Raw genomic sequence first — 461,373 nt, 5'->3', positions numbered from 1 at the left:
CTGAAAGATTGCTCCATCTCCACCATGAAGAACGTCAAGGTGACCTTTACCGGCACGCCTGATCCGATCAACAACAAACTGCTGGCCCTGAGCGGCACGGCAACCGGCGCCGGCATCGTGATCTACGACAACCTGCACTCCAAAGAAGTGGAACTGGGCACCGCGACCGACGGCCAGGGCCTGAACGACGGCGACAACTCGCTGAAATTCGCCGCCTACCTGCAGGGCAGCGGCGCCTCAAGCACCGTGGTACCGGGCGACTTCACCAGCGTGGCGAACTTCACCCTGGCTTACCTGTAATACCCCACAGGGGATGTCTCAGGGCATCCCCCGCTTTATTGCATGCCGAGGATACCGGCAAGGGAACAGGGAAAGACAGGGAGACGCCAGCATGACTATCCGCCTTTGCGGCCTGTTGCTCATCGCGCTCAGCGTAGGCAGCGCGGCGGCGGCAGGGAAAAATCAGGGCCACGGCAAAGTCAGCCTGGGCGGCACCATCGTCGAAACGCCGTGCGGCATCGCCAGCGATAGCCTGGATCAAACCGTCGATTTCGGGCTGATCTCCATGAGCGACGCCTCGCAGGACGGGCAATCGGTGCTGATCGGCAGCCGCCGCCATTTCACGATCAAACTGGTGAACTGCGAACTGGCCAGCCAGGTAAGGCCTGACTTCATCTATCGCGCGGCCAACGTCACGTTCGACGGCACCGCCGACAGCCGGGATCCTGCCCTGCTGGGCGTTTACGGCGAGGCGAAGGGGGTGGCTATCGAGCTGTTGACCGATACCGGCACCCCGATCCCGCTCGGCAGCACGACGGCAGATTACCAGATTGTCGCCGGCGACAACACGCTGCGTTTCGGCGCGCAGTTGCGCCTGCATCCCGACAAGGCACGGGCAGGCGGCTTCAGCTCTCTGGCCAAATTCACCCTGTCTTATCTCTAGCGCCGGCGGGCGCTGCACAGCATTACGTATTCAGGTCGTACGGATGACCTGCTATTGGGCGCGGACTTGCCATGAGTGATTATGCTATGACGTCATTACTGACACGGAAACACCTACCTCTCCTCGTCATTCTATCTTTCCTCTGGGTGCGTCCGGCATTTTCCGCCACGGAGTTCAATACCGACGTGCTGGACATCGGCGAGCGCAGCAAAGTGGATCTTTCGCGCTTCTCCGATGCCGATTACGTCATGCCCGGCGCTTATTTGCTGGACATCAAGATCAACCAGAAAACGCTGCCCCAGCGCAGCATTCAGTATTTCCCGTCGCCGGATAACAAAAGCGGCAGCCAGGTGTGCCTGCCGCCTGACCTGGTGGAAAAAATGGCGCTGAAAGAAGAAGCGGCCAAAAAAGTCACCCTGTGGCACGACAACCAGTGCGCCGACATTCGCGGCATCAAAGGCGCGACCGTCTCCGATCGCATCGGCGGCGGCGTGCTGGCGATCACCATCCCGCAGGCGTGGATGAAATACTCCGATCCCGACTGGACGCCGCCCGAGCAGTGGGACGACGGCATCCCCGGCCTGCTGCTGGACTACAACCTGAGCGGCCAGTTAGGCAAGCAGAACCACAACAACAACACCGCCCAGAACCTGAGCAGCTACGGCACGCTGGGCGCCAATATGGGCGCCTGGCGCCTGCGCGCGGACTACCAGGCCAATTACAATCAGCAGGCCGGCGATCGCAGCACCGGTTTCGACTGGAACCAGATCTACGCCTATCGCGCGCTGCCGATGCAGGCCGCCAAGCTGACGCTGGGCGAGATTTATCTCGACTCCGGGGTATTCGACGCCTATCGCTTTACCGGCCTCAACCTGGCCAGCGACGAGCGCATGCTGCCGCCCAACCTGCAGGGTTACGCGCCGGAAGTACGCGGCATCGCCAAGAGCAACGCCAAGATCACCGTCTCGCAGGAAGGCCGCACGCTGTACGAAACCACGGTGCCCGCCGGGCCGTTCGCCATTCAGGATCTCAACAGCTCGGTGCGCGGCAAGCTGGACGTCAAGGTGGAAGAGCAGGACGGCACCGTTTCGACCTTCCAGGTGGATACCGCGACCATTCCTTATCTGACCCGACCGGGCTACGTGCGCTACAACGTGGCGCTCGGCAAAACCTCGGCCTACGACCACCGCACCCAGGGGCCGCTGTTTTCCGCCAGCGACTTCTCCTGGGGGCTGAACAACGCCTGGTCGCTGTACGGCGGCGCGCTGCTCGGCGGCGACTATAACGCCTGGGCGCTCGGCCTCGGCCGCGATCTGAACGTGTTCGGCGCCATGTCGCTGGACGTCACCCAGTCGATCGCCCGTCTGCCCGGCGAGCCGACCGCCAGCGGCATGTCGTTCAAGCTCAACTACGCCAAACGCTTCGACGAGCTGAACAGCCAAATCACCTTCGCCGGCTACCGCTTCTCGCAGCGCAAGTTCATGAACATGTCGCAGTACCTGCAGGAGCGTTACGGCGATTACGACAAGAATTACAACGGCCGCCAGAAAGAGCTGTACACCATCACCGCCAGCAAAACCTTTATGGCGGAAGACAGCGCCAAGGCGATCACCGCCTACCTGACCTACTCGCATCAGACCTATTGGGATGCGCGAACTCAGGATCGTTACGGGCTGTCGGCCAGCAAGCTGTTCAGCGTCGGCGATATCAGCAACATCACCGCCTCGCTGTCGGCTTACCGCACCTATTACCAGGGCCGCACCGACGACAGCGTGATGCTCAACTTCACCGTGCCGATCGGCGATCGCCGGCGCGTCGGTTATGCGCTGCAAACCAACAATGGCGATGTCACGCAGACCGCGTCGTACAACGACTACAGCGATCCGGACAATACCTGGCAGGTCAGCGGCGGCTTCAATCAGTCCGGCAAATCGCTGGCGCGCGGGTACTACACCCACAACGCCTCGTTCGGCTCGCTGAACGCCAGCGCCTCTTACCAGCAGGACAGCTACTCGTCGATCGGCGGCTCGTTCCGCGGCGGCCTCACCGCCACCCGGCACGGTATCGCGGCGCACCAGAACTCGAGCAACGGCGGCAGCCGCATGATGCTCGACACCGACGGCATCGCCGGCGTGCCGATCAACAACGGCCGCGCCTACAGCAACCGTTTCGGGCTGGCGGTGATTTCCGACATCACCAGCTACTACAACACCGACACCCGCATCGACGTCAACAAGCTGGCGGACGACGTCGAAGCCACTCGCGCCGTGGTGCAAGGCACGCTGACCGAAGGCGCCATTGGTTACCGCCACTTCGAGGTGGTGAAAGGCAGCAAGCTGCTGGCCACCATTCGCCTCGCGGACGGCAGCGAGCCGCCGTTCGGCGCCGCGGTCCTGAGCGAGAAAGGCCGCGAGGTCGCGGTGGTCAACGACGGCGGCTCGGTCTACCTGACCGGCGTGCAGCCGGAGGAAAAACTGGACGTCGCCTGGGAAGGCCAACGCCGCTGCCGCATCGTGATCCCGGGCGCCGCCAAGCCGCTGGACCAGCTGCTGCTGCCGTGCGCCACCCTGTAATCCGTAACGCTGAGAAATAATGACATGAACAAACACCCGATAACGCTACTGACCGCCGCCGGCCTGGCCCTGAGCGCCGTACTGCCCACCGCCGACGCGGCGATATCGCTGGATCGCACGCGCGCCGTCTATGTGAGCGACGCCAAATCGATCAGCCTGAATATCGTCAACGAAAACAAAGAGCTGCCATTCCTGGCGCAGTCCTGGCTGGAGAACGAGCAGCACCAGAAAATCACCTCGCCGCTGGTGGTGCTGCCGCCGTTGCAGCGCGTGGAGCCGAGCGAACGCAGCGTAGTGCGCATCACCAAGACGCCGGAGGCGGATCGCCTGCCGCAGGATCGCGAGTCGGTGTTCTACTTCAACCTGCGCGAAATTCCGCCGAAAAGCACCAAAACCAACGTGATGCAGCTGGCGCTGCAAACGCAGATCAAGCTGTTCTACCGGCCGAAGGCCATCGTCGCGCCCAAGGGCCAGGTGTGGCAGGAAAAGCTGGTGTTCCGTAAAAGCGGCGGCGCCGTCACCGTCGACAACCCGACGCCGTTTTACATCACCCTGACCGGCATGACGCGGCAGACGCAAAAACAGGGCGGCGGCGCGATCGGCGGTTTTCAGCCGCTGATGCTGAAACCGAAATCCAGCGAAAGTCTCAAGCTGCAAGAGACCGGCATGAACAGCTTTGTCATCACCTACATCAACGACTACGGCGGCCACCCGGAGCTGCGCTTCGCCTGCAACGGCAGCGTTTGCACCGCCGTGCCCGAGAAAAAATAAGGAGGTCCAGCATGGCTGAATTCACCGATCGACTGCGCCCGCTGCTGCTCGGCGCACTGCTGTGCGGCGGCGGCGCAATGGCGGCAACGCCGCTGGGCGTGATCGAAGGCACCACCGGCACCGTCAGCTTTCACGGCGGCCTGCTCAGCTCCCCCTGCAGCCTGACGCCGGACAGCCGAGATCAGGCTGTCGATCTGGGCGACGTCAGCGCACGCGACTTCCGCAACGCCGGCGATCGCAGCACGCCGGTGCGTTTTCGCCTCTCGTTCCGCAACTGCCTGCTGGGCGCGCGCGCGCTGGCGGATAACCCGGCCGGCCCGCGCAACGGCGACGCCGGCCGCCTCTATCTGCAAGGTGAGCAGGCTGCCACGCTGGTGTTTCTCGGCGAAAGCGACGTCGACAACCCGTCGTTGCTGAAGCTGAACGGCGGCGTACAGGGCATCGGCCTGCGGCTGCAAGACCAGCAGGGCCAGGTGCTGGAGCTGAACCAGCGCAGCCGCCCCTACATTCTGCAACCCGGCAGCAACACCCTGTGGTTTAGCGCCAGCGTGGAATCCACCCAGCGGGCGGTGATGGCCGCCGGGTTCGCCGCCGTGGCGCACATTCAGGTGATTTACCTGTGAGGCTCGAGAACGCGATGAAAACTCAACTGACCAAACTCTGCCTGCCGCTGGCGATTGCACTGGCGGCCCCCGCCGCCTGGGCCAACGGCTACGTCACGCCGGACGGCGGGCCGAAACAGTTCTATATCGACCTCAATCAAAGCAACATCACCAACCAGGTGGGGTTCACCAAACAGTTTCCCTATTCCTTAGGCGGTACCTATACCGGTAAGGCCTACTGCGATACGCCGATCCCCCGAAGCCCGCACTTTTACAAGTCGGATTCGGCGCTGCCCCCCTCTGACTACGGCAACGGCTTCTTGCAGTTGAACGACTTCCTGGATTTAAAAGCCGAAGTGTGGATTGCAGGTAATAAGAAGGCCTATGTCACGGTGCCTTTTTACAACGAATCCAACGAGTATCCCAACCACAGCTGCTCACCGCCCTATGTGCAGGTCAACAACTATGAAAGCGGTTCAAAAGGCCGCATCACCTTCCGGGTGCGCAAAAAGATCATCAACGGCGTCGAGATTAACGATCGGCAGATCATCGAGATGTTCGGCCGCCTCGGCTCAACCGACGGCGGTTTCGGCCCCAATCCGATGGCGCAGGTGTTTATCCAGTCCGCGATCCTCTACGTGCCGGATAAATGCGTGGTGAACGAAGGCCAGCTGATCAACGTGGAGTTCGGCGAGATCGGCGGCAGCGATCTCAACGGCTCGAACTATCCGCAAAGCATTCCGGTGCGCTTCCAGTGCGAGGGCGGCAGCTTCGAGGACGGCACGCTGAACATCAAGCTGGCGGTGTCGGGCACGGCGGCCGCCTTCAGCAACGAGGTGTTCAAAACCGACAAGAACGATCTCGGCATCCGGCTGACGCACAACGGCCAGCTGGTTATCCCGAATGAGTTTTACCCGGTGCCGAACATCGGCAACGGCGGCTCCTGGAACCTGGTGGCGGCGCCGTTCGCCAACGGCGGCGCAGAGATCGGCGAAGGGGAATTCAACGCATCGGCCACCATCGTGGCGGCATTCCAGTAACCGAGGGAGGAACGGAAAATGCGTCTACGCGCTTTAGCGCTGCTGAGCTGCGCGCCCTGGTGGTTTGCCGCCGTGCCGGCGGCGGCGAACACCGAGCTTATCGGCGCGCCGGTGCAGTTCCACGGCACCGTGGTGAGCCGCCCGTGCAATATCGAACCGCAGTCCGCCGATCAGTTGGTGGAGATGGGCACGGTGATCGTCAAAACCCTGTACCGCTACGGCCATACCACGCCGGTACCGTTCAGCATCAAGCTGACCGACTGCAAGACCACGGTGTTCAAATCCGTCAGCGTGACCTTCAGCGGCACCGAAGACGGAGAGCTGCCGGGCAAGCTGGCGATCAACAACGGCGCGAACGGCGCCGCCATCGCCCTGTTCGATCATCAGGGTGCAGATATCGATCTGAATAAGGCCACCAGCGCCGTCGCGCTGCAAAACGGCCCCAACAGCCTGAACTTCACCGCCTATGTGCAGGGGCGGCCAAGTGCAATTCAGAACCAAAGCATTACCGAAGGCGAATTCACGTCCGTCGCCAATTTTGTGCTGGCGTACCAATAAGCCCGCACCGCCCCAGGGAAATCAGGAAAACGACCGGCGCGCGAACGCCGGCGATTGGCCGTCACCGTTCGCTCCGGCGCGGTGCCGCGGCCTTTTAAGGAGCCACCCATGCCAGATATTCGCTTCACGCTGTTCGACAGCGATAACTTCTACCAGCAGGGGCTGCGTCTGCTGCTGCAGGACTATCTGCACTCCCTGAACGAATGCCAGCGCCGGTATCCGCAGTTCTCACCGCTGGCGCTGCAGGCGTTGGATAACATCGAAATCGTGTTCCGCACGCCGGAAGAGCGCTGGGGCTGCGCCTGCTGTTATCAGAGCCCCTACGGCATCCCGCGCCAGCGGCAGCTGACCCTGCTGATCCTCGACGACACGACCCAGCAACAGGTGAAAAACCTGCCGCCGCTGTTCAGCATCCATCGGCGCGATTCGGCCTACGCCATCCGCCTCAAGCTGCAAATGGCGTTGGAAAAATTCATCCAGCATCCGTGGATGGCGCTGCATGCCGCCGGCATGTGGAAATGCCAGGCCTGCCGCATCGCCGCGCTCAGCCACTGCGAGAAAAAGGTGCTGGGGTTGATGAGCAGCGGCATGTCCGCCTGCAGCATCGCCGGCCTGCTGCAGCGCAGCCAGAAAACCATCAGCGCCCACAAGCGTTCGGCGATGCGCAAGCTGAACGTGCGTAAAAACAGCGAGTTGAATAAGGTGCTGCTGAACCAGCGGGGTTTGGGGTAAAGGCGATAACAGGCCATTATGCGCCAGGTTGCTGGAACATCGCCGCCAACATATCGACAAGCAGCGCCGCATAATGGCCGGTGGGGTCGAGATCGGGATCGAATACCGTCACCGTCATGCCGCAGCACAGCGGATTTTGCAGCAGGCGCGCGCCGATATCCTCCAGCCATTGCCGATCGATGCCGGGCGACCCCGGCGAATCGACCGCCGGCATCACTGTTTGATCGAGTACGTCCACGTCGAGATGCAGCCAGAAGCGCCACTGCGGCTGCGCGGCCAAGACGCGTTCGATCCGCCGGACGATTTCCGCCTCGCCGATGCGGTGGGCGGTAAAAACATCAATGCGCTCAATCGCCGTCTGCGCGATATCCGGCCAGGCGAAGTCCACATCCCGGCTCTCGCGTTCCCCCAGCTGTACGATTTGCCGTTCCGGCACCAGCGGCGGCGTGACGCCGGGCCAGGTCGTCAGCAGGGGTTCGCCACGGCCGCTCGCCAACGCCAAATCCATCCCCGCCACCGCCCCCAACGTCTGTTCGGCATCGTAATTGCCAGGGTGGCGGAAGTCGCTGTGCCCATCGATATGCACCAGGGACAGCGGCCCCGCCCGGCGCGCCCCGGCTAACGCGCCCAATAAAACCGAACAATCGCCACCGATGACCAACGGAAAATCTCCCCCCTCCTGTACTGCGGCCACCGCCTCCGCCAGCTGTAAATTGAAGGTGCGAATAGCATGCCCATTGCGAATGCGGGTGCCCGGCTGCGCCAGCGGGGAATACGACGGCTTCGGCAGGGTGCTGACCGCGCCCGCCGCCAACCTTTCCACCAGCCGCTGCGCCATCAGCGCCTGCGGCGCCCGCCAGGCGCCGGGCACATGGCCGGGCCGCAACGGCCGCAGGCCTAGATTGCTCGGTGCAAGAATGAGGTGCATACGTGCGATCTCCGTGCAAAAAACGTCGTCGTAGCCACAAGCATAAGCGCCGTAGCACCGGGCACGCGCTCTTTTTTCAATCTTGCGCGGCGCATAGCGAACAGAGCAAAAGCGGTTTACTCTGAATGCTTATTTTTGACCTATTAAGTGAGCCGGAATGCATGCCCAGAACAGCCAAAGTCGTTGACGTCCCCGCCCTCGGCGAGCTCGATCGCCAGGCGGGCCAGCTTAGCCACCAGCTGGCGCAGGCCCTGCGCCAGGCCATCCATCGGGGCGATCTGAAAGCGGGCGATCTGCTGCCCTCGACGCGTCGGCTGTCGGCGGCGCTGAATCTGGCGCGCGGCACGGTATTGGAGGCCTTTGCTCAGCTAACGGCGGAAGGTTTTCTCGAACCGCAGCCCGGCTCCGGTACCCGGGTCGCTCACTATCAGGCGCCGCGCCGCACGCCGCACGCCAACGCGCAGGCGAGTTCGGCGGTCGCGGTCCCGCTTTCTTCACAGGCGCAGCATCTGGCGCGCTTCGCCGCCCAGGCGCGGGCGCTGCCGCCGGTGCCGTTCACCGTCTCGGTGCCGATCGGCGATACCGCGCCCGACGATGTCTGGCGGCGGCTCGGCAACCGCATCCGGGCGCGCGGCCCCGGCGCCCCGTCAGGCTACGGCGATCCGCTGGGCGCGTTGCCGCTGCGCGAAGCCATCTGCGACTATGTGCGCCGTTCCCGCTCGGTCAACTGCACGCCGCAACAAATCCTCATCACCGCCGGCACGCAACAAGGGCTCTATTTGGCCGCGCAGATCCTGTTGGACGCCGGCGACAGCGCCTGGGTGGAAGATCCCGCCTACGCCGGCATTACCGCCATTTTCGACAGCCTGTTTCGCGATCGGCACATGATCAGGGTGCCCGTCGCCGACGACGGCATCGATGTTGCCGCCGGCGTGCGTCTGGCCGCCGATGCCCGCGCCGCCTTTGTCACGCCGTCGCATCAATATCCGCTGGGCATGCCGATGAGCATGGCGAAAAGAAGCGCCCTGCTGGCCTGGGCCAAAGAGCGGCAGGCCTGGATCGTGGAAGACGATTACGACAGCGAGATGCGCTACGCCGGTCACCCGTTCCCTTCGCTGCAGGGGCTGGCGCCCGAGCGGACGCTCTATCTCGGCACCTTCAGCAAGGTGCTGTTCCCTTCCCTGCGGCTGGGTTACGCCATCGTGCCACCGCCGCTGGTCGACGCCTTTTGCGGCGCCAGGATCCTGATGGATCGCCATCCGCCCAGCGCGGATCAACACGTGCTGGCCGCCTTTATCGCCGAAGGGTATCTCGACCGGCATATCCGCAAAATGCGTAGCGTCTACGCCGAGAAACGCCGGGTGCTGATCGAGGCGATCAACACGCATATCCCCGCCGATTTGGCGGTAGTGCAGCCCTGCGATCAGGGCATGCACATGGTGCTGTGGCTGAGGAAAGATCTCGATGACGTGCGAGTCGCCCAATGCGCCAGCGAAGCCGGATTGGCGCTGCGGGCGGTGTCGCCGATGTATGCACCCGGCCACGGTGAACCGGGCCTGGTGCTGGGGTTGGGCGGTTATGCCGACCGCCAGGTGCAACAGGCGGTGGAACGGCTCGGACAGGTGATCCTGGCCTGCGCCGGCAGCGGCGCCTAGCGGGAAAAGCGCTTGGCGCCGAACACGCAAACCACCACGCCGGCCATCACGGCGATCATCATCGGCTGGACGGTTTCCTGCAGCAGCCAGGCCGCCAGCGCCAGGCCGAAGAACGGCTGCAGCAGCTGCAGCTGCCCGACGGCGGCGATGCCGCCCTGCGCCAGGCCGCGATACCAGAAAATAAACCCAATCCACATGCTGAACACCGAGACGTACACCAGCGACAGCCAGGCAGCGCCGCTGACGGCAGGCCAAGCGGCCGGCGCCGCCCACCACGCGGCCGCCAGCGTCAACGGCAACGCCACCACCAGCGCCCAGGAGATGATCTGCCAGCCGCCGATCCGACGCGACAGCACCGCCCCTTCGGCATAGCCCAGACCGCACAGCAGCACCGCACCGATCATCAGCGCATCCCCTTGCCAGGTACCGCCGTTTCCCTGGCTCAGCGCGAACGCCCCCACCAGCGCGGCCCCGATCCCGGAAAAGGCCCAAAAAGCGGGCTTGGGCCGCTCTCCGCCGCGCAAGACGCCAAAACCGGCGGTCGCCAGCGGCAGCAGGCCGATATACACCAGTGAATGCGCCGAGGTGGTGTGCTGCAGCGCCAGCGCCGTCAGCAGCGGGAAACCGATGACCACGCCGAGCGCCACAAACAGCAACGGCGGCAAATCGGCCCGCATCGGCCGCGCCTGGCGGGTGATCAGCAACGCACACAGGGCCAGCAAGGCGGCAATCGCCGCCCTGACCGCCGTCAGAAACAGCGGATCGAGCTCCAGCACCGCCACCCGCGTGGCGGGCAGCGAGCCGCTGAAGATAATCATGCCGAGGAAGCCGTTCATCCAGCCCTGAGCCGAATGCCCGACCTCGGGATGAGCGGGGGTAACAACGAGAGTTTTTTCAGACTGACTGTCCATGATGCGAACGCTCCGCACGCCTGAGGCATACCGAAATCGGCAACCCGCGAGGCGAGGTCATAGTGAAAGAGAACAGCATTCCCCGGCGTCGCTTGCCGGGGCTGCGTTCTATTTTTCAGATAAAGCGGTTCACGGACAGGTCCAGATAGCGAGATTTTCACTGTACCAGTTGCCAAAGTGCGCCGCTAACGCCAGAGAAGGGCGTTTTTCGGGCTGTCCTTGGCCGTTTGACGGCACTGCCTGCGGGGTATCATGGACTTTTATGCGTTTTTGCAGAACAGGACAAGGTGCGGTGCCGTGGTGAAACCCTTCTTACGCAGTGGCAGTTTGGATGATGTGCTGGCTTTAGGCGAGAACGGGCAACCGATCTACGCCTGCGCGCAGCAGCTGCGGGAAACCCTGCGTCTTCGCCGGCAGCCACAGGCCGCCGACTGTCTGGCGATCCCCCAGCCGAACGAAAGCGGCACCCGCATCGACTGGTATGCGCCCTTCCCGGGAAAGGTCACCTCCTGGCTGGCGGCCAGCGACGCCCAGCGCGCGCAGGCGGTGCGCCACCTGGAACACTGCCTGGCGACCTTCCGCAGCCTGACGGAGCAGACCCAGGCGACCGCTCATCCCAGCCACCGCCTGTTCGGCGCGCTGCTGGCCAAAGCGATGCATATTCCCGATCCCAACCACGTCTACCTGGTAGACGACCGGCCGGTGCTGACCTTTTGGGGGTTTATCAAACCGCAGGCGCAGAGCCCGGACGATCCGTTAGCCTGCCTGCGCCCGCTCGAATCGGAAGTGGAAAAACCGGTGCCGATCGCCGCCGCCCCACGCAAACCGGCCGTTGTCGAACCGGTAAAACCGGCCCCGGCCGCCGAGCCTGAACCGGTGCCCGCTCCGGCGGCACCCGTCGAATCCCCTGCCGTCGTTCGCCCACGTCGGCGCCACGCGCTGTGGCTGTTGCCCGTGCTGCTGTTAGGCAGTGCGGCGCTGGCCGCCTGGCTGCACCGCTCACCGCCGCCGCAACCGGCGATACCGACTGAGGTGCACCCTCCTGCAGCGCCGGAAAAAACCGCCGCGCCGTTGCCTAAGCTGCGTTTGCCGCTGGCGCACGCGACGCTGATGCCGCCGCCACCGGCGCCGGTCATCCCGCAGCCGGCGGACAAAAATGCGCTGGTGCTACCGCCCGAGGCGGTGAAGGCCGGCTCCACCCGTTTCCTTAACGGCAAATGGCGCGCCACGGTGGCGCTGAAAGATCCGATCACCGGCAAACGCCCCAGCCTGCAATACCGCCTGAACGCGGGCAAAGGCAACGCCATCATCGCCTACGGCGACGGCGTCACCTGTCGAGTCGCGGTCGAAGCCGGCCTGATGCAGTCCGGCAATCTGGTGATCAACAGCCGCACCAAGGCACGCTGCAGCGACGGCAGCCGCTATCAGATCCCGGAAATCGTCTGCCGCCAGGGCGAGACCGGCGCGGCGGAGTGCACCGGCCGCTACGATGCGGACACCACCTATCCCATGACGTTCAAGCGCGAGAGTAAATGATGCTGGCCCCCCTTACTGACTACAAACACGGCGTTACGCTGATTCAGGACAGCGGCATTCAGTTTCTGGACTTTGCCCTGACGCCGCGGCTGGACGCCGAGTTTCCCGGCAAATTCGTGCGCAAGACCGCCAGTGGCCCGCTGCTGCGCCTGCAATGGGAGGCCGAGAGCGGCAAATACCAACTGCCGGCCGAGGGCGGACAAGCCGCCGAAGTGGTGCGGCCTGAGTTCAGCTACCCGCTGCAGCAGTCGCTGCGCCTGCTGGATAAGCTCTGGCTGCCGTTGCCGTTCCTGCGCTACACCGCCTCGGGAATGTTTTTATCGGGCCCGGATAACTGGGCACGTCTGCAGGTGGTGCAGTTGGATGAGCCGGATCAGGACGGCAATCTGCTGCGCGTGGTGCTGGCCTTCGACACCCGTGCCGCCGCGCCCGGCCAGGAAGCGTTGGCGCCGGGCGAAAGCGATCTCGGCACCGGGCTGAACTTCACGCTGGCGCACCGCAACCACGAGCTGGGCGAGTTCCTCGATCTGACCTGGGTGGACGGCTGGCTGCGCGAGGCGTTCAGCCAGCGTGCCACCGAGCGGGAACAGCGCGCCGAGGCGGAGATCAACGCCGGGCTGAAAACCTTCGAGTATCAGGCGCACTACCTCAATCTGTTGCACATGCTCGGCCATCAGCTGACGGTGCCGCAGATAAAAATGGTGGCGGCGACGCTGCAACAACCGGCGATCGACGTCGATCTGGTGCTGGACGTCGGCAATTCTCACACCTGCGGCGTGCTGGTCGAGGACCATCCGGAAGAGAGCAACGGCCTGAAGCAAACCTATGAGCTGCAGCTGCGCTCGCTGTCCGAACCGCATCAGGTCTACAACGAACTGTTCGAGAGCCGGGTGGAGTTTTCTCAGGCCGTCTTCGGCAAACCGCATCTGTCGTTCCAGAGCGGGCGCGACGATGCCTTCCAATGGCCGTCCATCACCCGCGTCGGCCGTGAGGCCGCGCAATTGGCGCAGCGACGCGAAGGGCATGAAGGCACCACCGGCATCTCCAGCCCACGGCGTTATCTGTGGGACGAGGAGCGCTATGCGCCCGGCTGGCGCTTCAACGAGCGGCACGAGCCGATGGCCGCCGCCGCGCCGTTAACCACCCTGATCAACGATGAGGGCGTGCCGCTGTCCGCCCTGCCGACGGCCGAACGGCTGCCGGTGTTCGCCGCCCATTACAGCCGCAGCGCGGTGATGAGCCTGATGTTGAGCGAGCTGTTGGCGCAGGCGCTGATGCAGATCAACAGCATCGCCCAACGCAGCCGCATGCCGAACGCCGCCGCGCCGCGCCGTTTACGCGCCATCATCCTGACGCTGCCTTCGGCGATGCCGAAGCCGGAGCGCGAGATCTTCCGTCGCCGCATGCAGGAAGCGATTGGGCTGGTATGGAAAGCCCTCGGTTGGCACCCGCAGGATGTGCCATTTGACGGCACGCACACCCGCTTCCCGGCACCGCAGGTGCAGATCGAGTGGGATGAAGCGACCTGCGGCCAAATGGTCTATCTGTACAACGAAACCCAGGTGAACTTCGCCGGCCGCACCGACGCCTTCTTCGCCGCCATGGCGCGGCCCGATCGGCCGCTGGCGCCGGGTGAACAGGCCGGGAAAACGCTGCGCATCGCCTCCATCGACATCGGCGGCGGCACCACCGATCTGGCGATCACGCACTACTCGCTCGACGACGGCGTGGGCAACAACATCAAAATCAACCCGCGCCTGCTGTTCCGCGAGGGCTTTAAGGTCGCCGGCGACGACATCCTGCTGGACATTATCCAGCAATTTGTTCTGCCCGCCGTGCAACAGGCGTTCGAAGCCGCCGGCGTGAACGCCGCCGCGGCGCTGATGGACAAACTGTTCGGCAACGAAGGGCGCATGGACGGGCTTTCCACCCTGCGTCAGCAGGCCGCGCTGCAGATCTTCATGCCCGCCGGGCGCGTGCTGCTCGGTGCCTATGAAGAATACGATCCGCTGGACAGCCGGGCGGAAATCGCCGCCAACCTCGGCGATCTGCTGCCGCAGCCGCCGACGCCGCAGGTGCTGGCGTTTATCAACGGCGAAGTGCAGCGCGAAGCCGACAGCGACGCCTTCGATATTCTGCGCACCCCGCTGGTGATCCGCCTGGCCGATCTGCACGCCGCCTTCTTGTCCGATCGCATCGGCATCGGCCGCTGCCTGCGCCTGCTGGCCGAGGTGGTGGCGCTGTATACCTGCGACGTGCTGCTGCTGACCGGTCGCCCGGCGCGTTTCCCCGGCGTGCAGGCGCTGCTGCGCCACCTGCAGCCGCTGCCCGCCAGCCGCATTCTGCCGCTTGAGGGCTACCACACCCGCAGCTGGTACCCGTTCAACAAACGCGGCCGCATCGACAACCCGAAATCCACCGCCGCGGTGGGCGCCATGCTGTGCCTGCTGGCGATCGATCTGCGGCTGGAGAGCTTTTACTTCAACGTCGGCGATTTCCAGCCCTACTCCACCATTCGCTATCTGGGCATGCTGGACGGCAACAACATGCTGGCGGACGATAACGTCTATTACCGCGACATCGATCTGGATCGCGCCGATTTCGCGCTCGATCCCGCCGGCAGCTTCCAGCTGCGCGGCCCGCTGCGTCTGGGCTTCCGACAGTTGGACAACGAACGCTGGCCGGCCTCCCCGCTCTATACGCTGACCATCAATGACGCCCAGCTGGCGCGCAAGCTGGCCGGCGACGCGGTGATCGGCCTGCGTCTGGCCATCACCGCCAGCGCCGAGCAGGGCGCCGAAAGCGTCAAGATCGCGCAGGCGGTGCTGGCCGACGGCAGCCCCGTCCCGGCTCACCACCTGCAACTTAAACTCAATACCCTGGCTGCCAGCGCCTCCGGTGCGACCCACTACTGGATAGACAGCGGGAGCATTTACCCACGATGAAAACGCACACCTTTGCCCCAGCGGCCCCGAATAACGCGCTCAGCGCCGGCATTGTGCAGGCGATCGACTGGGTGGACGCCACACGCCGACAATCCGCCCGCCTAGAGCGGGAAGCCGATCGCCTGACGCTGCGTCTGCGCGGTTGCCATAACCGCGCCGTCCAGTTGGAAAACACCCGGCCTGCGCAGGTCGCCATCGGTTTGTATGGCCACAACGCCGCCGCCAAGGCCCATCTGCTGGCGGCGCTGGCGCCTGGCGCCAAACGCTTCAACGCGGACCTGTCGCTCGCGGTGCGCTACTGCACGGCGGCCGAAACGGGGCCCGCCGATTATCCGATCGCCCTCGCGCTGCTCAACGAAGCGCAGTGGTTGGCCATCACGATCGACGCCGCCGCGATGCGCGGCTTTCGCCCGGACTGGGACGCCCGCGCCATCGCCGGCCATTTGCAAGCGTTGGCGCGCCACCGCCAAGCCGTCGCCCTCGATGGCCTCGACGGCAACGCCGTGCTGGCGCTGTGGGACAATCAACGCCGCCACGGCGGCAAAGAGCAACCCACGCTCGACAGGCACTTCTGGCCGCAGGCAGTGACGCTGGCGCCGCAGCTGAGCATCGACGATCGAGCGCGCCTGTTTGCACCGCTGTGGGGAGAGGAGACGACGTTGACGGCGCGTTATCGCCAGCTGGCGCACGCGCTGCATACCCTCGGCGGCAACCGACAGGTTCATGCACCGCGCCGCGCGTTGGCGCAGCTGACCGCAAACGCCGTACCGGAAAACGCCACGATCGCCGTCATGACCGAACAAGGCGATGAACGGGAGATCGCACTGAGCGATCTGGCCTGGCTGACCGCCGAAGTGACCACCGTTCTGCCGCAGACGGCGCAGGCGGGCCTGCCCGCCGATGTGGCGCTGATCGACCTGCCCGGCAGCCGCAGCTGTCCGCAGGCGGAGCCGGCGCAGCGTCTGCAACAGGCAAAGCGCGCCCATTTATTGACCCGCTGTGCGGACGGCCTGCACGCCAATCTGTTGCTGGTAACCGATGCCGCCGCCACGCCGCAGGACGCCGCGCGCGTCGGCCAGGCGCTCGGCGATTGGGTCAACCACACCCAGGGGGAAACCCCGGCGCTGCGCCAACGCCGCAAGCCCGGTTTAATCTGGGCAATCACGCCGTTCGACTCGCGTCAGGAAGGCAAAGCGCGGCCCGACGACGCCGTCCAGCGTCAGGTCGGCGAGCCCGGCGACAGCTGGGCCACGCTGCTGGCGCTGGATGAACAGGACTGCCGCCGCATGGTGAACTATCTGGCCGCTCAGGCGCGTCCGGCCCACAAGCAAGCGCGCCTGCTCGAACAGCGTGAGGAATTGCAGCGCGAGCTGACGGAAAGCCTGCTCGGCAACTGGCTCACCGCCGCCGATCCGCACGCGACACAGCAACGCGCGCAACAGCTGCTGCGCGCACTGCAGGCGCAGGCCGGCCGCCACGGCGAACTGCTGGAGCGGTTGCTGCCCCAGCGCGATACGCTGCGCCAGCTTTATCAGCAACAGCAGCACAGCGCACCACCCCCGACGATGGCGCCTTCACCGTTCGGGCTGGATATCGATCTGTTCGGCGAGCAAGAATCCACTGCGCCGGGCGGTCAGCCCGCATCGCCTTTTGCCGCGCGGATCTTCGCGGATTGGATCAACCATCTGCGTGCGCTGCCGGACAGCCGCCGGTTGTTGGATCTGCTTGGCGTCGAGAAACCGCACCTGGAATTGCTGGTCGATGCGCTGATCGGCGCCGCCTGCCGTCTGCAGCTCGACGACGAACTGGAGCGTGCGCTGTACGCCGGGGGCCTGCCGGAACAGGGTGAAGATCGGCAGATCAGCCAGGCGCTGGCGCTACTGGGCGACTTCGTCGCCTGGCTCGGCTTCCCGCGGCGCGATACGGCAACGCGCCCCGAGAGCCGCGTCAACCCCGGCCAGCCGATCTTTACCCCGCCGCCGCAGCCGGCGGTGGACTGGAGCGGCCAGCAGCGGCTAACCCGGCTGGCGCCAACGCCGACCAAAAATACCGCGTTTTATATCTATGACTGGCTGATCGGCCTGCAAACCCTGCTGGCGGAGAATGCGGCACAGGCGCAGCCCGCGCTGGCAGACGAGCAGCGCGCCGACCTGGCGGCGATCGTGGCCGCTTTACGCGCGGTGCCGTAGTAGACGCCGCCGGCGATCAGTGGCAGGCCGGCCCGGCCGACATCACTTCGCGAAAATGGGTGACCAGCGGGCGCAGGTTGGCCTTGTGCCACACTGCCCACAGCTGCGTGGTGTATTGCATCCAGGGCAGTTCGCGCAGCACCACGCCCTGCGGCGCGTTATGCCGCAGGCTGTGCTGGATCAGCGTCATCCCCAACCCGGCGGCGACCAACCCCAGTGCGGTCAGCGGCTCGCCCGCTTCCAGCCGAATATCCGGATCGAACCCGGCCTTCACGCAGGCCGCCACGAAGTCGTCGCGCGAATGAGCATCCTCTTTGTGGATCACCGAGATCCAGGCCTGATCGGTGAGATCCGCCGGCTGCAGCGTCTCCCTTTCAGCCAGCGGATGCGTCTGCGGCAGGGCCAGCAGCATGCGATCGTCCAACACCTGCGTATAGTCCAAATCCTGATCGTCGCGATCCGGCGCCGTATTGACCAACGCCACGTCCAGGCTACGCTGCCGCAGCCCTTCCAGCTGCATGGAAGAAGGTTGGCTGTAAAGCACGATGTGCACATCCGGCCGGGACACCCGCAGCGATCGCAATGCGTTCGACAAAACGCCGGAGTGCATCGCATTTTCGATATAGCCGATGCACAGCCCGCCGTCTTCCCCCCGCCCCAGGCGGCGCCCGAGCGACTCAAGCCGGTTGGCGTGCGTCAACAGCGCGCGGGTTTCGGCCAGAAACGTCTGGCCGTCGGCGGTCAGGCGGATGCGCTGCTGATTGCGCTCAAACAGCATCAACCCGAGGCGCTCCTCAAGCTGGGAAATCTGCCGGCTCAGCGGGGACTGGGAAATGTGCAGCCGTTCGGCGGCGCGGCCGACGTGCTCCTCTTCCGCCACCGCGACAAAGTATTTCAACTGACGTAAATCGATCATGTGAGACCTCAAAGGACTTAACTTAGACAAATTATGTCCTATCAAGTCACAACTTGCCACGTTATCTTTAGCCTCGTGACGGGGCAGACAGGTATGAGCCCCATAAGTTTCCCTGAAAAGATAACGTATTGAGGATCGACTATGAGCATCAAAACTATTTTACCCGGCAAGATCGGTTTGGGCGGCGCGCCGCTCGGCAATATGTTCCGCAACATCCCGCAAGAGGACGTGCAAGCCACCGTCAGCGGCGCCTGGGATCTGGGCATTCGCTACTTCGACACCGCACCGCTCTACGGTTCCGGCCTGTCGGAAATCCGCATGGGTGAAGTGCTGTCGCAATACCCGCGCGACGAGTATGTGCTGAGCACCAAAGTGGGCCGCATCATGCTGGACGAAGAAGAAGACACCTCCGCCCGCGATCTGGGCGAGAAAGGCGGTCTGTTCGAACACGGTCTGAAGAACAAGATCGTCAACGACTACTCCGCCGATGCCACGCTGCGTTCCATTGAAGACAGCCTGAAGCGCCTCAAAACCGACCGCCTGGATATCGTCTGGATCCACGATCCGGCCCAGGATTTTTACGGCGACAACTGGATTGAGCAGTTCAACATCGCCCGCACCGGCGCTTTCCGCGCGCTGACCCGTCTGCGTGAAGAAGGGGTGATCAAGGCCTGGGGCCTCGGCGTCAACCGCGTCGAGCCTTGTGAACTGGCGCTGGGCCTGAGCGAAACGCAGCCGGATGCCTTCCTGTTGGCCGGCCGTTACAGCCTGCTGGATCATGAACGCGCCCTGCAGCGTTTGATGCCGGAAGCCCTGGCGAGCAACGTCGACATCGTCGTCGGCGGCCCTTACAACTCCGGCGTGCTGGCCGGCGGCGAGCACTACGAATACCAGAAAGCGTCCCCGGCGGTGCTGGCAAAGGTAGCGCAAATCAAAGCGATCGCCGCTCGCTTCCAGGTCGACGTCAAAGCCGCCGCGCTGCAGTTCGCGCTGGCTAACCCGGCGGTGGCCGCCGTGATCCCCGGTTCGAGCCACCCTGGCCGCATGGCCGAAGATCTGGCTGCGCTGGACGCCGTTATCCCGGCTGAGTTCTGGGCCGAAATGCGCCGTCAGAAACTGGTGGCCGACAACGCGCCGTTGCCGACTCGTTAAGTTTTATGGGGCCACATGGCCCCATTACCCCCATTAACTCGATGAGATACATGATGAAACTGGATCTTTCAGGCAAAGTCGCCGTCGTCAGCGGCTCCACCTCCGGCATCGGCCTCGGCATCGCGCGCGGGCTCGCCAAAACGGGCGCCACCGTCGTGATCGTCGGCCGTCAGAAAAGCGGGGTCGATCACGCCATCACCGACATCAGCGCCAACGTGCCCGGCGCGCAGGTACGCGGCGTGGTCGCGGATCTCGGGACGGAACAAGGGGCTGCTACCCTGTTCGCCGCGGAACCGAAAGCCGACGTGCTGATCAACAACCTGGGCATTTTCAACGATAAAGACTTCTTTACCGTGCCCGACAGCGAGTGGATGCACTTCTATAACGTCAACGTCCTCTCGGGCGTGCGTCTGGCGCGCCACTACGCGCAGAGCATGACCGAGCAGGGTTGGGGACGCATTATTTTCGTGTCGTCCGAATCCGGCGTCGCCATCCCGGCGGACATGATCAACTACGGCGTCACCAAAAGCGCCAACCTGGCGGTGTCTCACGGCCTGGCGAAACGCCTCGCCGGCACCGGTGTGACGGTCAACGCCATTCTGCCGGGGCCAACCTTTACCGAAGGCCTGCAAGAAATGCTGGCGGATGCGGCGGCCAAATCCGGGCGCAGCGCACGCGATCAGGCCGACGAGTTCGTTAAAACCGAACGCCCAAGCTCCATTATTCAGCGCGCGGCGGACGTCGATGAAGTGGCCAACCTGGCCGTTTACCTCGCCTCTCCGCTGTCTTCGGCCACCACCGGCGCGGCGCTACGCGTTGACGGTGGCGTCGTAGATACGCTGGCAATGTAACCCTGTACCCGAACCCGATATTAAGAGAGAAAGAAAATGGCTACTACATCCGTCTCTATGGACATCCCGGCATCTGCCGACACCGTATGGCAACTGATCGGCGGCTTCGACGCCCTGCCTGACTGGCTGCCGTTCATCCCGAAAAGCGTCGTTTCACAAGGCGGCCGCGTGCGTACCTTAACCACCGCCGACGGCGGCACCGTCATCGAGCGGCTGGAAGCGTTCGACAACCGTCAACGCAGCTACAGCTACTCCATCATGCAGGCGCCGTTCCCGGTGGTGAATTACCTGTCCACCCTGTCAGTGCACGCCACCGACGACGCCAACGTGGCGCGCGTGGAGTGGTCGGGCAGCTTCACGCCGGTCAACATCAGCGACGACGAGGCCGTCGCCCTGTTCAGCGGCATCTACCAAGGCGGCCTGGATGCGCTGAGCGACAACTTCCCTCGTTAACGCTTGAACGCTTAAGCCCCACGGTCGATGGCTGCACCCATCGGCCGTTTTTTTTGGGGGTTTGGGCGCACGAACGGGAATGCCGCGAAGCAGGATAAATCCGTCATCGCCGCTTATGCTGTAAAGGAGATGTTCATTTGAGGAGATGACCGTGCGCCCCTTCAACTTGCAACGGCTGGATCATGTGGTGCTGCGCGTGCGCGATATGCAGAACAGCCTGCGTTTTTATACCCAGATCGTCGGCTGTGATATCGCCAAACAGCGACCGGATTTGGGGCTGGTGCACCTGCGCGCCGGTGCCTCCATGATTGACCTGGTGGACGTCAACGGCGTACTGGGGAAAAAAGGTGGCGAAACGCCCGATCCTCATCGGCAAAATGTCGATCACGTCTGCCTGCGCATCGATCCATTCAACGAAGACGCGTTGTTGACCTATCTGCGATCGCAGGGCATCGACGTTGACCCCGCCGAATCGCGCTACGGCGCGGAAGGCGACGGGCCATCGATTTATTTCAGCGATCCGGACGGCAATCGCGTGGAATTGAAAGGGCCGGCAGGGTGCAATTAACAGACAAGAGAAAATGAAACCTCGTCGGCTGAGAAAACCGATCGCCTCGGTGATTTTTGCTCTGGTATTCGCTGTCTTGCCGAACATCATTCCCTCTCGGCTGCTGCCGACACCGGACATGGCGTGGGAAATGGTTCACAAGTCTAATGAATAGGGTCTCGGCGATCCGCAAGCGCTTTCGACAACCGACCAGCTACTAATGCTTTATGACGCTCGCTGGGTTGTATCTGCGTTTTATGCCAACAACATCGGCCTGATCCGTCACTGCTGAACGTTAACGCCCCTGCGCCGCCAGCGCCTGGGCGCAGGCCCAGGCCGAGCTCCAGGCCCACTGGAAGTTGTAGCCGCCCAACCACCCGGTCACGTCCACCACTTCGCCGATAAAGTAGAGCCCCGACGCCTTGTGGGCCTCCATCGTCTTGGAGGAAAGTTCATTGGTGTCGACGCCGCCAAGCGTCACTTCCGCCGTGCGGTAGCCTTCGGTACCGTTCGGCTGCACGCGCCAGTTCTGCAACAGATCCACCAGCGCCGCCTGCTGCGGCGCATTCAGCTGCTTCAGCGTCGCCTCCGGCAACTGTCCCAGGGTCTGCAAGCACTCCACCAGCCGCTTCGGCAATTGCAGCGCCAGGGTGTTTTTCAGGCTTTGGTTCGGGTGCTCCCGGCGTTGATCATCCAGGAAGGCCGCCAAATCCAGCTCAGGAAGTAAGTTAACGCTCACATACTCACCCGGTTGCCAGTAGCTGGACAGCTGCAGCACCGCCGGGCCGGACAGGCCGCGATGGGTAAATAGAATGCTTTCACGGAAGCTGACGCCGTTCTCGGCGGTGAGCACCGCCGGCACCGAGACGCCAGACAGCGTCTGCACATGCTCCAGCAGCGGCTTATGCAGGGTAAACGGCACCAGTCCGGCGCGCGTCGGCAGCACCTTGAGGCCGAACTGCTCCGCCAGCTTGTAACCGAACGGCGAAGCGCCCAGCCCCGGCATGGACAATCCGCCGCTGGCCACCACAAGTGAGCGAGCACTTACTTTTTCGCCATTGAGCGCCAGCGCGTAACCGTTCTCGGTTTTCTCCACACCCAGCACTTCGCTGCGCAGGCGCATCGTCACCTGGCCCAGCTCGCACTCTTTGACCAGCAGATCCACCACCTGCTGCGCCGAATCGTCGCAGAACAGCTGCCCCAGCGTTTTTTCATGGTAGGCGATGCCGTAGCGGTTGATCAGATCGATGAAGTCCCACTGGGTGTAGCGCGCCAGCGCCGACTTGCAAAAGTGCGGGTTGTTCGACAGATAGGCCGCCGGTTCGGCGTACATATTGGTAAAGTTACAGCGCCCGCCGCCGGACATCAGGATCTTGCGGCCCGGTTTTTTGCCGTTGTCGAGCAGCAACACGCGGCAACCGAGTTGCCCCGCCTGCGCGGCGCAAAACATGCCGGCGGCGCCCGCCCCAATCACTACGACATCAAACTGTTCCACCTGAGCCTCACTTATCAAAACCACAATCGCGACAAAAGAGCGCCATATTACGCCGTTTCGCCGCCGGTCACCGCCAAATTCACGGCGGCAGATTGTAAAGCCCCGGCGCCGCCAACGCCATAGTAAGAAAATATTACAGAGGTCAGAGGAGATTAACGCGTTGATATTCCATATTTTTGTTATAGGCGCGTCATCGTTTCGTCATGTCCAAATCAAAAAAACGTCATATTTTCCTTTTCCCCGGCACCGGTTGTCACTGATAATGCGCGGCGTTCATGTCCACAAACTGGCGTAACGCTTATGCTGCATTTGTTCGCTGGCCTGGATTTCCATACCGGCCTGATGTTAATTCTCGCATTGTTGTTCGTGTTGTTTTATGAAGCCATCAACGGTTTTCATGATACGGCCAATGCGGTCGCTACAGTTATTTATACCCGCGCCATGCGCTCGCAACTTGCGGTCGTGATGGCAGGTTTGTTCAACTTTCTTGGCGTAATGCTCGGCGGTTTGAGTGTTGCTTACGCCATCGTCCATTTGCTGCCTACCGATCTGTTGTTGAACGTCAGTTCAGCGCACGGATTAGCCATGGTCTTCTCCATGCTGTTGGCGGCAATCATCTGGAACCTCGGCACCTGGTATTTCGGTCTGCCGGCCTCCAGTTCCCATACGCTGATAGGCGCAATCATCGGTGTCGGTTTAACCAACGCCCTGATGACCCACACTTCGGTGGTGGATGCGCTTAACGTCCCGAAAATGATTGGCATTTTCCTTTCTCTGCTGTTCTCGCCGCTGGTCGGCATGATGGTAGCGGGAGTGATGGTGTTCGCCTTGCGCCGCTATTGGAGTGGCACCAAGAAACGCCAGCGTATCCACATGACCCCTGCGGAACGTGAAAAGGTCGACGGCAAACGCAAGCCGCCGTTCTGGACCCGTATCGCACTGATCCTGTCGGCGATTGGCGTCAGCTTCTCGCACGGCGCCAACGACGGCCAGAAAGGCATCGGCCTTATCATGCTGGTGCTGATCGGCGTTGCGCCGGCCGGCTTCGTGGTCAATATGAATGCAACCGGTTATGACATCACCCGTACGCGTGATGCCGTGACCCACCTGCAGCAATATTACCAGCAGCACGGTGACGCACTGTCGCATGCGGTGTCGTTGACGCCGCTGGTGCCAAGCCCGGATGACGAAGCTACGCCTAACAAGCCGGCCGAGTTCCACTGCGACAGTTCGCGCGCCATGCCGGCGATCGAGCTGGCTCAGGGCATGCTGGCCAACCTGCAAAGCTACGATCAGCTGACGGTTGACCAGCGCAGCCACCTGCGCCGCCTGCTGATGTGCGTGACCGACACGGCGGATAAAGTCGCCAAGCTGCCGGAAACCTCATCCGCCGACCAGCGTTTCCTGAAGAACCTGCGTCAGGATCTGCTGCAGACCGTCGAGTACGCGCCGATGTGGATCATCGTCGCCGTCGCGCTGGCACTGTCGCTCGGCACCATGGTGGGCTGGAAACGCGTGGCCACCACCATCGGCGAGAAGATCGGCAAGAAAGGCATGACCTACGCCCAGGGCGTATCGGCCCAGATGACCGCGGCGCTGTCGATCGGCGTGGCGAGTTATACCGGCATGCCGGTCTCCACCACCCACGTCCTCTCTTCGGCGGTTGCCGGGACGATGATCGTGGACGGCGGCGGCGTGCAGAGCAAAACCGTGAAGAACATCCTGTTGGCCTGGGTACTGACCCTGCCAATCTCGATTCTGCTTTCCGGTGCGCTGTATTGGGTTGCGTTAAAGCTGATCTAAGCGATAAGCATCATGAGAAAGGCGGCCGCAGGGCCGCCTTTTTTTTGCCTGCATCAAGGGAAACAGGAAGGCATTAATACCAAATCATCAGCGCTATCAGGCTGATGACCACCAGGCCGCACAGGGCCGAGGTCAGCATAAACTGCCCGCGCACCCGCTCGCAGCGGCGAATAAACTCCGGATCGTGGTGCTCGACATAGCGTTGCGCAAAGATATAGCGCACCAGCCTCAGCTGCTTGCTGGGTTGCCCGTGGGCGGTGAAGAAACCGCCGCCGTCGACGTATTGGTACAGCAGCGGGTCACAGCCGCGCAATACCACCAGCAGCGCGCGCAGAGAAGAGTAATACCGCACCATGTTTACCACACACACCACACATAAGGCCCAAAACAGCGCGACGGTACTGATCATGATTGCCCCCTCAAGGCGTTGTTATCCGCGGCCATCCGCCGGGTCCAACCGCCCTACCTCATTACCCGATACTCTGCTGGAGCTTACCGCTCTCATCCCCTTTTTTGCCTGCACGGACCACGCCCATAACCCACCGCCTCCGGAGACGTTGCCGCACCGCACAGAGAGATTTGCACAGCGTGGTTCCACTCAGAGGGGAAATGATGAGGCCCATATCCATCATTGTAGGTTAATGAAACGCAAACTGGCCTGATCAGTGGATAAAATTTACCGCCACGCGTTGAAACACCCCCGCCGGGGCGTGACAACGAACCGCCACCGGCCGGTAATTAGTCGGTTTTTCTGGATAGTCTATCCCGCCCTACGCCGCTGATCTTTCCCCCCACGCTGGCTAGACTCAGGTTTCCGTTACGTTCATCCAAGGAAACTGTTATGGCAAACCATTCAATCAAGGGAAAAACCGTCCTCATCGCCGGCGGCGCCAAAAACCTCGGCGGGCTGATCGCGCGCGATTTGGCTGAACAAGGCGCCAAAGCGGTGGTGATCCACTACAACAGCGCCGCCTCCAAAGCCGAGGCGGAAAAAACCGTCGCCGCCATTCAGGCCGCCGGGGCGCAAGGCGTCGCGCTGCAGGCCGATCTCACCACCGCGGGCGCGGTCGAAAAGCTGTTCGCCGATGCGGTCGCCGCCGTCGGTAAGCCGGATATCGCCATCAATACCGTCGGCAAAGTGCTGAAAAAGCCGATGGTCGACATCAGCGAGGCCGAGTACGACGAGATGACGGCGGTTAACGCCAAAACCGCGTTCTTCTTCCTGAAAGAGGCGGGCAAACACCTCAACGACAACGGTAAAATCTGCACGCTGGTCACCTCGCTGCTTGGCGCCTTCACGCCGTTCTACGCCGCTTACGCCGGCACCAAGGCGCCGGTGGAGCATTTCACCCGCGCCGCCGCCAAGGAGTTCGGCGAGCGTGGCATCTCCGTGACGGCGGTCGGCCCCGGCCCGATGGACACCCCGTTCTTCTACCCGGCGGAGGGTGCGGACGCCGTGGCCTACCACAAGACGGCGGCAGCGCTGTCGCCGTTCAGCAAAACCGGCCTGACCGATATCGAAGACGTGGTGCCCTTCATCCGCCATCTGGTCAGCGACGGCTGGTGGGTAACCGGCCAAACCATCCTGATCAACGGCGGCTACACCACCAAATAAGTTCGACGGGGGCAAATATCGCCCCCGCACCTGCTCGCGCGCAACCGCGCCATGCGGCTACACTCTCTGTCAGAAACGGCGCCAAGGAACAGCAGGTCAACGAGATGGACAGATTCAATCAATACCGCGTATTCGTACAGGTGGCGGAAATGGGCAGCTTTATCCGGGCAGCCCATGCGCTGGAGGTGCCGCGCGCCTCGGTGTCCGCCGCCGTTCAGCAACTGGAAACGCAGCTGGGCGTACGTCTGCTGCACCGCACCACGCGGCAAGTGCGGCTGACCGCCGACGGCGAACAGCTGCTCGAGCGGCTGCGCCCGCTGTTGGCCGAGGTGGAAGACATCGATCAATCGTTTCAGGCCAGCCAGCGCCAGGCCTCCGGGCGGCTCAGCGTCGACGTGCCGAGCCGCATCGCCCGCCGGTTGATCGCGCCGGCGCTGCCCGGCCTGCTGCGGCGCCATCCCCACCTGCAATTGGTGCTCGGCTCCGCCGATCGCGCCATCGATCTGGTGCAGGAAGGGGTCGACTGCGCGGTGCGCGTCGGCGATCTGCACGACAGCAGCCTGGTAATGCGCCCGCTCGGCCATATCGCGCTGATCAACTGCGCCAGCCCTGCCTATCTGAGCGAATTCGGCCATCCGCGCCAGCCCGGCGATCTCATCGAGGGACACTGGAGCATCGGCTACGCCTCGCCCAAAACCGGCCGTGAATCCCCCTGGGAATACCTGACCGACGACGGCCATACGCAACGCCTCGAACTGCCCAGCCGGGTGGTGGTCAACAACGCCGAAAGCTATATCGCCTGCTGCCGCGCCGGGCTGGGGCTGATGCAAATCCCACGCTATGACGTGCAACACCTGCTCGACGCCGGTGAACTGGTGGAAGTCCTGCCCGGCCACCGCGCCGCCTCCATGCCGATCGCCCTGATCTATCCCCATCGCCGCCAGCGATCGCGCCGCCTGGCGGTGTTTCATGAGTGGTTTGAAAGCCTGCTGCAGCCGCATCTGGAGCGCTGATTGCACATTTAGCGCTATACTTTGTTTAATAACGCTTATAATTCAAGCGGTCAGACCGTCAGCATCCGCATAATCCATAGGCTTTTGCGCCGCGCGGGTGTACAACGAAAGGTATCGGGCGGAGAGATTTTCGATGCGGCGCAGTGTGATCGCCCCAACATATCATTACGTTATCCGAATGATACTATGGAACCAAAAGCGCCAGGCGGGTAAACGGAACGCCTGCTAACCCTTTTTAATCGGCATGTTTATGGAAGGAGTATTCTTATGGCTTACAAACACATACTGATCGCGGTGGACCTATCCCCGGAAAGCAAGATCCTGGTAGAAAAAGCCGTCTCGATGGCGCGGCCGTACAACGCTAAAGTTTCTCTGATCCACGTCGATGTCAACTATTCCGACCTTTATACCGGCCTTATCGACGTCAATCTCGGCGACATGCAAAAACGCATCTCCGAGGAAACCCATCAGGCGCTGACCGAGCTGTCGCAAAACGCCGGCTACCCGATCACCGAGACCCTGAGCGGCAGCGGCGATCTGGCGCAGGTATTGGTCGATGCCATCAAGAAATACGACATGGACCTGGTGCTGTGCGGCCACCACCAGGACTTCTGGAGCAAGCTGATGTCTTCCGCACGCCAGCTGATCAATACCGTGCACATCGATATGCTGATCGTGCCGCTGCGCGATGAAGAAGACGAATAAAGTAAGCACTTGCTAACTTAACTACCCAACGCCCGCGCCCTGCGGGCGTTTTTCATGCCGCCACGCCGATTAATCGCTTGATAATCAACCGCCCTCCGATGATATAGTCGCTAAAGACACAACATCCTCCCCCGGGCATCGCCTATACCCATATCTATAAGAAATAGCGGGGGAAATTTAATGCGAAAAGGAGTTATCCATGGAATATGCCGTATCGGTAGAGTCTTTCCTGTCCTCGTTACAACGCCATAACCCCCACCAGCCGGAATATCTGCAGGCGGTACGCGAAGTGTTCACCTCGCTGTGGCCATTTATCGAACGTAATCCGCGCTATCGCGAACAGGCGCTGCTGGAGCGCCTGGTAGAGCCCGAGCGCGTCATTCAGTTCCGCGTCAGCTGGGTGGACGATCGCGGCCAGGTGCAGGTCAACCGCGCCTTCCGCGTGCAGTTCAACTCGGCCATCGGCCCCTACAAGGGCGGCATGCGCTTCCACCCGTCGGTGAACCTGTCGATCCTGAAGTTCCTCGGTTTTGAGCAGACCTTCAAGAACGCGTTGACCACCCTGCCGATGGGCGGCGGCAAAGGCGGCTCCGATTTCGATCCCAAGGGCAAAAGCCAAGGGGAGATCATGCGCTTCTGCCAGGCGCTGATGACCGAGCTGTATCGCCATCTGGGGCCGGACACCGACGTGCCGGCCGGCGACATCGGCGTCGGCGGCCGCGAAGTCGGCTTTATGGCCGGCATGATGAAAAAACTGTCCAACAACACCGCATGCGTATTTACCGGCAAGGGTCTCTCCTTCGGCGGCAGCCTGATCCGCCCCGAGGCGACCGGCTATGGCCTGGTGTACTTCACCGACGCCATGCTGCAGCGCCACGGCCTGGGCTTTGAGGGCATGCGGGTGGCGGTGTCCGGCTCCGGCAACGTGGCGCAGTACACCATCGAAAAAGCGTTGGAACTGGACGCGCGCGTGATCACCGTGTCGGATTCCGGCGGCACCCTGGTGGACGAAGACGGCTTCACCACCGAGAAGCTGGCGCACCTGGCGGAGATCAAGAACCAGCGTTACGGCCGGGTGGCGGACTACGCCCGCGAACGCGGCCTGACCTATCTGGCGGGCCAGCAGCCATGGAACGTGCCGGTGGATATCGCGCTGCCGTGCGCCACCCAGAACGAACTGGATCTCGAGGCGGCGCAGACGCTGATCCGCAACGGAGTGAAGGCGGTAGCGGAAGGCGCCAACATGCCGACCACCATCCAGGCCACCGACGCCTTCCTCGACGCCGGCGTGCTGTTCGCGCCGGGCAAGGCGGCCAACGCCGGCGGCGTCGCCACCTCGGGGCTGGAGATGGCGCAAAACGCCGCGCGCATCGGCTGGCGGGCAGAGAAAGTGGATGTACGTTTACAACATATCATGGCGGATATTCACCACGCCTGCGTGGAATACGGTGGCGAGGGCAAGCAAACCCACTACGTGCACGGCGCGAATATCGCCGGTTTCGTCAAGGTCGCGGACGCCATGCTGGCGCAGGGCGTGCTGTAATCGGGCGCAAAGGTGATCTTGTTCACACATCGATTAAATGCTTCAATGCCGGCCTCTGCGCCGGCATTTTTTTATGCTTTCACGCCCTCTAAATGATACCAATTAGTTAAATAAAGGTTAATAAATGGTTGTATATTGCCATTTAATTGGTAGTAAATTTACCACCACCAAATAATTAAACATTTATTTAACACTAAATAAGCCACTATTTTACTTAAATGTGCACAGATCACATTTCATTAACTTCAGCTACGCCCCCTCTTCCATTCCTTTGTAATCTGCAGCGGTGGAAAAACCGCCACCCCTACAGATAAAAAAAGGTACAGCTAATGAAATTTAACCTCGCATTATTAAATGCATGTGTGGTTTCTGCGTGCATGTTATCGACAACACCTGTGTTCGCCGCTGATAAGTATGAGATTGCCGTGGTCGCCAAAGTGACCGGCATCCCGTGGTTCAACCGCATGGAAGTGGGCGTCAACGAAGCGGCGAAAAAACTCGACGTCAACGCCTACCAGACTGGCCCTTCTACGCCGGATCCGGCCGCGCAGGTCAAGGTGATTGAGGATCTGATCGCCAAGAACGTCAACGCCATCATCGTGGTGCCGAACGACGCCAAGGTGCTGGAGCCGGTGCTGAAAAAAGCGCGCGACAAAGGCATCGTGGTGCTGACCCATGAATCCCCGGACCAGCAGATCGGCCAGTGGGACATCGAGACCATCGACAGCGAGAAATATGCGCAGGCCAACGTCGATGAGCTGGCGAAAGACATGGGCGGCAAAGGCGGCTACGCGATCTACGTCGGCTCGCTGACCGTGCCGTTGCACAACGCCTGGGCCGACTTCGCCATCAAATACCAGAAAGAAAAATACCCGGACATGTTTGAAGTCACCTCGCGCCTGCCAGTGGCGGAAAGCATCGACAAATCCTACGCCACCACGCTGGATCTGATGAAAACCTATCCGCAGATGAAGGGCATCATCGGCTTCGGCTCACTCGGCCCGATCGGCGCCGGCCAGGCGGTGGCCAAGAAACGCGCCAAGGACAAAATCGCGGTGGTGGGCATCGCCATGCCGGCGCAGGCCGCCCCTTACCTGATGCGCGGCGACATCAAGAAAGCACTGCTGTGGGATCCGAAAGACGCCGGCTATGCGCTGGTGACGGTGGCCGACCAGCTGCTGCAGGGCAAGGAAGTGAACAAAGACCTGTCGATCGAGGGCCTCGGCAAGGCCGATGTCGATATGGAACACAAAGTGATTCGGTTTAATAAGATTTTGGAAGTCACCAAAGACAACGCCCAATCGCTCGGATTCTGATTTTTCGCGTAATTTCGCCACACCGGGAAAGTAGTTAAACCCTCGTAGGGGCGCAGCGTTGCTGCGCCCAGGGCTTCGGCCGCTACGCAAGCACAGGTTAACGTTATGACAGCCTCCCCCGCATTTATCACCCTGGAGAATATCAGCAAGCGATTCCCAGGCGTGCTGGCATTAGACCAGATCAACCTGACGCTGAATAAAGGCGAAGTGCACTGCCTGGCCGGGCAAAACGGCTGCGGCAAAAGCACCATCATTAAAATCATCTCCGGCGTCTATCAGCCGGAAAAAGGCGCCAATATTTCGCTGGAAGGCAAACTCTTCCACGCCCTGACGCCACAGCTGTCCGGTTATTACGGCATACAGGTGATCTACCAGGACCTGTCGCTGTTCCCCAACCTGACGGTGGCGGAGAACATCGCCATCCACCGTTACCTGCCCGGCGGCCGCTTCTGGGTGCGCAAGCGATTGATGCGCCAGACGGCGCTGGACGCCATGGCGCGGGTCGGCGTACACATCGATCCCGATAAAAAAGTGGAAAAACTGTCGATCGCCGATCGGCAACTGGTGGCGATTTGCCGCGCCATCGCCGCCGAAGCGCGGTTGGTTATTATGGACGAACCGACCGCCTCGCTGACCCGCCAGGAGGTCGACGGCCTGCTGCGGGTGGTCAACGAGTTGAAGGCGGCCGGCATCTGCGTGGTGTTCGTCAGCCACAGATTGGATGAAGTGATGGAAGTCGCCGATCGCATCAGCGTGATGCGCGACGGCAAGCTGGTAGGCACCTGGCCGGCCAGCGAACTGGACAGCCATGAACTGGCGTTCCTGATGACCGGCCAACGCTTCCACTACAGCCCGCTGCCGCCGCTGCCGCCGGCCGAACAGGCGCCGCTGCTCGAGGTGCGCAACCTCAGCCGCGGCGAGAAATACCGCAACGTCAATCTGGCGCTGCGCGGCGGCGAGATCGTTTCGATCGTCGGCCTGCTCGGCGCCGGCCGCACCGAACTGTGCCTCAGCCTGTTCGGCATGACGCGGCCGGACAGCGGCGAGATCCGCATCGAGGGCCGCACGGTGCAGCTGCACAACAACCGCGAAGCGGTGCGCCACGGCATCGGCTATGTGTCGGAAGATCGCCTGACGCAGGGGTTGATCATGGAGCAATCGATCTACGACAACACCATCGTCACCGTCTTCGATCGGCTGCATACCTCGCTCGGGCTGCTGGATCACGCCAAGGCGACTGAGCTGGTCAACCGACTGATCCGCGATCTGAACATCAAGGTGTCCGACAGCGCATTGCCGGTGAAAACCCTGTCCGGCGGCAACGCCCAGCGCATCGCCATCGCCAAGTGGGTGGCGACCCAGCCGAAGATCCTGATCCTCGACTCGCCCACCGTCGGCGTGGACATCGCCAACAAAGAGGGGATCTACCAGATCGCCCGCGATCTGGCGCAGCTGGGCATGGCAGTGCTGATGATCTGCGACGAGATCCCGGAAGCCTATTACAACAGCCATCGGGTGATGGTGATGCGCAAAGGCGAACTGATCGCCGAATTCGCGCCGCACCAGAGTACCGAACAACAGATCGCCGAGGTGGTGAATGGATAAGTCATTATTGGCCCGCCTGGCCGGGCGGCACGAGTTTTATCTCGGCCTGTTGGTGCTGCTGCTGGCGATCGGCCTGAGCGCCGGCACCGACGAGTTTCTGACGCTCGGCAACCTGACCGACGTCGCCACCAGCTACGCCATTCTCGGCATCCTGGCCTGCGGGCTGTTCGTGGTGCTGATCGCCGGCGGCATCGACATTTCGTTCCCGGCGGTTACCGCCATCGCCCAGTATGTGATGGCCAGCTGGGTGATCCAGCACGGCGGCAGCTTCCCGCTGGCGTTCGCCCTGGCGATTGGCGTCGGCCTGCTGCTCGGGCTGGTGAACGGTTTCCTGGTGTACTGGCTGAAGGTGCCGGCGATCATTATCACCATCGCCACCCTTAACCTGTTCTACGGCCTGCTGGTGTACGCCACCAACGGCACCTGGCTGTACGGCTTCCCGGACTGGTTCATGAACGGCATCAACTGGTTTTCGTTCCAGGGCGCTGACGGCTACGACTACGGCCTGACGCTGCCGCTGCTGTGCCTGCTGGCGACCATCGTCGTCACCGGCGTGCTGATGAACCGCACCCGGCTGGGGCGCCAGATCTACGCCATGGGCGGCAACCGCGACGCGGCGTCGCGCCTGGGGTTGAACCTGCTGCGGCTGCATTTTTGCGTCTACGGCTACATGGGCATTCTGGCCGGCGTCGCGGCGGTGGTGCAGGCGCAGATCACCCAGTCGGTGGCCCCCAACTCGCTGCTCGGCTTCGAGCTGACGGTATTGGCGGCGGTGGTGCTGGGCGGCACCAGCATGAGCGGCGGCCGCGGATCGTTGACCGGCACCCTGCTCGGCGTGGTGCTGCTGGCCTTCCTGCAAAACGGGCTGACGCTGCTCAGCGTCTCGGCCTATTGGCACCAGGTGTTCAGCGGCGCGATCATTTTGATCAGCATCAGCACCACCGCCTGGAACGAAAAACGCAAGCTGCTCAAGGAGATCTGACATGACGCAGTTAACTCGGTTGATCCCAAGCGATCGGATCATTCGCCTGCAGGGCGCGATCATCATCGCGGTGGCGCTGCTCTTCGCCGGGCTGCTCGGATCGCGCTTCTTCAGCCTCGGCAACTTCCAGTCGATCGCCTCGCAGCTGCCGATCCTCGGCCTGCTGGCGCTCGGCATGGGCGTCACCATGCTGACCGGCGGCATCAATCTGTCGATCATCGCCGGCGCCAACGCCTGTTCGCTGGTGATGGCGGCGATCATCGTCAGCCATCCCGACCAGCCGCTGTTCCTGGTGCTGGCGCTGCTGGCCGGCCTGCTGGTGGCGGTGGCGATCGGCGCACTGAACGGAGTGCTGGTGGCCTGGATCGGTGTTTCGCCAATCCTCGCCTCGCTCGGCACCATGACCCTGATCACCGGCCTGAATATCCTGCTGTCCAACGGCGCGGTGATCTCCGGCTTCCCGGCGGCGATTCAATTTCTCGGCAACGGCGCCGTGCTCGGCGTACCGGTGGCGCTGATCCTGTTCCTGTTGGTGGCGGTCGGGCTGTGGCTGCTGCTGGAGCACACCACGCTGGGCCGCAGCCTGTACCTGATCGGCTCCAACGAGCAGGCCACCCGCTTCAGCGGCGTGAACACCGCGCGGGTGCAGATCGCGGTATATATCCTGTCGGCGCTGCTCGGCTGGGGCGCCGCCCTGCTGATGATGGCCAAGTTCAACTCGGCCAAGGCCGGCTACGGCGAATCTTATCTGCTGGTGACCATTCTGGCCTCGGTGCTGGGCGGCATTAACCCGGACGGCGGTTTCGGCCGTATTCTGGGGCTGGTGCTGGCGCTGATCGTGCTGCAAATGTTGGAAAGCGGCCTCAATCTGCTGGGGGTCAGCAGCTACCTGACCATGGCCCTGTGGGGCGGCGTGCTGATCCTGTTTATCGCGTTACAGAATCGAAAAGCCTGAGGAGAAAATAATGGCGAGCTATTTTATTGGCGTAGATGTGGGCACCGGAAGCGCGCGCGCAGGCGTATTCGATCTCAACGGCCGCATGGTCGGCCAGGCCAGCCGGGCCATCGATCTGTACCGGCCGAAGGCGGATTTCGTCGAGCAATCGTCGGATAACATCTGGCAGGCGGTGTGCAATGCGGTACGCGACGCGGTCAACCAGGCCGACATCAACCCGATCCAGGTCAAGGGGTTGGGCTTCGACGCCACCTGTTCGCTGGTGGTGCTGGATAAAGAGGGCAAGCCGCTGACCGTCAGCCCCTCCGGCCGCACCGAACAGAACATCATCGTGTGGATGGATCACCGGGCGATCGCCCAGGCCGAGCGCATCAACGCCACCAAACACCGGGTGCTGGACTTCGTCGGCGGCATTATCTCGCCGGAGATGCAGACGCCGAAACTGCTGTGGCTGAAACAGCACATGCCTACCACCTGGGCCAACGCCGGCTACCTGTTCGATCTGCCGGACTTCCTCACCTGGCGCGCCACCCAGGACGCCACCCGTTCGCTGTGCTCGACGGTGTGCAAGTGGACCTATCTCGGCCACGAGCAGCGTTGGGACAAGAGCTACTTCCAGCAGATCGGGCTGGAAGACGTGCTGGAACACGACGCGGCCAAGATCGGCAGCGACGTCAAAATGATGGGCGAGCCGCTGGGCCATGGCCTGACCCAGCGCGCCGCCAGCGAGATGGGGCTGATCGCCGGCACGGCGGTGAGCGTGTCAATCATCGACGCGCACGCCGGCACCCTCGGCACGCTGGGCGCCACCGGCGTCTCCGGCGAGGTAGCCGACTTCAACCGCCGCGTCGCGCTGATCGGCGGCACCTCCACCGGCCATATGGCGATGTCGCGCACCGCACGCTTTATCGGCGGTGTCTGGGGGCCGTATTACTCGGCGATCCTGCCGGAATACTGGCTGAACGAGGGCGGCCAGTCCGCCACCGGCGCGCTGATCGACCACGTCATCCAATCGCACCCGTGCTACCCGGAGCTGCTGGCGCAGGCGAAAACCCAGGGGCAGACCATCTATGAGGTGCTGAACGCCATTCTGCGCCGCATGGCCGGCGAGCCGGAGAATATCGCCTTCCTGACGCAGGACATTCACATGCTGCCGTACTTCCACGGCAACCGCTCGCCGCGCGCCAACCCGACGCTGACCGGCATCCTGACCGGGCTGAAGCTGTCGCGCACGCCGGAGGACATGGCGCTGCACTACCTCGCCACCATTCAGGCCATCGCGCTCGGCACCCGCCACATCATCGAAACCATGAACCACAGCGGCTACAGCATCGACACCATCATGGCCAGCGGCGGCGGCACCAAAAACCCGATCTTCGTGCAGGAGCACGCCAACGCCACCGGCTGCGCCATGCTGCTGCCGGAGGAAAGCGAAGCGATGCTGCTCGGTGGCGCGATGATGGGCACCGTGGCGGCGGGCGTGTTCGACACCCTGCCGGAGGCGATGAGCGCCATGAGCCGCATCGGCAAGACGGTCACGCCGCAGACCAACCAGATAAAAAGCTACTACGACCGCAAATACCGGGTGTTCCACGAGCTGTACAACGACCACATGAAATACCGCCGGTTGATGCAGGAGGAGGCGTGATGCAGCAGGAGTGGCGGCAGGCCGTGCAGGGTTGGCAAACCTACAGCCAGGAGCTGGCGCAGCTGGGCGAGCGCCTCGACGCGCACACCTGGCAACGGCTGCTGGCGCTGCTGGCCGACTGCCGCGGTAAAATCGCCGTCACCGGCGTCGGCACCTCGGGGATTGCGGCGCGCAAGATAGCCCATATGCTGGCCTGCGTGGAGCGGCCGGCGGTCTACCTCGACGCCACCGGCGCGGCGCACGGCGATCTGGGTTTTCTGCGCGCCGACGATCTGCTGATCCTGATCTCGCGCGGCGGCAATTCCGACGAACTGACCCGCCTGCTGCCGACGCTGCAGGCCAAGGGGGTAACGCTGATCGCGGTGACGGAAAACCCGCATTCCGCCATCGCGCAGGCGGCGCAGCTGACGATCGCCACCGGGGTGCAAAAGGAGATAGATCCGCTGAACATGCTGGCCACCACCTCAATTGTGCTGGTGTTGGCGATCTTCGACGCCGCCTGCGCCTGCCTGATGACGCGCAGCGGTTATGATAAGGACACCTTGCTGGCGGTGCATCCGGGCGGCGGCGTGGGGAAAAGTTTGCGGGAGGAAAACTGAGGGCCCGACACGGCGGGCCCGGCAGACATTACAGCGGCATGTAGATGTCGAAACGGTGGCTTTTGGTCAGCGTGGCGGCGTGCGCCGGCACGTCGGCCAGCGGCGGCGCGTAGTCCGGGCGTTTCACCACTACGCGCTTGGTGGCCAAACGGCGCGCCGGCTCCAGCAGGCCGTCGGCGTCATCGTCGCTGCCCACCAGCGATTGAAACACCCGCATCTCTTTCTTCACCAACGCGCTTTTCTGCTTGTGCGGGAACATCGGATCGAGATACACCACCTCGGGGCGCGGGCTGAGATCCGCCAGCGCCGTCAGGCTGGAGGCGTGCAACAGCGTCAGGCGCTCGCGCAGCCACGGGCCGATTTCCGCATCCTGATAGCCGCGCTGCAGGCCGTCGTCCAGCAACGCCGCCACCACCGGATTGCGCTCCAGCATCCGCACCCGGCAGCCCAGCGCCGCCAACACGAAGGCGTCACGCCCCAGCCCGGCGGTGGCGTCCACCACGTCCGGCAGGTAACTGCCCTTGATGCCGACCGCCTTGGCCACCGCCTCGCCGCGGCCGCCGCCGAAGCGGCGCCGGTGCGCCATGGCGCCGGTGACGAAATCGACGTAGATCCCGCCGAGCTTCGGCTCGTCGCGCTTACGCAGCTCCAGCCGCTGCGGGGTCAGTACCAGCGCCATCGGCGCGTCGTCGTCGGACGCCAGCTGCCAGCGCTGCGCCAAAACAGACAAGGCGCCGGGATCGGCGCCTGCTTCACACAATAAACACACGCTCACGTGTCGGGTTATCCTTTAATGCCGTAATGACGCAGCATAGCATCCAGCTGCGGCTCGCGGCCACGGAAGCGTTTGAACAGCGCCATCGGCTCTTCCGACCCGCCGCGCGACAGGATGTTGTCGAGGAAGGATTTGCCGGTTTCGGCGTTGAAAATCCCCTCTTCTTCGAAGCGCGAGTAAGCGTCGGCCGACAGCACTTCCGCCCACAGGTAGCTGTAGTAACCCGCCGCGTAGCCGCCGGCGAAGATGTGGCTGAAGGCGTGCGGGAAGCGGCCCCAGCTTGGCGAAGGCACCACCGCCACCATTTTCTTCACTTCCGCCAGCGTCGGCAGGATCTGCGCGCCTTTTTCCGGGCTGTATTCGAAGTGCATGCGGAAATCGAACAGGCCGAACTCCAGCTGGCGCAGGATGAACAGCGCCGCCTGGTAATTCTTGGCCGCCAGCAGCTTGTCGAGCATGGCCTTCGGCAGCGGCTCGCCGCTCTGGTAATGGCCCGAGATAAACGCCAGCGCTTCCGGCTCCCAGCACCAGTTTTCCATAAACTGGCTCGGCAGTTCGACCGCATCCCACGGCACCCCGTTGATACCGGAGACGCCGGCGGTATCGATCTGCGTCAGCATGTGGTGCAGACCGTGGCCGAACTCATGGAACAGCGTGGTCACTTCGTTATGGGTGAACAGCGCCGGCTGGTCGCCCAGCGGACGGTTGAAGTTGCAGGTCAGGTAAGCGACCGGTTTTTGCAACGTGCCGTCGGCCTTACGCAGGCTGCCGACGCAGTCGTCCATCCAGGCGCCGCCGCGTTTGTTTTCGCGGGCGTACAGATCGAGGTAGAAGCTGCCGCGCAGCTCGCCGTTAGCGTCGAACAGATCGAAGAAGCGCACGTCCGGATGCCAGGTCTCCACGTCTTTACGCTCTTTGGCGGTGATGCCGTAGATGCGTTTCACCACTTCGAACAGCCCTTCCACCACCCGCTGCTCCGGGAAGTACGGGCGCAGCTGCTCGTCGCTGATGGAGAACAGGTGCTGCTTCTGTTTTTCACCGTAGTAGGTGATGTCCCAGGCTTCAAGCTCGTCCACGCCATAGTGCTGTTTGGCGAAGGCGCGCAGCTGTGCCAGCTCCTGCTCGGCCTGCGGGCGGGCGCGTTTGGCCAGATCGCTCAGGAAGCCGATCACCTGCTCCGGGCTTTCCGCCATCTTGGTCGCCAGCGACTTGTCGGCGTAGGTATCGAAGCCCAGCAGCTGAGCCAGCTCATGGCGCAGCGCCAGCGTTTCCGCCATCACTTCGCTGTTGTCCCATTTGCCGGCGTTCGGCCCCTGATCGGAGGCGCGCGTGGCGAAGGCGCGGTACATCTCTTCGCGCAGCGCGCGGTTGTCGGCGTAGGTCAACACCGGCAGGTAGCTCGGCATGTCCAGCGTCAGCAGCCAGCCATCCTGCTCTTTGGCCTGCGCCATCGCCTGTGCCTGCGCTAGGGCGCTCTCCGGCAGGCCGCTCAGCTCGGCTTCGTCGGTAATCAGTTTGCTCCAGCCCATGGTGGCGTCGAGCACGTTGTTGCTGTAGGTGGAACCCAGTTCGGACAGGCGCGCGACGATCTCGCCGTAACGCTGCTGTTTATCCGCCGACAGGCCGATGCCCGAGAGTTCGAAGTCGCGCAGCGCGTTGTCCACCGCCTTGCGCTGCGGCACGCTCAGCGCCTCGAACGCCGCGCCGTCTTTCAGGCTGCGATAGGCCTGGTACAGCCCTTCGTGCTGGCCAACCCAGGTGCCGTACTCGGACAGCAGCGGCAGCGCCTGCTCATAGGCGGCGCGCAGCTCCGGGCTGTTTTTCACCGAGTTCAGGTGCCCGATCGGCGACCAGATGCGCGACAGGCGATCGTCCGACTCCGCCAGCGGCTGACACAGATTGTCCCAGGTGAACGGCCCCGGCTGCGCGACCACGCGCTCTACCGCGGCGCGGCAGTCCGCCAGCGCGGATTGCACCGCAGGCACGATATCTTCAGGGCGGATCGCCGAGAACGGCGGCAGGGAAAACGGGGTCAGCAACGGATTTGTCATAGGGCAGTCCTGATTAGCGTTGGGGCCCGCCGCGTGGGCGAGCCTTAAAATGCGTATGAATCTCTAACATGGAGCCAGGCAACAGGAAAATCAATGCCCGGCGTTGATCGTTCGTGCCTTAAACGGCGCTTTGGCGGATGCGGGCGGCCAGCGCCGCCAGCTGTTCGTCGTCGGCGCGCGCGGCGTCGTGGGAGGAGATATAGCCCTCGTAACGCGCGAAAAACTTCGGCGAGGTCGATTCGATCGGCCGCCACTGATCCAGCGACGCGGTGCCGTGCAGCGGGATCAGTTTGGCATGCACATGGTCAACGCCGTAGCCCTCGAAGACCATGCCGCAGCGGCCGACGTCGTCGAACGCGCGATCCAGCTGCTTTGCCACACGCTTGGTCGCCAGCATCAACGCGCTCAGCACCTCGTCCGGCAGGTCAAAGGCGTAGCTCGGGTGGTGCGCCTTGGGGATCACCACGCTGAAGCCATCGGTGTTGGGAAAGATGGACAGGAACGCCAGATGGTCGTCGTCTTCCCAGATTTTATGGCACGGCGCCTTGCCCGCCACGATGTCGCAAAAAATGCAGCTCATCCTTTCTCCTTGTGATTCACAGCGTTTCAACCCGTTCGAATTCTTCGAACACCAGCCACATGTCCGGCGCAAAGCTCCCCTCGCGGGTAAAGAATGCCTGATGCCCCTCGCGCCAAAACGCCAGGCTTTTGTCGCCTTCGCCCTCTTTGGCCGCCATCTCGGCGGTCACCTGGTCGTAGCGCACCAGGCGCAGCGCCAGCGTTCTGATCACGCAGGCCGGTTCGCCGCGGCCATCGAGAACGATGTTGTAATCGCCGATGCTCGGGGTTTGTTCCCGACGATAGCTCGCATAGGAACTGCAGGTGGCGGTTTTATCCCCGCTCAGCACCAATCCCAGCAGTTCGTCGGCTAACGCGGGGCCGTCGCCGAACGCCCAGCGCGCCGCGTCGGGGTAATTCGCCAAAATCGCCTGTTTGCTCATCGTCCTGTCCCTTTCTGTTAACGTCTGCGGCAACGGAGTCCGGTTTTTCCCGGCCAGACAGTTTATACTGTGCAGATTATAAGCCTTATTGCATTGAATGCTCCGCCTGCGGAGCACAAGGAACCGCCACCCGTCATGTTAAGTTATCGCCACAGTTTCCACGCCGGCAACCACGCCGACGTGCTCAAACACACCGTTCAGAGCCTGATCATCGAGTCGCTGAAGGAAAAAGAGAAGCCGTTCCTGTATCTGGATACCCACTCGGGCGCGGGCCGTTATCAGCTCAGCGGCGAACACGCCGAGCGCACCGGCGAATACCTGGAAGGCATCGGCTTGCTGTGGCAGCGCGACGATCTGCCGGAAGAGCTGGCGGCCTACATGAGCGTGATGCACAACTTCAACCGTTCCGGCACGCTGCGCTACTATCCCGGTTCGCCGCTGATCGCCCGCCAGCTGCTGCGCCCGCAGGACAAAATCCACCTGACCGAGCTGCACCCGAGCGACTACCCGCTGCTGCGCAGCGAGTTCCAGAAAGACGAACGCGCCAAAGTGCAGCGCGCCGACGGCTATCAGCAGTTGAAATCCCAGCTGCCGCCGCTGTCGCGCCGCGGCCTGATCCTGATGGATCCGCCGTATGAAATGAAGACCGATTACCAGGACGTGGTGAAAGGCATTCAGGAAGGCTACAAGCGCTTTGCCACCGGCACCTACGCGCTGTGGTACCCAGTGGTGATGCGCCAGCAGATCAAACGCATGCTGCGCGATCTGGAAGCCACCGGCATTCGCCGCATTCTGCAGATCGAACTGGCGGTGAAACCCGACAGCGATCAGCGCGGCATGACCGCCTCCGGCATGATCGTCATCAACCCGCCGTGGAAGCTGGAACAGCAGATGAAAAACGTGCTGCCGTGGCTGCACAAGGTGCTGGTGCCGTCGGGCATCGGTCACCATCTGGTGAACTGGGTGGTACCGGAATAATCCCCAGCAGGGCGCGGTTCGCCGCGCCCTGCGTCCACCTATCGCAGCCATCGACGCAATCTTTGCGACAAACCCCGGTCAGGCGTTAAACTCTTACCCTCTTCAAATTCACAACTCATGGAAATCCCAGATGACGAAACATTACGATTATCTAGCAATTGGCGGCGGCAGCGGCGGTATCGCATCGATCAACCGGGCAGCCATGTACGGCCAAAAGTGTGCGCTGATTGAAGCCAAAGAGCTGGGCGGCACCTGTGTAAACGTGGGTTGTGTACCGAAAAAAGTCATGTGGCACGCGGCGCAGATCGCCGAGGCCATCCATCAGTACGGCCCGGACTACGGCTTCGACACCACCGTCAACGCCTTCGACTGGAAGAAGCTGGTCGCCAACCGCACCGCCTATATCGATCGCATCCACAACTCCTACGATAACGTGCTGGGCAAGAACAAGGTCGACGTGATCAAAGGCTTCGCACGCTTCGTGGATGCGCACACCGTGGAAGTGAACGGCGAGACCATCACCGCCGACCACATCCTGATCGCCACCGGCGGCCGCCCGAGCCATCCGGCTATTCCGGGTGCGGAATACGGCATCGACTCCGACGGCTTCTTTGAGCTGGACGCCATGCCGAAGCGCGTCGCCGTAGTCGGCGCCGGCTATATCGCCGTGGAGATCGCCGGCGTGCTGAACGCGCTGGGCGCGGAAACGCACCTGTTCGTGCGCAAGCACGCGCCGCTGCGCAGCTTCGATCCGATGATCGTCGAAACCCTGGTGGAAGTGATGAACACCGAAGGGCCGAGCCTGCACACCGAATCGGTGCCGAAAGCGATCGTCAAGAACGCCGACGGCAGCCTGACGCTGCAGCTGGAAAACGGCAAGGCATTCACCGTCGACTGCCTGATTTGGGCCATCGGCCGCGAACCGGCGACCGACAACCTGAACCTTGGCGTTACCGGGGTGAAGACCAACGAGCAAGGCTACATTGACGTCGATAAGTTCCAGAACACCAACGTCAAAGGCATCTACGCGGTGGGCGACAACACCGGCGCGGTAGAGCTGACCCCGGTCGCCGTGGCCGCCGGCCGCCGCCTGTCCGAGCGCCTGTTCAACAACAAGCCGGACGAACACCTGGATTACAGCAATATCGCCACCGTGGTGTTCAGCCACCCGCCGATCGGCACCGTCGGCCTGACCGAGCCGGAAGCCATCGAGAAATTCGGCGCGGACAACGTGAAGGTATACAAATCCTCCTTCACCGCCATGTACAGCGCCGTCACGCAGCACCGTCAGCCGTGCCGCATGAAGCTGGTGTGCGCGGGTAAAGAAGAGAAGATCGTCGGCCTGCACGGCATCGGCTTCGGCATGGACGAAATCCTGCAGGGCTTCGCGGTGGCGGTGAAGATGGGCGCCACCAAGAAGGACTTCGACAACACCGTGGCGATCCACCCGACTGCGGCGGAAGAGTTCGTCACCATGCGCTAACCCCTGCGGTTAGCCCACTCACAGGCCGGGTAAATACCGGCCTGTTCTTTTTGTGCGGTTTACTATTCCCTTCGCACCCGCCTGCTTTTTCTGCCATTATTCTGCCTGATAAATTAGCGGGACTGATACAACCTCCCCGCGCCTCTGGAGAACACCTATGCTGTTCAAACTATGCAAAACCCTTGCGATGGCCTGCGTGGCCCTGATTATCGCCCAGAGCAGCGCGCTCAGCTTTACCCTGGAAGTGGCGGGCAAGATCGACAACGTGACCGACCCGGTCAAAAAAAGCTATCTGTTCACCGACAAGCAACTGTTGGCGATGCCGCTGCACAGCATCACCACCTCCACCTCCTGGACACCGCAGAGAAAGTTTGAAGGGATTTCAGTGGCTGACATCCTGGAGCGCGTCGGCGCCAAGGGCGAAACGCTGACCTTCTACGCGCTGAACGATTATTACATCGACGTGCCGCTGTCCGACGTCAAGAAGTACAACATGATCCTGGCCTACAAGATGGACGGGGAGATGTTGAAACTCAGAAACTTCGGCCCGCTGTTCCTGGTGTACCCGCGGGATGCCGCCGGGCCAGAGTTGAACTCGCCGTTATACAACTCGCGCTTTATCTGGCAAGTCGACAGGATCGTGATCAAATGAAGCTGACGACCTTTAAGAACGGCAGCAGACTGGCGATCCCGGCCATCTTCGCCGCGCTGTTTTTGGTGGCGTCGACCGTCACGCTCTATTACTACAGCGCCACCCTGTCGAAGAAAGGGCTGTATGCCATTGCCGGCACGCAGGAGAACTACTCGTGGTCGATCGCCAAGTTCTCCATCAAGCTGGCGGAATTCGACACCTTCGTCGAGCAGCAGAGCCACGCGCCGCAGGTGGACAACGACAATCTGCGGCTGCGGTTCGAAATCCTCTATTCGCGCTTTTACGTGCTGGAAACCGTCTCCGAATCGACCCAGCCGCTGTACGCCGAGCCGGGTTACCCGGAAGTGGTCAAACAGATGCGTCTGCAGATGGATCGCATCGATAAGCTGCTGGACAGCCCGAAAATCGACTTCGACCAGGTTTTCGCCGCCATGAAGGCCATCAAGCCTTATTCTATCGAAATGGCCAACCTGACCGACCACGCCGAGGTGAAGCAGCGTACCGCCGCCTATGAGGACTACATCGAGAAACGGCACATCATTTTCTATGGGTTGGTGATCGTCATGTTCTCGGTGATTGCGTTGATCGCCATCACCCTGATCGTGTTCCGCCAGCAGCGGCTGACCATTCGCCAACAGGCCAAGGCGATTGAGGCGGAGAAAGCGACCCGCACCAAAAATGCTTTCCTCGGCGCGATCGGCCACGAGCTGCGCACCTCATTGCAGAGCGTTATGTCGGCCATCGACGTGCTGGTGAATACCCGGGTGTCGGCGGAGCATGCGGATACCTTCCAACGGCTGGAGACCGCCGCGCAGCAAATCGAAAGCCAGATGAAAGATCTGACCGACTACGCGCACCTCGACAGCGGCATGATGGAATTGCGCATCGTGCCATTCGACGCGCAGAAGCTGATTGCGGAGACCGCCAACGAAATCGCCACCCTGACCCGCAAAGAGCAGGTCAAACTGAGCTGCGAAGTGGAGTGCAGCCACCTGCTGGTGCACTCCGATCCGCTGCGCATCCGGCAGATTATCGTCAACCTGTTGACCAACGCCTATAAATACACCGAAAGCGGCAGCATCACGCTGCACAGCTGCCTGCGCCGCCAACCCGGCGGCAGTTCGTTGATCATCGAAGTGACCGACACCGGTATCGGTATCGAAAAAGACCAGCTCGATCAGATCTTCAAACCCTTTACCCAGCTGGATCAGTCGCATACCAAGCAATATGCGGGCGTGGGAATGGGGCTGGCGATCGTGCACGGCCTGGTGACATTGCTCGACGGCACCATCACGGTGTACAGCGAAATCAAGAAGGGCAGCACCTTTATCGTCAGTATTCCGGTGCAGATCAGTGAAGACGAACGTGCCGACGAACCCGCCGCCGCCAATGCCTCTTTGCAGCAGAAGCCGCAGCAGGTCCTGGTGGTGGATGACAACAAGTCGGTGGGTGACGCCTTTGCGGCGCTATTGGACAAGTTGGGCTATCAGCACGAACTGTGTGACTCGCCGGAACGCGCGTTGCAGAAGCTGCTTAGACGCCCTTACGACGCGCTGTTGCTGGATCTGCAAATGCCGGGCATCGACGGTGCCGCCCTGGCCAGGCAGCTGCGCAACCGTCGCGGCCCCAACCGCCATGTGCCGATCATCGGCATCAGCGCCTACACGCCGGAGCAGCTGACGGCGGACCAGCGCGCCCTGTTCGACAACTACCTAATGAAGCCGGTCCGGCTGGATGCGCTGTCGAGTGCGCTGGCCGAGGTGTTCCCCGCTAAAGATTAAAACAGCGTTGCAGTGCGGCTTCGATCACATGGAGCCGCACCGGCTTTTCATAAGGGCCGAGCACGTCATACTCACGCATCGCCTGAGCGATCTCCGACTCGCGTCGGTCGGTCCCCAGCTCCCCGGTCAGCACCAGTACCGGCGCATCCGGGTTGTCGGAGGCGCGGATAGTGGCAATACAGCGATCCGCCGTTTCCTCACCGATCAGCCAGTCCACCACGTAGCCGTCGAACAGGCTTTGCTGCAACGCCAGGCAGAAGCTGTCGACGTCATAAAACGCCACCGCGTTGAAACCGCAGCCGCCGAGGTACTTGGCCAGCTCATCGGCCGCCTGATGCGAATCGTCCAATACCGCAATGCTCAGCCGCTCGTCGTCGCCGTAGCCGGGCCGGATTTCGATCAAATCGACGCCGTAACGCGGGCCTGCCGGTGCCTCATCGGCGCGATAGATATGCCACTGTCCTTCCACGCGCAGCGCCACAAATTCCGCCGGCCGCCCGGCAGGAAGCTCATCGCCGATGTGCCCGACGCAAGGTATCGCCACCCCCGCCACGACAAAGATGGCATCGCGCGCCATGTTGGGTTCGGGCGTCTCGTGTTCGGCGCTCAAATCGGCGATCGCCGCCGGCGTTTCTCCCAGCGCGGCCGCGACGCTGTTGATCTGTTCCAGCGTCCAGGGGCTTTGCCCTTTCAGTTTGCGGTGCGCATGTGAAAAACTCAGATCCAAGATGCGGCTGAGCTCTCGGGCATGCTGACGTTTTCCAATCCCGTAATGTAAAAACAGCTCTCTGACCCGATTGGCAATCGACTGTGAATCGAATTTTTGGTGATTGTTATCCATTTGTTCCTTCGATTTTTTTTACTGATTTATCAGTCGTTTTGATTATTTCCGCTGAAAAAGCCACATCTAAAACTAGCATCTGATGCAATTATGCGTTAAAAACGTTGCTTGACATACCATGTTGCATCGTCAAACATGGTATCAAAAGAGACATACAGCAATACACTATAAAAAATAACACCAGCACGTTTTTTAATAATAACCATAGTAACACCAGGGAAAATTTGTTCCGTTGCCGCTACTGAGACGATGATCACATCGCTCGGACTGCACAAGCAAAACGGGGCTTGAGCCTTTAGCGCTAATCTGTTTTACCCACTTTTGAGCCGGGATCCGTCAGGGTCCCGGTTTTTTATTGCCCTGGCGCCGCGCCATCATACGGACTCACCTCGCAGCCGCAAATAAAAACGGAGCCGGCATGCCGGCTCCGTTGTCATTGTGATGACCGTTGAAGGTCAGAAGCGCCAGGTGAAACCGGCGTTGACGCTGTTGTCCTGATGGTTCTGCGACAGCAGCCCGCCGTAGCCCAGCGACAGCGTGGCATTTTCGTTCACCGCCACTTCCGCTCCCGCCTTCAGCACCATCCCGTCACGCGAGACCGGCACGCTGTCCACCACGAACGGCGCGTTGCCGCCGTTGAACCGCAGCCCGGTGCCTCGCTCCAGCCCGCCGTACTGGTGTTGCCACCCCAGCTCACTGCGCAGCGCCACCGTCGTGCCCGCGCTCACCTGCCATTCGGTGTCCGCACGCAGGCCCAGCGTCGACACCGTCGCATCCGTGTGCTGCTTGTCGCCGCGCAATGCCGCCGCGCCGCCGCTTTCCGCGATGCCGTTGTTCTCGAAGTTCACGTACGCCAGGTTCACGAACGGCTCCAGGTTCAGCCACTCGCCCTGCACGCTGTAGCCCGCTTCCGCGAACAGCTGCTCGGTGCGCGCGCTGTACTTCGCCGTGTCACGGTCCGACTGCATCCCGTAGTTCACCGACCGTTTGGTGTCGATGCGATGCCAGGTGTAGCCCGCCCCGCCACGCAGCGCCAGCGCCCCGAACTGCTTGTCGCCGTACGCCGCCAGGTGGTAGTTGTCGCTGTCCGCCTTCGACCCGTACCCGCCGTGCAGCGAGGTACGGGTGTAGCCGGTCGCCACCCCCAGCCGCCCGTCGCCCGCGACCGCCGAGTCCAGCCCGACCAGCACCCCGTAGGTCGAGGCCTGATAACCCGTGGCGTTGGCGTCGCCCGACGCGTGGTCCCACGCTCCCAGCAGCTGCGCCCAGGCACCGCCCTCGTCCGCCTTGATGGCCGACGAGCTCGCCAGCCCTTCCGCCTGACGCAGACGCCCGTTCAGCGCCTCACGCAGGTAGCGGCTGTCGCTCACCAGCGCCGACGCGATATCCGCATGGATTTGCCCCGACAGCTGACGGAACGCCTGCCGCGCCTCGCCCGCCGTGCCGCTGGTAAGCAGGCTCTCGTACACCGGGTTGCCCGCCGCCAGCGCATCCGCCGCCGCCGCTACCGCCCGCTCGTTCGAGGTCTGCGCCACGCTGGCGAAGCTCGTGCCGTTGCGCCCAACGCTCAGCGTCACCCCGGTCGGCTGGTAGCTCAGCCCGGTGCCGAGGAACAGGTAGTTCGGCGCCACCGCGTCAAACTGCCCGCTCACCCCCTGCTGCGCAGTCAGGATGGTGTACTGCTGGCCCAGCAGGCTGCGCACCTCGCTTTGCGTCAGCAGATTGGGGCTGTTCTCCAGCGTCACCGCCACCTCGCCGCCGCCGATCGTCGCCGATCCGCTGCTCTGGATCCGATCGCTCTGGCCGTTCGGGCCCACTTCCACCGCGTAGCGCGACCCCGGTTCGAAGCTGACGTTGCCCGCCACGTTCAGGGTGCCGATCGAGTTGCCCGGCGCCACGGTGCCGCCCTGACGGGCGATCAGCGAACCGACCGTGCCGCTGCCGCCGACGATGCCGCCGTTCTGCACGCTGACGGCCGAGGTGACCGAGCCGTTGACGGCCAGCAGCCCCTGATTGACCAGCGTCGGGCCGGCATAGGTGTTGGTGCCGGTCAGCTCCAGGGTTCCCGCGCCCTCTTTGGTCAGGCCGCCGTGGCCGGAAATGTTGTTGGAGTAGATTTCCCATCCACAGTGGAAGTCATCACATTTCCTGGCGTGCAGTGTACCGGCATCCACCTCGGCGCCCCTCCCCGGAATATTGGCGACAAACTGGGTCGGGCCATAGGCCACGCCCGTCGGATCCGGGATGCGGAACTCCGCAGGAATATCTTCGACGGTATAGAACATGCCCGGGCCGTTGATGGCCTTGCCCAGGTTGATCATCCCCCAGCCGTAGAGCGCGTCGATGCCCGGTGCGCCCATGTCGGTGGCGGTGGTTTTCAGCACGTCGGCAATCTGCGCCGAGCTCATGTACGGGAAGCGCTGCAGCAACACCGCCACCGCGCCGGTCACGTGCGGCGTCGCCATCGAGGTGCCGTTTTTATTGCCGTAGTCCGACACCAGATTGGCCGGATCGGAACCGTTGGCCACGGTGCTGTAGATTTTGCTGCCCGGCGACGAGACGCAGAAGCTGGCGGTATAGCCGCAGCGGGAAGAGAAGCTGCTGATGGTGTAAGGCACGCTGTTGGTCGATGCCGCATCCTGCGCCACGCTGGCGACCGACAGCCAGTTCGGCGCGATGTCCGGCACGAAGTAGGCCAGCCCGCTGATCACATCCGGCTGGTTGTAGTTGCCGTCGTTGCCGGCGGCGAACAGCACCAGAATGTTTTTGCGCGCCGCATCGATCGCGCCCTGATAGCCTGCGCCGGCCAGGCTGCCGAGCAGCGGTTTGACCTGATCGAATTGTTCCTGCGCATCCTTCAGCTCAAAGTGCAGCGCGTTAGGATCGCGGCCGCCGTCGGACAGGAAATCGGGAATACTGACGCCCCAGCTGTTGTTGATCACCCGTGCACCGCTGTTGATCATCGCCTGCCAGCCGGCATTGGTGACGGCGCCGTCCAGGCCGAGGAATTCGCCGTAGGCCGGGCCGTCGTTATCGTTATCGACGCTGATCACCTGCGAATCGAAGGCCACGCCGTGCATGCCGATGCCGTCGCGGTTCGCCGCGCTGATCCCCGCGACGTGCACCCCATGATTGCTCAATGTCGCCCCGCTATAGAAATGGAAGGTGCCGTCAAAGTAAAAGCGATCGCCGGCGTTAATGCCCGGCCGATGCGGATCGGTGTAGGCGCGGTAGCCTTCGGTGACCACGTTGATCAGTTTGCCGTCGCCGGCGAACTCGGGATGGTGGTTGACCGGGGTGTCGAAAATGCCCACCTTCTGCCCTTTGCCGGTATAGCCGGCGGCGTAGGCCTCATCGGCGTGGATCGCCCCCAGCCCCCAGTTGGCGTTGAATTCGGCGCTGCGCCAGCTGGCCGGATCGCCGGGTTGGCCGTTCACCTCGTGCGGCGCCGCCTGTGCATACCCCGCCAGCGCCATGCAGCAGACCAGCGCGTTCAGCCGCCACGGCGAGCGGCGAGCGTTTCCTTTGCTATCAAAACCCATTGTTGTTGTCATTTCCTTACCTTTTGCTTGTTATTGGCCGACGCCCCAGGTGCGCCGGGTTCTCATTAGCAGGATGTGAAAAAGGAACCGCCCGCAGACGGTTCCCGTACAAGGATTGAGTCAATGTTGCTTAGAAACGCCAGGTGAAGCCGGCGTTGACGCTGTTGTCCTGATGGTTTTGCGACAGCAGCCCGCCGTAGCCCAGCGACAGCGTGGCATTTTCGTTCACCGCCACTTCCGCTCCCGCCTTCAGCACCATCCCGTCACGCGAGACCGGCACGCTGTCCACCACGAACGGCGCGTTGCCGCCGTTGAACCGCAGCCCGGTGCCTCGCTCCAGCCCGCCGTACTGGTGTTGCCACCCCAGCTCACTGCGCAGCGCCACCGTCGTGCCCGCGCTCACCTGCCATTCGGTGTCCGCACGCAGGCCCAGCGTCGACACCGTCGCATCCGTGTGCTGCTTGTCGCCGCGCAATGCCGCCGCGCCGCCGCTTTCCGCGATGCCGTTGTTCTCGAAGTTCACGTACGCCAGGTTCACGAACGGCTCCAGGTTCAGCCACTCGCCCTGCACGCTGTAGCCCGCTTCCGCGAACAGCTGCTCGGTGCGCGCGCTGTACTTCGCCGTGTCACGGTCCGACTGCATCCCGTAGTTCACCGACCGTTTGGTGTCGATGCGATGCCAGGTGTAGCCCGCCCCGCCACGCAGCGCCAGCGCCCCGAACTGCTTGTCGCCGTACGCCGCCAGGTGGTAGTTGTCGCTGTCCGCCTTCGACCCGTACCCGCCGTGCAGCGAGGTGCGGGTGTAGCCGGTCGCCACCCCCAGCCGCCAGTCGTCCGCCGCCGCCGAGTCCAGCCCGACCAGCACCCCGTAGGTCGAGGCCTGATAACCCGTGGCGTTGGCGTCGCCCGACGCGTGGTCCCACGCCCCCAGCAGCTGCGCCCAGGCCCCGCCCTCGTCCGCCTTGATGGCCGACGAACTCGCCAGCCCTTCCGCCTGGCGCAGACGCCCGTTCAGCGCCTCACGCAGGTAGCGGCTGTCGTTCACCAGCGCCGACGCGATATCCGCATGGATTTGCCCCGACAGCTGACGGAACGCCTGCCGCGCTTCACCTGCCGTGCCACTGGTGAGCAGGCTCTCGTACACCGGGTTGCCCGCCGCCAGCGCATCCGCCGACGCCGCCACCGCCCGCTCGTTCGAGGTCTGCGCCACGCTGGCGAAGCTCGTGCCGTTGCGCCCGACGCTCAGCGTCACCCCGGTCGGTTGGTAGCTCAGCCCGGTGCCGAGGAACAGGTAGTTCGGCGCCACCGCGTCAAACTGCCCGCTCACCCCCTGCTGCGCAGTCAGGATGGTGTACTGCTGGCCCAGCAGGCTGCGCACCTCACTTTGCGTCAGCAGGTTGGGGCTGTTCTCCAGCGTCACCGCCACCTCGCCGCCGCCGATCGTCGCCGATCCGCTGCTCTGGATCCGATCGCTCTGGCCGTTCGGGCCCACTTCCACCGCGTAGCGCGAGCCCGGCTCGAAGCTGACGTTGCCCGCCACGTTCAGGGTGCCGATCGAGTTGCCCGGCGCCACGGTGCCGCCATCACGGGCGGTCAGCGAACCGACCGTGCCACTGCCGCCAACAATACCGCCGCTCTGCACGCTGACGGCCGAGGTGACCGAACCGTTGACAGCCAGCCGCCCCTGATTGACCAGCGTCGGGCCGGCATAGGTGTTGTTACCGGTCAGCACCAGGGTGCCGATGCCCTGCTTGGTCAGGCCGCCGTGGCCGGAGATGTCGTTGCTCCAGAAGTCCAGGCCGCAAAGATCGCTGCTGCAGACGCGCTCGGTCGGTTTACCCTGGTCCAGCACCGCGCCGACGCCCGGCAGATCGACCACGAACTGGGTCGGACCATAAGCCACGCCCGTCGGATCCGGGATACGGAACTCTTCGGGAATATCCTCAGCGGTCACCAACATGCCCGGGCCGTTGATGGCCTTGCCCAGATTGATCATCCCCCAGCCGTAGAGCGCGTCGATGCCCGGCGCGCCCATGTCGGTGGCGGTGGTTTTCAGCACTTCCGCCACCTGTGCGCCATTCAAATACGGGAAACGCTCCATCAGCACCGCAACGCTGCCGGCCACGTGCGGCGCCGCCATCGAGGTACCGCTGTATTTGGCGTAGCCAGTCGTCAGATTCTCCACGCTGGTGCCTTCAATCACCGAGCTGTACACCCGGGTACCCGGTGCCGAGACGCACAAACTGGCGGTATAGCCGCAGCGGGAAGAGAAGGTGCTGATGCTGTAATCGCCGGTATTGGTGGGATCCTGCAGGCTGGCGACCGACAGCCAGTTCGGCGCGATATCCGGCACGAAATACGCCAGGCCGGCCATGGCGTCCGGGTTGTTCAGGTTGTAATCGTTACCGGCGGCGAAGATGGTGACCACGCCGCTGCGCGCCGCGTCGATCGCGCCCTGATAGGCGCCGCCGGGCTTGGTGCCCAAGATAACCTTGATCTGATCGAACTGCTTTTGCGCATCGTCGACCGTGAAATGAGGATAAGCGGGATCTTTGCCTCCCTTGGCGAATTTATCGGTAATGCCGATGCCCCAGCTGTTATTGATGATGCGCGCGCCGCTGGCCACCAGCGCCTCCCAGCCGGCCTGGTAAACCGCGCCGTCGTTACCGAGGATGATGCCGTCCTCCGGGCCGGGGTCGCCGTTTTCCGCGCTGATGATCTGCGCGTTGAACGCCACGCCGTGCATGGCGCCGCCGTCGCGGCTGCCGGCGGCGATGCCGCCCACGTGGGTGCCGTGCGAGCCGAGCGTACCGTCAGAGTCCACACTCGGGGTTCCGTCATAGCGGAAGTCATCGCCTTTTTTCACCGGAATATAGGGATCGGTGTATTCGCGGGTGCCATGGGTAACCAGATTGATCACCTTATCAGGACCGGAAAACTCGGGGTGCTTGGCGTAGACCGGCTGATCGAAAATGCCGAGTTTGATGCCTTTGCCGGTATAACCGGCGGCGTAGGCCTGGTCGGCGTGGATCGCCCCCAGCCCCCATTCCGCGTTGAACTCACTGCTGCGCCAGCTGGCCGGATCGCCCGCTTTGCCGTTCTCTATATAGGTGGCCGCCTGCGCCCCGCCGATCGCCGTCAGGCAGATCAGCAGCGCGCTCCATTGTGCGCGATGAACTCCGATTTCAGGCCAGCCGAAGGCCGCCCGAGCGGATTTGACTCCTCTACGTTTCTTCTCCATCCCAGATACCGTCCGTTGTTGTTTGCAAATGTTTTATAAGATTTTTTGTGTAACAGTTTGGTAACACCAAATAAATAAAGCACAACAATCTCAAGTGCGCTTAATGTGTCATCCGGCAGTCAGGAGGGAGGAGAGAAAGTTTCAGGGGTGAATCAGGTGAGGAGCGATAAGGGAAGACAATGTTTTTTCTCAGCGCTGGGGCAGCGTTAATCAGCAGGAAAAAGGCAATTCAATATAATGATAAATAATACTATTTCATTAAAAATAGACGTAGGGATCGGTCGCCTGAAAAGTGCTTAACAGGCGCTTTTTATCACTTTTAATTATAACTTTTACCAATATTTACTCAGTGAATTATGCTGGCTTTTCACTCAGGCACCGGCAAAAATTGGATTATCCTGCTGATGTTTTTTTGCTGTGCATCGCATCCTCTTCCGCCTGACGCAGGATGGCTTTGGCCATCCATTGCGTGACATCCTGGATCCCCCCAAGCTCCAGTCCCCAGATATCTTTCAGCACCAGGAACACCTCAGAACCGTAAATCAGCGAGAAAGCATGAATCACTCTCTGTATAGAATCCGGCGGCAGTTTGCCCTGCAACGGTTCTACCGCCAGCGTCAGCAGCCGCTTGCGGTTGCCGCGCACAAATTTTTCGCCCGGCGTCGCATGCGCCCACTGCTGTAAAGAGAGTTGCAAGGCGGCGCGCAGCGCCCCCTCATGCCGCTCCATCTGGGGATAAGCGAAGGTCAGCAGCTGCTGAATACGCTTCAGGGCATCGTCGTCTTGCGGGCGCCATTCCAGAATAGGCCCCAGACTTTCCGCCACCACCGCAGTAATCAACGCACTTTGGGTCGGGAAATAGCGGTAGGCGGTCGCGCGGGATACCTGCGCATGCGCCGCCAGATCGGTGATTGAAGGAAATGCTCCCTCGCCATACAGCGTCATTGCGCTGGCCAGCAACAAACGATGGGTTTTCGCCCGAGCGGAGGTCAGAGAAAGGTCGGACGGGGTAGGAAAAGCATTTATCGGCACTTAAACCTCATACATCTGTACACGCTTGCGCGGCAGGAGATACGCCACTGCCGACAGGTTGACGACAAAGGGTCAGCCGCGCTGAAAAGCTCAAAAATGAGACAGGAGTCCCATTTTGCACTGCGCTGCCCTTGCAAAAATGATACTGCCGTCTCATTATATAAATACATTAATCAATTTAATTTAAACGCCAACACCAGGGCACCCTAAAAAATATAACTAAATAATTTTTAAATAAAAATTAGAAACACCCCAGGAAGAAACATGAAAGACACTTCAAATTTTGTCTATATTGCTACCACAGCAGATACCAAAGGACAAGAGTTGGAGTATGTGCGCCGGCTGATTACCAGCCTGGATTTACCCACACGAACCGTCGATCTCTCCACCCGTAGTCTGCCGTTTGACTCCCCGGCCGATATCAGCCCAGAGGACGTTGCCCGCCATCATCCGGCAGGCGCCGGTGCGGTCTTTTGCGCCAGTCGCGGCCAGGCGATCGCGGCCATGGCGATCGCTTTCGAACGCTTTATCCTGACGCGCCGCGATATCGCCGCCCTGCTTGGTCTGGGCGGCTCCGGCGGCACCGCCATCATCACGCCGGCCATGCAGCAACTGCCGATCGGCCTACCGAAAATAATGGTCTCAAGCATGGCAGCGGGAGACGTTTCCGCCTATGTCGGCGCCAGTGACATCAATATGCTGTATTCGGTCACCGATCTCGCCGGTCTGAACCGCATCTCGCGACGGGTGCTCGGCAACGCGGCGCGCCAGATAGCCGGGGCAGTACGCTTCGCCGCCGTCGACTATCCCGACGACAAGCCCGCGATTGGCCTGACGATGTTTGGCGTCACCACGCCCTGCATTCAGGCGCTGGTTGCCGACCTTGAGCCGCAATGGGATTGCCTGACGTTTCACGCCACCGGCAGCGGCGGCAGAGCGCTGGAAAAACTGATCGATAGCCGCCAACTGCGCGGCGCCATCGACTTGACCACCACCGAAGTGGCCGATTACCTGTTTGGCGGTATGCTGCCCTGTAATGCAGATCGTTTCGGGGCCATCGCGCGAACCGGCATCCCGTGCGTGCTCTCCTGCGGCGCGATCGACATGATCAACTTCGGCGCGCCGAATACGGTGCCGGCTCGCTATGCCAACCGCCTGCGCCACCATCACAATCCGCAAGTGACGCTGGTGCGTACCAGCGCGCGGGAAAGCGCGTTAATCGGGCGTTGGATGGGCGAAAAAATCAACGCCTGCGCGGGCGACGTGCGTTTCGTGATCCCGGCGGGTGGTGTGTCGGCTCTGGATGCACCGGGGCAACCGTTCTGGGATCCGGCGGCGCTGGCCGCCTTTACCCAAGCGCTGGAGGAGACGGTGTACGCCACCGATAAACGCCAGTTAATAAAAACGCCTTACCATATCAATGACCCGCGCTTTGCACAGGCCGTTGCCGAACAGTTCCGGCACATTGTCGGCGGGGAATGATTATCTCTCACTGAAGAACCTGCCGGTGATAACGCCAAATAAAAAAGGCCAGACAAATAGTCTGGCCCTTTTTTATTCACCGCGAGCGGATATTACTGACCGGAGGACATCTGCTCCTTCATTTTATTCATATGGTCCATCATCTTTTGCTCGCGTTTCTGATAATTCTCATTGTATTGTTTTTTCTGCTCAGGAGTCAGCAGGTTATACATTTTATTTTCCGCTTTGGCGCGTTCCAGCATGCGTTCGGATTGCGCTTTGCCGATCGCGTCAATTTGCGCTTTCGCCTTCGCTTCGTCAAAGCTGTCGGCAGCCACCAGATTATGCAGCGCCTGGCGTTCCTCTTTCATGCCCGGCCCGCGCTTCTGGTGCGACTCTTTCATGATATCGCGCATCTGCTGGCGCTGCTGCTCGGTCAGGTTCAGTCCGGCGAACGGGCCGCCCTTGCCTTCACCCTTGTGATGCATCATTTTCATCGGCGCCGCATCCGCCGCCGGTGCCGTCGTATCTGCAGCAAACGCCGCGGAAGCAGAACCCAGAGCCAGCGTGGAAGCAATAAATAAAGCCGTCAATTTACGCATAATCATTTCCTTAAAAGTTTTTCTTCATCAGGAGCGCTGTACGTTAACAGGCTCATTCGTCGTCGGAGATAATAATAGGCTGATAAAATTCAAGTAATGCGAGGGTGTGTAAACTTTTTAAAACCCGTCTCGGATTTATTCACCAATTATGAGAAAACTATGAAGATGGCGTTTATTTGATGGAAATTTTAATTTCCCGGTAAAAATCCCCCCGGTGGAGTTATTTTTCCGCTTTCCCCTCACCGCTATAATTTACTCGCCTCCACGGCAACCTTGCATCAACCGTTTTCCGATAGCGGGGGAGGTCGGTACAAACATCACAGGATCCGATGTTCTCCTACACTTTAAGACAGCCGGCCGCCGGGTGACGTTTACACCGCAAAACTAATCATTGCTTATATAATAGTTTCCATCACCCGCCTCGCCTGTGAAAACCTGTTATATGATGCACAGATGCGCACGGCGACCACTTTCGGGCCAACAGGCTGCCCCGGAGCTGTGCTGACCGGCCGCCCGTGCTCTTTTGAGGAATCATCATGCCCGCAGACCAAGGCCCTGAGCTTCTTAACGCCCACTTCGGCACCCAAAGCCCCCACTGGCGGCTGGCGTTTGACAGCAATGCCCTGGAGCTATCCGCCGTTAAGGGCAAAGCCCACGTCGCGGTGGCGCTCAGCGCCATGGAAGCGGCGAAAATTCGCCGCCTGACCGGCGTCACCGCCAGCCTTGAACTGACCATTACGCTAGCCGGAGAACCGCTGCATCTGCATCTGGTGGGGCGCCGCGTCAACCATCTCGAATGGGCGGGCACCGCTTCCGCCTTCAGCGACACTCAATCCGTGGCGCGCGATCTGGTGCACGGCCTCTCCTTCGCCGAGCAGGTGGTATCCGAAGCCAACTCGGTGATCGTGATCGTCGATCAGCACGGCCGCATCCAACGCTTCAATCGGCTGAGCGAGGAGTACACCGGGCTGCACGAACACGAAGTGATCGGCAAAAACGTTTTCCAGCTGTTTATGAGCCCGGAAGAAGCCGCCGCTTCGCGGCGCAACATCGCCGGCTTCTTCCGCAACGGTTCGTCCTATGAGGTGGAACGCTGGGTAAAAACGGTCAAGGGCGAACGGCTGTTCCTGTTCCGCAATAAATTCGTGCACAGCGGCAGCGGCAAGAACGAGGTGTACCTTATCTGTTCCGGTACCGACATCACCGAAGAGCGCCGTGCGCAAGAGCGACTGCGGGTGCTGGCCAACACCGATCTCATCACCGGCTTACCGAACCGTAACGCGATCCAGGATAAGATCAATCACGCCATCGCCACGCGCAGCGAAGAGAGTTTCGGCCTGGTGTACCTCGATCTCGACAACTTCAAGAAGGTCAACGACGCCTACGGCCATATGTTCGGCGATCGGCTGCTGGTCGAAGTCGCGCTGGCGATCCTCGGCTGCCTGAGCCCGGACCAGGTGCTCGCCCGCCTCGGCGGCGACGAGTTCTTGGTGCTGGCGCCACATACCGATCGCGAGCGCCTGCAAACGCTGGCGCAGCGCATCATCGACAGGCTGAAAACCCCTTTCCGCATCGGCCTGATTGAGGTGTATACCGGCTGTTCGATCGGCATCGCGCTGTGCCCGGAGCACGGCAACGATCTCGACAGCCTGATCCGCAGCGCCGATACCGCCATGTACGTCGCCAAGGAGCACGGCAAACGCACCTATACCGTCTTTTCGCCGGAGATGAACAAGCGCGTCGCCGAATACATGTGGCTGGACACCAATCTGCGCAAAGGCCTGGAGCAAAATCAGCTGGTGCTGTATTACCAGCCGAAAATCGACGCACGCAGCGGTGAAGTGCACAGCGTGGAAGCGCTGGTGCGCTGGGATTCGCCGGAGCGCGGCCTGATCCCGCCGCTGCAGTTCATCTCCTATGCCGAAGAGTCCGGCCTGATCGGCCCGCTGGGCCAATGGGTGCTGCAGACCGCCGCCGGCCAGGCGGCGCAGTGGCAAGAGCAGGGACTGAATCTGCGGGTGGCGGTCAACCTCTCCGCCCGGCAGCTGGCCGACGACGGCATCGTCAACGATCTGCTCGGCGTGCTGCGCCGTCACCGCATGGCCCCTTGTCTGTTGGACTTCGAGTTGACCGAAAGCAGCCTGATTGAAGACGAGAACCGCGCACGCGCGCTGATCACCCGGCTGCGTGAACTGGGCGCGCAGGTACATCTCGACGACTTCGGCACCGGCTATTCGTCGCTGGCGCAGCTGGCGCGTATTCCGCTGGACGCCATCAAGCTGGATAAAAGCTTCGTGCGCGGGGTGAATTTCAACCCGGTATCGCAATCGCTGGTACGCGCGATCGTTGCGGCGGCGGAGGCGTTGGCCTTCCGGGTGATCGCCGAAGGGGTGGAGACCGAGAGCGAAAATCACTTCCTCGACGAGGTCGGCGTGGACGAAAAACAGGGCTTTCTGTTTGCGCGGCCAATGCTCCCGGAACAGCTGGAGCATTGGCTGCAGTCCTATCGCCCGCACTCACCCTCCGCGTGAGGCGGGCGCGTTAACGTTAGCCGGCACGACGCAGATTCAGGGTATGACGATCCTGCAACATCACCAGCCGCTCGATGTAGGCGCGGTCTTTTTCCTCAATGGTAAAGGCCGAATGTACCCAATCTTCGGTAATGTCCATCAGCTCGGAACGCGTCAGCTGCAACACGCGCTGACGCGCCCGCAACATGGCGCGCATGCCGTTGAGTTTCGGCCGGATGGTATCGATGAAGGTGCGCGTCGCCATGTAGGCGTCGCCGGGCTGGAACAGCTGATCTACCAGCCCACGGCTCTCGAACCACTCTGCGGTGTGCGACTCGCCGCCCCAAATCAGCTCCTCGGCCAAGCGCATGCCCGCCTTGCGTGCCACCAGCGAGTAACCGCCCATACCGGGAAACAGGTTGAACGCGATCTCCGGAAACCCCATGCGTGCATTGTTCTGCGCCAGCACGAAATGGTGCGCCAGCGCCGCTTCAAAACCGCCGCCCAACGCGCTGCCTTCAATCATCGCAATGCTGATCGCACCGGTATCGAAACCGCGCGCCGCCGCATGCACGCAGTCGATGCAGGCGCGCGCGTAGGCCATCATCGCCTCACGCTTGCGGTTTTTGATCGCTTCGGCGAAGAACTGCAGATCGCCGCCGACGTTGAACATGTTCGGCACCAGCGATCCGGTAACCCAGAAATCGAACCGCAGCGAAGACTCCTTCGCCGCCTGCGCCAGCGTCATGATGTCTTCGATCAGCGCCTGGTTGAAGCAGGGGCGCGGCGCGGCGCGCAGCAGCATCCACATGATGTGCCGCTCCTCTTCATAATAAGCGGACAGCTGCGACAGATTGCCCGCTTCGGTAAACGGACGACAGGTGGGGTGATTAAGCAATTTCATAAGACCTTCCAGTTTTTCTGTTGATGACGGATGAGACCGTTCCAGCCCCTACGGCTGCAGCGGAGCGGCGAGCGGCAAAAGCGCGACGCCACATCATGAGTAAACGCTTTCTCACCGACGAAACAGATAAAAATTGGAGGTAGGGAAGTGAAAAAAACCGAGGCGCCACGGGGTTTTCATAGGAATTTTACCTATCGGTCCCTCCCCGGCATTTCATGCCGGGCGCTAACGCGCTAAGCTCGGAAAATGACCGTTTGCCGCCCCGGCGCTCAAAACGCCGCGGGGCTTTGGCTATAATCAACGCTGAAACATACCGTTTAACGTTAAGGATATCGTGAAGTAATGCCTACAGGACCAGACCAGGAACACCGCCAGCCCGCACAAGACACGCCGCCGAAGCCGCTTATCGCCATCAAGACCGGCCATGAGACCCTCGACCGCCGCATCGGCGGCTTTTCACGTCTGATTGAACGCATCAAAGCCTGGCCGAGCGTGGCGCACCTGCTGCGCGCCGCCGAACGCTTTAACGATCGGCTGGGTAGCCAGTTCGGCGCCGCCATCACCTATTTTTCCTTCCTCTCGCTGATCCCGATCCTGATGGTGTCGTTCGCCGCCGCCGGCTTCGTGCTGGCCTCAAACCCGGATCTGCTGGCCCGGTTGATCAACCGCATCGTCGGCAGCATCAGCGATCCGACGCTGGCCAGCACGCTGAAGAACACCGTAAACACCGCCATTCAACAGCGTACCACCGTGGGATTGACCGGCCTGGCGCTGGCGCTCTATTCCGGCATCAGTTGGATGGGCAACCTGCGCGAGGCGATCCGCGCGCAGTCGCGCGATGTCTGGGAGCGCAATCCGCAGGATCAGGAGAAAATCTACTTCAAGTACACCCGCGACTTCATCTCGTTGACCGGCCTGGTGGTCGCGCTGATCATTACGCTGTCGCTGACCTCGGTCGCCGGGTCGGCGCAGGCGGCGATCGTCAATGCGCTGGGGCTGGACGGCATCGAATGGCTGCGGCCGGCGCTGACGCTGATCGCGCTGTCGATCTCGATTTTCGCCAACTATCTGCTGTTCCTGTGGATTTTCTGGATGCTGCCGCGCCACAAACCGAAGAAAAAAGCGCTGCTGCGCGGTACCTTGCTCGCCGCCATCGGCTTTGAGGTGATCAAGTTCGTGATGACCATGACGCTGCCGCAGGTGGCGAAGTCGCCTTCTGGCGCGGCCTTCGGATCGGTGATCGGGCTGATGGCGTTCTTCTACTTCTTCGCCCGTTTGACGCTGTTTTGCGCCGCCTGGATCGCCACCGCCGACTACAAAGGCGACAAAGCGTTGCCGGAACGCGAACCGCCGGCGCGCTGAAGCCATGCAATCGTGCCGGTGTTATCGCACTCGCCGGCATTTTCATCTATATATAAACCAGAAAACCAGTCAATACGTCTAAATAACGCGGTATGCGATCCGAAAAACCAGCATAACAAACTGCACACTCACTTTTCTTTGCCGCTTTTACAGCCATTCCCTCTGCACGAAAGCCCTTTCTCAACGTTTAACGCTGCAGAAAAGAAGCCAGATAAAACATTAGTCTTTTTAACCGGTTAGCGGGGCCATTGCCCAAAGTTCCCGCGTTGAAAAGGCCGAATGCTGTCACTAAGATGGATTTTTACCCCTTCCAACAATAAGAAATATTATGCAAGCCACCATCGCACCCCCACTCGACGCCGACGACGCGTCCACACCGGTGAACTCCCGCGGGAAGGTCATCGTCGCCTCGCTGGTCGGTACCGCCATCGAGTTCTTCGACTTCTACATCTACGCCACCGCCGCGGTGATCGTGTTCCCGCATATTTTCTTCCCACAGGGCGACCCGACCACCGCGACGCTGCAGTCGCTGGCCACCTTCGCCGTCGCCTTTGTCGCACGCCCTATCGGCTCTGCGCTGTTCGGGCACTTCGGCGATCGCGTGGGGCGCAAGGTGACGCTGGTCGCCTCGCTGCTGACCATGGGGATTTCCACCGTGCTGATCGGCCTGCTGCCGAGCTATGAAACCATCGGCATCTTCGCCCCTATCCTGCTGGCGCTGGCGCGCTTCGGGCAGGGCCTGGGGCTTGGCGGCGAATGGGGCGGCGCCGCTCTGCTGGCGACGGAGAACGCACCGGCCAAAAAGCGCGCGCTGTACGGCTCCTTCCCCCAGTTGGGCGCGCCGATCGGCTTCTTCTTTGCTAACGGCACCTTCCTGCTGCTCTCCTGGCTGCTGAGCGACCAGCAGTTTATGGAATGGGGCTGGCGCGTGCCGTTCATCCTCTCCGCCGCGCTGGTGCTGATTGGCCTGTACGTTCGGGTATCGCTGCATGAAACGCCGGTGTTCGCCAAAGTGGCCAAGGCCGGCAAACAGGTGAAAGTGCCGCTCGGCACGCTGCTGAGCAAGCATCTGAAAGCCACCATCCTCGGCACCTTCATCATGCTGGCGACCTACACGCTGTTTTATCTGATGACGGTGTATTCGATGACCTATGGCACCGCGCCGCAGCCGCTGGGCCTCGGCTACTCCCGCAACAGCTTCCTGTGGATGCTGATGGTGGCGGTGATCGGTTTCGGCGTGATGGTGCCGATCGCCGGCCTGCTGGCGGACGCGTTCGGCCGCCGCAAGACCATGATCGCCATTACCCTGCTGATGATCGGCTTCGCGTTCCTGTTCCCGACCCTGCTGGGTTCCGGCAACCAGGCGCTGGTGATGGGCTTCCTGCTGTGCGGCCTGAGCATCATGGGGCTGACCTTTGGCCCGATGGGCGCGCTGCTGCCGGAGCTGTTCCCGACCGAAGTGCGCTATACCGGCGCATCGTTCTCCTACAACGTCGCGTCTATTCTCGGCGCGTCCGTGGCGCCTTATATCGCCACCTGGCTAGCGGCCCACTACGGGCTGTTCTACGTCGGCATGTACCTGGCCGCAATGGCCGGGCTGACGCTGCTGGCCCTGCTGCTGATGAAAGAAACCCGCCACCAGTCGCTGTGATCCCCTGCGGCCCCCCTCACTGTGGGGGGCCGCACGCGTTGTTCGTTTCCTGTCATAAAACCGGGCTATGCTGGTCGTTTCTCTCGGTAACAGGATCGGCCGATGTCTCTGCGTCGTGGGGTATTTGTCTGCGTTGCGCTGCTGGCGGCTCTCGCCATCGCGCTCTATTACGGGTTGAAGCCCGACCATCCCGATGCGCTGTGGCGCATCGTCAGCCAGCAATGCCTGCCCAATCAGCAGGCGCATGACAACCCGGCGCCCTGCGCGCAGGTGGATGTGCAGGCCGGTTTCGTGGTGTTTAAAGATCGCAACGGACCACTGCAATATCTGCTGATGCCCAGCGCCAAAATCACCGGTATCGAAAGCCCGGCGGTGCTGGACGCCGCCACGCCGAATTTCTTCGCGCAGGCCTGGGGCGCGCGCCACGTGATGGCGGAACGTTATGGCAAACCGATCGACGACGGCGATATTTCACTGGCGATCAACTCGGAATATGGTCGTACGCAAAACCAGCTGCATATTCATATCTCCTGCCTGTTGCCGGCGGTTAAACAGCGGCTGGCGCAGATCGGCCCCGATTTTATCGGGCAATGGCAACCGCTGCCCGGCGGGCTGTTGGGACATGACTATCTGGGGCGGCGGGTGACCCCTGCCGAGCTGGAGCAACAGGGCGCCTTCCGTCTGTTGGCTGCCGGCCTGCCGCGCGCCGACGGGCGCATGGGCAGCTTCGGCCTGGCGATGACCGCGCTGCCGGACGGCGATTTCCTGCTGCTGGCGACCGAGCGCAGCCTGCTGCCGTTCACCCTGGCCTCGGCGGAAGAGATCCAGGATCACGACTGCCGGCTGCTTACGCCACCGCCGCGCGCCTGATTATTTTTTGCCTTTCATCTCCCGCAGGATCTGCCCGCACTGGTTCTCCTCGCCGCCTTCACTGGGCGAGACCAGCGCCAGCAGCGCCGCCGCCGGCGTCAGCACCGCCCCCAACGCCACCGCCGCCGCGCCGCGCGCGATCAGCGGCCCGGCTTTCACCCCGGCGTCGGGGTGCTTGAAGGTGCCTTTCACGTACAGCGGCGAGCGCAGGGTCAGCACGCGCATCCCCTTGCTTTCCGGATCGATGGACAAATCCAGCCGTTCGGTGGCGAGGTTGGTGTTGCCGGTGATGTTGATCACCGCGTTCTCGGTGTCGAACACAAACAGCCGCGGCGCGGCGACGCCGCTGCGGATGCCGACGTCCGCCGCCGCGCAGTTGATGCCCACCACGTCGTCGCCGAACAGCTGCGCCACCAGATAGTTACCGACGTTCAGGCCGAGGATCTCCATCAGGCTACGGCTGATCACCCCGTTATTGATCAACAGGCGCAGGTCGCCATTGCTGGTCGCCAGCAGCTCGGCCACCGAATTACCGCTGCCCGTCAGCCTGGCGTCGCCGTTCATCTGCCCAAGGCTGCGCTTCATCGCCGCCACGTTCGGCAACAGCTGTTTGAGCTGGAGTTTGCGCGCATGCATATCCACCTGGCCGCGCATCGGCTTTTTGCCGCCGTCGAGGCGCACCACGGCGTTCAGGCTGCCGCCCGCCATGCCAAAGCGCAGCGGATCCAGACGCAACTCGCCATTGTTCAGCTTCAGGTGCGTGGCCAGATCGCTCAGCGGTAAATCGCTGCCGCGCTCGATGCGCGCGGCGGCAAACTTCACGTCCGCATCCATCTTGCTCCAGCTTTGCGTATCGAACTGTTCAACCGGCAGCACCTTATCCGCCGGCTGGCGGCTCTTCTCGCCGCGGCCGGCTTTGGCGGCGTTGGAGTCCGCGCCGATCAGCGGCGCCAGATCCGCCAACCTCAGCTGCCGGGAGTTCACCGCCCCGCTCAGCGCCGGCCGCGGTTTAGCGGCAACGTATTTCAAGTCGCCATGAATGTCGCTGTCGCCGATTTTGCCGTCGAACTTCTGATATTCGAACACGGCGCCGCCCGGCTGATGCAGGCGGGCTATCAGATGGCCATCAGTCGCATACGGCGGCGTGTTCGGCAGCAGCACGCCGGTCAGGCCATAGAGATTGCCCAGGCTTTCGCCGGAAAATTTCAGCTGCACGTCCAGGCCGCCGAGGTTCAGCGGATCGGACAAGGTGCCCGCCACCGCAACCCGGGTGCTGCCGGAGCGCACGTCGGCCTGCAGCGGGAACGGCAGATCGGCGCTCTGCAGTGACAGCATGCCGCCGATCTTGCCGCTGCCGCTCAGCGGTTCGCCGTTATATTTGCCTTTCACCTGCCAGCCGAAAACATAATCGGGTGTAGCAACCTTGCCGCCGCTCTGTTTGCCGGTCACTTCACTGAACGGCAGCGGTTTGCCGAGCGGATCGATAACGGCGCGGAAATCCGCCTTCAGCGTGGCATCTTTAAAGGCGATCTGTCCCTTGTCGAACACGATGTCGTGCACAGTGAACGACCAGGCGGAAGGCGGCTGCTTGGGATCCTGGCCGGCAGCCAGGTCAAACGTCCAGTTGTTGTCGCCGTTGGCCAGGCGTTGCAACGACGCATTCGGCTGCTTGAGCCAGATGCGCGGGATCAGCAGTTCTTTCCTCAGCAGCGCCAGCGGTGCGATGCTGGCGTCGACGCGCTGCAGCGTCACCATGCTGTCGCCGGGGATGTTTTTCGGATTACCCAACCACACGTCTTCGGCGTGAATATGCGGCCAGGGCACCCAGGCGCGCCAGCCGCCCTCATCCCGGTTACGCGACCAATCGACGCCCAGATCGCCGCGGATGGCGAAGGGCCGCCGCAGTTCGGCCGACACTTTGTCGTTGATGGTGGGCTTGAGTCGATTCCAGTCGAAGGTGGCGATAAAGATCGCCAGCGCGACGATCGCCAGCAGCACAATGCCGCCCAGCCAGCTGAAAACCTTTCCTGTTCTTGTCATAGGGCTCCCTCAGCACATAAACCGGGCTGCCGAATGAAAGGAAAAGGAATGAGCAGCCCCGTTTAAGCCTAGCTGAGGATAGCCCGGAGTTCACGCCGGCGCGCCGGGCGCGGCGAACAGCGTCGGTACGCTGTGTAAAGTTTCAAAGCACGCCGGGCGGGAAAGATAGTAGCCCTGCGCGGCCAACGCGCCGGAACGCTGCACCAGCCGCCATTCCTGCTCGGTTTCCACGCCTTCGACGATCACCCCGTCGCTGTGCTGGTTCATCATCTTGATCAGGGTGCCGAGCAGCTGTACGCCCTCTTCCGACTGTTTGAGCAAGGTGAACAATTCGCGCGCCACCTTGATGTATTGATAGCGCCAGGCGCCGACGGCGGAGAAGTTGGCCAGCCCGCTGCCGAAATCGTCCAGCCACAGCCGTTCGCCGCCGACGATCTGCTGCAACGGGCGGTTTGACGCCGTTGCGGCTTGCTCCACCAGCTCGAAGCGCAGATAGGGCATCTCGGCGATCTGCCGTTGCAACGCGTCATGACGCTGCAACGCTTGCAGCGCCATACCGTCGATATTGACCGACACCATCACCGCGTGGCGAATGAACAACGCCTGCCAGCGCTGCAACAGTGCCAACTGCTCCTGGATCACCCGCAAACGCTGGGCGACGCCGATCGAGGCAAAATACTGTTCCGGGGATTGCCGTTTGTTCGGCTCATTCGGGTGATACACCGCCGTCAACAGTTCCACCGCCAGCAGCGCGCCGCTGGTGCGATAAATCGGCTGGAAGGTATACAAGCGCCGGCATTGCCGCCAGTAGCGCCGCGATTTGGCGCAGGCATAGAGGGCAAAACAGGGCGCCAGCAGACCCGAGATCAGGTTGGTTATCATCGGTACTATCGCCGTGGCGGGGAAGTGAGAGCGCTGCCGCTGTTTCTTTACCCAGCTTATCGGCAGCGCCGCGTAAAACTTTAAGCACGAATTGCCGCAGGCTTTTCTCTTCACCCTGTTGGCATGGGTCGATCGCGATCATAAAAAATTAAAACACTGTTTTAATTTATTGACTCTCTCACCGCCTTGCAGGGAGACTGACGGCTGTTGCTTCTTCTTTAGCCAGGGCTTATTGACGATGACTATCCGAAATCTCGCCGTGATCGGCGAATGCATGATCGAGCTGTCGCAGCAGGGCGCGCAGCTGACGCGCGGCTTTGGCGGCGATACCCTCAACACCGCCGTCTACCTCGCCCGCCAAATGCCGGAACAGACGCCGCAGGTGCATTACGTCACCGCACTCGGCACCGACAGCTTCAGCGGCGAGATGCTGCAGGCCTGGCGGCAGGAAAAGATCGAGACCGGGCTGATTCAGCAGTTGGAAAACAAATTGCCGGGCCTGTACGTCATCGAAACCGACGCCGCCGGCGAACGCACCTTCTACTACTGGCGCAACGACGCCGCCGCCCGGTATTGGCTTGCGGGACCGCAGGCCGACGCACTGTGTGCCCGGCTGGCGCAGTTCGATTACCTGTATCTCAGCGGCATTAGCCTGGCGATCCTCGCGCCTGCCGACCGCACGAAGCTGCTGGCGCTGTTGCGCCGCTGCCGCGCCAACGGCGGCCAGGTTATCTTCGACAACAACTACCGTCCGCGCCTGTGGCAAAGCCGTGAGGAAACGCAGCTGGCCTACCGCGAGGTGCTGGCCTGCACCGACATCGCCTTCCTGACGCTGGATGACGAAGCGTTGCTGTGGGGAGCACAGCCGGTTGAACAGGTGGTGGCACGCACACAGGCGCTCGGCGTCGGCGAGATCGTTATCAAACGCGGCGCGGATGCCTGTCTGGTGTTCAGCGTGGAGGAAGAGCGACTTGAGGTACCGGCGATCGCGCTGCCGCCGGAGCGCGTAGTGGATACCACCGCCGCGGGCGACGCTTTCAGCGCCGGTTATCTGGCGGAACGCCTGAACGGCGGCAGCGCCCAGCAGGCGGCACAGCGCGGCCACCGGCTTGCCGCGACGGTGATCCAACATCGCGGCGCCATCATTCCCGCAACGGCAATGCCCGCATAGCCAATAAGGCGGCGGCGAGGTGGCCTCGCCGCCGGCGCAATGGATCCCAGACATATTGATGAGAGGATGTTTGAAAGAATTTCCCTGGCGTTGGCTTATTTCCGCCCAGAGCTGCTAAGCTCGGCTCTTGGCATTGCCGCCTTTTTGAATTTATTAGCCGAGTATAAATTTCAATCCGCCGCACTGACTAGCTGGACTTTGGTGCAGGTCGGGCTGAGCCGCCGAACGACAGGGAGGTTACCGATGGCCGTCGCATTCGCCAACGCCGTCGCCGCAAGACTGCATCTTGACGGCCGACTGCACGCCTTCAGCCAATTCAAATACGCTTATTTGACCTTCAATAAACACCGCCCCGATCGCCATCTGCTGGTCTCAAGCTACCCGCAAGAATGGCTGGACATCTACAGCGCCAATCGTTATCAGCGCATCGATCCCGTCGTGCGCGCCGCCCATAGCCGCTGCGCGCCCTTCATGTGGCACGACACCCCCGTCACCACCGAGGATCGGCATTACCGGAAGATCTTCAGCCAGGCGCGGGAATACGACATCGTGCACGGCTGCAGCTTTGTTTTGCACGATCACGACAACAACCTGGCGATCCTGTCGATCAGCGCCACGGCGGCCGATGACGCCGATCTGCGGCAGCTGATGGAAGACGAGAGGGCCAGCCTGCAGATGGTATTGGTCGATACCCACCAGCACGCCCTGGCCTTGGCCAGCGCCGAGGCGAGCCGGACAGACCGGCTCTCGCCGCGCGAAGGGGAGATCCTCTACTGGGCCAGCCAGGGCAAAACCTACCATGAGATCGCGCTGATCCTGGGGATCAAAACCGGTACGGTGAAGTTTCACATCGGCAATGCGGTGCGTAAGCTGGGGGTCGCCAACGCCAAACACGCGATCCGGCACTGCCTTGAACGGCAGCTGCTCGCGCCGCCGGAAACATAAAAAAAGCCGGCATCGCAGCCGGCTTTTTTATTTGCCTTGCGGAAAATCAGCCCGCAACGGCGATGCGTTTCATGTCGGTCATGTAGCCACGCAGTTTGCGACCGACGGTTTCGATAGGGTGACTGCGCACCGCTTCGTTCACGTCGCGCAGCTGCGCGTTGTCCACCGCCGTACCCGCCGCGGCTTTGCCCAAATCACCCGCCTGCAGGGTGGTCATGAAGTCCTTCAGCAGCGGCACCGCCGCGTTGGCGAACAGGTAGTTGCCGTACTCTGCGGTATCGGAGATAACCACGTTCATTTCATACAGACGCTTACGTGCAATGGTGTTGGCAATCAGCGGCAGCTCGTGCAGCGACTCATAGTAAGCCGACTCTTCGATGATGCCGGCATCGACCATGGTTTCGAACGCCAGCTCAACGCCCGCTTTCACCATCGCCACCATCAGCACGCCGTGATCGAAGTACTCTTGCTCGCTGATTTTGCCTTCAAACTGTGGCGCATTCTCGAACGCGGTTTTGCCGGTCTCTTCGCGCCAGGTCAGCAATTTCACGTCGTCTTCCGCCCAGTCGGCCATCATGCCGCTGGAGAAAGCGCCGGAGATGATGTCGTCCATGTGCTTCTGGAACAGCGGCGCCATGATGGTTTTCAGCTGTTCGGACAGCGCATAGGCACGCAGCTTGGCCGGATTGGACAGGCGATCCATCATCAGCGTGATGCCGCCCTGCTTCAGCGCTTCGGTGATGGTTTCCCAGCCGAACTGAATCAGTTTCTCGGCGTAAGCAGGATCGGTGCCCTCAGCAACCAGCTTGTCGAAGCACAGCAGCGAACCCGCCTGCAGCATGCCGCACAGAATGGTCTGCTCGCCCATCAGGTCGGATTTCACTTCGGCGACGAAGGAGGACTCCAGCACGCCGGCGCGGTGGCCGCCGGTCGCCGCCGCCCAGGCCTTGGCGATCGCCATGCCTTCGCCTTTCGGATCGTTTTCCGGGTGAACCGCAATCAGGGTCGGCACGCCGAAGCCGCGCTTGTACTCTTCACGCACTTCGGTGCCCGGGCATTTCGGCGCGACCATCACCACGGTGATGTCTTTACGCACCTGCTCACCCACTTCAACGATGTTGAAGCCGTGGGAGTAACCCAGCGCCGCGCCGTCTTTCATCAGCGGCTGCACCGCGCGCACCACGGAAGAATGCTGCTTGTCCGGCGTCAGGTTGACCACCAGATCCGCCTGCGGGATCAGGTCTTCGTAGGTGCCGACCTTAAAGCCGTTTTCGGTCGCTTTGCGCCAGGAAGCGCGCTTCTCGTCGATCGCTTCTTTACGCAGGGCATAGGCGACATCCAGGCCGGAGTCACGCATGTTCAGCCCCTGGTTCAGACCCTGGGCGCCACAGCCGACAATCACCACTTTTTTACCTTTCAGGTAGCCGGCTTCGTCAGCAAATTCGTCGCGCGCCATAAAGCGGCATTTACCCAATTGCGCCAACTGCTGACGCAGGTTCAATGTGTTGAAATAGTTAGCCATGGTGGTACTCCGGTTTGATGTTGTCTTGCATTGTTATTTTCATTCCCCGCCCTGTCTGTGCGGAGATTCGTTAAACTCAATGTATAACAGGAAATGCGTTGCTTAAATTGATATATTGAGAACGTGATATTGCAATTTATGCAACACTCTCACTGCGAGCGTATCGATATGGATTTACGTGATTTAAAGCTGTTCCTGCATTTGGCCGAAAGCCATCACTTCGGGCGCACCGCCAAGGCGATGCACGTCAGCCCGTCGACGCTCTCCCGCCAGATCCAGCGGCTGGAAGAGATCCTCGGGCAGCCGCTGTTCCTGCGCGACAACCGCACCGTGCAGCTCACCGACGCCGGCGAACAGCTGAAAGAATTCGCCCAACAGACGCTGCTGCAGTATCAGCAGCTGAAGCACTCGCTCGGCCAGCACGGCCCTTCGCTGAGCGGCGAACTGCGGCTGTTCTGCTCGGTGACCGCGGCGTACAGCCACCTGCCGCCGATCCTCGATCGCTTCCGCGCGCAGCACCCGCTGGTAGAGATTAAGCTGACCACCGGCGATGCCGCCGACGCGGTCGACAAGGTGCAATCCAACGAGGCCGATCTCGGCATCGCCGGCCGGCCGGAAACGCTGCCCACCAGCGTAGCGTTCACCAAAATCGGCGAAATTCCTCTGGTGCTGATCGCGCCGGCGCTGCCCTGCGCGGTGCGCAGCCAGGCGTTCGCCGACAAGCCGGACTGGACCGAAATCCCGTTCATCCTGCCGGAGCACGGCCCCTCGCGAAAACGCATCGAGCTGTGGTTCCGCCGCCATCGCATCAGCAATCCGCTGATTTACGCCACCGTCGGCGGCCACGAAGCCATCGTGTCGATGGTCGCTTTAGGCTGCGGCATCGCGCTGATCCCGAGCGTGGTGGTGGACAACAGCCCGGAGCCGGTACGCAACCGCATCTCGCAGCTGGATAACATCTCGATGGTCGAACCGTTCGAGCTGGGGGTCTGCGTCCAGAAAAAGCGCCTTAGCGATCCGCTGATAGACGCCTTTTGGCGCTTACTGCATCCCCGCTGACGCGGGGTTTTTACAGGTCCGCCGGATCGATCTGCTTCATCGTCTCTACCTGCATCAGCCAGTGGTAGAGCGGCTCAAGCTGCAAAAATGCCCCGGCCAGCAGCGGCACCAGATCGGCGTTGAACAGCTTTTCCACTTCGCTGTCCGTCACCATCACCGCAAACGACTTGCGGTTGTACCAGGTGGCGATCTCCGCCGCCTGTTCCTTCACCAGCGGGCGTTTGTAGCTCTCGCCCACCAGCTCGAACGGCGGCCGGCAGCAGGCGGCCACCTCAAGGAAAGGCTGCGGCCGCTGCCTCAGCGTATGACGGAACAGATCCATGGTCGGCTTGTTGGCACTGTAGTAGCCGAGCCCATAGCGCAGCATGTCCGGCCCCAGTTCGAAAAAGTAGACCGGCGCGTCTTTCCAGTCTTTGCTCGGACGCTTGAACGTCAGCCACATGCGGCTGCGGTAGCGCGATTTGTCATGAGAAAAGCGCGTGTCGCGATGAATGCGCGACAGCGTTTTGCCGATCGCCGGGCGGGTCTCGAACTGCGGGTCGATCGCCAGCATGCCGGGAGCCAGCTGCTCCACCAGCGCGCGAAACGGCGCCAGCAGCTCGCGATCGTAGATGTCGCGGTTGCCGTCGAACCACGCCTTATCGTTCTCTATCCGCACCTGCTGCAGGAAATTCAGGCCCTGCTGGCTAAAGCCGGAGAAGGGTTGCGTCATAAGTTTTTCCGTTCTGACGGTTTATCGGGTGTTGCGCAGATCTTCCCTCTGCCAACGGCGTTTGATAAACACGCGCCGACGCGTGCGAAAATAAGCGACATAGAGAGAGAACGCCGCCCGGTTACTGAACAGCGCACCGCCAACCGCGCCTCCCAGCAGCATGGCGACGGTGGCGATGCCGGTCATCCCCGCCGCCCACGCCGCCACGGCGCCAAGGCAAAACAGGCCGAGCATGCCAAGATAATATTGCAGCAATACCACCCCGCTGTTTTTCCCCTGCACCAGTTGGAACAGGATCAGCGTCATCCACACCGCCACGATCGCGCCGCTGCCCATGAGAACGGCGGCGGAGGTCTTGCCGCTCCAGGCGGCCGCCACATCCGTGGCCAGGCCCATCACGCCCGCCAGCCCCAGGGTCAGGCACACCATCAGCAACATGACGTTGCCGACGCCCGGCGGCGACAGCCGCTGGCCCGGCATCAGGAAATGCTGCTCGAGCTGCGCATCCACACCGGCGAAAAGCGCGCGATCGCGCGCCGCGATTTGGCTTTCCATCTCCCGGCCTCGTGCCGCTAAGCGAGACAACCGGCCGGATAAACGCACCGGGCTCACCCCTGCAAAAAGAAGCGGAACGCCGGGTTGTCGGTCTCGTCGTGGCAATCGTAGCCCAGCGCCTGCAGATGCCGTTCGAATTCCGGCTCGGATTGCGCCAGTTCGAAGGCCGCCAGCACCCGGCCGAAGTCGGTGCCGTGGCTGCGATAGTGGAACAGCGAAATGTTCCAGTGCGTGCCCAGCGTCTGCAGGAATTTCAGCAGCGCGCCCGGCGACTCCGGAAACTCAAAGCTGTACAGCCGTTCGCGCAGCGGCTTCGACGGGCGCCCGCCCACCATGTAGCGCACGTGCAGCTTGGCCATCTCGTCGTCCGACAGATCCACCACCTGATAACCGTCGGCATTGAGCTCGTCGATGATTTCCCGCCGTTCGGCGTGCCCACGCGTCAGACGCACGCCGACAAAAATGCAGGCGTTGTCGGCATCGGCGTAGCGATAGTTGAATTCGGTCACCGAGCGTCCGCCCAGCAGTTGGCAGAACTTGAGGAAGCTGCCCTGCTGTTCCGGAATGGTCACCGCCAACAGCGCTTCGCGCTGTTCGCCCAGTTCGCAACGTTCGGAAACGTAGCGCAGCCCGTGGAAGTTGAGGTTGGCGCCGGACAGCACGTGCGCCAGACGCTCGCCCTGAATGTTGTGCTGCTGGACGTACTTTTTCAGCCCCGCCAGCGCCAGCGCGCCGGAAGGTTCGGCAATGGCGCGCACGTCCTCGAACAGATCTTTGACCGCAGCGCAGATGGCGTCGCTGTCCACGGTGATCACGTCGTCCAGATATTCACGGCACAGGCGGAAGGTTTCGTCGCCGATACGCTTCACCGCCACGCCTTCGGCGAACAGCCCGACGCGCGCCAGATCCACCGGATGGCCGGCATCCAGCGCCGCGCGCAGGCAGGCGGAGTCTTCCGCTTCGACGCCGATCACTTTGATCTGCGGCATCAGCTGCTTGATCAGCACCGCCACCCCGGCGGCCAGGCCGCCGCCGCCGACCGGCACGAAGACCCTATCCAGATGCGCGTCTTGCTGCAGCAGCTCCATCGCCAGCGTGCCCTGCCCGGCGATCACCGTCGGATGATCGAACGGCGGCACAAAGGTCATGCCCTGCTGCTGGGAAAGCTCGATCGCCTTCGCCTTGGCCTCGTCGAAATTGGCGCCGTGCAGCAGCACTTCGCCGCCGAAACCGCGCACCGCATCCACTTTGATGTCTGCGGTAGACACCGGCATCACGATCAGCGTTTTGATGCCCAGCCGTTTACCGGAGAAGGCGACGCCCTGCGCGTGGTTGCCGGCCGAAGCCGTCACGACGCCGCGCGCCTTCTGCTCTTCGTCCAGCCCGGCGATCATCGCATAGGCCCCGCGCAGCTTAAAACTGTGCACCGGCTGGCGATCTTCGCGCTTCACCAAAATAGTGTTGCCGAGGCGCGAAGAAATTTTGCTCATGGCCTGCAACGGGGTGACCTGCGCCACCTCGTAGACCGGCGAGCGCAGTACCGCTCGCAGATATTCCGCGCCGCAGGGGGCGCTGGGTAGGGGTTGAGAGACCGCCATGCTGCTTATCCCCCCAGTTTGCTCTTGTCGCGCACTGCGCCTTTGTCGGCGCTGGTGGCCAACGAGGCGTAGGCGCGTAGCGCGAAGGATACCTGACGCTCACGGTTTTTCGGCGTCCAGGCCGCGTCTCCGCGCGCCAGCTCAGCCTCATGCCGCGCCGCCAGCTCCTGCTCGCTGACGTCCAGCTGGACACCGCGATGAGGAATGTCGATCGCGATCATGTCGCCGTCCTGCACCAGGGCGATCAGGCCGCCGCTGGCCGCTTCCGGCGAGGCGTGGCCGATGGACAGCCCGGAGGTACCGCCGGAGAAACGCCCGTCGGTGATCAGCGCGCACGCCTTGCCCAGCCCCATCGATTTCAGGTAGGTGGTCGGATAGAGCATTTCCTGCATGCCCGGCCCGCCTTTCGGCCCTTCGTAACGGATAACGACCACGTCGCCCGCCACCACTTTGCCGCCGAGGATAGCTTCTACCGCATCATCCTGGCTTTCATACACTTTGGCCGGGCCGCGGAAGGTGAGGATTTCCTTGTCTACGCCGGCGGTTTTGACGATGCAGCCGTTCTCCGCCAGGTTGCCGTACAGCACCGCCAACCCGCCGTCCTGGCTGTAGGCGTGCTCACGGGTGCGGATGCAGCCTTCCTTGCGGTCGGTGTCCAGCGAATCCCAGCGGCAGTCCTGAGAGAATGCCTGCGTGGTGCGGATACCGGCCGGCCCGGCGGAGTACATTTTCTTGACGCTTTCGTCGCGGGTCAGCATCACGTCGTAGGCTTCCAGCGTCTGCGGCAGGGTCAGCCCCAGCACGTTGTTCACCTCGCGGTTCAGCAAGCCGGCGCGATCCAGCTCGCCGAGGATACCGATTACGCCGCCGGCGCGGTGCACGTCTTCCATATGGTATTTCTGCGTGCTCGGCGCCACCTTGCACAGGTGCGGCACTTTGCGCGACAGGCGATCAATGTCTTCCATGGTGAAGTCCACCTCGCCTTCCTGCGCCGAAGCCAGCAGGTGCAGCACGGTGTTGGTCGAGCCGCCCATGGCGATGTCCAGCGTCATGGCGTTCTCAAACGCCGCCTTGTTGGCGATATTACGCGGCAGCGCGCTCTCGTCGTCCTGCTCGTAATAGCGTTTGGTCAGCTCGACGATGCGCTTGCCGGCGTTAAGGAACAGCGCTTTGCGATCGGCGTGGGTGGCCAGCAGCGAGCCGTTGCCCGGCTGCGACAGGCCCAGCGCCTCGGTCAGGCAGTTCATCGAGTTGGCGGTGAACATGCCGGAGCAGGAACCACAGGTCGGGCAGGCGGAACGCTCGATCTGCTCGCTGTCGGCGTCGCTGACGTTCGGGTTCGCGCCCTGGATCATCGCATCCACCAGATCCAGCTTGATGATCTGGTTGGAGAGTTTGGTCTTGCCGGCTTCCATCGGGCCGCCGGAGACGAAGATCACCGGAATATTCAGGCGCAACGCCGCCATCAGCATGCCCGGGGTGATCTTGTCGCAGTTGGAGATGCACACCATCGCGTCGGCGCAGTGGGCGTTCACCATGTATTCGACCGAGTCGGCGATCAGCTCGCGCGACGGCAGGGAATAGAGCATGCCGCCGTGGCCCATGGCGATGCCGTCATCCACCGCGATGGTGTTGAACTCTTTGGCCACGCCGCCGGAGGCTTCGATCTGTTCGGCGACCAGTTTGCCCAGATCGCGCAGATGCACGTGGCCCGGCACGAACTGGGTAAAGGAGTTGACCACGGCGATAATCGGCTTGCCGAAATCGGCGTCGGTCATCCCGGTCGCGCGCCACAATGCGCGGGCACCCGCCATATTGCGGCCGTGGGTGGTGGTGGCGGAACGGTACTTAGGCATGCTCTTTTCACTCCAAATGTATTTATGGCAGGCGGCGAACGAACCGCCTGGATATTCTTATCTTGTCTGTCTTGTCGTCCGCGTTGAGGCGAACCTTTTTGTTACGGATTTACCGGATCCAGCCAGCCGTATTTGTCTTCTGTCTTGCCGCTGAACAGGCCGAAGAACGCCTGTTGGATCTGTTTGGTCACCGGGCCGCATTTGCCGATCCCGACCTGAATGCCGTCCACGCTGCGTACCGGCGTAATCTCCGCCGCAGTGCCGGACATGAACACTTCGTCGGCCAGGTACAGCGATTCGCGAGACAGCACCTGCTCACGCACTTCGAAGCCCATGTCTTTCGCCAGCTTGATGATCGCGTCACGGGTGATGCCCGGCAGCGCCGAAGAGGTGAACGGCGGGGTGTAAATCACGCCGTCTTTCACTTCAAACAGGTTCTCGCCCGCCCCTTCGGAAATGTAGCCGTGCACGTCGAGCGCGATGCCTTCCTGATAGCCGTGGCGACGCGCTTCGCTGCCCACCAGCAGGGAGGAAAGATAGTTACCGCCGGCCTTGGCCGCAGTGGGGATCGTGTTTGGTGCAACGCGGTGCCAGGAGGAGACCATCGCATCGATGCCTTGATCCAGCGCTTCTTCACCCAGATAAGCGCCCCAAGGAAACGCCGCGATAATCACGTCCGTTTTGTAACCGGCCGGCGGGTTGACGCCCATGCCGACATCGCCGACGAACACCAGCGGGCGAATGTACGCGCTGACCAGGTTGTTCTTGCGCAGCGTGGCGCGGCAGGCTTCCATCAGCTCGTCAACGCTTTGCGAAACCGGCATGCGGTAGATTTTCGCCGAGTCATGCAGGCGCTGCATATGCTCGCGATGACGGAATACCACCGGCCCCAAATGCGAGTCGTAGCAGCGTACGCCTTCAAATACCGACGTGCCGTAATGCAGCGCGTGCGACATCACGTGCACTTTGGCCTCGGCCCAAGGAACCATCTCACCATTGAACCAAATGTAATCGGCTTTCTTAGTCATTGTTATTTATCCTTCTCGGCGCCTCAGGCGCGTATTTGTTGTGATGTTGGCTGCTGGATCTCGACGCAGGAGACGTCCAGCAGTTTGCTTAACTGAGATGACAACAGGGCGACCGGACGCGGGCTGGCAACGGTCAATTCGATATTGATGCTGTCGGCGTTGGCCGGGGAAACCATATTCATAGCACAAACCTGAAAGCCGCGATGACGCACGACCCGCAATACGCGCTCTAACATTTCGGGGCGAAAACGCGCCTGGATCGAGAGTTGATGCTGCATCATGATATTTCCTCCAACATGGTTTCGTTGCCGGCGCCCGGCGGCACCAGCGGCCAGACGTTTTCGAGTTCGTCGATAGAGACCTGCAGCAGATAAGGGCCTTCGGTGTTGAACAGCGCCTCGAGCGCGCCCTCCACCTGATCCTTGCGGCTGATGCGCTGGCCGGGAATGCCGAAGGCGGCGGCCAGCATCAGGAAGTCGGGGTTATCGGACAGGTTGGTTTCGCTGTAGCGGCCGTCGAAGAACAGCTGCTGCCATTGGCGCACCATTCCGAGACGCTGGTTGTCCAGCAGCACGATCTTCAGCGGCAGCTGTTTACGCTTGATGGTGCCCAGCTCCTGCACGTTCATCATGAAGGAGCCATCGCCCGAGACGCAGATCACCGTATCTTGCGGGCGCGCGATCTGGGCCCCCACCGCCGCCGGCACGCCGAACCCCATGGTGCCGAGGCCGCTGGAGGTGATGAAATTCTCCGGGCGTTCGAACGTCATGTGCTGCGCGCTCCACATCTGGTGCTGGCCCACGTCGGTGGTCACCACGCTGTTGGCCGGCTTGCGGGCGGACAGCTGGCGCAAGAACAGCGGCGCGTAGATCGGCTGGCCGGGGTGATCGTAGCGACAGGCGTGCTCGGCTTTCAGCACCGTCACCTGCTGCTGCCAGGCGGCGATGTTCAGCGGGCGCTGCAACGCCGGCAGCAACGCTTTCAGATCGCCCTGCAAGGCCACATGCGCCTGGCGCAGCTTGCTCATCTCCGCCGGGTCGATATCCATGTGGATCACTTTCGCGTGGGGTGCGAAGGCGTTCAGTTTGCCGGTCACGCGGTCATCGAAACGCGCGCCGACGGCAATCAGCAAATCGCACGCCTGCACCGCCAGGTTGGCAGCCTTGGTGCCGTGCATGCCCAACATACCGAGGTACAGCGGATCTTGCGCATCCGGCGCGCCCAGCCCCTTCAGAGTGGCCACGTTCGGCATGCGGGTCACGGCGATAAATTCACGCAGCGCCGGTACCGCCTGCGCCATGCCCACGCCTCCGCCGACGTACAGCATCGGTTTGTGCGCCTGCGCCAGCAGCTCAGCCGCCTCTGCCAACGCCGCCGCCGGGAACGCCGGCGCTTCGTCGACCGGCATCAGGTGCGGGTGCAAGTCGCCCTGCGCCAGCTGGATGTCTTTCGGGATATCGATCAGTACCGGGCCAGGGCGGCCACCGGCAGCGATGGCGAACGCTTCCGCCATGATGCCCGGCAAGGCGTCCAGCGATTCCACCAGGAAGCTGTGCTTGGTGCAGGCCAGAGACAGGCCGAGAACATCGATCTCCTGAAAGGCATCGGTGCCGATCAGCGCGGAGCCCACTTGGCCGGTAATGGCGACAACGGGAACGGAATCGAGCAGCGCATCCGCCAGGCCGGTGATCAAGTTGGTGGCGCCGGGGCCGGAAGTGGCGATGCAAACGCCGACTTTGCCGGTGGCGCGGGCGTAGCCGATGGCGGCCATGGCGGCGCCCTGTTCATGGCGGCACAGCAGGTGTTCCACACCGCCGTCGTACAACGCATCGTACACCGGCATGATTGCCCCGCCCGGATAGCCGAATACGGTATCCACACCCTGCGCACGCAACGCTTGAACTACCCACTGAGCGCCATTCATAGTTATTTCCCCGCCTTACTTCGACAACTGCAGGATTTTGTTCTGTTTTTCATGTTCTGCCCCTTGCTCCACTTTTCTCTTGCCAATAAAAAACCCCCGGACCTGACGGTGCGGGGGTTCTCTTGCGATTCCGGCTTGTTTGCTAAGCCTTTCTTCGTCCAAGTGCAGCCCCGCACGGTGGGATAATAATCACCACCACGCTAATCACGACTAGGCTAATCACTTGGGCAAAGGCTTTCATAATGGGTTTGTTCACTGTGCTCATTCAGAACTAATGCTTACAGAGGTACCACAGCCGCGCGCGACATGACAACACTTTTTTTGCGTTATTATTCGGCGCAATCTGGTCATACCTCACGCGAATCGCCCCTGTTTCACACGTTGGCACGCATGTCCGGATTTTTCACCGCGTCGGTGATCGCCTTGCCGCGCGTATCCTTGCCGAAGAACACCAACAGGGCGATCGCCACCGCCACCGTACCGGCGACGATCGCCATCGCCAGGCCGTAATTATGCCCATGATGCTCGGCGATGGTGGCTTGCAGCGTAGCATTGACCGAGGCGATCAGATTGCCCAGCTGGTACACGAACCCCGGCAGCACCGCACGGGTGTTGGCCGGCACCAGTTCGGTCAGGTAGGTCGGTATCACGCCCCAGGCACCCTGCACCATGAACTGCATCAGGAAAGCGCCGATCCCAAGCATCAGCGAACCACTGGAAAACGCCCACAGCGGGATCACCGGTAAGGCCAGCAACGCGGCGATGATGATCGCTTTTTTACGGCCGATTTTTTCCGATAACGAGCCGAAGAAAACGCCGCCGATAATGGACGCAATATTGTAGCTAATGGCGATGATACTGACGGTTTTAGGGTCGAAACCGTGCTGAACTTTCAAAAACACCGGATACAAATCCTGCGTGCCGTGGGAGAAGAAATTGAACGCTGCCATCAGCAGCACCAGATAGCAGCACAGCTTCCAGTGGCTCTTCAACACCGGCAGCAAGGCGGTGCTCTCTTTACGCTCACGCGCCGCCAACCACACCGGCGACTCCTGCACACAATAATAAATAAACGGCAGCAGCAGGATCGGCGCCGCGCCGATGACAAACATGCCGCGCCAACCGATCGTTTCGAACAGCAGGCCGTACACCACCGCCGCCAGCAGGTAACCGAACGGATAGCCGGCCTGGAAAATACCCGACATCAGGCCGCGTGAGCGGTCCGGTATGGTTTCCATCGCCAATGACGACGCCACGCCCCAGATGCCGCCCATCGCCACCCCGTACAACACCCGCAACAGCAAAAAGACCGTCAGCGAGGGCGCGGCGGCGGAGAGCAGCTCAAATACCGAGAAGAAGACGATATTCAACATCAGGATCGGCTTGCGGCCATACTTTTCCGCCGCGCGCCCGAAGATCAGCGCGCCGATCGGCCGCACCGCCAGCGTGAGCAGAATCGCCAACGTGACCTGTTCCAGGCCGACGTGAAAGGATTGCGCGATGTCGCTGAGTAAGAATACCAGCACGAAAAAATCGAAAGCGTCGAGCGTCCAGCTTGAAAAGCTGGCGATTGCCGCGTTGCGTTGCAGCGGGGTCCAACCAAACATAGTGTTATCCCTACCGTAGAGTACGAAGTCAGGAGGTTTAGCGGCTGCCGGGCAGACTGCGGCGGCGGTCGGAGTGTGTTAAAGAAGTGATTTTTCTTTTAATCAATTGTTAAATACACCCATTAAGCCTATGGTTGCAATGCGTCTGGGCCGCTAATGTGTTGCAGCCTTCAGCGAATTGTTAATGGGTATTGCCGCAGGCTGCGAGGCAGTTCGCACAATCTCTTTCACTTCGATGAAAATCGGTAATTACGCTGCGAAAAAAGTCGAAAAACCGCCAACAGTGCCGCGCACCAAGGGAATGAATCACGCATCATGTCGCCCTCAGCAAGGAGAGCGATATGTCACTGGCGGTAATCTATAGCCGCGCCATCATTGGCGTTCAGGCCCCTTCCGTGACGGTGGAGGTGCATATCAGCAATGGCCTGCCCGGCCTGACGCTGGTCGGCCTGCCGGAAACTACGGTGAAAGAGGCGCGCGATCGGGTGCGCAGCGCCCTGATCAACAACGGTTTCACCTTTCCCGCCCGGCGCATCACCGTCAATTTGGCGCCCGCCGATCTGCCGAAAGAAGGCGGACGTTACGATCTGCCGATAGCGCTGGCGATCCTCGCCGCCTCCGAGCAACTGCCCCTCGCACCGTTGGCACGCTACGAGTTTCTTGGCGAACTCGCGCTGTCCGGTGCACTGCGGGCGGTCAGAGGCGCGATCCCGGCGGCGCTGGCGGCGGCTGACGCCGGGCGACAACTGATCCTCTCGATGGACAACGCCGCTGAAGTCGGCCTGATCGCGCAGTCGCACTCCCATACCGCCCGGCACCTGTTGGAAGTCTGCGCCTTTCTGCTCGGCCAGGGAGAACTGCCGGTGGCGGCCACGCCTCCCGCTGCGGATACCGCCTGCAACAACGCCGATCTGCGCGACATCATCGGCCAGGAACAGGCCAAGCGGGCCCTGGAGATCGCCGCCGCCGGCGGGCATAACCTGCTGTTGATTGGGCCACCGGGCACCGGTAAAACCATGTTGGCCAGCCGCCTCACGGGCTTGCTGCCGCCGCTCACGGAGCATGAAGCGCTGGAAAGCCTGGCGGTCGCCAGCTTGCAGCATCATTTCCCCGCCGCCCTGCCATGGCGCCAGAGGCCGTTTCGTGCGCCTCATCACAGCGCATCGATGGCAGCATTGGTCGGCGGTGGCTCACTGCCGCGACCGGGTGAGATCTCTATGGCGCATAACGGCGTGTTGTTTCTGGATGAGCTGCCGGAATTCGAGCGTAAGGTGCTGGATGCGCTGCGTGAACCGCTGGAGTCCGGCGAGATCGTGATTTCACGCGCCAACGCCAAGGTCTGTTTCCCCGCCAGAGTGCAGCTAATTGCGGCAATGAACCCCAGCCCAACCGGGCATTATCAAGGATTGCATAACCGTGCCTCGCCGCAGCAGGTATTGCGCTATCTGGCCCGGCTGTCAGGGCCTTTTCTCGACCGTTTCGATCTGTCTATCGAAGTGCCGCTGTTACCGCCGGGCACGCTCAGCCAGCGGAAAACGCATGGTGAAAGCAGTGAGCAGGTGCGGAAACGGGTGCAGCAGGCACGCGCCCGGCAGCTCGAACGCGCCGGTAAAGTCAACGCGCTGTTGAGCAACCGCGAAGTGGAACGTGATTGTGTTCTGCAGGCGACGGACGCCGAGTTTTTGGAGACGACATTAAACGCGCTGGGGTTATCGGTCCGCGCCTGGCAGCGCATTTTGAAAGTTGCGCGCACGCTGGCGGATTTGGCAGGGGATGCGGAGCTCAACAAAAGCCACCTCTGCGAAGCGCTGGGCTATCGCAGTATGGACCGTTTGCTGTTACAGCTGCATCGTAGTCTGGAATAGAAAATGGGGCCCGTAGGCCCCATCGTCTTTAGTCGTCGCTGTCGCTGTAGTCTTCTACTGCGTCAGCCTGCGGTTTACCGCCGGACAGAGTATGGAATTTCTTCGGGCGACGTGTGCGCGCCAGATATTTAGCCCATACTTTTTCCTGCTCGGTAGCCGCTTCGCGCTCACCGCGGCACACTGCGACGAACAGCTGTTCTTCTTCAGTGGCCGGCTGGCGTTTGCCCGAGTCCAGCTCGTTAAACGCGTAGCCGAAGCGCTCTAGCAATTGCGCCTCTTTAATGGTGAAATCGCCGTGACGGGAGAACCCGCGAGGGTAATGTTTATTATCAAAAAAACGATTGGTCGTGGTGAAGCTATCCGCCATCTGACACGCTCCTAATTCTCTTATGGCCGTGCTGTTTATGGCGCGGAGTATTAGATAGGCTTGACAGCGTGTAAAACAAAACATTTAAATCTTAACGACAAATTTTTTTGGAGATAGGTGTGGATACCGAATTACTGAAAACCTTTTTGGAGGTCAGTAGAACGCGTCACTTTGGCAGAGCCGCAGAATCTTTGTACTTAACGCAGTCTGCGGTCAGTTTCCGCATCCGCCAGTTAGAAAACCAGCTGGGCGCAAATTTATTTACCCGTCATCGCAACAATATCCGCCTGACGCCTGCCGGTGAGCGGCTTCTGCCTTATGCCGAGAGCCTGATGAACACCTGGCAGCTGGCGAAGAAGGAGGTCGTGCGTTCACTGCAACACACCGAGTTGTCGATCGGCGCTACCGCTTCGCTGTGGGAGGCCTACCTGACCCCCTGGTTGCAGGCGCTCTATCAACAACGCGAGGCGCTACAGCTCGAGGCCAGAGTGGCATTAAGGCACTCTTTGGTAAAACAACTGCATGAAAGGCAGCTCGATTTGCTGATCACCACTGAACCGCCGAAGATGGATGAATTGGCCAGCCAGCAGCTGAGCAATTTCTCATTACGCCTGTTCTCATCCGCACATCGTGACAAACAGGCCCCAATGCCCTACATCAAGCTGGAATGGGGAGCCGACTTCCACCAACAGGAAAGTCGCATGCTGGAAGGTGATAACGTGCCGGTGCTCACCACTACCTCTGCTCAGCTGACGCGTCAGCTGTTGGAAACGACGGGAGGATGCGCTTTCCTGCCCAGCCAGTGGGAAAAAGAGTACCCACAGCTGGTGGCCGCCGCCGATATCCCGCCGATTATCCGCCCACTGTATGCCGTCTGGTTGCAAAACAGCGATCAGCAGCCTTTGATTCGGCAATTACTTAAAATACCTTTAAATACCGCAGCCTAAAGCGTTATGGCGGCCTTAAACGTCGCCATCGTAGTCATAGTCGTCTATCACACCAAAATGCGCCCATCGCCTTCTGAGAGAAGATAATACAAAACAGCCAGGGAATCAGGAGGTCAACGGGGGTAAAGATCGGAAGAAGATGAGGCAACCAGGATCGGGCAAACATCGGCACAGGGCGTCCATGTGCTCTTTTCCAAAGCGGTCAGGAAGAAAAACGATAGGCAAAAAAAAAACCCTTTGCATTCGCAAAGGGTTCTTAATATGGCAGGGGCGGAGAGACTCGAACTCGCGACACCCGGTTTTGGAGACCGGTGCTCTACCAACTGAGCTACGCCCCTAAATCTCGCTTAACATTATGCCTGCTAATAAAGCAGGCATAATTAAATAAGTGGCGGAACGGACGGGGCTCGAACCCGCGACCCCCTGCGTGACAGGCAGGTATTCTAACCAACTGAACTACCGCTCCACCGATTCTTTTACGTTGCATCTCTCGATGCCGGCAAATTCGCGCTCTGCGATTTGCGCATTACCAGTCGTCACACTGATAACGTTTATTTGATGCCTGGCAGTGTCCTACTCTCGCATGGGGAGACCCCACACTACCATCGGCGCTACGGCGTTTCACTTCTGAGTTCGGCATGGGGTCAGGTGGGACCACCGCGCTATTGCCGCCAGGCAAATTCTGTTTCATTCCAACCGCGCCACTCTCGTGTCGCCATCAGAACCAATCTCGGAACTTCGCTGAAAATTATTCGTATCATCCTGATACTCACCCCTTCGGGGCCAACGCTCCGCGTTGTTCAAAATCGTTCCAGACGATTTTGTCTCTCTAAAAACACCTTCGGTGTTGTAAGGTTAAGCCTCACGGATCATTAGTACTGGTTAGCTCAATGCATCGCTGCACTTACACACCCAGCCTATCAACGTCTTAGTCTTAAACGTTCCTTCAGGGGCCTTAAAGGCCCAGGGAAGACTCATCTTGAGGCAAGTTTCGCGCTTAGATGCTTTCAGCGCTTATCTTTTCCGCACTTAGCTACCGGGCAATGCCATTGGCATGACAACCCGAACACCAGTGGTGCGTTCACTCCGGTCCTCTCGTACTAGGAGCAACCCCTCTCAATCTTCCAACGCCCACGGCAGATAGGGACCGAACTGTCTCACGACGTTCTAAACCCAGCTCGCGTACCACTTTAAATGGCGAACAGCCATACCCTTGGGACCTACTTCAGCCCCAGGATGTGATGAGCCGACATCGAGGTGCCAAACACCGCCGTCGATATGAACTCTTGGGCGGTATCAGCCTGTTATCCCCGGAGTACCTTTTATCCGTTGAGCGATGGCCCTTCCATTCAGAACCACCGGATCACTAAGACCTACTTTCGTACCTGCTCGAGCCGTCACTCTCGCAGTCAAGCTAGCTTATGCCTTTGCACTAACCTCACGATGTCCGACCGTGATTAGCTAACCTTCGTGCTCCTCCGTTACTCTTTGGGAGGAGACCGCCCCAGTCAAACTACCCACCAGACACTGTCCTCACCCCAGATTATGGGGCCGAGTTAGAACATCAAACATTAAAGGGTGGTATTTCAAGGATGGCTCCACGCAGACTGGCGTCCACGCTTCAAAGCCTCCCACCTATCCTACACATCAAGGCTCAATGTTCAGTGTCAAGCTATAGTAAAGGTTCACGGGGTCTTTCCGTCTTGCCGCGGGTACACTGCATCTTCACAGCGAGTTCAATTTCACTGAGTCTCGGGTGGAGACAGCCTGGCCATCATTACGCCATTCGTGCAGGTCGGAACTTACCCGACAAGGAATTTCGCTACCTTAGGACCGTTATAGTTACGGCCGCCGTTTACTGGGGCTTCGATCAAGAGCTTCGCCTTGCGGCTGACCCCATCAATTAACCTTCCAGCACCGGGCAGGCGTCACACCGTATACGTCCACTTTCGTGTTTGCACAGTGCTGTGTTTTTATTAAACAGTTGCAGCCAGCTGGTATCTTCGACTGGCTTCAGCTCCATCCGCGAAGGACTTCACCTACATGCCAGCGTGCCTTCTCCCGAAGTTACGGCACCATTTTGCCTAGTTCCTTCACCCGAGTTCTCTCAAGCGCCTTGGTATTCTCTACCTGACCACCTGTGTCGGTTTGGGGTACGATTTAATGTTACCTAGAGCTTAGAGGCTTTTCCTGGAAGCAGGGCATCAACTACTTCTGCACCGTAGTGCATCGTCATCACGCCTCAGGGTTAGTATGTAACCGGATTTACCAGGTCACACCCCCTACACGCTTAAACCGAGACAACCGTCGCCCGGCTAGCCTAGCCTTCTCCGTCCCCCCTTCGCAGTAACACCAAGTACAGGAATATTAACCTGTTTCCCATCGACTACGCTTTTCAGCCTCGCCTTAGGGGTCGACTCACCCTGCCCCGATTAACGTTGGACAGGAACCCTTGGTCTTCCGGCGAGCGGGCTTTTCACCCGCTTTATCGTTACTTATGTCAGCATTCGCACTTCTGATACCTCCAGCAACCCTCACAGGCCACCTTCAACGGCTTACAGAACGCTCCCCTACCCAACAACGCCTAAGCGTCGCTGCCGCAGCTTCGGTGCATGGTTTAGCCCCGTTACATCTTCCGCGCAGGCCGACTCGACCAGTGAGCTATTACGCTTTCTTTAAATGATGGCTGCTTCTAAGCCAACATCCTGGCTGTCTATGCCTTCCCACATCGTTTCCCACTTAACCATGACTTTGGGACCTTAGCTGGCGGTCTGGGTTGTTTCCCTCTTCACGACGGACGTTAGCACCCGCCGTGTGTCTCCCGTGATAACATTCTTCGGTATTCGGAGTTTGCATCGGTTTGGTAAGCCGGGATGGCCCCCTAGCCGAAACAGTGCTCTACCCCCGAAGATGAGTTCACGAGGCGCTACCTAAATAGCTTTCGGGGAGAACCAGCTATCTCCCGGTTTGATTGGCCTTTCACCCCCAGCCACAAGTCATCCGCTAATTTTTCAACATTAGTCGGTTCGGTCCTCCAGTTAGTGTTACCCAACCTTCAACCTGCCCATGGCTAGATCACCGGGTTTCGGGTCTATACCTTGCAACTATTCGCCCAGTTAAGACTCGGTTTCCCTACGGCTCCCCTATACGGTTAACCTTGCTACAAAATATAAGTCGCTGACCCATTATACAAAAGGTACGCAGTCACACCACGAAGGTGCTCCCACTGCTTGTACGTACACGGTTTCAGGTTCTATTTCACTCCCCTCGCCGGGGTTCTTTTCGCCTTTCCCTCACGGTACTGGTTCACTATCGGTCAGTCAGGAGTATTTAGCCTTGGAGGATGGTCCCCCCATATTCAGACAGGATGTCACGTGTCCCGCCCTACTCATCGAACTCACGACCTGTGCATTTTAGTGTACGGGGCTATCACCCTTTGCTGCGCGACTTTCCAGACGCTTCCACTAACACACAAGCCGATTCAGGTTCTGGGCTCCTCCCCGTTCGCTCGCCGCTACTGGGGGAATCTCGGTTGATTTCTTTTCCTCGGGGTACTTAGATGTTTCAGTTCCCCCGGTTCGCCTCATGCCACTATGTATTCATGACATGATAGTGTGTCGAAACACACTGGGTTTCCCCATTCGGGTATCGCCGGTTGTAACGGTTCATATCACCTTACCGACGCTTTTCGCAGATTAGCACGCCCTTCATCGCCTCTGACTGCCTAGGCATCCACCGTGTACGCTTAGTCACTTAACCTCACAACCCGAAGATGTTTCCATCGTTCGCGCTGCAAACATTTGAGAGACTCTATGACAGGTTACTCTTCATCCCAATACATCTACGGAGGGATAAATTTCAGCCGTCATGTTTCAATTTTCAGCTTGTTCCAGATTGTTAAAGAGCAAAATACTTCGCAGCATACTGTCGCCAATATACTCTGAAGTATTGAAATACCGGACTATATGGTGGAGCTAAGCGGGATCGAACCGCTGACCTCCTGCGTGCAAGGCAGGCGCTCTCCCAGCTGAGCTATAGCCCCATACAGTCACGTGCAGTACCTTTTCCACTTCGAAGAAGTGGTAGGCCTGAGTGGACTTGAACCACCGACCTCACCCTTATCAGGGGTGCGCTCTAACCACCTGAGCTACAAGCCTATAAAGGTATTTCTGCTCGTTACTTTCTATCAGACAATCTGTGTGAGCACGCCACTCGAACTAATATCTTTAGGTAAGGAGGTGATCCAACCGCAGGTTCCCCTACGGTTACCTTGTTACGACTTCACCCCAGTCATGAATCACAAAGTGGTAAGCGCCCTCCCGAAGGTTAAGCTACCTACTTCTTTTGCAACCCACTCCCATGGTGTGACGGGCGGTGTGTACAAGGCCCGGGAACGTATTCACCGTAGCATTCTGATCTACGATTACTAGCGATTCCGACTTCATGGAGTCGAGTTGCAGACTCCAATCCGGACTACGACATACTTTATGAGGTCCGCTTGCTCTCGCGAGGTCGCTTCTCTTTGTATATGCCATTGTAGCACGTGTGTAGCCCTACTCGTAAGGGCCATGATGACTTGACGTCATCCCCACCTTCCTCCAGTTTATCACTGGCAGTCTCCTTTGAGTTCCCGGCCGAACCGCTGGCAACAAAGGATAAGGGTTGCGCTCGTTGCGGGACTTAACCCAACATTTCACAACACGAGCTGACGACAGCCATGCAGCACCTGTCTCAGAGTTCCCGAAGGCACCAATCCATCTCTGGAAAGTTCTCTGGATGTCAAGAGTAGGTAAGGTTCTTCGCGTTGCATCGAATTAAACCACATGCTCCACCGCTTGTGCGGGCCCCCGTCAATTCATTTGAGTTTTAACCTTGCGGCCGTACTCCCCAGGCGGTCGATTTAACGCGTTAGCTCCGGAAGCCACGCCTCAAGGGCACAACCTCCAAATCGACATCGTTTACAGCGTGGACTACCAGGGTATCTAATCCTGTTTGCTCCCCACGCTTTCGCACCTGAGCGTCAGTCTTCGTCCAGGGGGCCGCCTTCGCCACCGGTATTCCTCCAGATCTCTACGCATTTCACCGCTACACCTGGAATTCTACCCCCCTCTACGAGACTCTAGCTTGCCAGTTTCAAATGCAGTTCCCAGGTTGAGCCCGGGGATTTCACATCTGACTTAACAAACCGCCTGCGTGCGCTTTACGCCCAGTAATTCCGATTAACGCTTGCACCCTCCGTATTACCGCGGCTGCTGGCACGGAGTTAGCCGGTGCTTCTTCTGCGAGTAACGTCAATTGATGAACGTATTAAGTTCACCACCTTCCTCCTCGCTGAAAGTGCTTTACAACCCGAAGGCCTTCTTCACACACGCGGCATGGCTGCATCAGGCTTGCGCCCATTGTGCAATATTCCCCACTGCTGCCTCCCGTAGGAGTCTGGACCGTGTCTCAGTTCCAGTGTGGCTGGTCATCCTCTCAGACCAGCTAGGGATCGTCGCCTAGGTGAGCCATTACCCCACCTACTAGCTAATCCCATCTGGGCACATCTGATGGCAAGAGGCCCGAAGGTCCCCCTCTTTGGTCTTGCGACGTTATGCGGTATTAGCTACCGTTTCCAGTAGTTATCCCCCTCCATCAGGCAGTTTCCCAGACATTACTCACCCGTCCGCCGCTCGTCACCCAGAGAGCAAGCTCTCCTGTGCTACCGCTCGACTTGCATGTGTTAAGCCTGCCGCCAGCGTTCAATCTGAGCCATGATCAAACTCTTCAATTAAAAGCTTGATTTGCTTCCACTCGAGAAGCGATGCTCAAAGATTTACTGCATGAATTTTACTTCAGTTAGTCACTCTTCAAGACTTGATATTTTTTTGCATCCGAAGATGCTGGATATCGTCTTGTGGAGTGCCCACACAGATTGTCTGATAAATTGTTAAAGAGCAGTGCCGAGAAACTCATCGGCGCGGGCTGCGTATATTACGCTTTTCGCCCTGAGAGTCAAGCGTTTATTTCGCTTTCTTCTCGCTGACCCGGCGGCTTGTCAGTCGTTGTTCCCGGTCAGTGGAGGCGCATTATAGGGAGTTCTCGGCAGGCCGCAACCCCTATTTTCAATATTTTTTCCGACCGTTGAATGTTTAACCAAAACACCGTTAAAGCGGCAGTTTTTTCAACGATTTAAAGCCATAACCCTGCAAAACGGGCAATAAAGCGTCAGTATCTTCATTTAACGCCATGCAATACGCCAGATTCTCTTCCTGGCTCGAGACCAGATTTTCCTGCGTTGATATGAGCCAGGCGGTGCGGCGGGCAATCGCCGCGCCGGAATCCACCAACCGGGTGCCTTCCGGCAACACCTGCATCAACTCTTCAGCTAATAGAGGGAAATGGGTGCAGCCCAGCACGACGGTATCCGGCGGCTCGCGCATGCTCAGCCACGGATGCAGGATCTTCTTCAGCACCGGCAGCGGCACGGCTTCGCCGTGCAGCTTGGCCTCCGCCAGCTCCACCAGCTCTGAAGAGCCCAGCAGTTCAATCTTACAGTCGGTAGCAAAACGGGAAATCAGTTCGTGGGTGTAGCTGCGCTGTACGGTGCCGCGGGTCGCCAACAGGCCGACAATGCCGTTAACGGTAAGACGGGCGGCAGGCTTGATGGCGGGCACCACGCCCACGACCGGGAAACTGAAACGCTCGCGCAGGGCCGGTAAGGAGACAGTACTGGCGGTGTTACAGGCAATGACGACAATCGCCAGAGGATGACGCTGCTGCACCGCGCCGACAATTTCCAGCACGCGCTCAACGATAAACTCTTCGGACTTCTCGCCGTAGGGGAACGCCACGTTGTCGAAAGCGTATATATAGTGGAGATCCGGCAGCAACTGCCGAACCTCCTGATACACCGACAACCCGCCGACGCCGGAATCAAAAACCAGCACCGTCGGGCGAGGTGTGGCGGTGCTGTTAGAAGGTATAGCTTCCAGTGAGGTAGTATTCTCTTCCTGGAGTAGCGTAGCCATAGGCCGTCTCATAATCTTTATCAAACAGGTTGGCAATTCTACCACGAACTGTCAGATGAGATGTGACCGGATACGAAACTGCGAGATCCCACAGGCTCACGCCGCCAAGTTTAACGCTTTGTTCCGGATAGGTACTGTAATCCTTGTCATAACGTTGACCCAGATATTGATAAGTCACCGCCCAGTCAAAGTCATACAGCTGCCAGTCCAGCTCATATTTCACCTGCTGCTTGGCGCGCCGCAGCAGCACTTCATTGGTCTTGGCGTTGCGAGGGTCGACATAGTCATAACCAATCTGATGCGTCAACGGGCCGGTATCAAACGAGGCCGTAGCTTCAATCCCTTTGATGGTCGCCTTGCCCACGTTGTAATAGACGTAGTTGGTTTCCCCCGTGGAATCGATCAAATTGTCGATGTCGTTGCGATAACCGGAGATGCGCCAGGTCACCGGGCCGGTCAGCCCTTCAAAACCGCCTTCCCACTGCTTGCTTTCTTCCGGTTTCAGATCGGTGTTGTTACCGAAGTTGCCGTATAGCTGGCTCATATTCGGTGCTTTGAACGCCGTGCCATACGACGCGATAAAGCGGTACCCCTCGACGAACTCCCAGGCCGCACTGGTTTGCCAGGTGCCGTGCCAGCCAAACTCGGAATGATCGTCGCCTCGAACCGCACCTTCCAACGTTACCGGGCCAACCAGTTGCTGGGCGGTCAGGTAGATGCCTGCATCACGTTGGCTTTTTTCACCCTTCACGGTGGTGGAATCCGGTTTGATTTTCTGTTGCTGCCAGTCAACGCCAGAGCTTAGGGTACCCTCTCCAACCTGCAGCGTATTGCCCCACTGCAGGTTGTACTGTTCGGAATCCACCAAGCTGGCCGAGCTGTCATACATACCGCGGCGAGGATCGTAATCGTAATCCTTGCTGTGGCTGTAGCTGCCGATCAATTGTGTTGCGTAAATCCCTTCTTTATAACGCAATCCGGTGTCCCAGGTTTGGCTGTACAGTTTGCGAGTATCTAATAGAGGGCTGGTTGGGGAGGAATAATAACCATCGTACGCCGTGCGGTTGTCGTAGCCATACCCGCGTACGAAGCCGCTGACCGATTCGCTGAACTGATGCTCAAGCGCGCCATACAACGACTTACTCATAAAGCCATCGCGATCCTGTTGGCTTTGCATGCCGGTGCTGCCATAGGCCACCACGTCATACCCTTTGGTATAGGTGTAGTCGCCCGCCACCGTCGCCACGGTGCTGTCACCCAGTTGTTGTTGGGTCGACGCGTCATAGGATTGATAACCGTTGGAGCCGACGCCGGCTGAGAGCGTAGTGCCGTTCTTTTCGCGGGTGGTAATAATGTTGACCACGCCGCCGATGGCATCGGAGCCGTACACCGCCGAGCGCGGGCCGCGAATGTATTCGACTTTCTGCACCAGCGAAATCGGGATTTGGCTAAGGTCGGAAGAACCGCTGACGCCCGCCTGATTAAGGCGAATGCCGTCAATTAGCACCAGCACATGGCTGGAGTTGGTGCCGCGAATAAACAGCGAGCTCTTTTGTCCCAATCCACCGTTTTGGCCAACGTCCACGCCCGGCAAGCGGCGCATCACGTCGGTCAGGCTCTTGGCCTGCCAGCGATCGATATCGTTACGGGTGACGATGGAAGTCGGTGCCAACACGGAAGAAACCGGCTGCGGGAAACGGTTGGCGGTCACCACCAGGTTATCGCCATTCTTGGCTGTGGTGTTGTCTTGCGCCCATCCAGAAAAAGCCGTGACGGAGGAGACCACCGCCAGCAGCGTATTTTTTGTAATTGTCATGAGAAAAGCATCCAAACTTAATTGGCGGATGCCGCAGGATCATGGCCGGTAGTTCGCGACGGCCACGGACATTGCGACGTAACACCGGCAGGTCTTCGGGCTTGGGATTTGCGGGCCGCGGGGCGCGACCGGCAACGGGCGATGACTTCCCATCCTGCAGTGGACAGTGTCTGCGTCGAAACGCTATCGCCGTGACTTCCCCTTACCGCTGCGCGTCAGCTCCGGATTCACACCGGATTCCCTTTTCACTCGCTGCTTGAGGCCGGACGGCAATGCTACGATCAATGAAAATAGATGTCTAGACTGCTACTAATGTTACAAATAATAAACGCGACAAAACTGGACTTCACGGGCTGATTCCCTACAATCCCCACTGATCAAATTTGCCTGACGAGAAGACACAGATGACGCCCGAGAATTTGCCTATTGAACGTTACGATGACCAACTGGCGGAGAAAGTCGCCCGCCTGAAGACGTTGATGTCACCGTTCGCGGCGCCCGAGCCGGAAGTGTTCCGCTCGCCAGTCGACCATTACCGCATGCGCGCCGAATTCCGCATCTGGCACGACGCGGACGACATGTATCACATCATGTTCGATCAGCAGACCAAGCAACGTATTCGCGTCGATCGGTTTCCGGCCGCCAGCGAACTGATCAACCGCCTGATGAGCGCCCTGATCGCCGCGCTGAAACCGGAGCCGATCCTGCGCCACAAGCTGTTCCAGATCGATTATCTGTCGACGCAAAGCGGCAAAATCATCGCCTCGCTGCTGTACCACCGCAAGCTGGATGACGTTTGGCAACGGCGTGCCGAGCAGCTGCGCGATGAGCTGCGCGCTCAGGGTTTCGACCTGCAGTTGATCGGCCGGGCGTCGAAGACCAAAATCATGCTCGACCAGGATTATGTTGACGAAGTGCTGACGGTTGCCGGCCGCGACATGATCTATCGTCAGGTGGAAAACAGCTTCACTCAGCCCAACGCGGCCATGAATGTGCAGATGCTGGAGTGGGCGCTGGCGGTCACCGCCGGTTCCAAAGGCGATTTGCTGGAGCTGTACTGCGGCAACGGCAACTTCTCGCTGGCGCTGGCACGCAATTTCGAGCGCGTGCTGGCGACCGAGATCGCCAAGCCGTCGGTGGCGGCGGCGCAGTACAACATCGCCGCCAACCATATCGACAACGTGCAAATCATCCGCATGGCGGCAGAAGACTTCACTCAGGCAATGAACGGAGTACGCGAATTCAACCGGTTGAAAGGCATCGATCTGAGCGGTTACAACTGCGAGACGATTTTCGTCGATCCACCGCGCAGCGGGCTGGACGAGGAAACGGTGAAGATGGTGCAGGCCTACCCGCGCATTCTGTATATCTCATGCAACCCGGAAACGCTGTGCGCCAACCTGGAAACGCTGCAGGCTACGCACCGGGTCAGCCGCCTGGCGCTTTTCGATCAGTTCCCGTATACCCATCACATGGAATGCGGCGTGTTGCTGGAAAAGCACCGCTGATACGACAGGGGCGCCATCATGGCGCCCCGTTTCGTTACGACTCTTGAGTCGGCGCATCCGGCGCCTTGCGCGCCTTCAGCTTGACCCCGATCCACAGCACCAGCGCCACACACACCACCGACGGCAGGAAGTTGGAACCGATCTGCGGGTATTCGGCGCGCACGATGGCGCTGTACATCAGCAGCCCCAGCAGGAAGCAGGCCGCCGCCAGCTTCGGCATGCCGTCCGGCATGGCGCGGTTCAGGTAACGTTGATGCAGGCAGTACACCGCCAGCACCAACGCGATCAGCGGGAAGATCGAAAACGGCACTACCGAGCTGAACAACGCGGCAAACGAACCGTTGATCGAAAGGCCAGCAATCAACGCCAGCAGTAAGGTGCCATTTTCACGGCCTGGTTTTTCCATCATTTTTTTACCTTTTTTATACGTGGGACACAGAAGCTTTTTCTTGTTCGCGACGATACCAGTAATACGCCCCTTTGGAGATCATCCGCAGCTGCAGCACCAGCCGTTCTTCCAGCTGCTGCCGCTGCTCGACGTCGATATCCAGCGCTTCCGCGCCGGCGCTGAACACAATGGTGACCATCGCTTCCGCCTGCGCTTCGGTAAAGCTGCGCGGCATGTGGTTTTCCAACTCGAGGTAGTCCGCCAGTTCGGCGATGAAATGCTGGATCTCGCGCGCCACCGCCGCACGGAATGCCGCCGATGTGCCGGAGCGCTCGCGCAGCAGCAGGCGGAAGGCGTTCGGGTTGTTACCGATAAATTCCATAAAGGTGGACACCGAGGTGCGGATCACGCTGCCGCCTTTGGCGATGCGTTGGCGCGCCTGGCGCATCAACTGACGCAGCATCAGGCCGCTTTCGTCCACCATGGTCAACCCCAGCTCATCCACATCGCGGAAATGGCGATAAAACGACGTGGGCGCGATGCCTGCCTCGCGTGAAACTTCCCGCAGACTCAGGCTGGCGAAGCTGCGTTCGGCGCTCAGCTGGCTGAAAGCAGCTTCGATCAGGGAACGACGAGTCCGTTCTTTTTGTTGTGCTCTGACGCCCATATGCATATCCGGATAGGTTCCATTCTCTCAGTCTAACGCCCTAGACTCGGCAATATAGCAAATTTTATTGCAACAGCATTTATACTAACGCGCTCTATCACACTTCCGCCCTGAGCCGATTGTGCTTTGACTCAAAAAGCCTAATGGTGATTGGGTGAGCAGCGCTATGATGTTAAGATACCGTTGTAATCTTGTATAAAAAAACAGGTCTCTCCTACATGCAACAGCACTATCAATTTGATGCCATTGTGATTGGCTCGGGCCCTGGTGGTGAAGGTGCCGCCATGGGGCTGGTGAAACAGGGCGCCCGCGTGGCCGTTATCGAACGGTACAATAACGTAGGCGGCGGATGTACCCACTGGGGCACCATCCCTTCCAAAGCCCTCCGCCACGCCGTCAGCCGCATTATCGAATTCAATCAGAACCCGCTTTACAACAACTCGCGCACGCTCAGCGCGACCTTCCCTGACATTTTACGCCACGCCGATAACGTCATCAGCCAGCAGACCCGCATGCGCCAAGGGTTCTATGAGCGGAATCAGTGCAAACTGTTCGCCGGTGACGCGCGCTTCATCGACGCCAACACCGTCAGCGTCAGCTATATGGACGGTACCCAGGACACCATCCGCGCCGACCACATCGTGATCGCCTGCGGCTCGCGTCCTTACCATCCGGCCAGCGTCGATTTCAATCACCCACGCATCTACGACAGCGACTCCATTCTCGAACTGAGCCATGAGCCGCGCCACGTCATCATTTACGGCGCCGGGGTGATCGGCTGCGAGTATGCGTCTATCTTCCGCGGTCTGAACGTCAAGGTCGATCTGATCAACACCCGCGATCGCCTGCTGGCGTTCCTCGATCAGGAAATGTCGGATTCGCTCTCTTACCACTTCTGGAACAACGGCGTGGTGATCCGCCATAACGAAGAGTTCGAGAAGATTGAGGGCACCGAAGACGGCGTAATCGTGCACCTGAAGTCCGGCAAGAAGGTGAAAGCGGACTGCTTGCTGTACGCCAACGGCCGTACCGGCAACACCGATTCGCTGGGGTTGGAAAACGTCGGCCTGGAGTCGGACAGCCGCGGGTTGCTGAAGGTGAACAGCATGTATCAAACCGCGCTGTCGCACATCTATGCGGTCGGTGACGTGATCGGCTATCCGAGCCTGGCTTCCGCCGCCTACGATCAGGGCCGCATCGCCGCGCAGGCGATCGCTTCCGGTGAAGCCAGCGGTCACTTAATCGAAGATATCCCGACCGGCATCTACACCATTCCGGAAATCAGCTCCGTCGGCAAAACCGAGCAGGAACTGACGGCGATGAAGGTGCCGTATGAAGTGGGCCGCGCCCAGTTCAAGCATCTGGCGCGCGCGCAGATCGCCGGGATGAACGTCGGCAGCCTGAAGATCCTGTTCCATCGCGACACCCTGCAGATCCTCGGGATCCACTGCTTCGGCGAACGTGCGGCGGAGATCATCCACATCGGTCAGGCGATCATGGAACAGAAAGGTGAAGGCAATACTATCGAGTATTTCGTTAATACGACCTTCAACTATCCGACCATGGCCGAAGCCTACCGGGTGGCGGCGCTTAACGGCTTAAACCGCCTGTTTTAACGCGTTGTCGATGTAGCCCTGCATGTGCTCGCGGATCGCCTCGGCCAACTGCTCATAACGGCTGCGCAGTGGGGAACCGGGGCGATACACCAACGCGATGGTGCGCTTCGGTTCCGGCTTGTAGCAATCCAGATAGCAAACGCCGTCGCGTTCGCGCTGCGGCGGCACCGCCAGTGACGGCAGCAGGGTAATGCCGCTGCCGGCCGCGACCATATTGCGCAGCGTTTCCAGACTGGTGGCGCGGAAGTGGGTATCCTCGTCCGCGCCCGCCTGGAAGCAGAAGCCCATCGCCTGATCGCGCAGGCAGTGGCCATCCTCCAGCATCAGCAGCTTCTCTCCCGCCAAATCCGGCATCGCTACGCGCTCGCGCTGCGCCCACGGGTGATCGGAATACACCGCCAGCTTCATCGGTTCATCGAACAGAGGCACTTCGATAAACGCCTCGGTTTCCTTCACCAGCGCCAGAATGGCGCAGTCCAGCTTGCCGCTGTCGAGTTGCGCCAGCAGTTGGTGGGTTTGCGCTTCGTGCAGGTACATTTCCAGTTTCGGGAAGGTTTTGTGCAGCGTCGGGATGATCTGCGGCAGCAGATAAGGCCCCACGGTCGGGATCAGACCGATGTGCAGCGGCCCGGACATGGCTTCGCCCTGCTGGCTGGCCATCTCCTTCAACACTTTCACTTCGCGCAGCACAGTACGCGCCTGCTCCACCAGCAACAGACCCGCCTGGGTGAACAGCACCTTGCGGCTGGTACGCTCAAGCAGCATGACGCCCAACTCGTCTTCCAGCTTGCGGATCTGCCCGCTCAGCGTGGGCTGGCTCACATGGCATGAATCGGCCGCACGGCGGAAGTGCCGGTGCTCGGCCAAGGCGACCAGATACTCTAAATCACGAATATTCATTGTTTCCCTCCATTCCATGATAGCTCATGGCGATAGATAAGATAGCAATGAGCGATTAGATCTATCAAGCCCCAGCGACAATAATGTGTCCCAACGAAGCGATATCGCGCTAAATGCTAAAATTACTTTTCCTAATTAAGGGGTTAATCAATGTTTACCAGTCAAGAAGGCAAGAAAGTTCCTCAGGTTACTTTCCACACCCGTCAGGGCGACCAATGGATTGATGTGACCACTGATGACCTGTTCAAAAACAAAACCGTTATCGTGTTCTCGCTGCCGGGCGCGTTCACGCCGACCTGCTCTTCGAGCCATCTGCCGCGCTACAACGAGCTGTCCAGCGTATTCAAGCAGCACGGCGTCGACGGCATTCTGTGCGTCTCGGTGAACGACACCTTCGTGATGAACGCCTGGAAAGCCGATCAGCATGCGGAAAACATCACCTTCGTGCCGGACGGCAACGGTGAATTCACCAAAGGCATGAACATGCTGGTCGAGAAAGCGGATCTGGGCTTTGGCCCGCGTTCATGGCGCTACTCGATGCTGGTGCGCGACGGCGTGGTCGAGAAAATGTTCGTCGAACCAAACAAGCCGGGCGACCCGTTTGAAGTGTCCGACGCCGACACCATGCTGAAATACCTGGCGCCGGAATTCAAAGTGCAGGAATCGGTCTCCCTGTTCACCAAACCGGGCTGCCCATTCTGCGCCAAAGCCAAACAGATGCTGCAAGAACGCGGCATTCAGTATGAAGAGATCGTGCTGGGCAAAGACGCCACCACCGTCAGCCTGCGCGCCGTCAGCGGCCGCGCCACGGTGCCGCAAGTGTTCATCGGCGGCCGTCACATCGGTGGCAGCGACGATCTGGAAACTTTCCTGTCAGCTTAATAAGTAATAACAAAGCCAACGTGAACTTTGGCGGGCTACGGCCCGCCCTTTTTTTACCTTTCAGGAGCGGATATGAAACTGTTGAACGTTGATGTCGCGGTCATCGGCGGCGGCACCGCAGGGCTCGGCGCCTATCGCGCGGCCAAACTGTCTACCCCCAGCGTGGTGATGATCGAAGGCGGGCCTTACGGCACCACCTGTGCACGCGTTGGCTGCATGCCATCCAAATTGCTGATCGCCGCTGCCGAAGCGGTGCATCAAATCGAACGCGCGCCGGGTTTTGGCGTGCACCCAGCCGGTCAAACTCGCATCGACGGGCGCGAAGTGATGGCGCGCGTCAAACGCGAACGCGATCGCTTCGTCGGCTTCGTGCTGGAAGGCGTGGACGAGATCCCGGCCCAAGACAAAATTCAGGGCTATGCCCGGTTTATTGACGACAACACGCTGCAGGTCGATGAGCATACGCGCATCGTAGCGCAGCGCATCGTGATCGCCACCGGTTCCCGCCCCAGCTGGCCGGCGCCGTGGAACGCACTGGGCGACCGTCTGATCGTCAACGACGACCTGTTCAACTGGGATGACTTGCCGCAGTCCGTCGCGGTATTCGGCCCCGGCGTCATCGGGCTGGAGCTGGGGCAAGCGCTGCACCGCCTCGGCGTCGACACCAAGGTATTCGGCATCGGCGGCGCCGTCGGGCCGCTGACCGACAGCGCCGTGCGCGACTACGCCGCCAAAGCGCTGGGGGAAGAGTTCTACCTCGACGCCGACGTGAAAGTAGAGATGATGCAGCGCGAAGGCGACCGCGTATTTATTCGCTATCAGGACTTGCAGGGCCAACCGCAGGAGATCCTGGTGGACTACGTGCTGGCCGCCACCGGTCGCCGCCCCAACGTCGATCGGTTGGGCCTCGAAAATACCGGCTTGCAACTCGACGCCCGAGGCGTGCCGCTGGCCGACCGCCTGACGATGCAAACCAGCGTGCCGCATATTTTCATCGCCGGCGACGCCAGCAACCAACTGCCGCTGCTGCACGAGGCCAGCGATCAGGCACGCATCGCCGGCGCTAACGCCGGCAGCTTCCCAGAGATCAATCCAGGTCTGCGCCGCAGCGCGATTTCGGTGGTGTTCTCCGATCCGCAGATCGCCATGGTCGGCTCAACTTTCCGCGAGCTGAGCGAGAAGTTCAGCGCCTGCGGCTGCTTTGAAGTGGGCAAAGTCTCGTTTGAGAATCAGGGCCGTTCGCGGGTGATGCTGCGCAATAAGGGCATTTTGCACGTCTACGGCGAGCAAGGCACCGGCCGTTTCCTCGGCGCGGAAATGATCGGCCCAGACGCCGAGCACATCGCGCACCTGCTGGCCTGGGCACACCAGCAGCAGATGACCGTCGATCAGATGCTGGACATGCCGTTCTATCATCCGGTGATCGAAGAAGGCTTGCGCACCGCGCTGCGCGATCTGCAAGCGAAGCTCAAACTCGGCGCGACCGAAATCGAGCGCTGCCAGCGCTGTCCGGGTGAGTAACCTCTTATTCTCCGTTTATATCCACCGGGCCTTCAGGCCCGGTTTTTTTTTGCGCAACACTTTCCACAATTTCCTCCCCCCGCTTGCCTCACGGCCCGCCCGCGCTCATTTTTTATGCTTTGGCATTGAAGTGATACCAATAACGATACTAAAATGGAGGCAGCATGAACGAGATCAGGGATGACATCGCTGATTTGCAACAGCGGCAGAACAGCATCAAATTCGCCGAGTTAGCGAAAGTCTGCGTGCGATGGTTTGGGCCGCCGCGCATAAACGGTAGCAGCCATCACGTTTATCGCATGCCCTGGCCAGGCGATCCGCGCATCAATATCCAACGCGGCAACAACGGCGCGGCCAAGGCATATCAGGTTAAGCAGGTCATCGCCGCACTGGCCAGAATGGAGGAAGAACATGGAAAAGCATGAACACTATACCTATCGCATCACCTGGTCAGCGGAAGATCGTGAATATGTCGGGCTGTGCGCCGAATTCCCCTCGCTGTCCTGGCTGGCCGCCACGCGTACCGGCGCACTGGAGGGTATCGAAAAAGTCGTGAGCGAAACGATCGCCGACATGCTGGCGCAAGGTGAAACGCCGCCGCAGGCGCTGGCGGAAAAGAACTTCAGCGGAAAACTGGTGTTACGCATGACGCCGGAACAGCATCGCCGGCTGGCGATCGGCGCGATGGAGGAAGGCGTGAGCCTGAACCGTTATCTGTGCGCACGCCTGGCGGGATAGAGGTGCAAGGGCGGCGCCAGGCCGCCCTTATTGTCCTCAAGCTAAACGCTGTTTCGCTGCGGCGATTGCCGCGGCCACCTGCTGCGGCGCGACGCCGCCTTTGGCCGCACGCTTGTCCAGGCAGGATTGCAACGCCAGGATCGGGTAAACGTCGTCGCCAATCGTCGCGCTAAACTGCTGCAAGTCCGCCAGCGGCAGCGCTTCCAGCGGTTTACCCTGGCGAATCGCTTCTACCACCGCCTCGCCGACGATATGGTGCGCTTCGCGGAATGGCACGCCCTTGGCGACCAGGTAATCCGCCAGCTCGGTGGCGTTGGCATAGCCCTGCTCCGCCGCTTCCTGACAGCGCGGGCGTTTCACCTGAATGCCGTCCAGCACCAGCGCCGCCATCTGCAGGCAGTCCATCCAGGTGTCGAGCGCGTCGAACAGCCCTTCTTTGTCTTCCTGCATGTCTTTGTTATACGCCAGCGGCAGGCCTTTCAGCGTCATCATCATGCCGGTCAGCGCGCCCTGTACGCGGCCGCATTTGCCGCGGATCAGCTCCAGCGCGTCCGGGTTTTTCTTCTGCGGCATCAGCGAAGAGCCGGAGGTCACACGGTCGGACAGCTCGACAAACGCCGCTTCGCCGCTGTTGAAGAAGATCAGATCTTCGGCAAAGCGCGACAGGTGCACCATGCTGATGGCGGCGTTGGACAGCAGCTCCAGCACGTGATCGCGATCGGATACGCTGTCCAGGCTGTTGCGGGTCGCCGAGGCGAAACCCAGCCAGCCGGCCAGTTGCTCACGATCGATAGGATAAGCGGTACCGGCCAGCGCACCGCTGCCCAGTGGGCTGACATCCAGCCGTTTCAGGGTATCCTGCAGGCGGCTTTCATCGCGCGCCAGCATTTCGACATAGGCCAGGCACCAGTGCGCGAAAGTCACCGGCTGTGCACGTTGCAGGTGGGTATACCCCGGCATCACCGCATCCTGGTTGGCTTCGGCAGTCTCCACCAGCGCCTGCTGCAGCTGGACGATCGCCTGATGCAGATCGCCGATCTGCTGTTTGCACCACAGCTTCAGATCGGTTGCGACCTGATCGTTGCGGCTGCGGCCGGTGTGCAGCTTCTTGCCCAAATCGCCGACCTTCTCGATCAGCTTCTGCTCCACCCAGCTGTGGATGTCTTCGGCATCGCTTTGGACGATCGCCAAAGGATCGGCCTGGACTTCCGTCAGTAGTGCATTCAGCGCCTGCTCCAGCTGCTGTTGCTCCGCTGCGGTCAACACGTTAACGGTCACCAGCGCCTTCGACCAGGCCACCGAGCCCACGATATCCTGCTCCGCCAGGCGATAATCGAACCGCAGCGAATCATTGAGTTGCTTGAACCGCTGATCCGCCGCCTGAGTGAACCGTCCGCCCCAAAGTGCCATATCTTACTCCTGAATTTTTATGCGAAAGGGCGCAGCATGCTGCGCCCTTGCAGAGTCACGCCAATCGATTATTTATTCTTTTTCTCGTTCAACGCGCGGATGCGTGAAGACAGAGAGAACAGGCGGATAAAGCCGCCCGCGTGGCTGTGATCGTAAACTTCGTCTTCGCCGAAGGTGGCGAACTCTTCGGAGTACAGGCTGTTGGCGGATTTCTTCTGGGTCGCCGTCACCTGACCTTTGTACAGCTGCAACACCACTTCGCCGTTCACCTCTTCCGCCAGCGCTTCGGCAGAAGCCTGCAGCGAACGGCGCAGCGGCGCAAACCAGCGGCCGTCGTACACCACATAAGACATTTCCAGGCCCAGCTGCTCGCGCCATTTGAAGCTGTCGCGATCCAGCACCAGCTGCTCGACGGCACGCAGCGCCGCCACCATGATGGTGCCCCCTGGGGTTTCATAACAGCCGCGGGATTTGATCCCCACCAGGCGGTTTTCCACGATGTCGATACGGCCGACGCCGTGCTTGGCACCCAGCGCGTTCAGGGTTTCCAGGCACTGGTACGGCGACAGCGCTTTACCGTTAACCGCCACAACGCGGCCTTTCTCAACGGTAACGGTCACCTGCTCAGGCTGATCCGGCGCTTCCTGCGGATCGACGGTCCATACCCAGCAATCTTTGTTCGGCGCATTCCACGGGCTTTCCAGCACGCCGCCTTCGGTGGAGATGTGCCAGGCGTTTTCATCGCGGCTGTAGATCTTCTCCAACGATGCGGTGGTCGGGATGTTGCGCTCTTTCAGGTAATCCAGCAGCGCTTCACGGGAACGCAGGTTCCACTCACGCCACGGCGCCACCACTTTCAGCTGCGGCGCCAGCGCGGTATAGGTGGTCTCGAAGCGCACCTGGTCGTTGCCTTTGCCGGTCGCTCCGTGGCACAGCGCGTCGGCCCCCACTTTCAACGCCAGCTCAACCTGCGCCTTGGCGATGATCGGCCGTGCCATCGACGTGCCCAGCAGGTAGCTGCCTTCGTACAGGGCGCCGGTCTGCAGCACCGGATAAACGTAATCGCGGATAAATTCTTCACGCAGATCGACCACGTGACATTCAGAGGCACCGGACTGCAGGGCTTTTTGCTCCACGCCTTCCAGATCGCTGCGCTCCTGACCGATGTCCGCCACAAACGCCACCACTTCACAGCCGCCGTAGTTCTCTTTCAGCCATGGAATGATGGCCGAGGTATCCAGGCCGCCGGAGTACGCCAGAACGATTTTTTTGATGCCTTGGTTTTGCATGATCTATTCCTTTCTAATTCTAAAATTAAGCGAGGATCCGGGTGCCAATCGACACGCCGTTAAACAAAGCAGGAAGCTGATCGGCATGGCGCCAGCTGGCGATATCCACCGGGCGGCCGAGGGTGCGAGCAGCGTCGAGCGCCGCATTCACCTTCACCACCATACCATCGGTGATGATGCCTTGCGCGATCAGTTGCTCCGCTTTTTGCGCCGTCATTTCCGCAATGCGTTGCCCCTTGCCATCGAGGATGCCGCTGACGTCCGACAGCAGGATAAGGTCCGCCCCCAGCGTCGCCGCCAGCGCCGTCGCCGCCTGATCGGCGTTCACGTTCATTAACTGCCCTTCGGCGGTGATGCCGATGGAGCTGACCACCGGCAGGTAGCCGGCACTCAGCAGGGTATTGATCAGCGCGGGCGAACCGGGCTGCGCGTTGCCGACGTGACCCAATGCCGGATCGAGCGGGGTCACGACCACGCTGCCGCCGTCCGCCAGGCTCAGGCCGACGGCGTTGATCTGATGTTTAATCGCCCACGCCAGCAGCGTTTTGTTGGCGGTGCCGGCCAGCGCGCCGGTGATGATGTCGATCTGATCGGCCGGCGTGACCCGCAGGCCATTCTTTTTCACCACCGGCAAGGCGAGCTGCTTCATCAGTTCGTCCACCACGCAGCCGCCACCGTGCACGATCACCAGCGGACGCTGATGCTGCTGGCGGTAGCTGTCCAGCGCGGTAAACAGACGCTCCAGCGCTTCTTCACTGTCTAATAACACGCCACCTAACTTGATAATTAACGGGTTCATTGCTGTTTACTCACGCTGGTTTAAAGGAGTGACTGGGTTTCCGGGAAGCCGAAACGGATATTCAGGCATTGCACCGCCTGCGCCGCCGCGCCTTTCAGCAGGTTGTCTTCCACCGCTACGGCGATCAGATGCTCGCCCTGCACCGCAAAACCGATGTCGCAGAACGGCAACCCCACCACCGCTTTCAGCGCCGGCACGCCCTGGTCGTACAACCGCACCAGCGGCTTGTCGTCATAGGCGGCATGATAGGCGGCCGCGACGTCCTGCGCGGTCACGCCGGCTTTCAGGCGGCAGGTGATGGTTTCAAGGATGCCGCGCGGGAAGTTGCCCAGGTGCGGCGTAAAGATAACCGGCACGCCCAGGTGCGCGGCGATCTCCGGCTGGTGCCGGTGAGTGAAAATACCGTACGGCTGCAGGCTCACTTCGCAGAAGCTGGTGGTCATGCTGGCCTTGCGACCGGCGCCGCTAACGCCGCTGGTGGCGTTGATCACCGGCCACTGGTCGAGGTTCAGCAGCTGTTTTTCGATTAACGGTTTCAGCGCCAGCTGCGCCGCCGTCGGGTAACAGCCCGGCACGGCAATCAGCTGCGCCTGTTTAATCTTGTCGCTCTGCCACTCCGCCAGGCCGTACACCGCCTGCTCCAGCAGGGTGCCATGCTGATGCTCGAAACCGTAATACTGGCTATAAAAACCGGCGTCCTGCACGCGGAAGGCGCCCGACAGATCGAACACCACGCAGCCCGCCGCCAGGAAGGCCGGTGCGATATCGTGGCTGACTTCATGGGCGGTGGCGAGGAACACCACGTCGATACCCTGCGCCGCCTTGGCAACGTCGGTCAACGGTTGCAGCGGCAGATCGACGATGCCTTTCAACTGGGGATGGAGATCGGAAAGCAACTTTCCTGCATCTGCACTTTGCGCTGAAACCGCTAAAGCGGTTATGTTCATGTGTGGGTGGCGATTCAGGTAAGCCGTGAGCTCCGCTCCGGCGTAACCGCTGGCACCAACGATCAGCGTATTCAACATGTGGCCTTTCACCTTCTAAACTGACGTGCGGTCGCTTGCGACCCAGGTAACAGGGCTAGCCAGCGTTGTTGCGCCGTTCACCCACGGAGCCAGGCGTTGATGCTTTTATAAACATCCGGGTATCGGGTTCCCTTACGCTTCGGCTTACTGTATTTTTATTCAAAATAAATGCATGAATATTGATACTATCCTAACCAAAGGCTGTCAACAGTGAAGATGAAATTACCTCCATTTATTGAGCTGTACCGGGCGTTGATCGCCACTCCGTCAATCAGCGCCACCGATGCCGGCCTCGATCAGAGCAATGAGGCGTTAATCAACTTGCTGGCAGGATGGTTTGCCGACCTGGGCTTTCGCGTCGACGTACAGCCGGTGCCGGAATCGCGCCACAAATTCAACTTGCTGGCCAGCATCGGCGAGGGCAGCGGCGGCCTGCTGCTGGCGGGTCATACCGATACGGTGCCTTACGACGAGGGCCGCTGGACGCGCGATCCCTTCACCCTGACCGAGCATGACAACAAGCTCTACGGCCTGGGCACCGCCGACATGAAAGGCTTCTTCGCCTTTATTCTGGATGCGGTGCGCGATATCGACGCGAGCAAATTGACCAAGCCGCTGTACATTCTGGCCACCGCAGATGAAGAAACGACGATGGCCGGCGCACGTTATTTCGCCGCCTCCACCGCGATTCGGCCGGATTTCGCCATCATCGGCGAGCCAACCTCGCTCCAGCCGGTGCGTGCGCACAAGGGCCACATGGCCAACGCCATTCGCATCGTCGGCCAGTCCGGCCATTCCAGCGATCCGGCACGCGGCGTCAACGCCATCGATCTGATGCACGAATCCATCGGCCGCCTGATGGAGCTGCGCAAAACCCTGCAGGAGCGCTACAACAACCCGGCGTTCGCCGTGCCTTATCCCACCATGAACTTCGGCCATATCAACGGCGGCGACGCGGCCAACCGCATCTGCGCCTGCTGCGAGCTGCACCTGGATATCCGCCCGCTGCCTGGCATGACGCTCGACAACATCAACGAACTGATGCATCAGGCATTGGAGCCGGTAAGTCAACGCTGGCCGGGCCGCCTGACCATCGAGGAGCTACACGCGTCGGTGCCGGGCTACGAATGCCCGACCGACCACCGCATGGTGGCGGTGATCGAGGAACTGCTGGGCACCCGCACGCAGGTGGTCAACTACTGCACCGAAGCGCCGTTCGTGCAGCAGGTTTGCCCGACGTTGGTGCTCGGCCCCGGTTCCATCGATCAGGCCCACCAGCCGGACGAATACATCGACACCGCGTTTATCGAACCGACGCGCAAACTGCTGGGCCAGCTGGTCAATCACTTTTGCCGGCAATAAACCCGACATTTAACAGGGGAAATGTTTTATGCTTTCCCCTAACTCAAAATAAGTAGAAAACGGCGAAATAAGCCGTGCTGATAACCGACGCGCCGTAATTAAATTTCAGAAAATGCGCCGATTTTGATGTTTTTTTGCTAAAAATAGTGTCAATTGACGATTGGACAGGAACGCGATGTGATCAGGCAGGCGGTCTGCGCCTGACGCGTGAAATTTATTTACAAGATAAAAATCATACAGAACTGGGTCAGGGGTTATATGAACGAACAATATTCGGCAATGCGCAGTAATGTCAGTATGCTCGGCAAATTGCTCGGCGATACCATCAAAGAAGCGCTGGGCGAGCATATTCTCGATCGCGTTGAGACCATCCGTAAGCTTTCCAAATCCTCACGCGCCGGCAACGAAGCGCATCGCCAGGAGCTGCTCTCCACCCTGCAGAACCTGTCCAACGACGAGCTGCTGCCGGTGGCGCGCGCCTTCAGCCAGTTCCTCAACCTGACCAACGTCGCCGAGCAGTATCACAGCATTTCGCCCAACGGCGAGGCCGCCAGCAACCCGGAAGCGCTGGCGCAGCTGTTCAGTCGCCTCAAAGACAAAAAGCTCAGCGACAAAGAGCTGCAGCACGCGGTGTCGCAACTCTCCATCGAGCTGGTGCTGACGGCGCACCCGACGGAGATCACCCGCCGCACCCTGATCCACAAACTGGTAGAGGTCAATACCTGCCTCAGCCAGCTCGATCACAACGATCTGGCCGACTACGAGCGCAACAAGATCATGCGCCGCCTGCGCCAGTTGGTGGCCCAGTCGTGGCACACCGATGAGATTCGCAAACATCGCCCTTCCCCGATCGACGAAGCCAAATGGGGCTTCGCGGTAGTGGAAAACAGTCTGTGGGAAGGCGTGCCGGCGTTCCTGCGCGAGTTCAATGAGCAGTTGGAAAATTCCATCAATTACAGCCTGCCGGCGGAAGCGGTGCCGGTGCGCTTCACCTCCTGGATGGGCGGCGACCGCGACGGCAACCCGAACGTGACCGCCGAAATTACCCGCCATGTGCTGCTGCTCAGCCGCTGGAAAGCCTGTGACCTGTTCACCCGCGATATTCAGGTGCTGGTCTCCGAGCTGTCGATGACCGAGTGTACCCCGGAGCTGCGCGCCCGCGCCGGCGGTGACGAGGTGCAGGAACCGTACCGCGAAATCATGAAGCAGCTGCGCAGCCAGCTGATGAGCTCCCAGGCCTATCTGGAAGGCCGCCTTAAAGGCGAGCGCGTGCTGAAACCGCACGACCTGTTGGTGAACAACGAGCAGCTGTGGGAGCCGCTGTATGCCTGCTACCAGTCGCTGCAGGCCTGTGGCATGGGCATCATCGCCAACGGGCAACTGCTGGATACCCTGCGCCGCGTGCGCTGCTTCGGCGTGCCGCTGGTGCGCATCGACGTGCGCCAGGAAAGCACCCGCCATACCGAAGCCATCGCCGAGCTGACCCGCTACCTGGGGCTGGGCGACTATGAAAGCTGGTCGGAAGCCGATAAGCAGGCGTTCCTGATCCGCGAACTGAATTCCAAACGCCCGCTGGTGCCGCTGAAATGGCAACCGAGCGCCGACACGCAGGAAGTGCTGGAAACCTGCCGAGTGATCGCCGAAGCGCCGCAGGGCTCGATCGCCGCCTACGTGATTTCGATGGCGCGCACGCCTTCCGACGTGCTGGCAGTGCACCTGCTGCTGAAAGAGGCCGGCTGCCCGTTCGCGCTGCCGGTCGCCCCGCTGTTCGAAACCCTCGACGATCTGAACAACGCCGACGACGTAATGACCCAGTTGCTGAATATCGACTGGTATCGCGGCTTCATCCAGGGCAAACAGATGGTGATGATCGGCTATTCCGACTCGGCGAAAGACGCCGGCGTGATGGCGGCTTCCTGGGCGCAGTACCGTGCGCAGGACGCGCTGATCAAAACCTGTGAAAAGGCCGGCGTAGCGCTGACGCTGTTCCACGGCCGCGGTGGCTCCATCGGCCGCGGCGGCGCACCGGCGCATGCGGCGCTGCTGTCGCAGCCGCCGGGCAGCCTGAAGGGCGGCCTGCGCGTCACCGAACAGGGCGAGATGATCCGCTTCAAGTTCGGCCTGCCGGAAGTCACCATCAGCAGCCTGGCGCTGTATGCCGGCGCGATCCTCGAGGCCAACCTGCTGCCGCCGCCGGAACCGAAGAAAGAATGGCGTGCATTGATGGACGACTTGTCCGAGACCTCCTGCCGGATGTATCGCGGCTACGTGCGTGAAAACCCGGACTTCGTGCCTTACTTCCGCGCGGCCACGCCGGAGCTGGAGCTGGGTAAACTGCCGCTGGGCTCACGCCCGGCCAAGCGCAAGCCGAACGGCGGCGTAGAGAGCCTGCGCGCCATTCCGTGGATCTTCGCCTGGACGCAGAACCGCCTGATGCTGCCGGCCTGGCTCGGCGCCGGTGCCGGATTGCAGGAAGCGGTGAAAGCCGGCAAACAGGCGGAGCTGGAGGCGATGTGTCGCGACTGGCCGTTCTTCTCCACCCGCATCGCCATGCTGGAAATGGTGTTCGCCAAGGCCGACCTGTGGCTGGCGGAATACTACGATCAGCGCCTGGTGGATAAAGCGCTGTGGCCGCTGGGCCAACAGCTGCGCGATCAGCTGGAAAGCGACATCAAGGTGGTGCTGACCATCGCCAACGATGCGCACCTGATGGAAGACCTGCCGTGGATCGCCGAATCCATCGCGCTGCGCAACGTCTATACCGACCCGCTGAACGTCTTGCAGGCTGAACTGCTGCACCGTTCGCGCCAGCAGGAACAGCCGGACGCCCGCGTCGAGCAAGCGCTGATGGTCACCATCGCCGGCGTCGCCGCCGGGATGCGCAACACCGGCTAGTGAGCCTAATCGCGGCCCCGTTTATCGGGGCCGTTTTTTTATACCTTTCCCCACAAAAAAAGGGCGCCGCGGTAAAGCGACGCCCTTTTTCAATGGAACAAGCCTGTCAGGCGGCGGCCACCGGGCGCACGCCCAGCGTGTGGCAGATCGCGTAGCTCATCTCTGCACGGTTCAGCGTATAGAAGTGGAAATCTTTCACCCCTTCGCGGCTGAGGATCTTCACCATGTCCATGGCGATGTTGGCGCCGACCATTTTGCGGGTCTCCGCATCGTCGTCCAGCCCTTCGAACATACTGGTCATCCAGCTTGGCACCCGCACGTTGGTCATGGTGGCGAAGCGCTGCAGCTGCTTGAAGTTGGACACCGGCAGAATGCCCGGCACGATTTCCACGTCGATACCGGCGGCGACGCAGCGGTCGCGGAAGCGCAGGTAGCTCTCAACGTCGAAGAAGAACTGGGTAATGGCGCGACTGGCGCCAGCATCGATCTTGCGTTTCAGGTTAATCAAATCGGCCTGGGCGCTCTTCGCCTCCGGGTGCACTTCCGGGTAAGCGGCGACGGAAATGTCGAAGTCGCCCACGTCTTTCAGCAACGCCACCAGATCGGTCGCGTACATTTCCGGCTTGCCGCCGCCCGGCGGCAGATCGCCGCGCAGCGCCACGATGTGACGGATGCCGCTGTTCCAGTAGTCAGTCGCGATGTCGCGCAGCTGCGCCGGGCTGGCGTCGATGCAGGTCAGGTGCGGCGCCGCCTCCAGGCCGGTGCGCTCCTTGATCCCCTTGATGATGCTGTGGGTGCGATCGCGCTCGCCGGAGTTGGCGCCGTAGGTGACAGAAACGAATTTAGGTTTGAGGATGCTCAGACGATCGATCGACTGCCACAGGGTCTCTTCCATCTCGCTGGTGCGTGGCGGGAAGAACTCGAATGATACGTTAATCTGGCCGTTCAACTCCGCCAGACTCTGATTCAGCGCTTCCCGCTGGTTTGCGTGGAAAAAACTCATACCCTGCTCACCTCTTCTCGATCACTGTTTTTATTTCATCTTGATGAGCGTCTATACGTTTAGACGTCTAGATAGAAAATGCCGCATGTTGGCTAAAGAGTCAACAGGAAAATGAGGGGAATAAGGTGATTAATCCTCACCCACTCAACGAGGAAATTTCATGACAGCGGCAAAGGTAAGTATGGCAGGAAAAGCAAAGGGGCGCGGTGAACCCACGCCCGCAGAGGATTAAAGCAGCTGCGCCAAACGGTTAAGGTCTGACTGGATCGCGCCGGCGGTCACGTCGCGGCCGGCACCCGGCCCGCGGATCACCAGCGGATTATCGCGATACCAGCGGCTTTCGATGGCGAAGACGTTGTCACACGGCAGCAGAGAGGCCAGCGGATGCTCAGGACGCACCGCCTCCACGCCGACCCGCGCCTTGCCGTTGGCGTCGAAACGCGCCACGTGACGCAGCACCAGGCCCATTTCGCTGGCGGCCTCAAAGCGCTGCTGCATCTGCTGGTTCAACGCCTCGCCGTTCTCGAAGAACTGATCGACGGAGCCCAGCTCGCAGCCCGCCGGCACCAGCGTCTCGACCCGCACCTGGTTCGGTTCGATGTCGTAGCCCGCTTCGCGCGCCAGGATCACCAGCTTGCGCATCACGTCCTGGCCGGAGAGATCGACCCGCGGATCCGGTTCGGTCAGCCCCTGCTGCCAAGCCTGATCCACCAGCTCGGTGAACGGCACCGTGCCGTCATACTGCAAGAACAGCCAGGAAAGCGTGCCGGAGAAGATGCCGCTGATCGCCAAAATGCTGTCGCCGCTGTCGCGCAGATCGCGCACCGTATGGTTGACCGGCAGCCCGGCGCCGACGGTGGCGTTATACAGCCAGTGGCGGCCGGTTTTGGCAAAGGCGTCGCGAATTTGGCGATAGGTATCGCTGCACGAGGCGCCCGCCAGCTTGTTGGCGCTGATCACGTGGAAACCGTGGCTGGCGAAATCCAGATACTGCCCGGCCAGCTCTTCGCTGGCGGTCACGTCAAGCACCACCAGATCGTCGAACGGGTGCGCACGCATCCACAGGAACAGCGACTCTTCGTCAAGTTCCTGCGCCTCGTCCTCAAAGAACGCCAATGCACGGCTGGCGTCCAACCCGTCGTAGTTCAGCAGGCTGCGGCGGCTGTCCACCACCCCCGCCAGGATAAATTCGAAACCGCTGCGCGCGGAGATATTGGTCTGCTCACGGGCGAACAGCTCCAGCCAGCGCGACCCGATGTTGCCCTTGCCGAACAGCACCAGACCGATGCGCTTCTCGGCGCGGAACAGGCTTTGGTGCAGCCCCTGAATCAGCAGCGCGGTCGGCCCCTGGCGCAATACCGCCACCAGGCTGATGCCATCTTCCGCCTGCCAGATAAATTCGACCGGCTGATCTTTCAGTTGCTGATAGAAACGGTGGCTGTGCAGCGGGTTCTTGCATACCCCGGCGCCGACCATCGCCACCAGCGCCAACCCTTCGCGCAGGTGCAGTTCACCCGGCAGCGCCGAGGCCTGCAGGATCGCCAGTGCGCTGTTGACCACCTCGGAGGTGTAGCACAGCTGCACCCGATTGCGGTCAGGATGGATGCCTACCGCCAGCGGTTTGATCTGCGCGCGTTTGAGCACCAGATCCAACTCTTTCTGCGCCAGTTTGAAGTCACGCTGAGCGGCGACGTGCAGCTCAATCAGGCACACGTCATCGTGGCTGGTGACAATCTTGGCGCCGGTGCCGGACGCCAATACGCGCTCGATGCGCGTCGAGCCCTGCTCCGGCTGGTAGCTGCAGCGCAGCTGAAGATCGATATCGCTGCCGGAGACCGGCTGCAGGGTGCGGGTATGCAGCACCGGCGCCGCCAGGCGCGCCAGCTCGCTGGCTTCGTCCAGGCGCAGCAGCGGCAGCAGGCAGGCGTCTTTCACCTTGCGCGGGTCGGCGCTGTATACCCCGGCCACGTCGCTCCAGATGGTGACGCGCGCAGCGCCGGCCAACGCGCCGACCTGAGTGGCAGAGTAGTCGCTGCCGTTGCGCCCCAACAGCACGGTTTCCCCAGCGTCGTTGCGCGAAATGAAGCCGGTCACCACCAGGCGCTTGCCCGGATGTTGAGCCAACAATTGCTGCAGCAGCGGATAAGAACGGCCTTCATCCACCTGCGGCTGCGCGGCGCGCTCGGCGCGCAGGAAATCACGCGCATCCAGCCAGGCCGCCTGCATATCCAGGTGGTTGAGCACCGCCGCCATCAGGCGCGCCGACCAGATCTCGCCGTGCCCGACCACTTCGGCATAGCACACCTCGTCAGCTTTACCGTCCAGCAGCACCGCCAGACGTTCCAGATCCTGAATGAACTCGGCGATCAGCGGCTCGGCGCTTTCCGGCGGCAGCAGGCCACTGATAAGATCGCTATGATAACGACGCAACGTCTGCTGCACCTGGTGCGCAGACAGGCGATCGCTCTGGCTGAGCTTCAGCCAGTTGATCAACTGGTTGGTGGTACTGCCGGCGGCCGATACCACCATCATGTCGCCCGGCTGGCTGTATTCCGCCATAATCCCGGCCACACGCAGATAACACTTCACATCCGCCAGACTGCTGCCGCCAAACTTGTGCAGTTGACGCCCGCTCACCGGCCCTGCTACAGCAATTGCATTCATGCTTACCTCGTTGCCGCCGCCTGGAACGCGCGTTCCAGATCGGCAATCAAATCTTCACTGTCTTCAATACCCACGGAAATGCGCAGCAGGCTCTCGGAGATGCCGGCCGCTGCCCGCGCCTCCGCCGCCATGCCGGCGTGGGTCATGGTCGCTGCATGCGAGATCAGGCTTTCTACGCCGCCCAGCGATTCTGCCAGAGTAAACAGCTCAAGGGCAGAGAGAAAACGGCGCAGCACCGCTTCATCGCCGTCCAGTTCAAAACTCAGCATCGCGCCGAAGCCGCGCTGCTGCCGGCGGGCGATCTCATGCCCCGGATTTTCCGGCAGAGAGGGATGATACAGCTTTTTCACCAGCGGTTGCTGCTGTAAATAGCCGACAATCGCTTCGGCGTTTTGCTGTGCCGCCTTGATACGCGGCGACAGTGTGCGCATGCCGCGCAGCAGCAAATAGCTGTCGAACGCACCGCCGGTCACACCGATATTGTTCGCCCACCAGGCCAATTCGACCGCCAGCTCGGGATCTTTGGCAATCACCGCGCCGGCCACCACGTCCGAATGCCCATTCAGGTATTTGGTGCAAGAATGAACCACCAGATCGGCACCGAGTTCGATCGGCTGTTGCAGGGCCGGGCTGAGGAAAGTGTTGTCCACCACCGTCAACGCGCCCGCCGCGTGTGCGGCGGCGCAGATCGCCGCAATGTCCACCACCCGCAGCAGCGGATTGCTGGGGCTTTCAATCAGCACCAGCTTCGGCTTTTGCGCCAGCGCCTGCTGCAGGGCGGCTTCATTACCCTGATCGACGAACAGCACGCGATAGGCGCCGCGCTTGCTCAGGCTGTCGAACAACCGATAGCTGCCGCCGTAGCAGTCGTGCGGCGCCACCAGCAGATCGCCGGGCTTCAGCAGCACGGTGGTCACCAGATGGATCGCCGACATCCCGCTGCCGGTCATCACCGCGCCGGCGCCGCCTTCCAGCTCCGCCAACGCGCGTTGCACCACGTCGCGCGTCGGGTTGCCGCGGCGCGAGTAATCATGGGCTCGGGGTTGGTTGAAGTCGGTAAAGTTATAGGTGCTGGACAGATGAATCGGCGGGACAACGCAGCCATACTGTTCGTCGTCGTTCAGGCCGCTGCGTACGGCAATCGTGGCTGGTTTACGCGTCATGGGCTCGCTCGGCTCTCGGTTCGGTGAATGAGGCCTAAAGAGTAATCGCAGGATTGATAGACGTCAATACATCTGGACATCTAAACTTCTCTGCGTATAGATTGAGCAATGGCACAATACCCGCTAAAATTATGCCGATATGACATGACGATAAGATGTTAAGCCACAATGCCCGGCCGAGGCGGGGCATTCAGTGACCCTGGTCGCGTAAAATTGACATTTATTTAGTGAGAACAGTGAAGATCGGGCATAATTGGCCGGTTTTTAGAATTTTGTAATTTTTCTGACAAAGTTAAGGTGTCCCATGGCTGAGTGGAACGGCGAGTATGTCAGCCCTTACGCTGAACACGGTAAAAAAAGCGAGCAAGTCAAAAAGATCACGGTATCCATTCCGCTGAAGGTCCTGAAAATCCTCACCGACGAACGGACCCGTCGCCAGGTGAACAACCTGCGCCACGCCACCAACAGCGAACTGCTGTGCGAAGCGTTTCTGCATGCCTTTACCGGCCAGCCGCTGCCGAACGATGAAGACCTGCGCAAAGAGCGCAGCGATGAAATCCCGGAAGCCGCAAAAGTGTTGATGCGCGAACTGGGTGTCGATCCCGATACCTGGGAATATTGAGAACCGCCCGGCGAACGCCGGCGGCAGAAACGAAAAAAGGCGCCAAAGGCGCCTTTTTCATCGGACGATAAGAAATCTTATTTCTTAGCGCCTGGTACGCTGAAACGCTTGTTGAAGCGGTCAACGCGGCCACCGGTAGCAACGTCACGCTGCTTGCCAGTGTAGAACGGGTGGCATGCGCCACAAACGTCCAGGTTCAGATCGTGGCCCACGGTGGAGCGGATCTTCATCACGTTACCGCAAGAGCAGTTAGCAGTAACTTCTTCGTATTTTGGGTGGATACCTTGTTTCATGGGAAACCTCAGTTAAGGCCGTGTCGCTATCCAGCCCTGTTTCGCCAGACACCACACGTGGTTGATAATAGAATTTTGGTATCGAATTATACCAAAGGCGGCAAATTATACAGCATTAGCCGAGGCGCGCAATCGGAACCGTACATTTGCCGATGCGCCGTGTAAACTGATGCCCACTTTTTTCAATTTGGATGAGATCATGCCCGTCGTACACGTTGCCTTACCGGTCCCCCTCGCCCGCACCTTCGACTATCTGCTGCCGCCCGGCATGCAGCCGGTGGCCGGCGCGCGCGTGGGCGTGCCCTGGGGCAGGCAGCATGCGATCGGCATCGTCACCGGCTGCAGCGACACCAGCGAACTGCCGCTGGATAAGCTCAAACCGATCGACAGCGTGATCGACACGGAATCGCTGTTCTCCCCCAGCCTGTGGCGCATCCTGCGCTGGGCCAGCGATTACTATCACTACCCCATCGGCGAAGTGCTGTTTCACGCGCTGCCGATCCTGCTGCGGCAAGGCAAACCGGCCGAAGCCGCGCCGCTGTGGCAATGGTTCGCCACCGAAGAGGGGCGCGCCACCCCACCCGAAAGCCTGAAACGCGCGCCGAAACAGCAGCAGGCGCTGGCGGCGCTGCTGCAACGCCCGGTCTATCGCCATCAGGTCAGCCAGCTGGAGCTGACGGAAAGCGCCCTGCAGGCGCTGCGCGCCAAAGGGCTGATCGATCTGCGCGCTCAGGTCGCGGATACGCACGACTGGCGCCCCAACTTCGCGGTGCTCGGCGAACGGCTGCGGCTGAACACCGAACAGGCCACCGCCGTCGGGGCGATCAGAAGCGAGGATGAGCAGTTCGCCGCCTGGCTGCTGGCCGGGGTGACCGGCTCAGGCAAGACCGAGGTGTACCTCAGCGTGCTGGAAAACGTGCTGGCCAAAGGCCGACAGGCGCTGGTGCTGGTACCGGAAATCGGCCTGACGCCGCAAACCATCGCCCGTTTTCGCGAGCGCTTCAACGCGCCGGTAGACGTGCTGCACTCCGGGTTGAACGACAGCGAGCGGCTGGCGGTTTGGCTGCGCGCGCGCAGCGGCGAAGCCGCTATCGTCATCGGCACCCGCTCGGCGCTGTTCACGCCATTCCGACAGTTGGGCGTGATCATCATCGACGAAGAGCACGACAGCTCTTATAAACAGCAGGAAGGCTGGCGCTACCACGCCCGCGATCTGGCGGTGTTCCGCGCCCGGGAAGAGGACATCCCAATGGTGATGGGCTCCGCCACGCCGGCACTGGAAACGCTGCACAACGTGCAGCTGGGCAAATATCGCCAGTTGAAGCTCACCCAGCGCGCGGGCAACGCCAAACCGGCGACGCAGCACCTGATCGATCTGAAGGGGCTGCCGCTGAAGGTCGGCCTGTCGCAACCGCTTTTGAAAAGCATGCAGCACCATTTAAAAGCCGGCAATCAGGTGATGCTGTTCCTCAACCGCCGCGGTTACGCCCCGGCGCTGCTGTGCCACGAGTGCGGCTGGATCGCCGAATGCCAACGCTGCGATCACTACTACACCTTCCACCAGCATCAGCGCCAGCTGCGCTGCCACCACTGCGACAGCCAGCGGCCGGTGCCGCACCAGTGCCCGCAGTGCGGCTCCACCCACCTGGTGTCGGTCGGCGTCGGCACCGAACAGCTGGAACATGAGCTGGCGCCGCTGTTCCCCGACACGCCGATCACCCGCATCGATCGCGACACCACCAGCCGCAAAGGCGCGCTGGAGCAGCATCTGGCGGATATTCATCGCGGCGAAGCACGCATTCTGATCGGCACGCAAATGCTGGCCAAGGGCCACCATTTTCCCGACGTCACGCTGGTGGCGTTGCTGGACGTGGACGGCGCGCTGTTCTCCGCCGACTTCCGTTCCGCCGAGCGTTTCGCTCAGCTGTATACTCAGGTCTCCGGGCGAGCGGGCCGCGCGGGCAAACAGGGTGAAGTGCTGCTGCAAACCCACCACCCGGAGCACCCGTTATTGCAGGTGCTGCTGCAACAGGGTTACGACGCCTTCGCCAAACAGACGCTGGCGGAGCGCAACAGCGTGTTTCTGCCGCCTTACACCAGCCACATCATCGTGCGCGCCGAAGATCACGACAACCAGCAGGCCCCGCTGTTCCTGCAGCAGCTGCGCAACCTGCTGGAAGCCAGCCCGCTGAAGGACGACTCGCTGTGGGTGATGGGCCCGGTGCCGGCGCTGCAGTCCAAACGCGGCGGCCGTTTCCGCTGGCAGCTGCTGCTGCAGCACCCGACGCGGCGCGTCCTGCAACAGCTGATGAAAAGCTCGCTGCCGCTGATCGGCACCCTGCCGCAAACGCGCAAGGTGAAATGGACGCTGGATGTCGATCCGATCGACAGCTGATCCCGGAAAAGTCCGATTTAGCTGCCGCAGTGCAAACGATTACCCTTGAAATTGCGAGCGAACGCTAAAAAACCTTCTCAGGTCACATTTTTTATGCAAATTAGGTAACAAAGGCGGGGCGTATTCTGTTTAGAATGTCTGCGAGGGCAAATTTTGTCGCCACATCGCAGCGCGACGGAGTGCCCGAACGCGAGTGGCGCTCAATGACAACAATCCCGCCACCGCATGCCGGACATTGTGAGCAAACAGCAGTAGTGGCGTCGGCATGGGGCTGACGCAAGGAGAAAGGCGTTGGAACACAAGAAAGAGTTATCCATGGCGACCATGAAAGACGTCGCCGAAATGGCGGGCGTTTCAACGGCTACCGTATCGCGTGCGCTGATGAACCCGGAAAAGGTGTCAACGCCAACGCGCCAGAAGGTGGAACAGGCCGTCCTGGCCGTGGGTTATTCTCCTCATGCTCTGTCACGCAATATCAAGCGCAACGAATCCCGCACCATCCTGGTGATCGTGCCCGACATCTGCGATCCGTTTTTCGCCGATGTGATCCAGGGAATCGAACAGACCGCGGCCCAGCAAGGCTATCTGGTGCTGATTGGCGACTGCGCGCAGCAGAACCAGCAAGAGCGCACTTTCGTCAATCTGATCATCACCAAACAGATCGACGGCATGCTGCTGCTGGGCTCCAACCTGCCGTTCGACGCCAGCAAGGAAGAGCAGCGCAACCTGCCGCCGATGGTGATGGCCAACGAGTTCGCCCCCGAGCTGGAACTGCCGACGGTGCATATCGACAACCTGACTGCCGCCTTTGAAGCCGTGCATTATTTGCATCAATTAGGCCACCGGCAGATCGCCTGTATCGCCGGGCCGGAACAGATGCCGCTGAGCCATTATCGGCTGCAGGGTTACGTTCAAGCGCTACGTCGTAATGGCATTACCGTCGAAAGCAGCTATATTACCCGGGGTGATTTTACCTACGAAGCCGGCGCGCAAGCGCTGACCATGCTGATGGCACAGCCGAAACCGCCAACGGCGGTATTCTGCCACAGCGACGTCATGGCGATCGGCGTGCTGTCCCAGGCGAAGAAAATGGGGCTGCGGGTACCGCAGGATCTGTCGATCGTCGGCTTTGACGACCTCAAGCTGGCGCAATATTGCGATCCGCCGCTGACCACGGTGGCGCAGCCGCGCTTCCAGATCGGCCAGCAGGCGATGTTGTTGCTGTTGGAGCAGTTGAACGGCCAGACGGTCGCCAGCGGCTCCCGGCTGTTGGACAGTGAATTGATTATCAGAGGCAGCACCGCTGCCCCGAAACGCTAGTCAAATATTTTAGGGTTCAGTAACATGACGGACTTATCCTCTCATCAGGACACAGCGGAATAATAGTGGCACAAAAAGACTATGTAAGCCGTGGGCGCGCAGCAGGAGCTAAGCGTAAAACCCCCAGCCGTAAAAAACGCAGTTCTCCGAAGGTTTCCAAAACCGTGCTGGCGTTAGCCGCCGCGTTGCTGGTTGTCTTTGTCGGTGGCCTCTATTTCATTACCCACAACAAGCCGGAAGACGCGCCGTTGTTGCCTGCGCATACCACGCGCCCCGGCAACGGCCTGCCGCCGAAGCCGGAAGAGCGCTGGCGCTACATCAAAGAGCTGGAAAACCGGCAGATCGGCGTGCAAACCCCGACCGAACCGACGGCCGGCGGCGAGCTCAATTCCAAAACTCAGCTGACCGCCGAACAGCGGCAGTTGCTGGAGCAGATGCAGGCCGACATGCAGCAGCGCCCGACGCAGCTGAACGAAGTGCCGTATAACGATCCGGGCCAGGTCAACGCGCGCAGTAACCGCCAGCAGCAGCAGATGCAACAACAGCAAATGCAGCAGCAGCCGGTACAGCAACAGCAGCAGGTCACCCAGGCGCCGCGTAACCCGTTCAACAACGGGGCCACCACCGCGCCGGTGCAGCAGCAGCAGCACCAGCAGCCGAAGCCGGTCACCCCACCGCCGGTGCAGGTGAAACAGCCTGAGCCGAAGCCGCAACCGAAGCCGGAGCCCAAACCGGAAGTGAAACAGGAAACGGCCAAGCAGGAAACCAAACCGGAATCGAAACAGAAGTGGATGGTGCAATGCGGTTCGTTCCGCGCCACCGATCAGGCTGAATCCGTACGTGCGCGCCTGGCGTTCGAAGGCATCGAGAGCCGCATCACCGCCGGTGGCGGTTGGAATCGCGTGGTGCTCGGTCCGTACAGCAGTCGCGCCGCCGCGGACAAAACCCTTTCACGCCTGAAGGGCGTCGGCATGTCGAGTTGCATTCCCCTCTCCGTTGGGGGTTGAAAAGCGTCAATCCCCCCCCATCTATACTCTCAATATGCCTCGTAGCGTCTGCGAAAGCAGGCGCTGCGGGGACTTCTTTCCGTTTTTAACGAGGGTCTGCTCGTGACAACAATTGTAAGCGTACGCCGCAACGGCCAGGTCGTCATCGGTGGTGATGGCCAGGCAACCCTGGGTAATACGGTGATGAAGGGTAACGTCAAGAAAGTGCGTCGCCTGTATAACGACAAAGTGATCGCCGGTTTCGCCGGTGGTACCGCTGACGCCTTCACGCTGTTTGAACTGTTTGAACGCAAACTGGAAATGCATCAGGGCCACCTGGTGAAAGCCGCCGTCGAGCTGGCGAAAGACTGGCGCACCGATCGCATGCTGCGCAAGCTCGAAGCGCTGCTGGCGGTCGCCGATGAAACCGCTTCGCTGATCATCACCGGCAACGGCGATGTGGTGCAGCCGGAAAACGATCTGATCGCCATCGGCTCCGGCGGCCCGTACGCCCAGGCCGCAGCCCGCGCCATGTTGGAAAATACCGAGCTGAGCGCCCGCGACATCGTTGAGAAATCCCTCAACATCGCCGGCGACATCTGTATTTACACCAACCATTTCCACACCATTGAAGAATTGCCTTCCAAAGCGTAAGGATCGAATACCATGTCTGAAATGACCCCGCGCGAGATCGTCAGCGAACTGGACAGCTATATCATTGGCCAAAACAAGGCCAAACGCGCTGTCGCCATTGCCCTGCGCAACCGCTGGCGCCGGATGCAGCTCAACGAGATGCTGCGTCACGAAGTGACCCCGAAAAACATTCTGATGATCGGCCCGACCGGCGTCGGTAAAACCGAAATCGCCCGTCGTCTGGCGAAGCTGGCCAACGCGCCGTTCATCAAGGTTGAAGCCACCAAGTTCACCGAAGTGGGCTATGTGGGCAAAGAAGTGGATTCCATCATCCGCGATCTGACCGATGCCGCCATCAAAATGGTGCGCATGCAGTCGATCGAGAAAAACCGCACCCGTGCCGAAGAGTTGGCCGAAGAGCGCATCCTCGACGTGCTGATCCCGCCGGCCAAGAACAACTGGGGCCAGCCGGAAGAGCATCAGGAGCCGTCCGCCGCCCGTCAGGCATTCCGCAAGAAACTGCGCGAAGGCCAGCTGGACGACAAAGAGATCGAAATCGATCTGGCCGCGGCGCCGATGGGCGTGGAAATCATGGCGCCTCCGGGCATGGAAGAGATGACCAACCAGCTGCAGTCGATGTTCCAGAACCTCGGCGGCCAGAAGCAAAAGCCGCGCAAGGTGAAGATCAAAGAAGCCTTCAAGCTGCTGGTGGAAGAAGAAGCCGCCAAGCTGGTGAACCCGGAAGAGCTGAAAGAGCAGGCGATCGAAGCGGTTGAACAGCATGGCATCGTGTTTATCGATGAGATCGACAAAATCTGTAAGCGCGGCGGTCAAAGTTCCGGCCCGGACGTCTCGCGCGAAGGCGTGCAGCGCGATCTGCTGCCGCTGGTGGAAGGCTGCACCGTGTCGACCAAACACGGTATGGTGAAGACCGACCACATCCTGTTCATCGCTTCCGGCGCGTTCCAGACCGCCAACCCGTCAGATCTGATCCCGGAACTGCAGGGCCGTCTGCCGATCCGCGTTGAGCTGCAGGCGCTGACTACCGAAGACTTCGAACGCATCCTGACCGAGCCGAGCGCGTCGCTGACCGAGCAGTACAAAGCGCTGATGGGCACCGAAGGCGTCAATATCGAGTTCACCGCCGACGGCATCCGCCGCATCGCCGAAGCCGCGTGGCAGGTCAACGAAAGCACCGAGAACATCGGCGCGCGTCGTCTGCACACCGTGCTGGAACGTCTGATGGAAGATATTTCCTACGATGCGAGTGAAATTAATGGCCAATCCATTACAATTGATGCGGATTACGTGCGCAGTCATCTGGATGAACTGGTGGCGGATGAAGATTTGAGTCGTTTTATCCTATAATCGCTCAATCATTGTCTTGTCAGTCATCTGTGTGGGAGGCATTGCCTCCCACAATTATTTCTAACGGACACCGCAACTTACTGACAGAAGCGAAACATGAGCTCATCAACCTCCACCACCCCGATTTCCGCCTGGCTGGAAAGTCTACGCCCCCGCACCCTGCCGTTGGCCTTTGCCTCCATCGTAGTCGGCTCGGCGATCGCCGCCTGGCACGGCAGCCTGAAACCTGAAGTGGCGCTGCTGGCGCTGTTGACCGCCGGGCTGCTGCAGATCCTCTCCAACCTGGCTAACGACTACGGCGATGCGGTCAAAGGCAGCGACAAAGAAGATCGCATCGGGCCATTGCGCGGCATGCAAAAAGGCATGATCACCCAGGCGCAGATGAAACGGGCATTGGTGGTGACGGTGGTGCTGATCGCCCTCGCCGGCTGTTCGCTGATCGCCGTCGCCTGCGAGCAACCCAGCGACGTGGTGGGCTTCCTGGTGCTGGGCGGGCTGTCTATCGTGGCGGCCATCACCTATACCGTCGGCAATAAGCCTTACGGGTATTTGGGGCTGGGCGACATCTCGGTGCTGGTGTTCTTCGGCTGGCTGAGCGTGGCCGGCACCTACTATTTGCAAACGCACACCTTCGACAGCGTCGTGATGCTGCCGGCCACCGCCTGTGGCCTGCTGGCGACGGCGGTGCTCAACATCAACAATCTGCGCGATATCGAGAGCGATCGCGAAAACGGTAAGAACACGCTGGCGGTGCGTCTCGGCCCGCACAAGGCGCGCATTTACCATGCCCTGCTGCTCGCCGGCGCGGTGCTGTGTTTCGCGCTGTTTACGCTGCTCAATCTCCACAGCCCTTGGGGCTGGCTGTTCGTGCTGGCGATCCCGCTGCTGGTGCGCCACGGCCTGCGCGTGCTGCGCGATCCGACGCCGGTCGGCATGCGACCGATGCTGGAACACATGGTCAAGGCGGCGTTACTGGCCAACCTGCTGTTCGCCATCGGCGTGGCGCTCAGTTAAAAACTGATGATTTTGCCAACAGGGCGAATAAAGGGATATACTGAACATTCCAGCGGCAAACAGACGTAAAATCCTATGAAATACGATACTTCCGAACTTTGCGACATCTATCATGAAGAGGTGAACGTTGTTGAACCTCTATTCTCCAATTTTGGCGGGCGTACTTCATTTGGCGGGCAGATCACCACGGTGAAATGCTTCGAGGATAACGGCCTGTTGTTCGATCTGCTTGAAGAAAACGGCCGCGGCCGCGTGCTGTTGGTCGACGGCGGCGGTTCGGTTCGCCGGGCGCTGATCAACGCCGAACTGGCGCGCCTGGCCGCCCAGAACGAATGGGAAGGCATCGTGGTGTACGGCGCGGTGCGTCAGGTGGACGATCTGGAAGAGCTCGACATCGGCATTCAGGCGATGGCAGCGATCCCGGTGGGAGCCGTGAGCGAAGGCGTGGGCGAAAGCGATATCCGCGTCAACTTCGGTGGCGTCACCTTCTTCTCCGGCGATCACCTGTATGCCGACAACACCGGCATCATCCTCTCCGAAGACCCGCTCGACATCGAGTAATTTTCGGTCATGAAAAAGGGCGCCTGAGGCGCCCTTTTCGTTGCTGCATGGCGTGAGGAATCAGACCTCTTCCATTTTGCCCAGCAGAGCGCGCAGGCGATCTTGCCATACGTGCTGTTCTTCTTTCAGCTGTTGGTTTTCGCGCACCAGCGCTTCGTGGTTGCCGGAGGCAGCCTGAACTTCCTGCGACAGAGAGTTGTTTTTGTCTTTCAGCTCTTCAATTTCCATCTGCAACAAGGTGATGGTATCAATCGCCTGCTGTACTTTTGCTTCCAGTTTCTCAAATACTTCAAATGACATGCTTCAGTCCCCTCATGATAGCAAGGCGTACATCTATAAGTAGCGGCCGCAACGTCGGCTGCAGCTACTGCGAATATTGCATCGCGCTCAGTGACGCGCGCCGTTACGGAAGGCGCGCCAGTCTCGATTCGTTAAAAACGATTGTAAGTAGCCAGTCTCCGCCTGTCTAGCAACATACCGGATCATCGCGCAGTCTGTTGCAATTTTCCTGCCCTCACCATCAGTAAAAACTGAAAATCCCCGCCACCATCGCCGCGAGTTGTTAACAGCCCTCACCAAACCACTGGTCAGATCACACTTTTATGGCTCAGAAAGAACACTAAACGACGCGAAATCGCTCAATTTTATGACGCGCTACACACATTTTGATTTCGCTATTTCTCGTTTATGTTCGTTAACGATAAATTTACATCACGTCCTCATTCAAGAATTGGACGAGATGAAAAAAACTGTGCCCATAGGCCGGATCTCTACCCAACTGAGCCTATAAACCAACAACCGCCGTTTTGCAGGACACCAACATTATGAGCCAAACCACCAGTCCGACATTAAAAGGCCAGTGCATCGCCGAGTTCCTCGGCACGGCGCTGCTGATCTTCTTTGGCGTAGGCTGCGTTGCCGCACTGAAACTGGCGGGCGCCAGCTTCGGCCAGTGGGAAATCAGCATCATTTGGGGCCTCGGCGTCGCCATGGCCATCTATCTGACCGCCGCCATTTCCGGCGCGCATCTCAACCCAGCGGTTACCCTCGCCCTGTGGCTGTTCGCCTGCTTCGACGGACGCAAAGTGGTGCCTTACATCATTGCGCAGGTCGCCGGTGCCTTCTGCGCCGCTGCCCTGGTCTATGGGCTGTACTACAATCTGTTCTTCGACTTCGAAGCGGCTCACCACATGGTGCGCGGCAGCAACGAAAGCCTCGAACTGGCCGGCATCTTCTCGACTTACCCTAACGCGCACATCTCCGTCGGCCAGGCCTTCCTGGTAGAAATGGTGATCGCGGCGATCCTGATGTGCCTGATCCTGGCGCTGACCGACGACGGCAACGGCATCCCGCGCGGCCCGCTGGCACCGCTGCTGATCGGTATTCTGATTGCCGTGATCGGCGCCTCCATGGGACCATTGACCGGCTTTGCGTTGAACCCGGCGCGTGACTTCGGCCCGAAACTGTTCGCCTACCTGGCCGGCTGGGGCAAAGTCGCCTTCACCGGCGCACGCGACATCCCGTACTTCCTGGTGCCGATCTTCGCCCCTATCGTCGGCTGTGGCCTGGGCGCTTTCGGTTACCGCGCGCTGATTGGCCGCCACCTGCCGTGCGACGTCTGCGTGACGGAAGAAGAGCCTGACGCCAAGACCCAACAACGCAAAGCGTGATGGGTGCAGTTTTACACGGTTAACAACAGCAGGATAATTACCATGACTGTAGAAAAAAAATACATTGTCGCACTCGACCAAGGGACCACCAGCTCACGCGCCGTCGTGCTCGATCACGACGCCAACATCGTTGCGGTATCGCAGCGCGAATTCCCGCAGATCTATCCAAAGGCCGGCTGGGTTGAGCACGATCCGATGGAAATCTGGGCGTCGCAAAGCTCGACGCTGGTAGAAGTGCTGGCGAAAGCCGACATCAGTTCCGATCAGATCGCCGGCATCGGCATCACCAACCAGCGCGAAACCACCATCGTCTGGGAAAAAGAGACCGGCAAGCCGATTTATAACGCCATCGTCTGGCAGTGCCGCCGCACCGCCGACATCTGCGAAAAGCTCAAGCGCGACGGCCTGGAAGAGTATATCCGTCACAACACCGGCCTGGTGGTTGACCCCTACTTCTCCGGCACCAAGGTGAAGTGGATCCTGGACAACGTCGAAGGCGCCCGCGAACGCGCCAAGCGCGGCGAACTGCTGTTCGGCACCGTCGATACCTGGCTGGTGTGGAAAATGACCCAGGGGCGCGTACACGTCACCGATTACACCAACGCCTCACGCACCATGATGTTCAACATCCACGAGCTGGACTGGGACGAACGCATGCTGGAAGTGCTGGATATCCCGCGCGCCATGTTGCCGAAAGTCCGTCCTTCCTCCGAGGTGTACGGCCAGACCAACATCGGCGGCAAGGGCGGCACACGTATTCCTATCGCCGGTATCGCCGGTGACCAGCAGGCGGCACTGTACGGCCAGCTGTGCGTTCAACCAGGCATGGCGAAGAACACCTACGGCACCGGCTGCTTCCTGCTGATGAACACCGGCAAAGAAGCGGTACGTTCGAAAAACGGCCTGCTGACCACCATCGCCTGCGGCCCGCGCGGCGAAGTGAACTATGCGCTGGAAGGCGCGGTGTTCATCGGCGGTGCGTCTATCCAGTGGCTGCGCGATGAGCTGAAACTGATCAGCGATGCCGCCGACTCCGAATACTTCGCCACGAAGGTGAAAGACAGCAACGGCGTCTATGTGGTGCCGGCCTTCACCGGCCTGGGCGCGCCATACTGGGATCCGTATGCCCGAGGCGCCATCTTTGGCCTGACCCGTGGCGCCAACAGCAACCACATCATCCGCGCCACGCTGGAATCCATCGCCTTCCAGACTCGCGACGTGCTGGACGCCATGCAGGCCGACGCCAACACCCGCCTGCAATCGCTGCGCGTGGACGGCGGCGCGGTCGCCAACAACTTCCTGATGCAGTTCCAGTCCGATATCCTCGGCACCCGCGTAGAGCGCCCTGAAGTGCGTGAATCGACGGCGCTGGGTGCCGCGTTCCTGGCGGGCCTGGCCATCGGCTACTGGAACGATCTGGATGAAGTGAAGAGCAAAGCGGTGATTGAGCGTGAATTCCGCCCAAGCATCGAAACCACCGAACGCAACTACCGCTACAGCGGCTGGAAAAAAGCGGTGGCTCGCGCGCAGGCGTGGGAAGATCACGACTAAACCCCGCCTTGCCGTTACCCCCAAATTGCGCTGCCTGCGGGCGGCGCTTTTTTTTTGCCCCGCCCCGCCGGCGCCGCGCTGTGATAGACTTTGCCGATATTTTCTTCCCTTTCTCACAGACAGGTTTGCCATGAAACGTGAATTAGCCATCGAATTTTCCCGCGTTACCGAAGCCGCTGCGCTGGCGGGCTACAAATGGCTGGGACGCGGCGACAAGAACGCCGCCGACGGTGCGGCGGTCCACGCCATGCGCATCATGCTCAACAAAGTGGACATCGATGGGCGCATCGTGATCGGCGAAGGTGAGATCGACGAAGCGCCGATGCTGTATATCGGCGAACAGGTCGGCACCGGCCAGGGCGACGCGGTCGACATCGCTGTCGATCCGATCGAAGGCACCCGCATGACCGCCATGGGCCAGTCCAATGCGCTGGCGGTATTGGCGGTGGGCGATCGCGGCACCTTCCTGCACGCGCCGGACATGTACATGGAGAAGCTGGTGGTCGGCCCGGCGGCGCGCGGCGCTATCGATCTCAATCTGCCCTTGGCGGAGAACCTGCAGAACGTCGCCGCACGGCTGAGCAAACCACTGTCGCAGCTGACGGTGATCGTCTTGGCCAAACCGCGCCACGACGGCGTCATCGCGCAGATGCAGCAGCTGGGCGTGCGGGTGTTCGCCATTCCTGACGGCGACGTGGCAGCCTCCATTCTCACCTGCATGCCGGAAAGCGAGGTCGATGTGATGTACGGCATCGGCGGCGCGCCGGAAGGGGTGATCTCAGCCGCAGTGATCCGCGCGCTGGACGGCGACATGCAGGCGCGTTTGCTGCCGCGCCATGAGGTGAAAGGCGACAGCGCCGAGAACCGCCGCATCGGCGAGCAGGAACTGGCGCGCTGCCGGGAAATGGGTATCGAAGCCGGTCAGGCGCTGCGTCTGGATCAGATGGCGCGCAACGACAACGTAATCTTCTCCGCCACCGGCATCACCAAGGGCGATCTGCTGGAGGGCATCAGCCGCCAGGGCAACATGGCCACGACCGAAACCCTGCTGATCCGCGGCAAGTCGCGCACCATCCGCCGTATCCGTTCGACCCACTATCTGGATCGCAAGGACCCGGCGCTGCACGAGTTTTTGCTGTAAGCCGGCAAGAGACCGCCCCCCGCAGCCGCTGAGGGCGGGTTCATCCCGCCACCGGGGTTTTGGCGGGCAGCAGTTTTCCGCGCAACAGCAGCCACAGCGTCTTCACCATCAGGCCGATGAGCAGCAGGTTGGCCAACACGAACAGCCCCCAAGCCAGCACCTGCATCTCTTCCCCGCGCTGGCTCTGCAGCAACCGCAGCGACGCGTTCGCCATTGCCGATAAGCCGAACGAGAAAGCCCACATGCCCGGGCTGAAGCCGCCGGCAAAAAACCAACGCACCAACCTGAACATGAAGAACAGCTGCAGCAGGCCGTAGCCCAACAGAATGAGGGCGAACGTATCGAAGTCGTTGCCATTGACGCATAACCACGCGTAGCAGGCGACAAAGGCCGGAGCCAACTGAATGCCGATAACGCCGCGGGCGGCGGCCGGCAACGCGGCCTTTGTGCGTAGACGGTGGATGATGGCGGGTTCGAGGGTCAGCCATGAAATCAAACCGGCGCCAAGAAACATCATGCCGATATCAGGGTGGCCGGAGGTGCCAAACGCCATCGCGCAGATAAAGTTAGCGGCCACCGTCGGCAAGTAAAATCCCGGCGTCGTGGCCTCCGACGCGAACTCGCCGCGCCACAATGGCGCACAGCGCCAAGCCGAGAAGATGAGCTGGCCGACGGAGCCCGCGACCATCAGCCCATTCGCCAGCGGCAGGCTGTAGGGATGCAGGCCGATGGACACCAGCACGCCGCCCGCCGGAAGCAGGCTGATAAAGCTGAACTGAGTATTGCTGCGAAACTCGTCACGCACCGCGCGTGAGTCTATCAGGCAACGGCAGAGATAGATCAGCGCCAGCGTCAGCCAGATGGCGCTGCCGAGAAAGATGAGCGACTCGCCCAGCCAGCCGGGGCCATAGCCGAGCGTGGCGGCGTATCGCCAGGCGCTGCCGAGGCCGAAAACCCCCAGAACCATCCCAAAGAAGCCGACGGGAACACGTTGAATGAACTGCAGTGATGACATAGCGAATAACCGGAAAAACACTGTCGGTAAAGTGTATACCGATCGCCACAGCGCAGTAATAACCTGGGTCAAAACCGGCGGCATGACCTTAGCCGTCTTGCAGGACTAAGGTCAGCGCCGGCTCGGGAAGGGCGTTATGCGGTATGCCCCTGATGTTGCATCCGGTTGGACAGCGGCCACCAGCACAGCAGGATCAGCAGCGCCATCGCGAACATCAGCAATCCTAGGCTAAACTGCCCGGTTTGCGGCAGCATGGCGGAAAGCCAGGTCGCGAGCCCCGATCCCATATTCTGCATGCCGCCCACCAGCGCGCCCGCTGCGCCGGCCAGGTAAGGGAACGGCTCCATCGCCCCGGTGGTCGCCAGCGGGAACAGCATGCCGGCGCCGAAGAAGAACAGCGCGGCCGGCACGATCAGCGTCCAGATGTTCATCACGCCGAACCAGCCCGGGATCCACATCATCGCCCCCGCCAGCAGGCAGCTAATCACCGAATGCCACATCAGCGTGTGGAAGGTCTTGCCGTCACGCCCGGCGTACCAGGCGCCGAAAAACGCCGCCGGGATCGGTAGAATAAACAGGATGCTGACGGTCAGGCCACTCAGCCCCAACACGCCACCCATCAACACGCCGCAGCTGGCCTCGAATACCGCAATCCCCGCCAGCGCGCCGATCAGCATCACCAGATAGCAGCTGAAGGTGCTGTCACCCAGCAGCTGGCGGAAACTGGCCAGCATGCGGCGTTTTTCCGTCTGCACCGGGCGGGTCTCCGGCAACCAGCGGAACATGGCGAAGGCAACGCAGGCGCACAGCGCCAGCAGGAAGGCGTAACAGGCGCGCCAGCCGAACACCATCGCCAATGCGCCGCCGATCACCGGCGCCAGCAACGGGCTAACCAAAATCCCCATGTTCAACAGGCTGTTGGCATAGCGCAGCGCGGTGCCGGCATACAGATCGCGCGGCATGGTGCGCGCCATCACGCCCGCCACGCCGGTGCCCATGCCCTGAATCGCGCTGGCGGCGACCAGCATCGTCAGGTTGGTGGACAGCAACGCGCCCAGCGCACCGAGCAGGAAGATCATCATGCCGGTCAGGATCACCGGACGACGCCCGATGCGATCCGATATCGGCCCATAAATCAGCTGGGAGAAGCCGTAGGTCAGCAGATACGCCGCCATCACCCGTTGCACGGCGCCGGTGCGAACCGACAGATCGTGGGCGATATCAGCAATAACGGGAACATAAATGGTTTGCGCCATCTGGCCGACGGCGACCAACAGGATAAGCATCACCAGCAGGTGAAAGTTCTCTAGTTTTCTCATTATCTTCGTTAACGTTTCAACTCGTCACAGCGTCCCGGTATGGCCGTTGCAGCAGCCAGAACGGCGAGCAGCCCTCTATGGCGGCATAAACTAATCAAATCTGATTTTTTTAGCGAGTTTCAGGCAGATATTGATCCAGGTCACACTGGCAGCAAACCCGACCAGGCTCGTAAATTAAACTGTACGTATAACGCTTTGGAGTTAAAAATAGCGCCCTTGCAGTAGCCGGGCTTTAGCATTTAATCGATAATTATTTTCATCAACTTGAAATAAAATAACACCATAGGGATTTGGTTCATGAAAACACCTGAGCTGATTTTATTGCAGTTAAAGGCTCTCGGCCCGCACTCGGCCAAAATGCTGGCGGAGCGTCTGGACATCACGCCGATGGGCATCCGACAACATCTGCAATCCCTGGAAAAACGTGAGTTGGTTTGTTACGAAGAAGCGCGCAGCAAGGTCGGCCGCCCGACGCGCTACTGGTCGCTGACCGAACGGGGGCATGCCTATGCCGCCGACGATCAGGCGCGACTGCGGGAATCCGCGCTGCAGCTGTTTGGCGGCGCCGGGGTGGAACCGTTGCTCAGCGCGCGCGAAGATCAGCTTTATCTGCGTTATGCCGAAGAGCTGTCCGCCGAGCGCAGCCATCAGGACCGGTTAGCCCGCCTGGTGCGCCTGCGGCAACACGACGGTTACATGGCCGAATTGCTCGATCATCCACACGGTACGCTGCTGGTGGAAAACCACTGTCCGGTCGGTGTGGCCGGCTCCAGCTGCAGCAGCCTGTGCAATTCCGAGCTGCAGCTGTTTCACCGCCTGTTCGGCAACGACTACCGGGTAGAGCGCACCGCGCACGCCATTTCCGGCTCACGACATTGTGCTTATTTGATTCGACCACGGGAGCTTTAGAGTATGGCTGAATGGGTAAACGGCAAAGTTACGCAGGTAAAACAATGGACCGACGGGCTGTTCAGCCTGGTGGTCAATGCCCCTATCGATCCTTTCACCGCCGGGCAATTCGCCAAACTGGCGCTGGAGATCGACGGCGAACGGGTGCAGCGCGCCTACTCCTACGTCAATGCTCCCGATGACGCCAACCTGGAGTTCTATCTGGTCACCGTGCCGGAAGGCAAACTGAGCCCGCGCCTCAATCAGCTGCGGCCAGGCTCGGACGTGATGGTGACCAAAGAAGCGGCCGGCTTCTTCGTGCTGGACGAGGTGCCCGACTGCGACACGCTGTGGATGCTGGCGACCGGCACCGCCATCGGCCCCTATTTATCGATTCTGCAGCAGGGCATCGGACTGGAGCGCTTTAACAACCTGGTGCTGGTGCACGCCGCGCGCTTTGCACGTGACCTGAGCTACCTGCCGCTGATGCAGCAACTGCAACAACGCTACAACGGCAAGCTGCGCATCCAGACCGTCGTCAGCCGCGAAGAAACGCCCGGCTCACTGACCGGCCGCGTGCCGGCGCTGATCGAGGACGGCCGGCTGGAAGCGGCGACCGGCTTGACCATCGACGCCGAAACCAGCCACGTGATGCTGTGCGGCAACCCACAAATGGTGCGGGACACCCAGCAAACGCTGAAAGACCACCGCCAAATGCGCAAACACCTGCGCCGCAAACCGGGCCACATCACCAGCGAGCACTACTGGTAACCCGGCGAGGGTCAGCGGAACTTCACCGGCCCGGCTTCCGGGCCGAACCGATTGCTCCCCGGCGTGCCGACGAAGGCGCCCAGATCGATCATCATCATCACGATAATCAGCGTCGGAATGAAACGCCCGACGCCCCATTGCCAGATCGGCGCCAGCATCTGCCAGTTCCCCGCCGCCAGCATCCATGCCAGGATCAGCAACAGCGCCCACCAGCCGGCCTTGTTGCGATCGTGCAGGCGCTTGACCAGCACCGCCGCCGTCGGCCACAGCAGCGCTACGATAAAGAAGGCGATGGATTGGATGGCGATCAGCTGATAATTGGCCAGCGTAAACGCCGCCGCCATCAGCGCCAACCACAGTCCCATCCAGATCCAGAAGTCGCGCCGCCCGATGCGGCCCTTAAAAGAAAAACACCACTGTTGTAACGTCATCGATTCCTGCGCTCTAAGCCTGCCCATATTCTGCGCCGCAGTGTAACATAGGCGCTGCCGGGCCGAGTTTTCCGCCTCGCATAACGCGGCGCGCCGCACAGCTTTCTCGTCAGCGAACCGATAATGGCGTGGGATCTTTGACAAGCCCCGCGGGTTATCGCTTTAATCGGAGCCATCTTTGTCCTTGATGCCATACGCCATGCTGAGAAAAACCCTCGTTATCGCCTGCCTCCTGCAGGTGGCCGCCAGCGCCTGGGCCGATCCACCGGCCGCCGATGCGACGCCTGCCGCACCTTACCTGCTGGCCGGGGCGCCGACGTTCGATCTGACGGTGGTCAAATTCCGCGAAAAATACAATCGCGACAACCCAAAGCTGCCGATTGGCGAATTCCGCGCCATTCCCGCCACCGAAGACGATTCGCCGCTGCTGACGCGCGCCGCCAGCAAACTCAACGAAAACCTGTATGCCTCCACCGCGCTGGAGAAAGGCACCGGTAAAATCAAAACGTTGCAGATCACTCACCTGCCGCTGCAGCAGGCCAATGAAGAAAAAGCCGCGCGCGCCATCGCCATCAGCTACATGGCGGCGCTGATGCGCCAGTTCGAACCGGCGTTGACGGTGGAACAGAGCCAGAACAAGGTGAACAGCCTGCTGGAAAAAGGCAAAGGATCACGCTTTTACCAACAGCAGGTCGGCGCCATTCGCTATGTCGTTTCGGACAACGGCGATAAAGGCGTAACCTTCGCGGTTGAACCGATTAAGCTGGCGCTTTCCGAGCCGTAACGGCGCGGCATTTAATGACGAAAAGCAAAGCCTTCGCGCTTAATGATCTCTATACTGTTGGGCAGGTAAACTGCCGGTCCGGCAGTTGTCATTTCGACTCTCGCGTTCCCTAGTTGGAGGAAAAAACATGCGTCATCCATTAGTTATGGGTAACTGGAAGCTTAACGGCAGCACTCACATGGTCAACGAACTGATCGCCGGTCTGCGCAATGAGCTGAGCAGCGTTGACGGCTGTGGCGTCGCCATCGCCCCGCCGGTGATGTATCTGGATCAGGCCAAGCACGCGCTGGCCGGCAGCCGCATCGCGCTGGGCGCGCAGAACGTGGACGTTAACCTGTCCGGCGCCTTCACCGGTGAAGTTTCCGCCAACATGCTGAAAGACGTCGGCGCCCAGTACATCATCATTGGCCACTCTGAGCGTCGCACCTACCACAAAGAAAGCGACGAAGTGATCGCCGAGAAATTCGCCGTGCTGAAAGAAGCCGGCCTGATCCCGGTGCTGTGCATCGGTGAAACCGAAGCGGAAAACGCCGCGGGCAAAACTGAAGAAGTGTGCGCGCGCCAGATCGACGCCGTGCTGAAAACGCTGGGCGCACCGGCGATGAAAGGCACCGTGATCGCCTATGAGCCGGTCTGGGCCATCGGTACCGGCAAGTCCGCTACCCCTGCGCAGGCGCAGGCCGTGCACAAATTTATCCGTGACCACATCGCCAAACACGATGCCGCGGTTGCCGCTGAAATCATCATCCAGTACGGCGGTTCGGTGAACGACAAGAACGCCGCAGAGCTGTTCTCTCAGCCGGACATCGACGGCGCGCTGGTTGGCGGCGCTTCGCTGAAAGCAGACGCTTTCGCCGTGATCGTCAAAGCCGCTGCCGCAGCGAAAAAAGCCTGATTGTCTTAGGCTTGTCATAAAAAAACCCCGGCAAGCCGGGGTTTTTTATTGCCGCTCAGCCAGCATCAGCGTTTGCTGATCTCATCGAACACGCCGCCGGTGGCGAAGTGCACCTTCTGCGCTTCGGTCCAGCCGCCGAAGGTGTCATCCACGGTGAACAGCTTCAGCTGCGGGAACTGCCCGGCAAACTTGGCCGCCACCGCCGTATCGCGCGGACGGTAATAGTGCTGTGCCGCGATGGTCTGCCCTTCCGGTGAATACAGATACTTCAGGTAGGCGGTCGCCACATCGCGGGTACCGCGTTTATCGACCACCTTATCCACTACCGACACCGTCGGTTCGGCCAGGATCGATTCACTCGGGGTGATAATCTCGAACTTGTCTTTGCCCAGCTCTTTCTCCGCCAGCAACGCTTCGTTTTCCCAAGCGATCAGCACGTCGCCGATGCCGCGCTCAACGAAGGTGTTGGTCGAGCCGCGCGCGCCGGAATCCAGCACTTCGACGTTCTTGTACAGGTTTTTGACGAACTCCTGCGCCTTGGCCTTATCGTTGTTGTTGTGGTGCAACGCGTAGCCCCAGGCGGCCAGGTAGTTCCAGCGGGCACCGCCGGAGGTTTTCGGGTTCGGAGTGATCACCGACACACCCGGCTTGAGCAGATCGGGCCAGTCGTGAATTTGTTTCGGGTTGCCTTTACGCACCAGGAAGACGATGGTCGAGGTGTAAGGCGCCGAGTTGTCCGGCAGGCGTTTGATCCAGTCTTTCTCGATACGCCCGCGTTCGGCGATGGCGTCGACGTCATAGGCCAACGCCAGCGTCACCACGTCGGCCTCGATACCGTTGATCACCGAGGTCGCCTGTTTGCCGGAGCCGCCATGCGACTGGCGCACCGTCACCTTGTCGCCGGTTTCCGCCTGATAGTGCTTGCTGAATGCCGTGTTGTAAGCCTGATAGAACTCACGCGTCGGATCGTAGGACACGTTCAGCAATTGAATATCCTTCGCCATGGCGCCGGACGCCAACAGCACCAATGTCAGACCAACACCCCATTTACGCATCGACAGGCTCTCCCAGAAAATTAAGCGCAACCTCAATCGGTTGATTTAGCATCAGAGCCTGCCAGAAACTTTCCCGGCAATTAAAGAATAAAAAATTTTGGGATAGATGATTCCGGAATATATCGCCGACGGGCATAAAAAAGCCCCCGCAAGCGGAGGCTTTTCTGTCGTGCGGTGAGCGGCATATCAGTACAGTTTTTTCGCCGTTTCCAGCCAGTCGCCCTTGAACGGACGCTTCATGTTTTCGATCGCGTCGATGATGTCGTGATGCACCATTTTTTCGTTCTGGATACCGACGCAGCGGCCGCCGTAGCCCTGCAGCAGAAGCTCGATGGCGTAGGCGCCCATGCGCGAGGCCAGGATGCGGTCGTAGGCAACCGGCGAACCGCCGCGTTGAATGTGGCCCAACACGGTAGCGCGAGTTTCACGCTTGGTTTCCTGCTCGATGTGGCGCGCCAGCTCATCGATATCGCAGATGTGCTCGGTGATCGCCACGATGGCGTGTTTTTTACCCTTGGCGATACCGGCCTTGATTTCGCACACCAGATCTTCGCGGTTGAATTCGATTTCAGGCAGCACGATGAATTCGCAGCCGCCGGCAATCGCCGCCGCCAGCGTCAGATCGCCGCAATAACGGCCCATCACTTCCACGATGGAGATACGCTGGTGCGAAGAGGAGGTATCGCGCAGGCGGTCGATCGCTTCCACCACGGTTTCCAGCGCGGTGAAATAACCGATGGTGTAGTCGGTACCGGCAACGTCGTTATCGATGGTGCCCGGCAGACCGATGCACGGGAAGCCTTCTTCCGTCAGGCGTTTGGCGCCCATGTAGGAACCGTCGCCGCCGATCACCACCAGCGCGTCGATGCCGCGATTCTTCAGGTTTTCAATCGCCTTGGCGCGCACGTTTTCATCCCTGAACTCCGGGAAGCGGGCCGAGCCCAGGAAGGTGCCGCCGCGGTTGATCATGTCGGACACGCTATAGCGGTCCAGCTGCTCCATGCGATCTTCGTACAAGCCAAGGTAGCCATCGTAAATACCAAAAACTTCCAGACCTTCTGAAAGCGCAGAACGCACAACGCCGCGGATTGCAGCGTTCATACCCGGCGAATCACCGCCGCTCGTCAGTACACCGATTTTCTTGATCATGACTACCTCTGAACTGTGTAGATGCAATTTCTTAAGAATTCTGTCTCCGCCGATCGTCTTGAAACCTCTCCGGCTGCAGAAAACCAGCTTTACGGCTTATTGCTGGATATTATATCAAAAACACCCAGCTGAATTGATTCAAGTCACGCAATATAACGGTAAAAACACCGCATGGCACGCTGAGCTAACTCAGATATTCATGATAATACTTCGCGCTATGCCTCTATCTGATTATAGCTCCCAATGCCCCTGCCTACCCGGTGGCACCACGGAGCACGGATCCAGGTGAATGATGACGTCCGCCCCCGCAAAACGGTGTCGCAACGCCTGTTCCACCTGATCGGCCAACCGATGCGCCTCACGCAGCGGCAGCGTGTCTTCCATCTCCAGATGCAGCTGGATGAAACGCGTCGGCCCCGACTGCCGCGTGCGCAGATCGTGCGCGCCTTTCACCCCGGGCCAGGAAGAAACCACCTCAATAATCGCCTGGCGTTCGTCATCCGGCAACGCCCGATCCAGCAGCGACTGCACCGCTTCGTAGCCCATGCGCAGCGCGCTATAGAGGATGTATACGCCGATGCCCAGCGCGAACAGCGCATCTGCCCGGTGGAAGCCGTACCAGCTTAGCCCAAGAGCGATAAGAATAGCACCATTCATCATGACATCTGACTGATAATGCAGCATATCTGCGCGCACGGCCTGGCTGCGGGTTTTTCTGACCACCCAGCGTTGATAGGTAACCAGAATCAGGGTGCTGGCCAACGCGATCACCGTCACGACGATCCCAATACCGGGATCCCGCAGCGTTTGCGGCGCATACAGATGCTGGAAGCCGGTGAGAAACAGAAACAGGGCGGAGCCGGAAATAAACATGCTTTGCGCCAGCGCCGCCAGCGACTCCGCTTTGCCGTGGCCGAAGGTGTGCTCGGCATCGGCCGGCTGCAGCGAATAGCGCACCACCAGAAGGTTGGTCAGCGAGGCGGCGATATCGACCAGCGAATCCACCAGCGCCGCCAGCAGGCTGACCGAACCGGTGTGGTACCAGGCGACGATTTTGATCAACAGCAGCGACGATGCCAGCGCGGTAGCGGCCAACGCAGCGGACTTCACCAGGCGTGCATAGCGCTGTTCCATAAGAGCCCCCGGTCAAAAGGTGTGGCGCTCAATATAGCGAAATGTCGGATAAAAAAAACCCCGCCATCATGGCGGGGAAGACAGGGATGGTGTCTATGGCAAGGAAAAACAGGGGACTACTCAGTCGTACTTCACTTCTGGGCAGAAGCTTGCTGCAAACCAGAAATTTGTTGCTCCATCTGCTGCATACGCTGCTGATGTTTCTGGTCTAAAACACTTTTTTGCTCTGGCGTCAGCAGGTTATACATTTGGTTGCGCACCCGGGCCATTTCGACCTGGCGCTTGACCTGCTGCTGGGCCATCTTTTCCGCCTGTGCATACACGGCGGCTTCGTCAAATTTCTCTGCGGTCACCAGTTTATGCATGGCTTCCATTTCAGCTACATTGACACCAGGCAGATCGTGCCGGGCCTGGCGCATCAAATCGCGCATTTGCTGGCGCTGCTGTTCGCTGAGGCTGACACCGTCGAACATATGGTGCTGGCCGGGTATTCGGGTCATCGCGTCGTTGCCGGGAGGTTGGGCTGTGTCCGGTATAGTGTCGGCAGCGAAGGCAGCGGTCGAACCAATTGCCAGCAGTGATGCCATAACTAATGCGGTCACCTTACGCATTTCAACTCCTCAAGCTTTCTCACTTTGCGAATCAACGAGGAGCAGTGTACCGCTACACCTGAAAACCTGCGTCAGTGCATGTAAAACTACGTAAAGTCATGGAATGGCAACAGTTGATGACGTATTTTGCGTCTGGAGGTAAATCATAATGAACAAGATTCTGTTAGTTGACGACGACCGCGAGTTGACCTCGCTGTTAAAAGAATTGCTTGAAATGGAAGGCTTTAATATCGTCGTCGCGCACGATGGCGAGCAGGCGTTGTCGCTGCTGGACAGCTCCGTCGATCTGCTGCTGCTCGACATCATGATGCCGAAGAAAAACGGCATCGATACGCTGAAAGAACTGCGCCAACATCACCAGACACCGGTCATCATGCTGACCGCGCGCGGCAGCGAACTGGACCGCGTGCTGGGTCTGGAGCTGGGCGCCGATGATTACCTGCCGAAACCCTTCAACGATCGCGAGCTGGTCGCGCGCATTCGCGCCATTCTGCGCCGTTCCAACTGGAGCGAACAGCAGCAGCAGGTCGATAGCGGCGCCCCGACGCTGGACGTCGATGGCCTGCAGTTGAATCCCGGCCGCCAGGAGGCCAGCTTCGACGGCCAGGTGCTGGATCTGACCGGCACCGAGTTCACCCTGCTTTACCTGCTGGCGCAGCACCTCGGCCAGGTGGTATCGCGCGAACTGCTGAGCCAGGAAGTGCTGGGCAAACGCCTGACTCCGTTCGATCGCGCTATCGACATGCACATCTCCAACCTGCGGCGTAAGCTGCCGGATCGCAAAGACGGGCATCCGTGGTTCAAAACCCTGCGTGGCCGTGGTTATTTGATGGTATCTGCAACATGATCAACAGTTTGACGGCACGCATCTTCGCCATTTTCTGGTTCACGTTAGCCCTGGTGCTAATGCTGGTGCTGATGGTGCCCAAGCTCGACTCCCGCCAAATGACCTCGCTGCTCGACAGCGAGCAGCGGCAGGGGTTGATGCTGGAACAGCACGTCGAGGCCGAGTTGCAAAACGATCCGGCCAACGATCTGATGTGGTGGCGCCGCCTGTTCCGCGCCATCGACAAATGGGCGCCGCCTGGCCAACGTCTGCTGCTGGTCACCAGCGAAGGCCGGGTGATCGGCGCGCAGCGCAACGAAATGCAAATCGTCCGCAACTTCATCGGCCAATCCGATAATTCGGATCATCCGAAGAAGAAAAAGTATGGGCGCGTCGAGCTGGTCGGGCCGTTCGCGGTGCGCGATGGCGAAGACAACTACCAGCTGTACCTGATCCGTCCCGCCAACAGTCCGCAATCCGATTTCATCAACCTGATGTTCGACCGGCCACTGCTGCTGCTGATCGTCACCATGCTGATCAGCGCCCCGCTGCTGCTGTGGCTGGCCTGGAGCCTGGCGAAACCGGCGCGCAAGCTGAAGAACGCCGCCGATGACGTCGCGCGCGGCAACCTGAAGCAGCATCCGGAGCTGGAGGCCGGCCCGCAGGAGTTCCTGGCCACCGGCGCCAGCTTCAACCAGATGGTCAGCGCGCTGGAACGCATGATGAACGCCCAGCAGCGGCTGATCTCGGACATCTCGCACGAGCTGCGCACACCGCTGACGCGCCTGCAGCTGGCCACCGCGCTGATGCGCCGCCGCCATGGTGAAGGCCACGAGCTGGCGCGCATCGAAACCGAAGCGCAGCGGCTGGATTCGATGATCAACGATCTGCTGGCGCTGTCGCGTGGGCAGCAGAAGGGCGAGCTGGCCCGCGAGCAGCTGAAGGCCAACGACCTGTGGGCCGACGTGCTGGACAACGCCCGTTTCGAAGCGGAACAGATGGGCAAGCAGTTGGAGATCACCGCGCCGCCCGGTCCTTGGACGCTGTTCGGCAACGCGAGCGCGCTGGACAGCGCGTTGGAAAACATCGTGCGCAACGCCCTGCGTTATTCGCACACCCGCATTGCCGTGGCGTTCAGCGCCGACAATCAGGGCGTGACCATCCAGGTTGACGACGACGGCCCCGGCGTCAGCGCCGAAGACCGCGAGCAGATCTTCCGTCCGTTCTACCGCACCGATGAAGCGCGCGACCGCGAATCCGGCGGCACCGGCCTCGGCCTGGCTATCGTCGAGGCGGCGGTCAACCAGCATCGCGGCTGGGTGAAGGCCGAAGACAGCCCGCTTGGCGGCCTGCGGCTGGTGCTGTGGCTGCCGCTGCATCATCAACGTCTGTCGACTAAGACAGAACAGTAAGAGTTTGCTATCCTGCGCCCCTCGTTCACGAGGGGCCTGCAACATGCTGAACATCGTTTTATTTGAACCCGAAATTCCACCCAACACCGGCAATATCATCCGCCTGTGTGCCAATACCGGCTTTAACCTGCACCTGATCGAACCGCTGGGATTCCCGTGGGACGACAAGCGCCTGCGCCGCGCCGGGTTGGACTACCATGAGTTCACCCGCGTCAGCCGCCATGCCGATTACGCCGCCTTTCTCGCCGCCGAAAATCCACAGCGGCTGTTTGCCCTCACCACCAAAGGCACGCCGGCGCACAGCGCCGTCAGCTATCAGGCCGGCGACTACCTGCTGTTTGGCCCGGAGACGCGCGGGTTGCCCGCCGACATCCTCGATGCGCTGCCGGCGCAGCAAAAAATCCGCATCCCGATGCAGGCGCAAAGCCGCAGCATGAACCTGTCGAATGCCGTATCGGTGGTGGTGTATGAGGCCTGGCGGCAGCTGGACTATGCCGGCGCGCTGATCAAGGCGTAATCCGCGACGACGCGCCATACTGGAAGCATCATCGCTGCGATGTTCTTTCCAGGAACGGCACATGGCTTTCATCGAGGATATTGTCACCCCGCTTCGCCGCCTCGAGACGGTGCTGAATGAGGCGCTGCTGCGGCTGCAACAGGCGCAAGACACCGAAGCGCTGCACGACCTGCGCGTCTGTCTGCGCCGCATTCGCAGCCTGCTGCGTCCGTTGCGCGGCTGCCCCGGCGCAACCCGGCTCGATCGGGCTGCTGCCGAGTTGGGCAGGCTCACGACGCCGCTGCGCGATCTCGAGGTGCTGATCGCCGAACTGGCGCGCCATCACCTCGATTGGCAGGCAAACGTGCGCCAGAGCGATCTTCAGGCCCGCTGCCGTCAACTGCTCGCCCATCCACAGCTCATCGACTTTCCCTCGCGGTTGCACGCCTGGTGCCGCCGCTTTCGCCGCACCGCGCGACGCGCCGCCAAACACCGCCTAGATCGACACCTGCTGCGCCAGCAGCGGCAACTGCGCCGGGCATTGGCCGATACCGGCTACGATCGCCACCGTCTGCGGCTGCTGATAAAACGCCTGCGTTACGCGGCCGAAGCCTATCCGCAACGCCTCCCCCTCTCTCCCGAAGCGACAGCGTGCCTCAAGGCGGCGCAAAACGCCCTCGGCGACTGGCACGATCGGGAAGTTTGGTGCCTGCAGGCCGAGCATCAGGCGGATCTCTGGCCCTTGTTGCCCCAATGGCAAGCTGAGCAACGCCAGACGCTGGCCAGAGCGGACGTCTTGCTTGCCGCCTTATCACCGGCGCTGGTGGCGAAAACCGGCGGCGCATCACGATCCTGAAAGAAGGACCGCAGCAGGGCACGCCCGGCCCCGAAAATGCCCGATGAGGCACAGATAATGCGCTATCTTTTGTAAGGGTAATCACCACTCATCATAGGAAACCATATGAAGAAACAACGCTTGAGCGTTGCCATGGCGGTTCTGGCAGCAGGCCTGTTGCTGGCAGGCTGTTCGTCCAAAGTCACCCAAACGTCGCAGTATTCAGGCTTCTTGTCCGATTACAGCAAACTGCAGGAAACCACCTCGCCAAGCGGCCATAAAACGTTGCGCTGGGTAGATCCAAGCTACAAGGAATCCAACTATCGCGGTATCTACTTCCAACCGGTGGTCTATTTCCCGGCGGAGAAACCAACCACGCGCGTCAGCCAGGACACGCTGAACAAAATCAAGGCGTATGCGACCCAGCGGATTAAAGCCGCGTTGCAGAACCGCTTCACCATTCTGCCCAGCCCGGCAGGCTCACGCGTGTTGGTAGCTAAACTCGCCATCACCGCCGTTTCTGCCGAAAACGAAGACATGAAGTTCTATGAGGTGGTACCGGTCGCGGCGGTGGTTGCCAGCACCATGGCGGCTACCGGGCACCGGACGCAAAATACCGCGCTGTATATCGAAGGCGAGCTGATTGACCAGGATACCGGTAAAACGGTGATGGAAGTGGTACGCAAGGCCTACGGCAAAACCGTCAACAACGACAGTACGCCGGTCACGGCGGATGACGTCAAGGCGGCGATCGACGACATCGTCACCGATATCACCAACTTCCCGAAGCAGGGCTGACCGCCGCCTGAAAAACACAGGGGGAGCCGAAGCTCCCCCTGAATGGCTGCGAAGGCGGCGCTCAAATGCCGTCGCCGTACTCGAACCCGTGGTTGGTGCCGTTGAAGTATTGGTCCATATCCATCGACGGCGTATCGCTCTCCGGACGTCCGACGATGCGCGCCGGCACGCCGGCGGCGGTGGTGTGCGGGGGTATCGCCTGCAAGACCACCGAACCTGCGCCAATTTTCGCGCCCTTGCCCACTTCGATATTGCCGAGAATTTTGGCGCCGGCGCCAATCATCACCCCTTCGCGGATTTTCGGGTGACGGTCGCCGCTGGTTTTACCGGTACCGCCCAGAGTGACCGACTGCAGGATAGAGACGTTGTTCTCCACCACCGCCGTTTCACCGATCACGATGCCGGTGGCGTGGTCGAGCATGATACCGCAGCCGATGGTCGCCGCCGGGTGGATGTCCACGCCGAAGGCGACGGAAATTTGATTTTGCAGGTAGATAGCCAGCGCTTGCCGCCCTTGCTGCCACAGCCAGTGACCGATGCGGTAAGCCTGCAGCGCATGGAACCCTTTCAGGTAAAGCAGCGGCGTGGAGTACTTATCGACCGCCGGGTCGCGCAGCCGCACCGCGAGGATATCGCGCGCCGCCGAAACGATCATCTGGTTGTCGGATTTGTAGGCCTCTTCCACCACCTCGCGCACCGCGATGGCGGGCATGATCGGTGTCGCCAGCTTGTTGGCCAGCATATAGCTGAGCGCGCTGCCCAGGTTCTCGTGCTTGAGCAACGTCGCATGGAAAAAGCTGGCCAGCATCGGTTCACAATCAGCCAGTGCTCGCGCTTCTGATTTAATGCTGTTCCAGACCTGCTCCAACTCTTCTGACGACATCACATTCCCCTCTGCCTTGCCAAACGGGCCGCTTCACACGGTAGCGCGAAACGGCCCGGGTCATTTGCGGGGTCAGCATGCTGCCCCGGCATATCGTTTTATGTCACGCGCTGGGTTTTTCGTCCTTTCGGGCTCGCCCCAGCAGGCTCAGCGCCGCTTCGCGGGCGTCTTTATGGCAGTAAAGCACCTGATAGATCTGTTCGGTGATCGGCATTTCCACGCCGTGCCGCTGCGCCAGCGCCAACACCTCTTTGGTATTGCGATAGCCCTCGACCACCTGGCCGATGCTGTCCTGCGCTTCCTGCACGCCTTTGCCCTGCCCCAGCATAATGCCGAAACGGCGGTTGCGCGATTGGTTGTCCGTGCAGGTTAGCACCAGATCCCCCAGCCCCGCCATGCCCATGAACGTCGAAGGATCGGCGCCGAGCGCAGAACCCAGACGGCTCATTTCCGCCAGCCCGCGTGTAATCAACGCGGTGCGGGCGTTGGCACCAAAACCGATGCCGTCGGACATGCCGGCGCCGATGGCGATCACGTTCTTCACCGCGCCGCCAAGCTGCACGCCGATGAAGTCGGGATTGCTGTAGACGCGGAAGCTCTTGCCGCAGTGCAACAGCCGTTGCAGATCGTCGGCGAACTGCGCATCGGTCGCCGCCAGCGCGATCGCCGTCGGCAAACCGGCGGCCAGCTCTTTGGCGAACGTCGGCCCGGAGAGCACCGCCAGCGGGATCGTCTCGCCCAGCGCCTCACGCGCCACATCCTGCAGCAACCGGCCGGTTTCCGCTTCCAGCCCCTTGGTGGCCCACACGATGCGAGCGTCCGGGCGCAAATGCGGCTTCAGCTGGCGCAGCACGTCGCCGAACACGTGGCTCGGTACCACCACCAGCACGTCGCGGCTGGCCGCCAGCGCACGCGCCAAATCGGCTTCAAGCAGCAGGGTATCGGGGAAAGGAACGTCGGGCAGAAACGCCTGATTGCAGCGATCTTGCTGCAACGTTTGAATTTGCGCGGGGTTGTGCCCCCACAGCACCACGGTGTGGCCGTTACGCGCCAGCGTAATGGCCAATGCGGTGCCGTACGAGCCGGCACCGATGACAGTCATTGAAGCATTGACGGTGTTCATCAGGCATCCTGATGTGGTGCGGCACCTTCGCCTTCCGCCTGCTGCTGCAGATAGTTCATGAACAGCGCGTCAAAGTTGACCGGTGCCAGGTTCAGCTGCGGGAATGTACCGCGGGAAACCAGGCTGGTGATGCACTCGCGCGCATACGGGAACAGGATGTTCGGGCAGTATGCACCCAGGCAATGCGCCAGCTGCGTACCTTCGATGCCTGCTACCGAGAAGATGCCCGCCTGTTGCACTTCGCACAGGAACGCGGTTTCTTCGCCCAGGCTCGCCGTCACGGTTACGCGCAGTACCACTTCATACACTTCGTCAGCCAGCTGGCTGGACGCGGTATCCAGATCAAGTTTAACTTCCGGCTGCCATTCCTGCTGGAAAACCTGCGGCGCGTTTGGCGCTTCGAAGGAGATGTCCTTGGTATAAATACGTTGGATCTGGAAAGCCATTTCGGTGCTGTTTTGTTCTGACATGTGAGTAATACCCTTGGTTAAACGTCCTTATTGACACTCGGTGAACCGGCAAGCTGCTTAAAGCAGCGGATCCAGGCCGCCGCGAGCATCGAGTTCATATAAATCATCACAGCCGCCAATATGCCGGCCGTCGATGAAAATCTGCGGCACGGTGGTGCGCCCGCTGCGCTCGATCATCACTTCGCGCTTGGCGTTATCGCCGTCGATGGCGATCTCGTTAAACGCCGCGCCCTTGCTGTTCAACAGCGCCTTGGCGCGATGGCAGAACGGGCAGGTCGCTTTGGTGTAGATATCAATGTTAGCCATGGATTGCCACCTCAAATAGGTTAAACGGTTACTTACCGCGCACCAGCGGCAGGTTTTCTCCGCTCCAGCCGGAAATGCCGTCTTTCAGCATCGTCACCTTTTCAAAACCGGCCTTGCTCAGGTTCTCCGCCGGCTCGCGGGAGGCGGTGCCGTTGGCGCACACGACGATGATCGGCTGCGCTTTGTGTTTTTCCAGCTCGCCCAGGCTGCCGCTTTTGATTTCGCTGGCGGTCAGGTTGATGGCGCTGGCCAGGTGACCACGGCGGAAATCGTCGCGGCTGCGGGTGTCGACCACCACGGCTTCTTCTTTGTTGATCAGGCGAATAGCTTCACCGCGAGCGATCTCTTTGACCTTGGAGAAACGGCTTTTGAAGGTCATGACGATCACGGCGACCAGCAGGGCGATCCAAGCCAGGCTCAGAATCGGGTGTCTGCTTACGAATGGCATAATTTCTTGCAGCATGGGGTGTAACAACTCCCGTCAGTTAAGGGATAAATAAGTCAAGGTTCCAGAGTATACCTGCCGAGTGCGGCAAATACAGCCAATAAGCAAGCGCGATTGTAGAAACTGCGGGCTGCGCTGAGAAATTCCCGACGTCAGAGCATAAAAGCCCGCGCGATTCGCCGCAACCTTGATCTCTTTGGGCTATTTATCGCCGCCGGCGGTGTAAAATCAGCCGGTTTTTCGAGGGTGAATAGCCATGCTTACGGCGGGCGCATGGCTATTCGCAGCTTAAAAAGTTCATAAGAGGTCAATGCAATGTCGAGCAACAAAAAACCGATGGTACTGGTGATCCTGGACGGTTACGGCCATCGTGAAGAGCGGCAGGACAACGCGATCCTGAACGCCGGCACCCCGGTGATGGATCGCCTGTGGCGAGAGCAGCCACATACGCTGATCGCCGCTTCCGGGCTGGATGTCGGCCTACCCGATGGGCAAATGGGCAACTCCGAAGTCGGCCACGTCAACCTGGGCGCCGGGCGCATCGTGTACCAGGATCTGACCCGACTGGACAAAGCGATCGCCGATGGCGACTTCTTCGCCAACCCGGTGCTGACCGCCGCCGTCGATAAGGCCGTAGCGGCCGGCAAGGCGGTACATATCATGGGCCTGCTGTCGCCGGGCGGCGTGCACAGCCACGACGAGCACATCCTGGCCATGATCAAGCTGGCCGCCCAACGCGGCGCCAAAGCCGTTTATCTGCATGCCTTCCTCGACGGGCGCGACACGCCGCCGCGCAGCGCCGAAGCCCCCCTGCAACGCTGCCGCGACGCCTTCGCCGCGCTGGGCGTCGGGCGCATCGCCTCGCTGATCGGCCGCTACTACGCGATGGACCGCGACAACCGCTGGGATCGCGTGCAGCTGGCCTATGACCTGCTGACCGCGGCCAAAGGCGACTACGTGGCCGAGGATGCGGTCGCCGGCCTGCAGGCTGCTTATCAGCGCGGTGAAAACGACGAGTTCGTCAGACCGACCGTGATCCGCGCCGCCGGTGAGGCCGATGCCGCGATGCAGGACGGCGACGCGTTGATCTTCATGAACTTCCGCGCCGACCGCGCGCGCCAGATCACCCGCGCCTTCGTGAACGCGGATTTCGACAGTTTCCCGCGCGCCAAGCGGGTGCAGTTCGGCGATTTCGTGATGCTGACCGAGTACGCCGCCGACATCGCGACCGCCTGCGCCTATCCGCCGGCTTCGCTGGCCAACACCTTCGGCGAATGGCTGATGAAGCACGACAAAACCCAGCTGCGCATCTCGGAAACAGAGAAATACGCCCACGTCACCTTCTTCTATAACGGCGGCGTGGAAGCGCCGTTCAAGGGCGAAGACCGCGTGCTGGTCAACTCGCCGAAGGTCGCCACCTACGATCTGCAGCCGGAGATGAGCGCCGCCGAGCTGACTGACAAGCTGCTGAGCGCCATCCGCAGCGGCAAATACGATGCCATTATCTGCAACTACCCGAACGGCGACATGGTAGGGCATACCGGCGTATATGAAGCGGCGATCAAAGCGGTGGAGACGCTGGACGCCTGCATCGCCCAGGTGGTTGATGCGGTGCGCGACGTCGACGGCCAGCTGCTGATCACCGCCGATCACGGCAACGCCGAACAGATGCGCGATCCGGCCACCGGCCAGGCGCACACCGCCCACACCAGCCTGCCGGTACCCTTGATTTACGTCGGCAAACCGGCGCGGGCGGTCGAAGGCGGCAAGCTTTCGGACATCGCACCCACCCTGTTAACGCTGATGGGAATGGAAATCCCGCAAGAGATGACTGGTAAGCCGCTGTTCATCGTGGAATAATCCTCTCCATGAGGGAGAAGGCGTTTTTTGCACTATTAAGGGTAACCCGAAGCGCAAACGCAGGCAGCCGACCGCTGCCTGAACGCACCGCGCCAAGGACGTTCACCGCCATGTGCGCCAGCGTATTTTGCGCTGGCGTCTTGCTGTTGCCGCTCGCCGGCCAGGCGGCGGAAGACAATAAATCCCAGCTGAAAGACATCCAGCAGAGCATCGCCGAGAAAGAAAAAGCGGTGAAGCAGCAGCAACAGCAGCGCAGCTCGCTGCAGGATCAGCTGCGTCAGCAGGAAAAAACCATCGCCCAAGCCAGCCGCCAGTTGCGCGACACCCAGGGCACGCTCACCCAGTTGGGCAAGGACATTTCCGGCCTGAACGCCTCGATAGCCAAACTGCAAAAGCAGCAATCTACCCAACAAAACCTCCTCGCCAAACAGCTCGACGCCGCCTTCCGGCAAGGGCAGCACAGCGCCGTGCAGCTGATCCTCAGCGGGGAGGAAAGCCAGCGCAGCGAGCGTATTCTGGCCTATTTCGGCTATCTGAACGAAGCGCGCCAGAAAACCATCGAAGAGCTGAAACAGACCCGCGCCGAGCTGGCGAAGCAAAAAACCACGCTGGTGGCCAAACAGGGTCAGCAAAAATCCTTACTGGGCGAGCAACAGACGCAGCAGCAGAAGCTGGAGCAGGCGCGCGGCGCCCGCAAAAAAACGCTGACCGCGCTGGAAGCCTCGCTGGAAAAAGACCAACAACGCCTGGTGGAACTGCGCCAGAACGAAACCCGCATGCGTGACAAGATCGCTCGGGCGGAGCGCGAAGCCCGCGCGCGTGCCGAACGCGAAGCGCGTGAAGCGGCCAAAGTGCGCGAACAGGTGCGCATCAAGGAGCAGCAGGCGAAGAAAACCGGCACCACCTACAAACCTAGCGAAGCCGATCGCTCACTGATGGCGCGAACCGGCGGCCTCGGTCGTCCGGCCGGCCAGCTGATGTGGCCGGTGCGCGGCCGCACGCTGCACGGCTTTGGCGAACAGCAGCAGGGCGAGCTACGCTGGAAAGGCATGGTGATCGAAGCCCGCGAAGGCAGCGAAGTGAAAGCCGTCGCCGATGGTCGCGTGCTGTTGGCCGACTGGCTGCAAGGCTATGGCCTGATGGTGGTGGTCGAACACGGTAAAGGCGACATGAGCGTGTACGGCTACAACCAAAGCGCGTTGGTCAACGTCGGGGCGCAGGTGCGCGCCGGCCAGCCGATCGCTCTGGTCGGCACCAGCGGCGGCCAGGGAACGCCGTCGCTCTATTTCGAAATCCGTCGTCAGGGACAGGCGGTTAACCCACTGCCGTGGTTGGGAAGATAGATTTGCGCTATGTCAAAACCCGTACAGCTCTGTTAATAGGCTGTCTGCTGCAGGTTTACGCTGCGCAGGCAGGAAAACTCTCCATCGTCATCGATGACGTGGGCTACCGCCCTCACGAAGAAAACGCGGTGCTGCAAATGCCAACGGCGATCTCGGTCGCGGTATTGCCCAACGCGCCGCATGCCCGCCTGATGGCCACCCGCGCCCACAGCCAGGGCCGCGAAGTCTTGATCCACATGCCGATGGCGCCGCTCAGCAAGCAGCCGCTGGAACGCGATACCCTGCAGCCTTCCATGAGCAGCGACGAGATCCAGCGCATCATCCGCAATGCGGTGAACAACGTGCCCTACGCGGTCGGCATGAACAACCACATGGGCAGCGCCATGACCTCCAGCCTGCCGGGCATGCAGAAAGTGATGCAGGCGCTCGAAAGCTACCGCCTGTACTTCCTCGACAGCATGACCATCGGCAACAGCCAGGCGACCCGCGCCGCGGCCGGCACCGGCGTAAAGGTGATCAAACGCAAGGTGTTCCTCGACGATACCGCGAATGAAGCCGACATCCGCCGTCAGTTCAACCGCGCGGTCGAATTGGCACGGCGCAACGGCTCCGCCATCGCCATCGGCCACCCACGCCCGGCGACGGTGAAGGTGCTGCAGCAGATGCTGCCGTCGCTGCCTGCCGATATCGTGCTGGTCAAACCGAGCGCACTGCTGAACGAACCACAGGGCAACAGCGGCGGCAGCTACGTCCCACCGCCGGTCAAACCGCAAAAACCACAGCCGAAGAACCCGTTCAGCGGCGGCGTCAAGCAGTGCAAGGTCAAACCGCCGAAGGAAAAAACCAACGCCGGTACCGCGCTGGGCGTCATCGCCGACAGCATCGCCAGCTCGCCGCCGGTGACCTTCATCAAGCGCCATTGGCAGCACTGGACGCAAGCCAAACCGCAAGCATAAAAAAAGGGCCGGAATTCCGGCCCTTTTCACGTCTGCCGAGATCAATCCCAGCTCAGCACCACTTTGCCCGACTTGCCGGAGCGCATGGCGTCGAAGCCCTGCTGGAACTCGTCGATCGAGAAACGGTGGGTGATGATTGGGGTCAAATCCAGACCGGACTGGATCAGTGCCGCCATCTTGTACCAGGTTTCGAACATTTCGCGACCGTAAATCCCTTTGATAAACAGCCCTTTGAAGATGACCTGGTTCCAGTCGATCGACATATCGGAAGGCGGAATGCCCAGCATGGCAATGCGCCCGCCGTGGTTCATGGCATTGAGCAGCGTGCGGAACGCCGGCGGCGCGCCGGACATTTCCAGACCGACGTCGAACCCTTCGGTCATACCCAGCTCGGCCATCACGTCGTTGAGGTTTTCCTTGCTGACGTTCACCGCACGGGTCACGCCCATCTTGCGCGCCAGTTCCAGACGGTATTCGTTAACGTCGGTGATCACCACATGGCGAGCGCCGACGTGTTTGCACACCGCCGCCGCCATGATGCCGATCGGGCCGGCGCCGGACACCAGCACGTCTTCCCCGACCAGATCGAACGACAGCGCGGTGTGTACCGCGTTACCGAACGGATCGAAGATCGAAGCCAGTTCGTCGGAGATGTTATCCGGGATCTTGAAGGCGTTGAACGCCGGGATCACCAGGTATTCCGCGAAGCTGCCCGGACGGTTCACGCCCACGCCGACGGTGTTGCGGCACAGGTGCGTGCGGCCGCCGCGGCAGTTGCGGCAGTGGCCGCAGGTGATGTGGCCTTCACCGGACACGCGATCGCCAATGCTGAAGCCTTTGACTTCCTGACCGATCGCCACCACTTCGCCCACATATTCATGGCCGACCACCATCGGAACCGGAATGGTTTTTTGCGACCACTCGTCCCAGTTGTAGATATGCACATCGGTGCCGCAGATCGCGGTTTTGCGGATTTTGATCATGATGTCGTTGTGGCCCAGCTCCGGCTGAGGCACGTCGGTCATCCAAATCCCTTCTTCCGCTTTCAGTTTTGACAGTGCTTTCATGGTTTTACCTTATGCAATAACGCCAAGATCCTTACCGATACGTGTAAACGCCGCCACTGCGCGTTCGATTTGCTCCGGGGTGTGGTCGGCGGACATCTGGGTACGAATGCGCGCCTGGCCTTTCGGCACCACCGGATAGAAGAAACCGGTCACATAGATGCCTTCCTTAAGCAACGCATTGGCGAATTCCTGCGCCAGCTTCGCCTCACCCAGCATGACCGGGATGATGGCGTGATCGGCACCGGCCAATGTGAAGCCGGCGGCGGTCATTTTTTCGCGGAACAGACGCGCGTTGGCCCACAGGCGATCGCGCAGGGCGTCGCCCTCTTCCAGCAGTTCCAGCACTTTGATCGACGCGGCGACGATCGCCGGCGCCAGCGAGTTGGAGAACAGGTACGGACGCGAACGCTGGCGCAGCCACTCCACCACTTCTTTCTTGGCGGCGGTGTAGCCGCCGGACGCGCCGCCCAGCGCTTTGCCTAACGTACCGGTAATGATATCGACGCGGCCCATCACTTCGCAGTATTCATGGGTGCCGCGCCCGTTGGCGCCAACAAAGCCCACCGCGTGGGAGTCATCCACCATCACCAGCGCCTGATACTCGTCCGCCAGATCGCAAACCCCTTTCAGGTTGGCGATCACGCCGTCCATCGAGAATACGCCGTCGGTGGCGATCAGAATGTGGCGCGCGCCGTCGGCTTTGGCCTGCTTCAGCTGCGCGGCCAGCTCGGTCATGTCGTTATTGGCGTAGCGATAGCGCTTGGCCTTGCACAGGCGCACGCCGTCGATGATCGACGCGTGGTTCAGCGCATCGGAGATAATGGCGTCTTCCGGGCCGAGCAGGGTTTCGAACAGCCCGCCGTTGGCGTCGAAGCAAGAGGAGTACAGGATCGCGTCTTCCATGCCCAAAAAGGCCGCCAGTTTCTGTTCCAGCTGCTTGTGGCTGTCCTGGGTACCGCAGATGAAGCGCACCGACGCCATGCCGAAACCGTGGCTGTCCATCCCCGACTTGGCGGCGGCGATCAGCGCCGGATGGTTAGCCAGGCCCAGGTAGTTATTGGCGCAGAAGTTGATCACATGGCTGCCGTCGGCGACGGCGATATCCGCCTGTTGCGCGGAGGTGATGATGCGTTCTTCCTTGAACAGCCCTTCACTGCGAGTGGCGGCAAGCTGTTGTTCCAACTGCTGATAAAAAGACGCTGACATTCGGTTATCTCCAGGATTGGGCTATTTGCGGCATATTTTACTGATTTGTAACCAAACTGACGAGAATGCGCGGGAGAGAATATTAAAATTGCAGCAGATATCACGGCAAAAAGCGGACTTCAATGGCAATGCGGGATATTCGGAGCCCTTCCGCTGTTTGCCGCGGCATGAAATGCTATGATAACCGCCATTGAGCGTGGGGCATTGTGCCCCGCCAGCAGCTTAGCAGGGGTAACCCAATGATTATCGTCACAGGCGGCGCCGGCATGATCGGCAGCAACATCATTAAGGCACTGAACGACAAGGGATATCGCGATATCCTGGTGGTGGACAACCTGAAAGACGGCACCAAGTTCGTCAACCTGGTCGATCTGGACATCGCCGACTATATCGATAAAGAAGACTTTATCGCCAGCATCATGGCCGGCGACGATCTGGGCGATATCGAAGCGGTCTTCCACGAAGGCGCCTGCTCCGCGACCACCGAGTGGGACGGCAAGTACATGATGGACAATAACTATCAGTACTCCAAAGACCTGCTGCACTACTGCCTGGACCGCGAAATCCCGTTCCTGTACGCCTCCTCCGCCGCCACTTACGGCGGTCGCGAAGAGTTTATCGAAGAGCGTGAGTATGAAGCGCCGCTCAACGTATACGGCTACTCCAAATTCCTGTTCGATCAGTACGTGCGCGAGATCCTGCCGGAAGCGGACTCACAGATCTGCGGCTTCCGCTACTTCAACGTTTACGGCCCGCGCGAAGGCCACAAAGGCAGCATGGCCAGCGTCGCCTTCCACCTGAACACCCAGATCAACCGCGGCGAAAACCCGAAACTGTTCGCCGGCAGCGAAAACTTCAAGCGTGACTTCATCTACGTCGGCGACGTGGCGGCGGTTAACCTGTGGTTCTGGGAGACCGGCAAATCCGGCATCTTCAACTGCGGTACCGGCCGGGCGGAAACCTTCCAGGCGGTGGCGGACGCGGTGGTGGACTTCCACCAGAAGGGCGCGGTGGAATACATCGAGTTCCCGGAAAAGCTGAAGGGCCGCTATCAGGCGTACACCCAGGCCGATCTGACCAAGCTGCGCGCCGCCGGCTACGACGCACCGTTTAAAACGGTCGCCGAAGGCGTGAAAGAGTACATGGCCTGGTTGAACCGCACCGCATAAGCTGAAGGATTTACGCTGGGTATGAAAATACTGGTTATCGGCCCTTCTTGGGTTGGCGACATGATGATGTCGCAAAGTCTCTATCGCACCCTGAAGGCCGAATACCCCTCGGCGGAGATCGATGTGATGGCACCGGCCTGGTGCCGCCCACTGCTGGCGCGCATGCCGGAAGTCAATCAGGCACTGGCGATGCCGCTGGGCCACGGCGCGCTGGGGCTCGGCGAACGCCGCCGCCTGGGGCGTGCCCTGCGCGCCAACCGTTACGATCGCGCTTACGTTCTACCCAACTCGTTCAAATCCGCGCTGGTGCCCTTTTTCGCCGATATCCCGCAGCGCACCGGCTGGCGGGGCGAAATGCGCTATGGCCTGCTGAACGACGTCCGCGTGCTCGACAAGGCGGCCTTCCCGCTGATGGTGCAGCGCTACGTAGCGCTGGCCTATGACAAAGGCCGCATCCAGCGCGCCGACGATCTGCCGCAGCCGCTGCTGTGGCCACGGCTGCAGGTGAGCGACGAAGAGATCGCCGACACCACCGCAGCCTTCAACCTGACCGACAGCCGGCCGATCGTCGGCTTCTGCCCAGGCGCGGAGTTCGGCCCCGCCAAACGCTGGCCGCACTACCATTATGCGACGCTGGCTCAGCAGCTGATCGAGAGCGGCTATCAGGTCGCGCTGTTCGGTTCGGCAAAGGACCACGAGGCCGGCGAACAGATCCGCGCCGCGTTGCAGGAAGACGCGCGCGATTTCTGCCTTAACCTGGCCGGAAAAACCCAGCTGGAGCAGGCGGTTATCCTGATCGCGGCCTGCCGGGCGGTGGTCAGCAATGACTCCGGTTTAATGCACGTTGCCGCAGCGTTGAACAAACCGCTGATAGCCTTATACGGCCCAAGCAGCCCCGACTTCACGCCACCGCTCTCCGACAAGGCGCGGGTGATTCGCTTGATCAGCGGCTACCACAAGGTGCGTAAGGGCGATGCCGAGCAGGGATACCACCAAAGTTTGATCGATATTCAGCCGCAGCAAGTGTTGGATGCGCTGACGCCGTTACTTGTCGCCAGCGAGGAATAGTCATGCAGGTGTTAATCGTAAAAACGTCCTCGATGGGAGACGTGCTGCATACGCTGCCCGCCCTGACCGACGCGCTGCAGGCCATTCCCGATATCCGCTTCGACTGGGTGGTGGAAGAAGGTTTCAGCCAAATCCCCACCTGGCATCCGGCAGTGGATCGCGTGATCCCGGTGGCCATTCGCCGCTGGCGCAAAAACTGGTTCGGCAGCGACACCCGACAGCAGCGCTGCGACTTCAAGCGCGCGCTGCAAGAACGCCGTTACGATGTAGTGATCGACGCGCAGGGCCTGATCAAAAGCGCCGCGCTAATCACCCGCGTCGCCAAAGGCAACAAACATGGCCCAGACTGCAAGAGCGCGCGCGAGCCGTTCGCCAGCTGGTTCTACAACGTGCGCCATGAGATAGACAAACAGCAGCACGCGGTGGAACGCACGCGCGAGCTGTTCGCCAAAAGCCTCGGCTACGATAAACCGGGCAGCTACGGCGATTACGCCATCGCCGCGCGTTTTCTCAGCCGGCCGCCGGTCGATGCCGGTCAATATCTGGTGTTTTTGCACGCGACGACGCGTGACGACAAGCACTGGCCGGAGCAGAACTGGCGCGAGCTGATCGCGCTGGCGGCCGACAGCGGGCTGAAGATCAAACTGCCGTGGGGCGCAGAACATGAACATCAGCGCGCGCTGCGTTTGGCGGAAGGTTTTTCACATGTCGAAGTGCTGCCGAAGCTCAGCCTGCAGCAGGTGGCCGAGGTGCTGGCCGGCGCCAAGGGCGTGGTCTCGGTCGACACCGGGCTCAGCCATTTGACCGCCGCGCTCGACAAACCGAACATCACGCTGTTCGGGCCAACCGATCCCGGCCTGATCGGCGGCTACGGGCAAAATCAGCACTCGCTGATTTCGCCGGAAAAGAGCATGGCGACAATCGATGCCGATACGGCATGGCAGGCGTTGCAAAAGGTTATAGCATGAAAAAACTGCATATTATCAACCTGGGTAAAATGGGCGGCGTCGAGCGCCTGTTCCTGCAGTACATCAACGATACCACCGACGGTAGCAACCAGGTGTTGTGTATCAGCGGCGACATTGGCGAAGAGATCCGCCGCCAGTTGCCTGCGCATCAGCCCGTCACCTTCGCCAACCGCCTGATCAATGCGCTGCCGCTGCGCTGCCCGCAGTTCCTGCGTAAATTTTTGCTGAAGTGGAAAATTGAACGGGCGAACGCCGACGTGGTGATCGTCTGGGACCTGGTGCCGGGGCTGGCGGCCAAACCCAAGCGCGGCAAGCTGGTTTACTACGATCACGGCTGCTCCTGGCGTTATTCCAAGAATAAAAAGACGCTGAGTTTCTTCGCCATGCTGGACGGCGTCATTTCCGCCTCGCACGCGTCGAAGCGGGTGATGGAGCTGCGTTTTAATCTGCCTTGCCCAAATCACGTGGTGATCAACCGCATCAAGACGCCGGCGGGGATCGACACTGCGGCGAAAACGCTGTCGCAGCCGGTCAGGATCGGCACCGCTTCACGCCTGGTCAGCCTGAAAGGCATCAGCGTTTCATTATTGATGATGCAGGAACTGCTGCGGCGCGGGCATGACGTCACGCTGGAAGTGGCCGGCAAAGGGCCGGATCGCGCGGCGTTCGAGGCGCTGGCGGCCCGGCTTCAGCTCGGCGACCGCGTCACCTTCAGCGGTTATCAGGATGACGTCGCCGGCTTCTTCAATCGCACGCACATCTACATGAGCACGCCGATCACCGAGCCGTTCGGCTTGTCCTGCATGGAATCGCTCTATTTCGGCGTGCCGGTCATCTTCCCGCAGGTTGACGGCCAGCCGGAAGCGGTGAAGGACGGCGTCTGCGGCATTGGCCTGACGCCGTCGGTCACCGTCGAACAACACCGGCAGCTCACCGATATCGAGGTCGACTTCCCGCATGAGGTCTACGACCCGTTGACCGACAGCCTGGTGGCGCCCAAGCTGCTGTCGCATCTCGACTGTGCGGATGCCGTTGAGACATTGCTGGCGCGCGACACCTACCAGACTCTGAGCCGAAATGCGCAGCGCTATCCTGCGGAACATTTCAACTATGCTCAGTTCAAAGCTGAGTTCGACGACACGCTGCGATCCTTTATCGCTTAATTGAAACGTGAGCCGGAAAACACGCCCGATGCTAAAACACAGAACGCCGCACCCTGTCTTCAGCTATCTGATCTATCTGGGGTGCGCCATCGCTTTTTGCACCATTCCTTTCGGTTCCGCGACCGGACGCAATCTGTTTTACGTTTCCAGCTACATCGCCTTTATCGCCGTTTGCCTGTACCCGCGCTACTACTTCAGCAACGTTAGAAATCTGCTGCTGCCCGCGCTGATGTTCAGCGTAGGGATGGGAACCATCCTCTGGATGCATCACTTCAAACAGCCGGGTGAGTACATCAACATTTATCGTTCTTATATGTCGACCGGCAAACTGCAGCTCGCGACCGCTTTCATTTTGCTGATCGCGCTCAATGAGCGGTTATGCGTACAACGCCTACTCATCGTCGTGGCTCTCGCCACCGGCCTGGCGGTCAACGGTTATTCCCTCTATCAAGGGCTGCGTCTGGATATCCCACGCGTAGAGCTCAACTTCGATCGCGCCACGGTCGCCGCCTACCTGATGACCGCCATCGATCTGGTCATGATGCAAGCCATCCTGATGCTGCGCGCCCGCTACCGCCTGGTGTTGTACATTGCGGCATTCCTGCTGTCCTTCTCTGCGCTGGTGCTCACCGGCACGCGCGCGGCCATGTTGGTCTACCCGGTGGCGATCTGCCTGTCGCTGCTGGCGACCAAGCAGCTGGTTGCCAGGAAACACAAGCTCGCGTTGGTGGCCTCGGTGCCGCTACTGCTCGTAGCCTGCGGCCTGGTGTTCAAGCCGCAGATAGAAGAACGCATTCAGGCCTTTGAGACCGACATGCGCCTCATGGATCAGCCACAGACTGAAAACTCGATCATTTCCCGGCTGTCGATGCAAACGCTGGCATGGCGCACCGGTTCACAAGCTCCCTGGGGCCAATCCGCCGAGCAGCGTGGCGAAGAGATCCGTGCGATGGTCGCACAACAACCTCACCTGTCTGGCGTCATGCCCTACATCAACGTCCACCTGCATAACGAGCTGCTGGAGACCTACTCGCTCAAGGGCATCTGGGGCGTACTGCTGCTGCTGGCGCTCTATGTCAGCCTGTTCTTCTCTTCCTTCCGGCCGCAGCGCAACGCGCTGCTGCTGAGCGTGAGCGCCAGCCTGTTTGTCTACGGCCTGAGCGATGTCATCTTCTTCAGCACGGAAGGCACCGCCATGTTCTGTCTGGCGTTGATCGCCGCCGTTCTTTCCGTCACGAAACAGCCCCCTGTTCAGGAGCCAACCCCGTGAATCCTCAGGAGCCGCTGCTCAGCGTTATCGTGCCGTTTTATAATAACGAAGCGTTCGTTATCGCTGCGCTGGATTCGTTATTTACGCAGATCTCTGATGATATTGAGGTGGTGATCATCGACGATGGTTCTACCGATGCGTCAGGAACGCTGGTCAGCCAATATCTGGCGCAGCGGCGGCACCCGCGCGTGGTCTTTACTTCACAGGCCAACGGCGGCATTGCGCACGCCCGCAACGTCGGCTTACGGCTGGCTACCGGACGCTATCTCACCTTCCTCGACGGCGACGATCTGCTGAGCGACGACTATCTGGCGATCCTGCGGCCCCTGCTTACCGCCGGTGAAGATGACCTGATCGACTTCAATTATCAGAAGTTCACCGGGCATCCGCCGACGCCGGATAACCGCGCGGCGCGGCCCGTAGCCTACGACTTTTCACAGTTGGGGCTCGGCTGCCTGCAACCGCTGTTCGCACGCTCGATGTGGCATCTCTGGAGCCGGGTATATAAACGCACGCTGCTGGAAGGGGAAACGTTCGAAGACGGCAGGCGCTATGAAGACGTGATTTTCACGCCTTTTCAGTATTTCAAAACCCGCCGCATCGCCCATCTGGACTGCGAGCTCTATTTCTATCGGGATAACAGCCAAGGCATCACTCGCAATATCAAACCCAAAGATATTGAAGATCTGCTGTTCGCCATGGAGAAGATGCTGCGTTTTGTGGCGCAGCATCCCGGGGATGAGCCACTGCGCCGGTTGGCCGCCCTGATGCTGGCCAACTGCTTTTCCGAGGTGAAAAGCATGTCGAAGGTGGTGTACGGCTATTATCATTACGCGCCGACAACGCTGCACATCCTGCGCCGCGCCGCCGATATCTGCCGCAACAGCGACGTGCCGGGTAAAAAAGTCCGCCAGATGCGCTATGCGCGAGTGGATACCTTGCTTTCGAAGCTGCGCAGGCCACGCTAACCGCATCGGCCGAGCGGCCGATGCGTCGCCGCGCCCTCAGCGCGTCAGAGGCACGTGCGCGACCAGCTCATCATAAATCCGCTGCGGCTGGATGACCCCCATCGGGCTTTCTGCCTCCAGCGGCATCGTATAGCCGGTACGCGACACCTGAATGATGCGGTGCAGCTCAGCATCCTGAATCGGGCCGGTGGAGCGTGAGTCGGCGGTCACGAACAGGCTGATGGTTTTCACCTTCAACGCCACCGCCAGATGCAGCGGCCCGGTATCGCCGGTGACCAGAACATGGAAACTGTCGATCAACGTCAGCAAGCCTTGCAGCCCCGTTTTACCGATCTGGTTATCCACGCAGGCCTGCGTTTGCGGGCCGATCAGGCTCATAAACTGTTTGGCCTTGCCGTCGTCGAACGGTGCGCCAATCAGCACGATGCGCACATTTGGGTGCTTCGCCACCAGCTCATCGGCCAGCTGCGCATAGTGCGAAACCGGCCAGCAACGCGACTCTGTTGACGCCCCCAGCTGAAAACCGATGGTGGGATGCTCGCTGCTTTTGACGCCGCGCTGATAATCCACGGGAATTTCCATCGTCGGATCGTCGCTGCGGCAGCCTAAGATGGAAATCAGCTCCAGTTTGCGGCGTACGAAGTGGCCGTAATAATGGAAGATATAGTTGGTCAGCCAAGGCTCCAGCCCGCAAATGCCCGAGCTGTAGTTATCCCTGATAATGTACTTCGCTCCGGCCAGTACGGCGCTGATGATGTCATAAGGCAGGTGGGAGTGCAGAATCAGCGCCAAATCCGGCTGATGTTCGCGCAGCGATTTCAGCAACGGGCGTATCGTCTTGATCTTGCTGTCCCAATACACCACGCGATCGTAATAACGGCCGTTTTCCACCAGCTCGCGGTTTTTCTTGTGCACCACCAGCGTGATGTGCGCATTGGGGTAGCGTTCCCTCATCGCCCTCAATGCCGGCGTGTTGAACATGAAGTCGCCCAACGCCGTGGTGGAATAGATGACGATATTGTCAAACTGCTGGGCGCCGTCGAACGTCGCCTTGTCCTGAAAGCGGCCGTACTTCGCCGTATAGCGCCGCAAGAACCAGTCGGCAACCTTGATTTTCCATTTCTTCGACATGTGCGTGCTTAGTTCGCTTTAAGTTGATAATACTCGGCCAGCGTCATGCCTACCGTGCGCTGCTGCAGCCAGTCAAACAGCTGCTCCAGATCGCGGTACAGCCCTTCGATATCCTGCTCGGTTTTGAACGTCGGGCTGCCGCCCGGCATAAATTCGGAGGAGTGCAGCATAAATTCGACGTAGTCATGCCCCTGCGCCAGCGACGCTTCAGCCACGCTGATCATCTTGGCCACGTTGCCGCCACTTGGCCGCAGCCAGTTGACGGACGGCGAACGGCGCTTGCCGCGCAGCCGATCATAACCCTGCTTGAACGCGTTCATCAGCGCAGAATGCTTGTACTGAATGCTCATCGGCACTTCCAGCAGCGGCGACGCGCCCGGTTTGGCAATGTTCTGCGGATCGATGAAATAGGCCTGCGACGGGAACCGGCTGTAATCGGTGCCGCCGTTGCCCTGCGGATTGCCCGGCGAAAACTGCCAGTTGACCCGCGGCGTCACCGAACAGTCCACCTGATAGCCGTATTCCAGCAGCAGCGAGGCATAATATTCGTTGAACGCCCAGCGGCCGGCGCGATGGCTGAGCATTTTGGTCTGGAAGGCATCTTCCAGCAGCTTGGTCATGTGATCGACCTTGGCGCGGATCTGATCGACGGGATACTCGATCAAATAAGGCTTGTGTCGCCAGTCGTCGTCGGTCAGCGGCGTCAGCGGCGGGCTGTTCCAGGCGTGCAGGTGCATGCCCACTTCACCCGCGCCGCGGGCGATCACGTCGCGCGCGAACTCGACGTAAGCCGAATCCATCGCCATTTCATAGTTGGTGAGATAAACCGGTTTGAAGGCGTATTTTTCGCACAATGCCTGAAAGCGCGGCAAGAAACGCGTGTTTTCGGTCGCGATGCGATCGTGGTTTTGCCACAGATTATCGCCTTCGGTATCAATGGTGATGAGAAACGCCGGTTTAGTCATGAATATCGAGCCTGATATCAACAGAATGCACTATGTTACGCAGGCCGTTTCGCCAGGGCAAACGACTTTGCTGCCTGGTTTGGACAACGTTGAAGCGCATTCGTCCCCGGCCCGGCGATTTTTTTGCAGCCCGGCAAGAAAACCTTGCAACAGTAGCCACATGCGATCGGGTCATTTAGAATCAAAGATTGGTTTCCCAGATAGCGACTCATGATGAACGACGCGCCAGCCCCAACTTCCGCCCCATCCGTACAGCGTATTTTGATCATAAAACTGCGCCATCACGGCGATATGCTGCTGGTCACGCCGGTCATCAGCAGCCTGCGGCAAAACTACCCGCAGGCACAGATCGATGTGCTGCTGTATCAGGAAACGCAGGAGATGCTGGCCAGCAATCCGGAACTGTCGACGCTGTTCGCCATCGACCGCCAATGGAAAAAACTGGGCGCTCGCGCGCATCTGGGGCACGAGCTGGCGCTGCTGCGCCGCCTGAAGGCGCAGCGCTACGATCTGGTGGTCAACCTGGCCGATCAGTGGCGCAGCGCCATTATCACGCGCCTGACCGGGGCGCGCATCCGTCTGGGCTTCGATTTCCCTAAACGCCGCGGCTTCCTGTGGCGCCACTGCCACACGCAGCTGGTGCCGGTCGACAATCACGCCCACCTGCATACCGTCGAACAAAATCTCTCGCTGCTGGCGCCGCTGAACCTGCCCGCGCTCAGTGATCATGTGACCATGAGTTACGATCCGCAGGATTGGCAGGCCTGTGAGCAACGGTTGCAGAAACAGGGCGTCGCCGGCAGTTATATTGTGGTGCAGCCCACCTCGCGCTGGTTCTTCAAATGCTGGAGCGAAGAGAAAATGGCCGCCACCCTCACCGCCTTGCAGGCCGACGGCCACCAGCTGGTGATCACCTCCGGCCCCGACGCCAGAGAACAAGCCATGGTAGAACGCATTTTGGCGCTCTGCCCGCCGCAGGGCGTGATCTCGTTGGCCGGCCAGCTGACGCTGCGCCAGCTGGCCGCCCTGATCGACCACGCCAAGCTGTTTATCGGCGTGGACTCGGTGCCGATGCACATGGCCGCCGCGCTGCAAACGCCGTGCGTGGCGCTGTTCGGCCCTTCCAAGCTGACTTTCTGGCGGCCATGGCAGGCTACCGGCGCCGTGATCTGGGCCGGCGACTTCGGCGAACTGCCCGATCCGGACGCCATTGATACCGGCACCGACGAACGGTATCTCGACCTTATTCCTACAGACGCGGTGATTGCAGCCGCGCGGAGCACGCTGGCATGAAAGCATTTCGTTTGGCGATCGTTCGCCAAAAATACCGCCCGGACGGCGGAGCCGAACGTTTCGTTTCCCGCGCCCTGGAAGCGCTGGAACAACAGGATCTCGATCTGAACGTCATCACCCGCGAATGGCAGGGTGACGCCAATCCCAACTGGCATATCCACCTGTGCAACCCGTTAAAACTCGGCCGCATCAGCCGCGAGCGAGGCTTCGCCGTGGCGGCCAGGGCGCTGTGGCAGAAAGAGCGTTTCGATCTGGTGCAAAGCCACGAGCGCATTCCCGGCTGTGACATCTACCGCGCCGGCGACGGCGTACACCGCCGCTGGCTGCTGCAGCGTGCGCGTTTGCTGCCGGAATGGCGCCGCAAATGGCTGTTCTCCAATCGCTATCACCGCTATGTGATGTGCGCCGAACGCGCCATGTACGCCGCGCCGGAGCTGAAAGCCGTCATCTGTAACGCCGAGATGATCAAGCAGGAAATCATCGCCGACTTTGGCGTGCCCGCCGACAAAATCACGGTGATCTATAACGCCATCGACAATCAAAAGTTCCCGCCCGCCGACGAGGCCCAGCGCCAACGTCTGCGCGAGCAGTATCAGATCCCGCAACAGGCGCACTGCCTGATCTTCGTCGGCTCCGGCTTTGAGCGCAAAGGGCTGGCCGCCGCCATCCGCGCCGTGGCGGCGACCGACAGCCACCTGTTAGTGGTCGGCAAAGACAAGGCCGAAAAACGCTACCGGGCGCTGGCGCAGTCGCTGGGCTGCGGCGATCGGGTTCACTTTATGGGCGTGCAGAAGCAGACCTTGCCGTTCTATCAGGCCGCGGACGCGCTGCTGCTGCCGACGCTGTACGATCCGTTCCCGAATGTGATTCTGGAAGCGATGTCGTGCGGCCTGCCGGTTATCACCAGCACCACCTGCGGCGGCGCCGAGTTTATCACCCCCGGCCAGAACGGCTTCGTGACCGACGCGCTCGACGTACCGGCCATCACGGAGGCCATTCGGGCGCTGCCGCGCCAGGCGCTGGGATCATCCATGGGCGAAGCGGCGAGATTGCGCATTATGACGGCTACGCCGGCGCATCTGTCCGAACAGCTGATTTCCCTCTATAACCGGTTACTGGATTAGCTATGCGTATTCTGATGATCATCGACGGCCTGCCGGGAGGCGGCGCGGAAAAAGTGGTGCTGACCCTGTGCCAGGGCATGCAGCAACAGGGGCATGACGTCAGTCTGATCTCGCTGCGCGACGTCTGCAATTACCCTATCCCGTCAGGCATTGATTATCAGGTGGTGGCCGATCGCAGCCGTGCCCCCTGGCGCAAGCTGACCGAGCTGTCGCGCCGCGCCGCCGCGCTGGATCGGGCGATAGCCGAACACGAGCGCCAACGCGGCGCGTTCGATCTGGTGTTCTCCAACCTGCATAAAACCGATCGCATCGTCAGCCGCAGCAAGCGGTTGGCTGCGGATCGCCTGTGGTTCTGCATTCACGGCATTCTCTCCACCTCCTACCTTGGCCACCGCAAGGGCCTGGACCGCTGGCTGAAGCAGCGCAAAATCGCCAACGTTTACCAAGGGAGAAATATCGTCGCCGTTTCACGGGCGGTTGGCGACGATCTGCAGCAGAACTTGCCGATTCGCCCACGCCGGCTGGCGGTCATCAACAACCCGTTCGACATCGACGCCATCCAACAACAGGCGGCTGCGCCTTGCGAACTGGCCGGCCAGGACTATCTGGTGCACGTCGGCCGCTTTCACGCCACCAAGCGGCATGACCGTCTGCTGAAAGCCTATGCGCACTCGGGCATTCAGGCACCGCTGGCCTTGATAGGCACCGGGGACGACGCCCGCGTCGCCGAGGTCAAACGTCTGGCAACAGACTTAGGTATCGCAGAGCGCGTGCTATTCCTCGGTTTCCAGGCCAATCCCTATCCGTTTATTCGCCATGCCTCGCTGCTGGTGCTCAGCTCCGACAGCGAAGGGTTTGGTAACGTGCTGGTGGAATCGCTGCTGTGCGGCACGCCGGTGGTCAGCACTCGCTGCCCGGGCGGCCCTGCGGAAATTCTGGAAAAAGCCGGCATGGCTAACGCGCTGACGGAATTAAATGAAGCGTCGCTGGCAGAAAAAATGACGGAAATTTACGCCAATCCGCCGCAGATAAATCAACAGCAATTGCTGAGTTATGGGCTGGAGCCTATTTGCCGTCAATATATTGAGCTGAAAGAACAATAATAGAGAAATAAATAAGGCAGGGGATACCTGCCTTATTTTCCTCGTTAGCTGAGCGCCTGCATTTTCTGCCAAACCTCGTCGACAGAAACATCCTCACAGTGCCCCGACTCACTCTGCAAAATATGATGACGGCCGGTCCATGGATGCCAGGAGGCTTTATCGGTATCGCCAAAGAACACCACCATGTCCTTATTCAGCGCGGCGGCAAGATGCATCTGCCCACCGTCGCTGCACAGCACCCGGTCGCATAAATCGAACCCGCCCAACAGCTCACGTACCGACGCCGTCGGATAAAGCGCGACGCGTTCGTTTTGACACAGCGCCAGCAGCTGCTCGGCGCGCTGCTGGTCACCGATGTCGTCCGGCGCCAGCGTGCCCTGCGGCGACCAGAAGATCAGCACGCCGGTATGGGGATCGGCAACCAGACGGTTGATGATTTCGGCATAGCGTTCAACCGGCCAACGTCGTTTCGGGCTGCGGCTGCTGATGTGCACGGCGCATACGCGCTCGACCGGCGGCAGACGCTCTTGTAGCCGTTGCGCCGCCAATTGCCGCTCTTCAGGCGTCAGAAACACCCGCACCGGCGGGATCGGTATGGATTGGTCGGTTATCGCCGATAAATAGCTGTAGGTATGTTCGACCTGATGTTGACCGTGGAAATCGTCCTTGCGGAACGGGCGATGAATATCTTTCGTGCCCAAATCGGCGCCGATGATATGGGTGGCGCCGGCCATTTTCGCTAAACGCAAACTGTATTTGCAAGGCACCGGGTTGGCCAGAATGACCGCATCGAACTTTATTTTTCGCAGCTTCAGGAAGATCATCAGGCGTTCGAAATAAACGCCCAACGTCGTTTCATTCTTCGCCTTGTGCTTGGCCTTTTTATAGACAAAGGCTTTCTCGAGATGAGGATTGTTTTTAACGACATCCTGGCTGACTTTATTGATCAGCAGATAAACTTTAGCGTCCGGATAGGCAATTTTCACCCCTTCAATCAGAGGCGTGGTGCAAACAAGATCGCCGATGTTGTCGCGGCGAATAATTAAAATATTCTTCATTCCGAGCCTGTCGGCGAAATCGCTCGCCGGTTGTCTGAAACTGACACCCAAGGTTACCAAATTAGCGCCTTTCCCTTCCAGTTATGGTACTATTCCGAATAACCCATATAAATGAAATTGATAGAATGTTGCTGCGTTTATATCAGGTACTACTCTACCTCATCCAACCCCTGATCTGGCTCCGCTTACTGCTGCGCAGCCGCAAAGCTCCAGCCTACCGTAAACGCTGGGCGGAACGCTATGGCTTCTGCGCCGGGAAAGTCGTGCCAGGCGGCATCATGCTGCATTCCGTCTCCGTCGGCGAAACGCTGGCGGCCATCCCGTTGGTACGGGCGCTGCGCCACCGTTACCCCGCTTTGCCGATAACTGTGACCACAATGACCCCAACAGGTTCAGAACGCGTCCAGTCCGCTTTCGGCAAAGACGTACATCATGTCTATCTGCCCTACGATCTGCCCGGTTCCATGAACCGCTTCCTCGACCAGGTGAATCCCAAGCTGGTGATCATCATGGAAACCGAGCTATGGCCTAACCTGATCAACGCGCTGCATCAGCGGCAGATCCCCCTGGTGATCGCCAATGCGCGTCTGTCGGCCCGCTCCGCGGCCGGCTATAAGAAAATTGGCGGGTTCATGCGCGATATGCTGCGCCGCATTACGCTGATCGCCGCACAGAACCAGGAAGACGGCGATCGGTTTATCGAACTGGGCCTGAAGCGCTCGCAGCTGGCCGTAACCGGCAGCCTGAAATTCGATATCTCCGTCACCCCGGAGCTGGCCGCCCGCGCCGTTACGCTGCGCCGCCAATGGGCGCCGCGCCGCCCGGTGTGGATCGCCACCAGCACCCATGACGGTGAAGAAACCATCCTGCTGGAAGCCCACCGCAAACTGCTGGAAAAACACCCCGACCTGCTGCTGATCCTGGTGCCGCGTCACCCGGAACGCTTCCCGACCGCCAAAGAGCTGGTGCAGAAGGCCGGCTTCAGCTACACCCTGCGCAGCAGCGGCGAGATCCCGTCCGGCAGCACCCAGGTGGTGATCGGCGATACCATGGGCGAGCTGATGCTGCTGTACGGCATCGCCGATCTGGCCTTTGTCGGCGGCAGTCTGGTGGAGCGCGGCGGGCACAACCCGCTGGAAGCGGCCGCGCACGCCATCCCGGTGCTGATGGGGCCGCATACCTTCAACTTCAAAGACATCTGCGCCAAGCTCTCGCAGGCCGAAGGCCTGATCACCGTGACCGACGTGGATTCGCTGGTGAAGGAAGTGGGAACCCTGTTGACCGACGAAGACTACCGTCGCTACTACGGCCGCCATGCGGTGGAGGTGTTGTATCAGAATCAGGGAGCGTTGCAGCGCCTGCTGCAGCTGCTGGAACCGCACCTGCCGCCCCGGAGTCACTGAATGAGCAGCCGCAAAAGCCTGTCGGTGGTGATGATCGCCAAAAACGAAGCCGGGCTGTTGCCGGACTGTCTGCGATCGGTCGAGTGGGCCGATGAAATCATCGTGCTGGACTCCGGCAGCGAGGACGACAGCGTCGCCGTCGCCGAAAGCCTGGGCGCCAAAGTCTTCACGCACACCGACTGGCAAGGGTTCGGCAAGCAGCGTCAGCTGGCGCAAAGCTACGCCAGCCATGACTACGTGTTGATGATCGACGCCGACGAACGCGTCACCCCCGAGCTGCGGCAATCCATCGAGCAGGTGTTGAACGCGCCGGACGACGGCGCCGTCTACAGCTGTGCGCGGCGCAACCTGTTCCTTGGCCGTTTCATGCGCCACAGCGGCTGGTATCCCGACCGCGTCAATCGCCTGTACGCCAACCAACGCTATCGCTATAACGACGATTTGGTGCACGAATCGCTGAACATCGGCGGCGCCAAAGTCATCCCCCTCAGCGGCGATATGCTGCACCTGACCTGCCGCGATTTCTTCGCCTTCCAGCGCAAACAGCTGCGCTACGCCGAAGAGTGGGCCACGCAGCGCCACCGGGCCGGCAAGCGCTGCGGCTATCTGTCTATCCTGACCCACACGCTCGGCGCCTTCGTCAAAACCTGGCTGCTGCGCGCCGGCTTCCTCGACGGTAAACAGGGGTTGCTGTTAGCGGTGGTCAACGCGCAATATACCTTCAATAAATATGCCGCATTATGGGCATTGGGCCGCAACTACTCAGAGAAGTGAATCATGACCAGCAAAGCCATCTATCCCGGGACCTTCGATCCCATGACCAACGGCCACCTGGATTTAGTGACGCGCGCGTCACTGATGTTCGATCACGTGATTCTGGCCATCGCCGCCAGCCCAAGCAAAAAGCCGCTGTTCAGCTTGGATGAGCGCGTGGCGTTGGCGACGCAGGTCACCTCGCATCTGGACAATGTGGAAGTGCTGGGCTTCAGCGAGCTGATGGCGCACTTTGCCGCTCACCAGAATGCCAATATCCTGGTGCGCGGGCTGCGTGCGGTGTCTGACTTTGAATACGAATTGCAGCTGGCGAACATGAACCGCCATTTGATGCCGACGCTGGAAAGCGTGTTCCTGATGCCTTCCGAGGAGTGGTCGTTCATCTCCTCCTCTCTGGTGAAGGAGGTCGCGCGTCACGGCGGCGATATCGCGCCTTTCCTGCCTGACGTGGTCACCCAGGCGCTGATGGCCAAGCTCGCCGCCGAGTGATGCTCAGCGCTGGCAGCGGCGGCAAAAGAAGGTGCTGCGCTGCCCGTGCTTGGCGGATTCGATCGGCGTGCCGCACGCGCGGCACGGCTCTCCTGCCCGCCCATAAACCTGCAGCTCCTGCGCGAAATACCCCGGTTTGCCGTCCGACTGCAAAAAGTCGCGTAATGTCGTACCGCCCTGCTCGATAGAACGCTGCAACACCGCCTTGATGGTCTTCACCAGCAGTTCCGCTTCGGCTTTGCTCAACGATCCCGCCGGACGATCGGGCAGGATCCCGGCGCTGAACAGCGATTCGCTGGCGTAAATATTGCCGACCCCGACCACCAGCTTGTTATCCATCAGCCACGGTTTAATCAACGTGCGCTTATTGCGTGATTTTTCATACAGGTAGTCACCGTTGAACGCTTCGCTCAGCGGTTCCGGCCCCAGGTGCGCCAACACGCTGCTGGTCGCCAAATCTTCGCACCACAGCCAGGCGCCGAAACGGCGCGGATCGGTATAGCGCAGGATCATGCCGTTGCTGATCACCAGATCGACGTGGTCGTGCTTGCCGGCTTCGTCTTCGTTTTCCTCGCGCAGCATGCGCAGGCTGCCCGACATGCCCAGGTGCACGATAATCCAACCGTTCTCCAGCTCGATCAGCAGGTATTTAGCCCTGCGCTGCACGCTGAGCACCGGCCGATCGCTCAGCGTCAGGATCTGCTCGGAAACCGGCCAGCGCAGGCGCGCGTTGCGCACCACCGCATACTGAATGCTGTGGCCGACAAGATAAGGCTCTATACCGCGTCTGCTCGTCTCAACTTCCGGTAATTCAGGCATCTGGCTTCCCCTCCGACGTTTTCTACCCTTTATAAAACAAAAAACCCGGCCAAGGCCGGGTTTTTCATTAATCCACTAAAATTATTTAATTTTAGCTTCTTTGTATACTACGTGCTGACGGACAACTGGATCGAATTTCTTCAGTTCCAATTTTTCCGGCTTAGTACGCTTGTTCTTCGTGGTGGTATAGAAGTGACCAGTACCAGCAGAAGAAACCAGCTTGATCTTCTCGCGAACACCTTTAGCCATGATTCAGTTCCTTAATACTTCTCACCACGGGCACGCAGATCGGCCAGAACCGTCTCAATACCCTTCTTATCGATAACACGCATACCTTTAGCAGATACACGCAGAGTTACAAAGCGCTTCTCAGCCTCAACCCAAAAACGGTGTGAGTGCAGGTTAGGCAGAAAACGGCGTTTGGTCGCGTTCATTGCGTGGGAACGGTTGTTACCGCTCACCGGGCGCTTGCCAGTAACTTGGCAGACTCGGGACATGTCTATTCTCCAAAAATCAAATCAGCTCGAGCTTCGTATAGGGTATGGCCGCCTCGTCAGGCTTTTAGAGCCCATCTCAGCAAACTTCATACTGAGGAGACTCTCGTCATCAGGTAGAAACCACACATCAGGTCAGAAACCTGCTGAGATAGGCTCTTGCGCCAAACCCAAGATTCTCAAAGGTGGCGTAGTATACGCTCTGAAGCGTAAGTGCTCAAGTCCCGAACAGCTAAAGATCCCACAAGGATCGCGAAAAAATCGCTTAAAGCCATCCGCGCTCGGCAAAAGAGACGCATTCACCCCGACCGATCACCAAATGATCAAGCACTCGGATCTCCAATAACTGACAGGCTTTCACCACCTGTTCCGTTATCAAACGGTCGGCATGACTGGGTTCAGCCTTACCCGAAGGGTGATTATGCGCGAGAATCAGCGCGGCGGCATTAGCCTTCAACGCTTCGCGTACAATTTCTCTCGGGTAGACGACGACGCTGCTGATGGTACCAGCAAACATCTCCTGATGGCGAATAACCCGGTGCTGATTGTCTAAAAACAATACCAAAAAGACCTCTCGCTCGCGATGCGCCAGCAGGCTTTGCAGATAATGCTGGGTGACGCGCGGATTGAGCATGGCGTTTTCCTGCGACAAATGACTGGAAAAGAAGCGCAGCGCCAACTCGGCAATCGCCTGCAGCTGCGTATAGCTGGCGTCCCCCAGGCCTTTTTGGCTGCAAAAAGCCTGATGATCGGCCGACATCAGGTGATAAAGCGAGCCGAACCGGCGCAGCAGCTGCTCCGCCAGCTGCATCACGTGCACGCCGGGCAACCCGGTGCGCAAGAAAATGGCCAACAGTTCTGCGTCGGACAGCGCCGCCGCTCCCTGCATCAACAGCTTTTCACGCGGCGCCAGCGCGCCCGGCCAGCACGCCACAATCGGGTTGCTCATCGTGTTCCTCCCTGAAAGGGCTACAGCATGCCATGTGCTGCCCGGCGCGTTCGACAGGTGTTTGATAACATTGCGAAGTGTTTCGCAAAGCACAATGTAACGCCCTGCAGCCATTGCGGAATCGCTCACCTGAACGGCGGATATGCTAAAATGGCGCATCTTTCGGCTTTCAATCGGACAATGATGATGACGGGACTTTCCGGCAAACATATTGTGCTTGGCATCAGCGGCGGCATCGCCGCCTACAAATGCCCAGAGCTGGTGCGCCGCCTGCGCGACAGGGGTGCAGAAGTGCGCGTGGTGATGACCCACGCCGCCAAGGCGTTCATTACGCCACTGACGCTGCAGGCCGTTTCCGGCTACCCGGTGTCCGACGATCTGTTGGATCCCGCCGCCGAAGCCGCCATGGGCCACATCGAACTGGGCAAGTGGGCGGATCTGGTGATTCTGGCGCCGGCGACCGCCGATCTGCTGGCGCGCGTCGCTGCCGGCATGGCCAACGATCTGCTGACCACCGTCTGCCTGGCGACCGACGCCCCCATCGCCGCCGCCCCCGCCATGAACCAGCAGATGTATCGCGCCGCCGCCACGCAGGCCAACCTGCAAACGCTGCAGGCGCGCGGCGTGCTGTTCTGGGGGCCGGACAGCGGCAGCCAGGCCTGCGGCGACGTCGGCCCGGGCCGCATGCTGGATCCGCTGGACATCGTCGACCTGGCGAACGCACATTTCTCCGCCCCGCAGGATCTGCAACATTTGCAGGTTATGATCACCGCCGGCCCGACGCGTGAAGCGCTGGATCCGGTACGCTTCATCAGCAACCACAGCTCCGGCAAAATGGGCTTCGCCATCGCCCGCGCCGCCGCCGCCCGCGGCGCGCAGGTGACGCTGATCGCCGGGCCGGTGAGCCTGCCGACGCCGCCATCGGTCACCCGAGTGGACGTCACCAGTGCGCTGGAGATGGAGCAGGCAGTGCAACAGCGCGCCGCGCAGCAGCAGATTTTCATCTCCTGCGCCGCCGTGGCCGACTACCGCCCCGAGCAGATCGCCGATGAAAAAATAAAAAAACAGGGTGATGAAATCGTCCTCAAGATGGTAAAAAACCCCGATATCGTCGCCGGCGTGGCGGCGATGACCAAAAATCGACCGTTTGTCGTGGGGTTTGCCGCCGAAACCCAGAATGTGGAAGAATACGCGCGGCAAAAACTGGCGCGTAAGAAGCTGGATTTGATTTGCGCTAACGATGTATCGCTTGCAGAGCACGGGTTCAACAGCGACACCAATGCCCTGCACCTTTTTTGGCAGGATGGAGAAAAGCGCCTGGCGCTGAGCGACAAGGCACTCCTTGGCCAACGTTTAATAGACGAGATAGTCAGCCGTTATGATGAAAAAAATCGACGTTAAGATCCTCGACCCGCGCATCGGTCAGGATTTCCCGCTACCGACCTATGCCACGCCGGGCTCCGCCGGTCTAGACCTGCGCGCCTGCCTGGACAGCGCGGTGGAACTGGCGCCGGGTGAAACCACGCTGTTGCCTACCGGCCTCGCGATCCACATCGCCGACGCCGGCCTGGCGGCGGTGATCCTGCCGCGCTCCGGCCTGGGCCACAAGCACGGTGTCGTGCTGGGCAACCTGGTCGGCCTGATCGACTCCGATTACCAGGGCCAGCTGATGGTGTCCGTTTGGAACCGCGGCCAGGAGCACTTCACCATCGAGCCAGGCGAACGCATCGCGCAGATGGTCTTTGTGCCGGTGGTGCAGGCCGAATTCAACCTGGTGGAAGAGTTCGACGGCAGCGAGCGCGGCGAAGGTGGCTTCGGCCACTCGGGGCGCCACTAAGCGCCACCCAAGGCACGATGGCCGGCAGGGAAACGTCGCCTGAACCTTGCCTTTCCGGGGAGAAGGATGTCTCTGCGGCAAGGTTTTACCGCGACAATTGCAGCACACACCAGGCAGCGCGGAAAAAGGCCGTTAAGGCCGCTGACCCCAGCATCGTAAAAAAGCTATCACATAAGCCGCACAGAGCCTGTTCTGCAGCGGCCGGTGCGCGGGTTTCCGTCAGTTAAGTTTTAGCAAGGGTCTAATCAGACATGGCAGAAAAAGAAAAGACGAAGAGGAATCGGCGCGAGGAAATATTGCAGGCGTTAGCCCAGATGCTGGAATCCAGCGACGGCAGCCAGCGCATCACCACCGCCAAGCTCGCCGCGAACGTGGGCGTTTCTGAAGCTGCGCTGTACCGGCATTTCCCCAGCAAGACACGGATGTTCGACAGCCTGATCGAGTTTATCGAAGACAGCCTGATCACCCGCATCAACCTGATCTTGCAGGACGAGAAAGAGACGTTTAATCGTCTGCGCCTGATTTTACTGCTGATTCTGGGCTTTGCGGAACGCAACCCGGGGCTGACGCGTATCATGACCGGCCACGCGCTGATGTTTGAACAAGATCGCCTGCAGGGCCGCATCAACCAGCTGTTCGAACGCATCGAGGCGCAGCTGCGCCAGGTATTGAAAGAGCGCAAATTGCGCGAAGGCAAAGGCTTTATCGTCGATGAAACGCTGTTGGCCAGCCAACTGCTGGCCTTCTGCGAAGGCATGTTGTCGCGCTATGTGCGTTCGGAATTCCGCTATCGCCCAACGCAGGAATTCGACGCCCGCTGGCCGCTGTTGGCGGCCCAGCTGCAATAAAGATAACGCCGGGCATGCCCGGCGTTTTTACTTACACCCCGTACTGCTCGCGGTAAGCGCGCACCGCCGCCAGGTGGTCCGCCATTTCCGGTTTCTCTTCCAGATAGACGATCAGGTCCTTCAGCGTGACGATCGAAATCACCTTGCAGTGATAGTCGCGTTCCACTTCCTGAATGGCGGAGATATCCGCGCGGCCGCGTTCCTGACGGTCGAGAGAGATCAGCACCCCCGCCAGCGAAGCGCCGCTGGCGCCGATGATTTCCATCGACTCGCGGATCGCGGTGCCGGCGGTGATCACATCATCCACCAACATCACGCGCCCCTGCAGCGGGCTGCCCACCAGTGAACCGCCTTCGCCGTGGGTCTTGGCTTCCTTGCGGTTAAAGCAGTAAGGCACGTCGCGCTCATGGTGTTCCGCCAGCGCCACCGCCGTGGTGGTGGCAATAGGAATGCCTTTATAAGCCGGGCCAAACAGCAGGTCGAAATCGATGCCGGAGTCCATTAGGGCTTCGGCGTAGAAGCGCCCCAACAGCGCAAGATCGCGCCCGGTATTAAACAGGCCGGCATTGAAGAAATACGGGCTGGTGCGGCCGGACTTCAGGGTGAACTCGCCGAATTTCAATACCTGCTTGTTAAGCGCGAACTCGATAAACTGGCGCTGATAGGCTTTCATTACTGCTTCTCCTCGTCTGAATCTGCTTGGGTCTTGTCATTACTGCCGCCCGATCGTCGGGCATAAAAAAGGCGACTTCTCAGTCGCCTTAAAAAATCAGTCCGCCAGCGCCGCTTTCTGCGCCTGGAAGATGGTTTCGATGCCCCCTCGGGCCAGCGCCAATAGCGCCAATAGCTCATCGTGGCTGAACGGCTCGCCTTCGGCGGTGCCCTGCACTTCAATCATGCGGCCGTCTTCCATCATCACTACGTTCATGTCGGTTTCAGCCGCGGAATCTTCCACATACTCCAGATCGCACAGCGCTTCGCCATTGACGATGCCGACGGAAACCGCCGCCACCATGCCCTTCATCGGGTTAGCTTTCAGCTTGCCGTTGGCCACCAGCGTGTTCAGCGCATCGGCCAGCGCCACACAGGCGCCGGAGATGGAGGCGGTGCGGGTACCGCCGTCGGCCTGCAGTACGTCGCAGTCGAGAGTGATGGTGAATTCACCGAGCTTTTTCAGGTCTACCGCGGCGCGCAGCGAGCGGGCGATCAGGCGCTGGATCTCCAGCGTGCGGCCACCCTGTTTGCCTTTGGCGGCTTCACGGGCGTTGCGGCTATGGGTGGAGCGCGGCAGCATGCCGTACTCGGCGGTGATCCAACCTTGCCCCTGGCCTTTCAGGAAGCGCGGAACGCCCTCTTCTACCGTGGCGGTGCACAAGACTTTGGTATCGCCAAACTCAACCAGCACTGAACCTTCAGCGTGTTTGGTATAGTGACGGGTCAGTGTCAGGGGGCGAACTTGCTGTGGTGCTCTGCCTGCAGGACGCATGGGCTCTCTCCGGCTTCAAATCAACTATTGGCTGCGCATTATACGGGCTTCGTGACGTAATGCCTATCCTGCCCGCAGCCGCGACGCTATAATCGCCCCATCTTTTCCTATTACGGGTACGCATCAATGATCCGCAGCATGACCGCCTACGCCCGGCGTGAAATCAAGGGTGAATGGGGCAGCGCAGCCTGGGAGCTGCGTTCCGTTAACCAGCGCTACTTAGAAACCTACATCCGCCTGCCGGAACAATTCCGCAGCCTGGAGCCGGTGATCCGTGAACGTATCCGTGGCCGCCTGACGCGCGGCAAAGTCGAATGCAACCTGCGTTTCGAACTGGATCCAAGCGCGCAAAGCTCGCTGATCCTGAACGAAAAACTGGCCAAACAGCTGGTCGAAGCCGCCAACTGGGTGAAAATGCAGAGCGACGAAGGGGAAATCAACCCGATCGACGTGCTGCGCTGGCCGGGCGTGATGTCCGCGCAGGAGCAGGATCTGGACGTCATCAGCGCCGAGCTGATGCAAGCGCTGGACGGCGCGCTGGATGACTTTATCGTCGCACGCGAAAGCGAAGGTGCCGCGCTGAAAACGCTGATCGAACAGCGCCTCGACGGCGTCAGCGCCGAAGTGGTCAACGTGCGCGCCCAGATGCCGAACATCCTGCAATGGCAGCGCGAGCGTCTGGTCAGCAAGCTGGAAGAGGCGCAGGTACAGCTGGAAAACACCCGCCTGGAGCAAGAGCTGGTGCTGATGGCGCAACGCATCGACGTCGCAGAAGAGCTGGACCGCCTGGAAGCGCACGTGAAAGAGACGCACAACATCCTGAAGAAGAAAGAAGCCGTCGGCCGCCGCCTCGACTTTATGATGCAGGAGTTCAACCGCGAATCGAATACCCTGGCCTCCAAGTCGATCAATGCCGACGTCACCGCTTCCGCCATCGAGCTGAAAGTGCTGATCGAGCAAATGCGCGAGCAGATCCAGAATATCGAGTGATCTCACTCCGCTCACCAGCAAGCCCGCGCCACGCGGGCTTTTTTATGGCTGCAAATCAGCGATAGGCGGCCGCCTGTTCCTCACCGATCAACCCCATTTTCTGCAGCTGTACCGCAATGATCCAGGTTGAGCGCTCGAACTCATCGCTCAGCGCTTCCAGCGTCGCCCCGGCCGCATGGCTCTCGCGCAGCCGCAGTTTTTCCTCTTCCGGCCAGGGGAGATAGGCATTGGCCTGCCGGCCCTCGGCCAGATTCTTCTGCCGCTTCTCCTCCGGCGTCAACCGGGCTTTTTTCTGTAGTTCGGCTTCACCGTCGAACTCGTTGGCCAACGCGAACAGCAGGCGGATAGCCTCCGGCGCGCAGGCCGCCGAAGCCGGTCTCAACAGCTCGCCGGTGTCAGGATTAACCCCGTTGGCCAGCGCCCTGAGCAACGTGCCGGTATTCATCGTTCGCCTCCTTATCCGAGAAAATGCGCCGGTCGTGGCGCCTTGTTCAGGCATTTTTCTCTGCCTCCCTCGAGAAAACCACGCTTTGCGTCGGGAAAAATCGCTCATTGCGAGCCAGATTCCAGGCACCTGCACGCGCGGGACAGTGGTTGCATCAGGTTGCGAGCCGGCAGACCTCTGGGGAGACGGATCACCGGGGAGCTTATGAAAAACTGCCGGACAGCGCGTGTGGATGACATTCGGCAAGATATCCCGCATGCCATAAGTATTTTGTTCTAATTATCACGCAATGTAATGAAAGGACGTCGATGCTGTGGCTAAATGTGTTTTTTCTCTGCCCGTGAACCGTACGGACCGTTTATGCCACAAATTCTGCAATTTATTATGGCTCTGGTGGTGATCATCGCCCTGGCGCTGCTGGTCAGCAACAATCGCAAGAAAATCCGCCTGCGCTATATCATCCAGCTGCTGGTGATCGAAGGCGCGCTGGCCTATTTCTTCCTGCACTCCGCCAGCGGGCTCAGCGTGATCAAACACGTCGCCGGCTTCTTCGACACCCTGCTCGCCTATGCTGCCCAAGGATCGGAGTTCGTGTTCGGCGGCATGAGCAAGGATGGCCTGGCGTTCATCTTCCTCGGCGTTTTGTGCCCTATCATCTTTATTTCCGCCCTGATCGGCATTTTGCAGCATTTCCGCATCCTGCCGCTGATCATCCGCCTGGTCGGCACCCTGCTGTCCAAGGTCAACGGTATGGGCAAGCTGGAATCGTTCAACGCCGTCAGCACGCTGGTGCTGGGGCAGTCAGAGAACTTTATCGCCTACAAGGGCATCATCGGCGATATCTCGCCGCGCCGCATGTACACCATGGCCGCGACCGCCATGTCGACGGTATCGCTCTCCATCGTCGGCGCCTACATGTCGATGATCGATGCGCAGTATGTGGTGGCGGCATTGATCCTTAATATGTTCAGCACCTTTATCATCCTGTCGATCATCAACCCGTATCAGGTCGAAGACGAACCGGAGCTGAAGCTGAACAAACTGCATGAAGATCAGAGCTTCTTCGAAATGTTGGGCGAGTACATTCTGGCCGGCTTCAAGATTGCGATGATCATCGCGGCGATGCTGATCGGCTTTATCGCGCTGATCTCCGCCGTCAATGCGCTGTTCTCCGCGGTGCTCGGTATCAGCTTCCAGCAGATCCTCGGTTATGTGTTCTATCCGCTGGCCTGGCTGATCGGCATCCCGGCGGAAGAGGCCCTGCAGGCGGGCAGCATCATGGCGACCAAACTGGTGGCCAACGAATTCGTGGCGATGATTGAGCTGAAGAAGATCGCGGCGGAGCTGTCGCCGCGCGGGCTGGGCATTCTGTCAGTATTCCTGGTGTCGTTCGCCAACTTCGCCTCCATCGGCATCGTCGCCGGCGCCATCAAAGGACTGAACGAGCAACAAGGCAACGTGGTTTCCCGTTTTGGCCTGAAGCTGGTTTATGGCTCGACGCTGGTGAGCCTGCTGTCGGCAGCCATCGCCGGCCTGGTGCTGTAATCCTTATTCCCGGCCGCATGGCCGGGAGTTCGCTTTAAAACGCCACGCACACCGGCGCATCCACCCGCATCACCGAATCCTGCGCAAACTGCTGCTTATAGCCGCTGCGCAGCGCCTCGATATTCGCCTCGCTCTCTTTGCCCGGCGCATGGATCAACAGCAGCGCCTTGCTGTTCTCGCGCGCCAGCTTGCCGTCGTGGCCCAGCCACTGCCCTTTGGCATCAAAGACCGTCAGCCCGTCTTTAAAACGTGGCGTCACCTGGCTGTCGACGAAGGTTTGCCACTCGGCGGCGGTGATCGCCGGCCCCGCCGGGCGATTCAGGCCGAAGTAGAGCGTTGTTTGCATCATCGGATCGCCGGTACGGCAAGCCGGGGCGGGTGACACAGCCTGGTGGCCTGGCGCCACGCAGCCGCTCAGCAGCAGGGCGGCCATCACGGCGCCGGCGGCCAGTTTCGAGGAGTTTATCATCTGCAGTCTCAGTTTCTCGGTTGAAGGATTCGCTGCAAAAAGCATAGTCAGCAATGGAAATCAGCGCGAAATTTCTAATGCTATTATCAACAGCAAAATGTTAAAAAAGGCTGGTTATCGGCAATAAAAACGGAGTTTGGATTAGCTAAATTAATCCGAAACGCCATCGGTGAAAAAAACTCAGTGGCGCGGGTCCTCGGCGGCGATTACCCTGCCGGCCATCATTCTGAGGCAAGTACGCTGTGAACCCCTTATGTTACTGAGCATCCTTTATATCATCGGCATCACCGCCGAAGCCATGACCGGCGCGCTGGCGGCCGGCCGCCGCCAAATGGACATGTTCGGCGTGATCATCATCGCTTCAGTCACCGCAATCGGCGGTGGGTCGGTGCGCGATATGCTGCTCGGGCATTTTCCATTGGGCTGGGTCAAACACCCGGAATACATCGTCATCGTCGCGATAGCGGCGATCGTCACCACCTGGGTGGCCCCCCTGATGCGCCATCTGCGCCGCCTGTTCCTCGTGCTCGACGCCGTCGGCCTGATCGTCTTCTCCATCATCGGCGCGCAGGTGGCGCTGGATATGGGGCACAGCGCCATTATCGCCGCCATCGCCGCGGTGATCACCGGCGTCTTCGGCGGGGTGCTGCGCGACATGTTCTGCAACCGCATCCCGCTGGTTTTCCAGAAGGAGATCTATGCCGGCATCTCCTTCAGCGCCGCCTGGCTGTATATCGGCCTGCAGCACCTCAGCCTGCCGCATAATCTGGTGGTGATCCTCACGTTGGTCGCCGGCCTGAGCGCGCGTCTGATCGCCCTGCGCTTCCGCCTCGGCCTGCCGGTGTTCAACTACCAGCATCCGGATCACTGATCTCGGGGCGGCAACGCGCCGCCGCCGAGGCCAAAACTGCAGAAATGTTGCCCTTCGACGCGCAAATTCGCTCATTCGCCGCTTTTTCCGCGCAAAGCGGCGGGCAAAATGCGAGCTAACGCTGCACCCGGCGCGTTAGCCGTGTATACTGTGCGGAGAAAATACACATCCGCTGTTATTGGCATATCAACCGTTATCAACGAACATCATCATGGCTCAAGGCACGCTTTATATTGTCTCTGCTCCCAGTGGCGCAGGTAAATCAAGTCTGATTCAGGCTTTGTTAAAGACGCAACCGCTGTACGACACGCAGGTTTCGGTTTCGCACACCACGCGCGACAGTCGCCCGGGTGAAAATCACGGCGAGCATTATTTCTTCGTCTCGAAAGACGAATTCCGCCGGATGATCGAGCAGGACGCGTTTCTTGAGCACGCCGAAGTGTTCGGCAACTATTACGGCACCTCGCGCGCCGCCATCGAACAAGTGTTGGCGACCGGCGTTGACGTGTTTCTGGATATCGACTGGCAGGGTGCGCAGCAAATCCGCGCCAAAATGCCGCAGGCGCGCAGCATCTTCATTCTGCCGCCGTCGAAGGAAGAACTGGGCCGCCGCCTGCGCGGGCGCGGTCAGGATTCCGACGAGGTGATCGCCAAGCGCATGGCTCAGGCCGTGGCGGAAATGACGCATTACGCGGAGTACGATTACCTGATCGTGAACGATGATTTCGATCTGGCGCTGTCCGATCTGAAGACCATCATTCGCGCCGAACGCCTGCGTTTGGGCCGCCAGTTGCTGCGGCATGACGCTTTAATCAGCAAACTATTGGCAGACTGAAGGCAGTTTCAGTATCATGCCCAGTCTTTTCGTCACCTGTGGAGTAGCACAAATATGGCACGCGTAACTGTTCAAGACGCTGTAGAGAAAATTGGTAACCGTTTTGACCTGGTGTTGGTCGCTGCTCGTCGGGCGCGTCAGATCCAGACCGGCGGCAAAGATGCACTGGTTCCGGAAGAGAACGACAAGTATACCGTTATCGCCCTGCGCGAAATCGAAGAAGGCCTGATCACCAGCCAGATCCTCGACGTGCGTGAGCGCCAGGAACAGCAAGAGCAGGAAGCCGCAGAGATTCAAGCGGTTACCGCGATTGCTGAAGGTCGTCGTTAATTAGACTGCGAGTCCGCCTTGTACCTGTTTGAAAGCCTGAATCTGCTGATTCAACGTTACCTGCCCGAGGAGCAGATTAAGCGCCTCAAACAGGCATACCTCGTCGCGCGCGACGCGCACGAGGGCCAGACACGTTCCAGCGGTGAGCCTTACATTACTCACCCGGTCGCCGTGGCATGCATCCTGGCGGAAATGCGTCTCGATCACGAGACGCTGATGGCGGCATTGCTGCACGACGTCATCGAAGACACCCCAGCCACCTATCAAGATATGGAACAGCTGTTCGGCAAGAGCGTCGCCGAACTGGTTGAGGGCGTCTCCAAGCTCGACAAGCTGAAGTTCCAGGACAAGAAAGAAGCGCAGGCGGAAAACTTCCGCAAGATGATCATGGCGATGGTGCAGGATATCCGCGTCGTGCTGATCAAGCTGGCCGACCGTACGCACAACATGCGCACCCTCGGTTCGCTGCGCCCCGACAAACGCCGGCGCATCGCGCGTGAAACCCTGGAAATCTACAGCCCGCTCGCCCACCGTCTGGGTATTCATCACCTGAAGACCGAGCTGGAAGAGCTGGGCTTCGAGGCGCTGTACCCGAACCGTTATCGCGTGATCAAGGAAGTGGTGAAAGCCGCACGCGGCAACCGCAAAGAGATGATTCAAAAAATCCTCTCCGAGATCGAAGGGCGACTGACCGAAGCCGGCATCGCCTGCCGCGTCAGCGGGCGGGAAAAACACCTCTACTCCATCTACCTCAAGATGCACCTCAAAGAACAGCGTTTCCATTCCATCATGGATATCTACGCGTTCCGGGTGATCGTGAAAGAGGTCGATACCTGCTACCGCGTACTCGGCCAGGTGCACAGCCTGTACAAACCGCGCCCGGGGCGGGTGAAAGATTACATCGCCATTCCCAAGGCCAACGGCTATCAATCGCTGCATACCTCGCTGATCGGCCCACACGGCGTGCCGGTCGAAGTGCAGATCCGCACCGAAGACATGGATCAGATGGCTGAGATGGGGGTGGCCGCGCACTGGGCTTACAAGGAAAGAGAACAGGGCGAAACCGGTACTACAGCGCAGATCCGCGCCCAGCGCTGGATGCAAAGCCTGCTGGAGCTGCAGCAAAGCGCCGGCAGTTCGTTTGAATTTATCGAGAGCGTCAAATCCGATCTGTTCCCGGATGAGATTTACGTTTTCACCCCGGAAGGCCGCATCGTCGAGCTGCCCGCCGGCGCCACGCCGGTCGATTTCGCCTATGCGGTGCATACCGATATCGGCCATGCCTGCGTCGGCGCGCGCGTCGATCGTCAGCCATACCCGCTGTCGCAGTCGCTGACCAGCGGCCAGACCGTCGAGATCATCACCGCACCGGGCGCACGGCCCAACGCCGCCTGGCTGAACTTCGTGGTCAGCTCGAAAGCGCGCGCCAAAATTCGCCAGATGCTCAAGAACCTCAAGCGCGACGACTCCGTTGGCCTCGGCCGCCGTCTGCTCAACCATGCGCTGGGCGGCAGCCGCAAGCTGGCCGAAATCCCGCAGGAAAACATTCAGCACGAGCTGGACCGCATGAAGCTGGCGACGCTGGACGATCTGCTGGCGGAAATCGGCCTCGGCAACGCCATGAGCGTGGTGGTGGCGAAGAATCTGCAGGGCGATCAATCCAGCCTGGGCACTTCATCCGGCGTACGTAACCTGGCCATCAAGGGCGCCGACGGCGTGTTGATCACCTTCGCCAAGTGCTGCCGTCCGATTCCGGGCGACCCGATTATCGCTCACGTCAGCCCGGGCAAAGGGCTGGTGATCCACCATGAATCCTGCCGCAATATTCGCGGCTATCAGAAAGAGCCTGAGAAGTTCATGGCGGTCGAGTGGGATAAAGAGACCGAGCAGGAGTTCATCGCCGAGATCAAGGTGGATATGTTCAACCACCAGGGCGCGCTGGCCAACCTGACGGCGGCGATCAACGCAGCCGAGTCCAATATTCAGAGCCTGAACACCGAAGAGAAAGACGGTCGGGTTTATAGCGCCTTTATCCGCTTGACCACCCGCGATCGCATCCATTTGGCAAACATTATGCGTAAAATCCGTATCATGCCGGATGTGATCAAAGTTAACCGCAACCGAAACTAGCGCTTATGAGTCCTGAACGCTATGCGCGGATTTGTGAAATGCTCGCGACCCGGCAGCCGGATTTGACGGTCTGCCTGGAGCAAGTGCACAAGCCGCATAACGTCTCCGCCATTATCCGCACCGCCGACGCCGTCGGCGTGCATCAGGTCCACGCCGTGTGGCCCACCACCCGCATGCGTACCCTGGTTTCCTCCGCCGCCGGCAGCAACAGCTGGGTCAGCGTTAAAACCCATCCCACCATCGGCGACGCGGTCGGTCACCTGAAAGCGCAGGGCATGCAAATTCTGGCCACCAACCTGTCTGCGCGCGCGGTCGATTTCCGCGAAGTGGACTACACTCGGCCAACCTGCGTGCTGCTCGGCCAGGAAAAAACCGGCATCACCGAAGAAGCGCTGGCGCTCGCCGACCAGGACATCGTCATTCCGATGATCGGCATGGTGCAATCGCTCAACGTCTCCGTGGCTTCGGCGCTGATCCTGTATGAAGCGCAGCGCCAGCGGCAGAATGCCGGCCTGTATCGCCGCGACAACAGCATGTTGGATGAAGAAGAGCAGCAGCGTCTGCTGTTCGAAGGCGGCTACCCGGTGCTGGCCAACGTGGCCAAGCGCAAAGGGCTGCCACGCCCGCAGATTGACGAGCAGGGCCAGGTGGTCGCCAGCGCCGAATGGTGGGCGGCCATGCAGGCGACGGTGCGCAAATGAAAGGCCGCCTGCTGGATGCTGTCCCACTCACCACGCTTTCCGGGGTTGGCGCCAGCCAGGCGGGCAAACTGGCCAAGCTTGGCCTCGAGACCATTCAGGATCTGCTGCTGCACCTGCCGCTGCGCTACGAAGACCGTACCCGCCTCTACCCGATCAACGATCTGCTGCCGGGCATCTACGCCACGGTAGAAGGGGAAGTGCTGCGCAGCGACATCAGCTTCGGCCGCCGTCGCATGCTGACCTGCCAGATCAGCGACGGTACCGGCATCCTCACCATGCGGTTCTTCAATTTCAACGCCGCAATGAAGAACAGCCTGGCCACCGGCCGCCGCGTGACCGCCTACGGCGAGATCAAACGCGGCAACCACGGCGCGGAGATCATTCATCCGGAATACCGTATTCAGGGCGAAGCCAGCGAGGTCGAGCTGCAGGAGTCGCTGACGCCGGTCTACCCCACCACCGAAGGGGTGCGGCAAGCCACGCTGCGCAAGCTGACCGATCAGGCGCTGGAGCTGCTGGATACCTGCGCCATCGCCGAACTGCTGCCGCCGGAGTTGAGCGGCGGCCTGATGAGCCTGCCGCAGGCGCTGCACACCCTGCATCGCCCGCCGCCGGACATCCAGCTGGCGGATTTGGAGCAGGGCAAACACCCGGCGCAAAAACGCCTGATCCTCGAAGAGCTGCTGGCGCATAACCTCAGCATGCTGGCGGTGCGCGCCGGCGCCCAGAGTTATCAGGCGCAGCCGCTGCTGCCGGACGATCGGCTGAAAAACCGTTTTCTCGCCCAGCTGCCGTTCTCGCCGACCGGCGCGCAGACACGCGTGGTGGCCGACATCGAAGCCGACATGCAAAAAGACTTCCCGATGATGCGGCTGGTGCAGGGCGACGTCGGTTCCGGCAAAACGCTGGTGGCGGCGCTGGCGGCGCTGCGCGCCATCGCGCACGGCAAGCAGGTGGCGCTGATGGCGCCGACCGAGCTACTGGCCGAGCAGCACGCCAACAACTTCCGCCAGTGGTTCGAGCCGCTGGGGCTGGAAGTCGGCTGGCTGGCGGGCAAACAGAAAGGCAAGGCGCGCATCGCACAGCAGGAAGCCATCGCCAGCGGCCAGGTATCGATGGTGGTCGGCACCCACGCCATCTTCCAGGAGCAGGTGCAGTTCAACGGCCTGGCGCTGGTGATTATCGATGAGCAACATCGCTTCGGGGTGCATCAGCGGCTGGCGCTGTGGGAGAAAGGCGAAGAGCAAGGCTTCCACGCCCATCAGCTGATCATGACCGCCACGCCGATCCCGCGCACGCTGGCGATGACCGCCTACGCCGATCTCGATACCTCGGTTATCGACGAGCTGCCGCCGGGCCGTACACCGGTGACCACCGTGGCCATTCCCGATACCCGCCGCGCCGACATCATTCAACGCGTGAAGAGTGCCTGTCTGGAAGAGGGGCGACAGGCTTACTGGGTGTGCACGCTGATTGAAGAGTCCGAACTGCTGGAAGCGCAGGCGGCGGAAGCCACCTGGGAAGAATTGAAAACCGCGCTGCCGGAGCTGAAGGTGGCGCTGGTGCACGGTCGCATGAAAGCGCAGGAAAAGCAGGCTGTGATGCAGGCGTTTAAACAGGGCGAGCTGCAGCTGTTGGTCGCCACGACGGTGATCGAAGTCGGTGTCGACGTGCCGAACGCCAGCCTGATGATCATCGAAAACCCGGAGCGGCTGGGCCTGGCACAGCTGCACCAGCTGCGCGGCCGCGTAGGACGCGGTGCCGTGGCCTCACACTGCGTGCTGCTGTACAAAACGCCGCTGAGCAAAACCGCACAAACGCGCCTGCAGGTGCTGCGCGACAGCAACGACGGCTTCGTTATCGCGCAGCGCGATCTGGAGATCCGCGGCCCGGGCGAGCTGCTCGGCACCCGCCAGACCGGCAGCGCCGAATTCAAGGTGGCGGATCTGCTGCGCGATCAGGCGATGATCCCCGAAGTGCAACGCGTCGCTCGCCATCTCCATCAGCACTATCCGGAACACGCCCTGGCGCTGATTGAACGCTGGCTGCCGGAGAAGGCGCGCTACTCCAACGCATAAAAAAGGGCGCCTGCGGCGCCCTTTTCGTCATGACTCGCGATATCACCCCACCGCCGGGAACACCGGCAGCAGCAAATACAGCTTAATGACGATGGCGTTGGCGATATCGATAAAGAACGCCCCCACCATCGGCACCACCAGAAACGCCAGGTGCGACGGGCCGAAGCGATCGGTGATCGCCTGCATGTTGGCGATCGCCGTCGGCGTGGCGCCCATACCGAAGCCGCAGTGGCCGGCGGCCAGCACCGCCGCGTCGTAGTTCTTGCCCATCACCCGGTAGGTGACGAAGATCGCGTACAGCGCCATCACCAGCGTCTGCACCGCCAGGATCGCCAGCATCGGCAACGCCAGTGAAGCCAGCTCCCACAGGCGCAGGCTCATCAACGCCATCGCCAGGAACAGCGACAGGCTGACGTTACCCAGCACCGATACCGCCCGCTCGAACACGGTATAGAAACCGGTGAAGGCCAACGTATTGCTGAGGATCACCCCGACGAACAGCACGCAAACGAAGTTTGGCAGCTCAAACACCGTCCCGTTCAGCAGGCCGGCAATCAGCTGCCCCAGGCTCAGACAGATGGCGATCATGGCGATGGTTTCGATCATCACCAGCGAGGTGATCAGGCGGCCGCTTTCCGGCTTCTCGAAGCCGCTCGGCTGCACGCTGTCTTCCGGCGTGCCTTCCGGCGTAGAGGAGTGTTTGACCAGATAGCGTGCCACCGGGCCGCCGATCAGGCCGCCCAGCACCAGGCCGAAGGTGGCGCAGGCCATGGCGACTTCCGTCGCGTTTTCAAAGCCGTAGCGCTCGATGAACAGCTTGCTCCAGGCGGCCCCGGTACCGTGGCCGCCAGACAGAGTGATCGACCCGGCGATCAGGCCCATCAACGGATCCAACCCCAACATTTTCGCCATGCCAATGCCGATAGCGTTCTGCACCAGCAGCAGCCCCAGCACCACGAACAGGAATACCATCAGTGCCTTGCCGCCGGCGCGCAACCGCGCCAGGTTGGCGTTCAGGCCGATGGTGGCGAAGAAGGCCAGCATCAGCGGATCCTTCAGCGACATGTCGAAGCTGATTTCCCAGTTGGCGAACTTTTTCAGGGCTAACAACAGGAGGGCCACCAGCAAACCGCCGGCGACGGGGGCAGGAATGGTATATTTTCGCAGCAGAGGAATGCTTCTGACGCACTTGCCCCCGAGGAGCAAAACCAGCGTCGCGGCGACTAACGTGCCATAAGTATCAAGATGAAACATCCAGGTACTCCATGTAAGGGAAAAGATCCAAATAAAAATAATAAGTTATAGAAAACCACTGAGTTTTTAAACTTGATGAGTGCAGGATTAGAAGTAAAAAACGCTGCGATGACAAGAAAAAATGAATGAAAATGCGACATAAACGAGAAAGTCGGCAACATAATATTTATGCGCAACCGTTTGCTTTTGCGGGGCGGGGCATTAAAATGCCTGCTTTGCCGTATCTGGAAACGCCACACCATGAGCATGTCATCCTCAGAGCTTGATGCCGCGCGTCAAGCCGCCTCTGAACCCCGCGCCAGTGAACTGATTTATCGTCTGGAAGATCGCCCGCCGCTGCCGCAAACGCTGTTTGCCGCCGGCCAGCATCTTCTGGCGATGTTCGTCGCGGTGATCACACCGGCCCTGCTGATCTGCCAGGCGTTGGGCCTGCCGGCACAGGATACCCAGCACATCATCAGCATGTCGCTGTTCGCCTCCGGTCTGGCTTCCATTCTGCAAATCAAAACCTGGGGGCCGGTGGGTTCCGGGCTGCTGTCGATTCAGGGCACCAGCTTCAACTTCGTTTCGCCGCTGATCATGGGCGGCCTGGCACTGAAAAACGGCGGCGCCGACGTGCCGACCATGATGGCCGCGCTGTTCGGCACCCTGATGGTCGCCTCCTGCACCGAAATTTTGCTGTCGCGCGTGCTGCATCTGGCGCGCCGCATCATCACCCCGCTGGTTTCCGGCATTGTGGTGATGATCATCGGCCTGTCGCTGATTCAGGTCGGTCTGACCTCTATCGGCGGCGGCTACGCCGCGATGAACGATCATAGCTTCGGCTCGCCGAAAAACCTCCTGCTGGCCGGCGCAGTGTTGGCGGTCATCATCCTGCTGAACCGCCAGCGCAACCCTTACCTGCGCGTCGCTTCGTTGGTGATCGCCATGGCGGTCGGCTATCTGTTGGCCTGGGCGATGGATATGCTGCCCGCCGACGCACCGGCGGCCCCCACGGCGGCGATCACCATCCCCACGCCGCTCTATTACGGCCTGGGCTTCGACTGGAACCTGCTGCTGCCGCTGATGCTGATCTTTATGGTCACGTCGCTGGAAACCATCGGCGACATCACCGCCACCTCCGACGTCTCCGAACAGCCGGTCAGCGGGCCGCTGTATATGAAGCGCCTGAAGGGCGGCGTGCTGGCCAACGGCCTGAACTCGATGCTGTCGGCGGTGTTCAACACCTTCCCCAACTCCTGCTTCGGCCAGAACAACGGCGTGATCCAGCTGACCGGCGTCGCCAGCCGCTACGTCGGCTTCGTGGTGGCGCTGATGCTGATCGCGCTGGGGCTGTTCCCGGCGGTGGCCGGCTTCGTGCAGCACATCCCCGAGCCGGTACTGGGCGGCGCGACCATCGTGATGTTCGGCACCATCGCCGCCTCCGGCGTGCGCATCGTGTCGCGCGAGCGTCTGAACCGCCGCGCCATCATGATCATGGCGCTGTCGCTGGCCGTCGGCATGGGCGTGTCCCAGCAGCCGCTGATCCTGCAGTTCGCGCCGGACTGGCTGAAAACCCTGCTCTCTTCCGGCATCGCCGCCGGCGGTATTACCGCCATCGTGCTGAACCTGGTGTTCCCGCAGGAACACGAGAAAAAGTAACCCCTCCATTGATGTTCAAGCGGCCGCTTGCGGCCGTTTTTTATTGTCTATCAGACCATTGCCCTTGAGATGCCCGGCCAATTGCGGCATAAACAGGGTATCTTTTTTGACCGATGCGGATGTAGACGATGAAATTTATCGGAAAGCTGTTGCTGACGTTGCTGCTGCTGATCGTGCTGGCGGTGGTGGTGCTGTACCTGGTCGGGCAAACCCGCTGGGCGGCAGGCCGCCTGAGCGCCTGGATCAGCGACAATAGCGAATACCGCCTGTCGATAGGAAAAATCACCCACTCGTGGAACCAACCGGACCAGATCGGTCTGGAAGACGTGCAGCTGGCGCGCAACGGCCAGCCGCAGGCGCTGGTCGCCAAACGCGTCGATCTCGGCCTCAGCCTGCGCCAAATCACCGAGCCGCGCTATTTCCACAGCGTCACGCTGCGCGACGGCACGCTGAACGTGCAGCCGCAGGCGGCGGCGCTGCCTGTACAGGCCGACGTGCTGCAGTTGAGCAACATGGCGCTGCAGTCCAACGATAACGAGTGGCAGCTCAATGCGCAGCAGGTCACGGCTGGCATCACGCCGTGGCGCCCGCTGGTCGGCCATCTGCTGGGGGACAACAACCAGTTTCAGTTCAGCGCCGGTTCGATGACGCTGAACGGCATTCCCGCCTCGAAGGTGTTGGTGCAGGGGGAGCAAAAGCAGGGCCAGCTGCTGTTGAACAACTTCGGCGCCGATCTGGCGCAGGGCGACCTGACCGGCGTGGCCAGCCGCGCCGCCGACGGCAGTTGGCTGGTGGATCGCCTGCGGCTGAGCGGCGTGCGCCTGCAGACCCCGCTGACGCTGGCGGAATTCATGCAGCGCTTTACCACGCTGCCGCCGGTCACCCTCAAGCGTTTCGATCTGATCGACGCACGCCTGGAAGGCAAGGCATGGGCGTTTAACGATCTCGATCTGTCGCTGCAAAACGTCAGCGTCGAAAAAGGCGACTGGCGCAGCGAAGACGGCTCGCTCAACGTCAACGCCGGCGACGTGATCAACGGCAGTTTCCACCTGATCGACCCGATCGCCACCCTGCGGCTCTCTTCCGCCGGCATCGCCATTCAGCAATTCACCACCCGCTGGGAAGGCGGGCTGCTGCGCACCTCCGGCAACTGGCTGCGCGCCGGCAAACGCCTGCAGCTGGATGAAGTGGCCATGGCGGCGCTGGAGTACACCCTGCCGATCGACTGGCGCGAGCTGTGGCTGAAACCGCTGCCGGACTGGTTGGCGGAGGTGTACGTCACCAAGCTGACCACCAACCGCAATCTGATCATCGATATCAACCCGGCATTTCCGTTCCAGATCACCGCGCTGGACGGCTACGGCAGCAATCTGCTGCTGGCGCGCGATCGCCAATGGGGCATCTGGTCCGGCTCGCTGAACCTGAACGGCAGCGAGGCCACCTTCAACAAAATCGACGTGCGGCGCCCTTCGCTGGCGCTGAATGCCGACGGCAACCAGATCAACGTCACCGAGCTCAGCGCCTTTATGCCCAATGGGTTGCTTGAGGCCAAAGCGACCGTCGATCAACTGCCGGGCAAACCGTTCCAGCTGACGCTGCACGGCCGTTCGGTACCGATCAATACCTTGCAGCAATGGGGATGGCAGCCTGTGCCGCTGACGGGCGACGGCAACCTTGAGCTGCAGTTGAAAGGGCTGTTGAACAGCGACGGGCCGTTCAAAGCCTCGTTGAAGGGCAACCTGCAGGCCACCGCCAGCGACGGCCAAGCGGTGAACCAACAACTGCCGTAATGCACTGCGCGGCCCGCCCTCAGGGCAGGGCCGCCGCCTTACTCTTCCAGCGCCTCAGAGCCGCCCTGATCCAGCGGCACATCCGGCTCGGCCGGCAACACCATGTAGGTGCCTTCGAACACTGCACCCTTGTCCTCGTCGCCGAACAGATGCACTTCGGCGTGTACGCGCGCGCGGCGGCCGCGCGCCAGACGCGCCAAATCGCCGCTCAGCGAGCCGAGATCCGCCACTGCCCGCGGCCTGCCGGTGATCGGTTTGCTGTAACGAATGTGCGCGTCCGCCAGAATGATGGTGCCGCCGAGATGGCGCTCGCGCAACAGCAGCCAAATCAGCCCCCAGGCGGTCAACGTCGCCAGCGAGAACAGGCTGCCGGCGAACAGCGTGTGGTGCGGATTTTGGTTGCCGATCTCCGGCATGGTGGTGACAAAGCGCTGGCCGGTGTATTGGCTGATGCGCACGCCCATCTTTTCGCTCAGCGGGATATGTTCATACCAGGCCTGCTGCAATTGGCCGCACCAGTCGGGGCGATGCAGGATATCGTCGAGCGTCGCCACCGGTTTGATCATCAAAAAGTGACGGATCGGGGTGGTCTGCGGTGCGGTGATCTCGCCCTGATTAACGAAGCCCAGCTTGGCGAAGAAATCCACCGCGTCCTCGCGGGCGCTACACACGACCCGCTTCACGCCTTCCTGCCGCGCAACGGACTCCAGCGTCATCGCCACCAGCGTCCCCAGCCCTTTATCCTGAAGCGTCGGGTCTACCGCCAGAAAACGGATCGCCGCCTCGTTGTCGGCATTGATGTACAGCCGCCCGATGGCGACGATTTTACCGGCCTCGTCCACCACCATTTGGTGATGGGCCATGGCGTCATAGGCATCCTTTTCCGAACCCACCGGCTGGTGCAACGGCTTGCGCAGCATTTCCCAGCGAAACTGGTAATATTCCTTCAGTTCTTGCTCTGTTACGGGTACTCGTAGGTGATACATAGACGCCTGTTCTCCGAATGCTTAGACCTGTAGCCAGAATGTCACCGGACCATCGTTGACCAGCGCCACCTGCATGTCGGCGGCGAACTCGCCGGTCTGGGTCTCTACGCCGCGTTCGCGGCATTGGCCAACAAAATATTGATACAACCGATCGGCTTCCTGCGGCGCGGCGCCGCGCGAGAAGCTGGGCCGCATGCCCTTCTGGGTGTCCGCCGCCAGGGTGAACTGCGAAACGACCAGCACGCTGCCCCCGGCCTGCTGGACGTTGAGATTCATCTTGTCGTTCTCGTCGCCGAAAATGCGGTATCCCAACACGCGTTCGCACAGGCGCTGCGCTTTTTGCTCGTTATCGCCCTGCTCCACGCCCAATAACACTAACAAACCGGGGCCAATCTTGCCTACCGTCTCGCCACCCACCGTGACGCTGGCGTTTAACACCCGTTGAATCAACGCAATCATTCCTGCTGCCCTTCTGGTTTTTGTTCCTGTTGCTCCGCCTTCTGCCGGCGGTAGTCGCGGTATTCACCGATGGTCACGGTAATTTCCGCGCCGAGTAACACGATACACCAGCTCCAATAGACCCACAGGAATAAAATCGGGATCACCGCCAGCACGCCGTAAATCAGCTGATAGGAGGGGAACATGGTGACGTACAGCGCAAATCCCTTCTTGCCCAGCTCGAACAGCAATCCAGCCACCACCGCGCCAATCAGCGCGTCTTTGGGCGGCACGCGCACCGTCGGCACGATGCAATACAGCAGCCAGAAGGAGATGCACGACAAAATCAGCGGGAAGATGCGCAGCACCTGATCCACCAGGCCATTGACGCCGGTCTGCGCCAACCAGTTGAGCGACAGCAAGTAAGAGCTGATGGCCATACTGGCGCCCACCAGCAGCGGCCCCAGCGTCAGCACCATCCAGTACACGGCGAAGGAGAAGACGATCGGCCGCTTGTTCTTGCTGCGCCAGATGGTGTTCAGCACGCTGTCCACCGAGGAAATCAGCAACAGCGCGGTGACGATCAGCCCACAGGTGCCGACGGCGGTCATCTTGTTGGAATTGGCGACGAACTGTTCCAGGTAGTTCTGGATCACGTTGCCGGCGGCCGGCACGAAATTGGAAAAGATAAAGCTCTTCAGCTGCTCGCTGATGTCGGAAAACATCGGGAAAGCCGCGAACAGGGCGAACACCACGGTGACCAGCGGCACCAGCGACAGCAGGGAAACATAGGCGAGATGGCCCGCCAACATCGTCAGGCCATCGTGGTCGATGCGCTGGTACAGCAGCCGTCCGAAGGTGACGCCAGGCTTAATTGCAGAGGGCAGCTTCTTGCGGCGGAAAAACGACATGGTCACTCCTTGATGTCCGTTGATACGCCTTAAGCTTAACGCGCTCTGCGCTCATTGAGCAAAATAGGCCGGCACCACGTCGCGATCGGTGACGTGCACCGTCTTGATCCCCAGCGCCTGCGCGGCGAGGACGTTCGCCGGGTGATCGTCGAAGAACACCGCGTCGGCGGCAGCGGTGTTTTCCGCAGCCAGCACATGCTGGTAGATGTTGGCTTCCGGTTTGCGCATGCCGAGATCTTGCGACAAATAGAGATGATCGGCGGCGGCAGCCACTTCAGGGTAGTGCTGCGGCCAATAGTTGCAATGCAGGCGGTTGGTGTTCGACAGCACCACCACCCGGTGGCCTTCGTTGCGCAGACGCTGCATGATGTCGATCACCTCCGGACGCAGCGCGACGAATACCGCCTGCCAACCGGTGGCGAACTGTTCAAAGCTGAGCGCGATGCCCATTTCATCGCACAGCTTGCCGGCGAAGTCTTCGTCGCTGATTTCACCGCGCTCATGCTGCTGGAACACCTCACCCATGGCGAAACGATCGGACAGCACCGCCAACGGCGTGCCGCTCAAATTGCTCCACACACCCAGCACACGCTTGAAATCGATATCGACGATCACATTACCTAAATCAAAGATATACAGCATAGTCCTCTCCTATGGGCCGGTGAGATTTCACTGTAGCGGGAAAAGGAACAGCTGAACAGGGAACGAACGGAAAAGCGCATAGCGCGCCGCACAAACGGGGAACAACAGAGGAAAAAACTCAGGGCGCGAGAACCGCGCCCTAAGCATAGGACACTCAATCAGCGATTAAGCGTCTTTAGGACCGCGGCTGGCGCGCTTACGATCGTTTTCCGTCAGGTGACGCTTACGGATACGGATCGAGGTTGGCGTCACTTCTACCAGTTCGTCGTCATCGATGAACTCCAGAGCTTGCTCCAGGGTCATTTTGATGGCCGGAACCAGGGTAGTCGCTTCGTCAGTACCGGAAGCACGCATGTTGGTCAGCTTCTTACCGGTCAGGCAGTTTACGGTCAGGTCGTTAGAGCGTGAGTGAATACCGATGATCTGGCCTTCATACACTTCCGCACCGTGGCCCAGGAACAGCTTGCCGCGATCCTGCAGGCCGAACAGCGCGAACGCGACCGCTTTGCCCTGGCCGTTGGAGATCAGCACGCCGTTCTGACGCTGGCCCACTTCGCCCGGACGCACATCGTCGTAGTGGCTGAAAGTGGAGTACAGCAGACCGGTGCCCGAAGTCATGGTCATGAATTCGTTACGGAAGCCGATCAGACCGCGGCTTGGGATCACGTAGTCGAGACGCACGCGGCCCTTACCGTCCGGATCCATGTTTTTCAGGTCAGCTTTACGCTCACCCATCGCCTGCATCACGGAACCCTGATGCTGCTCTTCGATATCCAGCGTTACGTTCTCGAATGGCTCCTGCTTGCGGCCATCGATTTCACGGAAGATAACTTTCGGACGGGAAACCGCCAGCTCGAAACCTTCGCGACGCATGTTTTCGATCAGCACCGACAGGTGCAGTTCGCCACGGCCGGAGACGCGGAAGGCGTCCGCATCGTCGGTTTCTTCAACGCGCAGTGCTACGTTGTGCACCAGCTCTTTGTTCAGACGGTCAAGGATCTGACGCGACGTCACGTACTTACCTTCTTTACCGCAGAACGGCGAGGTGTTGACGTTGAAGAACATGGTTACGGTCGGTTCGTCGACGGACAGCGCCGGCAGCGCTTCTACGGCGTTGGTGTCGCAGATGGTGTCGGAGATGTTCAGCTCGCCCAGGCCGGTGATGGCGATGATGTCGCCCGCTTCCGCCAGGGTGCTGTCGATACGCTCCAGACCCAGGTGACCCAGCACTTTACCCACTTTACCGTTGCGAGTTTTACCTTCGCTGTCGATGATGGTGACCTGCTGGTTCGGCTTCACTTTACCGCGCTTGATGCGGCCGATGCCGATAACGCCCAGGTAGTTGTTGTAGTCCAACTGGGAGATCTGCATCTGGAATGGCGCTTCCAGCTCAACCTGCGGCGCAGACACGTGGTCGACGATCGCCTGATACAGCGGGGTCATGTCTTCCGCCATGTCGGTGTGATCGACGCCGGCGATACCGTTCAGCGCAGAAGCGTAGATGATCGGGAAGTCGAGCTGCTCGTCGGTCGCGTCGAGGTTCACGAACAGGTCGAACACCTGATCCACAACCCAGTCAGGGCGCGCGCCAGGACGGTCAACCTTGTTGATAACCACGATCGGCTTCAGACCGTTGGCGAAGGCCTTCTTGGTCACGAAGCGGGTTTGCGGCATAGGGCCATCCATTGCATCCACAACCAGCAGCACCGAGTCAACCATCGACATCACGCGCTCTACCTCACCGCCGAAGTCGGCGTGTCCTGGGGTATCCACGATGTTGATACGGTAACCATTCCAATTAATGGCGGTGTTTTTTGCGAGGATGGTAATCCCACGCTCTTTCTCCAAATCGTTGGAGTCCATTACGCGTTCGGTGGCTTCCGCACGCTCTCCGAAAGTACCGGATTGTTGCAGCAGCTTATCAACCAGGGTGGTTTTACCATGGTCAACGTGGGCAATAATGGCGATGTTACGCAAATTTTCGATCACAGCTTTGCCTCGGGCATTAGAAATAGCGCGCTATTGTACACGTATTAAGCGAGGGACTAAACAAGATCACAACCATCTCTTATAAACAACCGCGTACCGGTCAGTTTGTGATCCCTTTCACGGTGCAAAAAGCCGCAATCGTTGCACTTTTGCACCATTTCAGTGCCCACGCTCACCCCATTTGCACCATTTTGGTGCGATTTATCGCTGATGGTGCATACTGTGGTTGGGTAAAACCCGCGCAGAAAGGCGATGAGCGCCTTTTTAAAAAGTTGGCACGCTTTTCGCTTTAATCTTTTTAAGGCGAAAAAAAGCCAGTTCCACAGATTCGTTCCACGACGACGACAATGATAAACCGGGAGAGTTAAGTATGTCCGCTGAACACGTTTTGACGATGCTGAATGAGCATGAAGTGAAATTCGTAGACCTGCGTTTCACTGACACCAAGGGTAAGGAACAGCACGTGACTATCCCGGCTCACCAGGTAAACGCCGACTTCTTCGAAGAAGGTAAAATGTTTGACGGCTCCTCTATCGGTGGTTGGAAGGGCATCAACGAATCTGACATGGTGCTGATGCCGGACGCCAGCACGGCGGTTCTGGATCCGTTCTTCGAAGAACCTACGCTGATCATTCGCTGCGACATTCTCGAGCCGGGCACCATGCAAGGCTACGATCGCGACCCGCGCTCCATCTCCAAACGCGCCGAAGACTTCCTGCGCTCCTCCGGCATCGCGGATACTGTGCTGTTCGGGCCAGAGCCTGAGTTCTTCCTGTTCGACGACATCCGCTTCGGCAGCAGCATCCGCGGTTCCCACGTGGCTATCGACGACATCGAAGGCGCCTGGAACTCCGGCACCCAATACGACGGCGGCAACAAAGGCCACCGTCCAGCGGTGAAAGGCGGTTACTTCCCGGTTCCACCGGTCGACTCTTCGCAGGATCTGCGTTCCACCATGTGTCTGACCATGGAAGAGATGGGCCTGGTGGTTGAAGCTCACCACCACGAAGTGGCAACCGCCGGTCAGAACGAAGTGGCTACTCGCTTCAACACCATGACCAAGAAAGCCGACGAAATTCAGATCTACAAATACGTGGTGCATAACGTGGCGCACGCCTTCGGTAAAACCGCGACCTTCATGCCGAAGCCTATGTTCGGCGACAACGGTTCCGGCATGCACTGCCACATGTCGCTGTCCAAGAACGGCACCAACCTGTTCGCCGGCGACAAATACGGCGGCCTGTCTGAAACCGCGCTGTTCTACATCGGCGGCATCATCAAGCACGCCAAGGCGATCAACGCGCTGGCCAACCCGACCACCAACTCGTACAAGCGTCTGGTACCGGGCTACGAAGCGCCGGTGATGCTGGCCTACTCCGCCCGTAACCGCTCCGCGTCCATCCGTATCCCGGTGGTCTCCAGCCCGAAAGCGCGCCGCATCGAAGCCCGCTTCCCGGATCCGGCGGCTAACCCATACCTGTGCTTCGCCGCACTGCTGATGGCCGGCCTGGACGGCATCATCAACAAGATCCACCCTGGCGACGCCATGGACAAAAACCTGTACGACCTGCCGCCGGAAGAAGAAGCCGAGATCCCAAAAGTAGCCGGCTCGCTGGACGAAGCGATGGCCGCACTGAACGAAGACCGCGAGTTCCTGACCCGTGGCGGCGTGTTCACCGACGATGCGATCGATGCCTACATCGAACTGCGCAAAGAAGAGATGGACCGCGTTCGCATGACGCCACACCCGGTTGAGTTCGAACTGTACTACAGCGTCTAAGCCCTACCCGCGCCGTCTGCACAGGCGGACGGCGCCCACATTTTTGTTATCGCTTTTTTGTTGCCGTGGAAACTTTCAGCCCATCTTCGGATGGGTTTTTTTCTCCACCGTATTTTCTGCAAAACTATTCCATACCGCGCCGATCCCGGATGGAGTAGGATAGATGCACTAAAAAGGTGCAGGAGTCTGCTGTATGGCAACAGGCAAGCTGCCCGATGCTGGGCAGATCCTCAATTCACTCATCAACAGCATCCTGCTGTTGGATGACTCACTGGCGGTTCACTACGCCAACCCGGCGGCACAGCAGCTGCTGGCGCAAAGCTCCCGCAAGCTGTTCGGCACGCCGCTGCCCGATTTGCTCGGTTATTTTTCGCTGAACGTCTCTTTGATGCGTGAAAGCCTGCGCGCCGGTCAGGGCTTCACCGACAACGAAGTGACCCTGGTGGTCGACGGCCGTGCGCACATCCTTTCCCTGACCGCTCAGGCGCTGCCGGAAGGCTATATCCTGGTCGAGCTGGCGCCGATGGACAATCAGCGCCGCCTGAGCCAGGAACAGCTGCAGCATGCCCAACAGGTGGCGGCCCGCGATCTGGTGCGCGGTTTGGCGCACGAGATTAAAAATCCGCTGGGCGGCCTGCGCGGCGCGGCGCAGCTGTTGGCCAAGGCGCTGCCCGATCCGGCGCTGACCGAATACACCAAGGTGATCATTGAGCAGGCCGATCGGCTGCGCAATCTGGTGGATCGCCTGCTCGGCCCACAGCGGCCCGGCCAGCACATCACCCAGAGCATTCATCAGGTCGCGGAGCGCGTCTGCCAGCTGGTGTCGCTGGAAATGCCGGATAACGTCACGCTGGTGCGCGACTACGATCCGAGCCTGCCGGAAATGGCCCACGACCCGGATCAGATTGAACAGGTGCTGCTGAACATCACCCGCAACGCGCTGCAGGCGCTGGGCGAGGCAGGCGGTACCATCACGCTGCGCACCCGCACCGCGTTTCAGATTACGTTGCACGGCACCCGCTACCGTCTGGCGGCGCGCATCGACGTCGAAGACGACGGCCCCGGCGTACCGGCGCAGCTGCAGGACACGCTGTTCTACCCGATGGTCAGCGGCCGTGAAGGCGGTACCGGCCTGGGCTTATCCATCGCCCGCAATCTTATCGATCAGCATTGCGGAAAAATTGAATTCAACAGTTGGCCAGGTCATACCGAATTCTCGGTCTACCTGCCCATTCGTCAGTGAGGTTTGCTATGCAACGAGGGATAGTCTGGATCGTCGATGACGATAGCTCCATCCGCTGGGTGCTCGAGCGCGCGCTCACCGGCGCGGGCCTGAGCTGCGCCACCTTCGAAGGCGGCAATGACGTGCTGGAAGCCTTGGCCACGCAAACCCCCGACGTGCTGCTGTCCGATATCCGCATGCCGGGTATAGACGGCCTGGCGCTGCTCAAGCAGATCAAACAGCGCCACCCGATGCTGCCGGTGATCATCATGACCGCGCATTCGGATTTGGACGCCGCCGTCAGCGCCTATCAGCAAGGGGCCTTCGACTACCTGCCGAAGCCGTTCGACATCGACGAAGCGGTGGCGCTGGTCGATCGCGCCATCAGCCATTATCAGGAGCAACAGCAGCCGGTGCGCAGCCAGCCGGCCAGCGATCCGGCGGCGGACATCATCGGCGAAGCGCCGGCGATGCAGGACGTGTTTCGCATCATCGGCCGGCTGTCGCGTTCGTCGATCAGCGTGTTGATCAACGGCGAATCCGGCACAGGCAAGGAGCTGGTGGCGCATGCGCTGCACCGCCACAGCCCGCGCGCCAAGTCGCCGTTCATCGCCCTGAACATGGCCGCCATCCCCAAGGATCTGATCGAGTCCGAGCTGTTCGGCCACGAGAAAGGCGCCTTCACCGGCGCGAACCAAATCCGTCAGGGCCGCTTTGAACAGGCCGACGGCGGCACGCTGTTCCTCGACGAGATCGGCGATATGCCGCTCGACGTGCAAACGCGCCTGCTGCGGGTGCTGGCGGACGGCCAGTTCTACCGGGTCGGCGGCTATGCGCCGGTGAAGGTCGACGTGCGCATCATCGCCGCCACGCACCAGAACCTGGAGCTGCGTGTACAGGAAGGCAAGTTCCGCGAGGATCTGTTCCACCGCCTGAACGTGATCCGCGTACACCTGCCGCCGCTGCGCGAGCGCCGGGAAGACATCCCGCGGCTGGCGCGCCACTTCCTGCAGATCGCCGCCAAAGAGTTGGGTGTCGAGGCCAAGAACCTGCACCCGGAAACCGAAACCGCACTGACCCGCCTGCCCTGGCCGGGCAACGTGCGTCAGTTGGAGAACACCTGCCGCTGGCTGACGGTGATGGCCGCCGGGCAGGAAGTGCTGATCCAGGATCTGCCGGGTGAACTGTTCGAAACCGCCGCGCCGGAAAGCCCCAGCCACAGTCTGCCGGACAGCTGGGCCACGCTGCTGGCGCAGTGGGCCGATCGCGCGCTGCGTTCCGGTCATCAAAACCTGCTGTCGGAAGCGCAGCCGGAAATGGAGCGCACGCTGCTCACCACCGCCCTGCGCCACACCCAGGGACACAAACAGGAAGCCGCGCGCCTGCTGGGCTGGGGGCGCAATACCCTGACCCGCAAGCTCAAAGAGCTGGGCATGGAATAGGAACGTGGGTGGATGATGAAAAACGCAGTCCGGCGCACAAAAAAACGCCAACCTCAGGCTTTACAGCCGGTGCAGGCGCAGTATGATCGTGTCGCACACTCTGGAGGTTGACGATGCTGGACTCATTCATCGTGTTCATTTCTCAGGGCGCGGAGCTTGGCTCCGCTGCCAGCCACACCCCGCAAGCGGCAGTTGCCGCGGTGTTGTGCGCCGCGCTGATTAACTTCTTCAGTTAAAAAAACAGCCGCATCAGCGGCTGTTTTTTCATCCTCAGATCACTCGAGAGAACTGCTGACTGCGCGCCTGTTGCCGCAGATAACGATCGAAGCACATACAGATATTGCGGATCAGCAAGCGCCCGCGCGGCGTGACGCGGATGCCCTGCTCGTCGCGCTCCACCAGACCATCGCGTTCAAACGGCGCCAGCAGCTGCAGGTCTTCGGCGAAGTAAGCGGTGAAGTCGATGCCGTATTGCCGTTCGAGCGGCTGATACGCCAACCGGAAGTTGCAGATCAGGGTTTTGATCAGATCGCGCCGCAGGCAATCGTCGTCCGTCAGCGCCAGCCCGCGCCACAGCGCGTTGCCCTGCGCCTGCACGCTGTCATAGTAATGCTTCAGCTCTTTCTGGTTCTGCGCATAGCTGTCGCCGAGCATGCTGATGGCCGACACGCCCAGCCCCAGCAGATCGCTGTCGCCCTGGGTGGTGTAGCCCTGGAAATTGCGGTGCAGCTTGCCTTCGCGTTGGGCGATTGCCAGCTCGTCGTCCGGGCGCGCAAAGTGATCCATGCCGATGAACTGATAGCCGGCGTCGGTCAGGAAAGCGATGCTCTGCTGCAGGATATCCAGCTTCTGCTGCGCGCCCGGCAGATCGGCGTCTTTGATTTTGCGCTGGGCGGCGAACAAATTCGGCATATGCGCGTAGTTGAACACGCTGAGGCGATCGGGATTCAGCTCAGCCACCCGCTGCAGCGTGAAAGCGAAGCTTTCCGGCGTCTGTTTCGGCAGGCCGTAGATCAGATCGATATTGGTTGAGCGGAAGCCCAGCGCTTTGGCCCGCTCAATCAGGGCGAAGATAAAGGCTTCGTCCTGCTCGCGATTGACCAGCTGCTGCACCTGCTTGTTGAAATCCTGCACCCCCATGCTCAGACGGTTAAAGCCTTCTGCGCGTAAATGATCGAGCACATCCAGCTCTATCTCGCGCGGATCGACCTCGATCGACATCTCCGCATCGGGCAGGAAATCAAAGTGTTCGCGCAGCAACGCCACCAGCCGGCTGATTTGCGCTTTATCCAGGTAGGTCGGCGTACCGCCGCCCCAGTGCATCTGGCCGACTTTACGGCCGGCGAACAGCGGCGCACGGCTGGCGATCTCTTGCGCCAAAACGTTCAGGTATTCGTCGGCCTTGTGCGTCTGGCGCGTCACCAGTTTGTTGCAGCCGCAGAAGTAGCACAGCTTATGGCAGAAAGGGATATGCACGTACAGCGACAGCGGCCGCTCAGGGTAACGCGCAGCGGCGCGTTGAAACGCCGCTTCGTCGTAGCTCTGGTTAAACTCCAGCGCCGTGGGGTATGAGGTATAACGCGGCCCTGAATAGTTATATTTTTGGATCAGGGCCAAATCCCAGACAATCGTCTGCTCTGACATGCTCACTCCTTCCGATATCTTTTTCTACCGGGCCGGGAGAGAGGCGGTTGTCTGCGCTGTCTGGCCACGGAAGCGCTGCGAAAACGCGCTTTGCGCTTAGACAGCCGCCATAGTTTACCGAATAACCACAGCAGATAACACATCAAGAGTAGGGCTATTGTCGGGATTAGCCACATGGCGCGTTAAAAGGCGTCTTTCGGATTGCCGCCTTTCAGCAGCTTCAGAATATCTTCCTGCTTCTCTTCTTCTTCTTCGTCGTCTTCGCCCAGTTCGATGCCCAACACGTCCATCAGCACATCGATGCGATCCAACGTTTTGTCGACATAGGCCTGCTCTTCCGCATTCAGCGTTTCGCCGTCGTCGATACGATCCAGCAGCGCATTCAGACGCTCGTCATTTTCCAGCTTCGCCAATTCTTCTTCCGGCGACAGGCGCGGTTTCGCTTCGGCCTTCGGTTTCGGCTGCGGTTTAGCCTTCACTTTGGTCTCGTCGACCACCAGCGCAACCGGCACTTTACTGCCGATACGCGGGTCTTTGGCTGCCGCCGCCGATTTGTTTTTCTGGCTGCCGGACTCGACCTGGGTGCGCGAACCGGAAGCGAGGCCGCGGCGCTTTTTCAGGCGTTTGCGCTCGCGCGCTTCCTGATCGAGCTCCATACGGCTTTTCTTTTTCGTTTTTGACTTCGCCGCGCTGCCGCGAGGTGCTTTTGATGGCTGGTTCATAGCGTGTGCTCTTAGGTATGTAGATTCAGTATAGAATTGCGGCGGAATCTAGCAGAAAGCGGACAAAGAAAAAAGGCGGCAGGTTAAACCTGCCGCCTATTTCGCACCTTCTCGCGAAGGGTATTCCTGTTACGCGCTCCTTGCGTACATGCAACATCCCGGTTTTTCCCTCTGCTATAACCGCATTCCCTGCCACTACGTCCTTCATCCTGAAAGAAAAATCGTCCATGGCGCAATCCATTCGCATCCGCTCTTCCCGAGCGCGCTTCCTGCGGGCATCCAAATTGCCGATACTTCACCATCCGATGTGCCTGCCGCCTATTCCGGTGCGAAAGGGTCACTTCCTTTTGCGTTCATCCTGGCACTCATTGCACGCCCTGTGCGTTCCCTGAGATTTGTCATCCTTCCCGGATGTTCCCTAATCCTGCGCAACCCTGCGTTAACGACTACTTTACGTTATTGTTGCGAAGGCTCAAGGCACCTGACGCCGATTTGGACAACATTTCCCTACAACGAAAAAACAACATGTTGTTTTTAAAATAAAAAAATAAATATTACTTTCGAATAAAGCGACATTACCCGCGATTCGAATGGCAAATGTCTCACAATGCATGCGCGGCATAACTGCCGTTTTATCGCGTCCCGCCGGTTAAAAACCGAGAAACACGCCATTTTTACCGCTGATGCAGTTATAATCGCCAACCAGTTAGCCATCCTCACGGAGACGAAAAATTTTGACCAGCAAGAATTACAACTATCATGTGACCCATTTCGTCACCAGCGCACCCGATATTCGCCATCTGCCGGGGGATGCAGGAATTGAAGTCGCCTTTGCCGGCCGTTCCAACGCCGGGAAATCCAGCGCGCTGAACACCCTGACCAACCAAAAAAGCCTGGCGCGCACCAGTAAGACACCGGGGCGCACCCAGCTGATCAACCTGTTCGAAGTGGAAGACGGCATCCGCCTGGTCGACCTGCCGGGTTACGGCTACGCCGAAGTGCCGGAAGAGATGAAGCGCAAATGGCAGCGCGCGCTGGGCGAATACCTGCAGATGCGCAACAGCCTGAAAGGCCTGGTGGTGCTGATGGATATCCGCCATCCGCTGAAAGATCTCGACCAGCAGATGATCCAGTGGGCAGTCGACGTCGGCACGCCGGTCCTGTTATTGCTGACCAAGGCCGACAAGCTGGCCTCCGGCGCACGCAAGGCGCAGCTCAATATGGTGCGTGAAGCGGTGCTGCCGTTTATGGGGGATATCCAGGTTGAAGCCTTCTCGTCGCTGAAGAAGATCGGCGTCGACAAGCTGCGCCAGAAGCTGGATACCTGGTTTAACGAGATCCCACCGGAAGTGCTGCCGGAAGACGAAACCGGCGAATAAGCCCAGGCTGAACGCCGGAGCCGATGCCTCACCGCATCGGCTTTTTTATGCCCGCAGTTCAGCCAAAGGCGGGATTTTTTGTTATCTAATTACAGTTTTGAAATAAAGCCATCATAAAAACTTATCGCCAAGGCGGGGCTTATCTCGCCGGATTACGGCGTTGAGGGAGAGGAAGTGGGAACGGGAAGTGGCGCGGAGCGAGAGGAAAAACGTATGGTTTGCTGCTGTTTTTACAATAAAAAACGCCCCAGTCAATACTGACTGGGGCGGCTAAATATTCAGCCAAATCCGATTACGTGAAGTAAAAGGTCTGAAAGATAGAACATCTTACCTCTGTACCCTACGCCTGTAACTCTACATCATTTTTTCGCAGGGCAAAAGAATTTTTTGTAGTTTACTTACACAATTTGCGGCGCAAGAACGGCGAAGTTGGGGAAACTATCGCCGCATCTTGTAGCTTAATTACGAAAAGTGCTTAGGTTCTCGCCAGTTAGCGCATCCGGCGATAAAGAGGCGATCAATGCGCCTCATCCCAGTTCATGCCGACACCCACATCGACCTTCAGCGGCACCGCCAGCGTCATGCTGCCCTCCATCAATTGCCGGATACGTTGGCTGGCTTCTTCGATCACCGACTCATGCACCTCAAACACCAATTCATCGTGCACCTGCATGATCGCGCGCACCAACGGCGTCTCCTGCCCTTGCAACCAGGCGTCGACCTCGATCATCGCACGCTTGATAATATCGGCCGCCGTGCCCTGCATCGGGGCGTTGATGGCGGCACGCTCGGCCGCCTTACGGCGCATGGCGTTGCTGGAGCGGACGTCCGGCAGGTACAGGCGGCGCCCATCCAGCGTGCTGACATAGCCCTGTTCGGAAGCCTGCTGGCGGGTACGCTCCATGTAGTCCAGCACGCCCGGGTAACGCTCGAAGTACAGATCCATATAGCGCTGGGCTTCCCCACGCGGGATCCCCAGCTGACGGGCCAGGCCAAAGGCGCTCATGCCGTAAATCAGACCGAAGTTAATCGCCTTGGCGCTGCGGCGCTGTTCGCCGGTCACTTTATCCAACGGCACGCCGAAGACTTCCGACGCCGTGGCGCGGTGAATGTCTTTCCCTTCGGCGAAGGCCTTCAGCAGCCCTTCATCCTGTGACAGATGCGCCATGATGCGCAGCTCGATCTGCGAGTAGTCGGCCGCGACGATGCGGTAACCTTCCGGTGCGATAAAAGCCTGGCGGATGCGCCGCCCTTCTTCGTTGCGCACCGGGATGTTCTGCAGGTTCGGATCGCTCGAGGAGAGACGACCGGTCGCAGTCACCGCCTGATGGTACGAAGTATGCACCCGGCCGCTGACCGGATTGATCATCAGCGGCAACTTGTCGGTATAGGTGGTCTTCAGCTTCGCCAGGCCGCGGTATTCCAGGATCACCTTCGGCAGCGGGTAGTCGAGCGCCAGCTCGGCCAGCACCTCTTCGTTAGTGGACGGCGCCCCGCCCGGGGTTTTCTTCAGCACCGGCAGCTTTTGTTTTTCGTACAAGATAGCCTGCAGCTGCTTGGTCGACGCCAGGTTGAACGGCTCTTCCGCCAGCTCATGGGCCTGCACCTCCAGTTCCGCTAAACGCTTGGCCAGCTCCTGAGAGTGGGCCGACAAAATGGCCGGATCGATCAGCACCCCGGTACGCTCGATATGCGAGAGCACCGGCAGCAGCGGCATTTCAATCTCGTTGAACACCGTCAGCAGCTCTGCGCTCTGTTTCAGCTGCGGCCACATCGCCAGGTGCAGCTGCAGCGTGACATCCGCGTCTTCGGCGGCGTAAGGCGCCGCCTGCTCCAGCGCGATCTGGTTGAACGTCAGCTGGTTTTTACCCTTGCCGGCGATCTCTTCGAAGGTGATGGTTTTGTGGCCCAGATAACGATCGGCCAGGCTGTCCATATCATGACGGCCACCGACGCTGTCCAGCACATAGGACTCCAACATGGTGTCATAGGCGATGCCGCGCATCTCGATGCCGTAGCGCGCCAGCAGGCTCATGTCGAACTTCAGGTTTTGCCCGACCTTGAGCGCCTTCTCGTCCTCCAGCAGCGGCTTGAGCGCTTCCAGCACGTAGGTGCGATCCAGCTGTGGCGGTGCATCCAGATAATCGTGTGCCACCGGCAAATAAGCCGCTTCGCCCGGCGCGATCGCAAAGGACAGGCCGATCAGGTTGGCGGTCAGGGTATCCAGGCCATCGGTTTCGGTATCGAAGGCAAATACGTCGGCCTTTTTCAGCCGCGCCAGCCAGTCGGTGAAGGCCGCTTCATCCAGGATAGTGACATAACCGTCCTGGGACAGCTTGGCCTCCGCCAGCGCCTTCGGCGCTTGTTCAGCGACGGCCGGTTTGGCGGCGCCGGCAGCTTTCGCACCCGCGCCTTTCTTGTTTTCCAGCCATATGCCGGCTTCCACGTCCGCCAGCCAGCGTTTGAACTCGTACTGTTTGAACAGCTGTTGCAACGTATCGACATCCGGCTCGGACACCGTCAGCTCAGCGCAGGTCAGATCCAGCTCGACGTCGGTTTTGATCGTCGCCAGCTTATAGGAGAGATACGCGACCTCTTTATTCTGCTCCAGCTTGGCCGCCATGGTTTTGGCACCGCGGAAGCTCAGCGTGGCGATGCTTTCCAGATTGCCGTACAAGGCATCCAAACCGCCGATGCCCTGCAGCAACGCCTGGGCGGTTTTCTCGCCCACGCCCGGCACGCCGGGAATGTTGTCCGATGAATCGCCCATCAACGCCAGGAAGTCGATGATCAGTTCCGGCGGAATACCGTACTTGTCGCACACTTCCTGCGGGCCGAGGATCGTGTTGTTCATGGTGTTGATCAGGGTGACGTTCGGTGTCACCAGCTGCGCCATATCTTTGTCGCCGGTGCTGATCAGCACCGCGTGGCCGGCCTTTTCGGCCTCCAGCGCCAGCGTACCGATGACGTCGTCCGCCTCAACGCCAGGCGTCACCAGCAGCGGCAGGCCCATCGCCTTGACCATGCTGTGCAACGGCTCGATCTGCGCACGCAGATCGTCCGGCATCGGCGGCCGGTGTGACTTGTATTCGGCGAACAGCTCATCGCGGAACGTCTTCCCTTTGGCATCAAACACCACGGCAACGTGGCTCGGTTGATACTGCAGCAGCAGGCTGCGCAGCATATTCAGCACGCCATACATCGCGCCGGTTGGCTCGCCCGCCGAGTTGGTCAGCGGCGGGAAGGCGTGATAAGCGCGGTAGAGGTAGGAGGAACCGTCAACCAGGATTAGTGGGTTTTCTGCAATCTGGGCCATAGCGTTTCTTTATCGTGATCGGACATAGGGGTAAGCATGCCATAGCTGGCCGTCGGAGACGAACCTTAGCGTGCATTGCGGACGAAAATGATGTGATGGTGCGCGAGGATCCGCAAGATCTTACCTGTGGATAACTTTGTGCATAGAAAAGAGACCGAATTATAACGCTACGATTATCGTTATAACGGCGAATAAAATTCCTATTTAAATCACCGCGTTAAAAGAACGAATTCCGGCGACGCTTTATTACTGGCTTTTATTGAATTTGTGGATATAACTTTCGCCGGATTTTAATCGCACTATTAATCAAATTCGGCGCCTCAATTACCCTAGCACAAGCTGAGAAAGTTGCACGAAAACTCAGCAAATGGTTATCCGATGAGACGAAAAACAGTGATTTTTAGCGGCGCTTTACCCCGACGATCTCTGTTAAAATAGACTTTTGTTCATGCGCTTTGGCATGCAACGATGTTCCCAACAACCGTCAGCCCATAACCATGCCAAGATTGTTAACGCCTGTTATCTTTATCATTTCCGTCATACTCACCATTCTGGTGACGGTATTGTGTTCCATCCCCATCACGCTGGCCGGCATCGTGAAACTCCTGGTGCCTATTCCCGCCGTTTGGCGATATATCTCGGCTTTCGCCGATTTCATGATGTGGTGTTGGTGTCAGGGGCTAGCGCTGTTATTGCGCATTAACGGGCAATTGCGTTGGGATATTGAAGGGCTGGAAGGGCTGGATCGTAAAAACTGGTATCTGCTGATCAGCAACCACGAAAGTTGGTCAGACATTGTCGTGTTGTGCGTGCTGTTCAGAAATCATATTCCAATGAATAAGTATTTCCTCAAGCAACAGCTCGCCTGGGTACCTTTTGTCGGCCTGGCCTGCTGGGCGCTGGATATGCCATTCATGAAACGTTACTCCCGTGCCTATTTGCTCAAGCACCCTGAGAAACGCGGCAAGGATATCGAAACGACGCGCCGTTCCTGCGAAAAATTCCGCCAGCGCCCAACCACCATCGTCAATTTCGTCGAAGGTTCACGCTTCACCGAAGCCAAGAAAATTAAAAGCAATTCACCCTACCGCAATTTGCTGGCGCCCAAAGCCGCCGGCATCGCGTTTACCCTTAGCGCGCTGGGCAATCAGTTCGACAAAGTGTTGAACGTCACCCTGCTCTATCCGGAAAATAACCAACGGCCTTTTCTGGACATGCTGTGCGGTCGTCTGACGCGTATCGTGGTAAGAATTGAGACGTTGCCGATCGATGAAACCCTGCACGGGGACTACTTCAACGACAAGCAGTTCAAGCGGCGCTTCCAGCTATGGCTGAATACGCTGTGGCAGGAAAAAGACCGGTTGCTGGATAAATTGAAACGGCAATATGGATAAAAAAACGCCGGCAATGCCGGCGTTTTTCATGCTGAATCTGGCTTATTTCTGCTGGCTGAGGAATTTAACCACATCGGCGAACTGCTTCACGTAAGCGTCCATCGAGCTGGTGTCCAGGCCATCGTTTTTAACCATGTATTTGCCGTTCACAAATACCGCCGGCACACCGCGCAGCTGCAGATCCTCTGCGGCTTTCTCCTGTTGAACCACCAGAGATTTCACCACGAAGCTGTTCCAGGCCGCATCATAATCTGCGGCGGTCACGCCCGCTTTCACGAAGACGTTACGGATATCGTCCGGCGTTTGCACGGTCTGGGTTTTCTGCACCGCTTCAAACATCAGCGGGCTCACCTTGTCTTCCACGCCCAGCGCCATCGCCACCGCCCACGCCTGAGTCAGCTGTTTGCCCAGCGGCCCCAGGAACTCCACGTGGTACTTGGTCATTTTGGTGCCGGCAGGCAGCGCCTTTTTCACGTTTTCGGACACGTGATAGACCTGCTCGAACTGGTAGCAGTGCGGGCAGTAGAAGGAGAAGAACTCCAATACCTGCGGCTCGCCGGTCACCGGCTTGTCCAGAGTCACGTACTGAGCGCCATCGCTAAACTGTGCCGCCGAGGCACTGAATGCCATCACCATGCCAACGAGCGCCAACCATATTTTTTTCATAAGACTAAACTCTCCATTGTGTTAAAGCTTCAATACATTGGCGTCAGCTGCAGAGGAGGCTCCTGCAACAGCTTAACCTGTTCGGTGAAGGCCGCAGTCTGAGATAACCAGAAATCAGACTCCGCCATCCACTGAAAACTCTTAGGGAAGGCCGGATCCTGCCAACGGCGGGCGACCCAGGCCAGGTAATACACCATGCGCATCGCCCGCAGCGGCTCGATCAACGCCAGCTCGCGCTGGTCGAACTCGGCAAATTCGCCGTACGCTTCCAGCAAGACGTCCAGCTGTATCAGTTGATCGCGCCGCTCGCCGTGCAGCAGCATCCACAAGTCTTGCACCGCCGGGCCGTTGCGCGCGTCATCAAGATCGACGAACAGCGGGCCGTCGCGCCACAGAATATTGCCCGGATGGCAATCGCCGTGCAAACGGCGCGGCTGCCAGTTCAGATGCCAATGCGGCTTGATCGCCGCGATCAGCTTATCCGTCGCCAGCAGGAACGCATCACGCTGCGCTGCCGGCAACAGCTCACAACCGGCCAACACCTGACGCGGGGCGGTGAGATACTCTTCAACCCCCATCGTCGGCCGCTCGGCGAACAAATGCTCACCACCGACCTGATGGATGCGCCCCAGGAAACGGCCCACCCATTCCAACTGATCCAGGTTGTCTATCTCATACTGCCGTCCCCCCACGCTGGGGAACAGGGTAAAGAAGAAACCGCCGTGCGTATGTAGCGTAGCACCTTGCAACGCCAGCGGCGCTACCGCCGGGATCTCCGCCTTAGCCAGATCCAGAGCGAACTGATGCTCCTCACCAATCTGCGCAGCGCTCCAGCGCTCCGGGCGGTAAAACTTCACCACGTAGCGCCGGCGATCTTCGTCCATGAACTGATAGACGCGATTCTCGTAGCTGTTCAGCGCCGTCAGACCGGAGTCGACGCGCAGGCCAACCCCTTCTAGCGCGTCCATAATCAAATCGGGCGACAGAGTGTCGAAATTAAAAGCAGAGTTATTCATAACGTTCGTTTGATCGCTGACAGCATGGTGCCGGGAATGAGAAATAGTAGCATTAATGGCGCATTTCACGCGCTATGCTTTCTCGCACCGCACGAGGATCAGTCCTTGATAACGCCGCGAGCGCGCAACAGCGCCGTTTTAAAATCTTCTTCGTAATCTTTCTTCAGGCCCGGGATCTGATCCGTGCCGGCGCTACCGCGCATTTTCAGGTGGTAAATAAGAATATCATCGCTCAATTCAGACAACTCGCCCTGGAAGCCCGCTTCCTTGGCCAGCTTTTGCAAAAACTGCATCAAATTGAGATCGGGATCTTCCTGCCAGGCCGGGTGCAACAGCTCGATCAACTCATTTACGCGATGCGTTTTCATCTCAATATCGTCCAATAGCATGAATAAACTCACAAAGTAACAGGCTTACCCACGCAGTGAAAGAACCGGCTTGTCAATAAAGGTAAATCCTGATGTCACGCCGGCTTTAGCGCTACAATCAGCGCATCGACAAGGCGGGATAAACGAGATGCATAAAGAAATCAGCGGCGTAATTTTGGCCGGCGGACGAGCCACGCGTATGGGCGGTGAGGACAAAGGCCTGGTGTCGATTGGCGGTATCGCACTCTATCAGCATGTTCTGGCCCGGTTACGGCCGCAGGTGGCTTCCGTCGCCATCAGCGCCAATCGCAATCAGGCACGTTACCAGGCAAGCGGTTTGCCGGTGATTGGCGATCTGACGCCCGATTTCGCCGGGCCGTTGGCCGGGATGCTCGCCGGGCTCAAACAGGTTCGCAGCGAGTGGGTGGTCTTCGTCCCTTGTGATGTCCCCGACTTTCCCGCCGACTTAGTCGCACAACTCTGGCGACAAAAAGGCGCGGCGCAGGCGGCCTTTGCCAGCGATGGTGAACGAGATCACCCTACGCTGGCGTTATTGCATACCCAAATAGCGCCGCAGCTGGCTGACTATCTGGCGCGAGGTGAACGCAAGCTGATGCTGTTCCTGCATCAGATTAACGCACAACGCGTGGTGTTCAGCGGGCAACAAGCGGCATTTCATAACCTGAATACGCCGGAAGACTGCCGACACTGGCAGCAAGCGCGAGAGCTAAAAAAATGAATCGTTCATTGCCCCCTTTACTGGCTATCGGTGCCTATAGCGGAACGGGAAAAACCACCCTGCTCAAGCAGCTGATCCCGATGCTGAAACAGCGCCAGGTGCGGGTTGGCCTGATAAAGCATACGCACCACGATATGGATGTGGATACGCCGGGTAAAGACAGCTATGAGCTGCGCAAAGCGGGTGCCGACCAAACGTTGGTCGCCAGCGATCGCCGCTGGGCATTAATGACCGAAACGCCGGAACAACAACCGTTGGACCTGCGCTACCTGACAGAGCGTTTTGATACCGATAAGGTCGATTTGATTCTGGTGGAAGGGTTCAAACATGAGCCGGTCAGCAAGATCCTGCTTTATCGGGCCGAGATCGGCAGACCGTTGGAAGACATGTTGGATCAGTTTGTCGTGGCGGTAGCCAGCGACCAGCCGCTATCCATCACGACTAAGCAGCTGGATCTCAATCAACCGGAAAGCATCGCCGATTTTATTGTCGAGTGGTTGAAAGGCGCAGCCTAGCTGCGCTTTTTTTGCGTTTTACGCACAGCAAAAAGCCCTGAACGTCAGTTCAGGGCTTTCGGCTTTATTTGATGCCTGGCAGTGTCCTACTCTCGCATGGGGAGACCCCACACTACCATCGGCGCTACGGCGTTTCACTTCTGAGTTCGGCATGGGGTCAGGTGGGACCACCGCGCTATTGCCGCCAGGCAAATTCTGTTTCATTCCAACCGCGCCACTCCCGTGTCGCCATCAGAACCAATCTCGGAACTTCGCTGAAAATTATTCGTATCATCCTGATACTCACCCCTTCGGGGCCAACGCTCCGCGTTGTTCAAAATCGTTCCAGACGATTTTGTCTCTCTAAAACACCTTCGGTGTTGTAAGGTTAAGCCTCACGGATCATTAGTACTGGTTAGCTCAATGCATCGCTGCACTTACACACCCAGCCTATCAACGTCTTAGTCTTAAACGTTCCTTCAGGGGCCTTAAAGGCCCAGGGAAGACTCATCTTGAGGCAAGTTTCGCGCTTAGATGCTTTCAGCGCTTATCTTTTCCGCACTTAGCTACCGGGCAATGCCATTGGCATGACAACCCGAACACCAGTGGTGCGTTCACTCCGGTCCTCTCGTACTAGGAGCAACCCCTCTCAATCTTCCAACGCCCACGGCAGATAGGGACCGAACTGTCTCACGACGTTCTAAACCCAGCTCGCGTACCACTTTAAATGGCGAACAGCCATACCCTTGGGACCTACTTCAGCCCCAGGATGTGATGAGCCGACATCGAGGTGCCAAACACCGCCGTCGATATGAACTCTTGGGCGGTATCAGCCTGTTATCCCCGGAGTACCTTTTATCCGTTGAGCGATGGCCCTTCCATTCAGAACCACCGGATCACTAAGACCTACTTTCGTACCTGCTCGAGCCGTCACTCTCGCAGTCAAGCTAGCTTATGCCTTTGCACTAACCTCACGATGTCCGACCGTGATTAGCTAACCTTCGTGCTCCTCCGTTACTCTTTGGGAGGAGACCGCCCCAGTCAAACTACCCACCAGACACTGTCCTCACCCCGGATCACGGGGCCGAGTTAGAACATCAAACATTAAAGGGTGGTATTTCAAGGATGGCTCCACGCAGACTGGCGTCCACGCTTCAAAGCCTCCCACCTATCCTACACATCAAGGCTCAATGTTCAGTGTCAAGCTATAGTAAAGGTTCACGGGGTCTTTCCGTCTTGCCGCGGGTACACTGCATCTTCACAGCGAGTTCAATTTCACTGAGTCTCGGGTGGAGACAGCCTGGCCATCATTACGCCATTCGTGCAGGTCGGAACTTACCCGACAAGGAATTTCGCTACCTTAGGACCGTTATAGTTACGGCCGCCGTTTACTGGGGCTTCGATCAAGAGCTTCGCCTTGCGGCTGACCCCATCAATTAACCTTCCAGCACCGGGCAGGCGTCACACCGTATACGTCCACTTTCGTGTTTGCACAGTGCTGTGTTTTTATTAAACAGTTGCAGCCAGCTGGTATCTTCGACTGGCTTCAGCTCCATCCGCGAAGGACTTCACCTACATGCCAGCGTGCCTTCTCCCGAAGTTACGGCACCATTTTGCCTAGTTCCTTCACCCGAGTTCTCTCAAGCGCCTTGGTATTCTCTACCTGACCACCTGTGTCGGTTTGGGGTACGATTTAATGTTACCTAGAGCTTAGAGGCTTTTCCTGGAAGCAGGGCATCAACTACTTCTGCACCGTAGTGCATCGTCATCACGCCTCAGGGTTAGTATGTAACCGGATTTACCAGGTCACACCCCCTACACGCTTAAACCGGGACAACCGTCGCCCGGCTAGCCTAGCCTTCTCCGTCCCCCCTTCGCAGTAACACCAAGTACAGGAATATTAACCTGTTTCCCATCGACTACGCTTTTCAGCCTCGCCTTAGGGGTCGACTCACCCTGCCCCGATTAACGTTGGACAGGAACCCTTGGTCTTCCGGCGAGCGGGCTTTTCACCCGCTTTATCGTTACTTATGTCAGCATTCGCACTTCTGATACCTCCAGCAACCCTCACAGGCCACCTTCAACGGCTTACAGAACGCTCCCCTACCCAACAACGCCTAAGCGTCGCTGCCGCAGCTTCGGTGCATGGTTTAGCCCCGTTACATCTTCCGCGCAGGCCGACTCGACCAGTGAGCTATTACGCTTTCTTTAAATGATGGCTGCTTCTAAGCCAACATCCTGGCTGTCTATGCCTTCCCACATCGTTTCCCACTTAACCATGACTTTGGGACCTTAGCTGGCGGTCTGGGTTGTTTCCCTCTTCACGACGGACGTTAGCACCCGCCGTGTGTCTCCCGTGATAACATTCTTCGGTATTCGGAGTTTGCATCGGTTTGGTAAGCCGGGATGGCCCCCTAGCCGAAACAGTGCTCTACCCCCGAAGATGAGTTCACGAGGCGCTACCTAAATAGCTTTCGGGGAGAACCAGCTATCTCCCGGTTTGATTGGCCTTTCACCCCCAGCCACAAGTCATCCGCTAATTTTTCAACATTAGTCGGTTCGGTCCTCCAGTTAGTGTTACCCAACCTTCAACCTGCCCATGGCTAGATCACCGGGTTTCGGGTCTATACCTTGCAACTATTCGCCCAGTTAAGACTCGGTTTCCCTACGGCTCCCCTATACGGTTAACCTTGCTACAAAATATAAGTCGCTGACCCATTATACAAAAGGTACGCAGTCACACCACGAAGGTGCTCCCACTGCTTGTACGTACACGGTTTCAGGTTCTATTTCACTCCCCTCGCCGGGGTTCTTTTCGCCTTTCCCTCACGGTACTGGTTCACTATCGGTCAGTCAGGAGTATTTAGCCTTGGAGGATGGTCCCCCCATATTCAGACAGGATGTCACGTGTCCCGCCCTACTCATCGAACTCACGACCTGTGCATTTTAGTGTACGGGGCTATCACCCTTTGCTGCGCGACTTTCCAGACGCTTCCACTAACACACAAGCCGATTCAGGTTCTGGGCTCCTCCCCGTTCGCTCGCCGCTACTGGGGGAATCTCGGTTGATTTCTTTTCCTCGGGGTACTTAGATGTTTCAGTTCCCCCGGTTCGCCTCATGCCACTATGTATTCATGACATGATAGTGTGTCGAAACACACTGGGTTTCCCCATTCGGGTATCGCCGGTTGTAACGGTTCATATCACCTTACCGACGCTTTTCGCAGATTAGCACGCCCTTCATCGCCTCTGACTGCCTAGGCATCCACCGTGTACGCTTAGTCACTTAACCTCACAACCCGAAGATGTTTCCATCGTTCGTGCTGCAAACATTTGAGAGACTCTATGACAGGTTACTCTTTATCCCAGTACTTCTACGGAGGGATAAATTTCAGCCGTCATGTTTCAATTTTCAGCTTGTTCCAGATTGTTAAAGAGCAATATCTTAAACATGACTCGCAAGTCATCTTTAAGATTTTTTCGGTCTGTCGTGACCGGTGATAATGTCTTTCACTCATTATCGGAATGGCGTCCCCAAGGGGATTCGAACCCCTGTTACAGCCGTGAAAGGGCAGTGTCCTAGGCCTCTAGACGATGGGGACCCGAAATTTGCTTATCGAATCACCGATTCGATAATTTCGGGTAAAGGTGAGATTTTTCGTGAAAAATCGAGCGCCATTGTCGTTTGTCACTGCACTGGACAGTCACAAATCTCCCGGCACTTACCTATACCACAAGGTTTTGTTTGCTCATTACTTTTTCATCAGACAATCTGTGTGAGCACGCCACTCGAACTAATATCTTTAGGTAAGGAGGTGATCCAACCGCAGGTTCCCCTACGGTTACCTTGTTACGACTTCACCCCAGTCATGAATCACAAAGTGGTAAGCGCCCTCCCGAAGGTTAAGCTACCTACTTCTTTTGCAACCCACTCCCATGGTGTGACGGGCGGTGTGTACAAGGCCCGGGAACGTATTCACCGTAGCATTCTGATCTACGATTACTAGCGATTCCGACTTCATGGAGTCGAGTTGCAGACTCCAATCCGGACTACGACATACTTTATGAGGTCCGCTTGCTCTCGCGAGGTCGCTTCTCTTTGTATATGCCATTGTAGCACGTGTGTAGCCCTACTCGTAAGGGCCATGATGACTTGACGTCATCCCCACCTTCCTCCAGTTTATCACTGGCAGTCTCCTTTGAGTTCCCGGCCGAACCGCTGGCAACAAAGGATAAGGGTTGCGCTCGTTGCGGGACTTAACCCAACATTTCACAACACGAGCTGACGACAGCCATGCAGCACCTGTCTCAGAGTTCCCGAAGGCACCAAAGCATCTCTGCTAAGTTCTCTGGATGTCAAGAGTAGGTAAGGTTCTTCGCGTTGCATCGAATTAAACCACATGCTCCACCGCTTGTGCGGGCCCCCGTCAATTCATTTGAGTTTTAACCTTGCGGCCGTACTCCCCAGGCGGTCGATTTAACGCGTTAGCTCCGGAAGCCACGCCTCAAGGGCACAACCTCCAAATCGACATCGTTTACAGCGTGGACTACCAGGGTATCTAATCCTGTTTGCTCCCCACGCTTTCGCACCTGAGCGTCAGTCTTCGTCCAGGGGGCCGCCTTCGCCACCGGTATTCCTCCAGATCTCTACGCATTTCACCGCTACACCTGGAATTCTACCCCCCTCTACGAGACTCTAGCTTGCCAGTTTCAAATGCAGTTCCCAGGTTGAGCCCGGGGATTTCACATCTGACTTAACAAACCGCCTGCGTGCGCTTTACGCCCAGTAATTCCGATTAACGCTTGCACCCTCCGTATTACCGCGGCTGCTGGCACGGAGTTAGCCGGTGCTTCTTCTGCGAGTAACGTCAATTGATGAACGTATTAAGTTCACCACCTTCCTCCTCGCTGAAAGTGCTTTACAACCCGAAGGCCTTCTTCACACACGCGGCATGGCTGCATCAGGCTTGCGCCCATTGTGCAATATTCCCCACTGCTGCCTCCCGTAGGAGTCTGGACCGTGTCTCAGTTCCAGTGTGGCTGGTCATCCTCTCAGACCAGCTAGGGATCGTCGCCTAGGTGAGCCATTACCCCACCTACTAGCTAATCCCATCTGGGCACATCTGATGGCAAGAGGCCCGAAGGTCCCCCTCTTTGGTCTTGCGACGTTATGCGGTATTAGCTACCGTTTCCAGTAGTTATCCCCCTCCATCAGGCAGTTTCCCAGACATTACTCACCCGTCCGCCGCTCGTCACCCAGAGAGCAAGCTCTCTTGTGCTACCGCTCGACTTGCATGTGTTAAGCCTGCCGCCAGCGTTCAATCTGAGCCATGATCAAACTCTTCAATTAAAAGCTTGATTTGCTTCCACTCGAGAAGCGATGCTCAAAGATTTACTGCATGAATTTTACTTCAGTTAGTCACTCTTCAAGACTTGATATTTTTTTGCATCCGAAGATGCTGGATATCGTCTTGTGGAGTGCCCACACAGATTGTCTGATAAATTGTTAAAGAGCGGTGAGTTAGTCGCTTTCGCTTGCTAACTCGAGGTGGCGTATATTACGCTTTTCACCCGGAGAGTCAAGCGTTTATTTCGCTTTTCTCTCGCTGACCCGGCGGCTTGTCAGTCGTTGTTCCCGGTCAGTGGAGGCGCATTATAGGGAGTTCTCGGCGGGCCGCAACCCCTAAATGCAAAAAACTTTTCAAGCGCGTTTTTTTTCAACAAAAGGGCGAAAAAGCGACGAATTTATGTCACTTTTTCCAGCAAACAGCCATAAAAGCTGGCGATCGCTGGAGTAAAATAGAAGTAACGATGTCAGTAAGGACCCGCAGCCATGCCGCTAAATGCACAACAACAGGCCGCCCAACGCAATCTTTCTTATCTGCTTGCAGAGAAACTCGGCCAACAAATTCTGGCGGGCGATTATCAGGCCGGTAGCATCCTGCCCGGTGAAATGGAACTGGGCGAGCAATTCGGCGTCAGCCGCACCGCAGTACGCGAAGCGGTAAAGATGTTAGCCGCCAAAGGCATGTTGCTACCGCGCCCGCGCATCGGCACCCGCGTGATGCCGCAGAGCCAATGGAATTTCCTCGATCAGGATTTACTGACCTGGTGGATGACGCGGGAAAACTTCGATCAGGTGATGCAACACTTCCTTATCTTGCGCACCTCGCTGGAGCCACAGGCCTGTGCGTTGGCAGCAAACCACGCCAGCCCACAGCAAACCAAGCTGCTGGCGGAGCTGATGGCGGAAATGCGCGCGCTGCATACCCAGTTTGACCGCGAGCGCTGGATCCAGGTCGATACCCAATTCCACCAGCTCATCTATGAGGCCAGCGGCAACCCGTTCCTGACCTCGTTCGCCAACCTGTTCAGTTCGGTGTACCAAAGCTACTTCCGCGCCATCACCGGTAATGAAGTGATCAAGCTGCGCCATCATCAGGCTATCGTCGATGCGATACTCGCCGGGGACAGCGCCGGCGCGCTCGTCGCCTGCCAGGTGCTGCTGAAAGAGAAAGACTAGACACGCTCCCCGCTTATATATAGAAGAAAGAGACGAGGGACAGACGACCATTTAACCAGGACCGACCATGACCCAATCCGCGCGCAGTATGGCAGGACTACCGTGGATCGCCGCAATGGCGTTCTTTATGCAGGCGCTGGACGCCACTATCCTCAACACCGCGCTGCCGGCGATCGCCCAAAGCCTGGGGCGTTCGCCATTGGCGATGCAATCGGCCGTCATCAGCTATACGCTGACGGTGGCGATGCTGATCCCGGTCAGCGGCTGGCTGGCGGACCGCTTCGGCACCCGGCGCGTGTTCATCTTCGCCGTCACGCTATTCACCCTCGGCTCACTGCTGTGCGCCCTCTCCCCCACGCTGAGCGCGCTGGTCGCCTCTCGCGTGCTGCAGGGCATCGGCGGCGCGATGATGATGCCGGTCGCGCGGTTGGCGCTACTGCGCGCCTACCCGCGCAGCGAACTGCTGCCGGTGCTGAACTTCGTCACCATGCCCGGTCTGGTCGGGCCGATTCTGGGGCCGCTGCTGGGCGGGTGGCTGGTCACCTACGCCACCTGGCACTGGATTTTCCTGATCAATATCCCTATCGGCCTGCTCGGCATCTTCTATGCGCGCAAATACATGCCGGACTTCACTACGCCCAAACGCCGCTTCGATTTTCTTGGCTTCATGCTGTTCGGCCTGAGCCTGGTGCTGATCTCCACCGGGCTGGAGCTGTTTGGCGAGCGGGTACTGGCAAGCTACGTTTCGCTGGGCATTCTGCTCAGCGGCTTTGTGATGCTGTTCGGCTACATCGCGCACGCCCGCCGTCACCCTCAGCCGCTGATCGGTCTCGACCTGTTCAAAACCCGTACCTTCTCGGTCGGTATCGCCGGCAACGTCGCCTCGAGGTTGGGCACCGGCTGCGTGCCGTTTTTAATGCCGCTCATGCTGCAGGTGGGATTCGGCTATACGGCGATCGTCGCCGGTTGCATGATGGCGCCAACCGCCATCGGCTCGCTGATGGCGAAATCCACCGTCACCCAGGTGCTGCGCTGGTTCGGCTACCGTAAAACGCTGGTCGGCATCACCGTTATCATCGGGGTGCTGATCGCCCAGTTCGCCCTGCAAAGCCCGGGCATGCCGCTGTGGCTGATGATCCTGCCGCTGTTCGTGCTGGGCATGGCGATGTCCACTCAGTTCACCGCCATGAACACCATCAGCCTGGCGGATTTGAACGACGCCAACGCCAGCGCCGGCAACAGCGTCCTGGCGGTCACCCAGCAGCTGTCCATCAGCTTCGGCGTGGCAATCAGCGCAGCGGTGCTGCGTTTTTACGAATCCCTGTCGTTAGGCACCATGATCGACCACTTCCATTACACCTTTATCACCATGGGGATCGTCACCGTGGCGTCGGCGCTGGTATTTATGTTGCTGAGAAGGAAAGATGGCCGCAATTTGATCAGCGGCCAGGAAAGCAAGAAAGAAGCGAAGGCGGCGAGTTAACGGCGGCCCACCGAGGCGCGTTCCACCAGCTCGGGCGTCAGCACCAGCACCTGGGGCGCGCGCTCCGGGTTCTGCAGGCGGTTGATCAGCGCATCGATCGCCAGTTCGCCCAGCGAATCCTTCGGCTGATGAATGGTGCTCAGCGGCGGCGCCAGATAACGCGCCAGCTCAATGTCATCGTAGCCCATCACCGCCATATCCTGCGGTACGGAAAGCCCGGCCTGATACAGCGCCTGATAAACGCCTACCGCCACCGCGTCGTTGCCGGCAAATACCGCATGCGGCGGCTCGTCCAGCGCCAGCAGTTGGCGCATGGCGTTCACCCCGCCCTCAAACTCAAAATCGCAATGCACTTCATACCCTGGCGAAACCGGCAATCCGGCGCGACGCATCGCGTTGCGATAGCCTTCCAGTCGGTGACGAGCGGTGGTTTTATCCTGCGGGCCAGCGATGCAGGCAATCTTGCGGTAGCCGCGGGCGATCAGATGATCGGTCGCCATCTCGCCGCCCAGCAGCGAGTTATCCTGAATAATGTCGTTGGCGCCCTCGAACGGCGCCCAGTCCATCATCACGATCGGCAATGACGGGTAGCGGCTCAGGGCATCTTGCGATGGCCGGTGGTTTTCGGTGCACATCAACAGCAAACCGTCGACGCGCTTTTGCAGCAGCGTCTCCATGCTGCGGTTCATGCGCGCGGCGTCTTCTTCGGTGTTGCACAGGATCAGGCTGTAGCCGCGTTCATAGCAGCTGCGCTCTACGCCGCGCACTACTTCGGCATAAAACGGGTTGTTGCTGGCGGTCACCAGCATGCCGATAGTGCGCGTCTGATTGAGCTTCAGGCTGCGCGCCAGCGCAGAAGGCGCATAGTTCAGCTGTTCCACGGCCGCCATGACCTTGTCGCGCACGCTGTCGCTGACAAAGCGATTGTTGTTGACCACATGCGAAACGGTAGAGGTTGAAACGCCCGCCAGGCGGGCGACATCTTTCATGGTGGCCAAAGGATCACCCCTGCTGCTGCAAGAAGGCGTCGATCTCTTCACGCCACGGCACCGAAGGCTGCGCGCCGGGGCGGGTCACGGCGATCGCCGCCGCCGCATGGGCGAAACGCACCGCGTCGGCCATAACCTTGCCTTCCAGCAGGGCGGTCACCAGCGCGCCGTTAAAGGTATCGCCGGCGGCGATGGTATCCACCGCTTGCACCTTGAAACCAGGCACCAGTTTGCCGTTGCCGTTTTCGCTCAGCCACACGCCGCGGCTACCGAGGGTGATGATCACCGTCGCGATGCCCTTGTCGTGCAGCGCCTGCGCCGCACGCGCCGCATCGGCGTCGTTGTCCACGGCGATACCGGTCAGGCGCTGGGCTTCGGTTTCATTCGGGGTGATCATATCGATCATGCCCAGCAGCTCGTCAGGTAGCTCGCGCGCCGGAGCCGGGTTGAGGATCACTTGCGTGTGATGTTGCTTCGCCAGGCGGGCGGCGGCAATCACCGTCTCCAGCGGCGACTCCAGCTGCATCAGCAGGGCATCGGCGTCGATCACTTTTTGTTGGTAGCGCGCCAGGTAATTCGGCGTCACCGCGGCGTTGGCGCCGGCATCGATGCCGATCACGTTCTCGCCTTCGGCGTTGACGAAGATCAGCGCCACGCCGGTGGTGCTGTCGGCGATGGCTTCAATCGGCTGGGTATCAATGCGATCGCTCGCCAGCTGCCGGCGGACACGTTCGCCGATATCGTCGGCGCCCACGCAGGCGATAAAGGCGATCTTCGCCCCGCTGCGCCCGGCCGCCACCGCCTGATTCGCGCCCTTGCCGCCAAACGCCACCTTATACTGTTTCCCGATCACCGTTTCGCCCGGGTGAGGGAACTGTTCAATATTGAGGATATGGTCGGCATTGATGCTGCCAAGAACCACCAGCTTACCTGTTTCCATCGCATTGATTCCTGAATTGCGCGCCATCGTAAACGCCCCGTTCCGATGGCGCTGGTATGACTTACTGAGTGACCAGTTTCAAATCGACCGGGATGGTCGCCGGCACTTTTTCGCCTTTCAGCACTTTATCGGCGGTTTCCACGCCGATCACGCCGATCTGATCGGGACGCTGCGCCACGGTCGCCGCCAGCTTGCCGCCTTCGACCGCTTTCACGCCGTCGGCGGTGCCGTCGAAGCCTACCACGATCACGTCGGTTTTACCGGCGGTTTGCAGCGCGCGCAGCGCACCCAGCGCCATTTCATCGTTCTGGGCGAACACCGCCTGCACATCCGGGTGCGCGGTCAGCAGGTTCTGCATTACGTTCAGGCCCTTGGTGCGATCGAAATCGGCCGGCTGGCTGGCCAACAGTTTGAATTTATTCTGATCCAGCGACTGCTTGAAGCCTTCACCGCGTTCACGCGCGGCAGAGGTGCCGGCGATGCCTTCCAGCTGAATCACCTTGGCATCGGCGCCCACTTTCTTGGCGATGAAATCACCGGCCATTTTGCCGCCCACGCGGTTGTCCGAAGCGATGTGGCTCACCACGTCACCCTTGCTCGCCACGCGGTCCAGCGTGATGACCGGGATCTTAGCCTGGTTGGCCATCTTGATGGCGTTACCCACCGCGTCGGAGTCGGTCGGGTTGATCAGCAGCAGCTTGGGCGCGCGCACCATCAGATCCTGCACGTTGGCCAGCTCTTTCGCCGGGTTGTTCTGGGAATCCAGCACCACCAGGTTGTAGCCCAGCTTGTTGGCCTCTTGCTGCGCGCCGTCCTTCATCGAGACGAAGAACGGGTTGTTGAGGGTGGACACCACCAGCGCGATGGTGTCTTTAGCCATGGCATTGGCGCTCAGGGTGGCGCTCAGCGCGATGGCGGAGGCTAAGGTTGCCAGTTTTTTCATTTTCATCATCGTGATTCCTGTAGGGGAGGTTACTTGTTGCTTTTGTTATCTACCAGAACCGCCAGCAGTATCACCACTGCCTTCACGATCATTTGGTAGTAGGAAGAAACACCCAGTAAATTCAGGCCGTTGTTCAGGAAGCCGAGGATCAGCGCCCCGATCAACGTGCCGACGATGCGGCCCTTGCCGCCGGCCAGGCTGGTGCCGCCCAGCACCACGGCGGCGATGGCGTCCAGCTCATAGCCGGTGCCGGCGGTCGGCTGCGCCGACGACAGGCGCGCCACTTCGATCACCCCGGCCAGCGCCGCCAGCAGGCCGCACAGCGAGTAGACGATAATCTTCACTTTATCGACGCTGATGCCGGACAGGCGGGTCGCCGCTTCGTTGCCGCCCAGGGCATAAATATAGCGGCCCAGGCGCGTATGGTGCAGCATATACCAGGCGGCGATGAACACGATCGCCATGATCCAGATCGGCGTAGGCACGCCCAGCGGGCGGCCGATACCGAACCAGCCGAAGGTATCGGCCACGTCGGTGAAACCGGTGTTGACCGGGCTGCCGTTGGTGTACACCATGGTGACGCCGCGCAGCAGCAGCATCATCACCAGCGTGGCGATAAAGGCCTGCACTTTGCCTTTGGCGACGATCACCCCAGTGCAGGCGCCAACCGCAGCGCCCAGCGCCAATGCCGCCGCCACCGCCACCAGCGCGTTGACCTCAAAGCCGACGATCGACGCCGCCACCGCGCCGGTCAGCGCCAACAGCGATCCCACCGACAGATCGATGCCGGACGTGAGGATCACCAGCGTCATCCCCACCGCCATGATGGCGTTCACCGAGGTCTGCTGCAGAATATTGAACAGGTTGTTCAGGGTGAAGAAGTTCGGGCTCATGGAAGAGACCACGGCGATCAGCACCAGCAGCGCAATCAACGACTTCTGCTCTAACAGCCACTCTTTACTGAACCAGCGCTTGGCTGCGATAGTCTGGGAACTCATATCTGATTACTCCTGCTTTACGCCGTATTGCTTGCCGACGGCTGCTGCCATCAACGCTTCCTGGGTGGCCTGTTCAATCGGGAACTCGCCGCTGAGATGCCCTTCGTGCATCACCAGAATGCGATCGCTCATGCCCATCACCTCCGGCATTTCCGAAGACACCAGAATGATGCTCAGCCCTTCCTGCTTGAACTGGTTGATTAACTGATAAATCTCTTTTTTGGCGCCGACGTCGACACCGCGCGTCGGCTCATCGAGGATCAGCACTTTCGGCCGGGTCATCAGGCCACGGGCGATCGCCACTTTTTGCTGGTTGCCGCCGGAAAGCAGGCCGATCGGCTGCTCCATCGACGGCGTTTTGATATTGAACAGGCGGATGAAATCCCCCACCGCCTGCCGCTCGTCGGCCTGTTTCAGGCTGCCGTCGGCGCGGCTAAAGTAGCGCAGCGCGGTCAGCGACATGTTTTCCTTCACCGACATGCCCAGCACCAGGCCGTCGCGCTTGCGATCTTCCGAGATATAGACGATGCCGTTCGCCAACCCGTCCTGCGGCGAATGGGTGACCACGTCGCGGCCGTCCAGGCTGACGGTGCCGGCCTTGCGCGGGGCGGCGCCGTACAGGATTTTCATCAATTCGGTGCGCCCGGCGCCCATCAGCCCGGCCACGCCGAGGATTTCCCCGCGATACAGCGTAAAGCTGACGTCTTCAACGCCGGGGCCGGAAAGGTGGCTGACGTCCAGCCGCTTTTCCCCGCGCGGCAAATCCAGGCGCGGATATTGTTCTTCCAGCTTGCGGCCGACCATCATCTCAATCAGCGAATCTTCCTGCAGCTCGCTCACCGGCCGCTCGGCGATAAACTGCCCGTCGCGGAATACGGTCACGTCGTCGCAGATTTCAAAAATCTCTTTCAGGCGGTGCGAGATATACACGATGCCGCGCCCTTCGGCCTTCAGTTCATTGATCACCTTGAACAGCGAGGCGGTTTCAGTGTCGGTCAGCGCATCGGTCGGTTCGTCCATGATGATCACTTTCGATTCGAAGCTCAGCACCTTGGCGATCTCCACCATCTGCTGATCGCCAATCGACAGCTCACCCACCAGCCGGTGGCTGCTGTAACGCAGATTGAGACGCGCCAACAAGCGATCGGCCTCGGCGTACATGCGCTTCCAGTCAATGCGGCCGAAACGGTTGACGAACTCGCGGCCGAGGAAGATGTTTTCCGCAATCGTCAGCTGCGGGATCAGGTTCAGCTCCTGATGGATAATGCCGATGCCCGCTTCCTGCGAATCCTTAGGCCCGTTGAATACCACCTCTTTACCGAGAAAATACTGACTGCCGGCGTCTTTCTGGTAGATGCCGGTCAGCACTTTCATCATGGTGGACTTCCCGGCGCCGTTTTCCCCCACCAGCGCCATCACCTTGCCGGGATAGACGCTGAGGGCGGCGCCGGAAAGCGCCTTCACGCCGGGAAAGGCTTTATCAATCCCTTTCAGTTGCAGTAAAGGTTGCATACGCGCCTCAGAAAGTTACGCCGGCGCACAGGATCACGTTCGCGTAAGGCGAACACTCCCCGCTGCGGATCACCGCCCGGCTGTGCTCGGTTTGCGCTTTAAACGCCTGATGGCTGATATAGCGCACGCTGATGGTGTTACCCTGGCGTTGGCCCAGTGCGGTCAGTTCCGCCAACAGAACCTCGTGGAGCGACGGATTCTGTTTCACGAGCTCTTCCGCCAGGATGGCGCTTTCTACCTGCATCTCTTGCGTGACCGCCGCGAACACCTGCATGAAGGTCGGCACGCCCTGCGTCAGCGCCAGATCGATGCGCTGCGTTTCTGCCGGTATCGGCAGGCCCGCGTCACACAAGGTGAGCTGGTCGGTATGCCCCAGCCGGGCAACCACGGCAGACACGTCGGAATTCAGTAATACGCCTTTTTTCATCTTCTCACTCCGCTAGCGAAACGTTTCGCTCTCTGTGGGAGTTTAAAAAAACGGCAGGGGAAGGCAACCGGGACAATGCAGAAGTGTGATCGCTATCGAAACGTTTCGTTAACGCCCGGACAATGCACAAACAAAAGGGGCTCAGCCATGCTGAGCCCCTTATTCGGCGGGTTAGATCTCGACCTGCGTGCCGAGTTCGATGACCCGGTTCGGCGGGATCTCAAACTGATCCGGCGCGCGCAGCGCGTTGCGGCTCAGGGCGACGAACAGCTTGCCGCGCAGGTAGAGATACCACGGCCGCTTGGTGAGGATCAGCGACTCATGCGACATAAAGAATGACGTCTCCGACATGCGGCACGGCAACCCTTCCAGCCCGCAGCGGTGGAACACCTCCTCGACGTTCGGCGTTTCCCGCCAGCCGTAACTGGCCACCACCCGCCAGAAGGTCGGCGACAGCTGTTCGATGGTCACCCGGCGCACGTTGTGCACGTAAGGCGCATCCTCGGTGCGCAGCGTCAGCAGCACCACGCGTTCATGCAGCACCTTGTTGTGCTTCAGGTTGTGCAGCAGCGCAAAAGGAATGACGTTGGTGGCGCGCGACAGGAACACCGCGGTACCCGGCACCCGCACCGGCGGCGATTTCTCCAGCGAGGCGATCATCGCCTCCAGCGAGTTGCCGTGTTCATGCAGGCGGCGCAGCAAGCGGAAGCGCTCGCTCTTCCAGGTGGTCATAATGACGAACATCACCAGCGCCAAGGTCAGTGGCAACCAGCCGCCGGAGAACAGCTTCAGGGCGTTGGCGGAGAACATCGGCACGTCGATGATCAGCAAGATGGTCACAATGCCGATCGCCAGGAAGCGATTCCAGTGCCAGTTGTTGATCGCCACCGAGGTGACCAGAATACTGGTCAGCACCATGGTACCGGTGACGGCAATGCCGTACGCCGCCGCCAGGTTGCTGGAGTGTTCGAATCCGATGATCACCAGCACCACCGAGATGTACAGCGTCCAGTTGATCACCGGAATATAGATCTGGCCGGATTCCATTTCCGAGGTGTGAATGATGCGCATCGGCGACAGGTAACCCAGACGCACCGCCTGGCGGGTCAGCGAGAAGACGCCGGAAATCACCGCCTGCGAGGCGATAACCGTCGCCAGGGTCGCCAGAATCAGCAGCGGGATCAGCGCCCAGTCGGGCGCCAACAGGAAGAACGGGTTTTTGATCGCCTCAGGGTTTTTCAGCAGCAGCGCGCCCTGGCCGAAGTAGTTGAGCACCAGCGAAGGCAGCACCACGGTGAACCAGGCCAGGCGAATCGGGAACTTGCCGAAGTGCCCCATATCGGCATACAGCGCCTCGACGCCGGTGATGGACAGCACCACCGCCCCCAGCGCGAAGAACGACACCTTCTTATATTCCATGAAGAAGTTGAGCGCCCATTTGGGATTCAGCGCCTGCAGCACTTCCGGGTTCGAAATGATGCTGCGCGCGCCCAGCACCGCCAATACGATGAACCACAGCAGCATCACCGGGGCGAACAGCTTGCCGACGCTGCCGGTACCGTGTTTTTGGATAACGAACAGCAGCGTCAGCACCAGAATGGAGAGCGGCACAATATAGGCGTCGAGCGCAGGCGCGGCGATTTCCAACCCCTCGATCGCCGACATCACCGAGATCGCCGGGGTGATCACCACCTCGCCATAGAAGAAGCTGCCGCCGATCAGGCCCAGTATCACCAGCACCGCGGTGGTGCGCGCCGAGGTGTTGCGCCCGGCCAACGACATCAGCGTCAGAATGCCGCCTTCGCCGGCGTTGTCCGCACGCATCACGTAGGTGAGATATTTGAGGGAAACGATCACGATCAGCATCCAGAAAATCAGCGACAGGAAGCCGAAAACCACGTCTGGACGAACATCGAAGCCGTAATGGCCGGAGAAACACTCTCTCAGCGTATAGAGAGGGCTGGTGCCGATATCACCGTAGACCACGCCGATGGCCGCCAGGGTTACCGCCGATAAGGACTGCTTATGCTCTGCGCTCATAATTCGTTTCTTTATCAGAACATCCGTTAGCGATGCATCCGCATCAGGCAAAATACGGGCTCAAAGATCCGTCACGCCCACCAGAAAGCCGCACAGTATGCACCATTTATACGGCTTGCCTACCCTTATATCAGAGCCGAAAAATAAACAAAATGTGAACCGGATATCCGGCACAACTGAGAAAAATATTACTAATCAATAAGCTATACCACTAAAAATAATGGTGGTTTATCATCGGATTATCGACCAAGATTGGCTAACTCTCGGACAATGCGACAATTATATGACGCCATCATCCCTTCTGGCAGAACGAATTTCCCGCCTCAGCAGCGCGCTGGAGAGCGGTCTTTATGAGCGGCAAGAAGCGATCCGCCTGTGCCTGCTGGCGGCGCTGAGCGGCGAAAGCGTATTCCTGCTCGGCCCGCCCGGCATCGCCAAGAGCCTGATCGCGCGCAGGCTGAAGTTTGCCTTCCGCAACGCCCGCTCCTTTGAATACCTGATGACGCGTTTTTCCACGCCGGAAGAGGTCTTCGGCCCGCTCTCTATTCAGGCGCTGAAAGACGAAGGGCGCTATCAGCGTCTGACCGCCGGCTACCTGCCGGAAGCGGAGATCGTGTTTCTGGACGAGATCTGGAAGGCCGGCCCGGCGATCCTCAACACCCTGCTGACGGCGATCAACGAACGGCGCTTTCGCAACGGCAACAGCGAAGAACCGATCCCGCTGCGCCTGCTGGTCACCGCCTCCAACGAACTGCCCGAAGCGGACAACAGCCTCGAAGCCCTGTATGACCGCATGCTGATCCGCCTGTGGCTGGACAAGGTGCAGGATAAGCAGAATTTCCGCTCGCTGCTGGTCAACCGCCAGAATGAGAGCCAAAACCCGGTGCCGGCGGCGCTGAGCGTCAGCGACGAAGAGTTTCTGCAGTGGCAGCCGCAGATCGACAAGGTGGCGCTGCCGGAAGCCTGCTTTGAGCTTATTTTCCAGCTGCGCCAGCGGCTGGACGCGCTGGAACAGGCGCCGTACGTCTCTGACCGACGCTGGAAAAAGGCCCTGCGCCTGCTGCAGGCCTGCGCCTTCTTCAGCGGGCGCGACGCCATCGCCCCGCTCGACCTGATGCTATTGAAAGACTGCCTGTGGCACGATCTCACCTCGCTGAAGCTGCTGCAACAGCAGATCGATCAGCTGCTGACCGAGTCAGCCTATCAGCAGCAGTCGATGCTGATCCAGTTGCAACAGATCCATACCCGCTGGCTGCAGGACCAGCAGCAGCAAAGCGATCGGCAGGCCATCAGCCTGGTGAAAAAGGGCGGCATGTTCAGCCGCAAACAGCAATATGCGCCGGCCACGCCGTTCGCCGGCGGCACTCTCACTCTGCTGCTGCAAAAACCACTGCAGCTGCATGACATTCAGGTCAACCATCTGAGCATCGAGAGCAGCGTGCTGGATAACTGGCTGCAAAAAGGCGGCGACGTGCGCGCCAAGCTGAACGGCATTGGCTTCGCGCAGCCGATCGATTTGGACGTCGATGACCAACTGCACCTGACGGTGCTGGACGTCAGCCGCCAACCTTCGCTGCTGGCGCTGCCTGGCAAGCAGGCCACCGCCACGCCGCAGGCGCTGCTGGATGAAATGGACGCGTTGGCCCAGCGCCTGGCGGAGCAGCGCCGCGCCTTCAGCCAACATCAGCCCTGTCTGTTCACGCCTGCCGCCGGCCTGGCCAAGATCGAAGCCAGTCTGCTGCAGGTGGCAGAGCAAGTTAAACAGCAACAGCAGCAAATGCGCGGCCAGTAACCATGCTCAGTCTGGAGACGCTCGATCTGCTGCTGGCGATCACCGAAGGCGAGATGATCGAGGAGATGATCGTCGGCATGCTGGCGGCGCCGCAGCTGTCGGTGTTCTTTAAAAAGTTTCCGGCCCTTCGCCGGGCGCTGGATCGCGATCTGCCACGCTGGAAACTGCAGCTCAAGGAGCGTCTGCAGGAGGCTATGGTGCCGCCGGCGCTGGCGCAGGAGTTTTACCGCTACCAGCAGTGCCAGCTGGAGAACAACACCCAGTTCTATCACAACCTCAATGACACGATGGAGCTTCTGCGTCAGCTGGTCTCGCCGTTTTATGAACAGGCACGCGCGCTGGTGGACGCCGCCGATCTGCCCAACCACCCGCTGGACGACAGCTTCCAAACCCTGTTCCTGCAGCGCTGGCGCATCAGCCTGACGCTACAGGCCACCATGCTGCACCACCAACTGCTGGAACAAGAGCGCGAGCAGCTGATGGCGGAACTGCAGGAGCGTCTGGCGCTGAGCGGCGCGCTGGAGCCGCTGCTGTCGGAAAACGACACCGCCGCCGGCAGGCTGTGGGATATGAGCAAAGGCCAGCTGCAGCGCGGCGATTACCAACGGCTGGTGGAGTACGGCAACTTTTTGCAGCAGCAGCCGGAGCTGAAAAAGCTGGCACAGCAGCTGGGCCGCAGCTACCAGGCCAAAGCGGTGCAGCAACAAGACGCGCAGCCGGAACCGTTCAGGGTCATGGTGCAGGTGCCGGCCACGCTGCCGGAAGAAGTAAATGGCATTCATCAGAGCGACGACATCCTGCGCCTGCTGCCGCCGGAGCTGGCGACGCTGGGGATTGAAGAGCTGGAGTTCGAGTTTTATCGCCGCCTGCTGGAAAAGCGACTGCTGAGCTACCGCCTGCAGGGCGACGTCTGGCAGGAACAGGTTCTGATCCGTCAGGTCACCCACCAGCAGCAGGATCAGCAACCACGCGGGCCGTTTATCGTCTGCGTGGACACCTCAGGATCGATGGGCGGCTTCAACGAACAGTGCGCCAAGGCGTTCTGCCTGGCGCTGCTGCGCATTGCGCTGGCGGACAACCGCCGCTGCTACATCATGCTGTTCGCCAACCAGATCGTGCATTACGAGCTCACCGCCGCCAGCGGCATCGAGCAGGCGGTGCGCTTTCTCGGCCAGCAATTTCGCGGCGGCACCGATCTGGCGGCCTGCCTGAACGCCACCGTCACCAAAATGGCGGAGAGTGGCTGGTTCGACGCCGATGCGGTAATCATTTCCGATTTTATCGCCCAGCGGTTGCCGGAGGAGGTAATAAAGAAGGTGAAACAACAGCAGCAAAGCCACCAGCAGCGTTTCCATGCGGTGGCGATGTCCGCCTACGGCAAACCCGGCATCATGCGCATCTTCGATCATATCTGGCGCTTTGATACCGGGCTGAAAAGCCGTTTAATGCGCCGCTGGCGGCGCTAGGCGGTTAGAGCAGGCCTTCGAACGCCCCACGCACTTCCGGCGACCACACGCCGCACTGCACCTGGCCGATATGCGACAGTTGCAGCAACAGCATCACCAAACGCGACTGGCCGATGCCGCCGCCGATGGTCTGGGGCATATCACCGCGCAACAGCGACTGGTGCCATTCCAGCTTCATGCGTTCTTCATCGCCGGTCAGCGCCAGCTGATGTTTCAGCGCGGCGGCGTCGACGCGGATGCCCATAGAAGACAGCTCGAAAGCGTCCTGCAGCACCGGGTTCCACACCACGATATCGCCGTTCAGGCCCGCCAGGCCATCCGTCGCCGGGGTGGTCCAGTCATCATAATCCGGCGCCCGCACATCGTGCGATTTGCCGTGCGACAGCTTGCCGCCGATGCCGATCAAGAATACCGCGCCCAGCTCTTTGGCAATCGCCCGCTCGCGCCCTTTGGCATCCAGATCCGGGTAGCGCTGCAGCAGGGTTTCGCTGTGCACAAAGTGAATCTGTTCCGGCAGGAACGGAGTCAGGCCATGCTCGCGGCTGACTTCCGCCTCCGTCGCCTTGATGGCGGCGTAAATGCTGCGCACGGTGCTTTTCAGGTAGTCCAGGCTGCGCTCACCGTCGCCCATCACCCGCTCCCAGTCCCACTGATCGACGTACACCGAGTGGATAGGCGTCAGGCGATCTTCATCCGGGCGCAGCGCCTTCATATGGGTGTACAGGCCTTCACCGGCGCCGAAATCGTAGCTGCCCAGGGTTTTGCGTTTCCATTTCGCCAGCGAATGCACCACTTCGAAGGTGGCGTCAGGCAGGGTTTTGACCTTAACCTGCACCGCTTTCTCGCTGCCGGAGAGGTTATCCTGCGTGCCGTCGCCCAAACGGCTGAGGATCGGGGCCTGCACTTCGATCAGGCCGAGCTGTTGCTCCAGCTGGCGGGAGAAGAAGGATTTGACCTGGCTGATTTGTTGTTGTTTTTGGATAAACTGTTTTTTCATTGCCGTATCTCTTGTAAACCTGTCTCTGTTGACATCGATTAAGCAACAAAATGACACTTCAATTCAATATCCATTAATCAATATTGCCTTTTCACTTTTAATCGTTCATTTTTACCCGGACAGAATTCAACAATCGTTAATTAATGGGGGATTAAATGGCGGAAATTTATCAGATCGATAATCTCGATCGCGGCATCCTCAACGCCCTGATGGACAATGCGCGCACACCGTACGCCGAACTGGCGAAAAATTTCGCCGTCAGCCCCGGCACCATCCATGTGCGGGTAGAGAAGATGAAACAGGCCGGGATCATCACCGGCGCGCGCATTGACGTCAGCCCTAAACAGCTGGGCTACGACGTGTGCTGCTTTATCGGCATCATATTAAAGAGCGCCAAGGACTATCCTTCGGCCCTGAAGAAGCTGGAAAGCCTGGAAGAAGTGGTAGAAGCCTATTACACCACCGGCCACTACAGCGTCTTTATTAAGGTAATGTGCCGCTCGATCGACGCGCTGCAACAGGTACTTATCAACAAGATCCAGACCATCGACGAGATCCAGTCTACCGAAACGCTGATCTCGCTGCAGAACCCCATTATGCGTACCATCGTGCCGTAACCCGCCAAATTGCATACCCACATTATCCACAGGTAGATCCCAGCCGATTCACAGCGTACAATGCAGCCACTTTGAGTGAGAAGGTTGGGATCGTTGGTTCATGGCAGACATTACTCTGATCAGTGGCAGTACGCTTGGCAGCGCCGAATACGTGGCTGAACATTTGGCTGAAAAGCTGGAAGACGCGGGTTTCTCTACCGAGATGCTGCACGGCCCTGAACTGGATGAGCTGCCGCTGACCGGCCGCTGGCTGGTGGTCTCTTCCACGCACGGCGCCGGCGAGCTGCCGGATAACCTGCAGCCGCTGTTGGAACAGATCGCCGAACAACAGCCGGATCTTTCCGAGGTCCAGTTCGGCGCCGTCGGTTTGGGCAGTTCGGAATACGACACCTTCTGCGGCGCGATCAAACAGATCGACGATCTGTTGATCGCCAGAGGCGCTAAAAGGATCGGCGATCGTCTCGAGATCGACGTGACCGAGCATGAAATTCCCGAGGATCCGGCCGAGGAATGGGTAAAAACCTGGATTAATTTACTCTAATTCGTCTAAAGATCGCGCGAACAATTGTGGATAACTATGCTTAGAAGCAGGGTAAAAGCCGTAGTTATCCCAATAACAACCGTTGTTCGCTTTTTGTCCTGTGCATAACAAGCCTTTTAGATCCCAGCTTATCTGCGTCGGGATCACCGATCATTCACAGCAAACGATCCTCCTTAATCTGCTGATCTTCATCGTGAATAGTCACTTATCCACAGAGGATCGCGATCCTAATAAGAGATCTAATAAAGAGATCTTTAAATAAAAAAGATCTTCTTTTAATTACCGACGATCCTGACCACTTGGTCGATCGTCTAAACTTGAGTAGAATCCCCCACCCCAGGGCAAATACGATCGTTCGCAATACGGCGAGGTGCAGTTCCATGTTTTATCCAGATCAATTTGACGTCATCATCATCGGTGGTGGCCATGCAGGTACCGAGGCCGCCATGGCCGCGGCGCGCATGGGACGTCAGACTTTATTATTGACACACAATATCGATACGCTGGGACAGATGTCCTGTAATCCGGCGATTGGCGGTATTGGTAAAGGGCATCTGGTTAAGGAAATTGATGCACTCGGCGGCCTGATGGCGACAGCGATCGACCATGCCGGTATCCAGTTTAGGATACTAAACGCCAGCAAAGGCCCTGCCGTTCGCGCCACTCGCGCCCAGGCGGATCGCGTACTGTATCGCCAGGCGATCCGTACCGCGTTGGAGAACCAGCCCAACCTGATGATCTTCCAACAACCCGTTGAGGATCTGATCGTCGAAAACGATCGCGTCGTGGGCGCCGTCACCCAAATGGGTCTGAAATTCCGCGCCAAGGCGGTGGTATTGACCGTCGGCACCTTCCTGGACGGCAAGATCCATATCGGTCTGGAAAATTACAGCGGTGGCCGCGCCGGGGATCCTCCTTCGATCTCGCTGTCACAGCGTTTGCGTGAACTGCCGCTGCGCGTTAACCGCTTGAAAACCGGTACGCCGCCGCGCATCGACGCCCGCACTATCGATTTCAGCGTACTGGCCCCGCAACACGGCGATACGCCGGTACCGGTATTCTCGTTCCTGGGCGATGCCAGCCAGCATCCGGAACAAATGGCGTGCTACATCACCCACACCAATGAAAAAACCCATGACGTGATCCGCAATAACCTCGATCGCAGCCCAATGTATGCCGGGATCATCGAAGGGATCGGCCCACGTTATTGCCCGTCGATCGAAGACAAGGTCATGCGCTTTGCCGATCGCAACGCGCACCAGATCTTCCTCGAGCCGGAAGGCCTGACCAGCAACGAGATTTACCCTAACGGGATTTCCACCAGCCTGCCGTTCGACGTGCAAATGCAGATCGTCCGTTCGATGGAAGGGATGCAGAACGCGCGTATTATTCGCCCTGGTTATGCCATCGAGTACGATTTCTTCGATCCACGCGATCTGAAGCCTACTTTGGAAAGCAAATTCATTCAGGGGCTGTTCTTCGCCGGTCAGATCAACGGCACCACCGGGTATGAAGAAGCCGCTGCGCAGGGCCTGTTGGCCGGTTTGAACGCCGGGCGCTTCGCCGACGAACAGGAAGGCTGGGCGCCACGTCGCGATCAGGCTTACCTGGGCGTGCTGGTAGACGATCTCAGCACCCTCGGCACAAAAGAGCCGTACCGCATGTTTACCTCACGCGCCGAGTATCGTCTGATGCTGCGCGAAGACAACGCCGATCTCCGCCTGACGGAAAAAGGCCGCGAGCTGGGTCTGGTGGACGACGTGCGTTGGGCACGTTACAGCGAGAAGCTGGAGCGAATCGAACGCGAACGCCAGCGCCTGCGCGACATCTGGATGCACCCGCACGCCGAGAACGTCGAACAGGTCAATGCGCTGCTGAAAGCGCCGCTGTCGCGTGAAGCGAACGGCGAAGAACTGCTGCGCCGCCCGGAGATGGATTACGCGCAGTTGACCGGCACCGACGCCTTCGCGCCACCGCTGGACGACGTGCAAGCCGCTGAACAGGTCGAGATCCAGGTCAAATACGAAGGCTACATCGCTCGTCAGCAGGAAGAGATCGAAAAACAGCAGCGCAACGAGAATACCTTGCTGCCGTTGGATCTCGACTACCGTCAGGTTTCGGGACTGTCGAACGAGGTGATCGCCAAGTTGAACGATCACAAACCGAACTCCATCGGCCAGGCTTCGCGCATCTCCGGCATTACGCCGGCGGCGATCTCGATTTTGCTGATCTGGCTGAAAAAGCAGGGACTGCTGCGCCGCAGCGCATAAATCTCGCATCCAGGCGGCCGTTTGTTCATCCCGTAGCCAAACGGCCGCTGACATCACTTGCGCCCTGAATTATCATAGTCGCCTCATTGCGCCAGCTAACCATCCGCTGGTCGTTCAGCGCCTGCCAGAGGATCCGTTGTGCAAAAAAAATTAGACTCGCTGCTTGCGGCGGCAGGCATTGAGCTGCCCGATCAGCAAAAACAACAGCTGCTGGGTTATGTTGGCATGCTGGATAAGTGGAACAAGGCTTATAACCTCACGTCGGTGCGCGACCCGCAGCAAATGCTGGTGCGCCACATCCTCGACAGCATCGTGGTCAATCCGCATCTGCAGGGCTCGCGTTTCATCGATGTCGGCACCGGCCCCGGCTTGCCGGGCATTCCGCTGGCGATCGTGCGCCCGGACGCGCATTTCACGCTGCTCGACAGCCTGGGCAAGCGCGTGCGCTTCCTGCGCCAGGTGCAGCATGAGCTGGGCCTGAACAATATCGAGCCGGTGCAGAGCCGCGTCGAAGCGTTTCCGGCCGAGCCACCGTTCGATGGTGTGATCAGCCGCGCGTTCGCTTCGCTGCAGGATATGCTGTCCTGGTGTCATCATCTGCCGGCGAAAGGGCAGGGGCGTTTTTACGCGTTGAAAGGCGTGCGCCCGGATGAAGAGCTGACGCAGCTGCCGGCTGGCGTAAGCCTGGAGTCCATCGTGCGGTTGCAGGTGCCTGAACTGGAAGGCGAACGCCATCTGGTGATTCTTAAGGCAAACTGAGTTTGCTTTTGATCAAACAAGCGTGAATTAAAAGGCAGTACTCAGCAGAAAGGTAAGCAGGCTAATTAGTTGGTCGCTTTTTTTAGTTAATTTACTTTCTATTAACACAAAAAACGCGGCTAATTAGCGACAATAGAGTAATTGCATTTAGAAATAGTCACGTTAGCAATCATGTGCGAAAGATTGGCGTTTGCTGCTAATGTTAATTGGCTGTTGGAATATTGCCCCGCTGCTTGTCAATAAAAGGTTTTCATCGGGTATACGGATTGTTTTTGAACAGTTAACTGATAATGTTTTGATTTATATAATCTTTTGATCGCTCAAATTGCTAAAGACGGTTTGGTTGACCATCGGCTATAAATCAGGAAGGGACATTACTGTGATCGGCCTCGCGTTTCTAAACGCAACGCTGGAATAATCAGACAATTAAATGCGCCCTATTATTCCGACCGTTTTCTTGTGAAAATAGGCTGGAATAGGGAAATTTAAATAATTGTTCACCTTTTCGCTACTTATCGATTGAATTCGTTGGTATGCCCCGTATAATTTGCTCGTTTTTTGCTGCTTGACTCAGGGCAGCAAAAACAGTTGTATACGTCACTCAGCATACCCCCTCTGGGGTACGGAGAGAACAAACGTCATGTCTGTGTCCCTTTACAGCGGGAAAGTCGCACGCAAACTGCTGTTTTTGCAGTTAATGACTTTTGTTCTGATCAGCGTTGCTTTCTGGCTGAAAAGCCCGGAATGGAGCGCTTCGGCGCTGGCAGGCGGTCTCGCCGCCTGGTTGCCGAGTGCAATGTTTATGCTGTTTGCCTTGCGCCATCAGGCGCAAACGCCGGCGCCCGGTAGGGTTGCCTGGTCGTTCGCCATCGGCGAGGGGCTAAAGGTCGTGATCACCATCGTTTTGCTGATCGTGGCGCTGGGGGTGTTCAAGGCGGAGTTTATACCGCTTGGCCTGACCTATTTAGCGGTGTTAGTGGTGCAGATAGTGGCACCGGCCGTGATTAACAGTTACCGAAATTAACTAAATAAAGGGTAGAGGCATCATGTCTGCAGAGGGATACAACAGTCCACAGGAGTATATCGGTCACCACCTGACGCAGCTTCAGGTCGGGACTGGGTTTTGGTCGATTAACCTCGACTCGATGTTTTTCTCCGTCGTCCTCGGGGTTCTGTTCCTAGTTATTTTCCGCAAAGTGGCTAAAAACGCCACCAGCGGCGTGCCGGGTAAACTGCAAACCGCCGTGGAGCTGGTAGTCGGTTTCGTCGACAGCAGCGTGCGCGATATGTACCACGGCAAGAGCAAGGTGATTGCGCCGTTGGCGCTGACCGTGTTCGTCTGGGTGTTCCTGATGAACCTGATGGATCTGATTCCGGTAGACTTCCTGCCGTTCATCGGGGCGCATCTCGGTCTGCCTGCGCTGCGCGTGGTGCCTACTGCCGATGTGAACGTCACGCTGTCTATGGCGCTGGGCGTGTTTATCCTGATTCTGTTCTATAGCATCAAAATGAAAGGCGTTGGCGGGTTCGTTAAAGAGTTGACCATGCAGCCGTTCAACCACCCTGTATTCATTCCTATCAACCTGATTCTTGAAGGTGTCAGCCTGCTGTCCAAACCTGTTTCACTGGGTCTGCGACTGTTCGGCAACATGTATGCGGGTGAGTTGATCTTCATCCTGATTGCCGGCCTGTTGCCGTGGTGGTCACAGTGGGTCCTGAGCTTGCCTTGGGCTATCTTCCACATCCTGATCATTACGCTTCAAGCCTTTATTTTCATGGTTCTGACGATCGTCTATCTGTCGATGGCGTCTGAAGAGCACTGATTTTCTTAAAACACTTGCACTTTTAAACTGAAACAAACTGGAGACTGTCATGGAAAACCTGAGTATGGATCTGCTGTACATGGCTGCCGCTGTGATGATGGGTTTAGCGGCAATCGGTGCTGCGATCGGTATCGGCATCCTGGGTGGTAAATTCTTGGAAGGCGCGGCTCGTCAGCCTGACCTGATTCCTCTGCTGCGTACACAGTTCTTTATCGTTATGGGTCTGGTCGACGCCATCCCGATGATCGCTGTAGGTCTGGGTCTGTACGTGATGTTCGCCGTCGCGTAAGTAGAGCAACCCTCTACGACGTAACCAAACTATTAACTTTTAAAGAGGCATTGTGCTGTGAATCTTAACGCAACAATCCTCGGCCAGGCCATCGCGTTCGTTCTGTTTGTCTGGTTCTGCATGAAGTACGTATGGCCGCCGATCATGGCTGCCATCGAGAAACGTCAGAAAGAAATCGCTGACGGCCTCGCTTCTGCAGAGCGTGCCAAAAAAGATCTGGACTTAGCGCAAGCCAATGCGACCGACCAGCTGAAAACTGCTAAGGCAGAAGCTCAGGTGATCATCGAGCAAGCGAACAAACGCAAAGCTCAGATCATGGATGAAGCGAAAGCCGAAGCCGAGCAGGAACGTAACAAAATCGTGGCGCAGGCTCAGGCTGAGATCGAAGCCGAACGTAAGCGCGCTCGTGAAGAGTTGCGTAAGCAAGTCGCGATGCTGGCAATTGCCGGCGCCGAGAAGATCATCGAACGTTCCGTGGATGAAGCTGCTAACAGCGACATCGTTGATAAACTGGTCGCTGAACTGTAAGGAGGGAGGGGCTGATGTCTGAATTTGTAACTGTAGCTCGCCCCTACGCCAAAGCAGCTTTTGACTTTGCCGTTGAGCACCAAAGCGTAGAGCGCTGGCAGGACATGCTGGCGTTTACGGCTGAAGTCACTCGCAATGAACAGATTTCTGAACTGCTGTCTGGCGCGGTTGCGCCAGAAACGCTGTCCAAGACGTTCATCGCGGTTTGTGGCGATCGGCTCGACGAACATGGCCAGAACTTTATCCGTGTAATGGCCGAAAATGGACGTTTACTGGTTCTTCCTGCCGTGCTGCAGCAGTTCATCGAACTGCGCGCCTCGCTGGAATCCACCGTCGAAGTCGAAGTGCTCTCTGCGAGCGCGCTGAGCGACGAACAGCAGGCGAAAATCGCCGCTGCGATGGAAAAACGTCTGTCACGCAAAGTTAAGCTGAATTGCAAAATTGACAAGTCTGTACTGGCCGGCATCGTTGTTCGCGCCGGCGATATGGTGATTGATGGCAGCGTTCGCGGTCGTCTTGAACGCCTGACAGACGTCTTGCAGTCTTAAGGGGACTGGAGCATGCAACTGAATTCCACCGAAATCAGCGAACTGATCAAGCAGCGCATTGCTCAGTTCAATGTAGTGAGCGAAGCTCACAATGAAGGTACTATCGTTTCCGTCAGCGACGGGATCATCCGCGTACACGGCCTGGCCGAAGTTATGCAGGGCGAAATGATCGCGCTGCCTGGCAACCGTTACGCAATCGCATTGAACCTGGAGCGCGACTCCGTCGGTGCCGTGGTCATGGGTCCGTATTCGGATCTGGCCGAAGGCATGAAGGTTAAATGCACCGGCCGTATCCTGGAAGTTCCAGTCGGTCGTGGTCTGCTGGGCCGCGTAGTTAACACCTTGGGCGCACCAATCGACGGCAAAGGCCCGATTGAAAACGACGGCTTCTCTCCGGTAGAAGCTATCGCGCCAGGCGTTATCGAGCGTCAGTCCGTTGATCAGCCGGTTCAGACTGGCTACAAATCCGTTGATGCCATGATTCCAATCGGCCGTGGCCAGCGTGAGCTGGTGATCGGTGACCGTCAGACCGGTAAAACCGCGCTGGCGATCGATGCGATCATCAACCAACGCGACTCCGGCATCAAATGCGTTTACGTGGCTATCGGCCAGAAAGCGTCCACCATCGCTAACGTGGTGCGCAAACTGGAAGAGCACGGCGCACTGGCCAACACCATCGTGGTGGTGGCGACCGCTTCCGAATCCGCTGCACTGCAATACCTGGCGCCATACGCCGGTTGCGCAATGGGCGAATACTTCCGTGACCGCGGTGAAGATGCGCTGATCGTGTACGATGACCTGTCCAAACAGGCCGTTGCTTACCGCCAGATTTCCCTGCTGCTTCGTCGTCCGCCAGGTCGTGAAGCTTACCCAGGCGACGTATTCTACCTGCACTCCCGCTTGCTGGAGCGTGCAGCGCGCGTTAACGCCGAATACGTTGAAGCCTTCACCAAAGGTGAAGTTAAAGGCCAAACCGGTTCATTGACCGCTCTGCCGATCATTGAAACCCAGGCGGGTGACGTTTCCGCGTTCGTTCCGACCAACGTAATCTCGATTACCGATGGTCAGATCTTCCTGGAATCCAACCTGTTCAACTCCGGTATTCGTCCGGCAGTTAACCCGGGTATCTCCGTATCCCGTGTTGGTGGCGCCGCGCAGACCAAGATCATGAAGAAACTGTCCGGTGGTATCCGTACCGCGCTGGCGCAGTATCGTGAACTGGCTGCGTTCTCCCAGTTCGCCTCCGATCTGGACGACGCGACCCGCAAACAGCTGAGCCACGGTCAGAAAGTGACCGAGCTGCTGAAACAGAAACAGTATGCGCCGATGTCAGTCGCACAACAGTCTCTGGTGCTGTTTGCCGCAGAACGCGGTTACCTGAACGACGTCGAAGTCGCCAAAGTGGTGAGCTTCGAAGCCGCGCTGGTCGCCTATGCGGACCGCGAGCACGCCGAACTGCTGAACCACATCAACCAAACTGGCAACTTCAATGATGAGATCGAGGGCAAGTTGAAAGACATCCTCGAGACCTTCAAGAAAACCCAGTCCTGGTAACGCCGAACGGTCCTGCTGTTGAAAGACAGCAGGCCGTCTGGCACTGAGGAGAAGCAGAGATGGCCGGCGCAAAAGAGATACGTAGTAAGATCGCTAGCGTGCAAAACACGCAAAAGATCACTAAAGCGATGGAAATGGTCGCCGCCTCCAAAATGCGTAAATCGCAGGATCGCATGGCGGCCAGCCGTCCTTATGCAGAGACCATGCGCAAAGTGATTGGTCACCTTGCGTTAGGGAATCTGGAGTACAAGCACCCGTACCTGGATGAGCGTGACGTTAAGCGCGTCGGGTATCTGGTGGTGTCTACTGACCGTGGTCTCTGCGGCGGCTTGAACATCAACCTGTTCAAAAAGCTGCTGGCGGAGATGAAAGCCTGGTCCGAAAAAGGCGTCGAAACCGATTTGGCGCTGATTGGCTCTAAAGCGGCCTCTTTCTTTGGTTCCGTGGGCGGCAACGTGGTTGCCCAGGTGACCGGCATGGGGGACAAACCTTCCCTGTCGGATCTGATCGGGCCGGTGAAAGTGATGCTGCAGGCCTACGACGAAGGTCGTTTGGACAAGCTGTACATTGTCAGCAACAAATTTGTTAATACGATGTCCCAAGAGCCGCAGGTGCTTCAGCTGCTGCCGTTACCGCCAGCCGATGACGAAGAGCTGAAGAAAACGCCTTGGGATTACCTGTATGAACCCGATCCAAAAGTGCTGCTTGATACCTTGCTGCGCCGCTATGTGGAGTCGCAGGTTTATCAGGGCGTCGTGGAAAACCTGGCCAGCGAGCAGGCCGCACGAATGGTCGCGATGAAAGCCGCAACCGATAACGGCGGTAGCCTGATCAAAGAGCTGCAGTTGGTATACAACAAGGCGCGTCAGGCCAGCATCACTCAGGAACTCACCGAGATCGTTTCGGGAGCCTCCGCGGTTTAAGCTAGGTTTACGAATTACGTAGAGGATTCAAGATGGCTACTGGAAAGATTATCCAGGTAATCGGCGCCGTGGTGGACGTCGAGTTCCCTCAGGATGCCGTACCAAAAGTGTACGATGCCCTTGAGGTAGAAAACGGCACCGAAAAACTGGTGTTGGAAGTTCAGCAACAGCTGGGCGGTGGCGTGGTTCGCTGTATCGCAATGGGGACCTCCGACGGTCTGCGTCGCGGTCTGAAAGTGAACAACCTGGACCACCCGATTGAAGTGCCGGTGGGTAAAGCTACCCTGGGCCGTATCATGAACGTATTGGGTCAACCGATCGACATGAAAGGCGACATCGGCGAAGAAGAGCGTTGGGCGATTCACCGCGCGGCGCCAAGCTACGAAGAGCTGTCCAGCTCCCAGGAACTGCTGGAAACCGGTATCAAGGTAATGGACCTGATTTGTCCGTTCGCCAAGGGCGGTAAAGTCGGTCTGTTCGGCGGTGCGGGCGTAGGTAAAACCGTAAACATGATGGAGCTGATCCGTAACATCGCGATCGAGCACTCCGGTTATTCCGTGTTTGCGGGCGTGGGCGAGCGTACTCGTGAGGGTAACGACTTCTACCACGAAATGACCGACTCCAACGTTCTGGACAAAGTATCCCTGGTTTACGGCCAGATGAACGAGCCACCGGGTAACCGTCTGCGCGTTGCGCTGACCGGTCTGACCATGGCGGAGAAATTCCGTGACGAAGGCCGTGACGTTCTGCTGTTCGTTGACAACATCTACCGTTACACCCTGGCCGGTACCGAAGTGTCCGCACTTCTGGGCCGTATGCCATCCGCGGTAGGTTATCAGCCAACGCTGGCGGAAGAGATGGGCGTTCTGCAAGAACGTATCACCTCGACCAAGACCGGTTCCATCACTTCCGTACAGGCCGTTTACGTTCCTGCGGATGACTTGACTGACCCGTCACCAGCCACCACCTTTGCGCACTTGGACGCAACCGTGGTACTGAGCCGTAACATCGCTTCTCTGGGTATCTACCCGGCCGTTGACCCGCTGGATTCCACCAGCCGTCAGCTGGATCCGCTGGTTGTTGGCCAGGAGCACTACGACGTAGCGCGTGGCGTGCAGTCCATTCTGCAACGCTACCAGGAACTGAAAGATATCATCGCGATCCTGGGTATGGACGAGCTGTCTGAAGAAGACAAACTGGTCGTATCCCGTGCGCGTAAGATCCAACGCTTCCTGTCTCAGCCGTTCTTCGTGGCAGAAGTCTTCACCGGTTCTCCGGGCAAGTTCGTATCGCTGAAAGACACCATCCGTGGTTTCAAAGGCATTATGGACGGCGACTATGACCACCTGCCGGAGCAGGCGTTCTACATGGTTGGCACCATTGAAGAAGCAGTGGAAAAAGCCAAGAAACTGTAACGCCTTGAGAGGAGGGTGATATGGCTATGACTTACCATCTGGATGTAGTCAGCGCGGAAAAACAGATGTTTTCCGGCCTGGTGCAGAAGATCCAGGTGACAGGCAGCGAAGGTGAACTGGGGATCTTCCCTGGCCATGCGCCGCTGCTGACTGCCATCAAGCCTGGCATGGTGCGTATTGTTAAGCAGCATGGTGAAGAAGAGTTCATCTACCTGTCCGGCGGCATCCTTGAGGTGCAGCCGAGCGTGGTTACCGTGCTGGCGGACACTGCTATCCGTGGTACTGACCTCGACGAAGCGAGAGCGTTGGAAGCTAAGCGTAAAGCTGAAGAACATATTCGCAGCTCTCATGGCGATGTCGACTATGCTCAGGCATCCGCTGAACTGGCGAAAGCGATCGCAAAACTGCGCGTTATCGAGCTCACCAGAAAAGCGATGTAATGTTTGGGTGCTTTGCACCCAACTTTAAGAAAGCGGCCTATAGGGTCGCTTTTTTTTTACTTTAAAATAAGCATTTCAGCCCGGCGGGCGGTGTGGTGTATAACCCCTGATATCGGGAAAGAAACGTCGCCGATCGCCGACAGTTTTTTCGCTCCGACGGCGAATTGGCCGCGATAGCGGCAGGCCAAGGCCCACGCGGCCTGCGCCGGGTTCGTGCAGAGAAATATGTAGTAATATCGTCGCTAAACGGTTTTACTTTCGTCTATCAAAATGGAGTTATCAGGTTGCTTATGTCGAACAGCGCAATGAGCGTGGTTATCCTCGCCGCGGGCAAGGGAACACGCATGTATTCCGATCTTCCCAAGGTCTTACATCCGTTGGCCGGCAAGCCGATGGTGCAACACGTCATTGATGCCGCGATGAAACTGGGCGCACAACATGTCCACCTGGTATACGGCCACGGCGGCGAACTGCTGAAAAGTACGTTGACCGAAGGCGCGCTGAACTGGGTGCTGCAGGCCGAGCAATTGGGTACCGGTCATGCAATGCAGCAGGCGGCGCCGCACTTTGCCGACGATGAAGACGTGCTGATGCTGTACGGCGACGTGCCGTTGATCTCCGTGGATACGCTGCAACGCCTGCTGGCGGCCAAGCCGCAGGGCGGCATCGGTCTGCTGACGGTCAAGCTGGACGATCCGAGCGGTTACGGCCGCATCGTGCGCGAGCAGGGCAGCGTGGTGGGCATCGTCGAACACAAGGACGCCAGCGAGGCACAGCGCCAAATCAACGAGATCAATACCGGCATCCTGGTGGCGAACGGGCGCGATCTGAAGCGCTGGCTGGGGATGTTGAATAACGATAACGCACAGGGCGAGTTTTACATCACCGATATCATTGCGTTGGCCCATGCCGACGGCAAGAAAATCGAGGCTGTACATCCGTCGCGCCTGAGCGAAGTGGAAGGCGTGAACAACCGCCTGCAGCTGGCGACCCTGGAGCGCGTATTCCAGTCGGAACAATCTGAAAAGCTGCTGTTGGCCGGCGTGATGCTGCTGGATCCGGCGCGTTTCGATCTGCGCGGGGAACTTGTTCACGGCCGAGACATCACTATTGATGCGAATGTGATTATCGAAGGTCACGTCAAGCTGGGCGACCGGGTGAAAATCGGCGCTGGCTGCGTGCTGAAAAACTGCGTAATCGGTGATGACTGCGAGATCAGCCCTTACAGCGTGCTGGAAGACAGCGTGCTGGAGGCCGACTGCACCGTGGGGCCGTTCGCCCGCCTGCGCCCAGGCGCGGAGCTGGCGGCAGGGGCTCACGTCGGCAACTTCGTGGAAATGAAAAAGGCGCGTCTGGGCAAAGGCTCCAAGGCCGGTCACCTCAGCTACCTGGGCGATGCCGAAATCGGCGATGACGTGAATATCGGCGCCGGCACCATCACCTGCAACTACGATGGCGCCAACAAGCACAAGACGGTGATCGGCGACGGCGTATTCGTCGGTTCCGATACTCAGCTGGTGGCGCCGGTGTCGGTCGGCAAAGGCTCCACCATCGCCGCCGGCACCACGGTGACGCGCGATATCGCCGAGAACGAACTGGTGCTGAGCCGCGTCAAACAGGTGCACATTCAGGGCTGGCAACGTCCGGTGAAGAAGAAGTCATAGTGTGTTTTGCGTTGGGCTCCGTTCACGAGCCCAATACAAAACATAATAACCCCACCATCTACAGGCTCGGGGACGCACGGTAAAAACCGGCAAAAATCAGGTCAAGGCATCGAAAGCGCCCATGAAGGGCGTTCATTAGGAATACAACTGATGTGTGGAATTGTAGGCGCAGTAGCGCAACGTGATATCGCAGAAATCCTGTTGGAAGGTTTACGCCGTCTCGAGTACCGCGGTTATGACTCCGCCGGTCTGGCAGTGGTCGACGCGCAGGGCAACGTCAGTCGCCTGCGTCGCGTAGGCAAGGTGCAAAAACTGGCCGAAGCGGCGGAGCAGACCGATCTGCACGGCGGTACCGGCATCGCTCACACCCGTTGGGCAACGCACGGTGAACCGACCGAGGCGAACGCGCACCCGCATGTTTCCGACTACATTACCGTGGTGCATAACGGCATCATCGAAAACCACGAACCGCTGCGCGAACTGCTGATCGAACGCGGTTATCGCTTCAGCTCCGAAACCGACACCGAAGTGATCGCGCACCTGGTGCACTGGGAACAGTTGCAGGGCGGTACGCTGCTGGAAGTGGTTCAGCGCGTGATCCCACAGCTGCGCGGCGCTTACGGCACCGTGGTGATGGACAGCCGCGATCCGAGCGTATTGGTCGCTGCGCGCTCCGGCAGCCCGCTGGTTATCGGCCGCGGCGTCGGGGAAAACTTCATCGCTTCCGACCAGCTGGCGCTGCTGCCGGTCACCCGCCGCTTCATCTTCCTGGAAGAAGGCGACGTGGTGGAAGTGACTCGCCGCACCGTCAACATCTTCGACAAGCAGGGCAACGCCATCGAGCGCCCTGAGATCGAATCCCAGGTGCAGTATGACGCCGGCGACAAGGGCGCTTACCGTCACTACATGCAAAAAGAGATCTACGAACAGCCGCTGGCGCTGAAAAATACCCTGGAAGGGCGTTTCAGCCATGGCCAAATCAACCTGAGCGAGCTGGGCCCGCGCGCCGATGAACTGTTGGCCAAGGTGCAGCACGTACAGATCATCGCCTGTGGCACTTCTTACCACTCCGGTATGGTGGCGCGTTATTGGTTCGAAGCGCTGGCCGGCGTGCCGTGCGACGTCGAGATCGCGTCCGAGTTCCGTTACCGCAAATCGGCGGTGCGTCCGGGCAGCCTGATCATCACCCTGTCGCAGTCCGGCGAAACCGCCGACACGTTAGCGGCGCTGCGCCTGTCCAAAGAGCTGGGTTATCTCGGTTCGCTGGCCGTTTGTAACGTGGCCGGCTCTTCGCTGGTGCGCGAATCCGATCTGGCGTTGATGACCAAGGCCGGCACGGAAATCGGCGTAGCTTCGACCAAGGCCTTCACCACGCAGCTCACCGTGCTGTTGATGCTGGTGGCGCGCCTGGGCCGCCTGAAAGGCATGGCGGAAAGCGTGGAGCAAGAGATCGTGCACGGCCTGCAGGCGCTGCCGGCGCGTATCGAGCAGATGCTGTCGATGGATAAAGAGATCGAAGCGCTGGCGGAAGGTTTCTCCGACAAACACCATGCGCTGTTCCTCGGCCGCGGCGATCAGTATCCGATCGCCATGGAAGGGGCGCTGAAGCTGAAAGAGATCTCCTATATTCACGCTGAAGCTTATGCGGCGGGGGAGCTGAAACACGGCCCGCTGGCGCTGATCGACGCCGACATGCCGGTGATCGTCGTGGCGCCGAACAACGAACTGCTGGAAAAGCTGAAGTCCAACATTGAAGAAGTGCGCGCGCGCGGCGGCCAGCTGTACGTGTTCGCCGATCAGGATGCCGGCTTCGTCAGCAGCGAAGGCATGACCATCATTCCTCTGCCGCACGTCGAGGAAATCGTCGCGCCGATCTTCTACACCGTGCCGTTGCAGCTGCTGTCTTACCATGTGGCGCTGATCAAAGGCACCGACGTTGACCAGCCGCGCAACCTGGCGAAGTCTGTCACCGTAGAGTAATCTGCCGCAGGTAAACTGCAAAAGCCGGCCTTAGCGCCGGCTTTTTTCATGAGCAACGCGAAAGATGACAGCGGCGCCGATTCAGGGATAAACGTTGTCATATTCAAGCGGATAGGGCGTGGCCAAACGGTTTTTTTATTGCTTGTCAATTGCGCTGTTTTCAATATAACAAATTGATTTTAATATAAATCAATACCTCTAAAACGCACTGTAATATAACTGTCATATTGCGTACATTTTTCTGTCACCAAACTGTCCTATTTTCCCTCCTGCAGCAATACTTACTCTGATTAAAACGACTCGAAGTCGATTTTAAATATCCCATTAGGAGGGATTATGAAACTGATGCGTACCACCGTCGCCAGTATTGTGGCAGCGACCTTCTCCCTGACCGCCGTGTCCGCGTTCGCTGCTGCCAGCCTGACCGGTGCAGGTGCGACATTCCCCGCTCCGGTTTACGCCAAGTGGGCAGATTCTTATCAGAAAGAAACCGGCAACAAAGTTAACTATCAGGGCATCGGCTCCTCTGGCGGCGTGAAGCAAATCGTGGCCAACACCGTTGACTTTGGCGCCTCCGACGCCCCGCTGTCTGACGACAAGCTGGCGGCTGACGGCCTGTTCCAGTTCCCGACCGTGATCGGCGGCGTGGTGCTGGCCGTGAATATTCCGGGCATTAAATCCGGCGAACTGACGCTGGACGGCAAAACCCTGGGCGATATCTACCTGGGCAACGTCAAAAAATGGAACGATCCGGCTATCACCAAGCTGAACCCAGGCGTGAAACTGCCTGACCAGAACATCGCCGTGGTACGCCGCGCCGACGGTTCCGGCACCTCGTTCGTGTTCACCAGCTACCTGTCCAAGGCCAACGCGCAGTGGAAAGAAAAAATTGGCGCCGGTTCTACCGTTAACTGGCCGACCGGTCTGGGCGGCAAAGGCAACGACGGCATCGCCGCCTTCGTTCAGCGTCTGCCTGGCTCTATCGGCTACGTAGAATACGCTTACGCCAAACAGAACAACCTGGCTTACACCAAGCTGGTTTCTGCCGACGGCAAACCGGTCAGCCCGACCGAAGAGAGCTTCAGCAACGCGGCCAAAGGCGTGGATTGGAGCAAGACCTTCGCTCAGGATTTGACAGACCAGAAAGGCGACAACGTGTGGCCAATCACCTCCACCACCTTCATCCTGGTGCACAAAGAGCAGAAAAACCCTGCTCAGGGCGCCGAAGTGCTGAAGTTCTTCGACTGGGCCTACAAAACCGGCGGCAAACAGGCTAACGAGCTGGATTACGCCACCCTGCCGAAAGAAGTGGTTGAGCAGGTGCGCGCGGCCTGGAAAACCAACGTAAAAGACAGTTCAGGTAAAGCGCTGTACTAACAACGCAGGGGCGCGGGTTCGCCGCGCCCCACAAGTTCTTCAGGCTCCGATCCCGGTTGGGGCTGCCAGGGTTCAAACAGAGAGTAATCTATGGCTGAGTACAAGCCGACCATCAAAGCACCGAGCAAAAACGGTGACATCATTTTCAGCGCGCTGGTGAGACTGGCGGCGCTGATTACCCTATTGTTGCTGGGCGGCATCATCGTTTCGCTGATCTTCGCCTCCTGGCCAAGCATGCAGAAATTCGGCTTCGCTTTCCTGTGGACCAAAGAGTGGGACGCGCCGGCGGAGCAGTTCGGCGCGCTGGTGCCGATCTACGGTACCGTGGTCACCTCGCTTATCGCGCTGATCATCGCCGTGCCGGTGAGTTTCGGCATCGCGCTGTTCCTGACCGAACTGGCGCCGAACTGGTTGAAGCGGCCGCTGGGCATCGCCATTGAGCTGCTGGCGGCCATCCCGAGCATCGTCTACGGCATGTGGGGCCTGTTCGTGTTTGCCCCGCTGTTCGCCGAATACTTCCAGACGCCGGTGGGCGACGTGCTGTCGGGCATTCCGATCGTCGGCGAGCTGTTCTCCGGCCCGGCCTTCGGCATCGGCATCCTGGCCGCCGGGGTGATCCTGGCGATCATGATCATTCCTTACATCGCCGCGGTTATGCGCGACGTGTTCGAACAGACCCCGGTAATGATGAAAGAGTCGGCCTACGGCATCGGCTGCACCACCTGGGAAGTCATCTGGCGCATCGTGCTGCCGTTCACCAAAAACGGCGTCATCGGCGGCGTGATGTTGGGCCTGGGCCGCGCGCTGGGGGAAACCATGGCGGTGACCTTTATCATCGGTAACACCTACCAGCTCGACAGCGCTTCGCTGTACATGCCGGGCAACAGCATCACCTCGGCGCTGGCCAACGAATTCGCCGAAGCCGAGTCCGGCGTGCACACCGCCGCGTTGATGGAGCTGGGCCTGATTCTGTTTGTTATCACCTTTATCGTGCTGGCGCTGTCGAAACTGATGATCATGCGTCTGGCCAAGAATGAGGGGCGTTAACATGGCGACGATGGATATGCAAAACGCAGTCGTTCTGGCGGAAAGCCGCCGCAAAATGCAGGCCTGGCGCCGGCAGAAAAATCGCCTCGCGCTGTTCCTGTCGATGGCGACCATGGCGTTCGGGCTGTTCTGGTTGATCTGGATCCTGATCGCTACCGTCACCAAAGGCTTCGACGGCATGTCGCTGGCGTTGTTCACCGAGATGACCCCGCCGCCGAATACCGCGGGCGGCGGCCTGGCCAACGCCATCGCCGGCAGCGGCCTGTTGATCCTGTGGGCGACCCTCTTCGGTACGCCGCTGGGCATCATGGCCGGCATCTACCTGGCGGAATACGGCCGTAAATCCTGGCTGGCGGAAGTGATCCGCTTCATCAACGACATTCTGCTGTCCGCACCGTCGATCGTGGTGGGCCTGTTCGTTTACACCATCGTGGTGGCGAAGATGGAACACTTCTCCGGCTGGGCCGGCATCGTGGCGCTGGCGCTGCTGCAGGTGCCGATCGTCATTCGCACCACCGAGAACATGCTGAAACTGGTGCCGGATACGCTGCGCGAGGCCGCTTATGCCCTGGGCACGCCGAAATGGCGCATGATTTCCGCCATCACGCTGAAGGCGTCGGTGTCCGGCATCATCACCGGCGTGCTGCTGGCGATTGCGCGCATCGCGGGGGAAACCGCACCATTGCTGTTCACCTCGCTGTCGAACCAGTTCTGGAGCACCGACCTGATGCAGCCGATCGCCAACCTGCCGGTGACCATCTTCAAATTCGCCATGAGCCCGTTCGCCGAATGGCAACAGCTGGCCTGGGCCGGGGTGCTGTTGATCACCCTGTGCGTACTGTTACTGAATATCCTGGCGCGCGTGGTTTTCGCCAAGAAAAAGCATTCATAAAATTTTGAGCGCCGCTTTGGCGGCGCTGATGAAAAGAGAGAAGTCTTGATGAGTATGGTTACTGACGCTTCCAGCAGCAAAATTCAGGTACGCGATCTGAACTTCTACTATGGCAAATTCCATGCGCTGAAGAACATCACGCTGGATATCGCCAAGAACAAGGTCACCGCGTTTATCGGCCCGTCCGGCTGCGGCAAATCTACCCTGCTGCGCACCTTCAACAAGATGTACCAGCTGTACCCGGAACAGCGCGCGGAAGGCGGCATCCTGCTGGACGGCCAGAACATCCTGACCGACAACTCGGATATCGCACTGCTGCGTGCCAAGGTCGGCATGGTGTTCCAGAAGCCGACGCCGTTCCCGATGTCGATTTACGACAACATCGCCTTCGGCGTTCGCCTGTTTGAAAAGCTGTCGCGTGCCGATATGGACGAGCGCGTACAGTGGGCGCTGACCAAGGCGGCGCTGTGGAACGAAACCAAGGACAAGCTGCACCAGAGCGGCTACAGCCTCTCCGGTGGCCAGCAGCAGCGTCTGTGCATCGCCCGCGGCATCGCCATTCGTCCGGAAGTGCTGTTGCTGGATGAGCCTTGCTCGGCGCTTGATCCGATCTCCACCGGCAAGATTGAAGAGCTGATCAGCGAGCTGAAGGCCGACTACACCGTGGTGATCGTGACGCACAACATGCAGCAGGCGGCGCGCTGCTCCGACTCTACCGCATTTATGTATCTGGGCGAGCTGATCGAGTTCAGTGATACTGATAACCTGTTCACTGCGCCGCAGAAAAAGCAGACTGAAGACTACATCACTGGCCGTTATGGTTGATAGGAAGCATCATGGATAACCTGAATTTAAACAAACACATTTCCGGCCAGTTCAACGCAGAGCTTGAGCATATCCGCACCCAGGTGCTGACCATGGGCGGGCTGGTGGAGCAGCAGCTGACCGACGCCATCACCGCGATGCACAATCAGGATGGCGAGCTGGCCAAGCGCGTGATCGAAGGCGACGCCAAGGTCAACATGATGGAAGTGGCGATCGACGAAGCCTGCGTGCGCATCATCGCCAAGCGCCAGCCGACCGCCAGCGATCTGCGCCTGGTGATGGCGATCATCAAAACCATTTCCGAGCTGGAGCGCATCGGCGACGTGGCGGATAAAATCTGCCGCACCGCGCTGGAGAAATTCTCGCACCAGCACCAGCCGCTGCTGGTCAGCCTGGAATCGCTGGGGCGCCACACCGTGCAGATGCTGCACGACGTGCTGGACGCCTTCGCGCGCATGGATCTGGACGAAGCGATCCGTATCTACCGTGAAGATAAAAAGGTCGACCAGGAGTATGAAGGCATCGTGCGTCAGCTGATGACCTACATGATGGAAGACTCGCGCACCATTCCGAGCGTGCTGACCGCGTTGTTCTGCGCCCGTTCTATCGAGCGTATCGGCGACCGCTGTCAGAACATCTGCGAATTTATCTTCTATTTCGTCAAAGGACAGGATTTCCGTCATCTGGGCGGCGACGCCCTGGAAAAGCTGCTCTCTCCGGACGGTAAAGACGAAAAAGCCGACTAACCCTTTTCGGGTAATATCCTTCAAAGGCGCGGTTTCCCGCGCCTTTATTCCATCTTAAGTGCGTAAAGATAAAAAGGTTATAAATATAGCTTTTTATATTATTTCCTGACCTATGTGGCGCTTGCTAGCTTATCCGCCAGCAGGACATCAACCACTTAGGAGCTTTCTATGAAACATCGCGCTTTGGCCTTAACGTTGTTAGCCAGTCTGACCGGCCTCGCCGCCGGCGCCGCGCACGCGGACAAACTTGACGATATCAAGCAAGCCGGCGTGGTGCGTATCGCGGTGTTCGACAGCAACCCGCCGTTCGGCTACATCGATCCGCAGAGCAAGAAGCTGGTGGGCTACGATGTGGACGTCGCCGATGCGATCGGCAAAGCGCTGGGGGTGAAAGTGGAGCTGCGCGCCACCAACCCGGCCAACCGCATTCCGCTGCTGGTGTCGAAGAAAGTTGATCTGATTGCCGCCAACTTCACCATTACCGACGAGCGCGCCAAAGAAGTGAACTTCAGCGTGCCGTACTTCGCCACCGGCCAGAAATTCATCGCCCGCAAAGGCGTGCTGAAAACGCCGGAAGACATCAAGAAACTGCGCATCGGCGCGGACAAGGGCACGGTGCAGGAAATCACCCTGCGCGAGCGTTTCCCGACGGCGAAAGTGATCTCCTACGATGACACCCCGCTGGCATTCGTGGCACTGCGCAACGGCAACGTGCAGGCTATCACTCAGGACGACGCCAAGCTGGTCGGCCTGCTCGGCAACCTGCCGGCGGCGCAGAAGGCGGAATTTGAAATTTCGCCGTTTAGCCTGACCAAAGAATTCCAGGGCGTCGGCATTCCCAAGGGCGAAGATCGCCTGACCGCCGCGGTGAACGAGACGCTGATCACGCTGGAAAAAGACGGCGAAGCGGTTAAGATTTACGATCGCTGGTTCGGGCCGGAAACCCAATCCGCCCAACCGCGCGGCGATTTCAAAATCGCGCCTTTGGATCAGCAACCGAAAGCCTGATTTAACCGCTCGCGGTGAGATCGGTACGGAGGGGCGCAGCTTGCTGCGCCCCTGATGCATTCTGCAAGACAAGGATTGAACATGAACCTGGACTGGCTGCTGGCGCCGCAATACCTGAGCTGGCTGTGGCACGGCTTTTTGCTGACGCTGTGGCTTTCCGCCTGCGCGGGCCTGGCGGCCACGCTGCTGGGCTTTGTGCTGGCGGCGATGCGCGACAGCAGCCTGCGACCGTTGCGTTGGCTGGCGATGGGGTACAGCTCGCTGTTTCGCAATACGCCGCTGCTGGTGCAGCTGTTCTTCTGGTACTTCGCCGCCGGGCAGATCCTGCCGTCCGCCGCCATGCAGTGGCTGAACAGCTCACATCAGGTCGGCCCGCTTGAGTGGCCGTCGTTCGAGTTTCTCGCCGGTTTCTTCGGCCTGACGCTCTACTCCACCGCCTTTATCGCCGAAGAGATCCGCTCCGGCATTCGCGGCGTCGCCGGCGGGCAGAAATATGCCGCCCAGGCGCTGGGGCTCACCGGTTGGCAGGCGATGCGCTACGTGGTGCTGCCGCAGGCGCTGAAAATCGCGCTGCCGCCGTTGCTGGGCCAATACATGAACGTGATCAAGAACTCGTCGCTGACCATGGCGATCGGCGTGGCCGAACTCTCTTACGCCTCGCGTCAGGTCGAAACCGAAACCCTGCGCACTTTCCAGGCGTTCGGCGTGGCGACGGTACTGTATATCGCCATCATCGCGCTGCTGGAAGGCTGGGGCATGTGGCGCCAACAGCGTAAACCGCTGGGAGGGCATTGAGATGGATTTCAGCGTGATTCACGACAACCTGGGCTACCTGCTGTGGGGCACCTGGCCGGACGGGCCGCTGGGCGGCGCCGCGCTGACGTTGGCGATCAGCCTGATGGCCGGCGTGGCTTCGGCGGTGCTCGGCACCTTACTCGGCGTGGCGCTGGCGATGTCGCGCGGCGTCGCCGCCGGATTGCTGGCGGCGGTGCTGGGCTTTTTCCGCGCCATTCCGGTCATCATGCTGATCTTCTGGACCTATTTCCTTCTGCCGATGGTGTTTGGCGTCGAGATCCCGGAAATCACTACCGTGGTGTGCGCGCTGGCGCTGATCGCCTCGGCCTATTTGGCCCATGCAGTGAAGGCCGGCATTGCCGCGATCGGCCCCGGCCAGTGGCAGGCTGGGCTTTCTCTGGGGCTGACGCGCTGGCAGACGCTGCGCATGATCGTGCTGCCGCAGGCGCTGCGCATGATGGTGCCGTCGTTCATCAACCAGTGGATCTCCCTGATCAAGGACACCTCGCTGGCTTATATCGTCGGCGTTGGCGAACTGACCTTCCTGGCGACCCAGGTCAACAACCGCAGCATGGTCTATCCAATGGAAGTGTTCCTGTTCGTGGCGCTGGTCTACTTCGTGTTCTGCCTGGCGCTCGATCTGCTGGCCAACGCGGTCAACCGCCGCTTCGGCGCGCAAACCCGCGCGCTGAAACGGTCCTGGCGCTGGTGGCGCAACAAGCCGCCGTTGCCGGCCAGTTAATCGGCCGTGAGCCGCCAGCCGCGTTCGCGCCACAGCGCGGGCAGCTGCGCCAGGTCGTCAAACGTCGTCACCAGCGGGTGGTCGATCGGCGGGTTATGCGGGTCGGCGCAGAAGTAAAAGACCGGGATGCCGGCATCGATGCCGGCCTGCGCGCCGGCGGGTGAATCGTCCACCAGGATGCAGCGCGCCACCGGTACCTGCATCTGTTCGGCGGCGTGAAAAACGATCGCCGGATCTGGCTTCCAGCGCTGAATGTCATAGCCGCTGAACAACCGGTCATCAAAATAAGGCAGCATGCCGGTCAGGCCGAGCGAGTGCTGCATCTTGCTGACCGGTCCGTTGGAGACGGTGCAGACAGGCACCGTCACCTGCGCCAGCAGCTCGCGGGCGCCGGCAATCTGTTGCAGTTCGCTGTCGAACAACCGCGCCACTTCCTGCCGATACAGCGGCTCCAGTGTCTCTTTGGCCAGGTCAGTGCCCTGCTCGGCGTTGACCCGATCGATGATCTCGTACAGCTTCACCCCTTTGTATTTCTTGAATACCTCTTCCAGCGACAGATGAATGCCGTAGTGGGCGAACATGTGCACATAGGCTTTGCTGCACAGCACTTCGCTGTCTACCAGCGTGCCATCGCAGTCGAACAAAATGCAGTCAATCTGATTCATGCGGGACAGGTTCCTTCGGGTTAACGCCGCTGAGGCCGCTCAGCGATCACTTGATCAGGTTACGCGCCTTGAGATCGTGCAAAATCAGCGCGGCGACGTGTGAGCAATGCGGCAGATCGCGGCTGTCGCACCACTTCAGCTCGGCGATTTCGGCGGCCGGCTGCAGCTGCCCGGTATAGTCGGCCTGATAGCAGCGAATGCGCACCTGGGTGCCGTCCTGCTTGCCGTCCGCCGGGCCGGTGAACTCGCCGTAAAATGCGATGGAGTTCGGCAGCAGCGCAACGGTCAGCTCTTCGTCGATTTCGCGGCACAGCGCCTGTTCGTCGGTTTCGCCCGCTTCGCGCTTTCCGCCCGGCATATAAAACAGCGTCTTATTGTGTGAGCGCACCAGCGCCACTTTGTCATCTTTCAGCGCGATCAACGCGAGCTTATCGATAAAGGTCGAAGACATGCGGATTCCTGTTTTTAACGGATAGGGACAGAAGGGCGATAGGCCATTTTATCGGCCGTGCCGGCAAACGGCAACGCAGCGGGCGGCAACGGGGGATGAATGTCTGTAAATACAAGCCGTTGACGCGTTTAGCCGTAAAGACGGCGAAAAAAAACCTGTGACCGACGTCAAAAGCCCCACTTTTTGTTATAGGATAGCCGGCGACTGTCCATTCCCATTTTCGGAATTCTGATAATGACCAAACCAGTATCTGGCCTTGACGCTGAGCAAGGCTTGCTTGGGCGCGTGTTTAAACTCAAGCAACATGGCACGACGGCGCGTACGGAAACGATTGCCGGTATCACCACCTTCCTCACCATGGTGTATATCGTGTTCGTTAACCCGCAAATTTTGGGCGCGGCGGGCATGGATACCCAGGCGGTATTTGTCACCACCTGTTTGATCGCCGCCTTCGGCAGCATCTTTATGGGCCTGCTGGCGAACCTGCCGGTGGCGCTGGCGCCGGCGATGGGCCTGAACGCCTTCTTCGCCTTCGTGGTGGTCGGCGCGATGGGCATCTCCTGGCAGGTGGGCATGGGCGCCATCTTCTGGGGAGCGGTAGGCCTGCTGCTGCTGACCATTTTCCGCATCCGTTACTGGATGATCGCCAATATTCCGGTCAGCCTGCGGGTCGGCATCACCAGCGGCATCGGCCTGTTCATCGGCATGATGGGGCTGAAAAACGCCGGCATCGTGGTGGCTAACCCGGACACGCTGGTGACCATCGGCAGCCTGACCTCGCACAACGTGCTGCTGGGGGCGCTCGGCTTCTTCATCATCGCCGTGCTCTCTTCGCGCAACTTCCACGCGGCGGTGCTGGTATCTATCGTGGTCACCACCCTGATCGGCTGGATGCTGGGCGATGTGAAATACGGCGGCCTGTTCTCCCTGCCGCCGAGTATCACCTCGGTGGTGGGCCAGGTCGACGTGGCCGGCGCGCTGAACATCGGGCTGGCCGGGGTTATCTTCTCGTTTATGCTGGTGAACCTGTTCGACTCTTCCGGCACCCTGATCGGCGTCACCGATAAAGCCGGCCTGACCGACAGCCAGGGCAAGTTCCCGCGTATGAAGCAGGCGTTGTACGTCGACAGCATCAGCTCGGTGGCCGGTTCGCTGGCGGGTACCTCTTCCGTGACCGCTTACATCGAAAGCTCGTCCGGCGTCGCCGTCGGCGGCCGCACCGGTTTGACGGCGGTGGTCACCGGCCTGCTGTTCCTGCTGGTGATCTTCCTGTCGCCGTTGGCGGGTATGGTGCCGGCTTACGCCGCCGCCGGCGCGCTGATCTATGTCGGTGTGCTGATGACCTCCAGCCTGGCGCGGGTGAAGTGGGACGATCTGACCGAAGCGGTACCGGCGTTTGTTACTGCTGTGATGATGCCGTTTAGCTTCTCGATCACCGAAGGTATCGCGCTCGGCTTTATCTCCTACTGCGTGATGAAGCTCGGCACCGGCCGCTGGCGTGAAATCAGCCCGTGCGTGGTGGTGGTGGCGCTGCTGTTCGTGCTGAAAATCGTCTTTGTCGACGGCCATTGACAGCCAAAGGGCCGACGCTTGTCGGCCCTGAAACCCTAGACGCCCGGCGTTGCATCCGGCGCCCGATCCAACACCCACTGTAACGGCCGCCTGAAGCGCGCCTGCCAACTGCCGGCGGCATCCTCGCCCTGGGCGAAGTGCAGCGTCTGCACCTGATTATCCTCCCCGAACAGATTGGCGAAGTGCAATGCCAGCGCCTGCTCGCTGAAGTTCTGCCGATCGTAATACGCCATCACGATTTTCTTTTGTGCCGCCAGCGACTGCTGGGCCGGCTTGATCTCGCCGTTGGGGGCGATCAGGAGCGCGCCGGCGTAAAACTGCGGGTACTTCGCGATCAGGTTGGCGGCGTGCAGTGCGCCCTGGCCGCGGGCGCTGAGGTAAATCCGCTGGGTATTCAGCTTTAGCTGCGGAGCCAGCTGTTGCAGCGTACGCTGAATGGCGGTGTGGGTGCTCTCGTCGCTGTAATTCGACCAGCGGAAGCTGTTTTCCGACAGCATCTGCGTGCCGTTGATCTCGATGTACGCCACGCCCATTTCGCCGAACAGCAGCCGTTCTTCGGGGCTGATGGCGGCGGCTTTGCCGTAGGTATGCAGGAAGATCACCGTTGGCCAGCCTTCGGGCGGCGCTTCGCCGTCCGGCATCGCGTAGCTGGCCTTGCCTTCATAGTGGCGGGCGTGCTGCAGATAGCGCGCTTTGGTGGCGGCCAGGATCGATTGGTAGGTGGCGGAGTGCTGGATGCTGTTGAAGGCGTCGTCCTCCAGCAGGTTGTAGTAGTACCACAGGCCGCGGTCGGCGCTCAGCTGCAGGTAGCGCTCCGCCAGTTCGGTTTGGCCTTTCTCTGCCGACGATACCGCCAGCTGGTAGGGCGCCCAGACGTTGCGGCCGTCTTCGCGCATCAGCGTCAGGTACAGCGACATGGCGCCCAGCTTTTTGTCTTCCTGGTTTTGCGCGGATCGCGATAGCTGCGCGTTGAGCGCGCTGTGTGCCGGCAGCTCCAGCGGCTCTTCACCGGCGGGATAACGCATGTCTGCGGCGAAAGCGGGACTGGTGATGGAAACAAAAAATAACGCTAAAATGAAAAAATACATGATGCTATGGCTTTAATTTTCAATGAATTGACGGACTTCATGTCCTGTTGCGGCGCCCGGTGGGCGCCGCGAGACGGTCACTCCACGCGGCGAATAAAATCGCTGAACGCGGACAGCTGGCCGGTCAGGAAATCCAGCGTTCCCTGATCGCTCAGTTCACCGGCCTGTTCATCGACCTTGCTCTGGATCACGCCGCCCATAAACTCAGGCTTGTTCATTACCATCGCATCGAGGAACACCAGGATCTGGCGCAGATGGTATTGGCAGCGCGCGCCGCCGATCGGCCCCATCGAGCTGGTTTGAATGGCGACCGGTTTGCCGGCCAGCGGCTGATTCGGCAAGCGAGACAGCCAGTCGATGGCGTTCTTCAACCCGCCGGGCACGGAATAGTTATATTCAGGGGTGACGATGATCACGCCGTCGGCCTGGCGGATCTGTTCGGCGATCGTCTCGACAGCGGCAGGGAAGCCTTCACCCTGTTGCATGTCGGCGTCGTACAGCGGGATATCGCGGATGGAAGGCAGTGCTTCAATGGTGACGCCCTGTGGAGCCAGGCCAGGCAGGGCGCGGGCCACCATGGCGTTGTAGGAGCCTTTACGCAGGCTGCCGAGCAGAGTGACGATTTTCAAGGCTTGGTCTGACATGGTGATTCTCCCTTTCGAATGAGCAGATTCAGCGTACAACATGGGCGAATAGTAGGCTAAAGCGCGGGTCGAGAATAGGCGATTGCTCAACATTTAGCTGTCTTTACAATTTAATCCAGCAACTCGCGCGGTAAAGACAGCGTTATCCGCTATGCGCTGCGTTAACCGGGCGTCTTCAGGCCCGTCAGTTTAATGAAGCGTGAGGATGCCGCCGCGCTGCGCGGCGAGATTTCCCCGTCTTTGTGCAGGCCGCGGCGCTCTTCGTAGCGCCAGCACAGCAGGCGGTCCAGGCTGGGGCTGCCGGCGCAGGCCCAGCTCAGGTATTCGTCGGCGTCGCTCATCACCTGAACGTCCGGCGTGGCGCTGGAGCGCAGGTGGCCGGAGAAGGGATGCAGACGCAGCGTAGCCTGGCCGCTGTTGCCGAGGCCGGAAATTTTCAGCACGCTTTGCCGGATGCTCCACAGCTGAGTCTCTGCCTCCAGCCGATCGTCCTGCGCGCCGATCCAGGCATTCTCCGCCGGCGTCTGATGTGCGTGTTGCAGCGCGCTTTGTCGGGTACCGCGCGCCCGCATCACTTCGATATCCAGTCCGACTTTGCCTTCATCGCTGAGCAGCACGCCCACGGTGTTGCTGGCGTAAGCGAGGCTAAAGTCGGGCAGCTGATGATCGGCGAAACAGGGGCGGCCGGTCGGCGTAGTGGCGATGGGGGGCAGCGTCGGCAGGCCGTAAAGATAGAACATCATTTCGGCGAGCAGAATGCGCCCTTGCAGAAAGCGCGTGCGGCGTTTAACGGAAAAGGTGCGGGTGGCGGCGATCACTTCGTCGGAGAGTCTTTGGGTATCCAGGACAGCGGAGGCCGGGGTCCAGCGGGCAAAATGACACGCCATTGTTCACTCCATGACAGAGGGTCGCTAAGAACGCAGGGGTGTTAGATTAAGACTAAGTTGAGGATTTATCATCAAAAAACACTATGCGGATTATCCTATTTATTAACGATGGAAGAGGTATCGTCCGACGCGGCATCGCTCCACCATTGGATCATTGATGCGTTCGGTGCCAAATCAAAGTATGGCTTGCCCAGCAAGTGATTGAGGATGCGCGCTGAACGCCAGGCCATCAGGCTCAGTCCGCCTTCTGCGCTGCCGTGGCTGTGTATCCCGGCATTTACCGCATAAATTCGATTTTGCTCCGGCCCGAGCCATTCAAGATTAAAATTCGGCAGCAGCGGTAGATGCTGCTTCGAATCGAGCGGGATGCGTGGCACCAAGGGTTTCAGGTACGCGGGCAGAGAGGCGCGATAGCCGGTGGCGAGAATGACGATATCGGCCCTGAAATTTTCCCGGCGATTTTCCAGACCGTGAAGCGTGCGCAGATGAAAAGCCTCATCCATTGATTCGACGGTCAGTAGAGTACGATGGGGCAGTAAACGCACATTGCGTGTCTGGCGCATCACGTCAAAACGCATATAAAGCTCACGGTACAAGGTTCGCAGCGTATGATTGCTGATGCCGTCTGCCGGCAATTTCTGTGTTTTGATTTCACGTGCGCGGATCTCGGCCGGCAGCGTATAGAAATAGTCGACGTATTCAGGAGTGAAATATTCGTTGGTGAAGGGGGACTCGTCCAGCGGCTGAAAATTGGGACGACGCGAGAGCCAATCCAGCTGTGCCGGCTCGCCCCAGTGTCCCTGCAACGCGTTCAAAAAAACATCGGCGCCGCTTTGGCCGCCGCCCACCACCATAACCCGCTTGCCGCTGAAGTCTGGATTGCGCAGGGCTATTTCGGCGGCATGCATGCAGTTTTCACCCAGCGCCGGATAAAATGCTTCCGGCAACCAAGGGTCATGTCCGGTACCCAGACAGATATTTTTCGCCCACAGGGTCTGGTTGTGGGTACATACCTTGAACAAACCTTTTTCATCGTCGAAATCAATACGCTCTACGGACTGTGAAAACTGTAGTCCGTCTAACCTTTCGCAGGCCCAACGCAGGTAGTCGGAAAATTCTTCCCGGCTGATAATTTGCTGCTCGGTGATTAAAAAACGATAAATTTTTTTCTGCTCGACCAAGTAATTAATAAATGAAAATTGGCTGCGTGGGCTGACGGCGGTAACCAGATCCTGAAGTACATAAGTTTGCATATAAGCTGAGGGCAACAGCATACCGGGATGCCAACGGAAGCTGGCGTTACGATCGAGAAAGGTATAATTGACGGCGCCGCTTTCGGCGGCCAGAGCGGCCAGACTGAGATTGAAAGGCCCCAATCCCACGCCGATCAAGTCTAAAGGTTCGTTCATGTAAGCTTATCTCTCACGCAGCAAAATTGATGAGATAAGCTTAGGTGAGTTTTGATGCCGCCGGGAGAAGTAACATGCGGGCGCCGAGTAGGATACGGCGCTCGCAGTCGATTATTTCCCGATACAGAAGCTGGAGAAGATGCGGCCCAGCAGGTCGTCGGAGGTGAATTCGCCGGTGATTTCACTCAAGGCCAGCTGCGCCTGGCGCAGCTCCTCGGCCAACAGCTCACCCGCGTAAGCGCTCACTAACTGTTCTTTGCCCTGCACCAGGTGCTGTGCCGCCAGTTCCAGCGCCTGCAGGTGGCGACGGCGCGCCAGGAAGCCGCCTTCCATGTTGCTGGTGAAGCCCATGCTCTGTTTAAGATGATCGCGCAGCACATCGACGCCTTCGCCGGTGCGGGCCGACAGGCGAATAAGTGAGTGGTTGTTCACTTCTGTCAGACCCAGCGTTTCACCGGTGATGTCGGCCTTGTTGCGCACCACGGTGATCGGCAGCGTGCCCGGCAGGCGCGCCATAAATTCCGGCCAGATCTCCGCCGGCTCGGTGGCGGCGGTGGTGGTGCCGTCAACCATAAACAGTACTCGGTCGGCCTGTTCGATCTCATTCCATGCACGTTCGATGCCGATACGCTCAACTTCGTCGCTGGCGTCGCGCAGGCCGGCGGTATCGATGATGTGCAGCGGCATGCCGTCGATATGGATATGTTCGCGCAAGACGTCGCGGGTGGTGCCGGCGATATCGGTGACGATCGCCGCCTCGCGCCCGGCCAACGCATTGAGCAGGCTCGATTTTCCGGCGTTGGGGCGCCCGGCTATCACTACCTTCATCCCTTCGCGCAGCAGGCTGCCCTGGCGCGCTTCACCGCGCACGTTGCCCAGATCCGCCATTACGTCGTTGAGCTGCGCCTCGATTTTACCGTCGGACAGGAAATCAATTTCCTCATCCGGGAAGTCGATCGCCGCTTCCACGTAGATTCGCAGGTGAGTGAGCGCTTCCACGAGCTGGTGGATGCGGGTGGAGAACGCACCCTGCAGCGAGTTCATCGCCGAACGCGCCGCCTGTTCGGAGCTGGCGTCGATCAGATCGGCAATCGCTTCGGCCTGCGCCAAATCGAGTTTGTCGTTGAGGAACGCGCGTTCGGAGAACTCGCCGGGCCGTGCGATGCGCACGTCAGGGAGCGACAGCACGCGCTTGAGCAACAGATCGAGGATCACCGGCCCGCCGTGGCCCTGCAGTTCCAGCACGTCTTCGCCGGTAAAGGAGTTCGGCCCCGGGAACCACAGCGCGATGCCCTGATCGAGCGTGGCGCCCGTGGCGTCGCGGAACGGCAGATAGTCAGCGTAGCGCGGCTTCGGCAGCTTGCCGAGCAACGCCTGGGCGACGTCTTTGGCCTGGCTTCCGGAAACGCGCAGAATGCCGACGCCGCCGCGTCCCGGCGGGGTGGCTTGGGCTACGATGGTATCGGTGGTGCTCATAACGGTTCTCTCTGACGATTAAGATGCAAAAAGGCGGTCTAATGACCGCCTTTGGGGTGACTGCAAGGGTCGGCGCGCCGAACCCCTACAATACGCTTAGCTTTTTTTCTTGTCGCGGCTGTGCAGACCGCGTTTTTCCAGACCACGGTAAATCAGCTGCTGCTGCAGGATGGTCACCAGGTTACTGACGATGTAGTACAGCACCAGACCGGACGGGAACCACAGGAAGAACACTGTGAAGATCACCGGCATGAAGGTCATGATTTTCTGCTGCATCGGGTCAGTCACGGTGGTCGGCGACATCTTCTGAATGAAGAACATCGTCACGCCCATCAGGATTGGCAGGATGTAGTACGGGTCTTGCGCCGACAGGTCATGGATCCACAGGGCGAACGGCGCGTGGCGCAGCTCAACCGAGCCCATCAGCATGTAGTACAGCGCCAGGAAGATCGGCATCTGAATGATCAGCGGCAGGCAGCCGCCGAGCGGGTTCACTTTCTCCGACTTGTACAGCGCCATCATCTCTTGGCTCATGCGCTGCTTGTCATCGCCGATGCGCTCGCGCATCGCCTGCAGCTTCGGCTGCAGCATGCGCATTTTCGCCATCGAGGTGTACTGCGCCTTGGTCAGCGGGTACATGATGCCGCGCACGATGAAGGTGATGATGATGATGGAGAAGCCCCAGTTACCGATAAAGCCGTGGATGAACTTCAGCAGTTTGAACAGCGGCTGGGAGATGAACCACAGCCAACCGTAATCCACGGTCAGGTCCAGGTGCGGCGCCAGCTGGGCCATCTGGTCCTGCAGCTCCGGGCCGACCCACAGGGTCGCGTTCAGCTGCTGCTGAGCGCCCGGCTGCACCACGACCGGCGTAGATTTGAAGCCGATGGTGGACAGGTTGTCGCCCGGTTTGGCGGTGTAGAAGGTGTTGTCACCCTTGGTCGCCGGTACCCACGCGGTGGCGAAGTACTGTTGCAGCATGGCGACCCAGCCGTCTTTGGTGGTGACGCTCAGGTTTTCGTCTTTGTCGAACGCGTATTTCTGGTACTTGTCCTCGCTGGACGAGTACGCCGCGCCGCGGAAGGTATGCAGCGCGAAGTTGCTGCTGCCGGTGTCGCGGTGCTTAGGCAATTCGGTAGTCTGCTTCAGCTGGCCGAACAGGGTCAGCTCCAGCGGCGCCGCGCCTTTGTTGTCGATGCTGTAATCCACGCCGACCGCATAGTGATTGCGTTTGAGCACGAAGGTCTTGGTGTAGACCGCGCCGTCTTTATCGGTGTAGGTCAGCGGGATGCGCAGCTCGTCCTGGCCTTCCGGCAGGGTGTAGCTGTCCTGCGCCGCTTGATACAGCGGGCGCTCGCCGTTGGCCGGGTTGTCCGGGCCGTTTTTACCGGTCAGGCCGCTTTGCGCCTGATAGACGAATGACGGAGTGGTTTCCAGCAGTTGGAACGGAGTCGATGAACCCAGAGTATCCGGGTAGGCCAACAGTTTAGCCTGCTCGATATCGCCACCACGGGTGTTGATGGTCAGTGACAGCACGTCGGTGTTCACGGTAATCAGCTTACCCTGACCACTGGCTGGCACGGCCTGGCTGGCGGCATCACCGGCTACTGCGTTCGAAGTCTGTTGCGTGGTCTGTGCGGCCGGCTGCGGAGCGTTGTCCGTTTGCCATGCCTGCCAGATCATGAAAGACACGAACAGCAGAGCGATGAGGAGAAGATTGCGTTGCGAATCCATCGTTAGTGTTCTCTGTTATCGTCGGTTTTTGGCGGCACCGGATCATCGCCACCTGGGTTCAAAGGGTGGCATTTTAATACGCGTTTCAATGCTAACCAACTGCCTTTTATCATGCCAAACCTGCTTAATGCCTCAATTGCGTAATGAGAGCATGTCGGCTGGAAGCGACAACGAGGCCCTAGCAGCGGACTGATGACGAGCTGATAGGCCCGCACCAGCCCGATCAGGATGCGGGAGCCTGGCGACAGTGGCGACGCCATAATTTATCCAAAGCTTCCGTCAGCGCGCGGTTATCCAAATCCGCTATCCCCTTTTTGGCCACCACGACAAAATCCATCGCCGGTAATTCGTGCTGACGCAGGCGGAAACTTTCGCGGGTTAGGCGTTTGATCCGATTACGCTCGTGCGCGCGTTTGACGTGTTTTTTGGCGACGGTAAGACCGATGCGGGGATGCCCCAGCTGGTTCAGGCGGCCGAGGATGGTGATTTGCGGCGTGCCAGCCCGTTGTGGCTGCTGGAAGACGAAAGTGAAATGAGTGGGAGTTAACAAACGTAACTCCCTGGGAAAAGCGAGCTTAACCACTCAGCGGGTTAGCTTTATTACTTAGAAACAGTCAGACGAGCACGGCCTTTCGCACGACGGCGGGCCAGAACTTGACGACCATTTTTGGTGGCCATACGAGCACGGAAACCGTGGCTACGGTTGCGCTTCAATACGGACGGTTGGAAAGTGCGTTTCATAGCGATTTCTACCTAAACTTAAAATAATTACTGATCAGTAAACGCGTTTGGCTACTCGGCGTGAAGATGACCGACGCCTCAATCGCAATACATAAAGAAGCGGGATTGTAATAATTGTACAGTCCTGAGTCAATTCGCATCGCGCCAGCCTACCTGGTTGTCTGCCAATAACGGAACAAAATCCGGTCTTGGCCCGTGGTCACCGCAGAATCCTGTCTGGCTAATGACGCACCATAAGGAACCAGGTATCACACGTAGGGCGAAGATTATACGGACTCGGGGTGAAATCGCAAGGATCCCCGTGAGATCCTTTGCGCGCGATCGCAGGATCCGGCGTGGATAACAGGGTATAACCGGTTGACAATGTAAAAAACGCGGCGCAGCGGCCGGGATCTGCGCGGCCATTCGGCGCCGGCGGTGAAAAGATCGCCGCCGGCCGCGGCCTGTGGATAAAATGGATCTAATCTGTGAGGAAGGGGAGGATCTCTTGCGCGGATTGCGCTATGATCCGTCATTCCGATCGCGATCCCTCATGCCGGGATCGCGAGGGACACAAACCGTGAAAGGCGGTTCGCATCCCCCACAGGCAAACAGCCGATGCCGGGTATGTGTCAAAAATCATGAGTTATAAAAAAGTTGCCCGTTTCTTTTCTTTATTGATCTTGTTCGAGTGGAGTCCGCCGTGTCACTTTCGCTTTGGCAGCAGTGTCTTGCCCGATTGCAGGATGAGTTACCTGCCACAGAATTTAGTATGTGGATTCGCCCATTGCAGGCGGAACTGAGTGACAACACCCTGGCGCTGTACGCGCCTAACCGTTTTGTGCTGGATTGGGTTCGCGATAAGTACTTAAACAACATCAATGGTCTGCTGAATGATTTCTGCGGCACGGATGCGCCTTTGCTGCGTTTTGAAGTCGGCAGCAAGCCGATCACGCAGGTGATCAGCCAGACCGTGGCCGCCAGCGTCAGCAGCGCCCCTGCGGCCCCGGCGGCGCGTACGGCCGCGCCTTTGCGCCCGAGCTGGGACAACGCGGCGGCGCAACCCGAGCTCTCTTACCGCTCCAACGTCAACCCCAAACACACCTTCGACAACTTCGTCGAGGGTAAGTCCAACCAGCTGGCGCGCGCGGCGGCTCGCCAGGTGGCGGATAATCCGGGCGGCGCCTACAACCCTTTGTTCCTGTATGGCGGCACCGGCCTGGGTAAAACTCACCTGCTGCACGCGGTCGGCAACGGCATCATGGCGCGCAAGGCCAACGCCAAAGTGGTCTATATGCACTCGGAACGCTTCGTGCAGGACATGGTCAAAGCGTTGCAGAACAATGCCATCGAAGAGTTTAAGCGCTACTACCGTTCGGTCGACGCCTTGCTGATCGATGACATCCAATTTTTCGCCAACAAGGAGCGTTCGCAGGAAGAGTTCTTCCATACCTTTAACGCTCTGTTGGAAGGCAATCAGCAGATCATCCTGACCTCGGATCGCTACCCTAAAGAGATCAACGGGGTGGAAGATCGTCTGAAGTCTCGCTTCGGCTGGGGGCTGACGGTGGCGATCGAGCCGCCGGAGCTGGAAACCCGCGTGGCGATCCTGATGAAAAAGGCCGACGAGAACGACATTCGCCTGCCGGGCGAAGTGGCGTTCTTCATCGCCAAGCGCCTGCGTTCCAACGTGCGTGAGCTCGAAGGGGCGCTGAACCGCGTGATCGCCAACGCCAACTTTACCGGCCGGGCCATCACCATCGATTTCGTGCGCGAAGCGCTGCGCGATCTGCTGGCGCTGCAGGAAAAGCTGGTCACCATCGACAATATTCAAAAGACGGTGGCGGAGTATTACAAGATTAAAGTCGCGGATTTGCTGTCCAAGCGGCGTTCGCGATCCGTTGCCCGCCCGCGCCAGATGGCGATGGCGCTGGCGAAGGAACTCACCAACCACAGCCTGCCGGAAATCGGCGATGCGTTTGGTGGCCGCGACCATACCACGGTGTTGCACGCCTGCCGGAAGATCGAGCAGCTGCGTGAGGAAAGTCACGACATCAAAGAAGATTTCTCCAATTTAATCAGAACATTATCTTCATAGCGCTATGAAATTTATCGTTGAACGTGAGCATCTGCTAAAACCGCTGCAACAGGTGAGCAGCCCGCTGGGCGGCCGCCCGACCTTGCCGATCCTGGGCAACCTGCTGCTGCAGGTGACGGAAGGCTCCCTGCTGCTGACCGGCACCGATCTGGAGATGGAGATGGTGGCGCGCGTCGCCCTGTCCCAACCGCACGAGGCGGGCGCGACCACCGTGCCCGCGCGTAAATTCTTTGATATCTGCCGTGGCCTGCCGGAAGGGGCGGAGATCGCCGTCACGCTGGAGAGCGAGCGCATGCTGGTGCGGTCCGGCCGCAGCCGCTTCTCGCTGTCCACGCTGCCGGCGGCGGACTTCCCGAACCTGGACGACTGGCAGAGCGAGGTGGAGTTCACCTTGCCGCAGGCGACGCTGAAGCGCCTGATCGAAGCCACCCAGTTCTCGATGGCCCATCAGGACGTGCGTTACTACCTGAACGGCATGCTGTTTGAAACCGAAGGCGAAGAGCTGCGCACCGTCGCGACCGACGGCCACCGCCTGGCGGTGTGTTCGATGCCGATCGGCCAACAGCTGCCGTCCCATTCGGTGATCGTGCCGCGTAAAGGGGTGATGGAGCTGGTGCGTCTGCTGGACGGCGGCGATTCGCTGCTGCAGCTGCAGATCGGCAGCAACAACATTCGCGCCCACGTCGGCGATTTCATCTTCACCTCCAAGCTGGTTGACGGCCGTTTCCCGGACTATCGCCGCGTCTTGCCGAAGAACCCGGATAAAACGCTGGAAGCCGGCTGCGATCTGCTCAAGCAGGCGTTTGCGCGCGCGGCCATTCTCTCGAACGAGAAATTCCGCGGCGTGCGGCTGTACGTCAGCCAGAACCAGCTGAAGATCACCGCCAACAACCCGGAGCAGGAAGAGGCGGAAGAGATCCTCGACGTCAGCTACGACGGCGCGGAGATGGAGATCGGCTTCAACGTCAGCTACGTGCTGGACGTACTGAACGCGCTCAAGTGTGAAGACGTGCGCCTGCTGTTGACCGACTCGGTCTCCAGCGTGCAGATCGAAGACGGCGCCAGCCAGGCGGCGGCCTACGTTGTCATGCCAATGCGGTTGTGATCGATATCCGGGCTATCTTGCTTGCCATTTTACGCTTGGGCAGTGCTCGCAATCCTCACGTACTCTGTGTACGCTCCGGTTGCTGTGCGCTGTCCGCACGTAAACTGCCTGCACCGATAACGCCCTTACAGTGAGCGTAGTTTCCCGGTGATAGAATTGGCATGGCATTAACGCGTTTATTGATTAAAGACTTCCGTAATATCGAGGCGGCGGATTTGGCGCTGGCGCCGGGATTCAACTTCCTGGTTGGTGCCAACGGCAGCGGCAAGACCAGCGTGCTGGAAGCGGTGTATACGCTCGGCCACGGCCGCGCCTTTCGCAGCCTGCAGGCCGGTCGGGTGATTCGCCACGACCAGCCGGAGTTCGTGCTGCATGGCCGCATCGAAGGTACGGAGCGCGAGCTGTCGGTAGGATTGAGCAAGAGCCGTCAGGGTGACAGCAAAGTACGCATCGATGGCAGCGACGGCCACAAGGTGGCCGAGCTGGCGCAGCTGCTGCCCATGCAGCTGATCACCCCCGAAGGTTTTACCCTGCTGAACGGCGGGCCGAAATTCCGGCGCGCCTTCCTTGACTGGGGCTGTTTTCATAACGAACCCGGTTTTTTCACCGCCTGGAGCAACCTGAAACGGTTACTGAAGCAGCGCAATGCCGCGCTGCGCCAGGTGAGTCGCTATGCGCAGATCCGCGCCTGGGATCAGGAACTGATCCCGCTCGCGGAGCGCATCAGCGAATGGCGGGCGGAATACAGCGACGCGATCGCCGCGGATATCACCGCGACCTGCGCGCAGTTTCTGCCTGAATTCGCCCTGAGCTTCTCCTTCCAGCGCGGCTGGGACAAAGAGAGCGACTACGGCGAGCTGCTGGAGCGCCAGTTTGAGCGCGACAGGGCGTTGACCTATACCGCGGTGGGGCCGCATAAAGCGGACTTCCGCATTCGTGCCGACGGCACGCCGGTAGAGGATTTGTTATCGCGCGGTCAGCTTAAGCTGCTGATGTGCGCGTTGCGCTTGGCGCAGGGTGAGTTTCTCACCCGGCAGAGCGGGCGGCGTTGCCTGTATCTGATTGATGATTTTGCCTCCGAGCTGGACACCGGCCGTCGCCGGTTGCTGGCCGATCGCCTGAAAGCCACCCAGGCCCAGGTTTTTGTCAGCGCGGTCAGCGCTGAACAAGTGACCGACATGGCCGGTGAAAAGGGCAAGATGTTCCGCGTGGAACAGGGTAAAATAGAGGTTCAACCACAGGACTAAAATGAGCGAGAAACGTTGATGTCGAATTCTTATGACTCCTCAAGTATCAAGGTATTAAAAGGGCTGGATGCGGTGCGCAAGCGCCCGGGCATGTATATCGGCGATACCGATGACGGCACCGGTCTGCACCACATGGTATTCGAGGTTGTGGACAACGCTATCGACGAAGCGCTCGCGGGCCACTGTAGTGACATTCAGGTCACCATCCATGCCGACAACTCGGTATCGGTACAGGATGACGGCCGCGGCATTCCGACCGGCATTCACCCTGAAGAAGGGGTTTCAGCCGCAGAGGTCATCATGACCGTGCTGCACGCCGGCGGTAAATTCGACGACAACTCCTATAAAGTTTCCGGCGGCCTGCACGGCGTGGGCGTCTCGGTGGTTAACGCCCTGTCGGAGAAACTGGAGCTGGTGATCCGCCGCGAAGGCAAAGTACACGAACAGACTTACAGCCACGGCGAGCCGCAGGCGCCGCTGACCGTGGTGGGCGAAACCGAACAGACCGGCACCATGGTGCGCTTCTGGCCGAGCCACCAGACCTTCACCAATGTGACCGATTTTGAGTACGACATTCTGGCCAAGCGTCTGCGCGAGCTGTCCTTCCTCAACTCCGGCGTGTCTATCCGCCTGAAGGACAAGCGCACCGACCGTGAAGACCACTTCCATTACGAAGGCGGCATCAAGGCGTTTGTCGAGTATCTGAACAAGAACAAAACCCCGATCCACCCGAACGTGTTCTACTTCTCGACCGTGAAAGACGATATCGGCGTGGAAGTGGCGCTGCAGTGGAACGACGGTTTCCAGGAAAACATCTACTGCTTCACCAACAACATTCCGCAGCGCGACGGCGGCACGCACCTGGTCGGTTTCCGTACCGCGATGACCCGTACGCTGAACAGCTACATGGAAAAGGAAGGCTACAGCAAGAAGGCCAAGGTCAGCGCCACCGGCGATGACGCGCGTGAAGGCCTGATTGCCGTGGTGTCGGTGAAGGTGCCGGATCCGAAGTTCTCTTCTCAGACCAAGGACAAGCTGGTCTCCTCCGAGGTGAAAACCGCGGTTGAAACGCTGATGAACGAGAAGCTGGTGGATTACCTGATGGAAAATCCAGGCGACGCGAAAATCGTGGTCGGCAAAATCATCGACGCGGCGCGCGCGCGCGAAGCGGCGCGTAAAGCGCGTGAGATGACCCGCCGCAAAGGCGCACTGGATCTGGCCGGCCTGCCGGGCAAACTGGCGGACTGCCAGGAACGCGATCCGGCGCTGTCCGAACTGTACCTGGTGGAAGGGGACTCCGCGGGCGGCTCTGCCAAGCAGGGGCGCAACCGCAAGAACCAGGCTATCTTGCCGCTGAAGGGGAAAATCCTCAACGTCGAGAAAGCGCGTTTCGACAAAATGCTCTCCTCGCAGGAAGTGGCGACGCTGATCACCGCGCTGGGTTGCGGCATTGGCCGCGACGAGTACAGCCCGGACAAGCTGCGTTACCACAGCATCATCATCATGACCGATGCCGACGTCGACGGTTCGCACATCCGTACGCTGCTGTTGACCTTCTTCTACCGCCAGATGCCGGAAATCATCGAGCGTGGCCACGTGTTCATCGCGCAGCCGCCGCTGTACAAGGTGAAGAAAGGCAAGCAAGAGCAGTACATCAAAGATGACGAGGCGATGGATCAGTACCAGATCGCCATCGCGATGGACGGCGCTACGCTGCACACCAATGCCAGCGCACCGGCGCTCGGCGGTGAGCAGCTGGAAAAACTGGTGGCCGAACACTACGGCGTGCAGAAGCTGATTGGCCGCATGGAGCGCCGCTACCCGCGCGCGCTGCTGAACAGCCTGATCTACCAGCCGACGCTGAACGAAGGCGATCTCAGCGATGAAGCCAAGGTGAAAACCTGGATCGCTTCGCTGGTGCAGGCGCTGAACGACAAAGAGCAGCACGGCAGCAGCTATGACTTCGTGATCTTCGAGAACCGTGAGCGCCAGATGTTCGAGCCGGCGCTGCGCATCCGCACCCACGGCGTGGATACCGACTATAAGCTGGACTTCGACTTCATCCACGGCGGCGAATATCGCAAGATCTGCCAGCTGGGCGAGAAGCTGCGCGGGCTGATCGAAGACGGTGCGTTCATCGAGCGTGGCGAACGTCGTCAGCCGGTAGACAGCTTCGAGCAGGCGCTGGAGTGGCTGGTGAAAGAGTCGCGCCGCGGCCTGTCGGTGCAGCGTTATAAAGGTCTGGGCGAGATGAACCCGGAGCAGCTGTGGGAAACCACCATGGATCCGGAAAGCCGCCGCATGCTGCGCGTGACCGTCAAGGACGCCATCGCTGCCGATCAGTTGTTCACCACGCTGATGGGCGATGCGGTTGAACCGCGCCGCGCCTTTATCGAAGAAAACGCCCTGAAAGCGGCGAACATCGATATCTGATGCGTTAATGGCTGTGAAAATCCGCGCCGGGCGACCCGCGCGGATTTTTTTACGCCTTTTTTGGCGCTGACAGCCGAGGCTGAAACGCGTTAGCATGGGAAAAAACCACTGGGAGAAGCGTTGAATGGCTATTGAACTGATTGCGATCGACATGGATGGCACGTTGCTGGATCCGCAGCACCAAATCACGCCGGCGGTAAAGCAGGCTATCGCGGCGGCGCGGCGCAAAGGGGTGCACGTGGTACTGGCCACCGGGCGGCCTTATGTCGGCGTGCAGGATTATCTGCGCCAGTTGGACATTCAGGGCCCCGGCGATTTTTGTATAACCTATAACGGCGCGCTGGTGCTGCGGGCGGTCGACGGCGCCTGCATTTTGCAAGAAACGCTGGGCTTCGAGGATTATCTGCACTTCGAGCAGATGGCGCGCGAGTTCGGCGTTCACTACCAGGCGTTTGATTTCGATACCCTGTATACCCCGAACAAGGACATCGGCAAATACACCATACACGAGGCGGCAATGACCGGTATTCCGTTGAAATACCGCAGCGTGGAAGAGATGGATCGCCAGATGCGTTTCCCGAAAGTGATGATGATCGACGAGCCGGAGCTGCTGGACCGCGCCATCGCGCGTATCCCGGCGGAAACGCGTGAGCGTTACACCATCCTGAAAAGCGCGCCTTATTTCCTCGAGATCTTGCACAAGAACGTCGATAAAGGCGCCGGGGTGAGAATGCTGGCCGAGCATTTGGGCGTGGCGCGGGAAAACATCATGACGCTGGGGGATCAGGCCAATGATACGGCGATGATCGAATATGCCGGCGTCGGCGTAGCGATGGGCAACGCCATTCCCGAACTGAAAGCGGTGGCGCAGTTTGTCACCAGCGCCAATACCGAAGACGGCGTGGCGCGCGCTATCGAGAAGTTCGTGCTCAACACCTGATCAAGCGGGGCGCTGTGGCGCCCCTTTATACTTTCGCCAACACCCCTTTGGCGATCTGCAGATCCTGAATTGCCAAGCCGGTGAGATCGGCGATGGTGATCTGCTGCGGCTCGCTTCGCACCCGCTTTCCCTGCGCCAAAACGGCGCCCATTTCGACGATTGACGTTGAAGTCAGCCTGTTTTGCCGATAAGACGTCGCGATCTCGCCATAGTCCGCGCACTGCGCCAGGGCATCGACCAGCAGCGCGTCCGCGCGCGCCACCAGATCGGTCGCCAGCTCCTGCTTGCCGGGTGCGTCGGCGCCCACGGCGGTGATGTGTGTGCCGGGCCGAATATCCGCCGCCTGCAAGATCGGTTCGCGGCTGGGCGTGGTGGTGACGATCAGCTGACAGTGCGCCGCCAGCTCCGCCGCGTCCTGCGTGACCCGCACCCGAAAACCTTCGGCCTCGGCCTCGCGCCGATACGCCGCCAGCGCCTGTTCGTCTCGCCCCCACACCCACACGTCTCGGCAATCGGTCACCGGTTTCAGACATTGCAGCTGCAGCCGTGCCTGCAGGCCGGTGCCGACAATACCGATCGCCTGAATATGCGGCGGCGCGCACAGCTCGGCGGCGATGCGTCCGGCCAGGGCGGTGCGCAGCGCGGTCAGCCAACCCTCATCCTGCAGCAGCGCCTGCGGTTCGCCGGTCTGGGCGGAGAATGCCATCACCAACCCCTGATTACTGGCCAGGCTGCGCTCGGCGTTGCGATAGAAACCGGCGGAGACCTTGACCACGAACAGTTCGTCGCCTTCCAGCCAGGCGGATTTGATGCAGCAATCGCCGGCGGCCTGTTCGAACAGGAAATGCTGTACCGGGGGCTGCTGCACCCGCCGTTGCGAATAGGCGATAAAACCCTGCTTCAGCAGCGGCGTGATGCTCTCGGCGTCGAACGCGGCGAGGATTTGCTGCCGATTAAGGATGCGCATCGGCGATGGCCTTGAGGTATTTCTCCAGCACGATATTTTTGCCGCACAGCACCACCGCCACTTTTTTCCCCTGATATTCCGGCGCCAGTTTGATCGCCGCCGCCAGCGCCACGCCAGCCGCGCCTTCGATAATCCACCGATCGCTGGCGGCGATCCGGCGCATCGCGTGCTTGATCTCCGCTTCGCTGACCAGCACTTTGCGGTCGATCAGCTGTTGGCACAGTGGGAAGGTTACGGCACCCGGTTCGACGCCGCCGGCGGTGCCGTCGGACAGGGTTTCGTGCTCTTCCAGCGGGAAGATATGGCCTGCTTCAAGCGCGCTGTACATGCTGGTGGCGTTTTCAGGCCAGCAGGCGATAAGCTGCGTGTTCGGCGACAATTGTCGCAAAACGGTGCCAATACCGGCGATATAGCCACCGCCGCCCACCGCCACGAACACGGCGTCCAGACCGGTGAGCTGTTCAACCAGCTCCATGCCGCAGGTGCCCTGGCCGGCGATCACCTGCTCGTCGTTATACGGCGAGATATAGGTTTTTCCCTGTTCGCGTGCGGCCTGTTCCCCCGCCAGTTCGGCGTTCAGCGCATCGCCCGGCACCAATTCCACGGTGCCGCCCAGCGCGCGGATGGTGTCTAGCTTGATGCTCGCGGCCGTCTCTGGCGCATAAACCGTGACGCCAACGCCCATCAGCTGCCCCGCCAGGGCGACCGCCTGGCCGTGGTTGCCGGTTGAGGCGGCGATCACGCCGCGCCGGCGTTGTTCGCTATCCAGCAACCGTAGCTTGTTGCTGGCGCCGCGAAATTTAAAGGAGCCGGTGTGTTGCAGATGGTCGCATTTCAGATACAGCTCACAGCCGAGCTGCTGTGAAAGCAGCACGCTGCGCTCCAGGGGCGTGACCCGTACCTGAGGGCGCAGTTGCTGATGGGCAGAAACAATGGCATCGAAGAGGGCGTTCATACCGGCTCCAGAATGTTTTGGACTTAAAAATCCAGTTTGTACTTTTTTGTATTGATTGTAAACCCCGTCGCCCGACCGGCGGGCAAGCCGGCCAGCCAGCGGCAACGGCCGGGGAAGAGCATCGCGTTGGCGGTGAAAATAATCATTAACCTGCCGTTTAGCGACACGGTTTTTTATTTATTTGCGTTAAGGAAGGCGCTGCCGCTGAATTATTTTGATCAAGGAAATGAGAATGAAACAATAGCGCTCGCGGCATCCGCCTATACGGCATGGGCGCCGTTGAGTTTCGCCGCCAGGAATGCGAGCACCTAATCGGCCGCTTATTTCCTGCCGACGCCGTCTATCGGCTTAAATGATAAGACGCTGAAAAATCATTGCGTCATTTCGAACCGAAAAATCCTCCCGCCTTACCCGCGCAGGCCATGTGAAACGCTGCCGCCGATCCGGTAAGATGACGACTCAGTGCCGGCATGCGCAGGAGAACCGCCATGAGCCATCGGGAAAAACAACTGACTTTCGACCCTCGTGGGCATCAGTTAACCAATATCAACGTCTGGACGCCGGACAGCCAATGGCTGGCTTATGACGTGCGCCCGCGCGGCGCCTCTTTCACTGGTCTGAGCATCGAGCGGGTCAACGTCGCCAGCGGCGCGGTGGAGGTGGTTTATCGCGCCCAGCACGGCGCGCACGTCGGCGTGGTTACGGTCAGCCCCGATGCACCGGCGCGCTACGTCTTCATCCACGGCCCGGAGCACCCGGACAGCGCCTGGCAGTATGATTTTCACCACCGCCGCGGGGTGATCGTCAGCGAACCGGATCGCGAGTTGGCCATCACCCTCGACGCGCTGGATATCACCGCGCCCTACACGCCCGGCGCGCTGCGCGGCGGCAGCCATGTGCACGTTTTCAGTCCGGACGGCAGCCGCCTCAGCTTTACCTACAACGATCACGTGATGCATGAACGCGATCCGGCGCGCGATCTGCGCAACGTCGGGGTGGCCGTGCCGCTGCACGGGGTCAATCCGCCGAAACAACATCCGCGCGAGTATGACGGCAGCCATTATTGTGTGCTGGTCAGCGAGACCGTGCCACAGCCGCAGCCGGGCAGCGATCAGATCAATCGCGCCTATGAAGAAGGCTGGATCGGCCGCGAAGGTTACCGCAAGGCCGACGGCCGCCGGCAGCGCTGGGCGCTGGCATTTATCGGCGATACGCTGTCCGCCGCCGGTGAGAAGCTGCCGGAGGTGTTTATCGTCGATCTGCCGGAGAACGACGCCGACTACGCCAGGGCGGGTGCTCTGCCGCTGCAGGGGACGGAAAGCGAGCTGCCGGCGCCGCCGCAGGGCGTCAGGCAGCGGCGAGTAACCTTTACTGGAGATCGTCGTTTTCCGGGCGTCGCCGGTGCGCCGCGCCACTGGCTGCGCAGCTCACCGGACGGCAGCCAAATCGCATTTTTGATGAAGGATGACGGCGGCGTGGTACAGCTGTGGACGGTGTCGCCGAACGGCGGCGAACCGCGCCAGGTGAGCCGCAGCGAGCATGACATCCAGTCGGCGTTCAGCTGGCATCCGCAGGGCGGGACGATAGCCTTGGTGTGTGACAACAGCGTAATGCTGTGCGAGGTCGCCGGCGGTCGCCTGCAGCGTTTAACGCAGCGCAGCGTGCAGCCACCGTCGGGGGATGCCGTGGTGTTTTCGCCGGATGGCAGGAAAGTGGCGTTTATGCGCGAGATAGCGGGATTCAACCAGATCTTTGTGGTTGAGGTGTAGGCGGGCCTGGCGGCCCGCTGCGTGCGTGATTAGTGCGTGGCAGTGCTGTCGTTGCCTTCACCGGGATTGCCGGTTGCCGCCAGATTCTGCTGCTCGCTGCGCAGGATGCGCGCTTTTGGTGAATCTGCGGTGGCGTCATTGCCGGAACGCAGGTAGTCGTAAGGCAGCAGTACAGTATCCATCACCGCGGAGAACGGCAAGTCCAGCGCCACCAGCGGCATCATCGCCCAGCTGGTGTTGTCGTCCTTCAGCATGTCCACGCTGGCGCGGGTGCCGGGATAGTAACCCTGATTCGGGCCGGTATGGCTCATCACGCTGGAGCAACCGCTGGTCGCCAACAACATGCAGCCCGTCGCTATCGCTTTCATCGTCGTCATTCATCCATCCTGCAGGGTTGCTGTTCCCCTAAATTAAGCTGATTTATAACATCCTGTTGTTGCTTTAAAAGAAGCAAAACCCCGCTCTGTGGCGGCTCTCTCACTTTAGTGTAAGTGGTAAAAAAACTTTCACCTAACCGAAATGCGCTTTTTTGATCCTCGCCTGTTGAATTGATGAAAGCAACCCCCATTTTATCATCAGAGCCGGATTGAGAATTTGCCGTAAGGGAATTCTGGCTTAATTAGCCTGTCCAGAGTGGAAGGCGTATTTATTTCAACCTCGCTGAAGTGCCTTAGGAGGCTGTTTTATGCGTAATTTTGATCTTTCCCCGCTATACCGTTCCGCCATTGGTTTTGATCGCCTGTTCAACGCGCTGGAGGCCGGCCAGAGTCAGGGTAACGGCGGCTATCCCCCTTATAATGTCGAGCTGGTGGACGAAAATCATTATCGCATCGCCATTGCGGTAGCCGGGTTTGCCGAGCAGGAGCTGGAGATCACCACGCAAGATAATCTGCTGATTGTTCGCGGTGCGCACAATAACGAACCGGCAGAAAAAACCTACTTATATCAGGGCATCGCCGAGCGTAATTTCGAGCGTAAATTCCAGCTGGCCGAACATATCCAAATTAAAGGTGCCAAACTGGAGAATGGCCTGTTGTATATCGACATGCAACGCATCGTGCCGGAAACATTAAAACCGCGCCGCATCGAAATTAAATAAATTTCTGTTTTTCCGGCAGGTACGCTGCCGGTAAATAATACCTAGCCTGCCGTCAGGGGGCTGAATAAACACATCTCGCTTAATGAAAGGAGTTGTTCCTATGCGTAATTACGATTTATCCCCGCTTCTGCGTCAATGGATTGGTTTTGATAAATTGGCCAGTTCAATGGGCGGCCAGGAACCTCAGGGGTTCCCGCCGTATAACATCGAGAAAAGTGATGACAATCATTACCGCATTTCTCTGGCGCTGGCTGGTTTCCGGCAGAGCGAACTGAATATCGAAGTGGAAGGGCCGCGGCTGACCGTCAGCGGTAAACCCACGCCGCCGGAAAAACAGGTCGAATACCTGCACCAGGGCCTGGTGTGCAAAGAGTTTCAGTTGACCTTCACCCTGGCGGAGCATCTGCAGGTGTCCGAGGCCAAATTTGAAAACGGCCTGTTGCACATCGATCTGGTGCGTCAGGTGCCGGAAGCCTTGCAGCCTCAGCGCATCGCCATCGGTGCGACGCCGGAGCTGGAAGCGAAATAACCGACTGAAAAACGGTCATCATCATACGGGGGAGATCCAGACGGGTCTCCCCCGTTGCGTTATGTGGCGCACGCCACAGTCCCCCCGACGGTCCGATGTCATAATCCTTGTTAACTGTGTGTCTTTGTCCGCAAATTCCCGATTCAACTTTGGCAAGGAAGTGACCTATGAGCGATATCGCCCTGACCGTCAGCATGTTGGCGCTGGCGGCCGTCATTGGGCTGTGGATGGGGAACTGGAAGCTGTACGGCGTCGGGCTGGGCATCGGCGGCGTGCTGTTCGGCGGTATCCTGGTCGGGCACTTTGCCCAGAGCGGGCAAATCAGCCTGAACGGGGACATGCTGCACTTTATCCAGGAGTTTGGCCTGATCCTGTTCGTCTACACCATCGGCATCCAGGTCGGCCCCGGTTTCTTCTCTTCGCTGCGCGTCTCCGGTCTGCGCCTCAATGCCTTCGCGGTGCTGCTGGTGCTGACCGGCGGTGTCGTGGCGGCGGCGGTGCACAAGCTGTTCGACGTGCCGCTGCCGATCATCCTCGGCGTGTTCTCCGGCGCGGTCACCAACACCCCGGCGTTGGGCGCCGGTCAGCAAATCCTGACCGATCTCGGTTCCGATCCGGCGTTGGTGGACGGCATGGGGATGGGTTATGCCATGGCCTATCCGTTCGGCATTTGCGGCATCCTGCTGGTGATGTGGCTGATTCGGCTGTTTTTCCGCATCAACATCGATCGCGAGGCGCAGGCGTTTGAAAACGGCCTGGGCAATCAGCGCGAGCTGCTGCACGCCATGAACGTGGCGGTGCGTAACCCCAACCTGCAGGGCATGGCGATCAAAAGCGTACCGCTGCTCAACGGTGAAGCGATCGTCTGTTCGCGCCTCAAACGCGGGGAGCTGCTGATGGTGCCGGCGCCCCACGAACGGCTGGAGCTTGGCGACTACCTGCACCTGGTGGGCAAACGGGAAGATCTGGAAAATGCCCGGCTGGTGATCGGCGAAGAGGTGGACGCCTCGCTGTCGACGCGCGGCACCGCGCTGCAGGTGGTGAGGGCGGTGGTGACCAACGAGCAGGTGCTGGGCAAGAAAATCCGCGAGCTGAACCTGAAGCAGAAGTATGACGTGGTGATTTCACGCCTCAACCGCGCCGGCGTGGAGCTGGTGGCCGGCAGCAACGTGACGCTGCAGTTCGGCGACATTCTCAACCTGGTCGGCCGGCCGGAGGCCATCGACGCGGTGACGGCAATCGTCGGCAACGCCCAACAAAAACTGCAGCAGGTGCAGATGCTGCCGGTCTTTATCGGCATCGGCCTCGGGGTGCTGCTCGGCTCCATTCCGCTGTTCGTGCCCGGCTTCCCGGCGGCATTGCGGCTGGGGCTGGCCGGCGGGCCGCTGGTGGCGGCGCTGATCCTGGGGCGCATCGGCAGCATCGGCAAGCTGTATTGGTTTATGCCGCCGAGCGCCAACCTGGCGCTGCGCGAGCTGGGCATCGTGCTGTTTCTGGCGGTGGTCGGATTGAAGTCGGGCGGCAACTTTATCGATACGTTGCTGCACGGCGAAGGGCTGACGTGGATTGGTTATGGCGCATTGATCACCGCTATTCCGCTGCTGAGCGTCGGTATTCTGGCACGCACGGTGGGCAAGATGAACTACCTGACGCTGTCCGGCATGCTGGCGGGATCGATGACCGATCCGCCGGCGCTGGCCTTCGCCAACGGTCTGCATCCCACCAGCGGCGCCGCCGCGCTGTCTTACGCCACCGTGTATCCGTTGGCGATGTTCCTGCGCATCATGTCGCCGCAGCTGCTGGCGGTGCTGTTCTGGACGCTGTAATCCAAAAAAAGGGCGCCGTGGTGGCGCCCCGATGGGTTGAGCTTAGTTCGCTTCCTGATGCGCGCGCTCGATCTCTTCCGCCAGGATCGCCACGCCGCGCTCGATTTTCTCCGGATCGGGCACGTAGTTCATACGCATGCACTGGTGGGTGTGCGGCCAGTCGTGCTCCAGCCCCGGGAAGAAGTAGTGGCCCGGCACCATCAGCACGCCACGCTTTTTCAGGCGCTGATACAGCACTTCGGTGGTGATCGGCAGATCCTTGAACCACAGCCAGAGGAAGATAGCCCCTTCCGGTTTGTGGATCAGGCAGCGCTCCGGCGACAGGTAGCGGCGAATAATCTCGATGGTGTGCTCAACGCGCTGTTTGTAGAACGGGCGAATGACCTCGTTCGACAGGCGCAGCAGATCGCCGCGCGCGATCATTTCCGTCGCCATCGCCGGCCCCATGCTGCCTGGCGACAGGCTGATGATGCCGTTCATGTTGGTTAGCGCGGTGATCACCTTCTCGTCGGCGATCACGATGCCGCAGCGCGAGCCCGGCAGGCCGAGCTTGGACAGGCTCATGCACAGGATGGTGTTCGGGTTCCACAGCGGCGTGGCGTCGCTGAAGATGATGCCGGGGAACGGCACGCCGTAGGCGTTGTCGATCACCAGCGGAATATCGCGCTGCTGCGCCAGCAGGTCGAGCTTCATCAGCTCTTCGTCGGTGATCACGTTGCCGGTCGGGTTGGTCGGCCGTGAAACGCAGATCATGCCGATGTCGTCGCCGATGGTGAGGTGTTCGAAATCAACGTGATATTTGAACTGGCCGTCCGGCAGCAGCTCGATATTCGGTTTGGCGGAGACGAACAGCCCTTCGTCCAGCCCGGCGTCGGCATAGCCGATATATTCCGGCGCCAGCGGGAACAGCACGCGGCGGCGCGAACCGTCGGCGTAGCGGCCGGCGAACAGGTTGAACAAGTAGAAAAACGCGCTTTGGCTGCCGTTAGTCAGTGCAATATTCTGTGGCGAAATCTCCCAGCCGAGCTCGTCGCGCAGCAGATTGGCCAGCGCTTTCAGCAGCGCGTCCTTGCCTTGCGGGCCGTCGTAGTTGCACAGCGCCTCGGTCAGTTTGCCCTGATCGAGCATATCCTGGCACAGCTGTTTGAAGTAGGCTTCCATCTCTGGGATCTGCGCCGGATTGCCGCCGCCGAGCATGATGGCACCGGGGGTGCGCAGGCCTTCGTTCAGGTCGTCCATCAAACGGGTAATGCCCGCATAACGGGTAAATTTTTCGCCGAAAAGTGAGAAAGTCATAGGTGCAGCAGTACTGTTTCTTAGCAGGTAATCACCCACCATACCGCCAGACAAATCCCGCTGCAATGCGGCCGACAAATCGGCCAATGGGCACAAACTTCGCTCATTGGCCGATTAGCAGCATATTACGCTGGATTATTGTGACCGTTCGCCGGCCCACACCACCATCACCTTATCGTCGCCGAGCCGGCGGCTGAAGGCGTAATAGGCGGCGTGCGCCTGCGGGGTTTGCACGCCGCCGCCGATCGCCGGGTGGCGAGCGCGGAACTGCCCCAACCGTTGCCAGTGGGCCAGCAGCGGGGCTTTTTCCCCCTGTAGCTCACGCCAGTTCATGTCGGAGCGGGTACCCTGCAGCGGATCGGAACCGGTTGGGCCGAGCGGGCGGCCGCTTTCATCGCCGTAGTAAATCTGCACCGCGCCCGGCGCCAGCAACAGCAGGTTCGCCGCCCGCTGTTGGCGAGGCAGCGAGCCTTTGGCGTCGCTGGCGAAGAACAGCCGGGTGTCGTGCGAAGAGAGGTAGCTCAGCACGTTGAAATCCTGCAGCCGCTCGGCCATCTGCCGGTAGGTGGCGTCGATGTCGGCAAAGCAGCCCAATGCCTGCGACGCCTGGTCCTGGAAATCGAAGTTGATCATCGCGTCGAAGCCGTTTTGGTAATAGTCGCTTTTCATCACCCCGTGGCCCCAGGCCTCGCCAGTCATCCAAAACGGCGCATCATCCAACGTCTGCTGCGGATGCTCCGCTTTCCACGCCGCCAATGCCGCCGTGGCGCGCTGTTTCAACAGCGCCAGCGTCGGTTTTTCCACGTGCTTGGCGGTATCGACGCGAAAACCGTCGATGCCGTAATCGCGCACCCACTGGCTGAGCCAGACGGTCAGGTAATCGCGAGTGGTGGCGCCGGGCATGTCGCGCGCGGCGGTGTCGGGTTTGTGGCGATAGAACAGCGGCAGGCCGCTGGCGCCGGGCGCTTCGGTTTTGATGTCCGGCAGGAAGGCCAGCGACATCGTCAGGTCGTCATAGCCCGGTGAGTCATAGTCGCCGATGTCGGTGCGGATCCAGTTTTTCCCCCACCATGGGCGCCAGCCCGCCTTGTCGCTGAAGTTGATGTAGTCGTTGAAGCTGTGCCAGTTTTGCCCTGGCCCGGGGCGCCAGTCGTTCCAGTTTTTCCCCAGGGTTTTCTCCACCTCCGCGCCCTGCAGGTACAGCGAGCCGAAGTGGAACGTCTGCATATCCGCCAGTGTGGCGTAGCCGACGTGGTTCACCACCACGTCGAACAGAATGCGAATGCCGCGCCGATGCGCCTGCTCGACCAGCGTGCGCAGCTCCTGTTCGGTGCCCATGTTGGCGTCGAGGCGAGTCCAGTCCAGCGCGTAATAGCCGTGATAGGCGTAATGCGGGAAATCGCCTTTGGTGCCGCCGCCGACCCAGCCGTGGATCTGCTCCAGCGGCGAGCTGATCCACAAGGCGTTGACGCCGAGCTGCTGCAGATAGTCCAGCTTCTGCGTCAGACCGGCCAGATCGCCGCCGTGAAAGGTGCCTATTTCCTGCAGGCCGTCGCTGCGGCGCCCGTAGCTGTGGTCATTGGCCGGGTTGCCGTTCTCAAAGCGATCGGTCAGCACGAAGTAGACCGTGGCGTTATGCCAGCTGAACGCCGCCGGTTTCGCCGTGGCGGCGGATTCCAGCAGCAACAGGCCGCCGCTGGCGGCGGCGGGCTGCAGCGTGATTTTTCCCTGGCTCACCTGCGCCGTTTGGCCGGAATAGAAATCGCGCAGCGTTTCGCCTTCGGCGAAGGTGGGGGCGACGTCGACCGTGACCGGCTTACCGTCCCAGCGCGGGCAGCTGCGGACGGCAACGGCGGCGCTTTCCGGCGCGCTGCTCAGGCTGAGCTGCAGCGTCGGCGTGCCGCTGCGCGTGTCGATGCGCACCTGATAGTCGCCGGCGCGGAACTGCCGCCAGCTGACCGGCGGGTGGGCGCCGCAGGGTTGCAGCGACAGCGTCTGGTTAAGCTTCACCGCCTCGGCTGGCTGCCAGCAGTGGTTATCCTGATACAGCCGCAGCGGCAGCTGGCCTTTGGGCAGCGCGGCCTGGCTGGCGAACAGCCCGGCGGCCGTTTCGTCGAAGGCCGGGAAGCCCGGCAGCGTCCAGCCGGCCAGCGCCGAAGGCGACAGCAGCATCAACAAGGGCAGGGGTAACAGTTTCATGGCTCTCCTTACGCGCGGCAGGAAGCGTTTTTTCGCAGGGTAGCGCCCAGTGTGGCAAACGGTGGAAAAATGGCCTCCTCCCTGCGGGGGTTTTTCGAGGAGGAGAGGAAGGGTGGAGCGTTTTCGGATTGATTCGGCTTGGCTTTGCGCGCGCGCTGCGGCAGATTAAACGATGAACATCAAAGGAGGTTAGCGATGACGGACAAAAACTGGCGAGAAGAGATCGTTCAGGCAATTCAGGATGCCGAATTGGAGCACTTCGCCGAAGAACATCAGCTGCAGGCGCTGTTCGCGCCGCAGCAGGAAGAGCAACACGGCCGGTTATCCTCAGACCACCGGCCGCGCTGAGTTATTTCCGCAACAGCTGCGGATTGACGCAGTTTTCTTTCACCGTGCCGGTCAACGCGGCGATCAAATTATCCACCGCGCAGGCGGCCATGCCGTAGCGCGTTTCATGGGTGGCGGAGCCGATGTGCGGCAACGCCACCACGTTCGGCATGCTGAGCAGCGGCGAGTTGGCCGGCAGCGGCTCTTTCTCGAACACGTCCAACCCGGCGGCGTGGATCTCGCCGTTTTGCAGCGCTTCGATCAGCGCCTGCTCATCCACCACCGGCCCGCGGCCGGCGTTGATCAGAATGCCGCTTTTCTTCATTTTCGCCAGCTGTTCGCGGCCGATCATGTGGAAGGTTTGTTCGGTCAGCGGCAGCGTGATGCAAACGAAATCCGACTCGGCCAGCAGGGTGTCCAGATCGCAGCGGCGCGCGTTGAAGCGCTGTTCCGCCTCTTCATGCGTGCGGCGGGCGTTGTACAGCACCGGCATGCCGAAACCAAAATGCGCGCGCTGCGCCAGCGCCAGGCCGATGCGGCCCATGCCGAGGATGCCGATGGTTTTATGGTGCACGTCGACGCCGAACCAGTCCGGCCCGATGCTGCCGCGCCATTCGCCGGCCTTCACCCGCTCCGCCACTTCCACCACCCGGCGCGCGGTCGCCAGCACCAGGCTCATGATGGTGTCGGCGACGGTTTCGGTCAGCACCGTCGGGGTGTGCATCAGCAGCACGTTATGGGCGTTGAGCGCCTCGACGTCGAAGTTGTCGTAGCCGACGGAAACGGTCGAGGCCGCGCGCAGTTTGGGCGCCTGCTGCAGGAAGGCTTCGTCAATTTTACCGCCGGAACCGATGATCCCTTCGGCCTGCTGCAGCGCCTGGCGCAGTTCGTCGCGGTTCTCCGGCTGCAGGCCGTTGAAGGCGTGCACGGTGAAGTGCTGTTCCAGACGTTCACGCAGATCGGCGGGCAGGCTTTTGTACAATACGATAGAAGGCTTCATCACGAACTCCAGCTGGGCCAAAGGGGGCATGGCGCCCCCCCGGTTGGGTTAACAGATAAAAAGTATAACCGGATCAAGCCAATTGCGGCTGGATCTCGTTGCGGGCGGGTTTGACGATCAGCGTCAGCACCACCGCCACCACCAGTGCGATGGCCATGAACATGTAAGAGGCCGCCGGGCTGCCGGTGGCGCCATTCAGATAGCCGACGAACCACGAACCGAAGAACGACCCCAGCGCGCCCATGCTGTTGATCAGCGCCATGGCGCCCCCGGCGACGTTTTTCGGCAGCATTTCCGGAATGATGGCGAAGAACGGCCCGTAGGGGGCGTACATTGCGGCGCCGGCGACCACCAGCAGGCCGTAGGAGATCCAGAAGTGGTTGGTGCCGACGGCGTAAGAGCCGAAGAACGCCAGCGCGCCGATCAGCAGCAGCGGCCAGACGAACAGCTTACGGTTTTGCATTTTGTCCGACGCCCAGGAGACCACGATCATGGCGATGGTCGCCGCCAGGTAAGGCACCGCCGACAGCCAGCCGGCTTCCACCATGCCCATCTGCATGCCGCTGCGCAGGATGGAAGGCAGCCACAGCACGAAACCGTACACGCCGATGCTCCAGGCGAAGTACTGCACGCACAGCAGGATCACGTTGCGAGAGCGGAAGGCTTCGCCGTAGTTGCGCACGGCCTTGATACCTTTCTGCTCTTCGTCCAGCTGCTGCTGCAGCGCCTGTTTCTCATCGGCGCTCAGCCAGCCGGCCTGCGCCGGTTTGTCTTTCGCCAGCACCCACCAGCAGAACGCCCAGATAACCGCCGGAATGCCCTCGATGATGAACATTTCACGCCAGCCGAAGGCGTGGATCAGGTAGCCGGACACCACCGACATCCACAGCACCGTCACCGGGTTGCCGAGGATCAGGAAGGTATTGGCGCGTGACCGCTCCGATTTGGTGAACCAGTTGCTGATGTAGATCAGCATCGCCGGCATCACCGCCGCCTCCACCACACCCAGGATAAAGCGGATGGCGGCCAACATCGGGATATTGCTGACCACGCCGGTCAGCGAGGCGCAGCCGCCCCATAGGATCAGGCACCAGAAGATCAGTTTTTTGACGCTGCGGCGTTCAGCGTAGATGGCGCCGGGAATTTGGAAGAAGAAATAACCGAGGAAAAACAGCGCGCCCAGCAGCGAGGCCATGCCTTTGGTGATGCCGAGATCTTCATTGATGCCGGCGGCAGAGGCGAAGCTGAAGTTGGCGCGATCGAGATAGGCCAGGCTGTAGGTGATAAACACGATGGGCATGATGTACCACCAGCGTTTGGCCGCGACAGTCGCTTTGTTCATGTTCAGTATCCTTCAGTGGTGTTGCATCCCCTTCGCCCGGCACGCTGGGCGTGAAAGAGGAAGGGGCAGATGCTCTCCCGACGCGTCCCGGTTGTAGGGCCAGAGGCTGACGTCATGCGGAGAAGTCGTTTTTTTTATTGTTATTCGGCCAATGCCGCACGGGTCGGCAGGCCTTCGCTGTCGCCGATGGCCTGGATCGCCAGCGAGCCGATCTTATTGCCGCGCTGCACCGCCTGTATCAGCGTTTTACCTTCCAACAGGGCGCTGAGGGTGCCAACGGCAAAGCCATCACCGGCACCGACGGTATCCACCACGTTGTCGACCCTGACCGCCGCCACCGCCGCCTTGTCGCCGGCGGCGGTTTTAAACCAGGCACCGTCCGGGCCGGTTTTGATGATCACCGCCTGCACGCCGCGCTCCAGATAGAAATCGGCGATGCCTTCCGGCGTCGACTGGCCGGTGAGGATCTGCCCCTCTTTCAGCCCCGGTAGCACCCAGTCGGCGGCGAACGCCAGCTGGTTCAGCTGTTCGATCATCACCTCGCGGCTGGGCCACAGCACCGGGCGCAGATTGGGGTCGAACGAAATGGTTTTGCCCATGGCGCGCATCTCGCGCGCCGCATGGTGGCACAGCGCCAGCGATTCGCTGGACAGCGCTGCCGCCACGCCGCTCAGGTGCAGGTGCCGTGCTGAACCGAAATACTCACGGTCGAAATCGGCGACCGACAGGTGGCTGGCCGCCGAGCCTTTGCGAAAGTATTCCACGCTGGGATCGGTACCATCGGTGGTTTTCGATTTCACCTGAAAGCCGGTCGGATAGTGGCCGTCGACCGTCACCTGGCGGTAATTGATGCCTTCTTTTTTCAGCTGCTGCAGGGTGAAGCGGCCGAACGAATCGTTGCCGACGCGGCTGACCCAGCCGACGTTCATGCCCAGACGCGCCAGGCCGATCGCCACGTTCAGTTCGGCGCCGGCGATGCGTTTGGTGAAGGTTTCGACCTCCGCCAAATCGCCGGTTTGCGCCGCCACGAACATCGCCATGGCTTCACCCAGCGTGACCACATCCAGGGGCGCCTGCTGCGCCGTCGTTGCCGTTAACGTTGTCATCATGGGGTTACTCCGCACGCAAAATATTGACGTAATGGCGGGTGACGGCTTCCAGATCATCGCCCTGCAACGGGAATTCGATACCGCGCGGCGCATCGTGCGGCAGGCGGGCCAGCAGGTCGCGCCAGCTGCCGTCGGTATCGTCCAGCGCGATGGCGCGCCAGCCGCGCGGGCCTTGGGTGGCGGCTTTGACGTGCACGTAACCGACGTGGCGGGCCAGGCGTTCGGCGGCGGCGAAGGCGTCTTGCCCCACCCACAGCCAGTTGGCCATATCGAAGGTCATGCTGACCGGCAGGTGGCTATCTTCCGCGGCGTGGAAAAAGGCGTTCAACATCGACAAAATGCCGCAGTCCGGCGTCTGATCGTTTTCGACCACCAGTTTGACCGGGTGCTGCTCCAGCGCCACTTTCAGCTCGGTAAAATCGAAGCCAGGGCGGAAATGGCCGAGGGACAGCTTCAACCGGCGCGCGTTCAGCGCCTGCGCTTCCGCCAGCAGCGTCGGCAGGTTAGGGTTCAGCGTATGTTGCGGGGTGAACAGCGCCTCAGGGGCGGAGTAGACGGCGAACAGCTGCTGGCGATCGATCTCTTGCGCCAGGGCCGGCAGGCTGTCCAGTTCGCCGGCGGTGAACAGTTCGCGGCGGATCTCCACCCCGTCGGCGCCTGCACCGGCAATGATGGGCAACAGCGCGCGCTGGCCGCCGTGTTGTTTGACGGTCTCGGTGCCGTAGGCGCCGGTGACCACGATGATTTCTGGTTTCATTTTGACTCCTGAGGCGGCATTGTCGCCGCCGCTGCTGTTACAGGTACGTTAAATGGAACCGGTTCCAGTAGAAAGCGACAGAGTGTAAAAATATGATCGCAATCACGAAGCTGAGCAAAAAACAGCCGATGAGGGCGGGGCGGTCAACGGCCCCGGAAAAGGCGGGTTAGCGGGTGGTGGAGCCGCGGACGATCAGCTCGCCGGAGAACATCTGCTCACCGCTGGGGGCAGCCAGGCCCTGAATGCGCTGCACCAGCCGCTCCAGCGCCGCGTGCCCCATTTGGTAGGTAGGCTGTTTCAGCGTGGTGATGCCGACGCCCGCCAGCTCCGCCCACTCCAGCTCGTCAAAGCCCAGCAGGCCGATGTCGTTGCCCCACTGGATGCCGAGCCGACGCATGGCGCGCGCTACCTGCAGCGTCAGGGCGCCGTTGGCGGAGATCACCGCTTTGCGCATGCCGCGATGGCGGCCGCTGAAATCGCTCAGCACCTGCTCCAGCTTCTGCCGATCGTTGAGCGGCGTTTCGGCCTGCTCCGCCAACAGCGCGGGGTGCTGCGCCATGGTATGTCTGAAAGCGTGCAGGCGTTCGAGACGGGTATTGACCGTACCGAGCGGCTCGCTGAGGAACAGGATCGCTTCGAAACCTTGTTGCAGCAGGTGTTCGGTGGCGACGGTGGCGGCTTCGCGGTTGTTCAGGCCCACCACGTCGCAGGCGAAGTCGGGGATTTTTCGGTCGATAAGCACCATCGGCAGCATCGACTGTTGCAGCGTGGATAACGCTTCCTCGCGCATGCCGACCGCGTTGACCACGATGCCTTCCACCCGGTAACTGCTGAGCAACTGCAGGTAGTGCTGCTCCTGATTGACTTCGTTGTTGGTATTACACACCAGCAGGGTAAAGCCGTGTTGGCGGCAGGCGGCCTCGATGCCGCGCATCACGTCCACCGAATAGGGGTTGGTGATATCGGCGAGGATCAGGCCGATCAGGCGGGTCTGGCCGCCCTTCAGGCTGCGCGCCATCTGGCTTGGCCGGTAGTCGAGCTGCTGGATAGCCTGTTCGATGCGCTGTTTGAGATCGTCGGAAAGCAGGTGCTGTTCACCATTCAGATAGCGCGACACGCTGGTCTTGCCGGTTTTGGCGATGCTGGCCACATCGCTGATGGTGGCGCGTCCTGAGGCGCGCGTTGCCTTGCCTGTGCTCACAGCCGATCCCTCCTGCGGTTAATTGCCAAGGAGACTACCATACCCGATGTGCGAGCGGGAATGTTGAAGGATAAGGAGAAAGTCGGGAGGAAGCGGCGGGGCACCGGTGGCGCCCCGCACGGAATTACTGCAGCGGGCTGAGGGTGATCTCCACGCGGCGGTTCTGCGCCTTGCCGTCCGCGGTGCTGTTGGAGGCGATCGGGTTGTCCGGACCGGCACCGGTGGCGCGGATACGGTTCGCCGCCACGCCTTGGGTGATCAGCGCGCTGGCTACGCCGTCGGCGCGCTGCTGCGACAGGTTCATGTTGAGCGAACGGGAGCCGGTGCTGTCGGTGTAGCCGACCACGTTGACCGCGGTTTTCGGATACTCTTTCAGCACCATGGCGACGCCGGTCAGGGTGTTGGCGCCCGCCGGTTTCAGCGTGGCGCTGCTGCTGTCGAAGGTCACGTTGTTCGGCATGTTCAGCACGATGTTGTCGCCCTGGCGGGTGACGCTGACGCCGGTGCCTTTCATCTTGTCGCGCAGTTTGGCTTCCTGCACGTCCATGTAATAACCTGCGCCGCCGCCCAGTGCCGCACCGGCCGCCGCGCCGATCAGCGCGCCCTTGCCGCGATCTTTCTTGGAAGAGGACAGCACGCCGACGCCGGCGCCCAGTGCGGCCCCGAGGCCTGCGCCGATGCCGGATTTGCCGACTTCGGATTCGCCGGTGTATGGGTTAGTGGTACAGGCCGACAGCGTGAGCGCTACGCTCACGGCACCGGCAATAATTGCAATGCGTTTTTTCATGTTCTTGTCCTTAATGGCATCAAAATCTGTACGCGCCTGCCCAAAACGGGGGCGCAAAAAATAGGCGACGCAGGTGGGGCCCGCATCACCGCGCTACTATGACGCGTTGACTCGCCGGCAGTTCCGGAGAAAAACGTGACAAATGATGAGCGCGGGGAAGTGCCGGGGGGAGTTATGCGACAAAACGCCGGGCGACGCCATGCAGCGGATTCCTAATTGCGCGCCGCGAGGGTGCGAATGCCCCTTTTTTAACCGTAACCGTTTGAATTTTCGATTGCCGGCCAGTTCATGATCAGCGTATAGGCCTGGGTTTCATCATTGAACAGGCGCTGCGTTATCTGAAAGCCGTGCTTGTGGTAGAACGCGCAGGCGCGCAGGTTCTGTTGGTACACCTCCAGGCTGAGCCGGCGGTAGCGCTGCTGCACGTGCGTCATCAGCGCCTGGGCGACGCCGCGGCCGTGAAACGCCCGATCGACAAACAGCGCGCCGATGAACTGCTCGTCCAGCACGCTGATAAAGCCGACGATCTCGTCGTTATGCCAGCAGGCCCAGCTTTGCGCGCGCGGCAGGTAGTTCTCCCGCACCAGCGCGGCGCTCTCACGCCAGTATTTTTCCGCCACGAACGGATGGGCGGCGATGGTGCTGGGCAGCCACAGCGCCATCAGCCGTTCGATATCCTCCGGGCCACAGGGGTGGATCACCGTGGCTTTGGGTAGCACATGCACCCCGTGAGATGATCGTTCACCAGCCCGCTGGCCTGCATGAAGGCGTAACAGATAGTGGAGCCGATAAACTTGAAGCCGCGCTTTTTCAACGCTTTGGACATGGCGTCGGACTGCTCGGTTTTGGCCGGCACCTGGCTCAGCGCCTGCCAGCGGTTGAGCTGTGGCCGGCCGCCGACGAAGTCCCAAATGAAGGTAACGAAATTCTCGCCGGCCGCCTCCATCGCCAGGTAGGCTTTGGCGTTGGTGATGATGGCTTCTATTTTGCCGCGGTGGCGGATGATGCCGCTGTCCTGCAGCAGGGTTTCCACGTCCTGCTCGGTCATGGCGGCGACCCGCTGCGGATCGAAACCATGGAAAGCGCGACGGTAGTTCTCGCGCTTTTTCAGGACGGTGATCCAGGAAAGGCCGGCCTGCTGCCCCTCCAGGCACAGCATTTCAAACAGCTCGCGCGCGTCGGTGGTGGGCGCGCCCCATTCCTTGTCGTGATACTCGAGATACAACGGATCGGCCGTCACCCAACCGCAACGTTCGTCTGCCATCCTGACTGTCCTTATGCTGTGTTTATGAACAGTAATCATCGCTCGAAGCGCCGAACTTGGCAAGCCTCTGATTGTTTTGTCATCAGCCCGCTTGACGTGACGAAAAAGCCGACAATAGTTACTACATGGCCGGTGGAAAACCGGTCAACGATAAAAACGACATTGCCTTCATTTGCAGGCTCTCAGGAGTCGATTCATGCCTCTAAAAATAACGTGCATGCCCCGCCCGGCGGCGCTTGCAGTGGCGCTACTTTGCAGTGTGACCCTACCGGCTCAGGCGTACGATCAACTGTACGTCTTTGGCGACAGCCTGAGCGATACCGGCAACAACGGCCGGTTCACCTATGACGGCAACCAGCACTTGCTGTACGACGAAGCGTTGGCGCAACGCATCGGGGCGGCGCTGGTGGCTTCGGACAACGGCGGTGAAAACTACGCCGCCGGCGGTGCCGTGGCGGTGCCGGGCTTGAACCCGGTCGACAACACCCAGGATCAGGTGCAGCGCTACCTGAACCGGGTCAACGGCCAGGCCGACGGCGACGGGCTGTATATTCATTGGATCGGCGGCAACGATCTGGCGGCGGCGGCGCTGAATGCCGCTACCGCGCCCGGCGTGGCCTATAACAGCGCCGCGGCCGCCGCTGCGCAGGTGCATTCGCTGTTGAACGCCGGCGCCGGCACGGTGATCGTGCCAACGGTGCCGAACATCGGCTCCACGCCGCAGCTGATGGAATTGATCATTCAACAGGCGCTGTCGCCGGTGCAGGGGGCGGCGATCCAGGCGGCCTATGCCACGCTCAATTCGGTGGCGACGCCGGACAACGCGTCACGCACGCAGGCGATCCACGCGGCGTTGGCCGCCGCGGCGAAGCAGGGCAGCGCCATTCCTCAGGTACAGCAGGCGATCGCCGCGCAGCTTATCGCGGCGTATGACAGCCTGAGCGCGCAGGCCGCCCAGCTGACCGATTTCTATAATCAAAGTGAAGACCGTCTGCTGGCGCAGGGCAGCGGCAATATCGTGCGGGTGGACGTCAACAAGCTGTTCGCCGAAGCGATCGCCAATCCGGCACAGTTCGGCTTCGCCAACACCGCCGGGATGGCCTGCCCGCCGGGCGTTTCCTCGGCGGTTTGCCGTTCCGATATGCCCGGCTTCGATGCCAGCCAATCCTATCTGTTCTCCGATCACTTCCACCCCAGCCCGCAGGCGCACCTGCTGATTGCGGATTATATCCAGGCGGTGTTGGATGGCCCTGCGCAGGTGGTGGCGCTGAATCAGGCGACGGCGGCGATGGCGCGCGACAGCCGCGCTACGCTCGACAGCCGCTTCCAGCAGCTGCGCAACGGCGACAACCCGCAGGGATCGCTGGGCGTGTTCGGCGGTTACGCCGGCCAGCACTACGACTATGCTGATAATCGGGCGGCGGGGGACGGCAACGCCACCACCCACAACCTGACCGTCGGGGTGGACTATCAGCTGACCGACGGCTGGTTGATCGGTGCGTTGATCGCTGGTTCCAACGACGATCAGCATCCTTCCAGCCGCTTTGATTACAAGGCGCGCGGGCTGCTGCTGTCGGCCTTCAGTTCGCTGGCGCTGTTCGAGCACGGTTGGGTCAACGCCGATCTGCACTATGCGACGATGGATTATGACGACATCCGCCGCAGCATGCGGCTGGGGCCGCTGACGCGTACCGAAACCGGTTCGACCACCGGCAAGCAGTGGGGCGCGCGCGTGACCGCCGGCTATGACTTCCCGATCGCCTCTTACCTGACCACCGGGCCGGTCGCGCAGTTCGCCTGGGATTACAGCCGCGTTTCCGGCTACGGTGAAGACGGCGATGACAGCACCGCCATGCGCTTCAACGATCAAACCTATCACTCGCAGATCGGCGCGCTGGGTTGGCGGCTGGATACGCAATTCGGCGTGTTTAACCCTTATGCGGAAGTGAGTTATCAGCATCAGTTCGGCGACGACGTCTACCGCGCCGGCGGTGGCCTGAAATCGACGCAAACCTCGTTCACCCGCGACAGTGCGGGCCAGGACAAAAACTGGGTGGATGTCACGCTGGGGGCCAACATGCCGTTGACGGACAGGGTATCGGCCTTCGCCACCGTTTCGCAAACCGGCGGGCTGAGCAGCGGCGAGCAGTTTATGTATAACGTCGGCGTCAGTGCGCGTTTTTGAATTGGCCATCGGCGCACTCAACGGCGCAGGATAAGCCATAAGGTCTGATAAGGGATTTAAGCGGGGGGCGGCCTGGGGGTGAATTATACGGGCCGCAATGACGTTGGCGGAAATACAAAAAAAAACTGATCCTATGAAAGGATCAGGTAGCCACTTGGCCAACACCAGGGAAAATTTTATTTATTATTGTATAACCAAAGATTAACTGTCAATTTGTTTCTGTAGCCCGTTTGCGCCGTATTTCATCCCTGACCTTCCCTCCATGCCCGGCGCCCCGGTCCGCCGCACGTTATCGCCTTATTTTTTGACGTTCATAAGAAATAATCTGGCACTTGATCACATTATCTCTCGGTAAGGGGAGTTTTTTAGTTGATAAAATTAACAAAAATAACATTGCCGCAACTTTATCTCGTGGCAAATATAAAGATACACGCACGGAAATCAGCCTGAATTTGATCGGCGAGGGGAGAAATAGCGGTCAGTTAATTGCTTATTTAAACGGCGGTGAGTGATTTTTTTGTTAAGTAAGTCTAATGGGTGTGGCGGCGTCACGCTGTTTAGCCAGGCTCGTGGATGGCGAGGGGCCGGCCGGATCGCCGTGTCTTCACGCTGTGGCCGACGTGTGAAAATCCAGCGCCTCTCGCCCCGATTCGCACTTGTTGCCGGATTCTGGCTGTATATCTTACGGTCAAAGGGTATACTGGCGCATTCCATCTAAATCCACTTGTATCGCGTGCGAATTCAACATGCAAAAGTTTGATACCAAGACCTTCCAAGGCCTGATCCTGACACTGCAGGATTATTGGGCGCGCCAGGGCTGCACCATCGTTCAACCATTGGACATGGAAGTCGGCGCGGGAACCTCACACCCGATGACGTGCCTGCGCGCACTGGGGCCGGAGCCGATGGCGACCGCCTATGTGCAGCCATCCCGTCGCCCGACCGACGGCCGCTACGGCGAAAACCCGAACCGTCTGCAGCACTACTACCAGTTCCAGGTGGTGATTAAGCCATCGCCGGACAACATTCAGGAACTCTACCTGGGCTCGCTGAAAGAGCTGGGTCTGGATCCGACCATCCACGACATTCGCTTCGTGGAAGACAACTGGGAAAACCCGACGCTTGGCGCCTGGGGCCTGGGTTGGGAAGTGTGGCTGAACGGCATGGAAGTGACGCAGTTCACCTACTTCCAGCAGGTCGGCGGCCTGGAGTGCAAGCCGGTAACCGGCGAGATCACCTACGGTCTGGAGCGTCTGGCGATGTACATCCAGGGCGTGGACAGCGTGTACGATCTGGTGTGGAGCAACGGCCCGCTGGGCGTTACCACCTACGGCGACGTGTTCCACCAGAACGAAGTGGAGCAGTCCACCTACAACTTCGAATACGCCGACGTCGACTTCCTGTTCTCCTGCTTCGAGCAGTACGAGAAAGAAGCCCAATCGCTGCTGGCGCTGGAAAAGCCGCTGCCGCTGCCGGCCTACGAACGTATCCTGAAGGCGGGCCATACCTTCAACCTGCTGGACGCGCGCAAGGCGATTTCGGTGACCGAGCGTCAACGCTACATTCTGCGCATCCGCACGCTGACCAAAGCCGTTGCCGAAGCCTACTACGCTTCCCGCGAAGCGCTGGGCTTCCCGATGTGCAACAAGAAGAACGAGAACTAAGAGGCAGCCATGACTCAACAGACTTTCCTGGTGGAAATCGGCACGGAAGAGCTGCCGCCGAAGGCGCTTCGTTCCCTGGCGGAATCTTTCGCCGCCAACTTCACCGCCGAGCTGGACAACGCCGGCCTGGAACACGGTGACGTGAGCTGGTTCGCCGCACCGCGCCGCCTGGCGCTGAAAGTGGCCAACCTGAGCGCGGCACAGGCCGATCGCGAAATTGAAAAACGCGGCCCGGCGATCGCCCAGGCGTTCGACGCCGAAGGTAAACCGAGCAAAGCGGCCGAAGGCTGGGCGCGCGGCTGCGGTATCACCGTCGATCAGGCTGAACGCCTGGTGACCGACAAGGGCGAGTGGTTGATGTACCGCGCCCACGTCAAAGGCCAGTCGGCGCAACAACTGCTGGCCGGCATGGTCAGCACCGCGCTCGGCAAGCTGCCGATCCCGAAACTGATGCGTTGGGGCGACTCCGACGTGCAGTTCGTGCGTCCGGTACATACCGTCACGATGCTGCTGGGCGCCGATCTGATCCCAGGCACCGTGCTGGGCATCGACTCTGCGCGCACCGTGCGCGGCCACCGCTTCATGGGCGAAGCCGAGTTCACCCTCGACAATGCCGACCAATACCCGCAGATCCTGCTGGAGCGCGGCAAAGTGGTCGCCGACTACGAAGCGCGTAAAGCCCTCATCAAACGCGATGCCGAACTGGCGGCGCAGAAGATTGGCGGCAAGGCCGATCTGAGTGAAAGCCTGCTGGAAGAAGTGGCTTCGCTGGTGGAATGGCCGGTGGTGCTGACCGCCAAATTCGAAGAGAAATTCCTGGCGGTGCCGGCGGAAGCGCTGGTGTACACCATGAAGGGCGACCAGAAGTATTTCCCGGTGTACGACGCCGCGGGCAAACTGCTGCCGAACTTTATCTTCGTGGCCAACATCGAGTCGAAAGACCCGCAGCAGATCATCTCCGGTAACGAGAAGGTGGTGCGTCCGCGTCTGGCCGACGCCGAGTTCTTCTTCAACACCGACCGCAAGAAGCGTCTGGAAGACAACCTGCCGCGCCTGGAAACCGTGCTGTTCCAACAGCAGCTGGGCACCCTGCGCGACAAGACCGACCGCATTCAGGCGCTGGCGGGCTGGGTTGCCGGCCAGATCGGCGCCGACGTCAACCACGCTACTCGTGCGGGCCTGCTGTCGAAGTGCGACCTGATGACCAACATGGTGTTCGAATTCACCGACACCCAGGGCGTGATGGGCATGCACTATGCGCGCCACGACGGTGAGGCGGAAGACGTCGCCGTTGCGCTGAACGAGCAGTATCAGCCGCGCTACGCCGGCGATGCGCTGCCGCAGTCGCTGGTGGCCTGTTCCCTGGCGATCGCCGACAAGATGGACACTCTGGCCGGCATCTTCGGCATCGGTCAGCATCCGAAGGGCGATAAAGATCCGTTCGCGCTGCGCCGTGCCGCGCTGGGCGTGCTGCGCATCATCGTCGAGAAAAACCTGCCGCTGGATCTGCAGACCCTGACCGAAGAGGCCGTGCGCCTGTACGGCAGCAAGCTGACCAACGCCAAGGTGGTCGACGAGGTGGTGGAATTCATGCTGGGCCGCTTCCGCGCCTGGTATCAGGAAGAAGGCCACGCGGTCGATACCATTCAGGCGGTGCTGGCGCGCCGTCCGACCAAGCCGGCCGACTTCGACGCGCGCGTCAAGGCGGTATCCCACTTCCGTACGCTGGAAGCGGCGGCGGCGCTGGCTGCGGCCAACAAACGCGTCTCCAACATTCTGGCCAAGTCTACCGAAACGCTGAACGACAGCGTGCGCGCCTCGGTGCTGAAGGACGCGGCGGAGATCCAGCTGGCGACTCACCTGGTGGTGCTGCGCGACAAACTGCAGCCGTACTTCGCGGCGGGCAACTACCAGGAAGCGCTGGTGGAACTGGCCGCGCTGCGTGAGCCGGTGGATGCGTTCTTCGACAACGTGATGGTAATGGCGGACGATGCGGAAGTGCGCGTAAACCGCCTGACGCTGCTGAGCAAGCTGCGCGAACTGTTCCTGCAGGTGGCGGATATCTCCGTGCTGCAGTAAGCGATTCTCTGCTGTGAAAAGGCGCCTGCGGGTGCCTTTTTTTATTTTCGTTTCCTGGGTGCGAAGGCAAGGTCGCCTGGCGACTTGGGGGGCGACTTGGGGGGCGACTTGGGGAAATTGAAGCCTCCGGTCGCCGACGGCAATGAACCTCAGTGCGTTTTGCGCACGATTTTCAACCGCATCCGGCCGGGGCAATGCTCATCGCAAACGGAATCGCGTATCGGAACGCCGCCAGTTGATCTATTCTTATAGGCGCACGGAGTGCGCAAAAAGGGGCGGAGTCCAATGAAAAAGCAGGTTTATAACAGGAGTTATGTCACATGGCGGTAGGGATCCAGAGCAGAGGTTTCGCGCGTTGGTTGGCACCGGTATTGGCATTGTTGGTGGTCATGCAATTGACCGCCTGCGGCGATAAAGAGCCGGAACAGCGCAAAGCATTTATCGATTACTTACAGAATACCGTGATGCGCAGCGGGGCGAATATCCCCACGTTGAGCGAAGATCAGAAGCAGAAGTTCGGCAACTATGCCGGCGATTACGCGATTTTGGTCGGTTTTTCGCAGCAGTTGTCCAAATCGGTCGGCGCCAGCCTGACCCCGGCGCTGGATCAGATTAACCAGATCCGCACCGCGCAGGACTATCTGAACAAACGCGACGCGCTGCAGCAATCGGTCGGGGCGTTGAACCTGCTGGGCCAGCAGATCCAGTCCGCCAAATCGCAGGCGGATACTGCCCACGCGGCGCTGAAACAGCCTGACGATCTGAAGGCGGTGTACAACCAGGCCTATGACAAAATCGTCACCGCACCGGCCAACGCCTTGATGCCGGCGATCCCGACCACCGCCAGCTTTGTGCAGGATCTGGTGCAGATCGGCGATTTCCTGCAGAGCCAGGGCAATCAGGTCAGCTTCAACAACAACGGTGTGCAGTTCCGCACCGCGCAGCAGGTGGCGCAGTACAACACCATGATGTCGAATCTGGTGGCCAAACAGCAGAACCTGATGAATGCGCAGAAGACCATTCAAAGCGTGACGCAATAACGCGTCCAGGCGCGAAACAGGCCGGCATTGCCGGCCTGTTTTATTTCCCCTCAGCGTTTCCAATAGCTTGCTGGTTTATTGCGCAGGCTTCTGTACTACACTTCAATTAATCCATTCATTCGGCAATGTAGTTTTCTTTCATTCATCACTTCGCTAGTTCCCGGCGGGATGAGTGCTCACAGGGAAGATCAAACAGAGCGTCGCGATAGGGCGCTGCAGCTAAAAATAAATTGTGATGTTTATCACAATTTAAAAACAAATCATCAGGCTTAAAGTGTGACGAATATCACTTTATTGTGTGTTTTGAGGCGGTTTTTTTCTCACTGTGCTTTTTTTACACGCCATAAATGTGATCTTCGTCACCATAAAGGGTGGTTTGTTGGGGTGTTGTGTGTGATTTGTATCACAAAAAATCCGTGAAGTTCGCGTGACAAAAACAGCGTGATAGAGTCCGTTTCGCATACAGCGGCAACACGGCTGGATCGTCACAACAATAATCACGCGCTCTATTGTCAGCGCGTAACAATAGGGGTGTGTTTTATGTTTTCACCAGACATCAAGGTTAAAGTGCAAAACTTTGGCCGCTTCCTGAGCAACATGGTGATGCCCAACATCGGCGCCTTTATCGCCTGGGGGATTATCACCGCGCTATTCATTCCAACCGGCTGGCTGCCGAATGAAACCTTAGCCAAGCTGGTCGGCCCGATGATCACCTATCTGCTGCCGCTGCTGATCGGTTATACCGGCGGGCGGCTGGTGGGCGGCGATCGCGGCGGCGTCGTGGGCGCCATTACCACCATGGGCGTCATCGTCGGCGCCGACATGCCGATGTTCCTCGGCGCGATGATCGCCGGCCCGCTGGGCGGCTGGGCTATCAAGCACTTCGACCGCTGGGTGGACGGCAAGATCAAAAGCGGTTTTGAAATGCTGGTGAACAACTTCTCCGCCGGCATTATCGGCATGCTGCTGGCGATCCTGGCCTTCCTGGGCATCGGGCCGCTGGTGGAGGTGCTCTCCAAGCTGCTGGCGGCGGGCGTGCACGTCATGGTGACGAACAACCTGCTGCCATTGGCGTCCATCTTCGTTGAACCGGCGAAAATCCTGTTCCTGAACAACGCCATCAACCACGGCATCTTCTCGCCGCTGGGTATCCAGCAGGCCACGGAAGCCGGTAAGTCGGTATTCTTCCTGATTGAAGCCAACCCAGGTCCGGGCATGGGCGTGCTGATGGCCTACATGTTCTTCGGCCGCGGCAGCGCCAAGCAATCCGCCGGCGGCGCGGCGATCATTCACTTCCTGGGCGGCATCCACGAAATCTACTTCCCTTACGTGCTGATGAACCCACGCCTGCTGCTTGCGGTGATCCTGGGCGGCATGACCGGCGTCTTCACCCTGACGATGCTGAACGGCGGCCTGGTTTCTCCGGCTTCCCCGGGCTCGATCCTGGCGGTGCTGGCGATGACGCCGAAAGGCGCCTACTTCGCCAATATTGCGGCGGTGTGCGCAGCCTTTGCCGTCTCCTTCGTGGTGTCCGCTTTCCTGCTGAAAACCTCCAAGGTGAAAGAGGATGACGATCTGGAAGCCGCAACTCGTCGCATGCAAGAGATGAAATCGCAGTCCAAAGGCGGCGCCGCGGCGTCGGCATCGGTCGACGGCGATCTGAGCACCGTGCGCAAAATCATCGTCGCCTGCGATGCGGGCATGGGTTCCAGCGCGATGGGCGCCGGGGTGCTGCGCAAGAAAGTGGCCGACGCCGGGCTGAAGAACATCTCGGTGACCAACAGCGCCATCAACAGCCTGCCGGACGATGTGGATCTGGTGATCACGCACCGCGATCTGACCGAACGCGCGATGCGCCACGCGCCGCAGGCCCAGCACATCTCGCTGACCAACTTCCTCGACAGCAAGCTGTACAGCGATCTGGTCGACCGTTTGGTGGCGGTCAACAAAACCACCGACAACCAGCAGAAGGTGCTGGGCGCGCTGGACGACAGCTTCGAAGCCGGGGAACCGAACCTGTTCAAGCTGAGCGAGAGCAACGTGTTCCTCAACCTGCAGGCCAGTGACAAAGAGCAGGCGATCCGCTTCGCCGGCGAGCAGCTGGTGAAAGGCGGCTATGTCGAGGCGGAATACGTGCCGGCGATGCTGGAGCGCGAAAAGCTCACCTCCACCTACCTGGGCGAGTCGATCGCCGTGCCGCACGGCACCATCGAGGCCAAAGACCGGGTGCTGCGCACCGGCGTGGTGTTCTGCCAGTACCCGCAGGGCGTGCGCTTCGGCGATGAAGAGGATGAAGTGGCGCTCCTGGTGATCGGCATCGCCGCACGCAACAACGAGCATATTCAGGTGATCACCAGCCTGACCAACGCGCTGGATGACGAGAGCGTGATTGAGCGGCTGGCGAATACCACCAGCGTCCAGGAAGTGCTGGACCTGCTCGGCGGCAAAAAAGCCGGATAACAGAATCATTTTAAAGGGTGCAGCTTGCTGCACCCTTCGACATTAAGAAGGTAGGGTTATGAAAGCATTACATTTTGGCGCAGGGAACATCGGCCGCGGTTTTATCGGCAAGCTGCTGGCGGACGCCGGGGTTGAACTGACCTTCGCCGACGTCAATCAAACGGTGCTGGATCTGCTGAACAGCCGTAAAAGCTACGCGGTGCACGTGGTGGGTGAGCAAGAACGTGTGGAGAGCGTCAACAACGTCAGCGCCGTCAACAGCGGCAGCGAGGCGGCGGTGGCGCTGATCGCCGAAGCGGATCTGGTAACCACCGCCGTTGGCCCGCAAATTCTCGCCAAAATCGCCGGCACGATCGCCAAAGGGCTGGTGCTGCGCCATCAGCAGGGCAATGCGCAGCCGCTGAACATTATCGCCTGCGAGAACATGGTGCGCGGCACCAGCCAGCTGAAACAGCATGTGTTCGCCGCGCTGCCGCAGGACGAGCAGGCATGGGTTGAGCAGCACGTCGGCTTCGTCGATTCGGCGGTCGACCGCATCGTGCCGCCGGCGGACAGCAACGACCCGTTGGAAGTGACGGTGGAAACCTTCAGCGAATGGATCGTCGATCAGACCCAGTTCAAAGGCCAGCCTCCGGCGATCGCCGGCATGGAGCTGACCGACAACCTGATGGCGTTCGTCGAACGCAAGCTGTTCACCCTCAACACCGGTCACGCCATCACCGCCTACCTCGGCCAACTGGCCGGGCTGCAAACCATTCGCGACGCCATTCTCGACCCGGCGATCCGCCGCGTGGTGAAAGGGGCGATGGAAGAGAGCGGCGCGGTGCTGATCAAGCGCTACGGCTTCGACGCCGACAAGCACGCTGCCTACATCACCAAAATCCTCGGCCGCTTCGAAAACCCGTATCTGCACGACGACGTCGAGCGCGTGGGCCGCCAGCCGCTGCGCAAACTGAGCGCCGGCGATCGCCTGATCAAACCGCTGTTGGGTACGCTGGAATACGGCCTGCCGCACGCCAACCTGATCCAGGGCATCGCCGCCGCCATGAGCTACCGCAGCGAACAGGATCCGCAGGCGCTGGAGCTGGCGGAACTGCTGAACACGCTCGGGCCGAAAGCCGCGCTGGCGCAAATTTCCGGCCTGCCGGCGGAAAGCGAGGTTGTAGAAGAGGCCGTTGCTGTGTATAACGCCATGCACAAGTAGAATCGTGATGATGAACACCCGAGCGCAGCTTGCTGCGCTCCTGCAACCCGAGTTCGGCATCGACGGCCCTCCCCACGCCTTTCGAAAAGCGACGATGGAAGAAGCACAGGCATTTGAAAACCAGGTTCTGGAAAAGCTGAACGCGGGCAAAACGGTGCGCAGCTTCCTGATCGCAGCGGTAGAGCTGCTGGCGGAAGCGCTCAACGTGCTGGTGGTGCAGGTATTCCGCAAGGACGATTACGCGGTGAAATATGCCGTCGAACCGCTATTGTCCGGCAGCGGCCCGCTCGGGGAGCTGTCGGTGCGCCTGAAGCTGATGTACGGGCTGGGGGTGATCTCCCGCCACGAATATGAAGACGCCGAACTGCTGATGGCGATGCGCGAAGAGCTGAACCACGACGGCTCGGAATACCGTTTCGTCGACGACGAAATCCTCGGGCCGTTCGGCGAGCTGCACTGCGTGGCCGCGCTGCCGCCGGTGCCGACTTTCCTGCAGCCGGGCGAAGCGGATGAAGCGCTGATCGCCATGCAGCGCCAGCGCTATCAGCAGATGGTGCGCTCCACCATGGTACTGTCCATTACCGATCTGATCGCCGGCATCGGCGCCAAACAACCTTCCCGACTCTCTCCTCTCGGCCGCGGCTAAGCAAAGGCCGCGCGCCACTCGTCGAACAACAACCACAGCGCGGTGGCGGCCATCAGGCCGGACATCACGCCGTTGAAGGCGCGCAGTTTCCAGGTCACTCGCAGCGCGTTGCGCAACCGGTCGCCCAGCACCGCCCACAGCAGCACGCAGGGCAGGTTCAGCAGCGCGAAGCCGGCGATGACCGACAGCGTATGGACGAAGGTGGCGCCTTCGCGCGGGGTGAACAGGATCGCCACGTTGATCACCATCAGCCAGGCTTTGGGGTTGACCGCCTGAAACAGTGCGCCGTTGAGCAGGCTCATCGGCTGCGCCTGCTCTTTGGCGTCCGGCGAGGCCGCCTGAAACAGCTTCCATGACAGCCACAGCAGATAGGCGCAGCCGATCACCGCCAGCGGGAGGCGGATGACGCCGGCCCAGCTCAGCGCCAGCGCCAGCAGCGGGATAATGATCGCCAGCTGCACCGCACAGCCGACGCAGATGCCAAGCAGCATCGGCAGGGTGCGGCGCAGGCCAAAGTTGACGCCCGACGAGGCCAGCAGCAGATTATTGGGGCCGGGGGTGATCGACATGACGGTGACGTAGCTGACAAAGGCGGAGTCCAGCATGGCAGGTTCCTTGAAAATGACGGTGATAACGAGAGGATCAGCATAATCGCTGCAATGGGATGGTGACAGAACCACAAATCGTATATTGTCATGGTTACAGTTGTGCAAAATGTAAACTGTACCCATTGCCTGGAGAGAAACTGTGACCCTGCTCGATGAAACCCCGGATACCCGCTACCTGCAGCTGGCGGACACATTGGCCGAGGCCATTCGTCGCGGCACGCTGCTGCCCGGTAACCGCTTGCCTTCGGTGCGGCGCTGTGCGCAAACGCATCGCGTCAGCATCAATACCGTGGTGTCGGCTTACCGCACGCTGGAGGATCGCGGGCTGATCGAAGCGCGACCGCAGTCTGGGTTTTATGTCCGCAGCACGCTGCCGGCGCTGAAGATGGCCTCGGCGCCCAGCGGGCGCATCGAACCGCCGTCGGACGACGTGCTGGCGCTGATCGATACGGTATTCGCCGCCCAGCAGAATCCGGCCTTCACTAACATTGCGCTGGCTTGCCCGCAGACCAGCGACTTCTATCCCGGCGGCAAGCTGGGGCGTATGTTGTCTTCTCAGCTGCGCCGCCAGCCGGATCTGATCGGGCAGTATCCGTTGCCGCCCGGCAGCCTGCGGCTGCGCCAGCAGATCGCCCGCCGCTCGATGACGCTGGGCATGCTGCTGGAGCCGGGCGACGTGGTGCTGACCCATGGCTGCATGGAGGCGCTGCAGCTGGCGCTGCGCGTCACCACCAAACCGGGTGACTGCGTCGGGCTGGAGTCGCCAACCTATTTCTATCTGCTGCCGCTGCTGGCCAGCCTGGGGCTGAAAGCGCTGGAAATCCCCACCGATCCGCAGCTGGGGCTGTCGCTGGACGCACTGGAGCTGCTATTGAACGAGAAGCGGCTGAACGCGGTGATCGCCATGCCGACGGTGCAAAACCCGTTGGGCTGCACCATGCCGCTGGCGGCGAAAAAGCGGCTGGCGCGGCTGATGAACGATCATCAGGTGCCGTTGATTGAAGACGGGCTGTATGCCGAGATCCAGTTCGGTGGCGCGCTGTCGCCGGCGGTGAAGGCGTTCGATCGCGACGGCTGGGTGCTGTTTTGCTCCAGCTTTACCAAAACGCTGGCACCGGATTTTCGCGTCGGCTGGATCTGCGGTGGCCGTTTCCACGAGGCGTTGCGCAAGCTGAAGGCGGTGTCGTCGATGTCCGAATCGCAGCTGCTGTCGGAAACGCTGGCGACCTTCCTCGAGAGCGGTGGCTACGATCACCATTTGCGCAACCTGCGCAAGCGCTATGCGGCCCAGGTCGACGAGGCGCGGGCGCTGATCGCCCGGCATTTCCCGCGCGGCACGCTGGCCACGCAGCCGGCGGGCGGCTTCGTGTTTTGGGTTGAATTTCCCCCCGGCGTGGACAGCGTGGCGCTGTTCCATCAGCTGCTGGAGGAGCAGATTTGTTTGACGCCGGGCACCCTGTATTCGCCCAGCGGGCGTTACCGCAACGCGCTGCGGCTCTCCTGCTGCTACCCATTCAACGCGCGCTACACCCAGGCGTTGGCCCGGCTCGGCGCCAGGGCCTGCGAGATGAGCGGCCTGCCGCCCGGCATTGCGCAGGACGGGTAACGGCGCGCGCCTTTTGCTACAATGCCGGTATCATTGATTAGCGTGCCATTTTGGGCACAACGGGCCAGAAACCATGAAAGAGAAAGAAAAGGCAGAGATCAAGCGCCTGAGCGACCTGCTGGACGCCTTGAACCACAAAGACGCGACCGTGATCCAACAGGGCAACCCTGAGTTGATCGCGCAGCACACCAAAGAAAAAGAGAAACTGGCGACGGAGATCGAGCGCCTGAAAGACGTGCGTGGCGAGAAGCTGAGCGCCGAAGCGCAGAAGCTGAGCAAGCTGCCGTTCAGCCGCGAGATCACCAAGAAAGAGCAGGCCGATATGGGCGCGCTGAAGAAAAGCGCACGCGGGCTGATCGTGGTGCACCCGATGACCGCGCTGGGCCGCGAGATGGGCTTGAAAGCGGTCACCGGTTACGCCAAGAAAGCGTTCTGAACCCCCGGGCGTCAGACCTTGGTGGTGAAATACGCCTTGGTCTGATAGGGCACGGTTACCGTGTCCTGGCCCTGTAACTCCTCTTCTTCCGCCACCAGTTGGCGCAACCGATCGATAACCTGCTCCTGTTGCGGCTGCGGCAGTGCGGCGATAAAGCTGGTTGAACGCACCCGGTTGTAGATCACGTCCTCCACCGCACCGCGGTGGCCCAGCATAAACACCTGCTCCTGCAGCGGTTCAAAGCCTTTGAACGGGAAGAATTTGCGCCATTCGCCGGTATAGAAACGCGGCGCATCGCCTTCGTGGCTATCGACGATCTGATTCAGTTTACGCACCCAACCGACGCGCGCATCGCGCATGTTCCACACCAGACCGAGTTTGCCGCCGGGCTTGAGAATACGCTGGATTTCCGCCAGTGCCTGCGGCGTGGCGAACCAGTGGAAGGACTGGGCGCACACCACGGCATCGACCGACTCATCCGGTAGCGGGATCGCGTCGGCGGTGCCCGCCAGCGTTTTCACCTGCGGCAGCGCCGCCGACAGTTTTTCCAGCATCTGCGGCACCGGTTCGACGGCGATCACCTGCGCGCCGGTTTCCAGCAGGCGCGGAGTGAACTTGCCGGTACCGGCGCCGAGATCGATGACCGTCATGCCGGCGTGCAGGCCGATAGACTCACGCAGCCAGGCGGCGATTTCCGGCGGGTAATCCGGCCGGCCTTTTACATAGCGATCGGCGTTGGCCTGATAGCCCTCGGCGGCGGCATGATGAATCGAATGGGTCGGGGTGGTCATATACCTGGCTCCTGGCTGAAAAAACACGCGGCTACAGTATAGGCGGAAGAAGAGGGTTAACGCGGCATTCGGCGCACGTTTTTCATCTTTTCCGCCCGCGATTTCAACGGCCGAGCAGGCGGCGGTTGAAGTCCTCGAGGCGCCCTTCGGCGAGCCGCGTGAGCATGGTCTTGCTCCAGCTGGCGGAGAGGCCGGCGACCGCCAACAGGCGGCGATATTGTTCCGCGTCGAACGGCATATGCCAGGCGATGGCGATGGCTTCGGCGACCGACACGTCGCTGCTGCGCGCCGCCAGCTCCAGCGGACGATCGCCGCTGACCGCACCCGGCGAGACCACCCGATACAGCCAGCCGCAGCGGCCGCTTTGCTGCATCAGCACCGAAATAGCCTCGATGGCGAAGTGGTAGTTGAGCTTGAAGCACGGCGAGCGCGGCTGGGTGACCTGGATCAGCGCTTCGCCCCAGCGGAAGATGTCGCCCATAAACACATTGTGTTCGGTCAGTCCTTCGGTGGAGATATTCTCGCCGAAGGCCGGGGCGCAAAACTGCTCGGCCTGCGCCGGAAACTGTTCGCGCCAGTGGGCATAATGTTCGCGCGGGTAGTGGCACAGCGCGCGATCCGGCCCGCCGTGGTAGCTTTTCTCGGCTTGCTCGTCGCCTTCCAGGCCGAGCGGCGTGAGCCGGATGGCGCCATCCACCTGGCGTTTGGCGATGGCGCTGGGGCGCCCGCCCTCATAGGATTGAATATTGCCGATGTAAACGTCTGGGTGATGCATGTGCGCCTCCGTGTCTCGCGTCGAGGGCTCAGCATAGCCTGAGTTGTGCCGGGGGGACATAACAACCCGCCCGAAAGTCATCGGGCGGGCGGCGGGGCGTCAGAAGGTGGTCCAGTTCTCTTCCGCTGCGGCGTTGGCGGCCGCGGGTTTTACCGCCGGCGCTTTCGGCGCGGCGGCTTTCACGGCGGCGGGTTCGGTCTGCTCCGCCAAACGGAACACCGAGACGCTCTGCAGCAGCATGTCGGCCTGTTCTTCCAGCGAATCGGCGGCGGCGGCGGACTCTTCCACCAGCGCGGCGTTCTGCTGGGTGGTGTGGTCCATTTCGACGATCGCCTGGCCAATCTGGGCGATGCCGCGCGTCTGCTCATCGGAGGCGGCGGCGATCTCGGCCATGATGTCGCGCACGTGGGTGACCGAACGGACGATCTGTTCCATGGTGTTGCCGGTGCTTTCCACCAGTTCGGTGCCGGTTTTCACCCGGCTGACCGACTCGGCGATCAGCCCTTCGATCTCCTTGGCCGCCTGGGCGCTGCGGCTCGCCAGGCTGCGCACTTCGCTGGCGACCACCGAGAAGCCGCGTCCCTGTTCGCCGGCGCGCGCCGCTTCCACCGCGGCGTTGAGCGCCAGGATGTTGGTCTGGAAGGCAATGCCGTTGATCAGGGTAGTAATTTCGGCGATACGCTGCGAACTGCTGGAGATATCGCGCATGGTGCTGACCACGTTTTCCACCAGCTTGCCGCCCTGTTGCGCGGTCTGCGAAGCGTCGGTGGCCAGCTGATTGGCGTGATGGGCGTTGTCGGCGTTCTGTTTCACCGTGGCGGTCAGCTGTTCCATGCTGGCCGCGGTTTCTTCGACCGCCGCCGCCTGCTGTTCGGTGCGGGAGGAGAGATCGGTGTTGCCGGCGGCGATTTCCGCAGAGGCGGTGGAGACCTGGCTGACTCCCATCTGAATCTTCTCAATCATGGTGCGCAGGTTTTGGCTCATCGCCGCCACCGCGTTCAGCAGTTGCCCCAGCTCGTCGCGGCGGGTGCTGGTCTGTGCCTGGCGCAGGTCGCCGCTGGCGATGCGTTCCGCCATGGCCAGCGTGCTGTGCAGCGGACGGGTGATCTGCAGCGTGATGCGCCAGGCGATAAGCACCCCGGCGATGATGGCGATCAGCGTGGTGATGCCCATTTGCAGCTGCGCCAGATTGATGTTGTTGCGCGTCTGTACCAGCTCGTCCTGCATAAAGGCGTTCACCAGCGTGCCGATCGCTTGCGCGCGTTCGCCGAGCTGCCGGCTGATCTGCTGCTCATGCTCATAGGCCGGCAGGTAGGCCGCGATGCGGTTTTTGTAATCGTCCAGCGCGGCCAGCAGCGGTTGCAGCTGTGGGCGTTGCGCGTCGCTGACCCGGCGGCTCAGGGCATTGGCCGCGTCACGCGCATCGTCAATGGCCGCCATCAGCGGCGCTTCGGTTTCCTTGTTCAGGCTCAGCAGCAGGCCGCGCGCGCCGTAGCGCACCTGGGTCAGCTTCTGGTTCAGCTGAATGAAGGCCAGCTGCAGATCGCCGTTGGTCAGCTGGCGCTCCACCTGGCTCAGGCTGGCTTGCACTTCCGACATGTTCCAGCTTTGGCGCACCGCGTCTTTCGCCGTGACCGCCTGCTCAAAGACTTTTTGCTGCTGCTGATATTCTCCGATCAGCGTCACCAGGCGCTGCAGATCCTTGCGGCTTTGGGCATCCCAGTCCAGCGCCTGCCCCTGGTCTATCAGTTTGACGGCGTTTTCAATATTGGCGCGGTTGTTCTGCAGATACTCCGACCGGTAGGTCTGGCCGTACATGGCGCGGTTGTATTTGGCCTGGTTGATCTCCTCGTTCAGCCGGTTGCTGAAGTCGATGCGATCGGCGCGGGATTCGATGATATGCAGATATTGCGCCCCGGTGCCGGCGATGACGACCGCCAACAGCAGCAACAGCGCGAAGCCGAGACCGAGCTTTTTACCTACGGTGAGATGAGTGAACTTTCCTGCCAATGCTTGCAATGCCGCCATAGCGTTTTTCCTTCTCCGGGCGAACGTCAATTGAACAAACCATCGGCAAGAAGTGGTCAAACTTTAGCGGATTTCAGGCAAAAAAATACCCGCCGGTGGCGGGCATCTTCATCAACGGGGGCGAATTACTTCTTCGCGGCGAAGCGTGCGGCGGCTTCGTCCCAGTTGACCACGTTCCAGAACGCCTTGATGTAGTCAGGGCGTTTGTTCTGGTATTTCAGGTAGTAAGCGTGTTCCCACACGTCCAGGCCGATGATTGGGAAACCGGAAGCGCCGGCGACGGCTTCGCCCATCAGCGGGCTGTCCTGGTTAGCGGTAGACACCACGGCCAGTTTGCCGTCTTTCAGCACCAGCCAGGCCCAACCGGAACCGAAGCGGGTGGCTGCGGCTTTCTCGAACTCTTCCTGGAATTTCTCAACGCTGCCGAAATCGCGCTCGATGGCCGCTTTCAGATCGCCGCCCAGCGTGGTGCCGGTTTTCAGGTTTTTCCAGAAGAAGCTGTGGTTGGCGTGGCCGCCGGCGTTGTTGCGCATGAAGGTGCGTTTGTCGGCAGGCACTTTATCCAGATCCTGGATCAGCTCTTCAACGCTGTATTTGGCCAGCTCAGGGTAGGCTTCCAGCACGGTGTTGGCGTTGTTGACGTAGGTCTGGTGGTGTTTGGTGTGATGGATTTCCATCGTCTGCTTGTCGAAATGCGGTTCCAGTGCGTCGTAAGCGTACGGCAGGGATGGCAGTGAATAACTCATAATCATCATCTCCAGTGGTGTATGGGCGGCGCAAAGGGCGAGCACCGCGTAAGCAGTCGGATCATTATAGTTAATTAAATGATATTGAAAATGATTATCAATGCCCTGTGAAGTGTGTGGTTAATGTACAAATCGATGCGCTAACATACTGATAGAAGAGGGCGGCGGGTGGCCGCGTCAAGCCATCGCCCCGGCACGTTGGTTACTCTCTATACTGTAGGGAGCGCCAAGGTCGAAATGTATCGAAATGTGCCAATGCGTTCACTGAATGAGCACGAGTGTGTAACAACCACAAGCACGCTGTGGTAATATGGCCGGCGTTCGTAGCAAGCATAACAACAGTGACATTCGCGTTTGCCGCGCTAGCGGGGCAGGCGCATTTGAACAATGTGACAATCGAGAGTAAAGGAGACCCCCATGCAGGTCAGCAGAAGGCAGTTCTTTAAGATCTGCGCTGGCGGTATGGCAGGAACGACGGTGGCCGCGCTGGGCTTTGCCCCCGAAGTGGCGTTGGCGGAAACCCGGCAGTACAAACTGCTGCGCGCCCGTGAGACCCGTAATACCTGTACGTATTGTTCCGTCGGCTGTGGGCTGTTGATGTACAGCCTTGGTGATGGCGCCAAGAACGCCAAAGAAAGCATTTTCCATATCGAAGGGGATCCGGATCACCCGGTAAACCGCGGCGCGCTTTGCCCGAAAGGCGCCGGCCTGGTTGACTTCATCCACAGCGAAAGCCGCCTCAAGTACCCGGAATACCGGGCACCGGGGTCGGACAAATGGCAACGCATCAGCTGGGACGACGCCTTTACCCGCATCGCCAAGCTGGTGAAAGAAGACCGCGATGCCAACTTCATCAAAACCAACGACCAGGGCGTTACCGTCAACCGTTGGCTGACCACCGGCATGCTGTGCGCCTCGGCCGCCAGCAACGAAACCGGTTTTCTGTCGCAAAAATTTAGTCGCGCTCTCGGCATGCTTGCCGTAGACAACCAGGCGCGTGTCTGACACGGACCAACGGTAGCAAGTCTTGCTCCAACATTTGGTCGCGGTGCGATGACCAACCACTGGGTTGATATCAAGAACGCGAATTTGATTATCGTCATGGGCGGTAATGCGGCGGAAGCGCATCCGGTGGGGTTCCGCTGGGCGATGGAAGCCAAAATACACAACAATGCCAAGCTGATCGTGATCGATCCGCGCTTTACCCGAACCGCATCGGTGGCGGACTTCTACACGCCGATCCGCTCCGGGACCGACATCGCTTTCCTGTCGGGCGTGTTGCTGTATCTGATGACCAACAACAAGTTTAACCGCGAGTACGTCGAGGCCTACACCAACGCCAGCCTGCTGGTGCGGGAAGACTTTGCCTTCGAAGACGGCTTGTTCAGCGGCTACGACGCGGAAAACCGCAAGTACGACAAAACCACTTGGAACTACCAGTTCGACGAGAACGGCTTCGCCAAGCGCGACGTCACGCTGCAGGATCCGCGCTGCGTGTGGAACATGCTGAAGCAGCACGTGAGCCGCTACACGCCTGACGTGGTGACCAACATCTGCGGCACGCCGAAGGACGATTTCCTCAAGGTGTGCGAATACATCGCCGAAACCTGCGTCGCGGATAAAACCGCTTCGTTCCTGTACGCCCTGGGCTGGACTCAGCACTCGGTCGGCGCGCAGAACATCCGTACCATGGCGATGATCCAGCTGCTGCTCGGCAACATGGGCATGGCGGGCGGCGGCGTCAACGCGCTGCGCGGCCACTCCAACATCCAGGGTCTGACCGATCTCGGCCTGCTGTCGCAGAGCCTGCCGGGCTACATGACGCTGCCGTCGGAGAAACAGACCGATCTCGACACCTACCTGAAGGCCAACACGCCGAAGGCGCTGCTGCCGGGCCAGGTGAACTACTGGGGCAACTACCCGAAATTCTTCGTCAGCATGATGAAGACCTTCTACGGCGACAAGGCGCAGAAGGACAACAGCTGGGGCTTTGACTGGTTGCCGAAGTGGGACAAAGGCTACGACGTGCTGCAGTACTTCGAGATGATGGCGCAGGGCAAGGTCAACGGCTACTTCTGCCAAGGATTTAACCCGGTGGCGTCGTTCCCGAACAAAAACAAGGTAGTGGCTTCGCTGTCCAAGCTGAAGTTCCTGGTGACCATCGATCCGTTGAACACCGAGACCTCCAACTTCTGGCAGAACCACGGCGAGTTCAACGAGGTGGATCCTTCGCAGATCCAGACCGAAGTGTTCCGCCTGCCGTCCACCTGCTTCGCCGAAGAGAACGGTTCGATCGTCAACTCCGGCCGCTGGCTGCAGTGGCACTGGAAAGGCGCGGACGCCCCGGGCGAAGCGCTGAACGACGGCGAGATCCTGGCGGGCATCTTCAGTCGCCTGCGCGAGATGTATGCGCGCGACGGCGGTGCGGTGCCTGAACAGGTGCTGAACATGACCTGGGACTACCTGACGCCGGACAACCCGGCGCCGGAAGAGGTAGCGCAGGAGAACAACGGCAAGGCGCTGGCGGATCTGCTGGATGCCGACGGCAAAGTGCTGGTGAAAAAAGGCGAGTTGCTCAGCTCGTTTGCGCAGCTGCGCGACGACGGCACCACCGCCAGCGGTTGCTGGATCTTCGCCGGCAGCTGGACGCCGGCCGGCAACCAGATGGCGCGGCGCGACAACGCCGATCCGTCCGGCCTCGGCAATACGCTGGGCTGGGCCTGGGCATGGCCGCTCAACCGCCGCATTCTGTACAACCGCGCCTCGGCGGACCCGCAGGGGAAACCGTGGGATCCGAAACGCCAACTGCTGGAGTGGGACGGCGCCAAGTGGGTCGGGGCCGATATCCCGGACTACAGCACCGCCGCGCCGGGCAGCGACGTCGGGCCGTTCATCATGCAGCCGGAAGGCATGGGCCGCCTGTTTGCCACCGACAAGATGGCGGAAGGGCCGTTCCCTGAACACTACGAGCCGTTCGAAACGCCGCTCGGCACCAACCCGCTGCACCCGAACGTGGTGTCCAACCCGGCGGCGCGCGTGTTCAAGGACGATCTGGCGGCGATGGGCAAATCCGACAAGTTCCCGTACGTCGGCACCACCTATCGTCTGACCGAGCACTTCCACTACTGGACCAAGCACGCGCGGCTGAACGCCATCGCGCAGCCGGAGCAGTTCGTGGAGATCGGCGAAAAGCTGGCGGAGAAGAAGGGCATCAAGCAGGGCGATACCGTGAAGGTCAGCTCCAACCGCGGCTACATCAAGGCCAAGGCGGTGGTGACCAAGCGTATTCGCACGCTGCAGGTGCACGGCCAGGAAGTCGACACCATCGGCATCCCGATCCACTGGGGTTACGAAGGGGTGGCGAAGAAAGGCTTTATCGCCAACACGCTGACGCCGTTCGTCGGCGACGCCAATACGCAAACGCCGGAGTTCAAGGCGTTCCTGGTCAACGTGGAAAAGGTGTAACGGAGACGAATCATGGCCATGCAATCTCAAGACATCATTCGTAAATCCGCCACCAATGGTTTCACGCCGGCGCCGCGCGCCCGTGACCACCAGGAAGAAGTGGCCAAACTGATCGATGTCACCACCTGTATCGGCTGCAAGGCCTGTCAGGTGGCCTGTTCCGAATGGAACGACATCCGCGACGAGGTGGGGCACAACGTCGGGGTGTACGATAACCCCGCCGATCTGACCGCCAAGTCGTGGACGGTGATGCGCTTCTCCGAGGTGGAGGAAAACGGCAAGCTGGAATGGCTGATCCGCAAGGATGGCTGCATGCACTGCGCCGATCCGGGCTGCCTGAAGGCCTGCCCGTCGGAAGGCGCGATCATTCAGTACGCCAACGGCATCGTCGACTTCCAGTCCGAGCACTGCATCGGCTGCGGTTACTGCATCGCCGGCTGCCCGTTCGACGTACCGTGCATGAACAAGGACGACAACCGGGTGTACAAGTGCACCCTGTGCGTCGACCGCGTGGACGTCGGCCAGGAACCGGCCTGCGTGAAAACCTGCCCGACCGGCGCCATTCACTTCGGCACCAAGGAAGCGATGAAGCAGGTGGCGGCGGATCGCGTCAGCGAGCTGAACACCCGCGGCTACCAGAACGCCGGTCTGTACGATCCGGCAGGGGTGGGCGGCACGCACGTGATGTACGTGTTGCACCACGCCGACAAACCGCAGCTGTATCACGGTTTGCCGGACAACCCGAGCATCAGCCCGGCGGTGACCTTCTGGAAGGGCGTGTGGAAACCCCTGGCGGCCATCGGTTTTGCCGCCACCTTCGCGGCCAGCGTGTTCCACTATGTCGGCGTCGGGCCTAACCGCGTCGACGATGAGGACGAGCACGACGAGTCGCATGACGAGGAGACGCGCAAATGAGAAAGGAAAAGCCCATTCAGCGTTACAGCGCACCGGAGCGCATCAACCACTGGATCGTGGCGTTTTGCTTCGTGTTCGCCGCCATCAGCGGGCTGGGGTTCTTCTTCCCCTCCTTCAACTGGCTGATGAACATCTTCGGGACGCCGCAGCTGGCGCGCATTCTGCACCCGTTTGTCGGGGTGATCATGTTTGCCGCGTTCCTGCTGATGTTCCTGCGCTATTGGAAGCATAACCTGATCAACCGGGAAGATATCGTCTGGGCCAAGAACATCCACAAAATCGCCATGAACGAGGAAGTGGGTGACACCGGGCGCTATAATTTCGGCCAGAAGTGCGTGTTCTGGGCGGCGATTATCAGCCTGGTGCTGCTGCTGGCCAGCGGCGTGGTGATCTGGCGGCCGTATTTTGCGCCGTCGTTCTCCATCCCGCTGATCCGCATCGCGCTGCTGGTGCATTCGCTGGCCGCGGTCGGCCTGATTATCGTGATTATGGTGCACATTTACGCCGCATTGTGGGTAAAAGGCACCATTACCGCGATGGTGGAAGGCTGGGTGCCGGCGGCCTGGGCCAAGAAACATCATCCGCGCTGGTACCGTGAGGTCCGCGAGAAACGACAGGAAGATAAACCCTGATGAGTATCCGCATCGTTCCTAAAGAGCAGTTAGGGGCACAGCGTGAGAAGTCCACAACGGCGGAGAACATCCCGCCGTTACTTTTCGCCAACCTGAAAAGCCTGTACAGCCGCCGCGCCGATCGTCTGCGTCAGCTGGCGGTCGACAATCCGCTGGGCGACTATCTGAACTTCGCCGCTGAGCTGGCACAGGCGCAGCAGCATGCGCTGCACGATAACCCGCTGGCGCTCGATCTGAGCGAAGCACTGGCGCAGGGCGCCGCCAGCGGCAAACCGCCGCTCGATCTGAGCGTGTTCCCGCGCAGCGAGCACTGGCGCAAGCTGCTGACGTCGCTGATCGCCGAGCTGCGCCCGCAGGCGCCGGAGCATATCCTGGCGGTGCTGGACAACCTGGAGAAAGCCTCGGTGCACGAGCTGGAGCTGATGGCCGACGCCTTGCTCAACCGCGAGTTTGGCAAGGTGGGCAGCGAGAAGGCGCCGTTCCTCTGGGCCGCGCTGTCGCTCTATTGGGCGCAGATGGCCAGCCTGATCCCCGGCAAGGCGCGCGCCGAATACGGCGAGCAGCGCCAGTTCTGCCCGGTGTGCGGCAGCATCCCGGTCTCCAGCATGGTGCACATCGGCACCGTCAACGGCCTGCGCTACCTGCACTGCAACCTGTGCGAAAGCGAATGGCACGTGGTGCGGGTGAAGTGCAGCAACTGCGAGCAGACCCGCGATCTCAACTACTGGTCGCTGGACAGCGAGCAGGCGGCGGTGAAGGCGGAGAGCTGCGGTGACTGCGGCACTTACCTGAAGATCCTCTATCAGGAAAAAGACCCGCAGGTCGAAGCGGTGGCCGACGATCTGGCTTCGCTGGTGCTTGACGCCCGCATGGAAGAGGAAGGCTTCGGCCGCAGCAGCATCAATCCGTTCCTGTTCCCGGCGGAGTAATCGCCCGGCCCCGTTCGCGCGGGGCCGGACCAGCAATTTCAGAACGGGCTTCTGGCATTCGCCCGGTCGAGTTGCTACGTTTAGGCCATGACGCGCCAAGCGAAAGGAACCATGATGTTAAACACCCTGGCAAAACTGACCGCGGTCGCCGTGCTGGCGATGGGGCTGGCGGCCTGCGACAACAAAGACGACACCAAACCGGCGGTGCCGCCACCGGACACCAAGCCGACCGTGACGCAGCCCGCGCCACCGCCGCCGCCTGCGCCGGTAGAAACCCCAGCCGCACCGCCGGGGCTGAACGTGTCGCTGCAGAAGGGCAAAATCACCTTCGAGCTGCCGCCGGGCTTTAGCGATCAGACGCTGAACAGCGGCATCATCAACGACAGCACCTCCACCATTCAGCGCTTCCTCGACGGCAAGTCGCGCCAGAGCGCGGTTTCGTCCGAGGTGATCCCGCCGGACGACATGAAGCTCAACACCAGCGACAAAATGCTGAAAGAGCTGGCGCAGAGCGCCATCACGGTGCTGGCCGAACGCTATCAGAATATCCAGACCACCAAAGAAGAGAACTTCACCGTCGGCAAACAGAAGTTTCGCCGGGTGGATACCGAGCAGACCGTCAACGGGCAGAAGGTGGTGTCCACGCTGGTGCTGACGGTGTTCAACAAGCGGGTGGTGACGCTGCAAATGCTGTCGCCGGCCAAAACGCCGGAAGTGCACCAGGCGCTGGTGCAGCGGATTATCGATACCCTGGCGGTGAAGTAAGGGCGTCGCGCCGCGGCCAGGACGAAGCGGAGGAGAACGGATGAAGCTTATCGGCAGTTACACCAGTCCCTTTGTGCGCAAAATTTCCGTGATGCTGCTGGAGAAGGGGATCGCGTTCGAATTCGTCAACGATCCGCCGTACGAGCCCGGCAGCCGGGTGAAGGAGCTGAACCCGCTCGCCAAGGTGCCGGTGCTGATCGCCGATGACGGCGAGGTGTTTTACGACTCACCGATCGTAGCCGAATACCTTGAGCTGCTGGCGGTAGAGCCGGCGTTTTTGCCGGCCGATCGCGCCGCCGCGCTGCGCGTCCGCCAGGTGGCGGCGCTGGCGGACGGCGTGACCGAAGCGGCGGCGACCCTGTTCCGCGAAAGCCGGCGCGCGCCGGAAAAACAGGACGAAAACTGGATGCTGCGCCAGCGTGACAAGCTGACGCAGGGGTTGGATGCGTTGGAGGCGCTGGCGCGGGAAAAAACGTGGATCAATGGCGAGCGGCTGACGCTGGCGGATATCGCTACCGGCTGCGCGCTGGGCTACCTCAATTTTCGCCGCATCCTGCCCAACTGGTGCGTCGAGCGCCCGGCGCTGGTCAAGCTGGCCGAACGCCTGTTCGCCCGCGAAAGCTTCGCCCGCACTGCGCCGCCCTAAACTTCCTTTTCTCCCCGCCGCGGCGGGGTTTTGCTATGCCGATACGTCTAAACTGAAAACCGAGCGACCATGAGCACAGAATCCCACCTTCTTTATAGCCAACTGCCCGCCATCGACCGTCTGCTGCGTGAATCCGCGATTGAACCGCTGGTGGCGCAGCATGGTCCGACGCTGATCGGCGAATTGCTGCGCCGGCTGCAGGCCCAGGCGCGCGACGCTATCAAGCAACAGCAACGTTTACCGGACTGGTGTGGCGACTGGCCGCAGGCGCTGCGGGCGGAGCTGGCCCGGCAGCAACGCCCGGCTTTGCTGCCGGTGTTCAACCTCAGCGGCACCGTGCTGCACACCAACCTCGGGCGCGCCCTGCTGGCGCAGCCGGTGAAGGACGCGGTCAGCGCGGTGATGGGGGAGGCGGTGACGCTGGAGTACGATCTGGACGGTGCCGGGCGCGGTCATCGCGATCGGGCGGTGGCGAGTCTGCTGTGCCGGCTGACCGGCGCGGAGGACGCCTGCATCGTCAATAACAACGCGGCGGCGGTATTGCTGATGCTGGCGGCGATCGCCCCCGGCAAAGAGGTGGTGGTGTCGCGCGGCGAACTGGTGGAGATCGGCGGCGCGTTCCGCATACCCGACGTGATGCGCCAGGCGGGCTGCCAACTGGTGGAGGTCGGCACCACCAACCGCACCCATCTGAAAGATTACCGCCAGGCCATCAGCGAGCAGACCGGCCTGTTGATGAAAGTGCACACCAGCAACTACAGCATTCAGGGCTTTACCGCGGCGGTCGACGAGGCTGAACTGGCGCAGCTCGGGGCCGAACAGGGCGTGCCGACCGCCACCGATCTGGGCAGCGGCTCGCTGATCGATATGGCGCAGTACGGCCTGCCCGCCGAACCGATGCCGCAGCGGCTGCTGGCCGCCGGCGTCGATCTGGTGACGTTCTCCGGCGATAAGCTGCTGGGCGGCCCGCAGGCCGGCATCATCGTCGGCAAAAAGGCGCTGATCGCTCGCCTGCAGCAGCATCCGCTCAAGCGCGCGCTGCGCGTCGGCAAGCTGACGCTGGCGGCCCTGGAGGCCACGCTGCAGCTCTATCTGCAGCCGGAAAAACTGGCTGAGCAGCTGCCGACGCTGCGGCTGCTGACCCGCCCGCAGCAGGAGATGCAACAGGCGGCCGAGCGGCTGCTGGCGGCGCTGAGACCACGGTTCACCGCCGATTTCGACCTGCGCGCCGAACCGTGCTGGTCGCAGATTGGCAGCGGTTCGCTGCCGGTGGATCGCCTGCCCAGCTATGCGCTGACCTTCACGCCGCGCGACGGCCGCGGCGCCACGCTGGAAGCGTTGGCTGAGCGCTGGCGCCGCCTGCCGCAGCCGGTGATCGGCCGCCTCGGCGACGGCCGGCTGTGGCTGGATCTGCGCTGTCTGGAACAGGAAGGGGCGCTGATCGAGGCGCTGAGCGCATCATGATCATCGCCACCGCCGGCCATGTCGATCATGGCAAAACCACCCTGCTGCAGGCGATCTCCGGGATCAACGCGGATCGCCTGCCGGAAGAGAAGCGCCGCGGCATGACCATCGATCTGGGCTACGCCTACTGGCCGCAGCCGGACGGCCGGGTGCTGGGCTTTATCGACGTGCCCGGCCACGAGAAATTCCTCGCCAATATGCTGGCGGGCGTCGGCGGCATCGACCATGCGTTGCTGGTGGTGGCCTGCGACGACGGCGTGATGGCGCAGACCCGCGAGCATTTGGCGATCCTGCGCCTGAGCGGGCGCCCGGCGCTGACGGTGGCGCTGACCAAGGCCGATCGGGTGGACGCGGCGCTTGTCGACGAGGTGCGCAGTCAGGTGCGCGACGAGCTGGCGCGCCAGGGCTGGCCCGATGCGCCATTGTTTGTCACCGCGGCGGCGGCGGGCGAGGGCATCGACGCGCTGCGCGCGCATTTGCTGGCGCTGTCGCCCGGCGAGCATGCGCTGACGCGCCGTTTTCGTCTGGCGGTAGACCGTGCGTTCAGCGTCAAAGGGGCGGGGCTGGTGGTGACCGGCACTGCGCTCGGCGGCCGGGTGCAGGTTGGGGATACGCTGTGGCTGACCGGCGCCGACGCGCCGGTGCGGGTACGTGGCCTGCACGCTCAGAATCAGACCGTGGAACAGGCGCAGGCCGGGCAACGCATCGCGTTGAACATCAGCGGCGATGTTGATAAAGAGCGGGTCGAGCGCGGCGATTGGCTGCTGGCGCAGCGCCCGCCGGAGGCGGCGGAACGCATTCTGGTGGCGCTGGAGACGGATCGGCCGATTCGCCATTGGCAGCCGCTGCATCTGCACCATGCCGCCAGCCACATCACCGGGCGCATTTCGCTGCTGAACGACGGGCTGGCGGAACTGATCCTCGATCGCCCGCTGTGGCTGGCGGAGAACGATCGGCTGGTGCTGCGCGATATCGGCGCAAGGCAAACGCTGGGTGCGGCCCGAGTGCTCAGGCTGAGCGCCCCCAAGCGCGGCAAGCGTCAGCCGGACTACCTGGCATGGCTGCAGGCTCTGGCGCAGGCGCAAGACGACGCGCAGGCGCTGGCGCTTGAGCTGCCGCACGGCGCGTTGTCGCTGGCGGCGTTCGCCTGGGCGCGTCAGTTGACCGACGACGGCCTGGCGGCACTGCTGGCGAACCGCGATCTGCTGATCGTCGGTGACCGGGCGCTGGCGCAGGAGCAGGTGCAACAGGCGGAGAGCCGCCTGCTACAGGTGCTGGCGGAGTACCACCAACAGCACGCCGACCAGCTGGGGTTAGGACGCGCCCGTCTGCGGCGCATGGCGCTGCCTCAGCAGCCGGAAGCGCTGGTGTTTATGATGATCGATCGGCTGCTGAAGGCCGGCGCGTTGCGCAATACGCGCGGCTGGCTGCACCTGCCGGAACACGGCCTGGCGTTCAGCGCCGAAGAGGCGCCGCTGTGGGCGCGCATCGAACCGCTGTTCGGCGACGAGCCGTGGTGGGTGCGCGATCTGGCGACTGAGCTGGGCGAGGAGGAGAGCCGGGTGCGCGCGCTGCTGCGCAAGGCGGCTCAGCTGGGCCATGTGACGGCGGTGGTGGTGGACCGCTACTACCTCAGCCGACGCATCGATCAGTTCGCGGCGCTGATCCGCGAGCTGGATGCGGAGCGCGGGGGCGCCAACGCCGCCGATTTCCGCGATCGGCTCGGCGTCGGGCGCAAGCTGGCGATCCAGGTGCTGGAGTTCTTCGATCGCAGCGGCTTTACCCGCCGCAAGGGCAACGAGCATCCGCTGCGCGACGGCGGGTTGTTCGGTAGCGAGTCCCCTACCCGATAAACCTGACGGCGGCCCGGCTGACGTCGGGCGTTTGGGCGGTGAGAAACGCCTGTAAGCGTTCGATCAGCGGCCGTTTGGCCGACTCCGCCGGCCATACCAGATAATAACCGTCGCCGGTGCGCACGGCGGCGTCACAAGGCAGCGCCAATAACCCCTCCTTAATGGTTCGCAGGCTCAGCGCCAGATCGCCGATCGAGACGCCGTGCCCGGCGATGGCCGCCGCATTGCCCTGTTCCAGCGAATCAAATACCTGGCCGCGTGTGAGATCGATCGGGGCCGCGATGCCGCTTTTTTGCAGCCAGCGCCGCCAGTCGCGCCGATCGGGCGAAGGATGGATCAGCGGGCAGGTGGCGAGATCGCGCTGCGCGTCGGCGAGCAGCGCGGGGGCGCAAATTGGGATCAGCCATTCGTCGAACAGCTTGGCGGCAGCGGTATTGGCGCCGAAATGGCCGTTGCCGAGCAGGATGGCGCAGTCGTAGGGTTCGCTGAAAAAATCCACGCTGTCGATGTCCATCCAGACGCTGGCTGCCTGCACGTCGAACGCCTGCGCCGTTTGCCGGAACCGGCTCAGGCAGTCCAGCAGCCAGCGCATGGTCAGGGTGGAGGGTGCCTTCAGCCGCAGCAGATCGCGGTGGCTTCTGAACAGCTCGCAGGCTTGCTCGATGCGGCCAAACCCCTGCTGCAGCTCGGCGGCGAAGATTTTCCCCTGCGGCGTGACCTCGATACGCGGGCCGTTGCGCTGGAACAACCGGCAGCCGAAGTGCTGCTCCAGCGTTTTGATGTGCTTGCTGACCGCGCTCGGGGTGAGATGCAGCTCCTCGGCGGCCAGCGTGAACGAGCCGGTGCGGGCGGCGCTTTCGAAGGCGCGCAGGGCGTAAAGCGGCGGAAGGGAACTGGCCATCGCGGCGTCTCTAATAATGAGTCTGATTCACAGTAAACGACAGGATTACTCCTTTTTCAAGGCGGGGGCGGCGGCATGATAATGGCGCGACGTCAACTGACTGAATGTGAGTGAAATAAAGATGAACCTCTCGTTACTGGCGGCGTATTTCGCCGCCATTTTGTTGCTGATCGCCACGCCGGGGCCGGTGGTGGTGATGGTGGCCAACACCGCAGCGCGCTTTGGCGCCCGGCGTGCGCTGTTGACCGCGCTGGGCAGCAACGGGGCCTCTTTGTTGCTGATCGGCATCGCCGCGCTGATCGTCACCGGGCTGTTCGCGGTGGATATGCGCATGCTGCAGTGGGTAGGCCTGTTGGGCTGTCTGTTTATCGGCCGTATGGCGATCGTCTCGCTGTATGAGGATTTATCCGCGCGAACCCCCGATGCGCAGCCCGTTGCGCCGTCGCAAAAACGCTCGGCGATCGCGAACGGTTTTCTGGTGGGCATCGCCAACCCCAAGGACATCATCTTCTTCGTCGCTTTTTTTCCGCAGTTTATCGCCGTCACCCCCTCGATCGGCGTCAGCCTGACGCTGTTGACCGCGCTGTGGGTGCTGGCGGATTTCGCCATCTTGCTGGCCTATATCACCCTGCTGTCGGGAACGGCGCTGCAGCGCGTGCGGCGGGCGATCTCTGTCCTGTCGGCGTTGCTGCTGTTGGGGGTGGCGGTAGTGGGAGCAGGGTATGCGCTGTGGGAGCTGCTCGGCTGAAGCCGCATAAAAAAAACGCCGGTCGGGAAACCGGACCGGCGTTTTATCGTCGCGCTTAAGCCGCGCCGTTCGGCTGCGGCGTGGGGTTGCCGCCGCGGCGTTTGCCGATAAACAGCGCCACCAGCGTCAGCCAGCACAGGCCGCTGATGAGGTTGAACAGATTGAACAGCCCACTGCCGCCCCAGACGTAGGCGACCTTGGCCAGCTCGATGCCGACGGTGAACACCATCATGCTCAGCATGCCCATGGTGGCGGACACGGTGCCTTTGCTGACGTTGCTGGAGAACAGCGTCAGGCGGTACAGGCCGGCGTTGGCGAGGCCGATGCCGAAGGCGTACAGACTCAGGCCGGCGGTCATCCACAGGTAGGCGTGGCTGGAGAACTGGGTCGCCAGCGCGGCGATCAGCAGCCCCAGCAACATCGGGCCTGCGCCCAGCTTGATCAGGCGCTCCACGCTGTTTTTGCCGGTCAGGCGCGCCAGCGTCAGGTTGCCGAGGATCAGCGCGCCGAACACCGGGATCTGCAGCAGACCGTAGTCCAGCGTCGACAGCGACTCACCGCTGATCAGGATCACCGGCGACTGGGCGATCCAGGCCAGCAGCGGCAGGCTGGCGAAACCGATCGCCAGCGCGCCGCACAGGAAGCGGCGGTTGCCCAGCACCTGGCGGTAGTCGCGCCACAGATTGGCGGCGGAAAACGCCTCGCCCTGCAGCGTGGCGGTTTCCGGCATCGCTTTCCACAGGCCGTAGAAGGCGATGGCCGCCAGCGCCGCAAACAGCACGAACATGCTCTGCCACGGCGCGACGTGGATCAGCGCCGCGCCGGCCAGCGGCCCGAGCAGCGGGGCGATCAGCGCCACGTTGGCCATCAGGGCGGTGATTTTTATGCACACCGATTCTTCAAACGACTCCTGGATGGTGGCGTAGCCGACCGCGCCGATAAAGCACAGGCCGATGCCCTGCAGGAAACGCATGGCGATGAACTGCTCGATGTTGGTGACCAGCAGGATCGCCAGGCAGGAGACGATAAAGAACGCCACCCCGGCCAGCATCACCGGGCGACGGCCGCGGCGATCCGACAGCGGCCCGAGCAGCCACTGCAGGAAGATGCCGCCGGCCAGATAGGCGGTCATCGAGGTAGGCACCCACTCTTCGCCGGCGTTGAAATCCGCCACGACGGCCAGCATGCCCGGCTGAATCATATCGTTGCCGATATAGGTGGCGAACTCGAACAGCACCAGACAAAGAGGGAATAAAAGCGCCTGTCGGCCCAAACGTGCCGCAGGTGGTAATGTCGTTTTCATATTATTGTACTGATAGTAAAAGAGAAAAAGGAACTGCCAGGGCGGGAAGCGCAAACTGAGCGAGTTATGGCGGCTATTTTGCCGCCAATTGTTCACCTTCGCAATCATAAGGTGTTGTTTAAGTGCATTCTGATATTTCGCTTTTGGGTTGTCGCCGAACGCCGTGCCCGATAACCTCTTCTTAACATATCAATATGACACAAGATCGGGCGAGCGTTTGAGCGAGAAAATCGGCTGGATAGACAACCTGCGGGCGATGGCGTGCATGATGGTGGTGATGATCCACGCCACCACCTATTACGTCACCAACGGCGCGGCGATAGGGCTGCACAACTGGGATATCGCCAACGTGCTGAACTCGCTGTCGCGCGTGTCGGTGCCGCTGTTTTTCATGATTTCCGGCTACCTGTTCTTCGGCGACAAGAGCGCCGGCCGCCGGCATTTCACCCGCATCATCTGCTGCATTCTGTTCTACAGCGCTATCGCGCTGATCTATATCGCGGCCTTTACCAAGATCGGTTTCTGGCCATCGCTGCGCGGCATGTTGCAAAAGCCGGTGTTCTATCATCTGTGGTTTTTCTACGCCATCGCGGTGATTTACCTGCTGTCGCCGCTGATCAGCGTCAAACCGGTGTCGCGCTACGCCCTGGCCGCCGCGCTGGTGGTGTTGGCGGTGATCGCCAACCCGAATACCGACAAGCTGACCTTCGGCAACGCGCACCTGCTGCCGGTTAACCTGTATATCTACGGCGATACCTTCTACTACCTGCTGTATGCGCTGACCGGGCGGGCGATTGGTATGATGGAGGCACGCGGGCGTGCCGTGGGCTGGCTGGCGGCATTGGGATTTGCGCTGTGCGTGGCGCTGATCGCTCGCGGCACCAAGCACCAGCTGTTCATCAACGGCAACTTCGCCGATACCTACTACATCTACAGCGGCCCGCTGGTGTTTATGGCGGCGGTGGCGCTGCTGGTGTGGGTGAAACACTGTTTGCCGCAGCCGATCGGCTGGCTGAGCGCGTTTTCCCGCCATTCGCTGGCGATCTACGGTTTTCACGCCCTGATCGTCAACGTGATGCGCAGCCGGCACCTGGACTTCACCGGCCACCCGCTGCTGGATATCTTCTGGGTGTTTGGCGTGGCGCTGGGGCTCAGCCTGCTGCTGTCTGTCGGCCTGCAGCGGCTGGATACCCGCCGGCTGGTGTCATAGCGGCGAGTGCTGGCGCTGCTGGGCGCGGCGCAGCTGTCGCCCGGAAGAAAAACCGGCCGCCAGCGCGGCCTTCTCCAAGCCATACCCTTGCTGCAGGCGCTGTTGTGCCACCGCCAGCCGCAGCTGCTCATGGTATTCCCGCACGCTGATGCCGACGTGGCTGCGAAACAGCCGCGCCAGGTGGCGGCTGCTGACGTGCACCTTCTCCGCTATCTGCGGCACCGACCAGTCGGCCTCCGGCTCGGCGGCCATCACATCCTGCGCGCGGTGCACCGCCGGGTGCAGGTGGTTGCGGTAGCGCAGCCAGGGCGACAGCTGCGGATCGTCCCCGGCGCGGCGGAAATAGACCACCATATCGCGGGCGACGTCGCGCGCCCGGCCGGAGCCGCAGTGGCGGTGGACCAGGTGCAGTGCCAAATCGATGCCGGTGGTGATGCCCGCGCTGGTGTAGACGCCGCGATCTTCGACGAAGATACGGTTCTCTTTCACCTGCGCCGCCGGCGCCTGCCGGCGGATACGCTCGATAACGTCGTGGTGGGTAGTGCACTGATAGCCGTCGAGCAGCCCGGCCTGCGCCGCCAGCAGCGCGCCGGAACAGATGCACACCAGGGTGATGCGCTGCCGCTGCAGGTCGGGCTGCAGCGTCGCCAGCCAGCGGCGCGCCTGCTCGGCCTCTTCCCCGGCGAAATAGCGCTGCGAATCGCCGACGCCAGGCAGCACCAGGATGGCGCCGTCTTCCAGGCGATCGGGCAACGGCTGCAGGCCGCTCAGCGTCATGCCGATGGAGCAGACGACCTGCGGCGCCGGGCTGAGATAACGCAGGGTGAACTGCCCGGCGAGGCGCAGGGTTTCCGCCGGGCCGCTGACGTCCAGCGACAACACGTTGGGCAACAGCAGAAAATAGACGGCCTGCGACATGGTTACTCCTGTGCGAGTTGCGCCAGCGCCTCATCCACGCTGGCGATGCGGGCGAAACGATCGACCAGTACGGTTTCAGTATGCCGCTTCAACTGTGTGGGGGTAAAGACTTCGCCGTCGGGATGGCGCATCGGGAAGGTCAGCGTCGCCTCGGTGACGAAAGTCACCCGATAACCGAGATCGGACGCCACCCGGGTGGTGGTCTCGCAGCACTGCTCGGTGCGGATGCCGGAGACGATCAGGTGGTTGATATTCCGTTCGCGCAGCCAGGCGTCGAGGCCGGATTCGGTCAGCGCATTGTGCACATGCTTGTGCACGGTGATATCCGCCTGGTGGGTGAGGAACGGCAGGCGCTGCACATGGCCTGAAGCCAGCGAGAAAGGCCCCTGCGGCGAAACGTGCAGCACGTCGACCAGCGCTGCGCCGCGTTGTTGGCAGCCCGCGATCAGACGGGTCAGCGCCTGTTGAAACGCTGGCAGATCGTCCTCTTGCCAGAATGGACGGTGCTGGAATGATTGCTGGACATCGATGATCAATAACGCGCTCTGTGACATTTTCGGCCCTCCGCCAGTGTGTGTAGCGACCATCTTGCGCCGCTACTGACTCTGGCAGAAGGCCAAAAACGGCCATCATGATGACAACAGCGGACCGACCTTAGGCTTTGCTCACCTGGCCGGCGACCAGGCGCCCCTGATGGAAGGTGGCGTTGCGCGCCGGCAGACGGGCGACCGCCTCGGCGGAGCAGCTGGCGTTGACCAGCACGAACTCGGCGGCATCGCCGGCTTTCGGCCAGGCGCGCTGCCCCTTATCGTCCAGCGGAAGCACGCCGCCGGTGGAGATGGCCATGGCGCGCGACAGGTGATACTCGTCGGAACCGCGGTACAGCTGAGCATACAGGTTGGCCTTCTCCAGGATGTCGCCGGTGCCGAACGGCGACCAGTGGTCGATCACGCTGTCGGTGCCGGTCATCACGAACACCCCTTTCTCACTGAGCTGTGGCAGCGGCATCATCAGGCCGCCGATTGGCACCGTGGAGGCGATGGTGATCTGCTGCGCCGCCAGCCGGGTGGCGGTTTCCGCCAGTTCGCCCGGCGTCAGGGTGGTCAGGGCGAAAGCGTGGCTGATGGTGACCTTACCGCGCAGCGCCGGGTTTTTCTCCACGGTGGCGATCATGTAGTTGATGGCGGCGACCCCGGCCGGGCTGGTTTCATGCAGGTGGATATCCACGCCTTTGCCGGTATCGAGGGCGATCTGGAACATGGCGTCCAGCGATTTCTCCATCGCGCCGTCGACGTTGGTCGGATCGAGCCCGCCGACGTACTGCACGCCCATCTGCATCGCTTCGCGCATCAGCGCATCGACCCTAGAGTGCAGCAGGCCGTGCTGCGGGAAAGCGACGATTTCACAGCTGAAGTCCGCCCGGTGGTTTTCCAGCGCGCGCTGCAGGTGCTCCAGGCTTTTCAGGCCGCTGACCGGATCGATATTGCAGTGGCTGCGCGCCACGGTGCTGCCTTTGGACTGCAGCAGGGCGATCAGATTTTCCGCCCGCTGCTGTGAGGTGGGCAGCAGTGTCGGGATCAGCGTCTGCTCCAGCGCGATCATGTCCATGATGGTTTTGCCCTGGCGCGGGCGCGGCGCCTGCCACGGGCCGCTGTAGAAGGTTTTGTCCAGGTGGATGTGCATATCGCGAAACGCCGGCAGCAGCAGCTGGCCCTGCGCCTGATAGCGGGGCACGCCGGCGGGCAACGCGGCGTTGGCGGCGTGAATGGCGGCGATCTTGCCGTCTTTGATCTCCAGTGTGTACAGCGCGGTGCGGGTGCCGATCACCGTGTCGCCGTCGTATTCAAAGCCGTCTTCGAGCCGCACCTCACTCAGGCAGTAGTGGCGATCGGTCAAGGTCATCGGCGTTGGCGCACATTGCCCGTCGCCCGGTGACGCGGCCTGCGCCATGCCGCCGGTCAGGCCGATCACCGCGCAGGCAGTGGTGAGTTTGCCGGTTTGGCTGAGGAAGGCTCTGCGGCCCGGTTGCTGAGGGTTTTCCACGTTCGGTTCCTTAATCCAGAGGTGAGGGAGTGAAAACATCCCCCAATTTAGGAGAGGAACCGACCGGTTGGCAGCGACATTTGCCACTGGTGACTATTCGATTTGGTAATGATCGGCGTCTGCCGGCGGAAGGGTGCTCTTGGCTTGCTCTTTCGCAGCTTTAATGGCTACATTTGTAGTCATTAAAGCTACATTGAGGTCAGCGTGATGCACGATCCGATGCTCGAATTACTGTTCAGCGAATACCGTAGAAAAGTGCTAAGCCTGCTGTTTATTGAAGCCGGGCAGGCGTTTCATGTGCGAGAAATTGCGCGGCGCACCGCAACTCAGGCCGGGACTTTACATAAAGAGTTGAGCCGGCTGGCTGAAGGCGGCATCTTGCTCAGGCAGCGGCAGGGCAACCAAATTTGCTATCAGGCTAACGCCGATTGCCTGATTTTTCCCGAGCTGGCGGCGATTTTCCGCAAGACCTGCGGCCCGGCTGCGCGCTTACGGCAGGTGCTGGCTGGATTTGGGGAGGACATCGAACGGGCTTTCATCTTTGGTTCCGTCGCCAGTGGCAAAGCGACGGCGGCCAGTGATATCGATGTTCTGATCGTCGGTAAACTGTCTTTTGCGGATGTAATTCAGGCGGTTTATCCGCTGCAGGCAACGCTGGGTCGGGAAATTAACCCCAAACTGTACTCGCCGGAAGAGTGGCGAGCGGCTTTGGCCGAGAACTCCGCGTTTATTCAGGACATTATGCAGAAACCCCAACTCTGGATTGCGGGAGACAAGGATGACGCTGGACAATCTGGTCGGGCTGGGACTGGAGGTGATAACGCCTGACGCGGGGGCGATTAAAAAATTGCTGGCCGCCGCCGCTCGCAACCGACGCGATGCGGGTATCACTCAGCTCAGCAATGAGAGCCGTTTCGACATGGCATATAAGGCGGTCATGCAAATGGCTAATGCCGCTTTGCACGCCAAGGGATACCGTACGCTGACCAGCAGGCTTGGTCATCACCAGACCATGATCCAAACGTTGCCGCTCACTGTAGGGTTGCCGCGCGAGGCAATGATCTGCCTGGATGCATTGCGAAAACAGCGCAATGTGGCGGATTACTCCGGTGATTTGGTGACGGATGCGGCGGTACAGGCTTGCCTTGAGCAGACAGAAGCGCTGTGGGTACGGACTATCGACTGGCTGCAGCGCGAATATCCGCAGATAGTGGCGTAAGTGGTCTCACTTCAACCCGCAAAACACCGCCAGCCGCTGGGCCAGCGCCAGCGTGGCGGCGGGGGCGCCGTCGCGGTAGTAGAGCGCCAGTTCGAAGCTGTCTATCGGCGGTAATCCTTCGGCCTCACCCAGAACCCGGTGCGCGGGCAGACGGCAGCCGGCCGGCAGCAGGGTGACGCCCAGCCCGGCGGCGGAAGCGGCGGTCAGCGCCGCCAGGCTGGCGCTGCTGTAACCGATGCGCCAGCGTTTGCCGAGGGTGTCCAGCGCCTGGCACAGCTCTTCGCGGTACAGGCCGTTGAGCGGAAATACCGCCAGCGGCACCGGCGATTGCTCGATGGCCGGGAAGGCCAGGCTGTCCAGCCACAGCAGCGGTTCCGGCCGCGCGGCGCGCGGCGGTTGCCGGCGGCGCTGTTTCACCAGGATCAGATCCAGCTCTTCACGCGCGTAGGCGCTGTGCAGATCGGCGCTCAGGCCGCTGGCGACGTCCAGCCGCAGGTGCGGGTGCTCACGGCTGAAGTCGGCCAGCAGCTCGGTGGTGGGCACGGCGAAATCTTCCGGCATGCCGATCCGCAGCACGCCGTCGCGCCAGATGCCGGTCAGCGCGTCGTGGGCTTCTTCATTTAGCGCGATAATGCGGCGCGCGTAGCTCAACAGCTTGACGCCTTCTTCGGTCAGCAGCACCTGATGCGAGGAGCGCTCAAACAGCGGCTTGCCCAGCATCTCTTCCAGCCGGCGCACCTGCTGGCTAACGGTGGACTGCGACAAAAACACCCGCTCTGCGGCGCGGGTGAAGCTGTTGCTGTCGCATACGGCGACGAAGCTGAGCAGCAGCTGCGGATTGAACATCGGGTAGCGATTCATTTTCCCACTGTTGGCTATTTTATTATTTAATTTCCCAATACTAGCGGCGTTGCCTACAGTAACGCAACGCTGCGGCGATCGCGCTGTGACGCCGCACTCTTCATTTCGCAGTACCAGGAATATACCTTGTTAAATCATTCTGTTAATTCATCCTCCTCGCGCCGCTGGTTCAACCCCCTGTTGCTGGCGCTGGTGTTGATCGGCCTGAACATGCGGCCGCTGTTGACCTCGATCGGCCCGTTGCTGCCGACGCTGCGCCAGGCTACCGGGCTGAGCTTTGGCGGCGCGGCGCTGCTGACCACGCTGCCGGTGCTGATGATGGGGCTGATGGCGCTGGCGGGCGGCGCCATCAACCGGCTGTTCAGCGAACGCAGCGCCGTGACGCTGAGCCTGCTGGCGATCGGGCTGGGCGCGCTTTGGCGCGAACTGGCCCCCGGTAGCGTGCAACTGCTGATGAGCGCGGTGCTGGGCGGGCTCGGCATCGGGGTGATCCAGGCGGTCATGCCCGGCATCATCAAGCATCATTTCCTCAAAAGCATGGCGCTGGTGGCCGGGCTGTGGTCGGCGGCGCTGATGGGCGGCGGTGGGTTGGGGGCGGCGATCACCCCGTGGCTGATGAGCGTAGGGCACGACTGGCACAGCGCGCTGGCCTGGTGGGCGTTGCCGGCGCTGGTGGCGCTGCTGGCCTGGTGGCCGGTCAGCCGCGGGCTGTCTCGCTTGGGCGCGGCGGGCGAAAACCGCGGGCCAGGCCTGCTGCGCAACCGGCGCGCCTGGCTGCTCGGCGCCTATTTCGGCCTGATCAACGGCGGCTATACCAGCCTGATCGCCTGGCTGCCGCCGTATTACATGCAGCTCGGCTGGCAGCCGCAGGCCAGCGGTTCGCTGCTGGCGTTGATGACCTTTGGCCAGGTCGTGGGCGCGCTGCTGCTGCCGGCGCTGGCGCGCAATCATGACCGGCGGCCGCTGCTGTTGCTGGCGCTGATGATGCAACTGATCGGCTTTATCGGCCTGATTTACCTGCCGCAGACGCTGCCGTGGCTGTGGGTGTTGGTTTCCGGGCTGGGGCTGGGCGGCGCGTTCCCGCTGTGCCTGGTGCTGGCGCTCGATCACCTGCACCAACCGGCGGCGGCCGGGCGACTGGTGGCCTTTATGCAGGGCGTCGGCTTCCTGCTGGCGGGCGTCACGCCTTACCTTTCCGGCCTGCTGCGCGACTACAGCGGCGGCTTCGTGCTGGACTGGCAGATCCACGCGCTGCTGGTGGTGGTGTTGATCGCCATCACCTGGCGCTTCCATCCGCACAGCTACCGACGGGCGTTCGCCGAATAATATTTCTGTCATTGCCGCTCCCTATAGTGACGTTGCTTTTACTTCTGGGCGATAACAACGAAAAGGGACAATGACATGCACAACACCAAAACCCGGCTGGCGCTGCTGGTCGGCTGCATGGCGCTGAGCGCCAACCTGTGGGCCGACGCGCAGCCGGTGCAAGCGACGCTGGCCGGGCATGCGCTGCTGCCGGTGAAATCCGCCGTTTCCACACCGAAGGACGCGCCGAGCGATCTGCAGCAGAGCGGCAAGTACACCAGCGGCAAACGCATCACCGAGCTGGGCAGCGTGGCGGGCAAATCCGCCGATCGCCTGACCGGCCTCGGCCTGCCGATCGACGGCCAGCCGCTGCAGGGCCACTCCGGTATCAAACACATGCCCGACGGCACCTACTGGGTGCTGACCGATAACGGCTTCGGCAGCAAGGCCAATTCGCCGGACGCCATGCTGTACCTCAATCACTACAAGATAGATTTCAAAGACGGCACGGTCGCGCCGCTGAAGACGGTGTTCCTGCACGATCCGGATAAAAAGGTGCCGTTCCACATCATCAACGAGAGCACCGAGAAGCGTTATCTGACCGGCAGCGATTTCGATCCGGAAAGCTTCCAGTTTGCCGACGATGCCTTATGGATCGGTGAAGAGTTCGGGCCTTACCTGATCAAGGCCGACCTGAACGGCAAAGTGCTGGCGGTGTTCGACACTCAGGTAGACGGCAAGGTGGTGAAATCGCCGGACAACCCGACGCTGACCCTGCCGGGCGCGCCGGACGGCAAGCAGAACTTCCAGGTGGCGCGTTCCAAAGGCTTTGAAGGCATGGCCGCCTCGCCGGACGGCAGCAAGCTGTACCCGCTGCTGGAAGGGGCGCTGTGGGACGGCGAGCAGTTCGAGAACGTCGGCGGCAAACGCTACCTGCGGGTGCTGGAGTTTGACGTGAAACAGCAGGCCTGGACCGGCCGCAGCTGGCAGTACGTGCTGGAAGACAACCAGAACGCCATCGGCGACTTCAACATGATCGACGCCACCCACGGGCTGGTGATCGAGCGCGACAACGGCGAAGGCACGCCGGATAAGGCCTGCGCCGCCGGTGCGCCGACCGACAACTGCTTCAGCCAGGTGGCCAAGTTCAAACGAGTGTATAAAATCGCCTTCTCGGACGCCAACGTCGGCAAACCGGTCGAAAAACTGGGCTATATCGACCTGATGAACATTCAGGATCCGAACAAGCTGGCGCGCAAGCCGCTGAACGATGGCGTGCTGACCTTCCCGTTCTTCACCATCGAGAACGTGGACGTGGTGGACGCCAACCACATCATCGTCGGCAACGACAACAACTTCCCGTTCTCCTCCAGCCGCCAACCCAATATGGCGGATGACAACGAGTTCATCCTGCTGGACGTGAAGGATTTCCTGAAGTAGCGCTCCCCGGCCGCCGAATCGCCGGCGGCCGCCATTTCCCGCTTAGCGCAGCGAACAAACTGCGCTATAATCAGCGCCTTGCTTCTTCTCTTCTCCAAGGAAGATCCTCGTCCCCGGTGGGGCGGCCGGACTTCAAATCCGGTTGGGGCCGCCAGCGGTCCTGGGCAGGTTCGACTCCTGTGATCTTCCGCCAATCAATGTCCCCCAATCTCCTCTGTGATTGTCGGCTCCGGTAGAGTGAGTTTGCTTCTTTCGCTTTGTGATAGCGCAGCTTGCGTGGGTAGAAGAAACGTTCATGAAGAAGGACTACGAGGCAGTAAGCCGTTGACGTAAAAACCGCTTACGCGGCCTTTTTATTTCTGAGGAATAGGGCAAGCAGATACAGGGTGCCCAGCGGCAGGGCCATGACATAACAGAAAGCATAATACAGGATCAGCACGCCATTTTTGCCTATGGTATCGGCGAACAGTCCGCGGTGCCAAAATTCTTCACTCGTGAACTGCAGAGCGGCCGTTTCAATGCTTTTTTTAGCACAGGGATACAGTAAAAAACTCAGGATGGAGAGGATCAACGAAAGTGCGGTATTCACCATATCCTGGAAAGAATAGATGTAATAAAGCGCGGTAAAAAAATAGGCCGCTCCCCACACCTGACTTTTCCAATAATACGCTTTGGTCATTTGTACCTCCCTGGGCATGAGTTCCTTTCTGTTTTCGTGCTTGGCGAAATGGAATACCGATGCCATTGCCCGCGTTGCGCGGTTTACCCAAGACGTCTGAGTATGCGCAGGGCTTCGGCAAAATGCCATATTACCGGCTTATCTGGCAGGCGTATTTGGGTTCTGCCGCGAGCATCTTCTCTCCCCAACACCTAACCCCCTCACTCCCGCTGCAAAAAGAACTGCTTGATGGTCTGCCGCAGCCAGCGGTGCGCCGGATCGCGATCGAGGCGCGGATGCCAGGCCTGCACGATAAACACCGACTCCAGCTCGAGCGGCAGCTCGATCTCCGCCAATGGCAGGTGGATGTTGCTCACCCCCTGCAGCACGTGGCGCGGCAGCGGCAGGATAAAGTCCGATTTCATGGTCAACATCATCGCTGAATGGAAGCCCGGCAGGGTCAGAGCGACGTTGCGCTGCAGGCCGAGATCGCGCAGCGCATCGTCGATCGGCCCCTGCGTACGCCCGCGGCGGGAGACGCTGATATGCGGGTAATGGGTCAGGGTTTCGGGTGTTACCCGGCCGATGATCGGGTGCCCCGGCCGCACCAGCGCCTGAAAGGTGCTGGTGAACAGGCTCTGCGTCTTGATTTCCGGGTGCCAATCGCGTGAGGAACCGATCACCAGATCCACTTTGCCGCTGCGCAGCGCGTCATCCTCGCCGTCGCTTTCGGCGATGAATTTCAGGCCGCTCAGCGGCGCCGATTCCCGCAGCGTCTCCAGCAATCCGCCTGCCAGCGCGCCGATAAAGATGTCGTTGGCGCGAATGGTGAAGGTTCTGGTCAGCCTGCCGGGTTCGAACGCATCATTCGGTGCGATCAGCGCGGCGGCCTGTTCGATGATCTCGCCGAGCTGGCGTTTCAATTCCAGCGCGCGCGGCGTCGGCACCAGATGCTTGCCGGCCCTGACCATGATCGGATCGTCGAACTGCCGGCGGATGCGCCCCAGAATGCGGCTCATCGCCGGCGCGCTCAGGTTCATCTTTTCGGCAGCGCCGCTCACGCTCCCTTCTTCCAGCAGCAGATTCAGCGCATAGATCAGATTGAAATCAATTTTTTGCGGCATGGCCTCTCCGGTCGTGGTGTGCGTAGTGGATTGCGTTTTGTGCAACTAGTTAATTACATGATTTCATTTTAAACAATCGAAATAAGTCCGGATACTGCCCACGACAACAAAGATTGAGGCTGAAACAGCAGGAGTGGGGAATGGTTGAGGTGTCTGTTACGCCGCACCACAAAAATCGATGGCTCGCCAGCGCCGGTGAAATCAACGGCCGCACCTGGCTGGGGCTGTTCGGCGTGTTTTTGGCGGTGATGGCCAGCGGCGTGGGGGAAAACGCCAGCAAGTTCGCGCTGGCGGACATACAGGGCGGCATGCTGCTGAGCTTCGATGCCGGCAGCTGGCTGACTACCTGTTACGTCACCGGTTTTGTGATCGGTTCCGGGTTCACGCCCTGTTTTTGGCCGACTTTTTCGCTGCGCCGGGTGGCGTTGACGATGTGTGGCATTTATCTGGCCGGCGGGCTGCTGACGCCCTGGCTGGGAGAACAGTATGGCACGCTGTTGGCGGTGCGCAGCCTGCAGGGCTTCGCCGGCGGCGCGTTGCCGCCGATGCTGATGACGGTGGTGCTGCGTTTTATGCCGCCGCTGATCAAGGTGCTGGGGCTGGGCGCCTACGGCTGGGTCTCGGCCTGGAGCGCCACGCTGGGTGCCACCGCCGCCGCCTTCGCCTTCCACTGGGGCTGGAGCGGGTATTTCTACTGGAACCTGCCGCTGATGGCGATCGCCGCCTTGTGCATCGGCTACGGTCTGCCACAGGATCCGCTGCGGCTGGAGCGCCTGCGGCAGTTCAACTGGCGCGGCCTACTGCTCGGCGGCATGGCGCTCGGCATGCTGACGGTGGGCATTTCACAGGGGGAGCGGCTCGACTGGCTGAATTCGCCGCTGATCTACGTTTTATTATTGGGCGGCGGCGGATTATTGGCGTTATTTCTGATTAACGAATGGTACCACCCGCTGCCCTTTTTTAAATTACAGCTATTAAGCAAAAGGAATTTGTCTTTCTCCTTAATTACGCTGGGTGGCGTGCTGTTAATTATGGTGTCGCTGGTTAATATCACGTCGGGATATTTAGCCGCGATTCAAGGTTATCGTCAGGAACAAACCTCCGACTTAATGCTGTGGGTTGCGTTGCCGCAATTAATTACGCTGCCGATCGTCGCCATAATTTGCAATACGCCGCGGGTGGATTGCCGCTGGGTGCTGGCGATCAGCCTGCTGTTGATGGCCACCGCCTGCGTGCTGGCGGCTCAACTGACGCCGGAATGGAACGGCGACACGTTTCGCGTCATCGCGCTGTTGCAGGCGGTCGCTCAACCGATGGCGATCATCCCGTTGCTGATGCAGGCGACCGGTGGGCTGTTGCCGACCGACGGGCCGTTTGCGGCGGCCTGGTTCAACGCAGTGAAAGGCTTCGCGGCCACCGCAGCCGGCGGCGCCATCGCGCTGCTCAGCCGCCAGCGCGGGGATTATCACGCCGGCACGATCGCCGACGGTTTCGGCTCGGCCTACAGTAGCGCATCGGGCGGTGCGGAACAGCTGGCGCAGCTCGCCGCCCGGCAGAGCCACGTGCTGGCCAGCGCCGATCTTTATCTGTTGGTTGCCGGCCTGGCGTTATTACTGACCGCGCTGATTTTATTTATGCCGACCCGTATTTATCCGCCGCGATCGGTCGCCGCCTGACATTTCATCATCAGAAATACCTATTATATGGAGTCACTTTTATGGCTAATAAGAAAGTCGCCATTGCCGTATTGGCGGTCACCGCCATTACGCTGGGATTATTAATCAATAAATTCTTTATTAAAGATACACAGCAGCACACCAACGATGCCTATATTCGCGCCGATATTTCGCGTATTTCTCCGCAGATCGCCGGTGAAATTGCACAGGTGTTGGTCAAGGACAACCAGTGGGTCAAGCAGGGGGAGTTGCTGGCGGTGATCGACCCGCGTGAATTCAACGTTGCTCTGGCGCAGGCGACGGCGCAGGAACAATCGGCCCGCGCCCGGCAGGACGACGCCAGGGCTAACCTCACCCGGCAGAGTGCGCTGATCGCCGCCGCGCAGGCGGAGCGGCAGGCGGCGCAGGCGGAGCTGGCGTTTGCGCGCCAGGAGCAGAACCGCTACCAGCGAATGGCCAGCAGCGGTGCGGGCTCGCAGCAGGCGGCGCAGCAGGCGACGACGCGCGTGCACACGCTTTCCGCCAATGTGGCGCAGGCGGAGGCGACGCTCAAAGCGGCGAAAAATATGGAGCAGGTGCTGCAGGCCAAGCTGGCGGACAGCGATGCCGAACTGATGTTGGCGCAGGCGAAGAAAGCGATGGCCGAACTGAACCTGTCTTATACCCGCATCACCGCGCCGATCGGCGGCGTGGTCGGCAAGAAAAGCCTGCGGGTCGGGGAGTTCGTCAAACCGGGCGATGCGCTGCTGGCCATCGTGCCGCAGGACAAGCTGTACATCATCGCCAACTACCAGGAAACCCAGTTGGAAAACATTGCGCACGGGCAGTCGGTAGACATCCATATCGATACCTTTCCCGGTCAAACGCTGAAAGGGCAGGTGGACAGCATCGCGCCAGCTTCCGGCGTCAGTTTCTCGGCCGTGGCGCCGGAAAACGCCACCGGTAACTTCACCAAGATCGTCCAGCGCATCCCGGTGAAGATTGTGTTTGATATCAACAAGGAGCACGCCGCTTTGCTGAGCGCGCTGCGCGTCGGCATGTCTGCGGACGTCAGCATCAATACGCTGGAGGGGGGGCTGTAATGAACAGAGCCGTGATACCGCTCTTGCTGATTGCGCTGAGCGGCTGCCGGGCGGTGGAGCCGGATTATGCTCAGCCACAGAACACATTGCCCGAGAGCTGGGGTCAGCAGGCCGGCAGCGGGGAATTGCCGGTGGCCTGGTGGTCGATATTCAACGATGCGCCGCTGTCGCAGCTGGTGCAGCGCGTGGCGGCCGGTAACCTGGATCTGCAGCTCGCCACGGCGCGCCTGCAGCAGAGCCACGCCCTGCTGGGGGTGACGGAGGCGGCGCTGATGCCGGATCTGAGCCTGGATGGCGCCTATCAGCGCCAGCGCGCTACCTCGGTGGGCAGCATGGATCCGTCCGGCAACGGCGGAGAGGCGGATTACAACCTCTGGCGCGGCGGCTTCAGCGCCGCCTGGGAGTTGGACATGTGGGGCAAGCTGCGCCGCGCGTCGGAAAGCGCGCGCGCCGGCTTCGCCGCTTCGCAGGAGAATCGGCGCGCGCTGCTGACGTCGGTGACGGCGGAGGTGGCGAGCAACTATCTGCGCCTGCGCGCCACGCAGCAGCAGCTGGCGGTGGCGCAGGAAAACCGTGCCACCGCGCTGCGCACGCTGCAGCTGACGCAAAGCCGTTATCAAAGCGGCGCGGGCAACGAACTGGATATCGATCAGGCGCAGGTGCAGTTGGCGCAGGTGGATGCCCTGCTGCCGACGTTGGCCGACCGGCAAGAACGGCTGATTAACGCCATCGGCCTGTTGCTGGGTGAGCGGCCAGGCGCGCTGAAGGCGATGCTGTCGCCGCCGGGGCCGCTGCCGACGCTGGCGCGCGCGGTGCCGATGGGGGTGCCGTCGGATCTGGCGCTGCGCAGGCCGGATATTCGCGAAGCGGCGGAGCGTTTGCATCAGGCGACCGCCGAGATCGGCGTCGCCACCGCCGACTACTATCCGCGCATCACGCTGACCGGCAATGCGGGCTATCAGGCGTTGGCGCTGGCGGATATGGGCAGTTGGTCCACGCATACCTTCGCCATCGGCCCCGCCCTGTATTTGCCGCTGTTCGACGGGGGGAAAATCACCCAACGGGTGCGCCTGAGCGAATACCGGCAGCAGGAAATGGCCATCGCCTACCAGCAAACGGTGCTGCGCGCCTGGCACGAGATTGACGACGCGCTTTCCGGCTATCGCGCCCAGCAGCGCCGCCAGACGCACCTGACCGAGGCGCTGGCCGCCAACCGACACGCGTTTGCGCTGGCGCGCGACAGCTATCTGAACGGCGCCAGCGATTTTATCCACGTTCTGAGCACGCAGCGCGCGCTACTGGATCTGCAGTCCGCGCAAATTGTTTCAGAGGAGGAGACGGCGATCGCCGTGGTGAATATCTATCGAGCGCTGGGCGGCGGCTGGGAACACACCTACCCGTCTGTGGCGCCACAGGAGAAGGCTGATGCACAACACGTTGAATAAGATGGTCGACGAGATGCTGGAAAGGGACACCCGCCGCAAACGGGAGGCTCGGGTGAGCGCCGTGCGGCAAGTCACCGCCCGGATCCGCCGCATCACGTTGAGCGGCGACGATGTGGATAAGTTTATCGCCGATCCGCGCGCTCAGGAGCCGGCCAGCTGGGTCAAGGTGTTCTTTCCGTGGCGCGACACCCTGGCCGGGCGGGCTTACACCCTGAGCGGCATCGATAAACTCGCCCGCACCTTCGATATCGACATGGTGCTGCACGGCGAAGGCCCGGCGTCGAACTGGGCGCGCGACGCGATGCCGGGCGACAAGCTGGGGTTCGCCGGCCCTTGCTCCGGCGGCTTTCGGCTGCTGCCGCAAACCCGCTGGCTTTTGTTGCTGGGCGATGAGACCGCGTTGCCCGCCATGCGCACCATTCTCGCCTCGCTCTCCGATCCGTTGCCGGTGCTGTGGTTCGCCGAAGTGGGCGATGCGCAGGAGATCCAGGACATCGATTGCTCCTTTTTGCAGGTGAACAGCTGGCAAATACGCACCCGGCATTTCGACAGCGTGATGAACAGCCCGCTGGTGCAGGCCGTCAGCCACTGCGAACTGCCGGCCGGGGAAGGGCAGGTGTGGCTGGCTTGCGAACATCAGATTGCCGCGTATCTGAAGGCGCGTTTTATCAACGAAATGGGCATCTCCCGCGCCGCTTTGTTTGCCAAAGGTTATTGGAAAAAGGGCGAAGCCAATTTCAAGGGCGCGATTTAACTCGGTCGAATGAGGATGGTTATGATTGAGAGAGTGTTATTGGCGGTGGACTGCTTTGAACACAGCGGCAACGCCCTGGAGTTTATGGCGCGTCTGCAAGGCAGCATCGGCGGCGTGATCGTGCTGACGGTGGTGGACAATGCCTTCACGCTCAGCCGCAGCGGCCTGCGTTTCGACAGCGAGGAGCGCGAGGAGTATCCCGCCGCGCTACGGGAAGAGGCGCTGGCGGAAAAGCAGGTCGGGCAGGTGACGCGGGCGTTGAAACAGATGGGCTTCAACGCCCAGGGCCTGCTGGCCGCCGGGGCACCCATCGAGGTGATCCCGGAGCAGATGGCGCTGTTCAACTGCGATCTGTTGATCATCTCGCACCGCCACCTGTCTTCGTTGGAGCGCTGGCTGAACGCCTCGGTCACGCGCGGCCTGCTGGATGAGATTGGTCAACCGGTATTGGTGATCCCGCGCTAAGCTATGGAGAAGGGCAGCCGCATACGGCGGCGCGCGTTCGGCGACGAAGGCCACACATACCGGAGGTCAACATGCGAAGTCTGGAAGATCAACTTGCCGCTTATGCCGCCTATCACCGCGATGCGCGCAATATCGTCACGCACTTTATCGGCATCCCCCTGATCGTCGTCAGCCTGCTGGCACTGCTCTCCCGGCCGGCATGGGGCGCGGGGTGGCTGCCGTTCTCGCCGGCCTGCGCGGTGGTGATCGTGTCGGCCCTCTATTACCTGCGGCTAAATCTGCGCCTTGGCGCCATGATGCTGGCGTTGCTGCTGCTGTGCCTCGGGGTCGGCGCCTGGGTGGCGTCGCTGTCGACGGCGGCGTGGCTGAGCGTCGGCATCGGCGGCTTCGTCATCGGCTGGCTGTTTCAGTTTGTCGGGCATTTCTGGGAGGGACGAAAACCGGCGTTTATGGACGACGTGACGGGCCTGATCATCGGCCCGCTGTTCGTGCTGGCGGAAGCCTGCTTCCTGGCCGGCGGGCTGTGCGAACTGCAGCGGAACATCGAAATGCGCGCGGGCAAAGTGCGCAACGGGAGGGCATGAGGTGGCGTTGATTCCCACGGTGACGGCATTTCCGCTGCAGCGGGCTTTTATCCCGCTGCTGGAAGCGCTGACGGCGGGGCTGCCGCGTCAATTTCCGGCGCTTATCCACAGCATTTATCTCTACGGCAGCGTCGCGCGCGGCGAAGCCCTTCCCGGCGTGTCCGATCTGGACATCACGCTGTTGCTCATCAAGCCGGCCGATAGTGAGGCGTTACAGCGCCTTGAGGCGTGGCGGCAAGCCTTTCAGCTGGAGCAGCGGATCGTGAGCAAGGTCGACGTTGACATCGGCAGCGTCGAGGAGGCGTTGGCGCCGGAGCATCACGATTCCTGGGGATTTTGGCTGAAGCATCACTACCGCTGCCTGTGGGGCGAAGACGTGTCCGCCGCTTTTTCGCTGTTTCGGCCCGATCGGCGCATCGCGCTGGCGGTCAATGCCGATTTGCACCGCGTATTGGCGCGTTATCGGGAGCAACTGCTGCAGGCAAGGACGGTATCGGAGGAGAGGCGCTTAAAGCGCGAAGCGGCCAGAAAACTGATCCGAGCCACCAATATGCTGCGCGCCGAGGGAAGCCCGTTCTGGCCAATAACGTTAACCGACTATGCCGAACAGCTGTCGGCGCTTTATGCAGAGCAGCGAGATGAAATGGACTATTGGTTAGCGCACGCGGTGGGAGAGGCGAATGACGCGGATTTTAACGACAGAATGATGCGATTTCTCGACTGGATCGAAGCACAGAAAAAATAACGCCGGCTTGAGCCGGCGTTGTCGGCGATCGTTACCCGATCGTCGGGTAATCGGTGTAGCCTTCCTGGCTGCCGCCGAAGAATTTCTCTTTGATTGGCGCATTCAGCGCCAGCCCGTGCTGCAGGCGGTGAGGCAGATCCGGGTTGGCGATGAACGGGCGGCCGAAGCCGATCAAGTCTGCCCAACCTTTGGCCAGCGCTTCTTCAGCGCGTTCAGGCGTGTATTTGCCCGAGTAAATCAGCGTGCCGCGGAAAATCAGGCGCAGCGACTCTTTGAACGCCGCCGGCATCACCGGGGCATCATCCCAATCCGCTTCGGCGATGTGAATATAAGCGGCGCCGATATCGTTCAGCACGCTGGCCGCCGCCAGATAGGTGGCTTCCGGGGTATCGTCCTGCGAGCCCATCAGGGTGGTCAGCGGCGCCAGGCGCACGCCCAGTTTCTCTTTGCCGATGGCGTCCGCGACTGCCTGCGCGACTTCCCGCAGGAAACGCAGGCGATTTTGCAGTGAACCGCCGTATTCGTCGTCACGCTGGTTTTCCCGCGAGTCGATAAACTGATTGATCAGATAGCCATTCGCACCGTGCAGCTCTACGCCGTCGAAACCGGCGGCGATGGCGTTGCGTGCCGCCTGGGCGTAGTCGTTAACGATCGCCGGGATTTCTTCCCGCGTTAAGGCGCGCGGTGCGGAGTGTTGCACCATTTCACCCACGCCATGTTCCGGCCCGCGACCTTCGACATCCACGAACACTTTGACCCCGTCGGCCTGGATGGCGGAGGAGGAGACCGGCGCGGCGTGGTCAGGCTGTAAAATAGTGTGTGACACGCGGCCGACGTGCCAAAGCTGCGCGAAGATCTTGCCGCCGGCCTGATGTACGGCGTCGGTCACTTTTTTCCAACCGGCGATGTGTTCCGGGGAGTAAATGCCGGGCGTCCAGGCATAACCCTGGCCCTGCTGGCTGATCTGCGTACCTTCGCTGACGATCAGCCCGGCGCTGGCGCGCTGCGCATAATATTCAGCCATCATGTCGGTGGCGACGTCGCCGGCACCGGCCCGAGAGCGGGTCATTGGCGGCATGACGATGCGATTGTTCAGCGATAAACCGTTTAAAGAATACGAGTCAAAAAGCATGGCGCTTCCCTCTATGTGAATTAGGTCGTCGGGCGTTGATGTTTTACTGAGGCCATTATATTTCGTCGTTTAATTCTAAAAACGCGCACAATAACAAAACACTTTTGCTCTGTGTTCAATAGTTGCGGCAGCCGCCGATGGGTCGGTATGGCGGCTTGCACAGGTGGTGAGAATGAACCCGATGTGCGCTCGGGCGACGGCGGCTATTGCTTGTCGGCGCATTGCTGAGATAGAGTCGGCTGCTGTTTTTCCCCACGATTTTTAACAAAATCGCAAAAGTCTTTTAGCCTCCTGCCTGCTTATCTTTGGTGTGATCAATGTCATACTTTTGGCATCTTAACTTTCCCGCGCTTCGGCAGCGGTTAACCGGAGTTGTTGAATGAAAATTAACTTTCCCTTATTAGCCCTGGCGGTGGGGGCGTTCGGCATCGGCACGACCGAGTTTTCCCCGATGGGGTTGCTGCCGACGATCGCCAAAGGGGTGGATGTCTCCATCCCGATGGCCGGCATGTTGATCAGCGCCTACGCCGTTGGCGTGATGGTCGGTGCACCGCTGATGACGCTGCTGCTCTCGCACCGGGCGCGCAGAAGCGCGCTGATCTTCCTGATGGCGATCTTTACCCTGGGTAACGTGCTGTCGGCCATTGCGCCTGACTACACCACCCTGATGCTGTCGCGCATCATCACCAGCCTGAACCACGGCGCTTTCTTTGGTCTCGGTTCCGTGGTGGCCGCCAGCGTGGTGCCGAAGGAGAAACAGGCCAGCGCCGTGGCGACCATGTTTATGGGGTTGACCATCGCCAATATCGGCGGGGTGCCTGCTGCGACCTGGCTGGGTGAAACCATCGGCTGGCGCATGTCGTTCCTGGCCACCGCAGGGTTGGGGGTGATCGCCATGTTGGGGCTGTGGTTCTCGTTGCCGAAAGGCAGCGCCGGCGCGCGCCCGGATGTGAAACGCGAACTGTCGGTATTGGTACGCCCGCAGGTGCTGTCCGCCTTGCTGACGACCGTGCTGGGCGCGGGCGCGATGTTCACGCTCTATACCTATATCTCGCCGGTATTGCAGCACATCACCGATGCGACGCCGCTGTTCGTGACGTCCATGCTGGTGTTGATCGGCGTCGGTTTCTCCATCGGCAACTACCTGGGCGGCAAATTCGCCGACCGTTCCGAGAGCGCGACGCTGAAGGGCTTCTTGCTGCTGTTGGTGGTTATTATGCTGGTGATCCCGTTCCTGGCGCGCAGTGAAATCGGCGCGGCAGTCAGCATGGTGATTTGGGGGGCGGCGACCTTTGCCGTGGTGCCGCCACTGCAGATGCGCGTGATGCGCGTCGCCAGCGAAGCACCGGGCCTGTCGTCCTCGGTCAACATCGGTGCCTTTAACCTGGGCAATGCGCTGGGCGCCGCCGCCGGTGGTGCGGTGGTCTCCGCCGGGCTGGGATACAGCTTCGTGCCGGTGATGGGCGCAATTATTGCCGGATTGGCGTTGCTGCTGGTGCTGTTCACCCACCGTCAGGCCGAAAAAGTGGCCTACGCCAGCAACTAAGTTGTACCTGCACGGCGGAACTCTCCGCCGTGCAGATTTTTAGCGTAAGTATTCGGGCGAAGGATCGTCTCTATTTATGTACTGTAATAGGGGCTTAGCCGCTATCATTACCCATGTATATGCATGGTGGCCGCTTGCACGGCCCCTCTGGGATAATGAAAGACCTGCCTAAGGAAAGATCCACATGAGAAATATCTTCTTCTTCGACGCGATGCTCACGCCAAAAATCATCACCGCCGTTTATTGGCTGGCGCTGTTGGGTGTGTTGATCAGCGGCATCGGCATGATGTTCTACGGCGAGTTCTTCCGCGGCCTGTTCGGCATCATCGTCGGCGGCGTGTTCGTGCGTGTGGCGTTCGAGATGATCATCATCGCGTTTAAAAATAACGAATACCTGCGCAAGATCGCCGAAAAACCGTAATGCTGCCCCAACGCCGGGTTCCTCCCGGCGTTGTTTCCCTTTCCGCTCAGGCTATTCAAAGCCGAGCAGGCTGAACGCATCGTCCTGCGGGGTGTAACCCAGCAGGCGACGGGTCTCTTCCAGCGATAAACGTTTGTAGCGGTTGTTGGAAACCCCGTGCACCACCGCATATTGCACCCCTTCGACACGAATGCAACGCTCCAACAGATCGGCGGCGTCGCGATGGCTGAGAAAAGCGCTCATGTCGCGGGCGCTAAGCTGTTCGCCCCGGCTCAGGGTGGTGAAGTTGGCGATGCGCACCGACAGGGCGGAAAGCCCTTCCTGATGGGCGAAATAGGCGGCGATGCCTTCGCCGAAGGCTTTGCTGGCGCCGTACAGGTTTTTCGGTTTCGGCGCGTCGTCCGGGCGGATTTGGTAATCGAGCGGATAGCCTTCCACCGCCTGCGCGCTGCTGGCGAACACCACCCGGCGGCAGCCGGCGTCTTTCGCCGCGCGGAAGATATTGAAGGTGCCGAGAATGTTGTTGTCCATCAACGAGCTGCAGAAGTCGGCGTCGGGGGAGGGGTCGGCCGCCAGGTGCAGCACGGTGTCGATATTGGCGCAAGCCGCGCGGCAGGCGTCGAGATCGGCGATGTTGAAGCTGATGACTTCGTCGCCGGGCTGCAGATCGCGCAGCAGGCTGATGTCGCGTTCCGCCAGACGCAGCGCGTAGCGGTCGCCCATCGCCTGACGAAACGCCGTGGCTACCCGGCCGCCGGCGCCGGTGATCAAAATCCGTCCTACATCAGTACGCAACACCATGGTGACTGCCATCCCTACTCTCGATTAAGCGTTGACCAGTAATAATCCCCCGCGTGACTTTTGTCCAGTGTTTATATTAATCATTCTGATGCTTTATGCCGGCAATGGGCATGTTTTGCCGAGCGTTTCGACCAGGAAATTCATCACCGCGCGCACGGCAGCGGTGCGCGCTAAATCGGGATACGTCACCAGCCAAAGCTCGCGCGTTGGCGCGGCGTTGGCCGTGGGCAACGCGACCAGATCCGGATCGCCATCGGCGACGAACGTCGGCAAAACGGCAGCACCCAGCCCCGAACGCGCCGCTTGCTGCAGTGAAAACAGATCGCTGGCCTGAAAGACCACCGGACGGCCCTGCAACAGCTGTTGCAGCCATTGCTGATGCGGCTGCTGCCGATAGTGATGGTCATAGGCGAGAAAGCGGCGCGCCGCGTCGGGCAGTGCGGCGTGCTCCGGTGCGGCATACAGCGCGTAGCGCATCATGCCGATGCGCTGCGTCAACAGCTCCGGTTGCTGTGGGCGTACCATGCGCACGGCGATGTCGGCTTCACCGCGATCCAGCTCGGCGAGCGCCGATTCACCCGACAGCGTGACGACGATCTGTGGAAAAGCCTGGTTAAATGCGGCAATGCGCGGCGCGAGAATATGCGCGGCGATCGACGGCGGCGCACTGATGCGCACGCCGGCCTGTGGCGTTGCGCCGGCGCTGCGCGCATGGCGGGCGATAGCCTGACTTTGCTCCTCGATCTCCGCCGCCAGCCCGGCAATCGCCTGCCCGTCCTGGGTCAAGGGCGTGCTGCGCGGCAAACGCACGATCAAACGCAGGCCGAGCGCCTGTTCCAGCGCCGCTACGCGTCGCCCGACGGTGGCGTGATCGCAACCCAGCTCCCGCGCTGCCGCCGACAACGAACCGGTACGCGCCAGCGCCATGAAGTGTTTTAAATCCTGCCAGTCAAACATCGGTGAATTCCTGCACATTGATGATGAGATTTTAGGGAATATTCACACGAATAACGGTGTGATTCAATGTGTGAACGTTTCCTTTTAAATTGAATTATTCAATTAGTATTTCTTATGAATTTGCAACTGCAGCAACGCACGGCATTGGTCACGGGCGCCAGTGAAGGGATCGGTGCCGGCATGGTCAGAGTATTGGCCGCTCAAGGGGTCACGGTGGTGGCTACCGCACGACGCGGTGAGCGGCTGCAGGCGCTGGCGGATGAGGTGGAACGGCAAGGGGTGGTGCGCCCGTGGGTAGCCGTTGCAGACGTGACCGACCCTGAGGCGATAGCCCAGTTGGCGGCGCAGGCGCTGCGTCAGGTGGGGACAGTCGATATCCTGATCAACGCGGTCGGCGCGTTTCACCCCACAACGCTGAACGACAGCGATCGCAGCTGGGATGACGCCTTTGCTTTGAATTTCACACCGGCCCGGCGGTTGACCCAGGCGCTGCTGCCGGCCATGCAGGCGCAAGGCTGGGGCCGGGTGATCAACATCAGCGGCTCGATGGAGCCGCGCAGCCTGAGCGCCGCCAGCGCCGCCAAGGGCGCGCTGCATCTGTGGGCCAAAGGATTGGCCGGCGACGTGGCTGCACAGGGGATTACCGTCAATACGCTACAGCCGGGGCGCATCAACAGTGAACAGATCCGCGAGCGCTTATACGCTTGCGATGAAGCACGCCAGGCGTTCATTGCGCAACATATCCCGATTGGCTACTTCGGCGAACCGGAAGATATGGCCTATCTGGCGGCGTTTCTTTGTTCCCCGCTCGCGCGATATATCACCGGCGCGGTGATCCCGGTAGATGGTGGCATGCATTATTTCGCGCATTGAGGCCGTTTTGCCCCCGCGATCACAGTTCGGCAATTTGCCGATGCAAAGGCTTGCCCCGGTAAAATCCGCGGTGTTAACGTCATAGCTCAACCGATTTAGGGTTGTTACTGCTGCGGCAGGCAAAACCTAAACCTCGCGTTTCTGTTCCCCGATAGGGCAGAGGCCGCGAGGTTTAGGTTTTTTTTTGCGCCGAATTCCGCCTCAGCGCCAGGCCAGTGCGGGGAGGGGAGCGGCAGAACGCGAAGTCTAAGGATAACCGTATGAAATATGACACATTAGCCAGTGAGATTTTGGCCGGCGTCGGTGGCCGCGACAATGTGAAAAGCCTGGTGCACTGCGCCACCCGCCTGCGTTTCAAGCTGCGTGACGACACTCGCGCCAACGCGGCAGCGCTGAAGAAAAACCCCGGCGTCATCATGGTGGTGGAGAGCGGCGGCCAGTTCCAGGTGGTGGTGGGCAACCACGTGGCGGAGGTGTTCGACGCGGTCAACCGGGTCGGCGGATTGGCCGAGGGCGCGCCGAGCGACGACGCGGGCGGTAAAAAAGACAGCTTGCTCAGCCGCTTTATCGATCTGGTGTCCGGCATTTTTACCCCGCTGCTCGGGGTGATGGCCGCTTCGGGGATCCTGAAAGGCTTCCTGGCGCTGAGCCTGGCCTGCGGCTGGCTGCTGGAGAGCGGCGGCACCTTCAAAATGCTGTTCGCCGCCAGCGACTCGCTGTTCTACTTCTTCCCGATCATGCTCGGCTACACCGCCGGGAAAAAATTCGGCGGCAACCCCTTCGTCACCATGGCGATCGGCGGCGCGTTGACGCATCCGCTGATGATGGCGGCGTTCGAAGCGGCGCAGCAGCCGGGGGCGGTGCGCGAATATTTCTTCGGCATTCCGCTGACCTTTATCAACTACAGTTCGTCGGTGATCCCGATCATCTTCGCGGCCTGGGTATCCTGCCGCCTGGAGCCGCTGTTTAACCGGGTGATCCACAGCGCGCTGCGCAATTTCATCACGCCGCTGCTGTGCCTGGCGATCACCGTGCCGTTGACCTTCCTGCTGATCGGCCCGGCGGCGACCTGGCTCAGCCACCTGCTGGCCAACGGCTATCAGAGCATTTACGCCTTTAACCCGATCATCGCCGGCGCCTTTATGGGGGCGATGTGGCAGGTGTGCGTGATCTTCGGCCTGCATTGGGGATTGGTGCCGTTGATGATCAATAACCTGAGCGTGCTGGGGCGCGACACCATGGTGCCGCTGCTGCTGCCGGCGGTGATGGGGCAGGTCGGCGCCACGCTGGGCGTGATGCTGCGCACTCGCGATGCCAAGCTGCGGGCGCTGTCCGCTTCGGCCATCGGCGCCGGGATTTTCGGCATCACCGAACCGGCGGTGTACGGCGTTACGCTGCCGAACAAACGCCCGTTCATCTTCGGCTGCATCGGCGGCGCGCTGGGCGGTGCGGTGATCGGCTACTTCCATACCTCGGTCTACTCGTTCGGCCTGGTGAGCGTATTCACCTTCGCGCAGATTATCCCCGGCGGCGGCATCGACGCCACGGTATGGGGCGCGATCGGCGGCACCCTGCTGTCGTTCGTGTTCGCCGCGCTGGCCAGCTATCTGTTCGGCGTCGCACCGGCGGAAGAGACGGTGCAGCCTGAAGCCGCCGCGCCGCTTAACCGCAAACAGGCCATCCTCAGCCCGATCGCCGGCGATATCGTGCCGCTGGATCAGGTGAACGACGCGACCTTCGCCAGCGGCCTGCTGGGGAAAGGGGTGGCGATTGCGCCGCAGCAGGGGCGCGTGGTGGCGCCGGTCAGCGGCAGCGTGGCGTCGCTGTTCAAGACCAAACACGCCATCGGTATTGAATCGGACGACGGTGCGGAGATTCTCATCCACGTCGGCATCGATACCGTGAAGCTGGACGGGGCGCATTTCACCGCCCACGTGCGGGAAGGCGAGCGGGTCGCCCCGGGCGATCTGCTGATCGAGTTCGACCAGGCGGCGATCCATGCCGCCGGCTATGACACCACCACGCCGATCATCATCAGCAACAGCGATGACTACGTGGACGTGTTGACCAGCGGCCTGTCTCCGGTGCAGGAACAGGCGCCGCTGCTGACTTTATTACGTTAATTGAGGAGCAAGCGATGAACGGCAAGTTTCCGCAACATTTTCTGTGGGGCGGCGCGGTAGCGGCGAACCAGGTAGAAGGCGCGTATCAGGCCGACGGCAAGGGGCTGTCGACCTCCGATCTGCAGCCGCAGGGCATCTTCGGCGCCATTACGCCGCGCATGGCGGGCGACAGCGGCATCAAGGACGTGGCGATCGATTTCTATCATCGTTATCCGGAGGACATCGCGCTGTTCGCCGAAATGGGCTTCAAGTGCCTGCGCACCTCGATCGCCTGGACGCGCATTTTTCCACAGGGCGACGAAGAGACGCCGAACGAAGCCGGGCTGGCGTTTTACGATCGGCTATTCGACGAGATGGCGAAGTACGGCATTCAGCCGCTGATCACGCTGTCGCACTATGAGATGCCTTACGGCCTGGTGAAGCACTACGGCGGCTGGGGCGATCGGCGCACCATCGATTTCTTCGAGCGCTATGCGCGCACCGTGTTCGAACGCTATAAGCACAAGGTCAAACATTGGCTGACCTTCAATGAGATCAACATGTCGCTGCATGCGCCCTTCACTGGCGTCGGCCTGCCGCAGGAAAGCGACAAGAGCGCCGTCTATCAGGCGATCCACCATCAGCTGGTGGCCAGCGCCAGAGCGGTGAAGGCCTGCCACGAGATCGTGCCGGAGGGCAAAATCGGCAACATGTTGCTGGGCGGCATTCTGTATCCGCTGAGCTGCAAGCCGGAAGATCTGCTGGAAACCCAGCGGCAAAACCGCGACTGGCTGTTCTTCGGCGATGTGCAGGCGCGCGGCTATTATCCGGCCTATATGCAGCGCTTTTTCCGTGAAAACGGCGTCCAGGTGGCGATCACCGAGGAAGATCGGCAAACGCTGCGCGAAACCATCGATTTCATCTCGTTCAGCTACTACATGAGCGGCTGCGTCACCGCCGACCCGGAGCAGTTCGAGACGGCGCGCGGCAACATTCTCGATATGGTGCCGAACCCGCACCTGGCCAGCTCGGAGTGGGGGTGGCAAATCGATCCGATCGGGCTGCGCTACCTGCTCAACGTGCTGTATGACCGCTATCAGAAGCCGCTGTTCATCGTTGAGAACGGGCTGGGCGCCAAAGACCGCGTCGAGGCGGACGGCAGTATCAACGACGACTACCGCATCAACTACCTCAATGACCATCTGGTGCAGGTGGCGGAAGCCATCGACGACGGCGTCGAGGTGATGGGCTACACCAGCTGGGGGCCGATCGATTTGGTCAGCGCCTCGAAGGCCGAAATGTCGAAGCGCTACGGCTTCATTCACGTCGACAGAGACGATGCCGGCAACGGCAGCCTCGAGCGCCGCCGCAAGAAAAGTTTCTACTGGTATCGCGATGTGATCCACAGCAACGGCGCCAGCCTGAAAGACCGGCGCTAATCTCTAAGCCCGGCGGCAAGCGCCGGGCGTTAACCTAACGTTATTCGCTGCTGTTCATGATGGGAAATTCTCTCCCAGGGAATGCTGTTGCCCGCAGTCAGCCGTTATGCGGAGAAATATAATAATGATGAAAAGCTTATTACCTCGTTCCATGACTCTGGCGGCGCTGGCGCTGTGGTGCAGCCAGGCGCAGGCGGAAACGCTGCAAACCGGCAAGGACGTCGAAGCCCCCACCGCCAAATGGGAAGGGGTGGCGCTCGGCTTTGAGCCGCCGCAGCCCGGGCTGTTGGGGGATATGCTGGGGATCAGGCCGATCCTGGAGGATCACGGCTTCCACTATAATCTCGGCTACCTCAGCCAGCTGTCGTATAACGCCGGCGGCGGTTACAACCACGATAAACAGGCGTCGTACATCGACCAATTCTCGCTGACCTTCAGTCAGGATCTGCAGGCGCTGACCGGCATTCCGGACGCGGCGATCGAAGGCAATATCGTCAACCGCAACCATGACAATAACCTGACCCGCGATCGCTTGCAGGACTCGCGCGTCGGCCTGACCGATCTGTCGCAGGAGAGCTTTGGCGGGCAGTCGATTACCCGCCTGGGCTGGCTGACCTTCAGCCGTTCCTTCCTCGAACAGCGGCTGAAGTGGCGCATCGGCATGATGAACAAGGTGCAGGATTTCGATCAGATTATCCCCTGCGATTTTCAGACGCTGACGCTGTGCGGCGGCAAGTCTGCCAACTCGTTGACCTGGTATAACTGGAACGTGCATTACTGGGGCACCACGCTACAGTACAAGCTGACCGATGGCCTGACGCTCAAGGGCGGGGTGATGGAGCAGAACCCGAGCGCCCCCAGCCGCAGCCACGCCTGGAGTTGGTCCACCAAGGGCAGCAAAGGCTTCCTGTTGCCGATGGAGCTGGAGCTGAAAACCCACGCCGTCAACCAGCTGCCGGGGGTGTATAACCTGGGTGTGCTGTTCACCAACGCGCGCCAGAGCGATCTTTATGAAGGGGTGTCCGGCGGGCCGGGCGCCAGCGATCCGCAGGGTTATCGCAACCACGATCGCACCTGGTTCCTGTATACCGGTTTTAACCAGCAGGTGACGCGCCATGCGGATGACGTCAACCGCGGCCTGAGCGTGTTCTACAGCCTGGGCCTGGGGGATCAGCGCAGCAACTACCTGCACTGGTCTACCTCGACCGGCATTCGCTATCGCGGGCTGTTCGATGCGCGGCCGGACGACTGGCTGGGGCTCGGTGTCTCGGTGGTGAAACTGAGCGACCGCTACAAAGACAATCAGCGGTATCTCAACCAGATGAGCGGCATCAGCGATTATCACGATCCGAACTACCGGCCGGTACCGGGCCACTCGGTGACGGCGGAGCTGTATTACCGCGTTAACGTCACGCCGTGGCTACAGCTGCAGCCGGGCCTGCAGTATTGGCATCACCCGGCGGGCGTCAGTGAGACGCAGGACGCCTGGGTGACGGCGTTGAAAACGGTGGTGACCTTCTGATCAGGCCGCGTCGCTCTCGCGGTAGCGCCGGCGGGCGTGTTCGAACCAGCTGGCCGGAACGTTGTGCGGTGGCTGCTGCAACCTGAGCAGCCCCTGTTCAACGATATGGCTGGCCTGGCGCCACAGCGTCGGGTCGCCTTCGGTCAGTACCTCCAACAGGCGCTGTTTCTCGATCAGGTAGGTCTGGGCGAAGTGGCTGTCGTAGTCCAGCAGCGAGCGGGTGTTGTCGATCAGATCCGCCAGCTTGATGGTTTTGGCCTGCGGCGACGCGCCGGCGCTGTGGCGCCGATCGCGGTTTTTACGTTCGAAGCGGTTGCCGTCCTCGGCGTGGCTGACGTTGGTCAACATCCGCACCAGCTCCGCCACCTTCGGCCCGAAATGGCTGTCGATATCGCCGAGGGTGGTGGGCGTGTCTTCCACCGTATCATGCAGCCAGGCGGCCGCCAGCATCTCTTCGGTGTGCGGCACGCTGCGCACCAGCTCCATCACCGCCTGCGGGTGGACGATGTACGGATCGTCGGTGTATTTGCGGCGCTGATCGATGGCCGCATGCGCCTTGGTGGCGTAGCGGCGCGCGCGTTCTACAAGCGTATTCGTCATTTCCTTTCCCTCCGAGCATCCTCTGCATAAAAAAGGTAGCATACCTCACAAGAAATAGCTTGCGATTACATCGTGCACTATCTATATTCATACACATGAAAAGCACCGAGACCGAACAACCCAAGGCGAAGAACCTGCTGCAGCTCGATCAGCAGCTCTGTTTCGCGCTGTACTCCGCCAATCTGGCGTTGCACAAAGTCTACCGCAAACTGTTGAGTCAGCTCGAACTCACCTACCCGCAATACCTGGTGATGATGGTGCTGTGGGAGCGCGATCGGGTGACGGTATCGGATATCGGCGAGCGGCTGTTCCTCGATTCCGCCACGCTGACGCCGCTGCTGAAGCGGCTGGAAACCGCCGGTTTGCTGGTGCGCTATCGCGCCACCACCGACGAGCGGCAGGTGATCATCGCCCTGACCGAAGCCGGCCGCGCGCTGCGCGAGCGGGCTCAATCGGTGCCCGAGGCGGTGATGTGCGCCACCGACTGCAGCCTGGACGAGATCGTCTCGCTCAAACAGCAGCTGGAAAAGCTGCGCGGCAGCCTGATCGATCAGATTTGACCCGCCGCCGCCGGACGCAAGAACGGCGCGGGTGGTCTACACTGGTTAATAAGTGTTAAATATAAGTAGTGCGCGATTTAATCGCAAAAGATAAATATGTGACCGGCTTTACCTCGTGGAAGCCGTAGTCATCTCGCCAACCAGCAAGAAGGAATGAACGATGTCTATTGAGAAAGTGGTTTACCGCGCTCACGCCACCGCAACCGGCGGCCGCGACGGCCGTGCGACCTCCTCCGACGGCGTGTTGGACGTGAAACTGGGCGTGCCGAAAGAGATGGGCGGCGCCGGCGGCGAAGTCACCAACCCCGAGCAGCTGTTCGCCGCCGGTTACTCCGCCTGTTTCCTCGGCGCGTTGAAGTTTGTCGCGGCGAAGGAAAAGGTCAAAATCCCGGCCGAAGCCAAGATCGACGGCACCGTCGGCATCGGTGAGATTCCCAACGGCTTCGGCATCGAAGTGCAGCTGGATATCTCGCTGCCGGGCATCGAGCGCAGCGTGGCGGAAGATCTGGTGAAAAAGGCGCACGTGGTGTGCCCATACTCCAACGCCACCCGTGGAAATATCGATGTGACTCTGAACGTTAAGTAAGATTTTTGCCGATATCTGGAAAAAATGGAGGGTTTGTCCCTCCATTTTCTTGTGTGCCCTGCCTGAAAATCGCTCAAAAAAACGGTAAATTTTGTCCTTTTTGTGAGAATTCTCTTGATTATTACCCGCAAAATAACGCTTATTGCCGGTTGGCTGAACCAGAAGCCGCAATCAGTGTCTGACTGAGTCAGAACCGCTACACCGTCCCCGGAGCCACCGCGTTACATGAACAAAGTTAAATCGCTATCACAGCAGAATTTATCGTTATTGTTAGCGATCTATATCGGCATCTTTCTAAACCTGTCCGTTTTCTATCGCCGTTTTGATTCGTTGGCGCATGGCATTCAGGGAATTAAGCTGATTTCGGCGGTGACGGAAGTCATCGCTATCGTCCTGTTCACATTCTTCATCATGCGGCTGGTATCGCTCGGCGGCCGGCTGTTTTATCGCATCGTCGCCTCGCTGCTGGTGTTGATTTCGGTGGCTGCCAGCTACTACATGACGTTTTTTAACGTGGTGATCGGCTACGGCATCGTGGTGTCGGTGATGACTACCGATATCGATCTGTCGAAAGAGGTGGTCGGCCTGCACTTCGTGCTGTGGATGGTGGCGCTCAGCGCCTTGCCGCTGCTGCTGATCTGGAAAAACAGCCTGCGCTACACCCTGATTGAACAGCTGAAAACCCCCGGTCATCGCATCAAGCCGCTGCTGGTGTTGCTGGCGGTGGTGGCGCTGGTCTGGCTGCCGCTGCGCATGTTGGACGACGAGCAGAGCGTGCAGGAGAAGCTCGCCAACGTCGATCTGCCGAGCTACGGCGGCGTGGTAGCGCACTCGTATCTGCCGTCCAACTGGCTGTCGGCGCTGGGGCTGTTTGCCTATACCCGCTATGACGAAAGCCAGGACCAGAGCACGATGTTCGATCCGGGCAAACACTTCACCTATGTACCGCCGGCGGATATCGACGATACCTACGTGGTGTTCATCATCGGCGAGACCACGCGCTGGGATCACATGGGCATGCTGGGCTATGAGCGCGATACCACGCCGCGGCTGTCGAAAGAGAAGAACCTGGTGGCGTTTCGCGGTGAGTCGTGCGACACCGCCACCAAGCTGTCGCTGCGCTGCATGTTTGTGCGCGAAGGCGGCACCGAGGATAATCCGCAGCGCACGCTGAAAGAGCAGAACGTGTTCGCGGTGCTGAAGGATCTGGGCTTCTCTTCCGAGCTGTTCGCCATGCAGAGCGAGGTGTGGTTCTACAACAACACCGAGGTGAACAACTATTCGTTCCGCGAGATGATCGCGTCCGAGAAGCGCAACGACGGCAAGGCGGTCGACGATATGCTGCTGGTGAACGAGATGAAGGAGTCGCTGGCGCGTTATCCGAAGGGCAAACACCTGGTGATCCTGCATACCAAAGGCTCGCACTACCTGTACTCGCAGCGTTATCCGCGCAGCTATGCGCGCTATCAGCCGGAGTGCATGGGGGTGGACGACTCTTGCACCAAGGCGCAGCTGATCAACGCGTTCGACAATACGGTGCTGTACACCGACAGCTTTATCAGTAATGTGATCGACCAGGTGCGCGACAAGAAGGCCATCGTGTTCTATGCCGCCGATCACGGCGAATCGATCGGCGAGAATACGCACTTGCACGGCACGCCGCGCGAAATGGCGCCGCCGGAGCAGTTCCGCGTGCCGATGATCGTATGGGCGTCGGACAAGTTCCTCGAGAACCCGCAGCACCTCAGCGCCTTTGAGCAACTGCAGGCGCAGCAGCGCATCGGCAAAACGCATCGCCACGTCGAGCTGTTTGACACCATCCTCGGCTGCCTCGGCTACACCTCGCCGAACGGCGGCATCGTGGATAAAAACAACTGGTGCCATCTCCCGCAGAATAAAACGGCGCCTGCCCGCCTGTAATCCCGCCCGCCGGGTGCCTTGCGCACCCGGTAATTTCCGCCAATACATTCTCTTCATCAATTATTCCGGTGTGTGCATACGGTATACTTGCGCACTTCCCCTTCTAACCGGAGATTTCCATGACCCTGCGCGTGGCGTTTATCGACGATCATGACATTGTGCGCTCGGGCTTTGTGCAGCTGCTGTCGCTGGAGGCCGATATTCAGGTGGTGGGCGAGTTCAGCAGCGCGGCGCAGGCGCGCGCCGGCCTACCGGGGCTGGAGGCGGAAATCTGCATTTGCGACATTTCGATGCCGGACGGCAGCGGGCTGGATCTGCTGGCAGACATTCCTTCCGGCATTCGCGTGGTGATGCTGTCGATGCACGATAACCCGGCGCTGGTGGAAATGGCGCTGGATCGCGGCGCCAGCGGCTTCCTCTCCAAGCGCTGCAAGCCGGAAGATCTGATCACCGCGGTGCGCACCGTCGCCGGCGGCGGTGTCTATTTGATGCCGGAAATCGCCCAGCAGCTGGCGCGGGTGAGGGTCGATCCGCTGACCCGCCGCGAGCGTGAGATCGCGCTGCTGCTGGCGCAGGGCCAGGAAGTGCGCGAGATCGCCGCCGCACTGGGGCTGTCGCCGAAGACGGTGCATGTGCATCGCGCCAACCTGTTCGCCAAGCTGGGCATCACCAACAACGTCGAACTGGCCAGACGGATGCTGAACCTGTGACGCAGCGCCTGATCACCCAGCTGGCGCTGTTTTTCATCTACGCCGCCAGCGCGTTTTGCCTGTGGGGCATCGGCACCGCGCTGATCGACCCGCCCTGGCAGGCGCTGCTGCTGTTCCCGTTCGGCCTGCGCATGGGCATTTTGCTGCAGAGCCCGTACCGTTTCTGGCCGGGGATCCTGCTGGCCGATCTGTTGCTGATGGCGCTGCTGGCGGACCAGTTCGGTTACGGCCCGGCGCTGTGGGCGTCGGTGGCGGTGCTGGTGTTGACGGTGTTGCTCAGCCTGCTGGCCTCGCCGTGGCTGTTGCGCCATCAACAGAGCGACAGCGAATGGCGTTGGCCGCTGTTGCAGGGCGCGGTGGTGGTGGCCGCCGCCTTGCTGCAGGCGTTGGTGTGGCAGCTGGTGAGCGGCGAAGGCGCCCGTGCGCTGCTGCTCGGCCTGACCGGCGGTTTCACCATCGCGCCGACCTGCCTGCTGTTGTGGCACTATCTGGCGCGCCAAATCTGGGTGCCGCTGGAGCCGGGGCTAATCCACAAGCCGGTGGAGCTGCGTCTGGGCCACCTGGCCAGCTATCTGCTGCTGTTTGCATTCAGCATCTGGCTGCAGCAGCAGGTGAACGCCGCCGAGCTGCGGCGTTTCGCGCCTTTCTGCCTGGCCATTCCTATCGTGTTCATGTCTTATCGCTACGGCTGGCAGGGCGCGCTGTTGGCGACGCTGCTCAACGGCGTGGCGCTGATGGTCAACGAGCCGCCGCAGCCGGAGTCGCACCGCGATCTGCTGCTGTCGCTGCTGGCCCAAAGCCTGACCGGGCTGCTGCTGGGCGCCGGCATTCAGCGCCAGCGCGAGCTGAATCAGCAGCTGCGGCTGCGGCTGGCGGAGAACCGGCAACTGGCGCGGGCGCTGGTGACGGCGGAGGAGCAAACCCGGCGCGAGGTGGCGCGCGAGCTGCACGATGAGGTGGGGCAAACCATCACCGTGATTCGTACCCAGGCCAGCATCGTCAAACGCCTGGCGCCGGAGCCGGCGGTGATCGGCTGCGCCGACACCATCGATGCGTTGGCGCTGCGGGTCTACGACGGGGTGCACGACGTGCTGACCCAACTGTGGCCGGCGGCGCTGAACAACCTGCCGCTGTCGGCGGCGGTGGCGGCGATGCTGCGAGAGTCGCTGCCGCAGGACGCGTCGCTGGTGAGCAGCCTGCAATGGCAGGTGCCGGACGAGCTGCTGGATGAAACGCTGAAGATCACGCTGTACCGGGTGTGTCAGGAAGGGGTGACCAATGTGTGCCGGCACGCCGGCGCCAGCCGCCTGGAGCTGGACGCGCGCCTGCAGCCGCGCAAAGGCGCCGCGCCACTGATCGCCCTGACCATCCGCGACAACGGCGTGGGCTTCGATGCGGACAACCATCAGCCGGGGTACGGCCTGCGGGGCATGCAGGAGCGCATCAGCGCCCTCGGCGGCAGCCTGCGGTTCACCGCTGAACGGGGCGCCTGTTTGAGTGTGATCTTGCCCACAGTTTCACCGGCGCAAGCGCAAAACTAGGAAAAACTCCTAACCGCGTCGGGAATCTGGCGTAAGCCTCCCGCGCGCGCGGGGAGCATCATAGCGGCACTTTATTCAATCCTCTGAGGTTCCACATGTGGTCTTTCCTTAAAAGCCGCTCGGACGCGCCGCAGGTCACCGATCAACGGCAGATCGACGCCAGCTACAAATACTGGCGCATCCAGCTGATGTGCACCATGTACATCGGCTACGCCGCGTTTTACTTCACGCGCAAAAGCTTCAACTTCATCATGCCGGCGATGCTGAGCGATCTGGGCCTGACGATGTCCGACGTCGGCATCCTCGGCACGCTGTTCTACATCACCTACGGCTGCTCGAAATTCATTTCCGGCATGATCAGCGATCGCTCCAACCCGCGTTACTTTATGGGGCTGGGTCTGATCATGACCGGGGTGCTGAATATCTTCTTCGGCCTCAGCTCGTCGCTGCTGATGCTGGGCACGCTGTGGATCCTCAACGCCTTCTTCCAGGGCTGGGGCTGGCCGCCGTGCTCGAAAATCCTCACCAGCTGGTATTCGCGCTCCGAGCGCGGCAGCTGGTGGGCGATCTGGAACACCTCGCACAACGTTGGTGGGGCGCTGATCCCGCTGCTGGTGGGCTTTATCTCGCTGCACTTCAGCTGGCGTTACGGCATGATCATTCCCGGTATCATCGGCGTGGTGCTTGGCCTGCTGATGTGCTGGCGCCTGCGCGACAAGCCATCCACCCTGGGGCTGCCGAGCGTCGGCAAATGGCGTAACGACGCCATGGAGCTGGTGCAGGAATCGGAAGGCCAGGGGCTGAGCAACCGCGAGATCATCAAACGCTACGTGCTGACCAACAAGTACATCTGGCTGCTGGCGGTTTCTTACGTGCTGGTGTATATCGTGCGCACCGCGATCAACGACTGGGGCAACCTCTATCTGACGCAGGAAAAGGGCTATTCGCTGATGACCGCCAACTCAGCCATCTCGCTGTTTGAAGTGGGCGGTTTTATCGGTTCACTGGTGGCCGGTTGGGGTTCCGATAAGCTGTTCCGCGGCAACCGCGGCCCGATGAACCTGATCTTCGCCATCGGTATCTTCCTGTCGGTGGCGGCGCTGTGGCTGATGCCGGGCGTGACCTACCTGCTGCAGGCCTGCTGCTTCTTCGCCATCGGCTTCTTCATCTTTGGCCCGCAGATGCTGATCGGCATGGCGGCGGCGGAGTGCTCGCACAAGGATGCGGCGGGCGCGGCGACCGGTTTCGTCGGCCTGTTCGCCTACCTGGGCGCGGCGCTGTCCGGCTACCCGATTGCACGGGTGATGGAGATTTGGCATTGGAACGGCTTCTTCGTGGTGATTTCCATCGCCGCTTGCCTGTCAGCGCTGTTCCTGTTGCCGTTCCTGCGTGCGCAGACGCCGGCGCTGAAACCGGCCAACGCCTGAGTAAAATACGCTGCGCAGCCCCCGGCGCAGCGCATTATGGCGCTTTTATCATCACTTGAAATGCAGGGGCAAAAAAGTGATTGACGCCTATAACCGCCAGCAGTAAGATGCGCCCCGCATCGGCGAGTAGCGCAGCTTGGTAGCGCAACTGGTTTGGGACCAGTGGGTCGGAGGTTCGAATCCTCTCTCGCCGACCACCATTCGAAAAACCTGCTTTTTAAAGCAGGTTTTTTTTCGCCTGCAGTTTATGAGGATGAGCACCTCCGCAGGAGGTTCGAGCCTCGCGAAGCGAGACAACGTTGCTTTAGCAACGGCCCGTAGGGCGCGCATCAAAGATGCGCGTAATCCTCTCTCGCCGACCACCATTCGAAAAACCTGCTTTTTAAAGCAGGTTTTTTTTCGCCTGTCGTTTATGAGGATGAGTACCTCCTCGCTACGATCGGCTTCGCTTTATGGCGTGCCTCAATCTGCCGTCCTCGTGAAATATATTTATCCTTTACGCTTAATTAATTCACACTCCTTATTCCCATTAGGTTCTTATTTTCATGTTTAAATAAATTCATACTTGCCAAATAAAACCCGATTGATAGCGCTCTTGTTTTCACGTTTTTTTTACCTATAGTCTAAATGGACAACGCGGGAACTCTTATTCCCGTCGCGTGGGAAATACCGTGATTATTTATTAACGTTAATCTTCGTGGATTATTGCGGAATTTTTTCGCTTCGGCAATGCGTAGCGACGATTAACTCTTTTATGTTTATCCTCTCGGAATAAAGGAATCAGTTATGCGCAAATTTAATAAACCGCTGTTGGCGCTGTTGATCGGCAGTACGCTGTGTTCCGCGGCGCAGGCCGCCGCGCCGGGCAAGCCGACCATCGCCTGGGGCAACACCAAGTTCGCCATTGTCGAAGTCGATCAGGCGGCCACCGCTTATAATAATCTGGTGAAGGTAAAAAATGCCGCCGACGTTTCTGTCTCCTGGAATTTATGGAATGGCGACACCGGTACGACGGCAAAAATTTTATTAAATGGCAAAGAGGCGTGGAGCGGCCCTTCAACCGGTTCTTCCGGTACGGCGAATTTTAAAGTGAATAAAGGCGGCCGTTATCAAATGCAGGTGGCACTATGTAATGCCGACGGCTGCACCGCCAGCGACGCCACCGAAATTGTGGTGGCCGATACCGACGGTAGCCATTTGGCGCCGTTGAAAGAGCCGCTGCTGGAAAAGAACAAACCTTATAAACAAAACTCCGGAAAAGTCGTCGGTTCTTATTTCGTCGAGTGGGGCGTTTACGGGCGCAATTTCACCGTCGACAAGATCCCGGCGCAAAACCTGACCCACCTGCTGTACGGCTTTATCCCGATCTGCGGCGGCAACGGCATCAACGACAGCCTGAAAGAGATCGAAGGCAGTTTCCAGGCGTTGCAGCGCTCCTGTCAGGGCCGGGAGGACTTCAAAGTCTCGATCCACGATCCGTTCGCCGCGCTGCAAAAAGCGCAGAAGGGCGTCACCGCCTGGGATGACCCCTACAAGGGCAACTTCGGCCAGCTGATGGCGCTGAAGCAGGCGCGTCCTGACCTGAAAATTCTGCCGTCGATCGGCGGCTGGACGTTGTCCGACCCGTTCTTCTTCATGGGTGACAAGGTGAAGCGCGATCGCTTCGTCGGCTCGGTGAAAGAGTTCCTGCAGACCTGGAAGTTCTTCGACGGTGTGGATATCGACTGGGAGTTCCCGGGCGGCAAAGGCGCTAACCCTAACCTGGGCAGCTCGCAGGACGGGGAAACCTATGTGCTGTTGATGAAGGAGCTGCGGGCGATGCTGGATCAGCTGTCGGCGGAAACCGGCCGCAAGTATGAGCTGACCTCCGCCATCAGCGCCGGCAAGGACAAGATCGATAAGGTGGCTTACAACGTCGCGCAGAACTCGATGGATCACATCTTCCTGATGAGCTACGACTTCTACGGCGCCTTCGATCTGAAGAACCTGGGGCATCAGACCGCGCTGAATGCGCCGGCCTGGAAACCGGATACCGCCTACACCACGGTGAACGGCGTGAATGCGCTGCTGGCGCAGGGCGTCAAGCCGGGCAAGATCGTGGTCGGCACCGCCATGTATGGCCGCGGCTGGACCGGGGTGAACGGCTACCAGAACAATATTCCGTTTACCGGCACCTCCACCGGGCCGGTTAAAGGCACTTGGGAGAACGGGATCGTGGACTACCGCCAAATCGCCAGCCAGTTCATGAGCGGCGAGTGGCAGTACACCTACGACGCCACGGCGGAAGCGCCTTACGTGTTCAAGCCTTCCACCGGCGATCTGATCACCTTCGACGATGCCCGCTCGGTGCAGGCCAAAGGCCAGTACGTGTTGGATAAGCAGTTGGGCGGCCTGTTCTCCTGGGAGATCGACGCGGACAACGGCGATATTCTCAACAGCATGAACGCCAGCCTGGGCAACAGCGCCGGCGTTCAATAATCGGTTGCAGTGCGTTGCCGGGGGATATCCTTTCGCCCCCGGCTTTTTCACCGCCGAAAGTTTTTTTACGCCGCACAGATTGTGGGCCTGCCCGATGCAAAACGCGCTCATCGGACTCACCCTTTTGGGTAATCCCTCAGCATTTCCTCCTGTCTTTAACGGCGATCACAAAAATAACCGTTCAGATATTCATCATTCAGCAACAAAGTTTTGGGGTTTTTTAACGGAGTTAAAAACCAGTAAGTTTGTGAGGGTCAGACCAATGCGCTAAAAATGACCGCTTAGCATAAGTTTTCATGCTGGAACTGTTAACAAAAGGTTTTTTTTATGTTTGTTTGCTGTTTCTCACAGTCTGCGTAAATCCCCACTGGTTATATTGACGACACCCCAAACAGTTGGCAACTTGATAGCCTCAGGGGTAAGAGCGAGAGTTGTTTGAGTGAATTCCACGCGCTCAGACGTCCCCGCCGCGATGCGTTCCATCCGGCATTCTCTCCTCGTACGCCTTCTGCCTTCGGGCGCCGATCGCACAGGCCACGCAATAAAAAATACAGGTCTGGCGGCAATTACACACATCACATCACACAATGGAGCACTAACGATGACACGTTCCTTGGGTAAATCGGGGATTCTGAAATTCGGTATTGGGCTGATCGCGCTGACCGTGGCGGCCAGCGTACAGGCCAAGACGTTGGTTTACTGTTCTGAAGGTTCCCCGGAAGGGTTCAACCCGCAGCTGTTCACCTCCGGCACCACCTACGACGCCAGCTCGGTACCGATCTACAACCGCCTGGTCGAATTCAAAATCGGCACCACCGAACTGCAGCCGGGCCTGGCTGAGAAGTGGGACGTCAGCGAAGACGGCAAAACCTACACCTTCCACCTGCGCAAAGGCGTGAAGTGGCAGAGCAATAAAGACTTCAAACCGACGCGTGATTTCAACGCCGACGACGTGGTGTTCTCCTTTGAACGCCAGTTGGATGCGAACAACGCCTATCACAAAGTGTCCGGTGGCAGTTACGAATACTTTGAAGGCATGGACATGCCTAAGCTGATCGCCAAGATCGAAAAAGTGGACGACAACACCGTGCGCTTCGTGCTGAACCGCCCGGAAGCGCCGTTCCTGGCTGACCTGGGTATGGACTTCGCGTCCATCCTGTCCGCAGAATACGCTGACGTGATGATGAAAGCCGGCACGCCGGAAAAAGTCGACCTGAACCCGATCGGCACCGGGCCGTTCCAGCTGCTGCAATACCAGAAAGACTCCAAGATCCTGTACAAGGCGTTCGACGGTTTCTGGGGCACCAAGCCGAAGATCGATCGCCTGGTGTTCTCCATCACGCCTGATGCCTCCGTGCGTTACGCTAAACTGCAGAAAAACGAGTGCCAGGTGATGCCGTACCCGAACCCGGCCGATATCGCCCGCATGAAACAAGACAAGTCCATCAACCTGATGGAACAGCCGGGCCTGAACGTGGGTTACCTGTCGTTCAACGTCGAGAAAAAGCCGCTGGATAACCTGAAAGTGCGCCAGGCGTTGACCATGGCGGTCAACAAGCAGGCGATCATCGATGCGGTTTATCAGGGCGCGGGCCAGGCGGCCAAGAACCTGATCCCGCCGACCATGTGGGGCTATAACGACGCGGTGCAGGATTACGCTTACGATCCGGCCAAGGCGAAAGCACTGTTGAAAGAAGCGGGCATGGCCGACGGTTTCAGCATCGACCTGTGGGCGATGCCGGTACAGCGTCCTTACAACCCGAACGCGCGCCGCATGGCGGAAATGATCCAGGCCGACTGGGCCAAGATCGGCGTGAAAGCCAAAATCGTGACCTATGAGTGGGGTGAATACCTCAAGCGCGCCAAAGCGGGCGAGCACCAGACGGTGATGATGGGCTGGACCGGCGACAACGGGGATCCGGATAACTTCTTCGCCACGCTGTTCAGCTGTGCGGCGGCGAAAGACGGCTCCAACTACTCCCGCTGGTGCTACAAGCCGTTTGAAGATCTGATTCAACCGGCGCGCGCCGAATCCAACCACGACAAGCGCATCGAACTGTACAAACAGGCGCAGGTGGTGATGCACGATCAGGCTCCGGCGCTGATTGTCGCACACTCCACCGTGTACGAGCCTGTGCGTAAGGAAGTGAAAGGCTACGTCGTGGATCCGCTCGGTAAGCATCACTTCGAGAATGTCTCTGTAGACTGATTTCGACCGCTTTACCGGAGACGCACGAATGGACTTGCAGGGGCGCAACAGGTTTGCGCCCCTGCTGACCAGTCTCCGGCGTATGGCCGTCGAATCGTTCAAAGGCATGTGAGCGTTAATAAGCCTGGCGGACGATGAGCTGCCGGGCATTGATACAGAGAGTTCGGGATATGTTGCAGTTCATACTCCGACGTTTGGGGTTAGTTATCCCAACGTTTATCGGCATTACCTTGCTGACTTTTGCATTCGTCCATATGATCCCCGGCGACCCGGTGACCATCATGGCCGGGGAACGCGGTATCTCCGCCGAGCGCCACGCGCAGCTGATGGCGGAAATGGGGCTGGACAAGCCGCTCTATCAACAATATTTCTCCTACGTGTCCAACGTGCTGCACGGCGATCTGGGCACCTCACTCAAAAGTCGCATCTCCGTCTGGAGCGAGTTCGTTCCGCGCTTTCAGGCCACGCTGGAGCTGGGCTTCTGCGCGATGCTTTTCGCGGTGCTGGTAGGCATCCCGGTTGGGGTGCTGGCGGCGGTCAAACGCGGCTCGGTCTTCGATCACACGGCGGTGGGCATCTCGCTGACCGGCTATTCGATGCCGATTTTCTGGTGGGGCATGATGCTGATCATGCTGGTGTCGGTGCAGCTTAACCTGACGCCGGTGTCGGGGCGCATCAGCGACACGGTATTCCTCGACGACAGCCATCCGCTGACCGGCTTCATGCTGATAGACACCCTGATCTGGGGCGAGCCGGGCGACTTTATCGACGCGGTGATGCACATGATCCTGCCGGCTATCGTGCTGGGCACCATCCCGCTGGCGGTGATCGTGCGCATGACCCGCTCCTCGATGTTGGAAGTGTTGGGCGAAGACTATATCCGCACCGCGCGCGCCAAGGGCGTGAGCCGCATGCGGGTGATCGTCGTTCACGCGCTGCGCAACGCGCTGCTGCCGGTGGTGACGGTGATCGGGCTGCAGGTCGGCACCATGCTGGCCGGCGCCATTCTGACCGAAACCATCTTCTCCTGGCCGGGACTGGGCCGCTGGCTGATCGACGCGCTGCAGCGCCGCGATTACCCGGTGGTGCAGGGCGGGGTGTTGCTGGTCGCCTGTATGATCATTCTGGTTAACCTGCTGGTAGACGTGCTCTACGGCGTGGTCAACCCGCGTATTCGCCACAAGAAATAAGGGGCGCTCTCATGTCTCAAATCACTGAGTCTGCAGTTAAAGGTGCGCCGAAGCCAATGACCCCGTTTCAGGAGTTCTGGCACTATTTCAAGCGCAATAAAGGGGCCGTGGTCGGCCTGGTGTATATCGTTCTGATGCTGGTGATCGCGCTCGGCGCCGGGGTGCTGGCGCCGCATGCGCCGGCGGACCAGTTCCGCGACGCGCTGCTCAAGCCGCCGGTGTGGCAAGAGGGCGGCAGCTGGCAATATCTCCTCGGTACCGACGACGTGGGCCGCGACGTGTTGTCGCGCCTGATGTACGGTGCGCGCCTGTCGCTGCTGGTCGGCTGCCTGGTGGTGGTGCTGTCGCTGATCATGGGCGTGGTGCTCGGCCTGCTGGCCGGCTACTTCGGCGGCGCGGTGGACGCGGTGATCATGCGCGTCGTCGACATCATGCTGGCCCTGCCGAGCCTGCTGCTGGCGTTGGTGCTGGTGGCGGTATTCGGGCCGTCGATCGTCAACGCCTCGCTGGCGCTGACCTTCGTCGCCTTGCCGCACTATGTGCGTCTGACGCGCGCGGCGGTGCTGGCGGAAGTGAACCGCGATTACGTCACCGCTTCGCGGGTGGCGGGCGCCGGTGCGCTGCGTCAGATGTTCGTCAACATTCTGCCTAACTGCCTGGCGCCCTTGATCGTTCAGGCTTCTCTCGGTTTCTCGAACGCCATTCTGGACATGGCCGCTCTCGGCTTCCTGGGCATGGGCGCGCAACCGCCGACGCCGGAGTGGGGCACCATGCTCTCCGACGTGCTGCAGTTCGCGCAAAGCGCCTGGTGGGTAGTGACCTTCCCCGGCGTGGCGATCCTGCTGACGGTGCTGGCATTTAACCTGATGGGGGACGGTTTGCGTGACGCTCTCGACCCCAAACTCAAGCAGTAACAGAGGACGAGAGAGATGGCGTTATTGAATGTAGACAAGCTTTCGGTGCACTTCGGTGACGAAGGTACCCCGTTCCGCGCGGTAGACCGTATCAGTTACAGCGTGGATCAAGGTCAGGTGGTCGGTATCGTCGGCGAGTCCGGCTCCGGCAAATCCGTCAGCTCGCTGGCGATCATGGGCCTGATCGATTTTCCCGGCAAGGTGATGGCCGACAAGCTGGAGTTCAACGGCCAGGATCTGCGCAAGATCTCCGAAAAGGAGCGCCGCCAGCTGGTGGGTTCCGAAGTGGCGATGATCTTCCAGGATCCGATGACCAGCCTGAACCCGTGCTACACCGTCGGTTATCAGATCATGGAAGCGCTGAAGGTGCATCAGGGCGGCAACCGTCGCACACGCCGCCAGCGCGCTATCGATCTGCTGACGCAGGTCGGCATTCCCGATCCGGCTTCGCGGCTGGACGTATACCCGCACCAGCTTTCCGGCGGCATGAGCCAGCGCGTAATGATCGCCATGGCCATCGCCTGTCGGCCGAAGCTGTTGATCGCCGATGAGCCGACGACCGCGCTCGACGTGACCATCCAGGCGCAGATCATCGAGCTGTTGCTGGACCTGCAGCAGCGCGAAAACATGGCGCTGCTGCTGATCACCCACGATCTGGCGCTGGTGGCGGAAGCCGCGCATCACATCATCGTGATGTACGCCGGCCAGGTGGTGGAATCCGGCAAGGCGGCGGAGATTTTCCGCGCGCCGCGCCACCCATACACCCAGGCACTGCTGCGCGCGCTGCCGGAGTTTGCCGCCGACAAGGCGCGGCTGGCTTCGCTGCCGGGCGTGGTGCCGGGCAAATACGATCGCCCGACCGGCTGCCTGCTCAATCCGCGTTGTCCGTACGCCAACGAGCGCTGCCGTAACGAGGAGCCGGAACTGCGCAGCATTCCCGGCCGTCAGGTTAAATGTCACACACCGCTGGATGATGCGGGGAGGCCGACCGTATGAGCCAGAATCAACCTTTACTGCAGGCGATTGACCTGAAGAAGCATTACCCGGTGAAAAAGGGCCTGTTCGCGCCGGAGCGGCTGGTCAAGGCGCTCGACGGCGTGTCCTTCACCCTGGAGCGCGGCAAAACGCTGGCGGTGGTCGGCGAATCGGGCTGCGGCAAATCGACGCTCGGCCGCCTGCTGACGATGATCGAAGTGCCGACCGGCGGCGAGCTGTACTACCAGGGGCAGGATCTGCTGAAGCCGGACGTCTCGGCCGAGAAACTGCGGCGTCAGAAGATCCAAATCGTGTTCCAGAATCCTTACGGATCGCTCAACCCGCGCAAGAAGGTCGGGCAGATCCTCGAGGAGCCGTTGTTGATCAATACCTCGCTCAGCGCCGCCGAACGGCGGGAAAAAGCGCTGGAGATGATGGCGAAGGTCGGCCTGAAGACCGAGCATTATGACCGCTACCCGCACATGTTCTCCGGCGGCCAGCGTCAGCGTATCGCCATCGCCCGCGGGCTGATGCTGAACCCGGACGTGGTGATCGCCGATGAGCCGGTGTCGGCATTGGACGTGTCGGTGCGCGCGCAGGTGCTGAACCTGATGATGGATCTGCAGCAGGAGCTGGGGCTGTCCTATGTGTTCATCTCGCACGATCTGTCGGTGGTGGAACACATCGCCGACGAGGTGATGGTGATGTACCTCGGTCGCTGCGTGGAAAAGGGCAGCAAAGAGGCGATCTTCAACAACCCGCGCCATCCTTACACCCAGGCGCTGCTGTCGGCGACGCCGCGGTTGAACCCGGATATGCGCCGCGAGCGCATCAAGCTGACCGGCGAACTGCCCAGCCCGATGAACCCGCCGCCGGGCTGTGCGTTCAACGCCCGCTGCCGCCGCGCTTTCGGCACCTGCGTGCAGCTGCAGCCGCAGCTGAAGCAGTACGGTGAGCAGATGGTGGCCTGCTTCGCGGTCGATCAGGACGAACATCCGGGGGCATAAGGCATCGGATGGCATTGCGTAAACTCACGCCGGCATAATGCCGGCGTTTTTTATTATTCAATCAAAGGGTTGATCAATAAGCAGTCGTCATAAGCCGCTATTTTAATGAATGTCCTCGCCAGGTTTAGTAAATGTTATTTTTTAAGAATCTTCTTATATTGATAATTGTCGAATAATAGAATTTAACGACTTGTTATTAATAACGTTTTTTTGCCCGATAAGCGCCGCCGTTTTTTATTATAAAAACCCTAAAAAAAAGCACGCCGGCGGCGTGCTTTGGTTGATGAAGCCGCGTTTATTGCGGATAAGGCACCCAGTCACCGCCGTTCAAGCGAATGTAGGGTTTGCCCTGATATTGCATGACGATGGCGTTGTCATTTTCGGAGATGACCGGGGTCTGTGGCAGCCCCTGCGTCAGCGCCTGCCAGTCGACGCTGGACTCGCTGAACACTTTGCCGTCCACCAGGCGCGACACCAGTTCCGACAGCGCCAGATAGCTGCTCGGCGTCTTGATCTGCAACGGACTGCCCTGATGCGGCGCCTTCATGCCCACCAGTTTGATGCCGACCGGCGTATGGGTGATGTTCGGGCTGGGGATGTCGCGCAGGCCGGACATTTGCATCTTGTCGCCCACCAACGCCGCCCCGTGTTCCGGCACGATCACCACCACTACTTTGCGGCCGGATTTCTCCAGCTGATCGAGGAAGGTGTTCAGCTGATCGAACAACTTCTGCGCGCGCGGTTGGTAGTCGGCGCTCTTGTTGGCGCCGACGAAGCGGTTGCCGTCGTGCAGCGGAATGATGTTGAAGAAGGTGGCGGTGCGGCCGTCGCCGGCTTTTTGCTGCTGATCCAGCCAGCGGGTCAGCAATTCGAGATCGTTATAAATCGGTTCACCGTCGAACGACGTCAGCTCGTTGCCGATGCCGGCCTGCGACATCAGCGGTGCCTGCATATCGCCCTGTTCGCGCAGCTCTTTCAGGAAGTTGCCGAATACCCCGGAGTGATCGAGCATCAGCTGTTCCTTGAAGCCGAGCTTCGCCAGGTTGTCGAACAGGTAACACTGCTGGTTCACCGGCTGGTACAGATCGTGATGCGAAAGCTGGCCGCAGCTGGCGCGCAGCAGGCGGATGGCCGCCGGGCCGCTGTAGGCGGTGGCCGAGTTGAAGCTGTCGAACATGATGTCCATCTTCGACCACAGCGGGTGATTCTGCAGGTTGACCGCCTCCATATCGGCCCAGGCCAGCGAACAGATGTTGATCACCAGCAGATCGAACGGCTGGGCGTCGGCGGGCAAGGTGGCCGGGAACGCGGTGGCGCGGCCTTTTTCCCGCTCGTAGAACTGATTCAGGTAGGCCGTCAGGTTGGCGCTGGTCGGCGGGAGGCTGTCTGCCGGCGCGCTGTCCCCCGCCGCCGGTGCGGACGTGGCCGGCGTATTGGCGGCACCGGCCGAGGCCGTAGAGGTGGCGGGCAGCAGTGAGATCGCCGGCCCGGCGATGTTGACGATATTAAGCCACACCAGCGCCGCCACGGTGAACACCGTGACGCGTATCCACTGCGCGACGAACAGGTAGGCGATAATCAGCACGAAGGCGGCGCCGACCATCTGCCAGTTGATGAAGCGGTTGGTCAGTTCCAGCAGATACTGGGCGCTGAAGCCGGTCAGCTGCGATCCCTGGCTGAGAATGCTGTTGATGCCCGGCAACCAGGTATCGTGGTAGAACAGCGCGATGCCGATCGGGATAGCGAGGTAGTGGCGCCAGCGGTGCAGGCGCTGTGAGGGGATCGGCATCAGCAGAAATGCCATGAACACCAGGTTTGGCAGCGCGTGGAAATTCAGATAGCCGAACCACAGCAGGGCGAATTTGGCCAGAAAGTAGAGGTTCCAGCCGCCCAGCCCACGCCAGTAGCGCCACAGAGCGTTATCGGATTGCGTCTTCGAGTTTGGATTCATGGCTGCTTCTTACGTTTAATCTGAGATGAGGAGCCTGTGCGCACCCACAAACCGGCGGATTTCAAATAGCGCGGCGATAACAACAGGTTTTGCCAGTATTGACGCAAATGCGGAAAACGCCGGTGAAAGGCGTAGCCCAGCGGGATGAAGATCAGCGCGCACAGCAGGATCAGTTGCACGATGTCGTTAAGGTTCAGCATGCGGTTCCTCCTGCGGGCCGAGCGACAGCGTGAAGGCGACCGGCTGCCGCCGTTCTGCGGGCACCTCGGCCGCCGCCACGCTGGGGCGCGGCGCGGTGCCGGCGGTGCCGGTGGCCGAAATCTGCCAGCGCCCTTGGGCCATACGCTTGATTTCCGAAATGATATCGACGTCTTGGTGCCACACCACCCGGTTGCTGAAGGCTTCATCCACCGGCAGGCGGAAGATGAACTTCAGCGCGGTATCCAAATCGTTGATGCGGCAGGTGGAGAGGAACAACACCAGCCGCCCCTGCACCACGGTCATCACGTCGCCGAAGCGCCGCAGGTGGCACAGGGTCATCGCCTGTTCGGCGCGCAGGCCGGTGGCCGGGCGCAACGCCACCATCACCCCTTTGCCGTCCTCGGGCAGCAGCGTGTTGCCCATCAGCGAAAGCACCGCCTGGCTGAACGGTTCCGGTCGCATATAGCCTTTAAGCTGCAGCGGGCGCAAACCGGCCAGCAGCGCATCGATGTCGGCGGGCACATGGCGTGAGAAGCGCTGCCCCTGGATGCCCTCCAGCATGGTCAGAAAACGCGACAGCGGGGCGACGTGCGGCACGATCAGGTTGGCGCCGCAGGCCAGCAGCAGCCGTTCGTCGCTGTAGCGCAGGCTGGCGCTCATCTCGCGCACCGCGATTTTCAGCCCGTTGCCGCGGCTGCGGCGCAGGGTGTGGATCTGGTGCGCCAGGTGATCGATTTGATCGCTTTGGTACAACGCGAAAATCAACGTCGCCGAGAGCCGCAGCATGCCATGCTGCGCCAGCTCGTCGTTGCTTTCCAGCAGTTGCCAGTTGGCAGACAGCGGCGGCGCACCTTCCAGGATGCTGCGCTCGGCCAAATACAGGCCTTCGTCGCTGCGCAAGGCGGTGGGGGAGGGTTGGCTATTTTCATCTTCACCCTGCCAGCCGCCCTGTGCCGCGTATAGCGTCAGCAGCTGATTGGCGTTGATGCCGTTTTCGGTGCTCCACCAGTTCACCAGATACTGCGCGCTGTCCTGCTGCCATTGCAGGCTGGACAGGCCGTTCAGGATGCGATGCTGAGCGCTGAGCTGCCCCTTGAGTTTATTGATGCCGCCGCCGTGGCTGAGGATCAACAGCGTACAGCCCTGCCGCCGCAGCCAGGCGGCGAGGGTACGCGTCCACTCGCGCAGCTCTTCGGTGGTGAAGGTTTGCCACAGGCTGGCGTGGGCCAGCAGGATAAGTAAGCGATGTTGCGGCCGTAGGGCGCGCATCAGATCGTCGCTCAACTGCGTCAGCGCGGCTTTTTTCTCCGGTAATTGATACAGCGGCAGCTTTTGCAAAGCAGGCGAAGCCAGCTCGGCCAGCAAGCTTTCGGGTTTATCGCCGCTGCAGATCAGGGCGACTTTGTGGGTGGCCGGCTGGGCGGCGATGACCTGGCGGCACAGCAACGCGGCGTCGCTTTGCCTGTCGATATTGATCCAATAAAGCCCGGGGGCCTGCATCACCGACAGCTCTTCCCAAATCTGCCGAATGCCTAGAGAAAAAGAGTGCGCCATAGGGTGTGCTCTACTTTCGTTGAAAGCCGACTAAAGGCGTTTATATTTAAAGATAGCCATTTTTACTCTGGCAATAACAAATATCCGACGCTATTCAACAATATTTGTTGAGAATCATCTTATTGCCTGTCTCTTTTTGTATCGTTGCTATAGTTAATTAACATAGCCTATTTTCGCCAAGGCGGAAGAATGAATAACGCACCCACCCATTTTCGTGCAGCGGCGCCTGGGGAGAGTCAGGATGACCTGCAGGCGCTCAGCCAGGCTTTTTCATTGCCGAAATTAAGCTATGTCGATATCTCGCGACAGGAACGATTGGCGCAAATGATGACGCGTTGGCCGCTGCTGGCCGAATTGGCGCTGACCACGGGGAGCCACTGATCTATGCCGGTGATTGCGCTGCAAGGGCTGCGGGGTGGGATGGGGACGACGTCGGTCACGGCGGCGCTCGCCTGGGCGTTGCAGCAGCTGGGTGAATCGGTGTTGGCGATCGATTTCACGCCGGATAATCTGCTGCGTCTGCATTTCAACACGCCGTTCGAGCTGGCGCGCGGCTGGGCCCGCGCGGAACAGGATGGCGGCGGCTGGCAGGAGGGCGCGCTGCGTTATTGTGAAAACCTCGATTTTCTGCCGTTTGGTCGCCTGAATGTGGCGGAACGGCTGGAAGTGCAGCACCAGTGTCGGCAGCAGCCCGAACGCTGGCGCGACAATGTGCGCCAACTGATCGCCGGCGATCCGCAGCGCTGGATCCTGCTGGATGTGCCGGTCGGCGACGGCGTTCTGGCGCAGCAGGCGCTGCAGCTTGCCGACAGCGTGTTCGTGCTGTTGAACCCCGACGCCAACTGTCAGGTACGGCTCCATCAGCAGACGCTGCCGAACGACTGCCGTTTCCTGGTCAATCACTACTCCTCCGCCAGCCAGCTGCAGCAGGATCTGCATCAGCTGTGGCTGCAAACGCTGAGCGGCCTGTTGCCGGTGGTGATCCACCGCGACGAAGCGTTGGCGGAAGCGCTGGCGGTCAAACAGCCATTGGGCGAGTACCGTCCCGAGAGTCTGGCAGCGGATGAAGTGCTGACGCTGGCCAACTGGTGTCTGATCAACCTCAAGCGGGGCGTTGCGCCATGAGCCGGGTGCTGAGCCTGCTGCTGGTGCCGCCGGTGCGTCAGGCGGTGCAGACGCGCTACCGCGGCTATCGGCGCAACGGCGCGTCGGCGCTGACGGCCTTTTTCGCCACGCTGCTGGTGGCGCTGGGGTGGATGCTGTTGCGCTTCGAGTCACCGGCCTGGCAGCGCGTGCGCGCCGGCCGCGCTTATTGGTTCCCGCATCTGTCCGCCGAACGCCCGCGCCCGGCGGATGCGCTGCGCTATCTGCTGCAGGGCCTGTGGCTGCTGCTGTTTCGCAGCGGCCGCGCGCCGGTACAGCGCGACTATTTCGCCGGTTGGCGCCGCCTGCAACAGCGCTATGCCGATTGGCTGCAGGGCCTGCCGCAGCGGCTGAAAAACGCCGGTGTGGAACAGCGCTCGGTAGAGCGCCTCGGCCGCATGAACCGTGGATTGCGGCGCGCGCTGTTTATTCTGGTCGGCGTATTGGCGGCGATCCTCGCCATGCTGTGTATCTCGCAACCGTTCGATCTGTCGGCGCAGTTCGTATTCGTCGTGTTGCTGTGGGGGATCGCGATGGTGGTGCGCCGGGTGCCGGGGCGTTTGCCTGCGTTGATGCTGATCGTGCTGTCGCTGACCGTCTCCTGTCGCTATCTGTGGTGGCGTTATACTGCCACGCTGAACTGGGACGATCCGCTCAGTCTGGTGTGCGGCCTGTTGCTGCTGGTGGCGGAAACCTACGCCTGGGTGGTGCTGGTGCTGGGCTATTTCCAGACTATCTGGCCGCTTAACCGCCAGCCGGTACCGTTGCCCGAAGACAGCACCACCTGGCCGACCATCGATCTGATGGTGCCGACCTATAACGAAGACCTCGGGGTGGTGAAGCCCACCCTCTATGCGGCGCTGGGCATCGATTGGCCGAAGGAAAAGGTGAATATCTATCTCCTCGACGACGGCAATCGCCCCGAATTCCGGGCGTTCGCCGCCGAAGTGGGGGTGAAATACATCGCCAGGCCGACCCACGAACACGCCAAGGCCGGCAACATCAACAATGCGCTGAAACAGGCCACCGGCGATTTCGTGGCGATTTTCGACTGCGACCACGTCCCGACGCGTTCCTTCCTGCAACTGACCATGGGCTGGTTCTTCAAAGACAAAAAGCTGGCGATGCTGCAAACCCCGCACCACTTCTTCTCGCCGGACCCGTTCGAGCGCAACCTGGGGCGTTTCCGCCAGACGCCCAACGAGGGCACCTTGTTCTACGGGCTGGTGCAGGACGGCAACGACATGTGGGACGCCACCTTCTTCTGCGGTTCTTGCGCCATCCTGCGCCGCAGCGCGCTGGACGAGATCGGCGGCATCGCGGTGGAAACCGTCACGGAAGACGCCCATACCTCGCTGCGTTTGCACCGGCGTGGACATACCTCGGCCTATATCCGCATTCCGCAGGCCGCCGGGCTGGCGACCGAAAGCCTGTCGGCACACATCGGCCAGCGCATTCGCTGGGCGCGCGGCATGGTGCAGATCTTCCGGCTCGACAACCCGCTGCTGGGCAAGGGGCTGAAACTGGCGCAGCGCCTGTGCTACGCCAACGCCATGCTGCACTTCCTGTCGGGCATTCCGCGGCTGATCTTCCTCACCGCCCCGCTGGCATTTTTGCTGCTGCATGCCTACATCATCTTCGCGCCGGCGCTGGCGATCGCGCTTTACGTGCTGCCGCACATGATCCACGCCAGCCTGACCAACTCGCGTATCCAGGGGAAATACCGCCATTCGTTCTGGAGCGAAATCTATGAAACGGTGCTGGCTTGGTATATCGCGCGGCCGACAACGGTGGCGCTGTTCAATCCGCACAAAGGCAAATTCAACGTCACCGCCAAGGGTGGGCTGGTGGAGGAAGAGCACGTCGACTGGGTGATCACCCGCCCTTACATGTTCCTGGTGGTCCTGAACCTGGCCGGGCTGGCGTTTGGCGTCTGGCGATTGGCCTATGGCCCGACGGACGAGGTGATGACGGTGATCATCAGCCTGGTGTGGGTGTTGTACAACATGACCATTCTCGGCGGCGCGGTGGCGGTGGCGGTGGAGGCCAAGCAAGTGCGTCAGGCGCACCGCGTGGAAATCGCCATGCCGGCGGCGATCGCGCGCGCCGACGGCCATCTGTATCCCTGCACGCTGCGCGATTATTCCGACGGCGGGGTGGGCATCGAAATGCGGGTGGAAAACGCGTTGAAAGACGGCGACAAAGCCTCGCTGCTGCTCAAGCGCGGCCAGCAGGAGTACAGCTTCCCCTGCGTGGTGACGCGCGCCTTCGGCAACAAGGTGGGGGTGCGCCTGGTCGACCTCTCCACCCGTGAACACATCGATTTCATTCAGTGCACCTTCGCCCGCGCCGATACCTGGGCGCTGTGGCAGGACGGGTTCCCTGAAGACCGGCCGATCGAAAGCCTGCGTGACGTGTTGGCGCTGGGCTTCCGGGGCTATGTGCGTATGGCGGACTACGCGCCGCCGCTGGTGCGCGGTCTGCTGGTCGGGGTCACGTCGCTGACCGCCTGGGTAGTGTCGTTTATTCCACGCGGCGTCGGCAGGGATCCGACCTTGGGTCAACAAGAAACAGTGGGTTAGCTGCGAGTTCAACCGCCCGCTCACTCGCCCGGTGAACAGGCTCCAACATTGATGATGATACGATGACGAGAAAAATAACCTGGTTAACTGCTCTGGCCTTAGGCATCAGCACCCTGTCGCAGGCCGAAACCGCCACCGCGCCGACCGTGGCGGCCCAGCCGCCGATCGCCGCGGCGGCCGATACGGCGACCGCGCCACCGCCGGCCGCCGCGCCGCAGGATCCGAATGCGCCGGTGCGCGACGTGTCGCTGCCGTTTGCGCAGATAGCGCCGCCGCCGGGCACCTTTGTTCTGCGCGGCACCCGACCCGACGGGCAGATCGAATTCGGCGTGCGCAGCGATGAGGTGGTCTCGCAGGCGATGCTCGATATGGAGTTCACGCCGTCGCCGGCGCTGATCCCGGTGGAGTCGCACGTCAAGGTCTACCTGAACGACGAGCTGATGGGGGTGACCACGATCGCCAAGGAGCAGTTGGGTAAGCCCAATCGCATCCAGATGGCGATCGATCCGCGCTATATCACCGATTTTAACCGCGTCAGGCTGGTGTTCGTCGGCCATTATCAGAACATCTGCGAAAACCCGGCCAGCACCTCGCTGTGGCTCGATGTCAGCAAATCCAGCGCGCTGAAGCTGCGTTTCCAGACGCTACCGGTGAAAAACGAGCTGTCGCACTTCCCTGAGCCGTTCTTCGACAGCCGCGATAATCGGCCGCTGACGCTGCCGATGGTGTTCGCCGGCCAGCCGGATCTGGCCCAGCAGCGCGCGGCGGGCATTCTGGCCTCCTGGTTCGGCAGCAAGGCGCAGTGGCGCGGGCAATCTTTCCCGACGCTGTACAACGCGCTGCCGGCGCAGCACGCGGTGGTATTCGCCACCAACCAGCAGCGTCCGGATTTCCTGCGCGATTATCCGGCGGTCAACGGCCCGACGGTGGAGATGATCAGCCACCCCGACAATCCGTACGTCAAACTGCTGCTGATACAGGGGCGTGACGACAACGATTTGATCACCGCGGTGAAGGGCATCGCGCAGGGCAACATCCTGTTCCGTGGCCAGAACGTGACGGTGGACAAGGTGGAGCAGCTCGCGCCGCGCCAGCCTTACGACGCGCCGAACTGGGTGCGCACCGATCGGCCGATGACCTTCGCCGAGCTGCAGCAATACGCCGAACAGCTGCAAACCAGCGGCATCGAGCCCGGCCCGATCTCGCTGACCATGAACCTGCCGCCGGATCTGTTCCTGATCCGCAGCACCGGCATCGACATGCACCTGAAATACCGTTATACCGCGCCGCGCATTCAGGACGGTTCGCGGCTGAGCGTCAGTCTGAACAACCAGTTCGTGCAGGCTTACTCGCTGGTGCCGGAACACGAACAGGGCGCACAGCTGCTGCGCTTGCCGTTGACGCAGGGGCTGCTCGATTCCGACAAAAACGTCAGCATTCCGGCGCTGCGGCTCGGGGCCACCAACCAGCTGCGCTTTGACTTCGATTACACCACGCTGCTGGCCAGCGGCGCGGAAGGGCGCTGCGAAACCTACTCCTTCACGCAAAACCACGCGGTGATCGACGGCGCGTCCACCATCGATTTCTCCGGCTACCGCCACTTTATGGCGATGCCGGACCTGCGCGCTTTCGCCAACGCCGGTTTCCCGTTCAGCCGCCTGGCGGATCTGTCGCAAACGCTGGTGTTGGTGAACCAGAAACCGCAGCCGGCGCAGGTCAGCGCGCTGCTGAACGCGCTGGGCGTGATCGGCGCGCAAACCGGTTATCCGGCGCTGGCCTTCACGCTGAGCGACGACTGGTCGCAGGCCAAGGATCGCGACGACGACATCCTGATGGTCGGCACCATTCCGCCGGAGCTGCGCGACGACAAGAAAATCAGTCTGCTGGTGGACGCGACCCAAAGCTGGGTGAAACAGCCGACGCGGCAGCCGCCGCTGCCGAGTGCGGAAGTGCTGGCAGAGGACACCAAGCCGGACAGCAAGACCACCGTCAGCTCCGAGGGCGCAATGTCGGCGATCATCGGCGTACAGTCGCCGTTCAACGACCAACGCAGCATCGTGGCGCTGTTGGCGGACAGCCCGCGCGGCTATGAGCTGCTCAACAATGCCCTGCTGGACAGCGGCAAGCGCGCCGCGGTGTTTGGTTCGGTGGCGGTGATCCGCGAATCGGGGGTCAACAGCCTGCGCGTCGGCGATATTTACTATGTCGGCCACCTGCCGTGGTGGGAGCGGCTGTGGTATGCCCTCTCCACCCATCCGGTACTGCTGGCGGTGATCGCGGTGGTGCTGGTGGTGATCCTGGGGCTGATGCTGTGGCGCGGCCTGAAGGCCTTCAGCCGGCGTCGTCTGGCGCCTGAAGATCGGGATTGACGGCGGTGAGCGCGATGCTGCAACGCCTGTCGCTCGGCATGCTGCTGCTGTGCGCGTTCAGCGCGGCGGCGGCCTGCGAGTGGCCGGGCTGGCAACAGTACAAGCAGTTCTACATCAGCCCGCAGGGGCGGGTGATCGATCCGAGCAGCCCGAACAAAATCACCACCTCCGAGGGACAGAGTTACGGCTTGTTCTTCGCTCTGGTGGCCAACGACCGGCCGACCTTCGATCGGCTGTTGGCCTGGACGGAGAACAACCTGGCGGCGGGCGATCTCAGCGCCCGTTTGCCCGCCTGGCTGTGGGGCGAGAACGACGACAAACAGTGGAAGGTGCTGGACGCCAACTCGGCGTCGGATGCCGATCTGTGGATCGCTTATAACCTGCTCGAAGCCGGCCGCCTGTGGAAAAGCCGGCGTTATCAAACCCTGGGAACGCTGCTGCTGCAACGCATCGGCCGCGAGGAAGTGGCCGACATTCCCGGCCTGGGCCTGATGTTGCTGCCGGGCAAAGTCGGGTTTGTGGCGGAAGATCGCTGGCGGCTGAACCCCAGCTACCTGCCGCCGCAGCTGCTGGCGCGTTTTGCGGCGCTGAACGGCCCGTGGCGCGCGATGCGCCAGGTCAATCAGCGGCTGTGGCTGGATACCGCGCCGCACGGCTTCTCACCGGACTGGGTGGTGTGGCGGGTCGGCACCGGCTGGCAGCCGGATACCGTCAAGCCGAACGTCGGCAGCTACGACGCTATTCGGGTCTATCTGTGGGCCGGCATGCTGGCGGACGACGATGAGCATAAGGCGGCGCTGCTCGCACGCTTCCAGCCGATGGCGCAGCTCACCGCCAAACAGGGCGTGCCGCCGGAGAAAACCGATACGGCCAGCGGCAAAACCACCGGTGACGGCCCTGTCGGCTTTTCCGCCTCGATGCTGCCGATGTTGGCGACGCAGGCCGAGGCGCTGGCGACACAGCGGCAACGCATCAGCGAACATCCGCCGGGTGACGACGCTTATTTCAGCGCCTCGCTGACGCTGTTCGGTCAGGGGTGGGATCAACAACGCTATCGCTTTAATCGACAGGGTGAATTGCAACCCTCGTGGGACGGCCAATGCACAACTTCAAAATAAACTGGCTGAATTTGATTCCGCTGAGCCTGGCGATGCTGCCGCAGGCGCGCGCTGCGGAGGCCGTGGCCCCGGAGCAGTGGCTGCTGGAGCAGGTACGCATTGGCGAGGCCGGCAACAAGGACGATCTGGTGCGCCAGTCGCTGTACCGGCTCGAACTGATGGATCCGAATAACCCGGACGTGATCGCCGCGCGCATGCGTTTGGCGCTGCGGCAGGGCAACATGGCGCTGGCGCAACAGCAGCTGGACAAGCTGAAAACCCTCGCGCCGCAGTCCAGCGCCTATCGCCAGGCGCAAATGAACATGTTGCTGACCCAGCCGGAAACCCGGCAAAAGCTGCAGCAGGCGCGCCTGATGGCGACCGCCGGCCGGCTGCCGGAGGCCAAGGCGCAGTACGATGCGTTGTTCCACGGCGAGCCGCCGACGCTCGATCTGGCGGTAGAGTATTGGCGGCTGGTGGCGCGTTTGCCGGGGCAGGAGGCGAAGGCGTTGAAGCAGCTGCAGGCGCTGGACCAGCAATATTCCGGCAACGTGGCGCTGCGCATGTCGCTGGCGCGCATGTTGTTCAGTCAGAACCAGGACGCGCAGGCCTATGAGCTGCTGCAGAAGATCGCCGCCGATCCGGCCGGGCGCGGTGATGCCGCCGACCTGTGGCTGGACAAGGTCAAAGCGATGCCGGTCAACGCGCAAAGCGTGGCGGCGCTCAACCGTTTCCTCGGCGTGTTCGATACCGGCGATCAGGCGACCAGCGCCCGTGAAGAACTGGCCAGACAGCAGAAACTGTTGGCCGATCCGGCTTATCAGGCGCGGGTGCGCGGCCTGGCGCAGGTGGATAAAGGCGGCAGCCGGGCGGCCATTCCGGCGTTGCAAAAGGCGCTGGCGGCGACGCCGAACGACGCCGAGGTGCTGGGCGCACTCGGCCAGGCCTATTCGCGCGCCGGTAACCGCCCGCAGGCGCTGAAACTGTTCCGCCAGGCGCTGGCCGCCGACAAGAGCGGCTACGGCAGCAGCAAATGGCAAAGCCTGATCAATAGCACCGGCTACTGGCTGGCGATCGACGAGGGCGACAAAGCGCTCAAGGCCGGCAATCTCGCGCTGGCCCGGCAGAAATATCAGCAGGCGCGCCAGCTCGACGACAGCGACGGCGATGCGTTTATCGGCCTGGGCGATGTGGCGGTGGCGAGCAAGGATGACGCCGCGGCGGAAGGGTTTTATCAGCAGGCGTTGCGGCGCGACCCCGGCAACGGCAGCGCGCTGCGCGGCCTGGTGAATCTCTATCAACGTCAGTCGCCGGAAAAAGCGCTGGCCTACCTCAACGGCCTGCCGCGCAGCCAACAGGCCAAGCTGCGCAGCACCCTCGACGGGCTGCGGCTCGATATGTTGAAACAGCAGGCGGAGGCGCTGGCGGCGCAGCAGCAGTGGCAGCAGGCGGCGGACATCTATCGCCGCGCTCAGGCGATGGATCCCGACGATGTCTGGCTGACCTATCGCTACGCGCAGGCGCTGCGTCAGGCCGGGCAGCCGCAGCAGGCGGACGCTCTGTTCCGGCAGCTGGCGCAGCGTCAGCACGCCAATCCGCAGCTGACCTACGCCTATGCGCTCTATCTTTCCGGCAGCGATCGCGACCGGCAGGCGCTGGCGCAGCTCAATACGCTGCCTGCGGCGCAATGGAACGACAACATGCGCGAACTGGCGCAGCGGCTGAAAATGCAGGCGATAATCGAACAGGCCGAACGGCTGCGGGCGGCCGGTGACGAACCGGCGGCGGAAGCCTATCTGCGCCGGCAGCCGGCGGACACCCGCATCGATTTACTGCTCGCCGACTGGGCGCTGGCGCGCGGGGAGTATGCGGCGGCGCTGGACGACTATCAGCGGGTGAAACGGCGCGAACCGAACAACCCGGATGCGCAGCTGGGCGAGATCGAAGCCTATGTGGCGCAAGGGGATCTGGACGCGGCGCGCCAGCGGCTGAAAACCGAACCGCAGCCGCAAGACGCTTCGCTCAACAGCCAACGGCGGGTCGCCAACGCCTGGAGTGCGGTCGGCGATCCGCAGCAGGCCGATGCGCTGTTCAGCCGGTTGAAAACGGCGGCGGCTTCGGAGCCCGTCGGACAGACCAAGGCGCTGATCTACCGCGACGCCGCCCGTCTGGAACAGGCTCAGCAGCAGCCGGAGCGGGCGCAGCAGGATTATCGGCAGGCGATGGTGGCCGGCGGCATCACGCCGACCCTGCCGCAGGACAATGACAGCTACACCTATTTGACGCGCAATAATCCGAGCGATGACTGGCTGAAACGCGGCATCCGCTCCGACGCTGCGGATCTGTATCGGCAGCAAGACGTGAACGTCACGCTCGATCACGATTACTGGCGCTCGAGCGGCACCGGCGGCATTTCCGATTTCAACGCGCACGACACCATGCTGCAGATGGACATGCCGCTGTATGACGGGCGCGCCTTCTTGCGTACCGACACCGTGCAGCTGGATGCCGGCCGCTTCTCGACCGACGGCAGCGGCAAATACTACGAGACCTTCGGTACCTGCAATACGCAAGGGTGCCGCGGCGATGAACACCAGAAAACCACCGGCACCAGCGTGGCGGCTGGCTGGAAAAACGATCGCTGGGCCGCCGACATCGGCACGACGCCGATGGGCTTTGAGGTGGTCGACTGGACCGGCGGCCTGGCCTACAGCGGCGACTGGAACCACATCGGCTGGACGCTGGCGGCCTCGCGGCGGCCGATCTCCAGCTCGCTGCTGGCGTTCGGCGGCGCCAAAGATCCGAACACCGGCACCACCTGGGGCGGCGTGCGCGCCACCGGCGTCAGCCTGAGTGCCAGCTACGATCGCGGCGAGGCGAACGGCGTGTGGGCCGATCTCAGCGCGCACCAGATTACCGGCAAGAACGTGGCGGATAACCAGCGGCAGCGGTTGATGGCCGGCTATTACTACAAGCTGATCAACGAAGACAATCGCCGCCTGAGCGTTGGGCTCAATACCATGCTGTGGCACTACCAGAAGGATTTGAGCGGCTATTCGCTGGGACAGGGCGGCTATTACAGCCCGCAGCAATATCTGTCGCTGGCGCTGCCGGTCAACTATCGTCAGCGCACCGAGAACTGGTCATGGGAGTTGGGCGGCTCGGTTTCGCTGTCCCATTCGAAAACCGACAGCCAACGCCGTTATCCGCTGCAGGGGCTGATCCCGGATTCACTGCCCGATAAGTTCGCCGTCGAGGACGGCAGCTCTTCGAGCGGCGTCGGTTATACCCTGCGAGCGATCGTCGAACGCCGCCTCAGTTCGCACTGGACGCTCGGTGCCGGCATCGACATTCAGCAGGCGAAGGACTATACGCCGAGCCACGCGTTGATTTATCTGCGCTATTCCCTGGCCGGCTGGCAGGGAGACCTCGATTTGCCGCCGCAGCCGCTGACGCCTTACGCCGACTTCAAGTAACCGGGAGGGGGAACGATTCGGAGTGTCGGACACCGGGGAGTTTTGTTACCCTGTGTCCGGGTCGCGTTTGTTCGCATTAGGAAAAGACTGAAACCCGCGATTTTCTTGGTTTTGCCTGCGGCATAGCCAGATAAAAACAGCCGATGATCGAGTATACTCAGCCCGGTTCGAGGGGGCGGGTGAGAGTCAGCCCCCTTTTTTGTTTCAGCCCGATTTGACGGAGAGCAGGTTTGCGGGTCAGGCGTTCGTTAACGATTAAGCAGATGGCGACAGTGTCCGGCGTGGCGCTGGTCACGATCTGTATCTTTATCGTGATCCAGTTATTCCACTTTGTGCAGCAGCGCAGGGATGACTACGCCCAGCAACTGGAAAATATCGCTCACTCCGTGCGCCAGCCGCTGGCGGAAGCGGTGTTGCGCATGGACGTGCCGGAAGCCAAAAAGGTGCTGAATACGCTGTTGCCGGTCGGCATTCTGAGTCGGGCGGATATCGTCTTGCCGAACGAGTTTCAGGCGCTGCACGCCAATTTCCCGCCTGAGAGGCCGGTGCCGACGCTGATCGCCCGGCTGTTTGAATTGCCGATCCAAATTTCCGTGCCGCTCTATTCGCTGGAGCGGGTGCCGGCCAACCAGCAGCCGCTGGCCTATCTGGTGCTGCAGGCTGACTCGTTCCGCATGTACCAGTTTATTCTCAGTATTTTGTCGACCATGTTGTCGACCTACCTGCTGCTGGCGCTGATCCTGTCGGTGGCCATCACCTGGTGCATGAACCGGCTGATGGTACATCCGCTGCGCGCGATGGCCAAAGAGCTGGAAAATATCTCGCAGGACGAAGCGCCCTATCACCAGTTGATGCTGCCGGCGCTGCATCAGGACGACGAGCTCGGCCTGCTGGTGCGCAATTACAACCGCAATCAACAGACGCTGGCCAAGGCGCATGCCGACATGAGCCGCCTCAGCACCCGCCACCCGGTGACCGAATTGCCAAATCCGGCGTTGCTGAACGCGCTGCTGGAACAGCATATCGCCTCCAGCCTGCGCCCCGAGCGTTTTAACCTGCTGGTGATCGGCATCGAGACGCTGCATGAGGCCTCGGGCGTGATGAGCCCGGCGATGCGTGAAGCGCTGCTGCTGGCGCTGGCGAAGAAGCTGCGCGGCTGCATCGACGAAAACGGCGTGCTGGCACAGCTGAGCAATACCGAATTCGCCATCCTGGCCAAGGGCATCGAGCGGCCGTTCCACGCCATGCAGCTGGCACGGCGCATCATGGCGGAGATCAACGCGCCGTTGACGCTGGAGGGTCTGGCACTGCGGCCTAACGCCAGCATCGGCATCGCGCACTACCTCAATCAGGGGGAGAGCGCGGAGCAGCTGCTGCGCAGCGCCACCTCGGCGATGATGTCCGCACACCGCGAAGGAAAAAATCAGATCCTGTTCTTCGAACCCAGCCTGACGGAACGCACGCAGAAGCGGCTGACGCAGGAGAGCGAGATCTTGCACGGCATCGAACAGCGGCATTTCACGCTGTTCCTGCAGCCGCAGATCGACATGCAGTCCAACGAGGTGATCGGCGCCGAAGCGCTGCTGCGTTGGCAGCAGTATGACGGCAGCTATACCCTGCCGGCCGACGTTATTCCGCTGGCGGAAGAGCTGGGCGTGATCGTGCCCCTCGGCAACTGGGTGCTGGAAGAGTCTTGCCGTATCCTGGCGGACTGGCAGCAGCGCGGCATTGAGCTGCCGCTGGCGGTCAACGTTTCCGGTATTCAGATGCAGGATGAGGCGTTTGTCCCGCATCTGAAAAACCTGCTGGCGCAGTATCGGATCGATCCGCGCAAGCTGCTGCTGGAGATCACCGAGACGGTACGCATCGACGATCTCGACCGTGCGCTGGCGCTGCTGCGTGAGCTGCACGATCTGGGATTGTCGATCGCGCTGGACGACTTCGGCATGGGCTACTCCAGTCTGGAGTACCTGAACCGGTTGAAATCCCTGCCGATTGACTTGATTAAAATCGACCGCAGTTTCATTCAGGGGCTGCCGGCCGACGATGCGATGGTGCGCATTGTCAGCTCGATCTCTGAAGTGCTGGCGTTGCCGGTGATGGCCGAAGGCGTGGAAAACGCCGAGCAGCGCCACTGGCTGCTGCAGCATGGCATTCGCAGCGGGCAAGGATTCCTGTTCGCCCGACCGTTGCCGCGCGAGGCGTTCGAAGCCGAGTTTTGCCGCACGGCGCCGTAAGCGCCGCGTTGACCTTTCCGGTACTTTTCCCCGTCCGAAAATCGCCATTCCTCCCCTACCTCTTTTGCGTTAGTGCAAACAAAGGCTTACGCAATTTTCAGCTTTGCACCCTGACTGACGCGTTTCAGCTCTTAAATTCACATCAACCCCCAGGGGCGGGTGCAACAAATTATTTCCATGTTGTTAAGTGGGTGTTATTTTCCGCGCAAGCAATGAACAGGCTGGATTTTTAGACTGCTGCCTGGTGCGTGTCTTCCCCCCATAGGATGTTCATATGAAAACAACGATCTTTAAGAGCCTCTATTTTCAGGTGCTGACGGCGATCACGCTAGGTATCCTGCTTGGCCATTTCTACCCTGACCTCGGCGCCGAGATGAAACCTCTGGGCGATGGCTTCGTCAAACTGATCAAGATGATTATCGCCCCGGTAATCTTCTGTACCGTGGTGACCGGCATCGCCGGCATGGAAAGCATGAAGGCGGTGGGCCGCACCGGCGCCATCGCGCTGCTGTATTTTGAAATCGTCAGTACCATTGCGCTGATTATCGGCCTGGTGATCGTCAACCTGGTGCAACCGGGCGCCGGCATGAACGTCGATCCCGGCACGCTGGACGCCAAGGCGGTGGCGGTCTACGCAGAGCAGGCGCAGCAGCAGGGCATCATTCCTTTCCTGCTGGATATCATTCCCGGCAGCGTGATCGGCGCGTTCGCCAGCGGCAACATTTTGCAGGTGCTGCTGTTCGCGGTGCTGTTCGGCTTCGCCCTGCATCGTCTGGGCGACAAAGGGCAGCTGATCTACAACGTGATCGACAGCTTCTCACGGGTGATTTTCGGCATCATCAACATGATCATGCGCCTGGCGCCGCTGGGGGCCTTCGGTGCCATGGCGTTTACCATCGGTAAATACGGCGTCGGAACGCTGGTGCAACTCGGCCAGCTGATCGTGTGCTTCTATATCACCTGTATCCTGTTCGTGGTGGTAGTGTTGGGCAGCATTGCCCGCGCCAACGGCTTCAGCATTTTCAAATTCGTCAACTACATCAAAGAAGAACTGTTGATCGTGCTGGGGACCTCGTCGTCCGAGTCCGCGCTGCCGCGCATGCTGGATAAAATGGAGAAGCTGGGTTGCAAGAAATCGGTGGTGGGTCTGGTTATTCCGACCGGGTACTCCTTCAACCTGGACGGCACCTCTATCTACCTGACCATGGCCGCGGTGTTTATCGCGCAGGCGACCAACACCCACATGGACATCATGCATCAGATTACCCTGCTGGTGGTGTTGCTGCTCTCCTCCAAAGGGGCGGCGGGCGTGACCGGCAGCGGCTTTATCGTGCTGGCCGCCACCATCTCTGCCGTCGGCCATCTGCCGTTGGCCGGCCTGGCGCTGATCCTCGGTATCGACCGCTTCATGTCGGAAGCCCGCGCGCTGACCAACCTGGTGGGCAACGGCGTGGCGACCGTGGTCGTGGCGAAATGGTGTAACCAGCTGGATGAAAAACAGCTGAAAGACACGCTGAACAACAAAAACGCCGGCGCGGACAAAACGCTGCCTTCCGCCTGATATCGGCGGTAAATCACCGGCCGCATTCGCGGCCGGTGAGGTTCTTCCCCTGCCTCGTAACGATTTTTTGCATTAAAAACCCCGCAATCTATTATTTTTCACTCTAATGAGTGACATCCGCAAAGGCGCGCGGTCTAACACGATGGTACACTTTCTGCTTTCCGCCCCACTGTGAAACTCAGGGCGTATTTTTATGATTCCATTGAATGGAATACACGCATTTGCATAAGAAATTGGATAGTCATTAAGTAGGGGTTCACATGCAGGGCACCAGAATTCATCTTATAGTTGGTGGGCTGCTATTGGCTGCCGCCAGTAGCAGCGTGCAGGCTGAAGCACTACAACCCGATCCTGCCTGGCAGCAGGGGTCGCTGGCCAACGGGTTTTCATGGCAGATTCTCGATACGCCGCAGCGGCCGAGTGACCGCGTAGAACTGCGGCTGATCGTCAATACCGGCTCTTTGGTGGAGTCTTCGCAGCAGACCGGCTTCGCCCACCTGCTGCCGCGGCTGGCGTTGGCGCGCAGCGAAAGCTTCACTGCGCCGCAGCTGCGCGCTCTGTGGCAGCAGAGCGTGGATAACGAGCGGCCGCTGCCGCCGGCTATCATCTCGTATGATTTCACCATGTATAATCTCAGCCTGCCGAACAACCGGCCCGACCTGCTGAAAGAGGCGCTGGCCTGGCTGGCGGACACCACCGGTAAACTGGCGATCGACGAGCATACGGTGCACGCGGTGATGAACTCCAGCATCAATCCGGTCGGCACTTTCCCGCCCAATACCCAAGACGCCTGGTGGCGTTACCGCCTGAAAGGCTCGACGTTGCTGGCGCACGATCCGGCGCAGCCGGCGAAACGGCCGGTCAACCTCGAGCAGCTGAAGAAATTCTATCAGCAGTGGTATACCCCGGACGCCATGACGCTGTTCGTGGTCGGCAAGATTGACAGCCGCAGCCTGGGTGAGCAGATCAACAAGGCGTTCTCGCCGCTGCAGGGCAAACGTGAAACCCCGGCCCCGATGCCGACGCTGACACCGCTGCCGCCGCAGCCGGTGAGCCTGATCAGCGAGCAGGTGAAGCAGGATACGCTGTCGATCATGTGGGATTCACCGTGGCACCCGATTCGCGATTCGCAGAACCTGCTCCGCTACTGGCGTGGCGATCTTGCCCGCGAGGCGCTGTTCTGGCATCTCCAGCAGACGTTGGAAAAAAGCGACCAGAAGAACCTGCATCTGGGCTTTGACTGCCGCGTGCAGTACCAGCGCGGACAGTGCGCTATCCACCTGGATACGCCGAACAACAACCTGAACAGCAGCCTGGGCTTTATTGCCCGTGAATTGGCCAACGTGCGGGACAACGGCCTGTCGAAAGAGGAGTTCGATGCGCTGCTGGCGCAGAAAAACGATCAGCTGAGCAAGCTGTTCGCCACCTACGCCCGCACCGATACCGACGTGCTGATGAGCCAGCGCCTGCGTTCGCAGCAGAGCGGGGTGGTGGATATCGCGCCGGAACTGTATCAGAAGCTGCGCCAGGAGTTCCTGTCCAGCCTGACGCTGGAGACGCTGAATCAGGCGCTGAAGCTGCAGCTGTCTCAGGACGCGACGCTGGTGCTGATGCAGCCGAAGGGCGAGCCGGAAATGAGCATGAAGCAGCTGCAGGATACCTATAACGGCATTATGATGCCGGCGCCGGCGGTGGTGACGGAAGAAGCCAAACCGGCCGACACCGCGGTGGCTGCGCCGGCGACGGACGCCAGCGTGCAGTAATCGCAGCAGGGGGCTCAGGCCCCCTCAGTTGCGGTACAGCACCTTGATGATGTGGTAACCGAACTGGGTTTTGACCGGGCCGTAGGGTTTGAGCAGCGGAATGCTGAACACTGCTTTATCGAACGCCGGCACCATCGCGCCCTTGTTGAATTCGCCCAGCGAGCCGCCGTTGCGTTTTGACGGGCAGCTCGAGTATTTGCGCGCCAGCGTGTCGAAGCTGACGCCGCGCTTCAGCTTGGCCAGCAGTTCGTTGGCCAGCTTTTCATTGTCTACCAGAATGTGCAGGGCGCACGCCGTTTTTGCCATGGTATTGCCTTTGTCGATGCGAAAATTGCGCTGATTATACCCGCTAAATCTCATCGGCGCTTTCTGCTACAATTCCCTTCCACGTTTTACAGTCGAGCAAGCCAGCGCCATGCGATTAAACCCCAGCCAACAACAAGCCGTCGAATTCGTTACCGGGCCCTGCCTGGTGTTGGCCGGTGCCGGTTCCGGCAAGACGCGCGTTATCACCAACAAGATAGCCCACCTGATCCACCACTGCGGCTACCAGGCGCGACACATCGCCGCCGTGACCTTTACCAACAAGGCTGCGCGCGAGATGAAAGAGCGCGTGTCGCAAACCCTGGGGCGTAAAGAGGCGCGCGGGCTGATGATTTCCACCTTCCATACCCTGGGGCTGGAGATCATCAAACGGGAATACGTGGCGTTGGGGATGAAGTCCAACTTCTCGCTGTTCGACGACCAGGATCAGCTGGCGCTGTTGAAAGAGCTGACCGAAAAGTGGCTGGAAAGCGATAAAACGCTGGTGGCGCAGCTGATTTCGACCATCTCCAACTGGAAAAACGACCTGATCGATCCCCAGCGGGCGGCGGAGCTGGCGCGCTCGGAGCGCGACAAGCTGTTCGCCCACTGCTACGGCCTGTACCACGCCCATATGCGGGCGTGCAACGTGCTGGACTTCGACGACCTGATCCTGTTGCCGACGCTGTTGCTGCAACGCAACGAAGAGGTGCGCGAACGTTGGCAGCAGCGTATCCGCTATCTGCTGGTGGATGAGTACCAGGATACCAACACCAGCCAGTACGAGCTGGTTAAGCTGCTGGTGGGCAACCGTGCGCGTTTTACCGTGGTGGGTGACGATGACCAGTCGATCTACTCCTGGCGCGGCGCGCGGCCGCAGAACCTGGTGCTGCTGAAGGAAGATTTCCCGGCGCTGCAGGTGATCAAGCTGGAGCAAAACTACCGTTCCAGCGAGCGTATTCTGAAGGCGGCCAACATTCTGATCGCCAATAACCCACACGTGTTTGAAAAACGCCTGTTTTCCGAGCTGGGGTATGGCGAAGAGCTGAAAGTGGTGACCGCCAACAACGAGGATCACGAAGCCGAGCGGGTGGTGGGGGAGCTGATCGCCCACCACTTCGTGAAAAAGACCAACTACGGCGACTATGCGATCCTGTACCGAGGTAACCATCAGTCGCGGGTGTTTGAAAAGATGCTGATGCAGAACCGCATCCCGTACAAGATTTCCGGCGGCACGTCGTTCTTCTCGCGCCCCGAGATCAAGGATCTGCTGGCCTATCTGCGCGTGCTGACCAACCCGGAGGACGACAGCGCCTTCCTGCGCATCGTCAATACCCCCAAGCGCGAGATTGGCCCGGCGACGCTGCAGAAGCTCGGCGAATGGGCCAACCAGCGCAACAAGAGTTTATTCCACGCCAGTTTCGATCTGGGGTTGAGCCAGCACTTGACCGGGCGCGGGCTGGAGTCATTGCAGCGCTTTACCCACTGGCTCGGCGGCATCGCCCAGCAGGCGGAACGTGAGCCGGTGGCGGCGGTGCGCGATCTGATCCGCGGCGTGGATTATGAGAGCTGGCTGTTTGAAACCTCGACCAGTCCGAAGGCCGCCGAAATGCGGATGAAGAACGTCAACACGCTGTTCGGCTGGATGACGGAGATGCTGGAAGGCAACGATCTGGACGAGCCGATGACGCTGACCCAGGTGGTGACGCGCTTCACCCTGCGCGACATGATGGAGCGCGGTGAAAGTGAAGAAGAGCTGGATCAGGTACAGCTGATGACGCTGCACGCCTCCAAGGGGCTGGAGTTCCCCTACGTGTTCCTGGTGGGTATGGAAGAGGGCCTGTTGCCGCACCAGAGCAGCATCGATGAAGACAATGTCGACGAAGAGCGGCGCCTGGCCTATGTGGGGATCACCCGCGCGCAAAAAGAGCTGATCTTCACCCTGTGCCGCGAGCGTCGTCAGTACGGTGAGCTGGTGCGGCCGGAGCCGAGCCGCTTCCTGCTGGAGCTGCCGCAGGACGATTTGGCGTGGGAATCCGAGCGCAAAGTGGTGAGCCCGCAAGAACGGATGCAGAAAGGGCAGAGCCATCTGGCCAATATCCGCGCCCAGTTGGCCAAGGCCAAAGGCGGGAATTAAAAAGACAGGGCGCTCATCGCGCCCTGGTCATTTCAACGTTGTTCTTCCAACCGCAGCGTCCAGTGGACATAGCTCTGCCAGTGGCTTTCCTGCTCCAGCGCCTCGGCGCGCAGCGGGTGCTGTTCCAGCCAACCCGGCGGTAAGATCACCGTCAGTTCGTCGTCCTGATTGGCACGTAACCGCACCGCCGGCAGCGTGTCGTCGCGGCGGCGGCTGGCGAAGATGATCGCCAGGCGCAAAATGCGGCACAGACGCTGCGCAGTGCGCGGCGGCAGGGCGTTTTGCTGGTTCAACAGCGACAGGTCGAGGGTGTTGCTCTGGTTTTGCAGCAGGGTGGCCAGCAGTTTTTTCTGCGCCGGGGTAAAGCCGGGTAAGTCCAGGTGGCGGATCAGGTAGGCGGCGTGTTGCGGCGCCTGCTTGAAATCGACGCTGAGGCCGAGTTCGTGGATCAGACTGGCGCTGTGCAACAGCTCGCGACATCGCGCATCCAGCTGCCACTCGTTGGCAACCTGCTGCGAGAAGTTGGCGGCGAGTTGGCTGACGCGTTCGGCCTGCTCGGTGTCGATCAGGTAGCGACGCTGCAGGTTGCGGATGGTGCGGATGCGAATATCCTGCTCCACCGGCAGATGCAGCATGCCATAAACCAGGCCTTCACGCAGCGCCCCGCCGGCCAGCATCATGCTCTCGATGCCCAGCTCCTGGAAGATGGCCAACAGAATGGACAGGCCGCTTGGGAAGACCAGCGCGCGCTCCAGCGTTAATCCTTCAATCTCCAGCTCTTCCAGCTTGCCGCACTGAATGGCGCGCTGTTTCAGCTGGCGCAGCTTGGGCAGGGTGATGCGCTCATCCATGCCTTGCGCCACCATGATCTCCTGCAGCGCCTGCACGGTGCCGGAAGCGCCGACGCAGATCTGCCAACCTTGCTGGCGCAGCTGCGGTGCGATCGGCCGCACCATTTCGCGCGCGGCCTGTTCGGCGCGTTCGAAGTTTTCTTGCCCAAGGTTGCGATCGCTGAAGTAGCGTTCCAGCCAGGTAACGCAGCCCATCGACAGGCTATACAGCTGCGATGCCTGTGCGCCGGTGCCGGTGACCAGTTCGGTGCTGCCGCCGCCGATGTCGACGACCAGCCGCCGATCCGGCCCGCCGGTGGTGTGCGCAACGCCGTGATAAATCAGCCGCGCCTCTTCTTCGCCGCTGATCACCTGCACCGGGCAGCCGAGGATTTGCTCGGCGACCTGCAGGAACTCATCGGCGTTGGACGCCAGGCGCAGCGTAGCGGTGGCGACGACGCGGATCTGCTCGCGCGGAATGTCCTGCAGGCGTTCGGAGAACAGCCGCAGGCACTGCCAGCCGCGTTGCATGGCCTCATGCGACAGGTGATTGTTCTGATCCAGCCCGGCCGCCAGGCGCACCTTGCGCTTGATCCGCGCCAGAGTCTGAATGCTGCCGGCCACCTCGCGCACCACCAGCATGTGGAAGCTGTTGGAGCCGAGATCGATGGCAGCATAAAGCGTGCTGGAACTGAGCATGGCGATCAGCTCGGGCGTTTACGGTTGTTGCGCGGCGCGCCGCCACGACGAGGCGCGGAGTTGCGACGTGGGCCGTTGCCGCCGCGCGGACGCGACAGGCGCTTCGGCGCCGGCAAATCGGTCAGCAGCGCATCGCTGTTGTACTTGCTCACCGGAATGCTGTGGTCGATATAGGTCTCGATCGCCGGCAGGTTGAGCGCGTACTCTTCACACGCCAGGCTGATGGAGTGACCGCTGGCGCCTGCGCGGCCGGTACGGCCGATGCGGTGCACGTAGTCTTCGCAGTCGTCAGGCAGATCGTAGTTGAAGACGTGCGTGACGGAAGGGATGTGCAGACCGCGCGCGGCGACGTCGGTGGCGACCAGGATATCGAGGTTGCCCTTGGTGAAGTCGTCGAGGATGCGCAGGCGTTTTTTCTGCGCCACGTCACCGGTCAGCAGGCCGACCCGGTGACCGTCGGCAGCCAGATGGCCCCAGATGTCTTCGCAGCGGTGCTTGGTGTTGGCGAAGATGATGGCGCGATCCGGCCACTCTTCTTCGATCAGCGTCTGCAGCAGACGCATTTTTTCTTCGTTGGACGGGTAGAACAGCTCTTCTTTAATGCGGTGGCCGGTTTTCTGTTCCGGTTCCACTTCAACATATTCGGCGTTGTTCATCTGCTCGAAGGCCAGTTCGCGTACGCGATAGGACAGGGTAGCGGAGAACAGCATGTTCAGGCGTTGATCGGCCGTAGGCATACGGCGGAACAGCCAACGGATGTCTTTGATAAAGCCGAGATCGTACATGCGATCGGCTTCATCCAGCACGACGACCTGCATCGCGCCGAGATCGACATAGTTCTGCTTGGTGTAATCGATTAAACGGCCGGTGGTGCCAATCAGAATGTCCACGCCGCTTTCCAGCACTTTCAGCTGTTTGTCGTAGCCGTCGCCGCCGTAGGCCAGGCCCAGTTTCAGGCCGGTGCTCTGGGAGAGCGCTTCTGCATCGGAGTGGATTTGCACCGCCAGTTCACGCGTAGGCGCCATGATCAAGGCGCGCGGCTGATTGGTCTGGCGATCCTGTTTCGCCGGGTGAGTCAGCAAATAGTGAAAAGTAGACGCCAAAAACGCCAGCGTCTTTCCGGTACCGGTTTGCGCCTGACCTGCAACGTCACGCCCGGAGAGCGTGAGCGGCAATGCTAACGCCTGGATGGGCGTGCAGTTGTGAAACCCTTTTTTCTCAAGGGCTTCAAGGACTAACGGGTGCAGGGCGAAGTCGGAAAACTTCTGTTCAGTCAAGTGTGTTTTGCTCATAGTGTGGTAGAATATCAGCTAACTATTGCTTTACGAAAGCACATCCGTTGAAATAAACGCGGTGCAATAAAATCACCTTGAGTTGGTTAATGCTACACCAACAAGGTAGACATAATCCTGTGGAGTAGAACATGAGCGATAAAATTATTCACCTGACTGACAGCAGCTTCGAAGCCGATGTGCTGAAAGCGGAAGGGCCGATCCTGGTCGATTTCTGGGCTGAATGGTGTGGGCCGTGCAAGATGATTGCTCCGATTCTGGATGAGATTGCCGAAGAGTTCGAAGGCAAACTGACCATCACCAAGCTGAATATCGATCAGAACCCGGCTACCGCGCCTAAGTACGGTATCCGTGGCATCCCTACGCTGTTGTTGTTCAAGAACGGTGAAGTGGCCGCGACCAAGGTTGGCGCGTTGTCCAAAGGTCAGCTCAAAGATTTCCTGAACGCGAATCTGTAATCGGGCGGGAAGCCCAGTATCAGGCGCCTGGCGGTGATGTTCAATTCACCGCTAGACGCCTGCCAAGAAGCGTGTTAAGTTTAACCACACTGCATATAGAACTTGCCCGAAGTTTTAAATCTAAAGAGTTTGAATCTAAAGCTATACTCTGTGTCGAACCACTGGCGTTGAAAGTAAACTGAACTCAGCCCGTGTTTTGGCAATCAAACGGTTTTGCAAAAATCATTTTTAAGGTACCTTCGATCTTCAACCGTCAATGCGTGCGCCCGATGTAAGCCATTTCTTACCGCGACGGCTCTGCGCCCGGTGATCGAACGTCCAGTAAACAGGCACGCATCTCGCTGCCATACCATTCACGATACAAGTTCGAGACATACCCCGAGTTTAAGAACCCACCACTATGAATCTTACCGAATTAAAGAATACGCCGGTTTCTGAGCTGATTACTCTCGGCGAAAATATGGGGCTGGAAAACCTTGCCCGCATGCGCAAGCAGGACATTATCTTCTCCATTCTGAAGCAACATGCGAAAAGCGGAGAAGATATCTTCGGCGACGGCGTGCTCGAGATATTGCAGGATGGATTCGGTTTCCTCCGCTCTGGAGACAGTTCCTACCTCGCCGGTCCCGACGACATCTATGTATCCCCTAGCCAAATCCGCCGCTTCAACCTCCGCACAGGTGACACCATTTCCGGTAAGATTCGTCCGCCAAAAGAAGGCGAGCGCTATTTTGCCCTGTTGAAAGTCAACGAAGTCAACTACGACAAGCCGGAAAACGCCCGCAGCAAGATCCTGTTCGAGAACTTGACCCCGCTGCACGCCAATTCCCGTCTGCGGATGGAGCGCGGCAACGGCTCGACCGAAGACCTGACGGCGCGTGTACTGGACCTGGCGGCACCGATTGGCCGCGGCCAGCGTGGCCTGATCGTGGCACCGCCGAAAGCCGGTAAAACCATGCTGCTGCAGAACATCGCGCAGAGCATCGCCTACAACCACCCCGACTGCGTGCTGATGGTGCTGCTGATCGACGAACGTCCGGAAGAAGTGACCGAGATGCAGCGCTTGGTGAAAGGCGAAGTGATCGCATCGACCTTCGACGAACCGGCTTCGCGTCACGTGCAAGTGGCCGAAATGGTGATCGAGAAGGCCAAGCGCCTGGTTGAGCACAAGAAAGACGTGATCATTCTGCTCGACTCCATCACCCGTCTGGCGCGTGCCTACAACACCGTGGTACCGGCTTCCGGCAAGGTACTGACCGGTGGTGTGGACGCCAACGCCCTGCATCGCCCGAAGCGCTTCTTCGGTGCGGCACGTAACGTGGAAGAGGGCGGCAGCCTGACCATCATCGCGACCGCGCTGGTTGATACCGGTTCGAAGATGGACGAAGTGATCTACGAAGAATTTAAAGGTACCGGCAACATGGAATTGCACCTGGCGCGTAAAATCGCCGAGAAACGCGTATTCCCTGCGATCGATTACAACCGCTCCGGTACCCGTAAAGAAGAGTTGCTCACCACCTCCGAAGAGCTGCAGAAAATGTGGATCCTGCGCAAAATCATTCACCCGATGGGTGAGATTGACGCGATGGAGTTCCTCATTAATAAGTTGGCGATGACTAAAACCAACGATGAATTCTTCGATATGATGAAACGCTCATAATTCGTTAAAAAATTCGCTGAACGCCACGCCTAGTCGTGGCGTTTTTCGCTTTTGGCGGATACGATAAGTAGCAGTAATGGAAAAGTAAGTTGTTTCCTCGACTTATTGAGAATTCATCTTGTTTGTCGGTTGGCTCTGCGCCGATCGGCTTTGCTGCTGTCGTTTTGTCAGCCGATGCGAAGAAAATAGGCATGAATCACCGTTGTCATAGGAAATGACCGAAAGGTAGCGGGGGCCGATGGCACAAGCTATTGCCCGTGGTAAGCTGCCTTATCTTCTACAGAGATCTGTTAACTGTGAACTTACTCACTATGAGTACTGAAATTCTATTTGTTTTCCTGTTTTCTTTGGCTTTTCTCTTTGTTGCCCGCAAGGCGGCAAAACGTATTGGTCTGGTAGATAAACCCAATTATCGCAAACGCCATCAGGGGCTGATTCCGCTGGTCGGCGGTATTTCCGTTTATGCCGGGCTGTGCTTTGCGTTTTGGATTTCTGAACAACCTATCGCGCACGCCAAGCTTTATCTTACCTGCGCCGGCATTCTGGTGTTTGTGGGCGCGCTCGACGACCGGTTCGACATCAGCGTTAAAATCCGCGCCCTGGTGCAGGCGTTGGTCGGCATCGCCATGATGGTGTTCGCCGGTCTGTATCTGCGCAGCTTCGGCCATGTGCTGGGCGATTGGGAGATGCTGCTGGGGCCGTTTGGCTATCTGGTGACGCTGTTCGCGGTCTGGGCGGCAATCAACGCCTTCAACATGGTCGACGGCATCGATGGTCTGCTGGGGGGCTTGTCGTGCGTCTCCTTCGGCGCGCTGGGTGTGTTGCTGTACCTGAGCGGCCATCATGAGCTGGCGTTCTGGTGCTTTGCGATGATTGCCACCATCGTTCCCTATATTTTGCTCAACCTCGGCATCCTCGGCCGCCGCTATAAGGTGTTCATGGGGGACGCCGGCAGTACCCTGATCGGCTTTACCGCCATTTGGCTGCTGCTGCAAAGCTCGCAGGGAAAGGCACACTCGATTAACCCGGTGACCGCGCTGTGGATCATCGCTATTCCGCTGATGGACATGATAGCAATCATGTATCGTCGTTTACGCAAGGGGATGAGCCCCTTCTCTCCCGATCGTCAACATATTCACCACCTGATCATGCGCGCCGGCTTTACGCCGCGGCAGGCTTTCGTGTTGATCACCCTGGCGGCCGCATTGCTGGCGGCGGTTGGCGTGATCGGCGAACGCCTGACTTTTATCCCAGAGTGGGTTATGTTGGCATTATTCTTGCTTGCTTTCTTCCTGTACGGTTACTGCATCAAGCGCGCCTGGCGGGTTGCGCGGTACATTAAGCGTATCAAGCGTCGCCTGCGGCGTTCGAGCGATAACAAGCAAGTATCTTAACCAGAGGCTTTTTGGCTGTGATGAATCCAGAAACAACGTCTGACAAGCATACCCCGGCGGTGGATAACGAACTTGATATCCGCGGCCTGTGCTGCACCCTGTGGCGCGGCAAACCGTGGATTATCGGCATTGCGGTGCTGTTCGCGGCGGTCGCGCTGATCGTCTCTTATCTGGTTAAGCAAGAGTGGAGCGCGACCGCCATCACGGACAGACCTACGGTGAATGCGCTGGGCGGTTACTACTCGCAGCAGCAGTTCCTGCGTAATCTGGACGTGCGCACGCTGCCGGCGACGGCCGGCGAACAGCCGAGCATCGCGGACGAAGCGTACAATGAGTTCATCATGCAGCTGGCGGCTTACGATACGCGTCGCGATTTCTGGCTGCAGAGCGATTACTACAAGCAGCGCCAGGAAGGGGATGCCCGCGCCGATGCGGCGCTGCTCGACGAGCTGATCAACAACATCCTGTTCACGCCGCGCGACGACAAAAAAGTGCCGAACGACGGCGTGAAGCTGACGGCGGAAACCGCCGCGGACGCCAACCGCCTGCTGCGCCAATACGTGGCCTTCGCCAGCCATCGCGCTGCCCTGCACCTGAACGAAGAGATCCAGGGGGCATGGGCCGCCCGTACCACCTCGATGAAGGCGCAGGTCAAGCGCCAGGAAGCGGTGGCGGAGTCGGTTTACAAGCGTGAGCTGAACACCACGCAGCAGGCGCTGAAAATCGCCGAGAGCCAGGGGATAAGCCGCACGCAAACCGACACCCCGGCCGAGCAACTGCCGGATTCGGATCTGTTCCTGCTGGGCCGGCCGATGCTGCAGGCGCGTCTGGAAGGCCTGCAGGCCTCCGGCCCGACCTATGACCTGGATTACGATCAGAACCGCGCGATGCTGGCGACGCTGAACGTTGGCCCGACGTTGGATGAGAAGTTCCAGACCTATCGCTATTTGCGTACGCCGGAAGAGCCGGTAAAACGCGACAGCCCACGCCGGGTCTTCTGGCTGATTCTGTGGGGCGCGATGGGCGCTTTGGTTGGCGCGGGTGTTGCCTTGGCGCGTCGGCCGCGTAGTTAAAAAATAATATAATAATCTGATGCAGGGCGCGTGAGCGCCCCATTCGCAGGCGGGGCCTGCGATTAACCGACCAAAAGAGATTCGCTGTGAAAGTGTTGACTGTTTTCGGCACCAGGCCGGAAGCCATTAAAATGGCGCCGCTGGTACATGCACTGGCCCAGGATGAGGCCTTTGACGCAAGAGTCTGCGTAACGGCACAGCATCGTGAGATGTTGGATCAGGTATTGCGGTTGTTTGAGATTACGCCGGATTACGACCTGAACATCATGAAACCTGGTCAGGGGCTGACGGAAATCACCTGCCGCATCCTGGAAGGGCTGAAAGGGGTGCTGGAAGACTTCAAGCCGGACGTGGTGCTGGTGCACGGCGATACCACCACTACGCTGGCGACCAGCCTGGCGGCGTTCTATCAACGCATCCCCGTCGGGCATGTCGAAGCCGGGCTGCGCACCGGCAATCTGTATTCTCCCTGGCCGGAAGAGGCCAACCGCAAACTGACCGGCCATCTGGCGATGTACCATTTTGCGCCAACCGAAAACTCGCGCCAAAATCTGTTGCGCGAGCTGCTGCCGGACAACCGTATTTTCGTGACCGGCAATACGGTGATCGACGCGTTGTTCTGGGTGCGCGACCGCGTGATGAGCGATGCCGCACAGCAGGCTGGCCTGGCACAGCGTTACCCGTTCCTCGACGCCGATAAGAAACTGATTCTGGTCACCGGCCATCGCCGCGAAAGTTTTGGCGGCGGCTTTGAGCGAATTTGCAGCGCGCTGGCGGAGATTGCCCGCAACCACCCGGAAGTGCAGGTAGTGTATCCGGTGCATCTCAATCCGAACGTCAGCGAGCCGGTGAATCGCATCTTGAAAGGCATCGACAACGTCATGCTGATCGAGCCGCAGGATTATCTGCCGTTTGTCTATTTGATGACCCAAGCCTATATGATCCTGACCGATTCCGGCGGTATTCAGGAAGAGGCGCCATCGTTAGGCAAACCGGTGCTGGTGATGCGCGACACCACCGAACGCCCGGAAGCGATAGATGCGGGCACGGTACGGCTGGTCGGCACCGACGTGGCCAAAATTGTTGAAGCGGTGACCCGGCTGTTGACGGACGAAAGCGAATATCACGCGATGAGTCGGGCGCATAACCCATACGGTGACGGTCATGCCTGTCAGCGTATCCTCGAAGCTTTAAAGAATCATCAGGTGACACTATGAGTTTTGACACTATTTCGGTTATCGGCCTGGGTTATATCGGCTTGCCAACGGCGGCGGCGTTCGCTTCCCGCAAGAAAAAAGTGGTGGGGGTAGATGTTAACCAACATGCGGTAGATACCATTAACCGCGGTGCGATCCACATCGTCGAGCCGGATCTGGACAAAGTGGTCAAGGACGCCGTCGACGGTGGTTTCCTGCAGGCGGTGACCAAGCCGCTGGCGGCCGATGCATTCCTGATCGCGGTGCCTACGCCGTTCAAGGGCGATCACGAGCCGGATCTGGCCTATGTCGAAGCGGCGGCGAAATCGTTGGCGCCGGTGCTGAAAAAAGGCGATCTGGTGATCCTCGAGTCCACCTCGCCGGTGGGCGCCACCGAACAGATGGCGGAATGGCTGGCGCAGGCGCGTAGCGATCTCAGCTTCCCACAACAAGCGGGCGAAGCGGCGGACGTGAATATCGCCTACTGCCCGGAGCGCGTGCTGCCGGGGCAGGTCATGGTGGAACTGATTCAAAACGACCGCGTGATCGGCGGCATGACGCCGAAATGCTCGGAACGCGCCAGCGCGCTGTACAAGATTTTCCTCGAGGGCGAATGCGTGATCACCAACTCGCGCACTGCCGAGATGTGCAAGCTGACGGAAAACAGCTTCCGCGACGTGAATATCGCCTTTGCCAACGAATTGTCGTTGATCTGCGCCGAGCAGGGGATCAACGTCTGGGAACTGATCCGCCTGGCGAACCGCCATCCGCGGGTGAATATTCTGCAGCCGGGGCCGGGCGTCGGTGGTCACTGCATCGCCGTCGATCCGTGGTTTATCGTGGCGCAGAACCCGCAGCAGGCGCGCCTGATCCACACCGCTCGCCTGGTGAACGACGGTAAACCGCTGTGGGTGGTCGATCGGGTGAAAGCGGCGGTGGCCGATTGCCTGGCCGCCACCGACAAGCGCGCGTCCGAGGTCAAAATTGCCTGTTTCGGCCTGGCCTTCAAGCCGAATATCGACGATCTGCGTGAAAGCCCGGCGGTGGAAGTCGCACACCTGATTGCCGAATGGCACGTCGGCGAAACGCTGGCGGTGGAACCGAATGTCGAGCAGTTGCCGAAGTCGCTGGCGGGCCATGTGACGTTGACGCCAATCGCTGAGGCGTTGCAGCAGGCCGACGTGATCGTGATGTTGGTCGATCACCAGCAGTTCAAGGCCATCCGGCCGGAAGATGTAAAACAAACATGGGTTGTTGATACCAAAGGAGTATGGCGTTGAAACGTATTTTAGTTACCGGTGGTGCCGGTTTCATTGGCTCCGCAGTCGTGCGGCACATCATCGAGGCCACCGGCGATAGCGTGGTGGTGGTGGATAAGCTGACCTATGCCGGTAACCTCGAGTCGCTGGCGGTGGTGGCCGAGAGCGAACGCTATGCTTTCGAGCAGGTCGACATCTGCGATCGCGCCGAGCTGGATCGGGTATTTGCCCAGTATCAGCCGGACGTGGTGATGCACCTGGCGGCGGAAAGCCACGTCGATCGTTCTATCGACGGCCCGGCGGCCTTTATCGAGACCAACGTGGTTGGTACTTACACCCTGCTGGAGGCGGCGCGCCACTACTGGCAGCCGTTGGCCGCAGAGAAAAAGCAGTCTTTCCGTTTCCATCATATCTCCACCGATGAAGTGTACGGCGATCTGCACGGCACCGATGATCTGTTTACCGAAACCACGCCGTATGCGCCGAGCAGTCCGTATTCCGCCTCCAAGGCGTCGAGCGATCATCTGGTGCGTGCCTGGTTGCGCACCTACGGTTTGCCGACCCTCGTGACCAACTGTTCGAACAACTACGGTCCTTATCACTTCCCGGAGAAGCTGATCCCGCTGGTGATCCTGAATGCGGTAGCCGGCAAACCGCTGCCGGTATACGGCAACGGCGCGCAGGTGCGTGACTGGCTGTATGTGGAAGATCACGCGCGCGCGCTCTATCAGGTCGTGACCGAGGGCGTGGTGGGCGAAACTTACAATATCGGTGGCCATAACGAACGCAAGAATATCGAAGTGGTGCAGACCATTTGCGATCTGCTGGAAGAGCTGGCACCGAACAAGCCGCGGGGCGTGGCGAACTACCGCGATCTGATCACTTACGTGAAGGATCGCCCGGGCCACGATATGCGTTACGCCATCGACGCCGGCAAAATCGATCGTGAGTTGGGCTGGCGGCCGCAGGAAACCTTCGAAAGCGGCATTCGCAAAACGGTAGCCTGGTATCTGGCTAACGAAACCTGGTGGCGCCGGGTGCAAGACGGTTCTTATGCCGGTGAGCGTTTGGGGCTGTCAGATTAATTTAACGCCGCGTCGCTTTGCGCCGGCGCGGCGGGTTTTGGAGTAAGTATGAAAGGTATTATTCTGGCCGGCGGTTCCGGTACGCGTCTGCATCCGATTACTCGTGGCGTGTCCAAGCAACTGCTGCCGATTTATGACAAGCCGATGATCTATTACCCGATGTCGGTACTGATGTTGGCGGGGATCCGTGACATTTTGATCATCTCGACCCCGGAAGATCTGCCGTCCTTCGAACGTTTGTTGGGTAACGGCGAACAGTTCGGCGTCAATCTCAGCTATGCTGCGCAGCCTAAGCCGGAAGGTCTGGCGCAGGCGTTTCTGATCGGCGAGGAGTTTATCAACGGCGATTCTTGCTGCCTGGTGTTGGGAGATAACATCTTCTTCGGCCAGTCTTTCAGCCCGAAATTAAAAACCGTTGCGGCTCGCACCGAAGGTGCCACCGTGTTCGGTTATCAGGTGATGGATCCTGAACGCTTTGGCGTCGTGGAGTTTGACGACAACTTCCGCGCGCTGTCGATTGAAGAAAAACCGAAGAAACCGAAATCCGATTGGGCAGTGACCGGCCTGTACTTCTACGATAGCCAGGTGGTGGAGTTTGCCAAACAGGTGAAGCCTTCCGAGCGCGGCGAGCTGGAAATCACCAGCATCAACCAGATGTATCTGGAACGCGGTGAACTGACCGTCGAGCTGTTGGGGCGTGGTTTCGCCTGGTTGGACACCGGGACTCACGACAGCCTGCTGGAAGCCAGCAGCTTCGTGCAGACGGTAGAAAAACGTCAGGGCTTTAAAATCGCCTGCCTGGAAGAGATTGCCTGGCGTAACGGCTGGTTGGATGACAAGGGGTTGAAACGCGCCGCTACCTCATTATCCAAAACGGGCTACGGCAAGTATTTGCTGGATCTGCTGCATGCGCGTCCACGCCACTATTGAGCCTTTGGCGTGGGAAAGCGAGTTTTTCGCGCTAGACAGCGCGAAACTCAGCTTCTCCTCCTCGGCTCCGGTGCTTGCCGAAGCCGACTTGGCAGCTCATGCCCTGGTTCAGGCAAAACTTCCCGCGCAGCAACTGGCATTGGCGGATGGCCTCGCCGACTTGGGATTTCGTCTGGTTGAAGGGGAGGTCGATCTGGTCCTGGCTCTCGAGCGTGAACGAGCGGTAGAACCCGGCGACGGTACCCTGACTTCCCGTCTGGCAACCGAGTCCGATATCCCGACATTGCGCACCGCGGCGGCTCAGGCGTTCACCGTCAGCCGCTTTCGCGCACCTTGGTATCAACCTGATGACAGCGGCCGGTTTTATGCTTTGTGGATTGAAAAGGCCGTTTTAGGCACTTTCGATCATCAGTGCCTGTTAGCTCTGGGCGAGCAGGGGCAGCCAGAAGGCTTTGTCAGCCTGCGTGACATTGGCGGCCAGGAAATGCGCATCGGCCTGCTGGCGGCTTTCCCTGGCGCATCTGGCCGGGGCATTGGCTCCAGGCTGATGGCAGCGGCGATCGCCGAATGTCGGCGTCAAGGTATGCAGCGCCTGCGGGTCGCGACCCAGATAAGCAATATCGCCGCATTACGACTCTATCAACGACAGGGTGCCGTGATTGAAAGCACCGCGTACTGGTTATACAGAGGTAGACATGATTCCATTTAACGCTCCACCGGTTGTTGGCACTGAACTGGAATATATGCAGGCTGCTATGGGCAGCGGTAAGTTGTGCGGCGACGGCGGTTTTACCCGCCGCTGCCAGCAGTGGATGGAACAGCGTTTCGGCAGCGCGAAAGTGTTGCTGACGCCTTCCTGCACCGCGTCGTTGGAAATGGCCGCCATCCTGCTGGATATCCAGCCGGGTGATGAAGTGATCATGCCGAGTTTTACCTTCGTTTCCACCGCCAACGCCTTTGTGTTGCGCGGGGCTAAAGTGGTGTTCGTCGACCTGCGTCCGGACACCATGAACATCGACGAAACCAAAATCGAAGCGGCGATCACCGATAAAACCCGCGCGATCGTGCCGGTGCACTACGCCGGCGTCGCCTGCGAGATGGATACCATCATGGCGCTGGCGAAGAAATATAACCTGTTCGTGGTGGAAGACGCCGCGCAGGGCGTGATGTCGACCTACAAAGGCAAGGCATTGGGCACCATCGGCCATATCGGCTGCTTCAGCTTCCATGAAACCAAAAACTACACCGCCGGCGGCGAAGGCGGTGCGACGTTGGTGAACGATCCGGCTCTGGTCGATCGGGCGGAAGTCATCCGCGAGAAAGGCACCAACCGCAGCCAGTTCTTCCGTGGTCAGGTGGACAAATATACCTGGCGCGACATCGGCTCCAGCTATCTGATGTCTGACCTGCAGGCCGCTTACCTGTGGGGCCAGCTGGAAGTGGCGGAACGCATCAACCAGCGCCGCCTGTCGCTGTGGCAGAAGTACTACGACAGTTTCCTGCCGTTGGCGAAGGCCGGCCGCATCGAGCTGCCGAGCATACCGGCAGATTGTAGGCACAATGCGCACATGTTCTATATCAAGCTGCGCGATATCGGCGATCGCACGGCCTTTATCGACTACCTGAAGGAAGCCGAGATCATGGCGGTGTTCCACTATATCCCACTGCATGACTGCCCGGCCGGCGAACGTTTTGGTCGCTTTGCCGGCGAAGACCGTTACACCTCGCAGGAAAGCGCGCGCCTGGTGCGCTTGCCGCTGTTCTACAATATGTCCGATGTTAATCAGCGTACGGTAATCAATACCATCCTGAGCTTCTTTGCCTGATATGTCGCTGGCAAAAGCATCGATATGGACCGCCGGCTCCACGCTGATCAAAATCGGCGTGGGACTGTTGGTGGTGAAACTGCTGGCGGTGGCGTTTGGCCCCAGCGGGGTGGGGCAGGCGGGTAACTTCCGCCAGTTGATTACCGTGCTGGGCGTGCTGTCCGGCGCGGGCATTTTTAACGGCATCACCAAATACGTGGCGGAGCACCACCAGGATCCGCAGCGTCTGCGTCTGGCGGTGGGCACCGCATCGAGCATCGTGCTGGGCTTTTCGACTTTGCTGGCGCTGGTGTTTCTGTTCGCCGCCGAACCGATCAGCATCGGGCTGTTCGGGCATGCCGACTACGTCGATGTGGTGCGCGCCGTCGCCTTCATTCAGATGGGCATCGCCTACGCCAACCTGTTCATGGCGGTGCTGAAAGGCTATCGCGACGCGATGGGCAATGCGTTGGCGGTGATCGGCGGCAGCCTGATTGGCGTGGTGGCTTATTACCTGTGCTTCACGCTGGGTGGCTATGAAGGCGCGCTGGCGGGGCTGGCGCTGGTGCCTGCGTTGGTGGTGTTGCCTGCCGGGCTGATGCTGTGGCGGCGCAAAACGCTGCCGCTGCGCTATCTGGCGCCGCGTTGGGACAAACTCGTGGCCGGTAACCTCGGCAAGTTCACCATCATGGCGTTGATCACGTCGGTGACGCTGCCGGTGGCCTACGTGATGATGCGAAACCTGCTGGCAGCGCATTACGGTTGGGATGAGGTGGGGATTTGGCAGGGCGTCAGCAGCATTTCCGATGCCTATCTGCAGTTTATCACCGCTTCGTTTACCGTCTATTTGCTGCCGACGCTGTCGCGGCTGACGGACAAGGGCGCCATCTCACGGGAGATCGTGCGTTCGCTGAAATTCGTGCTGCCGGCGGTAGCGGCAGCGAGCTTTACGGTTTGGGTGCTGCGCGATTTCGCTATTTGGCTGCTGTTCTCGGACAAGTTTGTCGCCATGCGCGATCTGTTTGCTTGGCAGTTGGTGGGCGACGTGCTGAAAGTCGGGGCCTATGTGTTCGGCTATCTGGTGATCGCCAAAGCGTCGCTGCGCTTCTATATCCTGACGGAAGTCAGCCAGTTTCTGTTGCTGACGCTGTTCTCGCACTGGCTGATCCCGCTGCACGGCGCGTTGGGGGCGGCTCAGGCCTATATGGCAACCTACATCGTGTATTTCGCGCTCTGTAGCTGCGTGTTCCTTATTTATCGTAGACGAGTATGACCACACTGATTCACGTTCTGGGATCCGATATCCCGCATCATAACCAGACGGTGCTGCGCTTCTTCAACGACGTGCTGGCGCCGCGTTTGCCGGCTGAGCAGACGCGGCATTTTATGGTGGCGGCCAAGGATGTGGCGGCACTGGGTGATTTCCCCGCCCTGAATATTGAGCCCTACGCCGACAAAAAAAGCCTGGCGGCAGCGGTCATCGCCCGTGCCCAGGCCGATCGCGATGCGCGCTTCTTCCTGCACGGCCAGTTCAACCCGGGTCTGTGGTTGGCGCTGCTGAGCGGCAAGATCAAGGCGCGTCAGGTCAGTTGGCATATTTGGGGCGCCGATCTGTATGAGGACGCCACCAGCTGGAAATTCCGGCTGTTCTATCTGCTGCGCCGCATTGCGCAGGGGCGAGTAGGGAACGTGTTTGCCACTCGCGGCGACGTGATTCACTACCAGCAGCGCCATGCGCGGGTGCCGGCCTCGCTGCTGTACTTCCCGACCCGCATGGATCCGGCGCTGACCGACGTTCACGTCGAGAAAAACCTGGCCGGGCCGATGACGATTCTGGTGGGCAACTCCGGCGATCGCAGCAATCGGCATATCGAAGCGCTGCAGGCGATTCATCAGCAGTTCGGCGCCGACGTGCGCGTGATCCTGCCGATGGGCTATCCGGCCAATAACGACGCCTACATCGAGCAGGTGCGCGCCGCCGGATTGCCGCTGTTCGGCGAAAAAAACCTGCAGCTGCTCACGCAGCAGGTGGCGTTTGAGGACTACCTCAATATTCTGCGCGCCTGCGATCTCGGTTATTTCATTTTCAATCGCCAGCAGGGGATTGGCACCCTGTGCCTGCTGATTCAGTTCGGCGTGCCTTTCGTGCTCAGCCGGCAAAACCCGTTCTGGCAGGACTTGGCGGAACAGCATCTGCCGGTATTGTTCTACGGCGATTCGCTCGACGAGGCGGTGGTGCGCGAAGCGCAGCGTCAGCTGGCGGCGGTGGATAAACAGGCGATCGCCTTTTTCAATCCGAACTATGTCGACGGCTGGCAGCAAGCCCTGGCGTTGGCGGCGGGAGAGCACTCATGACGTTGGCGCAATTCGGCGGCCTGTTCGTCGTCTATCTGGTCAGCCTGACGTTTATCCTGACGCTGACCTATCAGGAGTTTCGGCGGGTGCGCTTTAACTTCAATGTCTTCTTCTCGTTGCTGTATTTGCTGACGTTTTATTTCGGCTTCCCGCTGACCTGTCTGCTGGTGTTTCAGTTTGACGTCGAGGTGGTGCCGGTGGAGTTTCTGCTGTACGCCCTGCTGTCGGCGACGGCGTTTTACGCTATCTATTACGTCACCTACAAGACCCGGCTGCGCAAGCGCCGCACTGAGCCGCGTGCGGCGCTGTTTACCATGAACCGGGTAGAGACTCATATGACCTGGGTGCTGCTGGCCTTGGTGGCGATCGGTACCGTTGGGATCTTCTTCATGCAGAACGGCTTCCTGCTGTTCAAACTCAATTCCTACAGCCAGATCTTCTCCAGCGACGTGTCCGGCGTAGCGCTCAAGCGGTTCTTCTACTTCTTCATTCCGGCGATGCTGGTGGTCTATTTCCTGCGGCAGGATCTGCGCGCCTGGTTCTTGTTCCTGGTGGCGACGGTGGCGTTCGGCATTCTGACCTACGTGATCGTCGGCGGCACTCGCGCCAACATCATCATCGCCTTCGCGCTGTTCCTGTTTATCGGTATCGTGCGCGGCTGGATCACGCTGTGGATGCTGGCGGCGGCGGGCATATTCGGCGTGGTCGGCATGTTCTGGCTGGCGTTGAAGCGCTATAGCCTGGACGTCAGCGGCGCGGAAGCGTTTTATACCTTCCTCTACCTGACCCGCGATACCTTCTCGCCGTGGGAAAACCTGGCGCTGCTGCTGCAAAATTACGACAAGATCGATTTCCAGGGCCTGGCGCCGATCGTGCGTGATTTCTACGTCTTTATTCCAACCTGGCTATGGCCAGGCCGGCCGGACGTGGTGCTGAACTCAGCCAACTATTTCACCTGGGAAGTGCTGAACAATCACTCCGGGCTGGCGATTTCCCCGACGCTGATCGGTTCACTGGTGGTGATGGGCGGCGCGCTGTTTATCCCGCTCGGCGCGATTCTGGTGGGCATGATCATCAAGTGGTTCGACTGGCTGTATGAGTTGGGCAAAACCGAACCGAACCGCTATAAGGCGGCCATTCTGCAAGGCTTCTGCTTCGGTGCGGTGTTCAACATAATCGTATTGGCGCGCGAAGGGGTGGACTCATTCGTGTCGCGCGTGGTGTTCTTCTGCATTATTTTCGGCGCCTGTCTGGTGCTGGCGAAGTTGCTGTATTGGCTGTTCGATACCGCCGGGCTGATCAAGGCCAGAGTGACGCGCGCCCGCGCGCTGGCGTCTCCGCCTCGGGCGAACGGTCTTTTGTAAGGGTAATGAGAACGATGGAAACAAAGATTTCGGTGCCGCAGTATGAGCTGCGCGGTTTCAGCCTGTGGGGCTTTCGCGATATGGCGCACTGCATGGACTTTCTGTTCGACGGCGGGCGGGTCAAACAGGGCACGCTGGTGGCCATGAACGCGGAAAAGATCCTGAAGGCGGAAGAGGACCAGGCGCTGCATGCGTTGCTGGATGAGGCGGAGTACAAGTACGCCGACGGCATCAGCATGGTGCGCTCGATTCGCCGCAAATACCCGGCGGCGGACGTTTCGCGCGTTGCGGGCGCCGATCTGTGGGAAGCCTTGATGCAGCGCGCCGGCCGTGAAGGCACGCCGGTCTTCCTGGTCGGTGGCAAGCCCGAGGTCTTGGCGGAAACCGAGCAAAAGCTGCGCAGCCAGTGGAATGTCAACCTGGTGGGTAGCCAGGATGGCTATTTCAAACCGGAGCAACGTGAGGTGCTGTTCGAGCGTATTCGCGCCAGCGGTGCCGCTATCGTGACGGTGGCGATGGGATCGCCGAAGCAGGAGATCCTGATGCGCGACTGCCGCAAGGTGCATCCGCAGGCGCTGTACATGGGCGTGGGCGGCACCTACGACGTCTTTACCGGCCATGTGAAGCGTGCGCCCAAGGTGTGGCAGAACCTCGGTCTGGAATGGCTCTACCGCCTGCTCAGCCAGCCCAGCCGCATTGGCCGGCAGTTGAAGCTGTTGAAGTTTGTCGGCTACTACTACAGCGGCAAGATGTAACCTCTACATCCGGGGCGGAAAGTGCTGTTCCGCTCCGGTCTGCTGTACCAATAATCTGCTTTTGCACGTTTCTCCCGCATATCTATAACCCCCAGCCCTAAACGCAGCCGCATTTATTCCATAAAGTTTTAAATTGCGGTTTGCTTATAGCGGCGAAATGCGAAACGATACCGCCCGGAAATTATCCCCGGCCGCTGAAGCCTGATGCGACAGCGCTGAACGATGTTCTTCTCACGGTAACTTCGCTCCGACTACCCGTTGATGCCAACCCGAACGGCAGGGGATGATTTATTCTTTTAATAATGACAATAACGACCGGCAGCGGCCGGCAGGCAAACACAACCCGAGAAAAATTATTGAGGATTTATGGCACACAAAGAGAAACCGCAAGGGCTACACCGGGGCCTTGAGGCCCGGCACATCGAGCTTATCGCTCTGGGGGGCACCATCGGTGTCGGCCTGTTTATGGGGTCGGCCAGTACGCTGAAATGGGCGGGGCCGTCGGTACTGCTGGCCTACATCATCGCCGGGCTGTTCGTGTTCTTTATTATGCGTTCGATGGGGGAGATGCTGTTCCTCGAGCCGGTCGCCGGGTCGTTTGCCGTTTACGCGCATAAATACATGAATCCCTATTTCGGTTACCTGACCGCCTGGGGCTACTGGTTTATGTGGATTGCCGTCGGCATTTCTGAGATCACCGCCATCGGGGTGTATGTGCAGTTCTGGTTCCCGGAAATACCGCAGTGGGTGCCGGCGCTGATCGCCGTGGCGATGGTAGCGCTGGCCAACCTGGCGGCGGTGCGCCTGTACGGTGAGCTGGAGTTCTGGTTCGCCATGATCAAGGTCACCACCATCATCGTGATGATTCTGGTGGGGCTGGGGGTGATCTTCTTCGGCTTCGGCAACGGCGGTGAGCCCATCGGTTTCGCCAATCTGACGGCGCACGGCGGTTTCTTTGCCGGCGGCTGGAAAGGCTTCCTGTTTGCGCTGTGCATCGTGGTGGCGTCCTATCAGGGGGTTGAGCTGGTAGGCATCACCGCCGGGGAAGCCAAGAACCCGCAGGTGACGCTGAAACGCGCGATCAACAATATCCTGTGGCGCATCCTGATCTTCTATGTCGGCGCAATCTTCGTCATCGTGACCATCTTCCCGTGGAACGGCATCGGCACCACCGGCAGCCCGTTCGTGCTGACCTTCGCCAAGATCGGCATCGTCGCCGCCGCCGGCATTATCAACTTTGTGGTGCTGACCGCCGCGCTCTCCGGTTGCAACAGCGGCATGTACAGCGGCGGCCGCATGCTGTACGCCCTGGCCAAGAACCGCCAACTGCCGGCGGCGTTGACCAAGCTTTCCGCCAGCGGCGTGCCGGTGAACTGCATCGCCGTCACCATCGCCTGTCTGCTGGTGGGCTCTGCGCTGAACTACATCATCCCGAATCCGGAGCAGGTGTTCGTCTATGTCTACAGCGCCAGCGTGCTGCCGGGCATGGTGCCGTGGTTTGTGGTGCTGATAAGCCAACTCTATTTCCGCCGCGCTCATAAGGAAGCGATCAAAACCCACAGCTTTAAGTCGATCATGTTCCCGTATGTGAACTATCTGACTATCGCTTTTCTGGTTTGCGTGCTGGTCGGCATGGGAATCAACCCGGATACGCGGATTTCCCTGCTGGTCGGGGCGATTTTCTTAGCCGGCGTCAGCCTGTGCTACTTCGCTTTCGGTATGCACAAGAAACATCATCCGGCTGAAAATCGGGTAGAAACGCGGCAATAAACGGTGAAAAGGGGCTACGGAGTGCGCTTTCCCGCGCAGGAGTGAGCAAAGCGTAATCAAACGCAACATTTCTGCGAAAAAGCACTAGACAGGATTGGTGTAAATCCGTAGTATCCCCTCCCGCAACGGCGCTACGCGCCCGTAGCTCAGCTGGATAGAGCGCTGCCCTCCGGAGGCAGAGGTCTCAGGTTCGAATCCTGTCGGGCGCGCCATTAAGTTTGTGCGCAGGAGCTGCGGTGGTAATATTACCGCGTGAGTAAGAAGAAGTAGTAATGGTGGCTATAGCTCAGTTGGTAGAGCCCTGGATTGTGATTCCAGTTGTCGTGGGTTCGAGTCCCATTAGCCACCCCACTTCCTAACGAAGTGAAGATTTAGCAGTATTTTGTGACAGTGCGAAGGTGGCGGAATTGGTAGACGCGCTAGCTTCAGGTGTTAGTGTTCTTACGGACGTGAGGGTTCAAGTCCCTCTCTTCGCACCACGCAAAATATCTGATAAATATAAGATTTATATGGACAACGGTCTGATAAATCGGGTAGTATCAGCAACACAAATCGGCGAGTAGCGCAGCTTGGTAGCGCAACTGGTTTGGGACCAGTGGGTCGGAGGTTCGAATCCTCTCTCGCCGACCACATTCGAAAAACCTGCTTTTTAAAGCAGGTTTTTTTTCGTCTGTCGTTTATGAGGATGAGCACCTCCGCAGGCGGTTCGAGCCTCGTGAAACGAATATCGGCAAGCCCGTGCAGCACTGCGCGGGCTTTTTTGCCTCTCTGGGGGGAGCATCGGGTGCCTGCCTGCAAACGTGTTGGTTTTCAGCGACAATACCATCCGGCGCTGTCGTCAGGTTGAGACAAATAATTCATTGATTTAAAAAGATAAAGCGGGCTTTGACTTAAGTCGTCGTTTCGAGGCGACAACCTGATAAAGACCGCCGGCAAAGAACGCCAGAGAGTGATTTGTGACGGGAAAGGCAGAGTTAAATAAAAAATCAATATTTTCAATGCATTACTATCTATCTTTCTATGTGAGAGCCTCAATTTAAAAGTTGGCACGCCAAGTGCATTATCTATTGCGTAGATGCTCATTCCACCTCTTATGTTCGCCTTAGGCCTCATAAACCCTGGGAATGACGCAGAGCCGATTTAGGGTGCCTATCGCCCACGAGAACGATGACTAACCCGTCATCACGCTCAGGGCAGAACGTTGAGTGAGGCACCGCCCCTGTTGTCCTAGACCTGATTGCTTCTTTATACACTTGCCATGCGGCAAGTGTTTTTTTTGCGCTTCAGAAAACCATTGGGCAAAAAAAAAGCGCGGCATCGGAGCCGCGCTTTTCTCTCTCGGGCAGGGCGTTATTCGCCGCCGTTCTGTTTCAGCGTCAACATCAGCCCCTCACGCCGCATCTGCGCCGCTTCATCCGAACGATGCAGTTTTTCCAGCGTATCGGCCAACCAGGCGTAGTCGTAGGCATCCGGGCGCTGTTTCAGCGCTTCACGGAAGACGTCGGCCGCTTGCTGCCACTCGCCGTGCTTCATCAGCAACTGCCCCAGCGTGCTGTTCAACAGCGGCGTCGCACCGTGTTGCTTCATCTGCTGGCGCAGCGCTTTCTCCAACTGCTCGGGGTTGCCGGACTTCAGCCGCGGCAGCAACAGCACCAGGCGCTCGTCGTATTGGCGCTTCAGGCTGTCGAGCACAATCTCCTGCGCCAGTTCGTGGTCGTTGCATTCGATCAGGTGTTCCACCATCGCGATTTGCAGCGGCACTTCGTGACGCGTCTTGCGGCTCTGATCTTTCCACCAGCGCTTCAGGCCTTCGCTGCCTTCGTCCGCCATCGCCTGATTCATCAGCCCGATATAAGCCTGTTGCTGCAAGGCCTGCAGCTGCTCTTCGCTGTGGAGTTCGATTTTACGCATCGACGGCAGCACTTCCAGCAGCGACGCATAGGCACCGGTGCGCAGATAGGCTTGTTCCGCCAGGCGCAGCACTTGCGGATGGCGCGGCGCCTGGTTAAGCAGGCGATCGACGCCGTGGCGCGCGGCGTGGTTCTCGCCCTGCGCCAGCTGGATACGAACCCGGGTGATATCCACCGGCAGCTGATCGGTGTCGGCCGCTTCGGCAGCGCGCTCCAGATATTGATTGGTGCGGAAGTCGTCGCCGCGTTGTTGTGCGGCTTCGGCGGCCAGCAGGTAGTTCACCACCGGCTGTTCGGCGTGGTCGGCGTTGCGCGTCATCAGCTTCTCAACCTGCTTGTAGTCGCCTTCCGCCAGCTTGATCAGCGCGGCTTTGGTTTGCTGGCGTGCGCGGGTGCGCTTACGGCCGATAAACCAACCGCGCGTGCGGGCGCCGGTACGGAAGAGACGGCGCAGGATCCACTCGATCACCAGCAGCACCACGAACAGCAGTACCAGCATGATCACCAGGCCGGTGACGCTGGTTTCGACATTGTAGTTATCGGTCTGGATCAGTACATAGCCCTGATGCCCGGCCAACATCGGCCCGAGCACCACGCTGGCGATCACCACCAGGAACAGAAATAGCACGCGTAACATGGCTTAACCCTCCTGGTGAACGGCAGGGGACTGGGTCATCAGGTTGCGCACCCGGGTCTGCATCACTTTTTCCAGCAGCGGCTGGCTTTTCAGCTGATCCGGCACGTCCATCGAGATCGACTGCTGGCTCAGGCTGTCCAGCTCTTCCAGGAAAGCCTTGGTCGCCGGATCGGTGGTGTCGAAATAGGCGCGCACCCAGGTGGAGACGGTTTCCAGCGATTGCTTGTAGGTCTCGTTCTGGTGGCGCGGGATGGCCTGTGCCGCCACCAGCAGGCGCGAACGGATATTTTCGCGCAGGTAGATGTCCTGGTTCGGCGCCAGCAGCGGCTCGGCGCTGGTGTCGCGGCGGCGGATGGTGATGAAGTCGGCCATGAAATTGCGCCAGCTCTTGGCCAGGTTCTGCCGCCATTCGCCGATCGAGCCGGAGAGCTCGCTGCTGTTTTGATCCATCGGCGCTTCGTCGGTGTCGTTATCTGCCAGGCGCAGGTTATCCACCTGATTGGACAGCTGGTTGACCTTGAGAATGATGCCGTCGTAATCGACCTGGGTCAGCGTGGAAAGCGTGCTGATGTCTTCGGTAATGGCGCGGCGCACGTCGAGCAGGCTGGGATCGTTCATATCCGCCAGGCTAGCGTCGGCGCTTTTCAGCAGCGCGGCGGCGCTGGTGACGTCCTGATCGCTCCAAAGCTTGCGGCCGGCCATTTTCACCAGGAAATCGGCCTGTGCCAGCAGCCAGGTTTTGGCATCGCTACCGGAGATGGTCGCCACTTTTTCCTGCAGTTCGCTCAGCTGGCGCGCCAGATTCGCCTGCTCGCGATCGGCGGCATCCAGGGTTTTACCCTGCTGCTGCAACAGGCCCTCTAGTGCATTTCTTTCCTGCTGTTGGCTCTGCTTCACGCCTTCAAGCTGCTGCTGCAGCGCCTGGTTGGCGGCGATCAGCTGCTGTGCCTGCTTGTGCGTGTGATAATAGCCGCCCGCGCCGAGGGCGATGACCAGCACGATAGCAATCGCGCCGAGCACCGGGCCGGTGTTCTTGCCTTTGCGGCTGGCAGCGGCTGGCTGCTGGGAGCTCTCAACCGCGGTGGTTGGCTCTTCAACCGGGGCGGATGGGGTATTTTGTTCCGTCATAGTGGCACATCCCATAGTCAGATTATTGTAGCGCGCGGATCAGCGCGTCATTATCGGCGTTGTCAGCTACCCGAATCGTACGCCAGCCCAATTCCCGGGCGAGGGTAGCCAGGCGTTCGCTCACTACTACCAGGCGGCAATGCAGCAGCCATGAAGAACGATAGTAATCAGGAACTAAAGTATAGAGCTGTTGTAACATTTCACCGCTGGTCACCACCAGCGTATCCACACCGGCGCGCTGCCAGTGGGCGCTTTGCTCGCTGCCGTCGTAGTGCACCGGGCTGCGTTGATAGCATTCATAATAGCTGACGTCGGCGCCGCGCTCGCTCAGCGTCGACCCCAACAGTTCGCGGCCACCGTTGCCGCGTAAAATCAGCGCGCGTTTGCCCGCCAGCTTTTGCAGCGCCGGCAGCAGCAGCAGCGTTTCGCTGATTTCGCGTTCGCGCGGGTATTCCACCGGCAAACTGCTGATGCGGTGCAGCGCCAGCCCGGTGGTGCGACCGATGGCGTAATACGCCAGGTGCGCGGGCCAGCTCAACCCGGCACGGCCGATGACCGAATCGGCATAGTTCACCGAATGTTGCGACAGTACGAATACCAGATCGCCGGCGCTAAGCTGCTGCAACGCCTGCGGCAGCTGCGGCAGATCGTTGCCGGGGGCGAAGTCGATCAGCGGTGCATGATAGGCAACCCGGCCGAGTGCGCGCAGCCGGCTCACTAACTGCTCGCCCGAAGGCGATGGGCGGGTTACCAGGATCGTCATGCCGGCGGGTTTCCCTGGTAAACCTCACGCAGGATCTCGCGCGCGCCGCGCGCCAGCAGTTCTTCCGCCAGCTCAACGCCCATCCGTTCGGCCTCGGCGGCCGGGCCGCGGCGTTCGCCGCGCACCATCTGGCTGCCGTCCGGGGCACCGACCAGGGCACGCAGCCACAGGCTGTCGCCTTCCAGTTCGGCATAGCTGCCGATCGGCACCTGGCAGCCGCCTTCCAGACGGGTGTTCATCGCCCGTTCGGCACGCACGCGGGTTTCGGTAGCCGCATGGTTCAGCGGCGCCAGCAGCGCGCGGGTGACGCAGTCGTCAAGGCGGCATTCAATGCCGACCGCACCCTGACCGACCGCCGGCAGGCACTCTTCAGCGCTCAACGGGCTGCGGATGCGTTGCTCCAGCCCCAGGCGTTTCAGGCCGGCCACCGCCAGAATAATCGCGTCGTAGTCGCCGTTGTCCAGCTTGGCCAGGCGAGTGCCGACATTGCCGCGCAGGTCGCGCACGATCAGGTCCGGGCGGCGTTCACGCAGCTGGCACTGGCGGCGCAGGCTGGAAGTGCCGACCACGCTGCCCTGCGGCAGTTGATCGAGCGAGGCGAAACGGTTGGAAACAAAAGCGTCGCGCGGATCTTCGCGTTCGCAAATGGTGGTCAAACCGAGGCCGGCAGGGAAATCGACCGGCACGTCTTTCATCGAGTGCACGGCGATGTCGGCGCGGCCTTCCAGCAACGCCAGCTCGAGTTCTTTAACAAACAGGCCTTTACCGCCGACTTTCGCCAGCGGCGTATCCAGAATAACGTCGCCGCGCGTGACCATCGGCACCAACTCGACCTGCAGGCCGGGATGGCTGGCCATCAGACGTTGCTGCACATAATGTGCTTGCCAAAGTGCAAGCGGGCTTTGTCGGGTGGCAATTCGAATAATTTTGTCTAACATGCTTGTTACCGTTTTTATATTTCGCCATCCATCCTACCACTGAGAGCCAATACTGTCAGTGCAAGAAGCCGGAGGCGGAAAAAGGACAACGGAATCAAAGGGACGTGTGATGTGCTTTGGGGCAGTTAACACTGCGGGTAAATCGTTTAGGGAAGCGCTACAATAATTGTGAAGCGTTACCTCCTTTACGGTCAATCAGCAAGGTGTTAAATTGATCACGTTTCCAGCAATAAGTCGCCAAATATTCTTCTTACACTAACGGCGCTTATGGAATACGGGTTTTTTTCTAAACACCGGGATAATCAGGCGAGACGTCTTGTACCTCTACATCGAGACATTGAAGCAGAGACTGGATGCGATCAATCAGCTACGCGTCGATCGCGCCCTAGCGGCTATGAAGCCCGCGTTTCAACGGGTATACAGTCTGCTGCCCACCTTACTGCACCACCACCACCCGCTGATGCCGGGTTACCTGAACGGTAACGTTCCCCACGGCATTTGCCTCTACACGCCTGATGAAACTCAACAAGATTACCTGAACGATTTAGAAGACAAATGGGGCAGCCCGTTTGACAAACCGGCCAGCGGCGAGCTGCCGATCACCGGCGTCTACTCGATGGGCAGCACCTCGTCTATCGGCCAAAGCTGCAGCTCGGATCTCGACATCTGGGTCTGCCACCAGTCCTGGCTGGACAACGAAGAACGCACCCGCCTGCAGCAAAAATGCAGCCTGCTTGAGAAGTGGGCCGCCTCGATGGGGGTGGAAGTCAGCTTCTTCCTGATCGACGAAAACCGCTTCCGCCATAATGAAAGCGGCAGCCTGGGTGGCGAAGACTGCGGCTCGACGCAGCATATCCTGTTGCTCGACGAATTTTACCGCACCGCGGTGCGCCTGGCCGGCAAACGCATCCTGTGGAACATGGTGCCGGGCGAAGAAGAAGCGCACTACGATGAATACGTGCTGTCGCTGTACGCGCAGGGCGCGCTGACGCCGAACGAGTGGCTGGATCTCGGCGGCCTGAGTTCGCTGTCGGCGGAAGAGTACTTCGGCGCCAGCCTGTGGCAGCTGTACAAGAGCATCGATTCGCCTTACAAGGCGGTGCTGAAGACCCTGCTGCTGGAAGCCTATTCCTGGGAATACCCCAATACCCAACTGCTGGCGACGGACATCAAACACCGCCTGCATCAGGGTGAGATCGTCAGCTTCGGGCTCGACGCCTACTGCATGATGCTCGAGCGCGTGACCCGCTACCTGACCGACATCAATGACACCACCCGCCTCGATCTGGCCCGCCGCTGTTTCTACCTGAAAGTGTGTGAAAAGCTGTCGCTGGCCAAGGCCTGCGTCGGCTGGCGGCGCGAGATCCTCAGCCAGCTGGTCAGCGAGTGGGGCTGGAGCGAAGAGCGCCTGGCGATGCTGGACAACCGCGCCAACTGGAAAATCGAACGGGTGCGCGAAGCGCATAACGAACTGCTCGACGCGATGATGCAGAGCTACCGCAACCTGATCCGTTTCGCCCGCCGCAACAACCTCAGCGTCAGCGCCAGCCCGCAGGATATCGGCGTGCTGACCCGCAAACTGTATGCGGCGTTCGAAGCGCTGCCCGGCAAGGTGACGCTGGTGAACCCGCAGATCTCACCGGACCTGTCGGAAAACGATTTAACCTTTATTCACGTGCCGGTTGGCCGCGCCAACCGCACCGGCTGGTACCTGTATAATCAGGCACCGGCCATGGATTCGATCGTCAGCCATCAGCCGCTGGAATATAACCGCTACCTGAACAAGCTGGTGGCCTGGGCCTATTTCAACGGCCTGCTGACGCCGCAGACCCGCCTGCACATCAAAAGCGGCAACCTGTGCGACACCGCCAAACTGCAGGAACTGGTGGCCGACGTTTCTCATCACTTCCCGCTGCGCCTGCCGGCGCCAACGCCGAAAGCGCTGTACAGCCCGTGTGAGATCCGGCATTTGGCGATCATCGTCAATCTGGAAAACGATCCGACCGCCGCCTTCCGTAATCAGGTAGTACACTTCGATTTCCGCAAGCTGGACGTGTTCAGCTTTGGCCAGCAGCAGCAGTGTCTGGTGGGCAGCATCGATCTGCTGTACCGCAACTCCTGGAACGAAGTGCGCACCCTGCATTTCAGCGGCGAGCAGTCGGTGCTGGAAGCGTTGAAAACCATTCTCGGCAAAATGCACCAGGATGCCGCGCCGCCGGAGTCGGTGGAAGTGTTCTGCTACAGCCAGCACCTGCGCGGCCTGATCCGCACCCGTATCCAGCAGCTGGTGTCGGAGTGCATCGAGCTGCGCCTGTCCAGCACTCGCCTGGAACCCGGCCGCTTCAAGGCGGTGCGCGTCGCCGGGCAGACCTGGGGGCTGTTCTTCGAGCGCTTGAGCGTGTCGGTGCAAAAGTTGGAAAATGCGGTGGAGTTCTACGGCGCGATCTCCAACAACAAGCTGCACGGCCTGTCTATCAAGGTGGAAACCGATCAGGTGCATCTGCCGCCGGTGGTGGATGGTTTCGCCAGCGAGGGGATCATCCAGTTCTTCTTCGAAGACACCTCAGACGACAAGGGCTTCAACATCTATATTCTGGACGAGTCGAATCGGGTGGAGGTGTATCACCACTGCGAGGGCAGTAAGGAGGAGCTGGTGCGCGACGTCAGCCGCTTCTACTCCTCTTCGCACGATCGCTTCACCTACGGCTCCAGCTTCATCAACTTCAACCTGCCGCAGTTCTATCAGATCGTGCAGCTCGACGGGCGCACGCAGGTGATCCCTTTCCGCAGCAACGTGCTGTCCAGCCTGTGCGTGACGGTGGCCGACGGCGCCGCTCAGCCGCTGAAACAGCAGTTCCAGCTGCATTGACGCCGCAAGGGCTCGGTTGCCGAGCCCTGCTTAGCCTCAGGAAAAATGCAGTTCCTCGCCGGCCTGCGCGCTGGCCGCTTCGCTGAGCAGCTGATAAAACGGCTGCCCGCTGCGATCGCATAGCCAAACGCCGTCGCGGTAGTTGAAGTGGTAACCGCCGGCCTTGGTGGCGAGCCACACCTGGTGCAGCGGCTCCTGGCGGTTGATGACGATTTTGGTGCCGTTTTCGAAGCTCAGCGTCATTACGCCGCCATTGGTTTCGTAATCGATGTCCGCATCGCCGTCAAAATCGTCCAGTGTCTCTTCAATATTCAGCATCAGCTGGTCGGCCAACTGATGAAACTCGCTGTCGTTCATATTCAATTCCTATTGCTTTTCATGATCCACCTGCGATTATAGAGACCTTGGACGCATGAATTACAGGCATTAATGCAAATGAAAAAACAACTACGCTATGCGCTGATGGCAGTTCTGCTTACCGGCCTCGCCGGCTGTGGTCTGAAGGGCCCGCTTTACTTCCCACCTGCCGATTCCGCCGGCCAAAAACCGGCCAAGCCGCCGGTGCAAACGGGCGATCAGGTGCAAAAGAACCAGCAGGAGCAGTCTGGCTCTCAGCAAAAACCGTCGATGGTCGACCAGTAACACCCTGTTTGCGGTGGCCAGCGCCGCCGCAAAATCAAGACGGATAGCGCGTCCAGATAGCGGAGTATGATATGCAGTTCTCCAAAATGCACGGTCTGGGCAACGACTTTATGGTGGTCGATGCCGTTACACAGAATGTCTATTTTTCACCTGAGCTGATCCGCCGGCTGGCCGATCGGCACCTGGGCGTCGGCTTTGACCAGATGCTGGTGGTAGAACCGCCTTACGATCCCGAGCTGGATTTTCACTACCGAATTTTTAACGCCGACGGCAGCGAAGTGGCGCAGTGCGGCAACGGCGCGCGTTGCTTCGCGCGTTTCGTACGGCTGAAAGGGCTGACCAACAAACGCGATATTCGCGTCAGCACCCAAACCGGGCGCATGGTGCTCAGCGTCACCGACGACGATCTGGTGTGCGTCAACATGGGCGAGCCGAATTTCGACCCGCAGGCGGTGCCGTTCCGCGCCGCCAAGGCCGAAAAGACCTACATCATGCGCGCGGCGGAACATACCGTGCTGTGCGGCGTGGTGTCGATGGGCAACCCGCATTGTGTTTTGCAGGTGGATGATGTAAAAACCGCCAAGGTGGAGCTGCTCGGGCCGGTGCTGGAAGGGCATGAGCGCTTCCCGGAACGGGCCAACATCGGCTTTATGCAGGTGGTCAGCCGCGATCACATCAAGCTGCGCGTTTACGAGCGCGGCGCCGGCGAAACGCAGGCCTGCGGCAGCGGCGCCTGTGCGGCGGTGGCGGTGGGGATCCAACAGGAATTGCTGTCAGAAGAGGTGCATGTAGAACTGCCGGGCGGCAGCCTGCATATTCGCTGGAAAGGGCCGGGCAACCCGCTGTTTATGACCGGTCCGGCAACCCATGTCTATGACGGATTTATTCATCTATGAAAAGCGTAGAAGAACAGAGCGTCGCCGGCCTGGCGCTGGATGACGACACCGTGATGCAGTATCTGCTGCAGAACCCGGATTTCTTTATTCGCAACGCACGCCAGGTTGAACAGATGCGCGTGCCGCACCCGGTGCGCGGCACCGTTTCGCTGGTGGAATGGCATCTGGCCCGCCAGCGCAATCACATCGAACGGCTGGAAGAAGAGATCACGCTGTTGATGGAACAGGCCAGCGCCAACGAAGGGCTGTTCGCCCGGTTGCTGCACCTGCAGGCCGATTTGGCCACCGCCGACAGCCTGCAGGACATGCTCAATCGGCTGCAGCGCTGGGCGCGCGGCTTCGGTTTAGCCGGCGCCACGGTGCGCCTGTTCGCCGAACGCTGGAAGATCGGCGCACCTTCCGACTTCACCCACCTGGCGCTGACGCGTTCGGCGTTCGAGCCGTTCCGCATTCAGCGGCTGGGCAGCGAACAACACTACCTCGGTGGTCTGAACGGCCCCGAACTGCTGCTGCTGTTGCCGCAGGCCAAACAGATTGGCCAGATTGGCTCGGTGGCGCTGTCGATGCTGGGCGACGACGGCGAACTGGGCATGGTGATCTTCAGCAGCCGCGATACGCAACACTATCAGCAGGGCATGGGCACGGTGATGCTCAATCAACTGGCGCGCATGCTGCCGGAACTGCTGGAACGCTGGGTCGAACGCGCATGACGCCGATTGCGCCCAGCCTGCAGCAGCCGGTGGACGCGTTTCTGCGTTATCTCAAGGTAGAACGCCAACTCAGCCCGCTGACGCAGCTCAGCTATTCACGCCAGCTGGCGGCGCTGATGCGCCTGGCGCAGGAGATTGGCGTCACCGACTGGGTGGCGCTGGATGCCGCCCGGGTGCGCATGCTGGCGGCGCGCAGCAAACGCGCCGGCCTGCAGTCCGCCAGCCTGGCGCTGCGGCTTTCTTCGCTGCGCAGTTTCCTCGACTGGCTGGTCAGCCAGGGCGTATTGCACGCCAACCCCGCCAAGGGCATCCGCACGCCGCGCAGCGGCCGCCATCTGCCGAAAAACATCGACGTCGATGAAATGAACCAGCTGCTGGAGATCGATCTCAACGATCCGCTGGCGGTGCGCGATCGCGCCATGCTGGAGGTGATGTACGGCGCCGGCCTGCGCCTCTCCGAGCTGGTGGGGCTGGATTGCCGTCATGTCGATATGGCCGCCGGCGAGGTGTGGGTGATGGGGAAAGGCAGCAAAGAGCGCAAATTGCCGATCGGGCGCACCGCCGTCACCTGGCTGGAACACTGGCTGGCGATGCGCGATCTGTTCGGGCCGGAAGATGACGCGATGTTCCTGTCCAATCAGGGGCGACGCATCTCGACGCGCAACGTGCAAAAGCGCTTCGCCGAGTGGGGCGTGAAACAGGGCGTCAACAGCCATATTCACCCGCACAAGCTGCGCCACTCCTTCGCCACCCACATGCTGGAGTCCAGCGGCGATCTGCGCGCGGTGCAGGAACTGCTCGGCCACGCCAACCTGACCACCACGCAAATTTATACCCACCTCGACTTTCAACATCTGGCGAACGTGTACGATGCCGCGCATCCGCGTGCCAAACGGGGGAAATCCTGATGCATTTTTATCGCCCGCTGCGCCCGCTGGCGGCGCTGACTTTCGATCTGGACGACACGCTGTATGATAACCGTCCGGTGATCCGGCAAACCGAACAACAATCGGTGGCCTTCCTGCAGAGTTACCACCCCGGCCTGAGCAGCTTTCAGTCGGCGGATTTTCATCGCCTGCGTCAGGAGCTACGCGAGCAGGAGCCGGAGATCTACCATGACGTCACCCAGTGGCGCTGGCGTGCCATTCATCTGGCGCTGAGCCGGCAGGGGCTGCGCGACGCCGAAGCGGCGATCGGGGCCGATGCGGCGATGCAGAACTTCGCGCTGTGGCGCAGCCGCATCGAGGTGCCGGAAGCGACCCACGCCACGCTGAAGGCGTTGGCCGCGCGCTACCCGCTGGTGGCGATCACCAACGGCAACGTCGATCCGTCGCTATGCGGCCTGGACGGTTATTTCCAGTTCGTGTTGCGCTCCGGGCCGGACGGGCGCGCCAAGCCGTACCAGGACATGTACCACCTGGCCGTTGAGCGGCTGGGCGTGGCGCCCGAGCAGATCCTGCACGTGGGCGACGATCTGACTACCGACGTCGCCGGCGCGCTGCGCGCGGGGCTGCAGGCCTGTTGGATCAACGATCGGCAACGCTGCCTGATGCAGGCTGCCGACAGCCGCTTGCTGCCGCATATTGAGATTTCGCAGTTGGCATCGCTGACAGCATTGTTATAATCCCTGCCAGAACTCTGTATAAATTTCCAGTGAAAAACCCGTCACCGGCGGGTTTTCCCTTAACCATTAGTGGTGCCTATGGACGTCTCCGATCTGCTCGACAGCCTGAATGAAAAACAACGTGAAGCCGTGGCGGCGCCGCGCAGCAACCTGTTGGTTCTGGCCGGGGCGGGCAGCGGCAAGACCCGGGTACTTGTGCATCGCATCGCCTGGCTGCTGTCGGTGGAGAACTGTTCGCCGTATTCGATTATGGCGGTGACCTTCACCAACAAGGCGGCGGCGGAAATGCGCCACCGTATCGAACATCTGATCGGCACCAGCCAGGGCGGCATGTGGATCGGCACCTTCCACGGCCTGGCGCATCGTCTGCTGCGCGCCCACCACCTGGAAGCCAACCTGCCGCAGGATTTCCAGATCCTCGACAGCGACGACCAGCTGCGGCTGCTCAAGCGCATCATCAAGGCGCTGAACGTCGACGAGAAGCAGTGGCCGCCGCGTCAGGCGATGTGGTACATCAACGGCAAGAAAGACGAGGGCCTGCGCCCACAGCACGTCGAGACCTATAACAACCCGGTAGAGGCCACCTGGCTGCGCATCTACCAGGCCTATCAGGAAGCCTGCGATCGCGCCGGGCTGGTGGATTTCGCCGAGCTGCTGCTGCGCGCGCACGAGCTGTGGCTGAACAAGCCGCATATCCTCAACCACTACCGCGAACGTTTCACCAACGTGCTGGTGGACGAATTCCAGGATACCAACAGCATCCAGTACGCCTGGATCCGTCTGCTGGCGGGCGGCAACAGCAACGTGATGATCGTCGGCGACGATGACCAGTCGATCTACGGCTGGCGCGGCGCGCAGGTGGAAAACATCCAGCGCTTCCTGAAAGATTTCCCCGGCGCGGAAACCATCCGCCTGGAGCAGAACTACCGTTCCACCAGCAACATCCTGAAAGCGGCCAACACCCTGATCGCCAACAACGACGGGCGCATGGGCAAAAACCTGTGGACCGAAGGCGGCGAAGGCGAACCGATCTCCATTTACTGTGCCTTCAACGAACTCGACGAAGCGCGCTTCGTGGTCAACCGCATCAAGACCTGGCAGGACAACGGCGGGGCGCTGAACGACTGCGCCATCCTGTACCGCAGCAACGCCCAGTCGCGCGTGCTGGAAGAGGCGCTGTTGCAGACGGCGATGCCGTACCGCATCTACGGTGGCCAGCGCTTCTTCGAACGCCAGGAAATCAAGGATGCGCTGGCTTACCTGCGCCTTATCTCCAACCGCAACGACGATGCGGCCTTCGAGCGCGTGGTCAACACCCCGACGCGCGGCATCGGCGATCGCACCCTCGACGTGGTGCGCCAGGCGGCGCGCGATCGCCAGCTGACGCTGTGGCAGGCGACGCGCGAGCTGATGCAGGACAAGGTGTTGGCCGGCCGCGCCGCGTCGGCGCTGCAGCGCTTCATCGAACTGGTGGAGTCGCTGGCGCATGAAACCGCCGACATGCCGCTGCACGTGCAGACCGACCGCGTGATCCGCGATTCCGGACTGTTCATCATGTATGAGCAGGAAAAAGGCGAGAAGGGGCAGGCGCGTATCGAAAACCTTGAGGAGCTGGTGACGGCGACGCGCCAGTTCAGCTATCAGGAAGAAGATCAGGATCTAATGCCGCTGCAGGCATTCCTGTCGCATGCGGCGCTGGAAGCGGGCGAAGGCCAGGCCGACGCCTATCAGGATGCGGTGCAGCTGATGACCCTGCACTCGGCCAAGGGGTTGGAGTTCCCGCTGGTGTTTATCGTCGGCATGGAAGAAGGTATGTTCCCGAGCCAGATGTCGCTGGATGAAGGCGGCCGTCTGGAGGAGGAGCGTCGTCTGGCCTATGTGGGCGTAACGCGCGCCATGCAGAAGCTGACGCTGACCTACGCCGAAACGCGCCGTCTGTACGGCAAAGAGGTTTACCATCGGCCGTCGCGCTTTATCGGCGAGCTGCCGGAAGAGTGCGTGGAAGAAGTGCGCCTGCGCGCCAGCGTATCGCGCCCGGTCAATCACCGCCGCATGGGCACGCCGATCAGCGAGAACGATACCGGCTACAAGCTGGGCCAGCGCGTGCGCCATCCCAAGTTTGGCGAAGGCACCATCGTCAATCTGGAGGGCAGCGGCGAGCACAGCCGGCTGCAGATCGCTTTCCCGGGCGAGGGCATCAAGTGGCTGGTGGCGGCCTACGCTCGCCTGGAAACGGTATAAAGAGCGGGGAGAGTTGCAGGGGCAGGCCCCTGCAAGCGTTCATTATCAGTGAGGGTAGCGATCGCCGACCTGCGCGGTGGCATACCAGCGCATCACTGCTTCGGTGCCTTCGCCGCCTTCCTGCGGCGCCCATGGCATGCAGTCCTCTTCGGTCAGTGCCTGATACGGGCCCTGCTTCACTTCGAACACCACGCCGCCGGCATCGACCGACAGCACCGCATGCCAGGTAAATGCCGGCATCTCCAGCACTTTGGTTTCTTCGCCGAGCAGGGTGCGCTGCGTGACGACGCCGTCATCGTTGAACTGCAACACGACAAAACGACCGCGCAGCGGCGTCAGCAGCTCCCAGGTTTGCGGGTGGCGGTGCGGGCGGATATAGGTGCCGGGCTCCATGGCGATCGCCAGGCGTTGCACCGGGTCGCTCAACTCTTCGTGTAAGGTGCGGTGCGCGCGCAGGCGGGCCACGCTGGCGGCCTGTTCGCTCATCGCTGTCAGTTCATGGGCGGTAATCTGTTTCATCATTTAAATCCGCATGCTTGTCGTACCATTAGGGTGACGTCATCTTAACAACATTCTTGGTGGCGGTAAGCGATCGCCGCGACTTTTTCAGCACGGTTTAAGCGCCATTTTTACCATTGATCATCGTGATGATTTGTTGCGCAATTATCCCGCCTAACGTGTTGACAGGCTTTTTCCTCTCGGCGTAACATGCGCGCACTATTATCATTGAGGACAGACGCCTTGGACACACCCAGTAGATACTGGCTCACTGACCTGCGCCGCAGGTATAACTTCTAAGGCTCTCCGTTTTTGCTGATAGCCTTCGTGGTTGTCGGCGACCCCGCAAAGCGTCGCTATGAGTCAGATCTCTTCATGGTCTGAAACAAATCGGTGATACGCATCCCTCTGTTTCTGTGCTTCAACGCGTTGTCCGCACCCGTTACCTTCACGGAGTTTTGGCACATGCTGAGCGCTTTTAAATTAGATAACCGCCGCTTGTCCCGTCTGGAGCTGGACGACTCGGATGATCTCACGTCATCGCTGTGGGTTGATCTGGTCGAGCCGGAAGAGGGCGAGCGTGAGCGCGTACAGAATGAGCTGGGACAAAGCCTGGCGACGCGTCCCGAACTGGACGACATCGAAGCCTCCGCCCGATTCTTCGAAGACGAAGACGGTCTGCATATCCACTCCTTCTTCTACTTCGAAGATGCGGAAGATCACGCCGGCAACTCCACGGTGGCCTTCACCATCCGCGACGGCCGCCTGTATACCCTGCGCGAGCGTGAACTGCCGGCGTTTCGCCTGTACCGCATGCGCGCCCGCAACCAGACCATGCTCGAAGGCAACGCCTACGAACTGCTGCTGGATCTGTTCGAAACCAAGATTGAACAGCTGGCGGACGAGATAGAGAACATCTACAGCGATCTGGAACAGCTCAGCCGGGTGATCATGGAAGGGCATCAGGGCGACGAATACGACGCCGCGCTATCGACGCTGGCGGAGCTGGAAGATATCGGCTGGAAGGTGCGTTTGTGTCTGATGGATACCCAGCGCGCGCTCAACTTCCTGGTGCGCAAGGCGCGTCTGCCGACCGGCCAGCTGGAGCAGGCGCGTGAAGTGCTGCGCGACATCGAATCCCTGCTGCCGCACAACGAATCGCTGTTCCAGAAGGTGAACTTCCTGATGCAGGCGGCGATGGGCTTCATCAATATCGAACAGAACCGCATCATCAAGATCTTCTCGGTGGTGTCGGTGGTGTTCCTGCCGCCTACGCTGGTGGCTTCCAGCTACGGCATGAACTTCGAATTCATGCCGGAACTGAAATGGTCATTCGGCTACCCGGGCGCCATCACGCTGATGATCCTGGCCGGCCTGGCCCCTTATCTGTACTTCAAGCGCAAGAACTGGCTGTAATGTAACCCGGCGGCGCCGGGCTCAGCGGAGCTTGCGTTGGGTGTAGAGTGCATCGAGGGTGAACAGGATCAGCGCCGCCCAGATAAAGCCGAAGGTGACCAGCTTGTCCTGGCCGATGGTCTCACCGTAGAAGGTGACCGCCAGCAGGAACATCAGCGTCGGGCCGAGATACTGGAAGAAACCGAGCGTCGACAGGCGCAGCCGGGTGGCCGCCGCGGTGAAACACAGCAATGGCACGGTGGTGACGATGCCGGCGGCGACCAGCAGCAGGTTCAGCGACCACGGGTTGGCGCTCAGGTGGCTGGTGGGGCTGTCGGCGAACAGGAAAAGATAGGCGGCCGCCACCGGCAGCAGCCACAGCGTCTCAATCAGCATGCCGGTCTGGGCGTCGATGGCAATTTTCTTGCGCAGCAGGCCGTAGAAGGCGAAGCTGAACGCCAGCCCCAGACCGATGATCGGCAACGAGCCGAACTGCCAGAGTTGCACCAGCACTCCGGTGAACGCCAGCGCCACCGCCACCCACTGCATGCGGCGGAAGCGCTCGCCGAGAAACAGCATTCCCAACAGCACGTTAACCAGCGGGTTGATGAAGTAGCCCAGGCTGGCTTCCAGCATATGGTGATTGTTCACCGCCCAGATAAACAGCAGCCAGTTACCGCCGATCAACAGCGCGGTGACCGCCAGCAGCAGCAGCCGTTTGCGATTTTGACAGGCGGCACGCACTTTCGGCCAGCTGCGGCCCAGCGAGATCAGCGCCAGCATGAAGAAAAACGACCAGATGATCCGGTGGGTAAGGATCTCATCGGCGGGTACTTGCTGAATCAGTTTGAAATAGGCCGGGGCGATGCCCCACATAAAATAGGCGGCCAGGGCAAAGAAAATGCCCTGACGCGTTTGCTTTGCGTCCATGACGTCACTCTGGTGGGGAACGTAAGATGCGGTGAGTGTACTGAAGACGCTCACCGCGCACAATCATCAGCCGACCAGATAGGTGGCGGTGGCCGTCGCGATATGCAGGCCGTCGTGGTTATGCAGTTCTACGCGCGCGACGGCGACCTTGTTGCCGCTGCGCAGCACGCTGGCGGAGGCGACGAAGTGCTCGCCGCGGCCGGGGCGCAGGTAGTCGACGCGCAGGTCGATGGTGCCCATGCGCGACAGCTTGGCGGCGATCTCTTCTTCGATCAGCGGCTCCAGGCGCGTCAGCACGCCGCCGGCGCAGGCCAATCCGGCGGCGACGTCAAGCACCGCGGCGATCACGCCGCCGTGCAGAATTTCCTGTGCGGCGTTGCCCACCAGCTTGCGCTGATTGGTGAAGCTCAGCTCGACGTAGTCATCGTCGAAGCGGCGCAGCTCCAGGCCAAGCTCGCGGTTGAACGGCATGTGGTAGACAAAGATTTCGCCGATCTTGCGGCGGGCGGTTTCCAGGGTCAATGGTGTGGTCGACATAGCGGGTTTCCGTTTTTCTTTTGCGTTTTAAGGGAGCTAACTGGTCAGTCCAGGTTAATGGAATGTTGATTTTATGCTTAACCTTTGTTGCTTTCCAGACTATTCCAATAAAACCGGCCTGCGCTGCGGTAAAACGCCCTTTGTGTGTAAAATGGCCTGATTTTTTCCGGGCTTGCCCTTTTTCGTTGGAGTGAGGAGAGGTTATGCGCATTTTGTCAGGGATCGTTTCCGCCACGCTGCTGATGCCGGCGCTGGCATTGGCTGAGGAAGCCAAAGAGCAGCAGATTCACGATAAGCCGGCGGTGCGGGGCAGCATTATCGCCAACCTGCTGCAGGAGCACGATAATCCGTTCACCCTGTATCCTTACGATCCCAATTACCTGCTGTACACCGACACCAGCGATATCAACAAAGAAGCCATCAAGACGTACAACTGGGCCGACAAGGCGCGCAAGGACGAGGTGAAATACCAACTTAGCCTGGCGTTTCCACTGTGGCGAGGCATTGCCGGCGACAACTCGGTGCTCGGCGCGTCTTATACTCAGCGCTCCTGGTGGCAATTGTCCAACCGCGGTGAGTCTTCACCGTTCCGCGAAACCAACTATGAGCCGCAGCTGTTCGTGGGGTGGGCGACCGATTACCGTTTTGCCGGTTGGACGCTGCGCGATGTTGAAATCGGCGTTAACCATCAGTCTAACGGCCGCTCGGATCCGACGTCGCGCAGCTGGAATCGCGGCTATGCGCGGCTGATGGCGCAAAACGGCAACTGGCAGGTGGATCTCAAGCCCTGGTTCCGCTTCTCGGAAAGCTCGAGCAACGACGACAACCCGGACATCACCAAATACATGGGATACTACCGGTTGAAGGTCGGTTACGCCTGGGGCGACAGCGTGTTCAGCGTCGACAGCCACTATAACTGGAACAGCGGCTACGGCGGCGCGGAGCTGGGCTGGAGCTATCCGATCACCCGCAACGTGCGTTTCTATACCCAGGTGTTCAGCGGCTACGGCGAATCGCTGATCGACTACAACTTCCGGCAGACACGGGTGGGCGTTGGTGTCATGCTGAACGATATTATGTAATCATACCCGGTGGGTATGTACCGATGAAAAAATGGGGAAGTGTGTGTCAACCGCAGCAGTGATTAACAGAGAGTTGCTGGCCGAGCAGGTATTGCGCGATACCTTTGGCTACCAGCAATTCCGTCCGGGCCAACAAACGATTATCAACGCCGCGATCGGCGGGCAGGATTGCCTGGTGGTGATGCCGACCGGCGGCGGCAAGTCGCTGTGTTACCAAATCCCGGCGCTGGTGATGGACGGCCTGACGCTGGTGGTTTCCCCACTGATCTCGCTGATGAAGGACCAGGTCGACCAACTGTTGGCCTACGGCGTTTCCGCCGCCTGCTACAACTCGACGCAAACCCGCGAGGAGCAGCTGGACGTCATGGCCGGTTGCCGCAACGGCACCATCAAGATGCTGTACATCGCGCCGGAGCGGCTGATGATGGAAAGCTTCCTCAGCCTGCTCGATCACTGTCCGCCGGCGATGCTGGCGGTGGATGAGGCGCACTGTATTTCGCAGTGGGGCCATGACTTCCGGCCGGAATATCGCGCGCTGGGTCAGCTGAAACAGCGCTTCCCGTCGATGCCGGTGATCGCGCTGACCGCCACCGCCGACGAGTCCACCCGCGGCGATATCGTGCGCCTGCTGTCGCTGCAGGATCCGCTGGTGCAGGTCAGCAGCTTCGACCGGCCGAACATCCGCTACACGCTGGTGGAAAAGTTCAAGCCGCTCGATCAGCTGTGGCGCTTCGTGCAGGATCAGCGCGGCAAGAGCGGCATTATCTATTGCAACAGCCGCGCCAAGGTGGAAGACACCGCCGCGCGTCTGCAAAGCCGCGGGCTGAGCGTCGGCGCCTACCACGCCGGGCTGGACAACGATCGCCGCGCGCAGGTGCAGGAAGCGTTCCAGCGTGACGATCTGCAGGTGGTGGTGGCTACCGTCGCCTTCGGCATGGGCATCAATAAACCCAACGTGCGCTTCGTGGTGCATTTCGACATCCCGCGCAATATCGAATCCTATTATCAGGAGACCGGCCGCGCCGGGCGCGACGGCCTGCCGGCCGAAGCCATCCTGCTGTACGATCCGGCCGACATGGCCTGGCTGCGCCGTTGCCTGGAGGAAAAACCCGCCGGGCAGCAGCTGGACATCGAACGCCACAAGCTGAACGCCATGGGCGCGTTCGCCGAGGCGCAAACCTGCCGCCGCCTGGTGCTGCTCAACTACTTCGGCGAAGGCAAGCACGAGAACTGCGGCAACTGCGACATCTGCCTCGATCCGCCCAAGCGCTACGACGGGCTGGAGGATGCGCGCAAGGCGCTGTCCTGTGTGTACCGCGTCGGCCAGCGCTTTGGCCTCGGGTACATCGTGGAAGTGCTGCGCGGCTCCAACAACCAACGCATTCGTGAATATGGCCACGACAAGCTGCCGGTGTACGGCATCGGCCGCGATCAAACCACCGAACACTGGACCAGCGTGCTGCGTCAGCTGATCCACCTGGGCTTTATCACCCAGAACATCGCCATGCACTCGGCGCTGCAATTGACCGAGGCGGCGCGTCCGGTGTTGCGCGGCGAGGTGGCGCTGCAGCTGGCGGTGCCGCGTATTCAGAGCCTGAAGTCGCGCAGCAGCGCCAACCAGAAATCCTACGGCGGCAATTACGATCGCAAGCTGTTCGCCAAGCTGCGCAAACTGCGCAAATCGATTGCCGACGAAGAAAACATTCCGCCTTACGTGGTGTTCAACGACGCCACGCTGCTGGAAATGGCCGAACAGATGCCGATCAAGGCCGGCGATCTGCTGAGCGTCAACGGCGTCGGCCAGCGCAAACTGGAGCGTTTCGGCGCGCCCTTTATGGCGATGATCCGCGACCATCTCGACAATGACGAAGACTGAGGGCGATAAATCATGCTGATGCTGTTTCTTACCGTGGCGCTGGTGCATCTGATTGCGCTGATGAGCCCGGGGCCGGACTTCTTTTTCGTGTCGCAAACCGCCGCCAGCCGCTCGCGCCGTGAGGCGATGATGGGCGTGGTCGGCATTTCGCTCGGCATCGTGGTATGGGCCGGCGTGGCGTTGATGGGGCTGCATCTGATCCTGCAGAAGATGGCCTGGTTGCATCAGATCATCATGGTCGGCGGCGGCATTTACCTGTGCTGGATGGGGTGGCAGCTGCTGCGTTCCGCGCGGGCGCAACGAGCGCAGCCGGCGGCGGAGGCCCAGGTGGCGTTGCCGAAGGCCGGGCGCAGCTTTATTCGCGGCTTCCTGACCAATTTGTCCAACCCGAAAGCGGTGATCTATTTCGGCAGCGTGTTCTCGCTGTTCGTCGGCGACAGCGTCGGCGCCGGAGCGCGCTGGGGGCTGTTTTTGCTGATCGTCGCCGAGACCTTCGTCTGGTTCAGCCTGGTGGCGGTGGTGTTTGCGCTGCCGGCGATGCGCCGCGGCTATCAGCGGTTGGCCAAGTGGATAGACGGGGTAGCGGGCGTGTTGTTTACCGGCTTCGGGTTACACCTGATCTTTACCCGCTAACCGCAGTGAAATGCCAAAGGCCGAGCAGCGATGCCCGGCCTTTTTTGTCAGGCTTTGCGGGCGGTCGCCAGCAGCCCCGCCACCAGAATGAACAGCGAACCGAACACTCGGTTAAGCAGCTGCATCTGGCGCGGCGTTCTCAGCCAGCCGGCGATGCGCGTCGCCAGGGTGGCGTAACCGATCATCACCAGAATATCCACCACCACGGTGGTGACGCCGAGCACCAGATACTGCTCGGCCTGCGGCTGATTGGGCAAGATGAACTGCGGGAACAGCGCGGCGAGGAACACGATGCTTTTCGGGTTGGTCAGGTTGACCAGCACCGCGCGTCGGAACAGACGGCGGCGCGGCATGCTGCCCGCCAGCGCATGCAGATCCAGCGCCCCGGCGGCGCGCCATTGCTGGATGCCGAGCCACACCAGGTAGGCTGCACCCAGCCATTTCAGCAGTTCGAACGCCAGCAGCGATTGAGAAATCAGCGCGCCGAGGCCGATGCCCACCAGCACGATGTGCGCGCTCAACCCGACCTGCAGCCCGGCGATCGACGCGGCGGCGCCGCGATAGCCGTGGCTGATGCCGGTGCTCATGGTATTGATGGCGCCTGAGCCAGGGGACAGGCTGAGGATAAGCGTGGTCAGCAGGTAGGTTAACCACCAGTCCAAGGTCATGGTTCTCGGCTCCCTGAAAGTGTCGTTTTGTGCCACAATGCGCCGAGGCGGCGCCGTTTTTTGTAAGAATTGAATCACAATACGCTAGTATGATTTCTTGTGCCAGCGGTCACATTTTTCCGCCGGCCCCACAGGGAAAACGCTCTCGATGACCTCGTTCACTCTCAGCTCCGATGACTGGTTAACGCGTGAAACGCAGTTCGCTGCCTTCGCCACCGGGCCGCTGCTGGACTTCTGGCGGCTACGGGAAGAAGGCGAGTTCAGCGGCGTGGGCGGCGTGCCGATCCGCTTTGTGCGTTTTCGCTCCGCACGGCATCAGCGGGTGGTGGTGGTCAGCCCCGGCCGCATCGAAAGCTACGTGAAATACCCTGAGGTGGCCTACGACCTGTTCCACAGTGGCTACGACGTGGTGATCGTCGATCATCGCGGGCAGGGGCGCTCCGGGCGTTTACTGGCGGATACGCACCGCGGTCATGTGGTAAACTTTGTCGACTACGTGGACGATTTCGAGCAGCTTTGGCAGCGTGAGGTCGAATCGCGCGGCTATCGGCAGCGCGTCGCGCTGGCGCATTCGATGGGCGGCGCGATCCTGGCGCAGTTCCTGCAACGGCGGCCGCAGGCGTTCGACGCGGCGGCGTTTTGCGCGCCGATGTTCGGCATCCAGTTGCCGATGCCGGGCTGGCTGGCCGACCGCATTCTCGACTGGGTGGAGACCCGCCCGGCGATCCGCGACTACTACGCGGTGGGCACCGGCCAGTGGCGGCCGTTGCCCTATGTGGTCAACGTGTTGACCCACAGCCGTGAACGCTACCGGCGCAGCCTGCGCTATTACGCCGATTACCCCGAGCTGCAGGTGGGCGGGCCGACCTACCATTGGGTGCGAGAGAGCATCCGCGCCGGCCGGCAGATTATCGCTCAGGCCGGGGAGATAACAACGCCGCTGTTGCTTTTGCAAGCCGGTGAGGAACGGGTGGTCGACAACCGTTCGCACCAGGCTTTTTGTCAGGCTCTGTCAGACGCGGGGCGCCCTTGCGAAGGGGGGCTCCCGCTGGTTATCAACGGCGCACGCCATGAGATCCTGTTCGAGCGGGACGCGATGCGCGCCGAAGCACTGAACGCAATCCTGCGCTTCTTTGCTCAACACTTAGGCGGCGCGCTGCCGCCGACAACTCCATCAGAGGTTAGAACATAACGCTATGTATCACGTCGTCGCTTCCGATTTAGATGGCACGCTGCTGTCTCCCGACCATACCCTGTCGCCGTACGCCAAAGAGACGCTGAAGCTGCTGACCCAGCGCGGCGTGCATTTCGTGTTCGCCACCGGCCGCCACCATATCGACGTGGCGCAGATCCGCGACAGCCTGGAGATCAGCGCCTTTATGATCACCTCCAACGGCGCGCGGGTGCACAACACCGCCGGCGAGTTGATCTTCAGCCACAACCTGGACGGGGATATCGCCCGCGATCTGTACGGCATGCTGCACGACGATCCGGAGATCACCACCAACGTCTACCGTAACGATGACTGGTTCATCAACCGTGAAAGCCCGGAGCAGGAAGAGTTCTTCCAGGAGTCGGTGTTCAAATACCAGCTGTTCGAGCCGGGCCTGCTGGAAACCGACGGCGTCTGCAAGGTTTACTTTACCTGTGAAGATCATGAGCGGCTGCTGCAGGTGGAAGATGCCATCAACGCGCGCTGGGGCGATCGGGTCAACGTCAGCTTCTCGTTCCCGACCTGTCTGGAAGTGATGGCGGGCGGCGTGTCGAAAGGGCATGCACTGGAAGAAGTGGCCAAGATCATCGGCTATACGCTGCAAGAGTGCATCGCCTTCGGCGACGGCATGAACGATCTGGAGATGCTGTCGATGGCCGGCAAGGGCTGCATCATGCGCGACGCGCATCAGCGCCTGAAGGATATGCTGCCGGAGCTGGAAGTGATCGGCTCCAATGTCGATAACGCGGTGCCGCACTACCTGCGCAAGATGTTCCTCTGAAATAACAAGGGCGCCTTGCGGCGCCCTTGGCATTACTTGTGCTGGCCCTGCTTCTGCAGGAACTGCACGCCCTTGTCCGGGAAGTCGGTGAACACACCGTCGACGCCGGCCTGGTTGTAAATCACGTCATACAGCTGGTTTACGTCGGTCACGTACTTCGGTAGCGCATCGGCGCGGATGGTAAACGGATGCACCGCCAGCTTGCTGGCGTGCGCTTCTTTCACCATGTCGGTCAGCACGATGTGGCCCGGCTTGGATTGATCCGCTACCACCAGCATGTGGTAGTCCGGCCCGATGCCGTCGGCATACTGAGCGATTTTCTTCATCGCGCCCGGCTTGAACATCCAGTCGTAGTCGTATTCTACCCACTTGCCGTCGGCTTTCTGCTCGTAGGTTTCCTGCCAGTCGTTATAGGCGATCAGCTGCACCAGCTTCAGATCCATGCCCAGCTTCGGCTCCAGCTCGTTCTTGATGCGTTTGAGCTCGTTGGCGTCGAAGCACTGCAGGTAGACGTTGTCGTTCTTGCCGGTGTAACCGTACTGCTTGAGCACCGCCAGCACTTTGCTGGAGATGTCTTTGCCTTCCTGTTTGTGGAACCACGGCGCCTTGATTTCAGGGTAGATGCCGATGTTTTTGCCGGTCGAATGGTTCAGACCCTGCACGAACTCGATCTCTTCCTGGAAGGTGTGTACGCGGAAGTCGGATTTGCCCATCGGGAAGCGGCCAGGATAACCCTGTACCTTCTTGCCGTTTTCGATGTCAAAGCCTTCGGTGAACTTCAGCGATTTGATCTCCGCCAGCGTAAAGTCGATGGCGTAGTAGCGGCCGTCTTTGCGCGCGCGGTCCGGGAAGCGTTCGGCGACGTCGGTGACGCGATCGAGGTAATGGTCGTGCAGCACCACCAGCTCGTTGTCCTTGGTCATCACCAGATCTTGCTCGAGGTAATCGGCGCCCTGCGCGTAGGCCATCGCTTTCGCCGGCAGGGTGTGTTCCGGCAGGTAGCCGCTGGCGCCGCGGTGGGCGATCACCACTTTGTCCGCCGCCTGTGCGGCGCTGACCATTGAGGTGGCGAGAATGATCCCTGTCAGCAGGGCTTTGACTTGAGTCCGCATTCCATTTTCTCCGTGTTGTTGGGGGCAGGGTAGTAAAAAGGCCGCAGGGCGGCCTTTAAATCATGCAAAAGTCGTGTGACGCTTAACCGCGCTTGGCGGCGATTTCCGCGTGGTGTTTCTTTTCGTTCAGCATGGTCAGCAGCAGCAGGATAACCGCCAGCACGCCGCCGCCGATCATCACCATGAAGCCGCCGTCCCAACCGAAGAAGTCCACGGTGTAACCGACGATGGCGCTGGCCGCAACCGAGCCGCCCAGGTAGCCGAACAGGCCGGTGAAGCCCGCGGCGGTGCCGGCGGCTTTCTTCGGCGCCAGCTCCAGCGCGTGCAGGCCGATCAGCATCACCGGGCCGTAGATCAGGAAGCCGATGACCAGCATACAGATCATGTCCACGGTCGGGTTACCGGCCGGGTTCATCCAGAACACCACGGTGGCGATGGTCACCAGCGTCATGAAGAACACACCGGTGGCGCCGCGGTTGCCTTTGAACACTTTGTCTGACATCCAGCCGCACAGCAGGGTGCCCGGGATACCGGCGTATTCATACAGGAAGTAGGCCCAGGAAGACTTGTCCAGCGCGAAGTGCTTCACTTCTTTCAGGTAGGTCGGCGACCAGTCCAGAATGCCGTAACGCAGCAGGTAGACGAACACGTTGGCGACCGCGATGTACCACAGCAGCTTGTTCGGCAGGATGTACTGCATGAAGATCTGCTTGGCGGTCAGCTCTTCTTCGTCTTTTTCGCTGTAGTCGTCCGGATAGTCGTTTTTGTACTCTTCAATCGGCGGCAGGCCGCAGGATTGCGGGGTATCGCGCATCAGGGCGAAGGCGATCAGGGCCACCAGGATGGCGCCGAAGGCCGGCATGTACAGCGCCGCGTGCCAGTCGTTGAACCAGGCCATGCCCAGCAGGAACAGCAGCGGCGGCAGGCCGCCGCCCACGTTGTGGGCGCAGTTCCAGATGGAAACGATGCCGCCGCGTTCTTTCTGCGACCACCAGTGCACCATGGTGCGGCCGCACGGCGGCCAACCCATACCCTGGAACCAGCCGCACAGGAACAGCAGAACGAACATCACCGCGATGCTGGAGGTGGCCCACGGCACGAAGCCCATGAACAACATCACCGCCGCCGCCAGGATCAGGCCGGCCGGCAGGAACACCCGCGGGTTGGAACGGTCGGAGACCGAACCCATGATGAATTTGGAGAAGCCGTAGGCGATGGAGATGCCCGACAGCGCGAAGCCGAGGTCGCCGCGGCTGAAGCCTTGTTCGATCAGGTAAGGCATGGCCAGGGTGAAGTTCTTACGCACCAGATAGTAGGCGGCGTAACCGAAGAAGATCCCCAGGAAAATTTGCCAGCGCAGCTTACGGTAGAGCGGGTCTACCTTATCGCTCGGCACACGGGCGGTGTGTGCGGCCGGCTTAAAAATACTCAACATGAGCGCCTCCGATGGCTTTATCTGTTATCACATCAATATGACCTTTTACGTTCATTTGATGATTGAGCGGATATCGAATGTGGTGTTTTTGTGTTCCATAACGAGCGCCATTGTCATCAAATACGCCTGGTGTCGCTGTGACGAATGGCGCAATTGTTACACTTTCATGAAACCACGGCGGATTTTGAGCGATTCGTTAACGTTATGAAATAGAAAAACGTCCAAAAATCGTGATTATGATCACATTGATGGTTTTTTGTGGACATTTTTATTTCGTTTGATGTTCGTTATTGTTCCTTATCAAACAAAGACCCTAATAACCGTGGCTCAATAGGCTCATAACTACCGATCCTGAGGGAGCGACATGAGCAGCTATTTTGACGGCGGCGAAACGGATGTGATCATCATCGGCGGCGGCGCCACCGGCGCAGGCATTGCCCGCGACTGTGCGCGGCGCGGCTTGCGCTGCATCTTGCTGGAGCGCCACGACATCGCCACCGGCGCCACCGGCCGCAACCACGGTTTACTGCACAGCGGCGCGCGCTATGCGGTGACCGACGGCGAGTCGGCGCGCGAGTGCATCGAAGAGAACCGCATCCTGAAACGTATCGCTCATCACTGTATCGAGCGCACCGATGGGCTGTTCATCACCCTGCCGCAGGACTCGCTGGACTATCAGCAACAGTTTATCGCCGCCTGTCGCCAGGCTGACATCGACGCCGAAGCGATCGACCCGCAGCTGGCGCTGCGGCTGGAGCCGGCGGCTAACCCGGCGTTGATCGGCGCGGTGCGCGTACCGGACGGCACCGTCGATCCCTTCCGGCTGACCGCCGCCAACATGTTGGACGCGCGCGAACACGGCGCACAGATCCTGACCTACCACCAGGTGGTGGGATTGTTGCGCAGCGGCGATCGGGTAACGGGCGTGCGCGTTTACGACCATCAGAATCAGCGGCGCTATGAGCTGCACGCGTCGGTGGTGGTCAACGCCGCCGGCATCTGGGGCCAGCAGATCGCCGAATACGCCGATTTGCGCATCCGCATGTTCCCGGCCAAGGGGGCGCTGCTGATCCTCGGCCATCGCATCAACAACATGGTGATCAACCGCTGCCGCAAACCGGCGGACGCCGACATCCTGGTGCCGGGCGACACCATCTCGCTGATCGGCACCACCTCGACCCATATCGACTACGACCAAATTGACAACATGCTGGTGACCCCGCAGGAGGTGGACATTCTGATCCGCGAGGGGGCGCTGTTGGCGCCCACCCTGGCGCAGACCCGCATTTTGCGCGCCTATGCCGGGGTGCGGCCGCTGGTAGCCAGCGATGACGATCCCAGCGGGCGCAACGTCAGCCGCGGCATCGTGCTGCTCGATCACGCCGCCCGCGACGGGCTGGAAGGGTTTATCACCATCACCGGCGGCAAGCTGATGACCTACCGCCTGATGGCGGAGTGGGCCACCGACAAGGTGTGCGAAAAGCTTGGCGTAAACCGTCCGTGCACCACCGCGCAGGACGCGTTGCCGGGATCTCGCCAGTCGGCGGAGGAAACGGTGCGCAGCGTGGTTTCACTGCCCGCCAGTATTCGCGGCTCAGCAATTTACCGCCACGGCGATCGCGCCAGCCAGGTGCCGGCGGCCGATCGGCTCGACACCAGCCTGGTGTGCGAATGCGAGGCGGTGACCGCCGGGGAAGTGCGCTATGCGGTCAATTCGCTGACCGTCAATAACCTGGTGGATCTGCGCCGCCGCACCCGCGTCGGCATGGGCACCTGCCAAGGCGAACTCTGCGCCTGCCGCGCCGCCGGGCTGCTGACGCACTTCAAGGTCAGCACGCCGCAGCAGTCCATCGCGCAGCTGTCGCAGTTCCTCAACGAACGGTGGAAAGGCGTACGGCCGATCGCCTGGGGCGATGCGCTGCGCGAGAGCGAATTTACCAGTTGGGTTTACCAGGGGTTATGCGGGCTTGAGGCCCAGGCCGACAAGGAGCAGGAGGCGGATGATGCGATTTGACGTAGTGGTGATTGGCGGTGGCCTGGCGGGCCTGAGCTGCGCCATTGCCGTGGCTGAACAGGGCAAACGCTGCGCGGTGGTCAGTTCCGGCCAGAGCGCGCTCTACTTCTTCTCCGGCTCGCTCGATCTGTTGGCGAGATTGCCGGACGGCACGCCGGTCGAGATGCCGCTGGCGGCGTTGCCGCAGCTGGCGCAGCAGGCGCCGCAGCATCCGTATGCCCTGATCGGGCCCGGCCGGGTGGCGGCGCTGTCCGCCGCCGCCCAGCGGCTGCTGGCGCGCTGCGGGTTGAACCTGCAGGGCGAGGGCACCAATAACCATCTGCGCATTACGCCGCTGGGCACGCGCCGCGCCACCTGGCTCAGCCCGCAGGCGATCCCGACGCTGCCGCTGACCGGCCAACTGCCGTGGCGGCGCATCGCGGTGATCGGCATCGAGGGGTTCCTCGACTTCCAGCCGCAGATGGCCGCCGACTCTCTGAGCCGGGAGCTCGGTGTGCAGACGGAGGTAGCCTATCTGCACATGCCGGCGCTGGACAGATTGCGCAATAACCCCAGCGAGTTCCGCGCGGTGAACATCGCCCGGGTACTGGATTTGATGGAAAGCCTGCCGCCGATGGCCGAGGAGCTGCGGCGGCTGGCGGGCGAGGCCGACGCGCTCTTCCTGCCGGCCTGTCTGGGCCTGGAGGACGATACGTCGCTGGCGGTGCTGCAGGATGCGGTCGGCAAACCGATCCGGCTGCTGCCGACGCTGCCGCCTTCGGTGCCCGGCATGCGTTTGCATCAGGCGCTGCGGCGGCGTTTTCAACAGCTGGACGGTGTTTTCATGCCTGGCGACAGCGTGCTGCGCGCCGAGTGCGAAGCCGGCCGCGTCACCGGCCTGTATACCCGCAACCACGGCGATATTCCGCTGCGGGCACAGCAGGTGGTGCTGGCCAGCGGCAGCTTCTTCAGCAATGGGCTGGTGGCGGATTTCGACGGGGTACGCGAGCCGATCTTCGGGCTGGACGTGCACAGCCGCGCCGATCGCGCCGACTGGAGCCAGCGCGAGCTGTTTGCACCGCAGCCTTATCTGCAGTTTGGCGTGCGCACCGACGGCAGGCTGCGGGCGATGAAACAGGGAATGCCGTTCGACAATCTGTATGCCATCGGCGCGGTCGCCGGCGGCTACGATCCGCTGCAGCAGGGCTGCGGCGCCGGCGTGTCATTGATCGGTGCGCTGCACGTCGCGCAGCAGATCGCCGCGGAGGAGTGCGTATGAGCCTGCATCAGGATCACAGCTTTGAAAGCTGCATCAAATGTACCGTCTGTACCACCTACTGCCCGGTCGCCAAAGTGAACCCGCTCTATCCGGGGCCGAAACAGGCGGGGCCGGACGGCGAGCGGCTGCGGTTGAAAGACCCGGCGCTGTACGACGAAGCGCTGAAATACTGTACCAACTGCAAGCGTTGTGAAGTGGCCTGCCCGTCCGACGTCAAAATCGGTGACATCATTCAGCGCGCCCGCGCCGACTTCGCCCAGAGCAAGCCGACGCTGCGCGACGCCATCCTCAGCCACACCGATATCATGGGCTCGCTGTCGACGCCGTTTGCGCCGATCGTCAATGCCGCTACCGGGCTGAAACCGGTGCGCAAGCTGTTGGACAAGGCGCTGAAGATCGATCAACGCCGTGAACTGCCGAAATACTCGTTCGGCACTTTCCGCCGCTGGTACCGGCAACAGGCGCAGGCTCAGCAGCGTTACGCCGAGCAGGTGGCGTTTTTCCACGGCTGCTTCGTCAACTATAACCATCCGCAGCTGGGCAAGGATTTGATCCGGGTGTTCAACGCGCTGGATATCGGCGTGCAGCTGCTGAAACGCGAGAAATGCTGCGGCGTGCCGCTGATCGCCAACGGGTTTATCGAGCAGGCCAAAAAGCAGGCCAGGGTCAACGCCGAATCGCTGCATGAAACGGTGTTGGAACGCGGTATCCCGGTGGTGGCAACCTCATCGAGCTGCACCTTCACCCTGCGCGACGAATACCCTCATCTGCTGGACGTGGACACCACCCCGGTGCGCGATCGGGTGGAGCTGGCGACGCGCTATCTCTATCGCCTGATCAATCAGGGGCGTAGCCTGCCGTTGAAGCACACGCCGCTGCGGGTGGCTTATCACACGCCTTGCCATATGGAGAAGATGGGCTGGACCGCCTACACCCTGGAGCTGCTGCGGCAGATACCGGGGCTGGAGCTGGTGGTGCTGGATTCGCAGTGCTGCGGTATCGCCGGCACCTACGGGTTCAAATCGGAGAACTACGCCACTTCGCAAGGCATCGGCGCGCCGCTGTTCCGGCAGATCGAAGAGAGCGGGGTGGATCTGGTGGTGACCGACTGCGAGACCTGCAAATGGCAGATAGAAATGTCCACCAGCAAGCGCTGCGAACATCCGATCACCCTGCTGGCGCAGGCACTGGCATAAAAACGAAAGGGCCGGCAAACCGGCCCTCTGTGGGATTACTGCTTCAGCTTCAGGGTGGAGATGATGCCTTCGGCTTCGGTCTGCGCCTGCTGCTGATTGTCCGCCGGCAGCGTCACCTGAATGGTCAGCATGTTGTTGTTCAGCGAGCCGATCAGAACGGAGGAATAGGCTTTTTCGCCGCCGCTGGTGATGATACTGTCCAACTGACGCAGCGGCACGCCGTTGACGTCGAGCGCCTTGTTGGTGATCACCTGCAGGTTGGCGTCACGCGCGCGCTGGGTATTCTCCAGGCGCTTGGCCAGGGTCTCCAGGCTGTCGGCGGTCTTGTCGCCCAGGATCACGATCACCGCGCGCTGGCCGGTGCTGTCTGCGTAAACATGCATGTTGTTAGCCTGGTTGCCCAGCTTGCCGCTCTGATCCGCCATGCCGACCGGCAGGGTGAACGCCAGTTTACCGTCCAGCAGGCTCACCTGCTGCCCGGCCGGCGCGCTGGCCGCCGCGCCGTCTGGCGCTGCCTTGGTGTCTTTGGTGTTGCCGTCGCAGGCCGCGAGGCCAAGCGCCAGCAGGCTGATACCCATCAATTTCGCTACTTTACGCATCGGGCTTCCTTCTTCCTTTCCGGTAGGGATTCACTGTCGTATCGCAACCTATTCCAGGTTGAAATGCAAGGCAGATGTTGTCACAAGTTTTTTTCCAGTAATAGCCGATAATCAGCCACTTCGCCTTTCTTTTCCAGCTGAACAATCTGATAGTGGTGGGTGAGCAGCATCGTCAGCATGGCGCGGAACCGGTTACGGGTTTTGACCGTCAGTTGGCGATAGCCCTGCGCCCGCGCCCAGCGTTCCTGTTCGGCCAACAAGACCTGCGCCACGCCGTGGCGACGGAATGCCGGCAGCACGCCACCCAGCCAGCTGTAAAACACCGTTTCCTGCCGTTGATAACCGAGTTTGAAACCGGCCGGCTGCCCGTCTATCTCGGCGATCAACAGGCTGGCGGGGGCGGTGCCGATACGCTGCTGCAGATCGGCCAGGCTATGCAGGCCACCGAATTCGGGGATGCGTTGATAAAGGCGGTGGATTTCTTCGAGCGTGGCGGTGCGGACGATTGGGGTCATGAGCGGCCTCCAAGGATAAGGCCGCCCAGAATAGCATGACTCAGCTCAGCTGCAGGCTGCCGCTGCGCGCCGCGATGCGTTTGAGCAGCATGTTCAGCAACACGCCGTACATCGGCAAGAAGAACAGCAGGCAGATCATCACCTTGAAGCTGTAATCCACCAGCGCGATCTCCACCCAGTTGTTGGCCATGAAGGGATCGCTGCTCTTATAGAAGGCGATGAAGAAGAACGCCAGCGTATCGCTGATGTTGCCGAGGAACATCGCCGCCGCGGGCGCCACCCACCAGGCGCTGCGTTGGCGCAGGCGGTTGAACACATGTACGTCAAGGATCTGGCCGAGCACATAGGCCATAAAGCTGGCCACGGCGATGCGCGCCACGAAGAGGTTAAAACTGCTCAGCGCCGCGAAGCCCTGCCATTCTCCCTGATAGGTGACGGTGGAGATCACATAAGAGATGAACAGCGCCGGCACCATCACCGCCAGGATAATCCGTCGCGCCAGCGGCGCGCCGAAGATGCGCACTGTCAGATCGGTCGCCAGGAAGATAAACGGGAAGGTAAAGGCGCCCCAGGTGGTATGGAAGCCGAAAACGGTGATCGGCAGCTGCACCAGGTAGTTGCTGGAGGTAATGATGGCGATATGAAACAGCGAAAGCCAGACCAACGCGGTGAAGCGCTGCTGTGCGGTAAACGAATACATGTTGTAGCCTTTTTAGCAGTGGGGTGAGGGAACCCAGTGTGTCTTGTTAAAACAGCAAAAAACGCTGCGCGGCGGCATGATACGCGTTTGCGCAACCAATGCAATGGTTAAATTTAACGCAAACGTTAACGCATCTTGCGCAGAAAAACTACCGGCGTAAACTAGGCGCTAATGAGATGCGGCGAGCGTTCGCCGATCGTTTTTGAACGAGAAAAATTGCATGACTGACTTATTTGCCCAGGCAGACCAGACGCTCGACGCGCTGGGCCTGCGTTGCCCGGAACCGGTGATGATGGTGCGTAAAACCGTGCGCCATATGGACAACGGCGAAACGCTGCTGATTATCGCCGACGATCCGGCCACCACCCGCGATATCCCGGGGTTCTGCCGCTTTATGGAACACACGCTGGTGGCGCAGGAGACCGAGCAGGCGCCATACCGTTATTTGTTGCGTAAAGGCGTATAACGGCGGCACGGTCGTGTCGATGAAAGAAAAGTCCCTTTCCCGAAATGACAACGGGCGCGGTATGCCGCGCCCGTGTTTGTTTCCGAACTTAGCTGCGCTTTCTCAACAGCCGCAGCGCGTTGGCAGTGACCAGCGCGGTGGCGCCGGAGTCGGCCAGCACCGCCAGCCACAGCCCGGTTAACCCCAGCAGGCTGGTGATCAGGAAGACCCCTTTCAACCCCAGCGCGATGGTGATGTTTTGCCGGATATTGGCGTGGGTGGCGCGCGAGATGCGGATCATCTCCGCGACGCCCACCAGCCGGTTGTGGGTCAGGGCGGCGTCGGCGGTTTCCAATGCCACGTCGGTGCCGCTGCCCATGGCGATGCCGATGCTGGAGGCTTTCATCGCCGGGGCGTCGTTGATGCCGTCGCCGATCATCGCCGTCGGGCGCAGTTCGCTCAGTTCGGTGACCGCGCTGACCTTATCTTCCGGCAACAGACCGGCACGATAGTCGAGGCCCAGCTCGCCGGCAATCGCCGCGGCGGCGCGCGGGTTGTCCCCGGTCAGCATCACGCCGCGAATACCCAGCGCGTTCAGTTCGGCTATCGCCTGTTTGGCATCGCTGCGCAGCGTATCGCGCAGCGCCAGCAAGCCGATGGGCACGCCGTCTTCCAGCACCACCACTGCCGTTTTACCGGCGTTTTCCAACTTATCCACCTGGCTCTGCCATTGGGCGTCGAGCAGGCCCGGTGTCAACTTGCCCGGCGCGCTGATCAGTACGGTCTTGCCATCTACGATCCCTTCCACGCCGACGCCGGCCAGCGCGCGGCGCGCCTGTGCCAGCGGCAGCTCAGCCCCGTTTTCGGCAGCACGGTTGATGATCGCTTGCGCCAGCGGGTGATGTGATCCGGCCTCTACCGCTGCGGCAAGCTGCAGCAGCCGTTGTTCGGTCAGCGCGCCGATGGGCAGCACGTCGGTCACCGTCGGCTTGCCTTCGGTCAAGGTGCCGGTTTTATCGAAGGCGATAGTTTGTATCTGGCCCAGTTGCTCCAGCGCCGCACCGCCTTTAATCAGCGCGCCGCGCCGCGTGGCGGCCGCGAGTCCGGAGGTAATGGCCGCCGGGGTCGAGATCACCAGCGCGCATGGACAGCCGATCAGCAGCAGCGTCAGGCCGCGATAGATCCAGGTATCCCACGGCTGTGAGAACAGCAGCGGCGGCACCAGGATCACCGCGACGGCCAGCAGCATAATGGCCGGGGTGTAATAACGGCTGAACCGATCGAGGAAGCGTTCGATCGGCGCGCGGCGCTCTTCGGCCTCTTCAATCAGCTGCAGAATGCGGTCGATGGCGTTTTTGCCGGGCTCGGAGATCACCTTCATCTGTGCCGCCTGATCGACGGACAGACTGCCGGCGGCCACTTTCTCACCCTGTTGGCGCTCGACCGGCACCGATTCGCCGGTCAGGGCGCTTTCGTCGAAGCTGGCGAACGGATTGAGCAGCTCGGCGTCGGCCGGCAGGCGCCCGCCGGGTGCGATTTCAATCACATCGCCCGGACGCAGGCTGGCGACCGGCACGCGTTTGCGCTCCGCGCCTTGCAGCAGCAGCGCATCTTCCGGCACCAGCTCCATCAGCGCCGTCACGCCGCGCCGCGCGCGGTTGGCGGCATAGGATTCCAGCAGTTCACCGACCATAAACAGCAGCAGCACCATCGCCGCTTCGGCGGTGGCGCCGATGAACAGCGCGCCGATGGCCGCCACGCTCATCAGCGTTTCAATGGCGAACGGCGTGCCGGAACGAATCAGACGCAGCGCCTTGGCGGCGACCGGTGCCAATCCGACCAGCGTGGTGGCGATAAAGGCGATGCGGCCCAGCTCCGGGTTAACCCGATCCAGCACCCAGCTGACGACCATCAGGGTGGTCAACAGCAGCAGTGGTGCGAATTCGCCGAAGCGTGAGGTTTTTGGCGCGGCGGCTTTGGCGGTCTGAGTGCCGAGCAGGGTAAAGCCGGCCTGGGCAACCGCGTCCTGGATCCGCAAGCTGATGTCGGACTGCGCGTCGACCACCAGTTTCTCGGTCGCAAACAGCACGCGCGCGCTGTCGACGCCGGGAAGTGCGGTGACGGCATTTTCGATTTTCTTGGCACAGCTGGGGCAGTCCATGCCGGTGACTTTCCAGCTGAAACGTTGGCTACCGGAAGGGGGAGCGGCGGCCTGCCTGTCGCTTTCCTCGTCCGGATCGTCGGGCGCGGCGGTGCAGCAGCTGCTATCGCCATGATCGTGATGGTGGTGGGCGTGTTCGGCCTGTGCGGCGGCGTTTTTCGGCTCGCTGCTGCAGCCATGCTGAGTTTTGCTGTGGCTGTGGTTGCAGCCGCATCCGCCTTCGGCGTGGTGATGTTCCTGATGATTATGATTTTGCTGATTGTGCATAACGTCCCCCTTCGGGCTGTTAAACGGGTTTGCTCAGCTGACTCTACACCCTGGAGTCAACTCCAGAGTCAAGCGACGGATGAGAATTATTGCTAACGGCGTTCGAGCCTATAAAGGGGTATTCATTCAATAATGAATAATGCGAATTTAAATCTATAGGATTTTCTTATCCTCTATTTGGGTGAAAAGGCTCACTGCCGTTAGTTTAAATAAGAAAATAATATTCCTATAGAAACTAAAAAGTCGCCCGACCTAATAATAAAGAGTTATTAACCTATAACGCTTTAGTAAAATTTACCTTTTTGCCCATCGCAAGCCAGCATGATTCGCTTGTGTCTGCAGGCCGCATTGTTATTGAAGTTTGGTGCCAACTTATCCTCGTTAAGTTTCATTTGTTTTGTAAAGAAGCCAAAAAAGCAGCATAACAAACTTTCGTTGAGACAATAAAAGGTTGATTATTTTATGTTCAGTTTCGTGACCCTGCCTATAATTGGAATCGATTACCATTTTTAATGGTGATCTTATTTGCTGATATATATGCATTAATTCTACCTAACACACTGCCGGCAACGGCGCATAAGCCCCTTCCAGCAAGCTTAAGGTTCATTAACCGTGGCTTACGGGGAGGTTATGTCTATCTGTCTGATTGATAACGATCAGATAATGAGTGGAATCGAACCAATGCAATCTACTAAAAAGGCAATTGAAATTACTGAATCCAACTTCGCGGCCGCCAAAACCGGCTACGATGCTGTAGCCGACCTGCTGCATTATCATGAGCGTGGCAACGGGATTCAGATTAATGGCAAGGATTCATTTTCTAACGAGCAAGCTGGGCTGTTTATTACCCGTGAGAACCAAACCTGGAACGGTTACAAGGTATTTGGCCAGCCGGTTAAATTAACCTTCTCCTTCCCGGACTATAAGTTCTCTGCCACCAACGTCGCCGGCGACACCGGGCTGAGCAAGTTCAGCGCGGAACAGCAGCAGCAGGCTAAGCTGTCGCTGCAGTCCTGGGCCGACGTCGCCAATATCACCTTTACCGAAGTGGCGGCCGGTCAAAAGGCCAACATCACCTTCGGCAACTACAGCCAGGATCGTCCTGGTCATTATGATTACGGCACCCAAGCCTATGCCTTCCTGCCGAACACCATTTGGCAGGGCCAGGATCTGGGCGGCCAGACCTGGTACAACGTCAACCAGTCCAACGTGAAGCATCCGGCGACCGAAGACTACGGCCGCCAGACGTTCACCCATGAGATTGGCCATGCGCTGGGTCTGAGCCACCCGGGCGATTACAACGCCGGTGAAGGCAACCCAACCTACCGCGACGTCACTTACGCGGAAGATACCCGTCAGTTCAGCCTGATGAGCTACTGGAGCGAAACCAACACCGGTGGGGATAACGGCGGTCATTACGCCGCTGCTCCGCTGCTGGATGACATTGCCGCCATTCAACATCTGTATGGCGCCAACCTGTCGACCCGCACTGGCGACACCGTGTATGGCTTTAACTCCAACACCGGTCGTGACTTCCTCAGCACCACCAGCAACTCGCAGAAAGTGATCTTTGCGGTCTGGGATGCGGGCGGTAACGATACCTTCGATTTCTCCGGTTATACCGCTAACCAGCGCATCAACCTGAACGAGAAGTCGTTCTCCGACGTGGGCGGCCTGAAGGGCAACGTCTCGATCGCCGCCGGGGTGACCATCGAGAACGCCATTGGCGGTTCCGGCAATGACGTGATCGTCGGCAACGCGGCCAACAACGTGCTGAAAGGCGGCGCGGGTAATGACGTGCTGTTCGGCGGCGGTGGGGCGGATGAACTGTGGGGCGGTTCCGGCCAGGATACCTTCGTGTTCACCGCTGCCAGCGACTCTGCACCGGGTGCTTCGGACTGGATCCGTGACTTCCAGAAAGGGATCGACAAAATTGACCTGTCGTTCTTCAACAAAGAGGCACAGAGCAGTGATTTCATCCACTTCGTCGATCACTTCAGCGGCGCGGCCGGTGAAGCGCTGCTCAGCTACAACGCTTCCAACAACGTGACCGATTTGTCGGTGAACATCGGCGGCCATCAGGCGCCGGACTTCCTGGTGAAAATCGTCGGTCAGGTAGACGTCGCCACCGACTTTATCGTGTAACACAGCAACGAAACGCCCGGCGCAGTCTCGGCCGGGCGTGATGTGGGAGCCCGGTATGAAAGGTACTTTAACGCGCACCGCTCTGGCGGCGGGCGGCATGATGGTGACGAGTGCGGTCATGGCCGGCAGCCTGGCGCTGCCGAGCGCGCAGTCGCTGGCGGGGCAATGGCAGGTTGCCGACAGCGAACGCCAATGCCAAATCGAGTTTTTGGCGAATGAGCAAAGTGAAACCAACGGCTATCAACTGGTGGATCGGCAACGTTGTCTGCAAAGCGTGTTTGCGGCCGAGGTGGTGGGCTGGCGCCCGGCGCCGGACGGCATCGCCCTGCTGCGGGCGGATGGCAGCACGCTGGCGTTCTTCTCGCGCGACGGCGATCTGTATCGCAATCAGCTGGGCGCCGATGATGCCTTAACGTTGAAAGCGTTGGCTTGATGTGGAAACGGGTTCGGCGTGCCGAACCCGCGGCAGGTCGTTACAGGTAGAGTGAGCGCACGATCAGGAAGTGGCCGGAGAAGTAACAGAAAGCGACGATGGCGTCCGCTGCGCGGAAGGTGAAACGGTAGCGGTTGATCAGCCAAACCACGTTGGCCAGCAGCAATAGCGAGGTGCCGGTCAGCAGCGAGAAGCCGAAATCGGTGCTGCGCAGGAAATATTGTTCGCCCGCCAACCAGACCATCAGCAGCGTCATCGCCACATAGGTGACGATTGGCCAGCGCATCTCTTCCAGCCGGGTCCAAAGGGTGGCCAGCAGCAACGCGCCTATCGCCAGCAGCGCCAGCGGCAGCGGCCAGAACAGACTGAACGTCATCTGGCTGGCAAAGCTCAGGGTATACAGCAGGTGCGAGAGGAAAAAGGCGCCGATGGCGTACAGCACCCGCTCGCGCGGCAACAGGAGCAGCGCGTCGCCGATCAGCGTCGCCAGCAGGCCGAGTACGATCAGATAACCTGCCGCGCTGAGCACCGGCGCCTGCCAGGCCAACAGCAACAGCAGCAGCAGCGTGACGGGTTTGAACACCCAGCGTTGCCAGCGCGGCCCACGGTATGAGGCGTCGACGAACAGCCAACCGGAAAAGAATACGGCAAGGAACGGCCAACTCATTGATGTCTTCCTTATGTATGAGGGAGCCGCAACCACCGGCTCCAAACTGTCACCCATGTCACTTCTTATTTCAGTGTAGGTAGCCTGCCGACGATCGACAATGCTTTCTTGAGAATGCTATGTTTACGCCGATTTGGCCGTGAAGGAAATGGGAAACCGATGAGCAAACCACCGTTATTTTTTGTCGCCGTGATTGCGCTGATCGCCGTACTGGCCACGCAACGCTACTTCAAACAGCGCCAGCAGGAGGCGGAAAACGACCGCGCGCCGATGCGCAGTCTGCAGGTGACGGTGAGCGACAAACGCGCGGTGCCGGTCACCAAGACCCGCGCGCCGCAGCGCGAGCCCTTGGTCAATGAACCGATGAATTACGAGGTGGTGTTCAGCCCGGTACAGGGCGGTGAAGACATCCAGCTGCGGCTGAAGCAATGGCAGTACAACCCGATAGAAAAAGGCGCGCAGGGCACGTTAAACATGCAGGGCACGCGCTTCGTTTCGTTCACCGCTCAGCCGTAGCGGTCACTTCTTCTTGATGGGCGGCTGTTTCTTTTGCCAGGCCAGCAGCTCGAACACGCCAAAGATAAAGATCTTGGCCTCTTGCCAGTAGCTGATCGGCTGATCCTTCGGCTGGGTGGATTTCAACAGCACCAACTGCAGGCCGTGCATCACCACCATAAAGAACAGCGCCACGTCGATGAAATACTTCAGCGGCTTGGGAAACGGATGGAACAGGTTAGAGAGCAGGAAGCCCCACACGCACAGCATCAGCAGGCGGCCCAGATTAATCAGCATGGTCGGTTTTCTCTTGCGAACGAATATAAAGGCGATAAGCCACCTGGCCGGCGACTTTCTCCCGGTGCAGCTGCCAGCTGGCAGGCACGTCTGCCGCGGCGCTTTCCGCCTCGGCTTCTACATAGATCCAGGCCTCGTCGGCCAGCCAGCCTCGCTGCTCCAGCAGCAGGGCGGTCTCCGCCAGCAGGCCTTTGCGGAATGGCGGATCGAGGAACACCACGTCAAACGGTTTGCCCTCGCCCGCCAGCCAGCTCAGCGCGTTGGTGTTGATAACCACGCCTTTGCCCTGCAGCAGCGCCAGATTTTTTTCCAACTGCTGCGCCACCGGCCGTTCGAATTCCAGCAGCGTGGCGCTGCCGGCGTAGCGCGACAGCGCTTCCAGCCCTAATGCGCCACTGCCGGCGAAGCAGTCCAGACAGCGCGCGCCCTGAATCACCGGCGCCAGCCAGTTGAACAGGGTTTCGCGCACCCGATCGGTGGTGGGGCGCAGCCCCGGGCTGTTCGGCACCGGAAGCTTGCGACCGCGCCATTGGCCGCCGATGATGCGGATTTGTCCGGCTGCGGCCTGGGGCGGTTTTTTGGCCGCCGCCCGTGGCGAGAGTCTTGTCATAAGCGTTGTTTGATTTCTTTTACGGCGCGGGGCCGCAGAGGTTAACGAAAAGTTGTCCCTATTCTACCGGTGACGGGCGTCGGGGGAAACGGTAAAACTTTGTTGTCTGATTTCACACCGGAAAGCATGCCGGATGCGTGTTGCTGCGCGAGGGAAAGTGATAGACTCGGCGGATTATTGTCAGCATATATCCTTCAGGTATGTAGGGTAAGCGAGCCTTCGGTACGGAGTAGAGTCATAACATGGCAAAAGATAAGAAACGTGGGTTTTTCTCCTGGCTGGGCTTTGGCCAGAAGGAAAAGGAAGAAGAGCAACAGCAACCTGAGCAGCCGGTAGAGCAGGCAGAGCCTCAGGCCGCGGAGACGCCGGTTGAACCGGCCGCCGCCAAGCTGGATGACAAGCTCCCCGCCCAGGAATCTGAACCTGCCGCCTCCGTCGACACCCCGGGAGAGTGGGATAACGGTCAGGCCGGCGAACAAATCGCGGAAAACCTGCCGGCGGCGGGTGAACACCCGGCGGCGCAAGCGTTGGCCGAAGAGATTGTCAGCGTGACCGAGCAGGTAGTGGCGCAGCAGCAGCCGGTGGTTGAACCTGAGCCGGTCGTTGAACCTGAGCCGGTCGTTGAACCTGAGCCGGTCGTTGAACCTGAGCCGGTCGTTGAACCTGAGCCGGTCGTTGAACCTGAGCCGGTCGTCGAGCCTGAGCCGGTCGTCGAGCCTGAGCCGGTCGTCGAGCCTGAGCCGGTCGTCGAACCTGAGCCGGTCGTCGAACCTGAGCCGGTCGTTGAGCCTGAGCCGGTCGTTGAGCCTGAGCCGGTCGTCGAGCCTGAGCCGGTCATTGAGCCTGAGCCGGTCGTCGAACTTGAGCCGGTCATTGAGCCTGAGCCAGTCGTCGAACCAGAACCCGAGCCGGAAGAAGAAGAGCTGCTTGAACCTGTGGTGCCGGCCGCTGCGCAAGAGCAGGAGCGCCCGACCAAAGAAGGCTTCTTCGCTCGCCTGAAGCGCAGCCTGCTGAAGACCAAGCAAAATCTTGGCTCCGGCTTTATGGGGCTGTTCCGCGGTAAAAAGATCGACGACGACCTGTTCGACGAGTTGGAAGAACAGCTGCTGATCGCCGATGTCGGCGTAGACACCACGCGCAAGATCATCACCTCCCTGACCCAGCACGCCAGCCGCAAGCAGCTGAAAGACGCCGAAGCGCTGTACGGCAAGCTGAAGGAGGAAATGTCCGAAATTCTGGCCAAGGTCGATCAGCCGCTGGATGTCAGCGGGAAAACGCCGTATGTCATCCTGATGGTCGGCGTGAACGGCGTGGGTAAAACCACCACTATCGGCAAGCTGGCGCGTCAGTTCCAGGCGGAAGGCAAGTCGGTGATGCTGGCGGCGGGGGATACCTTCCGCGCCGCGGCGGTGGAGCAGCTGCAGGTGTGGGGTGATCGCAACCGCATTCCGGTGGTGGCGCAGCATACCGGGGCGGACTCCGCTTCGGTGATCTTCGATGCGGTGCAGGCCGCCAAGGCGCGCGGCATCGATGTCTTGATCGCCGATACCGCCGGCCGTCTGCAGAACAAATCGCACCTGATGGAAGAGCTGAAGAAGATCGTCCGCGTCATGAAAAAACTGGACGACCAGGCCCCCCATGAGGTTATGCTGACGCTCGATGCCAGCACCGGCCAGAATGCGGTCAGTCAGGCGAAATTATTTAATGAGGCCGTGGGCTTAACCGGCATCACGCTGACTAAACTGGACGGTACCGCCAAGGGCGGGGTGATCTTCGCCATCGCCGATCAGTTCGGTATCCCGATTCGCTATATCGGCGTCGGGGAAGGCATCGAAGATTTGCGGCCGTTTAAGGCTGACGATTTTATTGAGGCACTTTTTGCCCGAGAGGATTAATACGGATGATTCGCTTTGAACAGGTCAGTAAAGCTTATCTGGGCGGACGGCAAGCGCTGCAGGGGGTCGATTTCCATCTGCGCCCGGCGGAAATGGCGTTTCTGACCGGCCATTCCGGCGCGGGGAAAAGTACCCTGCTGAAACTGATTTGCGGTATCGAACGGCCCAGCGCCGGCCACATCTGGTTTGGCGGCCACGACATCAGCCGTTTGAAAAACCGCGAGGTGCCGTTCCTGCGTCGGCAGATCGGCATGATCTTCCAGGATCACCATCTGCTGCTGGATCGCACGGTGTATGACAACGTGGCGATGCCGCTGATCATCGCCGGCGCCAGCACCGAAGACATCCGTCGCCGCGTCTCCGCCGCGCTGGACAAGGTCGGTTTGCTGGATAAAGCGAAGAACTTCCCGATTCAGCTGTCCGGCGGTGAGCAGCAGCGCGTGGGCATCGCCCGTGCGGTGGTGAACAAGCCGGCGGTGCTGCTGGCGGATGAGCCGACCGGCAACCTGGACGACGCGCTGTCGGAAGGCATTCTGCGCCTGTTTGAAGAATTCAATCGCGTCGGCGTCACCGTATTAATGGCGACGCACGACACCGGGCTTATCGCCCGCCGTAATTACCGCATCCTGACGCTGAGCCAGGGCCGCATGCAAGGGGGCGCTCACCATGGCCAATAACGCAAAAACCGCCAAGAGCAAGGCGCTGCGCGGCGGCTGGCGCGAACAGTGGCGTTACGCCTGGATGAACGCCATCAAAGACATGCTGCGCCAGCCGTTGGCGACGCTGCTGACGGTGATGGTGATCGCCATCTCCCTGACGCTGCCGAGCGTGTGCTACATCGTGTGGAAAAACGTCAGCACCGCGGCCAGCCAGTGGTACCCGACGCCGCAGCTGACGGTCTACCTGGATAAGTCGCTCGATGACGACGCGGCGCTGAAAGTGCTCGACGCCATCAAGGCGGAAGCCGGCGTGGAGAAGGTGAACTACCTGTCGCGTGAAGAAGCGCGCGGTGAGTTCCGCAACTGGTCGGGCTTTGGCGGCGCGCTGGACATGCTGGAAGAGAACCCGCTGCCGGCGGTGGCGATCGTCACGCCGAAGATGAGCTTCCAGAGTTCGGACACCCTCAACACCCTGCGCGATCGCGTAGCGGCGGTGCAGGGCGTGGAAGAAGTGCGTATGGATGACAGCTGGTTTGCCCGCCTGGCGGCGCTGACCGGGCTGGCGGGCCAGATCGCGGCGATCATCGGCGTGCTGATGATCGTGGCGGTGTTCCTGGTTATCGGCAACAGCGTGCGTCTGAGCATCTTCAGCCGTCGCGACACCATCAACGTGATGAAGCTGATCGGTGCCACCGACGGTTTTATCCTGCGGCCGTTCCTCAACGGCGGGGCGATGCTGGGCTTTGCCGGCGCGCTGCTGTCGCTGGTGCTCTCCGGCGCGCTGGTGTGGCAGCTGGAGTCGGTAGTCGCCGGGGTCGCCAAGGTATTCGGCACCACCTTCACCCTGCACGGGCTGGGCTGGGATGAGGCGCTGCTGCTGCTGATCATCTCCGCCATGATCGGCTGGATCGCCGCCTGGCTGGCGACAGTGCAACATTTACGCCGATTTACACCACAGTAAGATTTTTTTGGTATACTCTTCTCCTGCTGCTTTTGATCGCGTTGCGGGAGAAGAGTGACCTCAAGCGAAGTCAGCACCACACCTCTCTTCTTAGCGCACAAATTCCCTATCGGCCTGCACCTTCGTCACGTATTGTCAGCAACAATGCTTGCAAAAAAGGGTGAACTTATAGGGCGGAGTACGGTCAAAAATTGCAGCAAATGTTAAGGTGCCCGGCGTGTGGAACCGCTTTTGCTTCAGCAACTGCCGTAGAATCAATCATTTCCCCGCTGTAATAATCACCTGCATGATTTTGTATTCTCATAGAGAGGGTTTGAATGACCAAAGAAATGCAAACTTTAGCCTTAGTACCCCAAGGTAGCTTGGAAGCCTATATCCGGGCAGCCAACGCCTATCCGATGCTGACGGCAGAGGAAGAGCGGGAGCTGGCTGAACGGCTGCATTATCAGGGCGATCTGGATGCCGCTAAGCAGCTCATCCTGTCTCACCTGCGCTTTGTCGCTCATATTGCCCGCAACTATTCAGGCTACGGTCTGCCGCAGGCGGACCTGATTCAGGAAGGCAATATCGGCCTGATGAAAGCCGTTCGCCGCTTCAACCCTGAAGTCGGCGTGCGTCTGGTTTCCTTTGCGGTGCATTGGATTAAGGCGGAAATCCACGAGTACGTATTGCGCAACTGGCGCATCGTGAAAGTGGCGACCACCAAAGCGCAGCGCAAGCTGTTCTTTAACCTGCGCAAAACCAAACAGCGTTTGGGTTGGTTCAACCAGGACGAAGTGGAGCTGGTGGCCCGCGAGCTGGGCGTCACCAGCAAAGACGTGCGCGAGATGGAATCTCGCATGGCGGCGCAGGACATGACCTTCGATCCGACTCCGGACGACGAGGCCCGCGATGGCCAGGCGATGGCGCCGGTGCTGTACCTGCAGGACAAGAGCTCCGACTTCGCCGAAGGCATCGAGGAAGATAACTGGGAAAGCAACGCCGCAGACAAACTGGCCTATGCGCTGGAAGGTCTGGACGAGCGCAGCCAGCATATCATCCGCGCCCGTTGGCTGGACGACGACAACAAGTCGACGCTGCAGGAGCTGGCCGATCAGTACGGCGTTTCCGCCGAGCGCGTGCGCCAGTTGGAAAAGAACGCCATGAAGAAATTGAAAATGGCGATTGAAGCCTGAGTCGATGCGATATTCGAAAAAAAAGCCCGGCAAGCCGGGCTTTTTCATGCCTGAAATTCGGCGTTATGGCGCAACAGTGGCGAAGTCCGGCGCCGGGCAGTCGTAGCCGAATTTTGCCGCCCACGGGTAGCGGGTGCCGGTGTTGATGTAGCGCTGATAAAGTGCCCGGCCGGTCTTGGCGTCACGCTTGATAACCCAGCTGGCGGCGTTACACAGCACGGCGGCGTAGGCCTGGCTTTTCGGCGGCAGCAGATCGGCCGCCTGCTGCGCCAACCCCACGGCCTGCCAGCGATAGTGCAGGAAACGGTTGTCCTGCGCCGGCAGCGCCGCCTTGGCGCGCGCCGCTTCTGCGCTGTCTATCCAGCTTTTGTGCTTCAGCTCGCGAGTATCGAACGCATCCCCCAGATAGGAATAGCCGGCGCCATAGATGGCGTAGTCCGGCGTCATCTCATAGCCGGTAAACTCCAGCCCCTGGGCGCGTAGCAGGTTGGCGGCGCGATAGTAAGCCTGTGCGCGCGTCAGCGGCGCGGCGGACTTGTCCTTGGCGGCCTTCAGCTCGTCGGCATACTGCTGCGCCGCCTGGCGGTAGTTGGGGATATCGAAGTAGGCCTGCGCCTCTGCGGCCCGCCCGGCGCGCATCAAGCGCCGCGCCAACAGTTCGCGCAGCTGCACTTCCGGCGTGATCTGCTGGCCGCCGTAGTCGTCCGGGTTAACCGGCTTGAGCGGCGTCGTCGGCGCCGGGGCGTGCTTATCGACAAAGCCTTTCAACTCATCGACGGTCAGCACCCGCTCCGCCACGTCGGCTACGTCGGCCCAGTAGATCGCCTTGCCGCGATACAGCAGGTCCATCGCCTGCAGATAGTCGCCGCGGTTGAGCGCCAGGATAGCCTGTTCGCCGGCCACCCGGCACTCGGGCACGATGGTTTCCGCGACGAAGTCGGCGTTGCGCTGTTCGCCCCAGCTTTCGTCGGCGGGGAATGCGCTTGCCGCCTTGGCATAGGCGGCGGTGGCAGCTTTCACGTCACCGTCGCGCAGCGCCATCTTGGCGCGCAGCCACCACGCCAGGCCGCTGTCGCCGGCGTTTTTCAGCAGGCTGGCCGCCATCGGGTACTGCCCGGAACGGTAGGCCAATGCCGCCAGCCGATCGCTGCCGGCGAAGCCGCTTTTCACCGTGCCGTCCAGCAGCGTCAGGATCTGGCTGATAATCTGGGCGGAGCGGCCGTTGCCGTCGGTATCCGCCATTTGCAGGTTGCCGCTGCGGGCGAACAGCTCAATGGTCACCAACTGCTGGATCAACGGATCGCCGATGATCTGTTTCAGCGTTTCCAGATGGTCGGGATTGACCAGGTAGCTGGAGACGTACTGTAGCGACTGCCCGCCGCTTGGATCGCCCTGCGCCGCCTGTAGCGCATAGAGGTGGGCGGCGGGGGCGACGTCCCCCAGCCACAGGTGGATACGCGCCTGCTGCCCGAGGCTGCTCAGCGCCAGCTGATCGGGATCGGCGGCGCCGCTTTTCACCCGGTCGATCACCTGCTGGAACGCCGCCAGCGCCTGCTCAAGCGTGGCTTTTGGCGGATGCTCGGCGGCGGGCGCCGCTTCACCAGATTCATTCACCGGCGTACCGTGGTCAGCCATCAATATCCGCCCAAGCGAATACTGCGCCCGTAGCCCCCAGTCGCCCTGTTCGGCGGCCGGTAGCTTCAGCACCTGTTGGAAATAGTCTGTGGCGCGCGGATCGTGGCCGGCGAAAGCGACGGCGCCCAGTTGATAAAGGCGCGCGGCGTTGGACAGCCCCTGCGTATTGACGGCGTCAGCTTCTTCCACCGTTTTGGCGGCGCGCATTTTGCCGATCGCGATCGTTTCCGGCGATTGCGGCATCGGTTTCGGCGGCATCGGCGGCGGCGGGGCTTGCCAGCGCGGCAGCTGTTTATCCGCCGGCACCAGCCGGCCGGCTTCGAAGGCGAAATTGCCCTCCGGCATATACAGCAGGGTGCCGTTGCGGTCGATCAGCAGCCGGTTAGGAAAATCCGGGCCGCAGGCATAGCCGTTCAGCGGCAGCGCCAGCGCGGCGCCGATCAGCATGGCCAGCGGAAGAAGGCGGCGGGTGTTCCGTGCCGCGCGCGTATCAAGGTGTGACAAGGGTGCCTCCTGGCGTCAGTTGTTGGCAGCGCAGCCAGCCCAGCGGCCGGGATTGCCCGGCGCGCAGCTGGTCGCCGCTGATGCGAATAAAGCGTTGCCGTTGCGGTGCGGATTCCAGCCGGTAGTTGCCGACCGCGTCCGCCGCCAGGCAGTCGTCGGCGCGGATGACCACCTCTTGCGGCAGCGGGGCATCCACCGGCCCGTTGTTATGAATTATCAGATCATACAGCCCGTTTTGCTGTGGCTGAGGCCTAAATTTTACCTGCCAGTCGACGTTCAGCGGCCGGTGCTCGATCACCGCTCGCAGCGTGGCGAGCGACCAGGCGCGCCGATCGTCCGCCAGCGGCAAGCGGAACCAGATAATGCCGCGCAGCCGGGGCGGCGTTTGCTGCGCCAGCGTTTGCAGAAAATCGGCGATCTGCTGCGGCGCGACCGTCAGCTCGCGGCCGTTGCCCGCCACGCGCAGCGAGGATTCGCTCTCCACCTGCGCGCCCTGCGCATCAAACCCCAGCAGCGCCATGCCGTAGGCCGGCAGCGCGACGCGAAACGGCTTCGGTGTGACGGCAGCGTACTGCCGCACCCAGCGCAGCGCCAAGGGGCCGTCAAACAGCCCCTGCTGCGGCGAGAGCACCGCGTGCACCTGCAGGACGGAACTGTCGGCCTGTTGCAGTACGCCGGGCAGGTTGGGTGAGCCGATCCAGGCCGGCAGGGCGGTGATGCCGAGTTGCAAAGCGGCGGGCAGCCGTTGGCGCAGCCGCTGTAGAAAGCGTTGGTAGTCCGGCAGGCGGGCGGTGGCGGCGTCATGATCGATCTCGACGCCGGTGACGGGCAGCCCGGCCGCCTGCCAGCGTTGGGTGATCGCCAGCAGACGCTGGATAATGGCTTCTTGGTCCAGTTGCGGCAGCTGGCCGTCGAGGCGTGCGACCAGCCAGAGCGGGCGGCCGTCCTGCTTCAGCAGGCTGAGATCGGCCGGGATTTCCCGCCAGCCTTCGCGCGGATGCACCTGCAGCGCCAGCACCCGCAGCCCGGTGAACAGATCGCGGCTGTGCGCCAGCGCATCGGCGTGCTGCGGCGTCCAAACCCGCTGCCAGACATAAACCTGCTGATCCCAGCCTGAGGCCAGGCGCAGCGCCTGCTGGCGCCCGAGGAGCGCGGCCGCTAGCCCCAGCGCAATCAAGACCAGCGCCGCCAGCCGGCGTTTCATTTTTGCCAGAGGTCGCCCTGCGGTGCGAAGCCGCAGGCGCGCATGAAGTTATCGACTTCCCCACGTTCACGCGGCGCCAGGCCGGCGGTAGACAGCTGCCAGTGGACGACCTGCGGCAGCTGACGCTGCGCATCCTGCACCAGGTAAAGACCGACGCCGCGGCGGCGCGTCACTTCGCGCACCAGCAGGTCCTGCAGCTCGGCGCGGTCATCCTGCAGCGCGATTTTCACCGCGCCCAGCAGGCGCTCGTTGAAACGGGCGGCGAACAGCGCCTTGCCGTCGCTCAGCCAGCGCTGCCACTGTTCCGGCTGCTGATGCGGCCAAATTTTACCGAGGTCGATAAGGTCTTGCGGGGACAGCGCGGTCAGGCGCTCGATGGTCAGTTTCATGCAGAATTTCCGCGCAGCTAAATGATGTCGACAGTGTAATAGATCTTGTGCAGAGCGTTGTGTAAGTTTTTCTGTACGATTACTGTGCAATATGTTTTTTGCATGGGGCATTTTCCGAGTAAATAGTTAGTAAAGGGTTTGTTAACCAGCACAACGCGCTGCGCCTCAAGGTAAACAGCGCAGATTTAATTCGAATTTTATCCTGTTTACACCGCTTGTTTCTGCCTGATGAAGTTGATTTGCAGAAGAAAATTCCTGTTTAATGACATGAAAAATAAAGTCTTATTAGAAAATAATGCCGACAAAGCGCCTAAATCATTATTACTTATAACAAAAGCGGTCAATAACGATCGGGCGCAGGCAAACACAACAGGTACGTTCACAACGACAGATGGGGATTTGCGGATGAAATTAACAACAGGTAAGGCACTGCTGGCGGGTTGTATTGCGATGGCCATGAGCCAGGCGGCCATGGCGAAAGACATCAAGGTAGCGATCGTCGGGGCGATGTCCGGCCCGGTCGCGCAGTATGGCGACATGGAGTTTACCGGCGCGCGCCAGGCGATTGCCGACATCAACGCCAAGGGCGGCATCAAGGGCGACAAGCTGGTCGGCGTGGAATACGACGACGCCTGCGACCCGAAACAGGCGGTTGCGGTCGCCAACAAGGTGATCAACGACGGCATTCGCTACGTGATCGGCCACCTGTGCTCCTCGTCCACCCAGCCGGCGTCCGATATCTATGAAGACGAAGGCGTGATCATGATTACCCCGGCGGCCACCAACGCCGATCTGACCACCCGCGGCTACAAGATGATCCTGCGCACCACCGGCCTAGATTCGGATCAGGGCCCGACCGCCGCCAAATACATCCTCAGCGACATCAAGCCGAAGCGCATCGCCGTGGTGCACGACAAGCAGCAATACGGTGAAGGCCTGGCGCGCTCGGTGCGCGACAGCCTGAAAAAACAGGGCACCGAAGTGGCGATGTTCGAAGGCATCACCGCCGGCGACAAAGACTTCTCCACCCTGGTGGCGCGCCTGAAGAAAGAAAATATCGACTTCGTGTACTTCGGCGGTTACTACCCGGAAATGGGCCAGATCCTGCGTCAGGCCAAGCAGGCCGGGTTGACCACCCGCTTCATGGGGCCGGAAGGCGTGGGCAACTCCTCGCTGTCCAACATCGCCGGGGCCGCTTCGGAAGGCATGCTGGTGACGTTGCCGAAACGCTACGATCAGGTGCCTGCCAACCAGCCGATCGTCGATGCATTGAAAGCCAAGAAGCTGGATCCGACCGGCCCGTTCGTCTGGACCACCTATGCCGCGCTGCAGTCGCTGACCACCGGCATGGAGCGCAGCGGCAGCCAGGAGCCGGCGGATATCGTCAAGGATCTGAAAACCGGCAAGCCGGTGGAGACCGTGATGGGGCCGCTGACCTGGGATGACAAGGGCGATCTGAAAGGCTTCGAGTTCGGCGTGTTCGAATGGCATGCCAACGGCACGTCCACACCGATCAAATAAGCCATAATGATTAGGGTGGGGCGCAGCCCGCTGCGCCCGGCGGGTCGGCTTGCCGGCCCCGTCTCCCTTTACCCGCCGGTTCTCCGCCGGCGGGTTTCGCAGCCAAGGGTTCAGAGTATGTCAGAGCAGCTCCTCTATTTTCTGCAGCAGATGTTCAACGGCTTAACGTTGGGCAGCACCTATGCATTGATCGCCATCGGTTACACCATGGTTTACGGCATCATCGGCATGATCAACTTCGCCCACGGCGAGGTGTACATGATCGGTAGCTATGTCTCCTTTATCGTCATCGCCGCCCTGATGATGCTCGGTATCGACGTCGGCTGGTTGCTGATCGGCGCCGCGTTCCTGGTCTCGATCGTCATCGCCAGCGCCTACGGCTGGAGCATCGAGCGGGTGGCCTACAAGCCGGTGCGCAACTCCAAGCGCCTGATTGCGCTGATCTCGGCCATCGGCATGTCGATATTCCTGCAAAACTACGTCAGCCTGACGCAGGGCTCACGCGATCTGGCGCTGCCCAGCCTGGTGACCGGCCAGTGGGTGCTGGGGGAAAGCAACGGCTTCGCCGCCACCATCAGCACCATGCAGCTGATCATCTGGCTCGTGACCTTCCTGGCGATGCTGGCGCTGACGCTGTTTATCCGTTATTCGCGCATGGGCCGCGCCTGTCGCGCCTGTGCGGAAGACCTGAAGATGGCCAGCCTGCTGGGCATCAACACCGACCGGGTGATCTCGCTGACCTTCGTCATCGGGGCGGTGATGGCGGCGGTGGCCGGGGTATTGCTCGGCCAGTTCTACGGCGTCATCAACCCTTACATCGGCTTTATGGCCGGTATGAAAGCCTTCACCGCCGCGGTTCTGGGCGGTATCGGCAGCATTCCCGGCGCGATGATCGGCGGCCTGGTGCTGGGCGTGGCGGAAGCGCTGACCTCCGCCTACCTCAGCACTGAATATAAAGACGTGGTGTCGTTCGCGTTGCTGATCGTGGTGCTGCTGATCATGCCGACCGGCATCCTCGGGCGTCCGGAGGTTGAGAAAGTATGAAACTCAATCTGCTCAATGCGCTGATCGCCACTGCGGTGCTGTTCGTGATGGCGTCGTTCCTGATGGGCATGCAGCTTAGCCTGGACGGCACCAAGCTGGTGGTGCACGGCGCGGCGGAAGTACGCTGGATGTGGATCGGCATCGGCTGCGTCATCGTCTTTTTCTTCCAGCTGTTGCGCCCGCTGCTGCAGCAGGGATTGAAAAAAGTCTCCGGCCCGGCGTTCGTGCTGCCGAGCTTCGACGGCACCACGCCGCGGCAAAAACTGCTGGCGGCTCTGCTCATCGTCGCGGCGGTCGCCTGGCCGTTCCTGGTGTCGCGCGGCACGGTGGATATCGCCACCCTGACGCTGATCTACGTGATGCTGGGCCTCGGCCTCAACGTGGTGGTGGGCTTGTCCGGTCTGCTGGTGCTCGGCTACGGCGGTTTCTACGCCATCGGCGCCTACACCTACGCGCTGCTGAATCACTATTACGGCCTCGGCTTCTGGGAGAGCCTGCCGCTGGCGGGCATCGTCACCGCCGCCTTCGGCTTCCTGCTCGGTTTCCCGGTGCTGCGGCTGCGCGGCGACTACCTGGCGATCGTGACGCTCGGCTTCGGTGAGATCGTGCGCATCCTGCTGCTGAACAATACCGAGATCACCGGCGGACCGAACGGCATCAGCCAGATCCCGAAACCGACCTTCTTCGGCCTGGAGTTCAACCGCAGCGTGCGCGACGGCGGCTGGGATACCTTCCATAACTTCTTCGGCCTGAAATACGATCCGAGCGATCGCATCGTGTTCCTGTACCTGGTGGCGCTGCTGCTGGTGGTGCTGACGCTGTTCGTCATCAACCGCCTGCTGCGTATGCCGCTGGGGCGCGCCTGGGAAGCGCTGCGCGAAGACGAGATCGCCTGCCGCTCGCTGGGCCTCAGCCCGACGCGCATCAAGCTGACCGCTTTTACCATCAGCGCCGCTTTCGCCGGGTTTGCCGGCACGCTGTTCGCCGCGCGCCAGGGGTTCGTCAGCCCGGAATCCTTCACCTTCGTCGAATCGGCCTTCGTACTGGCGATCGTCGTACTGGGGGGCATGGGCTCGCAGTTCGCGGTCATTCTGGCGGCGATCCTGCTGGTGGTGTCGCGCGAGCTGATGCGCGATCTGAATGAATACAGCATGTTGCTGCTGGGTGCGCTGATGGTGCTGATGATGATTTGGCGGCCGCAGGGGCTGTTGCCGATGAAACGGCCGCAGCTGAAGCTGCAGGCGGCGGACATTCACGCGGGCAAGGGGGAGCAGGCATGAGCGTTCAACCTTTGCTGCAGGTGGAGGGCCTGTCGATGCGTTTCGGCGGGCTGCTGGCGGTCAACAACGTGGCGTTGACG

At 60.3% G+C, this 461,373-nt stretch carries 402 protein-coding genes, 11 tRNA genes, 6 rRNA genes, 1 other RNA gene and 1 riboswitch (2 of these 421 cut by a window edge); of the genes, 253 read left to right on the top strand and 167 right to left on the bottom strand.

Going from position 1 to position 461,373, the window contains the following annotated elements:
• The 8 genes from FHU12_RS23370 to FHU12_RS23335 all read left to right on the top strand — a co-directional run.
• A protein-coding gene (locus tag FHU12_RS23370) for a fimbrial protein (protein WP_141972064.1) crosses the window boundary here: on the top strand, window positions 1-300 show its 3' portion. The gene continues 231 nt to the left of window position 1, outside the view; the window shows 300 of its 531 coding nt (coding positions 232-531); the start codon falls outside the window, past its left edge; the stop codon is at window positions 298-300.
• Window positions 301-391: 91 nt separating this feature from the next.
• Window positions 392-943 (top strand): fimbrial protein, encoded by a 552-nt coding sequence (locus FHU12_RS23365; RefSeq protein WP_141972062.1) that lies wholly within the window; start codon window positions 392-394, stop codon window positions 941-943.
• A gap of 86 nt (window positions 944-1,029) precedes the next feature.
• Window positions 1,030-3,516: a fimbria/pilus outer membrane usher protein gene (locus tag FHU12_RS23360; RefSeq protein WP_141972060.1), complete on the top strand. Its 2,487-nt coding sequence runs from the start codon at window positions 1,030-1,032 to the stop codon at window positions 3,514-3,516.
• A gap of 24 nt (window positions 3,517-3,540) precedes the next feature.
• Window positions 3,541-4,287: a fimbrial biogenesis chaperone gene (locus FHU12_RS23355; RefSeq protein WP_141972058.1), complete on the top strand. Its 747-nt coding sequence runs from the start codon at window positions 3,541-3,543 to the stop codon at window positions 4,285-4,287.
• A gap of 11 nt (window positions 4,288-4,298) precedes the next feature.
• Complete coding sequence (locus FHU12_RS23350; protein WP_141972056.1) at window positions 4,299-4,910, top strand: fimbrial protein; 612 nt, start codon at window positions 4,299-4,301, stop codon at window positions 4,908-4,910.
• 14 nt (window positions 4,911-4,924) lie between these two features.
• Window positions 4,925-5,929, top strand: a complete 1,005-nt coding sequence (locus FHU12_RS23345) for a fimbrial protein (protein ID WP_033651772.1) — start codon at window positions 4,925-4,927, stop codon at window positions 5,927-5,929.
• A gap of 18 nt (window positions 5,930-5,947) precedes the next feature.
• Window positions 5,948-6,487: a fimbrial protein gene (locus tag FHU12_RS23340; protein ID WP_141972054.1), complete on the top strand. Its 540-nt coding sequence runs from the start codon at window positions 5,948-5,950 to the stop codon at window positions 6,485-6,487.
• Between the two features lie 108 nt (window positions 6,488-6,595).
• Window positions 6,596-7,219 carry a LuxR C-terminal-related transcriptional regulator gene (locus FHU12_RS23335; RefSeq protein ID WP_060441415.1) on the top strand — a complete coding sequence of 208 codons (624 nt, stop codon included), beginning with the start codon at window positions 6,596-6,598 and terminating at the stop codon, window positions 7,217-7,219.
• A gap of 16 nt (window positions 7,220-7,235) precedes the next feature.
• Here FHU12_RS23335 and FHU12_RS23330 read toward each other — a convergent pair whose 3' ends face one another.
• Window positions 7,236-8,147 (bottom strand): arginase family protein, encoded by a 912-nt coding sequence (locus FHU12_RS23330; protein ID WP_141972052.1) that lies wholly within the window; start codon window positions 8,145-8,147, stop codon window positions 7,236-7,238.
• 161 nt (window positions 8,148-8,308) lie between these two features.
• Here FHU12_RS23330 and pdxR point away from each other — a divergent pair, with 161 nt between their 5' ends.
• The gene (pdxR, locus tag FHU12_RS23325) at window positions 8,309-9,802 is read left to right on the top strand and encodes a MocR-like pyridoxine biosynthesis transcription factor PdxR (protein ID WP_141972050.1); all 1,494 of its coding nucleotides are present in this window, start codon (window positions 8,309-8,311) and stop codon (window positions 9,800-9,802) included.
• Here the strand turns inward: pdxR and FHU12_RS23320 are convergent.
• Window positions 9,799-10,713: a DMT family transporter gene (locus tag FHU12_RS23320; RefSeq protein ID WP_141972048.1), complete on the bottom strand. Its 915-nt coding sequence runs from the start codon at window positions 10,711-10,713 to the stop codon at window positions 9,799-9,801. The genes pdxR and FHU12_RS23320 overlap by 4 nt on opposite strands.
• A 297-nt stretch (window positions 10,714-11,010) precedes the next feature.
• On the opposite strand from FHU12_RS23320, the gene FHU12_RS23315 reads away from it, so the two are divergent.
• Genes FHU12_RS23315 through FHU12_RS23305 form a run of 3 tightly spaced genes read left to right on the top strand, consistent with a single transcriptional unit; the run spans window position 11,011 to window position 17,383 of the window.
• Complete coding sequence (locus FHU12_RS23315; RefSeq protein WP_141972046.1) at window positions 11,011-12,249, top strand: SrfA family protein; 1,239 nt, start codon at window positions 11,011-11,013, stop codon at window positions 12,247-12,249.
• Window positions 12,249-15,194 (top strand): virulence factor SrfB, encoded by a 2,946-nt coding sequence (locus FHU12_RS23310; RefSeq protein WP_185742373.1) that lies wholly within the window; start codon window positions 12,249-12,251, stop codon window positions 15,192-15,194. The genes FHU12_RS23315 and FHU12_RS23310 overlap by 1 nt, the downstream gene beginning before the upstream one ends.
• Window positions 15,191-17,383: a virulence factor SrfC family protein gene (locus FHU12_RS23305; RefSeq protein WP_141972042.1), complete on the top strand. Its 2,193-nt coding sequence runs from the start codon at window positions 15,191-15,193 to the stop codon at window positions 17,381-17,383. Before FHU12_RS23310 ends, FHU12_RS23305 begins: the two co-directional genes overlap by 4 nt.
• A 16-nt stretch (window positions 17,384-17,399) precedes the next feature.
• On the opposite strand, the gene FHU12_RS23300 is transcribed toward FHU12_RS23305, so the two are convergent.
• Window positions 17,400-18,299 carry a LysR substrate-binding domain-containing protein gene (locus FHU12_RS23300; protein ID WP_141972040.1) on the bottom strand — a complete coding sequence of 300 codons (900 nt, stop codon included), beginning with the start codon at window positions 18,297-18,299 and terminating at the stop codon, window positions 17,400-17,402.
• Between the two features lie 141 nt (window positions 18,300-18,440).
• On the opposite strand from FHU12_RS23300, the gene FHU12_RS23295 reads away from it, so the two are divergent.
• The 4 genes from FHU12_RS23295 to FHU12_RS23280 all read left to right on the top strand — a co-directional run bounded on the left by FHU12_RS23295 (window position 18,441) and on the right by FHU12_RS23280 (window position 21,323).
• On the top strand, window positions 18,441-19,451 hold the full coding sequence (locus FHU12_RS23295) for an aldo/keto reductase (protein ID WP_141972037.1): 1,011 nt from the start codon (window positions 18,441-18,443) through the stop codon (window positions 19,449-19,451).
• A gap of 53 nt (window positions 19,452-19,504) precedes the next feature.
• Entirely contained in the window at window positions 19,505-20,302 is a 798-nt protein-coding gene (locus FHU12_RS23290; protein WP_141973073.1) for an SDR family NAD(P)-dependent oxidoreductase, read from the top strand.
• A gap of 36 nt (window positions 20,303-20,338) precedes the next feature.
• Window positions 20,339-20,755, top strand: coding sequence for an SRPBCC family protein (locus tag FHU12_RS23285; RefSeq protein ID WP_141972034.1), 417 nt, complete (start codon window positions 20,339-20,341; stop codon window positions 20,753-20,755).
• 145 nt (window positions 20,756-20,900) lie between these two features.
• Entirely contained in the window at window positions 20,901-21,323 is a 423-nt protein-coding gene (locus tag FHU12_RS23280) for a VOC family protein (RefSeq protein ID WP_141972032.1), read from the top strand.
• A gap of 274 nt (window positions 21,324-21,597) precedes the next feature.
• On the opposite strand, the gene FHU12_RS23275 is transcribed toward FHU12_RS23280, so the two are convergent.
• Window positions 21,598-22,797, bottom strand: a complete 1,200-nt coding sequence (locus tag FHU12_RS23275; protein ID WP_141972030.1) for a BaiN/RdsA family NAD(P)/FAD-dependent oxidoreductase — start codon at window positions 22,795-22,797, stop codon at window positions 21,598-21,600.
• Window positions 22,798-23,097: 300 nt separating this feature from the next.
• Between FHU12_RS23275 and pitA the strand changes: the two genes are divergently transcribed.
• Window positions 23,098-24,600, top strand: coding sequence for an inorganic phosphate transporter PitA (gene pitA, locus FHU12_RS23270; RefSeq protein WP_141972028.1), 1,503 nt, complete (start codon window positions 23,098-23,100; stop codon window positions 24,598-24,600).
• A gap of 73 nt (window positions 24,601-24,673) precedes the next feature.
• Here pitA and uspB read toward each other — a convergent pair whose 3' ends face one another.
• Window positions 24,674-25,009, bottom strand: a complete 336-nt coding sequence (uspB, locus tag FHU12_RS23265; RefSeq protein WP_016930435.1) for a universal stress protein UspB — start codon at window positions 25,007-25,009, stop codon at window positions 24,674-24,676.
• Between the two features lie 432 nt (window positions 25,010-25,441).
• On the opposite strand from uspB, the gene FHU12_RS23260 reads away from it, so the two are divergent.
• From FHU12_RS23260 to FHU12_RS23215, 10 genes are all read left to right on the top strand, one after another.
• Entirely contained in the window at window positions 25,442-26,215 is a 774-nt protein-coding gene (locus tag FHU12_RS23260) for an SDR family oxidoreductase (RefSeq protein WP_025304606.1), read from the top strand.
• A 104-nt stretch (window positions 26,216-26,319) separates the two neighbouring features.
• A complete protein-coding gene (locus FHU12_RS23255) occupies window positions 26,320-27,228 on the top strand; it encodes a LysR family transcriptional regulator (protein WP_141972026.1) in 909 nt (302 codons plus the stop codon).
• A gap of 267 nt (window positions 27,229-27,495) precedes the next feature.
• Window positions 27,496-27,933: a universal stress protein UspA gene (gene uspA / locus FHU12_RS23250; protein ID WP_004930988.1), complete on the top strand. Its 438-nt coding sequence runs from the start codon at window positions 27,496-27,498 to the stop codon at window positions 27,931-27,933.
• 199 nt (window positions 27,934-28,132) lie between these two features.
• Entirely contained in the window at window positions 28,133-29,476 is a 1,344-nt protein-coding gene (gene gdhA / locus FHU12_RS23245; protein WP_033649380.1) for an NADP-specific glutamate dehydrogenase, read from the top strand.
• 329 nt (window positions 29,477-29,805) lie between these two features.
• Window positions 29,806-30,792, top strand: coding sequence for an autoinducer 2 ABC transporter substrate-binding protein (locus FHU12_RS23240; protein ID WP_141972024.1), 987 nt, complete (start codon window positions 29,806-29,808; stop codon window positions 30,790-30,792).
• 105 nt (window positions 30,793-30,897) lie between these two features.
• Window positions 30,898-32,397, top strand: coding sequence for a sugar ABC transporter ATP-binding protein (locus FHU12_RS23235; RefSeq protein WP_141972022.1), 1,500 nt, complete (start codon window positions 30,898-30,900; stop codon window positions 32,395-32,397).
• Window positions 32,390-33,379, top strand: coding sequence for an ABC transporter permease (locus FHU12_RS23230; RefSeq protein ID WP_015379367.1), 990 nt, complete (start codon window positions 32,390-32,392; stop codon window positions 33,377-33,379). The genes FHU12_RS23235 and FHU12_RS23230 overlap by 8 nt, the downstream gene beginning before the upstream one ends.
• Window position 33,380: 1 nt before the next feature.
• Window positions 33,381-34,334: an ABC transporter permease gene (locus tag FHU12_RS23225; RefSeq protein WP_141972020.1), complete on the top strand. Its 954-nt coding sequence runs from the start codon at window positions 33,381-33,383 to the stop codon at window positions 34,332-34,334.
• 10 nt (window positions 34,335-34,344) lie between these two features.
• On the top strand, window positions 34,345-35,982 hold the full coding sequence (locus FHU12_RS23220) for an FGGY-family carbohydrate kinase (RefSeq protein WP_038873847.1): 1,638 nt from the start codon (window positions 34,345-34,347) through the stop codon (window positions 35,980-35,982).
• The gene (locus FHU12_RS23215) at window positions 35,982-36,581 is read left to right on the top strand and encodes a KpsF/GutQ family sugar-phosphate isomerase (RefSeq protein ID WP_141972018.1); all 600 of its coding nucleotides are present in this window, start codon (window positions 35,982-35,984) and stop codon (window positions 36,579-36,581) included. The genes FHU12_RS23220 and FHU12_RS23215 overlap by 1 nt, the downstream gene beginning before the upstream one ends.
• Window positions 36,582-36,609: 28 nt before the next feature.
• Here FHU12_RS23215 and rsmJ read toward each other — a convergent pair whose 3' ends face one another.
• The 4 genes from rsmJ to FHU12_RS23195 form a co-directional block, all read right to left on the bottom strand.
• Entirely contained in the window at window positions 36,610-37,356 is a 747-nt protein-coding gene (gene rsmJ / locus FHU12_RS23210; protein ID WP_141972016.1) for a 16S rRNA (guanine(1516)-N(2))-methyltransferase RsmJ, read from the bottom strand.
• Window positions 37,357-37,364: 8 nt separating this feature from the next.
• Window positions 37,365-39,407: an oligopeptidase A gene (gene prlC / locus FHU12_RS23205; RefSeq protein ID WP_141972014.1), complete on the bottom strand. Its 2,043-nt coding sequence runs from the start codon at window positions 39,405-39,407 to the stop codon at window positions 37,365-37,367.
• Between the two features lie 118 nt (window positions 39,408-39,525).
• Window positions 39,526-39,987, bottom strand: coding sequence for an HIT family protein (locus FHU12_RS23200; RefSeq protein WP_063991758.1), 462 nt, complete (start codon window positions 39,985-39,987; stop codon window positions 39,526-39,528).
• A 16-nt stretch (window positions 39,988-40,003) separates the two neighbouring features.
• Window positions 40,004-40,408 carry an ASCH domain-containing protein gene (locus FHU12_RS23195; protein ID WP_122004534.1) on the bottom strand — a complete coding sequence of 135 codons (405 nt, stop codon included), beginning with the start codon at window positions 40,406-40,408 and terminating at the stop codon, window positions 40,004-40,006.
• A 135-nt stretch (window positions 40,409-40,543) separates the two neighbouring features.
• Here FHU12_RS23195 and FHU12_RS23190 point away from each other — a divergent pair, with 135 nt between their 5' ends.
• The 4 genes from FHU12_RS23190 to FHU12_RS23175 all read left to right on the top strand — a co-directional run bounded on the left by FHU12_RS23190 (window position 40,544) and on the right by FHU12_RS23175 (window position 45,302).
• Window positions 40,544-41,386 carry a 23S rRNA (adenine(2030)-N(6))-methyltransferase RlmJ gene (locus FHU12_RS23190; RefSeq protein ID WP_141972012.1) on the top strand — a complete coding sequence of 281 codons (843 nt, stop codon included), beginning with the start codon at window positions 40,544-40,546 and terminating at the stop codon, window positions 41,384-41,386.
• 130 nt (window positions 41,387-41,516) lie between these two features.
• Window positions 41,517-42,869, top strand: coding sequence for a glutathione-disulfide reductase (gorA, locus tag FHU12_RS23185; RefSeq protein ID WP_025304617.1), 1,353 nt, complete (start codon window positions 41,517-41,519; stop codon window positions 42,867-42,869).
• A 157-nt stretch (window positions 42,870-43,026) separates the two neighbouring features.
• Window positions 43,027-43,521: a putative pterin-binding protein gene (locus FHU12_RS23180; protein WP_141972010.1), complete on the top strand. Its 495-nt coding sequence runs from the start codon at window positions 43,027-43,029 to the stop codon at window positions 43,519-43,521.
• Window positions 43,518-45,302, top strand: coding sequence for an ATP-binding response regulator (locus FHU12_RS23175; protein WP_141972007.1), 1,785 nt, complete (start codon window positions 43,518-43,520; stop codon window positions 45,300-45,302). The genes FHU12_RS23180 and FHU12_RS23175 overlap by 4 nt, the downstream gene beginning before the upstream one ends.
• Here the strand turns inward: FHU12_RS23175 and FHU12_RS23170 are convergent.
• From FHU12_RS23170 to FHU12_RS23155, 4 genes are all read right to left on the bottom strand, one after another.
• Entirely contained in the window at window positions 45,292-46,143 is an 852-nt protein-coding gene (locus tag FHU12_RS23170) for a helix-turn-helix domain-containing protein (RefSeq protein WP_141972005.1), read from the bottom strand. The two genes, FHU12_RS23175 and FHU12_RS23170, sit on opposite strands and share 11 nt — an antisense overlap.
• 455 nt (window positions 46,144-46,598) lie before the next feature.
• Window positions 46,599-49,619 carry an autotransporter outer membrane beta-barrel domain-containing protein gene (locus FHU12_RS23165; RefSeq protein WP_376698870.1) on the bottom strand — a complete coding sequence of 1,007 codons (3,021 nt, stop codon included), beginning with the start codon at window positions 49,617-49,619 and terminating at the stop codon, window positions 46,599-46,601.
• A 196-nt stretch (window positions 49,620-49,815) separates the two neighbouring features.
• Complete coding sequence (locus FHU12_RS23160; RefSeq protein WP_185742343.1) at window positions 49,816-52,926, bottom strand: autotransporter serine protease; 3,111 nt, start codon at window positions 52,924-52,926, stop codon at window positions 49,816-49,818.
• Window positions 52,927-53,319: 393 nt separating this feature from the next.
• Window positions 53,320-53,958, bottom strand: a complete 639-nt coding sequence (locus tag FHU12_RS23155; RefSeq protein WP_141972003.1) for a TetR/AcrR family transcriptional regulator — start codon at window positions 53,956-53,958, stop codon at window positions 53,320-53,322.
• A 264-nt stretch (window positions 53,959-54,222) separates the two neighbouring features.
• Here FHU12_RS23155 and FHU12_RS23150 point away from each other — a divergent pair, with 264 nt between their 5' ends.
• Window positions 54,223-55,440 (top strand): Tm-1-like ATP-binding domain-containing protein, encoded by a 1,218-nt coding sequence (locus FHU12_RS23150; RefSeq protein ID WP_141972001.1) that lies wholly within the window; start codon window positions 54,223-54,225, stop codon window positions 55,438-55,440.
• A 92-nt stretch (window positions 55,441-55,532) separates the two neighbouring features.
• Here the strand turns inward: FHU12_RS23150 and spy are convergent, their stop codons facing one another.
• Window positions 55,533-56,021 (bottom strand): ATP-independent periplasmic protein-refolding chaperone Spy, encoded by a 489-nt coding sequence (gene spy, locus FHU12_RS23145; protein WP_141971999.1) that lies wholly within the window; start codon window positions 56,019-56,021, stop codon window positions 55,533-55,535.
• A gap of 536 nt (window positions 56,022-56,557) precedes the next feature.
• Here spy and pdeR point away from each other — a divergent pair.
• Entirely contained in the window at window positions 56,558-58,552 is a 1,995-nt protein-coding gene (gene pdeR, locus FHU12_RS23140) for a cyclic di-GMP phosphodiesterase (protein ID WP_141971997.1), read from the top strand.
• A 16-nt stretch (window positions 58,553-58,568) separates the two neighbouring features.
• Here pdeR and FHU12_RS23135 read toward each other — a convergent pair whose 3' ends face one another.
• Entirely contained in the window at window positions 58,569-59,435 is an 867-nt protein-coding gene (locus FHU12_RS23135) for a crotonase/enoyl-CoA hydratase family protein (protein ID WP_141971995.1), read from the bottom strand.
• Between the two features lie 342 nt (window positions 59,436-59,777).
• Here FHU12_RS23135 and yhjD point away from each other — a divergent pair, with 342 nt between their 5' ends.
• The 3 genes from yhjD to FHU12_RS23120 all read left to right on the top strand — a co-directional run bounded on the left by yhjD (window position 59,778) and on the right by FHU12_RS23120 (window position 63,318).
• On the top strand, window positions 59,778-60,797 hold the full coding sequence (gene yhjD, locus FHU12_RS23130; RefSeq protein ID WP_019455255.1) for an inner membrane protein YhjD: 1,020 nt from the start codon (window positions 59,778-59,780) through the stop codon (window positions 60,795-60,797).
• A gap of 328 nt (window positions 60,798-61,125) precedes the next feature.
• Window positions 61,126-62,448 carry an MFS transporter gene (locus tag FHU12_RS23125; RefSeq protein ID WP_004929985.1) on the top strand — a complete coding sequence of 441 codons (1,323 nt, stop codon included), beginning with the start codon at window positions 61,126-61,128 and terminating at the stop codon, window positions 62,446-62,448.
• A 102-nt stretch (window positions 62,449-62,550) separates the two neighbouring features.
• A complete protein-coding gene (locus FHU12_RS23120; protein WP_141971992.1) occupies window positions 62,551-63,318 on the top strand; it encodes a CDP-diacylglycerol diphosphatase in 768 nt (255 codons plus the stop codon).
• Here FHU12_RS23120 and FHU12_RS23115 read toward each other — a convergent pair whose 3' ends face one another.
• Both FHU12_RS23115 and pdeH read right to left on the bottom strand, forming a co-directional pair.
• The gene (locus FHU12_RS23115; RefSeq protein WP_141971990.1) at window positions 63,319-65,358 is read right to left on the bottom strand and encodes an AsmA family protein; all 2,040 of its coding nucleotides are present in this window, start codon (window positions 65,356-65,358) and stop codon (window positions 63,319-63,321) included.
• A 90-nt stretch (window positions 65,359-65,448) separates the two neighbouring features.
• Window positions 65,449-66,240 carry a cyclic-guanylate-specific phosphodiesterase gene (gene pdeH / locus FHU12_RS23110; RefSeq protein ID WP_141971988.1) on the bottom strand — a complete coding sequence of 264 codons (792 nt, stop codon included), beginning with the start codon at window positions 66,238-66,240 and terminating at the stop codon, window positions 65,449-65,451.
• A 238-nt stretch (window positions 66,241-66,478) separates the two neighbouring features.
• On the opposite strand from pdeH, the gene kdgK reads away from it, so the two are divergent.
• Both kdgK and FHU12_RS23100 read left to right on the top strand, forming a co-directional pair.
• Complete coding sequence (kdgK, locus tag FHU12_RS23105; RefSeq protein WP_141971986.1) at window positions 66,479-67,411, top strand: 2-dehydro-3-deoxygluconokinase; 933 nt, start codon at window positions 66,479-66,481, stop codon at window positions 67,409-67,411.
• A gap of 243 nt (window positions 67,412-67,654) precedes the next feature.
• Window positions 67,655-68,356, top strand: coding sequence for a LuxR family transcriptional regulator (locus FHU12_RS23100; protein WP_141971984.1), 702 nt, complete (start codon window positions 67,655-67,657; stop codon window positions 68,354-68,356).
• A gap of 46 nt (window positions 68,357-68,402) precedes the next feature.
• Here FHU12_RS23100 and ilvC read toward each other — a convergent pair whose 3' ends face one another.
• Window positions 68,403-69,878 (bottom strand): ketol-acid reductoisomerase, encoded by a 1,476-nt coding sequence (gene ilvC, locus FHU12_RS23095; RefSeq protein WP_038874693.1) that lies wholly within the window; start codon window positions 69,876-69,878, stop codon window positions 68,403-68,405.
• A gap of 168 nt (window positions 69,879-70,046) precedes the next feature.
• Between ilvC and ilvY the strand changes: the two genes are divergently transcribed.
• Entirely contained in the window at window positions 70,047-70,937 is an 891-nt protein-coding gene (gene ilvY / locus FHU12_RS23090) for an HTH-type transcriptional activator IlvY (RefSeq protein WP_063990808.1), read from the top strand.
• 10 nt (window positions 70,938-70,947) lie between these two features.
• Here the strand turns inward: ilvY and FHU12_RS23085 are convergent, their stop codons facing one another.
• The 9 genes from FHU12_RS23085 to FHU12_RS23045 form a co-directional block, all read right to left on the bottom strand.
• On the bottom strand, window positions 70,948-71,649 hold the full coding sequence (locus FHU12_RS23085; protein ID WP_141971982.1) for a DUF2461 domain-containing protein: 702 nt from the start codon (window positions 71,647-71,649) through the stop codon (window positions 70,948-70,950).
• Window positions 71,650-71,670: 21 nt separating this feature from the next.
• Window positions 71,671-72,234: an immunity protein Sip4 gene (ssi4, locus tag FHU12_RS23080; protein ID WP_521084106.1), complete on the bottom strand. Its 564-nt coding sequence runs from the start codon at window positions 72,232-72,234 to the stop codon at window positions 71,671-71,673.
• 23 nt (window positions 72,235-72,257) lie between these two features.
• Window positions 72,258-73,802 carry a threonine ammonia-lyase, biosynthetic gene (gene ilvA, locus FHU12_RS23075; RefSeq protein ID WP_015379394.1) on the bottom strand — a complete coding sequence of 515 codons (1,545 nt, stop codon included), beginning with the start codon at window positions 73,800-73,802 and terminating at the stop codon, window positions 72,258-72,260.
• Window positions 73,803-73,807: 5 nt separating this feature from the next.
• Window positions 73,808-75,658: a dihydroxy-acid dehydratase gene (gene ilvD / locus FHU12_RS23070; protein WP_141971978.1), complete on the bottom strand. Its 1,851-nt coding sequence runs from the start codon at window positions 75,656-75,658 to the stop codon at window positions 73,808-73,810.
• Between the two features lie 101 nt (window positions 75,659-75,759).
• Window positions 75,760-76,686: a branched-chain amino acid transaminase gene (locus tag FHU12_RS23065; RefSeq protein WP_033636413.1), complete on the bottom strand. Its 927-nt coding sequence runs from the start codon at window positions 76,684-76,686 to the stop codon at window positions 75,760-75,762.
• A gap of 23 nt (window positions 76,687-76,709) precedes the next feature.
• Window positions 76,710-76,967, bottom strand: a complete 258-nt coding sequence (gene ilvM / locus FHU12_RS23060; RefSeq protein WP_038874702.1) for an acetolactate synthase 2 small subunit — start codon at window positions 76,965-76,967, stop codon at window positions 76,710-76,712.
• A complete protein-coding gene (ilvG, locus tag FHU12_RS23055; protein ID WP_141971976.1) occupies window positions 76,964-78,610 on the bottom strand; it encodes an acetolactate synthase 2 catalytic subunit in 1,647 nt (548 codons plus the stop codon). The genes ilvM and ilvG overlap by 4 nt, the downstream gene beginning before the upstream one ends.
• A 142-nt stretch (window positions 78,611-78,752) precedes the next feature.
• Window positions 78,753-78,851 (bottom strand): ilv operon leader peptide, encoded by a 99-nt coding sequence (gene ilvL / locus FHU12_RS23050; protein WP_013814970.1) that lies wholly within the window; start codon window positions 78,849-78,851, stop codon window positions 78,753-78,755.
• A 133-nt stretch (window positions 78,852-78,984) separates the two neighbouring features.
• A complete protein-coding gene (locus FHU12_RS23045) occupies window positions 78,985-80,217 on the bottom strand; it encodes an MFS transporter (protein WP_141971974.1) in 1,233 nt (410 codons plus the stop codon).
• Between the two features lie 341 nt (window positions 80,218-80,558).
• Between FHU12_RS23045 and FHU12_RS23040 the strand changes: the two genes are divergently transcribed.
• Window positions 80,559-82,082, top strand: coding sequence for a YifB family Mg chelatase-like AAA ATPase (locus tag FHU12_RS23040; protein WP_141971971.1), 1,524 nt, complete (start codon window positions 80,559-80,561; stop codon window positions 82,080-82,082).
• Window positions 82,083-82,110: 28 nt separating this feature from the next.
• Here the strand turns inward: FHU12_RS23040 and FHU12_RS23035 are convergent, their stop codons facing one another.
• Window positions 82,111-82,449 carry a MaoP family protein gene (locus tag FHU12_RS23035; RefSeq protein ID WP_019455272.1) on the bottom strand — a complete coding sequence of 113 codons (339 nt, stop codon included), beginning with the start codon at window positions 82,447-82,449 and terminating at the stop codon, window positions 82,111-82,113.
• 119 nt (window positions 82,450-82,568) lie between these two features.
• On the opposite strand from FHU12_RS23035, the gene hdfR reads away from it, so the two are divergent.
• Window positions 82,569-83,396: an HTH-type transcriptional regulator HdfR gene (gene hdfR, locus FHU12_RS23030; RefSeq protein WP_141973067.1), complete on the top strand. Its 828-nt coding sequence runs from the start codon at window positions 82,569-82,571 to the stop codon at window positions 83,394-83,396.
• Window positions 83,397-83,658: 262 nt separating this feature from the next.
• Here the strand turns inward: hdfR and FHU12_RS23025 are convergent.
• The 9 genes from FHU12_RS23025 to btuB form a co-directional block, all read right to left on the bottom strand.
• A tRNA-Trp gene (locus FHU12_RS23025) sits at window positions 83,659-83,734 on the bottom strand.
• A 51-nt stretch (window positions 83,735-83,785) separates the two neighbouring features.
• Window positions 83,786-83,862 (bottom strand) — tRNA-Asp (locus FHU12_RS23020).
• A gap of 94 nt (window positions 83,863-83,956) precedes the next feature.
• A 5S ribosomal RNA gene (gene rrf / locus FHU12_RS23015) occupies window positions 83,957-84,072 on the bottom strand.
• Window positions 84,073-84,247: 175 nt separating this feature from the next.
• Window positions 84,248-87,155: ribosomal RNA gene (locus FHU12_RS23010) — 23S ribosomal RNA — on the bottom strand.
• Between the two features lie 207 nt (window positions 87,156-87,362).
• Window positions 87,363-87,438, bottom strand: a tRNA-Ala gene (locus FHU12_RS23005).
• Between the two features lie 38 nt (window positions 87,439-87,476).
• Window positions 87,477-87,553: transfer RNA gene (locus tag FHU12_RS23000), tRNA-Ile, on the bottom strand.
• A 74-nt stretch (window positions 87,554-87,627) separates the two neighbouring features.
• Window positions 87,628-89,169, bottom strand: a 16S ribosomal RNA gene (locus FHU12_RS22995).
• The 16S, 23S and 5S rRNA genes sit together here with 4 tRNA genes alongside, the layout of an rRNA operon.
• A 373-nt stretch (window positions 89,170-89,542) precedes the next feature.
• Complete coding sequence (gene murI, locus FHU12_RS22990) at window positions 89,543-90,406, bottom strand: glutamate racemase (RefSeq protein WP_049205307.1); 864 nt, start codon at window positions 90,404-90,406, stop codon at window positions 89,543-89,545.
• Entirely contained in the window at window positions 90,351-92,222 is a 1,872-nt protein-coding gene (btuB, locus tag FHU12_RS22985; protein ID WP_141971969.1) for a TonB-dependent vitamin B12 receptor BtuB, read from the bottom strand. Before btuB ends, murI begins: the two co-directional genes overlap by 56 nt.
• A gap of 69 nt (window positions 92,223-92,291) precedes the next feature.
• Window positions 92,292-92,511: riboswitch (cobalamin riboswitch) on the bottom strand.
• 115 nt (window positions 92,512-92,626) lie between these two features.
• On the opposite strand from btuB, the gene trmA reads away from it, so the two are divergent.
• Entirely contained in the window at window positions 92,627-93,730 is a 1,104-nt protein-coding gene (gene trmA / locus FHU12_RS22980) for a tRNA (uridine(54)-C5)-methyltransferase TrmA (protein ID WP_141971967.1), read from the top strand.
• Between the two features lie 34 nt (window positions 93,731-93,764).
• On the opposite strand, the gene FHU12_RS22975 is transcribed toward trmA, so the two are convergent.
• Both FHU12_RS22975 and fabR read right to left on the bottom strand, forming a co-directional pair.
• Complete coding sequence (locus FHU12_RS22975) at window positions 93,765-94,136, bottom strand: YijD family membrane protein (protein WP_141973065.1); 372 nt, start codon at window positions 94,134-94,136, stop codon at window positions 93,765-93,767.
• 16 nt (window positions 94,137-94,152) lie between these two features.
• Window positions 94,153-94,785 carry an HTH-type transcriptional repressor FabR gene (gene fabR, locus FHU12_RS22970; RefSeq protein WP_004931044.1) on the bottom strand — a complete coding sequence of 211 codons (633 nt, stop codon included), beginning with the start codon at window positions 94,783-94,785 and terminating at the stop codon, window positions 94,153-94,155.
• A gap of 218 nt (window positions 94,786-95,003) precedes the next feature.
• Between fabR and sthA the strand changes: the two genes are divergently transcribed.
• Window positions 95,004-96,401 carry a Si-specific NAD(P)(+) transhydrogenase gene (sthA, locus tag FHU12_RS22965; protein WP_004931047.1) on the top strand — a complete coding sequence of 466 codons (1,398 nt, stop codon included), beginning with the start codon at window positions 95,004-95,006 and terminating at the stop codon, window positions 96,399-96,401.
• Here the strand turns inward: sthA and oxyR are convergent.
• Window positions 96,384-97,301 (bottom strand): DNA-binding transcriptional regulator OxyR, encoded by a 918-nt coding sequence (gene oxyR / locus FHU12_RS22960; RefSeq protein ID WP_025304651.1) that lies wholly within the window; start codon window positions 97,299-97,301, stop codon window positions 96,384-96,386. The genes sthA and oxyR overlap by 18 nt on opposite strands.
• A gap of 150 nt (window positions 97,302-97,451) precedes the next feature.
• Between oxyR and FHU12_RS22955 the strand changes: the two genes are divergently transcribed.
• The 4 genes from FHU12_RS22955 (at window position 97,452) to FHU12_RS22940 (ending at window position 100,442) form a co-directional block, all read left to right on the top strand.
• Window positions 97,452-98,183 carry a glutathione peroxidase gene (locus tag FHU12_RS22955; protein WP_019452251.1) on the top strand — a complete coding sequence of 244 codons (732 nt, stop codon included), beginning with the start codon at window positions 97,452-97,454 and terminating at the stop codon, window positions 98,181-98,183.
• Window positions 98,184-98,255: 72 nt separating this feature from the next.
• Window positions 98,256-99,704 carry a dihydrolipoyl dehydrogenase gene (locus FHU12_RS22950; RefSeq protein ID WP_141971965.1) on the top strand — a complete coding sequence of 483 codons (1,449 nt, stop codon included), beginning with the start codon at window positions 98,256-98,258 and terminating at the stop codon, window positions 99,702-99,704.
• Window positions 99,705-99,868: 164 nt separating this feature from the next.
• Window positions 99,869-100,129 carry a hypothetical protein gene (locus FHU12_RS22945; protein ID WP_025304653.1) on the top strand — a complete coding sequence of 87 codons (261 nt, stop codon included), beginning with the start codon at window positions 99,869-99,871 and terminating at the stop codon, window positions 100,127-100,129.
• A complete protein-coding gene (locus FHU12_RS22940; protein WP_019452249.1) occupies window positions 100,116-100,442 on the top strand; it encodes a type II toxin-antitoxin system HicB family antitoxin in 327 nt (108 codons plus the stop codon). The genes FHU12_RS22945 and FHU12_RS22940 overlap by 14 nt, the downstream gene beginning before the upstream one ends.
• Window positions 100,443-100,478: 36 nt before the next feature.
• Here FHU12_RS22940 and argH read toward each other — a convergent pair whose 3' ends face one another.
• The 4 genes from argH to argC form a co-directional block, all read right to left on the bottom strand.
• Window positions 100,479-101,852 (bottom strand): argininosuccinate lyase, encoded by a 1,374-nt coding sequence (gene argH, locus FHU12_RS22935; protein ID WP_073534599.1) that lies wholly within the window; start codon window positions 101,850-101,852, stop codon window positions 100,479-100,481.
• A 68-nt stretch (window positions 101,853-101,920) separates the two neighbouring features.
• Entirely contained in the window at window positions 101,921-103,141 is a 1,221-nt protein-coding gene (locus tag FHU12_RS22930) for an argininosuccinate synthase (protein WP_019452247.1), read from the bottom strand.
• Window positions 103,142-103,166: 25 nt separating this feature from the next.
• Entirely contained in the window at window positions 103,167-103,940 is a 774-nt protein-coding gene (gene argB, locus FHU12_RS22925) for an acetylglutamate kinase (protein WP_141971963.1), read from the bottom strand.
• 20 nt (window positions 103,941-103,960) lie between these two features.
• Window positions 103,961-104,965 carry an N-acetyl-gamma-glutamyl-phosphate reductase gene (gene argC, locus FHU12_RS22920; RefSeq protein ID WP_049205319.1) on the bottom strand — a complete coding sequence of 335 codons (1,005 nt, stop codon included), beginning with the start codon at window positions 104,963-104,965 and terminating at the stop codon, window positions 103,961-103,963.
• Between the two features lie 216 nt (window positions 104,966-105,181).
• Here argC and argE point away from each other — a divergent pair, with 216 nt between their 5' ends.
• Together argE and ppc are read left to right on the top strand one after the other, a co-directional pair.
• A complete protein-coding gene (gene argE / locus FHU12_RS22915) occupies window positions 105,182-106,327 on the top strand; it encodes an acetylornithine deacetylase (RefSeq protein WP_170853162.1) in 1,146 nt (381 codons plus the stop codon).
• A gap of 258 nt (window positions 106,328-106,585) precedes the next feature.
• Window positions 106,586-109,222: a phosphoenolpyruvate carboxylase gene (gene ppc / locus FHU12_RS22910; RefSeq protein ID WP_141971959.1), complete on the top strand. Its 2,637-nt coding sequence runs from the start codon at window positions 106,586-106,588 to the stop codon at window positions 109,220-109,222.
• A 106-nt stretch (window positions 109,223-109,328) separates the two neighbouring features.
• Here the strand turns inward: ppc and metF are convergent, their stop codons facing one another.
• The 3 genes from metF to metB all read right to left on the bottom strand — a co-directional run bounded on the left by metF (window position 109,329) and on the right by metB (window position 114,052).
• Window positions 109,329-110,225: a methylenetetrahydrofolate reductase gene (gene metF / locus FHU12_RS22905; protein ID WP_033645217.1), complete on the bottom strand. Its 897-nt coding sequence runs from the start codon at window positions 110,223-110,225 to the stop codon at window positions 109,329-109,331.
• A 228-nt stretch (window positions 110,226-110,453) separates the two neighbouring features.
• The gene (locus FHU12_RS22900) at window positions 110,454-112,889 is read right to left on the bottom strand and encodes a bifunctional aspartate kinase/homoserine dehydrogenase II (protein WP_141971957.1); all 2,436 of its coding nucleotides are present in this window, start codon (window positions 112,887-112,889) and stop codon (window positions 110,454-110,456) included.
• 2 nt (window positions 112,890-112,891) lie between these two features.
• On the bottom strand, window positions 112,892-114,052 hold the full coding sequence (gene metB / locus FHU12_RS22895) for a cystathionine gamma-synthase (protein WP_025304659.1): 1,161 nt from the start codon (window positions 114,050-114,052) through the stop codon (window positions 112,892-112,894).
• A 304-nt stretch (window positions 114,053-114,356) separates the two neighbouring features.
• Between metB and metJ the strand changes: the two genes are divergently transcribed.
• On the top strand, window positions 114,357-114,674 hold the full coding sequence (metJ, locus tag FHU12_RS22890) for a met regulon transcriptional regulator MetJ (protein ID WP_006317756.1): 318 nt from the start codon (window positions 114,357-114,359) through the stop codon (window positions 114,672-114,674).
• Between the two features lie 77 nt (window positions 114,675-114,751).
• Here metJ and rpmE read toward each other — a convergent pair whose 3' ends face one another.
• Window positions 114,752-114,967: a 50S ribosomal protein L31 gene (rpmE, locus tag FHU12_RS22885; RefSeq protein ID WP_004931078.1), complete on the bottom strand. Its 216-nt coding sequence runs from the start codon at window positions 114,965-114,967 to the stop codon at window positions 114,752-114,754.
• A gap of 199 nt (window positions 114,968-115,166) precedes the next feature.
• On the opposite strand from rpmE, the gene priA reads away from it, so the two are divergent.
• From priA to rraA, 7 genes are all read left to right on the top strand, one after another.
• Entirely contained in the window at window positions 115,167-117,362 is a 2,196-nt protein-coding gene (priA, locus tag FHU12_RS22880) for a primosomal protein N' (RefSeq protein ID WP_141971954.1), read from the top strand.
• Between the two features lie 291 nt (window positions 117,363-117,653).
• On the top strand, window positions 117,654-118,682 hold the full coding sequence (gene cytR, locus FHU12_RS22875; RefSeq protein WP_141971952.1) for a DNA-binding transcriptional regulator CytR: 1,029 nt from the start codon (window positions 117,654-117,656) through the stop codon (window positions 118,680-118,682).
• A gap of 65 nt (window positions 118,683-118,747) precedes the next feature.
• Window positions 118,748-119,689 carry a cell division protein FtsN gene (gene ftsN / locus FHU12_RS22870; RefSeq protein WP_141971949.1) on the top strand — a complete coding sequence of 314 codons (942 nt, stop codon included), beginning with the start codon at window positions 118,748-118,750 and terminating at the stop codon, window positions 119,687-119,689.
• A gap of 102 nt (window positions 119,690-119,791) precedes the next feature.
• Complete coding sequence (gene hslV, locus FHU12_RS22865) at window positions 119,792-120,322, top strand: ATP-dependent protease subunit HslV (RefSeq protein ID WP_004931085.1); 531 nt, start codon at window positions 119,792-119,794, stop codon at window positions 120,320-120,322.
• Between the two features lie 12 nt (window positions 120,323-120,334).
• Window positions 120,335-121,669 carry an ATP-dependent protease ATPase subunit HslU gene (hslU, locus tag FHU12_RS22860; RefSeq protein ID WP_025304663.1) on the top strand — a complete coding sequence of 445 codons (1,335 nt, stop codon included), beginning with the start codon at window positions 120,335-120,337 and terminating at the stop codon, window positions 121,667-121,669.
• Between the two features lie 96 nt (window positions 121,670-121,765).
• Window positions 121,766-122,683, top strand: a complete 918-nt coding sequence (locus tag FHU12_RS22855; RefSeq protein ID WP_141971947.1) for a 1,4-dihydroxy-2-naphthoate polyprenyltransferase — start codon at window positions 121,766-121,768, stop codon at window positions 122,681-122,683.
• Window positions 122,684-122,758: 75 nt separating this feature from the next.
• On the top strand, window positions 122,759-123,244 hold the full coding sequence (gene rraA / locus FHU12_RS22850; protein ID WP_038872664.1) for a ribonuclease E activity regulator RraA: 486 nt from the start codon (window positions 122,759-122,761) through the stop codon (window positions 123,242-123,244).
• Window positions 123,245-123,304: 60 nt separating this feature from the next.
• On the opposite strand, the gene zapB is transcribed toward rraA, so the two are convergent.
• Window positions 123,305-123,544 (bottom strand): septal ring assembly protein ZapB, encoded by a 240-nt coding sequence (gene zapB, locus FHU12_RS22845; RefSeq protein WP_004931092.1) that lies wholly within the window; start codon window positions 123,542-123,544, stop codon window positions 123,305-123,307.
• Between the two features lie 524 nt (window positions 123,545-124,068).
• On the opposite strand from zapB, the gene FHU12_RS22840 reads away from it, so the two are divergent.
• The 3 genes from FHU12_RS22840 (at window position 124,069) to glpX (ending at window position 127,606) form a co-directional block, all read left to right on the top strand.
• Window positions 124,069-124,914 carry an MIP/aquaporin family protein gene (locus FHU12_RS22840; protein WP_015379417.1) on the top strand — a complete coding sequence of 282 codons (846 nt, stop codon included), beginning with the start codon at window positions 124,069-124,071 and terminating at the stop codon, window positions 124,912-124,914.
• A gap of 42 nt (window positions 124,915-124,956) precedes the next feature.
• Window positions 124,957-126,465 carry a glycerol kinase GlpK gene (glpK, locus tag FHU12_RS22835; RefSeq protein ID WP_073534615.1) on the top strand — a complete coding sequence of 503 codons (1,509 nt, stop codon included), beginning with the start codon at window positions 124,957-124,959 and terminating at the stop codon, window positions 126,463-126,465.
• Window positions 126,466-126,595: 130 nt separating this feature from the next.
• Window positions 126,596-127,606, top strand: a complete 1,011-nt coding sequence (glpX, locus tag FHU12_RS22830; RefSeq protein WP_141971945.1) for a class II fructose-bisphosphatase — start codon at window positions 126,596-126,598, stop codon at window positions 127,604-127,606.
• 40 nt (window positions 127,607-127,646) lie between these two features.
• Here the strand turns inward: glpX and tehA are convergent, their stop codons facing one another.
• Window positions 127,647-128,621 (bottom strand): dicarboxylate transporter/tellurite-resistance protein TehA, encoded by a 975-nt coding sequence (tehA, locus tag FHU12_RS22825; protein WP_141971943.1) that lies wholly within the window; start codon window positions 128,619-128,621, stop codon window positions 127,647-127,649.
• A gap of 134 nt (window positions 128,622-128,755) precedes the next feature.
• Entirely contained in the window at window positions 128,756-129,940 is a 1,185-nt protein-coding gene (emrD, locus tag FHU12_RS22820) for a multidrug efflux MFS transporter EmrD (protein ID WP_060442774.1), read from the bottom strand.
• Between the two features lie 297 nt (window positions 129,941-130,237).
• On the opposite strand from emrD, the gene FHU12_RS22815 reads away from it, so the two are divergent.
• Window positions 130,238-130,849 carry a helix-turn-helix transcriptional regulator gene (locus FHU12_RS22815; RefSeq protein WP_141971941.1) on the top strand — a complete coding sequence of 204 codons (612 nt, stop codon included), beginning with the start codon at window positions 130,238-130,240 and terminating at the stop codon, window positions 130,847-130,849.
• Between the two features lie 3 nt (window positions 130,850-130,852).
• Window positions 130,853-131,599, top strand: a complete 747-nt coding sequence (gene fpr, locus FHU12_RS22810; RefSeq protein ID WP_043140987.1) for a ferredoxin--NADP(+) reductase — start codon at window positions 130,853-130,855, stop codon at window positions 131,597-131,599.
• 11 nt (window positions 131,600-131,610) lie between these two features.
• Here the strand turns inward: fpr and FHU12_RS22805 are convergent, their stop codons facing one another.
• The gene (locus tag FHU12_RS22805; RefSeq protein WP_141971939.1) at window positions 131,611-132,030 is read right to left on the bottom strand and encodes a DUF805 domain-containing protein; all 420 of its coding nucleotides are present in this window, start codon (window positions 132,028-132,030) and stop codon (window positions 131,611-131,613) included.
• A 199-nt stretch (window positions 132,031-132,229) separates the two neighbouring features.
• On the opposite strand from FHU12_RS22805, the gene FHU12_RS22800 reads away from it, so the two are divergent.
• Together FHU12_RS22800 and tpiA are read left to right on the top strand one after the other, a co-directional pair.
• Window positions 132,230-132,814: a DUF1454 family protein gene (locus tag FHU12_RS22800; protein WP_025304668.1), complete on the top strand. Its 585-nt coding sequence runs from the start codon at window positions 132,230-132,232 to the stop codon at window positions 132,812-132,814.
• A gap of 127 nt (window positions 132,815-132,941) precedes the next feature.
• Entirely contained in the window at window positions 132,942-133,709 is a 768-nt protein-coding gene (gene tpiA / locus FHU12_RS22795; protein ID WP_004931113.1) for a triose-phosphate isomerase, read from the top strand.
• A 65-nt stretch (window positions 133,710-133,774) separates the two neighbouring features.
• Here tpiA and FHU12_RS22790 read toward each other — a convergent pair whose 3' ends face one another.
• The 4 genes from FHU12_RS22790 to cpxP all read right to left on the bottom strand — a co-directional run bounded on the left by FHU12_RS22790 (window position 133,775) and on the right by cpxP (window position 137,658).
• The gene (locus FHU12_RS22790) at window positions 133,775-134,764 is read right to left on the bottom strand and encodes a sulfate ABC transporter substrate-binding protein (protein ID WP_102985159.1); all 990 of its coding nucleotides are present in this window, start codon (window positions 134,762-134,764) and stop codon (window positions 133,775-133,777) included.
• 186 nt (window positions 134,765-134,950) lie between these two features.
• Window positions 134,951-135,913, bottom strand: a complete 963-nt coding sequence (gene pfkA, locus FHU12_RS22785) for a 6-phosphofructokinase (protein ID WP_004931116.1) — start codon at window positions 135,911-135,913, stop codon at window positions 134,951-134,953.
• Between the two features lie 231 nt (window positions 135,914-136,144).
• Entirely contained in the window at window positions 136,145-137,047 is a 903-nt protein-coding gene (gene fieF / locus FHU12_RS22780) for a CDF family cation-efflux transporter FieF (RefSeq protein ID WP_060435278.1), read from the bottom strand.
• A 131-nt stretch (window positions 137,048-137,178) separates the two neighbouring features.
• Complete coding sequence (gene cpxP / locus FHU12_RS22775; RefSeq protein ID WP_004931122.1) at window positions 137,179-137,658, bottom strand: cell-envelope stress modulator CpxP; 480 nt, start codon at window positions 137,656-137,658, stop codon at window positions 137,179-137,181.
• 148 nt (window positions 137,659-137,806) lie between these two features.
• Between cpxP and cpxR the strand changes: the two genes are divergently transcribed.
• The 5 genes from cpxR to FHU12_RS22750 all read left to right on the top strand — a co-directional run bounded on the left by cpxR (window position 137,807) and on the right by FHU12_RS22750 (window position 142,025).
• On the top strand, window positions 137,807-138,505 hold the full coding sequence (gene cpxR, locus FHU12_RS22770) for an envelope stress response regulator transcription factor CpxR (RefSeq protein WP_004931124.1): 699 nt from the start codon (window positions 137,807-137,809) through the stop codon (window positions 138,503-138,505).
• Window positions 138,502-139,896 carry an envelope stress sensor histidine kinase CpxA gene (cpxA, locus tag FHU12_RS22765; RefSeq protein ID WP_048232185.1) on the top strand — a complete coding sequence of 465 codons (1,395 nt, stop codon included), beginning with the start codon at window positions 138,502-138,504 and terminating at the stop codon, window positions 139,894-139,896. Before cpxR ends, cpxA begins: the two co-directional genes overlap by 4 nt.
• Window positions 139,897-139,939: 43 nt before the next feature.
• Complete coding sequence (trmL, locus tag FHU12_RS22760) at window positions 139,940-140,413, top strand: tRNA (uridine(34)/cytosine(34)/5-carboxymethylaminomethyluridine(34)-2'-O)-methyltransferase TrmL (RefSeq protein ID WP_004931130.1); 474 nt, start codon at window positions 139,940-139,942, stop codon at window positions 140,411-140,413.
• A 61-nt stretch (window positions 140,414-140,474) separates the two neighbouring features.
• Window positions 140,475-141,248 (top strand): CHAD domain-containing protein, encoded by a 774-nt coding sequence (locus FHU12_RS22755; RefSeq protein ID WP_141971937.1) that lies wholly within the window; start codon window positions 140,475-140,477, stop codon window positions 141,246-141,248.
• Window positions 141,249-141,353: 105 nt separating this feature from the next.
• On the top strand, window positions 141,354-142,025 hold the full coding sequence (locus FHU12_RS22750; RefSeq protein WP_141971935.1) for a DUF3313 domain-containing protein: 672 nt from the start codon (window positions 141,354-141,356) through the stop codon (window positions 142,023-142,025).
• A gap of 61 nt (window positions 142,026-142,086) precedes the next feature.
• Here FHU12_RS22750 and cysE read toward each other — a convergent pair whose 3' ends face one another.
• The 5 genes from cysE to FHU12_RS22725 form a co-directional block, all read right to left on the bottom strand.
• A complete protein-coding gene (cysE, locus tag FHU12_RS22745) occupies window positions 142,087-142,908 on the bottom strand; it encodes a serine O-acetyltransferase (protein WP_004931135.1) in 822 nt (273 codons plus the stop codon).
• Between the two features lie 103 nt (window positions 142,909-143,011).
• The gene (gene gpsA / locus FHU12_RS22740) at window positions 143,012-144,031 is read right to left on the bottom strand and encodes an NAD(P)H-dependent glycerol-3-phosphate dehydrogenase (RefSeq protein WP_141971933.1); all 1,020 of its coding nucleotides are present in this window, start codon (window positions 144,029-144,031) and stop codon (window positions 143,012-143,014) included.
• Window positions 144,031-144,501, bottom strand: coding sequence for a protein-export chaperone SecB (secB, locus tag FHU12_RS22735; protein ID WP_025304678.1), 471 nt, complete (start codon window positions 144,499-144,501; stop codon window positions 144,031-144,033). Before secB ends, gpsA begins: the two co-directional genes overlap by 1 nt.
• A 57-nt stretch (window positions 144,502-144,558) precedes the next feature.
• Window positions 144,559-144,807 (bottom strand): glutaredoxin 3, encoded by a 249-nt coding sequence (grxC, locus tag FHU12_RS22730; protein WP_004931142.1) that lies wholly within the window; start codon window positions 144,805-144,807, stop codon window positions 144,559-144,561.
• A gap of 28 nt (window positions 144,808-144,835) precedes the next feature.
• Window positions 144,836-145,270, bottom strand: coding sequence for a rhodanese-like domain-containing protein (locus tag FHU12_RS22725; protein WP_063991310.1), 435 nt, complete (start codon window positions 145,268-145,270; stop codon window positions 144,836-144,838).
• A 297-nt stretch (window positions 145,271-145,567) separates the two neighbouring features.
• On the opposite strand from FHU12_RS22725, the gene gpmM reads away from it, so the two are divergent.
• Genes gpmM through FHU12_RS22710 form a run of 3 tightly spaced genes read left to right on the top strand, consistent with a single transcriptional unit; the run spans window position 145,568 to window position 149,411 of the window.
• Window positions 145,568-147,112, top strand: a complete 1,545-nt coding sequence (gene gpmM / locus FHU12_RS22720) for a 2,3-bisphosphoglycerate-independent phosphoglycerate mutase (protein WP_141971931.1) — start codon at window positions 145,568-145,570, stop codon at window positions 147,110-147,112.
• A gap of 8 nt (window positions 147,113-147,120) precedes the next feature.
• On the top strand, window positions 147,121-148,455 hold the full coding sequence (gene envC, locus FHU12_RS22715) for a murein hydrolase activator EnvC (RefSeq protein ID WP_141971929.1): 1,335 nt from the start codon (window positions 147,121-147,123) through the stop codon (window positions 148,453-148,455).
• A gap of 2 nt (window positions 148,456-148,457) precedes the next feature.
• Window positions 148,458-149,411 (top strand): divergent polysaccharide deacetylase family protein, encoded by a 954-nt coding sequence (locus FHU12_RS22710; protein ID WP_141971926.1) that lies wholly within the window; start codon window positions 148,458-148,460, stop codon window positions 149,409-149,411.
• A 41-nt stretch (window positions 149,412-149,452) separates the two neighbouring features.
• Here the strand turns inward: FHU12_RS22710 and tdh are convergent, their stop codons facing one another.
• Together tdh and kbl are read right to left on the bottom strand one after the other, a co-directional pair.
• The gene (gene tdh / locus FHU12_RS22705) at window positions 149,453-150,478 is read right to left on the bottom strand and encodes an L-threonine 3-dehydrogenase (protein WP_025304682.1); all 1,026 of its coding nucleotides are present in this window, start codon (window positions 150,476-150,478) and stop codon (window positions 149,453-149,455) included.
• A 9-nt stretch (window positions 150,479-150,487) separates the two neighbouring features.
• Window positions 150,488-151,684: a glycine C-acetyltransferase gene (gene kbl / locus FHU12_RS22700; RefSeq protein ID WP_004931154.1), complete on the bottom strand. Its 1,197-nt coding sequence runs from the start codon at window positions 151,682-151,684 to the stop codon at window positions 150,488-150,490.
• A gap of 239 nt (window positions 151,685-151,923) precedes the next feature.
• Between kbl and rfaD the strand changes: the two genes are divergently transcribed.
• Genes rfaD through FHU12_RS22670 form a run of 6 tightly spaced genes read left to right on the top strand, consistent with a single transcriptional unit; the run spans window position 151,924 to window position 158,290 of the window.
• Window positions 151,924-152,853, top strand: coding sequence for an ADP-glyceromanno-heptose 6-epimerase (gene rfaD / locus FHU12_RS22695; RefSeq protein ID WP_089186598.1), 930 nt, complete (start codon window positions 151,924-151,926; stop codon window positions 152,851-152,853).
• A gap of 21 nt (window positions 152,854-152,874) precedes the next feature.
• The gene (gene rfaF, locus FHU12_RS22690) at window positions 152,875-153,921 is read left to right on the top strand and encodes an ADP-heptose--LPS heptosyltransferase RfaF (protein ID WP_141971924.1); all 1,047 of its coding nucleotides are present in this window, start codon (window positions 152,875-152,877) and stop codon (window positions 153,919-153,921) included.
• 2 nt (window positions 153,922-153,923) lie between these two features.
• Window positions 153,924-154,889 carry a lipopolysaccharide heptosyltransferase RfaC gene (gene rfaC / locus FHU12_RS22685; protein ID WP_141971922.1) on the top strand — a complete coding sequence of 322 codons (966 nt, stop codon included), beginning with the start codon at window positions 153,924-153,926 and terminating at the stop codon, window positions 154,887-154,889.
• Window positions 154,886-156,052 (top strand): glycosyltransferase, encoded by a 1,167-nt coding sequence (locus tag FHU12_RS22680; RefSeq protein ID WP_141971920.1) that lies wholly within the window; start codon window positions 154,886-154,888, stop codon window positions 156,050-156,052. The genes rfaC and FHU12_RS22680 overlap by 4 nt, the downstream gene beginning before the upstream one ends.
• 28 nt (window positions 156,053-156,080) lie before the next feature.
• Window positions 156,081-157,322 (top strand): O-antigen ligase family protein, encoded by a 1,242-nt coding sequence (locus FHU12_RS22675; protein WP_141971918.1) that lies wholly within the window; start codon window positions 156,081-156,083, stop codon window positions 157,320-157,322.
• Window positions 157,319-158,290 carry a glycosyltransferase gene (locus FHU12_RS22670; RefSeq protein ID WP_141971916.1) on the top strand — a complete coding sequence of 324 codons (972 nt, stop codon included), beginning with the start codon at window positions 157,319-157,321 and terminating at the stop codon, window positions 158,288-158,290. Before FHU12_RS22675 ends, FHU12_RS22670 begins: the two co-directional genes overlap by 4 nt.
• Before the next feature lie 36 nt (window positions 158,291-158,326).
• Here FHU12_RS22670 and FHU12_RS22665 read toward each other — a convergent pair whose 3' ends face one another.
• Together FHU12_RS22665 and FHU12_RS22660 are read right to left on the bottom strand one after the other, a co-directional pair.
• Window positions 158,327-159,421, bottom strand: coding sequence for a glycosyltransferase family 9 protein (locus FHU12_RS22665; protein WP_141971914.1), 1,095 nt, complete (start codon window positions 159,419-159,421; stop codon window positions 158,327-158,329).
• An 8-nt stretch (window positions 159,422-159,429) separates the two neighbouring features.
• Entirely contained in the window at window positions 159,430-160,386 is a 957-nt protein-coding gene (locus FHU12_RS22660) for a polysaccharide deacetylase family protein (protein WP_141971912.1), read from the bottom strand.
• 210 nt (window positions 160,387-160,596) lie between these two features.
• On the opposite strand from FHU12_RS22660, the gene rfaQ reads away from it, so the two are divergent.
• Genes rfaQ through FHU12_RS22645 form a run of 3 tightly spaced genes read left to right on the top strand, consistent with a single transcriptional unit; the run spans window position 160,597 to window position 163,906 of the window.
• Window positions 160,597-161,679 (top strand): putative lipopolysaccharide heptosyltransferase III, encoded by a 1,083-nt coding sequence (rfaQ, locus tag FHU12_RS22655; RefSeq protein WP_141971910.1) that lies wholly within the window; start codon window positions 160,597-160,599, stop codon window positions 161,677-161,679.
• Window positions 161,676-162,803 carry a glycosyltransferase family 4 protein gene (locus FHU12_RS22650; protein WP_130017766.1) on the top strand — a complete coding sequence of 376 codons (1,128 nt, stop codon included), beginning with the start codon at window positions 161,676-161,678 and terminating at the stop codon, window positions 162,801-162,803. The genes rfaQ and FHU12_RS22650 overlap by 4 nt, the downstream gene beginning before the upstream one ends.
• Before the next feature lie 2 nt (window positions 162,804-162,805).
• The gene (locus FHU12_RS22645; RefSeq protein WP_141971908.1) at window positions 162,806-163,906 is read left to right on the top strand and encodes a glycosyltransferase; all 1,101 of its coding nucleotides are present in this window, start codon (window positions 162,806-162,808) and stop codon (window positions 163,904-163,906) included.
• A gap of 44 nt (window positions 163,907-163,950) precedes the next feature.
• On the opposite strand, the gene FHU12_RS22640 is transcribed toward FHU12_RS22645, so the two are convergent.
• Complete coding sequence (locus FHU12_RS22640; protein WP_141971906.1) at window positions 163,951-164,964, bottom strand: glycosyltransferase family 9 protein; 1,014 nt, start codon at window positions 164,962-164,964, stop codon at window positions 163,951-163,953.
• Window positions 164,965-165,089: 125 nt separating this feature from the next.
• Here FHU12_RS22640 and waaA point away from each other — a divergent pair, with 125 nt between their 5' ends.
• From waaA to coaD, 3 genes are read left to right on the top strand one after another with little or no spacing between them, the layout of a single operon-like run.
• A complete protein-coding gene (waaA, locus tag FHU12_RS22635; RefSeq protein ID WP_141971904.1) occupies window positions 165,090-166,367 on the top strand; it encodes a lipid IV(A) 3-deoxy-D-manno-octulosonic acid transferase in 1,278 nt (425 codons plus the stop codon).
• Entirely contained in the window at window positions 166,368-167,141 is a 774-nt protein-coding gene (locus FHU12_RS22630) for a glycosyltransferase family 2 protein (RefSeq protein ID WP_015379437.1), read from the top strand. It abuts the gene before it with no gap.
• Window positions 167,142-167,144: 3 nt separating this feature from the next.
• A complete protein-coding gene (coaD, locus tag FHU12_RS22625) occupies window positions 167,145-167,630 on the top strand; it encodes a pantetheine-phosphate adenylyltransferase (protein WP_004931181.1) in 486 nt (161 codons plus the stop codon).
• A gap of 3 nt (window positions 167,631-167,633) precedes the next feature.
• Here coaD and mutM read toward each other — a convergent pair whose 3' ends face one another.
• The 4 genes from mutM to radC all read right to left on the bottom strand — a co-directional run bounded on the left by mutM (window position 167,634) and on the right by radC (window position 169,892).
• Entirely contained in the window at window positions 167,634-168,449 is an 816-nt protein-coding gene (gene mutM / locus FHU12_RS22620) for a bifunctional DNA-formamidopyrimidine glycosylase/DNA-(apurinic or apyrimidinic site) lyase (protein ID WP_004931185.1), read from the bottom strand.
• 81 nt (window positions 168,450-168,530) lie between these two features.
• Window positions 168,531-168,698, bottom strand: coding sequence for a 50S ribosomal protein L33 (rpmG, locus tag FHU12_RS22615; protein ID WP_002442576.1), 168 nt, complete (start codon window positions 168,696-168,698; stop codon window positions 168,531-168,533).
• Between the two features lie 11 nt (window positions 168,699-168,709).
• On the bottom strand, window positions 168,710-168,946 hold the full coding sequence (gene rpmB, locus FHU12_RS22610; RefSeq protein WP_004931195.1) for a 50S ribosomal protein L28: 237 nt from the start codon (window positions 168,944-168,946) through the stop codon (window positions 168,710-168,712).
• Window positions 168,947-169,208: 262 nt separating this feature from the next.
• Window positions 169,209-169,892, bottom strand: a complete 684-nt coding sequence (gene radC / locus FHU12_RS22605; protein ID WP_025304698.1) for a RadC family protein — start codon at window positions 169,890-169,892, stop codon at window positions 169,209-169,211.
• Window positions 169,893-170,075: 183 nt separating this feature from the next.
• On the opposite strand from radC, the gene coaBC reads away from it, so the two are divergent.
• The 3 genes from coaBC (at window position 170,076) to slmA (ending at window position 172,577) form a co-directional block, all read left to right on the top strand.
• Complete coding sequence (gene coaBC / locus FHU12_RS22600; RefSeq protein WP_185742342.1) at window positions 170,076-171,293, top strand: bifunctional phosphopantothenoylcysteine decarboxylase/phosphopantothenate--cysteine ligase CoaBC; 1,218 nt, start codon at window positions 170,076-170,078, stop codon at window positions 171,291-171,293.
• Entirely contained in the window at window positions 171,271-171,729 is a 459-nt protein-coding gene (gene dut, locus FHU12_RS22595) for a dUTP diphosphatase (protein ID WP_185742341.1), read from the top strand. The genes coaBC and dut overlap by 23 nt, the downstream gene beginning before the upstream one ends.
• A gap of 251 nt (window positions 171,730-171,980) precedes the next feature.
• Window positions 171,981-172,577, top strand: coding sequence for a nucleoid occlusion factor SlmA (slmA, locus tag FHU12_RS22590; RefSeq protein ID WP_004931203.1), 597 nt, complete (start codon window positions 171,981-171,983; stop codon window positions 172,575-172,577).
• A 31-nt stretch (window positions 172,578-172,608) separates the two neighbouring features.
• Here the strand turns inward: slmA and pyrE are convergent, their stop codons facing one another.
• Together pyrE and rph are read right to left on the bottom strand one after the other, a co-directional pair.
• Window positions 172,609-173,250: an orotate phosphoribosyltransferase gene (gene pyrE / locus FHU12_RS22585; RefSeq protein WP_141971900.1), complete on the bottom strand. Its 642-nt coding sequence runs from the start codon at window positions 173,248-173,250 to the stop codon at window positions 172,609-172,611.
• A gap of 96 nt (window positions 173,251-173,346) precedes the next feature.
• Complete coding sequence (rph, locus tag FHU12_RS22580; protein ID WP_025160305.1) at window positions 173,347-174,063, bottom strand: ribonuclease PH; 717 nt, start codon at window positions 174,061-174,063, stop codon at window positions 173,347-173,349.
• Window positions 174,064-174,189: 126 nt separating this feature from the next.
• Here rph and FHU12_RS22575 point away from each other — a divergent pair, with 126 nt between their 5' ends.
• Window positions 174,190-175,053 carry a YicC/YloC family endoribonuclease gene (locus FHU12_RS22575; protein ID WP_141971898.1) on the top strand — a complete coding sequence of 288 codons (864 nt, stop codon included), beginning with the start codon at window positions 174,190-174,192 and terminating at the stop codon, window positions 175,051-175,053.
• A 55-nt stretch (window positions 175,054-175,108) separates the two neighbouring features.
• Here the strand turns inward: FHU12_RS22575 and FHU12_RS22570 are convergent, their stop codons facing one another.
• Window positions 175,109-175,498 carry a hypothetical protein gene (locus FHU12_RS22570; RefSeq protein WP_141971896.1) on the bottom strand — a complete coding sequence of 130 codons (390 nt, stop codon included), beginning with the start codon at window positions 175,496-175,498 and terminating at the stop codon, window positions 175,109-175,111.
• Window positions 175,499-175,858: 360 nt separating this feature from the next.
• Here FHU12_RS22570 and FHU12_RS22565 point away from each other — a divergent pair, with 360 nt between their 5' ends.
• A complete protein-coding gene (locus FHU12_RS22565) occupies window positions 175,859-177,043 on the top strand; it encodes a NupC/NupG family nucleoside CNT transporter (RefSeq protein WP_060435300.1) in 1,185 nt (394 codons plus the stop codon).
• Between the two features lie 34 nt (window positions 177,044-177,077).
• Here the strand turns inward: FHU12_RS22565 and FHU12_RS22560 are convergent, their stop codons facing one another.
• The gene (locus FHU12_RS22560; RefSeq protein WP_141971894.1) at window positions 177,078-177,512 is read right to left on the bottom strand and encodes a DUF3574 domain-containing protein; all 435 of its coding nucleotides are present in this window, start codon (window positions 177,510-177,512) and stop codon (window positions 177,078-177,080) included.
• Between the two features lie 253 nt (window positions 177,513-177,765).
• Between FHU12_RS22560 and FHU12_RS22555 the strand changes: the two genes are divergently transcribed.
• From FHU12_RS22555 to recG, 6 genes are all read left to right on the top strand, one after another.
• Window positions 177,766-178,383: a trimeric intracellular cation channel family protein gene (locus FHU12_RS22555; RefSeq protein WP_025304704.1), complete on the top strand. Its 618-nt coding sequence runs from the start codon at window positions 177,766-177,768 to the stop codon at window positions 178,381-178,383.
• 211 nt (window positions 178,384-178,594) lie between these two features.
• A complete protein-coding gene (gene gmk / locus FHU12_RS22550; protein ID WP_060435251.1) occupies window positions 178,595-179,218 on the top strand; it encodes a guanylate kinase in 624 nt (207 codons plus the stop codon).
• A gap of 54 nt (window positions 179,219-179,272) precedes the next feature.
• On the top strand, window positions 179,273-179,548 hold the full coding sequence (gene rpoZ / locus FHU12_RS22545) for a DNA-directed RNA polymerase subunit omega (RefSeq protein WP_004931221.1): 276 nt from the start codon (window positions 179,273-179,275) through the stop codon (window positions 179,546-179,548).
• Window positions 179,549-179,566: 18 nt separating this feature from the next.
• Window positions 179,567-181,678 carry a bifunctional GTP diphosphokinase/guanosine-3',5'-bis pyrophosphate 3'-pyrophosphohydrolase gene (spoT, locus tag FHU12_RS22540; RefSeq protein WP_004931224.1) on the top strand — a complete coding sequence of 704 codons (2,112 nt, stop codon included), beginning with the start codon at window positions 179,567-179,569 and terminating at the stop codon, window positions 181,676-181,678.
• A 5-nt stretch (window positions 181,679-181,683) separates the two neighbouring features.
• Window positions 181,684-182,379, top strand: a complete 696-nt coding sequence (trmH, locus tag FHU12_RS22535) for a tRNA (guanosine(18)-2'-O)-methyltransferase TrmH (RefSeq protein ID WP_033639122.1) — start codon at window positions 181,684-181,686, stop codon at window positions 182,377-182,379.
• Entirely contained in the window at window positions 182,376-184,457 is a 2,082-nt protein-coding gene (gene recG, locus FHU12_RS22530; RefSeq protein ID WP_141971892.1) for an ATP-dependent DNA helicase RecG, read from the top strand. Before trmH ends, recG begins: the two co-directional genes overlap by 4 nt.
• Before the next feature lie 42 nt (window positions 184,458-184,499).
• On the opposite strand, the gene gltS is transcribed toward recG, so the two are convergent.
• Complete coding sequence (gene gltS, locus FHU12_RS22525) at window positions 184,500-185,711, bottom strand: sodium/glutamate symporter (RefSeq protein WP_025304708.1); 1,212 nt, start codon at window positions 185,709-185,711, stop codon at window positions 184,500-184,502.
• A 240-nt stretch (window positions 185,712-185,951) separates the two neighbouring features.
• Between gltS and FHU12_RS22520 the strand changes: the two genes are divergently transcribed.
• Together FHU12_RS22520 and FHU12_RS22515 are read left to right on the top strand one after the other, a co-directional pair.
• On the top strand, window positions 185,952-187,352 hold the full coding sequence (locus FHU12_RS22520) for a nucleobase:cation symporter-2 family protein (RefSeq protein ID WP_019452186.1): 1,401 nt from the start codon (window positions 185,952-185,954) through the stop codon (window positions 187,350-187,352).
• A gap of 128 nt (window positions 187,353-187,480) precedes the next feature.
• On the top strand, window positions 187,481-189,142 hold the full coding sequence (locus FHU12_RS22515) for an AsmA family protein (protein WP_141971890.1): 1,662 nt from the start codon (window positions 187,481-187,483) through the stop codon (window positions 189,140-189,142).
• Window positions 189,143-189,180: 38 nt separating this feature from the next.
• Here FHU12_RS22515 and fabY read toward each other — a convergent pair whose 3' ends face one another.
• The 5 genes from fabY to typA form a co-directional block, all read right to left on the bottom strand.
• Entirely contained in the window at window positions 189,181-190,128 is a 948-nt protein-coding gene (fabY, locus tag FHU12_RS22510; protein ID WP_004931235.1) for a fatty acid biosynthesis protein FabY, read from the bottom strand.
• A gap of 21 nt (window positions 190,129-190,149) precedes the next feature.
• Window positions 190,150-190,587 (bottom strand): D-aminoacyl-tRNA deacylase, encoded by a 438-nt coding sequence (gene dtd, locus FHU12_RS22505; protein ID WP_025304712.1) that lies wholly within the window; start codon window positions 190,585-190,587, stop codon window positions 190,150-190,152.
• Window positions 190,584-191,477 (bottom strand): virulence factor BrkB family protein, encoded by an 894-nt coding sequence (locus FHU12_RS22500; RefSeq protein ID WP_049201866.1) that lies wholly within the window; start codon window positions 191,475-191,477, stop codon window positions 190,584-190,586. The genes dtd and FHU12_RS22500 overlap by 4 nt, the downstream gene beginning before the upstream one ends.
• 51 nt (window positions 191,478-191,528) lie before the next feature.
• Window positions 191,529-192,119 (bottom strand): glucose-1-phosphatase, encoded by a 591-nt coding sequence (gene yihX / locus FHU12_RS22495; protein WP_063991285.1) that lies wholly within the window; start codon window positions 192,117-192,119, stop codon window positions 191,529-191,531.
• A 165-nt stretch (window positions 192,120-192,284) separates the two neighbouring features.
• Window positions 192,285-194,108 (bottom strand): ribosome-dependent GTPase TypA, encoded by a 1,824-nt coding sequence (typA, locus tag FHU12_RS22490; RefSeq protein WP_004931243.1) that lies wholly within the window; start codon window positions 194,106-194,108, stop codon window positions 192,285-192,287.
• A 370-nt stretch (window positions 194,109-194,478) separates the two neighbouring features.
• On the opposite strand from typA, the gene glnA reads away from it, so the two are divergent.
• The 4 genes from glnA (at window position 194,479) to FHU12_RS22470 (ending at window position 198,788) form a co-directional block, all read left to right on the top strand.
• Window positions 194,479-195,888 (top strand): glutamate--ammonia ligase, encoded by a 1,410-nt coding sequence (glnA, locus tag FHU12_RS22485; protein ID WP_141971888.1) that lies wholly within the window; start codon window positions 194,479-194,481, stop codon window positions 195,886-195,888.
• Between the two features lie 193 nt (window positions 195,889-196,081).
• Window positions 196,082-197,131: a nitrogen regulation protein NR(II) gene (gene glnL / locus FHU12_RS22480; RefSeq protein WP_004931246.1), complete on the top strand. Its 1,050-nt coding sequence runs from the start codon at window positions 196,082-196,084 to the stop codon at window positions 197,129-197,131.
• An 8-nt stretch (window positions 197,132-197,139) separates the two neighbouring features.
• On the top strand, window positions 197,140-198,552 hold the full coding sequence (gene glnG, locus FHU12_RS22475) for a nitrogen regulation protein NR(I) (protein WP_141971886.1): 1,413 nt from the start codon (window positions 197,140-197,142) through the stop codon (window positions 198,550-198,552).
• A 113-nt stretch (window positions 198,553-198,665) separates the two neighbouring features.
• A complete protein-coding gene (locus FHU12_RS22470; RefSeq protein ID WP_015379453.1) occupies window positions 198,666-198,788 on the top strand; it encodes a YshB family small membrane protein in 123 nt (40 codons plus the stop codon).
• A 34-nt stretch (window positions 198,789-198,822) separates the two neighbouring features.
• On the opposite strand, the gene hemN is transcribed toward FHU12_RS22470, so the two are convergent.
• A complete protein-coding gene (gene hemN, locus FHU12_RS22465) occupies window positions 198,823-200,196 on the bottom strand; it encodes an oxygen-independent coproporphyrinogen III oxidase (protein ID WP_141971884.1) in 1,374 nt (457 codons plus the stop codon).
• Between the two features lie 182 nt (window positions 200,197-200,378).
• Window positions 200,379-200,918 carry a Der GTPase-activating protein YihI gene (yihI, locus tag FHU12_RS22455; RefSeq protein ID WP_141971882.1) on the bottom strand — a complete coding sequence of 180 codons (540 nt, stop codon included), beginning with the start codon at window positions 200,916-200,918 and terminating at the stop codon, window positions 200,379-200,381.
• Window positions 200,919-201,652: 734 nt separating this feature from the next.
• Here yihI and yihA point away from each other — a divergent pair.
• The gene (gene yihA, locus FHU12_RS22445; protein ID WP_141971880.1) at window positions 201,653-202,297 is read left to right on the top strand and encodes a ribosome biogenesis GTP-binding protein YihA/YsxC; all 645 of its coding nucleotides are present in this window, start codon (window positions 201,653-201,655) and stop codon (window positions 202,295-202,297) included.
• Window positions 202,298-202,575: 278 nt separating this feature from the next.
• On the opposite strand, the gene spfP is transcribed toward yihA, so the two are convergent.
• Both spfP and polA read right to left on the bottom strand, forming a co-directional pair.
• Window positions 202,576-202,623, bottom strand: coding sequence for a small protein SpfP (spfP, locus tag FHU12_RS27615; RefSeq protein WP_071892919.1), 48 nt, complete (start codon window positions 202,621-202,623; stop codon window positions 202,576-202,578).
• Between the two features lie 191 nt (window positions 202,624-202,814).
• Complete coding sequence (gene polA / locus FHU12_RS22440) at window positions 202,815-205,613, bottom strand: DNA polymerase I (RefSeq protein WP_141971878.1); 2,799 nt, start codon at window positions 205,611-205,613, stop codon at window positions 202,815-202,817.
• A gap of 497 nt (window positions 205,614-206,110) precedes the next feature.
• Here polA and yihG point away from each other — a divergent pair, with 497 nt between their 5' ends.
• The gene (gene yihG / locus FHU12_RS22435) at window positions 206,111-207,007 is read left to right on the top strand and encodes a 1-acylglycerol-3-phosphate O-acyltransferase, YihG family (protein ID WP_033636498.1); all 897 of its coding nucleotides are present in this window, start codon (window positions 206,111-206,113) and stop codon (window positions 207,005-207,007) included.
• Between the two features lie 42 nt (window positions 207,008-207,049).
• Here the strand turns inward: yihG and dsbA are convergent, their stop codons facing one another.
• From dsbA to FHU12_RS22420, 3 genes are all read right to left on the bottom strand, one after another.
• A complete protein-coding gene (dsbA, locus tag FHU12_RS22430; protein ID WP_004931264.1) occupies window positions 207,050-207,673 on the bottom strand; it encodes a thiol:disulfide interchange protein DsbA in 624 nt (207 codons plus the stop codon).
• A gap of 29 nt (window positions 207,674-207,702) precedes the next feature.
• Window positions 207,703-208,689 (bottom strand): serine/threonine protein kinase, encoded by a 987-nt coding sequence (locus tag FHU12_RS22425; protein ID WP_141971876.1) that lies wholly within the window; start codon window positions 208,687-208,689, stop codon window positions 207,703-207,705.
• A gap of 98 nt (window positions 208,690-208,787) precedes the next feature.
• Complete coding sequence (locus FHU12_RS22420; RefSeq protein ID WP_004931268.1) at window positions 208,788-209,057, bottom strand: YihD family protein; 270 nt, start codon at window positions 209,055-209,057, stop codon at window positions 208,788-208,790.
• A gap of 148 nt (window positions 209,058-209,205) precedes the next feature.
• Between FHU12_RS22420 and mobA the strand changes: the two genes are divergently transcribed.
• Window positions 209,206-209,796 (top strand): molybdenum cofactor guanylyltransferase MobA, encoded by a 591-nt coding sequence (gene mobA, locus FHU12_RS22415; RefSeq protein WP_141971874.1) that lies wholly within the window; start codon window positions 209,206-209,208, stop codon window positions 209,794-209,796.
• Window positions 209,793-210,311: a molybdopterin-guanine dinucleotide biosynthesis protein MobB gene (gene mobB, locus FHU12_RS22410; protein ID WP_141971872.1), complete on the top strand. Its 519-nt coding sequence runs from the start codon at window positions 209,793-209,795 to the stop codon at window positions 210,309-210,311. The genes mobA and mobB overlap by 4 nt, the downstream gene beginning before the upstream one ends.
• A 73-nt stretch (window positions 210,312-210,384) precedes the next feature.
• Here mobB and rrf (FHU12_RS22405) read toward each other — a convergent pair.
• The 4 genes from rrf (FHU12_RS22405) to FHU12_RS22390 form a co-directional block, all read right to left on the bottom strand.
• Window positions 210,385-210,500, bottom strand: a 5S ribosomal RNA gene (gene rrf / locus FHU12_RS22405).
• Between the two features lie 174 nt (window positions 210,501-210,674).
• Window positions 210,675-213,582 (bottom strand): 23S ribosomal RNA (locus tag FHU12_RS22400).
• A 234-nt stretch (window positions 213,583-213,816) separates the two neighbouring features.
• Window positions 213,817-213,892: transfer RNA gene (locus FHU12_RS22395), tRNA-Glu, on the bottom strand.
• Window positions 213,893-214,098: 206 nt separating this feature from the next.
• Window positions 214,099-215,640, bottom strand: a 16S ribosomal RNA gene (locus tag FHU12_RS22390).
• Window positions 215,641-216,123: 483 nt separating this feature from the next.
• Here FHU12_RS22390 and FHU12_RS22385 point away from each other — a divergent pair.
• Both FHU12_RS22385 and mdtD read left to right on the top strand, forming a co-directional pair.
• Entirely contained in the window at window positions 216,124-216,813 is a 690-nt protein-coding gene (locus FHU12_RS22385; protein WP_033636503.1) for a FadR/GntR family transcriptional regulator, read from the top strand.
• A 67-nt stretch (window positions 216,814-216,880) separates the two neighbouring features.
• Complete coding sequence (gene mdtD / locus FHU12_RS22380; RefSeq protein WP_025160302.1) at window positions 216,881-218,296, top strand: multidrug transporter subunit MdtD; 1,416 nt, start codon at window positions 216,881-216,883, stop codon at window positions 218,294-218,296.
• On the opposite strand, the gene rbsR is transcribed toward mdtD, so the two are convergent.
• The 7 genes from rbsR to kup form a co-directional block, all read right to left on the bottom strand.
• Window positions 218,293-219,294 (bottom strand): ribose operon transcriptional repressor RbsR, encoded by a 1,002-nt coding sequence (rbsR, locus tag FHU12_RS22375; RefSeq protein ID WP_141971870.1) that lies wholly within the window; start codon window positions 219,292-219,294, stop codon window positions 218,293-218,295. The genes mdtD and rbsR overlap by 4 nt on opposite strands.
• Window positions 219,295-219,298: 4 nt before the next feature.
• Window positions 219,299-220,225 (bottom strand): ribokinase, encoded by a 927-nt coding sequence (rbsK, locus tag FHU12_RS22370; protein WP_046687983.1) that lies wholly within the window; start codon window positions 220,223-220,225, stop codon window positions 219,299-219,301.
• Window positions 220,226-220,286: 61 nt separating this feature from the next.
• A complete protein-coding gene (gene rbsB, locus FHU12_RS22365) occupies window positions 220,287-221,174 on the bottom strand; it encodes a ribose ABC transporter substrate-binding protein RbsB (protein ID WP_025160300.1) in 888 nt (295 codons plus the stop codon).
• Between the two features lie 23 nt (window positions 221,175-221,197).
• Entirely contained in the window at window positions 221,198-222,166 is a 969-nt protein-coding gene (gene rbsC, locus FHU12_RS22360) for a ribose ABC transporter permease (RefSeq protein WP_019455467.1), read from the bottom strand.
• Window positions 222,167-222,172: 6 nt separating this feature from the next.
• Window positions 222,173-223,678, bottom strand: a complete 1,506-nt coding sequence (rbsA, locus tag FHU12_RS22355; protein ID WP_025304731.1) for a ribose ABC transporter ATP-binding protein RbsA — start codon at window positions 223,676-223,678, stop codon at window positions 222,173-222,175.
• A gap of 7 nt (window positions 223,679-223,685) precedes the next feature.
• A complete protein-coding gene (gene rbsD / locus FHU12_RS22350; protein WP_141971868.1) occupies window positions 223,686-224,105 on the bottom strand; it encodes a D-ribose pyranase in 420 nt (139 codons plus the stop codon).
• Window positions 224,106-224,276: 171 nt separating this feature from the next.
• Window positions 224,277-226,145 (bottom strand): low affinity potassium transporter Kup, encoded by a 1,869-nt coding sequence (gene kup / locus FHU12_RS22345; RefSeq protein ID WP_049207096.1) that lies wholly within the window; start codon window positions 226,143-226,145, stop codon window positions 224,277-224,279.
• Between the two features lie 283 nt (window positions 226,146-226,428).
• Here kup and ravA point away from each other — a divergent pair, with 283 nt between their 5' ends.
• Both ravA and viaA read left to right on the top strand, forming a co-directional pair.
• Window positions 226,429-227,937, top strand: coding sequence for an ATPase RavA (gene ravA, locus FHU12_RS22340; RefSeq protein ID WP_141971866.1), 1,509 nt, complete (start codon window positions 226,429-226,431; stop codon window positions 227,935-227,937).
• Window positions 227,938-227,939: 2 nt separating this feature from the next.
• Entirely contained in the window at window positions 227,940-229,403 is a 1,464-nt protein-coding gene (viaA, locus tag FHU12_RS22335) for an ATPase RavA stimulator ViaA (RefSeq protein WP_025304734.1), read from the top strand.
• A 4-nt stretch (window positions 229,404-229,407) separates the two neighbouring features.
• Here viaA and asnA read toward each other — a convergent pair whose 3' ends face one another.
• A complete protein-coding gene (gene asnA / locus FHU12_RS22330; protein WP_141971864.1) occupies window positions 229,408-230,400 on the bottom strand; it encodes an aspartate--ammonia ligase in 993 nt (330 codons plus the stop codon).
• Window positions 230,401-230,555: 155 nt separating this feature from the next.
• Between asnA and asnC the strand changes: the two genes are divergently transcribed.
• The 23 genes from asnC to FHU12_RS22210 all read left to right on the top strand — a co-directional run bounded on the left by asnC (window position 230,556) and on the right by FHU12_RS22210 (window position 253,183).
• Window positions 230,556-231,017: a transcriptional regulator AsnC gene (asnC, locus tag FHU12_RS22325; protein WP_004933786.1), complete on the top strand. Its 462-nt coding sequence runs from the start codon at window positions 230,556-230,558 to the stop codon at window positions 231,015-231,017.
• 100 nt (window positions 231,018-231,117) lie between these two features.
• On the top strand, window positions 231,118-231,558 hold the full coding sequence (gene mioC, locus FHU12_RS22320; RefSeq protein ID WP_025304736.1) for an FMN-binding protein MioC: 441 nt from the start codon (window positions 231,118-231,120) through the stop codon (window positions 231,556-231,558).
• A gap of 380 nt (window positions 231,559-231,938) precedes the next feature.
• Window positions 231,939-233,828, top strand: a complete 1,890-nt coding sequence (gene mnmG / locus FHU12_RS22310; RefSeq protein WP_060434926.1) for a tRNA uridine-5-carboxymethylaminomethyl(34) synthesis enzyme MnmG — start codon at window positions 231,939-231,941, stop codon at window positions 233,826-233,828.
• A gap of 138 nt (window positions 233,829-233,966) precedes the next feature.
• A complete protein-coding gene (gene rsmG / locus FHU12_RS22305) occupies window positions 233,967-234,587 on the top strand; it encodes a 16S rRNA (guanine(527)-N(7))-methyltransferase RsmG (protein WP_015379471.1) in 621 nt (206 codons plus the stop codon).
• 640 nt (window positions 234,588-235,227) lie between these two features.
• Window positions 235,228-235,611: a F0F1 ATP synthase subunit I gene (gene atpI, locus FHU12_RS22300; RefSeq protein ID WP_025304739.1), complete on the top strand. Its 384-nt coding sequence runs from the start codon at window positions 235,228-235,230 to the stop codon at window positions 235,609-235,611.
• Window positions 235,612-235,633: 22 nt separating this feature from the next.
• The gene (gene atpB / locus FHU12_RS22295; RefSeq protein WP_025304740.1) at window positions 235,634-236,410 is read left to right on the top strand and encodes a F0F1 ATP synthase subunit A; all 777 of its coding nucleotides are present in this window, start codon (window positions 235,634-235,636) and stop codon (window positions 236,408-236,410) included.
• A 49-nt stretch (window positions 236,411-236,459) separates the two neighbouring features.
• Window positions 236,460-236,699: a F0F1 ATP synthase subunit C gene (gene atpE, locus FHU12_RS22290; protein ID WP_004093904.1), complete on the top strand. Its 240-nt coding sequence runs from the start codon at window positions 236,460-236,462 to the stop codon at window positions 236,697-236,699.
• Between the two features lie 57 nt (window positions 236,700-236,756).
• A complete protein-coding gene (gene atpF / locus FHU12_RS22285) occupies window positions 236,757-237,227 on the top strand; it encodes a F0F1 ATP synthase subunit B (RefSeq protein WP_004933804.1) in 471 nt (156 codons plus the stop codon).
• 14 nt (window positions 237,228-237,241) lie between these two features.
• Window positions 237,242-237,775 carry a F0F1 ATP synthase subunit delta gene (atpH, locus tag FHU12_RS22280; protein ID WP_073532584.1) on the top strand — a complete coding sequence of 178 codons (534 nt, stop codon included), beginning with the start codon at window positions 237,242-237,244 and terminating at the stop codon, window positions 237,773-237,775.
• Window positions 237,776-237,787: 12 nt separating this feature from the next.
• On the top strand, window positions 237,788-239,329 hold the full coding sequence (gene atpA, locus FHU12_RS22275) for a F0F1 ATP synthase subunit alpha (protein ID WP_099816900.1): 1,542 nt from the start codon (window positions 237,788-237,790) through the stop codon (window positions 239,327-239,329).
• Window positions 239,330-239,388: 59 nt separating this feature from the next.
• The gene (gene atpG / locus FHU12_RS22270; RefSeq protein WP_004933811.1) at window positions 239,389-240,252 is read left to right on the top strand and encodes a F0F1 ATP synthase subunit gamma; all 864 of its coding nucleotides are present in this window, start codon (window positions 239,389-239,391) and stop codon (window positions 240,250-240,252) included.
• Between the two features lie 32 nt (window positions 240,253-240,284).
• Window positions 240,285-241,667 carry a F0F1 ATP synthase subunit beta gene (atpD, locus tag FHU12_RS22265; RefSeq protein WP_004933813.1) on the top strand — a complete coding sequence of 461 codons (1,383 nt, stop codon included), beginning with the start codon at window positions 240,285-240,287 and terminating at the stop codon, window positions 241,665-241,667.
• Between the two features lie 20 nt (window positions 241,668-241,687).
• Window positions 241,688-242,107, top strand: coding sequence for a F0F1 ATP synthase subunit epsilon (locus FHU12_RS22260; protein ID WP_004933814.1), 420 nt, complete (start codon window positions 241,688-241,690; stop codon window positions 242,105-242,107).
• A 290-nt stretch (window positions 242,108-242,397) separates the two neighbouring features.
• Window positions 242,398-243,771 (top strand): bifunctional UDP-N-acetylglucosamine diphosphorylase/glucosamine-1-phosphate N-acetyltransferase GlmU, encoded by a 1,374-nt coding sequence (gene glmU / locus FHU12_RS22255; RefSeq protein WP_141971862.1) that lies wholly within the window; start codon window positions 242,398-242,400, stop codon window positions 243,769-243,771.
• Window positions 243,772-243,921: 150 nt separating this feature from the next.
• A complete protein-coding gene (gene glmS, locus FHU12_RS22250) occupies window positions 243,922-245,751 on the top strand; it encodes a glutamine--fructose-6-phosphate transaminase (isomerizing) (protein WP_060424377.1) in 1,830 nt (609 codons plus the stop codon).
• A gap of 336 nt (window positions 245,752-246,087) precedes the next feature.
• Entirely contained in the window at window positions 246,088-247,128 is a 1,041-nt protein-coding gene (gene pstS / locus FHU12_RS22245; RefSeq protein ID WP_038876034.1) for a phosphate ABC transporter substrate-binding protein PstS, read from the top strand.
• A gap of 90 nt (window positions 247,129-247,218) precedes the next feature.
• On the top strand, window positions 247,219-248,175 hold the full coding sequence (gene pstC / locus FHU12_RS22240; RefSeq protein ID WP_141971860.1) for a phosphate ABC transporter permease PstC: 957 nt from the start codon (window positions 247,219-247,221) through the stop codon (window positions 248,173-248,175).
• A gap of 1 nt (window position 248,176) precedes the next feature.
• On the top strand, window positions 248,177-249,067 hold the full coding sequence (pstA, locus tag FHU12_RS22235) for a phosphate ABC transporter permease PstA (protein WP_025304746.1): 891 nt from the start codon (window positions 248,177-248,179) through the stop codon (window positions 249,065-249,067).
• A gap of 54 nt (window positions 249,068-249,121) precedes the next feature.
• On the top strand, window positions 249,122-249,892 hold the full coding sequence (pstB, locus tag FHU12_RS22230) for a phosphate ABC transporter ATP-binding protein PstB (protein WP_016929614.1): 771 nt from the start codon (window positions 249,122-249,124) through the stop codon (window positions 249,890-249,892).
• Between the two features lie 11 nt (window positions 249,893-249,903).
• Complete coding sequence (gene phoU, locus FHU12_RS22225; protein WP_060441267.1) at window positions 249,904-250,638, top strand: phosphate signaling complex protein PhoU; 735 nt, start codon at window positions 249,904-249,906, stop codon at window positions 250,636-250,638.
• 168 nt (window positions 250,639-250,806) lie between these two features.
• Window positions 250,807-251,646 carry an ABC transporter substrate-binding protein gene (locus tag FHU12_RS22220; RefSeq protein WP_141971858.1) on the top strand — a complete coding sequence of 280 codons (840 nt, stop codon included), beginning with the start codon at window positions 250,807-250,809 and terminating at the stop codon, window positions 251,644-251,646.
• 81 nt (window positions 251,647-251,727) lie between these two features.
• Window positions 251,728-252,441 (top strand): amino acid ABC transporter permease, encoded by a 714-nt coding sequence (locus FHU12_RS22215; RefSeq protein ID WP_025304748.1) that lies wholly within the window; start codon window positions 251,728-251,730, stop codon window positions 252,439-252,441.
• 1 nt (window position 252,442) lies between these two features.
• Window positions 252,443-253,183: an amino acid ABC transporter permease gene (locus FHU12_RS22210; RefSeq protein WP_004933841.1), complete on the top strand. Its 741-nt coding sequence runs from the start codon at window positions 252,443-252,445 to the stop codon at window positions 253,181-253,183.
• On the opposite strand, the gene yieH is transcribed toward FHU12_RS22210, so the two are convergent.
• Together yieH and FHU12_RS22200 are read right to left on the bottom strand one after the other, a co-directional pair.
• Complete coding sequence (yieH, locus tag FHU12_RS22205) at window positions 253,180-253,848, bottom strand: 6-phosphogluconate phosphatase (protein WP_141971856.1); 669 nt, start codon at window positions 253,846-253,848, stop codon at window positions 253,180-253,182. The two genes, FHU12_RS22210 and yieH, sit on opposite strands and share 4 nt — an antisense overlap.
• 46 nt (window positions 253,849-253,894) lie before the next feature.
• Window positions 253,895-254,299, bottom strand: coding sequence for an NUDIX hydrolase (locus tag FHU12_RS22200; protein WP_141971854.1), 405 nt, complete (start codon window positions 254,297-254,299; stop codon window positions 253,895-253,897).
• Between the two features lie 234 nt (window positions 254,300-254,533).
• Between FHU12_RS22200 and FHU12_RS22195 the strand changes: the two genes are divergently transcribed.
• Entirely contained in the window at window positions 254,534-255,871 is a 1,338-nt protein-coding gene (locus FHU12_RS22195) for an NCS2 family permease (RefSeq protein WP_028128066.1), read from the top strand.
• Window positions 255,872-255,906: 35 nt separating this feature from the next.
• On the opposite strand, the gene FHU12_RS22190 is transcribed toward FHU12_RS22195, so the two are convergent.
• From FHU12_RS22190 to rpmH, 9 genes are all read right to left on the bottom strand, one after another.
• Entirely contained in the window at window positions 255,907-256,959 is a 1,053-nt protein-coding gene (locus tag FHU12_RS22190) for an alpha/beta hydrolase (RefSeq protein ID WP_038876022.1), read from the bottom strand.
• 77 nt (window positions 256,960-257,036) lie between these two features.
• Window positions 257,037-257,603: an NADPH-dependent FMN reductase gene (locus tag FHU12_RS22185; RefSeq protein ID WP_141971852.1), complete on the bottom strand. Its 567-nt coding sequence runs from the start codon at window positions 257,601-257,603 to the stop codon at window positions 257,037-257,039.
• Window positions 257,604-257,764: 161 nt separating this feature from the next.
• Window positions 257,765-258,490 (bottom strand): 4'-phosphopantetheinyl transferase family protein, encoded by a 726-nt coding sequence (locus FHU12_RS22180; RefSeq protein ID WP_141971850.1) that lies wholly within the window; start codon window positions 258,488-258,490, stop codon window positions 257,765-257,767.
• Window positions 258,491-258,585: 95 nt separating this feature from the next.
• The gene (locus FHU12_RS22175) at window positions 258,586-259,899 is read right to left on the bottom strand and encodes a lysine N(6)-hydroxylase/L-ornithine N(5)-oxygenase family protein (protein ID WP_141971848.1); all 1,314 of its coding nucleotides are present in this window, start codon (window positions 259,897-259,899) and stop codon (window positions 258,586-258,588) included.
• Window positions 259,900-260,010: 111 nt separating this feature from the next.
• On the bottom strand, window positions 260,011-261,375 hold the full coding sequence (gene mnmE, locus FHU12_RS22170; protein ID WP_141971846.1) for a tRNA uridine-5-carboxymethylaminomethyl(34) synthesis GTPase MnmE: 1,365 nt from the start codon (window positions 261,373-261,375) through the stop codon (window positions 260,011-260,013).
• Window positions 261,376-261,471: 96 nt separating this feature from the next.
• On the bottom strand, window positions 261,472-263,109 hold the full coding sequence (gene yidC / locus FHU12_RS22165; protein ID WP_141971844.1) for a membrane protein insertase YidC: 1,638 nt from the start codon (window positions 263,107-263,109) through the stop codon (window positions 261,472-261,474).
• Window positions 263,110-263,111: 2 nt separating this feature from the next.
• Window positions 263,112-263,369 carry a membrane protein insertion efficiency factor YidD gene (gene yidD, locus FHU12_RS22160; protein WP_004933881.1) on the bottom strand — a complete coding sequence of 86 codons (258 nt, stop codon included), beginning with the start codon at window positions 263,367-263,369 and terminating at the stop codon, window positions 263,112-263,114.
• Window positions 263,333-263,692, bottom strand: coding sequence for a ribonuclease P protein component (rnpA, locus tag FHU12_RS22155; protein ID WP_004933883.1), 360 nt, complete (start codon window positions 263,690-263,692; stop codon window positions 263,333-263,335). Before rnpA ends, yidD begins: the two co-directional genes overlap by 37 nt.
• A 17-nt stretch (window positions 263,693-263,709) precedes the next feature.
• Entirely contained in the window at window positions 263,710-263,850 is a 141-nt protein-coding gene (rpmH, locus tag FHU12_RS22150) for a 50S ribosomal protein L34 (RefSeq protein ID WP_000831330.1), read from the bottom strand.
• A 682-nt stretch (window positions 263,851-264,532) separates the two neighbouring features.
• Between rpmH and dnaA the strand changes: the two genes are divergently transcribed.
• The 5 genes from dnaA to yidA all read left to right on the top strand — a co-directional run bounded on the left by dnaA (window position 264,533) and on the right by yidA (window position 271,652).
• Entirely contained in the window at window positions 264,533-265,927 is a 1,395-nt protein-coding gene (dnaA, locus tag FHU12_RS22145) for a chromosomal replication initiator protein DnaA (protein WP_048232285.1), read from the top strand.
• A gap of 4 nt (window positions 265,928-265,931) precedes the next feature.
• Window positions 265,932-267,032 carry a DNA polymerase III subunit beta gene (gene dnaN / locus FHU12_RS22140; protein ID WP_064290625.1) on the top strand — a complete coding sequence of 367 codons (1,101 nt, stop codon included), beginning with the start codon at window positions 265,932-265,934 and terminating at the stop codon, window positions 267,030-267,032.
• Between the two features lie 161 nt (window positions 267,033-267,193).
• Window positions 267,194-268,279 (top strand): DNA replication/repair protein RecF, encoded by a 1,086-nt coding sequence (recF, locus tag FHU12_RS22135; RefSeq protein ID WP_033636531.1) that lies wholly within the window; start codon window positions 267,194-267,196, stop codon window positions 268,277-268,279.
• A gap of 18 nt (window positions 268,280-268,297) precedes the next feature.
• Window positions 268,298-270,712 (top strand): DNA topoisomerase (ATP-hydrolyzing) subunit B, encoded by a 2,415-nt coding sequence (gyrB, locus tag FHU12_RS22130; protein WP_060424357.1) that lies wholly within the window; start codon window positions 268,298-268,300, stop codon window positions 270,710-270,712.
• Between the two features lie 124 nt (window positions 270,713-270,836).
• Entirely contained in the window at window positions 270,837-271,652 is an 816-nt protein-coding gene (yidA, locus tag FHU12_RS22125; RefSeq protein WP_141971842.1) for a sugar-phosphatase, read from the top strand.
• A gap of 25 nt (window positions 271,653-271,677) precedes the next feature.
• On the opposite strand, the gene FHU12_RS22120 is transcribed toward yidA, so the two are convergent.
• Window positions 271,678-272,619 carry an ornithine cyclodeaminase family protein gene (locus FHU12_RS22120; protein ID WP_141971840.1) on the bottom strand — a complete coding sequence of 314 codons (942 nt, stop codon included), beginning with the start codon at window positions 272,617-272,619 and terminating at the stop codon, window positions 271,678-271,680.
• Window positions 272,606-273,574, bottom strand: a complete 969-nt coding sequence (locus FHU12_RS22115) for a threonine/serine dehydratase (protein ID WP_141971838.1) — start codon at window positions 273,572-273,574, stop codon at window positions 272,606-272,608. Before FHU12_RS22115 ends, FHU12_RS22120 begins: the two co-directional genes overlap by 14 nt.
• 36 nt (window positions 273,575-273,610) lie before the next feature.
• On the opposite strand from FHU12_RS22115, the gene FHU12_RS22110 reads away from it, so the two are divergent.
• Both FHU12_RS22110 and FHU12_RS22105 read left to right on the top strand, forming a co-directional pair.
• A complete protein-coding gene (locus FHU12_RS22110) occupies window positions 273,611-273,886 on the top strand; it encodes a hypothetical protein (RefSeq protein ID WP_141971836.1) in 276 nt (91 codons plus the stop codon).
• Window positions 273,887-274,062: 176 nt separating this feature from the next.
• On the top strand, window positions 274,063-275,343 hold the full coding sequence (locus FHU12_RS22105; RefSeq protein ID WP_141971834.1) for a YidR family protein: 1,281 nt from the start codon (window positions 274,063-274,065) through the stop codon (window positions 275,341-275,343).
• A gap of 29 nt (window positions 275,344-275,372) precedes the next feature.
• Here FHU12_RS22105 and FHU12_RS22100 read toward each other — a convergent pair whose 3' ends face one another.
• Window positions 275,373-275,720: a YceK/YidQ family lipoprotein gene (locus FHU12_RS22100; protein WP_016929593.1), complete on the bottom strand. Its 348-nt coding sequence runs from the start codon at window positions 275,718-275,720 to the stop codon at window positions 275,373-275,375.
• A gap of 308 nt (window positions 275,721-276,028) precedes the next feature.
• On the opposite strand from FHU12_RS22100, the gene ibpA reads away from it, so the two are divergent.
• From ibpA to FHU12_RS22085, 3 genes are all read left to right on the top strand, one after another.
• Window positions 276,029-276,442: a small heat shock chaperone IbpA gene (ibpA, locus tag FHU12_RS22095; protein WP_004933919.1), complete on the top strand. Its 414-nt coding sequence runs from the start codon at window positions 276,029-276,031 to the stop codon at window positions 276,440-276,442.
• Window positions 276,443-276,542: 100 nt separating this feature from the next.
• The gene (ibpB, locus tag FHU12_RS22090; RefSeq protein ID WP_004933922.1) at window positions 276,543-276,971 is read left to right on the top strand and encodes a small heat shock chaperone IbpB; all 429 of its coding nucleotides are present in this window, start codon (window positions 276,543-276,545) and stop codon (window positions 276,969-276,971) included.
• Between the two features lie 167 nt (window positions 276,972-277,138).
• Window positions 277,139-278,797: a putative transporter gene (locus FHU12_RS22085; protein ID WP_049295020.1), complete on the top strand. Its 1,659-nt coding sequence runs from the start codon at window positions 277,139-277,141 to the stop codon at window positions 278,795-278,797.
• 42 nt (window positions 278,798-278,839) lie between these two features.
• Here the strand turns inward: FHU12_RS22085 and FHU12_RS22080 are convergent, their stop codons facing one another.
• Both FHU12_RS22080 and FHU12_RS22075 read right to left on the bottom strand, forming a co-directional pair.
• On the bottom strand, window positions 278,840-280,093 hold the full coding sequence (locus FHU12_RS22080) for a valine--pyruvate transaminase (RefSeq protein WP_141971832.1): 1,254 nt from the start codon (window positions 280,091-280,093) through the stop codon (window positions 278,840-278,842).
• A gap of 135 nt (window positions 280,094-280,228) precedes the next feature.
• Window positions 280,229-282,292, bottom strand: coding sequence for an alpha-amylase (locus tag FHU12_RS22075; protein ID WP_141971830.1), 2,064 nt, complete (start codon window positions 282,290-282,292; stop codon window positions 280,229-280,231).
• Between the two features lie 195 nt (window positions 282,293-282,487).
• On the opposite strand from FHU12_RS22075, the gene FHU12_RS27230 reads away from it, so the two are divergent.
• A complete protein-coding gene (locus tag FHU12_RS27230) occupies window positions 282,488-282,640 on the top strand; it encodes a hypothetical protein (protein WP_185742340.1) in 153 nt (50 codons plus the stop codon).
• 1 nt (window position 282,641) lies between these two features.
• Here FHU12_RS27230 and ghrB read toward each other — a convergent pair whose 3' ends face one another.
• The 8 genes from ghrB to FHU12_RS22035 all read right to left on the bottom strand — a co-directional run bounded on the left by ghrB (window position 282,642) and on the right by FHU12_RS22035 (window position 290,079).
• Window positions 282,642-283,619, bottom strand: coding sequence for a glyoxylate/hydroxypyruvate reductase GhrB (gene ghrB / locus FHU12_RS22070; protein WP_141971828.1), 978 nt, complete (start codon window positions 283,617-283,619; stop codon window positions 282,642-282,644).
• Window positions 283,620-283,692: 73 nt separating this feature from the next.
• On the bottom strand, window positions 283,693-284,961 hold the full coding sequence (locus FHU12_RS22065) for an MFS transporter (protein ID WP_004933942.1): 1,269 nt from the start codon (window positions 284,959-284,961) through the stop codon (window positions 283,693-283,695).
• 140 nt (window positions 284,962-285,101) lie between these two features.
• Window positions 285,102-286,067: a sugar kinase gene (locus tag FHU12_RS22060; RefSeq protein ID WP_060434952.1), complete on the bottom strand. Its 966-nt coding sequence runs from the start codon at window positions 286,065-286,067 to the stop codon at window positions 285,102-285,104.
• Between the two features lie 7 nt (window positions 286,068-286,074).
• The gene (locus tag FHU12_RS22055) at window positions 286,075-286,827 is read right to left on the bottom strand and encodes a sugar phosphate isomerase/epimerase family protein (RefSeq protein ID WP_141971825.1); all 753 of its coding nucleotides are present in this window, start codon (window positions 286,825-286,827) and stop codon (window positions 286,075-286,077) included.
• 166 nt (window positions 286,828-286,993) lie between these two features.
• The gene (locus FHU12_RS22050) at window positions 286,994-288,028 is read right to left on the bottom strand and encodes a LacI family DNA-binding transcriptional regulator (RefSeq protein WP_016929584.1); all 1,035 of its coding nucleotides are present in this window, start codon (window positions 288,026-288,028) and stop codon (window positions 286,994-286,996) included.
• A 124-nt stretch (window positions 288,029-288,152) separates the two neighbouring features.
• Window positions 288,153-288,815: an OmpA family lipoprotein gene (locus FHU12_RS22045; protein ID WP_141971823.1), complete on the bottom strand. Its 663-nt coding sequence runs from the start codon at window positions 288,813-288,815 to the stop codon at window positions 288,153-288,155.
• 248 nt (window positions 288,816-289,063) lie between these two features.
• Window positions 289,064-289,516, bottom strand: a complete 453-nt coding sequence (locus tag FHU12_RS22040) for an N-acetyltransferase (protein WP_141973061.1) — start codon at window positions 289,514-289,516, stop codon at window positions 289,064-289,066.
• Entirely contained in the window at window positions 289,513-290,079 is a 567-nt protein-coding gene (locus FHU12_RS22035) for a DNA-3-methyladenine glycosylase I (RefSeq protein WP_141971821.1), read from the bottom strand. The genes FHU12_RS22040 and FHU12_RS22035 overlap by 4 nt, the downstream gene beginning before the upstream one ends.
• Before the next feature lie 196 nt (window positions 290,080-290,275).
• Between FHU12_RS22035 and FHU12_RS22030 the strand changes: the two genes are divergently transcribed.
• The 8 genes from FHU12_RS22030 to FHU12_RS21995 all read left to right on the top strand — a co-directional run bounded on the left by FHU12_RS22030 (window position 290,276) and on the right by FHU12_RS21995 (window position 301,357).
• On the top strand, window positions 290,276-292,264 hold the full coding sequence (locus tag FHU12_RS22030; protein ID WP_141971819.1) for an autotransporter outer membrane beta-barrel domain-containing protein: 1,989 nt from the start codon (window positions 290,276-290,278) through the stop codon (window positions 292,262-292,264).
• A 332-nt stretch (window positions 292,265-292,596) separates the two neighbouring features.
• The gene (locus tag FHU12_RS22025; protein WP_141971817.1) at window positions 292,597-292,776 is read left to right on the top strand and encodes a hypothetical protein; all 180 of its coding nucleotides are present in this window, start codon (window positions 292,597-292,599) and stop codon (window positions 292,774-292,776) included.
• Between the two features lie 234 nt (window positions 292,777-293,010).
• Window positions 293,011-293,928, top strand: a complete 918-nt coding sequence (gene glyQ / locus FHU12_RS22020; protein ID WP_043140757.1) for a glycine--tRNA ligase subunit alpha — start codon at window positions 293,011-293,013, stop codon at window positions 293,926-293,928.
• A 9-nt stretch (window positions 293,929-293,937) separates the two neighbouring features.
• The gene (gene glyS / locus FHU12_RS22015; protein ID WP_141971815.1) at window positions 293,938-296,007 is read left to right on the top strand and encodes a glycine--tRNA ligase subunit beta; all 2,070 of its coding nucleotides are present in this window, start codon (window positions 293,938-293,940) and stop codon (window positions 296,005-296,007) included.
• Window positions 296,008-296,327: 320 nt separating this feature from the next.
• On the top strand, window positions 296,328-297,047 hold the full coding sequence (locus FHU12_RS22010; protein ID WP_141971813.1) for a DUF3053 domain-containing protein: 720 nt from the start codon (window positions 296,328-296,330) through the stop codon (window positions 297,045-297,047).
• Window positions 297,048-297,587: 540 nt separating this feature from the next.
• Window positions 297,588-299,507 carry a PTS mannitol transporter subunit IICBA gene (locus FHU12_RS22005; RefSeq protein ID WP_141971811.1) on the top strand — a complete coding sequence of 640 codons (1,920 nt, stop codon included), beginning with the start codon at window positions 297,588-297,590 and terminating at the stop codon, window positions 299,505-299,507.
• A gap of 58 nt (window positions 299,508-299,565) precedes the next feature.
• Window positions 299,566-300,711, top strand: coding sequence for a mannitol-1-phosphate 5-dehydrogenase (locus tag FHU12_RS22000; RefSeq protein WP_141971808.1), 1,146 nt, complete (start codon window positions 299,566-299,568; stop codon window positions 300,709-300,711).
• Between the two features lie 94 nt (window positions 300,712-300,805).
• Window positions 300,806-301,357, top strand: coding sequence for an MltR family transcriptional regulator (locus tag FHU12_RS21995; protein WP_016929575.1), 552 nt, complete (start codon window positions 300,806-300,808; stop codon window positions 301,355-301,357).
• On the opposite strand, the gene FHU12_RS21990 is transcribed toward FHU12_RS21995, so the two are convergent.
• Window positions 301,354-301,962, bottom strand: coding sequence for a LysE family translocator (locus tag FHU12_RS21990; RefSeq protein WP_038875972.1), 609 nt, complete (start codon window positions 301,960-301,962; stop codon window positions 301,354-301,356). The two genes, FHU12_RS21995 and FHU12_RS21990, sit on opposite strands and share 4 nt — an antisense overlap.
• A gap of 142 nt (window positions 301,963-302,104) precedes the next feature.
• Here FHU12_RS21990 and FHU12_RS21985 point away from each other — a divergent pair, with 142 nt between their 5' ends.
• Complete coding sequence (locus tag FHU12_RS21985) at window positions 302,105-303,571, top strand: aminotransferase-like domain-containing protein (RefSeq protein WP_141971806.1); 1,467 nt, start codon at window positions 302,105-302,107, stop codon at window positions 303,569-303,571.
• A gap of 73 nt (window positions 303,572-303,644) precedes the next feature.
• Entirely contained in the window at window positions 303,645-304,007 is a 363-nt protein-coding gene (locus tag FHU12_RS21980) for a YibL family ribosome-associated protein (protein WP_025304785.1), read from the top strand.
• Between the two features lie 11 nt (window positions 304,008-304,018).
• On the opposite strand, the gene FHU12_RS21975 is transcribed toward FHU12_RS21980, so the two are convergent.
• The 4 genes from FHU12_RS21975 to sodA all read right to left on the bottom strand — a co-directional run bounded on the left by FHU12_RS21975 (window position 304,019) and on the right by sodA (window position 308,347).
• A complete protein-coding gene (locus tag FHU12_RS21975; protein WP_141971804.1) occupies window positions 304,019-304,798 on the bottom strand; it encodes a class I SAM-dependent methyltransferase in 780 nt (259 codons plus the stop codon).
• 103 nt (window positions 304,799-304,901) lie between these two features.
• On the bottom strand, window positions 304,902-305,573 hold the full coding sequence (gene yiiM / locus FHU12_RS21970; RefSeq protein ID WP_141971802.1) for a 6-hydroxyaminopurine reductase: 672 nt from the start codon (window positions 305,571-305,573) through the stop codon (window positions 304,902-304,904).
• 99 nt (window positions 305,574-305,672) lie between these two features.
• Window positions 305,673-307,601, bottom strand: a complete 1,929-nt coding sequence (locus FHU12_RS21965) for a methyl-accepting chemotaxis protein (RefSeq protein WP_141971800.1) — start codon at window positions 307,599-307,601, stop codon at window positions 305,673-305,675.
• Window positions 307,602-307,726: 125 nt separating this feature from the next.
• Window positions 307,727-308,347, bottom strand: coding sequence for a superoxide dismutase [Mn] (gene sodA, locus FHU12_RS21960; RefSeq protein ID WP_004934003.1), 621 nt, complete (start codon window positions 308,345-308,347; stop codon window positions 307,727-307,729).
• A 417-nt stretch (window positions 308,348-308,764) separates the two neighbouring features.
• Here sodA and fdnG point away from each other — a divergent pair, with 417 nt between their 5' ends.
• The 8 genes from fdnG (at window position 308,765) to selB (ending at window position 319,016) form a co-directional block, all read left to right on the top strand.
• Window positions 308,765-311,812: a formate dehydrogenase-N subunit alpha gene (fdnG, locus tag FHU12_RS21955; protein ID WP_141971798.1), complete on the top strand. Its 3,048-nt coding sequence runs from the start codon at window positions 308,765-308,767 to the stop codon at window positions 311,810-311,812.
• Between the two features lie 12 nt (window positions 311,813-311,824).
• Window positions 311,825-312,727: a formate dehydrogenase subunit beta gene (gene fdxH / locus FHU12_RS21950; RefSeq protein WP_141971796.1), complete on the top strand. Its 903-nt coding sequence runs from the start codon at window positions 311,825-311,827 to the stop codon at window positions 312,725-312,727.
• Window positions 312,724-313,359, top strand: coding sequence for a formate dehydrogenase cytochrome b556 subunit (gene fdoI, locus FHU12_RS21945; RefSeq protein ID WP_004934017.1), 636 nt, complete (start codon window positions 312,724-312,726; stop codon window positions 313,357-313,359). The genes fdxH and fdoI overlap by 4 nt, the downstream gene beginning before the upstream one ends.
• Window positions 313,359-314,288 (top strand): formate dehydrogenase accessory protein FdhE, encoded by a 930-nt coding sequence (fdhE, locus tag FHU12_RS21940; RefSeq protein ID WP_141971794.1) that lies wholly within the window; start codon window positions 313,359-313,361, stop codon window positions 314,286-314,288. Before fdoI ends, fdhE begins: the two co-directional genes overlap by 1 nt.
• A 114-nt stretch (window positions 314,289-314,402) precedes the next feature.
• Window positions 314,403-315,053 carry a DcrB/PsbP domain-containing protein gene (locus FHU12_RS21935; RefSeq protein ID WP_141973059.1) on the top strand — a complete coding sequence of 217 codons (651 nt, stop codon included), beginning with the start codon at window positions 314,403-314,405 and terminating at the stop codon, window positions 315,051-315,053.
• Between the two features lie 40 nt (window positions 315,054-315,093).
• A complete protein-coding gene (locus tag FHU12_RS21930) occupies window positions 315,094-315,699 on the top strand; it encodes a glutathione S-transferase (RefSeq protein ID WP_141971792.1) in 606 nt (201 codons plus the stop codon).
• Window positions 315,700-315,768: 69 nt separating this feature from the next.
• Window positions 315,769-317,163 (top strand): L-seryl-tRNA(Sec) selenium transferase, encoded by a 1,395-nt coding sequence (gene selA / locus FHU12_RS21925; protein ID WP_141971790.1) that lies wholly within the window; start codon window positions 315,769-315,771, stop codon window positions 317,161-317,163.
• Window positions 317,160-319,016 carry a selenocysteine-specific translation elongation factor gene (gene selB, locus FHU12_RS21920; RefSeq protein ID WP_141971788.1) on the top strand — a complete coding sequence of 619 codons (1,857 nt, stop codon included), beginning with the start codon at window positions 317,160-317,162 and terminating at the stop codon, window positions 319,014-319,016. The genes selA and selB overlap by 4 nt, the downstream gene beginning before the upstream one ends.
• Here selB and FHU12_RS21915 read toward each other — a convergent pair.
• Entirely contained in the window at window positions 319,006-319,917 is a 912-nt protein-coding gene (locus tag FHU12_RS21915; protein WP_141971786.1) for a LysR family transcriptional regulator, read from the bottom strand. The two genes, selB and FHU12_RS21915, sit on opposite strands and share 11 nt — an antisense overlap.
• Before the next feature lie 121 nt (window positions 319,918-320,038).
• Between FHU12_RS21915 and FHU12_RS21910 the strand changes: the two genes are divergently transcribed.
• A complete protein-coding gene (locus tag FHU12_RS21910) occupies window positions 320,039-320,665 on the top strand; it encodes a LysE family translocator (RefSeq protein ID WP_141971784.1) in 627 nt (208 codons plus the stop codon).
• Between the two features lie 55 nt (window positions 320,666-320,720).
• Here the strand turns inward: FHU12_RS21910 and FHU12_RS21905 are convergent, their stop codons facing one another.
• Window positions 320,721-321,968: an MFS transporter gene (locus tag FHU12_RS21905; RefSeq protein ID WP_141971782.1), complete on the bottom strand. Its 1,248-nt coding sequence runs from the start codon at window positions 321,966-321,968 to the stop codon at window positions 320,721-320,723.
• Between the two features lie 217 nt (window positions 321,969-322,185).
• On the opposite strand from FHU12_RS21905, the gene FHU12_RS21900 reads away from it, so the two are divergent.
• Window positions 322,186-323,178, top strand: a complete 993-nt coding sequence (locus FHU12_RS21900; protein ID WP_141971780.1) for an acyltransferase — start codon at window positions 322,186-322,188, stop codon at window positions 323,176-323,178.
• Here FHU12_RS21900 and FHU12_RS21895 read toward each other — a convergent pair.
• The 3 genes from FHU12_RS21895 to FHU12_RS21885 all read right to left on the bottom strand — a co-directional run bounded on the left by FHU12_RS21895 (window position 323,173) and on the right by FHU12_RS21885 (window position 326,139).
• Window positions 323,173-324,096, bottom strand: a complete 924-nt coding sequence (locus tag FHU12_RS21895) for a GlxA family transcriptional regulator (RefSeq protein ID WP_141971778.1) — start codon at window positions 324,094-324,096, stop codon at window positions 323,173-323,175. The genes FHU12_RS21900 and FHU12_RS21895 overlap by 6 nt on opposite strands.
• Window positions 324,097-324,098: 2 nt before the next feature.
• Window positions 324,099-324,650: a cysteine hydrolase family protein gene (locus tag FHU12_RS21890; protein ID WP_141971776.1), complete on the bottom strand. Its 552-nt coding sequence runs from the start codon at window positions 324,648-324,650 to the stop codon at window positions 324,099-324,101.
• 100 nt (window positions 324,651-324,750) lie between these two features.
• Complete coding sequence (locus FHU12_RS21885) at window positions 324,751-326,139, bottom strand: amidohydrolase family protein (protein WP_141971774.1); 1,389 nt, start codon at window positions 326,137-326,139, stop codon at window positions 324,751-324,753.
• Between the two features lie 207 nt (window positions 326,140-326,346).
• Between FHU12_RS21885 and FHU12_RS21880 the strand changes: the two genes are divergently transcribed.
• Window positions 326,347-326,967 carry a nucleotidyltransferase domain-containing protein gene (locus FHU12_RS21880; protein ID WP_060448354.1) on the top strand — a complete coding sequence of 207 codons (621 nt, stop codon included), beginning with the start codon at window positions 326,347-326,349 and terminating at the stop codon, window positions 326,965-326,967.
• Window positions 326,918-327,358: a hypothetical protein gene (locus FHU12_RS21875; RefSeq protein WP_060434876.1), complete on the top strand. Its 441-nt coding sequence runs from the start codon at window positions 326,918-326,920 to the stop codon at window positions 327,356-327,358. Before FHU12_RS21880 ends, FHU12_RS21875 begins: the two co-directional genes overlap by 50 nt.
• 6 nt (window positions 327,359-327,364) lie before the next feature.
• Here the strand turns inward: FHU12_RS21875 and FHU12_RS21870 are convergent, their stop codons facing one another.
• Window positions 327,365-328,219: a LysR family transcriptional regulator gene (locus FHU12_RS21870; protein ID WP_060434874.1), complete on the bottom strand. Its 855-nt coding sequence runs from the start codon at window positions 328,217-328,219 to the stop codon at window positions 327,365-327,367.
• A 126-nt stretch (window positions 328,220-328,345) separates the two neighbouring features.
• On the opposite strand from FHU12_RS21870, the gene FHU12_RS21865 reads away from it, so the two are divergent.
• From FHU12_RS21865 to FHU12_RS27225, 3 genes are all read left to right on the top strand, one after another.
• Window positions 328,346-329,545, top strand: coding sequence for a cyanate transporter (locus FHU12_RS21865; RefSeq protein ID WP_141971772.1), 1,200 nt, complete (start codon window positions 328,346-328,348; stop codon window positions 329,543-329,545).
• A gap of 75 nt (window positions 329,546-329,620) precedes the next feature.
• Window positions 329,621-330,964: an esterase-like activity of phytase family protein gene (locus FHU12_RS21860; protein ID WP_141971770.1), complete on the top strand. Its 1,344-nt coding sequence runs from the start codon at window positions 329,621-329,623 to the stop codon at window positions 330,962-330,964.
• A gap of 98 nt (window positions 330,965-331,062) precedes the next feature.
• A tRNA-Sec gene (locus FHU12_RS27225) sits at window positions 331,063-331,157 on the top strand.
• Between the two features lie 147 nt (window positions 331,158-331,304).
• Here FHU12_RS27225 and FHU12_RS21855 read toward each other — a convergent pair.
• Together FHU12_RS21855 and FHU12_RS21850 are read right to left on the bottom strand one after the other, a co-directional pair.
• Complete coding sequence (locus FHU12_RS21855) at window positions 331,305-331,643, bottom strand: colicin E1 family microcin immunity protein (RefSeq protein WP_185742339.1); 339 nt, start codon at window positions 331,641-331,643, stop codon at window positions 331,305-331,307.
• 200 nt (window positions 331,644-331,843) lie between these two features.
• Window positions 331,844-332,746 carry a LysR family transcriptional regulator gene (locus FHU12_RS21850; RefSeq protein WP_063918233.1) on the bottom strand — a complete coding sequence of 301 codons (903 nt, stop codon included), beginning with the start codon at window positions 332,744-332,746 and terminating at the stop codon, window positions 331,844-331,846.
• Window positions 332,747-332,886: 140 nt separating this feature from the next.
• Here FHU12_RS21850 and FHU12_RS21845 point away from each other — a divergent pair, with 140 nt between their 5' ends.
• The 7 genes from FHU12_RS21845 (at window position 332,887) to FHU12_RS21815 (ending at window position 339,497) form a co-directional block, all read left to right on the top strand.
• Window positions 332,887-334,422: an MFS transporter gene (locus tag FHU12_RS21845; protein ID WP_141971766.1), complete on the top strand. Its 1,536-nt coding sequence runs from the start codon at window positions 332,887-332,889 to the stop codon at window positions 334,420-334,422.
• A gap of 41 nt (window positions 334,423-334,463) precedes the next feature.
• A complete protein-coding gene (locus FHU12_RS21840; protein ID WP_141971764.1) occupies window positions 334,464-335,504 on the top strand; it encodes an HlyD family secretion protein in 1,041 nt (346 codons plus the stop codon).
• Entirely contained in the window at window positions 335,504-336,949 is a 1,446-nt protein-coding gene (locus FHU12_RS21835) for an efflux transporter outer membrane subunit (RefSeq protein ID WP_141971762.1), read from the top strand. The genes FHU12_RS21840 and FHU12_RS21835 overlap by 1 nt, the downstream gene beginning before the upstream one ends.
• Window positions 336,930-337,703 carry a siderophore-interacting protein gene (locus tag FHU12_RS21830; protein WP_141971760.1) on the top strand — a complete coding sequence of 258 codons (774 nt, stop codon included), beginning with the start codon at window positions 336,930-336,932 and terminating at the stop codon, window positions 337,701-337,703. The genes FHU12_RS21835 and FHU12_RS21830 overlap by 20 nt, the downstream gene beginning before the upstream one ends.
• Before the next feature lie 21 nt (window positions 337,704-337,724).
• Window positions 337,725-338,168 carry a universal stress protein gene (locus FHU12_RS21825; protein WP_141971758.1) on the top strand — a complete coding sequence of 148 codons (444 nt, stop codon included), beginning with the start codon at window positions 337,725-337,727 and terminating at the stop codon, window positions 338,166-338,168.
• Between the two features lie 71 nt (window positions 338,169-338,239).
• Complete coding sequence (locus FHU12_RS21820; protein WP_141971756.1) at window positions 338,240-338,752, top strand: Mpo1 family 2-hydroxy fatty acid dioxygenase; 513 nt, start codon at window positions 338,240-338,242, stop codon at window positions 338,750-338,752.
• A 1-nt stretch (window position 338,753) separates the two neighbouring features.
• Window positions 338,754-339,497 (top strand): nucleotidyltransferase family protein, encoded by a 744-nt coding sequence (locus tag FHU12_RS21815; protein ID WP_141971754.1) that lies wholly within the window; start codon window positions 338,754-338,756, stop codon window positions 339,495-339,497.
• Between the two features lie 31 nt (window positions 339,498-339,528).
• On the opposite strand, the gene FHU12_RS21810 is transcribed toward FHU12_RS21815, so the two are convergent.
• The gene (locus tag FHU12_RS21810) at window positions 339,529-340,629 is read right to left on the bottom strand and encodes an alkene reductase (RefSeq protein ID WP_141971752.1); all 1,101 of its coding nucleotides are present in this window, start codon (window positions 340,627-340,629) and stop codon (window positions 339,529-339,531) included.
• A 379-nt stretch (window positions 340,630-341,008) separates the two neighbouring features.
• On the opposite strand from FHU12_RS21810, the gene FHU12_RS21805 reads away from it, so the two are divergent.
• A complete protein-coding gene (locus FHU12_RS21805) occupies window positions 341,009-342,175 on the top strand; it encodes an MFS transporter (RefSeq protein WP_025304822.1) in 1,167 nt (388 codons plus the stop codon).
• A 184-nt stretch (window positions 342,176-342,359) separates the two neighbouring features.
• The gene (locus FHU12_RS21800; RefSeq protein ID WP_019452598.1) at window positions 342,360-342,596 is read left to right on the top strand and encodes a DUF4282 domain-containing protein; all 237 of its coding nucleotides are present in this window, start codon (window positions 342,360-342,362) and stop codon (window positions 342,594-342,596) included.
• Between the two features lie 51 nt (window positions 342,597-342,647).
• On the opposite strand, the gene FHU12_RS21795 is transcribed toward FHU12_RS21800, so the two are convergent.
• Window positions 342,648-343,397, bottom strand: coding sequence for an NAD-dependent epimerase/dehydratase family protein (locus FHU12_RS21795; protein ID WP_141973057.1), 750 nt, complete (start codon window positions 343,395-343,397; stop codon window positions 342,648-342,650).
• A 93-nt stretch (window positions 343,398-343,490) separates the two neighbouring features.
• Entirely contained in the window at window positions 343,491-344,354 is an 864-nt protein-coding gene (locus FHU12_RS21790) for a LysR family transcriptional regulator (protein WP_141971750.1), read from the bottom strand.
• 114 nt (window positions 344,355-344,468) lie between these two features.
• Here FHU12_RS21790 and FHU12_RS21785 point away from each other — a divergent pair, with 114 nt between their 5' ends.
• From FHU12_RS21785 to FHU12_RS21770, 4 genes are all read left to right on the top strand, one after another.
• Window positions 344,469-345,227 carry an SDR family NAD(P)-dependent oxidoreductase gene (locus tag FHU12_RS21785; protein WP_141971748.1) on the top strand — a complete coding sequence of 253 codons (759 nt, stop codon included), beginning with the start codon at window positions 344,469-344,471 and terminating at the stop codon, window positions 345,225-345,227.
• A gap of 260 nt (window positions 345,228-345,487) precedes the next feature.
• On the top strand, window positions 345,488-347,350 hold the full coding sequence (gene bglF / locus FHU12_RS21780) for a PTS beta-glucoside transporter subunit IIABC (RefSeq protein ID WP_141971745.1): 1,863 nt from the start codon (window positions 345,488-345,490) through the stop codon (window positions 347,348-347,350).
• Between the two features lie 14 nt (window positions 347,351-347,364).
• Window positions 347,365-348,768, top strand: a complete 1,404-nt coding sequence (locus FHU12_RS21775) for a glycoside hydrolase family 1 protein (protein WP_141971743.1) — start codon at window positions 347,365-347,367, stop codon at window positions 348,766-348,768.
• A gap of 151 nt (window positions 348,769-348,919) precedes the next feature.
• On the top strand, window positions 348,920-350,290 hold the full coding sequence (locus FHU12_RS21770) for a carbohydrate porin (RefSeq protein WP_376698869.1): 1,371 nt from the start codon (window positions 348,920-348,922) through the stop codon (window positions 350,288-350,290).
• Here FHU12_RS21770 and FHU12_RS21765 read toward each other — a convergent pair whose 3' ends face one another.
• Window positions 350,291-350,890, bottom strand: a complete 600-nt coding sequence (locus FHU12_RS21765; protein WP_025304829.1) for an HD domain-containing protein — start codon at window positions 350,888-350,890, stop codon at window positions 350,291-350,293. It lies immediately after the preceding gene.
• Between the two features lie 95 nt (window positions 350,891-350,985).
• Here FHU12_RS21765 and FHU12_RS21760 point away from each other — a divergent pair, with 95 nt between their 5' ends.
• The 14 genes from FHU12_RS21760 to dppF all read left to right on the top strand — a co-directional run bounded on the left by FHU12_RS21760 (window position 350,986) and on the right by dppF (window position 366,407).
• Window positions 350,986-351,450: a MarR family winged helix-turn-helix transcriptional regulator gene (locus FHU12_RS21760; RefSeq protein ID WP_049202597.1), complete on the top strand. Its 465-nt coding sequence runs from the start codon at window positions 350,986-350,988 to the stop codon at window positions 351,448-351,450.
• Window positions 351,451-351,610: 160 nt separating this feature from the next.
• Window positions 351,611-352,036 carry an organic hydroperoxide resistance protein gene (locus FHU12_RS21755; RefSeq protein ID WP_004934114.1) on the top strand — a complete coding sequence of 142 codons (426 nt, stop codon included), beginning with the start codon at window positions 351,611-351,613 and terminating at the stop codon, window positions 352,034-352,036.
• Window positions 352,037-352,261: 225 nt separating this feature from the next.
• Entirely contained in the window at window positions 352,262-353,956 is a 1,695-nt protein-coding gene (gene eptB, locus FHU12_RS21750; RefSeq protein ID WP_141971741.1) for a kdo(2)-lipid A phosphoethanolamine 7''-transferase, read from the top strand.
• Between the two features lie 119 nt (window positions 353,957-354,075).
• Window positions 354,076-354,666 (top strand): response regulator transcription factor UhpA, encoded by a 591-nt coding sequence (gene uhpA, locus FHU12_RS21745; protein ID WP_141971739.1) that lies wholly within the window; start codon window positions 354,076-354,078, stop codon window positions 354,664-354,666.
• Window positions 354,663-356,207 (top strand): signal transduction histidine-protein kinase/phosphatase UhpB, encoded by a 1,545-nt coding sequence (gene uhpB / locus FHU12_RS21740; RefSeq protein WP_141971737.1) that lies wholly within the window; start codon window positions 354,663-354,665, stop codon window positions 356,205-356,207. The genes uhpA and uhpB overlap by 4 nt, the downstream gene beginning before the upstream one ends.
• 95 nt (window positions 356,208-356,302) lie before the next feature.
• Complete coding sequence (locus FHU12_RS21735; RefSeq protein ID WP_089181519.1) at window positions 356,303-357,634, top strand: MFS transporter; 1,332 nt, start codon at window positions 356,303-356,305, stop codon at window positions 357,632-357,634.
• Between the two features lie 120 nt (window positions 357,635-357,754).
• A tRNA-Pro gene (locus FHU12_RS21730) sits at window positions 357,755-357,831 on the top strand.
• Window positions 357,832-357,867: 36 nt separating this feature from the next.
• Window positions 357,868-357,996: non-coding RNA, RtT sRNA (locus tag FHU12_RS21725), on the top strand.
• A 424-nt stretch (window positions 357,997-358,420) separates the two neighbouring features.
• Window positions 358,421-360,112 (top strand): chitinase ChiA, encoded by a 1,692-nt coding sequence (chiA, locus tag FHU12_RS21720; RefSeq protein WP_141971735.1) that lies wholly within the window; start codon window positions 358,421-358,423, stop codon window positions 360,110-360,112.
• A gap of 601 nt (window positions 360,113-360,713) precedes the next feature.
• Window positions 360,714-362,321: a dipeptide ABC transporter periplasmic-binding protein DppA gene (gene dppA, locus FHU12_RS21715; protein WP_107227504.1), complete on the top strand. Its 1,608-nt coding sequence runs from the start codon at window positions 360,714-360,716 to the stop codon at window positions 362,319-362,321.
• Window positions 362,322-362,491: 170 nt separating this feature from the next.
• On the top strand, window positions 362,492-363,511 hold the full coding sequence (gene dppB / locus FHU12_RS21710; protein ID WP_043129106.1) for a dipeptide ABC transporter permease DppB: 1,020 nt from the start codon (window positions 362,492-362,494) through the stop codon (window positions 363,509-363,511).
• Between the two features lie 11 nt (window positions 363,512-363,522).
• A complete protein-coding gene (gene dppC, locus FHU12_RS21705; RefSeq protein WP_141971733.1) occupies window positions 363,523-364,425 on the top strand; it encodes a dipeptide ABC transporter permease DppC in 903 nt (300 codons plus the stop codon).
• Window positions 364,426-364,440: 15 nt separating this feature from the next.
• Window positions 364,441-365,421, top strand: a complete 981-nt coding sequence (gene dppD, locus FHU12_RS21700) for a dipeptide ABC transporter ATP-binding protein (protein WP_033645058.1) — start codon at window positions 364,441-364,443, stop codon at window positions 365,419-365,421.
• Entirely contained in the window at window positions 365,418-366,407 is a 990-nt protein-coding gene (dppF, locus tag FHU12_RS21695; protein ID WP_015376237.1) for a dipeptide ABC transporter ATP-binding subunit DppF, read from the top strand. Before dppD ends, dppF begins: the two co-directional genes overlap by 4 nt.
• A gap of 295 nt (window positions 366,408-366,702) precedes the next feature.
• Here the strand turns inward: dppF and bcsG are convergent, their stop codons facing one another.
• The 3 genes from bcsG to bcsE are packed head-to-tail and all read right to left on the bottom strand — an operon-like array spanning window position 366,703 to window position 370,113.
• Window positions 366,703-368,358 carry a cellulose biosynthesis protein BcsG gene (bcsG, locus tag FHU12_RS21690; RefSeq protein WP_141971731.1) on the bottom strand — a complete coding sequence of 552 codons (1,656 nt, stop codon included), beginning with the start codon at window positions 368,356-368,358 and terminating at the stop codon, window positions 366,703-366,705.
• Complete coding sequence (gene bcsF / locus FHU12_RS21685; RefSeq protein WP_004934139.1) at window positions 368,355-368,558, bottom strand: cellulose biosynthesis protein BcsF; 204 nt, start codon at window positions 368,556-368,558, stop codon at window positions 368,355-368,357. The genes bcsG and bcsF overlap by 4 nt, the downstream gene beginning before the upstream one ends.
• Window positions 368,545-370,113 carry a cellulose biosynthesis protein BcsE gene (gene bcsE / locus FHU12_RS21680; protein ID WP_141971728.1) on the bottom strand — a complete coding sequence of 523 codons (1,569 nt, stop codon included), beginning with the start codon at window positions 370,111-370,113 and terminating at the stop codon, window positions 368,545-368,547. The genes bcsF and bcsE overlap by 14 nt, the downstream gene beginning before the upstream one ends.
• A 189-nt stretch (window positions 370,114-370,302) precedes the next feature.
• Between bcsE and bcsR the strand changes: the two genes are divergently transcribed.
• The 9 genes from bcsR (at window position 370,303) to FHU12_RS21635 (ending at window position 386,341) form a co-directional block, all read left to right on the top strand.
• On the top strand, window positions 370,303-370,494 hold the full coding sequence (gene bcsR, locus FHU12_RS21675; protein ID WP_141971726.1) for a cellulose biosynthesis protein BcsR: 192 nt from the start codon (window positions 370,303-370,305) through the stop codon (window positions 370,492-370,494).
• 3 nt (window positions 370,495-370,497) lie between these two features.
• A complete protein-coding gene (gene bcsQ / locus FHU12_RS21670) occupies window positions 370,498-371,238 on the top strand; it encodes a cellulose biosynthesis protein BcsQ (RefSeq protein ID WP_141971724.1) in 741 nt (246 codons plus the stop codon).
• Window positions 371,235-373,838, top strand: a complete 2,604-nt coding sequence (gene bcsA, locus FHU12_RS21665; RefSeq protein ID WP_141971722.1) for a UDP-forming cellulose synthase catalytic subunit — start codon at window positions 371,235-371,237, stop codon at window positions 373,836-373,838. Before bcsQ ends, bcsA begins: the two co-directional genes overlap by 4 nt.
• A 62-nt stretch (window positions 373,839-373,900) precedes the next feature.
• Window positions 373,901-376,207 carry a cellulose biosynthesis cyclic di-GMP-binding regulatory protein BcsB gene (gene bcsB, locus FHU12_RS21660; RefSeq protein WP_141971720.1) on the top strand — a complete coding sequence of 769 codons (2,307 nt, stop codon included), beginning with the start codon at window positions 373,901-373,903 and terminating at the stop codon, window positions 376,205-376,207.
• Window positions 376,208-376,212: 5 nt separating this feature from the next.
• Entirely contained in the window at window positions 376,213-377,325 is a 1,113-nt protein-coding gene (gene bcsZ / locus FHU12_RS21655) for a cellulose synthase complex periplasmic endoglucanase BcsZ (protein WP_141971718.1), read from the top strand.
• Window positions 377,307-380,780: a cellulose synthase complex outer membrane protein BcsC gene (gene bcsC, locus FHU12_RS21650; RefSeq protein WP_141971716.1), complete on the top strand. Its 3,474-nt coding sequence runs from the start codon at window positions 377,307-377,309 to the stop codon at window positions 380,778-380,780. The genes bcsZ and bcsC overlap by 19 nt, the downstream gene beginning before the upstream one ends.
• Window positions 380,781-381,010: 230 nt before the next feature.
• Complete coding sequence (hmsP, locus tag FHU12_RS21645) at window positions 381,011-383,017, top strand: biofilm formation regulator HmsP (protein WP_141971714.1); 2,007 nt, start codon at window positions 381,011-381,013, stop codon at window positions 383,015-383,017.
• A 274-nt stretch (window positions 383,018-383,291) separates the two neighbouring features.
• On the top strand, window positions 383,292-384,578 hold the full coding sequence (locus tag FHU12_RS21640; protein ID WP_141971712.1) for a dicarboxylate/amino acid:cation symporter: 1,287 nt from the start codon (window positions 383,292-383,294) through the stop codon (window positions 384,576-384,578).
• Window positions 384,579-384,838: 260 nt separating this feature from the next.
• On the top strand, window positions 384,839-386,341 hold the full coding sequence (locus FHU12_RS21635; RefSeq protein ID WP_141971711.1) for a M16 family metallopeptidase: 1,503 nt from the start codon (window positions 384,839-384,841) through the stop codon (window positions 386,339-386,341).
• Window positions 386,342-386,365: 24 nt separating this feature from the next.
• On the opposite strand, the gene ppiC is transcribed toward FHU12_RS21635, so the two are convergent.
• Window positions 386,366-386,647: a peptidylprolyl isomerase PpiC gene (ppiC, locus tag FHU12_RS21630; protein ID WP_004934175.1), complete on the bottom strand. Its 282-nt coding sequence runs from the start codon at window positions 386,645-386,647 to the stop codon at window positions 386,366-386,368.
• Between the two features lie 109 nt (window positions 386,648-386,756).
• Here ppiC and rep point away from each other — a divergent pair, with 109 nt between their 5' ends.
• Window positions 386,757-388,781: a DNA helicase Rep gene (gene rep / locus FHU12_RS21625; protein WP_063918216.1), complete on the top strand. Its 2,025-nt coding sequence runs from the start codon at window positions 386,757-386,759 to the stop codon at window positions 388,779-388,781.
• 32 nt (window positions 388,782-388,813) lie between these two features.
• On the opposite strand, the gene ppx is transcribed toward rep, so the two are convergent.
• Together ppx and rhlB are read right to left on the bottom strand one after the other, a co-directional pair.
• Complete coding sequence (ppx, locus tag FHU12_RS21620; RefSeq protein ID WP_047729463.1) at window positions 388,814-390,310, bottom strand: exopolyphosphatase; 1,497 nt, start codon at window positions 390,308-390,310, stop codon at window positions 388,814-388,816.
• Window positions 390,311-390,315: 5 nt separating this feature from the next.
• Window positions 390,316-391,602: an ATP-dependent RNA helicase RhlB gene (gene rhlB / locus FHU12_RS21615; protein ID WP_141971709.1), complete on the bottom strand. Its 1,287-nt coding sequence runs from the start codon at window positions 391,600-391,602 to the stop codon at window positions 390,316-390,318.
• Between the two features lie 131 nt (window positions 391,603-391,733).
• Here rhlB and trxA point away from each other — a divergent pair, with 131 nt between their 5' ends.
• From trxA to FHU12_RS21520, 19 genes are all read left to right on the top strand, one after another.
• Entirely contained in the window at window positions 391,734-392,060 is a 327-nt protein-coding gene (gene trxA, locus FHU12_RS21610; protein WP_004934187.1) for a thioredoxin TrxA, read from the top strand.
• A gap of 400 nt (window positions 392,061-392,460) precedes the next feature.
• Window positions 392,461-393,720: a transcription termination factor Rho gene (gene rho / locus FHU12_RS21605; protein WP_004934188.1), complete on the top strand. Its 1,260-nt coding sequence runs from the start codon at window positions 392,461-392,463 to the stop codon at window positions 393,718-393,720.
• Window positions 393,721-394,016: 296 nt separating this feature from the next.
• Window positions 394,017-395,114: a UDP-N-acetylglucosamine--undecaprenyl-phosphate N-acetylglucosaminephosphotransferase gene (wecA, locus tag FHU12_RS21600; RefSeq protein WP_141971707.1), complete on the top strand. Its 1,098-nt coding sequence runs from the start codon at window positions 394,017-394,019 to the stop codon at window positions 395,112-395,114.
• 20 nt (window positions 395,115-395,134) lie between these two features.
• A complete protein-coding gene (wzzE, locus tag FHU12_RS21595; RefSeq protein WP_141971705.1) occupies window positions 395,135-396,187 on the top strand; it encodes an ECA polysaccharide chain length modulation protein in 1,053 nt (350 codons plus the stop codon).
• 86 nt (window positions 396,188-396,273) lie between these two features.
• On the top strand, window positions 396,274-397,404 hold the full coding sequence (gene wecB, locus FHU12_RS21590) for a non-hydrolyzing UDP-N-acetylglucosamine 2-epimerase (RefSeq protein ID WP_141971703.1): 1,131 nt from the start codon (window positions 396,274-396,276) through the stop codon (window positions 397,402-397,404).
• Entirely contained in the window at window positions 397,401-398,663 is a 1,263-nt protein-coding gene (gene wecC / locus FHU12_RS21585) for a UDP-N-acetyl-D-mannosamine dehydrogenase (RefSeq protein ID WP_060441219.1), read from the top strand. Before wecB ends, wecC begins: the two co-directional genes overlap by 4 nt.
• Window positions 398,654-399,727, top strand: a complete 1,074-nt coding sequence (gene rffG / locus FHU12_RS21580) for a dTDP-glucose 4,6-dehydratase (RefSeq protein ID WP_185742338.1) — start codon at window positions 398,654-398,656, stop codon at window positions 399,725-399,727. Before wecC ends, rffG begins: the two co-directional genes overlap by 10 nt.
• A 48-nt stretch (window positions 399,728-399,775) precedes the next feature.
• The gene (gene rfbA / locus FHU12_RS21575) at window positions 399,776-400,657 is read left to right on the top strand and encodes a glucose-1-phosphate thymidylyltransferase RfbA (protein ID WP_141971699.1); all 882 of its coding nucleotides are present in this window, start codon (window positions 399,776-399,778) and stop codon (window positions 400,655-400,657) included.
• Entirely contained in the window at window positions 400,635-401,366 is a 732-nt protein-coding gene (gene rffC / locus FHU12_RS21570) for a dTDP-4-amino-4,6-dideoxy-D-galactose acyltransferase (RefSeq protein WP_141971697.1), read from the top strand. Before rfbA ends, rffC begins: the two co-directional genes overlap by 23 nt.
• A complete protein-coding gene (gene rffA / locus FHU12_RS21565; protein ID WP_141971695.1) occupies window positions 401,353-402,483 on the top strand; it encodes a dTDP-4-amino-4,6-dideoxygalactose transaminase in 1,131 nt (376 codons plus the stop codon). Before rffC ends, rffA begins: the two co-directional genes overlap by 14 nt.
• A gap of 1 nt (window position 402,484) precedes the next feature.
• The gene (gene wzxE / locus FHU12_RS21560) at window positions 402,485-403,735 is read left to right on the top strand and encodes a lipid III flippase WzxE (RefSeq protein WP_141971693.1); all 1,251 of its coding nucleotides are present in this window, start codon (window positions 402,485-402,487) and stop codon (window positions 403,733-403,735) included.
• Window positions 403,732-404,817: a TDP-N-acetylfucosamine:lipid II N-acetylfucosaminyltransferase gene (locus tag FHU12_RS21555; protein WP_033649866.1), complete on the top strand. Its 1,086-nt coding sequence runs from the start codon at window positions 403,732-403,734 to the stop codon at window positions 404,815-404,817. Before wzxE ends, FHU12_RS21555 begins: the two co-directional genes overlap by 4 nt.
• Window positions 404,814-406,181, top strand: coding sequence for an ECA oligosaccharide polymerase (gene wzyE, locus FHU12_RS21550; protein ID WP_038874075.1), 1,368 nt, complete (start codon window positions 404,814-404,816; stop codon window positions 406,179-406,181). The genes FHU12_RS21555 and wzyE overlap by 4 nt, the downstream gene beginning before the upstream one ends.
• 14 nt (window positions 406,182-406,195) lie before the next feature.
• Window positions 406,196-406,936: a lipopolysaccharide N-acetylmannosaminouronosyltransferase gene (gene wecG / locus FHU12_RS21545; RefSeq protein ID WP_141971691.1), complete on the top strand. Its 741-nt coding sequence runs from the start codon at window positions 406,196-406,198 to the stop codon at window positions 406,934-406,936.
• 366 nt (window positions 406,937-407,302) lie between these two features.
• A complete protein-coding gene (gene thrP / locus FHU12_RS21540; protein WP_025304867.1) occupies window positions 407,303-408,706 on the top strand; it encodes a bifunctional threonine/serine APC transporter ThrP in 1,404 nt (467 codons plus the stop codon).
• 135 nt (window positions 408,707-408,841) lie between these two features.
• Window positions 408,842-408,918 (top strand) — tRNA-Arg (locus tag FHU12_RS21535).
• A 63-nt stretch (window positions 408,919-408,981) separates the two neighbouring features.
• A tRNA-His gene (locus tag FHU12_RS21530) sits at window positions 408,982-409,057 on the top strand.
• A 41-nt stretch (window positions 409,058-409,098) separates the two neighbouring features.
• Window positions 409,099-409,185 (top strand) — tRNA-Leu (locus FHU12_RS21525).
• Between the two features lie 74 nt (window positions 409,186-409,259).
• A tRNA-Pro gene (locus FHU12_RS21520) sits at window positions 409,260-409,336 on the top strand.
• Window positions 409,337-410,056: 720 nt separating this feature from the next.
• Here FHU12_RS21520 and hemY read toward each other — a convergent pair.
• The 4 genes from hemY to hemC are packed head-to-tail and all read right to left on the bottom strand — an operon-like array spanning window position 410,057 to window position 414,082.
• Entirely contained in the window at window positions 410,057-411,253 is a 1,197-nt protein-coding gene (gene hemY, locus FHU12_RS21515; RefSeq protein ID WP_141971689.1) for a protoheme IX biogenesis protein HemY, read from the bottom strand.
• 3 nt (window positions 411,254-411,256) lie between these two features.
• Complete coding sequence (gene hemX / locus FHU12_RS21510) at window positions 411,257-412,381, bottom strand: uroporphyrinogen-III C-methyltransferase (RefSeq protein WP_141971687.1); 1,125 nt, start codon at window positions 412,379-412,381, stop codon at window positions 411,257-411,259.
• 22 nt (window positions 412,382-412,403) lie between these two features.
• A complete protein-coding gene (hemD, locus tag FHU12_RS21505; RefSeq protein WP_141971685.1) occupies window positions 412,404-413,144 on the bottom strand; it encodes a uroporphyrinogen-III synthase in 741 nt (246 codons plus the stop codon).
• Entirely contained in the window at window positions 413,141-414,082 is a 942-nt protein-coding gene (hemC, locus tag FHU12_RS21500) for a hydroxymethylbilane synthase (protein ID WP_141971682.1), read from the bottom strand. The genes hemD and hemC overlap by 4 nt, the downstream gene beginning before the upstream one ends.
• A 316-nt stretch (window positions 414,083-414,398) precedes the next feature.
• Here hemC and FHU12_RS21495 point away from each other — a divergent pair, with 316 nt between their 5' ends.
• Entirely contained in the window at window positions 414,399-416,951 is a 2,553-nt protein-coding gene (locus FHU12_RS21495) for a class I adenylate cyclase (RefSeq protein WP_019452546.1), read from the top strand.
• Between the two features lie 36 nt (window positions 416,952-416,987).
• On the opposite strand, the gene cyaY is transcribed toward FHU12_RS21495, so the two are convergent.
• Window positions 416,988-417,308 (bottom strand): iron donor protein CyaY, encoded by a 321-nt coding sequence (gene cyaY, locus FHU12_RS21490; RefSeq protein ID WP_004934237.1) that lies wholly within the window; start codon window positions 417,306-417,308, stop codon window positions 416,988-416,990.
• A 78-nt stretch (window positions 417,309-417,386) separates the two neighbouring features.
• Between cyaY and lptM the strand changes: the two genes are divergently transcribed.
• The 6 genes from lptM (at window position 417,387) to uvrD (ending at window position 423,064) form a co-directional block, all read left to right on the top strand.
• Window positions 417,387-417,593: an LPS translocon maturation chaperone LptM gene (gene lptM / locus FHU12_RS21485; RefSeq protein WP_048232385.1), complete on the top strand. Its 207-nt coding sequence runs from the start codon at window positions 417,387-417,389 to the stop codon at window positions 417,591-417,593.
• A 71-nt stretch (window positions 417,594-417,664) separates the two neighbouring features.
• Window positions 417,665-418,489, top strand: a complete 825-nt coding sequence (gene dapF / locus FHU12_RS21480) for a diaminopimelate epimerase (RefSeq protein ID WP_004934244.1) — start codon at window positions 417,665-417,667, stop codon at window positions 418,487-418,489.
• Window positions 418,486-419,199, top strand: coding sequence for a DUF484 domain-containing protein (locus tag FHU12_RS21475; protein ID WP_038874100.1), 714 nt, complete (start codon window positions 418,486-418,488; stop codon window positions 419,197-419,199). Before dapF ends, FHU12_RS21475 begins: the two co-directional genes overlap by 4 nt.
• A complete protein-coding gene (xerC, locus tag FHU12_RS21470; RefSeq protein ID WP_060434799.1) occupies window positions 419,196-420,107 on the top strand; it encodes a tyrosine recombinase XerC in 912 nt (303 codons plus the stop codon). Before FHU12_RS21475 ends, xerC begins: the two co-directional genes overlap by 4 nt.
• Complete coding sequence (yigB, locus tag FHU12_RS21465) at window positions 420,107-420,823, top strand: 5-amino-6-(5-phospho-D-ribitylamino)uracil phosphatase YigB (protein ID WP_025304873.1); 717 nt, start codon at window positions 420,107-420,109, stop codon at window positions 420,821-420,823. Before xerC ends, yigB begins: the two co-directional genes overlap by 1 nt.
• A gap of 78 nt (window positions 420,824-420,901) precedes the next feature.
• Window positions 420,902-423,064 carry a DNA helicase II gene (gene uvrD / locus FHU12_RS21460; RefSeq protein WP_038874108.1) on the top strand — a complete coding sequence of 721 codons (2,163 nt, stop codon included), beginning with the start codon at window positions 420,902-420,904 and terminating at the stop codon, window positions 423,062-423,064.
• Window positions 423,065-423,109: 45 nt separating this feature from the next.
• Here the strand turns inward: uvrD and FHU12_RS21455 are convergent, their stop codons facing one another.
• The gene (locus tag FHU12_RS21455; RefSeq protein ID WP_004934257.1) at window positions 423,110-423,583 is read right to left on the bottom strand and encodes a WbuC family cupin fold metalloprotein; all 474 of its coding nucleotides are present in this window, start codon (window positions 423,581-423,583) and stop codon (window positions 423,110-423,112) included.
• Window positions 423,584-424,027: 444 nt separating this feature from the next.
• Between FHU12_RS21455 and corA the strand changes: the two genes are divergently transcribed.
• Window positions 424,028-424,978 (top strand): magnesium/cobalt transporter CorA, encoded by a 951-nt coding sequence (gene corA, locus FHU12_RS21450; protein WP_004934262.1) that lies wholly within the window; start codon window positions 424,028-424,030, stop codon window positions 424,976-424,978.
• Window positions 424,979-424,999: 21 nt separating this feature from the next.
• Here the strand turns inward: corA and rarD are convergent, their stop codons facing one another.
• Window positions 425,000-425,887 carry an EamA family transporter RarD gene (gene rarD / locus FHU12_RS21445; RefSeq protein ID WP_141971680.1) on the bottom strand — a complete coding sequence of 296 codons (888 nt, stop codon included), beginning with the start codon at window positions 425,885-425,887 and terminating at the stop codon, window positions 425,000-425,002.
• A 66-nt stretch (window positions 425,888-425,953) separates the two neighbouring features.
• A complete protein-coding gene (locus FHU12_RS21440) occupies window positions 425,954-426,424 on the bottom strand; it encodes a thioesterase family protein (protein ID WP_141971678.1) in 471 nt (156 codons plus the stop codon).
• A gap of 203 nt (window positions 426,425-426,627) precedes the next feature.
• Here FHU12_RS21440 and pldA point away from each other — a divergent pair, with 203 nt between their 5' ends.
• Genes pldA through rhtC form a run of 3 tightly spaced genes read left to right on the top strand, consistent with a single transcriptional unit; the run spans window position 426,628 to window position 430,015 of the window.
• Entirely contained in the window at window positions 426,628-427,506 is an 879-nt protein-coding gene (gene pldA, locus FHU12_RS21435) for a phospholipase A (RefSeq protein WP_004934270.1), read from the top strand.
• A gap of 43 nt (window positions 427,507-427,549) precedes the next feature.
• Window positions 427,550-429,382 (top strand): ATP-dependent DNA helicase RecQ, encoded by a 1,833-nt coding sequence (gene recQ, locus FHU12_RS21430; RefSeq protein WP_060424201.1) that lies wholly within the window; start codon window positions 427,550-427,552, stop codon window positions 429,380-429,382.
• A 12-nt stretch (window positions 429,383-429,394) separates the two neighbouring features.
• Window positions 429,395-430,015: a threonine export protein RhtC gene (gene rhtC / locus FHU12_RS21425; RefSeq protein ID WP_043142215.1), complete on the top strand. Its 621-nt coding sequence runs from the start codon at window positions 429,395-429,397 to the stop codon at window positions 430,013-430,015.
• 47 nt (window positions 430,016-430,062) lie between these two features.
• Here the strand turns inward: rhtC and rhtB are convergent, their stop codons facing one another.
• Complete coding sequence (gene rhtB / locus FHU12_RS21420) at window positions 430,063-430,683, bottom strand: homoserine/homoserine lactone efflux protein (protein WP_025304879.1); 621 nt, start codon at window positions 430,681-430,683, stop codon at window positions 430,063-430,065.
• 148 nt (window positions 430,684-430,831) lie between these two features.
• Here rhtB and pldB point away from each other — a divergent pair, with 148 nt between their 5' ends.
• Together pldB and yigL are read left to right on the top strand one after the other, a co-directional pair.
• A complete protein-coding gene (pldB, locus tag FHU12_RS21415) occupies window positions 430,832-431,875 on the top strand; it encodes a lysophospholipase L2 (RefSeq protein WP_141971676.1) in 1,044 nt (347 codons plus the stop codon).
• Between the two features lie 4 nt (window positions 431,876-431,879).
• Window positions 431,880-432,677 (top strand): sugar/pyridoxal phosphate phosphatase YigL, encoded by a 798-nt coding sequence (yigL, locus tag FHU12_RS21410; RefSeq protein WP_019452532.1) that lies wholly within the window; start codon window positions 431,880-431,882, stop codon window positions 432,675-432,677.
• Window positions 432,678-432,709: 32 nt separating this feature from the next.
• Here yigL and glpQ read toward each other — a convergent pair whose 3' ends face one another.
• A complete protein-coding gene (gene glpQ / locus FHU12_RS21405; protein ID WP_073533177.1) occupies window positions 432,710-433,789 on the bottom strand; it encodes a glycerophosphodiester phosphodiesterase in 1,080 nt (359 codons plus the stop codon).
• A gap of 82 nt (window positions 433,790-433,871) precedes the next feature.
• Window positions 433,872-435,224 (bottom strand): glycerol-3-phosphate transporter, encoded by a 1,353-nt coding sequence (glpT, locus tag FHU12_RS21400; RefSeq protein WP_063989070.1) that lies wholly within the window; start codon window positions 435,222-435,224, stop codon window positions 433,872-433,874.
• A gap of 364 nt (window positions 435,225-435,588) precedes the next feature.
• Between glpT and glpA the strand changes: the two genes are divergently transcribed.
• From glpA to glpC, 3 genes are read left to right on the top strand one after another with little or no spacing between them, the layout of a single operon-like run.
• Entirely contained in the window at window positions 435,589-437,238 is a 1,650-nt protein-coding gene (gene glpA, locus FHU12_RS21390) for an anaerobic glycerol-3-phosphate dehydrogenase subunit A (RefSeq protein ID WP_141971674.1), read from the top strand.
• Window positions 437,228-438,496 (top strand): glycerol-3-phosphate dehydrogenase subunit GlpB, encoded by a 1,269-nt coding sequence (gene glpB / locus FHU12_RS21385; RefSeq protein ID WP_141973053.1) that lies wholly within the window; start codon window positions 437,228-437,230, stop codon window positions 438,494-438,496. The genes glpA and glpB overlap by 11 nt, the downstream gene beginning before the upstream one ends.
• Window positions 438,493-439,692 carry an anaerobic glycerol-3-phosphate dehydrogenase subunit GlpC gene (glpC, locus tag FHU12_RS21380; RefSeq protein WP_141971672.1) on the top strand — a complete coding sequence of 400 codons (1,200 nt, stop codon included), beginning with the start codon at window positions 438,493-438,495 and terminating at the stop codon, window positions 439,690-439,692. Before glpB ends, glpC begins: the two co-directional genes overlap by 4 nt.
• A 35-nt stretch (window positions 439,693-439,727) precedes the next feature.
• Here the strand turns inward: glpC and FHU12_RS21375 are convergent, their stop codons facing one another.
• The 3 genes from FHU12_RS21375 to FHU12_RS21365 form a co-directional block, all read right to left on the bottom strand.
• Window positions 439,728-440,291: a DcrB family lipoprotein gene (locus FHU12_RS21375; protein ID WP_025304887.1), complete on the bottom strand. Its 564-nt coding sequence runs from the start codon at window positions 440,289-440,291 to the stop codon at window positions 439,728-439,730.
• An 80-nt stretch (window positions 440,292-440,371) separates the two neighbouring features.
• A complete protein-coding gene (locus FHU12_RS21370; protein ID WP_141971670.1) occupies window positions 440,372-440,806 on the bottom strand; it encodes a GNAT family N-acetyltransferase in 435 nt (144 codons plus the stop codon).
• Between the two features lie 40 nt (window positions 440,807-440,846).
• Window positions 440,847-441,506 carry a 7-cyano-7-deazaguanine/7-aminomethyl-7-deazaguanine transporter gene (locus tag FHU12_RS21365; protein WP_141971668.1) on the bottom strand — a complete coding sequence of 220 codons (660 nt, stop codon included), beginning with the start codon at window positions 441,504-441,506 and terminating at the stop codon, window positions 440,847-440,849.
• 220 nt (window positions 441,507-441,726) lie between these two features.
• On the opposite strand from FHU12_RS21365, the gene tusA reads away from it, so the two are divergent.
• Entirely contained in the window at window positions 441,727-441,972 is a 246-nt protein-coding gene (gene tusA, locus FHU12_RS21360) for a sulfurtransferase TusA (RefSeq protein ID WP_025304890.1), read from the top strand.
• Between the two features lie 88 nt (window positions 441,973-442,060).
• Here the strand turns inward: tusA and FHU12_RS21355 are convergent, their stop codons facing one another.
• Window positions 442,061-444,379 (bottom strand): zinc/cadmium/mercury/lead-transporting ATPase, encoded by a 2,319-nt coding sequence (locus FHU12_RS21355; protein WP_141971666.1) that lies wholly within the window; start codon window positions 444,377-444,379, stop codon window positions 442,061-442,063.
• Window positions 444,380-445,060: 681 nt separating this feature from the next.
• Between FHU12_RS21355 and FHU12_RS21350 the strand changes: the two genes are divergently transcribed.
• Both FHU12_RS21350 and FHU12_RS21345 read left to right on the top strand, forming a co-directional pair.
• The gene (locus FHU12_RS21350; RefSeq protein WP_141971664.1) at window positions 445,061-446,524 is read left to right on the top strand and encodes a serralysin family metalloprotease; all 1,464 of its coding nucleotides are present in this window, start codon (window positions 445,061-445,063) and stop codon (window positions 446,522-446,524) included.
• A gap of 55 nt (window positions 446,525-446,579) precedes the next feature.
• A complete protein-coding gene (locus FHU12_RS21345) occupies window positions 446,580-446,957 on the top strand; it encodes an AprI/Inh family metalloprotease inhibitor (RefSeq protein ID WP_141971661.1) in 378 nt (125 codons plus the stop codon).
• A gap of 40 nt (window positions 446,958-446,997) precedes the next feature.
• On the opposite strand, the gene FHU12_RS21340 is transcribed toward FHU12_RS21345, so the two are convergent.
• Complete coding sequence (locus FHU12_RS21340; RefSeq protein ID WP_049200035.1) at window positions 446,998-447,624, bottom strand: lysoplasmalogenase; 627 nt, start codon at window positions 447,622-447,624, stop codon at window positions 446,998-447,000.
• A gap of 159 nt (window positions 447,625-447,783) precedes the next feature.
• On the opposite strand from FHU12_RS21340, the gene FHU12_RS21335 reads away from it, so the two are divergent.
• A complete protein-coding gene (locus tag FHU12_RS21335) occupies window positions 447,784-448,140 on the top strand; it encodes a DUF2500 domain-containing protein (protein ID WP_015376283.1) in 357 nt (118 codons plus the stop codon).
• 3 nt (window positions 448,141-448,143) lie between these two features.
• Here the strand turns inward: FHU12_RS21335 and FHU12_RS21330 are convergent, their stop codons facing one another.
• Complete coding sequence (locus FHU12_RS21330) at window positions 448,144-448,416, bottom strand: DUF1145 family protein (protein WP_004934327.1); 273 nt, start codon at window positions 448,414-448,416, stop codon at window positions 448,144-448,146.
• Entirely contained in the window at window positions 448,406-449,026 is a 621-nt protein-coding gene (gene rsmD / locus FHU12_RS21325; RefSeq protein ID WP_141971659.1) for a 16S rRNA (guanine(966)-N(2))-methyltransferase, read from the bottom strand. The genes FHU12_RS21330 and rsmD overlap by 11 nt, the downstream gene beginning before the upstream one ends.
• A 242-nt stretch (window positions 449,027-449,268) precedes the next feature.
• Here rsmD and ftsY point away from each other — a divergent pair, with 242 nt between their 5' ends.
• The 4 genes from ftsY (at window position 449,269) to rpoH (ending at window position 453,716) form a co-directional block, all read left to right on the top strand.
• The gene (ftsY, locus tag FHU12_RS21320; protein WP_141971656.1) at window positions 449,269-450,921 is read left to right on the top strand and encodes a signal recognition particle-docking protein FtsY; all 1,653 of its coding nucleotides are present in this window, start codon (window positions 449,269-449,271) and stop codon (window positions 450,919-450,921) included.
• A gap of 5 nt (window positions 450,922-450,926) precedes the next feature.
• Window positions 450,927-451,598, top strand: coding sequence for a cell division ATP-binding protein FtsE (gene ftsE / locus FHU12_RS21315; protein ID WP_004934337.1), 672 nt, complete (start codon window positions 450,927-450,929; stop codon window positions 451,596-451,598).
• The gene (ftsX, locus tag FHU12_RS21310) at window positions 451,588-452,541 is read left to right on the top strand and encodes a permease-like cell division protein FtsX (protein ID WP_033636680.1); all 954 of its coding nucleotides are present in this window, start codon (window positions 451,588-451,590) and stop codon (window positions 452,539-452,541) included. The genes ftsE and ftsX overlap by 11 nt, the downstream gene beginning before the upstream one ends.
• A gap of 317 nt (window positions 452,542-452,858) precedes the next feature.
• The gene (gene rpoH / locus FHU12_RS21305; RefSeq protein ID WP_038874147.1) at window positions 452,859-453,716 is read left to right on the top strand and encodes an RNA polymerase sigma factor RpoH; all 858 of its coding nucleotides are present in this window, start codon (window positions 452,859-452,861) and stop codon (window positions 453,714-453,716) included.
• Between the two features lie 63 nt (window positions 453,717-453,779).
• Here rpoH and FHU12_RS21300 read toward each other — a convergent pair whose 3' ends face one another.
• Genes FHU12_RS21300 through panM form a run of 3 tightly spaced genes read right to left on the bottom strand, consistent with a single transcriptional unit; the run spans window position 453,780 to window position 457,448 of the window.
• Complete coding sequence (locus tag FHU12_RS21300) at window positions 453,780-455,798, bottom strand: hypothetical protein (protein WP_141973051.1); 2,019 nt, start codon at window positions 455,796-455,798, stop codon at window positions 453,780-453,782.
• A 43-nt stretch (window positions 455,799-455,841) separates the two neighbouring features.
• Window positions 455,842-457,059 (bottom strand): DUF3142 domain-containing protein, encoded by a 1,218-nt coding sequence (locus FHU12_RS21295; RefSeq protein ID WP_141971654.1) that lies wholly within the window; start codon window positions 457,057-457,059, stop codon window positions 455,842-455,844.
• Window positions 457,056-457,448 (bottom strand): aspartate 1-decarboxylase autocleavage activator PanM, encoded by a 393-nt coding sequence (panM, locus tag FHU12_RS21290; protein ID WP_141971652.1) that lies wholly within the window; start codon window positions 457,446-457,448, stop codon window positions 457,056-457,058. Before panM ends, FHU12_RS21295 begins: the two co-directional genes overlap by 4 nt.
• 405 nt (window positions 457,449-457,853) lie before the next feature.
• Here panM and FHU12_RS21285 point away from each other — a divergent pair, with 405 nt between their 5' ends.
• The 4 genes from FHU12_RS21285 to livG form a co-directional block, all read left to right on the top strand.
• Window positions 457,854-458,969, top strand: coding sequence for a branched-chain amino acid ABC transporter substrate-binding protein (locus FHU12_RS21285; protein WP_025304902.1), 1,116 nt, complete (start codon window positions 457,854-457,856; stop codon window positions 458,967-458,969).
• Between the two features lie 117 nt (window positions 458,970-459,086).
• Window positions 459,087-460,013, top strand: a complete 927-nt coding sequence (gene livH / locus FHU12_RS21280; RefSeq protein ID WP_038874154.1) for a high-affinity branched-chain amino acid ABC transporter permease LivH — start codon at window positions 459,087-459,089, stop codon at window positions 460,011-460,013.
• Window positions 460,010-461,293: a high-affinity branched-chain amino acid ABC transporter permease LivM gene (locus tag FHU12_RS21275; protein WP_060441197.1), complete on the top strand. Its 1,284-nt coding sequence runs from the start codon at window positions 460,010-460,012 to the stop codon at window positions 461,291-461,293. Before livH ends, FHU12_RS21275 begins: the two co-directional genes overlap by 4 nt.
• Window positions 461,290-461,373 carry the 5' portion of a high-affinity branched-chain amino acid ABC transporter ATP-binding protein LivG gene (livG, locus tag FHU12_RS21270; protein WP_025304904.1) on the top strand. It continues 687 nt past the right edge of the window, so 84 of the gene's 771 nt are visible here — the first part of the coding sequence; it begins with the start codon at window positions 461,290-461,292; its stop codon lies beyond the right edge, outside the window. Before FHU12_RS21275 ends, livG begins: the two co-directional genes overlap by 4 nt.

It is taken from the genome of Serratia marcescens (assembly GCF_006715005.1).
Classification (GTDB): domain Bacteria; phylum Pseudomonadota; class Gammaproteobacteria; order Enterobacterales; family Enterobacteriaceae; genus Serratia; species Serratia montpellierensis.
This window is presented reverse-complemented; position numbering and strand designations above follow the sequence as displayed.

Coding starts and splice junctions, on each gene's coding strand:
- FHU12_RS23365 (WP_141972062.1), top strand. CDS start 392: ATGACTATCCGCCTTTGCGGCCTGTTGCTCATCGCGCTCAGCGTAGGC.
- FHU12_RS23360 (WP_141972060.1), top strand. CDS start 1,030: ATGACGTCATTACTGACACGGAAACACCTACCTCTCCTCGTCATTCTA.
- FHU12_RS23355 (WP_141972058.1), top strand. CDS start 3,541: ATGAACAAACACCCGATAACGCTACTGACCGCCGCCGGCCTGGCCCTG.
- FHU12_RS23350 (WP_141972056.1), top strand. CDS start 4,299: ATGGCTGAATTCACCGATCGACTGCGCCCGCTGCTGCTCGGCGCACTG.
- FHU12_RS23345 (WP_033651772.1), top strand. CDS start 4,925: ATGAAAACTCAACTGACCAAACTCTGCCTGCCGCTGGCGATTGCACTG.
- FHU12_RS23340 (WP_141972054.1), top strand. CDS start 5,948: ATGCGTCTACGCGCTTTAGCGCTGCTGAGCTGCGCGCCCTGGTGGTTT.
- FHU12_RS23335 (WP_060441415.1), top strand. CDS start 6,596: ATGCCAGATATTCGCTTCACGCTGTTCGACAGCGATAACTTCTACCAG.
- FHU12_RS23330 (WP_141972052.1), bottom strand. CDS start 8,147: ATGCACCTCATTCTTGCACCGAGCAATCTAGGCCTGCGGCCGTTGCGG.
- pdxR (WP_141972050.1), top strand. CDS start 8,309: ATGCCCAGAACAGCCAAAGTCGTTGACGTCCCCGCCCTCGGCGAGCTC.
- FHU12_RS23320 (WP_141972048.1), bottom strand. CDS start 10,713: ATGGACAGTCAGTCTGAAAAAACTCTCGTTGTTACCCCCGCTCATCCC.
- FHU12_RS23310 (WP_185742373.1), top strand. CDS start 12,249: ATGCTGGCCCCCCTTACTGACTACAAACACGGCGTTACGCTGATTCAG.
- FHU12_RS23305 (WP_141972042.1), top strand. CDS start 15,191: ATGAAAACGCACACCTTTGCCCCAGCGGCCCCGAATAACGCGCTCAGC.
- FHU12_RS23300 (WP_141972040.1), bottom strand. CDS start 18,299: ATGATCGATTTACGTCAGTTGAAATACTTTGTCGCGGTGGCGGAAGAG.
- FHU12_RS23295 (WP_141972037.1), top strand. CDS start 18,441: ATGAGCATCAAAACTATTTTACCCGGCAAGATCGGTTTGGGCGGCGCG.
- FHU12_RS23290 (WP_141973073.1), top strand. CDS start 19,505: ATGAAACTGGATCTTTCAGGCAAAGTCGCCGTCGTCAGCGGCTCCACC.
- FHU12_RS23285 (WP_141972034.1), top strand. CDS start 20,339: ATGGCTACTACATCCGTCTCTATGGACATCCCGGCATCTGCCGACACC.
- FHU12_RS23280 (WP_141972032.1), top strand. CDS start 20,901: ATGACCGTGCGCCCCTTCAACTTGCAACGGCTGGATCATGTGGTGCTG.
- pitA (WP_141972028.1), top strand. CDS start 23,098: ATGCTGCATTTGTTCGCTGGCCTGGATTTCCATACCGGCCTGATGTTA.
- uspB (WP_016930435.1), bottom strand. CDS start 25,009: ATGATCAGTACCGTCGCGCTGTTTTGGGCCTTATGTGTGGTGTGTGTG.
- FHU12_RS23260 (WP_025304606.1), top strand. CDS start 25,442: ATGGCAAACCATTCAATCAAGGGAAAAACCGTCCTCATCGCCGGCGGC.
- FHU12_RS23255 (WP_141972026.1), top strand. CDS start 26,320: ATGGACAGATTCAATCAATACCGCGTATTCGTACAGGTGGCGGAAATG.
- uspA (WP_004930988.1), top strand. CDS start 27,496: ATGGCTTACAAACACATACTGATCGCGGTGGACCTATCCCCGGAAAGC.
- gdhA (WP_033649380.1), top strand. CDS start 28,133: ATGGAATATGCCGTATCGGTAGAGTCTTTCCTGTCCTCGTTACAACGC.
- FHU12_RS23240 (WP_141972024.1), top strand. CDS start 29,806: ATGAAATTTAACCTCGCATTATTAAATGCATGTGTGGTTTCTGCGTGC.
- FHU12_RS23235 (WP_141972022.1), top strand. CDS start 30,898: ATGACAGCCTCCCCCGCATTTATCACCCTGGAGAATATCAGCAAGCGA.
- FHU12_RS23230 (WP_015379367.1), top strand. CDS start 32,390: ATGGATAAGTCATTATTGGCCCGCCTGGCCGGGCGGCACGAGTTTTAT.
- FHU12_RS23225 (WP_141972020.1), top strand. CDS start 33,381: ATGACGCAGTTAACTCGGTTGATCCCAAGCGATCGGATCATTCGCCTG.
- FHU12_RS23220 (WP_038873847.1), top strand. CDS start 34,345: ATGGCGAGCTATTTTATTGGCGTAGATGTGGGCACCGGAAGCGCGCGC.
- FHU12_RS23215 (WP_141972018.1), top strand. CDS start 35,982: ATGCAGCAGGAGTGGCGGCAGGCCGTGCAGGGTTGGCAAACCTACAGC.
- prlC (WP_141972014.1), bottom strand. CDS start 39,407: ATGACAAATCCGTTGCTGACCCCGTTTTCCCTGCCGCCGTTCTCGGCG.
- FHU12_RS23200 (WP_063991758.1), bottom strand. CDS start 39,987: ATGAGCTGCATTTTTTGCGACATCGTGGCGGGCAAGGCGCCGTGCCAT.
- FHU12_RS23195 (WP_122004534.1), bottom strand. CDS start 40,408: ATGAGCAAACAGGCGATTTTGGCGAATTACCCCGACGCGGCGCGCTGG.
- FHU12_RS23190 (WP_141972012.1), top strand. CDS start 40,544: ATGTTAAGTTATCGCCACAGTTTCCACGCCGGCAACCACGCCGACGTG.
- gorA (WP_025304617.1), top strand. CDS start 41,517: ATGACGAAACATTACGATTATCTAGCAATTGGCGGCGGCAGCGGCGGT.
- FHU12_RS23180 (WP_141972010.1), top strand. CDS start 43,027: ATGCTGTTCAAACTATGCAAAACCCTTGCGATGGCCTGCGTGGCCCTG.
- FHU12_RS23175 (WP_141972007.1), top strand. CDS start 43,518: ATGAAGCTGACGACCTTTAAGAACGGCAGCAGACTGGCGATCCCGGCC.
- FHU12_RS23170 (WP_141972005.1), bottom strand. CDS start 46,143: ATGGATAACAATCACCAAAAATTCGATTCACAGTCGATTGCCAATCGG.
- FHU12_RS23165 (WP_376698870.1), bottom strand. CDS start 49,619: ATGGCGCTGGCGGGGTATGCACAGGCGGCGCCGCACGAGGTGAACGGC.
- FHU12_RS23160 (WP_185742343.1), bottom strand. CDS start 52,926: ATGGAGAAGAAACGTAGAGGAGTCAAATCCGCTCGGGCGGCCTTCGGC.
- FHU12_RS23150 (WP_141972001.1), top strand. CDS start 54,223: ATGAAAGACACTTCAAATTTTGTCTATATTGCTACCACAGCAGATACC.
- spy (WP_141971999.1), bottom strand. CDS start 56,021: ATGCGTAAATTGACGGCTTTATTTATTGCTTCCACGCTGGCTCTGGGT.
- pdeR (WP_141971997.1), top strand. CDS start 56,558: ATGCCCGCAGACCAAGGCCCTGAGCTTCTTAACGCCCACTTCGGCACC.
- FHU12_RS23135 (WP_141971995.1), bottom strand. CDS start 59,435: ATGAAATTGCTTAATCACCCCACCTGTCGTCCGTTTACCGAAGCGGGC.
- yhjD (WP_019455255.1), top strand. CDS start 59,778: ATGCCTACAGGACCAGACCAGGAACACCGCCAGCCCGCACAAGACACG.
- FHU12_RS23125 (WP_004929985.1), top strand. CDS start 61,126: ATGCAAGCCACCATCGCACCCCCACTCGACGCCGACGACGCGTCCACA.
- FHU12_RS23120 (WP_141971992.1), top strand. CDS start 62,551: ATGTCTCTGCGTCGTGGGGTATTTGTCTGCGTTGCGCTGCTGGCGGCT.
- FHU12_RS23115 (WP_141971990.1), bottom strand. CDS start 65,358: ATGACAAGAACAGGAAAGGTTTTCAGCTGGCTGGGCGGCATTGTGCTG.
- pdeH (WP_141971988.1), bottom strand. CDS start 66,240: ATGATAACCAACCTGATCTCGGGTCTGCTGGCGCCCTGTTTTGCCCTC.
- kdgK (WP_141971986.1), top strand. CDS start 66,479: ATGACTATCCGAAATCTCGCCGTGATCGGCGAATGCATGATCGAGCTG.
- FHU12_RS23100 (WP_141971984.1), top strand. CDS start 67,655: ATGGCCGTCGCATTCGCCAACGCCGTCGCCGCAAGACTGCATCTTGAC.
- ilvC (WP_038874693.1), bottom strand. CDS start 69,878: ATGGCTAACTATTTCAACACATTGAACCTGCGTCAGCAGTTGGCGCAA.
- ilvY (WP_063990808.1), top strand. CDS start 70,047: ATGGATTTACGTGATTTAAAGCTGTTCCTGCATTTGGCCGAAAGCCAT.
- FHU12_RS23085 (WP_141971982.1), bottom strand. CDS start 71,649: ATGACGCAACCCTTCTCCGGCTTTAGCCAGCAGGGCCTGAATTTCCTG.
- ilvA (WP_015379394.1), bottom strand. CDS start 73,802: ATGGCGGTCTCTCAACCCCTACCCAGCGCCCCCTGCGGCGCGGAATAT.
- ilvD (WP_141971978.1), bottom strand. CDS start 75,658: ATGCCTAAGTACCGTTCCGCCACCACCACCCACGGCCGCAATATGGCG.
- FHU12_RS23065 (WP_033636413.1), bottom strand. CDS start 76,686: ATGACTAAGAAAGCCGATTACATTTGGTTCAATGGTGAGATGGTTCCT.
- ilvM (WP_038874702.1), bottom strand. CDS start 76,967: ATGATGCAGCATCAACTCTCGATCCAGGCGCGTTTTCGCCCCGAAATG.
- ilvG (WP_141971976.1), bottom strand. CDS start 78,610: ATGAATGGCGCTCAGTGGGTAGTTCAAGCGTTGCGTGCGCAGGGTGTG.
- ilvL (WP_013814970.1), bottom strand. CDS start 78,851: ATGAAAGCCTTTGCCCAAGTGATTAGCCTAGTCGTGATTAGCGTGGTG.
- FHU12_RS23045 (WP_141971974.1), bottom strand. CDS start 80,217: ATGTTTGGTTGGACCCCGCTGCAACGCAACGCGGCAATCGCCAGCTTT.
- FHU12_RS23040 (WP_141971971.1), top strand. CDS start 80,559: ATGTCACTGGCGGTAATCTATAGCCGCGCCATCATTGGCGTTCAGGCC.
- FHU12_RS23035 (WP_019455272.1), bottom strand. CDS start 82,449: ATGGCGGATAGCTTCACCACGACCAATCGTTTTTTTGATAATAAACAT.
- murI (WP_049205307.1), bottom strand. CDS start 90,406: ATGGCTACGCTACTCCAGGAAGAGAATACTACCTCACTGGAAGCTATA.
- btuB (WP_141971969.1), bottom strand. CDS start 92,222: ATGACAATTACAAAAAATACGCTGCTGGCGGTGGTCTCCTCCGTCACG.
- trmA (WP_141971967.1), top strand. CDS start 92,627: ATGACGCCCGAGAATTTGCCTATTGAACGTTACGATGACCAACTGGCG.
- FHU12_RS22975 (WP_141973065.1), bottom strand. CDS start 94,136: ATGGAAAAACCAGGCCGTGAAAATGGCACCTTACTGCTGGCGTTGATT.
- fabR (WP_004931044.1), bottom strand. CDS start 94,785: ATGGGCGTCAGAGCACAACAAAAAGAACGGACTCGTCGTTCCCTGATC.
- sthA (WP_004931047.1), top strand. CDS start 95,004: ATGCAACAGCACTATCAATTTGATGCCATTGTGATTGGCTCGGGCCCT.
- oxyR (WP_025304651.1), bottom strand. CDS start 97,301: ATGAATATTCGTGATTTAGAGTATCTGGTCGCCTTGGCCGAGCACCGG.
- FHU12_RS22955 (WP_019452251.1), top strand. CDS start 97,452: ATGTTTACCAGTCAAGAAGGCAAGAAAGTTCCTCAGGTTACTTTCCAC.
- FHU12_RS22950 (WP_141971965.1), top strand. CDS start 98,256: ATGAAACTGTTGAACGTTGATGTCGCGGTCATCGGCGGCGGCACCGCA.
- FHU12_RS22945 (WP_025304653.1), top strand. CDS start 99,869: ATGAACGAGATCAGGGATGACATCGCTGATTTGCAACAGCGGCAGAAC.
- FHU12_RS22940 (WP_019452249.1), top strand. CDS start 100,116: ATGGAAAAGCATGAACACTATACCTATCGCATCACCTGGTCAGCGGAA.
- argH (WP_073534599.1), bottom strand. CDS start 101,852: ATGGCACTTTGGGGCGGACGGTTCACTCAGGCGGCGGATCAGCGGTTC.
- FHU12_RS22930 (WP_019452247.1), bottom strand. CDS start 103,141: ATGCAAAACCAAGGCATCAAAAAAATCGTTCTGGCGTACTCCGGCGGC.
- argB (WP_141971963.1), bottom strand. CDS start 103,940: ATGAACCCGTTAATTATCAAGTTAGGTGGCGTGTTATTAGACAGTGAA.
- argC (WP_049205319.1), bottom strand. CDS start 104,965: ATGTTGAATACGCTGATCGTTGGTGCCAGCGGTTACGCCGGAGCGGAG.
- argE (WP_170853162.1), top strand. CDS start 105,182: ATGAAATTACCTCCATTTATTGAGCTGTACCGGGCGTTGATCGCCACT.
- ppc (WP_141971959.1), top strand. CDS start 106,586: ATGAACGAACAATATTCGGCAATGCGCAGTAATGTCAGTATGCTCGGC.
- metF (WP_033645217.1), bottom strand. CDS start 110,225: ATGAGTTTTTTCCACGCAAACCAGCGGGAAGCGCTGAATCAGAGTCTG.
- FHU12_RS22900 (WP_141971957.1), bottom strand. CDS start 112,889: ATGAATGCAATTGCTGTAGCAGGGCCGGTGAGCGGGCGTCAACTGCAC.
- metB (WP_025304659.1), bottom strand. CDS start 114,052: ATGACGCGTAAACCAGCCACGATTGCCGTACGCAGCGGCCTGAACGAC.
- metJ (WP_006317756.1), top strand. CDS start 114,357: ATGGCTGAGTGGAACGGCGAGTATGTCAGCCCTTACGCTGAACACGGT.
- rpmE (WP_004931078.1), bottom strand. CDS start 114,967: ATGAAACAAGGTATCCACCCAAAATACGAAGAAGTTACTGCTAACTGC.
- priA (WP_141971954.1), top strand. CDS start 115,167: ATGCCCGTCGTACACGTTGCCTTACCGGTCCCCCTCGCCCGCACCTTC.
- hslU (WP_025304663.1), top strand. CDS start 120,335: ATGTCTGAAATGACCCCGCGCGAGATCGTCAGCGAACTGGACAGCTAT.
- FHU12_RS22855 (WP_141971947.1), top strand. CDS start 121,766: ATGAGCTCATCAACCTCCACCACCCCGATTTCCGCCTGGCTGGAAAGT.
- rraA (WP_038872664.1), top strand. CDS start 122,759: ATGAAATACGATACTTCCGAACTTTGCGACATCTATCATGAAGAGGTG.
- zapB (WP_004931092.1), bottom strand. CDS start 123,544: ATGTCATTTGAAGTATTTGAGAAACTGGAAGCAAAAGTACAGCAGGCG.
- FHU12_RS22840 (WP_015379417.1), top strand. CDS start 124,069: ATGAGCCAAACCACCAGTCCGACATTAAAAGGCCAGTGCATCGCCGAG.
- glpK (WP_073534615.1), top strand. CDS start 124,957: ATGACTGTAGAAAAAAAATACATTGTCGCACTCGACCAAGGGACCACC.
- glpX (WP_141971945.1), top strand. CDS start 126,596: ATGAAACGTGAATTAGCCATCGAATTTTCCCGCGTTACCGAAGCCGCT.
- tehA (WP_141971943.1), bottom strand. CDS start 128,621: ATGTCATCACTGCAGTTCATTCAACGTGTTCCCGTCGGCTTCTTTGGG.
- emrD (WP_060442774.1), bottom strand. CDS start 129,940: ATGAGAAAACTAGAGAACTTTCACCTGCTGGTGATGCTTATCCTGTTG.
- FHU12_RS22815 (WP_141971941.1), top strand. CDS start 130,238: ATGAAAACACCTGAGCTGATTTTATTGCAGTTAAAGGCTCTCGGCCCG.
- fpr (WP_043140987.1), top strand. CDS start 130,853: ATGGCTGAATGGGTAAACGGCAAAGTTACGCAGGTAAAACAATGGACC.
- FHU12_RS22805 (WP_141971939.1), bottom strand. CDS start 132,030: ATGACGTTACAACAGTGGTGTTTTTCTTTTAAGGGCCGCATCGGGCGG.
- FHU12_RS22800 (WP_025304668.1), top strand. CDS start 132,230: ATGCTGAGAAAAACCCTCGTTATCGCCTGCCTCCTGCAGGTGGCCGCC.
- tpiA (WP_004931113.1), top strand. CDS start 132,942: ATGCGTCATCCATTAGTTATGGGTAACTGGAAGCTTAACGGCAGCACT.
- FHU12_RS22790 (WP_102985159.1), bottom strand. CDS start 134,764: ATGCGTAAATGGGGTGTTGGTCTGACATTGGTGCTGTTGGCGTCCGGC.
- pfkA (WP_004931116.1), bottom strand. CDS start 135,913: ATGATCAAGAAAATCGGTGTACTGACGAGCGGCGGTGATTCGCCGGGT.
- fieF (WP_060435278.1), bottom strand. CDS start 137,047: ATGGAACAGCGCTATGCACGCCTGGTGAAGTCCGCTGCGTTGGCCGCT.
- cpxP (WP_004931122.1), bottom strand. CDS start 137,658: ATGCGTAAGGTGACCGCATTAGTTATGGCATCACTGCTGGCAATTGGT.
- cpxR (WP_004931124.1), top strand. CDS start 137,807: ATGAACAAGATTCTGTTAGTTGACGACGACCGCGAGTTGACCTCGCTG.
- cpxA (WP_048232185.1), top strand. CDS start 138,502: ATGATCAACAGTTTGACGGCACGCATCTTCGCCATTTTCTGGTTCACG.
- trmL (WP_004931130.1), top strand. CDS start 139,940: ATGCTGAACATCGTTTTATTTGAACCCGAAATTCCACCCAACACCGGC.
- FHU12_RS22755 (WP_141971937.1), top strand. CDS start 140,475: ATGGCTTTCATCGAGGATATTGTCACCCCGCTTCGCCGCCTCGAGACG.
- FHU12_RS22750 (WP_141971935.1), top strand. CDS start 141,354: ATGAAGAAACAACGCTTGAGCGTTGCCATGGCGGTTCTGGCAGCAGGC.
- cysE (WP_004931135.1), bottom strand. CDS start 142,908: ATGTCGTCAGAAGAGTTGGAGCAGGTCTGGAACAGCATTAAATCAGAA.
- gpsA (WP_141971933.1), bottom strand. CDS start 144,031: ATGAACACCGTCAATGCTTCAATGACTGTCATCGGTGCCGGCTCGTAC.
- secB (WP_025304678.1), bottom strand. CDS start 144,501: ATGTCAGAACAAAACAGCACCGAAATGGCTTTCCAGATCCAACGTATT.
- grxC (WP_004931142.1), bottom strand. CDS start 144,807: ATGGCTAACATTGATATCTACACCAAAGCGACCTGCCCGTTCTGCCAT.
- FHU12_RS22725 (WP_063991310.1), bottom strand. CDS start 145,270: ATGCTGCAAGAAATTATGCCATTCGTAAGCAGACACCCGATTCTGAGC.
- gpmM (WP_141971931.1), top strand. CDS start 145,568: ATGTCGAGCAACAAAAAACCGATGGTACTGGTGATCCTGGACGGTTAC.
- envC (WP_141971929.1), top strand. CDS start 147,121: ATGAGGGAGAAGGCGTTTTTTGCACTATTAAGGGTAACCCGAAGCGCA.
- tdh (WP_025304682.1), bottom strand. CDS start 150,478: ATGAAAGCACTGTCAAAACTGAAAGCGGAAGAAGGGATTTGGATGACC.
- kbl (WP_004931154.1), bottom strand. CDS start 151,684: ATGTCAGCGTCTTTTTATCAGCAGTTGGAACAACAGCTTGCCGCCACT.
- rfaD (WP_089186598.1), top strand. CDS start 151,924: ATGATTATCGTCACAGGCGGCGCCGGCATGATCGGCAGCAACATCATT.
- rfaF (WP_141971924.1), top strand. CDS start 152,875: ATGAAAATACTGGTTATCGGCCCTTCTTGGGTTGGCGACATGATGATG.
- rfaC (WP_141971922.1), top strand. CDS start 153,924: ATGCAGGTGTTAATCGTAAAAACGTCCTCGATGGGAGACGTGCTGCAT.
- FHU12_RS22680 (WP_141971920.1), top strand. CDS start 154,886: ATGAAAAAACTGCATATTATCAACCTGGGTAAAATGGGCGGCGTCGAG.
- FHU12_RS22675 (WP_141971918.1), top strand. CDS start 156,081: ATGCTAAAACACAGAACGCCGCACCCTGTCTTCAGCTATCTGATCTAT.
- FHU12_RS22665 (WP_141971914.1), bottom strand. CDS start 159,421: ATGTCGAAGAAATGGAAAATCAAGGTTGCCGACTGGTTCTTGCGGCGC.
- FHU12_RS22660 (WP_141971912.1), bottom strand. CDS start 160,386: ATGACTAAACCGGCGTTTCTCATCACCATTGATACCGAAGGCGATAAT.
- rfaQ (WP_141971910.1), top strand. CDS start 160,597: ATGATGAACGACGCGCCAGCCCCAACTTCCGCCCCATCCGTACAGCGT.
- FHU12_RS22650 (WP_130017766.1), top strand. CDS start 161,676: ATGAAAGCATTTCGTTTGGCGATCGTTCGCCAAAAATACCGCCCGGAC.
- FHU12_RS22645 (WP_141971908.1), top strand. CDS start 162,806: ATGCGTATTCTGATGATCATCGACGGCCTGCCGGGAGGCGGCGCGGAA.
- FHU12_RS22640 (WP_141971906.1), bottom strand. CDS start 164,964: ATGAAGAATATTTTAATTATTCGCCGCGACAACATCGGCGATCTTGTT.
- waaA (WP_141971904.1), top strand. CDS start 165,090: ATGTTGCTGCGTTTATATCAGGTACTACTCTACCTCATCCAACCCCTG.
- FHU12_RS22630 (WP_015379437.1), top strand. CDS start 166,368: ATGAGCAGCCGCAAAAGCCTGTCGGTGGTGATGATCGCCAAAAACGAA.
- coaD (WP_004931181.1), top strand. CDS start 167,145: ATGACCAGCAAAGCCATCTATCCCGGGACCTTCGATCCCATGACCAAC.
- mutM (WP_004931185.1), bottom strand. CDS start 168,449: ATGCCTGAATTACCGGAAGTTGAGACGAGCAGACGCGGTATAGAGCCT.
- rpmG (WP_002442576.1), bottom strand. CDS start 168,698: ATGGCTAAAGGTGTTCGCGAGAAGATCAAGCTGGTTTCTTCTGCTGGT.
- rpmB (WP_004931195.1), bottom strand. CDS start 168,946: ATGTCCCGAGTCTGCCAAGTTACTGGCAAGCGCCCGGTGAGCGGTAAC.
- radC (WP_025304698.1), bottom strand. CDS start 169,892: ATGAGCAACCCGATTGTGGCGTGCTGGCCGGGCGCGCTGGCGCCGCGT.
- coaBC (WP_185742342.1), top strand. CDS start 170,076: ATGATGACGGGACTTTCCGGCAAACATATTGTGCTTGGCATCAGCGGC.
- dut (WP_185742341.1), top strand. CDS start 171,271: ATGATGAAAAAAATCGACGTTAAGATCCTCGACCCGCGCATCGGTCAG.
- slmA (WP_004931203.1), top strand. CDS start 171,981: ATGGCAGAAAAAGAAAAGACGAAGAGGAATCGGCGCGAGGAAATATTG.
- pyrE (WP_141971900.1), bottom strand. CDS start 173,250: ATGAAAGCCTATCAGCGCCAGTTTATCGAGTTCGCGCTTAACAAGCAG.
- rph (WP_025160305.1), bottom strand. CDS start 174,063: ATGCGTCCTGCAGGCAGAGCACCACAGCAAGTTCGCCCCCTGACACTG.
- FHU12_RS22575 (WP_141971898.1), top strand. CDS start 174,190: ATGATCCGCAGCATGACCGCCTACGCCCGGCGTGAAATCAAGGGTGAA.
- FHU12_RS22570 (WP_141971896.1), bottom strand. CDS start 175,498: ATGAATACCGGCACGTTGCTCAGGGCGCTGGCCAACGGGGTTAATCCT.
- FHU12_RS22565 (WP_060435300.1), top strand. CDS start 175,859: ATGCCACAAATTCTGCAATTTATTATGGCTCTGGTGGTGATCATCGCC.
- FHU12_RS22560 (WP_141971894.1), bottom strand. CDS start 177,512: ATGATAAACTCCTCGAAACTGGCCGCCGGCGCCGTGATGGCCGCCCTG.
- FHU12_RS22555 (WP_025304704.1), top strand. CDS start 177,766: ATGTTACTGAGCATCCTTTATATCATCGGCATCACCGCCGAAGCCATG.
- gmk (WP_060435251.1), top strand. CDS start 178,595: ATGGCTCAAGGCACGCTTTATATTGTCTCTGCTCCCAGTGGCGCAGGT.
- rpoZ (WP_004931221.1), top strand. CDS start 179,273: ATGGCACGCGTAACTGTTCAAGACGCTGTAGAGAAAATTGGTAACCGT.
- trmH (WP_033639122.1), top strand. CDS start 181,684: ATGAGTCCTGAACGCTATGCGCGGATTTGTGAAATGCTCGCGACCCGG.
- recG (WP_141971892.1), top strand. CDS start 182,376: ATGAAAGGCCGCCTGCTGGATGCTGTCCCACTCACCACGCTTTCCGGG.
- gltS (WP_025304708.1), bottom strand. CDS start 185,711: ATGTTTCATCTTGATACTTATGGCACGTTAGTCGCCGCGACGCTGGTT.
- FHU12_RS22520 (WP_019452186.1), top strand. CDS start 185,952: ATGAGCATGTCATCCTCAGAGCTTGATGCCGCGCGTCAAGCCGCCTCT.
- FHU12_RS22515 (WP_141971890.1), top strand. CDS start 187,481: ATGAAATTTATCGGAAAGCTGTTGCTGACGTTGCTGCTGCTGATCGTG.
- fabY (WP_004931235.1), bottom strand. CDS start 190,128: ATGTATCACCTACGAGTACCCGTAACAGAGCAAGAACTGAAGGAATAT.
- dtd (WP_025304712.1), bottom strand. CDS start 190,587: ATGATTGCGTTGATTCAACGGGTGTTAAACGCCAGCGTCACGGTGGGT.
- FHU12_RS22500 (WP_049201866.1), bottom strand. CDS start 191,477: ATGTCGTTTTTCCGCCGCAAGAAGCTGCCCTCTGCAATTAAGCCTGGC.
- yihX (WP_063991285.1), bottom strand. CDS start 192,119: ATGCTGTATATCTTTGATTTAGGTAATGTGATCGTCGATATCGATTTC.
- glnA (WP_141971888.1), top strand. CDS start 194,479: ATGTCCGCTGAACACGTTTTGACGATGCTGAATGAGCATGAAGTGAAA.
- glnL (WP_004931246.1), top strand. CDS start 196,082: ATGGCAACAGGCAAGCTGCCCGATGCTGGGCAGATCCTCAATTCACTC.
- glnG (WP_141971886.1), top strand. CDS start 197,140: ATGCAACGAGGGATAGTCTGGATCGTCGATGACGATAGCTCCATCCGC.
- FHU12_RS22470 (WP_015379453.1), top strand. CDS start 198,666: ATGCTGGACTCATTCATCGTGTTCATTTCTCAGGGCGCGGAGCTTGGC.
- hemN (WP_141971884.1), bottom strand. CDS start 200,196: ATGTCAGAGCAGACGATTGTCTGGGATTTGGCCCTGATCCAAAAATAT.
- yihI (WP_141971882.1), bottom strand. CDS start 200,918: ATGAACCAGCCATCAAAAGCACCTCGCGGCAGCGCGGCGAAGTCAAAA.
- polA (WP_141971878.1), bottom strand. CDS start 205,613: ATGGCCCAGATTGCAGAAAACCCACTAATCCTGGTTGACGGTTCCTCC.
- yihG (WP_033636498.1), top strand. CDS start 206,111: ATGCCAAGATTGTTAACGCCTGTTATCTTTATCATTTCCGTCATACTC.
- dsbA (WP_004931264.1), bottom strand. CDS start 207,673: ATGAAAAAAATATGGTTGGCGCTCGTTGGCATGGTGATGGCATTCAGT.
- FHU12_RS22425 (WP_141971876.1), bottom strand. CDS start 208,689: ATGAATAACTCTGCTTTTAATTTCGACACTCTGTCGCCCGATTTGATT.
- FHU12_RS22420 (WP_004931268.1), bottom strand. CDS start 209,057: ATGAAAACGCATCGCGTAAATGAGTTGATCGAGCTGTTGCACCCGGCC.
- mobA (WP_141971874.1), top strand. CDS start 209,206: ATGCATAAAGAAATCAGCGGCGTAATTTTGGCCGGCGGACGAGCCACG.
- mobB (WP_141971872.1), top strand. CDS start 209,793: ATGAATCGTTCATTGCCCCCTTTACTGGCTATCGGTGCCTATAGCGGA.
- FHU12_RS22385 (WP_033636503.1), top strand. CDS start 216,124: ATGCCGCTAAATGCACAACAACAGGCCGCCCAACGCAATCTTTCTTAT.
- mdtD (WP_025160302.1), top strand. CDS start 216,881: ATGACCCAATCCGCGCGCAGTATGGCAGGACTACCGTGGATCGCCGCA.
- rbsK (WP_046687983.1), bottom strand. CDS start 220,225: ATGGAAACAGGTAAGCTGGTGGTTCTTGGCAGCATCAATGCCGACCAT.
- rbsB (WP_025160300.1), bottom strand. CDS start 221,174: ATGAAAATGAAAAAACTGGCAACCTTAGCCTCCGCCATCGCGCTGAGC.
- rbsC (WP_019455467.1), bottom strand. CDS start 222,166: ATGAGTTCCCAGACTATCGCAGCCAAGCGCTGGTTCAGTAAAGAGTGG.
- rbsA (WP_025304731.1), bottom strand. CDS start 223,678: ATGCAACCTTTACTGCAACTGAAAGGGATTGATAAAGCCTTTCCCGGC.
- rbsD (WP_141971868.1), bottom strand. CDS start 224,105: ATGAAAAAAGGCGTATTACTGAATTCCGACGTGTCTGCCGTGGTTGCC.
- kup (WP_049207096.1), bottom strand. CDS start 226,145: ATGAGCGCAGAGCATAAGCAGTCCTTATCGGCGGTAACCCTGGCGGCC.
- ravA (WP_141971866.1), top strand. CDS start 226,429: ATGACGCCATCATCCCTTCTGGCAGAACGAATTTCCCGCCTCAGCAGC.
- viaA (WP_025304734.1), top strand. CDS start 227,940: ATGCTCAGTCTGGAGACGCTCGATCTGCTGCTGGCGATCACCGAAGGC.
- asnA (WP_141971864.1), bottom strand. CDS start 230,400: ATGAAAAAACAGTTTATCCAAAAACAACAACAAATCAGCCAGGTCAAA.
- asnC (WP_004933786.1), top strand. CDS start 230,556: ATGGCGGAAATTTATCAGATCGATAATCTCGATCGCGGCATCCTCAAC.
- mioC (WP_025304736.1), top strand. CDS start 231,118: ATGGCAGACATTACTCTGATCAGTGGCAGTACGCTTGGCAGCGCCGAA.
- mnmG (WP_060434926.1), top strand. CDS start 231,939: ATGTTTTATCCAGATCAATTTGACGTCATCATCATCGGTGGTGGCCAT.
- atpI (WP_025304739.1), top strand. CDS start 235,228: ATGTCTGTGTCCCTTTACAGCGGGAAAGTCGCACGCAAACTGCTGTTT.
- atpB (WP_025304740.1), top strand. CDS start 235,634: ATGTCTGCAGAGGGATACAACAGTCCACAGGAGTATATCGGTCACCAC.
- atpE (WP_004093904.1), top strand. CDS start 236,460: ATGGAAAACCTGAGTATGGATCTGCTGTACATGGCTGCCGCTGTGATG.
- atpH (WP_073532584.1), top strand. CDS start 237,242: ATGTCTGAATTTGTAACTGTAGCTCGCCCCTACGCCAAAGCAGCTTTT.
- atpA (WP_099816900.1), top strand. CDS start 237,788: ATGCAACTGAATTCCACCGAAATCAGCGAACTGATCAAGCAGCGCATT.
- atpG (WP_004933811.1), top strand. CDS start 239,389: ATGGCCGGCGCAAAAGAGATACGTAGTAAGATCGCTAGCGTGCAAAAC.
- atpD (WP_004933813.1), top strand. CDS start 240,285: ATGGCTACTGGAAAGATTATCCAGGTAATCGGCGCCGTGGTGGACGTC.
- FHU12_RS22260 (WP_004933814.1), top strand. CDS start 241,688: ATGGCTATGACTTACCATCTGGATGTAGTCAGCGCGGAAAAACAGATG.
- glmU (WP_141971862.1), top strand. CDS start 242,398: ATGTCGAACAGCGCAATGAGCGTGGTTATCCTCGCCGCGGGCAAGGGA.
- glmS (WP_060424377.1), top strand. CDS start 243,922: ATGTGTGGAATTGTAGGCGCAGTAGCGCAACGTGATATCGCAGAAATC.
- pstS (WP_038876034.1), top strand. CDS start 246,088: ATGAAACTGATGCGTACCACCGTCGCCAGTATTGTGGCAGCGACCTTC.
- pstC (WP_141971860.1), top strand. CDS start 247,219: ATGGCTGAGTACAAGCCGACCATCAAAGCACCGAGCAAAAACGGTGAC.
- pstA (WP_025304746.1), top strand. CDS start 248,177: ATGGCGACGATGGATATGCAAAACGCAGTCGTTCTGGCGGAAAGCCGC.
- pstB (WP_016929614.1), top strand. CDS start 249,122: ATGGTTACTGACGCTTCCAGCAGCAAAATTCAGGTACGCGATCTGAAC.
- phoU (WP_060441267.1), top strand. CDS start 249,904: ATGGATAACCTGAATTTAAACAAACACATTTCCGGCCAGTTCAACGCA.
- FHU12_RS22220 (WP_141971858.1), top strand. CDS start 250,807: ATGAAACATCGCGCTTTGGCCTTAACGTTGTTAGCCAGTCTGACCGGC.
- FHU12_RS22215 (WP_025304748.1), top strand. CDS start 251,728: ATGAACCTGGACTGGCTGCTGGCGCCGCAATACCTGAGCTGGCTGTGG.
- FHU12_RS22210 (WP_004933841.1), top strand. CDS start 252,443: ATGGATTTCAGCGTGATTCACGACAACCTGGGCTACCTGCTGTGGGGC.
- yieH (WP_141971856.1), bottom strand. CDS start 253,848: ATGAATCAGATTGACTGCATTTTGTTCGACTGCGATGGCACGCTGGTA.
- FHU12_RS22200 (WP_141971854.1), bottom strand. CDS start 254,299: ATGTCTTCGACCTTTATCGATAAGCTCGCGTTGATCGCGCTGAAAGAT.
- FHU12_RS22195 (WP_028128066.1), top strand. CDS start 254,534: ATGACCAAACCAGTATCTGGCCTTGACGCTGAGCAAGGCTTGCTTGGG.
- FHU12_RS22190 (WP_038876022.1), bottom strand. CDS start 256,959: ATGTATTTTTTCATTTTAGCGTTATTTTTTGTTTCCATCACCAGTCCC.
- FHU12_RS22185 (WP_141971852.1), bottom strand. CDS start 257,603: ATGTCAGACCAAGCCTTGAAAATCGTCACTCTGCTCGGCAGCCTGCGT.
- FHU12_RS22180 (WP_141971850.1), bottom strand. CDS start 258,490: ATGGCGTGTCATTTTGCCCGCTGGACCCCGGCCTCCGCTGTCCTGGAT.
- FHU12_RS22175 (WP_141971848.1), bottom strand. CDS start 259,899: ATGAACGAACCTTTAGACTTGATCGGCGTGGGATTGGGGCCTTTCAAT.
- mnmE (WP_141971846.1), bottom strand. CDS start 261,375: ATGAGCACCACCGATACCATCGTAGCCCAAGCCACCCCGCCGGGACGC.
- yidC (WP_141971844.1), bottom strand. CDS start 263,109: ATGGATTCGCAACGCAATCTTCTCCTCATCGCTCTGCTGTTCGTGTCT.
- yidD (WP_004933881.1), bottom strand. CDS start 263,369: ATGGCGTCGCCACTGTCGCCAGGCTCCCGCATCCTGATCGGGCTGGTG.
- rpmH (WP_000831330.1), bottom strand. CDS start 263,850: ATGAAACGCACTTTCCAACCGTCCGTATTGAAGCGCAACCGTAGCCAC.
- dnaN (WP_064290625.1), top strand. CDS start 265,932: ATGAAATTTATCGTTGAACGTGAGCATCTGCTAAAACCGCTGCAACAG.
- recF (WP_033636531.1), top strand. CDS start 267,194: ATGGCATTAACGCGTTTATTGATTAAAGACTTCCGTAATATCGAGGCG.
- gyrB (WP_060424357.1), top strand. CDS start 268,298: ATGTCGAATTCTTATGACTCCTCAAGTATCAAGGTATTAAAAGGGCTG.
- yidA (WP_141971842.1), top strand. CDS start 270,837: ATGGCTATTGAACTGATTGCGATCGACATGGATGGCACGTTGCTGGAT.
- FHU12_RS22120 (WP_141971840.1), bottom strand. CDS start 272,619: ATGCGCATCCTTAATCGGCAGCAAATCCTCGCCGCGTTCGACGCCGAG.
- FHU12_RS22115 (WP_141971838.1), bottom strand. CDS start 273,574: ATGAACGCCCTCTTCGATGCCATTGTTTCTGCCCATCAGCAACTGCGC.
- FHU12_RS22105 (WP_141971834.1), top strand. CDS start 274,063: ATGAGCCATCGGGAAAAACAACTGACTTTCGACCCTCGTGGGCATCAG.
- FHU12_RS22100 (WP_016929593.1), bottom strand. CDS start 275,720: ATGACGACGATGAAAGCGATAGCGACGGGCTGCATGTTGTTGGCGACC.
- ibpA (WP_004933919.1), top strand. CDS start 276,029: ATGCGTAATTTTGATCTTTCCCCGCTATACCGTTCCGCCATTGGTTTT.
- ibpB (WP_004933922.1), top strand. CDS start 276,543: ATGCGTAATTACGATTTATCCCCGCTTCTGCGTCAATGGATTGGTTTT.
- FHU12_RS22085 (WP_049295020.1), top strand. CDS start 277,139: ATGAGCGATATCGCCCTGACCGTCAGCATGTTGGCGCTGGCGGCCGTC.
- FHU12_RS22080 (WP_141971832.1), bottom strand. CDS start 280,093: ATGACTTTCTCACTTTTCGGCGAAAAATTTACCCGTTATGCGGGCATT.
- FHU12_RS22075 (WP_141971830.1), bottom strand. CDS start 282,292: ATGAAACTGTTACCCCTGCCCTTGTTGATGCTGCTGTCGCCTTCGGCG.
- FHU12_RS27230 (WP_185742340.1), top strand. CDS start 282,488: ATGACGGACAAAAACTGGCGAGAAGAGATCGTTCAGGCAATTCAGGAT.
- ghrB (WP_141971828.1), bottom strand. CDS start 283,619: ATGAAGCCTTCTATCGTATTGTACAAAAGCCTGCCCGCCGATCTGCGT.
- FHU12_RS22065 (WP_004933942.1), bottom strand. CDS start 284,961: ATGAACAAAGCGACTGTCGCGGCCAAACGCTGGTGGTACATCATGCCC.
- FHU12_RS22060 (WP_060434952.1), bottom strand. CDS start 286,067: ATGACAACGTTAACGGCAACGACGGCGCAGCAGGCGCCCCTGGATGTG.
- FHU12_RS22055 (WP_141971825.1), bottom strand. CDS start 286,827: ATGAAACCAGAAATCATCGTGGTCACCGGCGCCTACGGCACCGAGACC.
- FHU12_RS22045 (WP_141971823.1), bottom strand. CDS start 288,815: ATGAAAAAACGCATTGCAATTATTGCCGGTGCCGTGAGCGTAGCGCTC.
- FHU12_RS22035 (WP_141971821.1), bottom strand. CDS start 290,079: ATGGCAGACGAACGTTGCGGTTGGGTGACGGCCGATCCGTTGTATCTC.
- FHU12_RS22030 (WP_141971819.1), top strand. CDS start 290,276: ATGCCTCTAAAAATAACGTGCATGCCCCGCCCGGCGGCGCTTGCAGTG.
- glyQ (WP_043140757.1), top strand. CDS start 293,011: ATGCAAAAGTTTGATACCAAGACCTTCCAAGGCCTGATCCTGACACTG.
- glyS (WP_141971815.1), top strand. CDS start 293,938: ATGACTCAACAGACTTTCCTGGTGGAAATCGGCACGGAAGAGCTGCCG.
- FHU12_RS22010 (WP_141971813.1), top strand. CDS start 296,328: ATGGCGGTAGGGATCCAGAGCAGAGGTTTCGCGCGTTGGTTGGCACCG.
- FHU12_RS22005 (WP_141971811.1), top strand. CDS start 297,588: ATGTTTTCACCAGACATCAAGGTTAAAGTGCAAAACTTTGGCCGCTTC.
- FHU12_RS22000 (WP_141971808.1), top strand. CDS start 299,566: ATGAAAGCATTACATTTTGGCGCAGGGAACATCGGCCGCGGTTTTATC.
- FHU12_RS21995 (WP_016929575.1), top strand. CDS start 300,806: ATGGAAGAAGCACAGGCATTTGAAAACCAGGTTCTGGAAAAGCTGAAC.
- FHU12_RS21990 (WP_038875972.1), bottom strand. CDS start 301,962: ATGCTGGACTCCGCCTTTGTCAGCTACGTCACCGTCATGTCGATCACC.
- FHU12_RS21980 (WP_025304785.1), top strand. CDS start 303,645: ATGAAAGAGAAAGAAAAGGCAGAGATCAAGCGCCTGAGCGACCTGCTG.
- FHU12_RS21975 (WP_141971804.1), bottom strand. CDS start 304,798: ATGACCACCCCGACCCATTCGATTCATCATGCCGCCGCCGAGGGCTAT.
- yiiM (WP_141971802.1), bottom strand. CDS start 305,573: ATGCATCACCCAGACGTTTACATCGGCAATATTCAATCCTATGAGGGC.
- FHU12_RS21965 (WP_141971800.1), bottom strand. CDS start 307,601: ATGGCGGCATTGCAAGCATTGGCAGGAAAGTTCACTCATCTCACCGTA.
- sodA (WP_004934003.1), bottom strand. CDS start 308,347: ATGAGTTATTCACTGCCATCCCTGCCGTACGCTTACGACGCACTGGAA.
- fdxH (WP_141971796.1), top strand. CDS start 311,825: ATGGCCATGCAATCTCAAGACATCATTCGTAAATCCGCCACCAATGGT.
- fdoI (WP_004934017.1), top strand. CDS start 312,724: ATGAGAAAGGAAAAGCCCATTCAGCGTTACAGCGCACCGGAGCGCATC.
- fdhE (WP_141971794.1), top strand. CDS start 313,359: ATGAGTATCCGCATCGTTCCTAAAGAGCAGTTAGGGGCACAGCGTGAG.
- FHU12_RS21935 (WP_141973059.1), top strand. CDS start 314,403: ATGTTAAACACCCTGGCAAAACTGACCGCGGTCGCCGTGCTGGCGATG.
- FHU12_RS21930 (WP_141971792.1), top strand. CDS start 315,094: ATGAAGCTTATCGGCAGTTACACCAGTCCCTTTGTGCGCAAAATTTCC.
- selA (WP_141971790.1), top strand. CDS start 315,769: ATGAGCACAGAATCCCACCTTCTTTATAGCCAACTGCCCGCCATCGAC.
- selB (WP_141971788.1), top strand. CDS start 317,160: ATGATCATCGCCACCGCCGGCCATGTCGATCATGGCAAAACCACCCTG.
- FHU12_RS21915 (WP_141971786.1), bottom strand. CDS start 319,917: ATGGCCAGTTCCCTTCCGCCGCTTTACGCCCTGCGCGCCTTCGAAAGC.
- FHU12_RS21910 (WP_141971784.1), top strand. CDS start 320,039: ATGAACCTCTCGTTACTGGCGGCGTATTTCGCCGCCATTTTGTTGCTG.
- FHU12_RS21905 (WP_141971782.1), bottom strand. CDS start 321,968: ATGAAAACGACATTACCACCTGCGGCACGTTTGGGCCGACAGGCGCTT.
- FHU12_RS21895 (WP_141971778.1), bottom strand. CDS start 324,096: ATGTCGCAGGCCGTCTATTTTCTGCTGTTGCCCAACGTGTTGTCGCTG.
- FHU12_RS21890 (WP_141971776.1), bottom strand. CDS start 324,650: ATGTCACAGAGCGCGTTATTGATCATCGATGTCCAGCAATCATTCCAG.
- FHU12_RS21880 (WP_060448354.1), top strand. CDS start 326,347: ATGCACGATCCGATGCTCGAATTACTGTTCAGCGAATACCGTAGAAAA.
- FHU12_RS21875 (WP_060434876.1), top strand. CDS start 326,918: ATGACGCTGGACAATCTGGTCGGGCTGGGACTGGAGGTGATAACGCCT.
- FHU12_RS21870 (WP_060434874.1), bottom strand. CDS start 328,219: ATGAATCGCTACCCGATGTTCAATCCGCAGCTGCTGCTCAGCTTCGTC.
- FHU12_RS21860 (WP_141971770.1), top strand. CDS start 329,621: ATGCACAACACCAAAACCCGGCTGGCGCTGCTGGTCGGCTGCATGGCG.
- FHU12_RS21855 (WP_185742339.1), bottom strand. CDS start 331,643: ATGACCAAAGCGTATTATTGGAAAAGTCAGGTGTGGGGAGCGGCCTAT.
- FHU12_RS21850 (WP_063918233.1), bottom strand. CDS start 332,746: ATGCCGCAAAAAATTGATTTCAATCTGATCTATGCGCTGAATCTGCTG.
- FHU12_RS21845 (WP_141971766.1), top strand. CDS start 332,887: ATGGTTGAGGTGTCTGTTACGCCGCACCACAAAAATCGATGGCTCGCC.
- FHU12_RS21840 (WP_141971764.1), top strand. CDS start 334,464: ATGGCTAATAAGAAAGTCGCCATTGCCGTATTGGCGGTCACCGCCATT.
- FHU12_RS21835 (WP_141971762.1), top strand. CDS start 335,504: ATGAACAGAGCCGTGATACCGCTCTTGCTGATTGCGCTGAGCGGCTGC.
- FHU12_RS21830 (WP_141971760.1), top strand. CDS start 336,930: ATGCACAACACGTTGAATAAGATGGTCGACGAGATGCTGGAAAGGGAC.
- FHU12_RS21825 (WP_141971758.1), top strand. CDS start 337,725: ATGATTGAGAGAGTGTTATTGGCGGTGGACTGCTTTGAACACAGCGGC.
- FHU12_RS21820 (WP_141971756.1), top strand. CDS start 338,240: ATGCGAAGTCTGGAAGATCAACTTGCCGCTTATGCCGCCTATCACCGC.
- FHU12_RS21810 (WP_141971752.1), bottom strand. CDS start 340,629: ATGCTTTTTGACTCGTATTCTTTAAACGGTTTATCGCTGAACAATCGC.
- FHU12_RS21805 (WP_025304822.1), top strand. CDS start 341,009: ATGAAAATTAACTTTCCCTTATTAGCCCTGGCGGTGGGGGCGTTCGGC.
- FHU12_RS21800 (WP_019452598.1), top strand. CDS start 342,360: ATGAGAAATATCTTCTTCTTCGACGCGATGCTCACGCCAAAAATCATC.
- FHU12_RS21795 (WP_141973057.1), bottom strand. CDS start 343,397: ATGGTGTTGCGTACTGATGTAGGACGGATTTTGATCACCGGCGCCGGC.
- FHU12_RS21790 (WP_141971750.1), bottom strand. CDS start 344,354: ATGTTTGACTGGCAGGATTTAAAACACTTCATGGCGCTGGCGCGTACC.
- FHU12_RS21785 (WP_141971748.1), top strand. CDS start 344,469: ATGAATTTGCAACTGCAGCAACGCACGGCATTGGTCACGGGCGCCAGT.
- bglF (WP_141971745.1), top strand. CDS start 345,488: ATGAAATATGACACATTAGCCAGTGAGATTTTGGCCGGCGTCGGTGGC.
- FHU12_RS21775 (WP_141971743.1), top strand. CDS start 347,365: ATGAACGGCAAGTTTCCGCAACATTTTCTGTGGGGCGGCGCGGTAGCG.
- FHU12_RS21770 (WP_376698869.1), top strand. CDS start 348,920: ATGACTCTGGCGGCGCTGGCGCTGTGGTGCAGCCAGGCGCAGGCGGAA.
- FHU12_RS21765 (WP_025304829.1), bottom strand. CDS start 350,890: ATGACGAATACGCTTGTAGAACGCGCGCGCCGCTACGCCACCAAGGCG.
- FHU12_RS21760 (WP_049202597.1), top strand. CDS start 350,986: ATGAAAAGCACCGAGACCGAACAACCCAAGGCGAAGAACCTGCTGCAG.
- FHU12_RS21755 (WP_004934114.1), top strand. CDS start 351,611: ATGTCTATTGAGAAAGTGGTTTACCGCGCTCACGCCACCGCAACCGGC.
- eptB (WP_141971741.1), top strand. CDS start 352,262: ATGAACAAAGTTAAATCGCTATCACAGCAGAATTTATCGTTATTGTTA.
- uhpA (WP_141971739.1), top strand. CDS start 354,076: ATGACCCTGCGCGTGGCGTTTATCGACGATCATGACATTGTGCGCTCG.
- FHU12_RS21735 (WP_089181519.1), top strand. CDS start 356,303: ATGTGGTCTTTCCTTAAAAGCCGCTCGGACGCGCCGCAGGTCACCGAT.
- chiA (WP_141971735.1), top strand. CDS start 358,421: ATGCGCAAATTTAATAAACCGCTGTTGGCGCTGTTGATCGGCAGTACG.
- dppA (WP_107227504.1), top strand. CDS start 360,714: ATGACACGTTCCTTGGGTAAATCGGGGATTCTGAAATTCGGTATTGGG.
- dppB (WP_043129106.1), top strand. CDS start 362,492: ATGTTGCAGTTCATACTCCGACGTTTGGGGTTAGTTATCCCAACGTTT.
- dppC (WP_141971733.1), top strand. CDS start 363,523: ATGTCTCAAATCACTGAGTCTGCAGTTAAAGGTGCGCCGAAGCCAATG.
- dppD (WP_033645058.1), top strand. CDS start 364,441: ATGGCGTTATTGAATGTAGACAAGCTTTCGGTGCACTTCGGTGACGAA.
- dppF (WP_015376237.1), top strand. CDS start 365,418: ATGAGCCAGAATCAACCTTTACTGCAGGCGATTGACCTGAAGAAGCAT.
- bcsG (WP_141971731.1), bottom strand. CDS start 368,358: ATGAATCCAAACTCGAAGACGCAATCCGATAACGCTCTGTGGCGCTAC.
- bcsF (WP_004934139.1), bottom strand. CDS start 368,558: ATGCTGAACCTTAACGACATCGTGCAACTGATCCTGCTGTGCGCGCTG.
- bcsE (WP_141971728.1), bottom strand. CDS start 370,113: ATGGCGCACTCTTTTTCTCTAGGCATTCGGCAGATTTGGGAAGAGCTG.
- bcsR (WP_141971726.1), top strand. CDS start 370,303: ATGAATAACGCACCCACCCATTTTCGTGCAGCGGCGCCTGGGGAGAGT.
- bcsQ (WP_141971724.1), top strand. CDS start 370,498: ATGCCGGTGATTGCGCTGCAAGGGCTGCGGGGTGGGATGGGGACGACG.
- bcsA (WP_141971722.1), top strand. CDS start 371,235: ATGAGCCGGGTGCTGAGCCTGCTGCTGGTGCCGCCGGTGCGTCAGGCG.
- bcsB (WP_141971720.1), top strand. CDS start 373,901: ATGACGAGAAAAATAACCTGGTTAACTGCTCTGGCCTTAGGCATCAGC.
- bcsC (WP_141971716.1), top strand. CDS start 377,307: ATGCACAACTTCAAAATAAACTGGCTGAATTTGATTCCGCTGAGCCTG.
- FHU12_RS21640 (WP_141971712.1), top strand. CDS start 383,292: ATGAAAACAACGATCTTTAAGAGCCTCTATTTTCAGGTGCTGACGGCG.
- FHU12_RS21635 (WP_141971711.1), top strand. CDS start 384,839: ATGCAGGGCACCAGAATTCATCTTATAGTTGGTGGGCTGCTATTGGCT.
- ppiC (WP_004934175.1), bottom strand. CDS start 386,647: ATGGCAAAAACGGCGTGCGCCCTGCACATTCTGGTAGACAATGAAAAG.
- rep (WP_063918216.1), top strand. CDS start 386,757: ATGCGATTAAACCCCAGCCAACAACAAGCCGTCGAATTCGTTACCGGG.
- ppx (WP_047729463.1), bottom strand. CDS start 390,310: ATGCTCAGTTCCAGCACGCTTTATGCTGCCATCGATCTCGGCTCCAAC.
- rhlB (WP_141971709.1), bottom strand. CDS start 391,602: ATGAGCAAAACACACTTGACTGAACAGAAGTTTTCCGACTTCGCCCTG.
- trxA (WP_004934187.1), top strand. CDS start 391,734: ATGAGCGATAAAATTATTCACCTGACTGACAGCAGCTTCGAAGCCGAT.
- rho (WP_004934188.1), top strand. CDS start 392,461: ATGAATCTTACCGAATTAAAGAATACGCCGGTTTCTGAGCTGATTACT.
- wzzE (WP_141971705.1), top strand. CDS start 395,135: ATGAATCCAGAAACAACGTCTGACAAGCATACCCCGGCGGTGGATAAC.
- wecC (WP_060441219.1), top strand. CDS start 397,401: ATGAGTTTTGACACTATTTCGGTTATCGGCCTGGGTTATATCGGCTTG.
- rffG (WP_185742338.1), top strand. CDS start 398,654: ATGGCGTTGAAACGTATTTTAGTTACCGGTGGTGCCGGTTTCATTGGC.
- rfbA (WP_141971699.1), top strand. CDS start 399,776: ATGAAAGGTATTATTCTGGCCGGCGGTTCCGGTACGCGTCTGCATCCG.
- rffC (WP_141971697.1), top strand. CDS start 400,635: ATGCGCGTCCACGCCACTATTGAGCCTTTGGCGTGGGAAAGCGAGTTT.
- rffA (WP_141971695.1), top strand. CDS start 401,353: ATGATTCCATTTAACGCTCCACCGGTTGTTGGCACTGAACTGGAATAT.
- wzxE (WP_141971693.1), top strand. CDS start 402,485: ATGTCGCTGGCAAAAGCATCGATATGGACCGCCGGCTCCACGCTGATC.
- FHU12_RS21555 (WP_033649866.1), top strand. CDS start 403,732: ATGACCACACTGATTCACGTTCTGGGATCCGATATCCCGCATCATAAC.
- wzyE (WP_038874075.1), top strand. CDS start 404,814: ATGACGTTGGCGCAATTCGGCGGCCTGTTCGTCGTCTATCTGGTCAGC.
- wecG (WP_141971691.1), top strand. CDS start 406,196: ATGGAAACAAAGATTTCGGTGCCGCAGTATGAGCTGCGCGGTTTCAGC.
- thrP (WP_025304867.1), top strand. CDS start 407,303: ATGGCACACAAAGAGAAACCGCAAGGGCTACACCGGGGCCTTGAGGCC.
- hemY (WP_141971689.1), bottom strand. CDS start 411,253: ATGTTACGCGTGCTATTTCTGTTCCTGGTGGTGATCGCCAGCGTGGTG.
- hemX (WP_141971687.1), bottom strand. CDS start 412,381: ATGACGGAACAAAATACCCCATCCGCCCCGGTTGAAGAGCCAACCACC.
- hemD (WP_141971685.1), bottom strand. CDS start 413,144: ATGACGATCCTGGTAACCCGCCCATCGCCTTCGGGCGAGCAGTTAGTG.
- hemC (WP_141971682.1), bottom strand. CDS start 414,082: ATGTTAGACAAAATTATTCGAATTGCCACCCGACAAAGCCCGCTTGCA.
- cyaY (WP_004934237.1), bottom strand. CDS start 417,308: ATGAACGACAGCGAGTTTCATCAGTTGGCCGACCAGCTGATGCTGAAT.
- lptM (WP_048232385.1), top strand. CDS start 417,387: ATGAAAAAACAACTACGCTATGCGCTGATGGCAGTTCTGCTTACCGGC.
- dapF (WP_004934244.1), top strand. CDS start 417,665: ATGCAGTTCTCCAAAATGCACGGTCTGGGCAACGACTTTATGGTGGTC.
- FHU12_RS21475 (WP_038874100.1), top strand. CDS start 418,486: ATGAAAAGCGTAGAAGAACAGAGCGTCGCCGGCCTGGCGCTGGATGAC.
- xerC (WP_060434799.1), top strand. CDS start 419,196: ATGACGCCGATTGCGCCCAGCCTGCAGCAGCCGGTGGACGCGTTTCTG.
- yigB (WP_025304873.1), top strand. CDS start 420,107: ATGCATTTTTATCGCCCGCTGCGCCCGCTGGCGGCGCTGACTTTCGAT.
- uvrD (WP_038874108.1), top strand. CDS start 420,902: ATGGACGTCTCCGATCTGCTCGACAGCCTGAATGAAAAACAACGTGAA.
- FHU12_RS21455 (WP_004934257.1), bottom strand. CDS start 423,583: ATGAAACAGATTACCGCCCATGAACTGACAGCGATGAGCGAACAGGCC.
- corA (WP_004934262.1), top strand. CDS start 424,028: ATGCTGAGCGCTTTTAAATTAGATAACCGCCGCTTGTCCCGTCTGGAG.
- rarD (WP_141971680.1), bottom strand. CDS start 425,887: ATGGACGCAAAGCAAACGCGTCAGGGCATTTTCTTTGCCCTGGCCGCC.
- FHU12_RS21440 (WP_141971678.1), bottom strand. CDS start 426,424: ATGTCGACCACACCATTGACCCTGGAAACCGCCCGCCGCAAGATCGGC.
- pldA (WP_004934270.1), top strand. CDS start 426,628: ATGCGCATTTTGTCAGGGATCGTTTCCGCCACGCTGCTGATGCCGGCG.
- rhtC (WP_043142215.1), top strand. CDS start 429,395: ATGCTGATGCTGTTTCTTACCGTGGCGCTGGTGCATCTGATTGCGCTG.
- rhtB (WP_025304879.1), bottom strand. CDS start 430,683: ATGACCTTGGACTGGTGGTTAACCTACCTGCTGACCACGCTTATCCTC.
- pldB (WP_141971676.1), top strand. CDS start 430,832: ATGACCTCGTTCACTCTCAGCTCCGATGACTGGTTAACGCGTGAAACG.
- yigL (WP_019452532.1), top strand. CDS start 431,880: ATGTATCACGTCGTCGCTTCCGATTTAGATGGCACGCTGCTGTCTCCC.
- glpQ (WP_073533177.1), bottom strand. CDS start 433,789: ATGCGGACTCAAGTCAAAGCCCTGCTGACAGGGATCATTCTCGCCACC.
- glpT (WP_063989070.1), bottom strand. CDS start 435,224: ATGTTGAGTATTTTTAAGCCGGCCGCACACACCGCCCGTGTGCCGAGC.
- glpA (WP_141971674.1), top strand. CDS start 435,589: ATGAGCAGCTATTTTGACGGCGGCGAAACGGATGTGATCATCATCGGC.
- glpB (WP_141973053.1), top strand. CDS start 437,228: ATGCGATTTGACGTAGTGGTGATTGGCGGTGGCCTGGCGGGCCTGAGC.
- glpC (WP_141971672.1), top strand. CDS start 438,493: ATGAGCCTGCATCAGGATCACAGCTTTGAAAGCTGCATCAAATGTACC.
- FHU12_RS21375 (WP_025304887.1), bottom strand. CDS start 440,291: ATGCGTAAAGTAGCGAAATTGATGGGTATCAGCCTGCTGGCGCTTGGC.
- FHU12_RS21370 (WP_141971670.1), bottom strand. CDS start 440,806: ATGACCCCAATCGTCCGCACCGCCACGCTCGAAGAAATCCACCGCCTT.
- FHU12_RS21365 (WP_141971668.1), bottom strand. CDS start 441,506: ATGTATTCGTTTACCGCACAGCAGCGCTTCACCGCGTTGGTCTGGCTT.
- tusA (WP_025304890.1), top strand. CDS start 441,727: ATGACTGACTTATTTGCCCAGGCAGACCAGACGCTCGACGCGCTGGGC.
- FHU12_RS21355 (WP_141971666.1), bottom strand. CDS start 444,379: ATGCACAATCAGCAAAATCATAATCATCAGGAACATCACCACGCCGAA.
- FHU12_RS21350 (WP_141971664.1), top strand. CDS start 445,061: ATGCAATCTACTAAAAAGGCAATTGAAATTACTGAATCCAACTTCGCG.
- FHU12_RS21345 (WP_141971661.1), top strand. CDS start 446,580: ATGAAAGGTACTTTAACGCGCACCGCTCTGGCGGCGGGCGGCATGATG.
- FHU12_RS21340 (WP_049200035.1), bottom strand. CDS start 447,624: ATGAGTTGGCCGTTCCTTGCCGTATTCTTTTCCGGTTGGCTGTTCGTC.
- FHU12_RS21335 (WP_015376283.1), top strand. CDS start 447,784: ATGAGCAAACCACCGTTATTTTTTGTCGCCGTGATTGCGCTGATCGCC.
- FHU12_RS21330 (WP_004934327.1), bottom strand. CDS start 448,416: ATGCTGATTAATCTGGGCCGCCTGCTGATGCTGTGCGTGTGGGGCTTC.
- rsmD (WP_141971659.1), bottom strand. CDS start 449,026: ATGACAAGACTCTCGCCACGGGCGGCGGCCAAAAAACCGCCCCAGGCC.
- ftsY (WP_141971656.1), top strand. CDS start 449,269: ATGGCAAAAGATAAGAAACGTGGGTTTTTCTCCTGGCTGGGCTTTGGC.
- ftsE (WP_004934337.1), top strand. CDS start 450,927: ATGATTCGCTTTGAACAGGTCAGTAAAGCTTATCTGGGCGGACGGCAA.
- ftsX (WP_033636680.1), top strand. CDS start 451,588: ATGGCCAATAACGCAAAAACCGCCAAGAGCAAGGCGCTGCGCGGCGGC.
- rpoH (WP_038874147.1), top strand. CDS start 452,859: ATGACCAAAGAAATGCAAACTTTAGCCTTAGTACCCCAAGGTAGCTTG.
- FHU12_RS21300 (WP_141973051.1), bottom strand. CDS start 455,798: ATGCTGATCGGCGCCGCGCTGGCGCTGCCGCTGAACGGCTATGCCTGC.
- FHU12_RS21295 (WP_141971654.1), bottom strand. CDS start 457,059: ATGAAACGCCGGCTGGCGGCGCTGGTCTTGATTGCGCTGGGGCTAGCG.
- panM (WP_141971652.1), bottom strand. CDS start 457,448: ATGAAACTGACCATCGAGCGCCTGACCGCGCTGTCCCCGCAAGACCTT.
- FHU12_RS21285 (WP_025304902.1), top strand. CDS start 457,854: ATGAAATTAACAACAGGTAAGGCACTGCTGGCGGGTTGTATTGCGATG.
- livH (WP_038874154.1), top strand. CDS start 459,087: ATGTCAGAGCAGCTCCTCTATTTTCTGCAGCAGATGTTCAACGGCTTA.
- FHU12_RS21275 (WP_060441197.1), top strand. CDS start 460,010: ATGAAACTCAATCTGCTCAATGCGCTGATCGCCACTGCGGTGCTGTTC.